At 47.1% G+C, this 461,373-nt stretch carries 442 protein-coding genes, 22 tRNA genes, 8 rRNA genes, 2 pseudogenes, 4 riboswitches and 2 other annotated features (2 of these 480 cut by a window edge); of the genes and pseudogenes, 123 read left to right on the forward strand and 351 right to left on the reverse strand.

Annotated features, from left to right (window positions below; all coding sequences use genetic code 11):
- From ACUN27_RS31160 to ACUN27_RS31305, 30 genes are all read right to left on the reverse strand, one after another.
- Positions 1 to 2,461, reverse strand: the 5' portion of a protein-coding gene (locus ACUN27_RS31160; RefSeq protein WP_445560194.1) for a glycosyltransferase family 39 protein. It extends 788 nt beyond the left edge of the window; the window shows 2,461 of its 3,249 coding nt (coding positions 1–2,461); the start codon lies at positions 2,459 to 2,461; the stop codon falls past the left edge of the window.
- 84 nt (positions 2,462 to 2,545) lie between these two features.
- Positions 2,546 to 2,773 (reverse strand): DUF7667 family protein, encoded by a 228-nt coding sequence (locus tag ACUN27_RS31165; protein WP_315953346.1) that lies wholly within the window; start codon positions 2,771 to 2,773, stop codon positions 2,546 to 2,548.
- Between the two features lie 813 nt (positions 2,774 to 3,586).
- Positions 3,587 to 3,775, reverse strand: coding sequence for a hypothetical protein (locus ACUN27_RS31170; protein WP_315953345.1), 189 nt, complete (start codon positions 3,773 to 3,775; stop codon positions 3,587 to 3,589).
- 179 nt (positions 3,776 to 3,954) lie between these two features.
- Positions 3,955 to 5,133, reverse strand: coding sequence for a DNA sulfur modification protein DndB (locus ACUN27_RS31175; protein ID WP_315953344.1), 1,179 nt, complete (start codon positions 5,131 to 5,133; stop codon positions 3,955 to 3,957).
- Positions 5,133 to 6,269, reverse strand: coding sequence for a DNA sulfur modification protein DndB (locus tag ACUN27_RS31180; protein WP_127457295.1), 1,137 nt, complete (start codon positions 6,267 to 6,269; stop codon positions 5,133 to 5,135). The genes ACUN27_RS31175 and ACUN27_RS31180 overlap by 1 nt, the downstream gene beginning before the upstream one ends.
- Before the next feature lie 93 nt (positions 6,270 to 6,362).
- Entirely contained in the window at positions 6,363 to 7,538 is a 1,176-nt protein-coding gene (locus ACUN27_RS31185; protein ID WP_315953342.1) for an aminotransferase class I/II-fold pyridoxal phosphate-dependent enzyme, read from the reverse strand.
- A gap of 32 nt (positions 7,539 to 7,570) precedes the next feature.
- Positions 7,571 to 8,668 carry a site-2 protease family protein gene (locus ACUN27_RS31190; protein WP_315953341.1) on the reverse strand — a complete coding sequence of 366 codons (1,098 nt, stop codon included), beginning with the start codon at positions 8,666 to 8,668 and terminating at the stop codon, positions 7,571 to 7,573.
- Positions 8,669 to 8,675: 7 nt separating this feature from the next.
- Complete coding sequence (locus tag ACUN27_RS31195) at positions 8,676 to 9,044, reverse strand: arsenate reductase family protein (protein ID WP_445560683.1); 369 nt, start codon at positions 9,042 to 9,044, stop codon at positions 8,676 to 8,678.
- Positions 9,045 to 9,169: 125 nt separating this feature from the next.
- The gene (locus ACUN27_RS31200; protein ID WP_326063544.1) at positions 9,170 to 10,111 is read right to left on the reverse strand and encodes an RluA family pseudouridine synthase; all 942 of its coding nucleotides are present in this window, start codon (positions 10,109 to 10,111) and stop codon (positions 9,170 to 9,172) included.
- Positions 10,108 to 10,677: a cob(I)yrinic acid a,c-diamide adenosyltransferase gene (locus ACUN27_RS31205; protein ID WP_445560195.1), complete on the reverse strand. Its 570-nt coding sequence runs from the start codon at positions 10,675 to 10,677 to the stop codon at positions 10,108 to 10,110. The genes ACUN27_RS31200 and ACUN27_RS31205 overlap by 4 nt, the downstream gene beginning before the upstream one ends.
- Positions 10,674 to 12,278, reverse strand: coding sequence for a cobyric acid synthase (locus tag ACUN27_RS31210; RefSeq protein ID WP_445560196.1), 1,605 nt, complete (start codon positions 12,276 to 12,278; stop codon positions 10,674 to 10,676). Before ACUN27_RS31210 ends, ACUN27_RS31205 begins: the two co-directional genes overlap by 4 nt.
- Positions 12,271 to 13,377 (reverse strand): threonine-phosphate decarboxylase CobD, encoded by a 1,107-nt coding sequence (gene cobD / locus ACUN27_RS31215; protein ID WP_445560197.1) that lies wholly within the window; start codon positions 13,375 to 13,377, stop codon positions 12,271 to 12,273. Before cobD ends, ACUN27_RS31210 begins: the two co-directional genes overlap by 8 nt.
- Before the next feature lie 17 nt (positions 13,378 to 13,394).
- A complete protein-coding gene (gene cobS, locus ACUN27_RS31220) occupies positions 13,395 to 14,225 on the reverse strand; it encodes an adenosylcobinamide-GDP ribazoletransferase (protein ID WP_445560198.1) in 831 nt (276 codons plus the stop codon).
- Positions 14,201 to 15,175 (reverse strand): adenosylcobinamide-phosphate synthase CbiB, encoded by a 975-nt coding sequence (cbiB, locus tag ACUN27_RS31225; RefSeq protein WP_445560199.1) that lies wholly within the window; start codon positions 15,173 to 15,175, stop codon positions 14,201 to 14,203. The genes cobS and cbiB overlap by 25 nt, the downstream gene beginning before the upstream one ends.
- A 30-nt stretch (positions 15,176 to 15,205) precedes the next feature.
- Positions 15,206 to 15,787, reverse strand: coding sequence for a bifunctional adenosylcobinamide kinase/adenosylcobinamide-phosphate guanylyltransferase (gene cobU / locus ACUN27_RS31230; RefSeq protein ID WP_315953335.1), 582 nt, complete (start codon positions 15,785 to 15,787; stop codon positions 15,206 to 15,208).
- Between the two features lie 27 nt (positions 15,788 to 15,814).
- Complete coding sequence (gene cobT, locus ACUN27_RS31235; RefSeq protein WP_445560200.1) at positions 15,815 to 16,894, reverse strand: nicotinate-nucleotide--dimethylbenzimidazole phosphoribosyltransferase; 1,080 nt, start codon at positions 16,892 to 16,894, stop codon at positions 15,815 to 15,817.
- Positions 16,895 to 16,920: 26 nt separating this feature from the next.
- Positions 16,921 to 17,697 (reverse strand): heme ABC transporter ATP-binding protein, encoded by a 777-nt coding sequence (locus ACUN27_RS31240; protein WP_445560201.1) that lies wholly within the window; start codon positions 17,695 to 17,697, stop codon positions 16,921 to 16,923.
- A gap of 5 nt (positions 17,698 to 17,702) precedes the next feature.
- Positions 17,703 to 18,740 carry a FecCD family ABC transporter permease gene (locus ACUN27_RS31245; protein ID WP_445560202.1) on the reverse strand — a complete coding sequence of 346 codons (1,038 nt, stop codon included), beginning with the start codon at positions 18,738 to 18,740 and terminating at the stop codon, positions 17,703 to 17,705.
- Positions 18,741 to 19,760, reverse strand: a complete 1,020-nt coding sequence (locus tag ACUN27_RS31250) for an ABC transporter substrate-binding protein (protein WP_445560203.1) — start codon at positions 19,758 to 19,760, stop codon at positions 18,741 to 18,743.
- Between the two features lie 150 nt (positions 19,761 to 19,910).
- Positions 19,911 to 20,071: riboswitch (cobalamin riboswitch) on the reverse strand.
- 31 nt (positions 20,072 to 20,102) lie between these two features.
- Positions 20,103 to 20,633 (reverse strand): hypothetical protein, encoded by a 531-nt coding sequence (locus tag ACUN27_RS31255; protein ID WP_315953330.1) that lies wholly within the window; start codon positions 20,631 to 20,633, stop codon positions 20,103 to 20,105.
- 61 nt (positions 20,634 to 20,694) lie between these two features.
- Positions 20,695 to 20,961: an aspartyl-phosphate phosphatase Spo0E family protein gene (locus ACUN27_RS31260; RefSeq protein WP_127457311.1), complete on the reverse strand. Its 267-nt coding sequence runs from the start codon at positions 20,959 to 20,961 to the stop codon at positions 20,695 to 20,697.
- Between the two features lie 67 nt (positions 20,962 to 21,028).
- A complete protein-coding gene (locus ACUN27_RS31265) occupies positions 21,029 to 22,234 on the reverse strand; it encodes an aminotransferase class I/II-fold pyridoxal phosphate-dependent enzyme (protein ID WP_445560204.1) in 1,206 nt (401 codons plus the stop codon).
- A 15-nt stretch (positions 22,235 to 22,249) separates the two neighbouring features.
- Positions 22,250 to 22,741: an Lrp/AsnC family transcriptional regulator gene (locus ACUN27_RS31270; RefSeq protein ID WP_315953328.1), complete on the reverse strand. Its 492-nt coding sequence runs from the start codon at positions 22,739 to 22,741 to the stop codon at positions 22,250 to 22,252.
- A 178-nt stretch (positions 22,742 to 22,919) separates the two neighbouring features.
- Positions 22,920 to 23,189, reverse strand: coding sequence for a hypothetical protein (locus ACUN27_RS31275; protein ID WP_315953327.1), 270 nt, complete (start codon positions 23,187 to 23,189; stop codon positions 22,920 to 22,922).
- Positions 23,190 to 23,336: 147 nt separating this feature from the next.
- Entirely contained in the window at positions 23,337 to 24,245 is a 909-nt protein-coding gene (gene cysK / locus ACUN27_RS31280; protein ID WP_315953448.1) for a cysteine synthase A, read from the reverse strand.
- A gap of 80 nt (positions 24,246 to 24,325) precedes the next feature.
- Positions 24,326 to 25,639: an MFS transporter gene (locus ACUN27_RS31285; protein WP_445560205.1), complete on the reverse strand. Its 1,314-nt coding sequence runs from the start codon at positions 25,637 to 25,639 to the stop codon at positions 24,326 to 24,328.
- 116 nt (positions 25,640 to 25,755) lie between these two features.
- Positions 25,756 to 26,256, reverse strand: coding sequence for a hypothetical protein (locus tag ACUN27_RS31290; protein ID WP_445560206.1), 501 nt, complete (start codon positions 26,254 to 26,256; stop codon positions 25,756 to 25,758).
- A 136-nt stretch (positions 26,257 to 26,392) separates the two neighbouring features.
- The gene (locus tag ACUN27_RS31295; RefSeq protein ID WP_127457316.1) at positions 26,393 to 26,812 is read right to left on the reverse strand and encodes a DUF350 domain-containing protein; all 420 of its coding nucleotides are present in this window, start codon (positions 26,810 to 26,812) and stop codon (positions 26,393 to 26,395) included.
- 115 nt (positions 26,813 to 26,927) lie between these two features.
- Positions 26,928 to 27,608 (reverse strand): PspA/IM30 family protein, encoded by a 681-nt coding sequence (locus ACUN27_RS31300; RefSeq protein WP_315953324.1) that lies wholly within the window; start codon positions 27,606 to 27,608, stop codon positions 26,928 to 26,930.
- 138 nt (positions 27,609 to 27,746) lie between these two features.
- Positions 27,747 to 30,107 (reverse strand): endonuclease MutS2, encoded by a 2,361-nt coding sequence (locus tag ACUN27_RS31305; protein ID WP_445560207.1) that lies wholly within the window; start codon positions 30,105 to 30,107, stop codon positions 27,747 to 27,749.
- Positions 30,108 to 30,356: 249 nt separating this feature from the next.
- Here ACUN27_RS31305 and ACUN27_RS31310 point away from each other — a divergent pair, with 249 nt between their 5' ends.
- On the forward strand, positions 30,357 to 30,725 hold the full coding sequence (locus ACUN27_RS31310) for a phage holin family protein (RefSeq protein ID WP_127457319.1): 369 nt from the start codon (positions 30,357 to 30,359) through the stop codon (positions 30,723 to 30,725).
- 195 nt (positions 30,726 to 30,920) lie between these two features.
- Positions 30,921 to 31,307: a cupredoxin domain-containing protein gene (locus ACUN27_RS31315; RefSeq protein WP_315953322.1), complete on the forward strand. Its 387-nt coding sequence runs from the start codon at positions 30,921 to 30,923 to the stop codon at positions 31,305 to 31,307.
- A gap of 105 nt (positions 31,308 to 31,412) precedes the next feature.
- On the opposite strand, the gene ACUN27_RS31320 is transcribed toward ACUN27_RS31315, so the two are convergent.
- From ACUN27_RS31320 to pheS, 4 genes are all read right to left on the reverse strand, one after another.
- Positions 31,413 to 31,964 carry a CvpA family protein gene (locus ACUN27_RS31320; protein ID WP_315953321.1) on the reverse strand — a complete coding sequence of 184 codons (552 nt, stop codon included), beginning with the start codon at positions 31,962 to 31,964 and terminating at the stop codon, positions 31,413 to 31,415.
- A gap of 8 nt (positions 31,965 to 31,972) precedes the next feature.
- Entirely contained in the window at positions 31,973 to 33,943 is a 1,971-nt protein-coding gene (locus tag ACUN27_RS31325) for a hypothetical protein (protein WP_445560208.1), read from the reverse strand.
- A 91-nt stretch (positions 33,944 to 34,034) separates the two neighbouring features.
- Positions 34,035 to 36,488: a phenylalanine--tRNA ligase subunit beta gene (gene pheT / locus ACUN27_RS31330; protein ID WP_445560209.1), complete on the reverse strand. Its 2,454-nt coding sequence runs from the start codon at positions 36,486 to 36,488 to the stop codon at positions 34,035 to 34,037.
- Positions 36,489 to 36,513: 25 nt separating this feature from the next.
- A complete protein-coding gene (pheS, locus tag ACUN27_RS31335) occupies positions 36,514 to 37,548 on the reverse strand; it encodes a phenylalanine--tRNA ligase subunit alpha (RefSeq protein WP_127457323.1) in 1,035 nt (344 codons plus the stop codon).
- Positions 37,549 to 38,072: 524 nt separating this feature from the next.
- On the opposite strand from pheS, the gene ACUN27_RS31340 reads away from it, so the two are divergent.
- The 4 genes from ACUN27_RS31340 (at position 38,073) to glsA (ending at position 42,199) form a co-directional block, all read left to right on the forward strand.
- Positions 38,073 to 38,501 carry a MarR family winged helix-turn-helix transcriptional regulator gene (locus ACUN27_RS31340; protein ID WP_157319565.1) on the forward strand — a complete coding sequence of 143 codons (429 nt, stop codon included), beginning with the start codon at positions 38,073 to 38,075 and terminating at the stop codon, positions 38,499 to 38,501.
- 54 nt (positions 38,502 to 38,555) lie between these two features.
- Positions 38,556 to 40,187 carry an MDR family MFS transporter gene (locus ACUN27_RS31345; RefSeq protein WP_445560684.1) on the forward strand — a complete coding sequence of 544 codons (1,632 nt, stop codon included), beginning with the start codon at positions 38,556 to 38,558 and terminating at the stop codon, positions 40,185 to 40,187.
- Positions 40,188 to 40,300: 113 nt separating this feature from the next.
- Positions 40,301 to 41,221, forward strand: coding sequence for an aldo/keto reductase (locus ACUN27_RS31350; protein ID WP_315953317.1), 921 nt, complete (start codon positions 40,301 to 40,303; stop codon positions 41,219 to 41,221).
- A gap of 24 nt (positions 41,222 to 41,245) precedes the next feature.
- Positions 41,246 to 42,199, forward strand: a complete 954-nt coding sequence (glsA, locus tag ACUN27_RS31355; protein ID WP_315953316.1) for a glutaminase A — start codon at positions 41,246 to 41,248, stop codon at positions 42,197 to 42,199.
- A 117-nt stretch (positions 42,200 to 42,316) separates the two neighbouring features.
- On the opposite strand, the gene ACUN27_RS31360 is transcribed toward glsA, so the two are convergent.
- From ACUN27_RS31360 to ACUN27_RS31420, 13 genes are all read right to left on the reverse strand, one after another.
- The gene (locus tag ACUN27_RS31360) at positions 42,317 to 42,502 is read right to left on the reverse strand and encodes a hypothetical protein (protein WP_315953315.1); all 186 of its coding nucleotides are present in this window, start codon (positions 42,500 to 42,502) and stop codon (positions 42,317 to 42,319) included.
- 26 nt (positions 42,503 to 42,528) lie between these two features.
- Positions 42,529 to 44,112: a copper resistance CopC/CopD family protein gene (locus ACUN27_RS31365; RefSeq protein ID WP_445560210.1), complete on the reverse strand. Its 1,584-nt coding sequence runs from the start codon at positions 44,110 to 44,112 to the stop codon at positions 42,529 to 42,531.
- A gap of 81 nt (positions 44,113 to 44,193) precedes the next feature.
- Entirely contained in the window at positions 44,194 to 44,598 is a 405-nt protein-coding gene (locus ACUN27_RS31370) for a DUF2203 domain-containing protein (protein ID WP_315953313.1), read from the reverse strand.
- A 50-nt stretch (positions 44,599 to 44,648) separates the two neighbouring features.
- On the reverse strand, positions 44,649 to 45,104 hold the full coding sequence (gene nikR, locus ACUN27_RS31375; RefSeq protein WP_315953312.1) for a nickel-responsive transcriptional regulator NikR: 456 nt from the start codon (positions 45,102 to 45,104) through the stop codon (positions 44,649 to 44,651).
- 135 nt (positions 45,105 to 45,239) lie between these two features.
- The gene (locus ACUN27_RS31380; protein WP_445560211.1) at positions 45,240 to 46,991 is read right to left on the reverse strand and encodes a response regulator; all 1,752 of its coding nucleotides are present in this window, start codon (positions 46,989 to 46,991) and stop codon (positions 45,240 to 45,242) included.
- Between the two features lie 51 nt (positions 46,992 to 47,042).
- Positions 47,043 to 47,417 carry a response regulator gene (locus ACUN27_RS31385; protein ID WP_315953310.1) on the reverse strand — a complete coding sequence of 125 codons (375 nt, stop codon included), beginning with the start codon at positions 47,415 to 47,417 and terminating at the stop codon, positions 47,043 to 47,045.
- Between the two features lie 87 nt (positions 47,418 to 47,504).
- Positions 47,505 to 47,894 carry a gamma-glutamylcyclotransferase family protein gene (locus ACUN27_RS31390; RefSeq protein ID WP_315953309.1) on the reverse strand — a complete coding sequence of 130 codons (390 nt, stop codon included), beginning with the start codon at positions 47,892 to 47,894 and terminating at the stop codon, positions 47,505 to 47,507.
- 151 nt (positions 47,895 to 48,045) lie between these two features.
- Positions 48,046 to 48,333, reverse strand: a complete 288-nt coding sequence (locus ACUN27_RS31395; RefSeq protein WP_127457334.1) for a CD3324 family protein — start codon at positions 48,331 to 48,333, stop codon at positions 48,046 to 48,048.
- Between the two features lie 1,061 nt (positions 48,334 to 49,394).
- Positions 49,395 to 50,153, reverse strand: a complete 759-nt coding sequence (locus ACUN27_RS31400; RefSeq protein ID WP_445560685.1) for a LamB/YcsF family protein — start codon at positions 50,151 to 50,153, stop codon at positions 49,395 to 49,397.
- Positions 50,154 to 50,223: 70 nt separating this feature from the next.
- A complete protein-coding gene (locus ACUN27_RS31405; protein WP_445560212.1) occupies positions 50,224 to 51,210 on the reverse strand; it encodes a 5-oxoprolinase subunit C family protein in 987 nt (328 codons plus the stop codon).
- On the reverse strand, positions 51,200 to 51,988 hold the full coding sequence (pxpB, locus tag ACUN27_RS31410; protein ID WP_445560213.1) for a 5-oxoprolinase subunit PxpB: 789 nt from the start codon (positions 51,986 to 51,988) through the stop codon (positions 51,200 to 51,202). Before pxpB ends, ACUN27_RS31405 begins: the two co-directional genes overlap by 11 nt.
- The gene (locus ACUN27_RS31415) at positions 51,985 to 52,788 is read right to left on the reverse strand and encodes an alpha/beta hydrolase (RefSeq protein WP_315953306.1); all 804 of its coding nucleotides are present in this window, start codon (positions 52,786 to 52,788) and stop codon (positions 51,985 to 51,987) included. The genes pxpB and ACUN27_RS31415 overlap by 4 nt, the downstream gene beginning before the upstream one ends.
- 157 nt (positions 52,789 to 52,945) lie before the next feature.
- Positions 52,946 to 54,547 carry a bifunctional metallophosphatase/5'-nucleotidase gene (locus ACUN27_RS31420; RefSeq protein ID WP_445560214.1) on the reverse strand — a complete coding sequence of 534 codons (1,602 nt, stop codon included), beginning with the start codon at positions 54,545 to 54,547 and terminating at the stop codon, positions 52,946 to 52,948.
- Between the two features lie 153 nt (positions 54,548 to 54,700).
- Between ACUN27_RS31420 and ACUN27_RS31425 the strand changes: the two genes are divergently transcribed.
- A complete protein-coding gene (locus tag ACUN27_RS31425; protein ID WP_315953304.1) occupies positions 54,701 to 55,687 on the forward strand; it encodes a phosphate/phosphite/phosphonate ABC transporter substrate-binding protein in 987 nt (328 codons plus the stop codon).
- 186 nt (positions 55,688 to 55,873) lie between these two features.
- Positions 55,874 to 56,122 (forward strand): hypothetical protein, encoded by a 249-nt coding sequence (locus ACUN27_RS31430; RefSeq protein ID WP_326062482.1) that lies wholly within the window; start codon positions 55,874 to 55,876, stop codon positions 56,120 to 56,122.
- A 62-nt stretch (positions 56,123 to 56,184) separates the two neighbouring features.
- Here the strand turns inward: ACUN27_RS31430 and phnE are convergent, their stop codons facing one another.
- From phnE to ACUN27_RS31445, 3 genes are all read right to left on the reverse strand, one after another.
- On the reverse strand, positions 56,185 to 57,759 hold the full coding sequence (gene phnE / locus ACUN27_RS31435) for a phosphonate ABC transporter, permease protein PhnE (RefSeq protein ID WP_315953302.1): 1,575 nt from the start codon (positions 57,757 to 57,759) through the stop codon (positions 56,185 to 56,187).
- Complete coding sequence (phnC, locus tag ACUN27_RS31440) at positions 57,756 to 58,529, reverse strand: phosphonate ABC transporter ATP-binding protein (RefSeq protein WP_315953301.1); 774 nt, start codon at positions 58,527 to 58,529, stop codon at positions 57,756 to 57,758. Before phnC (ACUN27_RS31440) ends, phnE begins: the two co-directional genes overlap by 4 nt.
- A 187-nt stretch (positions 58,530 to 58,716) precedes the next feature.
- Positions 58,717 to 59,742 (reverse strand): HoxN/HupN/NixA family nickel/cobalt transporter, encoded by a 1,026-nt coding sequence (locus ACUN27_RS31445; protein ID WP_326061497.1) that lies wholly within the window; start codon positions 59,740 to 59,742, stop codon positions 58,717 to 58,719.
- A 171-nt stretch (positions 59,743 to 59,913) separates the two neighbouring features.
- Here ACUN27_RS31445 and ACUN27_RS31450 point away from each other — a divergent pair, with 171 nt between their 5' ends.
- The 3 genes from ACUN27_RS31450 to ACUN27_RS31460 all read left to right on the forward strand — a co-directional run bounded on the left by ACUN27_RS31450 (position 59,914) and on the right by ACUN27_RS31460 (position 62,150).
- A complete protein-coding gene (locus ACUN27_RS31450; RefSeq protein ID WP_315953299.1) occupies positions 59,914 to 60,750 on the forward strand; it encodes a sensor histidine kinase in 837 nt (278 codons plus the stop codon).
- 2 nt (positions 60,751 to 60,752) lie between these two features.
- Positions 60,753 to 61,424, forward strand: coding sequence for a response regulator transcription factor (locus ACUN27_RS31455; protein WP_315953298.1), 672 nt, complete (start codon positions 60,753 to 60,755; stop codon positions 61,422 to 61,424).
- 96 nt (positions 61,425 to 61,520) lie between these two features.
- The gene (locus ACUN27_RS31460; RefSeq protein WP_315953297.1) at positions 61,521 to 62,150 is read left to right on the forward strand and encodes a YcnI family copper-binding membrane protein; all 630 of its coding nucleotides are present in this window, start codon (positions 61,521 to 61,523) and stop codon (positions 62,148 to 62,150) included.
- Positions 62,151 to 62,207: 57 nt separating this feature from the next.
- On the opposite strand, the gene ACUN27_RS31465 is transcribed toward ACUN27_RS31460, so the two are convergent.
- Both ACUN27_RS31465 and ACUN27_RS31470 read right to left on the reverse strand, forming a co-directional pair.
- The gene (locus ACUN27_RS31465; RefSeq protein ID WP_315953296.1) at positions 62,208 to 62,690 is read right to left on the reverse strand and encodes a dihydrofolate reductase; all 483 of its coding nucleotides are present in this window, start codon (positions 62,688 to 62,690) and stop codon (positions 62,208 to 62,210) included.
- Between the two features lie 30 nt (positions 62,691 to 62,720).
- Positions 62,721 to 63,665 carry a thymidylate synthase gene (locus ACUN27_RS31470; protein ID WP_315953295.1) on the reverse strand — a complete coding sequence of 315 codons (945 nt, stop codon included), beginning with the start codon at positions 63,663 to 63,665 and terminating at the stop codon, positions 62,721 to 62,723.
- Between the two features lie 326 nt (positions 63,666 to 63,991).
- Here ACUN27_RS31470 and queF point away from each other — a divergent pair, with 326 nt between their 5' ends.
- Positions 63,992 to 64,492: a preQ(1) synthase gene (gene queF, locus ACUN27_RS31475; RefSeq protein ID WP_157319586.1), complete on the forward strand. Its 501-nt coding sequence runs from the start codon at positions 63,992 to 63,994 to the stop codon at positions 64,490 to 64,492.
- Here the strand turns inward: queF and ACUN27_RS31480 are convergent.
- The 9 genes from ACUN27_RS31480 to ACUN27_RS31520 all read right to left on the reverse strand — a co-directional run bounded on the left by ACUN27_RS31480 (position 64,489) and on the right by ACUN27_RS31520 (position 78,684).
- Positions 64,489 to 65,736 (reverse strand): ATP-binding protein, encoded by a 1,248-nt coding sequence (locus tag ACUN27_RS31480; RefSeq protein WP_445560215.1) that lies wholly within the window; start codon positions 65,734 to 65,736, stop codon positions 64,489 to 64,491. The two genes, queF and ACUN27_RS31480, sit on opposite strands and share 4 nt — an antisense overlap.
- A gap of 173 nt (positions 65,737 to 65,909) precedes the next feature.
- The gene (locus tag ACUN27_RS31485; protein ID WP_445560216.1) at positions 65,910 to 69,932 is read right to left on the reverse strand and encodes an S-layer homology domain-containing protein; all 4,023 of its coding nucleotides are present in this window, start codon (positions 69,930 to 69,932) and stop codon (positions 65,910 to 65,912) included.
- 177 nt (positions 69,933 to 70,109) lie between these two features.
- Complete coding sequence (locus ACUN27_RS31490) at positions 70,110 to 70,352, reverse strand: hypothetical protein (RefSeq protein WP_315953292.1); 243 nt, start codon at positions 70,350 to 70,352, stop codon at positions 70,110 to 70,112.
- A gap of 52 nt (positions 70,353 to 70,404) precedes the next feature.
- Positions 70,405 to 72,459 (reverse strand): molybdopterin-containing oxidoreductase family protein, encoded by a 2,055-nt coding sequence (locus ACUN27_RS31495; RefSeq protein WP_445560217.1) that lies wholly within the window; start codon positions 72,457 to 72,459, stop codon positions 70,405 to 70,407.
- 114 nt (positions 72,460 to 72,573) lie between these two features.
- Positions 72,574 to 73,344 (reverse strand): C40 family peptidase, encoded by a 771-nt coding sequence (locus tag ACUN27_RS31500; RefSeq protein WP_315953290.1) that lies wholly within the window; start codon positions 73,342 to 73,344, stop codon positions 72,574 to 72,576.
- A 354-nt stretch (positions 73,345 to 73,698) separates the two neighbouring features.
- A complete protein-coding gene (gene sdaAA, locus ACUN27_RS31505; RefSeq protein ID WP_315953289.1) occupies positions 73,699 to 74,583 on the reverse strand; it encodes an L-serine ammonia-lyase, iron-sulfur-dependent, subunit alpha in 885 nt (294 codons plus the stop codon).
- Between the two features lies 1 nt (position 74,584).
- Positions 74,585 to 75,262, reverse strand: coding sequence for an L-serine ammonia-lyase, iron-sulfur-dependent subunit beta (sdaAB, locus tag ACUN27_RS31510; RefSeq protein WP_161409878.1), 678 nt, complete (start codon positions 75,260 to 75,262; stop codon positions 74,585 to 74,587).
- A gap of 207 nt (positions 75,263 to 75,469) precedes the next feature.
- Entirely contained in the window at positions 75,470 to 76,312 is an 843-nt protein-coding gene (locus tag ACUN27_RS31515; RefSeq protein WP_315953288.1) for an ABC transporter ATP-binding protein, read from the reverse strand.
- A 356-nt stretch (positions 76,313 to 76,668) separates the two neighbouring features.
- Positions 76,669 to 78,684, reverse strand: a complete 2,016-nt coding sequence (locus ACUN27_RS31520; RefSeq protein WP_445560218.1) for a LuxR C-terminal-related transcriptional regulator — start codon at positions 78,682 to 78,684, stop codon at positions 76,669 to 76,671.
- A 142-nt stretch (positions 78,685 to 78,826) separates the two neighbouring features.
- Here ACUN27_RS31520 and ACUN27_RS31525 point away from each other — a divergent pair, with 142 nt between their 5' ends.
- Together ACUN27_RS31525 and ACUN27_RS31530 are read left to right on the forward strand one after the other, a co-directional pair.
- Positions 78,827 to 79,240 (forward strand): hypothetical protein, encoded by a 414-nt coding sequence (locus tag ACUN27_RS31525; protein WP_326061484.1) that lies wholly within the window; start codon positions 78,827 to 78,829, stop codon positions 79,238 to 79,240.
- 24 nt (positions 79,241 to 79,264) lie between these two features.
- The gene (locus ACUN27_RS31530) at positions 79,265 to 80,734 is read left to right on the forward strand and encodes an S-layer homology domain-containing protein (RefSeq protein ID WP_445560219.1); all 1,470 of its coding nucleotides are present in this window, start codon (positions 79,265 to 79,267) and stop codon (positions 80,732 to 80,734) included.
- 269 nt (positions 80,735 to 81,003) lie between these two features.
- Here ACUN27_RS31530 and ACUN27_RS31535 read toward each other — a convergent pair whose 3' ends face one another.
- From ACUN27_RS31535 to ACUN27_RS31565, 7 genes are all read right to left on the reverse strand, one after another.
- Positions 81,004 to 81,627 carry an SGNH/GDSL hydrolase family protein gene (locus tag ACUN27_RS31535; RefSeq protein WP_326061482.1) on the reverse strand — a complete coding sequence of 208 codons (624 nt, stop codon included), beginning with the start codon at positions 81,625 to 81,627 and terminating at the stop codon, positions 81,004 to 81,006.
- Positions 81,628 to 81,707: 80 nt separating this feature from the next.
- Positions 81,708 to 83,261: an extracellular solute-binding protein gene (locus ACUN27_RS31540; RefSeq protein WP_315953283.1), complete on the reverse strand. Its 1,554-nt coding sequence runs from the start codon at positions 83,259 to 83,261 to the stop codon at positions 81,708 to 81,710.
- Between the two features lie 76 nt (positions 83,262 to 83,337).
- Positions 83,338 to 84,213 (reverse strand): carbohydrate ABC transporter permease, encoded by an 876-nt coding sequence (locus ACUN27_RS31545; protein WP_315953282.1) that lies wholly within the window; start codon positions 84,211 to 84,213, stop codon positions 83,338 to 83,340.
- 15 nt (positions 84,214 to 84,228) lie between these two features.
- The gene (locus tag ACUN27_RS31550) at positions 84,229 to 85,143 is read right to left on the reverse strand and encodes an ABC transporter permease (RefSeq protein ID WP_127453198.1); all 915 of its coding nucleotides are present in this window, start codon (positions 85,141 to 85,143) and stop codon (positions 84,229 to 84,231) included.
- A 168-nt stretch (positions 85,144 to 85,311) separates the two neighbouring features.
- On the reverse strand, positions 85,312 to 87,138 hold the full coding sequence (locus tag ACUN27_RS31555) for a cache domain-containing sensor histidine kinase (RefSeq protein WP_315953281.1): 1,827 nt from the start codon (positions 87,136 to 87,138) through the stop codon (positions 85,312 to 85,314).
- Between the two features lie 15 nt (positions 87,139 to 87,153).
- The gene (locus ACUN27_RS31560; protein WP_315953280.1) at positions 87,154 to 88,770 is read right to left on the reverse strand and encodes a response regulator; all 1,617 of its coding nucleotides are present in this window, start codon (positions 88,768 to 88,770) and stop codon (positions 87,154 to 87,156) included.
- A gap of 126 nt (positions 88,771 to 88,896) precedes the next feature.
- Positions 88,897 to 90,300 carry an FAD-dependent oxidoreductase gene (locus ACUN27_RS31565; RefSeq protein ID WP_315953279.1) on the reverse strand — a complete coding sequence of 468 codons (1,404 nt, stop codon included), beginning with the start codon at positions 90,298 to 90,300 and terminating at the stop codon, positions 88,897 to 88,899.
- 133 nt (positions 90,301 to 90,433) lie between these two features.
- Here ACUN27_RS31565 and ACUN27_RS31570 point away from each other — a divergent pair, with 133 nt between their 5' ends.
- Positions 90,434 to 91,486, forward strand: coding sequence for a LacI family DNA-binding transcriptional regulator (locus ACUN27_RS31570; RefSeq protein ID WP_445560220.1), 1,053 nt, complete (start codon positions 90,434 to 90,436; stop codon positions 91,484 to 91,486).
- Between the two features lie 97 nt (positions 91,487 to 91,583).
- On the opposite strand, the gene ACUN27_RS31575 is transcribed toward ACUN27_RS31570, so the two are convergent.
- Positions 91,584 to 92,060 (reverse strand): NUDIX domain-containing protein, encoded by a 477-nt coding sequence (locus tag ACUN27_RS31575; RefSeq protein ID WP_445560686.1) that lies wholly within the window; start codon positions 92,058 to 92,060, stop codon positions 91,584 to 91,586.
- 35 nt (positions 92,061 to 92,095) lie between these two features.
- Positions 92,096 to 92,512 carry a hypothetical protein gene (locus tag ACUN27_RS31580; RefSeq protein ID WP_445560221.1) on the reverse strand — a complete coding sequence of 139 codons (417 nt, stop codon included), beginning with the start codon at positions 92,510 to 92,512 and terminating at the stop codon, positions 92,096 to 92,098.
- A gap of 871 nt (positions 92,513 to 93,383) precedes the next feature.
- Here ACUN27_RS31580 and ACUN27_RS31585 point away from each other — a divergent pair.
- Entirely contained in the window at positions 93,384 to 94,361 is a 978-nt protein-coding gene (locus tag ACUN27_RS31585) for a cation diffusion facilitator family transporter (RefSeq protein WP_315953275.1), read from the forward strand.
- Positions 94,362 to 94,413: 52 nt separating this feature from the next.
- Here ACUN27_RS31585 and ACUN27_RS31590 read toward each other — a convergent pair whose 3' ends face one another.
- From ACUN27_RS31590 to ACUN27_RS31605, 4 genes are all read right to left on the reverse strand, one after another.
- On the reverse strand, positions 94,414 to 95,472 hold the full coding sequence (locus tag ACUN27_RS31590; protein ID WP_445560222.1) for a LacI family DNA-binding transcriptional regulator: 1,059 nt from the start codon (positions 95,470 to 95,472) through the stop codon (positions 94,414 to 94,416).
- Between the two features lie 143 nt (positions 95,473 to 95,615).
- Positions 95,616 to 96,431 (reverse strand): ABC transporter ATP-binding protein, encoded by an 816-nt coding sequence (locus ACUN27_RS31595; protein WP_315953273.1) that lies wholly within the window; start codon positions 96,429 to 96,431, stop codon positions 95,616 to 95,618.
- Positions 96,432 to 96,434: 3 nt separating this feature from the next.
- Positions 96,435 to 97,241 carry an ABC transporter permease gene (locus ACUN27_RS31600; RefSeq protein ID WP_445560223.1) on the reverse strand — a complete coding sequence of 269 codons (807 nt, stop codon included), beginning with the start codon at positions 97,239 to 97,241 and terminating at the stop codon, positions 96,435 to 96,437.
- Positions 97,242 to 97,274: 33 nt separating this feature from the next.
- Positions 97,275 to 98,297 carry an ABC transporter substrate-binding protein gene (locus ACUN27_RS31605; RefSeq protein WP_445560224.1) on the reverse strand — a complete coding sequence of 341 codons (1,023 nt, stop codon included), beginning with the start codon at positions 98,295 to 98,297 and terminating at the stop codon, positions 97,275 to 97,277.
- Between the two features lie 65 nt (positions 98,298 to 98,362).
- A riboswitch (guanidine-I (ykkC/yxkD leader) is annotated at positions 98,363 to 98,470 on the reverse strand.
- A gap of 153 nt (positions 98,471 to 98,623) precedes the next feature.
- Between ACUN27_RS31605 and ACUN27_RS31610 the strand changes: the two genes are divergently transcribed.
- Positions 98,624 to 98,809: a hypothetical protein gene (locus tag ACUN27_RS31610; RefSeq protein WP_445560225.1), complete on the forward strand. Its 186-nt coding sequence runs from the start codon at positions 98,624 to 98,626 to the stop codon at positions 98,807 to 98,809.
- Between the two features lie 62 nt (positions 98,810 to 98,871).
- Here the strand turns inward: ACUN27_RS31610 and sdhB are convergent, their stop codons facing one another.
- From sdhB to ACUN27_RS31625, 3 genes are read right to left on the reverse strand one after another with little or no spacing between them, the layout of a single operon-like run.
- Complete coding sequence (sdhB, locus tag ACUN27_RS31615; RefSeq protein ID WP_127452857.1) at positions 98,872 to 99,636, reverse strand: succinate dehydrogenase iron-sulfur subunit; 765 nt, start codon at positions 99,634 to 99,636, stop codon at positions 98,872 to 98,874.
- Between the two features lie 2 nt (positions 99,637 to 99,638).
- Complete coding sequence (gene sdhA, locus ACUN27_RS31620) at positions 99,639 to 101,402, reverse strand: succinate dehydrogenase flavoprotein subunit (RefSeq protein ID WP_127452859.1); 1,764 nt, start codon at positions 101,400 to 101,402, stop codon at positions 99,639 to 99,641.
- 16 nt (positions 101,403 to 101,418) lie between these two features.
- Entirely contained in the window at positions 101,419 to 102,072 is a 654-nt protein-coding gene (locus tag ACUN27_RS31625; protein WP_315953269.1) for a succinate dehydrogenase cytochrome b558 subunit, read from the reverse strand.
- Between the two features lie 288 nt (positions 102,073 to 102,360).
- Here ACUN27_RS31625 and ACUN27_RS31630 point away from each other — a divergent pair, with 288 nt between their 5' ends.
- A complete protein-coding gene (locus ACUN27_RS31630) occupies positions 102,361 to 103,257 on the forward strand; it encodes a LysR family transcriptional regulator (RefSeq protein WP_315953268.1) in 897 nt (298 codons plus the stop codon).
- A 49-nt stretch (positions 103,258 to 103,306) separates the two neighbouring features.
- Here the strand turns inward: ACUN27_RS31630 and ACUN27_RS31635 are convergent, their stop codons facing one another.
- From ACUN27_RS31635 to ACUN27_RS31650, 4 genes are read right to left on the reverse strand one after another with little or no spacing between them, the layout of a single operon-like run.
- Positions 103,307 to 104,044 carry a response regulator transcription factor gene (locus tag ACUN27_RS31635; RefSeq protein WP_315953267.1) on the reverse strand — a complete coding sequence of 246 codons (738 nt, stop codon included), beginning with the start codon at positions 104,042 to 104,044 and terminating at the stop codon, positions 103,307 to 103,309.
- Between the two features lie 39 nt (positions 104,045 to 104,083).
- The gene (locus ACUN27_RS31640; protein ID WP_326061499.1) at positions 104,084 to 105,343 is read right to left on the reverse strand and encodes a cation:proton antiporter; all 1,260 of its coding nucleotides are present in this window, start codon (positions 105,341 to 105,343) and stop codon (positions 104,084 to 104,086) included.
- Between the two features lies 1 nt (position 105,344).
- Positions 105,345 to 106,007: a potassium channel family protein gene (locus ACUN27_RS31645; protein WP_315953265.1), complete on the reverse strand. Its 663-nt coding sequence runs from the start codon at positions 106,005 to 106,007 to the stop codon at positions 105,345 to 105,347.
- 14 nt (positions 106,008 to 106,021) lie between these two features.
- Positions 106,022 to 107,374, reverse strand: a complete 1,353-nt coding sequence (locus tag ACUN27_RS31650; RefSeq protein ID WP_315953264.1) for a TrkH family potassium uptake protein — start codon at positions 107,372 to 107,374, stop codon at positions 106,022 to 106,024.
- A gap of 223 nt (positions 107,375 to 107,597) precedes the next feature.
- Between ACUN27_RS31650 and ACUN27_RS31655 the strand changes: the two genes are divergently transcribed.
- Positions 107,598 to 109,241 (forward strand): CPBP family intramembrane glutamic endopeptidase, encoded by a 1,644-nt coding sequence (locus ACUN27_RS31655; RefSeq protein ID WP_315953263.1) that lies wholly within the window; start codon positions 107,598 to 107,600, stop codon positions 109,239 to 109,241.
- Here ACUN27_RS31655 and uvrC read toward each other — a convergent pair.
- The 3 genes from uvrC to ACUN27_RS31670 all read right to left on the reverse strand — a co-directional run bounded on the left by uvrC (position 109,201) and on the right by ACUN27_RS31670 (position 112,073).
- Complete coding sequence (gene uvrC, locus ACUN27_RS31660; RefSeq protein WP_315953262.1) at positions 109,201 to 111,135, reverse strand: excinuclease ABC subunit UvrC; 1,935 nt, start codon at positions 111,133 to 111,135, stop codon at positions 109,201 to 109,203. The genes ACUN27_RS31655 and uvrC overlap by 41 nt on opposite strands.
- A 101-nt stretch (positions 111,136 to 111,236) precedes the next feature.
- Positions 111,237 to 111,551, reverse strand: a complete 315-nt coding sequence (gene trxA, locus ACUN27_RS31665; protein WP_127452876.1) for a thioredoxin — start codon at positions 111,549 to 111,551, stop codon at positions 111,237 to 111,239.
- Positions 111,552 to 111,689: 138 nt separating this feature from the next.
- Complete coding sequence (locus tag ACUN27_RS31670) at positions 111,690 to 112,073, reverse strand: MerR family transcriptional regulator (protein ID WP_127453203.1); 384 nt, start codon at positions 112,071 to 112,073, stop codon at positions 111,690 to 111,692.
- A gap of 211 nt (positions 112,074 to 112,284) precedes the next feature.
- On the opposite strand from ACUN27_RS31670, the gene ACUN27_RS31675 reads away from it, so the two are divergent.
- Complete coding sequence (locus ACUN27_RS31675) at positions 112,285 to 112,428, forward strand: YqzM family protein (RefSeq protein WP_127452878.1); 144 nt, start codon at positions 112,285 to 112,287, stop codon at positions 112,426 to 112,428.
- Positions 112,429 to 112,521: 93 nt separating this feature from the next.
- The gene (locus tag ACUN27_RS31680) at positions 112,522 to 113,526 is read left to right on the forward strand and encodes a globin-coupled sensor protein (RefSeq protein WP_315953261.1); all 1,005 of its coding nucleotides are present in this window, start codon (positions 112,522 to 112,524) and stop codon (positions 113,524 to 113,526) included.
- A gap of 74 nt (positions 113,527 to 113,600) precedes the next feature.
- Here the strand turns inward: ACUN27_RS31680 and dnaI are convergent, their stop codons facing one another.
- The 3 genes from dnaI to ACUN27_RS31695 form a co-directional block, all read right to left on the reverse strand.
- The gene (gene dnaI, locus ACUN27_RS31685) at positions 113,601 to 114,554 is read right to left on the reverse strand and encodes a primosomal protein DnaI (protein ID WP_326060424.1); all 954 of its coding nucleotides are present in this window, start codon (positions 114,552 to 114,554) and stop codon (positions 113,601 to 113,603) included.
- Positions 114,555 to 114,605: 51 nt separating this feature from the next.
- On the reverse strand, positions 114,606 to 116,114 hold the full coding sequence (locus tag ACUN27_RS31690) for a helicase DnaB (protein ID WP_315953259.1): 1,509 nt from the start codon (positions 116,112 to 116,114) through the stop codon (positions 114,606 to 114,608).
- A gap of 185 nt (positions 116,115 to 116,299) precedes the next feature.
- A complete protein-coding gene (locus ACUN27_RS31695) occupies positions 116,300 to 116,662 on the reverse strand; it encodes a winged helix-turn-helix transcriptional regulator (RefSeq protein ID WP_445560226.1) in 363 nt (120 codons plus the stop codon).
- A gap of 144 nt (positions 116,663 to 116,806) precedes the next feature.
- Here ACUN27_RS31695 and ACUN27_RS31700 point away from each other — a divergent pair, with 144 nt between their 5' ends.
- Positions 116,807 to 117,826 carry a zinc-binding alcohol dehydrogenase family protein gene (locus ACUN27_RS31700; protein WP_445560687.1) on the forward strand — a complete coding sequence of 340 codons (1,020 nt, stop codon included), beginning with the start codon at positions 116,807 to 116,809 and terminating at the stop codon, positions 117,824 to 117,826.
- Between the two features lie 79 nt (positions 117,827 to 117,905).
- Here ACUN27_RS31700 and ACUN27_RS31705 read toward each other — a convergent pair whose 3' ends face one another.
- Positions 117,906 to 118,790 carry an alpha/beta fold hydrolase gene (locus tag ACUN27_RS31705; protein ID WP_315953258.1) on the reverse strand — a complete coding sequence of 295 codons (885 nt, stop codon included), beginning with the start codon at positions 118,788 to 118,790 and terminating at the stop codon, positions 117,906 to 117,908.
- 72 nt (positions 118,791 to 118,862) lie between these two features.
- A complete protein-coding gene (locus ACUN27_RS31710) occupies positions 118,863 to 119,147 on the reverse strand; it encodes a YuiB family protein (protein ID WP_315953257.1) in 285 nt (94 codons plus the stop codon).
- A gap of 179 nt (positions 119,148 to 119,326) precedes the next feature.
- Between ACUN27_RS31710 and hemQ the strand changes: the two genes are divergently transcribed.
- Positions 119,327 to 120,073: a hydrogen peroxide-dependent heme synthase gene (hemQ, locus tag ACUN27_RS31715; protein ID WP_445560227.1), complete on the forward strand. Its 747-nt coding sequence runs from the start codon at positions 119,327 to 119,329 to the stop codon at positions 120,071 to 120,073.
- A 105-nt stretch (positions 120,074 to 120,178) separates the two neighbouring features.
- On the opposite strand, the gene ACUN27_RS31720 is transcribed toward hemQ, so the two are convergent.
- A complete protein-coding gene (locus ACUN27_RS31720; protein ID WP_127452894.1) occupies positions 120,179 to 120,460 on the reverse strand; it encodes a hypothetical protein in 282 nt (93 codons plus the stop codon).
- Between the two features lie 27 nt (positions 120,461 to 120,487).
- A complete protein-coding gene (locus tag ACUN27_RS31725) occupies positions 120,488 to 121,678 on the reverse strand; it encodes an NAD(P)/FAD-dependent oxidoreductase (protein ID WP_157319622.1) in 1,191 nt (396 codons plus the stop codon).
- Positions 121,679 to 122,112: 434 nt separating this feature from the next.
- Here ACUN27_RS31725 and ACUN27_RS31730 point away from each other — a divergent pair, with 434 nt between their 5' ends.
- Positions 122,113 to 123,114 (forward strand): NAD(P)/FAD-dependent oxidoreductase, encoded by a 1,002-nt coding sequence (locus ACUN27_RS31730; RefSeq protein ID WP_127452898.1) that lies wholly within the window; start codon positions 122,113 to 122,115, stop codon positions 123,112 to 123,114.
- A 354-nt stretch (positions 123,115 to 123,468) separates the two neighbouring features.
- Here the strand turns inward: ACUN27_RS31730 and ACUN27_RS31735 are convergent, their stop codons facing one another.
- Entirely contained in the window at positions 123,469 to 123,624 is a 156-nt protein-coding gene (locus tag ACUN27_RS31735) for a sporulation histidine kinase inhibitor Sda (RefSeq protein WP_127452902.1), read from the reverse strand.
- A 340-nt stretch (positions 123,625 to 123,964) separates the two neighbouring features.
- On the opposite strand from ACUN27_RS31735, the gene ACUN27_RS31740 reads away from it, so the two are divergent.
- Entirely contained in the window at positions 123,965 to 124,126 is a 162-nt protein-coding gene (locus tag ACUN27_RS31740) for a mechanosensitive ion channel protein MscL (protein WP_315953256.1), read from the forward strand.
- Between the two features lie 41 nt (positions 124,127 to 124,167).
- On the opposite strand, the gene ACUN27_RS31745 is transcribed toward ACUN27_RS31740, so the two are convergent.
- The gene (locus ACUN27_RS31745; RefSeq protein ID WP_315953255.1) at positions 124,168 to 124,848 is read right to left on the reverse strand and encodes a glucosaminidase domain-containing protein; all 681 of its coding nucleotides are present in this window, start codon (positions 124,846 to 124,848) and stop codon (positions 124,168 to 124,170) included.
- A gap of 154 nt (positions 124,849 to 125,002) precedes the next feature.
- On the opposite strand from ACUN27_RS31745, the gene ACUN27_RS31750 reads away from it, so the two are divergent.
- Both ACUN27_RS31750 and ACUN27_RS31755 read left to right on the forward strand, forming a co-directional pair.
- Positions 125,003 to 126,049: a MerR family transcriptional regulator gene (locus tag ACUN27_RS31750; protein WP_445560228.1), complete on the forward strand. Its 1,047-nt coding sequence runs from the start codon at positions 125,003 to 125,005 to the stop codon at positions 126,047 to 126,049.
- A gap of 74 nt (positions 126,050 to 126,123) precedes the next feature.
- Positions 126,124 to 126,807 (forward strand): class I SAM-dependent methyltransferase, encoded by a 684-nt coding sequence (locus ACUN27_RS31755; RefSeq protein WP_315953253.1) that lies wholly within the window; start codon positions 126,124 to 126,126, stop codon positions 126,805 to 126,807.
- 381 nt (positions 126,808 to 127,188) lie between these two features.
- Here the strand turns inward: ACUN27_RS31755 and ACUN27_RS31760 are convergent, their stop codons facing one another.
- Positions 127,189 to 127,560: a HesB/IscA family protein gene (locus tag ACUN27_RS31760; protein ID WP_127452912.1), complete on the reverse strand. Its 372-nt coding sequence runs from the start codon at positions 127,558 to 127,560 to the stop codon at positions 127,189 to 127,191.
- Between the two features lie 144 nt (positions 127,561 to 127,704).
- Entirely contained in the window at positions 127,705 to 127,908 is a 204-nt protein-coding gene (locus ACUN27_RS31765; protein WP_379172873.1) for a Spo0E family sporulation regulatory protein-aspartic acid phosphatase, read from the reverse strand.
- 347 nt (positions 127,909 to 128,255) lie between these two features.
- Between ACUN27_RS31765 and mqnE the strand changes: the two genes are divergently transcribed.
- Positions 128,256 to 129,356: an aminofutalosine synthase MqnE gene (gene mqnE, locus ACUN27_RS31770; RefSeq protein ID WP_127452914.1), complete on the forward strand. Its 1,101-nt coding sequence runs from the start codon at positions 128,256 to 128,258 to the stop codon at positions 129,354 to 129,356.
- Between the two features lie 45 nt (positions 129,357 to 129,401).
- Entirely contained in the window at positions 129,402 to 130,466 is a 1,065-nt protein-coding gene (locus ACUN27_RS31775; RefSeq protein ID WP_445560229.1) for an NAD(P)/FAD-dependent oxidoreductase, read from the forward strand.
- Between the two features lie 8 nt (positions 130,467 to 130,474).
- On the opposite strand, the gene ACUN27_RS31780 is transcribed toward ACUN27_RS31775, so the two are convergent.
- Positions 130,475 to 130,729 carry a YuzB family protein gene (locus ACUN27_RS31780; protein ID WP_315953250.1) on the reverse strand — a complete coding sequence of 85 codons (255 nt, stop codon included), beginning with the start codon at positions 130,727 to 130,729 and terminating at the stop codon, positions 130,475 to 130,477.
- Positions 130,730 to 130,826: 97 nt separating this feature from the next.
- On the opposite strand from ACUN27_RS31780, the gene ACUN27_RS31785 reads away from it, so the two are divergent.
- On the forward strand, positions 130,827 to 131,072 hold the full coding sequence (locus ACUN27_RS31785) for a NifU family protein (protein ID WP_157319629.1): 246 nt from the start codon (positions 130,827 to 130,829) through the stop codon (positions 131,070 to 131,072).
- A gap of 54 nt (positions 131,073 to 131,126) precedes the next feature.
- Here the strand turns inward: ACUN27_RS31785 and ACUN27_RS31790 are convergent, their stop codons facing one another.
- From ACUN27_RS31790 to ACUN27_RS31805, 4 genes are all read right to left on the reverse strand, one after another.
- Positions 131,127 to 131,915 (reverse strand): SDR family oxidoreductase, encoded by a 789-nt coding sequence (locus tag ACUN27_RS31790; protein WP_315953249.1) that lies wholly within the window; start codon positions 131,913 to 131,915, stop codon positions 131,127 to 131,129.
- 7 nt (positions 131,916 to 131,922) lie between these two features.
- The gene (locus tag ACUN27_RS31795) at positions 131,923 to 132,633 is read right to left on the reverse strand and encodes a Cthe_2314 family HEPN domain-containing protein (protein WP_157319631.1); all 711 of its coding nucleotides are present in this window, start codon (positions 132,631 to 132,633) and stop codon (positions 131,923 to 131,925) included.
- 156 nt (positions 132,634 to 132,789) lie between these two features.
- Entirely contained in the window at positions 132,790 to 133,689 is a 900-nt protein-coding gene (locus ACUN27_RS31800; RefSeq protein WP_445560230.1) for a COX15/CtaA family protein, read from the reverse strand.
- 215 nt (positions 133,690 to 133,904) lie between these two features.
- Positions 133,905 to 134,249, reverse strand: a complete 345-nt coding sequence (locus ACUN27_RS31805; protein ID WP_127452929.1) for a thioredoxin family protein — start codon at positions 134,247 to 134,249, stop codon at positions 133,905 to 133,907.
- Positions 134,250 to 134,436: 187 nt separating this feature from the next.
- Here ACUN27_RS31805 and ACUN27_RS31810 point away from each other — a divergent pair, with 187 nt between their 5' ends.
- Together ACUN27_RS31810 and ACUN27_RS31815 are read left to right on the forward strand one after the other, a co-directional pair.
- Positions 134,437 to 135,276, forward strand: a complete 840-nt coding sequence (locus tag ACUN27_RS31810) for an SPFH domain-containing protein (protein ID WP_315953247.1) — start codon at positions 134,437 to 134,439, stop codon at positions 135,274 to 135,276.
- A gap of 12 nt (positions 135,277 to 135,288) precedes the next feature.
- Positions 135,289 to 135,489, forward strand: coding sequence for an Arc family DNA-binding protein (locus tag ACUN27_RS31815; protein WP_315953246.1), 201 nt, complete (start codon positions 135,289 to 135,291; stop codon positions 135,487 to 135,489).
- Positions 135,490 to 135,556: 67 nt separating this feature from the next.
- Here the strand turns inward: ACUN27_RS31815 and ACUN27_RS31820 are convergent, their stop codons facing one another.
- The 6 genes from ACUN27_RS31820 to ACUN27_RS31845 form a co-directional block, all read right to left on the reverse strand.
- Positions 135,557 to 136,756, reverse strand: coding sequence for a hypothetical protein (locus tag ACUN27_RS31820; RefSeq protein ID WP_445560231.1), 1,200 nt, complete (start codon positions 136,754 to 136,756; stop codon positions 135,557 to 135,559).
- A gap of 16 nt (positions 136,757 to 136,772) precedes the next feature.
- Positions 136,773 to 137,603: a hypothetical protein gene (locus tag ACUN27_RS31825; protein WP_445560232.1), complete on the reverse strand. Its 831-nt coding sequence runs from the start codon at positions 137,601 to 137,603 to the stop codon at positions 136,773 to 136,775.
- Positions 137,600 to 138,289: an ABC transporter ATP-binding protein gene (locus ACUN27_RS31830; protein WP_315953243.1), complete on the reverse strand. Its 690-nt coding sequence runs from the start codon at positions 138,287 to 138,289 to the stop codon at positions 137,600 to 137,602. The genes ACUN27_RS31825 and ACUN27_RS31830 overlap by 4 nt, the downstream gene beginning before the upstream one ends.
- A complete protein-coding gene (locus ACUN27_RS31835; protein WP_127452941.1) occupies positions 138,286 to 138,672 on the reverse strand; it encodes a GntR family transcriptional regulator in 387 nt (128 codons plus the stop codon). Before ACUN27_RS31835 ends, ACUN27_RS31830 begins: the two co-directional genes overlap by 4 nt.
- A 237-nt stretch (positions 138,673 to 138,909) precedes the next feature.
- Entirely contained in the window at positions 138,910 to 139,326 is a 417-nt protein-coding gene (locus tag ACUN27_RS31840) for a DUF4183 domain-containing protein (protein WP_315953241.1), read from the reverse strand.
- A gap of 30 nt (positions 139,327 to 139,356) precedes the next feature.
- A complete protein-coding gene (locus ACUN27_RS31845) occupies positions 139,357 to 139,731 on the reverse strand; it encodes a DUF4183 domain-containing protein (protein WP_445560233.1) in 375 nt (124 codons plus the stop codon).
- A gap of 185 nt (positions 139,732 to 139,916) precedes the next feature.
- Between ACUN27_RS31845 and ACUN27_RS31850 the strand changes: the two genes are divergently transcribed.
- Complete coding sequence (locus tag ACUN27_RS31850) at positions 139,917 to 141,089, forward strand: DUF2515 family protein (RefSeq protein WP_315953240.1); 1,173 nt, start codon at positions 139,917 to 139,919, stop codon at positions 141,087 to 141,089.
- Here the strand turns inward: ACUN27_RS31850 and ACUN27_RS31855 are convergent.
- The 5 genes from ACUN27_RS31855 to ACUN27_RS31875 all read right to left on the reverse strand — a co-directional run bounded on the left by ACUN27_RS31855 (position 141,070) and on the right by ACUN27_RS31875 (position 147,130).
- Entirely contained in the window at positions 141,070 to 142,761 is a 1,692-nt protein-coding gene (locus tag ACUN27_RS31855) for a putative polysaccharide biosynthesis protein (protein WP_445560234.1), read from the reverse strand. The genes ACUN27_RS31850 and ACUN27_RS31855 overlap by 20 nt on opposite strands.
- A gap of 47 nt (positions 142,762 to 142,808) precedes the next feature.
- Complete coding sequence (locus tag ACUN27_RS31860; RefSeq protein WP_127452951.1) at positions 142,809 to 143,288, reverse strand: DUF456 domain-containing protein; 480 nt, start codon at positions 143,286 to 143,288, stop codon at positions 142,809 to 142,811.
- Positions 143,289 to 143,335: 47 nt separating this feature from the next.
- Positions 143,336 to 144,070: a Cof-type HAD-IIB family hydrolase gene (locus tag ACUN27_RS31865; RefSeq protein ID WP_315953237.1), complete on the reverse strand. Its 735-nt coding sequence runs from the start codon at positions 144,068 to 144,070 to the stop codon at positions 143,336 to 143,338.
- 42 nt (positions 144,071 to 144,112) lie between these two features.
- Positions 144,113 to 145,987, reverse strand: a complete 1,875-nt coding sequence (asnB, locus tag ACUN27_RS31870; protein WP_445560235.1) for an asparagine synthase (glutamine-hydrolyzing) — start codon at positions 145,985 to 145,987, stop codon at positions 144,113 to 144,115.
- A 276-nt stretch (positions 145,988 to 146,263) separates the two neighbouring features.
- Positions 146,264 to 147,130: a helix-turn-helix transcriptional regulator gene (locus tag ACUN27_RS31875; protein ID WP_315953235.1), complete on the reverse strand. Its 867-nt coding sequence runs from the start codon at positions 147,128 to 147,130 to the stop codon at positions 146,264 to 146,266.
- A gap of 135 nt (positions 147,131 to 147,265) precedes the next feature.
- Between ACUN27_RS31875 and ACUN27_RS31880 the strand changes: the two genes are divergently transcribed.
- Complete coding sequence (locus ACUN27_RS31880; protein WP_445560236.1) at positions 147,266 to 149,248, forward strand: glycoside hydrolase family 127 protein; 1,983 nt, start codon at positions 147,266 to 147,268, stop codon at positions 149,246 to 149,248.
- A gap of 235 nt (positions 149,249 to 149,483) precedes the next feature.
- On the opposite strand, the gene ACUN27_RS31885 is transcribed toward ACUN27_RS31880, so the two are convergent.
- The 6 genes from ACUN27_RS31885 to ACUN27_RS31910 form a co-directional block, all read right to left on the reverse strand.
- Positions 149,484 to 151,550: a peptidoglycan D,D-transpeptidase FtsI family protein gene (locus ACUN27_RS31885; RefSeq protein ID WP_445560688.1), complete on the reverse strand. Its 2,067-nt coding sequence runs from the start codon at positions 151,548 to 151,550 to the stop codon at positions 149,484 to 149,486.
- 170 nt (positions 151,551 to 151,720) lie between these two features.
- Complete coding sequence (locus tag ACUN27_RS31890; RefSeq protein ID WP_315953233.1) at positions 151,721 to 153,799, reverse strand: peptidoglycan D,D-transpeptidase FtsI family protein; 2,079 nt, start codon at positions 153,797 to 153,799, stop codon at positions 151,721 to 151,723.
- 17 nt (positions 153,800 to 153,816) lie between these two features.
- Entirely contained in the window at positions 153,817 to 154,542 is a 726-nt protein-coding gene (locus tag ACUN27_RS31895; protein WP_445560237.1) for an HAD-IA family hydrolase, read from the reverse strand.
- A 140-nt stretch (positions 154,543 to 154,682) separates the two neighbouring features.
- Positions 154,683 to 155,831, reverse strand: coding sequence for a transglutaminase domain-containing protein (locus ACUN27_RS31900; protein ID WP_445560238.1), 1,149 nt, complete (start codon positions 155,829 to 155,831; stop codon positions 154,683 to 154,685).
- Between the two features lie 30 nt (positions 155,832 to 155,861).
- Positions 155,862 to 156,293, reverse strand: a complete 432-nt coding sequence (locus tag ACUN27_RS31905) for a hypothetical protein (RefSeq protein ID WP_315953230.1) — start codon at positions 156,291 to 156,293, stop codon at positions 155,862 to 155,864.
- Positions 156,294 to 156,347: 54 nt separating this feature from the next.
- Positions 156,348 to 156,503, reverse strand: a complete 156-nt coding sequence (locus ACUN27_RS31910) for a hypothetical protein (protein ID WP_181646396.1) — start codon at positions 156,501 to 156,503, stop codon at positions 156,348 to 156,350.
- Between the two features lie 104 nt (positions 156,504 to 156,607).
- Here ACUN27_RS31910 and ACUN27_RS31915 point away from each other — a divergent pair, with 104 nt between their 5' ends.
- Together ACUN27_RS31915 and ACUN27_RS31920 are read left to right on the forward strand one after the other, a co-directional pair.
- On the forward strand, positions 156,608 to 157,774 hold the full coding sequence (locus tag ACUN27_RS31915; protein ID WP_315953228.1) for an MFS transporter: 1,167 nt from the start codon (positions 156,608 to 156,610) through the stop codon (positions 157,772 to 157,774).
- 168 nt (positions 157,775 to 157,942) lie between these two features.
- Positions 157,943 to 158,296, forward strand: a complete 354-nt coding sequence (locus tag ACUN27_RS31920; RefSeq protein WP_127452971.1) for a toprim domain-containing protein — start codon at positions 157,943 to 157,945, stop codon at positions 158,294 to 158,296.
- Between the two features lie 14 nt (positions 158,297 to 158,310).
- Here the strand turns inward: ACUN27_RS31920 and ACUN27_RS31925 are convergent, their stop codons facing one another.
- The 8 genes from ACUN27_RS31925 to ACUN27_RS31960 all read right to left on the reverse strand — a co-directional run bounded on the left by ACUN27_RS31925 (position 158,311) and on the right by ACUN27_RS31960 (position 164,988).
- Entirely contained in the window at positions 158,311 to 158,943 is a 633-nt protein-coding gene (locus tag ACUN27_RS31925; RefSeq protein WP_127452973.1) for an SCO family protein, read from the reverse strand.
- Between the two features lie 19 nt (positions 158,944 to 158,962).
- A complete protein-coding gene (cyoE, locus tag ACUN27_RS31930) occupies positions 158,963 to 159,940 on the reverse strand; it encodes a heme o synthase (protein WP_315953226.1) in 978 nt (325 codons plus the stop codon).
- Positions 159,941 to 160,284: 344 nt separating this feature from the next.
- Positions 160,285 to 161,139 (reverse strand): urease accessory protein UreD, encoded by an 855-nt coding sequence (locus ACUN27_RS31935; RefSeq protein ID WP_445560239.1) that lies wholly within the window; start codon positions 161,137 to 161,139, stop codon positions 160,285 to 160,287.
- Positions 161,132 to 161,794 carry an urease accessory protein UreG gene (gene ureG / locus ACUN27_RS31940; RefSeq protein ID WP_315953224.1) on the reverse strand — a complete coding sequence of 221 codons (663 nt, stop codon included), beginning with the start codon at positions 161,792 to 161,794 and terminating at the stop codon, positions 161,132 to 161,134. Before ureG ends, ACUN27_RS31935 begins: the two co-directional genes overlap by 8 nt.
- 23 nt (positions 161,795 to 161,817) lie before the next feature.
- Positions 161,818 to 162,567 (reverse strand): urease accessory protein UreF, encoded by a 750-nt coding sequence (locus ACUN27_RS31945; protein WP_445560240.1) that lies wholly within the window; start codon positions 162,565 to 162,567, stop codon positions 161,818 to 161,820.
- 3 nt (positions 162,568 to 162,570) lie between these two features.
- Complete coding sequence (gene ureC / locus ACUN27_RS31950; RefSeq protein ID WP_445560241.1) at positions 162,571 to 164,286, reverse strand: urease subunit alpha; 1,716 nt, start codon at positions 164,284 to 164,286, stop codon at positions 162,571 to 162,573.
- Positions 164,283 to 164,651, reverse strand: coding sequence for an urease subunit beta (gene ureB / locus ACUN27_RS31955; RefSeq protein ID WP_315953442.1), 369 nt, complete (start codon positions 164,649 to 164,651; stop codon positions 164,283 to 164,285). Before ureB ends, ureC begins: the two co-directional genes overlap by 4 nt.
- A 34-nt stretch (positions 164,652 to 164,685) precedes the next feature.
- Positions 164,686 to 164,988 carry an urease subunit gamma gene (locus tag ACUN27_RS31960; RefSeq protein ID WP_326060405.1) on the reverse strand — a complete coding sequence of 101 codons (303 nt, stop codon included), beginning with the start codon at positions 164,986 to 164,988 and terminating at the stop codon, positions 164,686 to 164,688.
- A 284-nt stretch (positions 164,989 to 165,272) separates the two neighbouring features.
- Here ACUN27_RS31960 and urtA point away from each other — a divergent pair, with 284 nt between their 5' ends.
- From urtA to gerQ, 7 genes are all read left to right on the forward strand, one after another.
- Positions 165,273 to 166,535 carry an urea ABC transporter substrate-binding protein gene (gene urtA, locus ACUN27_RS31965; protein ID WP_445560242.1) on the forward strand — a complete coding sequence of 421 codons (1,263 nt, stop codon included), beginning with the start codon at positions 165,273 to 165,275 and terminating at the stop codon, positions 166,533 to 166,535.
- A gap of 97 nt (positions 166,536 to 166,632) precedes the next feature.
- On the forward strand, positions 166,633 to 167,538 hold the full coding sequence (gene urtB / locus ACUN27_RS31970) for an urea ABC transporter permease subunit UrtB (protein WP_315953219.1): 906 nt from the start codon (positions 166,633 to 166,635) through the stop codon (positions 167,536 to 167,538).
- A gap of 21 nt (positions 167,539 to 167,559) precedes the next feature.
- Positions 167,560 to 168,636: an urea ABC transporter permease subunit UrtC gene (urtC, locus tag ACUN27_RS31975; RefSeq protein WP_315953218.1), complete on the forward strand. Its 1,077-nt coding sequence runs from the start codon at positions 167,560 to 167,562 to the stop codon at positions 168,634 to 168,636.
- Positions 168,637 to 168,682: 46 nt separating this feature from the next.
- A complete protein-coding gene (urtD, locus tag ACUN27_RS31980; RefSeq protein ID WP_326060404.1) occupies positions 168,683 to 169,474 on the forward strand; it encodes an urea ABC transporter ATP-binding protein UrtD in 792 nt (263 codons plus the stop codon).
- The gene (urtE, locus tag ACUN27_RS31985; RefSeq protein WP_326060403.1) at positions 169,467 to 170,162 is read left to right on the forward strand and encodes an urea ABC transporter ATP-binding subunit UrtE; all 696 of its coding nucleotides are present in this window, start codon (positions 169,467 to 169,469) and stop codon (positions 170,160 to 170,162) included. The genes urtD and urtE overlap by 8 nt, the downstream gene beginning before the upstream one ends.
- A 230-nt stretch (positions 170,163 to 170,392) precedes the next feature.
- Entirely contained in the window at positions 170,393 to 171,085 is a 693-nt protein-coding gene (locus tag ACUN27_RS31990; RefSeq protein ID WP_315953215.1) for a response regulator transcription factor, read from the forward strand.
- 138 nt (positions 171,086 to 171,223) lie between these two features.
- On the forward strand, positions 171,224 to 171,664 hold the full coding sequence (gerQ, locus tag ACUN27_RS31995; protein ID WP_315953214.1) for a spore coat protein GerQ: 441 nt from the start codon (positions 171,224 to 171,226) through the stop codon (positions 171,662 to 171,664).
- Between the two features lie 60 nt (positions 171,665 to 171,724).
- Here the strand turns inward: gerQ and ACUN27_RS32000 are convergent, their stop codons facing one another.
- Positions 171,725 to 172,015: a hypothetical protein gene (locus ACUN27_RS32000; RefSeq protein ID WP_445560243.1), complete on the reverse strand. Its 291-nt coding sequence runs from the start codon at positions 172,013 to 172,015 to the stop codon at positions 171,725 to 171,727.
- Positions 172,016 to 172,101: 86 nt separating this feature from the next.
- On the opposite strand from ACUN27_RS32000, the gene ACUN27_RS32005 reads away from it, so the two are divergent.
- Positions 172,102 to 173,085 carry a metal-dependent hydrolase gene (locus ACUN27_RS32005; protein ID WP_157319661.1) on the forward strand — a complete coding sequence of 328 codons (984 nt, stop codon included), beginning with the start codon at positions 172,102 to 172,104 and terminating at the stop codon, positions 173,083 to 173,085.
- A 122-nt stretch (positions 173,086 to 173,207) separates the two neighbouring features.
- Here the strand turns inward: ACUN27_RS32005 and ACUN27_RS32010 are convergent, their stop codons facing one another.
- A complete protein-coding gene (locus tag ACUN27_RS32010; RefSeq protein WP_127453002.1) occupies positions 173,208 to 173,435 on the reverse strand; it encodes a small, acid-soluble spore protein, alpha/beta type in 228 nt (75 codons plus the stop codon).
- A 153-nt stretch (positions 173,436 to 173,588) separates the two neighbouring features.
- On the opposite strand from ACUN27_RS32010, the gene ACUN27_RS32015 reads away from it, so the two are divergent.
- Positions 173,589 to 173,771, forward strand: a complete 183-nt coding sequence (locus ACUN27_RS32015) for a DUF5325 family protein (RefSeq protein ID WP_127453004.1) — start codon at positions 173,589 to 173,591, stop codon at positions 173,769 to 173,771.
- Between the two features lie 65 nt (positions 173,772 to 173,836).
- On the opposite strand, the gene trpS is transcribed toward ACUN27_RS32015, so the two are convergent.
- Positions 173,837 to 174,820 carry a tryptophan--tRNA ligase gene (trpS, locus tag ACUN27_RS32020; protein ID WP_315953212.1) on the reverse strand — a complete coding sequence of 328 codons (984 nt, stop codon included), beginning with the start codon at positions 174,818 to 174,820 and terminating at the stop codon, positions 173,837 to 173,839.
- An 84-nt stretch (positions 174,821 to 174,904) separates the two neighbouring features.
- Positions 174,905 to 175,175, reverse strand: a binding site (T-box leader).
- 126 nt (positions 175,176 to 175,301) lie between these two features.
- Between trpS and ACUN27_RS32025 the strand changes: the two genes are divergently transcribed.
- On the forward strand, positions 175,302 to 176,381 hold the full coding sequence (locus ACUN27_RS32025) for a permease (RefSeq protein WP_315953211.1): 1,080 nt from the start codon (positions 175,302 to 175,304) through the stop codon (positions 176,379 to 176,381).
- A gap of 49 nt (positions 176,382 to 176,430) precedes the next feature.
- Here the strand turns inward: ACUN27_RS32025 and ilvD are convergent, their stop codons facing one another.
- The 3 genes from ilvD to ACUN27_RS32040 all read right to left on the reverse strand — a co-directional run bounded on the left by ilvD (position 176,431) and on the right by ACUN27_RS32040 (position 179,383).
- Complete coding sequence (gene ilvD, locus ACUN27_RS32030; protein WP_127453007.1) at positions 176,431 to 178,116, reverse strand: dihydroxy-acid dehydratase; 1,686 nt, start codon at positions 178,114 to 178,116, stop codon at positions 176,431 to 176,433.
- A gap of 114 nt (positions 178,117 to 178,230) precedes the next feature.
- Entirely contained in the window at positions 178,231 to 178,884 is a 654-nt protein-coding gene (rnhA, locus tag ACUN27_RS32035; RefSeq protein WP_315953210.1) for a ribonuclease H, read from the reverse strand.
- Position 178,885: 1 nt separating this feature from the next.
- The gene (locus ACUN27_RS32040) at positions 178,886 to 179,383 is read right to left on the reverse strand and encodes a hypothetical protein (RefSeq protein ID WP_315953209.1); all 498 of its coding nucleotides are present in this window, start codon (positions 179,381 to 179,383) and stop codon (positions 178,886 to 178,888) included.
- A 157-nt stretch (positions 179,384 to 179,540) separates the two neighbouring features.
- On the opposite strand from ACUN27_RS32040, the gene ACUN27_RS32045 reads away from it, so the two are divergent.
- On the forward strand, positions 179,541 to 179,777 hold the full coding sequence (locus ACUN27_RS32045; RefSeq protein ID WP_315953208.1) for an alpha/beta-type small acid-soluble spore protein: 237 nt from the start codon (positions 179,541 to 179,543) through the stop codon (positions 179,775 to 179,777).
- 119 nt (positions 179,778 to 179,896) lie between these two features.
- On the opposite strand, the gene ACUN27_RS32050 is transcribed toward ACUN27_RS32045, so the two are convergent.
- The gene (locus tag ACUN27_RS32050) at positions 179,897 to 180,898 is read right to left on the reverse strand and encodes an ABC transporter substrate-binding protein (protein ID WP_315953207.1); all 1,002 of its coding nucleotides are present in this window, start codon (positions 180,896 to 180,898) and stop codon (positions 179,897 to 179,899) included.
- A 186-nt stretch (positions 180,899 to 181,084) separates the two neighbouring features.
- Here ACUN27_RS32050 and ACUN27_RS32055 point away from each other — a divergent pair, with 186 nt between their 5' ends.
- Positions 181,085 to 182,107: a FecCD family ABC transporter permease gene (locus ACUN27_RS32055; protein ID WP_315953206.1), complete on the forward strand. Its 1,023-nt coding sequence runs from the start codon at positions 181,085 to 181,087 to the stop codon at positions 182,105 to 182,107.
- Entirely contained in the window at positions 182,104 to 183,153 is a 1,050-nt protein-coding gene (locus ACUN27_RS32060; RefSeq protein WP_326061196.1) for a FecCD family ABC transporter permease, read from the forward strand. The genes ACUN27_RS32055 and ACUN27_RS32060 overlap by 4 nt, the downstream gene beginning before the upstream one ends.
- A 70-nt stretch (positions 183,154 to 183,223) precedes the next feature.
- On the opposite strand, the gene ACUN27_RS32065 is transcribed toward ACUN27_RS32060, so the two are convergent.
- Positions 183,224 to 183,592 (reverse strand): O-methyltransferase, encoded by a 369-nt coding sequence (locus ACUN27_RS32065; RefSeq protein ID WP_445560244.1) that lies wholly within the window; start codon positions 183,590 to 183,592, stop codon positions 183,224 to 183,226.
- A 286-nt stretch (positions 183,593 to 183,878) separates the two neighbouring features.
- Between ACUN27_RS32065 and ACUN27_RS32070 the strand changes: the two genes are divergently transcribed.
- Positions 183,879 to 185,129 (forward strand): methyl-accepting chemotaxis protein, encoded by a 1,251-nt coding sequence (locus tag ACUN27_RS32070; RefSeq protein WP_379175124.1) that lies wholly within the window; start codon positions 183,879 to 183,881, stop codon positions 185,127 to 185,129.
- 72 nt (positions 185,130 to 185,201) lie between these two features.
- Here ACUN27_RS32070 and ACUN27_RS32075 read toward each other — a convergent pair whose 3' ends face one another.
- A complete protein-coding gene (locus ACUN27_RS32075) occupies positions 185,202 to 187,010 on the reverse strand; it encodes a M3 family oligoendopeptidase (RefSeq protein WP_445560245.1) in 1,809 nt (602 codons plus the stop codon).
- Between the two features lie 155 nt (positions 187,011 to 187,165).
- Here ACUN27_RS32075 and ACUN27_RS32080 point away from each other — a divergent pair, with 155 nt between their 5' ends.
- The 3 genes from ACUN27_RS32080 to ACUN27_RS32090 are packed head-to-tail and all read left to right on the forward strand — an operon-like array spanning position 187,166 to position 188,717.
- Positions 187,166 to 187,330: a YycC family protein gene (locus ACUN27_RS32080; RefSeq protein WP_315953201.1), complete on the forward strand. Its 165-nt coding sequence runs from the start codon at positions 187,166 to 187,168 to the stop codon at positions 187,328 to 187,330.
- A gap of 6 nt (positions 187,331 to 187,336) precedes the next feature.
- On the forward strand, positions 187,337 to 187,579 hold the full coding sequence (locus ACUN27_RS32085) for a hypothetical protein (protein ID WP_127453219.1): 243 nt from the start codon (positions 187,337 to 187,339) through the stop codon (positions 187,577 to 187,579).
- 31 nt (positions 187,580 to 187,610) lie between these two features.
- Positions 187,611 to 188,717 (forward strand): GGDEF domain-containing protein, encoded by a 1,107-nt coding sequence (locus ACUN27_RS32090; protein ID WP_315953200.1) that lies wholly within the window; start codon positions 187,611 to 187,613, stop codon positions 188,715 to 188,717.
- A 74-nt stretch (positions 188,718 to 188,791) separates the two neighbouring features.
- Here ACUN27_RS32090 and ACUN27_RS32095 read toward each other — a convergent pair whose 3' ends face one another.
- Both ACUN27_RS32095 and ACUN27_RS32100 read right to left on the reverse strand, forming a co-directional pair.
- Positions 188,792 to 189,493: a DUF2225 domain-containing protein gene (locus tag ACUN27_RS32095; protein WP_445560246.1), complete on the reverse strand. Its 702-nt coding sequence runs from the start codon at positions 189,491 to 189,493 to the stop codon at positions 188,792 to 188,794.
- Positions 189,494 to 189,536: 43 nt separating this feature from the next.
- Positions 189,537 to 189,929 carry a globin domain-containing protein gene (locus ACUN27_RS32100; protein WP_315953198.1) on the reverse strand — a complete coding sequence of 131 codons (393 nt, stop codon included), beginning with the start codon at positions 189,927 to 189,929 and terminating at the stop codon, positions 189,537 to 189,539.
- 277 nt (positions 189,930 to 190,206) lie between these two features.
- Here ACUN27_RS32100 and ylbJ point away from each other — a divergent pair, with 277 nt between their 5' ends.
- The 4 genes from ylbJ (at position 190,207) to ACUN27_RS32120 (ending at position 195,688) form a co-directional block, all read left to right on the forward strand.
- The gene (ylbJ, locus tag ACUN27_RS32105; protein ID WP_445560247.1) at positions 190,207 to 191,445 is read left to right on the forward strand and encodes a sporulation integral membrane protein YlbJ; all 1,239 of its coding nucleotides are present in this window, start codon (positions 190,207 to 190,209) and stop codon (positions 191,443 to 191,445) included.
- Positions 191,446 to 191,509: 64 nt separating this feature from the next.
- The gene (gene glgP, locus ACUN27_RS32110; RefSeq protein WP_445560248.1) at positions 191,510 to 194,065 is read left to right on the forward strand and encodes an alpha-glucan family phosphorylase; all 2,556 of its coding nucleotides are present in this window, start codon (positions 191,510 to 191,512) and stop codon (positions 194,063 to 194,065) included.
- A 127-nt stretch (positions 194,066 to 194,192) separates the two neighbouring features.
- Complete coding sequence (locus tag ACUN27_RS32115; protein ID WP_315953195.1) at positions 194,193 to 194,864, forward strand: PilZ domain-containing protein; 672 nt, start codon at positions 194,193 to 194,195, stop codon at positions 194,862 to 194,864.
- An 11-nt stretch (positions 194,865 to 194,875) separates the two neighbouring features.
- Complete coding sequence (locus ACUN27_RS32120; protein WP_315953194.1) at positions 194,876 to 195,688, forward strand: NAD kinase; 813 nt, start codon at positions 194,876 to 194,878, stop codon at positions 195,686 to 195,688.
- A 61-nt stretch (positions 195,689 to 195,749) separates the two neighbouring features.
- Here the strand turns inward: ACUN27_RS32120 and ACUN27_RS32125 are convergent, their stop codons facing one another.
- Together ACUN27_RS32125 and lipA are read right to left on the reverse strand one after the other, a co-directional pair.
- Positions 195,750 to 196,073: a YutD family protein gene (locus ACUN27_RS32125; protein WP_315953193.1), complete on the reverse strand. Its 324-nt coding sequence runs from the start codon at positions 196,071 to 196,073 to the stop codon at positions 195,750 to 195,752.
- 39 nt (positions 196,074 to 196,112) lie between these two features.
- The gene (gene lipA / locus ACUN27_RS32130) at positions 196,113 to 196,988 is read right to left on the reverse strand and encodes a lipoyl synthase (RefSeq protein ID WP_315953192.1); all 876 of its coding nucleotides are present in this window, start codon (positions 196,986 to 196,988) and stop codon (positions 196,113 to 196,115) included.
- 156 nt (positions 196,989 to 197,144) lie between these two features.
- Between lipA and larE the strand changes: the two genes are divergently transcribed.
- The 3 genes from larE to larC (ACUN27_RS32145) are packed head-to-tail and all read left to right on the forward strand — an operon-like array spanning position 197,145 to position 199,643.
- The gene (gene larE, locus ACUN27_RS32135; protein ID WP_157319677.1) at positions 197,145 to 197,993 is read left to right on the forward strand and encodes an ATP-dependent sacrificial sulfur transferase LarE; all 849 of its coding nucleotides are present in this window, start codon (positions 197,145 to 197,147) and stop codon (positions 197,991 to 197,993) included.
- Complete coding sequence (gene larB, locus ACUN27_RS32140) at positions 197,990 to 198,766, forward strand: nickel pincer cofactor biosynthesis protein LarB (RefSeq protein ID WP_315953191.1); 777 nt, start codon at positions 197,990 to 197,992, stop codon at positions 198,764 to 198,766. The genes larE and larB overlap by 4 nt, the downstream gene beginning before the upstream one ends.
- A complete protein-coding gene (gene larC / locus ACUN27_RS32145; protein ID WP_315953190.1) occupies positions 198,726 to 199,643 on the forward strand; it encodes a nickel pincer cofactor biosynthesis protein LarC in 918 nt (305 codons plus the stop codon). The genes larB and larC (ACUN27_RS32145) overlap by 41 nt, the downstream gene beginning before the upstream one ends.
- A 23-nt stretch (positions 199,644 to 199,666) precedes the next feature.
- Here the strand turns inward: larC (ACUN27_RS32145) and larC (ACUN27_RS32150) are convergent, their stop codons facing one another.
- Positions 199,667 to 200,152 (reverse strand): nickel insertion protein, encoded by a 486-nt coding sequence (gene larC / locus ACUN27_RS32150; RefSeq protein ID WP_315953189.1) that lies wholly within the window; start codon positions 200,150 to 200,152, stop codon positions 199,667 to 199,669.
- A gap of 197 nt (positions 200,153 to 200,349) precedes the next feature.
- Here larC (ACUN27_RS32150) and ACUN27_RS32155 point away from each other — a divergent pair, with 197 nt between their 5' ends.
- Positions 200,350 to 201,318, forward strand: a complete 969-nt coding sequence (locus ACUN27_RS32155; protein ID WP_315953188.1) for a M23 family metallopeptidase — start codon at positions 200,350 to 200,352, stop codon at positions 201,316 to 201,318.
- Positions 201,319 to 201,327: 9 nt separating this feature from the next.
- Here the strand turns inward: ACUN27_RS32155 and yunB are convergent, their stop codons facing one another.
- Positions 201,328 to 202,119 carry a sporulation protein YunB gene (yunB, locus tag ACUN27_RS32160; RefSeq protein ID WP_315953187.1) on the reverse strand — a complete coding sequence of 264 codons (792 nt, stop codon included), beginning with the start codon at positions 202,117 to 202,119 and terminating at the stop codon, positions 201,328 to 201,330.
- A gap of 263 nt (positions 202,120 to 202,382) precedes the next feature.
- Between yunB and ACUN27_RS32165 the strand changes: the two genes are divergently transcribed.
- A complete protein-coding gene (locus ACUN27_RS32165; RefSeq protein WP_445560249.1) occupies positions 202,383 to 203,234 on the forward strand; it encodes a transposase in 852 nt (283 codons plus the stop codon).
- 100 nt (positions 203,235 to 203,334) lie between these two features.
- Here the strand turns inward: ACUN27_RS32165 and ACUN27_RS32170 are convergent, their stop codons facing one another.
- Together ACUN27_RS32170 and ACUN27_RS32175 are read right to left on the reverse strand one after the other, a co-directional pair.
- A complete protein-coding gene (locus ACUN27_RS32170; RefSeq protein WP_315953185.1) occupies positions 203,335 to 204,198 on the reverse strand; it encodes a hypothetical protein in 864 nt (287 codons plus the stop codon).
- A 106-nt stretch (positions 204,199 to 204,304) separates the two neighbouring features.
- Positions 204,305 to 205,204, reverse strand: a complete 900-nt coding sequence (locus tag ACUN27_RS32175) for a LysR family transcriptional regulator (RefSeq protein WP_315953184.1) — start codon at positions 205,202 to 205,204, stop codon at positions 204,305 to 204,307.
- Between the two features lie 169 nt (positions 205,205 to 205,373).
- Between ACUN27_RS32175 and ACUN27_RS32180 the strand changes: the two genes are divergently transcribed.
- From ACUN27_RS32180 to ACUN27_RS32195, 4 genes are read left to right on the forward strand one after another with little or no spacing between them, the layout of a single operon-like run.
- Complete coding sequence (locus ACUN27_RS32180; protein WP_315953183.1) at positions 205,374 to 206,336, forward strand: ABC transporter ATP-binding protein; 963 nt, start codon at positions 205,374 to 205,376, stop codon at positions 206,334 to 206,336.
- A gap of 39 nt (positions 206,337 to 206,375) precedes the next feature.
- Positions 206,376 to 207,482, forward strand: a complete 1,107-nt coding sequence (locus ACUN27_RS32185) for an ABC transporter substrate-binding protein (protein ID WP_315953182.1) — start codon at positions 206,376 to 206,378, stop codon at positions 207,480 to 207,482.
- Positions 207,483 to 207,506: 24 nt separating this feature from the next.
- Positions 207,507 to 209,165: an ABC transporter permease gene (locus ACUN27_RS32190; protein ID WP_445560250.1), complete on the forward strand. Its 1,659-nt coding sequence runs from the start codon at positions 207,507 to 207,509 to the stop codon at positions 209,163 to 209,165.
- Complete coding sequence (locus ACUN27_RS32195) at positions 209,162 to 210,463, forward strand: MBL fold metallo-hydrolase (RefSeq protein WP_445560251.1); 1,302 nt, start codon at positions 209,162 to 209,164, stop codon at positions 210,461 to 210,463. Before ACUN27_RS32190 ends, ACUN27_RS32195 begins: the two co-directional genes overlap by 4 nt.
- Before the next feature lie 12 nt (positions 210,464 to 210,475).
- Here the strand turns inward: ACUN27_RS32195 and ACUN27_RS32200 are convergent, their stop codons facing one another.
- The 8 genes from ACUN27_RS32200 to ACUN27_RS32235 all read right to left on the reverse strand — a co-directional run bounded on the left by ACUN27_RS32200 (position 210,476) and on the right by ACUN27_RS32235 (position 215,465).
- Entirely contained in the window at positions 210,476 to 211,039 is a 564-nt protein-coding gene (locus ACUN27_RS32200) for a 5' nucleotidase, NT5C type (RefSeq protein WP_315953179.1), read from the reverse strand.
- A 26-nt stretch (positions 211,040 to 211,065) separates the two neighbouring features.
- Positions 211,066 to 211,710 (reverse strand): pentapeptide repeat-containing protein, encoded by a 645-nt coding sequence (locus ACUN27_RS32205; protein ID WP_445560252.1) that lies wholly within the window; start codon positions 211,708 to 211,710, stop codon positions 211,066 to 211,068.
- Positions 211,711 to 211,743: 33 nt separating this feature from the next.
- Complete coding sequence (locus tag ACUN27_RS32210) at positions 211,744 to 212,352, reverse strand: sigma-70 family RNA polymerase sigma factor (protein ID WP_315953177.1); 609 nt, start codon at positions 212,350 to 212,352, stop codon at positions 211,744 to 211,746.
- A 278-nt stretch (positions 212,353 to 212,630) separates the two neighbouring features.
- A complete protein-coding gene (locus ACUN27_RS32215) occupies positions 212,631 to 213,374 on the reverse strand; it encodes a TerC family protein (protein ID WP_315953176.1) in 744 nt (247 codons plus the stop codon).
- Complete coding sequence (locus tag ACUN27_RS32220) at positions 213,343 to 213,537, reverse strand: TerD family protein (RefSeq protein ID WP_379173757.1); 195 nt, start codon at positions 213,535 to 213,537, stop codon at positions 213,343 to 213,345. The genes ACUN27_RS32215 and ACUN27_RS32220 overlap by 32 nt, the downstream gene beginning before the upstream one ends.
- A gap of 98 nt (positions 213,538 to 213,635) precedes the next feature.
- A complete protein-coding gene (locus ACUN27_RS32225) occupies positions 213,636 to 214,223 on the reverse strand; it encodes a TerD family protein (RefSeq protein ID WP_315953175.1) in 588 nt (195 codons plus the stop codon).
- Between the two features lie 32 nt (positions 214,224 to 214,255).
- Positions 214,256 to 214,837 carry a TerD family protein gene (locus ACUN27_RS32230; protein ID WP_315953174.1) on the reverse strand — a complete coding sequence of 194 codons (582 nt, stop codon included), beginning with the start codon at positions 214,835 to 214,837 and terminating at the stop codon, positions 214,256 to 214,258.
- 28 nt (positions 214,838 to 214,865) lie between these two features.
- Positions 214,866 to 215,465: a TerD family protein gene (locus tag ACUN27_RS32235; protein WP_315953173.1), complete on the reverse strand. Its 600-nt coding sequence runs from the start codon at positions 215,463 to 215,465 to the stop codon at positions 214,866 to 214,868.
- A 237-nt stretch (positions 215,466 to 215,702) separates the two neighbouring features.
- Here ACUN27_RS32235 and ACUN27_RS32240 point away from each other — a divergent pair, with 237 nt between their 5' ends.
- Genes ACUN27_RS32240 through ACUN27_RS32260 form a run of 5 tightly spaced genes read left to right on the forward strand, consistent with a single transcriptional unit; the run spans position 215,703 to position 220,838 of the window.
- On the forward strand, positions 215,703 to 217,223 hold the full coding sequence (locus ACUN27_RS32240; RefSeq protein WP_315953172.1) for a spore germination protein: 1,521 nt from the start codon (positions 215,703 to 215,705) through the stop codon (positions 217,221 to 217,223).
- The gene (locus tag ACUN27_RS32245; RefSeq protein WP_315953171.1) at positions 217,216 to 218,304 is read left to right on the forward strand and encodes a GerAB/ArcD/ProY family transporter; all 1,089 of its coding nucleotides are present in this window, start codon (positions 217,216 to 217,218) and stop codon (positions 218,302 to 218,304) included. The genes ACUN27_RS32240 and ACUN27_RS32245 overlap by 8 nt, the downstream gene beginning before the upstream one ends.
- On the forward strand, positions 218,301 to 219,506 hold the full coding sequence (locus ACUN27_RS32250) for a Ger(x)C family spore germination protein (protein WP_315953170.1): 1,206 nt from the start codon (positions 218,301 to 218,303) through the stop codon (positions 219,504 to 219,506). The genes ACUN27_RS32245 and ACUN27_RS32250 overlap by 4 nt, the downstream gene beginning before the upstream one ends.
- A gap of 11 nt (positions 219,507 to 219,517) precedes the next feature.
- On the forward strand, positions 219,518 to 219,745 hold the full coding sequence (locus tag ACUN27_RS32255; protein ID WP_326063184.1) for a hypothetical protein: 228 nt from the start codon (positions 219,518 to 219,520) through the stop codon (positions 219,743 to 219,745).
- 16 nt (positions 219,746 to 219,761) lie between these two features.
- Positions 219,762 to 220,838, forward strand: a complete 1,077-nt coding sequence (locus ACUN27_RS32260; RefSeq protein WP_315953168.1) for a GerAB/ArcD/ProY family transporter — start codon at positions 219,762 to 219,764, stop codon at positions 220,836 to 220,838.
- Positions 220,839 to 220,900: 62 nt separating this feature from the next.
- On the opposite strand, the gene ACUN27_RS32265 is transcribed toward ACUN27_RS32260, so the two are convergent.
- A complete protein-coding gene (locus ACUN27_RS32265) occupies positions 220,901 to 221,596 on the reverse strand; it encodes a CAP domain-containing protein (RefSeq protein WP_445560253.1) in 696 nt (231 codons plus the stop codon).
- A gap of 4 nt (positions 221,597 to 221,600) precedes the next feature.
- Positions 221,601 to 221,736: riboswitch (cyclic di-AMP (ydaO/yuaA leader) on the reverse strand.
- Between the two features lie 179 nt (positions 221,737 to 221,915).
- On the opposite strand from ACUN27_RS32265, the gene ACUN27_RS32270 reads away from it, so the two are divergent.
- Positions 221,916 to 222,146, forward strand: coding sequence for an alpha/beta-type small acid-soluble spore protein (locus tag ACUN27_RS32270; RefSeq protein ID WP_315953166.1), 231 nt, complete (start codon positions 221,916 to 221,918; stop codon positions 222,144 to 222,146).
- A 61-nt stretch (positions 222,147 to 222,207) separates the two neighbouring features.
- On the opposite strand, the gene ACUN27_RS32275 is transcribed toward ACUN27_RS32270, so the two are convergent.
- Positions 222,208 to 223,038, reverse strand: a complete 831-nt coding sequence (locus ACUN27_RS32275; RefSeq protein WP_445560254.1) for an ATP-dependent DNA ligase — start codon at positions 223,036 to 223,038, stop codon at positions 222,208 to 222,210.
- Positions 223,039 to 223,235: 197 nt separating this feature from the next.
- On the opposite strand from ACUN27_RS32275, the gene ACUN27_RS32280 reads away from it, so the two are divergent.
- Positions 223,236 to 223,412: a hypothetical protein gene (locus ACUN27_RS32280; RefSeq protein ID WP_164819526.1), complete on the forward strand. Its 177-nt coding sequence runs from the start codon at positions 223,236 to 223,238 to the stop codon at positions 223,410 to 223,412.
- 74 nt (positions 223,413 to 223,486) lie between these two features.
- Here the strand turns inward: ACUN27_RS32280 and ACUN27_RS32285 are convergent, their stop codons facing one another.
- The 10 genes from ACUN27_RS32285 to ACUN27_RS32330 form a co-directional block, all read right to left on the reverse strand.
- Positions 223,487 to 225,016: an extracellular solute-binding protein gene (locus ACUN27_RS32285; RefSeq protein ID WP_315953164.1), complete on the reverse strand. Its 1,530-nt coding sequence runs from the start codon at positions 225,014 to 225,016 to the stop codon at positions 223,487 to 223,489.
- Between the two features lie 71 nt (positions 225,017 to 225,087).
- Positions 225,088 to 225,966 (reverse strand): carbohydrate ABC transporter permease, encoded by an 879-nt coding sequence (locus ACUN27_RS32290; protein WP_445560255.1) that lies wholly within the window; start codon positions 225,964 to 225,966, stop codon positions 225,088 to 225,090.
- Positions 225,967 to 225,983: 17 nt separating this feature from the next.
- A complete protein-coding gene (locus tag ACUN27_RS32295) occupies positions 225,984 to 226,841 on the reverse strand; it encodes an ABC transporter permease (protein WP_167062842.1) in 858 nt (285 codons plus the stop codon).
- Positions 226,842 to 226,930: 89 nt separating this feature from the next.
- Positions 226,931 to 227,155 carry a hypothetical protein gene (locus ACUN27_RS32300; protein WP_326060616.1) on the reverse strand — a complete coding sequence of 75 codons (225 nt, stop codon included), beginning with the start codon at positions 227,153 to 227,155 and terminating at the stop codon, positions 226,931 to 226,933.
- Positions 227,152 to 229,416, reverse strand: coding sequence for a helix-turn-helix domain-containing protein (locus tag ACUN27_RS32305; RefSeq protein ID WP_445560256.1), 2,265 nt, complete (start codon positions 229,414 to 229,416; stop codon positions 227,152 to 227,154). Before ACUN27_RS32305 ends, ACUN27_RS32300 begins: the two co-directional genes overlap by 4 nt.
- A gap of 96 nt (positions 229,417 to 229,512) precedes the next feature.
- The gene (rpmF, locus tag ACUN27_RS32310) at positions 229,513 to 229,689 is read right to left on the reverse strand and encodes a 50S ribosomal protein L32 (protein WP_028553571.1); all 177 of its coding nucleotides are present in this window, start codon (positions 229,687 to 229,689) and stop codon (positions 229,513 to 229,515) included.
- Between the two features lie 282 nt (positions 229,690 to 229,971).
- A complete protein-coding gene (locus ACUN27_RS32315) occupies positions 229,972 to 230,631 on the reverse strand; it encodes a TVP38/TMEM64 family protein (protein ID WP_326060614.1) in 660 nt (219 codons plus the stop codon).
- Positions 230,612 to 231,967 carry a polysaccharide deacetylase family protein gene (locus ACUN27_RS32320; RefSeq protein WP_326060613.1) on the reverse strand — a complete coding sequence of 452 codons (1,356 nt, stop codon included), beginning with the start codon at positions 231,965 to 231,967 and terminating at the stop codon, positions 230,612 to 230,614. The genes ACUN27_RS32315 and ACUN27_RS32320 overlap by 20 nt, the downstream gene beginning before the upstream one ends.
- 30 nt (positions 231,968 to 231,997) lie before the next feature.
- Entirely contained in the window at positions 231,998 to 233,134 is a 1,137-nt protein-coding gene (locus tag ACUN27_RS32325) for an MGDG synthase family glycosyltransferase (protein WP_445560257.1), read from the reverse strand.
- Between the two features lie 354 nt (positions 233,135 to 233,488).
- Positions 233,489 to 234,343: a helix-turn-helix domain-containing protein gene (locus ACUN27_RS32330; protein WP_445560258.1), complete on the reverse strand. Its 855-nt coding sequence runs from the start codon at positions 234,341 to 234,343 to the stop codon at positions 233,489 to 233,491.
- A gap of 110 nt (positions 234,344 to 234,453) precedes the next feature.
- Here ACUN27_RS32330 and ACUN27_RS32335 point away from each other — a divergent pair, with 110 nt between their 5' ends.
- On the forward strand, positions 234,454 to 235,614 hold the full coding sequence (locus ACUN27_RS32335) for an epoxide hydrolase family protein (RefSeq protein ID WP_445560259.1): 1,161 nt from the start codon (positions 234,454 to 234,456) through the stop codon (positions 235,612 to 235,614).
- A 29-nt stretch (positions 235,615 to 235,643) separates the two neighbouring features.
- Here the strand turns inward: ACUN27_RS32335 and ACUN27_RS32340 are convergent, their stop codons facing one another.
- Positions 235,644 to 236,657, reverse strand: coding sequence for a YeiH family protein (locus ACUN27_RS32340; RefSeq protein ID WP_445560260.1), 1,014 nt, complete (start codon positions 236,655 to 236,657; stop codon positions 235,644 to 235,646).
- 197 nt (positions 236,658 to 236,854) lie between these two features.
- Between ACUN27_RS32340 and ACUN27_RS32345 the strand changes: the two genes are divergently transcribed.
- Complete coding sequence (locus tag ACUN27_RS32345) at positions 236,855 to 237,751, forward strand: LysR family transcriptional regulator (RefSeq protein ID WP_445560261.1); 897 nt, start codon at positions 236,855 to 236,857, stop codon at positions 237,749 to 237,751.
- 81 nt (positions 237,752 to 237,832) lie between these two features.
- Here ACUN27_RS32345 and ACUN27_RS32350 read toward each other — a convergent pair whose 3' ends face one another.
- Positions 237,833 to 238,627 (reverse strand): TrmH family RNA methyltransferase, encoded by a 795-nt coding sequence (locus ACUN27_RS32350; RefSeq protein ID WP_326060607.1) that lies wholly within the window; start codon positions 238,625 to 238,627, stop codon positions 237,833 to 237,835.
- A 9-nt stretch (positions 238,628 to 238,636) separates the two neighbouring features.
- Positions 238,637 to 239,296: a potassium channel family protein gene (locus ACUN27_RS32355; protein WP_315953154.1), complete on the reverse strand. Its 660-nt coding sequence runs from the start codon at positions 239,294 to 239,296 to the stop codon at positions 238,637 to 238,639.
- Positions 239,297 to 239,457: 161 nt separating this feature from the next.
- On the opposite strand from ACUN27_RS32355, the gene sspI reads away from it, so the two are divergent.
- Positions 239,458 to 239,661 carry a small acid-soluble spore protein SspI gene (sspI, locus tag ACUN27_RS32360; protein WP_127453137.1) on the forward strand — a complete coding sequence of 68 codons (204 nt, stop codon included), beginning with the start codon at positions 239,458 to 239,460 and terminating at the stop codon, positions 239,659 to 239,661.
- Between the two features lie 396 nt (positions 239,662 to 240,057).
- Here sspI and ACUN27_RS32365 read toward each other — a convergent pair whose 3' ends face one another.
- Genes ACUN27_RS32365 through ACUN27_RS32380 form a run of 4 tightly spaced genes read right to left on the reverse strand, consistent with a single transcriptional unit; the run spans position 240,058 to position 244,068 of the window.
- The gene (locus ACUN27_RS32365; protein WP_315953153.1) at positions 240,058 to 241,152 is read right to left on the reverse strand and encodes a Gfo/Idh/MocA family protein; all 1,095 of its coding nucleotides are present in this window, start codon (positions 241,150 to 241,152) and stop codon (positions 240,058 to 240,060) included.
- A 21-nt stretch (positions 241,153 to 241,173) separates the two neighbouring features.
- The gene (locus tag ACUN27_RS32370; RefSeq protein WP_315953152.1) at positions 241,174 to 241,803 is read right to left on the reverse strand and encodes a ThuA domain-containing protein; all 630 of its coding nucleotides are present in this window, start codon (positions 241,801 to 241,803) and stop codon (positions 241,174 to 241,176) included.
- A 33-nt stretch (positions 241,804 to 241,836) separates the two neighbouring features.
- Positions 241,837 to 242,997, reverse strand: a complete 1,161-nt coding sequence (locus ACUN27_RS32375; protein WP_315953151.1) for a Gfo/Idh/MocA family protein — start codon at positions 242,995 to 242,997, stop codon at positions 241,837 to 241,839.
- Between the two features lie 39 nt (positions 242,998 to 243,036).
- A complete protein-coding gene (locus ACUN27_RS32380; RefSeq protein WP_315953150.1) occupies positions 243,037 to 244,068 on the reverse strand; it encodes a LacI family DNA-binding transcriptional regulator in 1,032 nt (343 codons plus the stop codon).
- Positions 244,069 to 244,329: 261 nt separating this feature from the next.
- On the opposite strand from ACUN27_RS32380, the gene ACUN27_RS32385 reads away from it, so the two are divergent.
- Positions 244,330 to 245,670, forward strand: coding sequence for a putative bifunctional diguanylate cyclase/phosphodiesterase (locus ACUN27_RS32385; RefSeq protein ID WP_326060605.1), 1,341 nt, complete (start codon positions 244,330 to 244,332; stop codon positions 245,668 to 245,670).
- Here the strand turns inward: ACUN27_RS32385 and ACUN27_RS32390 are convergent.
- The 5 genes from ACUN27_RS32390 to zwf all read right to left on the reverse strand — a co-directional run bounded on the left by ACUN27_RS32390 (position 245,665) and on the right by zwf (position 252,085).
- On the reverse strand, positions 245,665 to 246,456 hold the full coding sequence (locus ACUN27_RS32390) for a YheC/YheD family protein (protein WP_315953148.1): 792 nt from the start codon (positions 246,454 to 246,456) through the stop codon (positions 245,665 to 245,667). The genes ACUN27_RS32385 and ACUN27_RS32390 overlap by 6 nt on opposite strands.
- Positions 246,422 to 247,582 (reverse strand): glycosyltransferase family 4 protein, encoded by a 1,161-nt coding sequence (locus tag ACUN27_RS32395; RefSeq protein ID WP_445560262.1) that lies wholly within the window; start codon positions 247,580 to 247,582, stop codon positions 246,422 to 246,424. The genes ACUN27_RS32390 and ACUN27_RS32395 overlap by 35 nt, the downstream gene beginning before the upstream one ends.
- A gap of 151 nt (positions 247,583 to 247,733) precedes the next feature.
- The gene (locus ACUN27_RS32400; protein ID WP_326060602.1) at positions 247,734 to 249,317 is read right to left on the reverse strand and encodes a peptide chain release factor 3; all 1,584 of its coding nucleotides are present in this window, start codon (positions 249,315 to 249,317) and stop codon (positions 247,734 to 247,736) included.
- A 57-nt stretch (positions 249,318 to 249,374) separates the two neighbouring features.
- Complete coding sequence (locus ACUN27_RS32405) at positions 249,375 to 250,445, reverse strand: metallophosphoesterase family protein (RefSeq protein ID WP_445560263.1); 1,071 nt, start codon at positions 250,443 to 250,445, stop codon at positions 249,375 to 249,377.
- Between the two features lie 104 nt (positions 250,446 to 250,549).
- A complete protein-coding gene (gene zwf, locus ACUN27_RS32410) occupies positions 250,550 to 252,085 on the reverse strand; it encodes a glucose-6-phosphate dehydrogenase (RefSeq protein ID WP_326060600.1) in 1,536 nt (511 codons plus the stop codon).
- A gap of 190 nt (positions 252,086 to 252,275) precedes the next feature.
- Between zwf and ACUN27_RS32415 the strand changes: the two genes are divergently transcribed.
- A complete protein-coding gene (locus tag ACUN27_RS32415) occupies positions 252,276 to 252,638 on the forward strand; it encodes a hypothetical protein (protein ID WP_315953143.1) in 363 nt (120 codons plus the stop codon).
- A gap of 41 nt (positions 252,639 to 252,679) precedes the next feature.
- Here the strand turns inward: ACUN27_RS32415 and ACUN27_RS32420 are convergent, their stop codons facing one another.
- Positions 252,680 to 253,126, reverse strand: a complete 447-nt coding sequence (locus ACUN27_RS32420; RefSeq protein WP_164819534.1) for a GNAT family N-acetyltransferase — start codon at positions 253,124 to 253,126, stop codon at positions 252,680 to 252,682.
- 153 nt (positions 253,127 to 253,279) lie between these two features.
- Between ACUN27_RS32420 and ACUN27_RS32425 the strand changes: the two genes are divergently transcribed.
- Positions 253,280 to 253,966, forward strand: coding sequence for a hypothetical protein (locus ACUN27_RS32425; protein ID WP_445560264.1), 687 nt, complete (start codon positions 253,280 to 253,282; stop codon positions 253,964 to 253,966).
- A gap of 66 nt (positions 253,967 to 254,032) precedes the next feature.
- Here ACUN27_RS32425 and lepB (ACUN27_RS32430) read toward each other — a convergent pair whose 3' ends face one another.
- The 6 genes from lepB (ACUN27_RS32430) to ACUN27_RS32455 form a co-directional block, all read right to left on the reverse strand.
- Positions 254,033 to 254,581: a signal peptidase I gene (gene lepB / locus ACUN27_RS32430; RefSeq protein ID WP_127453163.1), complete on the reverse strand. Its 549-nt coding sequence runs from the start codon at positions 254,579 to 254,581 to the stop codon at positions 254,033 to 254,035.
- A gap of 26 nt (positions 254,582 to 254,607) precedes the next feature.
- The gene (locus ACUN27_RS32435) at positions 254,608 to 255,255 is read right to left on the reverse strand and encodes a response regulator (RefSeq protein ID WP_127453164.1); all 648 of its coding nucleotides are present in this window, start codon (positions 255,253 to 255,255) and stop codon (positions 254,608 to 254,610) included.
- Between the two features lie 78 nt (positions 255,256 to 255,333).
- A complete protein-coding gene (locus ACUN27_RS32440) occupies positions 255,334 to 256,395 on the reverse strand; it encodes a sensor histidine kinase (RefSeq protein WP_315953141.1) in 1,062 nt (353 codons plus the stop codon).
- 25 nt (positions 256,396 to 256,420) lie between these two features.
- Entirely contained in the window at positions 256,421 to 257,083 is a 663-nt protein-coding gene (gene liaF / locus ACUN27_RS32445; protein WP_315953140.1) for a cell wall-active antibiotics response protein LiaF, read from the reverse strand.
- A 174-nt stretch (positions 257,084 to 257,257) separates the two neighbouring features.
- Positions 257,258 to 257,881 (reverse strand): PspA/IM30 family protein, encoded by a 624-nt coding sequence (locus tag ACUN27_RS32450; RefSeq protein WP_445560265.1) that lies wholly within the window; start codon positions 257,879 to 257,881, stop codon positions 257,258 to 257,260.
- A 27-nt stretch (positions 257,882 to 257,908) separates the two neighbouring features.
- Positions 257,909 to 258,208, reverse strand: a complete 300-nt coding sequence (locus ACUN27_RS32455) for a LiaF transmembrane domain-containing protein (RefSeq protein WP_315953138.1) — start codon at positions 258,206 to 258,208, stop codon at positions 257,909 to 257,911.
- A gap of 168 nt (positions 258,209 to 258,376) precedes the next feature.
- Positions 258,377 to 258,529, forward strand: a riboswitch (cyclic di-AMP (ydaO/yuaA leader).
- A gap of 13 nt (positions 258,530 to 258,542) precedes the next feature.
- Between ACUN27_RS32455 and ACUN27_RS32460 the strand changes: the two genes are divergently transcribed.
- On the forward strand, positions 258,543 to 259,340 hold the full coding sequence (locus ACUN27_RS32460; protein WP_315953440.1) for a stalk domain-containing protein: 798 nt from the start codon (positions 258,543 to 258,545) through the stop codon (positions 259,338 to 259,340).
- A 431-nt stretch (positions 259,341 to 259,771) separates the two neighbouring features.
- Here the strand turns inward: ACUN27_RS32460 and ACUN27_RS32465 are convergent, their stop codons facing one another.
- Positions 259,772 to 260,962: a GNAT family N-acetyltransferase gene (locus ACUN27_RS32465; RefSeq protein ID WP_445560266.1), complete on the reverse strand. Its 1,191-nt coding sequence runs from the start codon at positions 260,960 to 260,962 to the stop codon at positions 259,772 to 259,774.
- 177 nt (positions 260,963 to 261,139) lie between these two features.
- Between ACUN27_RS32465 and ACUN27_RS32470 the strand changes: the two genes are divergently transcribed.
- A complete protein-coding gene (locus ACUN27_RS32470; protein ID WP_127453175.1) occupies positions 261,140 to 261,253 on the forward strand; it encodes a sporulation protein YjcZ in 114 nt (37 codons plus the stop codon).
- 77 nt (positions 261,254 to 261,330) lie between these two features.
- On the opposite strand, the gene ACUN27_RS32475 is transcribed toward ACUN27_RS32470, so the two are convergent.
- From ACUN27_RS32475 to ACUN27_RS32515, 9 genes are all read right to left on the reverse strand, one after another.
- A complete protein-coding gene (locus ACUN27_RS32475; RefSeq protein WP_326060595.1) occupies positions 261,331 to 262,599 on the reverse strand; it encodes a molybdopterin molybdotransferase MoeA in 1,269 nt (422 codons plus the stop codon).
- A 22-nt stretch (positions 262,600 to 262,621) separates the two neighbouring features.
- Positions 262,622 to 263,626, reverse strand: a complete 1,005-nt coding sequence (gene moaA, locus ACUN27_RS32480) for a GTP 3',8-cyclase MoaA (RefSeq protein WP_315953135.1) — start codon at positions 263,624 to 263,626, stop codon at positions 262,622 to 262,624.
- Between the two features lie 55 nt (positions 263,627 to 263,681).
- Positions 263,682 to 264,296, reverse strand: a complete 615-nt coding sequence (gene mobA / locus ACUN27_RS32485) for a molybdenum cofactor guanylyltransferase (RefSeq protein ID WP_326060594.1) — start codon at positions 264,294 to 264,296, stop codon at positions 263,682 to 263,684.
- Positions 264,293 to 264,943 (reverse strand): MOSC domain-containing protein, encoded by a 651-nt coding sequence (locus ACUN27_RS32490; protein WP_326060619.1) that lies wholly within the window; start codon positions 264,941 to 264,943, stop codon positions 264,293 to 264,295. The genes mobA and ACUN27_RS32490 overlap by 4 nt, the downstream gene beginning before the upstream one ends.
- A gap of 86 nt (positions 264,944 to 265,029) precedes the next feature.
- Positions 265,030 to 266,349: a molybdopterin-dependent oxidoreductase gene (locus ACUN27_RS32495; RefSeq protein ID WP_445560267.1), complete on the reverse strand. Its 1,320-nt coding sequence runs from the start codon at positions 266,347 to 266,349 to the stop codon at positions 265,030 to 265,032.
- A 426-nt stretch (positions 266,350 to 266,775) separates the two neighbouring features.
- The gene (locus ACUN27_RS32500; RefSeq protein WP_315953132.1) at positions 266,776 to 267,792 is read right to left on the reverse strand and encodes a HAMP domain-containing sensor histidine kinase; all 1,017 of its coding nucleotides are present in this window, start codon (positions 267,790 to 267,792) and stop codon (positions 266,776 to 266,778) included.
- 32 nt (positions 267,793 to 267,824) lie between these two features.
- Complete coding sequence (locus ACUN27_RS32505) at positions 267,825 to 268,547, reverse strand: response regulator transcription factor (RefSeq protein ID WP_326060591.1); 723 nt, start codon at positions 268,545 to 268,547, stop codon at positions 267,825 to 267,827.
- A gap of 137 nt (positions 268,548 to 268,684) precedes the next feature.
- Positions 268,685 to 269,923 (reverse strand): MDR family MFS transporter, encoded by a 1,239-nt coding sequence (locus tag ACUN27_RS32510; RefSeq protein ID WP_315953130.1) that lies wholly within the window; start codon positions 269,921 to 269,923, stop codon positions 268,685 to 268,687.
- A gap of 108 nt (positions 269,924 to 270,031) precedes the next feature.
- Positions 270,032 to 270,415 carry a hypothetical protein gene (locus tag ACUN27_RS32515; RefSeq protein WP_315953129.1) on the reverse strand — a complete coding sequence of 128 codons (384 nt, stop codon included), beginning with the start codon at positions 270,413 to 270,415 and terminating at the stop codon, positions 270,032 to 270,034.
- Between the two features lie 231 nt (positions 270,416 to 270,646).
- On the opposite strand from ACUN27_RS32515, the gene ACUN27_RS32520 reads away from it, so the two are divergent.
- Entirely contained in the window at positions 270,647 to 271,441 is a 795-nt protein-coding gene (locus tag ACUN27_RS32520) for an alpha/beta fold hydrolase (RefSeq protein WP_445560268.1), read from the forward strand.
- Here the strand turns inward: ACUN27_RS32520 and ACUN27_RS32525 are convergent.
- Both ACUN27_RS32525 and ACUN27_RS32530 read right to left on the reverse strand, forming a co-directional pair.
- Entirely contained in the window at positions 271,431 to 272,645 is a 1,215-nt protein-coding gene (locus ACUN27_RS32525) for an ROK family protein (RefSeq protein WP_315953127.1), read from the reverse strand. The genes ACUN27_RS32520 and ACUN27_RS32525 overlap by 11 nt on opposite strands.
- Before the next feature lie 74 nt (positions 272,646 to 272,719).
- On the reverse strand, positions 272,720 to 273,451 hold the full coding sequence (locus ACUN27_RS32530) for a class I SAM-dependent methyltransferase (RefSeq protein ID WP_445560269.1): 732 nt from the start codon (positions 273,449 to 273,451) through the stop codon (positions 272,720 to 272,722).
- A 221-nt stretch (positions 273,452 to 273,672) separates the two neighbouring features.
- Here ACUN27_RS32530 and ACUN27_RS32535 point away from each other — a divergent pair, with 221 nt between their 5' ends.
- Entirely contained in the window at positions 273,673 to 273,783 is a 111-nt protein-coding gene (locus tag ACUN27_RS32535; RefSeq protein ID WP_315953125.1) for a YjcZ family sporulation protein, read from the forward strand.
- Positions 273,784 to 273,877: 94 nt separating this feature from the next.
- Here the strand turns inward: ACUN27_RS32535 and ACUN27_RS32540 are convergent.
- The 19 genes from ACUN27_RS32540 to ACUN27_RS32630 form a co-directional block, all read right to left on the reverse strand.
- Positions 273,878 to 273,956 (reverse strand) — tRNA-Leu (locus ACUN27_RS32540).
- A 19-nt stretch (positions 273,957 to 273,975) separates the two neighbouring features.
- Positions 273,976 to 274,064, reverse strand: a tRNA-Leu gene (locus tag ACUN27_RS32545).
- Between the two features lie 11 nt (positions 274,065 to 274,075).
- A tRNA-Cys gene (locus tag ACUN27_RS32550) sits at positions 274,076 to 274,149 on the reverse strand.
- Positions 274,150 to 274,159: 10 nt separating this feature from the next.
- A tRNA-Gly gene (locus ACUN27_RS32555) sits at positions 274,160 to 274,234 on the reverse strand.
- 8 nt (positions 274,235 to 274,242) lie between these two features.
- Positions 274,243 to 274,314, reverse strand: a tRNA-Gln gene (locus tag ACUN27_RS32560).
- Positions 274,315 to 274,336: 22 nt separating this feature from the next.
- A tRNA-His gene (locus ACUN27_RS32565) sits at positions 274,337 to 274,409 on the reverse strand.
- A gap of 25 nt (positions 274,410 to 274,434) precedes the next feature.
- Positions 274,435 to 274,508 (reverse strand) — tRNA-Trp (locus tag ACUN27_RS32570).
- Positions 274,509 to 274,520: 12 nt separating this feature from the next.
- Positions 274,521 to 274,602 (reverse strand) — tRNA-Tyr (locus ACUN27_RS32575).
- Between the two features lie 9 nt (positions 274,603 to 274,611).
- A tRNA-Thr gene (locus ACUN27_RS32580) sits at positions 274,612 to 274,687 on the reverse strand.
- Between the two features lie 17 nt (positions 274,688 to 274,704).
- A tRNA-Phe gene (locus ACUN27_RS32585) sits at positions 274,705 to 274,780 on the reverse strand.
- Positions 274,781 to 274,800: 20 nt separating this feature from the next.
- Positions 274,801 to 274,877 (reverse strand) — tRNA-Asp (locus ACUN27_RS32590).
- An 11-nt stretch (positions 274,878 to 274,888) separates the two neighbouring features.
- Positions 274,889 to 274,965, reverse strand: a tRNA-Met gene (locus ACUN27_RS32595).
- 56 nt (positions 274,966 to 275,021) lie between these two features.
- Positions 275,022 to 275,094: transfer RNA gene (locus ACUN27_RS32600), tRNA-Val, on the reverse strand.
- Between the two features lie 15 nt (positions 275,095 to 275,109).
- Positions 275,110 to 275,184, reverse strand: a tRNA-Glu gene (locus ACUN27_RS32605).
- Between the two features lie 15 nt (positions 275,185 to 275,199).
- A tRNA-Ser gene (locus tag ACUN27_RS32610) sits at positions 275,200 to 275,291 on the reverse strand.
- Between the two features lie 3 nt (positions 275,292 to 275,294).
- Positions 275,295 to 275,370 (reverse strand) — tRNA-Asn (locus ACUN27_RS32615).
- A 79-nt stretch (positions 275,371 to 275,449) separates the two neighbouring features.
- Positions 275,450 to 278,367, reverse strand: a 23S ribosomal RNA gene (locus tag ACUN27_RS32620).
- Positions 278,368 to 278,603: 236 nt separating this feature from the next.
- A 16S ribosomal RNA gene (locus ACUN27_RS32625) occupies positions 278,604 to 280,139 on the reverse strand.
- The 16S and 23S rRNA genes sit together here with 16 tRNA genes alongside, the layout of an rRNA operon.
- A 360-nt stretch (positions 280,140 to 280,499) precedes the next feature.
- Complete coding sequence (locus ACUN27_RS32630; RefSeq protein ID WP_315956244.1) at positions 280,500 to 281,369, reverse strand: nucleotidyltransferase-like protein; 870 nt, start codon at positions 281,367 to 281,369, stop codon at positions 280,500 to 280,502.
- 123 nt (positions 281,370 to 281,492) lie between these two features.
- Between ACUN27_RS32630 and ACUN27_RS32635 the strand changes: the two genes are divergently transcribed.
- Positions 281,493 to 281,897, forward strand: coding sequence for a YgzB family protein (locus ACUN27_RS32635; RefSeq protein ID WP_315956243.1), 405 nt, complete (start codon positions 281,493 to 281,495; stop codon positions 281,895 to 281,897).
- A 49-nt stretch (positions 281,898 to 281,946) separates the two neighbouring features.
- Here the strand turns inward: ACUN27_RS32635 and ACUN27_RS32640 are convergent, their stop codons facing one another.
- The 15 genes from ACUN27_RS32640 to ACUN27_RS32710 all read right to left on the reverse strand — a co-directional run bounded on the left by ACUN27_RS32640 (position 281,947) and on the right by ACUN27_RS32710 (position 295,465).
- Positions 281,947 to 283,659 (reverse strand): glycosyl hydrolase family 18 protein, encoded by a 1,713-nt coding sequence (locus tag ACUN27_RS32640; protein ID WP_445560270.1) that lies wholly within the window; start codon positions 283,657 to 283,659, stop codon positions 281,947 to 281,949.
- 125 nt (positions 283,660 to 283,784) lie between these two features.
- Positions 283,785 to 284,219: a peroxide-responsive transcriptional repressor PerR gene (perR, locus tag ACUN27_RS32645; RefSeq protein WP_315956241.1), complete on the reverse strand. Its 435-nt coding sequence runs from the start codon at positions 284,217 to 284,219 to the stop codon at positions 283,785 to 283,787.
- Between the two features lie 99 nt (positions 284,220 to 284,318).
- Positions 284,319 to 284,903 (reverse strand): hypothetical protein, encoded by a 585-nt coding sequence (locus ACUN27_RS32650; protein ID WP_445560271.1) that lies wholly within the window; start codon positions 284,901 to 284,903, stop codon positions 284,319 to 284,321.
- Between the two features lie 22 nt (positions 284,904 to 284,925).
- Entirely contained in the window at positions 284,926 to 285,234 is a 309-nt protein-coding gene (locus tag ACUN27_RS32655; RefSeq protein ID WP_315956239.1) for a hypothetical protein, read from the reverse strand.
- Positions 285,185 to 285,787: an RNA polymerase sigma factor gene (locus ACUN27_RS32660; protein WP_315956238.1), complete on the reverse strand. Its 603-nt coding sequence runs from the start codon at positions 285,785 to 285,787 to the stop codon at positions 285,185 to 285,187. The genes ACUN27_RS32655 and ACUN27_RS32660 overlap by 50 nt, the downstream gene beginning before the upstream one ends.
- Positions 285,788 to 285,850: 63 nt before the next feature.
- Positions 285,851 to 286,558, reverse strand: coding sequence for an MgtC/SapB family protein (locus tag ACUN27_RS32665; RefSeq protein WP_315956237.1), 708 nt, complete (start codon positions 286,556 to 286,558; stop codon positions 285,851 to 285,853).
- Positions 286,559 to 286,573: 15 nt separating this feature from the next.
- A complete protein-coding gene (locus tag ACUN27_RS32670) occupies positions 286,574 to 287,062 on the reverse strand; it encodes a GNAT family N-acetyltransferase (RefSeq protein WP_315956236.1) in 489 nt (162 codons plus the stop codon).
- Between the two features lie 57 nt (positions 287,063 to 287,119).
- Positions 287,120 to 288,571 (reverse strand): Asp-tRNA(Asn)/Glu-tRNA(Gln) amidotransferase subunit GatB, encoded by a 1,452-nt coding sequence (gatB, locus tag ACUN27_RS32675; RefSeq protein ID WP_315956246.1) that lies wholly within the window; start codon positions 288,569 to 288,571, stop codon positions 287,120 to 287,122.
- 33 nt (positions 288,572 to 288,604) lie between these two features.
- Positions 288,605 to 290,062: an Asp-tRNA(Asn)/Glu-tRNA(Gln) amidotransferase subunit GatA gene (gatA, locus tag ACUN27_RS32680; RefSeq protein ID WP_315956235.1), complete on the reverse strand. Its 1,458-nt coding sequence runs from the start codon at positions 290,060 to 290,062 to the stop codon at positions 288,605 to 288,607.
- A 28-nt stretch (positions 290,063 to 290,090) separates the two neighbouring features.
- Positions 290,091 to 290,378: an Asp-tRNA(Asn)/Glu-tRNA(Gln) amidotransferase subunit GatC gene (gene gatC, locus ACUN27_RS32685; protein ID WP_127458260.1), complete on the reverse strand. Its 288-nt coding sequence runs from the start codon at positions 290,376 to 290,378 to the stop codon at positions 290,091 to 290,093.
- A gap of 156 nt (positions 290,379 to 290,534) precedes the next feature.
- A complete protein-coding gene (locus ACUN27_RS32690) occupies positions 290,535 to 291,824 on the reverse strand; it encodes a TolC family protein (protein ID WP_315956234.1) in 1,290 nt (429 codons plus the stop codon).
- A 25-nt stretch (positions 291,825 to 291,849) separates the two neighbouring features.
- Positions 291,850 to 293,058, reverse strand: a complete 1,209-nt coding sequence (locus ACUN27_RS32695) for an ABC transporter permease (RefSeq protein WP_315956233.1) — start codon at positions 293,056 to 293,058, stop codon at positions 291,850 to 291,852.
- Positions 293,059 to 293,066: 8 nt separating this feature from the next.
- The gene (locus tag ACUN27_RS32700; RefSeq protein ID WP_445560272.1) at positions 293,067 to 294,341 is read right to left on the reverse strand and encodes an HlyD family secretion protein; all 1,275 of its coding nucleotides are present in this window, start codon (positions 294,339 to 294,341) and stop codon (positions 293,067 to 293,069) included.
- A gap of 35 nt (positions 294,342 to 294,376) precedes the next feature.
- Positions 294,377 to 294,946, reverse strand: a complete 570-nt coding sequence (locus ACUN27_RS32705) for a TetR/AcrR family transcriptional regulator (protein WP_445560273.1) — start codon at positions 294,944 to 294,946, stop codon at positions 294,377 to 294,379.
- A 138-nt stretch (positions 294,947 to 295,084) separates the two neighbouring features.
- The gene (locus ACUN27_RS32710) at positions 295,085 to 295,465 is read right to left on the reverse strand and encodes an ATPase (protein WP_315956230.1); all 381 of its coding nucleotides are present in this window, start codon (positions 295,463 to 295,465) and stop codon (positions 295,085 to 295,087) included.
- Between the two features lie 166 nt (positions 295,466 to 295,631).
- Here ACUN27_RS32710 and ACUN27_RS32715 point away from each other — a divergent pair, with 166 nt between their 5' ends.
- Both ACUN27_RS32715 and ACUN27_RS32720 read left to right on the forward strand, forming a co-directional pair.
- Positions 295,632 to 295,916, forward strand: coding sequence for a DUF3817 domain-containing protein (locus tag ACUN27_RS32715; RefSeq protein ID WP_157323862.1), 285 nt, complete (start codon positions 295,632 to 295,634; stop codon positions 295,914 to 295,916).
- A gap of 66 nt (positions 295,917 to 295,982) precedes the next feature.
- On the forward strand, positions 295,983 to 297,380 hold the full coding sequence (locus ACUN27_RS32720) for an MATE family efflux transporter (RefSeq protein WP_445560274.1): 1,398 nt from the start codon (positions 295,983 to 295,985) through the stop codon (positions 297,378 to 297,380).
- A 61-nt stretch (positions 297,381 to 297,441) separates the two neighbouring features.
- On the opposite strand, the gene ACUN27_RS32725 is transcribed toward ACUN27_RS32720, so the two are convergent.
- The 6 genes from ACUN27_RS32725 to ACUN27_RS32750 all read right to left on the reverse strand — a co-directional run bounded on the left by ACUN27_RS32725 (position 297,442) and on the right by ACUN27_RS32750 (position 303,740).
- Positions 297,442 to 297,933: a YhcH/YjgK/YiaL family protein gene (locus ACUN27_RS32725; protein WP_445560275.1), complete on the reverse strand. Its 492-nt coding sequence runs from the start codon at positions 297,931 to 297,933 to the stop codon at positions 297,442 to 297,444.
- Positions 297,934 to 298,047: 114 nt separating this feature from the next.
- Positions 298,048 to 298,704, reverse strand: coding sequence for a fructose-6-phosphate aldolase (gene fsa / locus ACUN27_RS32730; protein ID WP_127458268.1), 657 nt, complete (start codon positions 298,702 to 298,704; stop codon positions 298,048 to 298,050).
- A gap of 31 nt (positions 298,705 to 298,735) precedes the next feature.
- On the reverse strand, positions 298,736 to 300,766 hold the full coding sequence (tkt, locus tag ACUN27_RS32735) for a transketolase (protein WP_326062557.1): 2,031 nt from the start codon (positions 300,764 to 300,766) through the stop codon (positions 298,736 to 298,738).
- A gap of 176 nt (positions 300,767 to 300,942) precedes the next feature.
- The gene (locus tag ACUN27_RS32740; protein ID WP_326062558.1) at positions 300,943 to 301,956 is read right to left on the reverse strand and encodes a zinc-binding alcohol dehydrogenase family protein; all 1,014 of its coding nucleotides are present in this window, start codon (positions 301,954 to 301,956) and stop codon (positions 300,943 to 300,945) included.
- 12 nt (positions 301,957 to 301,968) lie between these two features.
- Entirely contained in the window at positions 301,969 to 302,913 is a 945-nt protein-coding gene (locus tag ACUN27_RS32745) for an aldo/keto reductase (protein WP_326062559.1), read from the reverse strand.
- A complete protein-coding gene (locus ACUN27_RS32750) occupies positions 302,910 to 303,740 on the reverse strand; it encodes an amidohydrolase family protein (protein ID WP_326062560.1) in 831 nt (276 codons plus the stop codon). Before ACUN27_RS32750 ends, ACUN27_RS32745 begins: the two co-directional genes overlap by 4 nt.
- A gap of 145 nt (positions 303,741 to 303,885) precedes the next feature.
- Here ACUN27_RS32750 and ACUN27_RS32755 point away from each other — a divergent pair, with 145 nt between their 5' ends.
- Complete coding sequence (locus ACUN27_RS32755; RefSeq protein ID WP_315956223.1) at positions 303,886 to 304,749, forward strand: AraC family transcriptional regulator; 864 nt, start codon at positions 303,886 to 303,888, stop codon at positions 304,747 to 304,749.
- An 82-nt stretch (positions 304,750 to 304,831) separates the two neighbouring features.
- Here the strand turns inward: ACUN27_RS32755 and ACUN27_RS32760 are convergent, their stop codons facing one another.
- The 4 genes from ACUN27_RS32760 to ACUN27_RS32775 all read right to left on the reverse strand — a co-directional run bounded on the left by ACUN27_RS32760 (position 304,832) and on the right by ACUN27_RS32775 (position 308,669).
- Positions 304,832 to 305,008: a hypothetical protein gene (locus ACUN27_RS32760; protein WP_445560276.1), complete on the reverse strand. Its 177-nt coding sequence runs from the start codon at positions 305,006 to 305,008 to the stop codon at positions 304,832 to 304,834.
- 73 nt (positions 305,009 to 305,081) lie between these two features.
- The gene (locus tag ACUN27_RS32765) at positions 305,082 to 305,759 is read right to left on the reverse strand and encodes an NAD-dependent epimerase/dehydratase family protein (protein ID WP_445560277.1); all 678 of its coding nucleotides are present in this window, start codon (positions 305,757 to 305,759) and stop codon (positions 305,082 to 305,084) included.
- Positions 305,760 to 305,932: 173 nt separating this feature from the next.
- The gene (locus tag ACUN27_RS32770) at positions 305,933 to 307,192 is read right to left on the reverse strand and encodes a (Fe-S)-binding protein (protein WP_315956245.1); all 1,260 of its coding nucleotides are present in this window, start codon (positions 307,190 to 307,192) and stop codon (positions 305,933 to 305,935) included.
- A gap of 61 nt (positions 307,193 to 307,253) precedes the next feature.
- The gene (locus tag ACUN27_RS32775) at positions 307,254 to 308,669 is read right to left on the reverse strand and encodes an FAD-linked oxidase C-terminal domain-containing protein (protein ID WP_445560278.1); all 1,416 of its coding nucleotides are present in this window, start codon (positions 308,667 to 308,669) and stop codon (positions 307,254 to 307,256) included.
- Between the two features lie 121 nt (positions 308,670 to 308,790).
- Between ACUN27_RS32775 and ACUN27_RS32780 the strand changes: the two genes are divergently transcribed.
- Positions 308,791 to 309,501 carry a FadR/GntR family transcriptional regulator gene (locus ACUN27_RS32780; RefSeq protein WP_445560279.1) on the forward strand — a complete coding sequence of 237 codons (711 nt, stop codon included), beginning with the start codon at positions 308,791 to 308,793 and terminating at the stop codon, positions 309,499 to 309,501.
- 334 nt (positions 309,502 to 309,835) lie between these two features.
- Here ACUN27_RS32780 and ACUN27_RS32785 read toward each other — a convergent pair.
- From ACUN27_RS32785 to ACUN27_RS32835, 11 genes are all read right to left on the reverse strand, one after another.
- Positions 309,836 to 309,915 (reverse strand) — tRNA-Leu (locus ACUN27_RS32785).
- A 5-nt stretch (positions 309,916 to 309,920) separates the two neighbouring features.
- Positions 309,921 to 309,996 (reverse strand) — tRNA-Thr (locus ACUN27_RS32790).
- A 17-nt stretch (positions 309,997 to 310,013) separates the two neighbouring features.
- Positions 310,014 to 310,089: transfer RNA gene (locus tag ACUN27_RS32795), tRNA-Phe, on the reverse strand.
- Positions 310,090 to 310,133: 44 nt separating this feature from the next.
- Positions 310,134 to 310,210 (reverse strand) — tRNA-Asp (locus tag ACUN27_RS32800).
- 25 nt (positions 310,211 to 310,235) lie between these two features.
- Positions 310,236 to 310,311 (reverse strand) — tRNA-Val (locus tag ACUN27_RS32805).
- A 9-nt stretch (positions 310,312 to 310,320) separates the two neighbouring features.
- Positions 310,321 to 310,395: transfer RNA gene (locus ACUN27_RS32810), tRNA-Glu, on the reverse strand.
- Between the two features lie 43 nt (positions 310,396 to 310,438).
- Positions 310,439 to 310,555: ribosomal RNA gene (gene rrf / locus ACUN27_RS32815) — 5S ribosomal RNA — on the reverse strand.
- A gap of 127 nt (positions 310,556 to 310,682) precedes the next feature.
- Positions 310,683 to 313,602 (reverse strand): 23S ribosomal RNA (locus tag ACUN27_RS32820).
- 216 nt (positions 313,603 to 313,818) lie between these two features.
- A 16S ribosomal RNA gene (locus ACUN27_RS32825) occupies positions 313,819 to 315,354 on the reverse strand.
- A 376-nt stretch (positions 315,355 to 315,730) separates the two neighbouring features.
- On the reverse strand, positions 315,731 to 316,951 hold the full coding sequence (locus ACUN27_RS32830) for an ABC transporter permease (RefSeq protein WP_315956103.1): 1,221 nt from the start codon (positions 316,949 to 316,951) through the stop codon (positions 315,731 to 315,733).
- A gap of 17 nt (positions 316,952 to 316,968) precedes the next feature.
- On the reverse strand, positions 316,969 to 317,682 hold the full coding sequence (locus tag ACUN27_RS32835; protein WP_326060925.1) for an ABC transporter ATP-binding protein: 714 nt from the start codon (positions 317,680 to 317,682) through the stop codon (positions 316,969 to 316,971).
- A gap of 417 nt (positions 317,683 to 318,099) precedes the next feature.
- On the opposite strand from ACUN27_RS32835, the gene ACUN27_RS32840 reads away from it, so the two are divergent.
- A complete protein-coding gene (locus tag ACUN27_RS32840) occupies positions 318,100 to 319,521 on the forward strand; it encodes a sigma-54 interaction domain-containing protein (RefSeq protein WP_445560280.1) in 1,422 nt (473 codons plus the stop codon).
- 113 nt (positions 319,522 to 319,634) lie between these two features.
- Positions 319,635 to 321,071: a lysine 2,3-aminomutase gene (gene ablA / locus ACUN27_RS32845; protein ID WP_315956106.1), complete on the forward strand. Its 1,437-nt coding sequence runs from the start codon at positions 319,635 to 319,637 to the stop codon at positions 321,069 to 321,071.
- A 347-nt stretch (positions 321,072 to 321,418) separates the two neighbouring features.
- Here the strand turns inward: ablA and ACUN27_RS32850 are convergent, their stop codons facing one another.
- From ACUN27_RS32850 to ACUN27_RS32880, 7 genes are read right to left on the reverse strand one after another with little or no spacing between them, the layout of a single operon-like run.
- Positions 321,419 to 322,837, reverse strand: a complete 1,419-nt coding sequence (locus ACUN27_RS32850; protein WP_445560281.1) for an aldehyde dehydrogenase family protein — start codon at positions 322,835 to 322,837, stop codon at positions 321,419 to 321,421.
- Between the two features lie 15 nt (positions 322,838 to 322,852).
- Positions 322,853 to 324,208 carry a 4-aminobutyrate--2-oxoglutarate transaminase gene (gabT, locus tag ACUN27_RS32855; protein WP_445560282.1) on the reverse strand — a complete coding sequence of 452 codons (1,356 nt, stop codon included), beginning with the start codon at positions 324,206 to 324,208 and terminating at the stop codon, positions 322,853 to 322,855.
- A gap of 3 nt (positions 324,209 to 324,211) precedes the next feature.
- The gene (locus ACUN27_RS32860) at positions 324,212 to 325,501 is read right to left on the reverse strand and encodes a peptidase (protein ID WP_445560283.1); all 1,290 of its coding nucleotides are present in this window, start codon (positions 325,499 to 325,501) and stop codon (positions 324,212 to 324,214) included.
- A 30-nt stretch (positions 325,502 to 325,531) separates the two neighbouring features.
- Positions 325,532 to 326,194, reverse strand: coding sequence for a 3-oxoacid CoA-transferase subunit B (locus ACUN27_RS32865; protein ID WP_315956110.1), 663 nt, complete (start codon positions 326,192 to 326,194; stop codon positions 325,532 to 325,534).
- Entirely contained in the window at positions 326,161 to 326,871 is a 711-nt protein-coding gene (locus tag ACUN27_RS32870) for a CoA transferase subunit A (protein WP_315956111.1), read from the reverse strand. Before ACUN27_RS32870 ends, ACUN27_RS32865 begins: the two co-directional genes overlap by 34 nt.
- Complete coding sequence (locus ACUN27_RS32875) at positions 326,858 to 328,225, reverse strand: aspartate aminotransferase family protein (protein WP_445560284.1); 1,368 nt, start codon at positions 328,223 to 328,225, stop codon at positions 326,858 to 326,860. The genes ACUN27_RS32870 and ACUN27_RS32875 overlap by 14 nt, the downstream gene beginning before the upstream one ends.
- A gap of 41 nt (positions 328,226 to 328,266) precedes the next feature.
- Entirely contained in the window at positions 328,267 to 328,530 is a 264-nt protein-coding gene (locus ACUN27_RS32880; RefSeq protein ID WP_127458613.1) for a YokU family protein, read from the reverse strand.
- Between the two features lie 165 nt (positions 328,531 to 328,695).
- Between ACUN27_RS32880 and ablB the strand changes: the two genes are divergently transcribed.
- Complete coding sequence (ablB, locus tag ACUN27_RS32885; protein ID WP_315956114.1) at positions 328,696 to 329,571, forward strand: putative beta-lysine N-acetyltransferase; 876 nt, start codon at positions 328,696 to 328,698, stop codon at positions 329,569 to 329,571.
- A gap of 13 nt (positions 329,572 to 329,584) precedes the next feature.
- On the opposite strand, the gene rpoN is transcribed toward ablB, so the two are convergent.
- Entirely contained in the window at positions 329,585 to 330,889 is a 1,305-nt protein-coding gene (rpoN, locus tag ACUN27_RS32890) for an RNA polymerase factor sigma-54 (RefSeq protein ID WP_326060930.1), read from the reverse strand.
- Positions 330,890 to 331,112: 223 nt separating this feature from the next.
- Between rpoN and ACUN27_RS32895 the strand changes: the two genes are divergently transcribed.
- Entirely contained in the window at positions 331,113 to 331,802 is a 690-nt protein-coding gene (locus ACUN27_RS32895) for a 3D domain-containing protein (protein ID WP_445560285.1), read from the forward strand.
- Between the two features lie 270 nt (positions 331,803 to 332,072).
- Here the strand turns inward: ACUN27_RS32895 and ACUN27_RS32900 are convergent, their stop codons facing one another.
- Entirely contained in the window at positions 332,073 to 333,341 is a 1,269-nt protein-coding gene (locus ACUN27_RS32900; RefSeq protein WP_315956117.1) for an FAD-dependent oxidoreductase, read from the reverse strand.
- Between the two features lie 127 nt (positions 333,342 to 333,468).
- The gene (locus tag ACUN27_RS32905; protein WP_445560286.1) at positions 333,469 to 334,338 is read right to left on the reverse strand and encodes a helix-turn-helix domain-containing protein; all 870 of its coding nucleotides are present in this window, start codon (positions 334,336 to 334,338) and stop codon (positions 333,469 to 333,471) included.
- A gap of 131 nt (positions 334,339 to 334,469) precedes the next feature.
- On the opposite strand from ACUN27_RS32905, the gene ACUN27_RS32910 reads away from it, so the two are divergent.
- Positions 334,470 to 335,390 carry a phosphotriesterase family protein gene (locus ACUN27_RS32910; RefSeq protein WP_445560287.1) on the forward strand — a complete coding sequence of 307 codons (921 nt, stop codon included), beginning with the start codon at positions 334,470 to 334,472 and terminating at the stop codon, positions 335,388 to 335,390.
- 151 nt (positions 335,391 to 335,541) lie between these two features.
- Here the strand turns inward: ACUN27_RS32910 and ACUN27_RS32915 are convergent, their stop codons facing one another.
- The 3 genes from ACUN27_RS32915 to ACUN27_RS32925 all read right to left on the reverse strand — a co-directional run bounded on the left by ACUN27_RS32915 (position 335,542) and on the right by ACUN27_RS32925 (position 337,628).
- A complete protein-coding gene (locus ACUN27_RS32915; RefSeq protein WP_445560288.1) occupies positions 335,542 to 337,035 on the reverse strand; it encodes a glycoside hydrolase family 32 protein in 1,494 nt (497 codons plus the stop codon).
- A 153-nt stretch (positions 337,036 to 337,188) separates the two neighbouring features.
- Positions 337,189 to 337,377 carry a hypothetical protein gene (locus tag ACUN27_RS32920; RefSeq protein ID WP_445560289.1) on the reverse strand — a complete coding sequence of 63 codons (189 nt, stop codon included), beginning with the start codon at positions 337,375 to 337,377 and terminating at the stop codon, positions 337,189 to 337,191.
- Positions 337,374 to 337,628: a hypothetical protein gene (locus tag ACUN27_RS32925; RefSeq protein WP_445560290.1), complete on the reverse strand. Its 255-nt coding sequence runs from the start codon at positions 337,626 to 337,628 to the stop codon at positions 337,374 to 337,376. The genes ACUN27_RS32920 and ACUN27_RS32925 overlap by 4 nt, the downstream gene beginning before the upstream one ends.
- A 105-nt stretch (positions 337,629 to 337,733) precedes the next feature.
- Here ACUN27_RS32925 and ACUN27_RS32930 point away from each other — a divergent pair, with 105 nt between their 5' ends.
- Entirely contained in the window at positions 337,734 to 338,294 is a 561-nt protein-coding gene (locus tag ACUN27_RS32930) for a DJ-1/PfpI family protein (RefSeq protein ID WP_315956123.1), read from the forward strand.
- A 98-nt stretch (positions 338,295 to 338,392) separates the two neighbouring features.
- Here the strand turns inward: ACUN27_RS32930 and ACUN27_RS32935 are convergent, their stop codons facing one another.
- Complete coding sequence (locus tag ACUN27_RS32935) at positions 338,393 to 338,731, reverse strand: winged helix-turn-helix transcriptional regulator (RefSeq protein WP_315956124.1); 339 nt, start codon at positions 338,729 to 338,731, stop codon at positions 338,393 to 338,395.
- 159 nt (positions 338,732 to 338,890) lie between these two features.
- Here ACUN27_RS32935 and ACUN27_RS32940 point away from each other — a divergent pair, with 159 nt between their 5' ends.
- Positions 338,891 to 339,604 carry an SDR family oxidoreductase gene (locus ACUN27_RS32940; RefSeq protein WP_445560291.1) on the forward strand — a complete coding sequence of 238 codons (714 nt, stop codon included), beginning with the start codon at positions 338,891 to 338,893 and terminating at the stop codon, positions 339,602 to 339,604.
- Positions 339,605 to 339,733: 129 nt separating this feature from the next.
- On the opposite strand, the gene ileS is transcribed toward ACUN27_RS32940, so the two are convergent.
- Positions 339,734 to 342,814 (reverse strand): isoleucine--tRNA ligase, encoded by a 3,081-nt coding sequence (ileS, locus tag ACUN27_RS32945; protein WP_445560292.1) that lies wholly within the window; start codon positions 342,812 to 342,814, stop codon positions 339,734 to 339,736.
- A gap of 49 nt (positions 342,815 to 342,863) precedes the next feature.
- Positions 342,864 to 343,117: a binding site (T-box leader), on the reverse strand.
- 177 nt (positions 343,118 to 343,294) lie between these two features.
- Between ileS and ACUN27_RS32950 the strand changes: the two genes are divergently transcribed.
- Positions 343,295 to 344,281, forward strand: coding sequence for a GNAT family N-acetyltransferase (locus ACUN27_RS32950; protein ID WP_315956127.1), 987 nt, complete (start codon positions 343,295 to 343,297; stop codon positions 344,279 to 344,281).
- 411 nt (positions 344,282 to 344,692) lie between these two features.
- Here the strand turns inward: ACUN27_RS32950 and ACUN27_RS32955 are convergent, their stop codons facing one another.
- The 21 genes and pseudogenes from ACUN27_RS32955 to ACUN27_RS33055 form a co-directional block, all read right to left on the reverse strand.
- Positions 344,693 to 345,559: a PhnE/PtxC family ABC transporter permease gene (locus ACUN27_RS32955; RefSeq protein WP_315956128.1), complete on the reverse strand. Its 867-nt coding sequence runs from the start codon at positions 345,557 to 345,559 to the stop codon at positions 344,693 to 344,695.
- 1 nt (position 345,560) lies between these two features.
- Positions 345,561 to 346,346, reverse strand: a complete 786-nt coding sequence (locus tag ACUN27_RS32960; protein WP_315956129.1) for a PhnE/PtxC family ABC transporter permease — start codon at positions 346,344 to 346,346, stop codon at positions 345,561 to 345,563.
- Positions 346,336 to 347,124 carry a phosphonate ABC transporter ATP-binding protein gene (gene phnC, locus ACUN27_RS32965; protein WP_315956130.1) on the reverse strand — a complete coding sequence of 263 codons (789 nt, stop codon included), beginning with the start codon at positions 347,122 to 347,124 and terminating at the stop codon, positions 346,336 to 346,338. The genes ACUN27_RS32960 and phnC (ACUN27_RS32965) overlap by 11 nt, the downstream gene beginning before the upstream one ends.
- A 38-nt stretch (positions 347,125 to 347,162) precedes the next feature.
- Positions 347,163 to 348,227 carry a phosphate/phosphite/phosphonate ABC transporter substrate-binding protein gene (locus tag ACUN27_RS32970; RefSeq protein WP_445560293.1) on the reverse strand — a complete coding sequence of 355 codons (1,065 nt, stop codon included), beginning with the start codon at positions 348,225 to 348,227 and terminating at the stop codon, positions 347,163 to 347,165.
- Positions 348,228 to 348,300: 73 nt separating this feature from the next.
- Positions 348,301 to 349,029, reverse strand: coding sequence for a phosphonate C-P lyase system protein PhnL (locus tag ACUN27_RS32975; protein WP_445560294.1), 729 nt, complete (start codon positions 349,027 to 349,029; stop codon positions 348,301 to 348,303).
- A 14-nt stretch (positions 349,030 to 349,043) separates the two neighbouring features.
- Positions 349,044 to 350,225, reverse strand: coding sequence for a phosphonate metabolism protein PhnM (phnM, locus tag ACUN27_RS32980; RefSeq protein WP_445560689.1), 1,182 nt, complete (start codon positions 350,223 to 350,225; stop codon positions 349,044 to 349,046).
- Between the two features lie 27 nt (positions 350,226 to 350,252).
- Positions 350,253 to 351,098 carry an ATP-binding cassette domain-containing protein gene (locus ACUN27_RS32985; RefSeq protein ID WP_315956134.1) on the reverse strand — a complete coding sequence of 282 codons (846 nt, stop codon included), beginning with the start codon at positions 351,096 to 351,098 and terminating at the stop codon, positions 350,253 to 350,255.
- Between the two features lie 30 nt (positions 351,099 to 351,128).
- On the reverse strand, positions 351,129 to 351,962 hold the full coding sequence (locus tag ACUN27_RS32990; protein WP_157322373.1) for an alpha-D-ribose 1-methylphosphonate 5-phosphate C-P-lyase PhnJ: 834 nt from the start codon (positions 351,960 to 351,962) through the stop codon (positions 351,129 to 351,131).
- Between the two features lie 5 nt (positions 351,963 to 351,967).
- On the reverse strand, positions 351,968 to 353,098 hold the full coding sequence (locus ACUN27_RS32995) for a carbon-phosphorus lyase complex subunit PhnI (RefSeq protein WP_445560295.1): 1,131 nt from the start codon (positions 353,096 to 353,098) through the stop codon (positions 351,968 to 351,970).
- 3 nt (positions 353,099 to 353,101) lie between these two features.
- On the reverse strand, positions 353,102 to 353,695 hold the full coding sequence (phnH, locus tag ACUN27_RS33000; protein WP_445560296.1) for a phosphonate C-P lyase system protein PhnH: 594 nt from the start codon (positions 353,693 to 353,695) through the stop codon (positions 353,102 to 353,104).
- Positions 353,696 to 353,709: 14 nt separating this feature from the next.
- Positions 353,710 to 354,135, reverse strand: coding sequence for a phosphonate C-P lyase system protein PhnG (gene phnG / locus ACUN27_RS33005; RefSeq protein ID WP_445560297.1), 426 nt, complete (start codon positions 354,133 to 354,135; stop codon positions 353,710 to 353,712).
- Positions 354,136 to 354,466: 331 nt separating this feature from the next.
- Positions 354,467 to 355,168: a GntR family transcriptional regulator gene (locus ACUN27_RS33010; protein WP_445560298.1), complete on the reverse strand. Its 702-nt coding sequence runs from the start codon at positions 355,166 to 355,168 to the stop codon at positions 354,467 to 354,469.
- A 21-nt stretch (positions 355,169 to 355,189) separates the two neighbouring features.
- Positions 355,190 to 355,822 carry a DapH/DapD/GlmU-related protein gene (locus tag ACUN27_RS33015; RefSeq protein ID WP_445560299.1) on the reverse strand — a complete coding sequence of 211 codons (633 nt, stop codon included), beginning with the start codon at positions 355,820 to 355,822 and terminating at the stop codon, positions 355,190 to 355,192.
- A 1-nt stretch (position 355,823) separates the two neighbouring features.
- Positions 355,824 to 356,693, reverse strand: coding sequence for a PHP domain-containing protein (locus ACUN27_RS33020; RefSeq protein WP_445560300.1), 870 nt, complete (start codon positions 356,691 to 356,693; stop codon positions 355,824 to 355,826).
- A gap of 836 nt (positions 356,694 to 357,529) precedes the next feature.
- Positions 357,530 to 357,646 (reverse strand): 5S ribosomal RNA (gene rrf, locus ACUN27_RS33025).
- A gap of 134 nt (positions 357,647 to 357,780) precedes the next feature.
- Positions 357,781 to 360,698: ribosomal RNA gene (locus ACUN27_RS33030) — 23S ribosomal RNA — on the reverse strand.
- A gap of 238 nt (positions 360,699 to 360,936) precedes the next feature.
- A 16S ribosomal RNA gene (locus tag ACUN27_RS33035) occupies positions 360,937 to 362,472 on the reverse strand.
- Between the two features lie 365 nt (positions 362,473 to 362,837).
- Complete coding sequence (locus ACUN27_RS33040) at positions 362,838 to 363,347, reverse strand: GNAT family N-acetyltransferase (protein ID WP_445560301.1); 510 nt, start codon at positions 363,345 to 363,347, stop codon at positions 362,838 to 362,840.
- A gap of 82 nt (positions 363,348 to 363,429) precedes the next feature.
- Positions 363,430 to 364,209, reverse strand: coding sequence for a putative protein N(5)-glutamine methyltransferase (locus ACUN27_RS33045; RefSeq protein WP_445560302.1), 780 nt, complete (start codon positions 364,207 to 364,209; stop codon positions 363,430 to 363,432).
- 171 nt (positions 364,210 to 364,380) lie between these two features.
- On the reverse strand, positions 364,381 to 364,740 hold the full coding sequence (locus ACUN27_RS33050; RefSeq protein WP_315955928.1) for a DUF1304 domain-containing protein: 360 nt from the start codon (positions 364,738 to 364,740) through the stop codon (positions 364,381 to 364,383).
- Positions 364,741 to 364,854: 114 nt separating this feature from the next.
- Positions 364,855 to 365,619 (reverse strand): annotated as a pseudogene (locus ACUN27_RS33055) (LLM class flavin-dependent oxidoreductase); the annotation flags it as partial.
- Positions 365,620 to 365,798: 179 nt separating this feature from the next.
- Here ACUN27_RS33055 and ACUN27_RS33060 point away from each other — a divergent pair.
- Positions 365,799 to 365,987: a sporulation protein Cse60 gene (locus tag ACUN27_RS33060; protein ID WP_315955856.1), complete on the forward strand. Its 189-nt coding sequence runs from the start codon at positions 365,799 to 365,801 to the stop codon at positions 365,985 to 365,987.
- Between the two features lie 359 nt (positions 365,988 to 366,346).
- Here the strand turns inward: ACUN27_RS33060 and ACUN27_RS33065 are convergent, their stop codons facing one another.
- The 7 genes from ACUN27_RS33065 to ACUN27_RS33095 all read right to left on the reverse strand — a co-directional run bounded on the left by ACUN27_RS33065 (position 366,347) and on the right by ACUN27_RS33095 (position 375,604).
- Positions 366,347 to 367,540, reverse strand: a complete 1,194-nt coding sequence (locus ACUN27_RS33065) for an MFS transporter (protein ID WP_315955857.1) — start codon at positions 367,538 to 367,540, stop codon at positions 366,347 to 366,349.
- A gap of 241 nt (positions 367,541 to 367,781) precedes the next feature.
- Complete coding sequence (locus ACUN27_RS33070) at positions 367,782 to 369,080, reverse strand: purine/pyrimidine permease (protein WP_445560303.1); 1,299 nt, start codon at positions 369,078 to 369,080, stop codon at positions 367,782 to 367,784.
- 10 nt (positions 369,081 to 369,090) lie between these two features.
- A complete protein-coding gene (locus ACUN27_RS33075; RefSeq protein ID WP_315955859.1) occupies positions 369,091 to 370,659 on the reverse strand; it encodes a glutathione ABC transporter substrate-binding protein in 1,569 nt (522 codons plus the stop codon).
- Positions 370,660 to 371,000: 341 nt separating this feature from the next.
- Positions 371,001 to 371,342 (reverse strand): RICIN domain-containing protein, encoded by a 342-nt coding sequence (locus ACUN27_RS33080; protein ID WP_445560690.1) that lies wholly within the window; start codon positions 371,340 to 371,342, stop codon positions 371,001 to 371,003.
- A 288-nt stretch (positions 371,343 to 371,630) separates the two neighbouring features.
- Positions 371,631 to 372,857, reverse strand: a complete 1,227-nt coding sequence (locus tag ACUN27_RS33085; RefSeq protein ID WP_445560304.1) for an amidohydrolase family protein — start codon at positions 372,855 to 372,857, stop codon at positions 371,631 to 371,633.
- 39 nt (positions 372,858 to 372,896) lie between these two features.
- Positions 372,897 to 374,381 (reverse strand): amidohydrolase family protein, encoded by a 1,485-nt coding sequence (locus ACUN27_RS33090; RefSeq protein ID WP_326062833.1) that lies wholly within the window; start codon positions 374,379 to 374,381, stop codon positions 372,897 to 372,899.
- Positions 374,378 to 375,604: an amidohydrolase gene (locus ACUN27_RS33095; RefSeq protein ID WP_315955863.1), complete on the reverse strand. Its 1,227-nt coding sequence runs from the start codon at positions 375,602 to 375,604 to the stop codon at positions 374,378 to 374,380. Before ACUN27_RS33095 ends, ACUN27_RS33090 begins: the two co-directional genes overlap by 4 nt.
- Before the next feature lie 192 nt (positions 375,605 to 375,796).
- Between ACUN27_RS33095 and nikC the strand changes: the two genes are divergently transcribed.
- The 9 genes from nikC to ACUN27_RS33140 all read left to right on the forward strand — a co-directional run bounded on the left by nikC (position 375,797) and on the right by ACUN27_RS33140 (position 384,707).
- Positions 375,797 to 376,696, forward strand: a complete 900-nt coding sequence (nikC, locus tag ACUN27_RS33100) for a nickel transporter permease (protein ID WP_445560305.1) — start codon at positions 375,797 to 375,799, stop codon at positions 376,694 to 376,696.
- A 79-nt stretch (positions 376,697 to 376,775) separates the two neighbouring features.
- Positions 376,776 to 377,696, forward strand: a complete 921-nt coding sequence (locus tag ACUN27_RS33105) for an ABC transporter permease (RefSeq protein ID WP_315955865.1) — start codon at positions 376,776 to 376,778, stop codon at positions 377,694 to 377,696.
- A gap of 14 nt (positions 377,697 to 377,710) precedes the next feature.
- Positions 377,711 to 378,742 carry an ABC transporter ATP-binding protein gene (locus ACUN27_RS33110; RefSeq protein WP_326062831.1) on the forward strand — a complete coding sequence of 344 codons (1,032 nt, stop codon included), beginning with the start codon at positions 377,711 to 377,713 and terminating at the stop codon, positions 378,740 to 378,742.
- Entirely contained in the window at positions 378,739 to 379,746 is a 1,008-nt protein-coding gene (locus ACUN27_RS33115; protein WP_315955867.1) for an ABC transporter ATP-binding protein, read from the forward strand. The genes ACUN27_RS33110 and ACUN27_RS33115 overlap by 4 nt, the downstream gene beginning before the upstream one ends.
- A gap of 77 nt (positions 379,747 to 379,823) precedes the next feature.
- Positions 379,824 to 380,591, forward strand: coding sequence for a sensor histidine kinase (locus tag ACUN27_RS33120; RefSeq protein WP_315955868.1), 768 nt, complete (start codon positions 379,824 to 379,826; stop codon positions 380,589 to 380,591).
- Positions 380,591 to 381,289, forward strand: a complete 699-nt coding sequence (locus ACUN27_RS33125; protein ID WP_315955869.1) for a response regulator transcription factor — start codon at positions 380,591 to 380,593, stop codon at positions 381,287 to 381,289. Before ACUN27_RS33120 ends, ACUN27_RS33125 begins: the two co-directional genes overlap by 1 nt.
- A gap of 2 nt (positions 381,290 to 381,291) precedes the next feature.
- A complete protein-coding gene (locus ACUN27_RS33130) occupies positions 381,292 to 382,605 on the forward strand; it encodes a sodium:solute symporter family transporter (RefSeq protein ID WP_326062829.1) in 1,314 nt (437 codons plus the stop codon).
- A 15-nt stretch (positions 382,606 to 382,620) separates the two neighbouring features.
- Positions 382,621 to 383,508, forward strand: coding sequence for a DMT family transporter (locus ACUN27_RS33135; protein ID WP_326062828.1), 888 nt, complete (start codon positions 382,621 to 382,623; stop codon positions 383,506 to 383,508).
- A 119-nt stretch (positions 383,509 to 383,627) separates the two neighbouring features.
- Positions 383,628 to 384,707: a stalk domain-containing protein gene (locus ACUN27_RS33140; protein WP_315955872.1), complete on the forward strand. Its 1,080-nt coding sequence runs from the start codon at positions 383,628 to 383,630 to the stop codon at positions 384,705 to 384,707.
- 67 nt (positions 384,708 to 384,774) lie between these two features.
- Here ACUN27_RS33140 and ACUN27_RS33145 read toward each other — a convergent pair whose 3' ends face one another.
- Positions 384,775 to 386,238 (reverse strand): sulfatase family protein, encoded by a 1,464-nt coding sequence (locus ACUN27_RS33145; RefSeq protein WP_445560306.1) that lies wholly within the window; start codon positions 386,236 to 386,238, stop codon positions 384,775 to 384,777.
- Between the two features lie 225 nt (positions 386,239 to 386,463).
- On the opposite strand from ACUN27_RS33145, the gene ACUN27_RS33150 reads away from it, so the two are divergent.
- Positions 386,464 to 387,261 (forward strand): AraC family transcriptional regulator, encoded by a 798-nt coding sequence (locus tag ACUN27_RS33150; RefSeq protein ID WP_445560307.1) that lies wholly within the window; start codon positions 386,464 to 386,466, stop codon positions 387,259 to 387,261.
- Between the two features lie 70 nt (positions 387,262 to 387,331).
- Here the strand turns inward: ACUN27_RS33150 and ACUN27_RS33155 are convergent, their stop codons facing one another.
- The gene (locus tag ACUN27_RS33155) at positions 387,332 to 388,243 is read right to left on the reverse strand and encodes a DMT family transporter (protein ID WP_445560308.1); all 912 of its coding nucleotides are present in this window, start codon (positions 388,241 to 388,243) and stop codon (positions 387,332 to 387,334) included.
- A 145-nt stretch (positions 388,244 to 388,388) separates the two neighbouring features.
- Here ACUN27_RS33155 and ACUN27_RS33160 point away from each other — a divergent pair, with 145 nt between their 5' ends.
- On the forward strand, positions 388,389 to 389,279 hold the full coding sequence (locus ACUN27_RS33160) for an AraC family transcriptional regulator (RefSeq protein ID WP_445560309.1): 891 nt from the start codon (positions 388,389 to 388,391) through the stop codon (positions 389,277 to 389,279).
- On the opposite strand, the gene ACUN27_RS33165 is transcribed toward ACUN27_RS33160, so the two are convergent.
- The 6 genes from ACUN27_RS33165 to ACUN27_RS33190 form a co-directional block, all read right to left on the reverse strand.
- Entirely contained in the window at positions 389,272 to 389,886 is a 615-nt protein-coding gene (locus tag ACUN27_RS33165; RefSeq protein WP_445560310.1) for a hypothetical protein, read from the reverse strand. The two genes, ACUN27_RS33160 and ACUN27_RS33165, sit on opposite strands and share 8 nt — an antisense overlap.
- Before the next feature lie 214 nt (positions 389,887 to 390,100).
- A complete protein-coding gene (locus ACUN27_RS33170) occupies positions 390,101 to 391,255 on the reverse strand; it encodes a Ger(x)C family spore germination protein (RefSeq protein WP_445560311.1) in 1,155 nt (384 codons plus the stop codon).
- Positions 391,252 to 392,724, reverse strand: coding sequence for a spore germination protein (locus tag ACUN27_RS33175; RefSeq protein ID WP_445560312.1), 1,473 nt, complete (start codon positions 392,722 to 392,724; stop codon positions 391,252 to 391,254). The genes ACUN27_RS33170 and ACUN27_RS33175 overlap by 4 nt, the downstream gene beginning before the upstream one ends.
- On the reverse strand, positions 392,721 to 393,809 hold the full coding sequence (locus ACUN27_RS33180; protein ID WP_445560313.1) for an endospore germination permease: 1,089 nt from the start codon (positions 393,807 to 393,809) through the stop codon (positions 392,721 to 392,723). The genes ACUN27_RS33175 and ACUN27_RS33180 overlap by 4 nt, the downstream gene beginning before the upstream one ends.
- Before the next feature lie 216 nt (positions 393,810 to 394,025).
- Complete coding sequence (locus ACUN27_RS33185; RefSeq protein WP_445560314.1) at positions 394,026 to 394,649, reverse strand: glutamine amidotransferase-related protein; 624 nt, start codon at positions 394,647 to 394,649, stop codon at positions 394,026 to 394,028.
- Between the two features lie 46 nt (positions 394,650 to 394,695).
- Positions 394,696 to 395,202 (reverse strand): DUF4275 family protein, encoded by a 507-nt coding sequence (locus tag ACUN27_RS33190; RefSeq protein WP_445560315.1) that lies wholly within the window; start codon positions 395,200 to 395,202, stop codon positions 394,696 to 394,698.
- Positions 395,203 to 395,376: 174 nt separating this feature from the next.
- Here ACUN27_RS33190 and ACUN27_RS33195 point away from each other — a divergent pair, with 174 nt between their 5' ends.
- On the forward strand, positions 395,377 to 395,985 hold the full coding sequence (locus tag ACUN27_RS33195; RefSeq protein WP_315955882.1) for a hypothetical protein: 609 nt from the start codon (positions 395,377 to 395,379) through the stop codon (positions 395,983 to 395,985).
- A 138-nt stretch (positions 395,986 to 396,123) separates the two neighbouring features.
- Here ACUN27_RS33195 and ACUN27_RS33200 read toward each other — a convergent pair whose 3' ends face one another.
- From ACUN27_RS33200 to ACUN27_RS33230, 7 genes are all read right to left on the reverse strand, one after another.
- Positions 396,124 to 396,699 (reverse strand): hypothetical protein, encoded by a 576-nt coding sequence (locus ACUN27_RS33200; protein ID WP_326062818.1) that lies wholly within the window; start codon positions 396,697 to 396,699, stop codon positions 396,124 to 396,126.
- A 331-nt stretch (positions 396,700 to 397,030) separates the two neighbouring features.
- The gene (locus ACUN27_RS33205) at positions 397,031 to 397,486 is read right to left on the reverse strand and encodes an NUDIX hydrolase (protein ID WP_445560316.1); all 456 of its coding nucleotides are present in this window, start codon (positions 397,484 to 397,486) and stop codon (positions 397,031 to 397,033) included.
- 284 nt (positions 397,487 to 397,770) lie between these two features.
- Positions 397,771 to 398,769: a type I glyceraldehyde-3-phosphate dehydrogenase gene (locus tag ACUN27_RS33210; protein WP_315955885.1), complete on the reverse strand. Its 999-nt coding sequence runs from the start codon at positions 398,767 to 398,769 to the stop codon at positions 397,771 to 397,773.
- A 37-nt stretch (positions 398,770 to 398,806) separates the two neighbouring features.
- Positions 398,807 to 399,370 carry an NADPH-dependent FMN reductase gene (locus tag ACUN27_RS33215; protein WP_326062816.1) on the reverse strand — a complete coding sequence of 188 codons (564 nt, stop codon included), beginning with the start codon at positions 399,368 to 399,370 and terminating at the stop codon, positions 398,807 to 398,809.
- A 163-nt stretch (positions 399,371 to 399,533) separates the two neighbouring features.
- Positions 399,534 to 399,758 carry a DUF896 domain-containing protein gene (locus tag ACUN27_RS33220; RefSeq protein ID WP_315955887.1) on the reverse strand — a complete coding sequence of 75 codons (225 nt, stop codon included), beginning with the start codon at positions 399,756 to 399,758 and terminating at the stop codon, positions 399,534 to 399,536.
- A 520-nt stretch (positions 399,759 to 400,278) separates the two neighbouring features.
- Positions 400,279 to 400,941 (reverse strand): signal peptidase I, encoded by a 663-nt coding sequence (lepB, locus tag ACUN27_RS33225; protein ID WP_326062815.1) that lies wholly within the window; start codon positions 400,939 to 400,941, stop codon positions 400,279 to 400,281.
- A 270-nt stretch (positions 400,942 to 401,211) separates the two neighbouring features.
- Positions 401,212 to 401,721, reverse strand: coding sequence for a DUF6022 family protein (locus ACUN27_RS33230; RefSeq protein ID WP_326062814.1), 510 nt, complete (start codon positions 401,719 to 401,721; stop codon positions 401,212 to 401,214).
- Positions 401,722 to 401,878: 157 nt separating this feature from the next.
- Between ACUN27_RS33230 and ACUN27_RS33235 the strand changes: the two genes are divergently transcribed.
- From ACUN27_RS33235 to nagA, 3 genes are all read left to right on the forward strand, one after another.
- Positions 401,879 to 402,580: a MerR family DNA-binding transcriptional regulator gene (locus ACUN27_RS33235; RefSeq protein ID WP_445560691.1), complete on the forward strand. Its 702-nt coding sequence runs from the start codon at positions 401,879 to 401,881 to the stop codon at positions 402,578 to 402,580.
- Between the two features lie 407 nt (positions 402,581 to 402,987).
- Positions 402,988 to 403,782, forward strand: a complete 795-nt coding sequence (locus tag ACUN27_RS33240) for a DeoR/GlpR family DNA-binding transcription regulator (protein WP_445560317.1) — start codon at positions 402,988 to 402,990, stop codon at positions 403,780 to 403,782.
- A complete protein-coding gene (gene nagA, locus ACUN27_RS33245; RefSeq protein ID WP_445560318.1) occupies positions 403,772 to 404,917 on the forward strand; it encodes an N-acetylglucosamine-6-phosphate deacetylase in 1,146 nt (381 codons plus the stop codon). The genes ACUN27_RS33240 and nagA overlap by 11 nt, the downstream gene beginning before the upstream one ends.
- 128 nt (positions 404,918 to 405,045) lie before the next feature.
- Here the strand turns inward: nagA and ACUN27_RS33250 are convergent, their stop codons facing one another.
- Entirely contained in the window at positions 405,046 to 405,627 is a 582-nt protein-coding gene (locus ACUN27_RS33250) for a TetR/AcrR family transcriptional regulator (protein ID WP_445560319.1), read from the reverse strand.
- Positions 405,628 to 405,962: 335 nt separating this feature from the next.
- Here ACUN27_RS33250 and ACUN27_RS33255 point away from each other — a divergent pair, with 335 nt between their 5' ends.
- Positions 405,963 to 407,117 carry an MFS transporter gene (locus ACUN27_RS33255; RefSeq protein ID WP_445560692.1) on the forward strand — a complete coding sequence of 385 codons (1,155 nt, stop codon included), beginning with the start codon at positions 405,963 to 405,965 and terminating at the stop codon, positions 407,115 to 407,117.
- Positions 407,118 to 407,148: 31 nt separating this feature from the next.
- Here the strand turns inward: ACUN27_RS33255 and ACUN27_RS33260 are convergent, their stop codons facing one another.
- The 6 genes from ACUN27_RS33260 to ACUN27_RS33285 all read right to left on the reverse strand — a co-directional run bounded on the left by ACUN27_RS33260 (position 407,149) and on the right by ACUN27_RS33285 (position 411,950).
- Positions 407,149 to 407,625, reverse strand: coding sequence for a hypothetical protein (locus ACUN27_RS33260; protein ID WP_315955894.1), 477 nt, complete (start codon positions 407,623 to 407,625; stop codon positions 407,149 to 407,151).
- A 94-nt stretch (positions 407,626 to 407,719) separates the two neighbouring features.
- On the reverse strand, positions 407,720 to 408,235 hold the full coding sequence (locus tag ACUN27_RS33265; protein WP_315955895.1) for a GrpB family protein: 516 nt from the start codon (positions 408,233 to 408,235) through the stop codon (positions 407,720 to 407,722).
- Between the two features lie 41 nt (positions 408,236 to 408,276).
- Entirely contained in the window at positions 408,277 to 408,456 is a 180-nt protein-coding gene (locus tag ACUN27_RS33270) for a Ger(x)C family spore germination C-terminal domain-containing protein (protein WP_445560320.1), read from the reverse strand.
- Between the two features lie 13 nt (positions 408,457 to 408,469).
- Positions 408,470 to 409,417, reverse strand: coding sequence for a Ger(x)C family spore germination protein (locus ACUN27_RS33275; protein WP_445560321.1), 948 nt, complete (start codon positions 409,415 to 409,417; stop codon positions 408,470 to 408,472).
- Positions 409,414 to 410,511, reverse strand: a complete 1,098-nt coding sequence (locus ACUN27_RS33280; RefSeq protein WP_315955897.1) for a GerAB/ArcD/ProY family transporter — start codon at positions 410,509 to 410,511, stop codon at positions 409,414 to 409,416. The genes ACUN27_RS33275 and ACUN27_RS33280 overlap by 4 nt, the downstream gene beginning before the upstream one ends.
- Entirely contained in the window at positions 410,508 to 411,950 is a 1,443-nt protein-coding gene (locus tag ACUN27_RS33285) for a spore germination protein (protein WP_315955898.1), read from the reverse strand. The genes ACUN27_RS33280 and ACUN27_RS33285 overlap by 4 nt, the downstream gene beginning before the upstream one ends.
- Before the next feature lie 205 nt (positions 411,951 to 412,155).
- Here ACUN27_RS33285 and ACUN27_RS33290 point away from each other — a divergent pair, with 205 nt between their 5' ends.
- The gene (locus tag ACUN27_RS33290; RefSeq protein WP_315955899.1) at positions 412,156 to 412,740 is read left to right on the forward strand and encodes a TetR/AcrR family transcriptional regulator; all 585 of its coding nucleotides are present in this window, start codon (positions 412,156 to 412,158) and stop codon (positions 412,738 to 412,740) included.
- 7 nt (positions 412,741 to 412,747) lie between these two features.
- Entirely contained in the window at positions 412,748 to 413,494 is a 747-nt protein-coding gene (gene map / locus ACUN27_RS33295) for a type I methionyl aminopeptidase (protein WP_445560322.1), read from the forward strand.
- 130 nt (positions 413,495 to 413,624) lie between these two features.
- Here map and ACUN27_RS33300 read toward each other — a convergent pair whose 3' ends face one another.
- From ACUN27_RS33300 to ACUN27_RS33340, 9 genes are all read right to left on the reverse strand, one after another.
- Positions 413,625 to 414,458: a carbohydrate ABC transporter permease gene (locus ACUN27_RS33300; protein ID WP_315955901.1), complete on the reverse strand. Its 834-nt coding sequence runs from the start codon at positions 414,456 to 414,458 to the stop codon at positions 413,625 to 413,627.
- A 19-nt stretch (positions 414,459 to 414,477) separates the two neighbouring features.
- On the reverse strand, positions 414,478 to 415,362 hold the full coding sequence (locus tag ACUN27_RS33305; protein ID WP_315955902.1) for a carbohydrate ABC transporter permease: 885 nt from the start codon (positions 415,360 to 415,362) through the stop codon (positions 414,478 to 414,480).
- 95 nt (positions 415,363 to 415,457) lie between these two features.
- Positions 415,458 to 416,900: an ABC transporter substrate-binding protein gene (locus tag ACUN27_RS33310; protein ID WP_315955903.1), complete on the reverse strand. Its 1,443-nt coding sequence runs from the start codon at positions 416,898 to 416,900 to the stop codon at positions 415,458 to 415,460.
- A 241-nt stretch (positions 416,901 to 417,141) separates the two neighbouring features.
- A complete protein-coding gene (locus ACUN27_RS33315) occupies positions 417,142 to 418,248 on the reverse strand; it encodes a GntR family transcriptional regulator (protein WP_315955904.1) in 1,107 nt (368 codons plus the stop codon).
- Positions 418,249 to 418,358: 110 nt separating this feature from the next.
- Positions 418,359 to 418,928: an NAD(P)H-dependent oxidoreductase gene (locus ACUN27_RS33320; protein WP_315955905.1), complete on the reverse strand. Its 570-nt coding sequence runs from the start codon at positions 418,926 to 418,928 to the stop codon at positions 418,359 to 418,361.
- 61 nt (positions 418,929 to 418,989) lie between these two features.
- The gene (locus tag ACUN27_RS33325; RefSeq protein WP_445560693.1) at positions 418,990 to 420,684 is read right to left on the reverse strand and encodes a DHA2 family efflux MFS transporter permease subunit; all 1,695 of its coding nucleotides are present in this window, start codon (positions 420,682 to 420,684) and stop codon (positions 418,990 to 418,992) included.
- Between the two features lie 281 nt (positions 420,685 to 420,965).
- Complete coding sequence (locus ACUN27_RS33330; protein WP_445560323.1) at positions 420,966 to 421,337, reverse strand: Rieske (2Fe-2S) protein; 372 nt, start codon at positions 421,335 to 421,337, stop codon at positions 420,966 to 420,968.
- A 2-nt stretch (positions 421,338 to 421,339) separates the two neighbouring features.
- Positions 421,340 to 421,612 (reverse strand): amidohydrolase family protein, encoded by a 273-nt coding sequence (locus ACUN27_RS33335; protein ID WP_445560324.1) that lies wholly within the window; start codon positions 421,610 to 421,612, stop codon positions 421,340 to 421,342.
- 13 nt (positions 421,613 to 421,625) lie between these two features.
- On the reverse strand, positions 421,626 to 422,201 hold the full coding sequence (locus tag ACUN27_RS33340; protein WP_445560325.1) for an amidohydrolase family protein: 576 nt from the start codon (positions 422,199 to 422,201) through the stop codon (positions 421,626 to 421,628).
- 156 nt (positions 422,202 to 422,357) lie between these two features.
- Here ACUN27_RS33340 and ACUN27_RS33345 point away from each other — a divergent pair, with 156 nt between their 5' ends.
- Entirely contained in the window at positions 422,358 to 423,224 is an 867-nt protein-coding gene (locus ACUN27_RS33345; RefSeq protein WP_315955909.1) for a helix-turn-helix transcriptional regulator, read from the forward strand.
- 87 nt (positions 423,225 to 423,311) lie between these two features.
- Here ACUN27_RS33345 and ACUN27_RS33350 read toward each other — a convergent pair whose 3' ends face one another.
- The 4 genes from ACUN27_RS33350 to ACUN27_RS33365 form a co-directional block, all read right to left on the reverse strand.
- A complete protein-coding gene (locus tag ACUN27_RS33350) occupies positions 423,312 to 427,166 on the reverse strand; it encodes an S-layer homology domain-containing protein (RefSeq protein ID WP_445560694.1) in 3,855 nt (1,284 codons plus the stop codon).
- Between the two features lie 1,859 nt (positions 427,167 to 429,025).
- A complete protein-coding gene (locus ACUN27_RS33355) occupies positions 429,026 to 430,183 on the reverse strand; it encodes a response regulator (protein ID WP_445560326.1) in 1,158 nt (385 codons plus the stop codon).
- Between the two features lie 8 nt (positions 430,184 to 430,191).
- Positions 430,192 to 433,266, reverse strand: a complete 3,075-nt coding sequence (locus tag ACUN27_RS33360; protein ID WP_445560327.1) for a hybrid sensor histidine kinase/response regulator — start codon at positions 433,264 to 433,266, stop codon at positions 430,192 to 430,194.
- Positions 433,267 to 433,437: 171 nt separating this feature from the next.
- Positions 433,438 to 433,848, reverse strand: a complete 411-nt coding sequence (locus tag ACUN27_RS33365) for a hypothetical protein (protein WP_445560328.1) — start codon at positions 433,846 to 433,848, stop codon at positions 433,438 to 433,440.
- Between the two features lie 19 nt (positions 433,849 to 433,867).
- Here ACUN27_RS33365 and ACUN27_RS33370 point away from each other — a divergent pair, with 19 nt between their 5' ends.
- Positions 433,868 to 434,047 carry a hypothetical protein gene (locus tag ACUN27_RS33370; RefSeq protein WP_445560329.1) on the forward strand — a complete coding sequence of 60 codons (180 nt, stop codon included), beginning with the start codon at positions 433,868 to 433,870 and terminating at the stop codon, positions 434,045 to 434,047.
- A 265-nt stretch (positions 434,048 to 434,312) separates the two neighbouring features.
- Positions 434,313 to 434,822 (forward strand): annotated as a pseudogene (locus tag ACUN27_RS33375) (helix-turn-helix transcriptional regulator).
- A 73-nt stretch (positions 434,823 to 434,895) separates the two neighbouring features.
- Here ACUN27_RS33375 and ACUN27_RS33380 read toward each other — a convergent pair.
- From ACUN27_RS33380 to ACUN27_RS33415, 8 genes are all read right to left on the reverse strand, one after another.
- Entirely contained in the window at positions 434,896 to 435,894 is a 999-nt protein-coding gene (locus ACUN27_RS33380) for a HAMP domain-containing sensor histidine kinase (RefSeq protein WP_445560330.1), read from the reverse strand.
- Between the two features lie 112 nt (positions 435,895 to 436,006).
- The gene (locus tag ACUN27_RS33385; RefSeq protein WP_315955918.1) at positions 436,007 to 436,708 is read right to left on the reverse strand and encodes a response regulator transcription factor; all 702 of its coding nucleotides are present in this window, start codon (positions 436,706 to 436,708) and stop codon (positions 436,007 to 436,009) included.
- A 102-nt stretch (positions 436,709 to 436,810) separates the two neighbouring features.
- On the reverse strand, positions 436,811 to 437,386 hold the full coding sequence (locus tag ACUN27_RS33390; protein WP_326062799.1) for a class I SAM-dependent methyltransferase: 576 nt from the start codon (positions 437,384 to 437,386) through the stop codon (positions 436,811 to 436,813).
- 165 nt (positions 437,387 to 437,551) lie between these two features.
- Complete coding sequence (locus ACUN27_RS33395; RefSeq protein WP_326062798.1) at positions 437,552 to 438,565, reverse strand: alkaline phosphatase family protein; 1,014 nt, start codon at positions 438,563 to 438,565, stop codon at positions 437,552 to 437,554.
- A gap of 4 nt (positions 438,566 to 438,569) precedes the next feature.
- Positions 438,570 to 439,211, reverse strand: a complete 642-nt coding sequence (locus ACUN27_RS33400; protein ID WP_445560331.1) for a DedA family protein — start codon at positions 439,209 to 439,211, stop codon at positions 438,570 to 438,572.
- Positions 439,212 to 439,372: 161 nt separating this feature from the next.
- Positions 439,373 to 440,647, reverse strand: a complete 1,275-nt coding sequence (gene efeB, locus ACUN27_RS33405) for an iron uptake transporter deferrochelatase/peroxidase subunit (RefSeq protein WP_445560332.1) — start codon at positions 440,645 to 440,647, stop codon at positions 439,373 to 439,375.
- A 24-nt stretch (positions 440,648 to 440,671) separates the two neighbouring features.
- A complete protein-coding gene (locus ACUN27_RS33410; protein WP_445560333.1) occupies positions 440,672 to 441,883 on the reverse strand; it encodes an imelysin family protein in 1,212 nt (403 codons plus the stop codon).
- Between the two features lie 18 nt (positions 441,884 to 441,901).
- Complete coding sequence (locus tag ACUN27_RS33415) at positions 441,902 to 443,392, reverse strand: FTR1 family iron permease (RefSeq protein ID WP_315955924.1); 1,491 nt, start codon at positions 443,390 to 443,392, stop codon at positions 441,902 to 441,904.
- Positions 443,393 to 443,692: 300 nt separating this feature from the next.
- Between ACUN27_RS33415 and ACUN27_RS33420 the strand changes: the two genes are divergently transcribed.
- A complete protein-coding gene (locus tag ACUN27_RS33420; RefSeq protein ID WP_315955925.1) occupies positions 443,693 to 444,814 on the forward strand; it encodes a PepSY-associated TM helix domain-containing protein in 1,122 nt (373 codons plus the stop codon).
- 386 nt (positions 444,815 to 445,200) lie between these two features.
- Positions 445,201 to 446,040, forward strand: a complete 840-nt coding sequence (locus ACUN27_RS33425) for a YitT family protein (protein ID WP_326062792.1) — start codon at positions 445,201 to 445,203, stop codon at positions 446,038 to 446,040.
- Between the two features lie 342 nt (positions 446,041 to 446,382).
- On the opposite strand, the gene ACUN27_RS33430 is transcribed toward ACUN27_RS33425, so the two are convergent.
- The 5 genes from ACUN27_RS33430 to ACUN27_RS33450 form a co-directional block, all read right to left on the reverse strand.
- Entirely contained in the window at positions 446,383 to 446,895 is a 513-nt protein-coding gene (locus ACUN27_RS33430) for an AAA family ATPase (protein WP_445560334.1), read from the reverse strand.
- Positions 446,896 to 447,093: 198 nt separating this feature from the next.
- Positions 447,094 to 447,537 (reverse strand): hypothetical protein, encoded by a 444-nt coding sequence (locus ACUN27_RS33435; RefSeq protein ID WP_445559839.1) that lies wholly within the window; start codon positions 447,535 to 447,537, stop codon positions 447,094 to 447,096.
- A gap of 84 nt (positions 447,538 to 447,621) precedes the next feature.
- On the reverse strand, positions 447,622 to 448,362 hold the full coding sequence (locus tag ACUN27_RS33440) for an alpha/beta fold hydrolase (RefSeq protein ID WP_445560335.1): 741 nt from the start codon (positions 448,360 to 448,362) through the stop codon (positions 447,622 to 447,624).
- A 117-nt stretch (positions 448,363 to 448,479) separates the two neighbouring features.
- Positions 448,480 to 448,926 carry a GNAT family N-acetyltransferase gene (locus ACUN27_RS33445; RefSeq protein WP_445560336.1) on the reverse strand — a complete coding sequence of 149 codons (447 nt, stop codon included), beginning with the start codon at positions 448,924 to 448,926 and terminating at the stop codon, positions 448,480 to 448,482.
- Positions 448,927 to 449,233: 307 nt separating this feature from the next.
- Positions 449,234 to 450,004, reverse strand: a complete 771-nt coding sequence (locus ACUN27_RS33450) for a creatininase family protein (RefSeq protein ID WP_445560337.1) — start codon at positions 450,002 to 450,004, stop codon at positions 449,234 to 449,236.
- Between the two features lie 304 nt (positions 450,005 to 450,308).
- Here ACUN27_RS33450 and ACUN27_RS33455 point away from each other — a divergent pair, with 304 nt between their 5' ends.
- From ACUN27_RS33455 to clpP, 3 genes are read left to right on the forward strand one after another with little or no spacing between them, the layout of a single operon-like run.
- The gene (locus tag ACUN27_RS33455) at positions 450,309 to 450,893 is read left to right on the forward strand and encodes an ArsR/SmtB family transcription factor (RefSeq protein WP_445560338.1); all 585 of its coding nucleotides are present in this window, start codon (positions 450,309 to 450,311) and stop codon (positions 450,891 to 450,893) included.
- 14 nt (positions 450,894 to 450,907) lie between these two features.
- The gene (locus tag ACUN27_RS33460; protein WP_445560339.1) at positions 450,908 to 451,213 is read left to right on the forward strand and encodes a hypothetical protein; all 306 of its coding nucleotides are present in this window, start codon (positions 450,908 to 450,910) and stop codon (positions 451,211 to 451,213) included.
- Between the two features lie 37 nt (positions 451,214 to 451,250).
- A complete protein-coding gene (gene clpP / locus ACUN27_RS33465) occupies positions 451,251 to 451,832 on the forward strand; it encodes an ATP-dependent Clp endopeptidase proteolytic subunit ClpP (protein WP_315955840.1) in 582 nt (193 codons plus the stop codon).
- A 218-nt stretch (positions 451,833 to 452,050) separates the two neighbouring features.
- On the opposite strand, the gene ACUN27_RS33470 is transcribed toward clpP, so the two are convergent.
- The 12 genes from ACUN27_RS33470 to ACUN27_RS33525 all read right to left on the reverse strand — a co-directional run.
- Positions 452,051 to 453,229, reverse strand: coding sequence for a M24 family metallopeptidase (locus ACUN27_RS33470; RefSeq protein ID WP_445560340.1), 1,179 nt, complete (start codon positions 453,227 to 453,229; stop codon positions 452,051 to 452,053).
- Between the two features lie 53 nt (positions 453,230 to 453,282).
- Positions 453,283 to 453,765 (reverse strand): hypothetical protein, encoded by a 483-nt coding sequence (locus ACUN27_RS33475; RefSeq protein WP_315955838.1) that lies wholly within the window; start codon positions 453,763 to 453,765, stop codon positions 453,283 to 453,285.
- Between the two features lie 16 nt (positions 453,766 to 453,781).
- The gene (locus ACUN27_RS33480; RefSeq protein ID WP_315955837.1) at positions 453,782 to 454,207 is read right to left on the reverse strand and encodes a hypothetical protein; all 426 of its coding nucleotides are present in this window, start codon (positions 454,205 to 454,207) and stop codon (positions 453,782 to 453,784) included.
- Positions 454,204 to 454,335 carry a hypothetical protein gene (locus ACUN27_RS33485; protein WP_258567494.1) on the reverse strand — a complete coding sequence of 44 codons (132 nt, stop codon included), beginning with the start codon at positions 454,333 to 454,335 and terminating at the stop codon, positions 454,204 to 454,206. Before ACUN27_RS33485 ends, ACUN27_RS33480 begins: the two co-directional genes overlap by 4 nt.
- 30 nt (positions 454,336 to 454,365) lie before the next feature.
- A complete protein-coding gene (locus tag ACUN27_RS33490) occupies positions 454,366 to 454,515 on the reverse strand; it encodes a hypothetical protein (RefSeq protein ID WP_315955836.1) in 150 nt (49 codons plus the stop codon).
- A 14-nt stretch (positions 454,516 to 454,529) separates the two neighbouring features.
- The gene (locus ACUN27_RS33495) at positions 454,530 to 455,402 is read right to left on the reverse strand and encodes a hypothetical protein (RefSeq protein ID WP_315955835.1); all 873 of its coding nucleotides are present in this window, start codon (positions 455,400 to 455,402) and stop codon (positions 454,530 to 454,532) included.
- A gap of 11 nt (positions 455,403 to 455,413) precedes the next feature.
- A complete protein-coding gene (locus ACUN27_RS33500; RefSeq protein WP_315955834.1) occupies positions 455,414 to 456,346 on the reverse strand; it encodes a hypothetical protein in 933 nt (310 codons plus the stop codon).
- Between the two features lie 3 nt (positions 456,347 to 456,349).
- A complete protein-coding gene (locus tag ACUN27_RS33505) occupies positions 456,350 to 457,828 on the reverse strand; it encodes an ATPase, T2SS/T4P/T4SS family (RefSeq protein WP_445560341.1) in 1,479 nt (492 codons plus the stop codon).
- 57 nt (positions 457,829 to 457,885) lie between these two features.
- On the reverse strand, positions 457,886 to 459,121 hold the full coding sequence (locus ACUN27_RS33510; RefSeq protein ID WP_315955832.1) for an AAA family ATPase: 1,236 nt from the start codon (positions 459,119 to 459,121) through the stop codon (positions 457,886 to 457,888).
- A gap of 20 nt (positions 459,122 to 459,141) precedes the next feature.
- The gene (locus ACUN27_RS33515; protein WP_315955831.1) at positions 459,142 to 459,852 is read right to left on the reverse strand and encodes an SAF domain-containing protein; all 711 of its coding nucleotides are present in this window, start codon (positions 459,850 to 459,852) and stop codon (positions 459,142 to 459,144) included.
- Between the two features lie 144 nt (positions 459,853 to 459,996).
- Positions 459,997 to 460,956, reverse strand: coding sequence for a PfkB family carbohydrate kinase (locus ACUN27_RS33520; protein WP_315955830.1), 960 nt, complete (start codon positions 460,954 to 460,956; stop codon positions 459,997 to 459,999).
- A gap of 6 nt (positions 460,957 to 460,962) precedes the next feature.
- Positions 460,963 to 461,373 carry the 3' portion of a TetR family transcriptional regulator gene (locus tag ACUN27_RS33525; protein WP_315955829.1) on the reverse strand. 186 nt of this gene lie beyond the right edge of the window, so 411 of the gene's 597 nt are visible here — the last part of the coding sequence; the start codon falls outside the window, past its right edge; the stop codon is at positions 460,963 to 460,965.

A 461,373-nucleotide genomic window follows, 5' to 3' on the forward strand; every position in this document is an offset into this window, starting at 1 on the left:
GAGCTGGTGCTTTATGCTCATCCTCCTGCAGCAAGCGCCGAGCGAACCGGTATTCGCTATAACGCTCTAATAAAGATAATAGCAGCAGAAGGGCCAGGCCCGCACCGCCGTAAATCACGATCCATTTGGAGGCCGCACCTATTCCGAAAAAGAGGCCGGACAGCCCCAGCGGGATCAATGTGGCCCAGAGCTTTTCCCGATAAAAGCTTAGCGTCGTATAGCGATACATGAAATAGAACATCAACATGATGAAGAATACGCCGTAAACATCGATCGTCGCAATGCGTGTCTGCGCAAAGTGCATAAAATCAAACGTTAAGAGGAATGCCGCAATAAAAGCATATTCAGAACGGCCGAACATCCGCTTGGCAAACACATAGATGACGGGAATCATACCAACCCCGAACAGCGTTCCAATAATACGCCATCCAAACGGATTGAGCCCGAATATGTAAATGCCGATCGCCATGAGCACTTTACCTAGCGGCGGATGTGTGCTTTCATAAGGCTCTATTTTGTGAAGATGTTCATAAGCCGTTCTTGCGTGATAAATCTCATCAAAGTAAGTCCCGTTCATGTACGTAGGCGTGTACGGTACTACGCTGGATTCATCGAATAAATTCGCTGTTTTTCCTTCGTCCGCCGGGTTTATATCCTGCTCTTTCAGATCAGTAATCGGTAAAATGGTCGAATTGCCATCCCCGAAAATCCCGATTTCATGCAGATGCAGCGGTGCACTTTCCTGCCCGTCAATGACCACTTTAACATAACGAGCATCTTTCATCGGTTCTACCGCGTTCCATGTGAAAACTTTGGTATGATCGGATTTGACAGAGATTTGATCCTGCCACTGTTGGCCATCTTTTGAGAACCAAAAGGAATAGGAACCTTCCCCAACACCGGCAAAAGTGTTAATTCTAGTAATGTTGTGGGAGCTGCCGAGGTCAGCAACGACGGCTTCCCCAGTGGTTGTCGGCTTCCAAAAAGTAGTAGGCGCTTTGTGCCCGCCCAGATGGAATAAAGCGATAATGGTGTAGATGACGACCAGTAAACCTAGATATAGCGCGTCCTTTTTAGAGAAAAAACGTCCCCTCGGGCTTCGTTCTATCCCATCCTTGCTTTCTTTGAAAATGGCATCCCAGCGCTCGGTCCACTTGTCCCTGGTCGGGACTTGTGGAATCGGGACGAGGTCATCCTGATTACTCTGTTCTTGTTGTGATTGCACGAAAAGCCTCCATCCCAAAATACATGCATAAACAAATAATATAACATTGATGGCAGATACAGCCAGCATCAACGGATCATACCGTGGAATATGATAGTCTTGATGAAAACTTCGCAGCAGCACATCCGCGATATTGATGAAATGAGTCAAACTAAAGCCAATAAACAGACCAAGAATACGGCGATCCTTGATATAAATAAAACTCGTAAGAGCTAGCAGCAGCCCGTAGTGCAAATAGCGCTCATGCATTTTGGTCATACACATAAAAACAGCCGTTATAAATAAGAAAGCCACATACAAGACGGCACCCTTCTGACCTTTGCTGCGGATATACAAATAGCAAGTGTACAAGATCGAAAGGATCATGAGCACTATACCCAATTTTTCATAGGAGATATGCAGGAAACTCTTTTTTATGTCAATAAAGTTGCCGCCTAAGAGCGCCATAAGATTGAACGCATTCAGGGAAGCGTAGGGATAAGAAGCCAGCGTGCCGGAGTAAAGCCCGATTAACCATCCATAACCTCTTCCAATGGCAAAAGGAAGTGCAACTACCGCTATGGTCGTCATGCCACTGAGTACACTCAGCAGGAATACCATTAAATTGCGCTTGCGTAAAACATCAATGAGCAGAAAAATGCCGAAAAGGAGCGCCTGCGGCTTGAGCAACAAAGCTAAGGCGATAAACACGGAAGCTTGAGGCAGTTTCCCGCGCTGCTGCATCAGAAATGTCGCCGCAATAAACAGCATAAAAAACGAATCAACCTGCCCCCAAATCGCAGAGTTCGACCAGATCGCAGGATTAAAGGCAAACAATGCAGCTATTCCTATCGCTTGCAGCCATGATCGCGCGCCGTCCTCCCTGCTGGTTGCAAGTCGAAACAACAAATAAACGGTTACGATATCCGCCAAAATGGCAGGGAATTTCAGCAGTAATAACGATTGTCCACTCTCCCAAGGGATGGACAGTTTGTGGTGCAGCATGCCTATAACATACAGGACATACATATAGCCTGGCGGGTAATCCAGGAAATATTCCTTGGCATTGTCATACATGCCGGACAAACCAACCGTATAGGCACGGTCCGACCAAGCCATGAACGTTCGGACATCCGTATCATAGCCCATCCAGATTGGTGCAAGATAGAGTCTTATGAATAGCGCTGTCAGTAGCAGTAAACCCAGAGTTAAGAATTTATAGGGCCCTTCGCCCACTTGCTTGAACCAGCTTACCATGAGGCATCTCCTTAAAAATAGACTACTACCATTATACCCGTCCACTCTCTAGCAGAAAAGGAAAAAAGCACCGACCCCTTTCGGTCAGTGCTTAGGTTCAATCTTTTCAATGCGCTCGCAAATATCGTGCAGCCAATCATAATCTCCTGTAAGCGAGGCGCAAAGCGATAAATTTTCTAGTTTTAAGCGATTCCAAACATAGGTCGCGTTAGCTTCCATGCACAGCATTAACTCATCCTGCTCTGCTCGCGTTAACTCCCGCGCTCTGCGTATTGTCCATAACTCCGCCATGCGTTGATGAACGGCCAACATGGTTCCAAGACCCTCCTGCTCGATAAGGTGCTAACATTATGCAGTATGGACAAAGTTGGGAGCGCTGAAACAAGCGGGCGATGATAAAATATCTAGAAGCAACTTCCATAACACTTGTAATTTCGCTAACGGAACTCATCGCCGTTATTTCGCATATTTTTGCCTCTGTTCCATATCTGATGGACTCTGTCGCCTCGTAGTATTTGTCGACTCTGTCCATAAGCAGTACGTGCGATACCTTTTGTTTCCACTATGCACAACCAAAAAGTCACGATCTACTAAATTATGCAAGAGCCGCCGCGCATGTCGATCCGTGACTCGTAAATGGTCTGCTAACTCCACTGCTGTAAACGGACGCAAAAGGCGACGTGAATAACGCACAGCTTCAGCTTCAAGAAATGTTAACTCAGACGCCACCTCTGTCGAGAGAAAAGTACCGACGAAGGAAAGGATGAGCTGTCGACACCGCCAAGGTTCATCTTTAATAGAAAGATACGCGACAGGAAGAAATATCCAACGGTCAAGCGCCATCAGACTATCCCATGACCAAGCCCATTTTCAAGCAATCCTCGCCTTCTCAGATTAGCTTCCTGTTTAATATTCATTTGCAGCCATTCCTCATATTTCTGATCAAAGCTCTGCACACGTCCCCACTCCTTTTTTGGACACAAGAAACACAAAAAGCCGCCCCGATACAAAGTATCGAAGCGGCGTGTTCTTCACGACCGAATTATGGTAAGTGTAACGTGAAATAAAGAGACTGTCCATCCGATCATTTCTGACCTTCCAGACAGTCTCTTCCAACTTTTTTAATTAAGGGATGTGGATAACGGAGATTCTATCAACCGGGAAAAAGAAGACAGTGTTATTACTTGCAAGAACAACGTTACCATGTTCAATACCTAGGAATCTACCTGTGTGGTTCGGAGTAGTACCTGCATGGATTGTGATGACTGTACCAAGGCTGATGCGAGACAATGTAGCATATACGGAGCAACTCATCGTTTTCTCCTCCTTTCAATCTTTATAGTACATAGTATTCTAGTGAACTTTTTTGGTATAGACGAATGATGGATGATATTCGTATATTTCGTATAATGGTAGATTATGGGTTATTAAAAAACAAAAAAGCCTTCCTCTCACAACTTCCGTTGAGAGAGAAAGGCACTGGGTCAAGCTTATTAAGCTGTTGACTCTTCTTCTTCCGACGCATTCACTGATTCTGTGCCTTCGAGGAAGAATTGTACAAGTTTTACATGCTTTTTCAATGATTTTTCGTGAATCAGGTTGATTTTGCCGTTATCCAATGCACCGAAGACATAAATCAATTCCTCATTCTCGTGAGACCAATCAAATCCTTCAAGAATTTGCAAACAATCTGTCCATTCCTCGTTATATTGCCCGTTCGGGAATAAGAACCGGTTCGAATAGAGTGCGATGCTTTCTTGGATAACCCGATTTGCTGAAGTATACTGCGCTAGACCTGGTTGCTCCGGCATCATCGGCAATAACGTATTGAAGAACTGGTGCAGGATCTCCACATACGTCGAAGGATCATGGCGAATCTTGCGCTGAAGCTCATAAGACGGCTGCATTCTGCCCGAAAATAACATGGTTGCAGTCGCATATAACCAGCTGAAGCATGTGAAATTACGGTTAAACGACGTCAAATTGCTGCGTCGCTCTACGCCGACAGCTTTGAGATACACGTTATGATCAACAACCTGCTGAATAACCAGATTAAGCGGATCAATAGAATCGAAAGAGTGACCAAGCTCTTTGCTCACCAGCTGGACTTTGGAGTTGATATCGCCAAATAGCTGCTGCTCTTCTTCCTCCGTTAAGCCAATGTAGATTTGCACGGCAAGCTGTGTCTCCATCAAATCAAGGCGTCTGCTCTCAAGTTGATTGATCGTGCCTTCCGTTTCTTCAACTTCTTGCTTAATATCTGCATCTTCAGGCATCTTGCGCTGTTTGATTTTCAGAAGCACCAGCTTTTTCTCGTAGCGTCGAACTTCCTTCTGCATTTGCTCATTCACGTAACCAAGCGCTAGGATGCGATGCTGTCCGTCCAAAATAGAAAGCTTCGAACCATGTTTCAGCAAAAATTCTTTCTCGCCTTTGGACAGTTGATTCACTTCACGCAGTGAAAGCGTAACCGGACCGAAAAAGACATGATCCAATTCACGTTCTTGCAGATACGTGGAGATTTTGCGTCTTTGCATATTGCTTAACTTCCGCTGTACCATAGGGTCGATCATCGTATAATTGAGCAAATCCTGAACGCGCAAGGCTACGGTTGAAAGCCCGAATTTCTCGCAAAACGGATGAATCGTCATTTTGAGGCGTAATCCTTCCATTAGCTCACATCCTCCTTATCGCTGATTAGGAAAGCATTCTGCTCTGTATAGAAATTCTTGATAAAATTATAAGCTTTCATGATCCGGGTACGTCTAGGTAAACGATCCTTCTCGTCTCCCGCATAAATCCCATTCCAATTTACATGAGGAAGTATTTTCAAAGCATGCTCAAGCGCATAACGATTGAATTTGCCTGTTTTCGTAGCTTCTTCATGGATGAACAAAGCAAGCGCGATTTGGATATTTTCAGTCCAAACGATTTCACCTTTGGCCGGCGCATCCAAATAATTCAGCAAACCGTTAAAGTAGGTACCCGCTAAAGAGACCAGATCCTGAAGATCTTTGTCCTCATATTGGTAACCGTTATTCCGAGCTGCCGATTTCATTCTGCCTTCGAACAAGGCAACCAAAATTTCAATCAGCAAGTGATACGAGAACAAATACTCAGGCGATTTGCCGCGTTCAGAGAACATGTCAACAGTCAGCTTTTGCATAGCTGGGGCTTTGGAAGCAAGCTCCGTTGCAGCAACATGGTAAAATCTGCGTTGATCCCGAAGCACAGCCAAGTTACCGCCAAGCTTGCGAGGAAGTTTGTTAATGTCCGAAAACAATTGGCGTTCTTGACGAGCATTAATGTCCAAATACGTCATCGTGGAAATCGGGAAGGCATACAAGCGGCGAAGCTTCTCTGTGATCTCTTCCATCTTCTCGTATTCCCGACGGTCTTTGGCACGTGCCATCTGGCTTTGCAACGTTTCCATAATGCGTTGGAAAGCTGCCAGTCTGTGCTGGCCATCGACCACGTACAACTTCTCAATCGGTTGCAAACGAAGCGCTTGTTGTTCATCGTCATATTGACCTGCGCCTCTTGCTGAGAAAATAATACCCGGGAAATAGATCGGTTGGCGATTTTCCAAGTACAGATTAACATAATCAATCAATTTAGAAAGATTGCGTGGAATAATCGCACGCTGAACTTCTAAATCAACTTCATAGAGTGAAAATAATTTGCTCATAGGTAATGTTGCTGCAATTGTCGCTTGCCCAAACGTCTGTCCCAAGACTCCAGGAATTTCTACATACGATGAAGGCTTCTGCTCTGCTAAGAGCTCTGATAATGAGGAAATGGCGTCCATATGCTTACCCCTTTCAACTATTAAGGTTTAATCTTCTTGTGCAAAAAAATCATATATCTCTCATTCTCCTATTTTTACCAAAATCTCTAATTTTCATTCTACGGTTCGAAGCCAATCGCCTATGCGTCTTGCCGCCTCAAGTAATCTGGCTTCATCCTGCACCAAAGCAATTCGTACAAAGCCTTCTCCTTCTGCTCCGAATGCGTCTCCAGGTATAACAACGACGCCGGCACGGAACAGCATTTCCCGGGAAATTTGTCGAGATGTCCATCCTTTTGGAATGGGTGCCCAGATAAACATGGTTGCCTTGGGTGGCGGTATCCTCCAACCTGCATCTGCTAAAGCCGAAATAAACACATTTCGTCTTCTTTCATAAACGCCGGCTACGGAATGATCGTGCTCCATATCTTCCTCTAATGCTGCAATTCCGGCCGCTTGGATGGCTCCGAATACGCCATAATCGATATTCGATTTAAGCGTTCGCAGCGCTTTTACCGCAGCCGCATTGCCAGTTAGGAACGCGATCCGACAACCTGCCATATTAAAGCTTTTGGACAGTGAATGAAACTCGACAGCAACCTCCTTAGCGCCCTCGATCTCTAAAATGCTGATCGGTTTAAAGCCGTCAAATGCCATTTCAGAGTAGGCTAGATCGTGTACGACAAGCAATTCATGCTTTTTGGCATAAGCTATCAAATGCTCAAAAAAAGCACGATCTGCAACAGCAGACAACGGATTGCTCGGATAGTTTAACAGGATGAATTTCGCTTTGGCAGCCACGTCTACTGGGATGTCATCTAATTGGGGCAAAAAATCATTTGCAGCTCGCAGGGGTAGCAAGTAAGGCTCAACTCCCGCTAACACGAGACTTGCCGAATATATGGGGTAACCTGGATCGGGAACAATGGCAATGTCCCCAGGATCACAGAGTGAAAGCGCCAAATGAGCAAGACCATCTTGAGAACCCATTAATGTTAAAATTTCATTATCGGGATTAAGCTCTACACCAAATCGGAACTGGTACCATCTAGCTACCGCTTCACGAAAGGCAAAGCTTCCTTCCGATGTTGGATATCCATAGTGTGCCGGGTTGCGCACTGCCTCTGTAATGGCTTCAATAATGCGTTCAGACGGCGGTAGGTCAGGACTTCCTATACCTAAATCTATGACGTCTACCCCTTGGTTCATAACCTCTCTCTTCCAATCCGCCACTTCCGAAAAAATAGCCGATCCTAGCTGGCTAAGCCGCTTTGATCCCATAAATGTCATGATAGTTATCCTCGTTATGTTGTATTAAACAGTCAATCCATAATTCCTGCTTGATGAACCAGTCTTATCATATAAAGTAAGAATAAAATGAGCCCGAAATAAGCTGCTCCGAATTTCCAACGGGTTTTGGCCGGAACCTCATAATATCGCTCCTGAATACCTAAAGGTGTAAAATCGACCTGTACCTGTAGACCTAGATAAAATCCGCTTTCTTTCTGCAAACGGTCTACTTTGACAAGCTGTACTCTTCGAATCAAGGCTTGTTGTGGCAAATAGGCCTGTCCTTCAAACCCAATACCTTGCCAGTACATGACAATCGTTTGCCTGCCGTCACCTACGCCCTGTAAATCCGAATACGTCGTAAAATCCAAATCACGGGTGTGATTTTCACCTGGGATCATATACCCTTGCTGAAGTAAATGTTCGGCAGCAAATTCAAATCGGGTGGAAACGGAAACTAACTGCTCTTTATGCCTGTATTTCACGTATTTCTTATACAAATCCCAGGCAAACATCGCCCAGATAGCAAAGAAAATAAGCTGATTAACATAATGGTCCAGATAAAAAATAAAAACTAAACCGCCAATTAAACCGACAATCCATAACCAACGGGTGACAGCAGTTGCAATTCGACCGCCATCAAGCGGATGAATCGGCAATAAATTAATTAAATTCAGGTAAAACGCAGCATAAGCTACCGAAACAATAACAGGGGAATCCACGTACATGCCTAGTGCAAATGCAGCAACGCCCCCTAACGTCCCGAGAATAGGCCCTCCGATACCGATAAATGCTTCCGTTGCTGCATCGGTCGGATTTTTTTTCATTGTTATCAATGCACCTAGAAAAGGGATAAAAACAGGCGCCGAGACGGGAAGCCCTTTCAACTTTGCCGCTAAAACATGACCAAGTTCATGTATCAGAATCATGACCACAATGCCAATGGCAAAAGGAAGTGGCGCAAGATAAGCGTAAGCCCAAATGGTAATAAACATCGATATGACGGCCCCGCCGACCTTGCCGAATTTTAAGGCCGCCAAAAGCAGCTTGCCTTGCGATAGCAAAACCGCGAGGAAACCGCCTATGGCTAGCGGTGATTTTTTGCGTGGTGGTTTCTGTTTCTCATCCAACCTCACTTCACCCCCATGCCCATGCTTCCTCAAATTCAGCTTCCTTAAAGCCAACCGTAACCTTCTCACCATCTGTCACAATCGGGCGTTTAATCAATCTGCCGTTTGAAGCTAATAGTTCCAACATTTGCTCTTGCGTCATGCCCGGGAGCTTATCTTTCAAATTCATTTCTTTGTACACTTCACCAGAGGTGTTAAAAAACTTCTTGATGCCAAGCCCGCTGTCACTTAACAGCTTGGACAACTCGCCCGCAGAAGGAGGCGTCTCGAATAATGGAACATTCTCCGTGATTTCGACGTCATGCGCTTTTAACCATTTCAGGGCTGCTCGGCACGTGCCGCATTTATCATAACCATATACTTTTACTCTCATGATGTAAGGACTCCTTTATGTATGTGGGAAGCTAATCCATAATTAATTAAAATTTTGGGCTAATTTAATTGGAAAGTCAAGTTATTCCAAACAAAAACCACCCTAAAATTTGGATGGTTTTTGTAAAACTAGTCATTTTTTTGTAACCACGCTTGTAAACCGGCTAAATCTGCAGGAAGCGGAGCGTTAAATTCCGTCCATTCCCTTGTCCCAGGATGAACAAAGCCGAGCCTAAAAGCATGCAGTGCCTGCCGGTTCAGCCGCTTGCCAGCCTCTTCAGCTGCCGGGCTCGTCTCAAATTCGGGCAATATATACATTTTGTCCCCGATTAACGGGTGACCTAAGTGCCGCATATGCACGCGAATTTGGTGCGTTCTCCCGGTCTCAAGCCAGATACGAACTAAAGCAGCCTGCGCATATTGTTCCACGACTTCATAATGGGTGACAGCCGAGTAACCTTCCGGAGTGACGATACGGACATGCGGTTGCTCGGGATCGCGGTCGATAGGCTCATTAATCGTTCCTTTCGCTTCCTCAAAACGCCCCCAAACAAAGGCCAAATATTCCTTCTTCACCTGATGCTGAATCATCTGCTCGGATATTTGCTGGTGCACATATGGCGTTTTAGCGATTGCCAATACACCGGATGTTTCTTGATCCAGCCGATGCACAGGGCGGAAACGGCATGTAATGCCAGCCTGCTGCCAGTGATACACAACGCCGTTAGCAATCGTATTCACGTAATGTCCATGTGTGGGATGCACGATGATCCCTGCGTCTTTGGCCAGAATCAGCAGATGCTCATCTTCATGAAGAATATGTAGAGGAAGGTCTTGCGGCAAAATATCCTCGGACGCTTCCTCCTCCATACGGATCTCTACACGGTCTCCTGCTTTCACCTTAATATTAATGTACTGCCTGACGCCATTCACGGTAATGCCTTGCTCCGTCAATTTAATGCGGGACAGCAGCTTGCGTGAGACCATCAATCTTTTTTGCAGCACCGTCTTCAGAATAAAACCTTCCTCCTCAGGCGGCACCATATATACTAGCGGTTCATAATAGCTCATGATTTACGTCTAAACACCTCGGCGCTGCGTACATACTCCACATCAGCAATCCCTTCGCGATGGTTCGCTGTGCGGGCAATCGTAAAGAACAAATCAGACAGCCGGTTCAAGTACCTGCGTACTTCCGGATTAATTTCCTGTGTGCGTGCGAGCGTGACGACCCTGCGTTCCGCTCTGCGGCAAACCGTGCGGCATACATGCAGCGTAGAGGACACGCTTCCGCCGCCTGGCAAGATAAATCGTGTAATATCCGGCGTTTCCGCATCGTATTTATCGATCCACGCCTCAAGCGCATCCACCATTGCTGCAGTAACTTTGTATGGGCGCAGATCCTGCTTCAAGAGCGCAAGATCCGACCCGCAATCAAACAGCTCATGCTGCACCTGGAGCAAATCCGGCAAGAGATCCGGATATTTGGCCGGGTCCATAAAACTCATTGCCTGGCCCACATAACAATTCAATTCATCCGTCGTACCGTATGCTTCAACACGAGCATCGTCTTTATCCACACGACCGCCAATTACGCCTGTCTGTCCGGCATCCCCGGTGCGAGTATAAATTTTCATTCTTTGACGTCCTCCCTTTGACAAGGCTGTGATACCTTCATCATCTCATAAACGCGCTGCATATCCAAGTGACTTCTAACATGGTCAGCCAGCCTATCAAACGCGGCCTCTCTGCGTTCTTTGAAGAGCAAGCCCCCGTTAACAGGCGTGAGCCCTTTCATTTTGCGAATCCGGTTTAACCACGCTCTCCGAAAATCATCATTATGCAAAATGCCATGCACATAAGTCCCCCAAATACGTCCCTGTTCCACAGCTGCTCCGTCTCCGTGCAACACATTATCCGAGGCGATGGCCTCATCATTGGTATACGCTCTAATTTGAAAAGGCATGACGACATCTTCCAAAAACCGTGTTCGCCCCATATGGATTTCATACCCATCAATTTCAAACATCCGGCTGGCATCAGCATCATCTGCAAAAAGCGACGAACTACCCTTCACTTGAACCGTACGTTTGTCCGGGGTAAACACGGTCTCTGTCGGCAAAAGCCCAATCCCCTCAAGCTCAGGATGATCGGATTCATAACCCTGCGGATCAAGCAGCCTAACACCAAGCATCTGATAACCCGCACAAATGCCGGCGACCCATCCCTTTTCGGATAACGCAAACGCTTTGATGCGCGCCGCCAAGCCCGACTCGTTCAAATGCCGCAGATCATCCATCGTATTTTTGCTTCCCGGGAGCAAGACAACGTCGGGACTCCCCCAATCGGAGACATGGGTAATGTATCTGAAATGAACATCCTTTTCCTCCTGGAGCGGATCAAAATCCGTAAAATTAGATAGACGAGGTAAGCGAATCACAGCAACGTCCAGTTGATCCTTTGATTTCTCAGGCGTGCTTTGAGCCCTTTTCTGCATGCGTTTGGAATCCAAAGAAGCGGAATCTTCATCCTCAATGCCCAGCTGCGGCAAATAGGGGATCACGCCTAACACAGGTTTCCCTGTCTTTTCCTCCAACCAATCCAATCCCGGTTTCAGCAGACTGACATCCCCACGGAACTTGTTGATAATAAAGCCCTTCACACGATCTCGTTCTTCCGGCGTCAAAATCTCCAGCGTCCCTACAATCGATGCAAAGACACCACCGCGATCAATATCAGCGACGAGAAGCACAGGAGCATCCGCCCATCCGGCTAAACGCATGTTGACGATGTCGCGATCTTTCAGATTAACTTCGGCAGGGCTTCCCGCTCCCTCCAGCACTACAATCTCATATTCGCTGCGCAGCCGGCCTAAGGCGTCTTTGACAATCGCTTCCGCCTTCGGCAGGTAAGATTCCCGATAGGTCCTTGCATCTAAATCAGAGTATGGCTTGCCGTGAACAATCACCTGAGCGACCATATCCTGCTTCGGCTTAAGCAAAATTGGATTCATATCCGTTGTAGCTAAAATGCGGCAGGCATCCGCTTGTACGCCTTGAGCCCTTCCGATCTCTTTCCCGTCAAAGGTCACGTAGGAATTAAGCGACATATTTTGTGATTTAAAAGGGGCTGTCTGCCACCCATCCTGAACGAGAATACGGCATAATGCTGCCGTAAGAATGCTTTTGCCAACGTCCGAAGCTGTGCCTTGAATCATTAATGTCGCGGCTTCAGTCATGCGTTCGACCTCGATTCTGTGCCAAAGCTGCCACTGTTTGCCGGAGTCCTTCAATCAACCGCTCATTATCTTCGCGAAGCCGAATAGCGACTCGGCCATATTGTTCGTTCAAACCTTCAAACAGTGAGGCGTCTCTAATCAAAATCCCCATTTGTCCCATATGTTTTTGCGCTTGCTTTATCGTTAAGCCCAGTTCCGGAGCAAAAGAAAATAATACAAAGTTTACATCCGTAGGCACTACATCTAAGCCCAATTGCCGCAGCTGCCCAGTGAGCCACGCCTTCTCATCCTGCAGCCAATGACGGCTCGCCAGCTCAAACTCCTCATCCTCAAGTACAGCCGTACCGATGCGCTGAGCCAAATAATTAACGCTCCACTGCACTTGCTGCTGCCTGATTTCCCGAATCAAATCCGGGTGCGCCACCATAAACCCTAGCCGAATTCCTGGAATCGAATAAAATTTCGTCATCGAACGAATAACAACGAGCTTCCGACTCGTTGAAGCCAGCTTAAGGAATGAGTGTTCCTGCTCATCAGGCACAAAATCCATGAACGCCTCATCGAGCACACAGCTGCGACCACTCTCTAGAAGACTTTCTACGACGTGGCGAGGAAGCAGCCGGCCTGTCGGATTGTTCGGGTGGCCCAGGAAAAAGAGATCGACTGCCGATAATGCGGCTTCCACATCCGGCTGTTGCAACTCAAACTGATGGGATGATCGCAGCGGGATATTGTAAATCCTGCCGCCCGTTTTGTGAATCGCTTCCTCATATTCACTGAATGACGGCCTTGCAAGCCCCGTCACGGCTGGCTTCAGAACCCTTGCTGTCAAATCAATCAGCTCTGCCGCCCCATTGCCAACCAAGATGCTCTCCATCTCGATTTTATATTTCTGAGCCAACTTATGGCGTAATTCGCGGACCGCAGGATCTGGATACTTCACGACGTCTCTCCAGGCGTCCATCCAGATTCCTCTAATAGCGGGAGGCGGACCCAACGGATTCATATTTGAGCTAAAATCAAGAAATTGATCTCTCGGCCGGCCAAAAGCTTCTTCAGCAGTCCAGAGATCTCCTCCGTGTCCGTAGCGTTCTAACATGAATTCCACTCCTTTCTTTATGGTGTTGCACAAATAACGACGCCAAGCAGGAGAATCGCTTCAAGCAGCTCGTTCAAAGCACCATAGGTATCTCCGGTCAGCCCCCCTAATTTACGGCTGATGTAAGTCGCAATCAGCCATCCTGCCAACCATGTGGCACAGGCAAAATAAATAGGGATAGGCCATACGGATGTATCCGAACCTGCATCGTTAAAACAAACAAAAAGCGTAGTTGTAAACAGAGCTACTATTAACGAGATGGCCACATGCCACTTTGTTACTCCCTGAAAAAAACTGCCTAAGCCCGATTCTTTCCTCGCGTATGGCCACCCCTGAATGGCTGCCGTCATAAACCATCTGCTCCAAATAGGCACAATCGCCAGCAGCAAGTATCCCTTCATCCCAGTGGCTCCATCCCACTGATTGGACTCCAACAGCGTGTAGAGAAGCGCGAACTTAAGCAGCAGATGAAGGACGGCAACAATGACGCCCATCGCTCCAACACGGCTGTCCTTCATGATTTCGAGCATTTGCTCGCGCGATCTGTGGCTGAGGATACCGTCCGCGGTATCCATTAGCCCATCCAGATGCAGCCCGCCTGTTAAAACCACCCAAAGTCCCAGAAGCAGCACAGCTGCCGGAAGTGGAGGAAGGAACAGACTTAGACCTTCACTCGCGAGAAGCAGCAGGAGACCTATCACGCCGCCGGCTAGCGGATAGAAGATCACACTGCGCCGAAAGACAAGGTCTGTATAGGTTATTTGCACGGGAATCGGCAAACGTGTTAGAAATTGAAAGGCTGCGATGCAAGCACGCAGCCAATCTAGAACAATACGAGCAGTATGCACAGCAATCCTCCCATCACTACAAAGCTGACGCCGTAAAGCATCCTGACGGCGTAGACAATATCTTGCTGCGTCCGCGGACGCAGCGGCCAGCCCAGGCGGGCGCGCTCGCTTGCTACGCCGCCGTAGATATTCAGCCCGCCAAGCTCAATTCCGAGTGCCCCGGCGACCGCCGACTCCGGAATTCCGCTATTCGGGCTGGGGTGCAGGTGCGCGAAGCGGCGTTTCGCCGCCGCTGCGCGCTTCGCCGAGAGGCCCGGCTGCAGCAGGGCGACGAGGATCAGCAGGATCCCGGTCAGCCTGGCCGGGATCCAGTTCATGGCGTCGTCCCAGCGGGCCGACGCCCAGCCGAAATGACGGTAACGGTCATTTCGGTAGCCGACCATCGAATCCAGTGTATTCGATGCCCGGTACAGCATAGCGAGCGGCGCTCCGCCGATCAGCGCATAGAAGAGCGGCGAAATCACCGCGTCAACGATGTTCTCCGCCACGGTTTCCACGACCGCGCGCGTTAGCTCTTCTTCTTCCAAGGCTTCCGTATCGCGGCCGACGATGTAACCCGTATACTTGCGAGCGTCGGCAAGTTCTCCTTTGCGCAGCGGATTGTACACGAGATACGCGGCATCCTTGAGTCCCTTGATCGCAATCGTCGTTGAAATCAACCACGTACAGACGGCGTAACCGAGCCATTCATGAACCGAACGGGCGGCTAGCACGAGTACGACTACACTTCCCGTGCTGATTATCAAAGTAGTAGTTGTAAGCAGTACTCCTTTGAATTTTTCATTGGAGGGGGAGTCATTTTTACTCCGCAACACCCCCTCCATCCAGCGAATCCAACGCCCGATAAGAATAACGGGGTGTGTCGGCCATCTCGGATCGCCAATGAGCCAATCTAGTACAATGGCAGCAGCCGTCATACTGACGATCTCCTGCCAGGAATAAATCCACATGAATCATCACCGCACCATTCATTCCATCCTCTAAGACTGCTTATATCCATCCAGCCGGTAAGCCATGCTTTTCAGCTCAATAGGGATCCCGACCGTTACCAGGAATACCTGCTCGCACACCTCAGCTAAGCGCTGGTTCATTCTTCCGGCCAAATCGCGGAAGCTGCGGCCAAGCGGGTATTCCGGCACAATGCCGTCTCCGACTTCATTCGTTACCATGATGAGCTGTCCACGTCCACGGTAACCTGACACTGTATTCACCAGTTGCTCAACCTGCTTCATCACCAAGGTGGAAGCGTCCTGCTCACCTTCATACTGGAGCAGCCAGTTGCTTAACCAAAGTGTTAAGCAATCGACCAGAACAACCGCCTCTTCGCCGCTCTCGTCCAGCTGCTGCAAGAGCTCGCACAGCCGAAACGGCTCCTCCCGGGTATCCCATGGATACCCCGAACGGATCCTCGTCTGCTGGTGCAGACGGACCCGCTCCCTCATTTCCTCATCGTAGATGTGGGAGGTCGCGATATAGACTCCCCGCTCGCTGCCATGCATCGCGAGCTTCTCCGCGAAAGAGCTCTTGCCGCTGCGCGCGCCGCCCGTTACCAAAACCGCCATGGCGCCTTCGCCTCCTTCTCCTGCTGTCTACTCCCGTGACACGCCTGCGCTTTCGAATGTCGCCATCTCTCGCATGATCTTTCCTGCGGCTTCGATTAAGTTAAAGACAAGCACCGCGCCTGTTCCTTCGCCCAGGCGCATATCCATTTGCAGCATCGCAGAGAGGCCTACAGCCTCGAGCATCTTCGCATGCCCCTGCTCCTGCGATAAGTGCGAGGCGAGCATGTAGGACGCGCTTAGCGGGGCTAATCGGCTCGCCACGAGCGCTGCCGCCGACGAGATGTAGCCGTCGACGACAACCGGACACCGATTCTTCGCTGCGCCAAGAATCACGCCAACCAGTCCGGCGATCTCCAATCCACCGACCTTGCTCAACACTTCAAGCGCGAAATCGCCGCTTGTGCTGATCACGTTGTCCTTCGCCGGACGAAGTCCGTTCACGTGGAGCGCCTTGTTGACAACCGACCGCTTATGCAGCCATTTCGCGTCGTCAATGCCCGTTCCGCGGCCTACGGATATTTCAGCATCCACACCGCCCAATGCGCATAGAATCGCTGCGCTAGCCGTTGTGTTGCCGATCCCCATTTCGCCGGTCGCAAAAAGACGATAACCCTTCTGGGCCAGGTCATCCACTAACTCGATGCCCGCTTCAATCGCTTGTACGGTTTCATCTAACGTAAGCGCCGCTTCGCGCGCCATGTTGCGCGATCCTTTTCTCACCTTGCGTGAAACCAGGTTCGGATGCTCCAGATCCGCGTTGACTCCCATATCAACGCAAACAACGTCTGCCCCTGCATGTCTGGCCAGCACATTAACCGCTGCACCGCCATGAAGGAAGTTCAGCACCATCTGCGGCGTGACTTCCGCTGGGAACGCGCTAATGCCTTCCTCACAAACACCATGGTCGCCAGCCATTACAATGACTGCTTTTTTATCAAACAACGGCTTCACTTCACCGGTAATCCCGGCAACTTGTCGCGCAATATCTTCTAGTTTGCCTAAGCTCCCCTGTGGTTTGGTCAATTGATTCAAATGATCATTCGCCTGCTTCACCACATCTGCATGAATAGGCTCAATAGCATCGATCATCGTTTGCAAATTACTCATCATCCATTCCTCCGTTATCAAGTTCATTATTTTCCCGGCTGCAATAAAATCTGTGGTGCTTGGTTCGCAGGGTGCTGCAGAACAATAGGTTCTGTTCCATAGACCTCTGTAATTAATTTGCTTGTAATGATTTCATCAGGCGTTCCAATCGCTGCCAATTCTCCGTTATGTATCACCATTAACCGTGTACAATATTGCGCGGCCAAATTCAAGTCATGCAGAACCGCCACAACGGTTAACTGCGACTCGCGTTGCCATTCACGAATATAATCCATCATCTGTACTTGATACCCAATATCCAAAAAGGTAGTAGGCTCATCCAACATAAGCAATCGCGGCTGCTGAGCCATGACTTTCGCAAGCGCGACCCGTTGCCTCTCGCCTCCGCTGAGACGCTCAATCGTTCGTTCAACAAGCGGTTCCAACTGCAGTTTCCGAATAATCGCTTCGATGAGTTGCTCCGCTTCCACGGTATCCTCGCCAAGCCAATTCTGAAAAGGATAACGGCCCATCTCCACGACCTCGCGAATCGTGAATCCAACTGGCGGCAGTGCATCTTGCTGCAAAACCGCCAGCCATCTGGCCAGTTCCTTTCGTGAATAGGCCGACGTCGGGCGACCCTTCAGCTCTACTGAACCTTTTTTAACCGGATCAATCCCGGAAAGAAGGCGTAGTAACGTCGATTTCCCGCTGCCATTTGGCCCAATAATGCCAAAAAACTCACCGTGTTGGACCTCAAAGCTTATATTTCCAAGTACCGGCCGTTCATGAAAGCTTTGGGAAAGCTGCTGCACTTTAATCATCTTTTTCAACCTCTTAACGTTTTCTTATCCTTATGTAGCAAATAGGCAAAAAATGGCGCACCCAAAAACGCTGTGATAACACCAAGCGGAATCTCCATCGGACTAAGCAATGTACGAGCGAGCGTGTCAGCCCACAAGACATAAATGCCGCCGCCAATCGCGGATAAAGGAATAATAAGACGGTAGTCCGGACCGACGATTAGACGAACCAAGTGCGGAATGATAAGCCCTACGAAACCGATAACACCTGCTACAGAGACAGCTGCCGCCGTAATAAATGTAGCGACAATTAGCACAATCAGCTTCGTGCGTTCTACATTTACTCCCAAATGGGAGGCCTGCCGCTCTCCCAATGCAAGCAAATTCAATGATCTTGCATAACTAAGCAGTATTACTAAACCTATGACTAAATAAGGTGAAATAATCGTTATGTACGGCCAGCCCCGCATCGCCAAGCTGCCCATTAACCAAAAAACAATTTCATTAATGACCTGCTTGGAAATCGAAACCATAAACGAGACAATTGCGCCAAGAAAAGCCTGCATGACAACGCCGGACAAAATAAGCGTCTCCATCTTCAGCTTGCCATCGATCTGAGCTAGCTTAAGCACGAGGAAAAGTGAAATAAGTCCCGTCACAAAAGCAACAATCGGAACCGACCACTGCCCGAACAAAGCCATCTGCAGGCCAAAATAGATTAAAAACGCCGCCCCGACCGAAGCGCCTGAAGACACTCCCAGCGCATATGGATCCGCAAGCGGATTGCGCAGCACGCCCTGGAAAGCAGCTCCTGCAACGGAAAGAGAGGCCCCTACGAGAATCCCCAGCAATACGCGAGGCAAACGCACCTTATTTATAATTTGCTCCGCAGACTGCTGCCAAGTGACGTCGATGTAATCACCTGCCCAAGGGATATGCTTCCCTAGGATGCCCGCAATTTGGAGAATTGGCAGATTAGCCGTTCCCAGCGATAAACTTGCCAGAATAGAAAGAAGAAGGAGTATAACCCCTACTCCTCCCCATAACATTAGTTTCTTTTTCATTTATTTCACCAGTTCAGGATAAATGCCTTTCGCCATTTTCAGCAGTCCATCGGTCAATCTCGGTCCCGGACGGCTCAGCAGATTCTGGTCAAGACCAATTACCTGTTTGTTCTTTACAGCTTCAATAGCATTCCAGCCGCTTCGTGTGCGAATAATTTCATCAAGCGACATTTTGCTTTTGGTATCTACGACACCATTCGCAAAGAGAATAACAGCCGGGTTTTGTGCGATAATTTTCTCTTCGCTGATTTGGTACCAGCCTTTACCGTCGCCGGCTACATTAATGCCGCCCGAAAGTTTGATCAGTTCATCCATGAATTCGCCGCTGCCCACGGTCCAGCCCGGGCTGAATTCTATGTATACTTTTTTCTTATTTTCTTGCTTTACGTCTTTCACGGCGTCGACAACCTTCTGGCGATCCGCCTTCATCTTGGAGACGATTTTCTCAGCTTGTTCCTGACGATCTGTAATCAACCCATAAGTTTGAATGTTCGCAATAGCATCATCCAGCGTCTTTGGTTCCACTTTAAACACATTGATGTTCGATTCACGCAGTTTTTCAACCGTGTCCGCTTTCATCGAGACACCTGTAAAAACAATATTCGCGCTAGTCGCAATCAAAGCTTCCTGGTTCGGCTTCGTGATACTTCCCAATTTGGGCTTTGACTTCGCTGCTTCCGGATAATCATCGAAATCGGATACGCCGACAATCTTATCATCCAATCCAAGTGCAAAAAGTGCTTCCGTTTCTGCGGGAGAAACCGATGCGATCCGCTCCGGTGCCTTGTCAAACGTGAATTCTTTCCCCGTTGCATCTTTAATTTTCAGCGGGTATGTTGTCTTTTTGGATGTCACAGACGTTGATGCTGATGGCGTAGGCGCCGTTGTTGTCTCTCCGCCAAGCTTAGATGGACTGGTAATTTCCGCTTCTTGCTTACCGCAAGCCGCTAAACTAACCGCCGTCGCTAAAGCAACTGATAAGAGAAGCGCCCTCTTTATCCCGTTCTTTTTCATTTGCATGGTGTAACCCCTCTCTCTGAAACCTGTGATTTCAATAGATCCCAAATAAAAAGCCCCTCTGTTCCTAAGGAACAAAGGGGACGATAAATCGTGGTGCTCAGCAACAAATCCGTTGCCTCCTGATTTAAAGCGATCCTTTTCCTCGAAGGATGTCGTAACGGCACCATGGCAGGTATCCTGGCTCCCCGGCAATACTTCACTTCCGGATTACAGTGGCGGGACCGCGCCGGACTTGAACCGGCTTCCTTTTTAAGCGGCAACGAATTTCATATGTGAATTCGTTGCCGGCACCAATGGCTGCATATTTGACTATCAATCTAATAGTCGATTATAGACTTCTTGCTACTTTTGTGCAATAACCTTGAGTACTTGCTTAGCTTCCTCCAGCTTAGGGGCATTGACAGGAATGAATGCAATAAGTCCTTTTCCTTCGAAGCCTTGCTCCTTCATCCACTTGTTGCCTGAAAGCGGAATTCCATACAGATGCTTTTGGGCAGGCTTGCCCTCTTCCGCAATTTCAATGACCCCGTCCGGATAATCAGAAGGGTTAATCGTCTCGTCCAAAGAGACGAATCCTGCTTGATTGCTTAAACCTTTAAATTGGTCATCCGCCAAGATAAAGATACCGTTTCCACCTGCCGCCAATTCAACAATCATTTTTTCCATGGAGAAAATGGGAGATGTATTCAGCTTGACGGTAGGTGCCTCGCCGATCTTTGATTTTAATGAAGCTTCCAGCTTCTCGCCGGCATCACTTGGGAAACCATTTTGACCCATGACAAAGATAGAAACATCCGGTTTCGGTCCTCCGCAACCCGCAAGCATCACCATAAGTGCCGACACCAGCATTACCATTAGCAATTTCAATTTCATGATGTAAGAGTACCTCCGTATACGGTCTATATATATCGATAGTCGCGAGAAAAGTCGGTTTTCACCGACTTTTCTTCCAATTATTCATATATTCATTTATTTTGAGATCAAGTATCGTACTGAGTTCTACGACAGATTCGGATGTCATTTCTTCCCCGTCCAGAACCATCTGTTCTAACCTGCGTCGCAGAGAATGAATCTCTTCTTCTAATAAGTTTAGGGAGTTACGTTTCTTAGCACGCTTAGTCAACCAACGTTGTTCGAAATCTTGTTCATTGATTTGCAGATGTTTTCGATAGGTTGATAGTTGGTATTCCATGAAAGCCATGCTCATCCCTCCTTACTACAAGAATACCAGTTTTCATGAATAATTAACATATATTTTTCGTATTGAATCACAAATTTCTAAGAAATTTTCCGATTCTCTCTAAAGCTTCATTCAGTTGAGAAACACTATAGGCATAAGAGCAGCGTAAGAAACCTTCCCCACCTAAACCAAACACATCACCCGGTACGGCAGCCACCTTAGCTTCGAATAACAGCCGTTGGGCAAATTCATCTGAAGTGAGTCCTGTAGCTATAACACTTGGGAAGGCATAGAAAGCCCCCTGCGGTTCGTGACACTCAAGTCCAATATCGCGGAATCCTTTGACGACCAGACGCCTGCGTTGATTGTAAGACTCTATCATGCGGTCTTTCTCTTCCAAACCATTCGTCAAAGCCTCATGTGCAGCCACTTGACCCATCACAGGTGCGCACATCACCGTATACTGATGAATTTTGGTCATAGCTGAGATCAACTCTCGGTGACCGCAGGCGTATCCCATTCTCCAACCCGTCATCGCAAAAGCTTTGGAGAAGCCGCTGACTAGAATCGTCCGGTCTTTCATCCCTGGAACAGCTGCAAAACTTACATGCTTCTGCCCATAAGTCAACTCCGCATAAATTTCATCCGAAATGACAATTAGATCGTTCTCTTCCACGACTTTGGCAATCGGCAGCCAGTCCTCATAAGTCATAATGCCGCCAGTAGGATTGCTTGGGTAACATAGAATTAAAATCTTGGAGCGTGGCGTAATGGCATCACGAAGCGCCTTCTCAGTCAGCTTGAACTGATCTTTCGCGAATGTTTCGATTCCGACTGGAACGCCGCCGCTAATACTCGTAATAGGCGAATACGAGATGTAGCAAGGTTCTGGAATCAGAATCTCATCCCCCGGCGTAATCAAAGCGCGCAATGCCAAGTCAATGGCCTCACTGCCTCCGACGGTCACAAGGACTTCATTCGACGGCTCATATTTCACTTTAAATGAGTTGTACAAATAATCCGCAATCGCTTCGCGAAGCTCAGGAATCCCTGAGTTTGGCGTATATTTCGTTCTGCCGCGCTCTAAAGAGTAAACGGCTGCTTCACGAACGTGCCATGGGGTTGAGAAATCCGGTTCCCCCACACCAAGGGAAATAATATCATCCTTGCTGTTGCTTACTAGATCAAAGAACTTCCGAATACCTGAAGGTTTCATTTCACGAACGGCAGGAGCAAGGTAGCCCTGCATTGATTTCACTTCGTTCGGCTCTACGATTGTCTCATTTTTGATCATGGCGTTACCTCTTCCTTACGGAGAGACAAGCATCCGATGATCATCAGCCTGATCCTCGAAAATGATGCCGTCTTGTTTGTATTTTTTCAAGATAAAATTCGTTTTGGTTGATAGCACGCGATCAATTGGCGATAGCTTGTTAGATACAAAAGAAGCGACTTGTTTAAGCGAATTGCCTTCAACCTCGACAAGCAAATCATAAGCGCCAGACATGAGATATACAGATTTGACCTCTGGATATAAGTAGATCCGTTCCGCAATAGCGTCGAACCCGCGTCCGCGTTCAGGCGTAATTTGCACTTCAATCAGGGCGGTAACCTTTTCGTCATCTACCTTGCTCCAGTTGACAACTGTCGCGTACTTGACGATGACCTTATCCGCTTCCATCTCGCTTATCGCTCGCGCCACCTCGTCCTCCGCCGTTCCTAACATTGTGGCGATGAGTTCCGCACTCCGGCGGGCGTCTTCTTTCAGTAATTCGAGAATTTTAAGCTTCAAAGCATCCATGGTTAACCAACCTTTCTGTGATCGTATTCATTCATCCTTTAATCTTACAATGAATTGCTGTCCTAATTCAATTACTCCGCTCATCAAATTTTCAGATAATTTGTGTATAAATGAATTTTCCTGCATATGAACAACAAAAAGCCGCCTGAACCAGGCAGCTTATTATTTATACAACCAACTAGATGCCAGCTTTCAGCAATTTAGCAACGGTATGTTCAATTTCACGGTGTTCATACGTAGGCCGTACATGGATACTCGGTTCCCCATCCATACAGCCAATCCCGACAAGCGTATTTTCGTCATACACAGAAATCACATTCTGAGACTCCAGTTGATTCCAGTTCACTTGGTTCTGAGTACCGGTTGTTATGCATTCGTTTGTATATGTCTGTATAAAATCATAAAGTTGATCATTTTTGGGATGTCCATTAATATAAGCTAATTTCAAGGTAAATCCACCTCTCTGCCTTCGCTTTGTTACTTCTATAATTATACTCAATAATGAATATTTATTCAATATTTTTTCTTAATTTACAAAAAAATACGACTTCCGGACATTTTAGTCCAGCAGCCGTACTCATAACCTATCTTTTAATCAAAATAGATCCATACTTAAATATCGTTCACCGGTATCCGGCGCGATACAAAGCACCCTTTTCCCCGCTCCAAGCTTACGGGCGACCTGCAGTCCTGTCCAGACCGAGGCACCTGCGGATGGTCCTACGAGAATGCCTTCTTTACTAGCCAAGTCCTTCATCGTGCCGATGGCATCCTCATCCGTCACTTGCACAATCTGATCATAAATGTTCGTATTCAAAATAGACGGTACAAAGCCAGGGCTCGTGCCAACCAGCTTATGAGGCCCTGGGCTTCCTCCGGATAACACAGGAGATCCCTTGGGCTCCACGACATAAATCTGGATGTTCGGCAGCTTCTCACGGAGCACCTCGCCCGTTCCGGTGATGGTTCCTCCGGTGCCTGAAGTAGCAACGAAAGCATCCAGACGCCCTTCCATCTGCTCCAGAATCTCAGGGGCGGTCGTAACGCGGTGAATGCTCGGATTCGCCGGATTCTCGAATTGCTGAGGGATGTAGCTGTTCGGGATTTGATCCCTCAGCTCCTGTGCTTTGGCGATAGCTCCTGGCATCCGCAGTGCGGCAGGAGTTAGAACGACCTCTGCGCCATAAGCCTTGAGCAGGTTAATCCGTTCCTTCGACATATTATCCGGCATGATGAGAATGGCTTTGTACCCTTTGGCCGCTGCATTCATAGCGAGGCCAATGCCTGTATTGCCGCTCGTCGGTTCAATGATCGTGGCGCCCGGGCTAAGCAGTCCATTTTTCTCCGCCTGCTCGATTAAATTAAAAGCCGCCCGATCCTTTACACTGCCGCTTGGATTAAAATATTCAAGTTTGACATACAACTCTGCATCGCCAGGTTCAACCAACCGTTGAATTCGGACAGCCGGCGTATCGCCAATTAACTCTGTGATGCTGTTCACCATTTTTTTATGTGTCAAGGGTTGCCCCCTCCTCTTCCATTAACCAACACTATCCACATTTTTATCGGGAAGCCGCAAAGATGTCAAGTTTTAATTACAGATAACTGCTTTTTCATAAAATACCAGCTGAAAAGCGGAGAACTGCCGATGATTAATAAAAGCACATTAATGACAAGTGGCGCCTTGCTCCATGATATTACGCAAATAAACAGCAGCACCCCGCAGACCCTGCCAACATTTAAAGCAAGCTCACGAAGCACGATATACTCCTCTCTTTGCCTGGCGCTTTCTTCCGTAGAACCAATCAAATCAAATACGGCCGATACCATCGGTACGGAGTACATGGGAAAGAAAAGCGCTGATCCCAATCCAAAAACAAGCAAAGTGCTGTAACCCATTTTCCAGAAAAAAGGAAGAATGATCGCTACCACCATAGCTGCACCGATAAACATGCTAACCTTCCGAAACCTTGGCTTTATAAACCGACCCGCCGCCCAGAAGCTAACTAAAGAAACCGCTGACGTAATCAACACAAAGTTCCCCAGACTCGCTTCACTTGATGTGGAAATATAAACAAGCAGAGCGATCATGAAACCGAAGACGCCTTCTCTAACCCCCTGAAAGACCAATGCCAAACTGACGCGCTTCCAAGGCGTTTCCGCTTTCCTAAGGCTTCGAATAGGAAACATCCATTCGTAGGTACCTTGCACTTTTCTCTTTTTCAAAAAAAAGCTAATCACTACGCCCAGCAGAAAGATGCCGAGCGAAATTGAAAAGATTAATCGATAACCCTTGATATCGCCCAAACTCACAATCAATAAGCCTGAAATCCATGGCGCAATGATGCCCGCTCCAGCCCCAAGCAACCCGACCGAACCGTTAAACCGATCCCGATTGTCAGGGTCCGTTACTTCGAAATAAACAACGTTAAAAGCAACCCAGAACAACCCTGCTGAAATTCCTTGCACGATGCCCAGCCACACAAAATATTGAAAGCTGTTCGCTCCCAACCACAGAACCAGCATATAAAATACGGCCGAAATAGCTACGCCGATGCGCAAGCAGTTCATTTTATTGTGTTCCTTCACCCATTTCCCTGCTAACCAGAAGGTGATCGCCATCGTCAAATGAGTTGCTAACGTGAACCAGCCAATTAAAGCGTAGTCATTTTTGGCTTTCCACAAGTAGACCCCAACAAAAGTTCCTGACAGTGCGTTTGCGCTCCCAAATAACGTATGAACGATAAGCAGGAGAATCGCTTGTGCATCCAATCGCCCTTTTTTGGCCGAGTTGTTAGGCTGAGCAGGTTGTTGATCGCGTTCTTCGAAATAATTGCCCTTCTGTCGTTCTTTGCCTTTACCTAGATGCATTCGCTGCATACTCTGATCCTTGTGCATAATTCCTCACCTTTCCCCGCGGATACGAAATAGTTCTAGTTAAGCTTCCCCATTCGGGTGAAAATATGAGGTTTTCCATATAAAAAAACCGAATCCATGAGGACTCGGTTTCCTTTTTACTCCAATTTAATGCGTTCAACCATCAATAGTCGATCTGTATCGGACAACACTTTTTCAACTTTAAAACAGGACGGACATACATACACATTCATCGTGAACGGCGCCGTCAGGAACGCACTGCCCAGCGTTTTTGGAATGGTTGGTGTGAAGGAAGTCTCGTTTACAATTTCATTCCCGGCCAGCAGAAGCAGTTCATGACAGTTCGAGCATTCCGGCGCTTCTTCCTGCTCATCTGTGATGTGCTGTACCTTTTCTCCATATTTATCAAGCGGTTCATCCGAGTCATCCCATGCCAGAGACAAATCCTCATCCGCATCAGGAAACTCCTGATCTTGAAAACGGAGCGGTTGACCCGTTAATTTCACTTTCAAATCAATACTGCGATAATCATTCAACTCGTTAAAACAATGCGGACATTCATCCTCCGGTCCAATCTCAGGATCCCAAACGATCTCTGTTTGGCACCAAGGACAAACCACTTCTTCATTCGCACTCATGACGTAATCCTCCATCTATTGCATTCAAGCAAATTTCATTAAATAATAAATCCCTGCCGCCATAAACACAAATGCAATAGCAAACAAGGTGCCCCACAGGTATTTCATGTTCAAGCCTCCAAGACTATGTATGATTCTAGGTTACGCATGCGCCTACTACGTAAGATAGGGAGACAGATAGCGTCAAAGACAAGAACCCTACAGCGCGGTTATCTTTTTTGATTTCTTCATCAATTTTAAAATAAGGCGTTAAAAACTCAAAAATGAAGTAGGCTGCTAGCAACAGCAAGAATCCGTAGCCTGCCCAAATGAGAGAGTGAATCATCGTGTCATTATTCAAAATGGAAAACCGGAACAAGTTGCAAATCCCAAAAATTTTCCCGCCTGTCGCCATTGCCACAGAGAGATTGCCCTTTTTGATCTCTGCCCAGTCATCATACTTCGTGACCATTTCGAAAATTGTTAAAAATACCACAAGCGCGATGACAGCTACTGCAAAAAATGCAAGCGTCGATAAATACGGATTACTCAGCAACACATCCACCTCTTCATTCATTTCGTCTCCTGCCTTCCTTCCACGTAGAGAGTTTAAACGTTGATTTAAAAATCCCTATATACGGTAGAAGAGACTGAGTTTGGCTCAGTCTCTCGCAGGTACTATTAGTATATCATTAAGATTGTTTTTTTTCAGCAAGCTTTGCTTTCATAGCGGCCAATTCATCATCGATGCCGCTTTTGCTGGAGCCAAGTCCTTCTAGCTCATCATCCAAGCTGCGGTTTTTAGCACGAATCTCGCCGCTTGCTTGCGCTTCAGCTTCCATTTGGAGGACTTTCTCGCTCATGCGGTCAAAGCCTTTGGCTGCGTTGTCTGTACCGAATCCGGACATCGCTTGATTGATTTGTTTTTGCGCTTTTGCTGTTTCAGCACGGGCAATCAACAAATCTTTCTTGTTTTTCATTTTGTTGAACTCGTCTTTCATTTCCGTCAACTGGCCGCGAAGCTGATCCGCATTTGTTTTGGCAAGATCATATTGGCGTTTCAACTCATCGAAGCGAACTTGCTGCTCTTTCTTGTCTTCAAGCGCACGGCGGGCCAAATCTTCATTGCCGGCTTCAAGAGCTCTCATCGCTTGCTCAGTACGTTTGGTAACCATTTCTTCCGCTTCTTCGAATTGAAGCTTGAATTTCTTCTCGATCGCGATTTGCTTAGCTACTGCGGATTCCGCTTCTAGAATGTCTTCTTCCATGTCACGCAAAAACTGATTTAACATTTTGACTGGGTCTTCTGCTTTGTCCAGCAAATCATTGATCGAAGCCATAGTCATATCACGTAATCTTTTAAAAATACCCATTTTGAATTCCTCCTAAGGTTAATCCTTATTTATTTTATAATTGGTATTGCGTTTTGTTTTCTAATCACCGGTGCTTACACACATTAAATACGCAATCCCAAAGAATGAGTTTCAAAAAGTTGAAAATATTTTTAAAAGTTATTTCAATTCCACAACGGTCACTCCGGCTCCGCCTTCATTGTAGTTCCCCATACGGTAACTTTTCACGTGTTTGTGGCGGCGCAGATACTCCTGCATGCCTGTGCGCAGCACGCCTGTTCCTTTGCCGTGAATCAGATATACTTGCCCCAGATTGCCAAGGAACGATTCATCCAGGAAGCGATCTGCCTCAATTAACGCTTCCTCCATGTTCAGCCCTCGCATATCCAATTCCATACGAATGCTGTCATCCCTTGTTCGTTTGACGGTGGTCGCCACCTGATGAGCCGGCTTCTTCTGAGCCGTACTGCCGATTTTCTCAAGGTTGGCTATCTCCACCTTCATTTTCATAATCCCCAGCTGCACGGTTGCTTCCGTAGCGCTAACGATTTCGACCACGTGACCCTTCTGACCCAGGCTCACGACACGCACTTCATCGCCGGCCTCGATTCTCTCAGGCCGCTTCTTTGCTGCGCGAACTTGCTTCTCGCGCAGTTCAGGCGCCGCCTGATCGAGGCGGCGCTTCGCTTCAACCAGCCGGTGGTCTTTGACCCCACCGGCTTCTTCTTGCGCCATGCGCCGCAGGTCGGCGATCACTTCGTCCGCCTCGCGGCGTGCCTTGGCGACAGCTTCACGCGCGTCGCGTTCGGCTTTCTCGAGCAGCTTGTCGCGCTGCTCGTCGAACTTCTGCTGCTGCGCCTCTAGTGTGCGGCGCATCTCTTCCGCCTCGCGCCGCAGCCTCTCGGCGCTCTCACGCTCCGCTTCCGCGATTAAGCGGTTCTCTTCGAGTGACGCGATCATCGACTCTACGCGTTTCTCCTCTTCGCCGACCTGGGTGCGCGCATGCTCAATAATTCGGCGCGACAAGCCCAACCGTTCCGCAATCGCAAACGCGTTGCTTCGCCCTGGAACCCCTACAAGCAAACGATAAGTTGGACTTAATGTTTGGATATCAAATTCCATGCTCGCGTTTATCGTGCCTCGCGTTTGGTACGCGTAAGCCTTAAGCTCCGAGTAGTGGGTCGTTGCAATAATTCGGCAGCCTATTTGGTGAATATAATCAAGAATCGAGATGGCCAGCGCAGAGCCTTCGGCAGGATCCGTACCTGCTCCAAGCTCATCCAGCAGCACTAAGCTCTTAGGCGTCATATCCCGTAATATGCTGATGATATTTGTCATATGACTCGAAAAAGTACTTAGATTCTGTTCGATGCTCTGTTCATCCCCAATATCGGCATAAATCGCATCGAATACACATAATTGACTGCCTTCTTCCGCAGGTACAAACAAACCGGACATCGCCATCAAACTTAATAAACCTACCGTTTTGAGAGAGACTGTTTTTCCCCCTGTATTCGGTCCGGTCACAATAATTTGCGTAAAATCATTCCCTAACTCCAAATCAAGCGGAACAACGATATCCGCCGCGATAAGCGGATGACGCCCGCGCTTGATCTTGATAAAGCCGCGGTCATTCAACCTTGGCATCGTCGCTTTAAGTTCTCTGGCCAGACCCGCTTTGGCAAACGTAAAGTCAAGCTCAGCCAACTGATCTACATCATAAACAAGGACATCAACTTGTTCAGCCACAAGAGCAGTTAAGGCGCGCAAAATTTTCTCAATTTCCGCTTCTTCCTTGAATTTAAGCTCGCGAATCTTATTATTCAGCTGAACAATAGCGTCAGGTTCAATGTATAGAGTCGCTCCCGAAGCCGATTGATCATGTACCATCCCGCCGAAGTTAGAACGATATTCGGATTTGACCGGAATCACGTAACGATCGTTTCGGATCGTGATCAAGACATCCTGAAGCATCTTTTGTATCGATGAATTGCGGAGCATTTGCTCTAAACGTTCGCGCACTCTGCTCTCGCCCGTACGCAGCTCACTGCGCACACGACCTAATTCAATGCTTGCGCTATCGACAACAACGGCATTCTCATCAATACAGCTATTAATCTTATCTTCCAATGATTTATTCTCAGTAAGCAATTCAACCTGCCCCTTGAGCATCGGAATCGAATACTCCTCGTGGACAGCCAGTATAAATCGTTTCAACCTGCGGGTACCAAACATCGTCGTCGATATATCCAGCAATTCGGCCGAATTCAGCATCCCGCCAATTCTGGCACGGTGCAAGGAGGAACGAATATCCCGTATCCCGCCGAACGGCGCGTTACCCTTCAGACGTTCTACATTTACCGCTTCATCGGTTGCTTGCAGCCGCAGCTTAACGAGTTCAAAATCCCCGATCGGTTCAAGATGCTGGACAGCGTCCTTCCCGAGAGAGGTAGCCGCGTGATGAGCTAGTTTATGTAAAATTTTCGCATATTCCAATGTTTTAATAATTTTCTGATTCAACTGTCCCAACCTCATTTCTATCCTATATTATAAACCATTTTGCGTATGATTAGCTACGGAGACAATTGTTATATGGAAGATGCTGCCTGCCATAATCTGTTCAAAAGTTGGATACACTAATTTGTGCACCTATTCCTTCTGCCAAGGAATCGAAGTACATGTCAAACACACCAAGCAAAATTCAACAAAAACATCTTTTCTAGCCATGAGCGCACGGTTGTCTCATCGTAGAAAAAAGGAGGTTCTTGAATGCATCTTCTAGGACATCTGGTCAGGTTTATTGTATCTGCTTTGGTATTAATGTTTGTAAGTTGGTTAGTGCCAGGATTTCAAGTCGGCGGATTCTGGAGCGCGTTTTTCCTTGCATTGGTCATTGCCATTGCCGCATGGATCATTGAAGGGATTTTTGGCAAACAAATCACTCCTTTTGGCAGAGGAATTGTAGGCTTTCTGGTGAGCGCTCTGGTCATCTGGGCCGCCCAGTTCGTCGTAAGCAATGTTTCAACGAGCATCATAGGTGCGATTTTAGCCGCTTTAGTCATTGGGATCATCGACTTGTTCATTCCTGTGAAAACCCCCTTCGAACAAGGGATCACAGGAAGAGAAGATCGTCGATAACTGTATCAGTTTGTAGTCCTGATAGCCATGATAAAGCCCCAAAAAGATCGGTCTGCTGCGTACCAATCGCCGGGCCGATCTTTTCCTTTTACGCAAACCCATCCGAACGCTTTCACTAGTTTGTCACTGTTTTTTCTAAATCGGTGATGTACAATTGAAAGGAAAACAAATACATTTTGTCGTTGGAGGGTATTTATGAAAAAACTACTCGTTCTTTTAATGGGAGTTGCTATAGTTATCGCAATCACTGCTTGTGGAAGTAAAGCGTCCAAGCCGGCAGAAACGACTTCTCCTGCTGCAGCAACACAAGCGGCTGGTGGTCAGAACGTAACTCTGAAAGCAACGAACTTCAAATTTGATCAGACGGAATATCGCGTAAAAAAAGGCGAGCCTGTAACGATTACGCTTGATAACTCACAAGGTATTCACGGCGCGTCGATCAAAGAATTCAACGTTAAACTTGATAACAGCAACAAAACTTTTACTTTTACACCGGATAAAACGGGTTCATTTCCTATTACATGCTCCATCATGTGCGGAAGCGGCCACGCCAATATGAAAACAACATTAATTGTTGAATGACTACATGTTAAAAGCTTTATCGCGGCAAACGCGGTAAGGCTTTTTTGTTGTTTCGGAAATAATAAAAAGCCGCCTTTTTCTATAAAAAATAGAAATCGGCAGCTTTCATATGGGGATCCCCTGTTTCCAGAGCTCTTGCAGTTTACCGGCGATATTGGGTAATTCATTAATCAGATAAGGAGCTACGGCTGAGCTCGAAAGCAACTTTTGAAGTCCATCCGATGGAATGATCGTGATCACATTTACGGCGATAATGACAATTAAAAGTGCTTCAGCTAAGCCCAGCAACGCCCCGCTCCAACGATTAATGACATTCAATCCCGGCGTTTTAGCTAAAATATTTAATGCTCTTCCGATGAAGACCAATGCGAATTTCACACCAAAAAACAAGATGGCAAAGGCGATTGCATTCGAGATATAGGTATCCAGATTGAGGCCTTTCACGATAAATTCGTATTTCTGATAACTTTGATACGTAGGCAGTGAGATTGCATTTCGAAGCACCGGTGCAAAATCCTTGTAAAAATAAAAGGCTACTAAATAAGCGAGCACAAACCCGGAGATGGATACAATTTGAGCAATGAACCCTCTAAAGTAACCAATCAACAATCCCAAAGCAACTATAGCCAATAAGAAATAATCCAGTTTGTTCAGCATCTCAAGGATTACCTGGCCGGGCTGTCTGTTTCAGCTAATTCAATCCATTCATTATACTCATTTTGAAGTTTAGCGTACTCCTCGCGCAGTTCACTGTATTCTTTTTTAATCTGCTGTAATTCCTGTTGCAAGGCATCGTCATTTAAACTCTGGTTCAGCAATACTTCTTTGTCACTGTTGTATTGTTCTTGAATGCGTTCTTTTTCTTCTTCCAAATAGGTGTTCAACAACGTTCTTTCTTGCTGTTGCTGCTGAATGATCGTCTTAATTTGAGCCTGGTAATGCTGAATAATGGTAGATTTCTGGCCTTCATACTGTTGTACGATGTTTGTTTGTTGGTTTTGGAAATCTGCTACAAAGTCAGCTTTTTCTTGCAAATATTGTTGAACAAGCGCTTCTTTTTCTTGCTCAAATTTTTGCTCTACTTTCGTAGTCTGACTTTTCTCTTCTTCCAACTCTTGCTGCAACTCTAATTTCTCGTGCTGGATCTGCTGCAATTGCTGCTTCAGCTGCTCTTGTTGCTGCTTGCCTTGTTCGATTTGCTGTTTGGCTAGCAAGTACTGTTGGTTCTCTTGTTCAAGCTGTTGTTTGATTTGCTCTTGAATAAGTGTGACTTTTTCGTTCTGCCGACTGACTTGTTGTAATTGTTGTTCCAATTGCTTTTGAATTTGTTTATTTTGATCCAGTTGTTGTTGCATTTCTAATTGCTGCTGTTTGGCTTGCTGCAATTGATGTTTCAGCTGCTCTTGTTGTTCTTTCCCTTGTTCGATCTGCTGTTTGGCTTGGAAGTGCTGCTGCTTCTCTTGTTCAAGCTGTTGTTTGAGTTGCTCCTGAATACTTGTGACTTCCTCATGCTGTTGGCCAGCTTGTTGTAATTGTTGTTCCATTTGTTCTTGTATTTGTTTAGTTTGTTCGAACTGCTGTTGTAGATCTAAGTACCGCTGCTTTTCCTGTTCAAGCAGCTGCTGTGCTTCCGTAACCTGTTTTTTCTCTTGTTCCAGTTGTTGTTTAAGTTGTTGCGTGTTTTGCTCGCTAAGCTGCTTGGCTTTAACTTGCTCCTCTTTAACTTGCTGCAACTGCTGGATTAGCTGTTCTTGTTCTTGCTCTTGTTCTTGTTTGCCTTGTTCAAGCTGCTTGACGACTTGCAAATGCTGCTGTTTCTCCTGTTCAAGCAGCTGCTGATCTTGCATTCGTTGTTTTTTCTCCTGATCCAGCTGCTGTTTGATTTGTTCGTGAATCTGTTTAGCTTGATCCTGTTCCTTTTTAACCTGCTGCAATTGCTGTCTCAGCTGCTCCTGCTGCTGTTTACCTTGTTCAATTTGCTTTTTCGCTTGTTGATGCTGCTGTTTTTCCTGATCAAGCAGCAGTCGCGTTTGGGCAGCTTGCTTTTTTTCTTGTTCGAGCTGTTGTTTGACTTGTTCATGTACCTGCTTAGCCTGGTCTTGCTGTTGTTTGGCTTGGTCTTGCTGTTGCTTCGTTTGCTCTTGCTGCTGCTTCATTTGCTCTTGCTGTTGCTTCACTTGCTCTTGCTGCTGCAGCAATTGCTGCTTGACTAGCTCCTGCTCTTGTTTGCTCTTCTGCACTTCCTGCTGGAGCTGCTCTTTTTGTGCTTGAGCTTGGTCTAATTTCCCTTTTTGTTCATTCAGGAACGTTTGCTGTTTATCATAATCATGCTTCAATTGATTGTATGTAACATTCACTTTCTCAAAGGCCGCTTTGGTCGCCTCTTGCTCTTTCTGCGCCGCGCTCAACTCTTCCATAATTTCATTCATTCGGAAGCATTCATCGGCCATGTTCACAGCGGCGAGCACGGCAATTCTTTGTGAATCTAACCGCGGATAGCCCTTGGCGATGCGAAACATTTGATCATTTACATACTCCGCCACACGCTTCATGTAATTCGTGCTTGTATCTGCTTTTAACTTGTATTGATTTCCATATATGTCAACGGTTATTTTCGTTTTATCTTCTGCAGTCATATTATTTCCCCCTTAGATGAAAAGGCTGGCCTTATCGAGGTTAATTTCGATAAGACCAGCCTGTTTTCCTGCAACTTATGAGAAACTTGCTCTATTTTCTTAACTCTGCCTCATATTGCTGTTCAAGGGTTTGAACCACTTTGGCATGGAGCTCCGTTACTTCTTCGTCCAACAGGGTTCTTTCCGCATGACGGTACACGAGAGCGATCGCTACGCTCTTACGATTTGCACCAAGGCGCTCTCCTGTGTAGATATCAAAAACCTGGATAGATTCAAGCAAATCGCCGGCAACTTCGGCAATGGACTGCTCCATGAGACCGACCGGTACGCTTGCATTGACAACGACTGCAAGATCGCGTCCAACGGACGGATAACGCGGCAGCAATTTATACACAATAGCATCGCCAGCAGCTTCCAGAATAGGAGACAGTTCGACCTCAAGCACATACGTGTCATCCAGATCACGCTGTTGTTGAACGGTTGGGTGCAGTTGACCCACTCGGCCAATTACTTTCGAACCTACGGAAGTAGCAAGCAAAAGCTCTGCTGTACGCCCTGGATGGAAACCATCCGGGGAAGCCGATGTGTAAGTAAGACCTTTGACACCCAAGTAGCTGATCAGGCGGTCAAAGATTCCTTTGATATCATAGAAATCAACGGCCTCGGACTTCTGCGCCCAATGCGCCCCGCGGCGTTTGCCTGTCATAGCAATAGAAAGCAGAAGCTTCTCTTGCGGCAGCGCAGTAAGTGCTGACTCATCAGTAATGAATGCTTTGCCGATTTCGAAAATAGCCACATCATCCATCGTACGGTTCCGGTTGTAGCTCACGACTTCCAGCAAATGCGGAAGCAAGCTGGTACGCAATTGGCTGCGATCCTCGCTCATTGGCATTGCGAGGGAGATCGGTTTAGCTGCTGGATATAGACCCGGCAGCGAAACGGTTTGATCAGGGTGCGTGAAGGAATACGTGATGACTTCATGCAGCCCGCTTTGTGTCAGGAGATTCCGCGCGATGCGGCGAATCGACTGCTCTTTGGACAAGGAGCCTGGCGTCGTCACGCCGGTCATCAAGGTCGTCGGGATGTTATCGTAGCCGAAGAGGCGTGCCACTTCTTCGATCAAATCAACATCCCGTGTGATGTCTCCGCGGCGGCTCGGCACGTGCACGAGCAGCTTGCCTTCTCCCGCCGGCTCGAACGTGAAGTGCAGGCGCTCGATGATTTGGCCCATCTCGTCAAGCGAAAGCGCCGTCCCGAGATAGTTGTTCACGCGGTCAGCAGCTAGCTCGATGCTGACGGGCTTGTGCGAGCCGGCGATAGCTTGGGCGATGCCGTCCGCGACTTTGCCGCCTGCATACTCAGCAATCAATGCAGCCGCGCGGTTCAATGCCGGAAGCACCGCTTCCGGGTTCACTTCTTTCTCGAAGCGAAGGCTCGCTTCAGAGCGAAGGCCTAGTTGACGCGATGTGCGGCGCACAGAGGAGCCTGCGAATTTTGCGGATTCCAGCAAAATGCGAGTCGTATCATTCGTCACTTCGGAATTCGCGCCGCCCATAACACCGGCGATCGCTACAGGCTTCGTGCCGTCCGTGACAAGCAGCATGTGCGGCTCCAGGGTACGCTCAACATCGTCGAGCGTAACAAGCTTCTCGCCAGCCTCAGCAAGGCGTACGTCGATGTGGCCGTTGTTCAGCTGTTCTGCATCAAAAGCATGCAGCGGCTGACCATACTCCAACATCACGAAATTCGTGATGTCGACGATGTTATTGATAGGACGGATACCTGCCGCCATCAAACGGTTTTGCATCCACAGCGGAGAAGTGCCTACGCGCACGCCTTCGATCAGGCGCGCTGCGTAGTGAGAGCACTGCTCGGTCGCTGTGATCTTCACGCTGATACGGTCAGCGGCTTTCACACCGGCTGATCCAGCCTGTTGCAGCGCCGCTTCCGCATCCGGCAGTTTAACGCTGCGGCCAAGGATCGCTGCGATCTCATAAGCAGCTCCGAGCATGCTTAAGCAGTCGGAACGATTCGGAGTCAGATCAAGCTCCAGCACTTTATCATTGATCGCCAGAACATCAAGAACAGAGCTTCCGACTTCCGTTTCCTGCGGTAGCACCAGAATACCTTCCTGAATTTCTTTCGGCAGCAGTTTATCATTCAAGCCAAGCTCTTTGGCAGAGCAAATCATACCTTGGGATTCAACGCCGCGCAGTTTGGCCCGTTTGATTTGCAAGCCTCCCGGTAGAACAGCTCCAATCATAGCGACAGGCACTTTTTGACCCGCATCGATATTTTTGGCTCCACAGACGATTTGCAAATCTTCGCCTTGACCGGCATCAATGATACACACGCTTAATTTATCCGCATCCGGATGCTTCTCACGGGATTTCACATACCCGACAACTACGTTCGTTACGCCTTTATTTCGATCCTCTACGATATCCACTTCGATACCGCTTCGGGTTAATTTTTCCGCTAATTCCTCAGCTGTGAAACCTGATACATCTACATATTCCGATAACCATTGGTATGAAACATTCATGCTTAACCCCTCCTTTTCCTAGTGCTTACAAATGTAAGAATTGTTTTAAGAAACGCAGATCATTCGTGTAGAAATGACGGATATCTTCGATTCCGTATTTCAGCATGGCAATACGCTCAACGCCCATACCGAAAGCAAACCCTGTATACTCCTTCGGATCGTAGCCGCCCATCTCAAGAACGCGCGGATGCACCATACCCGCTCCGAGAATTTCTAACCAACCTGTTTGTTTACAAGTCCGGCAGCCAACGCCTCCACACATCGCACAGCTCACATCAACCTCGACACTTGGCTCTGTGAAAGGGAAGAAGCTAGGACGTAAACGGATTCTCGTTTCTTTGCCGTACATTTCTTGCACGAATTGCAGCAAGGTACCCTTCAAATCGCTCATCCGAACGTTGCGGTCGATCACCAGACCTTCGATTTGCGTAAACATATGGGAATGTGTCGCATCGTCGTCGTCGCGGCGGTATACTTTACCCGGGCAAATGATTTTGATCGGAACTTCACCTTTACGTTTCTCCATCGTTCTCACTTGAACAGGGGAAGTTTGTGTACGCATCAGGATTTCTTCTGTAATGTAGAAGGAGTCCTGCATGTCGCGCGCCGGGTGGTCTTTGGGCAGATTCAGCGCTTCGAAATTGTAATAGTCCTGCTCAACCTCCGGGCCTTCGGCAACGGTATAACCCATTCCAATGAAAATATCTTCAATTTCTTGAATCACTTTACTTAATGGGTGTACGGCGCCTTGCTCAGACGGACGGCCCGGCAGTGTAACGTCGATCATTTCAGCACGAAGTCTGTTTTCCGTTTCCTGCTGCTGATACGCCGCTTGCTTCTCTTCGATCACCGATTCAATCGCAGCGCGAACATCGTTCGCCACTTGCCCGATGATCGGTCTCTCTTCTGCGCTTAGCGCCCCCATTCCGCGAAGAACCTCGGTTAATGGACCTTTTTTACCCAAATATTTAATACGTAAATCGTTCAGCTCCTGCTGGCTTTGTACGCCGCTTAGCTCTTGCAGTGCTTCCTGCTTCAAAGCTTCTAACCGCTCTTTCATTGCAATCCCTCCTGAATTAGGCCCCTGAATCAACCAAAATGAAAACACAAAAAAGACTTTCCGCTCCCTCGCAAGGGACGAAAAGCCGTGGTACCACCCTAATTAGATACATTTCCCGCCCAATAGGCCAAAAAACGATCTCACTTCATTCCAGATAACGGACGATGTGTCCGGTTCCCTCTACTTAGAAGAAAGCCAATAAAGCTTAGCTCGGTTCAAAGGACTGCTCGGGAGCGAACTTCTGCAGCCTGATTCTCGGGGTCAGCTCTCAATCAACGACTTACCCTCCCTGTCAAGAAGCACTGCGTACTCTTCTCCGTCAAAGCATTTTACGTATATGTACCAGTAATTATATGCAAGATAGTGCTCATATGCAAGTATACGCCCTTCACATTTCGCATTTTCCCAGTTGACTCGGAAAGTAAATAAGCGTATATTTTATTTAAACAGTTTAAACATTAATTTATATAAATATTTTATTGTTTAATCATTTGATCATGCAATTAACCGGAAGGAGCGTTTCAATGGAAGATGACTTGATGGCTTATACCAATCGTTTTCGGACAACGTTTGAAGCAGCCCATCGAAAAATTAACAGCGCCGTATTCGCTGAATTGAAATCAGAGTTAACGGGGCCTCAGTTATTTATGCTGTTCATGATCGCCAAGGAGGGAACTCCCAAACAAACCGTTCTCGCTGAGAAAATGGGGGTCAAACCAAGTGCGATTACCGTAATGATCGATCGTCTTGTCCAAAGCGGACATGTCATACGCAAGCATCATGAATCGGATCGGCGCATTGTTCTCGTAGAAAACACAGAGCTTGGCCAAGAGGTTCTTACCACAGCTCAAAACGTTCAAAAAGAAGTAATCGCCCGAGGCTTATCTAAGCTCCCGCCTGAAGAACTCAGGGTCCTCGTAAGTGCTTTTGAAAAGCTAACCACCTATTATTGAAATCTATTATGATTAAAAAAGGAGTGAACTGTATTGGAAACTATACAAAAAACAATTTCTGACGACAACCTTTCCGAATCAGCGGCTCCTGTACTAAAAAATCGCGGCCTCCTGCTCACAGGACTTATTATTGCCATGCTTTTCGGTGCCCTCGACGGTACGATTGTCGGAACCGCCATGCCTCGTATCGTTGGTGAATTAGGCGGTCTTGGCTTAATGGCTTGGCTTACAACAGCTTATATGCTGACTTCAACCGTTGTTGTTCCTATCGCTGGTAAATTGGCTGACTTAATGGGCCGCCGCGTTATTTATGTGACAGGTCTTATCATTTTTATCGGAGCTTCCGCGTTATGTGGGATGTCCCAGAACATCACGGAACTCATCCTGTTCCGCGGCTTGCAAGGTCTGGGCGGTGGTATCATGATGCCGATGGCGATGATTATTATCGGGGATCTATTTACCGGTAAACAGCGTGCCAAATGGCAAGGTGTTTTCGGTGCGATTTTCGGTCTTTCTTCCGTTGTCGGTCCGCAAATCGGCGGTTGGATCGTTGATGCTTTAGATTGGCGCTGGGTATTCTATATCAATCTTCCCGTTGGTATCCTGGCTGTTATCTTAATCGCAATTGCACTGCCTAAGCATAAAGCCATCGGTAAAGTGAAATTCGATATTCCGGGGATTGCCACCATGATTATCGGTGTTGTTTCCCTGCTGCTAGCATTGACATTCGGCGGTAAAGATTATGCTTGGTTATCTTGGCAAATCATTGGTCTGTTTGCCTTAGCGATTGTATCGTTAGTGTCCTTCGTCATTATTGAAAGCAAAGCGCAAGAGCCAATTCTTCCCGTTCGTTTATTTAAAAACAGAACTTTTACAACCATTAACGGTGTAGGTTTCCTTATGGCTATCGGTATGTTCGGTGCTATTATGTTCGTACCTCTCTTCATGCAAGGCATTGTCGGGATCAGCGCTTCTGCGTCCGGTACGGTGATGATGCCTCTGATGCTGACGATGATTGCGGCCAGCGTAGTTTCCGGTCAATTTATTCATAAAATCGGTGTACGCAAGCAACTGTTAGCTGGGATGATCATCATGGCCGTAGGCTTCTATTTCCTAAGCACGATGGGCATAGACACAACCAAACTGATAGCTTCTGCCTATATGCTGATCTTAGGTCTTGGCATGGGGCTTGTGATGCCGATTCTAACTCTTGCTTTGCAAGAAAGCTTCCCGAAATCTGAGCTTGGTGTGGTTACGTCTTCCAGCCAATTCTTCCGTCAAATCGGCGGTACGTTCGGTATGACCATTCTAGGTGCCATCATGAACCACAAATCATCGGTTTTGCTCGATCAGGACTTAACGCCTGTTGTTAAGCAGCTGCCTGCAGAAGCGAGCCAATTATCCAATCAAATGACAGATATGATTCACTCCAATCCGCAGGGCTTGTATTCGTCTCTCTTAAGTCCTGAAACGTTGGCGAAAATGCCGAAAGAATTTGTAGAGCACATGCTGCCTATTTTAAAAAATGCCCTTGTCTCCTCTCTTCATCAAGTATTCATAATCGGGCTAGTATTCGTATTGCTGGGGGCAGTTCTTACCCTCTTTATCGGCAACATTAAAGTTGGCCCTAAATCGAAAAAGACAAGTCCAAAAGCTGAAAAAGACCTTTCCGCTGAACTTGCTTAATGTATCCATCAGGCTCCCTCCTTCTTCGGAAGGTTGGGGGCTTTTTATCTTTTGACAACCTTGCATCAATAGCGTTTAATGAGGTTGGATACTATAAAAGGAGAGTGATTACCATGAAATATCGCAGACTTGGGAAAACAGACTTAAAAGTTTCTATCGTTGGTGTTGGAACCTGGCAATTCGGAGGAGAATGGGGACTTACGTACACGCAAGCAGAAGCAGATGCTATCTTGGATCAAGCCGCTGATCTTGGCATTAACCTAATAGATACCGCGGAATGCTATGGGGATCATCTTTCCGAATCGTTTATCGGCAATTATTTATCCAGACGCAATCGTGAGAATTGGGTTGTAGCCACGAAATTTGGTCACCATTTCCATGATCTATTTACGCGAACCGACGAATTCAACTCGGAAAGTGTCATCAAACAGTTGGATGCTTCGCTTAAGGCTTTGCAAACGGATTACATAGATTTATACCAATTTCACTCGGGACCGGACAGTGTATTCGACAACGATGACTTATGGACAACCTTAGATAAACAAGTGCAGGCAGGGAAGATCAGACATTTGGGAACTTCCATCGGCAGCAATGCTAACATCCATCAGACCGAAGCCTCTACGAAGGTAAATTCCAAAGCGATTCAAGTGGTCTACAATCGTCTAGATCGAGCGCCGGAAGAGCTTGTTTTCCCTTCCTGTGTGAATCAGGATCTTGGCGTACTGGCACGCGTGCCTTTGGCAAGCGGCTATCTAAGCGGCAAGTACAAGCCTGGTGCGGTGTTTGGCAACAACGATGTCCGTCATCGCCATGATGCGGAGAACGTCAGACAAAAGCTGGAGGAAGTGCAGCGCATTCAAAAAGAAGAAGTCCCGGAAGGCATGGATATGGCCAAATGGGCGCTCGCATGGTGCTTGAAGCATGATGCTGTAACAAGCGTCATTCCAGGCTGCAAAAATCCTGAGCAAGTTATTGCAAACGCAAGTGCAACGGATCTTATCAGCGACAACCACCCACAAGCATGGAAAGCTTAAGCAATAGGAAGGACTAACTTCTAGATGAACTTGGACGAGCATACAACAACTTGGAAGCAGCTTAATGACCATTTGGCGTCATGGGTTACAGCTAGCAAAGTCCATACCGAAGATGGCCATGTTGCTTCCTACATTCCTGAACTAGCGAATGCTCCAGCTGATATCTTGGGGATCTGCATCATGGATGCAGAAGGGAATACCGTTGCAGCCGGTGATACCGACTATCATTTTACGCTGCAAAGCATCTCCAAAGTATTCACCCTTATTCTGGCTCTCATGGATAACGGCGAAGAGTATGTGTTCTCCAAGGTCGGCATGGAGCCGACAGGAGACGATTTCAACTCGATGCTGAAGCTCGAGCTGGTAGAGCCCGGTATCCCTTTTAACCCGCTTATCAATGCCGGAGCTATCGCTATCTCGTCCTTAATTGCAGGGGACACGCCACCTGAACAAACGCAGCGAATTCTGCAGTTTTTCCGGGAACTTGCGGACAATCCGGCGCTGGACATTAATCAGGATGTATTCAAATCGGAATCAGACACGGCCCACCGAAATCGTTCGCTTGCTTACTTCCTGAAAGATAACGGCGTTCTGGACCGCGAGGTTGACGATGTCCTGCAGGTCTATTTCAGCCACTGTTCCATCCAAGTGAACTGCACGGATTTGGCGAGAATGGCTTTAGTTCTCGCCCATAACGGCGTCGATCCGATTCGCAACCAGCGCCTGATTCCGCGGCGGTTCGTACAAATCGCGAAGACGTTCATGTTTACCTGCGGGATGTATAATGCTTCAGGCGAGTTCGCCATGAACGTAGGGCTTCCCGCTAAGAGCGGTGTGTCCGGCAGTATTCTAACGATGGTGCCCGGACGATACGGCATCGGTCTTGTCAGCCCTGCCCTCAACCGCAAAGGCAACAGCACCGCTGGCGTTCATCTCCTGGGGAAGCTTTCGCAGGAGTTTGACTGGAGCTTGTTTTAAGAGGCTGCGCGGATATGACTCCGCAAAAAAAGAAGCTCTCCCAGAAGCCATCAAATGATGGAGGGAGAGCTTCTTTCTTTTTAACTTATGGGACAGCTACTTCGTATATAAAGCAAGCTATTGAATGGCTCGTTTAATTCGCTGCAACACTTCAATCAGTTCATCAATCTCATTTTCATTCAGGCGAACCGTCACATAGTTAGGTGATATTCCGCCATCGTTGATCTCCAGCAAGGCCACCTCATCCTTGTCATCCAATTTAACAGACAATTGTTCTCTTTCGAGCATGTTAATCCAAGCCATGACGGCACCTACTTTCGGTCAATGTGTTAGTAGACGATGAATTCTTTTTTGTAAACCGTTTCATTATCCTCTGTATCCATCACACGCATTTCCAATTCCCAGTTCCCTCTGAATGGCAGATAAGCTCCCTCCGCTCGATAGCTGAACTTGGCAAAGCCGTATGACTCCTCTACTTCCTTATCCTCATAAGCCGCTATCGGCACTGAAATCGGAGCGATCTCTTTGTCGTCCAAATAATGAAGAATCATCAGCACCTGCTTCGGTTTCCCTGAATTTTCAGGAAGGAATACTTTGGCTGTAAACGAGTTGGTTCCCTGGATTTTTGGTGTAATATCCGCAGATACATGGACTTTATCTCCCATCTGATGCCACTGCAGCGGTTCATTGGCCGGAATTGGCGCCACATAGGTGATAATTCCCACCAACAGCACAATGATAACCATTAGGGTCAAATCCACTCTTACCCATAGGAAGGACTGTGCAGCCTTCTTTTTGCGCATCATGAGACGAATCACAAATGCCGTAAGCACGACTAGAATAACTGCGCCAACTTTCACTAGCAGCAAGATCCCCCACCCGGCGTATAACAAATAATGCAAATTCGGCAGGAATAACAACACAGATAAAGATCCGGATATCGTGAGCACGATAATGGAAATCAGCGCCATATTCGAAAATTGTCGCATGTACGTGGCAATGTCACTGTTCTTCTGACGCCACTTCGCGTAGAGAAGTACCAAGCCTCCCACCCACATGGCTGCGCCCACCAAATGAATCCAATCAAGTCCGATCGTTGCCCATACAGGTGAAAAAGAAGCCGCATGGCCACTAAAGCTTTTGGCCGCTAGCAAGCCTAATGGCCATATCCAATCTAACCATGCCCACCTGCCGATAAGGACAAACCCGAGGAAAGATAAGACTAGTAGAATCAGCCAGGATATCCCGATATTTGTCGCACTAAAAAGCTTCACGACTTCTTCTACACCGCCGCCGCCTAGTAAATCCTCGATATGAGTAAAAATAAGCAAAAGGAGGGCGACAAGTTGAGCACGCTGCAAATTCAGCGTCCATGAAGATAATGTTTTTCTTGTTTCATTCCCGCCATTCGTACCTAGCATCCTTAACCATATGACCCATCCTGTCAAAGCGAGCACCATGAGATACCACAGCCCGCGAGACGCATATTGCAAGAGAACTTTCGTCGTCAGCGGACCTGAACCGTGCTCGTGATTAGCATGAGCGGAAGGAAGATCTAGCGTATCTTCTTGCGGCGGATTGCCGATTGTCAGGGGATAGCTTCCGCCAACAGGGTGGCCGTCAGCCGAAATGACATGATAGCTGATTAAATAAACGCCCTCGGTCAGCTTAGGCAGATCAAGGAGCACACCTGTTTGCTCTTTGTTCAAATAAGCTTTATTACGGGTCATTTCGTCGCCGTCATGATTGAAGACTTTGATATAAAAGAGCCCTGCATCTAAAGGTTCATTGAAGGTAATAGCGATTTGGGGCGGAGAGCTTTCCAGCTTAGCGCCCGATTCCGGAATTGCCTGTACCAGTGATGCATGAGCAGAAGCCGTTTGCGGGGCGACGAAAGAACTTAAGAGCATCATTGATAATATACACAATAAAACAGCAGGCAAGAACCAAAACCGACGAACATGTTGTTTCTGTTTATACATAAATAAATTCCTCTAATCCGTTATTGGTCTACGTCCGGCAAAACCATCTTCTTTGCCGTGGTAATAACGGATCTTGTCCTCTCCTTGTTTCCAACAAAGCAAAACTTCTTGGCCCCCGATCGTAGAGGGAAAATCCACAAGACCCGTCTCTATATCCTTAAGCTCGATACCCGTTTGCTGAAAATGTTGGATCAGCCCGCGCGCTTCGATTTGCATAAATTCAAGTTCGGCTTCCTGCATAAAAAATGGATCCTTTTCCGTGCCGGGCTTCTCAGCCAACTCATTTTTCTTCCTGCGAAGCTCTGTGTATTTCTCCTCAAAAGCCCGCTTCAGCATTTGCATTTTCTTTAACTCCTGATCAACAAACGGAAGCATTTCATTCGCTTCTTCCAAGCTAAAATATTTTTTATCAGACATCTCGCACCTCCATGCCTAATTTTAACAAAAAAAGAGCGCAACTTCGAATTCTACACATGCGTATGCGGATGCTCGTGCGAGGATCCATGCTCATCCACATGAGTCACAGACAACTCGGCATATCCGACACCTTTAAGCACTTGAATTCGCTGCTGCAATTCTCTTAGCTTCTCCACCTTGCCCCTAACAACTAGTATTTCCAAGCATTGCTGATGATTTAAATGAATATGCATCGTGGAAATAATGGCATGGTGATATTCATGCTGCAGTTCCATCAACGTAATGGGCAGATCGCTAATATGATGGTCATATACCATTACAATCGTTCCGGCTACCGTTTCGTCCAACTGCATGCTGCTGGAGGTCAACAACGCTTTGCGTGTGAGATCTCGGATCGCTTCAGAGCGGTTACTATAACCCTGAATGGCAATGAGCCGATCATATTGCTCAATTAATGATTGCGGCATAGAGATGCCAAAACGTACAAGCGTTTCTTTCTCCGACATGGGATCACGCTCCTTTCTACCTAACCTGTCCTCTACCTTCACTCTACCAGAAAGTAGGGTTGTCGCAAAATGGGCAGCGCTATTTTATGTAAAAATGATAAAAGAGAGCGGACATACGCCCCGCTCTCCTGCTTGTTAGATAAAGTTCATTAGTTTTTTCACGCGAACTTCCAGTTCTACGAGTGAGAAAGGTTTCGTCATATAGTCATCAGCGCCCATCTGATAGCCTTTGAGCATATCGTCTTCCTTTTTCTTGCCGGAAAGCATCAGCACCTTCATGCTCGCATTCGCGGAGCGCTCATCTTTTTTAATCTGATCTAACAAGGAAAAACCGTCCAGCCTAGGCATCATGCCATCTAGAATACACGCATGATAGGTCTTTTCCTGCAGCAAGCTGAGCGCTTCTTCCCCATCGGATGCATGTGTGATGGCAATCGGCAAATGCTCCAGATGAGAAGTCAATATCGCTCTTAAGATTGGATCATCGTCAACGATTAGCAAGCTTTTCTTCTCAGGAAGAGGCGGCGGCGCCGATTTGTTCGGATCGCTCTCTTTCTCTGCGGCAGCGCACAGAACGCGGTTCCGCCCCTGCTGTTTGGCTTGATACATCGCTTCGTCCGCCTTCGAAACCCAATCCGCCACGGATAACCCTTCCTGCCACTGGGCGACCCCTGCGGAGAACGTGATGGAGAAAGGTTTTCCCTCATAGTGGGCAACAGGATTCGAGCTAATGATGTGAAGAATGTTCTGCATCGTGGAATGCGCCTGTTCCAAAGTTGTATTCGGAAGGGCAATCACGAACTCTTCACCGCCAAAACGCGCCAGTAAATCCGTTGAGCGCAAATTGGTTTGCAAGAGATGAGCCAAGCCTTGCAGCACCAAATCTCCTAAGTGATGTCCATATGTATCATTGATTCTTTTGAAATAATCAATATCGATAAAAACAAGCGATATCGGAGCGGGATACCGCTCAATCCGCTGAAGCTCCATGCCAATCTGAAGGTCAAAATACCGCCGGTTGAACACGCCGGTAAGCGGATCGCGGAAGGCCAACTGCTCGAAGTTTTTCGTCCTTTTGAGCAAACCATAGATCCTGGCGGCTAATTCTTCATACTGAAAGGGCTTGGTCACATAATCGTCAGCCCCTAGATGGAAGCAGCGAACTTTATCATTCAAATCGTTGCGCCCTGATAGAACAATGAGAGGCAGCCATTTCAACGTTGGATCTTCTTTGAGAAACTCAAACAGCTCATAGCCCGATTGCGGATGCATCATGAGATCAAGCGTCACGAGATCATAGGTGTGCGTACGCAATAGTTTTATAGCGGACTCCACATCAGCAGCCTCATCGACAATGCAATCATCAAGCTGAAGGCGCCGGGTCAAATACGAACGCAGCACTTCGTCATCATCGACAAGCAGCAAGCGGCTTTTTAACGTTCGAAGCATAGAACCTCCTGTAGGATCCTTCTGCTCGTCCATTTGGATCTCCGTCAGACAGATATCGTATTCCATATTCATATTGCGAAGGAGCCCGAGACTGCGCTCAACGTTTTCTTGAACCGGGTTCGTCGATGTCAACGACAACGCCTGATCCGGATCGATGGTTTGCGTCCATTCCCATAGGCGCACCAATTCCTCCGCCAGCCGGCCAATCCTGTCATAGCCAAAAATCGGCGCACTGCCCTTCAGCGTATGGATAATGCGATAGAACCGATTCAAGTCCTCTACGACTGGCAAAGCGCGAACAGCACCTATTAGAGCTTCAAGCTCCTTCAACTGCTTTTCAAACTCGCGAATGAACAGTTTCCTGCCTTGTCTTAGAATTCTTGCATCTTTATCCGACTCTGACCTGGAGCTCTTTGGCTCTAGATTCGTATGATTCATGACGCACAATCACCCTTTTTACAAATAAAATTAATCTCTATAGGTTTCAAATCAACTCTCTAATAAGTGTCCGACTGTATCTAGAAGTTGAAGCGGGCTGAATGGTTTCACAATATAAGTGGTGACGCCTGCTGCTTTGGCCTTCTCTTTATCTTTGTCCAAGGCTTTCGCTGTTAAAAGAATAACAGGCAGGTCACTGTTCACGTTATCGCTCTGACGAAGCCACTCGCATACTTCAACACCCGTACGCTCCGGCATCATATAATCAAGGATAACCAGATCGAACGATTCCTTCTGAAGCTGTTCAATGGCTTGTTGACCGTCCTCTACCTCCGTGATTTCATACCCTTCATCCGATAACGTTTCTGTGAGCAGAAAGCGGAGTGCAAGCTCGTCGTCAGCCAGCAATATTTTATATACAGACATAAAGGTCTCCTCTATTAAAATATAACTTTAATTATAACATCATGCTCATAGGCAAGATAGGAATTTGTCGAATAAAGTCAAAAAATATTATTTGATTCGCGATGCGTCATATTCTTTCCACGAAGAGCCATTAATTTCTTTAAGTCCATCCACAGTGGGGTAGATATAAACCCAACCTTCACGCTGCCCGTTCACATCTCGGATCCAGACGCGGTCATATTCATTATTGGAGGCGCCAGGACCATAATAACCTTCCAGAACATCCATCGCTTGCAGGCCTTCTTCCGTCACTTCCAACCATTCTCCAACAACGTGCTGCTCCCCATTGCCTTCCGTTAGCAAAAGCGCAGGATAAGGTCCAACATCAAATAAACGGCCAAAAATCGTGCCCGATTGCACGGACTGCACAAAAGGAGCTGCTACGAAGTGGTTACTCTCTCCCACAAGCAGTGTGCCGTAGACAAATACAGATATCATGAAAACTCCTCCTGTCGAATTATGTAATTTATAAGGTTCATTTTAAATTCGCTAGCCATCTCCCCGATCCCTTTTCAAAACATCCAACCTTTTACAATTTCATGTAGAGCCGAGCAAAGAAAAAAAGCAACATCCACAATGGATGCTGCTTCTATGCTTGATTAGCTGTTAACTCGCGCGTTTTCACAATAATTTTGCGGATGCTGTCTTCCGATAAATGAAAGACCTTAATTAACTCCATCACCGTGGAGCCTGTTTGGTACAACCGGAAAATTTCTTGATTTCTACGCTCGATAATAATGCGTGTTCCGTTATTTTCTCCCCATCCAGCGCGTTTCTGCTCTTTCTTAGGGATATATACGATTTCACCTTGGATATATTCTTGTAATTGTTTTAATAGGTTAGGGGGAAGAACGTCCTTCCCGTTCTTGTAACTCATGGATGAAAACCTCCTCAAATTGTCGCAAAGATTAAACTTTGTTCGGATTTGCAGAGAGTAATCTCATCGCCCCTAAACCTCATACCATTCTTATCAAAATGGAATAAAAAAAACACGACCATAATCGTGCCTGTCGGTTGTATATGCAATTATACAAATTCAGGTGAACGGTTATTCCACGAATGATATTCAGTTAGGAGACGATTACCTCTGCGGCGGCCGCAACACTCATCGCTACTGTCATTGTCATTGTGTTCATTATAAAACACTCCTTTCACCTAATATTGGGATTGTATTACATGGGGTTGGAGAGCAAAGTCTCTCCTGTATTGCCTGTGTGTTCACTTCGTGTTCACAATTCTCATTATATGTAAAAAGCTTCTCGCTGTCTACTCGTAAGTTAAAGAATATGCGGGAGCCCAGAGGGCCCCCGGTTGTAACGATGACCTCTGCTTACGCAGAGATCACCTCCGCTTTTGTTGTAATCACCTTGATCACTCCTTTCCGAAGTTATTAGCTGGCCGGCTACTTCTCTATTTACTCATAATCCTACCCCATTCTCAAGTGAAAGAATCGTTATAAGGATTCTTTCCTAGGCGGGTGTCTGGGATTGAATTGAAGGATGGTGGTGGGAGTTGGTGGGGCTAGGGCTGGGTGCGAAGAGTGTGGTAGGTGCAGAGACTTGATGGCATTTGAAGGATTGCAGGGCTGGATGTGAAGAGTATGTAGGTGCAGGGACTGGATGGCATTTGAAGGAGGGAAGACGTGTGGTGGGTGCTGGGAAGGAAGGGAAGGAATGTGTGGCTGAAAGGAGGTGACGGGGTGCAGGGACTGGGTGGTTGGCATCGAGTGCTTCCGTAGAGGCTAACGGACCTGATTGCCGCTATTATAAGTGTTTTTGCTGTATGAGCAAGGAGTAAAAGACTGTATAGCCGCTATCTGCTGATTTTAGGGTGGATATCGGTAACTTTCAGGTAAATAACGGCAACTGAGTCCGTTAGATCCAATTTTCATCCTAAAAGTGGCAGAATAGCGGCATCTCAGTCCGCTAGAAACATGGCTTATTGCCCCAGCGCCGTCACCGCGATTCCGCTGCGGTTCAGCAGCGCGCAGATATCGCGCGCAAACTCCACGGCGTGAGCACCGTCGCCGTGGATACAGATCGTGTCCGCGCGCATGCTCAGATCCTCTCCCTCTTGGGAGAGGACCTTCCCCTCGCGGACGAGGCGCACGACCTGCGCCGCTGCATCCGCGGCGCTCTCCAGCAGCGCCCCGGGCTGATCCCGGGGCGTCAGCGTGCCGTCCCGCCGGTAGGTGCGGTCCGCGAAAGCTTCGCTCGCGGTTCGCAGCCCCGCGGCGGCACCCGCCCGCAGCAGTTCGCTGGCGGGCGGTCCAAGCAGCGTCAGCTCCGCACTGACGCTGAGCGTCGCAGCCGCAATGGCCGCGGCGAGATCATGGCGTTTCGCCGCCATGTGATAGAGCGCGCCATGCGGCTTGACGTGCTGCAGGCGCCCGCCTTCGGCGTGGACGAACGCCTGCAGCGCCCCGAGCTGATACAACGTCAGCTCGTAAGCCTCAGCCGGCGTGACGGCTATCTCGCGCCGGCCAAAGCCCTGCAGATCGGGGAGGCCCGGATGGGCCCCGATCGCCACGCCTTTGCGCAAGCACAGCTGCACAGTGCTACGCATGGTGGCAGGATCGCCTGCGTGGAACCCGCAGGCGATGTTGGCGGAGCTGACGAAGTCCAGCAGCTCCTCGTCCCGCCCGAGGCGATAAGCGCCGAAGGCTTCACCCATATCACAATTTAAATCTATACGCAGCCCACTCACTCTTCCATCACCTTTCTTAACTCCATTGCTTTTTCATAAGTTCTTAGCTGCACTTTTCAAATCACCCATGATCCCTAAACCAAGCCTGCACGCCGGCTTCCAGCAACCGCATATCCATAGCCTGCAACAAAAGCTGCTCCTGGGCTTCCCTCAAACTAACCTCACGGAAACGCAATTTGCCCCCTGGCTTCACTTGAGCGATTAGCGGCAGATGAGCCGTAATGACATGGGCAATGCGCGGATAGCCGCCTGTTGTCTGGCAGTCGGAAAGCAAAAGAATGGGCTGACCGCTCGGCGGCACCTGAATCGTGCCTGGGACAACGGCTTCCGAAATCATCTCATGGGAAATCCCTCGTTTCAACGAAAGAGGGTTCCCTTCCAGCCGATATCCCATCCGGTCCGATTGTGGGGTAACCGTGAAGCTTCGTGCCAGAAACTTCGCTCTGACCGATTTTGCAAAATGGTCCGCTTCCTTGCCCCATACAATGCCCACGACCGGATTGTCTTCGTACTTCGGTCGAATAAAAGGAGTGACCGCACCGGAAACAGACCAGTTGTTGATGTTCACGGTTGCCTTCCCCGCATTGCTTAGCTTTAGTTCATCTCCCGCTTGAAGTGCTCTGCCTTCATGCCCGCCGATCCCTGCCCGCAGATAAGTGCTTGTGCTTCCCATGCTGGCATTCGCTGCAAAGCCCCCATGGACGGCTAAATAAGCTCTACAGCCCTTCACCGCATAGCGAAAGCCCAGTTGTTCCCCTTTTTGGATGAAAAAAGATCGCCATAACGGCACTCTTCTGCCTTCCACATCCGCCTCGAGATCAGCTCCACACAAGGCTATCAGCATATCTGATTGCGCGACCATGCTTGGTCCGTTCAAGGTCATTTCTAATACGGCGGCATCGGCGGTATTCCCTACAAGAATGTTAGCCGCTTGGTGGGCAAAAAAGTCCATAGGACCCGATGCAATGACGCCAAATTTACGGTATCCATAACGCCCTTGATCCTGCAGGATCGATAACATTCCCGGCTTGATGATTTTAAAGCCCATGTCCCAGGTTCCTTTCAGCGGTAAAATGGAACTGCTCCGGCGTGATGGCGACGAATTTCACCCGGTCCCCTACCTGCAATAGAGACGGGGGAGTGGATTGCGGCTGAAATAAAGCAAGCGGGGTCCGACCGATCAGGTTCCACCCGCCTGGCGTTTCAAATGGATAAATGCCTGTTTGTGCGCCGCCAATTCCTACCGATCCGGCTGGAATACGGGGTCGGGGTACTGCTTTTCTAGGTGTAACCAACCGCTCATCCATTCCGCCCAAATATGGGAAACCCGGTGCAAAACCAATCATATAGACCGGATAGATTTGTGCAGTATGCAGGGCGACGATTTCTTCCGCTGTCAAACTGTGATAAGCCGCTACCTCCGCAAGATCAGGACCATATTCCCCACCGTAACAAACAGGAATTTCAATAAGTTTCTCGGTCTGGGGTGACTGCTGCTCGTTCGTGAACTCAAAACTGTCCAAGCACCGCCCGATGTGTTGAAGAACTTTGTCGCAAGGAAGCATATAGTTCTCTCCGGCAGGATGCACATGTTTGCGGTGAACCTCCGCTTCTGAGAAATGCTCATATACCACGACCGGATCATAATAAATCGTAATCGTCGTATAAGCGGGCACCATTTCTATAAAACCTGCGAAAGGGTGCTTCTCCAGATAGGCAGTCACTTGCCGCACCAGATCTAGCGTTGACAGCTCAATGCTCGTGCCAAGCGTAAGTACGATGGCCGAATCCCCAAGGTGATGCCATTCGTAATGGAGCTTCGTCATGCAAATTTCTGCTTTTTCAACCAGTTTGCGCAAAGTTCAGGCCACATATAGGCTTCGTCATGATCCGTCGCCATGCCAATACCGTGCCGTCCGCTCTCAAAAACATGCAGATCGTACGGCACTTTATGACGGCTAAGCGCCCCGGCAAAAAGCAAGCTGTTCTCTACGGGAACGGCGGCATCGTCTGCAGTATGCCAGAGAAAAGTTGGCGGTGTATCCGACGATACTTGTTTCTCTGTGGATAACAAAGTAACCAGCTTTTCATCCGGTGCCTCGCCTAACAGATTCCTTTTGGAACCCACATGTCCAAACTCATCGAAGGATATGACGGGATAACAAAGAATTAAAGCGTCCGGACGGCTGCTTTGTCTCTCGATAGGATCATCTGCGTCTTGGTTTCCAGCATCAAATAGTGTACCCGCTGAGGAAGCCAGGTGACCACCTGCAGAGAATCCAAGAATCCCTAGCCGATTCGGATCAACCCCCCATTGCTGCGCATGGTGTCTTACCGTTCGAATCGCTCTTTGGGCATCTTGGAGCGGAATTGGATGTTCATATGGAGCTACCCGGTAGTTTAAAACAAAGGCTGAAATCCCAAGTCCATTGAGCCACTCTGCGACAGGCTCGCCTTCATGGGGCGCACGCCTACCGTAGCCGCCTCCGGGACATACTATAACGGCAGAGCTCAAGCCTTCGCTTGCTACAGGATACAAAGTCAAGCTCGGGCATCCTTGGTTTTCCTCACCGATGCTATCCTTGGATGCTCCGGGCCATAATTCAATTGTGATTGCGGTGTTCACTCAAGAAACCTCCTTTATTTATGTGCTATGCTAATCATATCGAATCCCCCCAAGTTCGCATAGGTAGGATTTTACAAAAATGATGACGTTGCCTTGATTCTTATGTGGAAAGAAAAAAAGACGGCACAGGTTTTTTCCTGCACCGCCTTTTTCATTTCTACTCTGTATCCCAGATGACTTCCCAATTCCCATTCACACTGGCTTCAATCGTACCCCGCTCCATAATATACCCGGCAAGAAGCTCCGCAACATCCGTCGGAATATCCTTAATGACCGGCTTATCCTGGAACATGGCATAGTTGCCTCCGCCTGCAGCCCTGTAATTGTTCATCACTACATCGTAGGATGCGTCAAGGTTCAGCGGCTGCCCGTTGTAATCGAGCTGTACGACACGCTCTCCAATCGGGCGTGAGATGTTCAATTTATACGTAATGCCTTCCCACATATCATAGTTGTAATGCTGCGGCTTCGGCTCTCTAAACTTGCTGCTGACCTGAACTTCGCCATCGGGTGTCAGTTCGAAATATTCCGCAGACTGCTCCAAGGCGTCCTTGATGTCTTGCCCGGAAATCCGAATCACTTTCAACGTGTTCGGGTAAATGTAGTTGGATACGATGTCCCTCATCGTAATATCGGAAGGAAAACCCGGCGATACATTATCAAACAACGCTGTATTCGAAATGGACGCTCCGGATAGCTCCATCTGTACCCGATTGATGAATTCGATCAGTGCGCTGTCTTTTAAGCGTGTCTGCATGGGATCTTTCACGAGCATATCGCCCGTGAGCTTGCCGATAGGTTGATCCAGCCACTCTTGCGTTTTTGCTTCATGGGTATCTACAAGTTCTAAAAGCTTCTTGTCTGCTTCAACACCCATTACGGAGAGCAGCTCTGATGTCTTGGTATCGATCCGCCATTTGCCTTCCACCATCGAAAGCTCCAGCTTCACTTTCCCAAGCGTAACGCCAGCCGTTCCCGGTTGAACAACAAGGACACCATTGATGCTTTGCCCTGCAATGCTCCGGTGCTGATGCCCGGTCAGAAGCACATCCAACCCTTCAACCTCCATACAAAGCTGATAGCCCTGATTTTCGCCTGTCAAAGGTTCCGTTGGTTCCCCTGTCTCCAGATGTCTTTCAAAGCCTCCATGATAAGAGACGATTACAACATCCACATGCTCTTCTTCCTTAAGCACTCTCACCCATTTGTGAGCTGCTTCTACAGCATCCACAAACTGCAAACCCGCGATGTGTGCGGGATTTTCCCAATTTGGAATATACGGTGTCGTCAATCCCAGAATACCGATGCGAACACCTTCAGGAAGTTCCTTGATGATATATGGTTTCCCTAAGAATGGCTCTCCGCTTGCTGCGTCTACAATACTTGCGCACAGCCACGGGAACTCGGATTCCTTGACCGCTTTACCAAGTACATCAAGACCATAATTAAACTCATGATTCCCGATTACAGCAGCATCATAGCCAATATAATTAAGTCCGATCACCATCGGATCCATCGGCTCGTTATCCAATCTAGCGTGATGATAGGCAAGCGGAGTGCCTTGAATAAGATCCCCGTTGTCGATGACGATCACACTAGCTTCCTTTTTCCGCCCAGCTGCTACCAATGCCGCTATTTTGGCTAAACCCACATCATTGGGCAAGTTATTGGCGTAATGCAAAGGCAGCATATTGCCATGTAAATCGCTTGTTTCCAGTATGGTTACTGCACTTTTCTGCACCTTACCAGGTTGAGTCAAGTTCCCCACTCCACAACTTTTTATTTTGTAAATACGTACATAACAATTGGCAGTTTAACAAATACTTCACACTATCTTCCATATCCTTTATGTTAATGTTATATTACATCTTAGATAAATAGCAAATAAATTTAAACGGAGGTCAAAAAAGTAATGAAAAAATTAACAGTGATTACCCTTTCCATGATGGTTGTTGCAACAGGCCTGCTTGCTGGCTGCGCAAAGAAAGAAACACCGGCTCCATCAGCTTCAGCTGGTGCAGCAGCGAGTGCTTCTCCGGCAGCTTCCGCTAGCCCAGCTGCAGCTACAGGTTTTGTTCCAAAAGAACTTAAAGTTCAATTCGTTCCTTCCCAAAATGCAGAGACGCTTGAAGCGAAAGCAAAACCACTTGAAAAACTTCTCGGGGACAAGCTGGGTATCCCGGTTAAAGTATCCGTTTCAACTGACTATAACGTTGTAATCGAAGCTATGGCTTCCAAACAAGTTGACGTTGGCTTCCTGCCTCCGAGCAACTACGTTGTTGCCCATGATAACCGCAAAGCGGCTGATCTGCTTGCCCAAGCGACACGTTTTGGCGTTGACGATGCAACTGGCCAACCAACGACTGAACTCGTGAATTTCTACAAATCCGAAATCCTTGTGAAAGCAGATTCCCCAATCAAATCGGTTGCTGATTTGAAAGGCAAGAAAATGGGCTGGCAAGGTGTTACTTCCGCAGCTGGTTACGTTTACCCAGGTCTGTTGTTGAAAAAAGCTGGCGTTGATCCAGTGAAAGATGTAACAGGCGTACAATTCCAAGGACATGACAAAGCGGTTATCGCGCTTCTTAACGGTCAAGTTGATGCTGTCGGCGTATTCCAAGACATTCGTACGAACATGATCAAAGATTACCCAGACATTTTCAAACAAACGAAAGTTCTAGCATTCTCCGACAAAATCCCTAACGATACTATCGCTGTTCGCTCCGATATGGATGCAGCATGGAAAAAGAAAATCCAAGACGCTTTCCTGGCACTTGGTACTGATCCAGAAGGCCAAAAAATCATTTTTGATGTTTACACACATAAAGGTTATGTTGTAGCTAAAGATGAAGATTTCAACATCGTTCGTGATGCGAACAAAGAAATGGGCTTGAAATAAGCCGATCTAAATCAAGAGTCTGTCCCAAAGTCATCCATTGACGGAGGGAGAGCCTCTTTTTTTTCAATTCTACGCATTTCCACGCTTGCATACTATGGATGTGGCACGTCCGGTAAATTTTTTTTTACTTTTGCATGACAAACGTTTACCTGAACTTGTCATATATCATAGTGGGGTGAAAATGGAATGTTCGAAAAGCTTATTAGCAGTAAAAATGAAGTCTCCATCCGGTGCGGCAACGACGAAATTAGAGGAGTTATTACGCATTATTATTCAGCCTTCCAACTGTTGAAAATAAGAAACATCATGATTCCCCTGGAGCTAATCGAACAGATTGAAGTCCTGGAACCGACAAACAGCTCAGCCGGATTATCAAAACTTAGCCGCGGTTCCCTTCGTTTAGTTACCCGCGAGAGACTTTCAAATCAAGTGTAATAGACATACATAATACAACGTGCATAACAAAACAGACGCCGCAGCTAGCGGCGTCTGTTGCTTTATACGATGCGTTTACGAAGCGATCCTGAAATGTAATCAATGACAGAGACGGTAATGATAATCCCGATCAGGATGATCCCTACACGCGGCCACTGTCTCGCATTCAGCGCGAAAATAAGCGGCGTACCGATCCCTCCGGCACCAATGACGCCAAGCAGGGTTGCTGAACGAACGTTGATCTCGAAACGATATAACGTATACGAGATGAAATCAGGGATGACTTGAGGAATGACGGCAAAGGCCATCCGCTGCCAAATGTTAGCGCCAACGGCATTCATCGCCTCTGTTGGCCCCATATCCATATTTTCAATGGCTTCGGCATAGAGCTTCCCTAGCATCCCTACGGAGTGCAATCCTAAGGCCATTACCCCGGCATATGCATTAGGTCCTACAGCTTTGATAAAGATCAAAGCCATGATAATTTCAGGAATCGTACGAACGATACTCAAGAACAATTTGCCGGTTCCCGAGACGGCGCGGTATCGGCTCATATTCGCTGCAGCCCAGAAGGCAAACGGCAAACAGACAATCGCCGAAACGAAGTTCCCCAAATAGGAAATCGATAACGTTTCAAGCAAAGAACGAAGTAAATCCTCGCCTTCCGGAATATAGACATACGCCCAATCCGGATGAAACAAGCCGGTAATCATTGCTTTCGTCAGAATCCATGTCGTTGGTTGAAATCCTGTTAACTCCAGACCTGTCAACGACCAGATGAACAAAGCAATAACAGCGACCCATCCTACGACTTTGTAAGTAAGCGCACGTGATTGTGACATTGGCTTCGCGCTGCCCTTCAACAGGTAGGAACGGAACCGGGTGCTTACCAGGTCAATAATGACTACAACAATCAACGTGTAAATGACAATCGCACAGGACTGATCATAACGGAACAGATCCAGCGTGTTTTTGAGCAGCAAACCGATACCGCCGGCTCCAACCAAACCCAGGATAGCGGAGGCACGGATACTGACTTCAAATGTATACAGGAAATGAGCGAGATACGTAGGTGCGACCTGTGGAAGAACACCGAAACGAATCAGCTTCAGTTTATTGGCGCCAACGGCTGTCATCGCTTCCAGAGGGCCTGGATCAATCGCTTCCGTCGATTCATAGGAAAGCTTAGACAAAATACCGAATGTGAAGAAAATGAGCGCGAGCGTACCTGCTGTCGGGCCAAAACCTACCAACACCGCAAACAAGGCAGCGTACAGCAGATCCGGAATCGTGCGAAGCAGGTTCATGATCAGCCTGGCCGGATAAAAAAGCCACGGCGCCGTTGTTACGTTACGTGCTGCAAGAAGCGCCATGGGATAAGCAAAAAGAGCTCCTATGGTTGTACCGATAATGGACATTTGGATGGTTTGTGCCATCGGCTTCCAAATATCAGCGAAAAACGCCCAATCCGGCGGAAACATTTCTCCAATAAATTTGAGGATTTCCGGTGTTCCGGTAACCAGCTTCGAGAGTGTCGCGTCCGTCTGATAGATGCTTCCGATCAGGAACAAAATCATGATGATGGCTGTGAGATATATCTTCGTTCGAGGAGGTCTTTTGACAGACGTCACACTCATCCCTCCTGCACCCCCAACAGCTCATCTTTCTTAATGGCACGGCCATAAATTTCGGAGAATACCTCATCTGTCGCTTCTGCAACAGGTCCGTCATATACGACTTTCCCTGCACGAAGCCCGATAATCCGCGTTGCGTATTCACGTGCAAGATCAATAAAGTGCAAGTTAACAACCGTTGTGATACCTAGTTCCGTGTTAATGCGTTTCAGGTCATCCATAACCTGCCTCGTTGTTAAAGGATCCAAGGAGGCTACAGGCTCATCCGCCAAAATAATTTTGGCTTCTTGGGCAAGCGCCCTCGCAATGGAAACACGCTGCTGCTGACCACCGGACAATTCATCTGCGCGTGAATAAGCCTTCTCCCGAATATTCACTCTTTCCAGTGCTTTCAGGGAAAGCTCGATATCATGTTTAGGGAACAAACCAAGGACGGTGCGCAATGTGGAGTGGTAGCCTACGCGACCAGATAATACGTTGCGAAGAACTGTAGAACGCTTAACGAGATTGAAGGTTTGGAAGATCATCCCGATATCTCTGCGCATCCGGCGTAATTCCGAACCATTTGCTTTAGTGATCGATTTGCCATCTATCAGAATTTCTCCGTCTGTCGTCTCATGCAAGCGATTGATTGAACGCAATAAAGTAGATTTCCCTGCGCCTGAGAGGCCAACGATGACAATAAACTCTCCCGGGTTAATCGTCAAATTAATGTCGTTCAGACCCACAGTTCCGTTAGGATACACCTTGGAAATATGTTTAAACTCAATCATATAAGTCCTACTTTCTTTAAATGGTATCAAAGATCAGACCAAACTAATTCAACGAATTTCGTCAAAATCCTTCTTTCTATGATAACCTTTAGAAAATATTCATATTCCATTGTTCACCATGACAACAAAAGAGCCCCGGAATTTGATCCGAGGCTAGTCATAATGGCTTATCTCTCAAACTTTCGAACTATACTTTAGCACGCCAGCGCTCCTCGATTTTCATCCCTTTCCATACCGCAATGGAGACGATCCACGCAATGACGAACAGGGCGACGAGGATAAATCCCAAGGTGCCGAAATCAATATCCTGCAGCCAAGTCCAGAAGGTGCCTTCCATGCCGAACTCTTCCGAGAGCACCTGCCCCAACTCAATGACACCGATAATCAAAGCGGCAATGACGGCCAGAGCGGTTACAGTCAAATTGTAATAAAGCTTGCGCACGGGCGTATGGAAAGCCCACTTGTAGGCTTTCGTCATGAACATCCCGTCAGCTGTGTCAAATAAACTCATGCCTGCTGCAAATAGCAGCGGGAGCGAAATGACGCCGATGAAGGGAATGGCATCTTTGGCTGCATGGGCAGAAATGGCTAACAGCGCAATTTCACTAGCCGTATCGAAGCCCAGACCAAAGAGAAAACCTAGCGGATACACATGCCAGCTTTTGCTGATGAAGGAGAACAAAGGTTTGATCATGCGGGCAATAAATCCACGGGATTCCAACAGCTCTTCAAACTCATTGTCATCCTGCTGGCCGCCGCGAAATTTGACGAATAGCTTATATAAGCTTATTAGAATAATCAAGTTAATAACACCAATGATAACCAGGAAAAGCCCGGATACCGAAGCGCCGATGACGCCTCCGAAACGCTGCATCCAAGGAAGCTCACGCTCCGCCCATGTCACCGAAAAAGCGGTCACAATCGACATGAGGAAGACGACAGAAGAATGGCCTAACGAGAAATAAAAACCGACGCCTAACGGGTTGCGTTTCTGTTGAACAAGCTTACGCACGGTATTGTCAATGGCCGCGATATGATCGACGTCAAAGGCATGCCGCATGCCCAGCGTATAGGCAAGTAGTCCGATCCCCCAAAAAGCAGGAGACGATTTGGCCACCGAATAAAGTCCAATAAGGCCTAATACATGGAGAAGCAAGATAAAACCTATGTATCCGCCCCAGCTTTTCCGCTGCTCCAGCAGTGATTTCCACATGTGGTATACACACACCCTTTCCATTCGTGCTACGATTTATTTACAATGTAGCACACGTGTGCACGACTTGAGAAGCATTTTGCCTAATTTATTGTGAAGATCTCTAACATTTATTTGATATAATAGTATCCGTTCCAAATAATGAGCTATGTAAGGAGTGGAAATGAACTGATGTCTCTTCGTCTTTTTAAACTTTTTACCATTTTCGTACCTGTGGTCATCATAGGCGGCTTTGAATATATACGCCATGAATTCCTATTAAATTACTTAACGATGGAAGCCGGCAACTTCTCCATTACCGTTATTACGCTGCTGCTCTCGTACCTCTTTGCCTCGTGGATGTTTCAAAGCATTGAACGCAGCAATGAGCAGCTTACCATGGGCGAAGCCCGCAGAGCCGTCTACGAAGAGCGGGAACGTCTCGCCAGAGAGCTGCATGACGACTTGGCTCAGACGCTTTTTTTCCTCAACGTCAAATTAAAGCAAGGTGATTTGGAGGAAGCCAAAGCTGCCGTATCGGAAATCGACAACTCGCTCCGGCAGGCGATTTTTAATCTTCGCACGCCTCCTGAAGAAGGGACTGGCCTTGAGCAGCGTATCCATAAATTTCTGCACGATTGGCGGATGGTGACAGGCATTGAACTGCAGGAGGAGCTGGAGATTGATGAAAACAGCTTCACTCCCACAGAGGAGGTACAGCTTTTCGGCATCATCCAGGAGGCCTTCACGAACATTCGCAAGCACTCCATGGCAACGGAAGCGACAATCTTGTTGGAAGCTCAGCCAGATGCCTGGAAGCTGCATATTACGGATAATGGCCGTGGACTTCAGCATGCTGAAGCAGCAGGCAAGAAATATGGCATTGAGCTGATGCAGAAACGAGCATCTGATTTAGGAGCCACTTTCGAACTTAAGGCAAGAGGTACAGGCGAAGCACAAGCAGCAACAGGAAGCGGAGACACGGCCGGGACCGAACTCACTGTGCAAGCCGCAGATAGGAGGAACTGATTTTGACATCCACGCAACCCTTCCGTGTACTTATTGTAGATGATCATCCTTTGGCGCGAAAAGCGATCCGCAGCATGCTGGAGCCTGATGCCGACTTTGAAATTGTGGGTGAAGCCAGCAGCGGTGAAGCTGCGATTGTGCAGTGTGGTGAGGTCGCGCCCGATGTGGTATTGATGGATATTCACATGTCTCCTATGGATGGACTTGAAGCTACACGGCGCATCAAACAAGCATATGGGACGATCCGAATCGTCATGCTGACGGTTTCCGACGATGTGGCCGACCTCTTCACGGCCCTGCAGTTCGGTGCCCAGGGCTATTTGCTCAAAAATATGGATCCAGATGAATGGCTTACCTATCTTCGCGCCTTACTGGACGACAATTCCGATGCCGCCCGGGGGATGGCGGACAAGCTTTTTCAACGGTTTCGTGCACCGGTAGGGAATTCGGCGGAAGGTCCAACACCGAGCATGCTAACCTCTCGGGAGCAGGAAATCACCGCCTATGTCGCCCAGGGAGACAACAATCGGCAGATTGCCGAGAAACTGCTCATTTCGGAGCATACCGTCAAAAATCATATGAAAAATATATTGGTTAAGCTCGGGCTTGAGAACCGGGTGCAGCTAACCGGATTCGCCATCAAACACGGCTTGACACGAAAAGGACAAAACTAGTCGAAAAAATAGCCCACTAGAGTCATACTCAGATGCTTACCAAACAGGTAACATGGACAACATGAGAAGAGTTGATTCGAAAGGGGAAAATGTTCCATGTTTAAAAAATTGATGTTAAACGCAAGTATCCTGCTGATCGGTTCCATGCTGCTAATCGCTGGCGTCGCTAGCGCTCACGTAACGGTTTATCCCAAAGAAGCTACACAAGGCAGCTACGAGATGTTTACGGTTCGTGTCCCATCCGAGAAAGATATTCCTACTGTGAAAGTGGAAGTGAAGTTCCCGATGGACTCCGTTGCCGTTTCCCGCTTTGAGCCAAAAGCCGGCTGGACATATGAAGTCGCCAAGGATTCCGCTGGTAAAATTACCGGCGTTACCTGGAAAGCAAGCGGAGACGGACTCGCGAGCACGGAGTTCGGTGATTTCAATATGCAGGGCAAAGTAGCGGACACGGCTACTCAAATCGTTTGGAAAGCTTACCAAACTTACAAAGACGGCAGCGTCGTGGAATGGGTCGGCGCAGACGGCTCAGACAAGCCTGCCTCCGTTACGACGGTGAAAGCCAAAGCCGGCGCTATTACGGACAGCCACGGGAACGTCGTTGCTGGCCAAGCTCCTGCTGAAAGCGGCAGTTCCAGCTCCAAAACACCACTGTACCTTTCCATTGTAGCTGTTGTGCTCGGGGCATTATCCTTGATCGTTTCGTTCACAAGAAAACGCCGTTAATCATAAGAAAAGGCCTTGCGTTCTCCGTCACAATTGACGCCGAACGCAAGGCCTTTTTTATGCTCTTTGATAAATCCGGAAGTAGTACTCGTACGGATTTTTCTCGTTCCGTTCCCCTTGTTCGCTTGAGAGCAAGGTCCAGTCGGACAAATCCAGCTCCGACATGTACGTGTCCGCTTCAAACTCGTGCTCGATGAATGTTATGTACATCCGGTCAACCTTCTCCGCGAACAGGCGAAATATTTCCGCGCCTCCGATAACGAAAAGCTCTTGATCTTTGAATGCTTGAACAGCTTCATCGACGGAGTGAATGACCTCGCAGCCCTCAGCCCGAAACTCCGTATTCTGCGTAAGGATTACATTGCGTCTCCCCGGCAGCGGCCTTCCGATGGATTCGTACGTCTTGCGTCCCATCAGAATCGGGTGTCCCATCGTTACGGCTTTAAAAAATTTCAGGTCACCTGGCAAATGCCAAGGTAATGTATTGTTCACACCTATGGCACGATTGCGGTCCATGGCAAAAATAAATGAAATACTCATAGCCTGTGCAAACCTCCTTTCGTAACAAGTCTATACCGCTACTGGCGCTTTAATCGTCGGATGCGGATTGTATCCAACCAACTCGATGTCACTGACATCGAAATCGAACAACGACGCAACGTTTTGATTCAGCTTCAGCGTTGGCAATTCCTTCGGCTCACGGCTCAGAAGCGTATGAATTTGATCGATATGATTCGTGTAAATATGAGCATCGCCAATGGTATGGACAAACTCCCCTACGCCTAGTCCGCACTCCTGTGCAATTAGGTGCGTAAGCAGCGCGTAGCCTGCAATGTTAAAAGGAACGCCCAGGAACGTGTCGGCGCTGCGCTGATATAACTGGCAGCTCAGCTTGCCGCCCGCCACATAGAACTGGAACATCGTGTGACACGGCGGCAGCGCCATGCTCGGCACATCCTCGGGATTCCAAGCGGAGACGATGAGCCTGCGGGAATCCGGGTTCGTTTTGATCATATGGATGACCTCTTTGAGCTGATCAATCGTACCGCCCTGTGTTGTCGTCCAGTCTCTCCACTGCTTGCCGTACACATCGCCGAGCTCGCCGTATTGCTTCGCAAACGACTCGTCATTCAGTACCTTTTCCACGAAACTAGCCATTTGCTCGTCATACTGAACCTTGAATGCTTCATCCTGCTGGGAACGCAGCCCAAAGTTCGTCATATCCGGTCCTGTATAATCTGCGCTTTCAACCCACTTTTTAAAAGCCCATTCATTCCAAATATGGTTGTTATGCTGCAGCAGATACCGAATATTTGTATCTCCTTTAATAAACCAAAGCATCTCACTGGCGATTAACCGAAAAGGCACTCTTTTCGTCGTCACAAGCGGGAATCCCTCCGAGAGGTCAAAACGCATCTGCCTCCCAAATACGGACAACGTCCCTGTCCCTGTTCGGTCTTCCTTTTTAGTCCCGTTTGCCAATATATCTTGTAGCAATTCCTGATAGGCTTTCAAAGCTAACGAACCTCCATCCCATAATAAAAGGCATATCTATCTATTTTACCATTCTCGTCCCCTCAGTGGTATCTGAAAGTGCGCACAATTTCTCCACGAAATCCCAATCACTCGGAGATGCATTTTGGCGGCATATATGGTACTATTTGCTCCTAGAAGAGGTTCGCAAACTCCCTCTATGATAAAAACTTCCATCGAAGTCATTCGAAGCTGAGAGACCGCGTTCAGAGGTTGTTTTTATCGCCAATAAGAATTTGTTCCATCTATGATTGCCGGAACATTCTAAATTCTTATGTGGTAAAAAAACTATGAAAAGAGGATTCATCATGTCTGCAGGTAGAAGCAATGAAGATTTAAAAGAAATCACCCTACTCGGAAATCAAGGAACGAAGTATGTGTTCAACTATGATCCGACGGTGCTGGAAGCATTTGATAACAAACATCCGAACCGGGATTATTTCGTAAAATTCAATTTCCCTGAGTTCACGAGCCTGTGTCCCGTCACTGGACAGCCGGATTTCGCCACCCTCTACATCTCCTATATTCCGAATATCAAAATGGTAGAGAGCAAGTCCCTCAAGCTGTACCTGTTCAGTTTCCGCAACCACGGCGATTTCCACGAGGACTGCGTCAACATTATCATGGATGATTTGATCAAACTTATGGAGCCCCGATATATCGAGGTTTGGGGGAAATTCACTCCGCGCGGCGGCATTTCGATCGATCCGTATTGCAATTGGGGTCAGCCCGGCACGAAGTTTGAAGCGATGGCTGAGCACAGGTTGATGAACCACGATATGTACCCTGAGAAAATCGATAATCGTTAATTTTGCTGCAGAGGTAAGGTAATTGTTACTGTCGTACCTACGCCTTCTTCACTCTCATAAACAATTTTGCCGTTCATCGTCTCGATGATTCGGATAGTAACAGCTGTCCCAAGTCCTGTCCCGACATCCTTCGTGGAATAAAACAGATGGCCGATGCGGGATAGCTGGTCTTTGCTCATTCCTTTGCCGTTATCGCAAATGCTGATCTGCACTTCACCTGCCATCCCCGTCAAACGAACCTTCACTTCGCCATTCGCCTGTGTAGCTTCAATCGCATTTTTAATCACATTCACCAGCGCTTGCTGCAATTGCCCCCTATCGGAATGAATATAGATATGCTCATCGACATGACAAGTAAGCTCTACGCCATTTTTCATCGCCATCGGTGTTAGCAAGATCAGGATATTCGTTAGCACATCCGAAAAAGAAAAGGATTCCAACTTCGTTAGTTTAGGTTTGGAGAAATTTAAATAATCACTAATAATCGTCTCGGCCCGCTCCAGCTCCTCCATGGCAATGGTCAGATACTGTTGATTTTTGCCTAGTTCGCTTGGGCGCATGAGCTGGAGAAACCCTTTTACAACCGTTAGTGGATTACGAACCTCATGTGCGATAGAAGCAGCAAGTTCACCTAAGGTTTTCATTTTTTCAGCTTTTTGGATTTCCGCTTTCATTTTGGCATGTTCTTCATTCAGTTCCAGCAGCATAGTGGAGAACCAAATTCCCAAAATCGTGAGGATTCCGAACGCAGTAATGGCGGGAATCATTCGATAATCCAGGGGTTCGCCGGAAAACAATGAATACGAAATTAATATCATGAGCATGACAAACAGCGGTCCCAGGGCAACCACAATAGTGGCCTTAATCCGCGAGTTCCCCGTCAAAGCATTAACTTTGAACGAAGCAAGCAAGGGAATCATGAACGCAATCGTCATACTGATATATCCGAACAAAAGCGCATCGCCACCAAGGTAGGTACGCGTCATAATGATCATTGCATAGTTAATAAAGCCTGCTTTCCGCCCCATATATACAGTAGCTATGACCATAGGAACGTACCGCAAATCCCAAAATAAATTCAGATCTTCATAAGAAAAAAGCAAACAAAGCGAGGATGCCATTCCATACAATAACCCCATCATAATGGGAGATTTTGCGTAACTCCAACGTTCGCCAAAAACGCTCTGCAATAAAACAGGAGCAAGGACAATCAGGATGTTCAGAAATAATTTTTCTAGTAACATAGCTCCTCCTACACCTACGGCCATTCAAATTCTTACTCCTTGTAACTTCTGCAAAAACCAAGATATTCCCTTTTTTAACCATTGGATTTTTCTGGATAACTGCCATAAAATAAAAAAACTATGACGGAAGCACCTCATTCGAAGCCTTCAGTCATAGCTTATTTAACTATGCATTAATTTGTAAAAGTCAATGCTTGCAGTACCCGAAGCAGCAGGACAGCGCTTTGCGCCCGTGTCGCTTCCATATCCGGGTCAAATGAAGATGAGCTTGTGCCTTCCATTAGCTTTAACTTTCCAAGATGATCGATCGCCTCTTGGGACCATGGCTGAATTTGCTTTTGATCCTCATAGGATGGCGGTTCCCCTTGCGCTTTTTGCTCGTTGTACCCCGCTGCCAGTAAAGCGCGATTCATCATAACCGCCATTTCCTGACGGGTAATCGTTTGTTCCGGACGGAACGTCCCATCCTCGTAGCCAGTAATAATGCCAGCTTTCACAGCGGCGTTTACAGCATTGTTGTACCATTCTTTAGCGTTCATGTCTTTAAAAGGGGCGTCATCCCCCGAGGACTTGATGCCCAGTGTCCGCACGATCATTGCTGCTAATTCGGCGCGGGTAACGGGTTGATCCGGACCGAATTCCTCTTTGGAAATGCCTTGGACAAGCCATTTGTTGGCCATTTGCTCAATTTCGTCCTTCGCCCAGTGTGTGGCTGTATCCCCAAAGGAAACCTGGTTTTCGATCAGTATAAACGTGCCGTTTGCACGACCATAAATGGTAACTTCCCCTGCTTGAACCGTAAAGGGAACCGGTTCATAGCTGACATTGCCATTGGCATCTTGTACAACCCTAGCGGCAGCCAAGTTGCGCTCAGCAAGCGTTCCATTCTCTACTTTTAGCGTATATGGCACATACTGATTGAAATCATGGATGTCCACGGATTGGCCATCGCTCGAAACTGCCTTCATGGCGAAATCCATCGAAGTCACAACTTGAAGTCCGGCAGCTTGGGCTTGTGCCGAAGCAGAATCGTTGGTGGTGATAGAAACCTCAAGCGTCGCGAATTGTTCTGAAAGCAGCTGCTTTACAGGGAGCTTGAGGCCTCCTATTGGCGAATCAATCCTCACCGACGGCACTTCAAGCAGCTTATCCAACGCGGATTTCGTCAAGTTGACCTGCACTTGCTCCGTGCTGTCCGGTGTCTCTACCACAAGTGTGACGGGTCCGTTTCCTTGTGCTTTTGTGATCGCCTCAACCGCCTGTGTATCTACTGAAGCTGTAACAGTCGTTTTGCCGTTTACTTCCGATACTTTGGTGAATAGCTTAGCTGAAGGTGTTAAAGTCGAGCCTCCTGAAGCTGGGCTGTAAGGAGAGGCGCCTTTGTCGTCTCTGTCGTTTGCGTCTTGCGTTGTCGTAGAAGGCCAAACTTCAGTCGCCGTCACGCCGCTAGCTTTCAAATAATTAGTACCTAGATTATCTAAAATATTTTTGATAACGGAAATGTTCGTACCCTTTTGAAGCTGAATCCCATACGTGTTTCCAGTGATGGTATTCCCTATGATTTGTACATTTTGAGGGTCACCAGTGCCGATACCCCCTGCGTTTTGATCCCCGTTGTCATGTTCAAGCAAAATCCCCCAGTAACCGGAAGCCGTGTTGTTGCGAATAATGTTATTTTCGATGCGTGTTCCTGGCCCGTTTAAAATATTGATCCCTACACCATTGTTGACAGTCGTTGTATTTTCAATGATGTTATGCTCAATCCGTGTATCCGGAGTGCCCATGGTGACGACAATTCCTTCACGCGCATTGCGGATCACATTATCATGAATGTAGTTTTGAGGCCCTGTTTTACTATGGTTGCTTGGAGCCGTCCCGCCTGTATTGCCAAGGCCTACGCCGCCGCCAGTAAAAATATCCTCAACGGTATTGCCATAAACTTCGTTCAAATACTCCAACTCACCATGGAGATCAATCGCATCTAACTTTGTATTCTTATAGTGGTTGTTTCGCAGTACGTTATTGTGCGCTACGTTTTGAATGAGCGAACCATGGCGTAAATACGGCCCTTCAAAAGTGGAATCTTCCACTAGGTTCCAATACGTATCGTTATCGAATCCGAGCCTATCGACCTTCGGCATCCCTTGAATGGACGTGCCATATCCGGCACCGCCGCCGCCTAAATCCGTTGCATTGCGGAAAGTCGCATGACGAACAACGACATCGTGACTGTTTTCAATGCGGATGGCCATACGTCGAAAACGTTCCACAGTGACATGATCGACGGTCACATTGTAGGACGGATCTTCACCGTAGTTGGCGATAGCAATCATGCTGTCAGGCCCTCCGGCAGCCGGATTATTGATCACATGATCCAATGAAAAGGCACGATTCCACGTGGAAGTAACGGTCAAATTGGAAACCAAAATATCATGTTGACTCGAAGATTTCAGCACAGAACTATTTTTAACATCATCAATGCTTGATTTCAAAATCGTTTGCGCCTCGCTTTCACCCCGCAGGTTGACGCCTGACTTCAGCTTTAAATTGATAAATCCATCCGGGGATGTCATTAAGTTATAAACACCGTTCGGAATGAACACCTCGTCGCCAGCTGTAGCGGCATCTATGGCATTTTGGATGGCAATGCGGTCATCTTGGGCATTATCCCCCGGGTCTGCGCCATAATCAAGCACGTTGCGTGTAACGCCAGTTACCTGATGAGGCGAGTGCACAGCATGTTCAGACCCATCTGGTTTCGTTAATCCCGGCTTTGTAAAAGGGACCGTCCCTGGCGGCGCTGTTGGCGTAATATTGGGAACGATCGCTACCGGTGTATCACCTGAAGGGAACGGTGGATAGATCATAACTTCCGTTAAACTGGTGAACGTACTGCCATCGGAGTTACCGTGTCCAATGATGCGAACGAAGCGAGCCTGTGTATCCGGGATATCAAAAGCTTGCATATTCACCGTATTCGGACGGCTGTTTCCGGTGAACACATTCGTCCAGGTTTGCGCATCGTTTGATGTTTGAATATCAATGAGCGTGGTACGCAGATCACCTTTATAAAAAGCAATGCCAACGTAGCCAATGTTCTTCGGTTGCCCCAAATCAAACATCACATATTGCCCGTCACCTGAAGCTGACCAGCGGCTGAACAAGTTGTTATCGAGCGTGTTGCTCTCAACGTTTCCATCGCTGCTGCTTGCATTGACTTCTACGACTTGCAAAGGTGTAACTGGCGCGGACAATGTCGTTACGTTGTAGGTAAGAGGTGTCAGCGAGTAATTGCCGACCGCATCTCCTGCGTAAACGCTATATGTAACGCTTGTATTCGGAGTTAACCCTTGAACAGTGTATGTATTCCCTGTCACATTGCTTAGCAGCACATCATTCTGATAAAGCTTATAGTTCGATACCGCACTATCATCGATGGCTGCCGGCCAGGTTAATTGAACAAAATCCATGCCCAAATTAATCGATTTTAAGGTTGCGTTTTGCCCCCACGTTGGCGGAGTATTGTCGCTTTGAACGACACGCCGTACCAAGAGCTGCGGCTCAGGGTTAGAGGCTGAAGTGTTCTCTTTCGAATACACATTAACGGAGTTGGTTGAATTTGAAGCAATGATGAAAGATACTTTCTGGTCGGAGAGATGCTGCCTTACATAATCTGTCACGTCTACGGTGTATAAAATCGGTTTAGCTGAATTAGCCTGATTCACAATAAATTGTCCTAATGGATTCATCGCGGACAAATCCGTCTGAGGAGCATTATTCCAGGTTATCGTTGATTCTTGCCATGAATTATTTAATAAACCATACACTTGTAGGCCTGTGTCGATGTCACTGCTGCCTTTTTTCGCAGACACTTGCAAATAATATTTGTATGTACTATCAGATACGGTAGACACATCAAACTTGAAATAGACTTCTGTCTTTTTCGAGCTGCTGGTTGAAAGGCTGTATAATCCTAGCGTCGAACTCCCCAAATTCGTTCTGTTATCGTAGTTCGTATCCGCTACCTCAGGCTTGGCGCTGTCTGTAACGATAGCAGCATCTGCACTGGTCGGGAGAGCAGCAACATCTACCTCAACATCCGCTGCTCTGCCTGCCGCAGGAACGAGGAGTAGAGAAAAGACCATGGAGAACAGTACCAACAAAGCTAGTCTTTTTTGTAAAAAGCGAATTTTCATGTAGCCATGCTCCTTATTCAGTTTAGTCTCGCATTTTGTAAGCGTATACAATTATCTGCGATTCAATCATATTACCCCCTTTTTGACAACTTTTATTGTCATTTATTTAGGTGCAGGAGGGATATTATTGGAAAAAATTAAAAAACCGACCCCACAGGGTCGGCTTCTACATCCACATTAATACATCGGCTTCGCTTGATACAGCAATTGCGGCTGCGGGCATTGCGGGAAAGGGTAGATATCCCGAATTTGGTTGAAGGCATAATGCTTGGTGGCAAATTGCGTATGGTATAAGTATTCAATCAGATAAATCGATCCGCCTTGCACACTGCACAGAATTCCTGAAGTACCGGTACCGTCCATTAGGGATACACCTACTGGACTGCCTATCCAAGCATATGCTTTTTGCTGTAATGACATAGGCCATCACCTCCTGCATTACTTTATGCGGGAAGGCGCCCATACGTTCAGCTCACTTCTCAAGCTTTTCCACACGCACACGACCGGAGAAAAAAGTTGCCCCTCCGCCCATATCCGCCACACGATCCGGCGTAAGCGCATTAACCAAGGCTTTGCTGCCATTACCGGACGAATCCGCCCAGAGTCCTTGGCTCACGACAACACCTGGCAGCACGTCCGAGCCCGCCGCTACGGTTAACTCGCATTCGCCACGAGCATTCCACACGCGAACCATTTCGCCACTCGCTATCCCTAATGAGGCGGCATCCGCTTCATTCATGTGCAGCTTCGGCGTTTTTTCCATGCGGACATGCTTCTCATTATGAGCAAACGTCGAGTTCAGAAAGTTATGATTCGGCGCAGGGATAAACAGGAACGGCAAATCCCCTTCATCGGGAAGCGGAATGTACGTCGGCAAAGCCGGATACCCCTTCTCTTCCATCTCACGGGAGAAAAGTTCAATTTTACCACTCGGCGTCCGTAACTGTCCTGGAAACAGCGGCTTCACTTCCGCTTTCATGAAATGTTTCTCCAGCAGGTTATCATAGGTAATATTCGCTAACGCCGGATTTCCGGGGTGATCCAAAGCTTGGCGCACCAGATCCGCATCGCTATCCTGCAAAGCCTCATCCTCATAGCCCATCTCCGCGGCAAGCAGGCGAAACACATCGACGTTCGCTTTGCTCTCGCCATATGGCCGAGCGACAGGGAGTTGAAGATGTACGTAATGATGCCAATAGGAACGATAGAAGTCCGTATTCTCAAAAGATGAGGTAGCCGGGAGCACGATATCGGCGTATTTCGCCGTCTCAGTCAGAAACAGATCATGCACAACCGTAAATAAATCGTCCCGCCGAAGCCCCTCTCTCACTTTATTAGCATGGGGGGCAACTAACGCCGGATTGGAATTGTACACATACAGCGAACGAATTGGCGGATCTAGCTCCAGCAACGCGCTGCCAAGCAAGTTCATATTAATCTGCCGCGCCTCTTTCACCCGCAGATCAGGTCGCTGCAGAGCGGGAATATTGTGCTCCAGATAAGCACCGTTTCCTTTAATAGCGCCGCCTCCACGCTGCATCCACTGTCCCGTTAATGCCGGTAAGCAAGCAATGGTTCTCACGCACATTCCGCCGTTATCATGATGCTGAATCCCGTTGCCGATGCGAATAAAAGAAGGCGAAGTTTGACCGTACAGTCGCGCTAAGCGGTAAAGATCTTCGACAGGGACTCCTGTTATGGCAGATACCACAGAAGGTTCATACTGCCGAACATGCTCCCTCAGTTCCTCATGACCAACTGTATATTGCCGCAGAAAAGCCTCATCCACACTATCTTCAGCAAACAAAATGTGCATGATTCCCAGCGCCAGCGCGGCATCTGTTCCCGGCATAATCGGGATAAACCAATCGGCCCAACGGCCCGTTTGGTTTCGGTGAGCGTCGATGACGACAATTTGCGCTCCGTTTTTGCGGGCTTTCTCAGCCAACATGACCTGATGCATATTTGTGCTGACGGCATTGATTCCCCACATAATGATGAGTTTGGCGTGCACCGTATCCTCCGGATCGGTTCCAAAGCTGCCGCCCATCGTATATTTATAGCCTTCGGTTCCTGCTGATTCACAAATCGAGTACAGCAAACGGCTTGCACCCATCCGGTTAAAAAACCTACGATCCATCCCCTCGGTCCCAATCCGCCCCATATTGCCGTAAAAGCTGTATGGCAGAATGGACTCGGCGTCTTCCTCTGCGATCAGCTTTTTCCAGCGGGTTGTGATGGTTGCGATCGCTTCATCCCAGGATATGCGTTCAAAGCGGCTCCCCTCCCCTTTCGGGCCGACGCGCTTCATAGGGTACTGCAGCCTTTTATCATCATAAAGACGTGCCGTCATATTGCGAACTTTATTGCAAATTGCCCCTTGTGTCACCGGGTGGTCGGGGTCTCCTTCTATTTTAACGATCTTGCCAGCTTCCTTATGAAGCAGCAATCCGCATTGATCTGGACAATCCAGTGAGCATACGGCTGGAAAAATCCCATTATCCTGTTCAATCATCGACGAGTGCATCTATAATTAGCTCCTTTCCGTCACTTCAACTTCTTTACTATATAACGAATTAAAAGGAAGGGAAACAATGGCGCATGAAAATGCCCCACTACATGGCCTAGTGGGGCATTGCGTTTAGTCTAAGACTGAGCCCCCTAGAACAAAACGATACTGCAGATGCTTAAAAAACATATGGTCAATCCGCACGCCGCCTGTCTTTTTGGAAGCGGAATGAATGATTTTCCCATCCCCTAAATAAATGCCCATATGGCTGATCGGCTTCTGTGAGGGGTCGAGATTGGCATAATCGGAAGGCCGATTGCCCATGAAATTCGTAAAGAACAGCAAATCCCCGCGTTTTGCCTGCTTGAGATCGGTGTATTTCCGCTTGGATAGGGCTTCGACATAAGCAGCCTGATTCTTCGCATCCCAGGGCAAATCCATCCCGAGCGCAGTCAAATATACCCAACGCGTGAAATCCGAGCAGTCAAAAGATTGCGGGTCTAGCCGATCCGACCCATATACATAAGGGGTTCCGAGGTAGCTTTTGGCTGTCTCGATTACGTTCTCGACGTAACCTCCTTTTTTCGGGACGATGTCCGGACTGGGAAAAGCCTGGATCAAAGGAAAGCCGTTTGGCAGAAGCGCATGCTTCTTATTTTCTGCTGCAAGGCTTTTTACGTGATTCGAGGTAGAGGCATAGAACTGCTCAACGCCCAAATCGCCGATGTACAGCTCCGCATCGCTGCTGGTCAGATTCCAGTCCGACATCCGGTTATCCGTCTCCCGCTCGGCCGTCAGTTGCACCTGGTCCCCCGTGCTTAACTGCTTAATCCTTGATGGGTGAGAGCACCCGGTAAGTGTGAGCGCAGAGGCTAACACGATGCTCATTGCAAATATGCGCATGATCAAACTCCTTGGCATGTGATGCTGTTAGGATGCCAAATTTTCGGGAGAATAAACTGGGAGCGGATAGGGGCTGCCGTATGTTGTATGTTGTGCAACAATATGGATGATTTATGGGGGAATGGAGCCTCTCCATTGTACAAAATGCAATGAAAATGCTTGATTTGTGCCGAAGTGGCAGCTTTCGGGGCTAAATGGTTGCATAGAGTGCAATGGAGCTGTCTCTGGACTTGAGATTTGGGTCAAATGGTTGTATAAAATACAACCTAAACGGACCGGGGGGCCCGCTCGATGGAGCCTAACAGGCCCCATAATAAAAAAGCCCGCAGGAATCACTCCCTGCGGACATTACTTCTATCGCTTTTTGCCCAAATTAAGCTCTTTCATAATTTGCCGGCCTGTCGGTGTCTGGGCCAGACCGCCTTTGGCCGTCTCGCGATGCTTTTCGGGCATCGCAGTGCCCACCTCGTACATCACCTGCACGACTTCGTCGGAGGGGATGACGGAACGGACGCCCGCCAGCGCCATATCGGCCGCTGCCATGGCATTCACGGCACCGAAGCCGTTGCGGACGATGCACGGAATTTCGACCAGTCCGCCGACCGGGTCGCAGATGAGCCCTAGCGTGTTCTTCAGCGCTAGTCCCACCGCATGCATCGCCTGCTCAGGCGTACCGCCGCGAAGCTCAACAAGCGCTCCCGCGGCCATGCCGATCGCGGAGCCCACTTCAGCCTGGCAGCCGCCTTCCGCGCCAGAAACAAAAGAGTTGTTCGCGATTACATAACCAATCGCGCCTGCACTCAGCAATCCCCGTACCATGTGATCATCATCCCAGCCGAACCGCTGCTGGCTGCTGATGAAAACTCCGGGGATAATGCCGCAAGAGCCAGCCGTGGGCGTAGCAATAATGCGTCCCATGGAAGCATTAACTTCGGACACGGCTAACGCGTATGCCATTGCCTTGCAAGCTTCCTCGCCGAGGGAGGCTTCTGTCGTAGTCATATAGCTGGCAACACGCTGAGCGTCCTTGCCGGTCAATCCGCTGCGGGAGGTTGTATCTTCCGTCAGTCCTTTGGCCACGGCTTCTTTCATGATTTGATAGTAAGCCCTCATTTTTTCAAACACATAGTCCGGCGTCTTGCCCGATTCTTGACTTTGATCGGCCAGCATGACTTCCGCGATTGTCATTCCTTCTACAGCGCATACTTCAGTGAGTTGTTTTAATGTCCGGAATCTCAAGTTATTCGCCTCTTTCTGCGAGATCCACTCTTTTTATATCAAAAATCATGCTTAAGGAGCTGAGCTCCTCGATCAGGGCATCCGGAACGGAGACGTCGGTTTCAATGACGGTCATCGCCTCGCGGTCCCTGCCTTTCCGATCCAAATCCATGAATCCGATATTGATCTGGTTGCGTCCCAGCAAGGTGGTAATGTCTGCGATCATCCCCGGCCGGTCGTGATGAGAAATAATCAACGTAGGATATACCGCAGTAAATTTCACATCGAATTGATTCACATTCACAATTTCAACGTTCCCGCCACCGATGGATGCCCCAATCATACTCACTTCTTTGGTTCCCGAGGAAATTGTAAATTTGACCGTATTCGGATGATCAGCCTTATCCTTACTTGTGAGGAAGGCAATCTCCACACCCCGAGCTTCCGCCTCTTCGGCGGCCTCCGGAATCCGCGGATCATCCGTTTCAAAATCGAGCAAGCCGCCAATAAGCGCCAAGTCGGTACCATGTCCCCGGTATGTATCCGCAAAAGACCCGTATAAAGTAATTTCAGCTTTCGTTGGCTGCTCGCCGAGCAGCTGCCTGACAACACGTCCTAGACGGACGGCTCCCGCTGTATGGGAGCTGGATGGACCTATCATGGAAGGTCCGATGATGGAAAACACATCTTTAAAGCGCATCATGCAGTTCTCCAATCCTAAGAGGTTAAAGCTTTATACTACTATTGTATGAAGTGCTTCTGCGAATGACAAGGTCTAATATCTTGTCCTTATTTTCCCAAAATGCCCCGGTCTCATTCTTTAGTGATGGCAATTGAGAGTGCAACAAGAAAAGCCTCTATCCACGCAAAAGCGTTAAATAGAGACTTTGGTTACTTATGTAGAGGCTTAAACAACCAATGCAGCTTCTGCCAGGTTGCTGGAGACTTGCTCCTGCTCATTAACCTTCCTGCCCTTGCCGAATGGAATGCAAAGCGGCGTTCCAAACAGCGGATCCTGAATAATTTGGCAATCCATATTAAACACAGTACGAATCGTTTCCTCGGTAATAATATCTTCCGGCGTCCCTTGGATAGCGATCTTCTTGTTATGAATAGCCACGATGTGATGGGCATAACGACAAGCCAGGTTAATGTCATGCAGAACCATGACGATGCTGCGCTGCTGCTCGGCATTCAATTCAAATAACAGGTCAAGTACTTCAACTTGGTGCGACATATCCAGATACGTGGTCGGTTCATCGAGTAAAATCGTATCCGTTCCCTGTGCCAACGTCATGGCAATCCAAGCTCGTTGCCGCTGTCCGCCTGATAAGGAATCCACCGTACGATCCGCATATTGCTGCATATTCGTAGCCTTCAGTGCTTTCGTCACCATCTCTTCATCTTCTGCGGACCACTGCTGCAGCCAGCTCTGGTAGGGGTATCTCCCTTGCTTGACGAGTTGGAGCACCGTTAATCCTTCCGGAGCAACCGGTCCTTGTGGCAGAATGGACAAACGTTTCGCAATTTCCTTCGTCGGAAGCTTGGCGATGGCTTGCCCGTCTAACAAAATGCTGCCATTGGTAGGCTTCAGCAACCTGGCCAACGAACGAAGTAACGTTGATTTACCGCAACCATTGCTGCCAATAAACACGGTGATCTTCCCTTTAGGAATCGCAATATCCAAATCTTCATAGATACTGTTATCTCCATAAGTTAACGTTAAATGTTGGGCCTCGATGGCGTGCATCGGTCATCAATCCTTCCTTGGCTATATGATCAAACGAAATTGTGTATATTCAACTTGGTATGTGAGGTCAGTGGAATCCAAACTTTATTTATTTAGTGTATAGTTGATGAAAACCATTGTCAATGATTTTGAGAATCATTTTCAACAAAATTCAATATGCAAGCGCCAATTTCATCCATTCCGTGAATGGACGTCTCCTTTGCTGCACGGTGAATCACATTTTTCTGCAAAAAAAAGACTTCCCCAGGTCATTTATGACCATTTGAGAAAGCCTTGTAGTTCCTATGCATAAAGCAGCATACGCGCCGCGGCACAAAGGGTATCCAACAAGCCCGCTTAGCTAAGGAGGCTTAACGTTACACAGCGCCTTTGCGGCTGAGGATCAGCTTCTGTACCGCTTGTGTGCGGTTTCTCACTTCCAGCTTCTGAAAAATCGCCGTAAGGTGTTTCTTGATCGTAATCTCGCTTAAAAAAAGCTGCTTGGCAATTTCGGCATTCGTCATGCCTTGCATTAACAAATCGGAGATTTTGCGCTGTATGTCTGTTAACGGTACGAACGGAGGCTCTGCATCTGGTTCATTCTCAATGAACTCACTCATCCCGAGTTTCAGCATCATTTTCCGCAGATACGCTTGCAGCTTGTGCCCTCTCGTATCCGTTGTGAAGGTATGCGTTGGCGTCACCTGATCGTAATCGTAATGGACAACAGGCGACATTTCGCAACCCAGGCGGTGATGAATTTCTGTGGAAAACGGAATCGGAGGCGGAGATCCGGCAACAAACCCGCCGGTAAGCAGCAGCGTGATGAAGAAATGACCCGTGTCCGCTAACAAGCTCATATCGTTATAGTTTGATACATCAATCGTTTGTATGTAGTATCCCACAGGTGTTTCGGATGGCAGAACAAATTCATCCAATTGTTCCTGAGGCAAACTGCGAAAGTACGCCGACGAAAGCGGCTTGTTCAATAAATAATCAATGGTTGAACCATTGATCGGAATGACCGCTGTTAATCCGACAACTTCCCCTTGCGGCTTGCGCAGCAGACGGACGGTGCCTGGTCCCAAACCAGCAAGCTCCCGCAAATGCACATGTTTGAGATTAAACAGATTTTGCTCACGCGTGATAACGAACTCTCCCGCTTGATTCGTGGCGCTGTCGACATAAGGAATTCGATACTCTTGGGATTCCTCGTAACGGCGTTGGATGTAACGTTCGGCATCGGCAAAATTCGCTTCGTCCATAACCTCAAAATAGTTGCTAGCAGTGTCTTGATTGAAAAACTGCAGAATCAGTTCATCCCCAAAATAGTGGAAGAAATCACTGGCTTCGGGCGAAATATCGTCGTTTTTCCCAATACTCCGAATCGTTCGATGATAATAATACATCATGCATTTGCGCCTTAGAGTCGCATAGTACTCAGGTGACCTTGCACTAAGTTCTTGGCTGAAAGCCGTGCGAACCAAATCATGCAGCAGCCATCCCCGCTTCACTCTTCTGACGAACGATAACTCGGTAAGCAGCTGAAATTGTTCCGCCGTAACCGGCTCTTCTAACACATGAGCAAGTGTCTCCTGATTAAAATGCTTTAATACGGAAGCAGCTTCTACCATTCTGCGCAAGGCGGGCTGAGAAACCTCTTTTAACCACTGCTTCGTAATCAAGGGCAGCACTTCAACTTCCTGCAGGTGAATGAGTTCTCGTAGGGAGGACGTTTGCGCCGTTAAAGAGAGCGTCAGCGGATGCCCTTTCGTTTGGTTCCAAATCCAGTAAATTGTATGTTCATCCAAGATGGATAGGTTATGTAAATAAGTTTTTACGTCCGAAAACGATAGATCCGAGAGCGGCATCTGCACCGTACACTGTCTCCATGTAGAGGACAATTTCCAAGCGCCCTGCAGCGCATAACGGCCTGAAATCACAATAGAAATAGAAGGATCCAGCTCTTTGATCAATTGCTCCCGAAGCCAATGATCAAGCTCCCCCATTTCTTCGTACGTATCGATGGCTAAAAGCAACCTATGCTCTGTCGCTGCTCGATTCAGAATTCCAATACTTTCTATCGTGGAGAGGGGTTGATCCGATGTCGAGACAGAGACGTGCTTGCCGTCAAGTCGCTCTAACAACTGAACTACATGCTGGCATAAAGAAGATGGTGTATGTACGATATCACGGCTATCCAGCGAAATCACATGCATATTTCGTTCGGCTGCAAGTTGCCGAAACTCATCAAGCAGAAAACTTTTGCCAATTCCGCCTGTGCCGTATAGGTTCAGCAATCTTTTTTCAGGGTGAGTCCTCTGCAAAAATGTGTTAAACATCTGTAATTCCCGCTGTCTGCCCACGATCAATCTGCCGTTTATTTCCGCCATCGTTTCCCACCCGTTTAATGTTCGGATTTTTATACGAAGGTATCATACCAAAATATACCATAGGATAGTAGTGCCAATATTCCTATTGAGCTATCGTTAGTACACATGCACCTGAGTGCGGAGTTTAGGAGGAGTAAGTGAGATGAAACACATCTGGAAAAACGTGATGGTAATGTTATGTGTCAGCCTACTTTCATTTGTTATTGCTTGCGGCAAAGAGGCGCCCGCTTCCACAGAGGCCTCCACCAAGGCATCCAATGACATCCCGAAAAACATTCAGATCCTCATCCTTGATGGAGCGAGCAGCATTGAAGCTTCACAGGCTGATGGCCGCGACACCATCGACTATGTCATGAAACAAGATGTGAAGGAAACCGCCGAGCTGTCACGCAAAAGGTTCAAGGAGTACGGTTTTACCATGGACGAAGTACCTGCCGAGGGAGCATTTCTATTTTCAGGAAGCAACGGTACGCTTGGTGTTGAGTATACCGTTTCCAGTCTAGTGGGAGGTAAGGGCGAAACATCCGTCCATATCTCGTATAAGGTGATCAAATAATTAACCAATGGTGGAGGAGAGCTCATGTTTATGCGTCTTCAGCGAAAGATGATTCCCTTATTGGCTGTCTTCATGTTGGCGATATGTCTCGTGCTGCCAGCTCCGCGCGCTCATGCGCAGGTCCAAATGCAATATTTTTTTATCGGAGGCAGTGATCCTTATTTAATTGCCGGCGCAGACATCCCAGTCATCTATAGTGATGACAGAGCTATTGGGACCAAGATAGCATCCTTCGAGATGTTATATTCCACCGACAATATTAATTGGCATAACGTTCTCGAGTTGAAAAGCCAGTCGATTAGCGCTCAATTCCGCCTCCCGATTGATCCGTCCATCACCTCGGTGAGGATTCGCGTTATGGTGCATTATGTCCCGATTCTGGGCTCCGATACGTATTTGGAGCGGACCGAAGGACCCTTCAAAGTCTTGCAGCCGGGGGAAACCAGCGATTTCCAAGCTTCCGCCAATGATGACGGCTCGGTGACACTCACCTGGAATGATAATTCCAACATGGAATCTTCCTATGTCATTAAACGCGACGGTCCGGATGGCACGAAATATTTCAACATGCAAAATACAGCCGGTGATTTCGGACCTGTAGCAACCGTCGATAAAGCGACAAATAAAAATAAGAATACGTTATACGCCTATACCGTAACACCGGTCATTGACAAGTACACACTGCCCGACAATGTAATTCCAGGCGTCGAGACGGTGTTCATTTGGAATAAAGCCCCTCGTGACGGCCTGGTTATTGTGGATAAAATTAATCCTGTCGTTCAAATCCCTGTTCTCGTTGGTAAAAACAAAGTGATTACCAAGGTTCCAGTCATCGACCTCAAGCCTGCCGTAGACGTGAAGATACCGGATGGGCTGGGACCGATCAGCAAAGGCGGCACACAAGGCGGTACGCAAGGCGACGCCGGTCAGCCGAACATTGAGGCGCTGCTGGAAGAGGCCGTTAAGGGCTCCAGCGACTGGGCCAAAGCTGATCTCAAGCTGGCCATCGCTGCATCGCTCACGACACCATCGGTGCTTGGCAACTACCAGCAGCCTATCACTCGGGAGCAGTTCGCCAGCATCGCCGTGAAGCTCTACGAAGCGCTCAGCAGCAAGCCGGCGGCTGCGGCTGCGCCGAATCCGTTCACGGATACGGTGAACGTCGACGTGCTGAAAGCGTTCCAGTTCGGCATTGTCACAGGCGTTTCCGCGACCGGCTTCTCGCCGGACGCGAGCATTTCACGGCAAGAGCTGTGCGTCATGCTGATGCGCGCTGTGAAGGCGGCGAAGCCTGCCGCCACGCTGAACATCAGCAGCAGCTCCGGCCTTGCCGACAGCGACTTGATCGCGCCGTGGGCGTTGGATGCGGTTCGATTCGCCGTCAACCACGCCATCATGAATGGCGTGGGCGGAGGGCGCATTGACCCGCTGGGCATCACGACGCGCGAGCAGGCGATCCTCCTCGTCAAGCGGACGTTTGACGCTTATAAGTAGGTGAACGGGATTGGATTCTCCCTCCCGTTAATCATGCTGCGGCGCTGTTACGGGGAGGATGATCCGTTTCGGCGCTTCAGCCGGAGCAGATGGAAAAACTACCGTTATTCCGCGCTGCACAGGGGCAAGTGTGCGGAATAACGGTAGAAGCTCCAGCTAATTCGCCAGCAACTGATTTAATCTGCTGGACCTGGCGAAATTAGCTGCATATTTTCCGTTTAATTGGGAAAAAGTAGATGAATTGCCGAAAATAGCAGGAGAAATCGGCGCTAAATGCGCTCAAGAAAAGGAATCGCCATAGCGACAATTCGCTTAAAGCCCTCCTGATTCGGATGCAGGCGATCACTGCTCAAAAAGCCCAACGTGAAGCGATTAAAGCCGCTTTCCGCATACAAATTCAGCACAGGCAGCGCATACTCGATGCCAATTGCCTGAATAACCTCGACATAGTCGGCTAGACGATGCCCTTCCGCATTCACGGAATCAATGTCGAAGCCGTCTTTATCTCTTTGCAGCGGTGTCCATAAATTGAGACGGCACGCCGGATTTTTGCTTAGAATATCCTCCACTAAGGTGACATAGGCTCCATAAAAGGTATGAATATCCCGCTCTTCCTTGCGTCCAACCGGTTTATCCAGCCGAAAATCATTCGTCCCCGCAAAGATGGTCACACAATCGTAAACAGGCTCCAGCTGCCTGCCGACATGCACAGTCGCGCCGTAATCACGGTCTCCTCCCGCTGTGAGCGGGCATCCGCTTTTGCCTTCATTCAGGACAGTGGAGAATCCAAGCGCTGCGCTTACCAATGGTTGATAACCACCTGCAGCTGAAATGCTGTCTCCTAACGTGCACCAGCTTTTCCCCTGCCATTTGGGCTGATCTTTTAATCTCATTGCTTTTCCTCCATGTTTTATAAAAAAGAGAACATGCAGCAAGTAAATGCAGGGCACGTTCTCTTCTCGTTCCGTTTTGCTTATTTTTTTGCAGTCGCGTACCAATCATTCACTTCTTTGTAGCTGGCATCTCCGCCGGACGATTTGAATTTGGCTTGGAAAGCTTCAATGCCACTGATAGGCTCCGCCCCGAAAATCAGCTTCGTCGTATAGTCTCCCACCATCGTGTTCAATTGTTGGAAGTTTTTCGAGAACTCAGGCAAGTACGGAGCAAGGCCTAATGGATCTTTGATTCTTGTGCTCTCTGGTTCAATCGTGTTCATGAAGTTCCAAGCATCGAACAAACGCATATCTTTGCGTACACGTGCCTGCCAGTAGGTTGGATAGTTTTTATCATCGGTGCCCATCAAGAAATTGTTCGCTTGGTTGCGCTCATCCGTAAAAATCGGTTGAATTGGCGTATATGCGCCATCTTTGAACGTGTAATGCTTACCTTCTTGGCCAATCGCCATTTCTTTAAACGTTGCCGGCTCCAGCTTCGCATTCATCCATTTGATAGCATCTTCCGCATGTTTAGACGCTTTAGGAATGAAGGTAATGCGGTCAAAACCTGTCGCAGCGCTCAAACCAACTTTGCCGTCTTTACCTTTCAGCGCAGGGATATAATTCGCTTTCGCGTTAGGATTATTTTTCACAAGAGCATCGTTAACCACAGGAACATCTGCCCAGTGAATCATGATCATCCCCGCTCTACCGCTTGTAAACTTCTCTTTGGCCGTAGCATCTTTGTTAGCAGCAAACTCCTTATCCAGCAGCCCTTGTTTGAAAAGATCGCTCGCAAATGTCACATAATCTTTGAACGCAGGGTCCAGAATACGTGGCGTCAGCTTGCCGTTCACATCGTTCCAGAAAAGCGGCATACCGAATGCACCAACGATGTTATTAATGAACATGGCTTCACTTTTAATCGTTAATGGAATGTTTTTATCGCCGTTTCCTCCGGGGTCTTTCTCTTTAAACGCTTTCAAAACAGCAACCAACTCATCTAATGTTGTCGGTGCTTTCATGCCTACTTTGTCGAGCCAGTCCTGTCTCACATACAAACTCTCACCGGCGAAGGAAATCGTTTTGGTTGGAATCGCATATAGTTTACCGTCTACTTTAGCCGCTTCCAGCACGGCTGGATCAACGGAGGCTTTAATGTTCGGTCCGAATTTATCAATGAGAGGTCCAAGGTCTGTCAACGCGCCTTTTTTCGCATAATCGGCAAATAGTGCTTTGAAGTCCGTCGTTCCTCCTGTTGTAACAGCATCATAAGGTTCGCCGGAAGCGATAAGAATGTTAAGCTTGTCTGCCGCTTTATCCTGAGGGAGCATATCATATTGCACTTTGTAGCCTGTTTTCTGTTCCAGGAATTTCGCAACCGGGTACGTGTTGTAATCGTCCTTTTGCCAAATTTGAAGCGATTTCAATTCTGGCTTTGGTCCGGAAGTTGTTGCTGCTGGCGCTGCGCTTGCCGGGGCTGCATTACTGCCTGCTGGCGTATTGCTTTTGGACGAACAAGCAACAAGTGAAGTAACCGATAAGCTTGCTGCAAGTGTTAGAAGCATGACTTTATTGTGTCTTTTTAACATGTGCAAACCTCCCTAGTAATTGTATATACTATATCATTAAACCCTCGACGCTAACATCAAGGGCATTAATGCTCATTCACCCTTTCACAGAGCCGATCAGAACGCCTTTGACAAAATGTTTTTGCAGATACGGATACACTAACAACATCGGAATAATGGACGCAATAACTGTTGCCGCACGAATGCCTTCCGGTGAAACGTTCATCATATCGTCTACGCTTTTATTCACGGCGTTGGAGCTGTCCGCATCCATCACAATATCGCGCAAGTATAGCTGCAAGGGCTTCAAACCTGCATCATTGATGTAGAGCATCGGATGAAAGTAATCATTCCAAAAGTACACCGCATAGAAAAGCGCGATGGTCGCAATAACAGGAACGCTTAGCGGAATAATGATTCTGAAAAGAATCGTAAAGTTGCGGGCGCCGTCCATTTTAGCCGATTCTTCCAAGGCTTCCGGCAAGGATTCGTAATAACTTTTAATGACCAACATGTTAAAGACGCTAATCAGGGCCGGCAGCATGATGGACCACAGGTTATTAATCAGATGAAGCTGCTTCATCAACAAGTAGTTCGGTATGATACCACCATTAAACATCATCGTGAAAATGAACAGCAGCATGATGAAGGAAATGCCGGGCAGATGCCTTTTGGACAAGGGGTATGCGGTTAATGCTGTGATCAGAATCGCTAGAAACGTGCCCACCACCGTAATTAGCAGTGAAATCCCAATTGAATGTAAAAACTGGCTGGAGGAAACGACGTATTTCATGGTATCCAGCTGAAAGCCGATCGGAATAATTCCCACTTTACCGGAAACTACAGCTGACTCATCACTTATGGCTTTGGATAAAATATTCGCTAACGGCAGCAAAGTCGCTAAACCGCAGATGATTAACACGAGATAAATGAAGAAGTCCAGCGATCTATCACCAATCGTTTTTTTGTGCATGATTGTTTTCGCCTCCTACCAGATGCTGCGCTTGATTAACTTTTTGCTCAGTTCGTTGCCGGCTACGATCAGGATGAACCCGACAACAGAGTTGAACAACCCGACCGCTGTACTAAAGCTGTAGTCCTGCTGACCAAGACCTTGCCGGTACACGAAGGTACCGATGACATCGCCGGATGCATAAACGACTGAATTGTACATCGTCAAAATTTGCTCCGTACCCGCCTCAAGCAAGTAACCCAAGCGTAAAATCAAGATCAAAATGATTGTCGGCAAAATGCCAGGCAGCGTAATGTAAAGCATTTGTCGAATACGTCCCGCACCATCAATGGAAGCTGCTTCATACTGCTCTTGCTCGATTCCTGCGATAGCAGCGATAAAGATAATGGCGTTCCATCCGGATTCCTTCCAGCCTGCTGTAAATACAACGACACTACGGAAAAATTGGTTGTCCAGGAAAAAGGAAATCGGTTCACCGCCGAACCATTGGATGACGTTGTTCACCAAGCCGCCTGTCGGTGACAGAATGTTAATGAACAAGCCCGAGATGATGACCCACGATAAGAAATGCGGGAGGAAAATGATCGTTTGAATCGTCTTTTTGAAAAAGACTTTGCGCACCTCATTTAAGAAAAGCGCGATGATGATCGGGATTGGAAAAAGCAGCACAATCTTATACAGGCTGATCAGCAGCGTGTTGATGAAAACCTGATAAAACTCTTCCGAATGAATCAGCTTCTCGAATTGATCCAACCCTACCCATTTGCTCCCACTAAATCCGTCGAAGATATTGAAGTCCTGAAAAGCAATCACAATGCCGTACATCGGCGCATATTTGAACAGCAACAAAAATATCAATCCAGGCACAAGCAACAAGTACATATCATAATTGCTCAGCATCAGCTTCAGACGGCCACTACCTTTGGTCATTGGCTTGGCGTGAGCTGTTTGCAGCTCTATTTCTGCTCGTGTTGTACGCATGAATGGCTCACCTCCGTGTTCTTATAGGACAATTATATCGGTGGGCACAAATGAAATGTAGATGGTAATATTTCTGTTTCTGGTGCAATCTTATGGTTTTAACACAAAAAGTCGCCTCTAAGAGGCGACTTCTTTATATGCGATGCGCACCGTAACGGTCGTTCCCTCCCCCAGCGTGGAGTGAATGCACAGCCCGTAGTGATCACCGGCGAACAATTTGATTCTCTCGTTGACGTTGTACAGTCCGTACGAGCTCCCGGAACCGTCCGATTTCATCGAAGGACGAGGCTGCGTCAGCAGGCTCTGCACGAGCTCCTCATCCATGCCGATGCCATCGTCCGTAACGGAAAGGACCAGAGCTCCATCTTCTTTTCTCGCGCCAACGAGGATGGTGCCGGTCTTGCCCTTGGATCTGCGAATCCCGTGCAGGAGCGCATTCTCGACAATCGGCTGCAGTGTTAGCTTCGGCATCTCCAAGTCGTCGAGCCCCTCTTCGATGTCGAAATACACCTCGAAGCTCTTCGGGAACCGATTTTGCTGGATTTCCAAATACACTTTAGCCAGATTGAGTTCATCGGTCACGCTGACCAGGTCTCTGCCTTTATTGAGACTGAGCCTGAAATATTTGGCCAAGCCATTAATCATATTGGAAATCTCCGGCGCATTATGACCGATGGCGATCCAATTAATTGTATCCAGCGTGTTGTACAAGAAATGCGGATTAATTTGCGCTTGCAAGGCTCGAAGCTGAGCCTCCCGCTCCTGCACTTTGGATTGATAGGTTTCCTCCATCAAACCATGAACTCGGTGGATGAGATGATCCACACTATTTTCAAGCAGCTTAAAGTCGCCTCCCGCATTGAATGTACGGTCATCCAAACTTTCAATACCGCCTCGTTTAATCGTCCTGATCACCGTTTGAATGCGCCGGTTCATGTTGCGAACAATCATCGCCAGAAGGATAAACACGAGCAAAAGAAACAAAATCGTTACGGTCGAAATCGTCGCCACGCCAGAAAATTGGTTCAACGCAACAGCTCGCGAGCTGATCTCCGATTGCGGCACTTCAGCAACAAGTTTCCACCCCGTTGAGGCAACCTTTGTATAAATGGCAAATCGCGGATTTTTATCATCAAGCAAACGAACGACGCCTTCATCATGAAGTGCAATCGTGCTCAACGGGTCGCCTTCCATCATTTTTTTACCAAGCAATGACTTGTCTTGATTCGAGATCATCTGGCCATCGTCTGCAATCAAATAAATATTGCCATCTTTGGTCAACTTAATTTTATTCAAAATGTCGGTTATCGTTTTTTCAGAGACATCGATCAGCAGCACACCGGAAATTTGGTCGTACTCGTGCAAATCCCGAAGCATACGGGCAGCCGAGAAAATATAGGCAGGCCCTTGATCGATAAAGGATTCCAAATAAGCGCCCGACCACACGATTGCGCCTCCTGAATTCATCACCTTTTCATACCAAGGCCAGTTCTTCAGACTCTCCTGTGTAAAAAAGTTAACCCGTTCGCCCGTAAACATGCGATCCCCATTGACGAACAAACGAACCCGAAACACATTCGTATTCGTCTCTGCACTATCTACCAAAATACGCAGCTCTTTCAGGGATTCCAGCTGCTGATCGATCGTGGCTTTACGATTCAAATATTCCGCCAGCTTCGGGTTCATAAATAACGTATTGGACGTATCCCGGACCGAATCGAATTGAAAATCCAAGTTAATGCTCGCTTGCTTAAGCGTTTGCAGCATCGTATTCGTTACTTCCTCTTCTAAGATGTGCGAGGACCTCTGGGTATGCATGACAAGCAGAACAGCCGCAGGAATGAGGATAAACAGCACATAGCCTAGCAGCCAATATTTTGCCGCCATCACACCGTTTGTGAGCAGCAATACATAATTCCAACCATTAATAAGCAGCCGTTTCATCGAGTGGCACCTTCTTTATATCATCTGGTCACGATATGCGCTCGGGGTAAGTCCGACATATTTCTTGAACAACTTGCTGAAGTAGCTGGGGTCTGAGTAACCTACCATAAAACAAACCTCATAAAATTTATTACGGGGATCGCTGAGCAGCTCCTTCGCTTTCTCAATTCTCACCTTGGTTAGAAACTCATTAATCGTCTCGCCCGTCTCCTGCTTAAACAGCAAACACATATACGTGGATGACAAATAGACCTCTTTGGCAATATCCCCAATCTGTAAATTCTCCGCATAACGCTGTTCGATTAAGGCGTGGATGCGTTCAATGACGTTTTTCGGCTTCCCTTTGCGCTTCTCCTCAATGCTTTCACATACCTGCAGAAGGTGCTCCTCCACAATTTGACGCAAATCCGCCATGCGCTCCTGTTTAAAAATGCGTTCCCACAAGTCTCTCTCCTTCTTCTCCATGTCGGGTCCAAGCATATTCAGCTCCTGCAAAAGCCGGCTTGTCAGCAAAATTAATTGCAAGCTCACGTTTCGCCCGTTTGAAAAGCCTAACCTGCGGTTCTGAGCAAGCGGGATAAACACATCGTCCAATTCGGCATGCAGCGCCGTTTTATCCGATGATTTGACCACCGACATAATGCGTTCTCCCTGCGCAGCATCAAAACGGTACACGCTTTCATTATCATGTTCCAAATGGTCAATGGAAATAATGCGATTTTTCCCCAGATACCAGCGATGATCAGCAGCTTCCTGCGCCCGATTATACGATTGCGGCAAAGCAGCCAACTCGGATATTCGCTCGCCTACGCCAATCGTAACACTTATTTTCAGCCACTTAAGCAAGCTATCCCGAATGTCTTCCGCCACACCAAGAAGCATCTCCTCCTGGGTATCCTCTTCGCCCATCCTCAGAATGCCGACATATTCGCCATTGCGATTCTCAAATACATATCCCTGCATATATTTCCCAATGATTTCCTGAATAATGTTTAAAATAGAGTAAGCCAGCAACTGCTGATCCCTCTCGGAGCGCGTCGCTACAACTTGATCGCTATCATCGATTTTCACAACAATCGTCCAATAAACCGCTTCGCTAGGCAGCACGAGCCCTAGAAAATCAAGCCGGTCTTTGATCCTGCCTGGGTGCGGGATTCCGTCCCGAATTAATGACATCAGAAACTTTTCACGCAGCAAAGGCATGCTTTGGGTCAGTTTTGCCTGCATATCAACGATATAAGTGCGTTCTTGCTCCGCTTCCTTGAGTTCATTGACGACCCGTTCGACAACAGCGGCCAGTTCCAACCTATCGACAGGTTTAAAAATATAATCCACCGCATTGACCTTGAGTGCCGATTTCAAATAATCCGCATCGTCATGCCCGCTTACAAACACAATTTTCATCGTTGGAAAACGCGCTTTAATTGCATGTGAAAGACGAATCCCATCCATCTGCGGCATACGAACATCCGTCAAAACAATGTCCGGTTTGAGGCTCTCAATCACTTCCAGACCTACGTCTCCATCATCCGCTTCACCAACAACTTCAATGCCATATTTCTCCCATTCAAAATAAGACATTAATCCATGCCTCACAGTAGGTTCATCATCTACAATTACGAGTCGAAACATGTTGTATGCGCCTCCCTTACCCAGTGATTCTAGTATACTTGCTAGTTGTCGTGTTCGAAATAGACTATGATCAAAAAAAATCGCCCCTGCTGCCAAAGGCAGGTCTGGGACGATCTTCTCCTTGATTTAATTGCTTTCCTCGTCGTATTCAATGTGACCGGAGGCCACCGTAACGGCTTCTACTTTTCCAGGATTTTCGCCCAGCCAAGCCCCCTGCTCCACCAGCCTGCGCTGAAGCTCCGGAATGTTCACCTCACGGAAACCGGCGCCAGTCACGCTCGCCATGGCCGCAGCCGTACCGGCCGCTTGCCCCATGGCAAAGCAGTTCGGCATTACGCGCAGCGAGCCCTGTACAGGACGGTCCGACGAAACAGAACGTCCGGCAACGATAAGATTGGATTTCCCCTGTGGTAGCATGCATCGATACGGAACACCATGTGATTTGCCTTTTGGCAAATGCTTGATAACCATCGTGCTGCTGGCATTGGCAAGGTGAATATCGATAAAGTACGCATTACGCGCAATATCATCTTCAAACGTCCGCATGGAGATGAAATCATCCACGACAAGCGTGTAGTCGCCCGCGATGCGGCGTGTTTCCCGAATACCGATTTGATCGCCGGAGTGTACGAGATGAATATTCTCGAACCCTGGCACATACTTGCGCAGGAACTTGATTTGAACATCGATCAGCTTGCGACCTTCAATAGCCGCATACGTCAAATCTTCCGCGCTCGTACCATCAATGCCGAAAATATGTCCAAAATTAAATCCCGCAATAGAGTCGGTAATCCATGCAATACCGGATACGCGCTTGCGGCCTTCTGGGAGATCTCCGTTTTGCTGCGCTTCCACAATTGTTTTGTCGAGCTGCTTGGATTGCCCCGAGTCCTGGCAGAACTGATCGAAACGCGCTTTATCCGCTCCCGTCACAAGATAGCACATCGTTCCCGGCTGCAGCTCACCATTTTCCCCGCCCGTTTGGAACGGTACACCGGCAAGCGCCGCCAAATCTGCGTCCCCGCTCGCATCAATGTACAGCTTAGCTTGAACGACCGAACGTCCCGATTTGTTGCTGATCACGAGTCCGCTGATCCGGTCTCCTTCCAGCAGCACTTGGTCCGCAACGGTGTGGAACAAGATTTTGGCACCGCTTTCCAAAACCTGCTGATCGTACACACGCTTCAGCGTTTCGACATCGATAGGCACCCAGTCCAACTGTTCCTTATAACGCTCGTGAAACGCATCCCCTGCTGCCCGCTTCATCTCGTTCAGAAGATCCAGACCAATCCCGCGTATGATCGGCTTTTCGCCATCCGAATATGGGCAAAATGCCGGTACGAGTGCTGCTGTCCCCATGCCTCCCAAATATCCCCGCTGCTCGATCAGCAGTGTGTCGGCGCCATTGCGTGCTGCTGCCATGGCTGCGGCAACACCCGATGCTCCGCCTCCGACAACGACGACGTCCGGTGTATAGGAAATTGGAAGTTCCGATGAAATTGTAATGGTTTGTGCCGTTTGTTTAGCCATTTGTTCTACCTCCATAGGATCTAATACCTTCATTATAGTCCGACCGGAAAGTGAAACTAGTTTAATTTTAGTTTAATCAAAAAAGCGATCATGGTACGATAGAAATCAAGATACAACTGTGAGGTGGAATCACGTGCCAATACGCAAAGACGTAACACAGAAGACAATTGCCAAAGAGCTCGGAGTCACCGTACAGACCGTCTCCAAAGCATTAAAAGGTAAGCCCGGCATGTCCGAGACGACCCGCCAGCTTATCCTCGAAACGATGGAGCAGCGAGGATATTTTACCAAGGATCAAATTCGCAGCCTGCGCGCCGAGCACATCTCTCCTTACCCTGTGGAAAAAATGAGATTCCTGCTTGTTCAAACAGAGGCCTCCTTGAGCTATCATGCACGTTTGATCGGCGGCTTGCAGGATCGCTTCGCCTCCTTCGGCCACCATATTGAAGTCTGTATGCTGCCGACTTCCATTCGGAGCAGCGAGATGTCCGACTGGCTGGAGGAGCATGGCATTGCCTACACCGACGGCCTCTTCATTGCGCCCAGTCTGACGCCCAAATCATGGGAGGATGAGCTTCTGAAACTGCAGATCCCAAAAATTCTGCTGAGCTATCCACCGCTCGGCACCAAAGTAGACAGCGTCATCTGGGACATCTATGAAGCGACTTTCCAAGCCGTTGCCTACCTGCGGTCCATCGGGCATGTCCGTATCATGTATGTTGGCGATACGCACCAACAACGTGGGTTTATCCTGCGCTGGCAGGCATTCCAGCATGCCATGAATGAATTTGAGGCGGCGATCGATCCCCGCCAGCATTCCATCGATGCGCGGAGTACGAATCCGCATTGGCTGGATGATCTGCGCGCCAAGCTGCTTCGCAGCGCACCTACCGCCTTGATCTGCGGCGTCGACGGCGAGGTCCCGGCTGTGTATCAGCTCTGCACCGAGCTGGGGCTGCGCATTCCCGAGGACATCTCCCTCATCGGCATGCTCAATGAGCAGCCCGCATCCATGCCGGAGTTCACCCGGCCGCTACTATCCGTTCGCGAGACCGGCTACCGGGCAGCCGATCGCATGCTCTGGCGAATCGCGAATCCCACGCTGCCGTGTGAGCATATTCGCATTCAGGGGGAGCTGTGGATTGGGCGGACGACGGCTGAGAATTTGGGATCTACTACTGTATAACAAAAAGGCTGTCCCCAAAGTCGTGAATGACCAGGGACAGCCTCTTTTAAGTTCATGCTATTTGTTCTTTTTTTCCATCGGCGGCTTTTTATCAGTATCAATTTAACGTAAGTTTGTACTCTTCTATCAGTTCAATATTTCTCTTCCGACCCCTCGCGTAATCCTTAATCAGCTGCTTAATATTCGGATAGAGCACTATGCTGTCCAACTCAGAAAATGAAACCCATCTGACACCGGTTTGATTCTCATCGGGATTCGCCGGGAGAGACGGCCTGGAACCTTCTTTTATCTGGCAATCAAACATCAAACTTAAGCAGTGCGGCGAATTGCTTTCATACGTTGTAATTAAATGCGGAACATGTTCGGAAACAAAAGCAAGCGGCCCTACTTCTACATCCACAGCAGCTTCTTCCAAAGCCTCTCGCTTCACTGCTTCTATGACGGACTCCCCAGCCTCCACGCCACCAGCTGGAAGATTGTAATGAATCCCGTTTTTGTCTTCAAATTGTATAAGCAAAACAGCGTCATTTTCGATAATAAGCGCACACGCTCTTACCCGGATTGGATAAGTCAATCTAATCATCGCCTTTCGATAAGTATCGTATACAACTACTGCAGAACTTGATTTTCAGGTAAATGAAAGACGGAGATAACCCCCTGAATGTGATAAGCAACCTTCTCCTCTGTTACAAAACACAGAACCGCACTCGTCGGCCGATCGCGAACCGCAATCATGGTCATCCCCAAGACTTCAGCATTCAAACGCACAATATAGTGAAACTTCGTTGTTCCGTCGATGCTTAATGCTTCAATCGTATGTTGAGCAATCTTAATATCCTGCTCGCTTAACCCTTTTTCGAAAATAGACGAAATATCGTGCAGCAAATCGGGAAACTCATCTATTTCAATCCTTGTCCCCGCTACCGCTTCATCCTCTAGCATATCAGGATTTCCAGATAATTGCTTTACGTTATTTTTGAATCCAGACATCGCCATGTAGATCTTCGTAAAAAAAGAAGTTAACATAATGGATTGCCCCTCCCGTTTGCTGAGTGCAACTTTGTTAATCGTGCGTCTCGCGGCCAATTTGGAACAGTATTAGATATATTGTTTGGAAAATGAAAAAAGCCCACGGATGGGCTATTTATTTATTAAGGACAAGAAATAGTAACTTAATTTATGCATGTAGATTTTCGTGTGCAGTGGGCTTAGTACAATTCAAATCCCTTACGGACCGAGCAGCCCTTATTCGCAAGAATTGGGACTCTCTAGAATTCTAACGGACACTAGCGCGGCTATCCACCCCTTCAGAGTGAATTTGTGATGTGAAATGACAAGATAACGTTACTGGGGTCCGTTAGTGATGCAAAAAGAAGCAATTTGCATAGAATAACGGCGATGAGGTCCGTTAGAGTGTTTTCCCTCTTTTTTCGAGATACTCTGATCGGATTGTTTGAGGTAAGAAGAATTACATCGCCAGAAAAAAAAGGAACCCAGCCAACGGGGCCGGGTTCAAAAAGTTTATATTAAAAAGGGGGTCTTGGTTATTATATTACCCTCCGAACATTATGGAACCATAACAGGAATATTTCATTTATGTTACAAAATAGAAAACGCTTTATTCTTTTCCTCTTTAAGCACTTCTATACGTTTTTTTAGGCTTCTATACGCTTCTATACGCTTCTATACGCTTCTATACGCTTCTATACGCTTCTATACGCTATTTTACACTTCTACACGCCTCTAAACGCCGCTATACGCTCCCCTGCTCATTTTGTAGACTTCTCAGAAATTTGTGTTTAATCTGTAAATCGCCCAAAAAGGGTTGCACCTTTCCCCCTCTTAGCATATAATAGTAATAATTAAATTAGAATTATTATAAATAAGGAGGGACCGTATGAATACCGAATACGACTACCACCATCTTCATCACGTAAAAAAACAAACAAAATCCAGAAAAACATTGTGGGTAACCCTTCTGCTAACTGCCTTTTTCACCATTGTAGAAATCGTCGGCGGAGTGTTTTCCAATTCGCTCGCACTGCTTTCGGATTCAGCCCATATGATTTCGGACGTCATCGCGCTGGGCTTAAGCATGATTGCCCTGCATCTCGCAACCCGGCAGCCGAATGCCCGATTCACGTTCGGGTTCCTGCGGTTTGAGATCATCGCTTCATTCCTAAACGGCCTCGCCCTCTGCGTGATCGCCTTAGGAATCTTCATCGAGGGCATTCAGCGCATGATTCATCCCCAACCGATTCAGCTTGGCCTCATGTTAGGAATTGCTTCGATCGGTTTCGTCGTCAACCTGGTGCTCACCTTGGTGCTCCATAACAGCGTGAAGGAAGAGGATAATCTGAATGTCAAAAGCGCCCTCTGGCACTTTTTTGGCGATCTGCTCAGCTCGGTTGGCGTCATCGTATCCTCCATTATTATTTATTACTCTGGCTTGCTTATCTTCGACCCTCTCATCTCCATGGTGATTGGCGGCATTATTTTCATCGGCGGCAGCAAAATCATTCGTGAATCGTACCTGATTCTCATGGAATCCGTGCCGGAGCGTTATAACCTGGACGAAATTCGCAAGCAGATTGCCTCTGTCGAGGGCGTAGAGGATGTGCATGAAATGCATCTTTGGGCTGTTTCGACGGACCATTATTCCTTAACAGCTCACGTGTTCATCAGTCCCAACATTCAACCGTTCTGCGTCATTTTGGCCATTAATGAAACGCTCAAAAGCAAATACGGCATCGAGCATGCCACGATTCAAATTGAACATGCCGAAATCAATCCGCATGGGGAGTACGGTAAAGCGTTCTTGAAGCATCAAAACCGTTTAAACTCCGCTTCCAGCAGCTCCCTACCTCTCCTTTAATCCAAAAAAGATAAGACCATCGATCTCTCCCCCAAGCGATCAATGGTCTTTCTTATTTGCCTGAAGATTTCCGTACGATCATCTCTAGATCAATAAACAGTTCATGCCCTGTCACACGTGGCAAGTATTCCTCCAGCAGCTGCGTATTCTCCTCGTCCAACTCTTCCCCAATCTGCCGCATGAGAAATGCCGCAACCAAGCTGGTTTGCAAATCAACCGGCATCTCAAAGCTGGTGATAGACGGGTAGCTTGACTTGGAGAAAAACTCATTATCCATCCCAATGAGCTGTATCTCTCCGGGTACGGATATCCCACGTTCATGGCAAAGGGCTAGAAGCTCAAGCGCCAACGCATCATTAAACGTATAGATCCCGATAGGCCTAAGATCCCCGCTTATGCGCAGCGCTTCATCAAGTGTACCCTCAATTCCAAGCTCCCCTGCATCCAAAAGCGCATGAACGGTCGATTCCCCACGATCGCTTAGCCCAGCCATAAATCCTTGGATACGCTGTTCGTTAGCTCCCATTCCCTTGCTTCTGCCTGCATAAATCACGGAGCGGCAGCCGTTCGCCAGAAAATGCTGAACCGCCTCCGAAGACGCTTTCGCAAAATCCAAGTTAACGGCCATTTTGACGATTTCGTTCGGCCAGCCCCACCCATTGAAGATGACAAGGGGCGTGCCCTCTCCGACTAACTGCTGCGTAGACTGCATGCTCATCGCCAAACCATGGCTGACCAAGCCGTCTACTCTGCGCTGTAATAAATGCTCCAGATGGCGCTGCTCAATCTCCGGATCCATACCTGCCGTCGAGAAGATGGATAAATGGTAGCCGAAATGATGCACCTTCTGCTCCAGGTTCTCCGCAAAACGGCCATAATAGCCGCCAAAATGCGGAATAATCAAGCCAAGCTCATAGGACCTGCGCCGGCTCAAATTTGTTGCCATCACATTCCGGCGATAGCCTAACCGAACAACGGCTTCTTCCACCTTGCGGATCGTTTCGGGCGCCATCGGCACCTTTCTGCGATTGATAACATTCGATACGGTAGCAATGGAAACGCCGGCTTCCGAAGCTACATCGACAATTGTCGGCTGTTTACTTTTATTCACATGATTTCCCTCATTTATGAATCGCTTTAATTTATTCTATCGAACAGCCAATCCCTCGTCAATTAGAACAGTAAAAGTAAATTTTCCAGAGATTGTCCAGCATACAACAAAAAAACTTGACCGTGATAACGGCCAAGTTTCTATTATTCCTCATGATGCCCAATCAGGGAAATAATCTGCTTTTTCAACTTCAGGAAAGACTCCGAATCTTTCACATCTTCCACGTCCCGCAAACCGGCTGGAATGACGATTTCTTTACGAATTGTGCCCGGATGCGCCTGCATCACATACACACGTTGGGAAAGGAAGATCGCTTCCTCGATATCGTGCGTGATGAATATAACGGTCGTCTTTTCTTTCTCCCAGATGCGCAGCAGCAGTTCTTGCATCGAATTTTTGGTCTGCGGATCGAGCGCCCCGAAAGGTTCATCCATCAGCAGCACTTCCGGATTGTTGGCGAGTGCTCTTGCGATCGCCACCCGCTGCTTCATCCCGCCGGAGAGCTCCTTCGGCAGCGCTCTGGCGAACTTTTGCAAGCCGACAAGCTCCATGAAGTGATCGGAAATGGCTCTTTTTTCAAAAATAGGAACACCCTTCAGCGTCAGCCCGAACTCGATGTTCTCTCGTACGGAAAGCCAAGGGAACAGCGTGTAGGATTGGAACACCATTCCGCGATCAGCTCCAGGACCATCAATTTCATGCCCCGAGATGCTCAGAGATCCTGTAGTCATCGTCTCTAGACCCGCAACAATTCGCAAAAGAGAGGACTTCCCGCAGCCGGAGGGACCAACAAAACTCACAAACTCATGTGCATCCACATGAAAGGAAACTCTGTCGAGTGCTACGAATTGCGACTTCTTCGAACTGTACACTTTCGTAACATCGGAAGCCGTAATTTTGCTCATTTTTATCTCTTTTTCATGCGAAGGTTCGATATGTAGGGCTTGTTGTGCTCGCATCAGTTAACGCCCTCCTTCCAGCCATGGGAAAAATCTGCGGTGACAGTAAGCAAAGGTACGGTCCGTCATCAATCCGAGCAGGCCAATGGCGATAATACCTACGAAAATTTGATCCGTATTCAAGAATCTTTGCGCCTTCATGATGGAGAACCCCAGCCCGCTGCTTGCCGCAACCAATTCCGCTACGACAAGATAGGTCCAGGCCCAGCCAATAATTAAACGCAAGGTGTTCATCAAATCTGGCAGCAGCGCTGGGATTAGCACTTTCTCAATAGCTTGCCAGCGATTCGCGCCAAGGGTGTACGAGGTTTGCAGCAAATCGTTCGAAACCGATCGTGTATTGTCTGCCACCATCAGCATGAGCTGGAAGAAACAGCCGATGAAAATAACGATGACCTTCGCCCACTCCCCGATTCCGGCCCAAACCATAATCAGCGGAATGAACGCCGTAGCCGGCATATAGCGAATAAATTCGGTCGGTGGAACGAGCAGCGCTTCTGCAAAACGAAACGTACCCGCCAGAATCCCAAGCGGAATCCCAAGCAAACAAGCAAGTAAAAATCCTGCCCCTACTCGGAAAATACTAATGCCAACATGATGCCAAAAAGTGGAACTCTGCAGCTGAATGGCAAATTGGCGAAGCACTTGATCCGGTGTCGGCAAAAAGGTTCGATTAACCAAATTGCCATAGCTGAGCAAACTCCAGAAGACAACTGCCAAACATATAATGAGAACAATGCCTGAAACATACGTTTTACGATTGATGTCGCCCCGTATGGCAAACAACGTGGATTTGCGTCTTTTTTTCATAGCCGTTTCCATAGAGCACCTCTCACTCACCTGTTATTTCTTTCGCTCTTTCATCACTTCTTCGACAAAGTGTCCGTCCAAGAAGGTCTCTGCTTTCGGGATGGTGCTCAGCATATCCAAGCTTTTCAAGAACTCGGCTGTTTTCTGCGATGTGTACTGCAGGGAGCTGTACGAATCGCCTTTTTGGAAAGCTTTCACATTATCGTCTAACTGAAATATTTTCACGCTGTCGACTCCAGCTTTGTATTCGTCCACTGGCGTCTCGGCCGCCTTCGCCATAATTTGTAGCGACTCTTCCGGATTAGCTTTCCAGTAGTCCAGCGCGTCGAACCAGGCATTCAGAATTTTCTTCACGTCTTCCGGCCGATTTTTGGTGATTTCTTCTTTAAACACGAGCAGATCAGGAATGAGTCCAGGTGTATCCTTGGAGGAAAATAACAGCTTGCCTTTGCCCTCTTGAATCGCTTTGCTCAGGAATGGTTCCCACAGTACGGCGCCGTCCAGGTTGCCTGAGATGAAAGCAGGTCCTGCATCGTTCACTGTCATATTGGTGTAAGAGACGTCTTTCTCAGCGAGGCCGGCCTTCTCAAGCGCCGTTAGCATGAGCAGATGATCGACCGTCCCCAGCTCCGTTGCGACCTTTTTCCCTTTTAACTCCTGCAGCGAATTGATGTTAGGTTTGACTACGACGCCGTCTCCACCATTGGAGTTATCGTTCACAAGCACCGCCTTGAGTGGAATCCCTTTGCTTGCAGGAGCAAGCGTGTCACTTAAAGTTTGGCTATTCGCATCAACTTTGCCGGACGCAAGGGCAGATAAGGAGTCACTGTACACGGGGAACCAAACAAGATCGACCTTTACGCCATTTTTCTCAAAGAACCCTTTTTCCTTCACCAAATACCAAACAAACCAGCCCGGCCATGGACTAAGCGCCAATTTGATGGGTTGATCACTGCCACCTGCTGCCTTACTTGCTGCCTCTTTACTCGAGCATCCGCTCACGACTGTAAAAGCGAGTAACAACGCCATCATCAGAAATACCATTCTTTTTCTCATTCTGATTCTCCCTCTCCATTTAAACTGGTAAAAAGAAAAACCCGGAACGATATCATATTCTGATATCCTCCCGGGCTTTTATCCCTCCGTGTGCACGATGACCTTCACCGTGTGTCTTCTCTTGGACCAGACCGACAGCCTTCATCTGCCGCGGAACCCTAGAAAACAAGTTTGCTATGAGGTTGTAACTAACTCTTACATTTGTCTATATCATACTTACATCCTAGACTTATGTCAATATACATAACACAAATAATTATTTTATTGTCAATTCACTCGAATGTGTAATATTATATTACATAATAACATCGGATTTGGAGGTGCATATGATGTATTCGATTCATTTCCACTTAAGTATGTTAGATATCACGATGGCAGCTTCGTCAAAAAACGAAACCATCCCTGCTGCAGCACCATGCCAGGAAGAACTGGCCATCAAGCATCTTCTCCAGACCTCCCTTATAGATAACGCTGATTGGGCGGAGACGAACGCGCTTCCCCCGGCAAATTAACCCCTGTATGCACAAAAGCCCGACACCCTGTCGCTCAGGGTATCGGGCTTTATTCTTAAATCTTACACACCTAACCATTTCTTGAACAAATGTTTCGTTGTGTCTGCATTCAATGCTGCGATGGAAGTCGTCAGCGGAATACCTTTCGGACAAGAGCGTACGCAGTTCTGCGAGTTACCGCAGCCTTCGATACCGCCATCTGTCATCAGCGCATCCAAACGCTCGTCTTTGTTCATTTCACCTGTTGGATGAGCATTGAACAAACGAACTTGAGAAAGCGCGGATGGTCCGATGAAAGAGTTCTTGTCATTAACGTTCGGACAAGCTTCCAGACATACGCCGCAAGTCATGCATTTGGACAACTCGTATGCCCATTGACGCTTCGACTCCGCCATACGTGGTCCTGGTCCAAGATCATAAGTACCGTCGATCGGAACCCATGCTTTGACTTTCTTCAAAGCGTTGAACATGCGTCCACGGTCGATAACAAGGTCACGCATAACAGGGAACGTGCTCATCGGAGCTACGCGAACCGGCTGCTCCAGCTTATCGATCAGAGCCGAACATGCTTGGCGCGGTTTACCGTTAATGACCATGGAGCAAGCTCCACAAACTTCTTCCAGACAGTTGGATTCCCAACAAACTGGCGTTGTTTTATCACCACGCGCGTTCTTTGGATTACGTTGCACTTCCATTAAACCGCTGATGACGTTCATATTGGGACGATAAGGAACTTCAAATTCCTCAGTATAAGGCTTAGAATCCGGACTCTCTTGACGAGTCACGATAAACTTCACGGTTTTCTGTGCGCTTAGTGTCTCAGCCATGATTAATGTCCTCCCTTTTTCTTCTCCGTGGAGTAATCACGTTTCCGCGGTGCAATCAAAGATACATCAATGTCTTCATAGCTGATTTTCGGACCTTCCGGCGTCCAATCGGCAATCGTAGTTTTCATGAAGTTATCATCATCACGTTCAGGGAAGTCAGGCTTGTAGTGCGCGCCACGGCTCTCGTTACGCATTAATGCACCCACCGTCATCGCTTCAGCAAGCTCGAACATGTTCCAGAGTTGGCGTGTGAACGCAACCCCTTGATTGTTCCAACGAGCTGTATCTGTAATGTTGATGTTGTTGTATCTTTCTTTCATGTCTTTAATTTTATTGATTGTATCTTCAAGACGATCATTGTAACGAACAACCGTCATATTCGCATTCATCATGTCGCCTAGTTCTTTGTGCAGAACATAGGCATTTTCTGTCCCGCTGTTCATTTTGAGCAAGCTCTCATAGCGGTCCTGGTGACGTTTCTTCTCACGATCGAACACGATGGAAGACGTATCATCCGCATGTTTCTCTAGGCCGCGAATATACTCAACCGCTTTAGGACCGGAGACCATACCGTCATAGATAGCCGAAACAAGGGAGTTCGCGCCCAATCGGTTTGCACCGTGATGCTGATACTCACACTCACCCGCAGCGAACAAGCCCGGGATGTTCGTCATCATGTTGTAGTCAACCCACATACCGCCCATGGAATAGTGAACCGCCGGGAAAATCTTCATTGGGATTTTACGCGGATCATCGCCCATGAATTTCTCGTAGATTTCCATGATACCGCCAAGCTTGATATCAAGCTCTTTTGGATCTTTGTGAGAAAGGTCAAGGTAAACCATGTTTTCGCCGTTAATACCAAGCTTCTGATCAATACAAACGGAGAAAATTTCACGCGTTGCGATATCACGAGGCACCAAGTTTCCGTACGCCGGATATTTCTCTTCAAGGAAGTACCAAGGCTTCCCGTCTTTGTAAGTCCAAATACGACCGCCTTCACCACGTGCGGACTCTGACATCAAGCGAAGCTTGTCATCGCCAGGAATCGCCGTTGGGTGAATTTGAATCATTTCACCATTCGCATATTTAACGCCTTGTTGGTAAACAGCACTTGCTGCCGTACCTGTGTTAATAACGGAGTTCGTTGTTTTACCAAAGATAATACCAGGGCCGCCTGTTGCCAAAATAACAGCGTCAGCCGGGAACGTTTGGATCTCCATGCTGCGCAAATCTTGAGCCGCAATACCTCGGCAAACATTCTCGTCATCCAGAACGGAGCCAAGGAATTCCCAGTGCTCGAACTTCGTTACGAGACCAGCTGTTTCCCAGCGGCGTACTTGCTCATCAAGTGCATACAGAAGCTGTTGCCCTGTTGTTGCACCCGCAAATGCCGTACGGTGATATTTCGTTCCGCCGAAACGACGGAAATCAAGAAGACCTTCTGGTGTACGGTTGAACATAACACCCATACGGTCCATCAAGTGAATGATGCCTGGTGCTGCATCACATAATGCTTTAACTGGCGGTTGATTCGCCAAGAAATCCCCACCGTAAACGGTATCGTCAAAGTGCTCCCACGTGGAGTCCCCTTCACCTTTCGTATTCACCGCACCGTTAATGCCGCCTTGCGCACATACGGAGTGGGAACGTTTAACAGGAACCAAGGAGAACAATTGCACGTGAACTCCGGCCTCCGCTGCTTTAATTGTCGCCATGAGTCCCGCAAGGCCTCCGCCGACGACGATGATTTTCGAATTAGCCACTTCTGTTCACCCTCCCTTAATGCCCCGAATGCGCTTCTACCGGAACTTGAAATTGCGTATCTGTAAATGCAGTCAAAGACATAATAAACATCACGGACATCACTACGAACAATACCATCCAAATAATGGAGGAGTAACGTTGTGCGCGAGGTCCAACCGTAATTCCCCAGCTTACAAGGAATGACCATAAACCGTTGCAGAAATGGAATGTCGCTGAAACGATACCAATCACATAAACCGTAAACATAACCGGATTCGTCGCAATGTCATGCATTGTCATGCCGAGATTTTCGTGTGCAACATTGCCTAATGCAACTTGCAGGCGAGTCTCGAACAAATGCCACGCTACGAACAGGAACGTAATAACGCCGGTTACCCGTTGAAGCATAAACATTTGGTTACGGAAATAGCTGTAGTTCGAGACGTTATTACGTGCTTGATAAGCCACATAAAGTCCATAAACGGCATGATAAAGAAGCGGAAGCCAGATGCCTACGATTTCTAACAGCAGGACCAACGGCAGACCGTTCAACCAGTTAATTTGATCCACGAATGCTTCAGGACCCTTCGTTGCTTCATAGTTAGTGAGCAAATGCTCAATAAGGAAGAAGCCCACTGGAATTACACCAAGCAAAGAGTGGATCTTTCGAAAGTAATACGAATTACCCATAATGTAACCAATTCCCCCCTCAACAAAATTTCATAAATACCATCCGACATGTTCTGACAAAACAAGCCACATACCATTCTACTCTCGCCGCAAACGAGCGTCAACCCATAATCATCCACGCCTATTTTACACCTAATTAGTAAGCGAATATACACGGTCGTCCAATAAATGTGAATAAAAAGTGACATGTACATCGTACCTCTAATACGCTTATAATGGAAGTGCCGTTTTTTTATATATACTTATAACTAATTTGCATATACAAATGAATACGGAGATGAAAAAAACATGGAACTCTTAGATGTTTTCGCCGTTGTTGTCGAACAAGTAAGCCTGAATAAAGCGTCACAGCTGCTTAATATCTCACAACCCGCTCTTTCACGCAAAATTATGAAGCTGGAAGAAGAACTCGGCGTGGAGCTATTCATCCGCAAAGGAAAGCGTCTTGAGCTGACCAAGGCAGGTCAAATCTGCTACGATCATGCGCTCGAGCTTCGCCACGTAGAACGGAAATTCAAGCAAACCCTTCAAATGTACAAAGCTGCAGGCACCCATTCTTCGATTACGATCGGCGCCAGTTTAACAACTTTGCAGGCTACACTGCCCGATCTGATAACAGATTACTTGCAGGTCTATCCGCTCACAGAGATTAAACTGCTTACAGGCAAAACGCATGAAATCGTGACCATGGTCAAAGAAAACAAAGTCGACATCGGTATCGTCGCTTCTCAAATCAATGCATCGAGCCTGCACTGCGAGCCGTTGTTCGATGATCATCTATGTCTGGTGCTTCCGCTGGGGCATCCGTTCATTGATCGAGCCAATATTACGATGAGCGATTTGAACGACCTGCCGATGATCCTTTTCTCCAAAGGCACCTGGTATCGCATCTTGATGGATGAGCTCTTCCATAGGTATACGATTTTTCCTAATGTCCAAATGGAAATCGATTCTTTCGAGGCGATCATTCGGCTCGTATCTACCTGCAAAACCGCGACACTGCTTCCTAAGTCGTATCTGCGAGAAGATTTGATTCAGAATAATGAGTTAATTCTGCGCTACTTAGTGGAACTAGAGCAAACGAAGCGAACCACTTCGCTAATCTATTCGGACCAAGCAACTGACAATCCGGAGTCCCTTAAATTCATCGAACAAACGATCAGCTACTTTGCTAGGCACAAATAAACCTCCAATCCGCCCGGTTTATCGAGCAAAATTAGAGGTTCTATGTAAACTAATAGACGAACTTATAACCCACACCCCAGACCGTCCGGATCCGCCTAGGCTCTTTGGGATTGTCTTCGATTTTTTTGCGAAGATTGGCAATATGCACATCAATCGCACGATCGGTGACATAGGAATCGAAGCCCCGGACGGTTTGCAATAAATCCTCTCGCGTGTACACACGACCAGGATGGTTGACGAAACATTTCATAATTTCAAACTCCGAATATGTCGTCTCGACCAACTGCCCCTGAACAATCATCGAACGGGTTTGAAGATCGAGGGTAATCTTGTTTTTATCCGCGATCAGCGCCTCATTTGTCTCTGGCTTTGTAACGTGGCGTACTGTTGGGTGCACGCGTGTGTTTTCACCCGCATTTTGATACAAATTGGAACGGCGGATCAAAGCATGGACTCTAGCGCTCATTTCATGCATGCTGAACGGCTTAGACATATAGTCATCGGCTCCAGCCCCCAGCGCAGCCACCCGTTCAACCACTTTATTTCTCATCGAAACAATCATAATCGGCACACTCGACGTAGTTCGCACCTGTCTGCACAGTTCAAGTCCGTCCATATCCGGCAGCATAAGATCCAGCAAAATGACGTCTGGAGCAAACGGCTTGACCGCTTCAATTCCCTTTTGCCCCGTCTCCATTCGAATGACTTCAAAGCCTTCTTCACCCAAATACATGGAGATCATATCGCCGATCATCGGATCGTCTTCGATTATTAATACTTTGTACATTCGGAGTCCACCTTCGCCTCGAAATTCTCTCGTTGGGACTTACAAGACGGAACCATCAGCTTCCGGCCCGTCCGACTTCACTTCAAGTCCCAGCTTTTTCGCCACAAAAGCCGTTGTGCTTGCCTGGAACAGGATGGTGATTAGCACAGCCATAAAAGTAACACTCGCAATAAGATCACTGTGTGCAATCCCCATACCAGCCACCATCCCGCATAACGCCGCCGGAATAACACCTGTTTCACGAACCCAGAACATGAATAAGATCTCATTCCATTTCCACTTCGCTTTACGGTCTGGCCACGTACAGATCAGCACTGTCAGCGGACGCGCGATAAAAACAAATACGAAGATGACACCCAAACTCGTCCAAAAATGCTCGAGGATGACCGGGAAATTCACTTGACTGCCTAGAAGAATAAAAATTAGCATTCGCATGATAATCGTAATATTCTCTGAAAAATGCTCCATTTCATGGCGCTTATCTTCCATATCAAGCTTGAACGTGCTGGCATTCCCCCAGATCAGCCCCGCTGTAAAAGTCGCCATAAAGCCGCTAACGCCGAGGATTTCTCCTGCCAAATATGCTCCTAACGAGGTGACGACCATCGCAATGGTTGCATAATCTCTCAGCAGGCCAAGTTTCAAATGGGCAGTAAGAAAGGTCATCGCATAGCCGATAACGGCTCCAAGCAGAAGCCCTCCGAGTGCTGTTTTGACAAAATCAAGTGTGCCTGAAAGCAGGGAAACTTCCTTGGTGCCCAGGATGACAGCAATTAGCGAAAATGTCAGAATGGAAGCCGTCGCATCATTAAAAGCCGATTCACTTTCAACGGTCTCTCTGACTTTGCGGCGGATTTTCACTTGTTTAAATACCGGAATGAGCGTTGCCGGGTCTGTTGAAGCAATAATTGCGCCAAGGAGCAATGCATACAGCCATGGCAATTCCAGAAGGAAATGCGATGCAGCTGCAACGGCCACGCAAGTGATGATCACACCGGGAATGCTAAGCATGCCGACTGTAACCCAAACTTGCCGCAAACCGGTGAGCTTGATGTTGCGTCCTCCGTCAAAGAGAATTAGCGCGGAACCGATAACGAGAATGAATTGATTCGTAAACGAGGCACTTGGCTCATAAATCCAGTGGAACGCTTGTCCCGCGATCATACCTGCTACAAGAAACATGGCAACATCAGGGAGTTTAAGCCAGTTGGCTGCCTTCCCGAACAACATCCCTAATCCAAAAATGAGCACGAGCAGCACGATGACATGTTCAATGAGCTGGGAAGTTGAATTCTCCATCTTATCGGATAACTTCACTTTCAAATTCTTCGATTTGATCGTTCGTTCCGATGATCACCATGACATCATTTTCATTTACAACATCGGTAGCAGTAGGTGCAATAATCACACCTGTTTGTTTGTTAACCGCCACCACGCTGCAGCCGTATTTGGCACGCGGATCTAATTGTTTAATCGTAAGCCCACACAACCTTTTCGGCACGGAGAGCTCTGCAATCGTATAATCTTTGGAAATTTCAATATAATCCAGTAAATTCGGTGAATTGAGCTGATGGGCTACGCGTATCCCCATGTCACGCTCAGGATAGATGACGCGGTCAACCCCTAGCTTCTGCAAAACTTTCCCATGCAATTCAGACAGGGCTTTGGCTACCACCTTTTTAACCCCTAAATCTTTCAGGACGATCGCTGTTAAAATACTGGACTGAATGTCGTCCCCAATCGCTACGACTGCGCAATCAAAATTACGCACTCCCAGAGACTTCAGCACATCTTCATCCGTTGCATCCGCCACAACGGTATGCGTAAGCTCATGGCTCATCTCGTCTACCGCTTCCTCATCCTTATCGATGCCAAGCACCTCATTGCCCAGCTTAATAAGCTCTTTGGAAATGCTGGCTCCGAATCGCCCAAGCCCGACTACCACATATTGCGTTTTCTTCATTTGTTAAGCTTCCCCTATCCAATCGTGATTTTACCCTCTGGGTATCTATATAATTCCTTCTCTTGTTTCGGCTGAAGCGCATAAGCGAGCGTGATCGGGCCGAGGCGCCCGGCAAACATCGTCAAGCTGATGAGAATTTTACCGAAGAGCGTTAAATCGGGAGTGAGTCCCATCGTTAATCCTACCGTTGCGAACGCGGATGTGACTTCAAACAAGATTTTGAGCAGCTGTGAATCCTCCGTGGTCGATAGCAGCATGGTAACCGTAATGACGAGAAATAAGGCAATCATCGTTAACGTAATCGCTTTAAGAATGCGGTCCTTTGCCAAACGGTAGCGGAAAATGACAATATCCTCTTTCCCACGGATCATCGTGACAATGGCTGCGATCAAGATGGTGAAGGTCGTTGTTTTGATACCGCCGCCTGTGGAACCTGGAGATGCCCCGATAAACATGAGAATGACCATGAAAAATTGCGTAGCTTGACGAAGCGCGCCAATATCCACCGTATTTGGACCTGCCGTCCTCGGAGCGACGGATTGAAAGAAGGAAGCTAGTATTTTGCCTCCTAAATCAAGCGAACCTAAAGTTCTGTTATTCGTATATTCGAATATAAAGATGATAAGAGCTCCTGCTACGATAAGAAAGCCGGTCATACTTAGTACAACCTTGGAGTGCAAAGAAAGCTTCCTCGTTTTGCGATAATCCATCGCATCCGACATCACAATAAAGCCTAATCCCCCTAAGACAATAAGAGCCATCGCGACAAAGTTAACCACAAAATCGTCTGCATATCCCGTAAAGGAAACGAAAGGAGCATCGACTGTGCCGAATAAATCAAACCCTGCATTGTTAAACATGGAAATTGCATGCCAAATGCCGAAATACAACGCTTTAGAAAAACCGAGGTCAAAGCTCCAGCGAATCGTGAAAATAACGGCCGCAATCGCTTCGATGGATAAGGAGTAAATAATCACTTTACGGATCAAACGGACAATGCCTTCCATGCTACCTTGATTGAAAGCCTCTTGAAGCACCAACCGTTCCTTGAGGGTAATTTTCTTGCGGAAAACAAAGGCAAGCAGTGTAGCCATCGTCATAAACCCTAATCCGCCAATCTGAATTAAGGAGACAATAACGATCTGGCCAAACATGGTATACGTGCTTCCCGTATCAACAACAACTAGTCCTGTCACGCAGGTCGCAGAAGTTGAAGTAAACAGCGCATCAATAAAGGGGACGGAGTGGCCGGTCGCTGATGCAATCGGCAGTGTGAGGAGCCCTGCTCCGATAAAGATGATGACGGCAAAGCCAAGAACTAGAATTTGTGGCGGTGTCATCTGCCAAATACTTAATTTTTTACGCATAGGCCCTCCTGGTCTATGATACGAAAGAAATCAAAGAAACGATTCGTGCAAATACTGTCAATAGTAGCGTTCCCCGCTCAACTATAGTCATTCGGCTTCACTTGCAAATATAGGTATTATATAACTGTTTGATTTGTATTTCCACCTAAAATTCGCATTCTTGTAAAACTCATGGTAACGTGGAAATGAAGGTTTCATACTCGTGAATTCAGAAGGGAATTGAATGATGCCAAGGCCGAAATTAAACCGATTTCTCCTCCTCCTAGCCTGTATAGGCATAGCCCTTTATGCGGGCATAACGGCTTTGTATGGCTTACAAACGGAAGAAGCGCCGGCGGGCGAGAACCCTTCCATCACCAAAGCGCAGGCCGCAGAACATGCTTCTACCTTCATCAATGAGCGTTATGCGATCAAGGGGAGCAACTCTTTTGTAGCGTACCAGTCTAAAAAAGAACGCAGCGGCTATTTGCAGAAGGAGCATCTATCCGAGAGCTATGACGCGGCATTCGGCAAACGCTACCCGCTAGACTATTATCAAGTCAACGTAAGTGATTCCAAGAAAAACCGTCAGTTTGAAGTTGAAATCAACTACACGGACGGCGCCGTAATCGGATGGCGTGAGGTCTATAACGCTGAGAGCGAGAGTGCTCTTATCAGCAAACAGAAGGCTGACATTATGGCCAAGCAGGAAATGCGAGCTCGCGGGCTTGATCCCGATGACATGAAAGCCATCGATAAAACGGAAGACGCAGCGCAGAAAAACTCCGGTTTGGTTCTATACTACGAAAAACAATCTCAACCTATGGGAGAAGCGAAATTACAAGTTCGCACGCAATTCGATGAGAAGAATTTAGTCGGCTACACCGTACTTTTCAGCTTGCCGGCTTCGCATCTGGATTGGCTTGATGCTCAGGATCATTCCGCTTCCGTGATGACCTGGGTTTCAATGGGCTTCTCCATTCTCATGACCATTGCCGCCATTGTCCTTATCATCATTTATCGGAAACAAATGAGATTTCGCAGCGGACTCCTGCTGACGGCTATTTTCTTAGCCATTTACATCGCCAATAACTTTAATATGTACCCTGCCTTCCGCTTGATTAGCGGCGGAGGTCCGAGTGCTGAGTTCGCCACATGGGCGACCATCATTTTCATGAACGTACTAGCTGTTGGACTCGCTATCTCACTCTATTTCTCTCTTGTAGCCGGCAATGGCCTGTGGAATTCGATGGGGCAGCCCAAGTGGCCAACCTGGAAGGAACATAGGTATGGCACAGAGCTATTTTATGGCATGGGACGGGGCTACCTGCTGGCGCTGTTCATCCTTGGGATTCAACAGGTTCTCTTCTATACAGGGGATGTCAAATTTGATGTTTGGGCGGTCAACGATCCAACCGATTCCGTCCTCAACATGGTGGAACCCCGCCTCTTCCCTTTGATGGCTTGGGTTGCGGCGATTTCGGAGGAAGCCACTTACCGGCTGCTGGGCATCATTTTATTTAAAAAGCTGTTCCGCAATAATTTTATTGCAATTCTCATTCCTAGTGTGATTTGGGCGGCGAGCCACACCCAGTACCCGATCTATCCGGTCTATACACGGTTAATCGAAGTTACCATTATCGGTATTATTCTTGGTTATGTGTTCCTCAAATATGGTTTCATTACCGCCGTCTTCGCTCATGCCTGCATGGACAGCATCCTGATGGGGATGTCACTCTTCTCATTAGGACATGTAAGCGATGTGCTGTGCGGGATCTTATATCTCCTGCTCCCAGCCATCGTCGGTTATTTCCTTACATGGCTGCATGGAAAAAGGCGGGGCCCCCTTATTCCTGGGGAACCGCCGCCTCGCCTTGGAGCGCTTTGAGAATTTCGCCTGCTAATTTCTCGCCTATACCCAGAGGCTTGAAGTCTTGGACTTCAGCCTCTTTTATTTTGCGAACGGAGCCGAAATGCTTCAGGAGTGCCTTCCTGCGCTTCTCCCCGATACCTGGAATGGCATCGAGCTGTGAGGCTACCATGGACTTCGCTCTCGTTTCCCGATGGAACGTGATGGCGAAGCGATGGACCTCATCTTGAATCCGCTGAAGCAGATAAAACTCCTGGCTGTCCCGCGGCAACGGAATGATCTCCGCAGGATCTCCCATCATCAACTGCGCTGTCTTATGCTTCGCATCCTTCACTAGACCGCAAATCGGAATGTACAGCCCTAGCTCATTCTCCAATACATCGACCGCGGCGGAAATTTGCCCTTTGCCTCCGTCGACGACGATAAGATCGGGCATCGTCAGATTATCCTTAAGCACACGTTCATACCTTCTGCGAATGACCTCACGCATCGTCTCGTAATCGTCCGGGCCCACGACCGTTTTCACTTTGTACTTGCGGTACTCTTTGCGATCGGGCTTCCCGTCCACAAAAACGACCATCGCTGAGACCGGATTCGTTCCCTGAATGTTCGAGTTATCGAACGCTTCGATCCGGCGAATCTTGCCCATACCGAGCCACTCGCCGAGGTTTTCCACGGCTTTGGTCGTCCGGCTTTCGTCCCGCTCCACGAGACGGAACTTCTCTTCCAGCGCGTTGCGGGCGTTATCTTTGGCCATATCGACCATCTGCTTCTTCAGCCCGCGCTGCGGGATGTGGACCTTGACCTTCAGCCACGATTCCAGCGCCTCGCGGACATCTTTCATTTCAGCCTCGGCTTGCACGGAGGACTGCACGGGCTGCTCAGCAGTGACAACGTCTACTGCTGCAGGGGCTGCGCTTACTTCTGCCTCAGGCATGCCAGGCAGGAAGATCTCCTTCGGCAGCGCAGGATTGTCGATGTAGACCTGCGTGACATAAGTGATGAAATCACTGTACTCATCACCATAATACGGAAACAGCGAGACGTGCCGCTCGATGAGCTTGCCCTGGCGCATGTACTGGATATGCACCGCCATCCAGCCTTTATCCACCGCATAGCCGAACACGTCACGGTCCTGCGCGTCGACCGCATTGATCTTCTGCTTCTCCATCAAGGCGTCGATGCTCATGATATGATCGCGCAGCTCCTTCGCGCGCTCGAAGTTCAGTTCTTCCGCTGCCGCCAACATCTTGGTCGTCAGCTCTTCCTTAATGACGTCGTGTCCCCCGTTCAGGAAACGGGTGATCTCCTGCACCATCCGCTCATTCTGCTCAGCGGATACCTCATACTCGCAAGGCGCCAGACATTGTCCGATATGATAGTATAGGCATACTTTATCGGGCATTGTCTTGCACTTGCGCAGCGGGTACAATCGGTCCAGCAGCTTCTTGGTCTGCTGGGCCGCAAAAGCATTCGGATAAGGGCCGAAGTACTTGCCCTTATCCTTATACACCCGCCGCGTGACTTCCAGGCGCGGCTGCGCCTCATGGGTAATCTTGATGTAAGGAAACGTCTTGTCATCCTTGAGGAGTACGTTGTACCGCGGATGATGCTGCTTAATCAGATTGCACTCGAGAATGAGCGCCTCCACATTGGAGGAGGTGATGATATATTCAAAGTCGCGGATTTCGCTGACTAGTCTTTGCGTCTTGGCACCATGGCTTCCTGTAAAGTAGGAGCGCACACGATTCTTCAGTACTTTGGCTTTTCCTACATAAATGATCGTACCTTCGCGGTTCTTCATAATATAACAACCAGGTTTATCCGGTAATAAGGAAAGCTTATGTTTAATCATTTCCAGACGCTGTTCACGGACGGCCGCGTCCTCTTGCTCATGTTCAAACTCCGTCATGATTCCTATCTCCTTTCGTGCACAAAAAAGCTCATTTTCAGCATAGCAGAAAATGAGCTTTTTCTCACGAACAATTGTTTCTAGTTCGAATTCAAAACAACTTATTGATGACGAGTTACAACATTTTTCAAAGCTTCTTTGGATTGGAAACCAACCACTTTATCAACAGGCTGTCCGTCTTTGAAAACGATCAGTGTTGGGATACTCATTACGCCGAAACGCGCAGCGGACTCTGGATTGTCATCCACGTTCACTTTTGCGATTTTCAAAGCTTCTACTTCTTTATCAAGCTCTTCCAAAACAGGAGCGATCATTTTGCAAGGTCCGCACCAAGGTGCCCAGAAGTCTACAAGTACTGTACCTTCGCTTTCAACTTCAGCTTTAAAGCTGTTATCAGAAACATTCACGATTGCCATGATAGTTCCTCCTTCTAAGAATGGATTTATAACATCAAGTAGTTAATTGCTACCGATGAACGTCAACATGTAAAGTATACCACACCCATAGGCCATTTCAACCAAACCATAACTTAGCAATCTGGCTGGCTCTGGAACCTACTTGGATGGCACGCCTACCGGCAGCCCCTGAAGCCTTTGCTGCTCAATATAAGCAATACGATCCTTCAAATTCGCTTGCAGCATCTGCAGCATTTCCATTTGCCGCTCAATGTCCTGCAGCTTCTCCGTGTAGAGTGGCAGCAGATCATCGCATTGCGACTCCTGATTTTTCATGACGCAGTTTAGAAAGCTTTCAATTTGTTCGGTCGTAAAACCCAGGCTCAAATAAAACTGAATGGTTTTCACGCGTTCAACAGCCATTTGGTTAAAAACCCGATAGCCGTTCTCTTCGCGCTGCGTTGCGATAAGCCCTTTGGCCTCGTAGTACCGCAAAGAACGAATGCTGGCACCTGTCAGCTTGGATAATTCACTAATCCGCATGGCTTTCACCTTTTTCCTTTTCCTTGATCAAGTAAGGATAACTTTATTTTAAACCATAACACTAATGTTAGAGTCAAGACTTATTTTACACTTTCCGCTCTTGTCTGTTATTGTTTGCATAATTGTCACTTCCATTAGCTTTACAAGTTTCGACGAATTTGGGTATACTAAGTTTAAACTATAGAATGTCGGACGTTAGGGGGGTAACCACATGAGCGATCCAAAACACCCTGAGCTTCACGTGTATGAAGAACCGCGTAACGATTTCATGGATGTTGGTATCGGATTTGGCGTGTTCTTCGCTATCTTGTTTATCATTGCAGCCGTTGCAACTGCTATTCAAGTAATGAAGTAGAACTTGTACAAGCCCATAAGTCAACCGCTTTGCACTGTTAGTGTAGGGCGGTTTTTTCATTAGACCACACCGCAAAGGAGACTTACGATTTAAATGATTAAAGTTCATCCAGATCGCCAAAAACTCATTTCTTTTATCGGTTTAACGAACGAAGACTTACGATTATTAAAAAGTAAAGAAGAAGCCTTCCAAAGTGTTGTAGAAAAACTGGTCGACCAACTATATGCCGAAATCACGCAGGTCCCTGAACTTGTTGCGATTATTCAGCAGCACAGCACGATTGAGCGCCTCAAAGAAACGCAGCGGTGGTACTTTCTATCCATGGCATCCGGACTTATTGACGATGAATACATAATGAAACGTTTATACATAGGAAAAGTACACTCCCGCATTGGCCTGACAACCTCCTGGTACTTGGGCACCTATTTAAAATATACGGACATTGCTACGCAGTATTTCAAAGAAATCATGCCTGACGAGTGGACGCAAGTGCTGCATGCGTTAAGTAAAATGTTCAACCTGGACAGCCAACTTGTTTTGGAAGCCTACGAGCAGGATGAGAAGCTGAAAATTCAAACCTTGGTAGACGAGCAGGATATCATGCTGACGACCATCTCCAGCGTTGTGCAGGACCTTGCTTCCATGATGGTTGAGCTTGGCGGCAGCAGTCAAACCGTAGCCGATACTGCGATAAAAACGGCGGAATCGCAAGATTTATCCAACCATCGCATTGACGAACTCCAGCATGAGATCAAAGATATCTCGAAAATGGGTTCCGTCATGAAAGAAATTTCCGACCAGACGCATCTGCTTGGTCTTAATGCAGCTATTGAAGCTGCACGCTCAGGCGAGCATGGCCGCGGCTTTGAAGTCGTCGCTAACGAGGTACGCAAGCTGGCTTCGCATTCACGCGAAGCGCTCGACACGATCCAGAAAAAGCTGAAGCTGATCACTCAGAAGCTCGAACTCGTGCAGAAGGGCTCCGAGGAAACGACTCACTTCGCGCGTACACAAGCCGCTAGTGCGCAGGAGCTTACTTCCTTCGTTCAAATGATTGAGAGTGTAACCACCCAGTTGGAACGTTTAAAGAAATCATAACCTTCATTGATACGAGAAAGACCCTTCCATCCACGTTTCCTGTGGTAGAAGGGTCTTTTTGAACTCCTCAATTCCTACGTTCGTCCCCGTTTATTCGTGCCGGTCACTTCCACGACCTCAACAAAAGGACGAATACGGTCCATAATCCGTTGTCCTTTATACTCTTCGTCGCCATCCTTGTTCGTGAAGCTGAAATGCTTCTCAAGATCATGCAGCGCATAGTTGGACGTAAAGAACGTCGGTTTCCGGTTCATCCGATGGTTCACAATCGCCCCTAAAACATGGTCGCGGAGCCACGGATTGAGATTCTCCGCCCCAATGTCGTCGAAAACAAGCAGATCCGTTTCTTTCAGAAGATCGATCGTTTCTTTCAACTTAGAAGGCTCTTGGAACATGCCTTTCAAGTCCTCGGCAAAATCCGGCATATACACGATGGCGCCCGTCATCCCTACTTTGGCCAGCTGATGCAGCATATAGCCCATGAGGAACGTTTTCCCCGTGCCGAATGATCCGCATAAATAAAGCCCGCGTGTTTGCAGTCCGGTTTCCATCGTTTGATTGACATAGTCATTGATTTGCATAACGGCTTTCGCCCGGTCCAAATCCGTCTCAAGAATATCGCCGAACGAGAAGCTGCGCGAAATCATCCGTGGATCTACGTGGAACGTGCGGATTCGGGAAGAAATCGCATCCTGGAGCTGCTTGGAGGTAAACTTCTTGCACGCCACTTTTTCTTCATGTATATACACTCTATCGTTATCCGTATCGGCGGTTAGCATCGTATAGTGACCTGTCATATCATTCGGGCAGTTCTCCAAGCCTGGGCAATTGGAGCAGGTTTTGTACTCGGTCACATATTGGTACAGCTTATTCATGTTAATCTTGACAGTATAATCATCGATAAACGGATACTTCTGGCGAAACTTATGAACTAAGGCGTCATCCATGACCGCCTTGATTTTGGCCTCCGCCTTGCGTCTCCATTCCGAATTAGGCATGGATTTAAGAATGTGCGACAGCGATTCCATGATTGCGGCACCTCCTATATGTGTAATCTCTTGCTATTGGAATAACACTCGTCAGCTCTTCCGATTAAACCGCTCGTCCAGCTTCTGCGCCATCCTTCTCGCAGCCTCCAGCTCTTCTTCGGTCAATCTGGAAGAAGCCGCAGCGCCTGCATCCTGCACCACCATCGGGATATGCGGCTTTTGGGTTTTGCCCTGCCGGCCCCTGGTTACCGAACCGCCGCCGGCTTTGGCAGCCTCCACTTTGGATGCAGCTTTCTGTTTGTAGCTGATTTTCTCGCGCACATACTCTACGGCTTGCTCGTAAGTAATAATTTGTTTGCCGAGCATATCCGAGGCGACCGCTTCAATTGAAGACTTCGCCCAAGAGCGGCGGTCGATGTGCAGGAAATGGATCAATACATTGATGACTTCTTCGTTTAACTTATAATTCAAATCAATTTTCTCAAATATATTAAGTACGCCGTCGGGAATAGAGCCCTGTGTAAAGAACATTTTCAGGACTGCTGTATACGGCTCGTTACGCATAATGTAGTTGTATTGATGATCTGTGCATTCGCCGCGCAGCTGCTGAGGCACTTCCAAATAATACGCCATCTCCACGGATTTCTCTTCAGCCTGATCTGTCGAGCTTCCGGCTCCAGCCTCTTCCGTTCTGGACAACGTTCGCTCTCTTTCCTCTTCACGCTTCTTGCTTTGCCTGTAAAAGAGGTTCGCGTTGTACTGCATAAGATCCATTTGCAGCTCGCCATCTTCGCTGAAGACACCATCTTCATCGAGCAAACGGCATGTTTCCTGCAAGGAAAGATTATACTTCTTAGCCACGATATTAATGGCTGCCATCTGATCCGGCTTATGCTTGAGCGCCTCAACGAAAATCCGGTTGCTCGCTCCGCGTGGGAACCTCATAATAATGTCCGCATACTGGAAACCTTTGGTCGTGACATCCATCCGAGCCTCACCCTGCTTGCTCGCAGATGCTTCATATAGCGCTTGCTCTAATTCATAGTCAACCACCTGGGTATTAAGCCTGAACAGGTCATAAAAGGGAACGGATAAATTCTCTTCGCTTGCTTCGCGGCACTCTTCCGGCTCCGGCGCCAGCAAGTCTTCCCGAAGAGAAAGCAGCATGAACTTGCCGACCTTGTCGCGGAGCAGCAGCGTCAAATGTTGATTCCTGAAAAATTCATTGGGCCCAAGCGGTGGGAACAATGTATAGACAAAAATATAATCTTCTTCATCCGCCAAAAACTTGCGGGTTGTCTGCAAGAGGCCAATGGCCTCAAGCTTGGAGGATTGCTCGATCAAATACTTCCGGCCTCGTTCTCCCTGCTCCAGATCCAGCAGTAGAAATAACTTACGCTGCTGTTCCAAAGGCGAAAATCCGACCTTTTCCGCACTCATCTGCTGATAGAGAGCTTGATAGAGGCTTATTGCCAAACCACCGATCATCGGCTGATACATCATCGCCAACATTTTAAAATCCAAACTGCTTAAAGAAAATTCACGGCCTACACAAAACCTGTGATTCTCCGTGAAATGCAGCATATTCGTCATTCTCATCCGATTACAGCACCATCCTGCCTAGGCTCAACCGACTGCCTGCCACTTGTGCCGGCATCTCGGTTTCTCTCTCTATTAGTCTACCACAAAAATCGACACGCTTGGTATCTACTAGAGAAAGATAATATTACCTAAAATGAAAAAACCAACCTTTCGGCTGGCTGGGTTGGCCTTGTACATGCCGCCTAGCTTTCGATGGAACATTCCGAATTTTGTTGATACTTTTTGCCCCATTCTTTCATTAGCAAAATAATCGGCGTCAAGGTTTGACCAAACTCCGTCAAAGAATATTCCACTTTGGGAGGCACTTGGTGGTACACCTCACGATGGACAATACCATCCTCCTCCAGCTCACGCAGCTGCAAGGTCAGCATTCTTTGTGAAATGGAGGGACAGATTCGTTTGAATTCATTGAATCTTTTGGATCCATCAATCATGTGATAGAGCAGCACACCCTTCCATTTGCCCCCGATCACGTCCAATGTATATTCAACTGGGCAGCCTTCCCGATCTCCTTTGCTGCCATAACCGCTTTCACGATCACGCATAATGCCTTGGCACCTCCTTAGTATACAAATTGATACTATACCACACGAATGTGCGTACTTCCTATTTTAAAATGAATAGGCTACACTGACAACATTATATCCATATCATACAGAGGAGATGAGCATGTGACTTCCAAAGAAACGATGAAAGCCGTAGGACTATTCCGTTATCTTCCTATTGAGCATCCTGAAAGCCTTATTAACGTTGAAATCGAGAAACCGGTGCCCACTGGCAAGGACCTGCTGATTAAGGTCAAAGCCATTTCCGTGAATCCCGTAGACACGAAAGTGCGTGCTCCGAAAGAGAAAACCGAAGACACAGTTCGCGTTCTGGGTTGGGACGTCGCAGGTATCGTAGAGCAAACCGGACCTGACTGCACATTGTTTGAGCCAGGGGATGAGGTCTATTACGCCGGAAGCATCACACGCCCTGGCGGCAACAGCGAGTATCATCTCGTTGACGAACGCATCGCCGGCCGGAAACCGAAATCGCTGAATTTCGCCGATGCAGCCGCGCTACCGTTAACAGCCATCACCGCTTGGGAAGGCCTTTATGAGCGACTCGGCGTATCACGGAATAAAGAGGAAAATGCCGGCAAAACCGTCCTGATCCTTGGCGCTGCCGGAGGAGTTGGCTCTATCGCCACGCAGCTAGCGAAACTTGCCGGGCTTACCGTCATCGGTACAGCTTCACGCCCTGAATCTGAGCAATGGGTGAAGAAAATGGGAGCCGATCATATAATCAACCATTATGATGCTTTCGTGCCTCAATTAAATACACTTGGCTTAACTGACGTTAACTATATTTTCTGCTTAAACAGCACGGCTGAGCATTGGCAGAATATGGCTGACGCAATCGCTCCGCAAGGGAAAATCTGTTCGATTGTAGAAACCAGTCAAACACTAAACATGAATCTACTGAAAAATAAGAGCGTCACATTCGCCTGGGAGTTCATGTTCACACGCGCGATGTTTCAAACATCCGACATGATCGAACAGCACAATTTGCTTAATGATGAAGCTGGGCTAGTCGATAACGGACTACTAAGCTCCACGGTGACTCAGAGATTAACGCCCATCGATGCTGCAAACCTCCGCAAGGCCCATGCCATGCTTGAGGAAGGCCATACGATAGGCAAAATTGTTCTGGAACATTTTGAATAAAAGAAAATGGGGATGTTCTCCAGGTTTGAATATGACCTGTGGACATCCCCTTATGAGACTTATTTCACACATGCCGGATTCAGTCAGGGGAAATCCCATTTTCCTCGCTGGATCGGGTATCTTCTCCGTACATGGCAGGGTTCAATTTCCTCGCAATCGCCAAATCGAGCAGTCCTCGCTCTGTGTGCTGATTCTCCAGACTCTCCACCCACAGGCGAATCAGATCATTCATCTTGGCTGCGTTTTTGATCGGAATTTGATGCTTCGCATCTTTTAAGAAATAGAGTGAGCTATGGGGCAGACCCGAGTGAAGCAAATGGGCATACCGATGAAAAGAACGATCCTTACTACCAAACATTAATAAGATCGGATGCTTAATATTTCGGAGTCGATGCGTGCAGGAATAAGCAATGGTTTGCCTAAAATACATACAGACATCATCGGACGAGTCTTTCAGCGAGCTTTCATACAGCTGGCGGTAAGTGGCGGGATTGTCTGCGTTTCCGTTCGTGATGGCTTTCTTCAACAGATTCATCAGCATAACCGGGCCGGTCATATTACACGCCATCCACACCCTGATTTTGTTATATACATCGGTCAATTCCGACATGCCGCTCACCACGATTCCTCCAAGGAAACGCTCAGGATAAGCTAAAAGCGCTTCCAGAAGGACCATCCCGCCTGTGGAATACCCGCATAGATAAGCCTGTTCTATCCCGATTTCATCGAGCAGCATTCGAACATCCCGTGCCATCAGCTCCATACTGAGCGGGCGTTCCGATGCTTGGCTGGACCCATGGCCGCGAATATCAAATGTGATCACCTGGAAATGGTGGGATAACTGCTTTTTTTGATAAAAGAAAGCCTCTGAAGTTAACAGAGGCGGATGGATAAACACAATAGGGATGCCGGTTCCTGAAATCTCATAATTCAGAATCGTCCCTTTTAAATGGGCAAAAGGCAAAGTCGTCTCCTCCGTCAGGTCATGTTCAAGAACTTCACCTTATCGTAGCCCGCTTTGCCTTTTATTATTACATTAGAACATTTTGAAGCCTTTGACACGCAGTGTTTTAATTGCTGACCCACTAAGAATAGCGCCAACTAGTCCACCTATAGCCGGAACGATATCAACAATCGTAAAGCTTTCCCCGCTGGATAAAAAAGAGGCCGACCCCATTGAGCCGTAGATCACAACGCCAATCACCAGTGCGATAAACGCATAGAGTGGAAACCATGTGGTCTTCATCAACATGTTCAAAATAAAACCGATTCCAAAAAATAACACCATCATTAAGACAGTGGCAATAATCATCTGCAGCAATGTCTGATCCCCCTAATTATGAAACTCATCTTCCGCTTTCTTATCATTGTAATCCACGAGATCGCACAGGTAAAGTGTACACAAATTGAACATTTTCTACTTCACCCTTTGTTCATTTGCCCTTTCCCCATGAATTGGATACAATGTAGGGGATATTAGCTTTGAATGGAGGAACACTCATGAGTGAAGCCGTACAAACGCTGGAAGGCTGGTATGCGCTCCATGATTTCCGGATGATTGACTGGAACGCATGGCATGCCGCAACCCCGCAAGAGCGTAAACATGCAACGGAAGAGCTGAATACATTCTTGTCCGATTGGCAGCAAATTGAAAACGATAAATTAGGCAGCACTGCCGTATATAGCATCGTTGGACAGAAAGCTGATTTTGTATTCATGCAATTGCGCGAAACGTTAGAAGAACTGAATGATTTGGAAAATGCTTTTAATAAATCCAGCTTCGCCGCTTTTACAATCCCGGTATATTCCTATGTTTCTATCGTTGAATTAAGCAGTTACTTAGCTAAGCCTGGCGTTGACCCTGCGGATGATCCAGAGATTCAGGCGCGCTTGAAGCCAACGCTGCCTAAAGCGAAGCACATCTGCTTCTATCCGATGAATAAGCGTCGCGAAGGCAATGACAACTGGTACATGCTCCCTGCGGACGATCGCAAAACGATGATGCGCAGCCACGGCATGATTGGCCGTACATACGCTGGCAAAGTGAAACAAATCATCACGGGTTCTGTTGGTCTGGATGATTGGGAGTGGGGCGTAACGCTGTTCTCCGACGATCCCCTGCATTTCAAAAAGCTCGTTTATGAAATGCGTTTTGATGAAGTGAGCGCACGTTTCGGTGAATTCGGTGATTTCTACGTGGGTAACTTGCTTACATCTGAGAAGTTTACTAAACTCATTACGGTTTAATTTTATAGAACATCGAAGGATGGGCCTCTTGCCTGTCCTTCTTTTTGTCATCCTGCCAAGTAAAAAAAGAAAGCCTGCCCTCTAAGAGCAAGCTTCCTTCATGGATTAATCCTCATCATCGTCGTCACGGAGCGCAGCGGCAAGTTCGGCTTCCATCTGCGCTTTGCGTGCGAGATACGCCTCGGTATCGCGATCACGCTGCCGACTCTTTTCTTTCAACCGTTCGATGGCTGGAAGGATGAGGATATCAATTTCCTTTTGTACAACTGCTACATGATCGTAACGTTTCTCCGTCTCCAGAAAATGACCGACTTCAATCAGTCCATTGTAACGATCCAGTTCATCCCGGGTAAGAAGTCCTCTTACTTGGACACTGCAGTGCCGCATAGCGATCCCCCCGTTTACGAATGATGACTAGAAACGCCCTTTACGAATAACGAGCGGAATTCCGCCGATAATGTAGAGGTATCTCATATCAACCACTTTTTTCATCATGGCTGCTACATTACCTTTGAGTTTACGGGAACCAACAATTCCGATGGCTTGTCCTTTACCCAAGGAAGCCACTGTACCTTTGTTGGAGAATTTGAATGTTTTCATTTGCGAACCGCGAATGGAAGCAATCAGGTTATGTGCCACAGCTTCCCCTTGCTGCATGGCGATTTGTGCTGTTGGAGGGTATGGTCGGCCTTCATCGTTCATGACGATGGAACAGTCACCAACAACATAGATATTGTCGAATTGAGGAGCACGCAGGTACTCATCAACTTTAATTCTGCCGCGCATCGTTTCAAATCCTGCCTCATCTAGCATGTGGTTACCGCGGATACCGCCCGTCCATACAACAGTTGCAGCCTTGATAAACTCATCGCCCGCGATCAGAACGCCTTCCGGAGTGCATTCTTTAATCGCTGTGCCGATTTTGAACGTGATGCCTTTGTCCGTTAGAATTTTCATCGCATACTCAACCAGCTCAGGGTCAAAACCTGGCAGCGCTGTTGGAGCAGCTTCAATATTATAAATCTTCACGAGGGAAGGATCGACGTCGAACTCTTTGCAAAGCTGTGGAATACGGTCTGCAAGTTCACCAATGAATTCAATACCAGTAAACCCAGCTCCACCGATAACGAATGTCAAGTAATCTTTGCGATCCGGTTCACGCTTGTATTTCGCGAATTGGTACTCAATGTGCTCGCGGATGAAGCGAACACTGTTGATGCTGCGAATATTCAGCGCGTATTCTTTAAGTCCAGGGATTCCGAACGTTTCAGCTTCGCCGCCAAGACCGATAACTAGGTAGTCGTAAGAAAGCGTACCGTCTTCGAGAATAACCTTTTTCTCATGCGGACGGATTTGAGTAACAGTCGATTTCACGAAATCCACTTTGAACTCATCAATCAATTTCAGAATGTTCACGCGTGCATTTTCAGGATTATCTGTCCCTGCAGCAGGCATATGGAGATGCGTGGTAATATAATGGTAATCATGCTTGTTTACGAGCGTTACATCAGCTTCATTGTAATTTAATTCTTTTTGCAATCGAATTGCAGAAAGAATCCCGCCGTAACCGGCTCCTAGAATAACGATTCTTGGTATTCTACTCATGTCTCTCTCACTTCCATATCCGATTTTATTGTCCCATGGTTTCTCTATCTTGTGAAAATTTACACAAACAGTTTCAAAAGTCGTATACTGCCTCTAGTTTGCTCTCTCACGCAATGATTTATGATGATCAAAAAATGCATCAAAAAGCACGAATTTCGTCACAACATGGTAAACCGATTCTCATGATATAATATAATTTAAATTAGTAAAGATCAAGTGCTATTTTGGCTTAAAATCAAGCTTACAGCCGCTTCAGCCCTGTCCAACCATTGTAAGCATTACTTATCATATTTATAAGCGATTTATATAAAGAATTCACACTTTTCTGTTTCCTTCATTAGAAGAGACGTTTATAATGGAATAATGATTGTGGCAATTCTTGCAATTCTCAGAATAATGGCACATCAAAGGAAATGAATCGGAGGAGTTTAACAATGATCGAGAAAGAAACTAATCAAGACATCGTTGATATTATTGTCATCGGTGGTGGACCTGCTGGGATGTTCGCATCCTTCTACGCTGGAATGCGCCATGCGTCCGTGAAAATTATTGAAAGCATGCCGCAACTAGGTGGACAGCTTGCCGCGCTTTACCCTGAGAAGTACATTTATGACGTAGCCGGATTCCCGAAAGTAACGGCGCAAGATTTAGTCAACAACTTACTAGCTCAAATGAAACACTTTCCTATAGATGTTTGCCTAGAAGAGAAAGTACATCAAGTTGTTAAAAAAGAAGAGCGTCTTTTCGAAATCACAACGGACAAAGGTACGCACACTAGCCGTGCCGTTATCATCACAGGTGGAGTTGGCGCATTCGAACCGCGTCGCTTGGAACTTCCGGAAGCAGCACAATACGAGAAAAAGAACCTGCACTACTTCGTAAGCGATTTGAACGCATTTGCCGGTCAAAAAGTATTGATCAGCGGTGGCGGCGATTCCGCGGTAGACTGGGCGCTCATGCTTGAGCCGATTGCTGAGAAAGTGACGTTAATCCACCGTCGTGATAAATTCCGCGCACACGAGCATAGTGTTGAGAACCTGATGAACTCCAAAGTAAACATCGTAACGCCTACAGAAATTACGAAACTTCAAGGCAGCGACCGCATTGAGCAAGTTACGCTCAAAGATATCAAGTCGGGCGAAGAAACCGTGCATGATGTCGATGCTGTGATTGTTAACTTCGGATTCGTATCTTCCCTTGGTCCGATTGCTGAGTGGGGACTTAACATTGAGAATGGCTCAATCGTTGTTGACTCCAGAATGGAAACGAACATTCCGGGCATCTTTGCTGCAGGGGATATCACGACATATCCGGGCAAATTGAAATTGATTGCTGTTGGCTTCGGCGAAGCACCTACGGCGATTAATAATGCCAAAGTTTATATCGATCCAACAGCTAAGCTTTCACCAGGACATAGCTCCAATTTGAAATTCTAAATCATAATCTTTCTACATAAAAAGGGGTATTCTATACCTAATCTTCGGATTAGGAGGAATACCCCTTTGTCATCTATATGTCCGGTTTGCAATGGCCTGCAGGAATTAACCACCGACTGCCCCGTGTGCTCACATGCCATGTGTGATAGCGGCAGACTAAGCGACTACCTTGGTCCCTACTCCCCTTATAGGGAGATTGAAGTGTACTCTTTGTCCGATTCGGACGGCACCTTGTCGGGTCATGGTGGTGAATGCCTTCATTTGCTCAATTGCCCCGATTGTATGCATAGTTTAACCATTCAGATACCAAATCTATGAGCATAAACTCTCTTAGATAAGTATCCGTTACCCCCGCTAGTTGAGCGGAGCTTCATCCTTGATGTAGACTTGCAGCTTCAAGTTCCGTCTCTGGATTTCGGCGAGCAATAGATCAACAAAATCTGATTCTAATCTCAAATCCAGTGCTTTGTAATAAGAGTCGATCAATGTTTCGTCGCTAATTTGTCTCACTGAAATCACCTTTATTCTATAATTTGTAATTATATTATCATGGGGTTAAAAATAGAACAACTGTTCCATTATCCACAGAAAATTGTGTATATCCTGTGGGTAAATTGTTGATATCCCCCCTAGACGGTATGATTGCTTGGGGGATACTGTGTATAAAGTTATACACATGCTTGACTACGCGTATGCCGATAAAAAAAATTGATCACTCATTTAGTGACTTCCCGCGTAATACTTAATATTTCCTTAACGAAGTTCACAAATTTGAAAAGAATTTTTAATCGCCCGTTAATATTCATTGCGTATAATACGATTAGAAAGTTAATCAAAGGAGTGATAGACCATGATTGTCTACGATATTGTACTGAATGGCGAAATCAAAGAAACGATTAAACCCAAAAAGAACCGCTTGAAAGAAATTTACTCGTATATGCTAGAGCAAACCAAGGTTATGAAAGCCAAATATGGTGACAACGTAAAAATTAAAGGCCGCATCGTGTACTAGGAATGTTTCCCCGTCACTTGCGGCTCTTTTTTTCGGCAATGTTAGATAACTCCTTTGCGATGAAGCACCGTTAACAATCGGTAAAAGTCATAACTTCCGTCTTTCGGGGTATCAATAAGACCCGCTTTAACCGCCGCATCAACGGCTGCTTTGGCCCATTCGGGCACTTCCTTTAGCGCCGCTTGTCCCTCTAATGCGCTCATTCTGGTCTGTAGGTCAGCAATTTGTGCCTGCAGCTGTTCTAACATTTTCACAACCTCCTCATCATATCTCGTTAATCCGTTTGTTTGTATCAAATTATTCAGCTTACTTGCGTAAGCGATATCTGTGGCGTAGCCGCTGTTCAGCAAGGCTTGTGTTTGTTCACCTGGACTTTTGGCGTTTCTTACATTTACATATCGGGGCAGCTGGAAGAGGAGATCTTGATCCCGAAAGCAGGCTTCGATCATTGGATACGTGCGGAAATCACTAGGCACATTATCGTAACGCACGCCGTTTACCATCTCCCAAGTCAAGGCCGATACTCTTTCTCCTGTCCAATAAGGGGTAAGCACACCGCTGCCAACCTTATATCCTACCAAGTTGTTCCACGCATTCACGTTTCCACCCGTCTCCAGAATCGCCTGTGCGATACGAACAGATGGAAATATCGGAGAATTGTCCAGACGAAGTTCTACAGCAATCGGAGCAATCAGCTCGATAAATGCTTGTCTAGTTACCATGCACTCACCCCCTTTTCCTAGTTCAAGCTAGTACTCTTTCAATTTATTCTATTCTTCTATGAGCAAAAGGTTCCCCTTATGAGGACTCAGTCTCAACCCCACTTTACTTTTCCCTTAGGTTAAGGTTTAGTAAGGAAAGGAGGGCTGATTGGATATGAAAATCAAAGAATTAGCAGAGAAGCTTAACATTTCTCCAAGAACCATTCGCTTTTATGAACAAAAAGGTTTGATTTTCCCCCACAAGCAAGAACACAATTTATATAGAAGATTTACGGAAAAGGAAGTATGGCGGTTACAAACGATCATTTCGCTAAGAGAAGCCGGAATGACGATCGAGGATATTAAAAAAGCATTACCTCAAGCAGACGACGAAGATACCGAACAATTACAATATTATTTGGAAATGCAGCGGTCCATCATTTTTTCTCAGTGGCTGGAGCTCAAACAAATTATTGAAACAACGGATACGATGATTGATCTTTTAAAATATCAACAAACGCTTCCATTAGATGATATTTTTTTGCTGGCGGAAGGGTCCAAACGATTGAGAGAAACCAGAAAAAATTGGAATGATAAATGGAATTTCGATCATCAAGCCTTAAACCATGACAACAATGTAGTTAATAATGATAGAGAATATAAGGATTATGAGAAAGCTCTGCAAACTACAATCGACTGGGTTGCTCCAAAGGCGGGTGAACGGGGACTTGATATTGGAACTGGGACGGGGAATTTAGCAGGGAAGTTTCTGGATAAGGGCATTCCTATGGCCGGCATTGATCAATCCAAGGAAATGCTGAAGCACTGTGGGCGCAAGCATCCGCAGATGGAGCTTAAACTCGGGAACTTTCTTGCCATTCCATATCTGGATGGACAATTCGATTTCATTGTGAGCAGCTTTGCCCTGCACCATATTTCCGATGAACAAAAAATACTGGCCCTAGGCGAAATGCGCCGCGTATTGAAACCCCACGGTCGAATATGCATCACGGATTTAATGTTTGAAAATGACGATCAAAAAGTACAGTACATAGCTGATTTAGAGCGCCAAGGCAGAACCGATGACATTCAGCTGATTCTTAATGCTTATTACGCCACGAGCTCTACACTGCTAAGCTGGTTTGACGAAAACGGATATATCACGAAACATAAACAACTGAATGAGCTGCTCACGATGGTTTATGCCGTTCCAATCCGATAAATAAATGGTTGACCTTCTCCTTACGTCAATCCTTACGATGGATTTGTATCGTAACTTAAGGAGGAATTTGAAAGATGCCTAACCATGATGAAATTTACAAATCAAAAGCAGAAACTTACGATCTGCTCATTTCTAAGCAGCCGAGTCTCTTAGATGTCATCGAAAGCATCCACCCCGTTGAAGGTCTAGACATCTTAGATCTAGGGGCTGGCTCTGGCAGATTAACCCGTGTACTTGCCCCTAAGGCCAAATCTATCATGGCCGTAGATGCATCAGAAGCCATGTTGCGAGTAACGGCAAATAGTCTTCAAGAAGCCGGCTTGCATAACTGGAGCATTCAGGTGGCCGACCATCGAGCTCTCCCTGTCCGTGCTAACAGCTACGATTTAATCGTATCAGGGTGGAGTATCTGTTATTTAGGAAGCTCTGACATTCCGAATTGGCAAGAAAACATCCGTCAGGTGATGGCGGAAATAAAGCGAGTGCTGCGCCCTGGCGGTTGTGTTATTATTTTCGAGACTTTTGGAACGGGTTCAACCTTCCCTAATCCCCCGGGTTTTCTGCGTGCCTACTATGATTTGCTTGAAAACGAATTCGGGATGTCCCACATGTGGATTCGGACTGATTATCAATTTGACAGCTTGGAGGAGGCGGAGCGGCTGAGTCGTTTTTTCTTTGGTGATGATTTGGCCCAGCAAGTTGTTAAAGAAGGATGGAGACAGCTTCCGGAGTGCGCGGGAGTTTGGTGGATGCGCTAGAGAGGCTCAGAGTTCCCACTCCTCATCGTGTGGCACCATAAAATCAAAAAAAGAAGCAGCAAGATGATCTGCTGCTTCTTACCTATTATAAAAGAAGACTCAACGCTTCTATCCATTAACCAGAAAATGATTCCAAGATAATTTTGACCAATAAGAACGGAAGAGCGCCAATGGAGATAAACGCATAAAAAAATCCTTGCAAAAAGTTTCTGAATAGTTTCACCAAAATCACTCCCATCTAAATTCGTCAAGATTGTGAACTTTCTTCAATTATACTCCTTCGCCAGCGAAGTTTTATGAAAATAAGATTAATTCTTTCAATGCTTGTCCAAAAATGGGCAAAAAAAAAGAGCAGCTATAAGCCGCTCTCAACTTTATTGATTAAGCCTCAACCTTATCATCGCAAGGCTCAGGTGTTCCTTCATAATCCGCTGGTTTGAAGGAAGATCCGCAACCGCAGGATGCTACTGCATTCGGGTTGTTGATGGTGAAACCGCCGCCCATGCCCTTGTCTTCAAAGTCGATTTGGACGCCGTACAAATATTTGGCGCTTTCTTCATCCACAACCACTTTCACGCCGTGAATAGTAAACTCTTTATCGTCAGCCTTTTGATCATCGTCGAAGCCCATACCGTAAGAATACCCGCTGCAACCACCAGCTTTGACGCCCAGTCGCAAGAACAGGTTCGGTGATTCTTCCGAAGCCAAAAGTTCTTTAATTTTATCACTCGCTGATTCGCTAATGTTAATCATAACGGAAATCCCTCCTTGATGTTTCCCATCATGGGAAACTGGCATTATCCATAAGTTTCGTAATGCTTACTATCAAGTATACTCCTATTCCGTGCATTGCTCAAGGGCAGGTGCGCATACATTGCTAGCAATGTTCCCAGAGGCTTACTGCTTGCGTTGTATCGCATAATATTGCAATAGTAACTGATCCAATTCTCGACTACACTGTTGCACTTCAGGATGCAAGAAACCATGCTCAGTGCCTAAAGCCACCATTTGGCCTCGAAGCTGTTCGATTGCTATATCTAATCGCTCCTGCAGTTCGGTCACGAAATATGTTGGCACGATATAATCACCTTTTAACCCCACGTAATCACATTGCAATAGTATACAGGAATTTGTTAATATTGGGAATAACCTTTTATGAATTTTGATAGCAAAATTTGTAGATTTCCTAGATTGTCAATTTATGTCCATGTTCATCATATTGCCCCCTCCCACAGGGAGGTTTATAATGATTAGGAAAGTTTGTACGTTTATTGAAAACTTAGAGAGTCTTTGAGCGAAACTCAGAGCTCCCTATATGTGTGAATTCCTGAACCGAACTGGCTGACAGGTAGGCGAGCCACTCACACCGCTAAGGCGCATGAAATCATCTGCAGATGGATGCGTCGATTCTTTATGTGCTTTATTTTGATTTCATAGGAGGAATGAAGATGAGTGTAATCACCACAGACCCGATCAAACGGATGGCAGAAATTGCCGACAAAGTTGAACACGGCCAACGTCTATCCTTGGAGGATGGATTATTTTTGTATGAATCGGACGATCTTCTGAGCATAGGCCAAATGGCAAACAAAGTAAACACACGATTGAACGGAAACAAGGTTTATTTTGTGCAAAATATGAGTTTGTATTTCACGAATGTGTGTGAGGAGCATTGTGCTTTTTGCCATTTCCGCCGCGATGAGGGCGAAGAAGGTTCATACACGCTTACACCAAGCCAAATGTTAGAGTATGTAGCTGAACATTATAACCCGGAAATTAGAGAGTTCCATATTAGTCAAGGGCATAATCCTCATTTGCCTTTTGAATATTACGTTGATTGCATTCGCCAATTGAAAAATGCATACCCTGATGTGACCATTAAGGCGCATACCGCGGCAGAAATTGAATTTTTCTCACGGATTAGCGGCTTAAGCTACCGAGATGTTTTGAAAACGTTGATGGATGCAGGTCTTTCCACACTTCCAGGTGGCGGAGCCGAGATTCTTACAGAGCGCTACCGGTCCAAAATGAAAGTTGAAAAAGCTTCCTCGGAAGAATGGCTCGACGTTCATCGCAATGCCCACTTGCTTGGCATGAAAACTCACGCCACCATGCTATACGGATCGATTGAGACGAAAGAAGAACGCATTCGCCATATGATGCTTTTACGCGAACTGCAAGATGAAACGAACGGTTTCTTGGTCTTCATTCCGAACTCCATCCAACCAGCCAGCAAAAACGCGGGCCTCAAAAGACGCGTCCCTGCTTGGGACGAGCTGAAAACCATCGCGATTAGCCGGTTGATGCTGGATAATTTCCCTCACATCAAAGCTTACTTCATTAATATTGGTACGAAATTGACTCAGCTTTCCTTCACCTTCGGCGCTTCTGATGCCCATGGCACGATCGTGAAAGAGAAAATTTCACACGCAGCCGGCGCGCTATCCCCTGAAGGTCTTACTAGGGACGAGCTTGTTTGGTTGATTCAAGGTGCTGGACGCACAGCCGTTGAACGCGATACCTTTTATAATGAAATCAAAGTGTATTAGTCATACTAGAGAAGAGAGAATAGTCAAGAAGGGATACGGAGTGTTATGAAAAAATTTGTGATTCTCGGAGGAGGTTATGGCGGTCTGACCATAGCCTTGAACATGCTGGAGAAAGATTTGCCGGAGGATACCATACTGGAAATGATCGACCGTAGTCCTTTCCAAGGACTCAAAACGGAATATTACGCACTTGCTTCAGGGACAATTGCAGAAACACATATTCGTGTTGCTTACCCGGATGATCCTCGTTTATTGCTAACTTACGGGGAAGTCTCCTCGGTGGATTTGGAGAAAAAGGAAATTCTTTTCGAAGATAGAGAACCTGTAACGTATGATTGGCTTGTAATTGGTCTAGGCTGTGTAGATAGCTATCATGGCATCACGGGAGCAAAAGATTTCTCCTCCAGCATTCAAACGCTGGCGCAAACTCGCGCTACGTACCAACGCATCAATAACATCGCGCCTTATGGACAAGTCTCCATTATCGGCGGCGGTTTAAGCGGTGTGGAGATGGCTGCGGAGTTAAGAGAAAGCCGGTCTGATCTCAACATTCGACTCATCGACCGCGGTCCAAGCTTGCTGTCCGCTTTCCCAAGCAACCTGCAGCAATATGTGCGGGAATGGATGGTTGAGCATCATATCGAGCTTCGTCCGAACGTTTCGTTATGTCGTCTGGACGGTGGAGACCTTTACAACGGCGATGAGATCATTCGAACAGATGCGACCATCTGGACAGCGGGCATTCAGCCGAATCCAATTGTAGAAGCTCTGAACGTACCGAAAGACCGTCAAGGGCGTATTGTGTTAAATGAATATCACCAAATTCCAGATCATAAAGACGTGTACGTTGTCGGCGACTGCGCTTCCCTGCCTTTCTCACCAAGTGCGCAAGCTGCGCAAGCGCAAGGGAAACAGATTGCTGAAGTGATGCAGGCAATTTGGAAAGGTGAAACGCCGCGGCTGGGTGAAATCAAGCTAAGAGGTACATTAGGTTCACTCGGTAAAAAAGCCGGGTTCGGTATTATGGGTAAACGCACACTAATGACAGGCAAAATTGCCCGTATGTTAAAAAGTGGCGTTCTCTGGAAATCGAAACGCCACTTCGGATAAGTTCAGGTTCAATCGCTTAGCAGATCGTACATCGCTTCAATCTCTTTGATCTTAGCCAGAATGAGTTCGTGAAGTTGATCTGCAGTCTCTGCGGCAATGATTTCGCCGTTCAAGAGCGCATAGGGCTCCATGTAGCACTGTCCGCAATTGCCGAGACAGCCGTATTCTATGACATCATAGTCGGGATTTTGTTCTAGTGCTTTCATGACTTTCTCTGTTCCATTGTGCATGTTGCTGGCGCAAAACTCTATGATTGGTCTCATAATAAAAATTCCACCTTATGTCGATATATTCAAGTTGAAAACCATTTTCATTTAATCATTATTGTAATATAATATTAAAAGAAAGGAGATGAATCAAATGTCTGAAAAAACAAAAGAAGCTATTTATGATGAAGTCCTTGAGGTTTTAGATAAACTTCGTCCTTTTCTACAACGCGATGGCGGCGACGTGGATCTCGTTGACGTAGAAGACGGTATTGTGAAGCTGAAACTGATGGGTGCTTGTGGAAGCTGCCCGAGTTCAACAATTACGTTGAAAGCCGGTATCGAACGTGCACTTGTTGAAGAAGTTGAAGGTATAACTGAAGTCGTGCAAGTGTTCTAATACGACTATATCATAAGAAAGAGCTTACCTCTATGGTAAGCTCTTTTTGCTAATCTATTTGCGTTGATTAAGCACCGGCAGCGGCTGAATCGGGTCGAGTCCTCCAGATATATCCATGATGTTGCCTGTGATGAAATCAGAAGCCGGCAAGCATAAGAATTCGATGACTCTGGCCACATCCTCGCCAGTTCCCGGTCTTCCCACCGGTGTTTCGCCGTCGACCTCCAGACGGGCCTCCTGCATCGTACGCTCTTTATTTTTCCCGCGAATGTCGCCTGGGCAAATCATATTAACGGTGATCCCGTGGCTGGCTTCTTCTTCAGCCAATGTCTTCGTGAAGGAGACTAAGCCAACCTTCGCTGCCGCGTAGACAGCGCGATGTGTCCAGCCTCTGGCTTCAGCGGCTCGTCCAAATCCAAAATGGATAATCCGCCCCCACCGTTTCTCCCTCATCATCGGCAAGACCAATTGATCAAGTTCCATGACGCCAAGCAAATTGCCTCGCATTAAATATTCAATTTCATCGACACCATAATCAGCAAAAAATCGCCGTTCCCGGAAAAAAGGCCCCGCATTATTCACGAGAATATCAATCGGGCCCAGCTGTGACGCTGTTTGTTCCACCATACGTGTAATGTCTTCCCGCTTAGCGACATCGCCTTGGACGGCTATACTACGAACACCAAAATCTTGTAAGTGATGGACAAGCTCAGCGGCTTCCCTTTCACTATTCACATAATTGACAGCCACCTGACACCCTTGTCTAGCCATGGTGATGGCGGTCATTTTGCCGAGTCCTTTCGCACTGCCTGTAATAAGAACCGTTCGGCCTCTTAATTCCATGGTCCTCTTACCCCTTTGCAATACTAGCCGTAATATAAGAGAATGCTATAATTAAGGTTCGGCAAACCATATCAAATCCCTGCTGAAGATCGGCGACATTTGATTTTACATTTTCGACATGAATCCGATCCCCCGGATACGGCTCTTTTTGCATGAGATCATCCAGCATCTCGGCATTAATATAGTGAATCTCCATATTGCGTTGATTGCGCAGCCGATCGAGCGGAGATTTATAATCCATTTTGAGCGTATACAGCTGAACTTCGAGCGCCCCGTGAATTTTTTTCTCATGCATCCTGCGCAATACCGTAAAGTATGAATACCGCGCTTTCAGCACCTCAGTTTTTAACTCAAATAAATCATTCATGAATGTACCCAATTTGTCCAAAATGGAAAACAGCCGAATGAAGGCATTTTTGAAAAAATAAACGAAAAGGCGATAGGCTTCCATCTCTTGCGCGTTCATATCCTCGAGAAACATTTTATTGATATGCTCAGCGTAACGCTCGCAGCAGTATTTGCTCTGCTCAAGCTCGTCTAATGCATCAATGAACCCTTTACTCCAGATCGCTTGCCGGTGGTATTTCGGGTAGTCTGAGGCCGTGTGGTGATGTTCCTTCGATTCCAGATGCTCGATAAACACTCTTACTGCATTGCCGGCCTCCAGCAGGAGTCCGCTGTCTACCCGCTCTGGTTCATGGAATAATGCTCGCAGCATGGGTACACCCCCCTTTTTTAGTAAGCTTTATGGATGAACAACAATAGAAGTAAGTATGGGCATAAATAAAAAGAAATAGCCCTCTCTATAGTAAGAAGGCCTCTTCTCCCACAAAACCGTTCTGTCCTATTGCCAGAAGTCAGCCCTGCCAGGGCCTTATGCTTTGCGATCATATAGCGTAAGCACGCATAAATAACATAGAAATCCAAACATACCGGCAACGATTACTGCATGCACCATGCCAGTTAGCAAATAAGCGAGTTCATTCCCCATTGACCAAGTGACAACAGCTCCGCTGATAACTTGCAGGGAAACTAGAATGAGTGCCCATTTGCTGCCAAAGCGCAATTTGTCTGAGCTCTGGTAATAACGTTTTGCCTGTAAGTAAAGAAAAAGAATGCACAGGAACAGCAGCAAAGCCGCAATCCGGTGTGTAAAAACGATGCCCGTCGCACCACTAAGCTCAGGGATGACTTCGCCGTTGCACAGTGGCCAGCCTGAACATCCGCCTGATGATACCGTATGACGAACGAAAGCACCCAAGTAAACAACAATATAGCTATAGATCGTAGTTATCCATACGATCGCCTTAAAGGAACTGCGAATGGCTGTATCTCTTTGAAATTGGCCCCATGGTGTGAATACAAGCGCAAGCAGCAGGGAAAACGCAAACGCCAGGAGGGATAAGCCAAAATGAAGCGCCAGTACAAGTGAAGATTGCGGCCAAACGACGGCCAATGCGCCCATTACGGCTTGTACCAACGTCATAACAACGGTTCCAGTGATGAAGTATTTCGCATCTTTCCGTTTGACATAACGAAACACTAAAATGAATGTGGCAATCAGGATTAGCGTCACGATACCGACGACCAGTCGATGACTGTATTCAATAAACGATGATATCGTATGCGCCGGGACGAATTTCCCATGACATAGCGGCCACTCGTCTCCGCAGCCTCTGCCTGCGTCAGCCTTTGTAACCAAGGCACCCATTGCAAGAATGAGAAACATGCCTATGGCGGACAAATTCGCTAGCCTTTGAATCAGTTTTTGCATGATTGCACCTACTTTTACGTCGTGACTTCTGTGGATCTTGTCGAATATTCGTTTGGTTCGTTTTCAATTATATCTTTAAAAAGTTGGCAAATCCATTCGCAATTGTTACAAAGCTCCGAAACCACGGCTATTCGGCTAAACTCATGGCGAAGTTGTGATTTTCGTGCCATATCTAAAAAAACGACTCTGAAAAGAGCCGTTTCTCTTCCTTCTATTTATGGAGCAAGTGCACCGGATACCTCGAGAGCCCGATCAAGGAACTGCTCTATTTCTTCACGCGTTTTACGCAATTTGCTGACGAAGCGTACAAGCTCTTTGCCGTCACGGAAGGCGATAAAGCTTGGAATACCGAGAATGTTCAGCTGCTCGCACAAATCCGGCACTTCGTCGCGATCCAGTTCAACAAAAGTAATCCGTCCCTTATAAGCTTCTTCTACAGCCGGCATGAATGGCTCAATAAAGTGGCAATCTTTGCACCAAGTAGCTTTAAATACAGCGATCGTTAATACCGGTTGTGAGATTTGTTCTTGAAAAGCTTGTTCATTGGAAATTTTCAACATGATGAGCACCTCACTGCTTAGGAATTTATTAACTTATAGCATGCCCCAAAAAGCGTGTCAAGATTTACGAATGACAGCATCTTCCTGTTCGTATATATTTACATTATTAGTAAAAAGTGATATCATATTTATATCAAATAGATATTTAAATGAAATTGCTACTCCAACTTGAAAGGACGTTGATTACATGAAGGAAAAACAAGCTTGGTCCATTAACGGATTTCTTGGCATATTATTATTTATTATTGGCGGAGGATTAGGGGTTTTACTCCTTACACAGGAACGTATCTTGCCGGGTATCATTTTAATCATACTTGGCGTTATCTTTGTTTCGACGATTACAGCCGTACAGCCGAACGAAGCTTCCGTCGTCACATTCTTCGGCAGCTATCTAGGTACGATCCGGAAGAGCGGCTTGTGGCTCATTGTTCCATTTTCAAATCGCAAGAAAATTTCCTTGCGGGTTCGCAATTTTAACAGCGTCAAGCTGAAAGTCAACGATATCGAGGGCAATCCGATCGAAATCGCCGCCGTCGTCGTGTTCAAAGTCGTCGATACGTACAAAGCCCTCTTTGATGTGGACAGCTATGAGAAGTTCGTCGAGATTCAAAGTGAAACGGCGCTTCGCCATGTAGCAAGCAAGTATCCTTACGACCGATTCGACAGCGAAGGTTATTCGCTCCGGGGAAATGCCGATGAAGTAGCCGCTGAACTTAGTCTCGAACTTCAGCACCGCCTCTCCGTAGCAGGCGTCGAGGTCATGGAATCTCGTCTCACTCACCTTGCTTACTCAACCGAAATCGCAAGTGCGATGCTTCAGCGTCAGCAAGCATCCGCCATTTTATCCGCCCGCCAAACGATCGTTGACGGAGCTGTCGGCATGGTTCAGATGGCCATCTCCCGCCTCGAAGCCGAAGGCTTGCAGCTCGATGAAGAGAGGAAGGCGGCCATGATCAACAATTTGCTTGTAGCCATTGTATCGGACCGCTCAGCGAGTCCGGTCATTAATACCGGCTCGCTTTACTAAACGGGCACCGCTATGGCTCCTAAGAAAAACTTCGCGCTCCGACTCGATCCCAAGCTCTATGAAGCTTTGGAGCGCTGGGCGGAGGATGAGTTCCGGAGCGTTAACAGCCATATTGAGTATTTGCTTCGAGAATCCATGCAGCGTGTGGGGCGATTACCAAAGGTCCGTCCCTATAGCTCTGATTCGGAGAAAGATGAGCAAGTTGATTCTTGAAGGTGTGCCAGGCAGGCACCCTCACCAATAACAACCCCCCTGACCTTCGTAAGGTCAGGGGGGGTTACTACTTTACAGATAAGCTATTTATCATTAAATTGCTTAATTCCAACCCATCTTTACGTGCAACCTCACCTTGATAGACAATCTTGCCTGTGTCTAAATCAACCACAGCCACACCGGGACTTCTCCTGCCGTAATAATTCATATAAAGCCGGTTATCGGCAAACTGTTTCATTTGAACGTGCAGCTCGTCTTGCATCCAATCCTTCAAATTAATTTTTACGTCGCTCTGCAGCTTCTTTTCCGCCAAATTATAATGAACAACCCGCGATTGATCATAGATGTTCAAGGGAGTAAAATACAAATCGTCGCCAATGTAATCAATTCTAAGCTCTCCGGGTTTTCCATTCATGAGCAGATCACGGACGAGCTCGCTTTGAACAGTGGTCATTTGGCCGTTCCAAATATCGTAGTACAGAAGCTCCCGATTCAGGATATCTTTCTTCGCATCCAATGCATAGGAGGTTCGATCGAAAAGTAAATAATGATTCGGCTTCATCATATCATTGGATGATATAAGTGCAGTCGTTGTCTGCGACGTGTGATCCTGAGATACACCAGTTGCAATCAACTGCTTCCCTTCTATGCTTTTTTTATCAAGATCCACGGTATAAATAACGTATTTAGCGTCTTCAGGCTGCGAATATTTGCCGGACTTTTGATATTGATTAACCAACAGTTTCATGCTCTGATCTTTCACATATACATCCAAAACACTGATGTATTCATTCTTTTCTTTAGGCAGCTTCACCTGAAAGGATAGACTGCTCTTCTTTGCTTTCTCCATCACAGAAATGTCAATCATATCCGACTGGACCTCATCCGTTTTAAATCGAAAATCATATTGAGCATATGCAATCAGCTTTTCATCCACATATAAAGCATTCAGGTTCTTTTTCCCTCTCATAAAAGAGCGATATTCCTGGAATAATTCCTGCAATTCATCTTGGTAAAAATAGGTTGAATCCAGCCTCTCCCAGAAAGAATCCTTGTCGTTCGGATACTCGCTCCCCGCTGGACGTATGGCGATCGGCTCAGACATATATTGTCCTCTAACCATTAAATGAGAAACTTCCTCTTCGCGTCCTCCCAATGTTTTGAGATAATAATCAGGTTTATCGACTTCAGACGCAGTGGCATAATATATACTAATCGTTAAAACAACAAATGGAATAAGGACTACAAGTATCCAATAACGTTTCATTGTCCGGGGCGCCTCCTTAAACGGTTACTTTTTTATGCAACAAATATGAACTGAACCATAATGAAAAGACTGTAACAAGGATGCCCATCACCAGTTCCAGCTGAACAAGCTCGCTTGGGAAAAAGAAATCCGGCACCCATATTTCTGAGATCATTTCAGGTAGTATGATGAGAAACACTGCCGCGCCGATATAGAGGATCCCCGCTGCAATCCCTTTGAAACGAAAACTGCGTTCGAGTAAAACGGCTGTAAACAAGATAATCACACTCACCACACCTGCTCCGTAGTACAGAGCAAATTCTATGAAATACGAAGGAAGCAGGATTTTGAGTATAGGGTGGTGCCGAATGATTTCCGAGACTGTCACGTCTTGTCTGAATTCACTTGGAAGCAATGCCTCGAATGCCGTAAAACGAACGTACAGCAGTAGAAATTGATAAGCAACAAGCCCCCAAACAAACAAAACAATGGAGCTCAACTTAGCCAAATACACATTCATTCTCGTAGTTGGCAGCATAAGCAGCCTGTAAGCAAACGTACTTCTACCAACCCACTCCTTATACCAAATCACAAAAATATAGAGGAGAAGCGTCACACCGCATAGACTAATAGACCAATCAAATAAGACATTATCATACCCATTTAAGCTAGCCTTGCCATAATTCTCGACATATTGGACGGCTGTCATTGATTGACTCTCCATCGCTCTTTCGGCATTATTCATATAACCATGCGTATATAACCAAACGTCCAATAATTGCAAAAGTAAGGTAATAACGAACAATGCGCCATAAAATTTGCTAAAACGGACAATCTCCCAGTTCAGCAATTTTCCAAAGTTACTCATGCCAAATACACCTCCCTCATAACATCTACGACGGACTTCCCTTCCTTGGACCGCATTTCCTCCGCATAAAATTGTTTCAACACCCGTCCTTGTTCAAGCAGCACAACTTTATCAATCAGATGTTCAATATCGTGAATTTCGTGCGTCGTTATCAGAACTCCTCGGTCTTCAATCAGATGGCTGGTGAACACAGCCGCGATCTGCTCACGGCTAAACATATCAATCCCTGAGAATGGTTCGTCCATAAGCAGGTAATCAGCATCCAGGGAGAGTCCTAGCAATAAATTCGCTTTCGCCGAATTCCCCTTGGATAAGCTGCCTAGCCGGTCTTCCTTTTTCAATTTAAAAAAAGCTAGCAGGTCCTGCGCCCGCTTCTCATTCCAGTTCGCATAGAAGTCCTGCATAAACTGCATGGCTTCTCCTATTTTCATAGAAGAAGGCATTGTCAATGTATCCGGAATAAACACAATTTTCTCATAGGCCATCTTGTTAACAGGCAGATCGTCAATTCGAATTCGACCACTTCCAATGGGAGTCAGCCCCATAATTGCCTTCATGATTGTGGATTTACCGACACCATTAATGCCAATGAGACAAGTGATTTCTCCCTTTTCCGCTGTGAAAGAAACCTCATCCAGAACATTTTTTTTCCCATATTTCTTAACAATTCGATCGACTTCTATCATTCCTTAACCTCCCTTGCTCGCTCTGCTTCGTACTTCTCTTTGACAAATCGAAGCAGATCATCCGTGGGGAGTTCAATCTTTTTGATGGATTGTATAAACACCTCCACAGCCTCCTGAATAAGCTCTTGACGAATCGAATTCAAAACCTGCTTGTCCGTCGTTATTCGACTAGGGGAATTACCCGCGGTTGTTATCAAATGTTGCTCCTCCATTTCTTTATACGCCCTCTGCACAGTATTGGGATTAATTTGGAGCAAACCTGCAAGTTCGCGTCTAGATGGAATTTCCTGGCCTGCAGCCAACTTACCTGTTGCCATTTCTTCTTTAAAATGCCGGACAACCTGCAGATAAACCGGATCGCGATTGTTAAACGTAATGTTCATCTACCCATCTCCTATGTACTTCTCTAGTAAATCTGGATAATTATAGTGTGTGTATTAACTAACTCATACACTTAGTGTACTATACCCTTCATACACTTCTTTTGTCAAGCGAAAAACTTCTATATATTTACTTTTATGAATTATCATCACCAATTTCATCTTCAATACGACTGGTAGATCCATGCATAAAACCAAAAAACATCCCTGCTAGCCTAAGCTAGAGAGATGTTTTTCGTATTACACAATAACTGTAATTGTCGGTGCAGAAATCGTCGGCTCAACGGTAATGTCAGAAGTCGTATTGGAGAAATCGGAGACTTCGAGAACCACCGGTGCACCAGCTGTAGTTGCTGTAGTAGCTAAAACCAGGGATGCCGTTGTAAGTGTGGACAATCCAGCCACTTGCAGCACACCGTTGACATATACGTTGTAGTAACCGTCTGTCGGAGGTGCTGGAAGGTCTGTAATCGCATTGCCGTTATCATCTAAAAAGCTTGCTGCTGGAATCGTTGTATCCGTCGTAATCATACCCGCTGTAAGAACTGCGCTATATCTTGTTACAGCGGGATCTACCGTTGTTTCAACGGTGCCCCCAGTAGCAACCGGCGCGGAAGCTGTAGCGGTCACAAAAAGTTTAATCAGAGACGCTGCCATAATTTCACCCCCTTCCCTAATTCCCAATGGCTATCTATAAATACGGACGCTTTGGACAATGATGGGGACCCCTTTTTCTGGAACATCCTCTGAAGTTAAAGTTAAAGATCCTTCCCGTATGTGATATAACGTTCGTGGTTGCAGGACACCGTTCACGAAGACCTGTCGATAAGAGATGAGCTTCGGACTCGGAATAGATTGAATCCCATATCCGGGGATCTGATCTTCATTGGTGTATTCTCTTTTTTCCCCATCGGAAATGGCATAGAAGAAATAGGTCTGCGCCAAAAATTTAACGCCTAGACGTTTGGTTCTATGCCTGGACCTTTTTTTTCGTCGTTTAGACGCCTTCTTGGGGCATGGACGACAACTTGCCACATATAAGTGAATGCTGATGTAAATCACCCCGCCAACGCTGACTTCTGTTAGTTCATTTTATGCATAAAATAATTCCAGTAATTGGATTAAGTTATTAGGTACTTCCCCCATTTATGGAAAATAGCAGCCTTAAATACGCGGTATCCTCACATACCTGCTAGTAAATGGGCTAACAATAAGGAGATGATACAGAGGAGGTCGAGGAGGTCACTATGAGATCAACACGGTTGGAAATCATCCCTTTGTCCAAAAACATCGCAGAAAGATTAGAAAAGGGGCTTACCCAACAATTAGGGCTTCTTCGAGGCGGAGTTCAGCCATTCCCTCTTACATCGGAGGAGACACGGATCGTAGACGACATCCGGGCACGGACCCGGAAGGAGAATCGGAATAACGTAACGCGCACAATGGCCTATTGGGCCTGTTACCAGAAGTACCCTGAGCTGCACTGGGCTCTGTTAGCCCATATGGTCTCCCGCAACGGCGGTTGGAACATGACTGATCTGCATGGCGATCTCCTGCCGCACCTTATTGATGCTGATCAAGCTGAGCATCTGTTTGCTTTTCTGGAACGCGCGAACGGGCTTATCTTTCATGATGCTTATCCACAATTGCTTCTATATGAGGAAAGTAAGAAGCGCGAGAAGAAATTGTTTCACTTGCTTCCCCATTTGGACATTTCCAGCTGGATGGTCCCTGTCTGGCATGAATTTTGGACGAGCCCGGACTCCGCCGCGCTGACGATTGCCCTTATTGTGAACGAACAAAATTACATCGAGCAGCGAATTGTCCAGAAGGACCAGTTCCGACAAACCGTGCTAAATAAGGCACTATTTAAAGCCCAGGGCTGGCTGCAAATGAATCAAGTCGCTTTCCCTTATTGGTCTGAGTCCACTGAAACCGGATCCCCCCAGCCTCGTCTGGCTGGACTCATTCTCGAGAATTTTGCCAGCTTGGCTGAACGCATAGCCCTTGGGAAAGGCCTCTACGCGCTTCTAATCGGAGCGCCTGAAGTGCTGCAAGGCGTACTCCGCTTTGCCGCATCGACGCCCCACACGGGGTCACGCGCCGACTATTGGCCTCACTTATTTACCCCCATACAAAAAGCCTCCCCTGATAATTTCTATCAGGAGAGGCTGGATGGCTGCTTCCTCAAGAAGGGAAGCTCGCCTTTGTATAGTCCTACACTTGAGACTGTATGGCCGGATCGGCCGCTACTGCCTGTGGAGCCTGGCGACTGGTTTCAAGATGTCGAAACGCCAATGGGGCATATGCACCCTATCGAAGTGCCGCAGACCATTGATTTAACTCAGGCCATGAGCGAAGGGCTTCATAGCATTGAGCTCGCCATACTGGCTGCGCAGGCTATGAACGTCGTCCGATAAGGCGGCTTGCTTTGCCGATCAGCTTTTGGACGGGCACTGGGAAATTCTTGACATCGTCCTTCGTAACCACACGCGTAACCATAAGCATCAACGGGTATAAAGCAGCCGTGAAGCCGCAAACGAGTATTGCGTTGATCCCTTCATTGATCCTGTACAAGCTGGTTGGATGTACATACGTGTGGGTCAACCACTCCGCCGCGAGGCCTAAGCCGGCAATGACCACAATTGAAATCGTTAAACCGATAAAACGTCGTCCAAGAATGGTGAAGCTCACTTCTTTGCGCAGCGTGCGCAAATTGAGCCATGACATGGCGATGAAGCAAAGCCCTGTGGAGCCAATAATCCCATATATGCCAAACATTGGAGCGAGCAAGAAGCTGCCGGCCAGCTTAACGGCAATACCAACGGCAACATGCAGCATCAGCGGTTTCATACGTCCCATGCCCATTAATACAGCACCGGAGGTCTGCATGACAATTTGGAACATTGCGCCTAAAGTCAGCAAGGAGATCATGTAAGGTCCATGACTCATCCCATAGGCTGTATCTTCGTGTCCGAACATGAAGAAATCAAGCGGACGGGCAGCAATAGCGATCACAAGCACCGCAGGCAATCCCGATAAAATAGACAGCTGCAGCACTCTGGTTGTTTGATGCCCTACCTGTTTCAGATCTTTGCGGGAGTAAGCCGCTGAAATAATCGGCACTACGGATTGACTGAGGGCAATCGCCAAAATAATCGGGATACCCGCCAAGGATTGCGCCCGGCCCCCGATAATACCGACCAATCCAAGCGCTTCGCTGCTCCCAATCGTCCCCTCCAAGAGGGGAATGATGATCGAGGTATCGATCGCATAGACCAAGGTAACCGTCACCGAGAAGATGACGATCGGAATCGAGAGCTTCAGCAGGCTGCGGTAGATCTCACTGTACCTTGCAGGTGCTGTTGCAGGTGCCGAGGAATGTCCAGCGGCGGTTTCATGAGCCGCAGCGTGAGATACATTTTCTTTCAGCCTTTGAGCGTCCCGACGTTTTAGCTTCATCGCATAGTAAAGCATAACGGCAAGTGCAGCGATTCCGCCCATAACTCCGCCGAAAGATGCTCCCGCAACTCCCCAACCTAGGCTAATATTTAATAAAATAAAGGCAAGACCAATCGAGGTCACCAGTCTGAAAACTTGTTCCACCACTTGTGAGACCCCGTTAGGCATCATGTTTTGTCGGCCTTGGAAATAACCGCGCATAATGGCAATCAGCGGGAAGAACAACATGGCCGGTGCGATAGCACGAGTGGCCAGCGTAGCGTCAGGTCCCCCGTGTGATATTTGTTCCGCATAAATCGGCGCAAACACATATAACAGCAAGGTCATGAATGCGCCAGCAACAATAGCAAATAAAATAGCCGCGCGATAAATTCGCTCCGCCTCGGCAGGTCGTCCGATTGCGTATTTCTCCGATACCATTTTGCTTAACGCGCTGGGAATCCCCGCCGTCGCTACCACAAGTAGAATAGAGTATAAATTAAAAGCTATCGAATAACTGCCCATTCCCCCCTCGTGCAGCAGGTGAACCAGCGGAATACGCTGGAAAACGCCGAGAAACCGCGCTACAAGCGCGGCTACGGTGAGAATGAGCGTCCCTTTTACAAGAGAATCTTTGGTTTCCTTCGTCAATTGTGTTCCTACTCTCTAATCCCGTATTCAAACAACATCATCTTCAATTAAAAAACCCAAATCAAGAAGAGAACAATCATCGCCAGCTGCAGCACGATTTTGACAGCGCTGCTGGCAAAGAAACCGATCACGGAGCCTATCCCGGCGCTGATCGCATTTTGCCATTTGGTGCCGATGATGATTTCACCAATCACAGCGCCTAAGAAAGGCCCTATGATTAACCCGAAAGCCGGAATGACGAAAGGTCCCACAATAAGACCAATCGTACTCCCGATCACAGCCGCCTTCGAACCTCCGAATTTCTTGACTCCCATTGCGCTCACAGCGTAATCGGCAACCATAATAATAAGGACAATCAGGGTTTGCGTGGTCCAGAACACCCAGCCAAACGGCTCAAAGCTGATCAGCCAGCCATATAGGAAGAACGCCGCATATATAGCCAAAACACCAGGCAGCACTGGATAAACCGCACCTATCATACCTACGACAAATAAAAGAATGACCAAGCTCCAGGCTAACGTGATCATGGGCTCATCTCCATCCGATATTGTACTGGCTAAAAGTCACAAGGCTTTTACAACATATAAGCATGAATGATTTTGGCAACCGCACTTTCTTCGTTCGTCACCGTCGTGATATCCGCAATCTGTTTGACTTCATCCTGCGCATTGCCCATGGCAACACCAAGACCTGCTTCACGAATCATCGTGATATCATTCTGGCTGTCCCCCATCGCAATCACTTCCGACATCTGAATCCCCAGAAGCTGACAAACCGCCTCCACACCGCTTGCTTTGCTAATCCCAAGCGGGTTTAACTCAATGTTTGACGGATGAGAGTTGGTGATTTCAAGCGTTCCCCAGCTCTCTGCAATTTCGCGAATACGCTGCAGCTTCTCCGCATTTTCCGTGAAGAAACCGAACTTCAGCCATTCGCCGTTCGGGATGTCCAGGCCTTCGCGCTCGCGGTTGAAAACACCTTCGACTGAGTAGGCCCACCACCAGCAGTCATGCTCCTCAGCCAGCGCATGTAATCGGCTCACGGTCTCGACCGGAAGCAGTGTCCGCCGAAGCAGCTTGTTCGGCGACTCCCATACTTCACTGCCATTCACCATAACCATAGGCGTAGATAGCCCCAGCTCTTGAATGTAAGGCATGGCGCTTATGGCGCCGCGGCCGGTCGACATGATGACGATCTTGCCAGCTTCCGTCGCTTGACGAATGGCGGATTGATTTTCCGGCGATATTTTTTTCTCCTCATCCAGTAAGGTACCGTCCATATCGAGGGCAATTAACTTATAAAGTCCCACGTTCCCCATCTCCTGTCTATACGGTTGTCGTCCTTGATAGACCTAGTAAGCAGCGAGCACTTTCTTAGGCAGCTCTTCCATAAAAGTCATATGCCAGAGGGCAAAAATATAGATCGTCCAAATCCGGCGTGCATAATCGCCCTGGCCGTTACGGTGCTTCTGAAGCATCCGTTCTACCGTGTTCATGTTAATGTAATCTTCAATTCCGCTGGCTTTGATCTGCTCGAGCAGCACATCCCCCATCGAACCTTGCACCCATTGGCGCAAAGGTACCGGGAAGCCCAGTTTCGGACGGTTCAGAATCGGATCAGGGATAATGCCTTCCATCGCTTTGCGGAAAATATATTTAGTCGTTCCATTGGCAATGCGATATTTCGCCGGGATGCGGCGTGCCACATCGAACAGCTCCTTATCCAGGAAAGGAACGCGCAGTTCAAGCGAATGCGCCATCGTCATTTTATCGGCTTTCATCAGGATATCGCCGGGCATCCACAGATTCATATCGATATACTGCATCCGGCTGACCGGATCAAGATGTTTGGTCTTGTTGTAATAGTCTCCAGCGATCTGCACAGGATTCTTATAAGCTCGCAGCATTTCCATATCGAGACGCAGCACTTCCGCTTTCATATCCTCTGTGAAAATCTTCGCGTTACCAAGGAAGCGCTCCTCCAGCGGCGTCGTACCGCGCAAGACATAATTGCGCCCCTTCACGCTGCTTGGCAGCATCCGCGCGAAGCGGTTCAGCATGCGCTTGATCGAATGCGGCAGCTGATCAATCGGCCGCAGTGACTGCGGCTCACGATAGATGCGGTAGCCGCCGAACAGCTCGTCCGCGCCTTCGCCGGACAGCACAACCGTCACGTGCTCGCGCGCAAGCTGCGCCACGTGATAGAGGGCAATGGCCGAAGGATCGGCAACAGGCTCGTCCTGGTGCCAGATCGCCTTCGGCATCGTGCTGAAGAAGTCATCCTTCGTGATGACTTTGTCGTAGTGCTCTGTGCCAAGCGCCGCAGCCGTTTGGGCGGCGATTGGCGTCTCGTTGTTGGCGCCTTCGAAGCCAACGGAGAACGTGCGGATCGGTTCAATGTTCCGCATGTGGGTGGCGATGGCCGTGGAGTCAATTCCACTGGACAAGAAGCATCCGCGCTCCACATCACTGACCATGTGGTGCTTGACGGAGTCCTTCAACGTTTCGCGGATTTGCTCTACGTAATAGTCAAAAGGACGTTCCTCCGGCTCAAACATCGGATCCCAATACTTATGTATGGACATTTCGCCATCGAAGGTTACCTTGACATAGTGGGCCGGCGGCAGTTTGTGGATGCCGTGGAACATTGTGTTCGGCTCCGGCACATACTGAAACGTCAGATAGTTCAGCAAGCTGTCCGTATGGATCAACCGGTTCATGCCATCCGCAGCGAGCAAGCTCTTAATTTCCGAGCCAAACAAAAACTGACGGTCGTTGACATGATAATAAAACGGCTTAATGCCGAAATGGTCTCTCGCTCCGAACAGCTGCTTCTTTTTCTTGTCCCAGATCACGAATCCGAACATGCCGCGTAGATGCTTGACGCATTCCTCTCCGAACTCCTCATAAAGGTGAACAATAACCTCCGTATCGCTATGCGTGCGGAATTGGTGCCCGCGTTCCTGCAGCATTCCGCGTAACTCTTTGTAATTATAAATTTCCCCGTTAAAAATGATCCAAACGGAATCATCCTCATTGGCTAGCGGCTGATGCCCTTCTTGAATATCAATAATGGACAACCGGCGAAAGCCTAGACCAATCCGATTATCCGTCCAAAAACCGGAATCGTTCGGTCCCCGATGCACAATCACATCCGTCATTTGCTGCAGCATAGCAACTGTTGGTTCTCTATCTTCAAAATACATCACACCCGTAATACCACACATGGTGAAACTCACTCCTCCGTACCATTCATCAAACTATCTCTCGCGAATACCGATACATTAGTATACCATATCCGTCCGCCATACTGGAAATAGGATGAAAGTACGCATTCAGCTGTCTATCATAGGAAAATGAAGGTAATGATCAGTCTTTTTAATGAAGCTGTGAATCGCGTCGTTTTCATGCTGTCCCCCACCTTTCTTTTCTCTACGCACAAAAGTTTACCTCGTGCAACTTTTGGCGTATAGGAGGGTTCTCCTCCTTACCTCAACATATGCTCAAGAATGATAAACGGTTCCACCTCTTATATATTGCTTCCTGTAGGCAAGCGGTGAGAGACCTATTTTGGCACGAAAACAGTTCGAGAAATAAGCGGCATGATGGAAGCCCACCTCCTCCGAGATGCGCTCAATCGACCACTGCGTTTTCAGCAGCAGAAGCTTGGATTGTTCAATTCGATAGGCAAGCAAATACTCGAGTGGCGTGCAGCCATAAACACTTTTCATACAGCGGCTCAAATAATTCGGATGAAAATGGAACTCGTCAGCCAACCTCTCATTGGTCAAATCTGCCGAGTAATGCTGCTTGAGATAAGCTTCGATTCGCTCAGCCAACCTATGTACTTTGGATTGTTCATCGGGCTTATTTCCAATATCTAACGCACGCAAAATTTCGGTAAAAATGCGCTGCTCTTCCCAGAACGATACCGACCTCTCCGAGACGGACATTTGTATAAGTTGGTGCCAAAGCTCTTGGATCCGCTCGGTGTCCGATGCTGCCCCTTGTTGATGCAGAGTAATTTCATTTTTTTGAGGTAAAACGAATTCACTGCGCGCAGAGGGCTTGCTCTCTCTGATCATGTAAGGGCTGCTGGTTTGAAAATGAAGCCAATAAAAATGGCATTCCGCATCGCAAGGACGCACGGCATAATGATATTTATCCGGAAGCAGCAGCACGTATTGGCCCTCGGTCAAGCTCCACGTCAACTCCTCTTCCCCCAAATGAAGCGTACCCTTCGTAACGAGAAGAAGATCATACATACCTAACCCTGCGCGATCCGGATGCGTGTCCCCTGCGTGGTACATCCTGAAACCGCTCTCCAAATAATAAGGAAGAGGCGGTGCAGCTAACGATATCTCTTTCATTTGGCGGCGGACTCCTTTAATTCGTTGTGTGAAATTTTATAAATAACTGGTTGTATTCCTACCTGTTACTTCCCCAGTATCCCTCATATAATTGGAGAAAGTAAAGCCTATTTCGCAAATTCGGGAGGTTGCTTCATGTCAAATGCACTGCTGCAGGCCAAGCACAAATTGTCTTTGAATCAAATCCAAATCAACGATGACTTCTGGAATCATTACGTCAACCTTGTTCGCAATACGGTCATTCCCTATCAATGGGAAGCGCTGAATGATCGTGTTCCCGATGCTGAACCTAGCCATGCCATCCATAATTTCCGAATTGCCGCAGGCTTGGAAACAGGGGAATACCACGGTTGGGTGTTTCAGGATTCCGATCTCGCCAAGTGGCTCGAGGCCGTCGCCTACTCCCTTCAACAGCAGCCTGATGCTGCGTTGGAACAGACCGCAGATGAGACCATTGACCTGATCGTGCAAGCGCAGCAAAGCGATGGTTATTTGAATACATACTTTACAATTAAAGAGCCTGGCAAGCGTTGGACGAACTTATACGAGTGCCATGAATTATATTGCGCAGGTCATATGATTGAAGCTGCCGTTGCGTATTTTGAGGCTACAGGGAAAAGAAAACTGCTGGATGCAATGTGCCGTTTTGCGGATCATATTCAGGATGTATTCGGACCCGAAGAAGGAAAGATTCGAGGCTATGACGGGCATCAGGAGATTGAACTCGCCCTGGTCAAATTGTATACGGTAACGAAGCAGGAGAAATATCTCCAGCTTGCCTGCTATTTCATCGATGAGCGAGGACAGCAACCGGATTTCTTCGATGGGGAGTGGGAGCGCAGGGGGAAAACATCCATCTATCGGGCAGGTGAAACCCCATTGCCGAGTCTGAGCAGCATTTATAATCAGAGCCATCTGCCTGTTCGTGAACAAGATACGGCTATCGGGCATTCGGTGAGAGCCGTATACATGTACACGGCAATGGCTGATTTGGCGAGACTGACCGGGGACGAGAAGCTGCTTGCCGCATGCAAGAAGCTCTGGGCGAATATGACGCAGAAGCAAATGTACATCACGGGAGGCATCGGATCGACGCACCATGGGGAGGCGTTCTCGTTCGATTATGATCTGCCGAATGATACGGTGTATGCCGAGACTTGCGCTTCCATCGGTTTAGTGTATTTTGCTCAGCGTATGCTGCGTCTCGAAACGCGGAGCGAGTATGCCGACGTGATCGAGCGGGCGTTATATAACATCATCATCGGCAGTATGAGTCAGGATGGGAAACGATTCTTTTATGTGAATCCGTTGGAGGTTTGGCCACAAGCTTCGGCGAACAATCCCGGCAAACGTCATGTGAAAGCAGAGCGTCAGAAATGGTTTGGATGCGCTTGCTGCCCTCCCAACTTGGCGCGGATCCTCTCTTCACTTGGGGAGTATATTTATACGACTGAAGCAGGACGAATCAACTGCCACTTGTTTATCGGCAGCGAAAGTACGATTACGTTGGATGATGCAACGCAAGTTGGGCTGAAACAAGTCTGTTCCTTGCCTTGGAGTGGGGAAGCTTCGCTTGAACTAAGCTTGGCTCAGCCGCGCTCGTTCACACTAGCTTTGCGTGTGCCTTACTGGTGCGACAGCCAACCGCAATTGCTCATCAACGGTGAAAAAGAGGATGCGTACACGGTTGAGAATGGCTACACGATTATCGATCGCATTTGGACGGAGGGTGACACCGTCACTTGGCTGCTTCCGATGGAGGCACACCTTATCCAAGCGAATCCGCTTATCCGCAGCAATGCCGGGAAAGCCGCGATTCAAAGAGGGCCGCTTGTATACTGCGTTGAGCAGGTCGATAATGGCGCTCCTCTGGCAAGCCTTAGCCTACAAAGTGGAACGAGGCTGAAAGTGGAGGCCGACACGAGTGCGCTCGGTGGCACGGTGAGGATTGAAGCTGAAGGCTTTAGGGATGCTACCCCTGAGGCTTGGGCTTCGGCGGAGCCGTACCGTCGCTGGGCGCCGTCGGCCGAGCCTGTCGCCTTGCAGGCGGTTCCCTATTTCCAATGGGGGAATCGTGGGGTTGGCGAGATGGCGGTGTGGATTCGGGTACACCAGTGAAATTAGGAAAGAGGCTGCTTTTTGAAGCGGCCTCTATTTTTGTGCTTGTATTTGGTCTTGATTTCTTGGTTTCTCAGTTAGAGGGAACCCTGGTACGCTATTTTGCCAATTACCACTTTTTTAAGGTTTAGTGGGAACTACATGGCTCTATTTCGATGTATTTCCCTGGAAATGCAGAGTTTGCGAACAAATAAGACCCTACAGTTCCCTCGTGAGCGAAGAGACATGGCCAACCCTACCAAGTCCGCTTCCCGCCGCCAAGCTTCGTCAAAACGCCATCGTTAGCAGCGTCGTAAGCTTGAAAGATTTTCGCCGCAATCGGAGAGGCACCATAGCGCCCGAAGCCGCCTTCGGGCACGACTACCGCGACGGCAAGCTTCGGGTTCTCGACCGGCGCAAAGGCGATGAACACGGCATTTTCAACCGAGCCTCCCGACACGCTTTGGGTGGATGTGCCTGTTTTGCGCGCCACATTAAAAGGCAGCTCCTCGATCCCTTCAGCCCCGCTTTTCATCCCGTGGATAATGGTGTTCCAATGCTCTTTGGCAAACTCGGCGGAGAAATCCTCCAGTACTTCCGGCTCTATTTTTCTAACCAACTGGCCTTGGTAGTCGCGAATTTCATCTACGAATAGCGGCTTCATCCGCTTCCCCCGACTAGCCAAAGTAGCTGTGTACTGAGCGAGCTGCAAGGTTGTCGTTTTCTCGTTTTGTCCCCATGATGCATAAACCATAGCGGATTGATAACTGTCTTTCACAGCATTTTTGATAAAATCGTTCGATCCTGCAAGCTCGCCCGGAAGGCCGCTGCCTGTTTTGACGCCCATTCCGAATTTCGCCATGTATTCCGCCCATTTGGCTGTCACTTCCGGATTCTCTCTGCCGTATTTGGCCCAGAAAGGAATCCCGACTTTTTCAGACATGAACGTATTAGAGGAGTGTTCAATCGCCCCAGCAGCATCCATCGCTCCGTAAGCCGCTTTCCCCGAATTGGTGATGGTGCTGTTGCCTCCTTTACCAAAACTGAACGACCCCGTATCGTAATAAACATTGCCGTACTCGCTGAAAAAATTCTCCTTAAGCCCAATCAACACGGACATAGGCTTAATCGTGGAACCCATGAACACAATGGATGATGGATGTTTCGCATTTTCTTTTTCATCTGGATACTTAGCTTTTGCTGTTCGAATACTGCCATTGGGAATAAAGCTTTCAATTTCTTTGTAGACGCTTGCCGACATGCCGCCGGTCCAGGCGTTTGCATCGTAATCCGGATAGTTCGCCATCGTAACCACCCGTCCCGTATCCACCTCCATAGCCACTGCAAAACCGGAAGCTGCCTGCATCCCAACACTCATATACAAATCATTGGCGTGCGACGGGCTGCGCAAATAGCGAATATGCTCCTCCAGCATTCGTTCTGTCGCTTTTTGGATATCTTTATGTATAGTCAAATATAAATTATTTCCTTTAACGGGAGCCGTGACTTCGGCTCTCCCAATGATTTTGTTAACGGCGTCCACGGGGTAGGTCTTCCTGCCGTTTCTGCCGCGCAGCTCATCCTGATACATGCGTTCAATGCCATCGAATCCCACATTTTCCGAGCTCAAATATTCCTGGACCATAGGGCTGTCTTTGTAGATTTCTTTGGCTGTCGGAGAGGTAAAAGAGTTCGTATACCCCACTAAATGCGTAGCAATGGTCGTGTTGCCGTCATCATCCAGTTCATAGGTGCGGATGCTTTCCTCCGTTACGTCCAACCATTTAAATTCATCGCGATGCTCTAAAAGGTAGGCGATCTCTTCACTGGACAAATCCGCCTTAATTCTTCGTGGAACCCAGTAATAGCTTGGTTTCTTGATTTCAACCTTATGGTAGTCGTAGCCAATGTCCATGGCTAGAATGATTTCTTCCGGCGTCGGACTTTTTGAGTTTGGTTTGGCATACTTGTCGAAAACATCCGCTTTCAGCCGATTCGCGATAGCAATTAATTCATCTAACTTTTGCGCGCTGGGATCAATTCGAAAAAATAAGGATTGCATGGGAATGGTATACGCAAGCGGAGATTTCGAGGAGTCGTAGATGTTCCCGCGAATGGGAGCAATTTGTATCGTTTGTGTGCCATTTCTATTCTCTGCGGCTTTATGTATTTTCGTTTCAACAAACTGCAGCATAGCCAATCGCACGATCAGGATGGAAAATAAGACAAAGGTTACAAAGAAAAAAAGATTGATCCGCAGCGAAAAATGTCTCTTTTGAGCAAGCTCTTTTTTCCTCGGATCATCCGTAATCGGCGATTTCATCACTGTAAAGCCCCCTTCTGTGTCAGGATGTATCCTGAAACAGACGCAGCGGCCTGGAAATAAGTTCACTAAAATTTGGAAAACTCGGCTCATTCCCAAGACAAGCCCACAAAAAAACCTTCAGACCCACTAATGAAGTGGATTTGAAGGTTTTTTATTCGCTTCTGCTTCTACCAAGGCCTCTTCCCGCCGCCAAGCTTGGTCAATATGCCTTCGTTGGCTGCATCGTAAGCTTGAAAGATTTTTGCCGCAATCGGGGATGCGCCATAGCGCCCGTAGCCGCCTTCCGGCACGACGACCGCCACAGCAAGCTTCGGATTCTCGACCGGTGCGAAGGCGATGAACACGGCGTTATCGATCGTTCCGCCTGAAACGGCTTGTGTCGAAGTCCCTGTCTTCCGAGCCACATTATAAGGCAGCTCTTCAATGCCTTCCGCGCCACTCTTCATCCCATGGATGATAGTGTTCCAATCCCCTTTGGCGAACATAGCGGTATTATCTTCCAGCACTTCCGGCTCTACCTTTTTAACTAGTTCACCTTCAAAGCTTCGAATCTCGTCAACGAACAACGGCTTCATCCGTTTGCCGCGGCTGCCTAGGGTTGCGGCGAACTGCGCGAGCTGCAGCGTTGTTGTTTTCTCATTCTGCCCCCATGAGGCATAAACCATGGCAGATTGATAACTGTCTTTTTTGGCGTTCTTGGCAAAGTCATTCGAACCGGCATTTTCGCCAGGCAAGCCGCTTCCCGTCTTGACGCCTATGCCGAACTTCGCCAAATATTCCGCCCATTTGTCAGTTACGGCAGCATTTTCACCGCCGTATTTCTGATAAAATGGAATACCGACTTTGGCCGACATGTACGTATTGGACGAGTGCTCGATGGAGCTGGAGGCATCCAAGTTGCCATATGCCGTTCTCCCTGAGTTAGAAATCGAACTTGTCGAATTCGCCTTACCGAACGTGAAGGTACCTGAATCGTAATAGTATTGATTGGAAGGCGTAATTAATTTCTCCGTTAAACCAATCAGGACGGACAATGGTTTGATCGTGGAACCCATGAAAACAATCGAAGACGGATGTTTCGGACGCTCTTTATCTGTGTATTTCGGGTACGCGGTTGTAATCGAACCATTCGCAATATAGGAGCCAACTTCGTCCAATGTTGCTTGCGAAATTCCGCCCGTCCATTCATTCGAATTGTAGTCCGGGTAGTTAGCCATCGTAACGACGCGCCCCGTGTCTACTTCCATTGCTACCGCATAACCGGCCTGCGCATTCGCCCCGTATTTGATAAAGGCATCATTCCGCGCGTACGGTGTATGTAGAAAAGCAATCTGATCGGCGATCGCCTTCTCCGCCGTTTTCTGAATATCTTTGTTGATCGACAGATACAAATTGTTACCTTTGGTCGGCTTCGTTACTGTTGCGCGGCCGATAATTTTCATGGCAGCATTAACGGGGTAAATTTTATAACCATTTTTCCCGCGAAGCTCATCCTGATACATCCTCTCGATGCCATCGAAGCCGACATTTTCGGTATCAAGATATTCCTTGCTGTTTTCATTGTCTTGGTACATCTCTTTGGCTTTTTCCGTCGAATAGCTTTTGAGGTAACCAATCAATTGCGGAGCGATGGTCGACGGCGATCCGTCCGTATCCATATCGTCCAATTCGTAAGTACGGATGCTTTCTTCGGTCACTTCCAGCCACTTGAACTCATCCCGGTGCTCTAATAAATACGCGATTTCTTCTTTGGACAAATCTGTTTTGATTTTACGCGGAACCCAGTAATAGCTCGGGTCTTTTACTTTGTTTTTATTAATGTCATAACCCAAATCCATGGCAAGCACGATATCCGCGGGCTCCAGCTTCTTGGAATCCGGTTTGCCGTATTTATCAAAAACGTCAGTCTTCAGCTTGTTCGCCATGCGAATGACTTCATCTTTATCCTGCTGAGAAGGCTCGATCCGGAAAAATAGGGACTGCACTGGGATGGTATAGGCAAGAGGTGATTTCGTAGAATCATAAATGTTGCCGCGGATCGGTGCAATTTTATTCGTCTGATTCGTATTCGTATTCTCTGCCGCCTTCAAATCTTTGGCTTGTACGAATTGTAAAATGGCCAAACGCACGATAAGTACGGAAAACAATAAGAACGTTATAAAGAAAAAGATATTGATTCGAAACGAAAAATGCCGCTTCTTCGTGATTTCTTTTTTCTTTGGATCATCCATTATGGATGGTTTCATCACACTCAGATCCTTTCTTACACAATAGCTTGCTGATCATCAAAAAGCTCTAACAGGGATCGTATACCCTCCCCGGTATGGTAGTCGTAACGGATAATGCGAACCGCATCGATGCCGACTTGACTCGGCGCCCACACATCGTTCGTTTCGTGATCGCCGATATAGAGGACATCCTTGGCAGCTACACCCGCACGTTCCAGGGCAAGTTGGAAAATAGCCGGATCCGGCTTCTCAAGACCAACCTCTGTCGACACGAGTACAGGATCAAAATAGTGCAGAATCCCTTTATCCTCTAAAATAGCCTTCAATGTCGGTGCAAAATTGCTAATAATTCCTATTCTAAAACCCTGGGCTTGAAGTCGCTCGAGAAAAGGCTTAACATCATCAAACAATTCGTAGTACTCAGGTGCGGTATAAATGTCATACAGCTCGTGGCAGCAGTTGAAAATTTCTTCCTCTGTCCATTCCTCATGGATGCCCAGCTTATGCAGCACATATTTATATAGGTTGACCCAGAATTCACGATCTGACTCCGGAGAACACACAATGAAATAATCTTGCTTGTTCACATAATAAAATAGACGGAAAGCCTCCGTAAACAGTTCACTGATATGATCCTCATTCCGCTCTACAGCGCGCAATTGCAGGTATTGCTTCAAAATGGTCTGGGCTGCGGGAATCGTTAACAGCGTGTCCCCGGCATCTAAGTAAATCATTGGATATTCCTGAATGGATTTAGACATACAAACTCCTTCATGTTCTCAAAAATAGCACTTTTAATAGTTTACCACATTTACGAAAGGATGAGAAAAACCACAAAAACGCCTCCCCCCGGATGTCCGTGAGAAGGCGTTTTACTTCCTTTTATTAATCTTAAATAGGATTAAACATCTCTAATATGCGTTTGGTCAAAATTCGGCGGATTGAACCAGTTGCCTCCACTGGCTACCCAAGTGGAATCCAGAGGCACCCAAATTTTGGACTCCTTCAGGTACACTTCGTTCCAAGCGTGGGGTCCATAACTGCCCTGTCCGTCATATCCAAGGCCAGTTACGACCTTCACATCCAGCCCTACTGCTCTTGCCATTTGGGCGTATAGCCTTGAATAATCGATACACACGCCTTCACGCGTATTGAACGTATCTTCCGGTGTCTGTTCCTTCCAAATACGCTGTTCTTCATACAGCTTCACTTTGTCCCAATCATAATGGACTCGGCTGCCCACCCAATTGTACAGCAGCTTCGCCTTCTCTTCGTCCGTGGTTCCGCTGGCGGTTACTTCTTTGGCCGCATCTACGATGTTGCCAGGGACCTTCGCATCCAGAACTTCATATTTTCGTTGTAAAATATTCGTAAATTCCTGCTCCACTGCCCGGGTAAATACCGGCACCTTATCGGCGATGAAATCCCCGGTGAAGGGAGAAATAACTTCCTTCGCCCCTTTTTGATACATCTGAGAAGACTCGATATAAGGGGTTACCATCGAATGCGGGAATAGAGTGACATAGATGAACAAAACGGCAATAAGAATGAGCGCACGCGCAAAACCGGCCACAGAGCCGATGGCGCCCCCGGAAACCGAGGAAATAAACGAATGGCTGCGTTCCCGATAAGGGTCGCGATGAGCCAGCCAGGGTCCGATGAGCGGATCAATCAGCAGGTTCAGAAGCTGCTTCACAATCATATAGCCAAGCAAAAACAATACGCCGAAACGCAGTAACGCGAAATCTCGAATGCTTGTCAGAGCCGTATAATACGCTTGTTTGAGAGCGCTAATCTCTACGGATGGCACTTGCAGATTCTGACCCTTCAGCCAGGTTTGAAGCAAAGGTGATACGAGCTGCACACCTTTCCACGCAACGAACATGGACAAGATGACGACCACCGCTTCCACGAGCATGGAGAGCAGATGTTTGGCGGACCCAGACCCGCCTCGGAAAAAGCCCTGAAGGACAGAGCCTGCGAAAGTGAGCACAATCACAATGGATATGAAGTTTATTGAATTGGCTTTGAACCAGGTAATATCCGTCATGACTGCTCACCATCCTTACTTATTTTTCTACTAACCTGCGTTTTTCTTCGCTTGCTCAATGAAAGCATTTACTGCCGCATTCGCATTCATTTTAAAAGTTTTGCCTAGAAAAGTAACCTGCACTTCATCGCTTCCTGCTTTGCCTTCAACTTTCAGACTCTTCGTCGAAACGATAAAAGAACCGTCCGAATTTGCTTTGAATTGCGCTTCTTTGGCTTCCGAAGTTAACGCATTAATCGCTTTATCTTTGACCTCATCGCCAACCTGGGATACGACGCTTGTCCCAATATCCTTTATTTTATCCTTATAACTTGCTCCATAAACGACGAGAGCACCAACTACGACAAGGACAACAATCCATTTAACGACTGTTTTTACAATCCCGATAACAATAAATAAAACAATAATAGCAGCAACTAGTAAATACCAACGATCCTGTGCGAATGAAATCCACTGATCCAAAAGAACCCCTCCTGTTTATCCAAAAGTCCATCCCTATCATACTACAGGGAATCCTTAGTCTTCATCCCTTTTTTTCTTTAACTGCGCCAGTTTTCGCTGAATTTCATCCGTTTGATCGACTCTGCCTCTCGTTTTGCGAAAGGACTGCCGGAGCCGGAATACTAGAAATACAGCGACGCAAGCAAGCAAAAGAATCACATATGCATCCATAACTTCCTCCATCCCAATTGTGTCAATTATACGGAAAGGTCATATCCATCGGACGAGCGGCGTACATCTTAAGAAGAGACAAGTCTAAACAAGGTGGTGAGCACATGCGAACAGCCCTTTGGCTGTACTTATTTATGTTTGTGGCTTTTTTTGATTTGCACGCACAGTACCCGATTCTGTCACCTTTCGCCTTATCCTTAGGGGCCGCTCCTTCCTTTATAGGGCTAATCATGGGCGTATACTCGATCACGCACTTGCCTGGCAATCTCATCGCTGGCTATGGCGTGGACAAATACGGCAGCAAATTTTTCATTGTCTTTAGCCTGATTGTAGCAGGGATCATCTTACTTTTTCAATCGAATGTAAAAGATCCATGGCACCTGCTCTACATTCGTTCCATAAGCGGATTTGTACTTGCCTTCTTATCGCCGGCCTGCTTGTCACTACTGGCACGCATCGCCAAAGACCGCATCCAACAAAGTAAGCTGATGGCGGGAAATGGCCTGGTCCACACATTAGCTTCCGTGGTTTCTCCAGCGGCTGGAGCCATTCTGGTTGCCAAAATCGGTTTTACAACCGCTTTTTCCGTGTTGGGCTGGATTCTGATCATAACGGGATTCCTGGCTATCTTTGGTGTCAAAGAGAAACAGCTGCTGAGCCAGTCCGCCGGCAAGCTTCAAGTTTTGGATCATCACGGCCACGGGATGCCGGATGAGGATGCCAACTTTCCTGTCGGCGCGTCCGTTCCTTGGCTATTTTTTCTTATTCCAATGGCGCTTTCCTGCTCGCAAGGCATTTTATTCTTTGAGCTGCCGCTTATGGAATCCGCTAGAGAATCCATTCTCACCTCCGGTGTATTTTTTACATTGATTAGCTTAGGCGCTCTGCTGAGTATCTCATTCTGGTTCCTTAACAAGGTTTCACCATTTATCCGGACCGTCTGTGGAAGCTTGTCGTTAGCTGTAGTTTTCTTCGGCTTAGCCATCCAGTGGCCTATCCCTTTACCTGTTTCCCTCTTCCTGATCGGAATGGCCAAAGGTGTCATTTATCCCGCATTAGCTGCATTGCTTGCCAGCATTACCAGCAGCAGCCGGTATGGCCGCGTCTTTTCTTTGCTCTCGATTTCTTATTCCGTTGGCGCCTTTATCGGCCCAATGATGGCTGGGCAGCTTCGCGACCATATTTCCTCTTATTTCATCGCCTTCTTCATCCTCATGCTGGCACTTTCGCTTTTACCCTTGCGATCGTTTAAATCGCCGGTTACGACATAACGCTTCCCTGTTCATGGCGGCTTGACATGTGCAAGCCGTCTTTGTGCTGTCAATCTCTGTCATTTCCCGGGAAATGGCAGTGTATTATTTAGGCAAACGTCGAATGGAATCCTTGGATCGCGTACAAAAACGGGTTATACTACAAAAAAACCTGATGGAGGATAGCCCATGTCGATCACAATCATTGTAGAAGGCAAAAACGACAAAAGCCGCTTAAAGCGCGTCGTTGACGATAGCGTCCAGATTCTTTGCACCTTCGGAACACCTAGCTCGCAAACCTTGGAAGAACTACGAAAAAAAGCCGGAGACAAGCAGGTTTATTTGTTTACGGATAATGACTCTTCGGGTAAAAAAATACGCTTTCTACTGCGGGATACGTTCCCGGATGCCGAACAAATCTATACGCGCAAAGGATATGCGGGAGTCGAGGGAACACCAGAGGAATACCTGATTCAGCAATTAGAAAAAGCAGGCCTGGAGGAGTATATTATCTACCCTTCACCAGATCCTGCTTTTGAATAGTTGATGTCGTTAACTTATTTCTCTTTGGACAAGGTTACCACATCTTTGACAATATGGTCCGCATCGAGTTCCGGATTGCTTGCATCATAATAATTGCGCAATTTCCCTTTTTTATCAACAAGTAAAATAGCATTGGAGTGAGAGAAGTTTCCGTCCTTCTCCTTAATGACCATGATACCGAAGTCCTCAGCCAGCTTGTGGGTCTTCGCTTCTTCCCCCCGGAGGAACATCCATCCGCTTGGATCAGGTTTGGACTCAAACTTGCTTCCGAACTCCTTGAGAACAGCCGGTGTATCCCGGTTCGGATCAACGGTGATGGAGATAATTTCGGATTTCGTGCCGAACAGCTCTTTTTTCTTCAAAGCATCCTGGACTTGCGTCAGCAAGAAAGTTGTCGGCATACAAACGTCCGGGCAAAAAGAATAGAAGAAATAAACGAGCCTTACTTTGCCATCGGTATCAGCGGAAGCAACGGTCTTCCCATCCAAGTCTTGCAGTTGAAAAGATGGAGATTGCTTCATCGCCGTCAAGCGTTGATCCGGTTCGCTGCTGTTCACCCAAAGCTTATAAGCAAATGAAGCAATCATTGCAATCAAGATAGCGCCCAGCGCCAGCTTGAACCAATTTTTTTCAAAAAATGTACTCATTCTTGTCATCCGTCCTTCACTAGCTAATCTTTACCGTATCAATGACCATGAGGATCGATAAAAGTGTTAGATACATAATCGAGAAAAGAAACATGCGTTTCGCCCATACAACTTCAGCTTCACCTGTTGCTTTGAAACCCTTCACACTCATGAACACCCAGATTAATCCGAGAATCGTGGAGCCAATTAAGAAGAGGTATCCTTCATAACCGTAAGCGGTCAACATAACGGTAACCGGAACGAGCAGGACCACATAACGGACCATGGAAATCTTAGTCACGTATGATCCTTTGACGACCGGTAAAAGCGGGAATCCAGCAGCCCGATATTCTTCCATGCGGCGAATGCCCAGCGCCCAGAAATGCGGCGGCTGCCATAGAAATAAGAAGAGGAACACCAAGATAGCACCTAAATCCACCGTACCGCTAACTGCGCAGTAACCGATGACCGGTGGCGTCGCACCAGAGAATGCGCCTACGAATGTACTCCAGACTGAGGTTCTTTTGAACCATGCCGTGTAGAGCCAGACATACAAGAACAAGCCTATTAACCCAATCAATGTTGCAAGCGGCGAAGCTGCTCCAAAGTAGAGGACAGCTAGTCCGATCGTTCCCAGAATAATGCCGTACCATAACACGACATTGGGTCCGAGTCGTCCACTAGGCAGCGCTCTGTTCTGCGTCCGCTCCATTTTGGCGTCCATTTCACGGTCCAAGTAATTATTCAGCACCGTACCGCCTGCCATGACAAGAGCCGTTCCGAGCATGGTAAAAAGTAAATGGGCCCAACTTACGTCCCAGCGAGCGGCCATCCAATATCCGGCGAAAGCCGTCATTAGGTTGGAATAAATAATCCCCGGCTTCACCAGGCGATAAAAATCTTTTAACGTCACAGGCTCTGCAGATGTTGACTTATTAACGGCATCTATGGCTTCGTTCCGAGCGGAACCTGGTGTCGAATCGTTAGAAACGCTTTCGTAACTAGCTTGATTTTCCACGTCTTGCCCTCCTCTATATCGAACTTCCGAGCTATTTATTTATAATCTCATTTATCATACCAACCCCTACACGGTTTGACAATGAAGTGGGGGCAGATGTCATGATATTGTCGATTCTCCTTCCAGTATGCGTGTAAATTAAACTTACCATTCTCTCCCAATGGAAAAAAGACCGCATTTTCGGTCATACCACGCCATTAAGCTGTATAAAATTCCAGTTCCCCCGCTAACGAGTACACGGACCGCCACATCGCGCGGTAGCGAAACAAGGATAAGTGACTTCGTCGTCCTTGTAGGAGGAGAAACTCGCGTCAAAAAAAGGAGCCCTAAGGGCTCCTACCAACCTATTTATTAACCATTAATGGGGTTAAAGCAAGCAAGCTGCGGCGTAAATCATGCCAAGCTTGAGCAAGGACGTGCTGCAATTGCCAGGCATGCCGCCCCATGGCCGTGACAATGATCCCGTGTTTATAAGTGAGGCTGGCACCGACGCGTACTTGTTTAATGTCATTTATCTTCTCCAGGCAAGTCAACAGGCCATCTAAGTGTTTCTGCCCAAGCTGATCCGAGAAGATATACAAATTGCCCAGATGCGTTTCCTGCTCCCAACTCCCAGGGGCTGTGAGCTGCATATCTTCGGGCTCAATTCTCTGGTTCTGATAATAAATCAGTTCCGTGCCATACCAAACTTTCATTCGATTCGTATAACGTAAGTACTGAAAAATTTCTCCCCTCTGTGTTCGTCCCGGACAGAGCACATCAGAGAATATGCACGCAGCTCCCGGAGCAAGATGCACCTCCGTTTCAGAGAAGAATTGTGCATCTTTGTACAGCATGAGCGGCTCAGGGATGTACTCCAGCAACGCCCCCGCCTCCACATGCAGCGACTGGCGCTGCGTGCTGCCTTGCTCCCCTAAAGAAGGATGAACCTTCGTGAATGATTGGTTCGTTAGAAAAACACGTGCGCCCTCTTCAAGGCGCACGTTCATTTCGTAATGATCCCCTGACATCAGTCCCGGGGAGCAGTCCATCATATAAACGCCCAGTTGTTCCATGGGCTGGTCCCCGGTGAACGTATCGTTCTCGTAGCGGAACGTCTTGGCAATTTTGAGCGGGGAGGCGTGATATTTGTGAACCAGCTGCGTGACGCCGCTGCGTACCGCAAATGCCGCCTGGATCTCCCCGGTCACCTTAGGCATGGCTGAACTCCTGCTCCACCCATGTCACAATATCATCAAGACCTGTGCCGCCCATCAGGTTGGAGAAAATATACGGACGGTCGCCGCGCATTTTTTTCGTATCCGAGTCCATGACTTCCAGACTGGCTCCGACATAAGGAGCCAAATCGATCTTGTTAATGATGAGCATGTCGGATCTCATAATGCCAGGCCCGCCTTTGCGCGGAATTTTCTCCCCTTGAGCGACATCGATAATATAGATGAAGCGATCCACTAATTCCGGGCTAAAAGCTGCAGCCAAATTATCGCCGCCACTCTCGATGAAAATGATATCGAGATGCTCAAAACGTTGCTCCAGCTCTTCAATCGCTTCGAAATTCATGGAAGCATCTTCACGAATTGCCGTATGCGGGCATCCACCTGTCTCCACCCCGATAATGCGATCTTCAGGCAATGCCTCCGAGCTGATCAAAATACGAGCATCTTCCTTCGTGTAGATATCATTCGTAATCACCGCAATACTGAAACGGTCGCCTAGTTTGCGTGCCAGACGCTCGACTAAAGCTGTTTTGCCGGAGCCGACAGGCCCACCGATTCCAATACGCATTGGACGGCTTCGATCCACAGACGGTTTCTCCCATTGATGGTGATGATGATGACCTTGTCCTTGACACATAGCCATTCCTCCTTGAATTTGAGTTAAGACATGAACAACCGCGAATATAGGGTCTCGTGCTGCATCATCGCCAGATCAGCCGAGGGTGAATTTGTATATGCATCCATAGGATCTAAATGAGCTACGCGCTGCCACTGGCTTCCGATCAACGGAATCACCTTGGCAAGCAGCATTTGGCCTTGCGTTTGCCCCATGGACATGAGCCTGAGAGCACTGTTGATACACGTCATTACACAGCTGTACAGGTAACCCTCCACCGCTTGATCCAGCGGGACGCTAAGGTGATAGCTCACCCATCCATGTACCATCGGATGATTGGCACTGCAGCGCCCGTCCTTCACGGCTTCATCTAAAGACTTCCAGTCCACTTCGGGATACATAGCCCGGGATAACTGCAGCAGCCTGCGTCCCATCTTCTGAACGCCGCTTCTCGCCTCACTTGATACCCGCTGCACATGCAGCATGTGGTCAATTGCCCAAAGCTGATTCCACTCCCCTTCGGGAATATGCATGTAGGCTGCTTTGATCACCATCGCATCAGATGATGACCAGCTGTGGAGGAGCATGGTGCTGATGTAAGCCTCAAGCTCATCGACGGTTTCCAAACGTCCTTGCTGAACCAACGTTTCCAAACCAAAAGAATGTGAGAAGCCCCCGATCGGCAATGCTGAATCTAGAAGCTGCTGGTAGGCAAGCCAATGAAACTTTGGGGCTACTACTTCTTGCTGCGTGGCCACTGCCCGCTGCACCTCATCCATGAGCATCACCCACATTTTTTAAAATAGAAAATATAATTGCGCCATCGGAAGCTTCGTCGCCGGCTCACAGGTGATGGATTCGCCATCCACTTTGACTTCATAAGTCTCCGGGTTCACTTCTATGGAAGGCGTCTCGTTGTTATGAATCATGTCTTTCTTCGAAATTTCGCGACAGCCCTTCACAGGCTCAACCCGCTTCTGTAGACCGAGCCTTTGCGCGATGCCATTGTCATAAGCCGCTTGAGAAACGAACGTCAGCGAGCTTTGGGTCAAAGCTTTGCCGAAAGCCGCAAACATCGGCCTTCCGAACACAGGCTGCGGTGTTGGAATGGACGCATTGGGATCTCCCATTTGCGCGTAAGCAATGCTGCCGCCTTTAAGTACCAAATCAGGTTTAACCCCGAAGAACATCGGGCTCCAAACCACTAGATCAGCAAATTTGCCCGGCTCAATGGAACCAACCAAATGCGAAACGCCATGCGTAATCGCAGGGTTAATCGTATACTTGGCAATGTAACGCTTGATGCGGAAATTGTCGCCTTCCTCCGTATCCGGAGTGAGCGGTCCCCGCTGTTTCTTCATCTTATCCGCCGTTTGCCAGGTGCGGATGATAACCTCGCCAACCCGTCCCATCGCCTGTGAATCCGAGCTCAGCATGCTGAACACTCCAAGATCATGCAGAATATCCTCGGCAGCGATCGTTTCCGGGCGTATCCGCGAATCGGCAAATGCCACATCCTCAGGAATCCGGCTGTCCAAATGATGACAAACCATGAGCATATCCAAATGCTCTTCAATTGTATTAATGGTGTAAGGACGTGTCGGATTGGTCGAAGAAGGCAGAATATTCAGCTCAGCAGCGGCCCGGATGATATCCGGCGCATGCCCTCCGCCTGCTCCTTCTGTATGATACGTGTGGATGGTACGGCCTTTGATGGCCGCCAGCGTATCCTCCAAAAATCCCGCTTCATTTAATGTATCCGTATGAATGGCGACCTGAACGTCATATTGATCGGCTGCCTTCAGGCACGTGTCGATGGCCGCCGGTGTCGTTCCCCAATCTTCATGCAGCTTCAAACCGATGGCGCCAGCTTCAATCTGTTCAATTAATGGCGCCAAGAAGGAGGAATTTCCCTTCCCTGTGAATCCCAAGTTCATCGGGAACGCTTCAGCAGCTTCCAACATCCGCTGCATATGCCAGGCGCCAGGTGTGCAGGTTGTCGCATTCGTGCCGGTCGCCGGTCCTGTACCGCCTCCGATCATCGTCGTCACGCCGGAGGACAGCGCCGTTTCGATCTGCTGAGGGCATATATAATGAATGTGCGCATCAATTCCTCCGGCCGTCACGATTTTACCTTCGCCAGCGATGACCTCCGTGCTTGCTCCGACAATCAGATTCGGGTGCACACCATCCATAATATCGGGGTTGCCGGCTTTGCCAATTCCGACGATATGTCCATCTTTGATTCCGATATCGCCTTTCACAATGCCCCAATGATCGATAACGACAGCGTTCGTAATCAGCGTGTCGAGCACACCTTGATCTCGGGTGGCACCACTGGACTGGCCCATGCCGTCCCGGATGACCTTCCCACCGCCAAATTTGCATTCGTCCCCATAGACAGTGTAATCATGCTCAATTTGCGCCCATAATTCCGTATCCGCCAACCGAATAGCATCGCCGGTCGTAGGCCCGAACATCAGCGCGTAGCTCTTACGATCTATTTGACTCACACGCTTTTCCCCTCCCATGCCTGCCATCTAGCTCTCGTTTCATCGGACATCTGGTCTTTAACGGCCGGCCCTTCGCTTAAGTTATTGAGCCCATAGGACAATTTGGCTCCGCCTAACTCGACAAGCTGAATTGGCTTTTGCTCGCCGGGTTCAAACCGAACGGCCGTCCCCGCTGGAATATCCAGATGCATGCCAAAGGCCAGTTCTCTTGGAAACGCCAACGCTCGATTCACTTCAAAAAAGTGATAGTGGGAGCCCACCTGAATAGGTCGATCTCCTGTGTTCGTGACGATGACTTCGACGGTTTGTCTGCCTTTATTCATTTCTATAACGCCTTTGTTTATTCGATATTCTCCCGGAACCATCTTCTCGCCCCTTTCGATCGATTCATCCATTTCGTTAGGTAATGGGTTGGTGAACCGTCACCAGCTTCGTGCCATCGGGAAATGTAGCTTCTACCTGTACGTCATGAATCATCTGAGGAACACCTTCCATAACCTGCTCGGCTTTCAAAATGGTCGTACCGAACGTCATCAGTTCGGCAACCGTCATGCCATCTCTGGCGCCTTCCATAATTTCAGATGTAATAAGTGCAATACTTTCGGGATAATTCAGCTTTACGCCTCTTGCCAGTCGTCGCCTTGCTAAGTCTGCAGCTACTGTAATGAGGAGCTTTTCTTTCTCACGCTCGGTTAAATGCACATCATCACCTCTTCAAAAACCGAATAATGGGATTCTTTTACACTTATTATATTCGGATATTTCATACTTGTAAATCTTTAATGTCATATTAATTAACATAAAAAACGTGATTTCTCTAATAAAATTCCAAATTTTATACATCAGGCACAAAAAACTTGCATTTTCATGTGCATGAATCACAAAATGAAAACCGATATGTGTCATGAATATTGACATTAACCTTTTGCCCACTTTATCATAAGCCTTGTAATCCAAATCTTGTAAGTAAGGGAGTGGGACGAAGAATGAGAGAGATAAGAAACAAAGGGAAACTCACCGTCGCTTTAAGCATGGCATTGATGTTGGTCGCAACGGGCTGTGCAAAGTCGGAGCCTACTGCATCCACCGCAACAACGAAAGCGGCAGAAGTCAAAGCGGAAACGAAAGACGAGACTGTACCTGTTGGTATTCTTCACTCTCTGACGGGCACGATGTCCATTAGTGAAGTATCTGTACGAGATGCGGAGTTAATGGCGATTGATGAAATTAATGCAGCTGGGGGACTCTTAGGCAAAAAACTAAAGCCCGTCATTGAAGACGGCGCATCCGATTGGCCTACTTTTGCAGAGAAAACTAAGAAGTTACTGCAAAAGGACAGTGTTGTGACAATTTTCGGTTGCTGGACATCAGCCAGCCGTAAAGCGGTCCTTCCGGTCGTCGAGCAAAACAAAGGATTATTGTGGTATCCGGTTCAGTATGAAGGCGTAGAATCCTCACCGAACATTTTCTATGTAGGCGCAACAACGAACCAACAAATTATCCCCGCTGTAACCTGGCTCCTCCAAAACAAAGGCAAGAAGTTCTACCTCCTCGGTTCAGACTATGTTTTCCCAAGAACAGCCAACAAAATTATTAAAGAGCAGCTGAAAGCCGAAGGCGGCACCCTTGTCGCTGAAGAGTACACGCCGCTTGGTCACACCGATTACAACACAATTATTAGCAAAATTAAAAAAGAGAAGCCGGATGTTGTTTTCAATACGCTCAATGGCGATAGTAACGTAGCTTTCTTCAAGCAATTGAAAGACGCTGGCATTACGGCCAAGGACTTAACAACCATGTCGGTTAGTATCGCCGAGGAAGAAGTGCGCGGTATTGGAGCTTCCGTTCTGGATGGACACTACACGGCTTGGAATTACTACCAATCAACGGATACACCGGAGAACAAAAAATTCGTTGAAGCCTACAAAGCGAAATACGGGAAAGACCGCGTAACGGATGATCCGATCGAAGCCGGTTATACCGCCGTGTACCTATGGGCAGAAGCAGTTAAAAAGGCAGGCTCATTTGATGTAGAGAAAGTAAAAGCAGCTGCCAAAGGCATCCAGTGGAATTCACCGGAAGGTAAAGTCACCATCGATGGCGAGAACCAGCATATTTCCAAAACAGCGCGTATCGGCCAAATAGGCGCTGACGGGCTAATTAAAGAAGTATGGAATTCCGGTCAACCGCTCAAGCCGGATCCTTTCCTCAAAACGTATCCATGGGGCGGCGAAGTAACGAAGAAATAAGGCTCACCGATAGGATTGCTCTTGAAACCAGGTCTGCCTGACGGCAGCCCTGGATTTCATTATTTTACTCGGGGTTCACTAAGGGGGAAGCATCGTCATGAGTTTGCTGCTGCTTCAATTATTCAACGGCCTAAGTCTTAGCTCCATCCTGCTCCTGATCGCTATTGGGCTCGCCATTACATTCGGGCTTATGAATGTCATGAATATGGCCCACGGCGAGTTTATTATGATTGGAGCCTACATGGCCTATCTGGTCCAGCACGGGTTCCAAAAATTCCTGCCCGCCTCAGCTTTTGGCTGGTATTTCGTTGTTTCGCTCGGCGTCGCCTTCGCTGTAGCCTTCCTTGTCGGGTGGCTGTTGGAAGTTTGCCTCATTCGGTTCATGTACGGCAGGCCTTTAGACAGCCTGCTTGCCACATGGGGCGTCAGCTTAGCCCTGCAGCAGCTGGCCAGATCCATATTCGGCGCGCCTAATGTCGCGGTGAAAGCTCCCGAGTGGTTGGAAGGCGGACTCCACCTTACAGCGGACCTCACGCTGCCTTACAAGCGCCTCTTCATTATTGCGCTGGTCGCGCTCTGTATCTTCGTGATCTATATGTACTTATATCACTCAGCAGGCGGCAGACGGATGAGAGCCGTGATGCAGAATCGGCAAATGGCTGCCTGCCTTGGCATTTCTACACGCCGAGTAGATGCGCAATCTTTCGCTTTCGGCTCTGCAATGGCCGGCATTGCCGGATGTGCACTAACCTTGGTCGGACCTATTGGACCAACGATCGGCACGTACTACATCGTTGACGCCTTCATGGTTGTTGTGCTTGGCGGCATCGGGAAGCTGATTGGTACAGTCGCCGGAGCTTTGGGCATTGGCGTATTCAATACCGCGTTGGAGTACACAACCAGTGCGACAATTGGCAAGGTACTTGTCTTCACACTTATCATCGCCTTCTTGCAATGGAAACCGATGGGACTTGTGACGATCCGTTCAAGATCCTTAGATTGAAGAAAGGATGTGGCATCTTCCATGCTTTTCGCCGGACAATCCAAGATGAAACTGATGGTTTACACTGTTTTTTTAATCGTGTTGGCTCTTGCTCCACTGTATTTGTCTGATTTCCGCCTTTCGCTTCTCGGCAAGTTTCTCGCCTATGCCATTATTGCCATGGGCATTGATCTGATTTGGGGTTACACCGGTATCTTGAGTCTCGGTCATGGCGTATACTTCGGGCTCGGCGCCTACTGTATGGCGATGCATCTGAAACTAGCCGCAAATCCCGGAGAGCTGCCTGATTTCATGTCCTGGAGCGGTGTAGAAAGCTTGCCTTGGTTCTGGATTCCCTTCCATTCGGCAGGCGCGGCTTTTCTGCTAGCCCTCATCATTCCTATGATCGTCGCCTTCATTTTAGGCTATTTCACCTTTCGCAACCGAATCAAAGGTGCCTTTTTTTCCATTCTGTCGCAAGCGCTTGTCATTATTACCGTAACCTTATTTGTTGGCCAACAAGGCTACACAGGCGGAACGAACGGGCTCACGAACTTCGACTCTTTTTTAGGCTTAAACCTGCAAGCAGAGTCAACCAAGTTGATCTTCTTCTATCTCACCTTAGCTGTTGTTGCCATCGTGCTAATCCTATGCAGCCTGCTCGTCACCAGCCGTATGGGAAATATTCTGACAGCCATCCGTGATGGAGAAAATCGGGTACGTTTCATCGGCTACAATCCAGTTACGTACAAAGTTTTCATATACTGCGCTTCTGCAGGATTGGCCGGACTCGCCGGCGTGCTCTTCGTACTTCAGGAAGGAATCATATCCCCCGCTCAAATGGGGATTGTGCCCTCGATTGAAATGGTGTTATGGGTCGCTATCGGGGGACGTTCCACCATCGGCGGCGCTGTTCTCGGAGCTCTCGTGACCAACGCCGCCAAAACAACGTTCAGCGAAGCCTATCCCGCTTGGTGGCCCATCATGCTCGGCGCGATGTTCATTATTGTTGTGCTTTTACTCCCCAAAGGAATTGTCGGCACTATTACCCATTACACATCCAATTGGAAAAAGCCCGTGCTGCCTAAGCCGATTTCTTCCTCGCAAGAAGCCAGATAAGCTGGTCAGACATTTGTTTCATGAATAAAAGAAGGAGGAACCTCCCATGCTCGGACAATTAGCAGAGCAACAACCTGTGCCTGGCGCAAAAATACTAAACGTAAAAGGGCTCGAGGTAAGCTTCGACGGTTTTAAAGCCTTGCGCAATCTCGACTTTTCCTTGGAATACGGCGAGCTTCGCTTTCTTATCGGGCCCAATGGGGCCGGTAAAACAACGCTCCTTGATGTCATTTGCGGGAAAGTGAAACCTTCGCTAGGTGAAGTTTTTTTCAAAGACACCATTGATCTAGCCAAACATCAAGAGCACCAAATCGCACAGCTCGGGATTGGACGCAAATTCCAAGCCCCCTCTGTCTTTTCAACCTTAACGGTATTTGAAAATCTAGCTTTATCCATGAAACAAAAGCGCGGACTTCTCAGCGCACTCTGGGCCAAAACGACCAGCGAACAGCGGGATCGCCTGCACCAAAGACTTGCTATGATCGGCCTGCAAGGCAAGGCCAAAGAGCGTGCCGGCTCCCTTTCTCACGGGGAGAAGCAGTGGCTCGAAATCGGCATGCTGCTTATGCAGGAGCCTGATCTTCTGCTGCTCGATGAACCGGCAGCCGGCATGACGGATAGCGAAACCGAGAAGACGGGCGAGCTGCTCCATGAAATCGCAGAGGACCAAACGATTATCGTGGTCGAGCATGACATGGCATTTGTTCGCCAATTTGCCAAAACGGTCACCGTGCTGCATGAAGGCACCGTCCTTCGCGAGGGCACAATGCTGGATATTCAGAATGACGATAGGGTGGCTGAGGTTTATCTGGGAAGGAGAGTGGAGCGCGGTGCTTAATCTTCAAAACATCGAAGCCGGTTATGGGGAAAGCATGGTCGTTCGCCAAGTAAACGTACTTGTGAAACCTGGACAGATCGTTTGTCTGATGGGCCGTAACGGCGTAGGCAAGTCAACGCTCATGAAGAGCATTATGGGCCTGGTTAAACCCAAGTCCGGTTCCATTCACTATAATGAGCGGGACATCACGACTCTTCCTCCGGATCAGCGCGCAAAATCGGGCATCGGTTATGTGCCGCAAGGCCGAGAAATCTTCCCTCAGCTAACAGTTGAGGAAAACTTGCTGCTCGGCCTTGAAGCCGCGACAGACGGGAGGAAGAAGCTGCCCGAGTCTCTCTTTGACACCTTCCCCGTTCTGCGGCAAATGCTTCACCGCAAAGGGGGAGACCTCAGCGGCGGACAGCAGCAGCAGCTGGCAATCGCCCGTGCTCTGGCAGCCGGTCCGAAACTTCTGCTGCTGGATGAACCCATGGAGGGCATCCAACCTTCCATCGTGATGGAGATTGAAGCCATTATCGAATCCATTAAACGGAGAAGGGAGATAGCCGTCTTATTAGTCGAGCAAAGCTTGGAGTTCGCAACGAGCATCGCGGATTATTATTATGTCATAGACCGGGGGACGGTTGCCGCCGAAGGTCATGCTGAGCAGTTGAGCGAAGATCAAGTTCGAAAGCACTTAACCGTATGATTTCGTTCCCGAATGCTCAACCTACCAAAGGAAGCTGGATTACTTGACCTAATCTTTAGGGATCAAGTACCATCCAGCTTCCTTTTTTCTTTTTTGAAAAGAAATTGAAATTATTGCCTAAAAACTGGACGGCACAAAATGGATAATGATAACATGTTACATATAGGATCGAATGTTGCGTCCGGCATATCGAGCACCGAGCCTTTTGAAGGAAAAGGAGGGGAACGTTTATGTCTAAAGTTTTAATTATTGAAGATGATCTAAGCATTGGTGAAATGATGTCCATTTATTTGTACGAAGAAGGTTATCAAGTCATGCGGGCGGAGAATGGCCGCCAAGGAGAAACCTTGTTCCGGGATTTCAATCCTGATGTCATTGTTCTTGATATCATGCTGCCAGATGTTGACGGAATCCAGCTATGCACCTACTTCCGAACAGCTTCAACTATACCCATTCTCATGGTTTCGGCCAAAAGTGAAGTTTCCGACCGTATTAAAGGTCTGCAAACGGGAGCAGATGATTACTTATGCAAACCTTTCTCCATGAGAGAACTAGCCGCACGGGTACAAGCCTTATTGCGGCGTTCGACCGCTTTTGCCCATGTTGCAGCTGCCGCAGCCGAACCCTCAACCAATCAGGTCGTCTACCTGGATCTCGAGAAACGGTGTCTTTTTGTACATAACAAATTAATTGAGACCACGTTCTCCGAATTCGAGATTATGAAGCTATTATGGCAAAATCAAGGCCGTGTTTACAGCCGCGAGGAGCTGCTCAACCGGGTACGCGGTTTCGATTCTTATGTTACCGAGCGTGCCATAGATGTACATATCGCAAACCTTCGCAAAAAATTAGAAACCGACCCGAAAGAACCGAAATATATCAAAACCGTCTGGGGTGTCGGATATAAATTTTTACTGAATTAAGCTCCCTTTCGGAGCTTTTTTATTTTGTAGATGAACGGGGAAATCAGTCACCAAATAGGCGAATGCACAATATGATGAGATGTATGCTTCACAAGAAGAAAGCTTCCACTAGGAAAGCTCCAAGGAGGATTTACAGTTATGTTGAATAACCCTTACAAAATTGGCAATCAAGCGCAAATGCCAACATTCAGCGGAAATCCATACCCAGCCTACCCGGTTCCAACAGCCATTACGAACAAAATGGTTCCTATGCAGCCTAGCGGCTCCACACTGCCATCTACAGGATCCGGCCTGCAAACCGGTGTAAACGTGCCTGGCCTACCGATGGAAGAATCTTATATCGAGAATATTTTGCGGCTCAATCTTGGCAAAATGGCTACGCTCTACATGACATACGAAAATAACTCGCAATGGAATGCCAAAATTTTCAAAGGCAAGTTGGAAGCAGCAGGACGCGACCATATCATCATCAGCGATCCGGCTACAGGCATGCGCTACTTACTGCTTATGGTGAATCTGGACTACATTACATTCGACGAGGAATTAAATTACTACTATCCCTATGCCAACAGAAAATAATACGGATGCTACATCTCCAATAAACCGCTAACCTGAACCAAGGCAGCGGTTTTCTTTTCGTTAATCAACAGGTGAAAAATGCCACATATGCAGCTTGCTTAATCCGCCTTTGACCCACTTTTCCCACGCTGCCTGGTTGCCCTGCCCTCCGCCTTGTTGTAATCGATCCTCCTTCATAGCGATATATTCATCTCGGCTAACTTCGCTCCAAATTTCTACATAAAGTCCTGGCTGGTCCGTTCCCTCCAATACCTCCAAACGCCCTTCCCGCTTTTGCCACTCCTGCATATAGATGAGAAAAGAGTCCCGATATTCGGGATTTATGGCATACTCTACAAAAACTTTAGACATTTTTAGATCTCCCTCTGATTTATTTTTTGCTCCAAAATGGTAAACTAATAAGAAGACGGAAAATGACCTTAGGAGGAGAAACCCACTTGGACACAGGAACACATCTTGTTATTGGCTTAGGGTTAGCAGGACTGTCGCAGATTGATCCCAGCGTTTCCGCGGATTCAGCCGCTACAACTGCTGTCTTCATCGGAACCGTTATCGGTTCACAGATTCCGGATGTGGACGGGCTGCTTCGTTTCAAGAACAACGCCACGTATATCCGTAATCATCGCGGTCGTTCCCACTCTTTGCCGGCTTTACTGATTTGGACGCTATTGATTACTGGCGCACTAGCTTTATTCTTTCACGGAGTCCCTCTGCTGCATCTAGGAATGTGGGTAGGGATCGCAGTTTGTTTTCACGTTTTCAGCGATTGTTTCAACACATATGGTACACAAGCCATTCGGCCTTTTTCTGAAAAGTGGGTATCGTGGAACATTATCCATATCTTCGATCCCTTTATCTTTTCGAGCCACATTGCGGCTATCTTCATGTGGTCCTTCCACGTGGCTAGTCCAAAGCTTGTATTCCCAACCTTATATGGCATCATCGCCCTTTACTACATTTGGCGCACACTTGACCATTACATTGTAGAAAAAGGCCTTTACCGGAAAGACCCGACTTTCCAGCATGGCGATCAGTACACACTTATTGTAACATTCAACCTCTACGTCTGGAATGTCGTAAAAAGAAGAGCGGACGGCACTTTCCAACTGGGCGAGCTTAAGAATTCCAAGCTCAAATGGTTGGATACCGTAAGATGTGAGGATCATCCAGCCGTCGAAGCTTCCAAGAAGCATGAAGACATTCAAGCTTTGCTGTATTTCTCATCGTTCACCTGTGCGGAAGTGAAAGAACACCGCTGGGGTTACGAAGTCAGATGGGCCGATGTGCGTTATCGCCACCGTAAACAATACCCGTTCGTAGGCGTCATCCATATGGATCACAATTTCAAAACACTCGATTCCTACGTAGGCTGGGTCAACGACACTAGACTGGAAAAGAAACTTCGAGTTGATCTTTATTAAACAAAGAGGCGCGTGCCATTACGCGTCTTTTTATTTTCCGCAAAAAAAAGCCCAGAGGTTTTTTAGGCCTCTGAGCTTTTATATTACAATAATCGGGAAGACTAATAACGGGTTATCGCTTCTTAGCTGCGGAAGCCGGATTGACCAGCCAACGTTTGCTCAGCGATTTGCACGAGACGACGAGTGATGTTACCCCCGATTGAACCTGCATCGCGAGTAGCCATATAGCCCATGTAACCATCTTGAGGAATTTGGATGCCCAGTTCTTGAGCTACCTCATATTTCAATTGATTTAGAGCTGCTGTAGCTTGTGGGACGGCCAAAGTGTTGCTGTTACGAGATTGTGCCATAAGGATCAGACTCCTTTCAGTCAGCTATGATCTTTGATGTATTTGCAAGCTTGCAAACATAGTATGTGGAGGAAATGAATTTATATGCACAGCGCTCAAAAAAGTTTAGAATAAGAAGACACTGTTTAAACTTCTAGAAAGTAGGTCACGTTCATGAGTAAACCGCTCGCGCTTTTATTCGCTATAATCGGCACGCTTCTGCTTGCCTCCATCTCCCTATTTATCGCACTCCGGCAGCCATGGATGATTCTCGTTTGCACGATCATCGCGTTAGGCTTTATCGGTTATGGCTTTGCCGTTAAGGCAAAGATTCGCAAGAGAAATTCCCGGCCGTAACCAAACGGCTGCACAAAGAAGAGCTCAACAGCGATTACCGCTGTTTGAGCTCTTTTCGCTTTCGTTTAGATGACTACGAAGCCCATCCGCTTCTTCACTTCAAGCAAGGTTTCGTTAGCGACTTCAGCTGCCTCTTGCGCACCTTTTTTCAAAATATCAAAAATCTCACCCGAGCGGCGAATCTCCTGATAGCGCTGTTGAATCGGCTCAAGGACAGCCACGATCTGCTCAGCCAGATCCTTTTTGAACGGACCGTAACCTTGGCCATCATAACGGGCTTCAATCTCAGCTACACTCATCTCAGCAAAATGCGAGTAGATCGAGATCAGATTACTAACCTCCGGTTTATTCTGAGGATCGTATTTCACTTCACGGCCAGAATCTGTCACGGCGCGGCTAAGTTTCTTACGAATGACAGACGGCTCATCCAGCATGGCAATGTAGCTTCCGGCATTTGGACTGCTTTTGCTCATCTTCTTGGAAGCGTCGTCCAAGGACATGATTCTTGCGCCAATCTCCGGCATATAAGGCTGCGGCATCACGAACATATCGCCAAAACGGTTGTTAAAACGGTTAGCCAGATCGCGAGTAAGCTCCAAATGCTGCTTCTGATCATCCCCAACCGGGATCAGATCGGCATTGTACAAGAGAATATCTGCCGCCATGAGGGATGGATACGTAAATAGACCTGCGCCAACGGATTCCTTGCCTTCCGATTTATCTTTGAACTGCGTCATGCGCTCAAGTTCGCCCATGTTCGTCAGTGTCGTCATAATCCAGCCGAGCTCCGCATGTGCGTGAACATGGGATTGCAGGAAGATGGATGCCTTATTCGGATCTAGTCCCGCCGCAATATAAAGCGCAGCAATGGACTCCGTCTGTTCTTTCAGCGCTGCAGGATCCTGCGGCACCGTGATCGCATGCATATCCACCACCATAAAATAACAACGGTGCAAATGCTGCAGTTTCACATAGTTGCGAAGAGCGCCAATATAATTTCCAATTGTCAACTGGCCGCTGGACTGCATGCCTGATAATACTCGTTTCATTGTGAAAATCCCTCCACATTCCTCATAAAATTTACTTTTTGTACGTTGGAACAGTCAAAAAAGACAACAAAAAGGCCTCTCCCCGCAAGGGACGAGAGACCGTGGTACCACCCTAATTTGTCCATGTATGAGCATAGATTGCCGCATAGACCTTCAGGCTCTTGTAACGGAGAGCAGCCGTTCGGCATACTTGTCAGATTCGGATGTTCCTCCGGCCTAGGTTCCGGCAACCTTCATCTGTGTTCAGCCTCAAGCTCAAGGATCCATTCGGTTTGTTCGTTTCACCGGTTCGCACCAACCACCGGCTCTCTGAGAAACGGGATACAAACGTACTTGTTCCTATCATCGCTTATTGATTTTATATAATTATACACCTTGACTTTCCATTGTCAACCAAGGTCTTTGTCCTATCTTTCCCAGCATGGACATAGGATAGATAACATACGATTCTATCATCAACGGGCAAAGGGGTGTCAATGCATTGTCATCAACACTATACCGGTGGAGCCTTCCCATCTCCACGGTGATTTGCGCATGTCTTCTCATCCTCATTCTAACGACGAGAGAGCTTCCGCCGATGGAGCCGATCCTGAAAGATATCAAGCATGTATTTGCTGCTTTTATGGACATTTTTCTCGACGCCCTGCCTTTTATGTTCATGGGGGTCCTGCTTTCCACCGTCGTTGAAAACTTCATCCCGGAAGCTTTCATCCGACGTATGACACCCAAGCATCCGCTTGGCGGCATCCTGTTTGCCTGTGTGCTCGGGATTATGTTCCCACTCTGCGAGTGCGGCATGATACCTTTCGTTCGCCGGCTTATGCGCAAAGGAATGCCTGTGTACATTGCCGTGATTTTCATACTCGTCGGACCGATTCTGAATCCGATCGTGTTCGCGTCTACCTTCATGGCTTTCCGCAGCGCGCCGGAAATGGCTTATTCACGCATGGGGCTCACCTTTGGTGTTGCTCTCGTTGTCGGTCTCCTCTTGACCCGCTTTCTGAAAAGCAGTCCGCTGCGCCACGCCAATAGCGGGCATGCGGCTGAGCATATCCATACGCATGAGCATCACGAGCATCATCATCACCATGACCATGTCCATACGCATGATCATGCTCATCACCACGATCACGGCCACAACCACTCTCACGGTGACAGCCGAATTGCAACTATGCTCAGTCACGGCACATCTGAGCTGTATGAAATGAGCAAATACCTAATGCTCGGCGCTTTCCTAACGGCATTAATCCAAACCTTTGTCGCTCAAGACAGCTTATCCGCCATCGGCCAAGGGACCTTCGTCTCTCATGTCTTTATGATGGGTTTTGCCTACTTGCTTTCCTTATGCTCTACAACAGATGCCTTCGTAGCCGCCTCATTCGCAAAGACGTTTTCTCCAGGCTCTCTGCTGGCTTTTCTCGTCTTCGGCCCGATGATCGATGTCAAAAGCACGCTGATGCTGTTATCCATCTTCAAAGCCCGATTCGTGCTTACACTCTCCATCGTTGTTGCGATTACGGTTTTGACCGGTTCCTTGCTGTTTATGCATTTCTTTTTATAAAAAAGCAAAAAAAAACGGCCAGAGCTCTAAGCCCTGGCCGTTTATTATTTTACCATTTCAGAATAGCTCCGGCACTCGCATTCGTTACCATTTTCGTGTAACGCGCCAAATATCCGGTTTTAATTTTCGGTTGGAACTCTTTCCAGCTTTCGCGGCGCTTCGCCAACTCTTCATCACTGACTTGTAAATTGATTTTGCGGCCATCCATATCGACATCGATAATGTCGCCGTCATGAACGAAAGCAAGTGGTCCGCCTTCAGCAGCTTCTGGAGACATGTGACCGATGGAGATACCGCGGGATGCCCCTGAGAAACGTCCGTCTGTAATCAAGGCAACTTTCGCGCCCAGACCCATACCAACGATTTGGGATGTTGGAGCTAGCATTTCCGGCATACCAGGTCCGCCTTTAGGTCCTTCATAGCGGATTACAACAACGTGGCCTTCTTTGACTTTGCCATTGGCAATGCCGTAAAGCGCCTCATCCTGGGAATCAAAGCAGATCGCAGGACCTACGTGACGCCCGCCAACGGATTTGTCTACCGCTCCGACTTTAACGATACTTCCCTCTGGAGCAAGGTTACCGAACAGAACAGCCAGTCCGCCTCTTTCGCTATGAGGGTTGCTTAACGGACGAATAACGTCCGTATTCTGGATTTCACAACCAGCTACGTTTTCACGAATCGTTTGTGCAGTAACGGAAAGACGATCGCCATCGAAAGCGCCTGGCTTTTTCAAAAGCTCGTTAATAACCGCGCTAACGCCGCCGGCTAAATGCACATCTTCAATGTGATAATCGGAAGCTGGAGCGATTTTGGCAAGGTGAGGAACGCGCTCTGCCACTTCATTAATACGAGCAATCGGGTATTCGATGCCAGCTTCAGCAGCGATAGCCAATGTGTGAAGAACCGTATTCGTGGAACCGCCCATCGCCATATCCAGTGCAAACGCGTTGTCAATCGCTTCAATCGTTACGATATCACGCGGCTTAATGTCTTTCTCGATCAATGTCATCAATTGTTTCGCGCAGTCTTTCACGAATTGCTTACGCTCTTCAGCAACAGCCAAGATCGTACCGTTACCTGGCATAGCAAGGCCTAGACCTTCTGCCAAACAGTTCATGGAGTTCGCTGTGAACATACCGGAACAGGATCCGCAAGTCGGACAACCATATTGCTCAAGCTCTTCCAGACCAGCTTCATCCAATTTACCTGCTTGGAAAGCACCTACGCCCTCGAAAACGGAGGACAAGGAAATGGATTTACCGTTTTTATCTTTACCGGCTTTCATTGGACCACCGCTGACTAACATCGTAGGGATGTTAACGCGAAGCGCGCCCATAATCATACCCGGCGTAATTTTATCACAGTTAGGAATACAGATAAGACCATCGAACCAGTGCGCGTTTACGACTGTTTCCAAGGAGTCCGCAATAATTTCACGGCTTGGCAGGGAATAACGCATACCGATATGTCCCATTGCGATACCATCGTCAACACCAATCGTGTTGAACTCGAAAGGAACACCGCCTGCTTCACGGATCGCTTCTTTTACCAGCTTACCGAATTCTTGCAAATGGACATGTCCAGGGATAATGTCTATATAAGAGTTACAAACCGCAATGAACGGCTTGCCGAAATCTTCCTCTTTAACGCCGGCTGCACGCAACAAACTGCGGTGTGGAGCGCGGTCGAATCCTTTTTTAATCATGTCGCTACGCTGTTTTGGATGAGCCATTCTCTATTCCTCCTAGATTATAATTCTTTTATAAAAACAATGAATCTATCATATCACACTTTTCGTCAAAATTCTTCCTTTAGTGTACTGACGCGTCAATGTAAAAGCAAGGGATTATTTTCTGCCAAAATCAGCCTTAATTTCTCCCCACTTTTTCGTGTCCCATTTTACGATCTTATTCGTGTAGCTGTTCGTCCGAAGCCACTTCAACGCCCGGTCAACCAGCGTCCAAATTTCTTCCGTTGAAGCGTCCCGCACCAAATTGGTCGAAACTTCTTTTTTGCGAATCCAGCTTAAAGCCGTGACCGAATCCGTATAAATGGTTTTGTTGCTGCCCTGCTTTTGCAAATAAGCCAGACCATGCACGATCGCTAAGAACTCGCCCAAATTATTCGTACCCTTGGAAATGGGACCCTGGTAGAAAAGAATCTCTCCCGACCGCGTATCGACTCCCTTGTACTCCACAATCCCCGGATTCCCGGAGCAACCCACGTCCACGGACAAGCTGTCATAGTCCACTTCCGGAGCTGTTTCAGGGGTAGCCGACTTAGTGCCGGAAGCAGAAGAGGACGACGCGCCTGGCTTCCCTCCGAAATTCAGCGATTTCTGCCAGCCTTTCTCCAAAGCTTGACGCGCCTCCGCTTCGGACTCGTATGATTTAAATCTCGCTTGCGGGAATCCTTTGGTCTGCGCCTGACAATCCGCCCACGATCGATAGATCCCTGGTTTATGCCCTACCCAAACGACATAAAATTTTACTGCTGCCATCCTATTCACTCCGTCGTTGTTGATGTAATTGATGTATCAGCCCTTCAACTACTTTCACCGTATCCGCAAAATAGGGCTTATAGTCCAACCCTTTGATAAATGCCAAATAGGTTTCTCCGATCTCCAGGACCTCTTTCCTGTAGTGATCAGCCGGTATGTTGTGGGTCTCAAGCTCGCGGTACGTGCCGTTTGTTCGCTCTTCAACCGAGATCAGTTGGATTTGTTCCTCCGGCAAATGATGCACCACGAAGGAAAATCCCCTGCACTCCGGGTCTCCGCATCCGCAAACAAAGAATGGCATCTGCTCCCATTGATCCGGCGGTGCAAAGCGATTCGGCTCCGTATCACTGAGTGCACTGTACAGCAGCGCAGGGAGCCCCACATCGACACATAGCGGTTCTTCTATAATAACGCTGTCGCCTACCGCCATTTGGACATCCGCCTGTATAATTTGCAAGTCTTTATCATGGGACCAGCCCGTTACAGATAGTTCAAACATGATTTCGCCTCCGCTCTCCCTTTGCTTTTCTTATTATAACAAAGACTGTCCAATTCTGCTTTTCCGCTTTTCAAAATACTTCCGAAAATTTCCAGTAAAATGGATGAGTATATTTTACAAAAGAGATTATACTACCTATTACTGGAGGTGATATCAGATGGCAGGACAATCTCGCAGCAGCAACTCTTTAGTTGTTCCACAAGCTACAGCAGCTTTGGATCAAATGAAATACGAAGTTGCTCAAGAACTAGGTATCCAGATTCCTCAAGACGGTTACTATGGCTACATGACGTCCCGTGATACAGGCTCCATTGGGGGCAGCATCACACGTCGCCTCGTTCAAATTGCTGAACAACAGTTGGCAGGCGGCAGCGCTAGCAGATTTAGCAGATAACATCTCTCCCATACTTAAGCAAGTGAGGGCTTCCCTATCAGTAGCTACTGATATGAGGCCCTCCTTTTTGCGTCCGGAATCGAAAGAGGACTGCTCGTAAGAAGCAGTCCCCTCATTCATTAAGGTTTTACATCATATATCTTGTACAGATCATCAAGCATGAGATTAGCTGCTTTCACACCGCCAGCTGTATTCCATGTTGCATCGTTCACTTTTACCAATTTATTTTCTTTCACAACTTTGAGGTTTTTCCAAAGCGGATCATTCATCCATTCCTGCTCTTGCTTCGTTCCTTTACCATCGCCAAGCTCATATGTAAAGTAGAACACGCGGTCTGCAGCATCCAATTCCGTCAAACGCTCTTTGGTAATATCCTCAAATGATTTCTCATCGCTTTTCGGATCCGAACGCGGGAATCCAATTTGTTGGAAAATTACACCTGTGAACATATTTCCATAGTAATAACGCGTTTTACCGCCCATGAAGCGGACAACAGCGACTTTCTCTTTCAACTTATCGCCGGCTTTGCTTTTGAAATCGTTAATGCGTTTGTCGAAGTCTGCAATAATTTTGTCGCCTTCTGCTTTCTTGTTAAGCGCTTCAGCATACAGCGCGAAGTTACTTTTCCACTCACCGCGTAATGTCTCCGAATAAACCGTTGGAGCAATCGCCTTAAGTTGGTCGTACACTTTCTCATGACGCATTTTGTTACCGATGATTAGATCCGGTTTCAAGGATGCAATCAACTCCAGGTTTGGCTGTGATTCTCCACCAACCGTTGTTACACCTTGCATATCGGCTTTGATATGATCAAACCATGGATTTCCGTAGTAAGATTCAACAGCACCCACAGGTTTAACTCCAAGAGCGATAAGGGCTTCAGTTCCCTCATTCGTCAAAATAACAACTCGTTTCGGCTGCGCAGGTACAGCGGTTTCCCCCATAGCATGCTTAATCGTACGAGGAGCATCGGACTTAGCGGCTCCTTGCGGTGCTGCAGATGCAGATGCTGCTGGCTGAGCGCTAGGCTTTTCTCCACATGCTGCTAAAACAATAGATACTACAAACATAATGGCAACAAGAGCCCAAGCTCTTTTTAACTGTCTCTTTTTCCCAAACATCTTACTATGTTCCCTCCACACGTTCAATTGATGATGTGATAACGATTATCATTATCTAACGTACATGGTACTCGCTTCCGCTGGTTCTGTCAATCGAAATTGATAATGATTCTCAAAATCGTTGACTTCCCCTGCCTTTCTCTTTAAAATAAACGAAGCATCTAATAAGGAAGCAGGCACTTATCTATGAACTCTTCAAATAACGAACGTCTATATCCCTTGTATAAAGGAATTGGGCTGCTGGCGGCACTTATCGTGCTTGCCGGGATGATGGTTTGCAGCGTCAGATTCGGTCTACATAACTATACTTGGGCACAGGTCATGCAATCATTTGACCATTTAATGAAGCCTTCGAACGAAGCGATCATTATTCAGACCGTTCGAATACCAAGAGCGTTAATCGCCGCACTCGTAGGCGGAAGCCTGGCTGTTGCGGGGGCGCTTATGCAAGCAATGACACGAAATCCACTTGCGTCGCCAAGTATTTTTGGCATCAACTCAGGCGCAGCCTTTGCCATTGTGTTGTCAGTTGGATTTTTCAATGTATCTAGCCTGACACAGTTCACATGGATCGCCTTTTTGGGCGCTGCTGTGAGCTCGGCCCTCGTCTATGGACTCGGCTCCTTAGGCAGAGATGGCTTAACGCCGATGAAGATTACGCTAGCGGGCTCAGCGATGACGGCCTTTTTTGCTTCGCTTACCCAAGGCATTTTATTAGGAAATGGTAAAGCGTTTGACCAAGTCCTCTACTGGCTTGTTGGATCGGTTGAAGGAAGAACCATGGCCATGCTCCAATCGGTCTATCCTTATATCTTAATTGCATGGGTAGGAGCGTTTTTACTTGCACCTCACATCAACATCCTGTCCATGGGGGACGATGTAGCCAAAGGGCTGGGGCAACGTACGATTTATGTAAAATTCATTACCGCAGTCGTTATTGTCGTGTTGGCAGGGGGCTCCGTCGCCGTCGCAGGCCCGATTGTTTTTGTCGGGATCATCATACCGCATATCGTTCGATTCCTCGTAGGCATCGATTATCGCTGGGTTATTCCCTACAGTGCCATTCTAGGCGGCATTCTGCTCGTTGGCGCTGACGTCATCGCCCGTTTCATCGTTATGCCGAAGGAAGTTCATGTTGGCGTAACGACAGCTATTCTCGGAGTTCCCTTCTTCATCTACATCGCTCGCAAAGGGGGACTGCTGAAATGAGTCATTCCAATCGACATATGACGTTTCGAAATAAAAGTTTCTCTTATAGGATCAGTAAGAAATCACTCCTTGTATCTCTGTTCTTGCTTCTAGCGGTCATTATTGTCATGGTCCTAAGCACAGGAATCGGCAGTATTTATATCAAGCCAGTTGAGGTTATACGTGCCGTTTTCGGCTATGGGACGGATCCCAATAACATGATTGTCCGATCCCTACGCTTGCCTCGGGTGATTGTCGCTGTGTTGATCGGCGCATCCCTGGGTGTTGCCGGTTCCATCCTGCAAGGGATCGTGCGAAACCCGTTAACCTCGCCGGATACGATCGGTTCAACAGGTGGAGCTACACTCGGAGCGGTTTCCTTTTTCTTCTTTTTCTCGGATAAAATCAGTATTCACTGGCTGCCTGTTGCCGCCATTCTCGGCGCATTCATCGCCACTTTGCTGGTCTACTCCCTCTCATGGAAAAATGGGATTACCCCGCTTCGCCTTGTCCTGATCGGCACAGGATTCACCGCCGCGATGAGCGCGCTCTCTTATTTGATGATGATATCTGGACCTATCATTCTCGCAAATCAGTCGCTGACTTTTATGACTGGGAGCATCTATGGCGTCTCTTGGCAAAAGGCGGTTTACCCGCTTCTCCCTTGGGTATCGCTGCTGATCCCGATCATCTTCTTATATGCGCGTCATATTACGGTGCAATCCTTAGGCGAAGACATCGCCCGCAATGTGGGCAGCAGCGTACAACGCCAGCGTTTTCTGCTCATCATTTTGAGCGTAGCCCTCTCTGGCGCCGCTGTCGCATTCGGAGGAGCCATTAATTTCATCGGTCTTATGGCTCCACACATCGCTCGCAAGTTGGTAGGACCCAGCTTCGGATCGCTGATTCCCGTTTCCGCGTTAACTGGTTCCTTACTCCTACTTCTTGCCGATTTGGCGGGACGATTCGTATTCAAACCGCTCGATATTCCAGCCGGCGTTTTCACCGCTGCTATTGGAGCTCCATTGTTTATCTATGTCTTGTATCGCAGCAGAAATCGCGGTTAACAATTACATACAACAAAGAGCCCCGGTCATCAACTGTGACCGGGGCTCTTTGTTTCATAAAGGATAAGTGCTAAATCGTTTTGGCTAAGCTCGCCATATTATAATTGGTTTCAAACGTAATGCTTGCCGACAATATTCCTTGCCTAACCGTGAAGTCAAAGTAAATTTCTCCATGTGTCCAACTTTTCTTACGCTTCAACGATTCAAGCGCCATCTGACGAAAAGATTGATACTGAATCTCCGTAAGGCCTTTGACCGTAATCGCTGGAAGGACGCCGTCCTTGCTTTCGAACGGAAGATGCTTCACACCGAATTTACCGATTTTATTATTCCTGATGTGAACAAACACCGTACCTGAACTTACATGGGATAACTCATCTTTAATCCTTCTAAACACCAAATCGATTTGTCTTGCAAGCGACATTTGATCCAAACTCATCATCTTCCCCCTTAAGTTTTTAAATTTTACTTATTATGTAAATTACGACTGTAGACCTATTATATCTACATAATTTACAAATTTCAACAATTTATTTTAATATTCTTATAATTTTTACTATTCTTAATACTCTCTTTACAAATACTGCTTGTATACATCGAATACGAACGATATTTGTCGAATTTGTGTAGAATATTTCCAGATACAATGTTATAATTTTCAAACATAGTCCATTATTCCTGCATACATTACAAATTTCGCAAGGGAGTCGGTCAATTTGGATAAAATGTCAACTTTATCTTTTAGAAAGAAATTACAGTTGGGCTGCTACGGGTTAATAGGTTTGAACTGTGTATTTCTGTTAGTCCTTACGATCTCATCGGAGTGGAACCGCTTACTAGGAATTATTTTCCTTGTTCTGCTTCTTGCATTAAGCTACCCTTTCATTAGATGGTTTGAAAACCAATTGACAGAACCTGTGGCCGACCTGTCCCGCATTGCACTCAACATCTCCAAAGGCGACTTTTCTCAAAAGGTAACGGTAACTTCCGACGATACACTAGGTCAACTTGGCCAATCCTTCAACAAAATGATCGATAAGCTGCGTGATATTCTTCGCGATACAGGTTCCATATCCAAGCAAGTTTTCCAAACAAGCCGCGATATTTACTCCAAAAACGAAAACTTTCGCACAGTCCTAGAACAAGTGAGCATTTCGGCCCATGAGCTAGCTGCCGGTGCCGGTCAAATTTCTGAAGAAGTATCCGGTGTATCGATTACGACCAAAGACATAGAAGTGAAGATTGTCAATTATGCTGGTTCCGCAAAAGAAATGAAAGATCGCTCCGATCAGATGATGACTCTGGTTGAGAAGGGCCGTACTTCCGTTGAAAGCCAAGGCGTCGGCATGAAGCGAAATGTGGAAGTGACACAGCAGGTCTCCGAAACCATTGACATGTTGGCTCGTCAAGCGGCCGGTATTACTAACGTAACCCGCTCCATTTCGGAGATTGCTGAGCAAACGAACCTGCTGTCGCTCAACGCATCCATTGAAGCCGCCAGAGCCGGCGAGCACGGACGGGGTTTTGCAGTCGTCGCACAAGAGGTGCGCAAGCTAGCTGAGGAGTCCACGTCCCTTACTCGTGAAGTGTTTGGCTTCGTCAAGAGCATTGAGCAGGGCATCCAGGAAGCAATCCGCAGCATTCAAGTCAACGAAGATGTCGTGAAAAAGCAAACCATACTTATCGATCAAACAGAAACGGTCTTCGCACAGATTGTCGATAGCGTTGGTTTTATCTCGGAAGAAATTAACCGCTTTGCAGAAGAAAGCGAACAAATGCTAGTCAGCTCCGAGCAAATTGCTGCCGCCATGGAGAACATCTCGGCAATCACAGAAGAATCCGCTGCAGGAACACAAGAGGTTTCGGCATCCATGAACGAACAGATCGCTACCGTTCAAGGCATCGTCTCACAAGCTGAGGAAATGACGCGTGTCGTCACACAGTTGCAACAGACAATTCAAGTGTTCAAGCTGTAAGATTAAACTTATATACACAAAAGGGATGCCCTGGCGTAGATACTATCTACTTCCAGGGCATCCCTTTTTCTTTTAAACCTGAACTTTCGCCTCTGTCAACCGCATGAATTCCTTCACATCTTGAATTGCCATGTCTACAGCGCTTTGCCAGAAGTCCGGCTCAGTCAGATCAACACCTAGATGCTTCTGCGCGAGCTCTTCCACGTTCATGCTGCCTGTATCTCTCAGCAGAGAGATGTACTTATCTTCGAATGCCGCGCCTTCTTGTACAGCTCTCGCATAAATACCGGCGCTAAACATATAGCCGAATGTGTATGGGAAGTTGTAGAAAGGCACATCCGTTGCATAGAAATGCAATTTGGCCGCCCAGAAATGCGGATGATAGCTGCTCAGCGCATCTTGGTAGGCAACCTTCTGCGCGTCTACCATCAGCTCATTCAGACGCTCTACGCTTACGAGTCCTTGACGTCGCTCGGCGTAGAAGTTCGTTTCAAAAATGAATCTCGCATGGATATTCATGAAGAAAGCGATGGCCCGCTGGATTTTATCTTCAAGCAAAATAATACGCTCTTCATCGGTCGAAGCGCTCTTCACAACAGCGTCCGCAACGATCATTTCCGCGAACGTAGACGCGGTTTCCGCCACGTTCATGGCGTACTCTTGCGCGAGGGCCGGCATATCCGTCATAACGTGCTGATGGTAGCCGTGGCCGAGCTCATGCGCAAGCGTTGAGACGTTGTTCAGCGTGCCGCCATACGTCATGAAGATCCTTGTCTCTCCCGCGACAGGGAATGATGTACAGAAACCGCCTGGGCGCTTCCCAGCGCGGTCCTCGGCTTCAATCCAGCGATTCTCGAAGGCTTGCTCCGAGAAGGCGGCCAGCTTCGGGCTGAAGCGCTCGAACTGCTCAATAATGAGGCTTGCGCCTTCATCGTATGAAATTTTCTTCGAGGAGTCGCCCAGCGGAGCATCGACATCTACCCACGCCAATTTCTCAACGCCAAGCAGCTTCGCTTTTCGGTTCAAATAGTCGACGAAGATGGCTTTATTGCGATCGATGACCTCCCACATAACATTCAGTGTCTTCTCTTCCATACGATTAATCGCGAGCGGCTCTTTATGTATGCTGTTCCAGCCTCTGTATTTGTACACTTGAAGGCGGAATCCGGCCAGATGATTCAACGCCTCTGCGCAGTAATCTTCCTTGTCCGTCCAGGCCTTTTCCCAACTGTCAAACAAAGCAAGCCGTTCTTCACGGTTCTCTGTATGCAGCTTATTGAAAGCTTGGCCGGCCGAAAGTTCAACCGTCTCACCGTCAACCTCCACAGGCATACGGAATTGACCTACGGTAGAATTATACAAGTCGCCCCACCCATGATAGCCGTCTACGGCCAAATCATTGATTAATGCTTCTTGCTCCGGTGACAGCTTTTCTTGTGCCAACGCACGACGTTCATGAAGCGGAAATGCGATCGCTTGGAACGGTTCTTTCTTCAGAATTTCTGACCAAACCGCATCCGGAATACCGGTAAGCACTTGGTCAAAATGTGTGAGTGACGACAAATGCTCAGCATATAAGCTTTTGACCTGTCCATTCAATACAGGCGCTTTCTTATCCTTCTGATTATCGGCTAGCAGACAGCCTACAAAAGAATCAGCCTCGTGAATATTTTTCAAATTACTCTGGAACAATTCTACCAGCTTCGCGAGACCATCCGTTTCTGCTGCTTGCTGTGGGGATGGTGTGTTCCGCACTTGCTCTTGGAAAGCCGCAATCGAAGCTTGAAGCTCCTTCAGATGTGCTGCGAATGCAGGAGACTCACTTCCACCAGGAAAAAAAGTTTCTAAATTCCACGTTTGATTAAGAGGTAAATGAAGCAAAGCTATCACCTTTCCTTTCCTGCTTTTATTAAATCATAAACGGTCTATCAGGAGCAATCAAAGTAATCTTACTCATTGCTTATAGGTAAGAAGTATGATTCAATAAAAATAAAGTTCCTGCAAAAAAATCGGAACAGGATGGTGTGATAACAATTATGAAACCGTTACAAATTTCTCCAGAAACAGCCGTCAAGTTGGCTGAGCAGCTTAAAGTGCCTTTGGAACATCTCATGCATATGCCACAACATATTTTACTTCAAAAATTAGCAGAGCTCGCGAAATCTTCCACATCGGAACAAAGCGAACCGGAATCGAAGTAAGCTGTGTTGTTTCCTTTTGCTAACACTTGGCCTTATGACATTGTAATGAAGGACGTTTATGTGGCCGAATGTCCGTTTTGCCATAGCTCCAATGTGCTGCTGCCGCTGAAAATCCACGAACTGAAATCCATTCACGAAGGTAAAAAAAAGCTGCTTGTGTTTCCTTGCTGTCACAACAAGCTGACGCTCATAGACACAGACCGCGATTACTTATTGGCGGACACCGCTATACGAACGAAACAATCGTAGCTTTCAAGCGCAAGGAGTAGAAAGAGTTCCTATGAATGAGTATCTCGTTCCTTTGACAAGTGCATGCACGCTAGTCACACTGAATTACGTGGCTATGAAAGTACGCAGCAAGATGCTGACCGATTCCTTCGAGCAGCTTCTTGCGCCTTTGCTCACCGGTCTTGCTTGTATCATCATGATGCTCGAACCTCTGCCCGAGCCGTTCGGCCTAATTGATTTACGCTCCTTGCCTATCTTCATGGCCGGCTTGCGTTACGGCATGCCGATTGCCCTTCTTTCAACCGTCTTGCCGACGGGCTTCAGCCTTATCTCGCATGAAAATCATGTCTGGTTCAACATCGCACAAGATCTGCTCGCCCCTGCACTAATAAGCTCCGTGTTTCATAATAAAGAATACCGCAATGGCTTCTTGGACATTCCTATTCGACACAGCCTCCAAATATGCACGTATGTCTTTCTCTTGCGCCTCCTGATTCATGGATTGCTCATAAGCCGATTGTCCTGGCATTATGTCGGTGATCAGCTTTTCATGCTGGCGATCATGTCCGCTACTTTCATCACGCTCATCATAATGGTTAATGATGAGAATAAAAGTTGGCGCTTACAACGCCAGATGGAGCTCCAGGCCAATCAAGACAGCTTAACCAAACTTCCTAATCTGCGCAGTTTTATGCCCATTGCCAACAATGCCCTCAATCGAAGACAAATGTCTATCATGATGATCGATTTGGATAACTTCAAACAATATAATGATCTCTTCGGGCATCTAGAAGGCGATCAACTCCTAAGAGAAATTAGCCATGTCCTTCGGCACCATATCCGTGAAGAGGATTATCTCGCAAGATACGGCGGAGAAGAGTTTATTCTTCTCAGTTCAGAGATAGATCCGATTAAACTTAGCTTATACGCCCAGCGCCTATGCTTTATGGCTGCCCAATCGTTCCTTCATAAAAATCAAAGCGTTGCAACACCCATAACGATTTCTATTGGCATTTCTACCGCTAAATCGCCCCAGGCTGAATTAACTCAATTGATCTATGAAGCAGATCAAGCCCTCTATGAATCCAAACGTCAAGGAAAAAATCGGTTCACCCACTACAAGGAACTCCAAGTGCTTGATCAAAAAATGAACGCTTAACTATGCAAGGGATCGCACTCAAGCAATCGCCACATCACATAGGCAAGCGTTCATCTCATTTTTATTCGAGCTAATTAAGTAGCTTGTTTCATTTCGTCCGGCAATTCCATACGAATGGCGAGCATATCCTCACGAGTTACAATCCATTGTTCGCGGCTCGCTCGAATCATCGCAGCGTCCATGATTTTACGGTCATTAATGATGCGCGAGAACCATTTGACTGCGTCATTGAAACGACCCAACCTGCGGTTGAGTTCCCCCATAAGAAACATTAGCCTTGCATTGTTCAGATCCATGCCTTCATTCTCATATACGTGCACATACGCTTCCAAGGCAAAAGTCAAGAATCGCTTCTCTTGCTCCCAATCGCCTTTGGTTCTGTACAGCCATGCCAAGTGGTGAAGAAGTCCTGCTACAACGCGGGATTTCTCCTCTTTAATTTGCGCGCTGACCAGCGCCAGCTTGAAACTCTGCAGGGTAGTATCCCACGTTCGTTCGCCGCCAAAGCTGCGCATCGCCCAGTACTTGCCAATTTTCTCGTGAAAGGCTTCACGTTGCGATGGCTTCCACTTATCCGAAAAGTTTTCCGTATGCGCATAACCGCAGTAAGGACAAATCCTCACGATATAGTAATCAGGGTTGATCCCCTTATAGTGAACGCAAAAATCCGCGTCTGTTTTGCTCGCTTTTTTGAAGCTTGGACGAACCTTCATGGATTTGAAGGAATTGTCGCAATACGTACATTTCACTGAAATCTCATACAAAGGTTCAACCATCTTGAAACCCCGCCTCTTCTCTGGAAAGTATAGGAAAGAAGAACTATTCTTCTTCAGGTGTATTCACAAAATGATAAGCGGAACCTTTCAATCGTTGCAGCAAAAATTCCCGTAGATCCTGCGGCAAACCCACTTCCTCCATAGCGCCGGCCATACAGCCTAACCATGCGTCTGCACGTTCCACTGTGATAGGAAAAGGCATATGCCTTCCTCTCATCATAGGGTGTCCATGGACATCTGAATACAGCGTCGGACCTCCAAAAAATTGGCTTAAAAACATATATTGTTTATCCATAACGGGTTCAATATTCGAGGGGAACAGGGGCGCCAACAAAGGATTCTTCAGCACTCTAGGATAAAATGCTTCCACAATCCGGCGGACCGTCTCTGCTCCCCCCATCAATTCATACAGCGTATTGCGTTCTTGCTCTGACATGGTGAGAACCTCTCTGCTCGTAATGACTTAATAGTTTTCTACATCCTCATCCCCTGCATGCATGAGCGTTTCTCGAATGACAAACACGAACATACAAACGACCAAACCGACGATGACACTTGTCATTTGAATCACTCCCGCGGCCTAGGATATAAGACTATTACTAGTCCTATTTTACCATAAATACACTTACATAACAGTACCAAAGTCTAAGTTTTTTAGGCCGGCATGTATGTCCCATTTCTTTCATATAGTTGAGGAGGAGGTGTAGAGTTCTATGGAGAAAAGAAACTTTACCGCGGCGCTACTTATGGCCTTTGTTGTTATTGCCATTATTCTATGCTTATTTGCCTTCCCTCATGCCGGACTTCAAGCAGCCTTGCGCGGTGTTTCCATTTGGTGGGACGTGCTGTTCCCCGCCCTCTTTCCCTTCTTCGTCATCTCCGAAATTATGCTTGGCTTCGGCATCGTTCACTTCTTCGGCACTCTGCTGGATCCGATGATGCGCCCCGTTTTCCGTATACCGGGCATCGGCGGCTTCGTCGTGGCCATGGGCTTCGCGGCCGGTTATCCTGTCGGCGCTAAATTAACGGGCCAGCTGTGGACCCAAAAGCTCGTAAACCGCGAGGAAGGCGAACGGCTCGTCGCATTTACAACAAGCTCCGATCCAATCTTCTTGATTGGAGCTGTTTCTATAGGTTTCTTCCATGATGCCTCACTCGCTATCATTCTGGCTGTAGCTCACTACGGAGGCTCTCTTATGATTGGATTGATGATGCGATTCCATGGCAAGAAAAGCCGCCCTACCGAGCAAAAGAGCGCCAGCCAAGGCTGGATATGGAAGCGCGCCTTTGAATCCATGCATGTTGCCCGCATGTCCGATGGAAGATCCATCGGTGCGCTTCTCAGCCAATCCGTCCTTCAATCGGTAAATTTAATTTTCGTTGTAGGTGGACTTGTTGTCTTCTTCTCCGTTGCCTTGGAGGTCTTAACTCAAGCTAAGGTCATGAATGCCATATACATGCTCATTGATTCCCTTTTGCGCTTTACAGGACTTCCCCTTGAATTGTCACAAGCTGTCATGAACGGTTTATTCGAGGTGACGATTGGGGCAAAGGCTGCTGGCAATGCTCCTGCTGCATTGGCGCTTTCCAGCAAAGTTGCGATTGGGGCGTTCATATTGTCATGGGGCGGATTGTCGGTGCATGCGCAGATCGTTAGTCTTTTAAGTCATACGAACCTCCGTTATATGCCTTTTTTGATCTCCCGTTTCATCCATGCATTGCTTTCCGCAGCTATTGTGATTATTTTTTGGGAGCCTTTGCAGGTCTTCCGAGACACCAAAACGGTTTTCATGCCGCAGTATGATCCAACATCTCCCATTCTCAGCTATCTCAGGCTCCTGCTCCCTATGAGCGGAACCGTTATCTTGGCTGCTTTTACTGTCATTGCGGGGCTCTTTGCTGCATATTCCTTACTTAGACTCGTGTATGAAAAAGTTGGTGGAACAAGATAATATGGGTAATTACCATGACAATGATAATTACAATTATGATGATAAAAGGGAGTGAACATACCGTATGCAAAACTCCGTCCTCCGAGTAGCCAAAACATTGCCTCCTGCGATTGAGCGGTTATCCGAGTTAGCCATTAATCTATGGTTCAGCTGGAACTATGATGCGCTACAACTTTTTGCACAAATGGATCCTGTCAAATGGGCTCAAACCGGCCATAATCCCGTTCGTCTCCTATATGATTTGGACGATGCTAAGCTTGATGCTTTAAGTCATAATGCAGAATTTCTAACCAGGTATCGACAAGTGATCGACAGGTTCGACGCCTATTTAAACGGGCCCACCTGGTTTCAAGAAAAACATGGCGATCGAGGCTACGTCAAAGTTGCCTATTTCTCCGCCGAATTCGGCTTCCATGAATCATTGCCGATCTATTCGGGTGGCCTTGGCATTCTTGCAGGCGATCACGCGAAATCAGCCAGCGACTTGGGCATTCCCTTAGTTGGTGTTGGCCTTCTTTATAAAAAAGGGTACTTTACGCAAAAAATCGATGCTTCAGGCGGACAACAAAGCCACTTATACGATTATGACTTTGCCAAACTTCCGATTGCGCCGGTTCTTCATCAAGGCGCGCCTCTCACCGTCTCGATTGACATGCCGGGCCGGGCTATCACCTTGCAGATTTGGCAGGTACAGGTCGGCCGCAATCGGATTTATTTACTCGACGCCGATCATGAAGCCAATCAACATGCTGATAAAGAATTGACCGCACAGCTATACGGCGGAAATCAGGATACACGAATTGCTCAAGAAATCGTGCTTGGCATTGGCGGCGTCAAAGCGCTTCGTGCGCTGGGCATTTACCCCAATGTGTACCACATCAACGAGGGTCACGCAGCTTTCCTTACTTTGGAGCGATTGAAGGATCTGCTGCATCTAGGTCTGCCTTTTCACGTGGCAGTCGAAACGGTCCGCTCGGCTACCGTCTTTACCACACATACACCTGTTCCTGCGGGCCATGACACGTTCTCTATCGGGATGTTGGAGCATTATCTCGGACCGCTGTTCAATGAGCTGTCACGCCATAAGCAGGCGATTATAGCACTCGGACTTGACCATCACACAGGCCAATTTAATATGACTCATTTGGCCATGAATACGGCTGGACTCCGCAATGGCGTCAGTAAACTGCATGGGCAAGTTTCCCGTGAGATGTTCAAAGAATTTCATGGACACATTGACGCTAGTGAAGTCCCAATCGGTTCCACTACGAATGGTGTTCATTTGGAAACATGGACAGCATCAAGCTGGAAAGAACTGCTGGATCGCTTCCTGCCCGGCACGTGGCGAGAAGAGCAAGCCAACAAGCATCAATGGCAGCAAGTCGAGGTCATCCCCGATGAATCCATCTGGAAGGTGCACCAGCAGTTGAAAGATGATTTAGTGAGCTTTGCTCGCCAGAATTTGATGGAGCAGCGCAGGCGCAATGGAGAATCCGAGCAGCGAATTGAGGAAGTTAGACATTATTTGAATCCAAAAGCTTTAACCATCGGATTCGCGAGACGATTTGCGACCTACAAGCGGGCTAATCTCATTTTTAACGATTTATACCGGCTTAAGAAATTAATTAATGACCCTGAACGGCCGGTCCAGTTCATTTTTGCCGGCAAAGCTCACCCTGCCGATTATCCCGGTCAGGAGCTTATCCGTGAAATTTACCGAGTTTCGAAAATGAAAGAATTCGAAGGCAAAGTCGTGATGCTCGAAAACTACGACATCAACATGGCTCGTTACCTCGTACAGGGTGTAGATGTCTGGCTGAATAACCCTCGAAGACCCCTTGAAGCCAGCGGAACTAGCGGGCAAAAAGCGGCAATGAACGGTGTTCTTAATTTTAGCGTGCTGGACGGTTGGTGGGAGGAAGGCTACAACGGAACGAACGGTTGGGCGATTGGTTCCACTGGTACGGCCGATTGGGCTGCGCAGGAGAAAGAAAATACCCAGTCCATTTATCACATTTTGGAGAAAGAAATTATTCCCTTGTACTACAACCAAGGAAATCTCCCGCATCAATGGATTAGCCGGATGAAGCGTTCTATCCAATCGCTCAGCCCCGTGTATAACACACACCGCATGGTGCAGGATTATACGGAAGAAACCTATTTGCCGACAGCGGATCGAGCACGCTTGTTTGTTGCTAATCATTATGAGGTTGCGACGAAGGTTGCCGATTACAAGCAATTCATCCGTAATAACTGGTATCAAGTAAAAATCATTGGGATCGATGACCGCTCCGCCAAATTGTCGACGGAAGTGCCCTTAAGCGAAATCAAACCGACAACCAAGGAAGTGAGCGCGCAGATTTATTTCGGCCCTATTTGGCCGCAGGATACAGCGGTAGAGATTATTTATTACGAGGACAACGGTGAAAAGTGGGAACAAAAAATCATCCCGATGGAGCCATCTGGCGAACTGATTGAGCACGTGCAGAGCTATAGAGCAAACATACCCGGACATCTCGTCCATGGGCCGCACTTCTCTATCCGTGTTCGACCTATTTCGACAAACTTCGCCCATGCTTTTGAACTTTCACTAGTAACCAGCACATTATCATGGCAATAAATGTATGAATCCCTCGATTAAGCCCCTTTTGGGGCTTTTCTTATTTTCTTTTATAAATTATTATGAAAAGAGAACTTACGGTATGTGTATGCGTTCATGAATGCAAATCTAACCACTTGGTGATGCTATGGATTGGAATAAGGCACTAGAATTGGCATATATCGCACCGAACTCCGATTGTCATTTGATTGTTGTCGGTGAGTCCAAAGATGGACAGCCTTTTTGCTATGAAGATAATTTCTACATTGATAAAATTGGAGAAGATTCCTTCACAGTTTGTTTAGAGCTCGCGGGCGCGTTTCCATTCGACAAACTTGAACATGTTTCTTTTATTGAATTTTCTTTTAAAGACCGTGGAATTTTATACTATACGCACGTGGAGTTACTTCAACTTGAGATAAAAAAAGCGATTTGTTACCTCACGCTATCTATTCCCGAAGAGATTCAGCAGCATCAGAACCGACAGCACAACCGGGCTAAGATCTCCCTTCGAACACCCATTACCCTTCAAATTGTCGGCATTCGCGGCTTATCCGCACGCAAGGGCGTCGCTTTCTCCGGACAGCTGCTCGATATCAGTGCAGGAGGTCTTTCTTTTGTTACGACAAACCGGCTTTTTTATCCCTTATTTCTGGAATTCAGCTTCATCCTGTCAGGATTTCCACACCCCATTACCGCTTATGGCGAGATTATTAGGGTGACAAATTTCAGCAACGATTCTTATCGTGTCGCTGCCAAATTTCGGCATACACCTGAATCTATCCTGCAAGAAATTGACAAATACTGCACGCTTCAATAGGAGGAAAACGATTGAAATACAATGTCATTGAACGAGGCGATGATATCTCCAAGGAGCTGACAGCACGGTTCCACGCGCTCGCCGCTGAACAAGGTATGCCAAGGGATGAAGAGAATCCCGACATTGTCCTTTCCATTGGTGGAGATGGGACGATGCTGCAAGCCTTTCACAATTATGTACATCGACTGGATCACATCGCTTTCGTCGGGCTTCATACCGGACATCTGGGCTTTTTCGCAGATTGGAAACCACACGAGTTAGATCATTTAGCTTCGCTCGTGTTCAATGTAACCACCCCAGAGGAACTTCATGTTGTCCAGTATCCCGTTGTTGAGATTGAAATCACGACTGAAAATGGTGTAGAAACGCATTTGGCTCTCAACGAATTTACGCTGCGGGGCATTGAAGTATCGCTCGTTGCACGTCTGCACATCAACGACGAAATGTTCGAGATGTTCCGCGGTGACGGGATCTGCATATCCTCGCCTGCGGGGAGTACGGCTTACAACAAAAGCTTGGGCGGAGCCATGGTCCATCCATCTTTGGAAGCTATTCAGGTGGCAGAGATTGCTTCAATCAACAATAGAGTTTACCGAACTTTAGGCTCGTCCATGATTTTGCCGGCGCACCATCACTGTGACATTTATCCAAAAGCACATCAGAATATGCTGCTCTCTCTTGATCATAAGTACATGCAGCGCAACGATGTCGTTTCTATTCGCTGCCGCGTTGCTTCCCATGTCAAAGTAAAGTTTGCCAGATTCCGTCCTTTCCCTTTCTGGAACAGGGTTCGCGAAGCTTTTGTAGGATTAGAGTTGAAATAAGCCAAAAAAAAAGACGCCTTCCTTCCTCTTGCGATGGGAATGGCGTCTTTTTACTTATCTACTATGGCGTAGTCGTCGATGGCTCAGAAGGTGCCTGCTGTTGCTGCTTATTTCCATTTACTTTTTCAATAATGAAATACGCGCAACCAAAGTTGCAATACTCATTCAAGTAATCCTGAAGAGCGGCAATGGAGGTTTCCTTCGTTGCTTTGGGGTGGATTTCCTTGAAGAAACCCCTCAGCCTTAATTGGCTGTACCCCCAATCGCCAACAATATAATCATAACGCTCTAAAACTTCGCTGAAGCGTTCTTTGAATACTTCAAAGTTCCAGCCATTTTTATGGTCGGTAACGAGCTCGTATGTTTTATTGGCAATATGAATCATGATGGTAGGAAGCTCTCCTTTCTATGACTCGTTCGTGTTCTAAACGCTCGATGCGGATTTAACCTGCTCATGGGCATGGTAGGAGCTGCGCACCAAAGGCCCAGATTCAACGTGTTTGAATCCGCGCTTCATGCCTTCTTCTTTTAGAAGAGCAAATTGCTCAGGTGTGTAATATTTGGACACGGCCAAGTGAATTGTCGACGGCTGCAAATACTGCCCAATCGTCATAATATCGCAATCGACGGCACGCAAATCGTCCATCGTCTGCAACAACTCGTCCCATTCCTCCCCTACGCCAATCATGACGCTGGATTTGGTCGGGATGCTTGGGGCAATACGTTTGGAACGTTGAAGCAGCTCCAACGAACGGCGATATTTCGCCTTGGAACGGACGCGGTCTGACATGCGTTCCACGGTCTCCATATTGTGATTCAGAATATCCGGCTTCGCTTCAAGAACAGTAACCAAAGATTCTTCACGGCCCAAGAAATCCGGAATCAGCACTTCCACGGTACAAAGTGGCAACTTGCGGCGAATCGCTTTGATGGTTTCTGCGAAGATCATCGCGCCGCCATCCTGCAAATCATCACGTGCAACAGAAGTTACAACGCAATGGCGCAGTCCCATTTGCAAAGCAGCATCAGCCACGCGCTCAGGCTCTTGCAGATCAAGCTCTGTCGGCAGCCCCGTTTTCACAGCGCAAAAACGGCACGCACGCGTACAGATGTCACCCAAAATCATGAACGTAGCGGTTCGATTCGCCCAGCATTCATGGATGTTCGGGCATTTAGCTTCTTCACAAACCGTATGCAGCGTCTTCGAACGCATCATTGATTTTATTTCTTTGAAATTTTCATCTGTTTTCAGATTAATTTTTAACCAGTCTGGTTTTCTCTCTAATGGTTTTGTAGGCATTATATTTCCCGCCTTTTATTTGGTTTCTCAATGTTGTTATTATATCATGAATGCCTGACAAAACAATCCACTTTGCCAGCCAGTTGTGATACACTTATCTAGATGGACCAAAACAGCTCAGCTATTTACATATAGGCTGTATGGGAGGAAAGAAACATGAGCATACAAGAAGTAACGCGAGAGAAGGATCGCAAGCTTGGCGAGATTTTAAGAGGCATGGGCCGAGTATTGATTGCCTTTTCCGGCGGAGTAGACAGCACATTTGTCCTCAAGCGTGCGCAGCAAGAGCTCGGTGATCAAGTTCTGGCCGTCACAGCCGCATCCGAAACATTCCCTTCACGGGAATTCGATGCAGCCGTCGAGCTTGCTGAACAAATTGGTGTCCGCCTGTACAAAACAGAGGTCAAAGAATTGGAGAATGCCAATTTCGTCGCCAATAATCCGGACCGCTGCTACCATTGCAAAACGGGTCTTTATTCACATCTGCAGCAATTAGCCAAAGAATTAGGTTATCCCTACATTCTGGATGGTTCTAATATGGACGATCTCGGTGATTACAGACCGGGGCTGCAAGCCAAGAACGAGCAGGGTGTCCGCAGTACTCTACAAGAGGCTGGGATGACCAAAGATGAAATCAGACAGCTTTCCAAAGAATTAGGTTTACGTACTTGGAATAAACCGTCTTTTGCTTGCCTGTCCTCCCGTATTCCCTACGGAACACAAATTGAGAAGTGGAAGATTGACCAACTGGACGAAGGTGAGTACTTCCTTTCACAGCTTGGTTTATATCAAGTACGCGTACGTCACCATGAGAAAATTGCCCGGATCGAAGTCATGCCGGATGAAATACATAAAGTGGTGGAGCATCGCGACGCAATCTACGAAAAGTTCAGTAAGCTCGGCTTTACTTACGTAACGCTGGATCTGCAAGGCTACCGAACTGGCAGCATGAACGAAGTGCTGTCTAAGGAAACCAAAGAAAAGGTGAAAGAAGCATCCTTATGATGGACTTGGAAAAGATTTTGAAGCTCGTACAGACGGGCGATCTGGACGTCGAAGAAGCCAAAAGGCAAATCATCAAGGAAGGCGGCGGCGAAGGCCCTGGCAACCTTGATCTCGGATTTGCCCAGCTGGACATCGATCGCGAGAAGCGCACTGGCTTCCCCGAGGTTATTTTCGGGGAAGGCAAAACCGCCGAGCAGATCGAGGCCATATTTCGGCGGCTGATGGAACACACCGACCGCGTGCTGGCTACGCGGGTCGACGCGGCCAAAGCCGCCCATGTAATCGCTGCCGTGGAAGGTGTCACCTACCACGAAACAGCCAGGTCGCTGACTTGGTTCAAGCGACCGATGTTGAAAGTCCACGACGGCTATATCGCCGTCGTGTGCGCAGGGACCTCCGACCTCCCCGTGGCGGAGGAGGCCGCTCTTACGGCAGAATGCCTAGGCAGCCACGTCGAACGCGTGTTCGACGTGGGTGTAGCCGGCATTCACCGGCTCTTCCGCCGGCTAGAACTTATTCGCGGTGCTAACGCGATTGTGGTCGTTGCCGGCATGGAAGGCGCGCTCGCCAGCGTGCTTGGCGGGCTCGTATCCAAACCTGTCGTCGCTGTGCCGACGAGCATCGGGTATGGCGCACACCTTGCAGGCGTAGCTCCGCTCTTGTCCATGTTAAACAGCTGTTCACCTGGTATATCGGTAGTAAACATTGACAACGGCTTTGGAGCCGGCTATTATGCAGGGCTCATTAACAAAAATATGTCGAAACGAGCGTGAGATTCGTACCATGCGTATTCTATATTTGGACTGCTTCTCCGGAATCAGCGGCGATATGACACTTGGCGCTTTGGTTGATGCAGGGGCAGACCGGGCTTATATTGAAAGTGAGCTAACCAAAATTAAGCTTGAACCGTATGTCCTGGAATGGAAGCGTGTAATTAAGCGCGGAATTTCCGCACTTAAATTGGACGTCATCCTAGATCCGGAACACCCGCCTAAGAAACATCGTCATTACTCAGAAATCGTCAAAGTCATTCAAGAAGCTGGATTTAATGACCGTGTCACATCGCTCAGCTTAGCCATCTTTGAGAAAATTGGCATCGCTGAAGCGAAAATCCACGGGATTCCAGTTGAAAAAGTGCATTTCCACGAAGTCGGAGCTATCGACTCTATTGTCGACATCGTTGGTGCAGCCTTGGCTATCGACTCTTTGCAGATTGAGCGCATCTATGCATCTCCTGTACCGTTAGGCTCAGGAATTATTCATATTGATCATGGCACATACCCGGTTCCCGCTCCGGCAACTTTGGAAATGATGCGTGGTTTACCTATCGCTTCAACGAACCATAGCCTTGAGATGACTACGCCAACTGGCGCAGGTATTATTTCCGGAATTGTGGACGAGTTCTCCAAAAGCTTTCCGCCAATGATCGTAGACACGATCGGATACGGGGCTGGCACAAGGGATTTGCCAAATCAGCCTAACGTGCTTCGTGTCGTAGTCGGTAAAGCAGATCCTTTCATTGGAAAATGGCAAGTCGGTCATGAGCACATCGCGCATGAACATAACCATAATCATGGCCATTCCCATGACGATCACCATCACCACCATGATCATGACCACCATCACCCGCATACTCACGATCATCAATAAGAGCAAAAAGCCTCTTCCTAGACTTAGGAGGAGGCTTTTTTGTGCTGCAGCATAAACTGCGTTCTAACTTCTTCATAGACCAATTTCAACGGTACTTGATACTCTTTGGCTACCCGTTCACATTCTTTAAATTCAGGGGCATACTGCACCAATTTACCTTGGTGATAGCCTACTTTTACCGTTAACAATCCCCATTTGGTATCCACTTGCTCGAATTCTCTACCTAATCTATGGCAGGAAGCATGCATATATCGAATGCCCAGTGTCGTTGTTTCGCTAAAGATCACGTCTTCTATGGAAGAAAGTCGTGTCGCTTCAACCAGCACATTCAACATAATGCCTGGCCGCCCTTTTTTCATAATAATCGGTACGACATAGACATCATTAGCTCCAGCATCGAAGAGCTTGTCCATAATATAAGAAACCCACTCTGGATTCATATCATCCAAGTTCGCCTGAATTAACAGCATCCCATCGTCAACATGCTCTTCCCTGTGATTAAAACTCACCCTTCTCACCTCATACAGGCATCATAGCAAAAAATGGTTGAATACGAAAGTTGTAAGGATAAACATCCACTGAAGAGTACATCCTAAGAACTAACATTTCAGGAAGGATGATAGTGATGAAAAGCAAACCTTTTTGGGCGCGGGTTCTAGCTTGTTGCCTCCTCCTATCAGTAGCCGAATCAGGGACTCACTCACGTATGGCTGCTTCCCAAGCTGCTGCATCTGAACAGTCTTATGCCCCAGCTCCGTCGAAGGTTAACCCCAACCTGTACGCTGAGCGGAAAGAATTATTTGAGAAAACGAGTATAATTTCTGATATCCCTTGGGCTTACTTAGCTGCTGTCGATCAATATGAAAGAACAATGAATATTGCTAAGAAAAGACCTGTGCACAAAGGAATTACAAGCATCTACTTTCCTGAATCGGATTGGGCCGGCATACTGAATCCAGACCAACAGGATACGAATCCAAAAAGCATTTCCTTTTTTCACGGCTATGGAAGAGATGGCTCGGGGGATGGGGTCGCAGAACGAACCAACGATTTGGATCTATTAGCTTCAATGGCCTTTCTCATGAGTAAAAACGGAACGAAAGAGGAAAATTTACTCATAAACTTATGGAATTATTATCAAAACTCACGCAGCGTCGAGCGTATCAAACAATTCGCTACTATTTTTAATACACTTGACACACTCGACCTTGGAGAGCATGCATTCCCCTTGCCAGTGAGCGCGGACTACTCTTATCGTAGCACTTGGGGAGACAGCCGCGGCTGGGGAGGGCACCGCTCTCATGAAGGAACGGATTTATTTGCACGGCATGGAGTGCCTGTCAGAAGCACTTGCTACGGGATAGTAGAAGTGAAAGGTTGGAATCCATACGGCGGTTGGCGGATTGGGATTCGCGATGTGAACAATATATATCACTACTACGCCCATCTTTCCAGCTTTCAAAAAAGTCTCAAGGAAAATGATATTGTCAAACCCGGGCAAACCATCGGTTGGGTTGGCAGTTCGGGTTACGGCAAGCCTGGAACGTCAGGGAAATTTCCGCCTCATCTCCATTTTGGTCTCTACCGGGATAATGGGTTAACGGAATGGAGTTTCGACCCTTATCCTTCTCTCCGAAAATGGGAACGTGAAGATCGAAATAAAAGAAGAAAATAAGCCGCTCCCTTATGGAGTCGGCTCTTTTTGTATCGTTTCTTGCGATTGGACTGCATCTCCCTTTGGTGTCGTTGTTCCGATATTCGGAACCTGTGGAAGCGACAAGCTGGGCAGTCCTGCGTCCTTACTCCCCCCTACAGGATTTCCTTTGTTATCGTAATAATAAGTAGGAACATCCCCTACTACAAGGGAGTATGAAATAGGAATTTCTGTTTCCACAATTTCTGTATCTGAGTCAAAGGGGATAATAACCGATACTTCAGCAATAATGCGTACATAGACTTCAAACATCACCATATTAATACCAGCATTTTGTGAACGTGTATTTAGATCAACTTTCACATTGCCAACCGGCAGCAGCCTAATTGGAATATCAGGACCAAACGAAGCGAGAATCGCACTGTTCATCGCTTGCCCAACTGGAATGTGTTCAGAGATGGATTGTAAATGATCAAGCTCACCTTGCACGGTTTTTATCGTATCCGATGTGATGCGCATATGTTCATTATAATTTAACATGAATCCCGTTATTTTCCCGTTTTTATCCATTTTCCAATCGATAAGCTGCTCTGCTTTCGTATTCCCTGCCACATGATCCGCAATGGCGCTATTGATCGCCTGTGTAGCAATCTGTTTAATTCGAACTTTAGCCAAATTCATCAATGGTGGTCTAAGATTGTGTTCAACATAAATAAAAAACTGCACACAAAATAAGACAAAGATGAGAAGACTGATTAACAGCACCTTTTTGCGGTTTGATTTCCCTGTAGGTCTGCTTCTCCACCGTCGCCTTTGCAGCATCCTATTTCCCCCTTGCCCCGCTTGTCATTAGTACTACCTTATGCGGACATGAGGTGAAAAAGAAGCTTAGGAGCCGTTCTTCAGCTCGTTGGAGTGCGCCCCCTACCCTACTGTTCCAATGTTCATACACTATGAGCACTATCCCATTCACTCAGAAGTATAAAATTATAATTATTTCCAAAAATGCGTTGCAATGAGAACGTATGTTTGATATTTTTTAAATAGGAACATAAGTTCTTGAGTTTCATTTCAGGGAGGGCTAAATGGATTTAACTCATATGTCTTTTGAGCAGTTTAAGAGTCGTTTCTCCACTGAAGATCATTGCGCGCAATACATTTTTCAGATGAAATGGCCTGAAGGCTTTATCTGCCCAAAGTGCAGCCATCGACATGCCTATATAACCAAAACTCGTAAACATCCTTTATACGAATGCAGCGATTGTCGTTATCAAGCCTCTCTAATCTCAGGAACCATTATGGAAGGTAGCCGAACCGATCTGCGCAAATGGCTGTTAGCCATATTCCTCGTCTCCCGTACCGATGAGGGAACTACAGCTACGAGTCTTTCCAATCTCATTCAGGTTACTTACAAAACCGCTTGGCTAATCTTACAGAAGATTCGGTCCTATATTCAAAACTCCGACACACAGAGTCCCCTCTCAGGCTCCGTTCGTATTCATTCAGCCATTTATGGCCGCCCATTCAATCCTTCTGTTCATAGACACCCACAAGAGCACCTTCTTCTCGTAGGTTCATCAAGTAGTGAATCGTGCAACTCAAGCTACATCAAAATAAAACATATTCAGCTTTCTTCCCCGAAGGAAAGGCATATTTCTCGTAACGAAATTCATACATTTGGCAAGCAGCATATTGAAACAGGCACACAAAAGGTCGAAATTATTACTGGATTTTATACACCAAAACGTCTGCGTCCATTGCTCGAGATTGACAAACAAGCTAGCAAATGGATTAACCAAACCTTCCATGGTCTTGGAGCCAAACACTTACAAACGTATTTAGACGAATTTTGCTATCGCAGGAACCTCACCGCAAGGAACATTTCTATTTTCACTCATTTAAGCGAGCTTTGTTTCTCCAGGGCGGTGTATACATGATCTGAGTCACGGGGATAGTCGCAATATACAGTACCAGCATCAATAAAACCACCTTCAAGGAAGGTGGTCCGGAATTTTACATGTATTTTGTGATAAATGATTAGTAACGATCCATAATCAGCTGAGTTTTCAAAGAATCTTGAGCTAGAAACCATCCTTTACCCTGCAAATAGGTGACGAGCTCATCATGCTTGGCTGAGGCTGTCGATTGACTAGTTGTTTTGAATGATGCTTCTACAACATATTCTGTCCCTGTGCCTGCTGCATTCCGAATTGGCCATACTTCGATGTATAGTTGCTGACCGCTCCAAGTACCAACTGAGCGTTTGGCAAGTACTGGGCCATAAATGCGAGAGGAAGACAGTTTACTAGTCCCCCATCCGCTTGAGACCCAGTTATTAAATTTATCAGGAGCATTGTTGATAAGAAGACTGCGTGAATCAGCTTGGTTAGGAAGATCCATACCGCTATAACCTGATTTGCTGCCACTTTTCGTACGAGTAATACTCAAGGTTTTCTTTTGGTAACCCCATTCAACTTGAGCTTCATACCCCGTATCTCCTGAATTGAAGCCCTCTTGGTTAGCTAAAGTTAGCGCGCCATTAATATCATTACCTGTAATGGCATAACGTTTTTTATAACTAAGTTCGAAATCGTTCTCGCCTTCTGTTTTGCGAATTCTCGGGCTCCATCCATTGTTGTAAATATCTTCAGCATTCGTGTCGAGAAATTGAACATTCATCTTCGTTACAGTTTCCGGCATGCCAAACGCTGATCTTACGGTGCTTGTTAGCTTGAAGTCCGACCCAAGAACGACATTCGGATTAAGAAGAAGCTTGACCTCATAATCCGGAACCATGTTGCTTGCAGCCGATGCAGATTGAGGTGCTCCCCCGAATCCAACTAATGCACTTGTTCCAACGATTGCAGCCATGACCAACTTTAATGCCTTTTTCTTAAACATTATTTCAACTCCTCTACGTTTTTGGAAAGGTTTCCCTCCCAGACAAGAGCATAAAGAAGTTTTGTCATTGGATTGTCAGCTCAACGTATGTTTTTTGTAAAAGAATTTACTCACTCTGGACAGAATCACGCAAGTACTGGAAAAAACTATCAAAGAATGAGGACCGAATCCGGTCTTCGTTATATGTGAAATAGATGTAGCGTTTAAAGGGATTTTGGGGGATTTCACGATACACTAGCTCGGCTCGCTGCATCTCTTTTGCAATCGCCATTTTTGAAATAATCGAGACGCTGTCGCCGGTTAATACCGCTTGCTTAATGGCCTCCAGGGAGTCCATCTCCATAACGGGCTTCAGTTCAATGCCTAAGCTTTTTGCCCATTTTAATGTCATGCTACGCGTGCTAGACTCTTGTCCATGCAAGATAAAAGGAACGTCCTTCAATACCTCTGGATGAAGATTAGGTTGTCTCGCCAAGCGATGTTTCGGGTTAAAAAAGAAGACCAACTCGTCTTCACATAACGTTTCCCCGATCAGGGGCGCCCACTGAAAAGGCTCCGCCGACATAATGCCAATGTCGATTTCATGATTCAAGAGCATTTCTTGAATGACAGGAGAGGTCCTGATGGTAAGTGAAATTGAAATTTGCGGATACAGTTTAGAGAACCCACTTAAAATGCTCGGAAGCACATACGTGCCAGGCACGTAACTTGCTCCAATTTTCAAATGTCCGCTCCCTCTCTCATCAAACTCCTTCACAACTCTCTCCGCTTCTTGAGCCAACGCATTAATCTTCTTTGCATAGTGGTTCAAAGATTGTCCCGCTTCTGTCAAATGAACTTTTCCTGCTTTTGAATAAAATAAACCCACGCCTAGCTCTTGCTCCATGCTTTTCATATGGAAGGAAACCGTCGGCTGCTTCAACCCTAATTGATCGGCAACCGTGGTAATTCGTTTGTGTTTATCCAATAGCTCTACGATTTGCAGCTTAATTAAATTCCAGTTCATTTCAAAACTCTCCTTATCCATCATGGCCTGCAAAATCATTATAGAAAAAATCTATGGAGAATAATAGTTTCCAAACAAAAACTTAACAATAGATTTACCTTAAGTTGACACTCCGCTAATTTTGCTCACCTAAACTAAGATTGTTCCTAAGAACGGAAGGAAGCTTGAGATGACTTTACAACTTCACGGTATCAACAAATCCTTCGGCGCCTCGCCGGCGCTCAAGGACATTCAACTAACCCTTACCAAAGGGAAATTTACAACTTTGTTAGGACCATCTGGGTGCGGTAAGACAACATTGCTCCGAATCATTGCAGGTCTAGAGTCTCCAGATCAAGGTGAGATTCATTTGGGAGATGTTTGTCTCTTCTCCAAGAGCCGCAGAATTAACCGCCCGGTTCATCAACGAGATTTTGGTATGGTGTTTCAGGATTTTGCCCTTTGGCCGCATTTGACGGTCTTGGAGAATGTTGCTTTTGGACTCAAGGCAAAAGGCGATACAACAAATTGGCGTCAACGTGCAATGGAAGCTATTGATTTGGTTCAGCTAATGGGAATGGAGAAGCGATATCCCCATCAACTGTCCGGCGGCCAACAACAGCGAGTCGCACTTGCCCGGGCCATTGTAGTTCGTCCACAGCTAGTCTTATTCGATGAGCCCATGAGCGCTTTAGACGCTCTATTGCGCGAAGAAATGCGTATCGAACTTATGAATCTGGTACGAAATATTGGCTTCACGGCCATTTATGTGACACACGACCAAATCGAAGCCATGTCCATGTCGGATGAAATTGTCGTCATGCAGAGCGGGGTCATTTTGCAGAAAGACACACCTGAAGCCATTTACTGTAAGCCTACCCACCCGTTTACAGCCCGTTTTATCGGTAAAACCAATTGGCTGGAGACGGACAAGCGGCTCATTCGCCCTGAGCATATCCGTTGGGTACGCTTAACGGAGCAAGATCTTATGTATTCAGGGGTAGTACAAGCTGTCAGTTATATCGGCGAGCGCTATGAAATCAGCGTAGATGTTGGTGAAAAGGAAGTTTGGATGGCCTATCATCCATCACGTTTGGCGATAGGTGAAAATGTAAACCTTTATATTTCAAAAGAACAGATTCATGAATTGTAGTGAGTTGAAATTAACCAAAATTGAGAGGGTGCATGTAAAATGAAAACGAAAATGAAGAAGAACTTTCAAATGAGTACCATAGCCTTGATGTCCGTTCTACTAGGTGTTAGCTTAACTGGCTGCGGTACAGCTAGCAAAACCTCTAATTCAAGCCCATCTACTGCTACTCCGGCTGCGTCAACTGCTTCAACGGCTGCTGCAACAGTTGCACCAACGCCTGAGGCTAAAAAGCTTAGCGGAAAAATTGTTGTTTACAGTGCAGGCCCCGCTGATCTCGCTACCAATATCCAAAAAGGTTTTAAAGCCAAAACAGGTGTGGAAGTTGAAATGTTCCAAGGCACAACAGGTAAAATTTTAGCTCGTATGGAAGCTGAAAAAGCAAATCCTGTTGTTGACGTGGTTGTCTTAGCTTCCCTCCCTTCAGCAATTGGTATGACAAAAAGCGGACTAACACTCCCTTTCAAAGAAGCTAAAAATGCTGACAAGTTGATCTCTGATTACTCCGATAAGGATGGAAATTATTTCAGCTACAGCCTATCTGCACTAGGTATTGCTTACAACACCAAGACAGTTACTAACCCTCCAAAAGAGTGGAGCGATCTAACCAAACCAGAATGGAAAGATAAAGTGAATATTCCGGATCCTGCACAGTCTGGTTCAGCACTTGATTTCATGACAGGCTACGCGAATAAAAACGGCGATTCCGCTTGGGACTTGTTTGGTAAAGTGAAAGCTAATGGCGCTATTATTGCAGGCGCAAACCAAGAAGCTATGGATCCTGTTATTTCAGGTGCCAAAAGCATCGTAATGGCAAGCGTTGACTACATGACATATGCTTCCAAAGCGAAAGGCGAGCCAATTGATTTAATTTATCCTGCAAGTGGGACTGTTATCTCACCACGACCTGCTATGATTATGAAATCGAGTAAAAATGTAGATGCATCTAAGGCATTTATTGAATACCTACTTTCTGACGAAGCGCAAAAAATGGTTACTGACTCCTACCTGCTTTCCGGACGCAGCGATATCCAAGTACAAGGAAGAGTAAGCGCGAAAGACATTCCTGCTATTAAGGTTGACTGGAATTGGATGAATGATAATCAAGCTGGTGTGACACAGAAATTTACACAATTATTCAAAAAGTAAGCTCCGGACGGGGATGACGATTAAATGGTATTCAAACGTACGGGGACGTTTCTGGCATTGCTGCTATTAGCAATGCTGGTCGTCCTTCCTCTGTTATTTGTATCATTCAAAAGTATTTGGGTGAATGGCTCGCTCGATTTATTGGCACCCATTCGGGTCGTGTTGGAGAAAGATCTGACTGGTGTATTCAGTCACTCTTTAATGCTCGGTATATGGGTCGTGGTTGGCTGTACGCTGCTTGCGCTGCCCTTAGCTTGGATCATGGCCAAAACACCGCTTCGCAAGCATCGTTGGCTCGATATTGTGCTGCTCATACCATTCATGACACCGCCGTATATTGTCTCCATGGGATGGATCTTATTTATGCAGCCTCGCGGGTACCTTGAACAATTTTTTCCAGGGGCGCAATGGATTAGCAGTCAGTTCTTCAGCTTATTTGGAATGATTACCATCATGAGCCTTCATTTGTTTCCATTTCTGTACTTAATTTTACGCAACGCGATTCTCCAAATTGGCAGCAACAAAGAAGAGGCTGCCGCTGTTCACGGGGCTAGCTTCTTTTATTCGTTATGCCGTGTCATGCTGCCGCTTGTCTTCTCCAGCTATGTCATGGGCGCACTGCTTATCTTCGTCAAAACATTGGCTGAATTCGGCACACCGGCGACATTCGGCCGACGCATCGGGTATTTCGTGTTAACGACCGAAATCCAAGCCTCAATTTCCAGTTGGCCTGTCGACTTTGGGAAAGCAACATCGTTAGCCTCCCTATTATTACTGGCCTGTCTTGTGCTTTGGTACATCCAGTCGGTAGTAGTTCGCCGGAATTCTTATAATCTTGTCGGCGGCAAAGGCACCCGTGACAAAGTTTCCTTCTATCTCGGCTGGCAGCAAGCGATAGCCTGGCTTTATGTAGCTCTGTTACTCGCTGCATCCATTGGCATCCCGTATTTCTCCATCATTTCAGCTTCGCTGATGAAGCTCCGCGGAGGCGGGCTGGCGTGGAACAATCTGACGCTGCTTCATTACGGCGAGCTGCTGAAATGGGGCTCACCCAGCATGAAAGCGCTGCTGAACAGCCTCGGGCTCGCCCTGCTCGCCGCTTGCTTAGCAGCCGCGCTTGGCACCTGGTTCGCCTTAACGATCGGCCGCGCCAAGCGCCTGCCGCAGCGTATAACCGATATGTTCAGCCTGCTGCCGAACACAGTGCCCGATATGGTCCTCGTCGTTGGACTCATTATGTTATGGAATGCGCCATGGATGCCGCTGCATCTCTACAACACCTACGGCATGGTCGTCCTCACTTACGTGGTGTTCTTCCTGCCGTATACGGTGCAATACGTCAAGGCACGTAACGGCCAGCTGGACGAATCCTTGCGGCAAGCCGGGCAAGTCTTCGGCGGGCAGCCCTTGTACGTGTTCCGACGTATTGTCCTGCCACTGCTGCTGCCGGGTATTATTGCCGGCTGGATGATGACCTTCACCATCTCGCTGAGAGAGCTAGTCGCCTCGCTGATGGTGCTTCCGCCGTCGATGCAAACGTCGGCCACCTATATTTTTGCTCAATTTGAACAAGGTCAAATTTCGCTCGGCATGGCGATGGCCGTCGTTTCCGTCGGTCTCACAACTGTGCTGCTGCTTATTGTGAACAACATGAATACGAACAGAAAGTGGAATGTGGAATGATGCAATTGAACGTTTGGGGCGGCGCTGGCGAGCACGGCCGCTCCTGTTATTGGATAGGTAATGAACAGACATCCATTTTGCTCGATTGTGGTGTAAAACGGGAGGGATTCGGAGAATATCCGCTGATCGATCCGACCAAAGTTGCGGAATTGGACGCTGTCTTTCTTTCTCACGCGCATGAAGATCACTCAATCGCAATCCCTTCCCTATATAAGCTAGGTTATTCCGGCAAGGTATATACGACCCGCCTAACCGCTCAACAGCTTCCTGGGTATTATGCCGCTTGGGAGAAACATGTCAAACTGCAAGGTGGAGAACTCCCCTACGATGAAGCGGATATCGCGCGTGTCCAATACGTTTTCATCGAAGACATGGCCCCGCCTCAGCAATGGATTGAGCTCTCTCCAACACTTAGCATATGTTGGGGTCGCAGCGGACATATGCTGGGCTCGATATGGATGCTTTTAGAAATCGATGGGAAGCGATTGTTCTTTTCCGGAGATTACAGCGAAGATTCCCTGCTCCTGGGCACAGATTTACCTAAGGACATCATCAATGGAGGCATTCCTGTAGATGTAGCAATTATCGATGCCGCTTATAGCACCGATACCGAATACCAAAACGAGAAGCTGGAGAAGCTTTTCACTACGGCTGAGGAGATTTTAAATGAAGGTGGTCAATTGCTGCTGCCTGTTCCTGTTTGCGGTAGAGGGCAAGACCTGCTCCTGCTTATGCGTCAGCGTTTCCCCGAAACGCCGATACGGGCCGAATATGAGCTCATTCAGGCTATGGAGCTTATGCTCCAACACGCCGATTGGTTGAAACCAGGCATGGAACACATCCTCACAGAAGCTTTGAATAATGAAAGCTTTGAATTAATCCACAATGAGGATCAACGTAAACGATTATTCCATGAGGATATGACCAATTCTCGGGCAGCTATCTGGTTCACAAGTGACGGGATGATGCAATCTCCCAAATCTCAATGGTACTACGAGCAGTTTCGCACGAACATGACGAATGGCATTCTTTTAACCGGGCATGTCGCTATGGGAACAAGGGCGCAGCGCCTGCTAGCGATGAGCGATGAAGAGCGCGGCTGTCAATTGAGAATGGTTCGATACAAGATCCATCAAGGGTTGCCTGATGTGCGCAAGATGACGCAATCGTTAAACAGCAAGTATAAGCTTCTAGTCCATGCTCCAAAAAAAGAAACAGATGCCCTGCTTAAGCAGCTAGCATCTGAAGGCATTGAACATTTACTTTCCTTACAACTCGGTGATACGGTCAATTTGTAACTATACCGCTTATTATGATTTCAGCTCTTCCCACAACTGATCCCAAGAAGTTATCCGTGGCAAATTAAGATGCTGATTGTAGGATCGGTCTTTTACATAAGCTTTCACTGGCAATTGAGATAAAGTCTCAAGAACTTTCGGCTTATCGTCGAAATAATAATCCAATTTCAAGTCCTCGATAATATGTACTTTCTCGGAATCACTCATTCCGCAATAGAAATGACCTTCTGCAACGGGAAAACCATTTTGAATAAGCCACTCTCGCGTCCGTTCCGTATGCTCTTTCGCTCTTGCCGTAATATAGTAAACCTCATGGCCCTGCTTGACTAACTCGTGTAAGATCTCACGTGCATGCGGGAATGGAGCACAGTCAGAGTAATAAATATCATCGCGGAGGCTCTGCCAGAGCTTCCCTCCCTCTTCTTTCGTCAACCCGAAAGCATCATGAATCTCCATGGTAGTTAAAGCTTGAAACACGTCCAACCCGATATTTTGATTCAACTTGCGATTATAAATGTGAAAAGCATGTTCTCTTAAATTAATGAGTGTATCATCAATATCAAAACCAAATTTCACCGTTGCCCCTCATTTCACTAGTGCCTTTATTCCTTTAGTATAAGCCCAAAAAGACTTGCAAATACAGAAGCTTGCCCTCTCGAAATGATGCAGCCGCGTAATTCTTCCACACCCACGCCTAGACTAGTGAAATCACAGGAACTAAGATCGATTCCAGCCAACTTGGCTCCCGTAAACTGAGCGCGATCCAGCTTACATGTCTCAAAGTACATCTTTTGCAGTGTTGCCTCATAGAAATCAGCACTTAAAAGCGAACATTCTTCAAAAGCAACTTGTCTGAAATTAGCCATCCGGAAATTAACATAATCCCCTAAACAAGAATCGAACAGCACATTTCGAATGGTTGCTCCTGTCATATCCATCCCGATAATTTTGCAATTTCTAAATTCAGTTCTATGAATCGTAGCTTCTCCGAAATCTACATTCGATAAATCACATTTCTCGAAGATGACGTCGGTCAACTCAATGTCTTTCATGGCAATTCGTGTAAAGGTGACATTTCGAAAAATAATTTTGTCAAAAGCCACTTTTGACGCTTTCTGATTATCCATTATACAATCGCTTATAATTCCAGTGTGAAAGCTATCTTCCGAGTTCAGCGCCTCATCGGGCAGTGATATCGAAGGCAACTCTTTCTGCATCTTTGGTGCTTCAATTTTGGAAGTGCTCATTCGGATGCTCCTCTGTCTACTAGAATGATAGGTTTAAAAAATAATAACCGATGTTAGGCTCTGCAGCATAAAGAATAGCGAACCCCACTTACGTTTAATGTAGTTTCGGCCGCGAAAGAGCCTTGTTTTAATCGTCGTAACAGGTAAGTTCACTTCTTTGCTAATGTCTTCCAGAGACATATCTAAAAAGTATTTATACACGATCAGCGTTTTATATTTATCGGGCAATTCGCGAATCATCAGTTCTACCTGTTCGGCTGTTTCTTGCTCAATTAATTGAAGTTCAGGTGTTTTCTCAAGGCTTGTCAGCTTATCATAAAAAGGCAGCGCATCTTGAAACGGATTTGGATTCGTATCCATGGACAACTCCGCCTTCTTTTTACGCAAAAAATCAATGGTCACATTTTTGCCAATGCTAAAAATCCAAGTAGAGAAATTTTTGCTTGCGTCAAAGCGATGGGAGTGCTGATACGCCCGTAAAAAAGTCTCTTGTACGACATCCTCCGAATCCGATTTGTTGCGCAGTATCCGATAGGCTAAACGGTAAATTCTGTCCTTATACAGCTCAAGAAGTCGGCTGAACGCTTTGGAATCCCCTTGAGTCCACATTGTTGCAAGCTGACTATCGCTTAATTGCAGCATGTTACAGCTCCTTTTTCTTAACTGCCTTCTTTTCGACTCTACCTTTATATTCTACCAAATCGAATCAAAAAAAAGAAACCTTTACAGGTTTCATAGGTGTCTATTTATCGATAAATTTGGACACAGATTCTGCTTTTTCAGAGGCTGCGACGACAATGAGCACGAGAATGATTCCAAAGAGTATAAACCCGCCTATTATCATGCTGTGCACCTTCTTTGAATGAGTTGAGATCCTCTTATTCAAAGATATGATGCACAGTTTCAATTATGCGCTCTTTTTAGTTGTGAGATTCCGTTTTGTTCTTATTGCGAAGTAGGCTGAGAATAATCGTTCCGCCAAACAAAGCAATAATCACGGAGAAGAAAAGAACATGGGAGATATGGATACCAAATGCGCCGGCAATCATCTTAAGACCGATCACGATAATAAGAATGAACGCTGTTTTTTCCAATTCCGGAATTTTATCAATTAATTTCAAGAAGACTTGCGCCACACCTCTCATCATGAGTACGCCCAAAATACCTCCGAGGAACAGTACCCACACCTTTTCGCTGACACCAAAAGCAGCAAGCACGCTGTCTACACTAAATGCAATATCCATCACTTCTACCGCTAATACTGTACGCCAGAAGGAAAGACCTTTGTTCTTCACTTCACCATTCTCATCCTCTTCATGTTTCTTGAAGAAGAGATTACTGATTGCGATCCAGAGGAGATAAAGACCACCAAGTACTTTAATCCATGTAATTTGAACTAAGAAAGTACCCACACCGATAGCTACAAATCTAAAGATGTAAGCACCAATAAGTCCGTAAAATAACGCCTTTTTCTGCTGTTCCTTAGGTAAGTGTCTAACCATAACCGCTAGTACTAACGCATTATCCGCCGAAAGCAAGCCCTCTAAGATAACAAGTGTACCGATAATCCCCCAGTTTACGGGATCTGTCACTGTTTCCGATAACACTTCCCAGCTAAAAAAACTAAGAAAGTTATTGATGAAACTTTGAAAAAAATCTGCCATGCGCCTTGACCCTCCTGTAATTTTCCCTAGTATTTACTGCCTGCAACCCATTCTCATACCCATCTGAGGAGTCAGATCCAATTGCGCTTAATTTACACGCTGCGCCGTATCTATATAATTCTCCTGCAACTATAGCTGTCTCGATGGAGAAGTGATTTCCCAGTTATATTCCAGCATATCTTGCTAGTGCCTGGATGAAGTATGCCTATTGGCTAGCAAAGGGGTGATGCCTAAACTGCACCACCCCACCTAGTTTAAGCTTTACTCCGCATCAAGTCCATAATTTTTGCATAATGCTTGAAGACCGCCTTGGAAGCCACTTCCAACCGCTTGGAATTTCCATTCCTGACCTTGGCTGTCTCGGTATAACTCACAAATGACAACCGCAGTTTCAATTGAAAAATCTTCACCTAGATCATAGCGTAAAATTTCTTGACTTGTTACTTCATCGAAAAGACGAACAAATGCATTGGACACTTGTCCGAAATTCTGATTGCGGCTTGCTGCATCATGGATGGTTACGGCAATACCGATACGGTGAATATGCGCAGGGATTTTCGAGAAATCAACCTTAATCTGCTCGTCATCGCCGTCTCCATCACCAGTCCGGTTGTCTCCCGTATGTTGAACCGAACCATTTGCACCAACCAAATTGTTATAAAAGATAAAATCTTCAATGCCTTTGGCCTTATTGTCAGCATGCAGCAGAAAGGCCGAGGCATCTAAATCGAAAGAATGACCGCCAGAATACTTGTTGGTATCCCAACCTAAACCGATAATCGCCTTCGTTAAACCGGGGTTTGTTTTGGTTAAGTCAATTCTTTGACCTTTGGACAAGCTGATTGCCATATCCAACAGCTCCTTAGAATATTTTTGACTTATTAGGAAGTTTGCAAGCCGTAATCACGAGCTAGTCCACCAAGACCATCTTTGTAGCCGCTTCCGATTGCGCTGAATTTCCACTCGCCACTGTGACGGTACAACTCACCAATTACTACGCCTGTTTCGATAGAGAAGTCTTCGCCAAGATCGTAACGGATCAATTCCGCGCCAGATCCTTCGTTAAGGATACGCACATAAGCATTGGATACTTGTCCGAAGTTTTGGCTTCTTACATCCGCTTCATGGATCGTGATACAGAATGCAATCTTTTCTGTTTCAGCCGGTATATTAGCCAAATCCACGCTAACTTGCTCATCATCCCCGTCTCCAGCACCTGTACGGTTGTCACCGTTATGAACAATGGATCCATTCGCATTTTTGCGGTTGTTATAGAAAATGAAGTCAGCTTCCGAATTCACTTTGCCAGCTGCGTTCACACAGAAAATGGAAGCATCTAGATCGAAATCTTTACCGCCATCGTATTTATTCGTGTCCCAGCCTAAGCCAACAACCACTTTCGTCAGACCTGGGTTTGATTTTGTCAAATCAACTTTTTGACCTTTAGATAATGAAATCGCCATGGATAATGACCTCGCTTTGTATAGTGGATTATGTGTAACGTTTAACTAATTGACCAATTGTCGTATCCGTACTGCCTTCACCAATCGCATTAAATTTCCATTCACCACTATGGCGGTAAATTTCACCAACGATTAAAGAGGTTCTACCAGCGTAACTATCAGTTAGATTAAACTTAACCAATTCTTGTTTATTAGAATCATTCAGAATTCGAATGTAAGCGGATTGAACCAGACCGAAATCCTGTTTTCTATTAACACAATCGTAGATATTTACGACGAAAATGATTTTACTAACGTCCGCAGGCACTTGACTCAAATTAACCGAAATTTGCTCATCATCGCCATCGCCTTCACCTGTACGGTTATCTCCGGAGTGAACAACGGAGCCATCGGGACTTTGCAAATTCGCGAAGTACACGACATTTTTCTCTTTTGTCAGTTTACCATTCGCATCCAATAAAATCACTGAAGCATCGCAATCGATCTCAACTGCTGTTTTCTTCGTTCCGAAAAAGCCTTTTTTCTCAATTACAGCAGGATCCCATCCGAGACCTACAACTACTTTAGTAAGACCGGCATTCCCTTTTGTTAAATCGATCTTTTGACCTTTGACCAAACTGATAGTCAATCAGGCCACCTCCTTCACAACTTGTTTTGTAGTACGCTCAATACTTTGATACGGATGAACGCCCATCACGTTTCACAAGTTTCGATTAATTTTTCAGACTCCATACATATTTTTACTTTACAACACTATTTTATCCAAAATTCGCTAATTTTTTTGTTTGATCGTTCCTCGAAGAATTGGTTTAGCAACCAGCTTAATTGGACAAACAGATAATTATCACATCTAAGGAGCGTTCTCATGGATGCAAGTTTGTCGAATTCATTGGAAACTGTTTCCTACTCACTCGATGATAACCTTCGAACTCTTCAGGTTATATATACAAAATGCAAAGATGTCAATTTCCACGATTTCCTTATTGGAGGAACAACCAGAGCCCTCATCGTTTATATCGAAGGGATGGTTAATCTTGAAGCATTGGATCGAAACGTCCTAAGTCCTTTACTTAGCGAGACAATAGAAGAATGGAATTACACGGAAAAGGAACTGTCATCCATTATTTCCATCTCGGACGTCAAGGAGACTTCGACATTCTCAGACATCATTGCTCATCTTTCTGTAGGCAATGTCGAACTTCTCATCGACGGAATCCCTCTGGCATACTCGCTAGGTCTTGCTCACTGGGAAAAGAGAAACATTGAGGAACCGTCGGCAGAATCCGTTATTCGCGGACCACGCGAGGGATTTACCGAAACAATGTCTGTTAATACAGCTATGCTTCGGAGGAAAATTAAAAGTCCTTCCCTCAAAATGGTTTCGTACAAAGTAGGAAAACACACACGCACGGAAGTCGTCGTTATTTACATGGAGGGCATCGCCAATGAGGGGCTCATTCAGGAAGTTGAACAACGGATTGCCGAAATTGAAATCGACGGCATTCTGGAAAGCGGATATATCGAGGGTTTAATTGAAGATCATCCGCTGTCTCCTTTTCCACAAATTCAAGTAACAGAACGTCCGGATGTTGTCTCCGCGGCGCTTCTGGAAGGCCGTACAGCGATTCTCGTAGACGGAACGCCATTTGCTTTGATAGCGCCAGCCACGCTGTTCTCGCTTTTGCAATCGCCAGAGGACTATTATCAAAGATTTATTATCGGTACCTTAATTCGATGGCTGCGCTATATGTTTTTTTTCATAACACTGCTGCTTCCATCTTTGTATGTGGCAATTTTGACCTTTCATCAAGAGATGGTTCCCACATCTCTCTTGCTAAGCATTGCGAAGTCCAGAGAAGATATTCCGTTTCCCGCACTCGTTGAAGCTCTTCTCATGGAAATTTCTTTTGAAGCGCTCCGCGAAGCCGGCGTTCGTCTCCCTAAGCAGGTAGGTGCCGCTGTTAGTATCGTAGGCGCGCTCGTCATCGGTCAAGCCGCAACCTCCGCGGGTTTGGTGTCGGCTCCAATGGTCATGGTGGTGGCTATCACGGGAATCGCCTCCTTCATGATGCCGCAGTATTCCACAGGCATCGCTTTGCGAATGCTTCGATTTCCCATCATGATTTTATCGGGAATTCTAGGGCTGCTTGGACTCATGCTTGGATTTATTGTTATCGTGATCCACCTCTGCTCCTTAAGGTCGCTTGGCGTTCCTTACCTTCAACCACTTGCGCCGATTAAAGCAAAAGAGTTGAAAGATGTGATCATCCGTGCACCTATCTGGTCCATGCGGACCCGCCCTAAATTTACCGGAAGGATGAATACGATTCGACAGCCCTCTGGACAAAGACCAGATCCGCCAAAAGGGGATGACATTCATGATTGAAAAGGGACGTATTTCTCCCCTTCAATTAGCTATCATTATGCATCCAACTGTCCTGGCTACCGCCACCTTATCTGTCCCGTCCATCACGATGAAAACCTCCGGCATTGATATGTGGATGACACCACTGGTTGCGACAATAGTAGGGTTTTTGTCCGTGATTGTTATGTATCGCCTATATATCAAATATCCGGAATTAACCTTCATCCAATATACGGAATCGATTCTCGGCGTGTACGCAGGGAAGGCGCTGTCCGGCTTCTTTCTCGTGTCGTTTATTTTTACGAATGGGCTCGTTCTGCGCGAATACGGGGAATTTGTTGTCGGTAACTTCTTACATGAAACACCGATAGCACTCGTCATTTTTTGTATGGTGGCTGTATGTGCGTATGTCTTATACGAGGGGATTGAGGTGCTCGCCAGAGTCTCACAAATCCTTGTTCCTTCGGCTGTGCTCATCATTTTCATCATGCTGATCTTGATGATTCCTGATCTTCATCCCAAAGAGATGTTTCCTATTCTGGGAGATGGCCCGCTTCCCCTACTAGTGGGGTCACTTGTCCCCTCTTCTTGGTTTACCCAGTTTTTTATGTTGTCGTTTCTTTATCCATTTTTGAATAAAAAAAAGCATGTCTTGCAGTGGAGCTTCATCAGCCTCGGCATTGTCATGATCACCTTATTGACGATTAATCTGACCATTTTATTAATGTTCGGATCGCTTACGGTTAAATTCAATTATGCTTTCCTCGTTGCAGTACGTTACATTTCCATTTCTGACTTTCTGGAACATGTGGAAGCACTAGTGATGACCATTTGGATCATTGGGATGTTCATTAAAGTATCGCTGATCTACTATGCCACTGTGCTAGGCACGGCGCAATGTTTGGGGCTCTCTGATTATCGGCCTCTTATCATTCCAGTTGGCTTTCTGATACTGCTGCTCAGCTTTTGGGTTTCTCCTAATTTTCAGGAACTCATGCACGCTATAGGAACGAATATCCCTTTTTTGGCACTGATCACACAGCTTGGTATCCCCTCCATGCTTCTTATTGCCGCTTCTTTCAGAAAGGGGCAGCAAGGATGAAAGCAATGCTGAAGCTACTACTAACGGCAGTTCTCTTCACCCCGCTGCTGACGGGCTGCTGGGATCGGACGGAAGTGAATGATTTGGCACTCGTCACCGGAGCAGCGATTGATAAATATGACGATACGTCGATCGAATTAACGTTACAGATTTTTATCCCACGAAGTCCCGGCGGCGGTGGCGGCGGTTTGGAAAGCAGCAACAAAGGAGGCAGCATTCAAACTTCCCTCGTCAAATCCGCGGTAGGCGTAGATATTGCTGATGCGATTTCTAAGATTCAAGAGAAGATGCCGCGCAAAATTTTCTGGGGTCATACCGAAATTATTATTTTCGGTGAGTCTGTGGCACGACAAGGAGTTCGAGACGAGGTCGATTACTTAATGAGAGCGCCTCAACCGCGAGAGCGTTCCTTTATGTATGTTTGCAAAGGAAGCGCACGCGAAATTCTCGAGATGAATACACGGCTGGAGCGAAACTCCTCAGAGATCATGAGGGAGATTGGCAAGAGTAAAATCATCCTTAGTGTAACGTTGGCGGATTTGGCACAAATGTTGGGGAATCCGTCCAGTGCTGCCGCCCTGCCTTATATTGAACTTCTGGCGGCAAACACCCCGAGAAATCACGACGACACAGGGAGTTTCACCAATTATACGGCTGTATTCAAAGACGATAAGATGGTCGGCACCATTGACGATCCAACCACCCGCGGCCTGCTATGGCTCAGGGACGAGATTAAAACAGCCGTCGTTACTGTGACGCCGGAAGGTACCTCCGGCCATGTTTCCCTTCGACTATTGAAAAGCAAGACGAAACTGCAGCCAATCATCGAAAATGGCAAGTGGCGCATGAACGTCTGGATTCATACGGAAGATGATGCCCTGCAAAATACAACTTCACTGGATCTCGCCTCCGATCACCAAGCTGTTAAACGTGTAGAAGCCGCTATGAATGACGATATTGAAGAGCGTGTCGCAGTCGCTTTGCGAAAGGTTCAGCAAGGTTACAAAGCGGACATTTTTGATTTCGCTGGGGAATTCCACCGAGCGTACCCTAAGGAATGGCGGCAAAACCAAAAACGTTGGAACGAGATCTTCCCAAACGTCGAAGTTACTGTACAATCGGATGCCAGAATGCTGCGTCCTGGGCTATCCAGCATCAAGTCTTCTCGATCCCGAGAGGAAAAAGAAAAGGAAGAGGAATAGGAGTATATCCAATGACATCCAATGACATTCCCATATGCATGGCCGCGTGCCTGATCATCACTCTCTTTCAATGGTTTCGCTTGAAAAACAGGCCGACCAAAGAGAAAGCGGCTTATCTCTCTATTTTAACCTTATGCTGGATTCTAGCGATCGCTTTAGTTATGAATCCGGGAATGCCAGGTCCGACGCAGTTGGTAAATTACATTTTCTACCCTCTTGGTAAACTTTTAGATCATTAAAGGAGCACTTACGGACATGCAGATTGGCGGGAAACAATTATTCTGGATGATATTGACCATGCAGCTGGGGATGACCATTTTACTGACAATAAATCCATCTATCCAAACTGCGAAGCAAGATGCCTGGCTTTCAACCGTTTGCGCAACCGGAATAGGTGCAGGGGTCGCTTATGTTTGCTCACGGTTGAGTCTATATCATCCAGGACAAACCATCGTTGAATTTTCAAAGAGATTATTTGGTCGATACATCGGCTATACGGTTACGGTGGTGTATTTCATCTACTGGTACAGCGTGCTTGCTATCATTATAAGGCAGTACGCAGAGTTCATCGTTGCGACTATTCTGCCCAAAACTCCAATCCTTGTCCCGATGCTAGGCATGCTCCTCGTTGCGATTTATGTAACTTTCTCGGGGATAGAGGTTATCGCGAGATGTTGCGAAATCTTAGGACCTTTAACCCTTCTTGGGATTGCTATTCCTCTCTTGCTGAGCCTAAAAAATGTCCATATTAACAATATCCTTCCCTTCTATGTGGATACCGGTGCGATGACAATCTTAAAAGGAGCGCTGCCGACTTCAACGTTTCTTGGAGACTGCATCCTTCTGCTCGTCATCATGGGCTTTCTATCAAAGCCTCAAGATGGGGTGAAACCAGCCATACTCGGGGTTGCTGCTGCTGGTCTGTTAACAAGCATTTCGACTTTCTTAATCCTTTCCGTATTTGGACACATCGCCCCTTCGGGCCAAACCTATCCTTATTTTAATTTGATTCGTTATATTTCCTATTTCGACTTTTTTCAAAACCTGGATTCCTTTGTTATCGCCATCTGGATTATTAGTGTGTTCACTAAAGTATCTCTCTACTTTTTCGTGTGTACATATGGAACAGCTCAAAGTTTCGGCCTTAAAAAATGGCGACGTATGATTTGGTTCGTAGCACCGGTTATCGCGCTGCTTACCTTGATCCCTCGGGACTTTATCGATAGTTCCGTGTTATTTCCACAAAAAATCGCGATTCCTTATTTATTACCCCTCCATGGGATCATTCTGCCACTCTTGATGTGGGGAGTTGCCAAGTTGAAATATAAATAAAACCCTTGCGAATTCCCGACTGGGGAATCACAAGGGTTGTTTTTTGGATTCGCTATAGAGCATTAGTTGCTGATAAATTCCTGCACCCATTCTCCGTTATAATAGGCGACGCCAATTTTTGTGTAATTGGGGTTCAAAATATTTTCACGGTGCCCCGTACTGTTCATCCAGGCCTCCATTACGGCCTCTGGTGTAGGTTGTCCTTTAGCAATGTTCTCACCTGCATAGGAATAAGGAATACCATAAGTGCTCATCATATCAAAAGGTGACCCATAGGTCGGCGACGTATGATCAAAATAGTCGTTGTTGTACATATCTTTGGCTTTATCCAACGCCATAGCTGTAAGGGCGCTATCGCTGGTGAGCGCTTGTAGCCCAGCTTTTACACGTTCCTGGTTAACTAATGTAACGACTTGGCTGGCAAAAGCGGATTGCGCAGATGTAGCTGGCGTTGATGGGGCAGCTGGTGTAGATGGAGCAGGCACTGACGGGGCTGGTGTTTGAGAGCCGCCGCTTGTCCCTGTGCTGCCAGGAAAGTTCAACGTCATCCCAGACCAGATCACATTCGGGTTGGCAACCTGAGGGTTAGCCTGAATCAGCGAAGTGAGACTTACGCCATACTTCTGGGAGATCAACCACATGGTATCGTTGTCTGACACCGTGTACGTGGCGGATGCCGCCATGGCTGCGCTGGAACTCATTAGGACGCTTAGTCCAATAGCACCGGTTACGACTAGCTGTTTATAACGTTTTAACATAGAAATCTCTCCTTTTTGCGGCCTGCGAGGTTAGCTGTCGGATTCGGGTCAAAGAGTAATCACCCGGTCGCGTTCATAGCGACTTCACCCCAAAGATTGGGTCCCCCGTGCTTTCAAAGAAGCTTCGGCCTTCTAAGTTTTTTGACCATAATCGATCTTTCCGATTGTAACACGGGGTTTTTCCGAAAACATGCCGCAAAATTTTCCAACGTTTTATGAAAGCGTAATCATCGGGCCACAAAAAATTTTCCAACAACCATGAATAAAAAACCATAACTTCCACAAAATACTCATACACCAAATAAAGGAGTGAATCCAAATGGCTAGCAGTAGAAGCAATACATTACTTGTGCAACAAGCAAAATCAGCTCTTGAGCAAATGAAATACGAGGTCGCTCAGGAACTAGGTATTCAGATTCCTCAGGACGGGTATTATGGCTACATGGCTACTCGTGATACCGGCGCAATCGGCGGACACATTACGAGAAGATTGATTCAAATCGCTGAGCAGCAGCTAAGCGGCAGCACCGGTAACTTTAGACGCATGTAACAACAGCATGTACAGAGAAAAGACTGCACCACCACTTCCTCCTTGGTGATCCAGTCTTTTTTTACATCACAAATTCCATGAAAACCGGCGAACGAAGCCTTCCGTTTCTCGTCCAATTTTTCGTCTTAATTTTGGCCATTAGCCGCGGTTCCATATAAGCAAAATGATTGTCCTCTTTGTAGACTAAGCGGTGCTTCACGCCATCGAGCGCCTTTTGATGCAGAGGCGTTACCCCGGTCTCAATCACCCCAACCGGAATCTTCAAACCATTCGCTGAATCAATGGACGCCAGCAAAGCAAAATTATTTTTCCTATAACCAGAAATATAAACATCTGCATAAGTCCAGTTAATCACTTTTTGCCATTGCCTGGAGCGTTTGTTGCTCTCGTACTTGAAATTTTCTTTTTTCGACTTCAAAATGATGCCCTCAAGCCCATCCTGCCGGATTTTCTCAAAATAATCCTCCGCTTTACCCTCGTAAACCTTCACCCTTTTGTACCTGTCATTCTCGATGAAAGCTTGCTCCAACAGCTCCTTGCGTTTAAGCAAGGGTAATTCAGTGACATCAATTCCCTTGTATTTTAGGATATCAAATGCAAAAAATACTACAGGCGATAAGTCTGTCGGATTTAAAAATCTAGCTGACATCGCTTCAAAGTCCGGTTTACCTTGATCATCCAAAATAACCAATTCACCGTCAAGGATCGTTCCCTCGGGAATCGGGCATTGGAACAGCTCAGGAAATTTATGCGTAACCAATTGCTTGTCTTTCGTATATACATAGAGTTTGTCCAAATTAGAAAGAATGCACCTAAAACCGTCAAACTTAAGTTCTGCAATATGATGTTTGCTGTTATAAGGTCTATTATCTTTGGCGTCTTGCAAAAGCATAGGAGAAATGAACATATGATATCACCCTAAGTTAGATAATACTGTACAGTGATTCATCTGCCTATAGGGACTTGAAGGAAATCGAGGGCTACCCGCTCCAGTTTCGACAAAACAAGTGCAATCCCTCTCTACAAAGCGACAATCAAATTCGCAGATCCCGTTTATAATGGAGATAGATGAATGGGAGGGATGTTCGCATGGACAAGCTATTTATCAAAAGACTGCATACGTTAAACCGTCGCGACGAACTTAGATCAATGCTGCTGCTTGAAGGTATCAAAGCCACACTCAAACGGAAAAAGGAACTCGGCTTATTTTATAGATTGTTCAAGAAAACGAAGAAGAAACCGATGGTTGCTAAAGGATGGAATTAAACTGTCATACGCATAAGAGGCGGTCCTTAAAGTAGATCTCTCTACCTTAGGGCCGCCTCTGCTATTTTGCTGCCTTACTTGCCGCTCTTCGCGTATTGCGCGCTGAACTCTTCAATGACTTTATCGCCGCCGGCTTTTCTCCACTGCTCGATAGCTTGCTTCCAGCCTGCTTCATCGATTTTACCCAAGATATACTTCGTACGGGCGTCGTCAATGATCGGCTTCAGCTCGCTGCCTTTGGTCGTTTGTGTCTCGGAAACGAGCGGATTCGTCGGGTTATTGACCGCGATAGCCTCGTTCTCTTTAATCATTTTGCCGTATTTCTCCATGAGCGGTGTTTCTTTCCCCGTCGTTTTTGCCGTATACTTGGCGATTTGAAGCTGCAGATAACTGGAGCCTACTTCGGTGTCCTGCAGCTTTTGGTCAATAAATACCGGCTTGCCGTCTTCGATCTTATAGTGTTTGCCTTCGATGCCCCAGCCCAGCAAATCCAACATCTTCTGATCGGAAATTTTATCAAAGAAGCCTAGAATTTGTTTTAACTCCGCCTCGGTTTTCACACTTGATTTCGGGAACATAAACACACTGTTATAGCCTACGCCGCCCGGCAACCTCTCGCCTTTAGGCCCTTTTATTCGGGAGACAACATCTATATCTGCGCCAGGGAACGTTTTGGAAAGCGATGCCTGATAACCCGCTCCGTCAATCATATTCGAAATCACCGCTCCAGCTTTGCCCTGGTTGATATCGTCTTTCTTCTGTTGATTGTTCAGAACAGGGAAGTCCTGCTTAATGAGCTTCTCGTCGTACAGCTTTTTATAAAATTTCATCGCTTCGAAATACTCTGGCGCTAGAAAATCAGGACTTAATTTGCCCTCCTTTACTTCCCAGGAATTCGGAGCACCCATAATGGAGGCTATGACGCCAAAACCGTCCATCGTTTTCTCTTCCGTCAAACCAACCGTGTCCGCTTTGCCATTTTTGTCAGGATCATTCAGTGTAAACGCTTTAAAAACGTTATATAAATCATCAAGCGTTTTCGGTTCGCTTAAGCCTACGTTTTTCAACCAGTCGCTGCGGAAAAGAACTCCATAGGTGGACAAATCGCGGGCACGAAATAAGCCGTAAATTTTGCCATCCACCTTGATATTGTCAAAAACAGCCGGGTTCATTTTAGACAGATTCGGATAGTCCTTGAGGTAAGGACCCACTTCCCAGAACACGCCGGCTCGCACAGCGCTCAAAATGTTCGAATCCTTATTGTTCTGCACAAGCAACGCCTTGGGAAGCTCGCCGGAAGCAATCGTGACATTGACCTTTTCTTTGTAGGAAGAGTTGGGGACCCAGGAGATGTCCAATTTCGTGTTCGTATAAGCTTCAATCTGTTTTTGCACTTCACTGTCCGCTTTGGGCGGCTCTGCATACATGAGTGTCATGACACTTAGCTTCAAGGGCTCTTTGCTTACAGGCGCACTGCTAGTACCCGCATTCCCTCCTGCAGCTGGACTCGCTTCGTTTCCACAACCGGCCAGCAGCGCTGCAGCGCCAACCATCATTCCCATTGCAGCCAAACCGCTTTTTCTCATTCCCGCGTATTTTCTCATTGTGGCAATGCCTCCCCATAGTCTTATTTTATATGAATGCTTCCCAATCACAATAGTTTTCGGGAGCCTGTTCAACCTTTTACAGAACCGATCATGACTCCTTTGGCAAAATGCTTCTGAAGGAACGGATAGACGAGTAGAATCGGCACCGTTGAAATGACAATGACAGCCATCTTAATGATTTGTGATGGAGGCGCGATATAATTCTGATCAAACTGCGTCGAATCACCGATTCCACCTTGGGATAAGATGACGATTTGCCTCAGCCAGACTTGAATCGGCCACATTTTCGAATCGTTAATGTACATGATTGCGTTGAAAAAGGTGTTCCAATGGCCTACCGCATAAAACAAGGCAAACGTAGCAAGCACTGGCGTCGATAAAGGCAGCACAATTCGGAAAAGCAAGCCCACGTCGCTGCAGCCGTCAATTTTGGCCGCTTCCTCAAGCCCCTCGGGCAGCTGACGGAAAAAGCTCACAACGACGATGAGGTTAAACGCACTGATCGCATTGGGAATCAGCAGAGACCAGTAGCTGTTCAGCATGCCAAGCGCCTTAACGACAAGGAACGTTGGCAGAATCCCGCCGTGGAACAGCATGGTGAAGACGATCAGCATCATAAACAGCTTTCTTCCTTCAAAATCCTGCCTCGAAAGCGGATAGGCGAGCAGCGAGGTGAACAAAAGATTGATAAAGGTACCGACCACTGTAATGCCGATCGTCACAAATAGGCTGTTCACAATCGTTTGAGTCGAGAAAATGTAGCGGTAACCTTCCAACGAGAAGGAAGTAGGGAACAAAATGAATCCCCGTCTGAGCACCTCTTCCGGCTCTGCAAATGAAACCGAGATGATGTAGATAAACGGCAGCAGTGTGACGAGAGCAAACAACGTCAGAAATGTGTAATTGAAGCCGTCAAAGATGCGGCTGCCTATGCTTTTATTGATCATTGAATACTACTCCCTTCCTAATACAGGCCGCTTTCGCCGAATTTTTTGGCCAACCGATTGGCCCCAACCACCAGCACCAGCCCAATGATCGACTTAAACAATCCGACTGCTGTACTGTAGCTGAACTGGCCTTGCTGAATCCCGACGTTGTAAACGTAGGTGTCAAAAACTTCGCCTACCTCGCGATTCATGGCGTTCAGCATTAAGAAGATTTGTTCAAAGCCGGTATCCAGGAACGACCCCAGTCGAAGAATAAATAAAATGACAATGACACTGCGGATGGCAGGAAGCGTAATATGCCACAATTGGCGGAAACGGTTCGCGCCATCGATTCTTGCCGCTTCATACAACTGCGGATCCACCCCGGCCAGTGCAGCCAGGAAAATAATCGTACCCCAGCCTGTTTCCTTCCATACCACTTGCGAAACGATCATCGTTCGAAACCACTCGCTTGAGATGAGGAACTCCATTTTCGGCAGACCCAATGAAACGAAAAGGTCGTTGACGATGCCTCCTTCCGTCGTGAAAAAGATGTAGGAGATCCCAACCACAACCACCCAGGAAACGAAGTGGGGGATGTAGACAATCGTCTGAATGCTGCGTTTGAAAACTTCCCTGCGCACTTCATTTAATAACAGGGCTAGAATGATCGGCAGCGGGAAGAAAAAGACCAGATTGTACACGGCGAGAATAATCGTATTTTTGAAAAGCATTGCGAATGAAGCATCGAAAAAGAACCTCTCAAAATGTTTGAAACCCACCCATTTGCTGTGCAGCATCCCAAGTGCCGGCTGGTAGTCCTGAAAGGAAATCAACAGCCCCCACATGGGGAAATAACGAAAAATAATAAAGTAGAGCATGCCAGGAAGCGCCATCGCATACAGCCATTTGTTTTTCAGCAAACGGTTGATTCTCGTGCGGGCTTTGCTTCTCGCAGCCGTATCCGCTTTTACCGGTCTAGAAGTCAGTTCCACGTTGACTCGTCCTCCTCGTTTGTTTTGACATGGTTAGCGTATCGAGACTGGAAATTGCCTGCAATAATCAGCAGCGCTCCATCTGCGAATGAGCCGTTTATTCGCCGTTTAAGCAAGCATTTATAATCATTAGCGGCCCTGCGGGTAATCATTTTGAACGCAAAAAAGAGGCTGTCCCCGGTATGGGAACAACCTCTTAAATTGTAATTCGTCAACCAATAGCATCCCTGCGCTGCTCCCGGTACTGGCCCGGCGTCATCCCTTCCAGTTTGCGGAACTGGCGGATGAAATTTTGCGCGTTCGTGTACTGCAAGCGTTCTGCAATGTCTGTTATCTTCATCTCCGTGCTGCTCAGCCAGCTTTTGGCCATATCATGGCGGTATCCCGCCAAGTATTCACTAAAGCTCATCCCCGCTTCCTTCCGGAACATCCGGCGGATATAGTGAGTGCTGTAGTTCAACCGCAGCGCGCACTGCTCCAGCGTCAACTCACTGTCATAATGGGCATGGATGAGATCCATCACCGAGCGAGAGATGCTTTTGCCGGACGATTCGTGACGCTTGCGGGTCAGCTCCATCATCGGATGAATCATCTGCGCTTTAAACCACACTTCGATTTCCTGCGGTGTCTTCAGTCGGAACATGTGCTCATACGCATTACGTTGATCTGGAAACGAGAGCTCCCCCGTATCCCCCATGTCGTACAAGACGCGGATGAGATCCGTCAGCAGCATGGCAAAAGACATCCGATAAACGTTAGAATCCGTCTCTACGCGTAGGACGTCCTGTATAAACTGATGCAGCAGTTCCTCGGCCTTGTCCTTATCAAGTAAAGCAATAGCCTGCGTTAGCTCCGACACCAAATGGTGTGGGTAATAGTGCCGTGAGGCTTGTTTTGGCTTCAAATCGTCGAGATGCAGGATCGCTTTTTCGCCAAGACGAATCCGGTATTGCAGCGCTTCTTTGGCTTCTAGAAATGCCCCTGAAGTCGCAAACAATTGGTCATAAGGCCTGCTGATACCGATACTTACCTTCAGTCCCAAATATTCGTCTACGGCACTTTGCACCGACATGGCCAGCGCACTCCATTCACTGAGCAGCTCCATATGGTTGTCCGTATCACTGCCGACTAGAATCACCTGATAATTGCCAATAGGCATCGCATGAATACGCTGCGGCATCCCAATCAGCTCTGCGGCCATATTATTAATCGCAAAAAGCAGCAAATCCTGCTCACTGGAACGATAACGCGTTTGATCCAGTGTATCGATCTGCAGGACCAGCACCGCATAGTTCTTCCAAACAGGCAGCTGGAACCGCTCCGCCTGCTCCTCCATCTCGCCGCGGTACAACTCGCCTTGGAACAGCTTTAGCATGAAGTAGTCCACCAGTTGGCCGGCCTGAATCTTCATCTGCCCTTCCAGCTGCTCCTTCGATTGATGGAGGGAGGCCACCTGCGTGCCAATCCATTGCAGTTCGTCTTTGACGGCAGACCCGCCGCTTTGCGGCTTACTATGGCGCATCGTGAATTCCATGAGACTGCGTACAGGGAAATACATCCGCTTGGAAGCCCAGTAAGACAGCAGCCCGGCAAAAAGCAGCAGCACAATGCATGCGGTTAACGTCGCCCATCCGATAGCAGCGGATTCCTTCCTTGCTTCCTCCAGCGGGATCACCGACACATAGGTCCAATTATTGTAGCGAGATTGATTATAAATCACACTATACCGTTGTCCCGATAAGGTGCTATTCACATATCCTTGTGTATGTCCTGATTGCTGAAGCTCCTTGGCCCAAGGCTCGGCAAGAACACTTTGACCAATTCTTGCAGGATCACTGTGAATGATAATCTTCATTTTGTCATCCAAGACCATCGTTTCCCTGGTTGAGAAACCTCCCGTCAGCAGCTTGGAGAGCTCCGTGTTCGACATGCGTACGAATAAATATCCTTTGGGCTCGGCAGCCAGTGGTGGAATCGTTTTCACAAGTTTGATTCCTGCAAAAGAGGCATCCTGGTCAGGCAGCCACCGCGATGTATAGACATAGGCAAGTGCATTCGACGCTTTCGCAGCGTCAGTGCCAAAGTAAAAGCCGCCGTCTTTGATATACCAACCGTTTTGTAAACTGTGCAGCTCCGCTGATTTCACGCCTAATTCATAGGTTTGAACGCCAAGAAGCCCTTTTACCAGCAGATCGATATCCTGGAAATCTTCAATCTCCATGCGTTTCGCCACGGAATTGATCACAAAAGGCGTCTCCGCGAACCGTCCGGAAACCTGATCGATTACCTTCAGAATCTGCTCAACCCGGCTTTGCGATTGCTGCAAAATGAACACATTCGCTTCGTTCACCTTGGCCTGAACCGTGGAAGTCGATTGAAAGAAAGCGTATACACCCAGGCACAGCAAAGGCACCGCGCTAATCAGTGAGGTCGTAATCAGCAGTTTTATTAGAAATGATGAGTATCGCGAAGGCATAAGTCCCTCCATTTCGGAAGAGTAAACAACAATGTAAAAATACAAAAATGACACCCTAATTGTTTAGAAGTGTCATTTCCGGTGCAATTCATATTATTATTGAGCTTTAACGATCTCTCTACCTTTATATGAACCGCAGTTTTTGCAAACATGATGTGCTTTCTTCAATTCTGCACATTGTTCACACTTCACCATTCCTGGTACTTCCAGTTTAAAGTGAGTACGGCGCTTATCGCGACGTGTTTTGGACGTTCTCCGTTGAGGAACTGCCATTTTCAAAACACCTCTTTTCAGTTACATAAATCAACAAAGAATATAATAACTTTCTTGAACTATATTGTCAATGCTGAGTTGGGATAATGGTTATATGGAGAATGAAAATACAAGAACGCTATCCGTTCTTCGTGCGGTAATTAGTGGGGAGAACGGCTCAAGAACGGGTGGCGTTCTTGGGGTTGTAAGTCTTTTCGTACTTTCCGTTCTATTCAAGTCACGTCTTTTGATTAAGAATTATCCGAAACATAAAGTGCTTTTCATTACTAATTTAAATCGAATTCAAACCCGATCAGAGACTCGTCTCCGCCTTCCTTTTATCAGCAAGCTTACTCCTAGCAATCCTATAAATATGACGATCCCAATAGCTCCCCATAAGAGTGAACCATTACGAACCCCCGCATAAAGACCACTCATTGCAATCGTGAAGGGAAGTATGCCCAAGCCAGTGGTCCAGATAAAAGACCAAATGTTTATTTTCAAAAAACCCAACGCATAATTCACAAAATGATACGGGACCAAAGGGACGAATCGAATGAGTAAAAGACCAAACGTTTCATGCCTTTTTGTGAACTCTTCTACTTTTTGTAGAAATGGCTGCGCTAATTTACCGAAGAAAGGCTTTGCAATCCATTTGGTGAGATACAGCGCACCCACCGCGCCGAGTACACCGCCTATCCACGAATAAATACCACCCCAAACGGGACCATATATTTCCATGAGTCCGATAGAGATGAACTCTCCAGGTACCGGTAGAATATTAACAATGGACTGCACAAAGATGCCAATGATAGTGCCTATCCACCCAAGCTCCCGAATACGATGAATGTACCCATCTGCTTCTCCTGTATGAACAAGATAAAGATAATAACCTGAGATACCTACAATGACAAGTATACTAATAACGCTAAAAAGCTTCGTATTAGGTCCTGTTTGCTTCATATAAAACTTCCTGACTGATCGAAATCGCATGTTCTGAGATCGGCATAGGTTCCACAGTAACCGCGTATTTTTTGTAGAGTTCCTCAGTAGAAATAGTTGCTATTCTTGGAGACAATAGTTCACTTTTCAGTTTCAATCGATCTCTTCCGTTAGGATGAAGCACATATAATAACGTCTTTAAATAGATCTGTGTAAATCTGCTAAACAAACCTTTTGGTAACTCTGTCACGGTAAAACCTAATTGTCTAGAACCTCTGTGTATCATAGTGATTCCGTAGATCGCTTTGACTTTTTCGGGCATGCTATGAATCCGTTGGGCCAGTGTGGGCAAAAAGCTCTGTACATCATGTTTCATTTTGACAGCAAGTTGGAACATAGAGGTAGATTCCGTAATCAATTGATGAAGTTTCTCATTATTAAAATGAAGTTCAACAACCAGATCTCCGGAAGTCAACTCTTCCCCACTTCCCAAATGGATCGTTTTCCCGTGATATTTGACCACTCGGCTATTGAAAATTTGATTATTCACATCAATTGGCCGAATGTTGAATAACCAATTGAACATGCGTTCCCATTTTAACCAGATGAAAACGAGACATTTCTTTACAAGCCCACTTGGCTTCCTTTTCTTAAATTGTAGTAATTGTAAGTAGGTGTCTATGGGTAGAAAAGGAAAGTTTCGCTGTTTGCATATTTCAATGAAATCCTCGAGGGCCTTCAGCATATGGTGAGGAGCATCTCGATTCGCCCCAAAAGTCTGCCCACTATCATGAAGCACGATAATATGATTCATTTGTAGTTTGGCTAATAAGGTTGATCTTATGCGGTTCTTGCCTCCCCTACTTCTCCAATCTTTTACCATTAACGACCAGAGAACCAAACGATATTGCTTTACTAAAAATAGGTCAAAGACATTAATAATCCCCCAAGGAGGACGATAATAAATCGGCTTTACCCCAATAATTTTCTCAATCGCTTCTACGGAATCATTCAATTGCTTTCGAACCGTTTTCGGGGTCATAAAAGCATTTGTCCAATGGACATAATTGTGAATGCCGATCAGATGCCCTTCATGATGAATGCGCAGAATGATATCTGGATACTTCTCCGCTTTGGACCCAAGTACAAAGAATGCGGCTTTGATCTGATATTTGGAGAGAAGATCCAACAATTGCGGCGTAAACTCTGGATCAGGACCATCGTCAAAGGTTAAAGCTATGCCTTCCTTGCTCACTTTCTTTTTGTACACCCACAGACAAAGTAAACGAACGATAATAGTAGGCAAAATTGTATATAGAAGCAGTACGATAAAAATGCCCCATAACAATGTATGCAAGCCAATCACATTCTTTCTAGAGTGGATTGTTTAAATCATGGGTGAATTCGATATCACTTGCTCTCTCCTGCGTCCAAAGATCGTACTAAGAACGTCCGTAACGATCCTTTCTGCTGCTTTTCTATGATGTAAGAAATCCATTTTGTTTTTTACTAGAGAAACACTAGTATCATTATCTATAAATTGACGAATTTGGTTAGCGAGATCACTCATCCGATGACTGATAAATGCAATACCTTTTTCAGAAAAATAAGTGGCATTATCCTTTTCTTGACCAGCGAACGGCCGATAAATAAAAAGTGGAACTTTTAGAGCAAGAGATTCAGCTAATGTTAAACCTCCTGCTTTACTAATGATACATGTGGCTGAAGCCATGAGTTCATCCATCTGCTCGACGAAACCCAGAATCTTGACTCTGCAATTATTTTGAAATTGCTTTGTCAGGAGTTGATTCAACTTAGCATTTCGGCCACATACCACAGTAATATGACAGTCCTTTATAATATCAAGACTTTTTATCATTTTAGCTGTAAGGTCTAATTGACTATATGGTCCAACTATAATAAGTATCATTTTATTGTTTTTATTCTCATTCGGATAGTTATTATTTTCAAAAGCATCTCGAATGGGTATTCCCGTTACTTCTATGACCTTTTCATTGATCCCATTCTCGATCATATTAGCTTTCAAATCTTCACTTGCCACATAGTATTTATCAATTGCAGGATGAAGCCATCTTGCGTGAATGACATAATCCGTCATTATGGTGAACGTTGGAATATCGAAAAGCTTGCTTACAATGGGAGAAGCTCCATATGGAAATGTATTGATAACACCATCTGGTTGTTCTCTTTGAATAATCTCAAACAATTGTTTGGTTCCTAACCGATTTAAACCAGCAAGAACAGGACTATAAGCATTGTTTCTTTGAGTCAAATAATAGCTCCAACCATAATAATGAATACCAAATCTCGCAGCATGAAAACTACTCATATAAACAGAAGTGGATATTTTATTTAATACGGGATGAGCTTCTTTCATCAAATCAATGATTTGAACATGAGCAAGGCTATATCGGCGACAATATTCTTTAATCGCGTATGCCGCTAGTTCGTGCCCCGCGCCATAACTCGCAGTAAGTACAAGAATCCGAGGTAATTTGGTCAATTCGCATTTCCTCCAGTGTGTTAGTCTACACTGCCTGGTAATTCGCTTGTGAAAGACATCTAAGATTAGTCCCATCATAATGAAGTTTATTAAAGTCATTGTGAACTAATTCTTAAGTTTTTCTTAATTGGCCTATTATTACTAATAACTACCCGAGTGTATACTCAAACATCTAATTAAAAATTTACATGAATCCTCATCTCTATCTTACCAACGTACTTAAACGAAGTCTAAATAAATCGATGAATGATGCCTTAATTTTTCACTCAGCCGTTTAGGTTCTTTTCATGTGAAAAAAATCCATATCTTTATAAAACAAAAAAGCTGCAGCTAGGCGGCTTTTATATATGAATTCTATTGGACTGTGGCGAACTTGCGAGTAGTGTTCCTATATTTTGTAGGTGAGATGCCTTTTTTAGCCGTGAATTGCTTGATAAGGTATGTGTCATACTCAAATCCTGTAGCACGTGCGATTTCATCAAGCTTCATACCTGTATGAGTTAAAAGCTCACATACAACCTTCAAACGATGTGATAGCAAGTAACCCATTGCTGTATTTCCGCACCTTTCCTGAAACATCTTATTCAGGGTCACACGGTTTAAATGAGCGCAATTCGTTAGATCTTCCAGAGAAATCTTTCTGGAATAGTTCATCTCTATATATTCTAACACGGAATCAACAGGTGATTGTTCACCATTTCGATTTAAATCCTCCAGCAAACCCAATATTTGAATGAGGTATCTTTTTACTCTGCACACCCAACGTGAATCACTTTGCGCCTGCACTTCCATACCTAGTATAAAAAACCATTCAAATAAAAGCGGAAATGCCTTCTCCGTGATGCGGGGGATAGTGGTATGTGGATCATCTCTTTGAAAAAGTGAATGACCTGTTTGTATTCGCGGCCCCGTCGGAAAATAGCCCTGCGTTTCGGAAAGAACTGTGGTGTTCAGAAATTCGGGATGAAAATGAAAGGATTGTGCAGCAATGTTTTGTTTCTCCATGACTTTCATATCATCTGTTTCAGCTAAGCAAAGAACACCAGGAGCGGAAATGGAAATTGGCCGTTCATTTAATGTCCCGCTCATACTTCCTGACGTAATGAGAATCAGAGAAAGACGTTCAGGATTAGGAAGCATGCTGAAATCCTCCACTGCGGCAAATTCAATATTCACGGTTCGGTTTTTGTGTCGATCTATTTGTGGCATAGCCATCACCTATCAAATATTATAGTTAATTACTTCATTATTGGCAGTGTACCAGACAAGTGTGAGAGATATAATAGCGATTGTACCAACAAAAGGAGGGAAAAACCACAATGGCTATTGAACGTTTTCACATTCATGTCTCTGACGAGATCCTTGACGATCTAACATACAGACTGCATCACACTTGTTGGCCGGATCAAATAGAAAACGCGGGGTGGGAACGAGGCACAGAATTAAGTTATTTAAAGTCGCTCATTTCTTATTGGAAAGAACATTATGACTGGCGCGCGCAAGAAACCCAGTTGAACCGCTTGTCCCAGTTTTGCTGCAATATCGACGGCATAGACGTGCACTTCGTACATGAACGTGGTAAAGGACCCAATTCAATGCCCATTATTCTTACCCACGGATGGCCCGACAGTTACCTTCGTTATCAAAAGATCATTCCTCTTCTCACCGATCCTGCCAGCTACGGCGGTAATCCTGAGGATTCTTTTGACGTGATTGTCCCTTCATTACCTGGGTTTGGATTCTCTAGTCACCCTAAACATGCTGGCGTCAACAGTTTTCGCGTCTCGGAGATGTGGGCTAAGCTAATGACAGAAGAATTAGGGTACCGAAAATTTGCTGCCGCAGGTGGGGATATTGGATCAGGAGTTACAAGATATCTGGCAGCAAACCATCCTGAACTGTTATACGGCATCCACTTAACCGATATCGGCATTAAAAGGAACCTCATGGCTTCATCTGATCAGGCGAAGCTTACGGAAGAAGAGCTGCAATACAAGAAAAGCGCTTCGGAATGGATTGCTCAAGAAGGTGGCTATATGTCCGTTCAATCCACAAAACCACAGAGCCTTGCTTATGGACTAACCGATTCACCGGTAGGCTTGGCTGGCTGGATCGTTGAAAAATATCGTGCATGGAGCGATTGTAATGGTAACCTTCAGCAGAAATTCAACGAGGATGAACTCATCACTCATATTATGTTGTATTGGGTTACGAACACAATCGGTTCTTCAGCACGGATGTATTATGAAAATTCACATTCTTTACCACCATTGGGCTATATAGATGTACCGACAGGCATCGCATTGTTCCCTGCAGATATTTTGCTACCTCCCAAAGAATGGGCAGTACGCAACCTAAATGTCATTCACTGGGCTTCGCTGCCCCGTGGCGGACATTTTACCGCTATGGAAGAACCCGAGCTTCTGGCTCAGGACATTCGTAACTTTTACAGGACTTTTAGAGTGAAGATGAATCATTAATAGAATCGTTCTCTTCTTATGTTTGCTTGTTACTTTAATCCAAACAGATCAATAAGCAGATAGCCTAGAATTGAAAGCAATACAGACCCTATTAAACCTGCAGCAAACGACTTCATCCCCAAGCGTCGGAACGTGGCCAAGTCAACATTAAGCCCAAGACCAGCCATCGCCATCGCAATCAGGAAATAGGCAAGAAGGATGATTTGGTTGGTAAAACCAGTTGGTATGAATTCTAATGTGTTTATACCACTCATAACAAGGAAGCCTAGAATAAACCATGGAATCGGAATGGATCTCCAGCTCGCTTTTTGGACGACGGTATTTTTCTTACGCTCGGTACGGTTTGTCCAGACACCAAGCACGATTGCCACCGGTACCAAAAGAGCAACTCTTGTTAATTTCACAATTACAGCCAGATCCACGGCATCTTTACCTCCGGGAGCTGCTGCCGCGATGACATGCGCAATTTCGTGAAGGGTTGCCCCAGAGAAGATACCATAACCTTTTGCTGTTAAGCCTAGGACCGGATATAGAATCGTATAGAGAAGTGTGAAAATGGTACCCAAAATAGCAACAGTCGCGGCTCCAATAGCTGTCTCATTATCATTCGCCTTAATTTGCGGTGATATCGCTACAACTGCAGCTGCCCCACAAATCGCGGTGCCACAGGCTGTCAAGATGCCTAAGCGGTTTTCTACCTTAAACAACCTTGCTATACCATAAACAACAAAAATCGTAAAAACGATATTAATAATTGCAATAGCCAAAACTTTAGGACCAGCGTGAACGATATCGACCAAGTTCAATCTCATTCCCAACAAGATGATGCCGTAGCGTAAAAGCGTTTTGCTTGAGAAAGAGATCCCTTTTATGGCTTGATGCGGGACCCCAATAACCCCCCTGTAAAGCATACCAAGCAGGATCGCTATCACAAGTTGGCCCATAATACTGAGAAACGGAAAGCCCCCTAAATACTTTGCAACGATTGCAAGAACGAAAGTTATGCTAATTCCTTGCACGAAATCTTGTCCCTTTTGCTTCATTGGTAAGGCATATAAGACTTCCATAATCCTCACCCTCTCCTTCAAGTTTAACTTTGTTGTCCTTTACCTCTTTCACTATAAGGCCGCTTTAACAATAAGTGAAATATCAATATTCAATCTTTACCATGAGAAAAACTTATGATTAAGTTGTGGCCCCTCCAAAGAATTTGTACAATATAGTTCTAGGGGGTATGGAAATGATTGTTGATGCACTTCGCGTGTTTGTTACGGTAGCAGAACAAAATAACTTCTCTAGAGCAGGAGAATTGTTAAACTTGTCCCAGCCAGCCGTTTCATTACAAATTCGCAACCTGGAAAACGAATTCAATGCCAAACTTATGCATCGATCGCCGAAGCATGTTGTTCTTACAGATGCAGGAGATATACTATATCGGCAAGCTAAGCAAATTCTTTCCCTTTACGAACAAGGAAAACAAGACATCCATTTACTCAATCAGAAGGTAACAGGATCTATTCAAATTGGGGCTAGTTTTACAATTGGTGAATATATTTTGCCGCGGCTGCTTGCGGATTTTGCAAATCAGTTTCCAGAAGTCGATTTGTCTTTGACTATTGCCAATACAGAGGAGATTGCCTTAGCGCTGAAAGCCAACAAACTTGATCTAGGTTTAGTTGAGGGAGAAGTGTCACAGAACGGGATTCAACTTACAACTTATATGAAAGATGAAATGCTTCTCATTGCATCTCCGGATCATCCATTATGCGCCAAAAAGACCGTGAAGCCAGATATGCTCCATGATTGCACCTGGGTTCTCAGGGAACATGGCTCCGGTACCCGATCTTATAGCGATAAGTTTATCCATACGAACGACTTACGCATTAAACGATCCTATGTATTTACTAGCAGCCAAGGAGTTAAAGAAGCCGTTGCTGCTGGCTTAGGAATCTCCATTCTGTCACGCTGGATTGTTCGTAAAGAATTAGAAACTGGAGAGATTACGGCTATCCCTCTCAATCCCAAGCTAAAAGAACGTGATTTCTGGTTTATTCAAAATAAAGATACTTCTTCGTCAATGGCTATTCAAATGTTTATACAAAAGCTGTTGGAGCAAACGCCTTTCGTGCGTTCTTAATTCGGATAAAAAAGGCACCCTCAGTATACTGAGGGTGCCTTATCGTTTATTATTGGCGGCAATGAATTGAATGCCCCCGAGCTACATCAACCGCTGCCGCGAAGCCTCAAACAGCAGCACCGTAGCCGCCATGGCCACATTCAGCGACTCCGCCTTCCCCTGCATCGGGATGATGACCTGCACATCCGACAGCGCAGCAACCTCCGGCGACACGCCCCGGCCCTCGTTGCCGAGAATCAGCCACGTCGGCTGCCGCAGGTCCGTGTCGTAACACGAGCTCTGCGCCTGCAGGCTCGTGGTCACGAGGCGCACGCCGCGCTCACGCGCTCGCGGCAGCAAAAGCCCCAAATCTGCCTCCACAATCGGCAGATGATACATCGATCCCATCGTCGAGCGGATCGTCTTGGGATTGTACAGATCGACCGTGCCACGGCCGAGCACTACCGCTTTGGCACCAACCGCATCCGCGCTGCGGATGATGGTGCCGAGGTTGCCCGGGTCCTGGATGCCGTCCAGGACCACAACAAGATCATGCTCGCCAGCGAGCAGCTCGTCCATGCCCAGCTGCGGCCGAGCAACAATAGCCAGCACGCCCTGCGGCGTCTGCGTATCCGTGCATTTCTCCAGGACGGCTTGGCTGACGCCGACCCATTCTACTTCGCCCGGCGATACCAGCCCAGCTAGACCGTCAGGCAAACCTTTTTCCAGGCTGAAGATAACGGTTTCGACAGAGGCTCCCGCACGCAGCGCTTCCTCCACCAGATGATGGCCTTCGATGATGTATTTCCCTTGCTTATCTCTACCCTTGCGTTCCAAAAGCTGTGCCCATTCTTTCACACGGGCATTTTGAACAGACATAATTTCCGTATGTGTCATTTCTTCTACCTACTCTGCAAAAGTCACTTCAAACGTTTGAAGATCCGAATTTTTTCCAACGACAACCAAAATATCATCAGGTCGCAGCTTTTCCTCCGCGCTTGGCGGAATGATCAGCTTATCATTGTGTTTGATCGCAATCACATTGCAACCGTATTTGGCCCTAATATCAAGTTCTTTTAGATTTTGGCCAATCATATGACGGGAGGCTTGAATCTCCACAATGCTGTGATCTGAGGACAATTCTATGTAATCAACAATATTAGATGAGATTAAGTGATGCGCGACACGCTGTCCCATATCCCTCTCTGGATAAACGACCTTGTCAGCGCCGATTTTCTTAAGCACCTTCCCGTGCAAGTCATTCACAGCTTTCACAACTACCGTAGGTATTCCCATTTCTTTGAGAATTAATGTGGTCAAGATACTCGCTTGAATATCCTCCCCAATGGCGACTACGACAACGTCAAAATTGCGTATACCCAGAGCCCGAAGCGCTTCTTCATCCGTTGAATCCGCTTGTACGGCGTGCGTGACGATCGATGAGATCTCTTGCACAGTCTCTTCACGAGAATCAATGGCCATGACTTCAAAACCTAATTGTGACAACGTTCTGGCAATGCTGGACCCGAATCTTCCCATTCCAATAATGGCAAATTGTTTTCTCATAGGCTGGCGTTTCCTCCAAATTCCAATATGATTCTAAATTATAACATACTTGCGATCTGTAAACTCGCTGTGCGCGGAAAGAGGCGAAGGTGGAGGATGAACCGACATCAACTTGCGCATATTAGTATCGATAACGAAAGGGAAGCGAGGTCCACGAACGAATGAACATTACATTAAGACAGGCCATCGTCCAGAGAGTCCAAAATAAATCCAATGACGAACTTCAAGAAATTATTGAAGATTCGATTGGCGGGGAAGAAAGGGTATTGCCCGGGCTAGGTGTGCTTTTCGAAATCATATGGCAGCATAGTGAAGCAAATATCCAAAATGAACTCGTTGAAACCTTAAAAGGGCATCTCCCTTGACCTCAAATTTCCACCATCGGCTAGGGGGCTGCTCCTTGCAATCCCTTAGCTGAATATTCGTACTCGACAGCCTGATCTTCTCTAACTATTCTCAGCAAGTAAAGCTGATTACTCCTGCTAATTCCTGTAATATATCCATCTTCACCTAATTAACTGAATTTTGTACCTCTAATTTCCCCATATCCGCTATGTTTCGCTAAAATTCCATCAATGTAGCTTGAGTTTCTACCTCTATTCCAATTCCTTCCACCTATCAGTGCACATTAACGGTAGTTTTTCCAATAGCAACGAGCCTTAGGGAATCGTCCACGCTGCTGTGCCCCACCCCTGCATCAAACAAAAAAATCCCCCTCTAATCCAAGAGGAGGATAATCGATCATTAATAATTGATAATTGCTAAAGCACAGTGTTCGGCGACAAAGGCGCCGGTCTTTCACAGCTGCTTTGCATCACATAGTGCTTGCCTTCACTCGCTGCGTCATGGAAGCCATGCATAGCCTCCAGCACATGGTACGCCAGCTCGCCATTCGCGCGATGCGCTTCACGCTCACCGCTGATGAGTGCTTGCGCCATTGCGGCAACACCCAAACCGCGGCTGTTTTCTTTGTAGCCATGGGATAATGGAATCGGCTCCCAGTCGGAACCATTTTTACGGATCATCACCTGACCGCCAAAAGTATTAGGATCCGGTACGCGCAAAGAGCCATGGCTGCCATAGATTTCAATGTTCGGCAGCTGCGTGCCGCCCATAATATCAAAGCTTGTAACCAGCGTAGCAATTGCGCCGCTATGGAAATCAAGCACGCCCGCAATATGCGTTGGCGTCTCTACCGTGATCTTCTGTCCGCGTTTTTTCTCGCTCTTAATTGTACGCTCCGGGAAGCTGATGCCTGTCGAGCCTGTTACACGGCGAATAGGCCCTAGCAGAGCTACTAATGCTGTAAGATAATAAGGACCCATATCGAACATAGGGCCGCCGCCTTTTGCATAGTAAAACTCAGGGTCCGGATGCCAATGCTCGTGACCTTTGCCCATCATGAAAGCCGTTGCGGCAATCGGTGTGCCGATCCAACCGTCATTGATCAGTTTCACGCATGTCTGAATTCCTCCACCGAGGAAGGTATCCGGCGCGCTGCCGACTGACAATCCTTTACGGCGAGCTACCTCCAGAATGCGTAAGCCCTCTTCGCGCGTAACCGCTAGCGGCTTTTCCACATAGACGTGTTTGCCCGCTTCCAATACCTGAATACAGACTTCCGCGTGTGCAGCTGGAATCGTCAGATTGATGACAATGTCAATATTCGCATCATTCAAAAGCTCCTGAACCGAATACGCGTGAGGAATATTAAACTCCTCCGCCCGCGCCTTCGCTCTCTCCAAATCGATATCCGCGCAAGCGAGCAGCTCCAAATGCTCAAAGTTAGGAATATTCTTCATATAAGCAGCACTAATATTCCCGCAACCAATAATACCAACCTTCTTTTTACTCATCTTTTTCGCTCCTCCTCTTCGTTATCGTGTCGCCCACAGCAAGCCGCGGCGCATAAGCTCAAGTGTTTCCGGCATCCGTACGATGTTGGCTTGATGGCCAAGCGAGTTATAGTACACTTTGCCTTCGCCATAGGTTTTGGTCCACACCACCGGCATCTCCACATCGCCGAAATCCGTCACCGCATGCACTTGAATAGCAGGATCGACATGCATGTAATACTTTTCAGAGACGACGACAAAATCGTTTATTCCCTCTGTCAGAGAATGCTGACGATCTTTGATCCGCACCGTGTAGGTAACACCGTCATTGCCCGGATGAGCGACCCATTGACCGCCGACCATGTATTGGTACTCGACTTCATTCCGGAAGGAATCCCCCATCCCGCCGTGGCAGCCGGCAATCCCGGTTCCGCCTTCTTTCACTGCGGCAAGTAACGGTGTCAATTGCTCTTTCTCAATTTTCCCCATCGTCCATACAGGTACAATGAGATCAATGCCTTTCAAGCGTTCCGCATCCTTAAAACTATCCAGCGTATCAGATACCTCCACGCCATAACCTTCTTCGCGCAATAACCCCGCAAAAATCCCAGCCACTTCCTCAGGTTGATGACCATCCCAGCCACCCCAGACAATCAATGCTTGTTTACTCATCTTGCGCAAGCTCCTCTCTGCTTCTGATTAAGCTTAAACCTCGCTAATTTTCACCCAACGGCGCTGCTCAATGGATTGATCCACGGCTTCCAGCACCTCTTGACACTTCACGCCATCCACAAAATTCGGAACCGGCTGACGATCTTCTGAAAGCGCGTTCATTAGCTCCACAACCTCGTGCACGAACGTGTGCTCATACCCGATTGTATGTCCGGCCGGCCACCAAGCATCCATATAAGCGTGGGGCGCATCTGTTGCCAGAACACGGCGGAACCCCTGAACATCCTCATCATCACTTGTAAAATATACCTGCAGCTCGTTCAAGCGCTCAAAATCAAACTTCACACTGCCTTTACTGCCATTAATTTCAAAAGAATTCGTACACCGGTGACCGGCTGCAAACCGTGTAGCCTCGAAGCTGCCCAGCGCTCCGTTCGCGAAACGGGCCATAAACAACGTCGCGTCATCCACAGTGACCGGACCATGCGGCGCGTCCTTGCTGCCCTTGGCGCTAAGTCCTGTCATGGAGCTCGGCAGTGGACGCTCCTTCACGAACGTCTCGCTCATCCCGATAACTTCTGTCATATCGCCAACCAGGAAATGCGCCAGATCGATCAGATGCGCACCCAAATCGCCGTGCGATCCGGAGCCGGCAATCTCCTTCTGCAAGCGCCATACCAGCGGGAACGTCGGATCTACGATCCAGTCCTGCAGGAACCACGCGCGGAAGTGATAGATCTCGCCGAGTCGACCGCTCTCGACCAGCTTCTTCGCGAGCTGCACCGCAGGAGCAAACCGGTAGTTGAAGCCGACCATGTGCTTCACCCCGGCCGTTTCAGCCGCCTCCAGCATCTCCCTTGCATCGGCAAGGGTCAGCGCCAGCGGCTTCTCACAGAACAGGTGCTTGCCGGCTTTGGCCGCTGCAAGCGCGATTTCCTTGTGCGCGTCGCTGGGAGCATTGATATCGACGATGTCGATCTCAGGATGCGTGACCAGCTCGCGCCAGTCGGTGACGTAACCATCCCAGCCGAACTGCTCGGCTGCGGTTTTGACACCGTTCTCATCACGTCCGCAGATGAGCTTCATGTTCGGCACCGCCGTCTGCGGGAAAAACATGTGCAAATCCTTATAAGCATGGCTGTGCGCTTTGCCCATAAACTTATAACCGACCATACCAATATTGAATGATTTCATAAAATTGAAAGCCTCCTTAAGTGGTTAATCGTTCTATCCTTATATAAGTGAACTGCTCTTAGATGACTGACGAATGATGAGTTGGGTTGGCAGCTTAACATTGGGAGGATTCACACTTTCCCCCTGCATGACGCGAGCCAATACACTTCGTGCCGCTTCTTTTCCCATCTCATAAAATGGCACATTAATACTGCTGAGCGGTGGGTCGCTCAGTTTAGCGGCATCGGAGTCATCGCAGCCCACGACGGCAAAGTCCCGACCTGCCACCCAACCTTTTTCCCGAAGTCCTTGCATCAGGCCGATAGCCATGCGATCATTTGCGGCAAAAACCGCTTCCACCTGCTCCCGCTGCGCCCAAAGCCTTTCCGCTGCTTCGTAACCGCTTTTCCGGCTGTAATTGCCTTCAAGCAGCATCTCGTGTGGCGTCTCAAGCCCTGCATCGTACATCGCTTTGAGATAGCCTTGAAGCCTGTCCCCGGAATTGGAGTACTCCGGCGAGCCGTTCAGGAAGGCAATCTTCCGGTAGCCCTCCTCCTGCAAATGGCGAACAGCCTGATAGCTGCCATCGACATGATCGGCATCCACCTCGTGAAAAGCTAAACCCTCAAAATGCTGATTCACCAAACAGAAGGGGTGCCCCTGCTCCTGCAGCTGTTGAAGCGATTCTCGCTGCTCCGGTGTATCTCTTGCGCCCAGAATCACACAAGCATCCACTTTCTGTGATCGGTAGAGCCTCGCGTAGTCCAAGCTTTCATCCGGCTTCAACAACGATAGAAGCAAGTCATACCCCTGCTCCCTTACTTGCTCGCCGATCCCGCTTAAGATTTCCGCAAAATAATATGCTGAGAACAGATGTACCTTAGGCATATAAGGAAGCACCACACCGAGATTTCCGCTGCGTCTTCGTGCAAAGCTTTGCGCAATCGCATTCGGATGATAATTCAGCTGGCCAGCCGCTTCCAGAACACGCGCCTTCGTAGCAGGCTTCATGGGCCCGAGCCCATTAAATACACGGGAAACGGTCGCTTCGGAAACACCGGCTAATTCAGCAACCTCTTTTCTAGTCACCATGTAGAAGCCTCCATTTTCATTACTGAGATCCATTATGTACACGCGTACATTTTCTCATTCAAGAGCTATTTTTGTCAATACATTACCGCCAAAAAATATTCATCTCACATTTCGACACTTACCCCAATCTCCTACAAATAAAACTAACAAAAAACGACTAATTTCTGTAAAATGATCTAATTTATTATATTGCCTATTCGTTGTCTTTCGCTTTATGATTAATGTTATATGGACAACTATGATGTGGGAAGAGTGATCACAATGAAAGTAGCCCAGCGCCTTCTTCACTTGGCCTCATCAACTCTGCGGAGTACGAAAAAAGTGACTCGAAGTCACCTTTTAATTTTGATCAAAAAAGCTGTAAGACGCCATAGCAGAGCTATGCGCGATGCACAAATTCAAATCATTCTTACCTTGGATATTGACCGGTTTCGACAAATCAATTTCTCACTCGGCTACGCGTCCGGTGATCTTCTGTTAGCCGAAGTCGCTCATCGACTGCGCTCCATTCCTAATTGCAGTCTCGCTGTTCGATCCGGGGATGATGAATTTGCGCTGGTTATACACGCAGACCATCAGGAACAGTTGTCCCAAAGCCTTTTGCAGGTACAACAGCTTTTTGAGCAGTCGTTTATGATTCAGGAACATGAATGTTACATTAACGTCAGTATGGGCATGAGTGCCGTGGAGCTAACGCCAGCAACGGTAGAACAAGCGTTGAAACAAGCTGACCAAGCACTTCTGGCCGCCAAACACACTGGCAAAAATAAGCTTGTCACCTACCATTCCATGCTTTCACCCCAACAGACCAGTTCCATGGAAATGGAAACCGAGCTGCGCAAGGCTATTTTAGAAAATCAGCTCATCTTGTACTACCAGCCACGCCTTGAACTCTCTACCGGCAAAATTATTTGTCTGGAAGCTTTGGTGCGATGGAATCATCCCAAGCTCGGCATGATTCCGCCTAATGAATTCATTCCGCTGGCAGAAGAGAGCGGTTTGATTCTGCCCCTTGGCGAATGGGTGCTCCGTGAGGCTTGCCTCCAGAAGATGAGATGGCTCGATGCCGGTATTTTAGACTATCAGGTTGCTGTCAATATCTCGCCGTGCCAGTTCCAGGACGAGAACTTTTCGGATAAAGCCATTCGTATCATTGAGCAGACCGGCATTAATCCTGCTTATCTGGAGTTCGAAATTACGGAAAGCTCGATAATGCAAAACATGGAGAACACGATAGCAGTGCTAGAGAAGCTCTGCAAGAAAGGAATCTCTATCTCCATCGATGATTTCGGAATCGGCTACTCCTCGCTGAATTATCTGAAGCATTTTCCTATTCACTGTTTGAAAATCGATCGGTCCTTCGTTAAAAATATACATAGCAATAAAGACGATCTAGCGATAACCAACGCCATTATTCACCTTGGTCACGCCCTTAACGTGCAAGTGGTAGCTGAAGGTGTAGAAGAATTGAGCCAGCTTGAAATATTGCGTGAAACCACTTGCACGACCATTCAAGGTTATCTCTTAAGTCCGCCGGTTTCCGTTAACGAAATCGAGCAAAGCTTTCATCGATATGACAACAGACCGGTTATGATCTCATAACCGGCCGTATGCTTTGGCGTACCTCCGCATTTTCGCAAATATACGCTTATCCCGCAGTCTGCGGAATATATAAGGATCTGGACTCGTATTGACCTCTAGAATCCAAGGATGCAGATCTTTGTCCAGAGCGACATCAACGCCGATTTCCTTAACTCCCCTGTATTTCGTATTAATCGCTTTAGCCACTCGTTTCCCAAGCACATGCAGCTTCTTGACGTAGACATCCCGCTCACCGGCTGGCAAGTAGCTGTGCAAGAGTGTTTCCACCGGTTTCAGAGTTCCCCCATTGTGAAAATTCGTCACGATTTTACTCGGATGTGCCACTCGGCCAATTACGCCGGTTGTTTCCCAATCGCGCAAAGGTGTTTGCTGCACCATAATTCTGAGGTCGAAACGGTTGCCTTTATATTTCAGCAAGTGAATCCCTTTCTGGACCAGATAGGGTGCTTTTCCCGTTTTCTTCTTGATGGAGGCATACATGTCTTCAAATGTTTTAAATCTTTTCAAATTAACCCCAAGCTGATAGGAATACGGCATGATTTCTCCCTCGCCGTCCGACAATTCCACGCGAATCACACCATTTCCGAACATACCTACATTGGGCTTAATATAGACCATTTTATGCTGAATCAGCATTTGTTTAAGCGTATCTGCGGTCATCCATTTCGTCGTTGGCACATATTCCTTTAGAGCCGCCGTAGCCTCTACCGCCTTGGTTTTGCCAATCTTGCTCATGACATATCTTGGGTATCTAACCTTGGTCCGTTTCTTTAACATTTTTCTCATGTCTTTCCTCCTGCTTCAGTCTATAGAAGTCGGCCAGTGATTGCGCTGTTGCCTGCCAGCTGAATTGCTTGACTGCATCGTCCCGCGCTTGCTTCGCTATACCGCCTGCCCACTTTCTCCGCTTAGCAATAGCTGCAATCCCTCTCGCGAAGGCTCTAGGGTTTCTGAAGTCCCGAATCAATACCCCATTATGCCCGTGCTGTATGATTTCTTTAATCCCCCCATTGGCTGAGGCGATGACTGGGAGCCCGGAAGCCATTGCTTCCACATTCACTAATCCAAAAGCCTCATGCCCTTGCGAAGGACATACGAAGCAATTGGCGAGGCCATACACCTCGTGTATATGGCGATGGGCAATATTTCCCAGAAATTTTGTTGGCACTCTAAGCCTGCGGGCCTTTCTCTGCAAAGACGCTTTGTACCCCTCCGTTTGCTCCCCGCCGGCAATCAGAAGCTTCAGGCCAGCCACCTTTTTTCTAGCCAAATGTACAGCTTTAATTAAATGTGTAATGCCTTTACGCTTAATCAATCTGCCGACATAAAGAATATGGAACCCGCGGCCGACTCGGTATTTATGCCTCAACCGCTGCTTCATGGCTGCCGAGCTGGGCTTGAATCGTTTAATATCCGTCCCAAGGTAAATGCGATGCAGCTTGGCGCGGCGCTTGGGGAATAACCGGATTAGCTCCTGTTCCAGCGAGGCACTATTCGCTACAATCCAATCCACTTTCCCTAGCAGTGCCGAGCACTTCGAAATCGATATATAAGGCGGTTTCACGAACGTCAACGAATGCAGGAAAAGAGAGACGGGGCTATGGGGAAACTGGCGCTTAATAGCTGCCGCGAATACAGGTCGATTGTCAACTTGAACCCAGTCGAATTTCTCACCTTTCATCGCCTTCATAACTTCCTTCAAATATTGCTTCGAGCTCTTCGCCCGAACCCTCACAATCTTGAGCGAGCCCCTCCGGGTTGTGTTTGTATAAGCACGGTGCTGCCTCGAGATAATCGTCACATGATGCTGTTTGGCAAGCTGACGGGCGATGGCATAAATACATATTTCAACGGATCCACCTTTTAGCGGCGGCACTGGAATTTGTTCAGGAGCAATGATCAGTAGATGCACGTTCTCTCTTTCACATCCTTATGGCCTGCGCGCCCTGTATTCGTAACCCGTACTTATTGTATGAAGCAAACCGTCCATCGGCAACCAAAAAAGAAGAGACCGCACACCAGATTTTACTCTGGCGCACAGCCTCTTCAGGTTGTTATAAGCCTTATGGAGCACTCGTTAAAAACTTCGCATTCGGGTTCTTTTCCATGGAGGATCTTAGTGCGTATTCACTCTCGAATAGCCCGACGTAATTCCCTTTTTTATCTTTCACCAGCTGGGAATTAATACGGAACTTGCCCGGATCGATCTTATCATCGATAATCCAGCGAGCGAACTGATAGTTCTGGCGCTGCAATTGAATATCAACACCATACTCCGATCTCATCCGGTGCTCAAGCACCTCGAACTGCAGTTGGCCGACGACGCCGAGAATCATATCCTCGAAACCGATCGTCGTGAAGACTTGAATCATGCCTTCTTCCGTCAACTGATCGATGCCCTTGAGGAACTGTTTTTGCTTCAGCGCATTTTTAATCGATACCTTGCTGAAAAGCTCCGGAGAGAACGTTGGAAGTTCGTCGAAAACAATGGCTTCCCCTTCGCTCAGCGAATCCCCAATTCGGAAAATACCTGGATCAAACAAGCCAATGATATCGCCAGGGAATGCCTGTTCTACGATATCGCGGTCTTGCGCCAGAAACTGCTGGGGTTGAGCCAGCTTGATATCCTTGCCCATACGAACATGCTTAACCGACATGCCGCGCTCGAATTTACCGGACACAATACGCAGGAACGCAACTCGGTCGCGGTGAGCCGGATTCATATTCGCTTGAATTTTGAATACGTAGCCCGAGAACTTCTCTTTCGTAGGCTCAATTACTCCTACTGTGCTGTTGCGCGGCTCTGGCTTTGGCGCCAGCTGCAGGAAGTTCTCCAGGAACGTCTGCACACCGAAATTGTTCACGGCACTTCCGAAGAAAACAGGGGTAAGCTCGCCCTTCAACACTTTTTCCATATCGAAAGGATCGCCAGCTACGTCCAGAAGTTCAATGTCATTGCGTAGTTGCTGATGCAAGAATTCACCGGCAATTTGGCGAACCAGCGGATCTTCCACGCCATCCACCTTGCGAACCTCAATATCTTTGTGATCCTCGCCATTGTATAGCTCCAGCTGCGACTTACCACGATCGTACACGCCGCAGAACTGTTTGCCTGATCCAATCGGCCAGTTCATCGGGTAGGATCGAATGCCGAGTACTTCCTCCAGCTCTTCGAGAAGCTCAAATGGATCGCGGCCTTCGCGGTCCAATTTGTTAATAAACGTAAAGATCGGAATACCGCGCATCCGGCAAACCTGGAATAATTTCTTGGTCTGTGTCTCGACCCCTTTGGCCACGTCAATCAACATCACGGCGCTATCCGCTGCTGTCAGCGTCCGGTACGTGTCCTCACTGAAGTCTTGGTGACCAGGTGTATCCAGAATGTTAACCCGGTGCCCTTCATAGTCGAATTGCATCACACTGGATGTAACGGAAATTCCACGTTGCTTTTCAATTTCCATCCAGTCCGACGTTGCATGCTTGCTGGCTTTGCGCCCTTTGACCGTTCCGGCTAAGCGAATCGCGCCTCCGAATAACAGCAGTTTCTCGGTCAGTGTTGTTTTCCCCGCATCCGGGTGAGAAATAATCGCGAACGTGCGCCGCTTAGCGACTTCCGTTTCGAGAAGCTTTGTGAGTTGCGTAGTCATTTGTTAGTTTAATTCCCTTCTTCTTTTACATGGATACTACTAGGTGTTGCTTATTGATTAAGCTTGGGCTTTCTGCAAATCGATACTCCAATTCGCTTCATCAAGGAACGTACGGTTGCTGAACTCTCTACCACGTACGACGACCTTATCAGCAAATACTTGGACATAGATACCCTGAGCTTTATTCTTAGCTTCCTGTTGATACGCACGGTTCAGCGTTCTGCCGACCGAGGAATTGTGGAAATAATGGAATGCTTCCTGCACATAATGCGGAGTCCCATTCTGGAAATCTTGATGGCGGTGTCCACAGAAGACGAACACATTCTTATAGGGCTTCAACGTTTCGCGGAATTGGATTGCGCGGATTAATTGGTGAGATCCCCCATCTGTCCCATTCGGCGGCAGCGGTTGATGTGTCATAACGAACAAAGGTCTGCCCGGTTGATACAGGGCTTTAACTCGCTCCTTGAACCAGGCCAACTGCTCATCGGAATACCATGCGCCTTCACCGACTTCCGGCTTCTCCTGAACATAGGCTTCTTGTGAAAGCAGCAGAATGGAGTGACCTTTCGTCGTAAAATCATTATAAAGCGACTTGTAGCCAAAAAACTTTTTAAACTGCTCTCGGCTGACTTCATCGCTCTTACCATTCGGAACGGCCGCTTGATCCCAATTATTCGCTTTATTGATCCAAATCGTGTAATAGTCGTGGTTCCCCATGTTCGCATGAACGGGAGGAAGTTTATACTCACTTACAATGGTACGCAGCTCCTTATAATCTCGTTCCGTTCCTGTATCGGTTAAATCGCCTGTTAACATAATGGCGTCAACTGGACCGTCGAAATGTGTAATGTCATCGAGCGCTTGCCTCAATTTCTTCACGGTTAACGGGTCACCTACGCTGATATGAAGGTCGCTTAATATAAAATAGGACATTAGCGGACCTGTCGGCAACGGTTCGGCCGAAGGCTGCGCCACAGCTTGAGCGGGCTCGGGTGAAGCAGATGATACGGCTGGCTGATCTTCCGCCATAAACCTTTTTTTTACCATTTGACTAAAAAAAGCACTTATTCCAACCAATGCAGCCCCGATTGCAAGCAGCCATCTTATAAAAGCTCTTCGTGACATAAACGCACCCCAAGTATAATAGTAAGGATTTACTCCGTAAGATCTATTATACCATAAAAAATCCAATAGGCGTCAGTCGCCTATTGGATGTTATGCATGCTTACTTAAGTTAAAACCGTTGTTTTTTGAACGGTTTCCCAATCGACTTCGCCTTCATTTTGACCGTTGATCGGCCACCACTTAAAGCCGTCTTCCGTCAGCAGTCTAGTCGCCTCTTCAGGTCCCCAAGATCCAGCCGGATATTCTTTCAGATCATTCGTTTTCTCGTTCCATGCCGCAGCAATGCGGTCTACATAAGACCAAGCTAACGCCACTTCATCCCAACGCGTGAAGTACGTAGAATCTCCACGGGCTGCATCATACAGCAAACGCTCATACGCTTCCGGCGTATTAATGCCGATTTGGCAGCTTTGGCAGAAATCCATAGCAACCGGAACGATGACGCCTTCTGATCCTGGCTGCTTCGCATTCATTTTCAAGTAAATGCCTTCCATCGGATTAACGCGGAAAACAAGCAGATTCGGTTCCATTACATGCTTTTTAGCCAAATAAACGTTGTTCGGAATGTTTTTGAATTCAACGACAACCTCGGTTGTTTTGACCGGCAGCCTTTTCCCTGTCCGGATGTAGAACGGCACTCCAGCCCAGCGGAAATTATCGACATGAACACGCGCAGCGAAATACGTTTCCGTCGTCGATTGCGGGTTCACGGAATCTTCTTCACGGTAAGCCGGTAACGTTTTGCCTTTGCTGGAACCACTGGAATATTGGCCACGAACGACATTTGCACGAACATCATCGCCATCCTCGAACAGGCGCAAAGAACGCAGAACCTTGACCTTCTCATCGCGAATATCTTCCGGATGCAGGCGGCTAGGCGGCTCCATCGCCATCATCATCAACATTTGAAGCATATGGTTTTGGCCCATATCGCGCAAAGCGCCCGAGTGGTCGTAATATCCGCCACGCTCTTCAACGCCGACGGTTTCGCTTAATGTAATTTGAATATTTGCTATGTATTTATTGTTCCATAGCGGCTCGAAGAAGGCGTTCGCGAAACGCACAAACTCAATGTTTTGTACCATCTCTTTACCGAGATAGTGGTCAATGCGGTAGATATCCTTCTCCTCGAACACTTGACGGAGTTGACCGTTCAAACGCTCAGCCGAAGGTAGATCGTAACCGAATGGTTTCTCAATCACCAGACGGTGCCAACCTTTGGTTTTGAGCAAACCGCCTTCGCTTAAATTGTAGGACACGTTGCCGAAAAGCTCCGGCGCCAAAGCCAGGTAGAACAAGCGGTTGCCGCCCGTTTGATATTGCTCATCCAGTCTTGTGGACAACACGTTTAACTCGTGGAAGCCGGCCACGTTGTTAATATCCAAAGACATGTACTCGAAACGGCTTGAGAAGCGAGTCCATTCCTCATCGTCCGTAATTTTGTAACGGGCAAATTCTTGGATCGAATGTTTCACGTCATCGCGGAATTGTTCACTCGTCCGAGGTCTGCGAGCAAGACCGACAACGGCGAAATTTTCTCCTAATTTCCCTTCCCGATACAAGCTATAAAAAGCTGGAAATAGTTTTCTTTTCGCCAAATCGCCGGTTGCCCCGAAAATATAAAATACAGCTCCACTCATATATGCATCATTCTTTCTCTATTAGGATTGGTTAATATGCTTAGCATACCTAAAATTGTCAAGCTATTCAACTTTTCTGAGAACTTTCCCTATAACAATTTCTTATACCGATCTAGACATCCGTCTATACCGAAATGGGGCCTTCCGAATAGGCTACAGTACATACAAATACGGAGGTGCCAAGAGTCTTATGCAGCCCATTCATCCGATCACCGAAAAAGCTTGCAAAAGCCTGTGCGGAAAACCAGTTCTGCTTTATCTTAATGATGGTTCCCAAATCTTTGGAGTTTTAAGCCGTTTGGAGAAAAATACGCTTATTCTTAATGAAGAGGCTCGCCCAACGCTTAATTCAACCGCATCCAAGAAGAAACGTAAAACAACTGCCAAAGCAAAATCGGTCCAACCAAAGAAAGAAACCTCAGAAACATCCAGCACGGGGCCGCAACTGGAGCAATTAAACTTCTTTGGAATGCCGCTTTTCGGCGGTCCATCTCCCGGCCCAGAAGCCATCGATATTCCAATTGACCGGGTTGCTGCTATGTTCAGCGAATAAAGAAAAGGCTGCCGATGACTTGCTCATCAGCAGCCCTAGTATTACCGAACAAGCTTCTTTTTCATTCGGAAGCAGCTTAGCTCAGGGAGATACTCTTCAATCTCATACCCTTTGCTGGAATAAAAGCCAATGGCATTGGGATTGCTATCATCGACGAAAAGCTCTGCTGTGCGGCAGCGCTCACTTTTCCCATACTCCTCAGCCATTTTCATGAGCTCTTTCCCCAGTCCTTTCCCCTGCTCACGGGGATCGACGGCCAGCATATCGACGAACAGCACGTTCGATTTGCGAATAACCGAGATGAACCCATAAGGCTGTTTATATCCTTTAGCTGCCACAAACGTTTTGTTGTGGTTCAGCCGCTTGCGAATTTCTGAAAAAGTAATCGAAACGCCTGACTGATACTGTCTGGAAAAAGGCACTAACTGTTCAACAATCAAACGATGAATCGCCCGATCGTCGTTAGCAGCTAACCGTTTGCGAATCACGCTGCATCGCCTCCACAAGAAGCAATAATGCTATCTTATGTTGCTCCTGGCGGAATTGACTCAGCTACTTGCTTATCTTCCATCTGACAAGTACCAATTTACCCCAATACCTACGAATGATATACTAGACTTATGTGAAAAGGGGTGATTGAAATGATCTATGCCTATCCTCCGATAACAGCAGTAAATAGCTACCAGACCCATAAGGATTATTATCGGGTTAGCGGTATCCGCGGCATCGCAGGCGGTAAATCTACCACGATTCGTGAGCAGCTTAATTTGCCATATGAGGGCTCACCGTATCAAAAAATCGCAAAAGCTGCAGCCCAAAACGTAGCTGGATTCGTTCAAACTGCCCAGAATGCCAAGCTCACCGCACAATCCTTGGTCCAAGCAAGACCTGACGACAACAATCGTGAAACCATCCTAGAGCCTATCCGTGAATTTGTAGATACATATAATGAACTTCAGACCTCCTTACGAGAGTCGCCTGCGTACATGAATCGTTCCCTTCTTGCCGGGCTAGAGCAAGCCGCTAAGCCTTATTCGCTCAAAGAAATCGGCATCGACAAGCTTGATGATGGCAGCCTTGAGTTTCAGGAACAGGAGCTTCAAGGTCAGGTCAACAGCCTGTCCAGCTCTTTTCGAAAAAGTCTCGACAGCCTTACCAGCTTCGCTTCTACCTTGGCGAACAACCTTGGACAGCTGCAGCAAGTTCCCTCTGAAGCATTGTTTCAAATGTCCCATTCTGACCTAAAACCTTACGGGCAATACCGTTCCAAACTCCAAGCCTACTTGCCGGTTCCGATGAGAGGGCTGCTGCTCGATACACAGATGTGATTTAAAAAAAGCGACCCTCTGGAATGAGCTTATGCATCTGCATGCTCACCCAGAGGGTCGCTTTTTTTAGAAGAGCTTCTTGCCTAAGACATGATCGAGTGGAACGTAGCCAATGACACGGCTGTCCATACTGTTATTTCGGTTATCTCCCATCACGAATACGTGATCTTCCGGAACTGTCCATTCCTTGTTCCCGTTTGCTCTCATCGCCTCGTTCAAGTACGGCTCTTCGAGCAATTGGCCGTTCCGGTACAATTTATCGTCTTTCATCTCTAAATGGTCGCCAGGCTTCCCAATCACACGTTTGATCCATACGTGTTTGTCATCACCTTTTGTAAATAAGCTAAGCAGAGGGCTATCCAGCAGATCGTTCTTGAACGTCCGCTTCAAATCAACTCTAGAATCAATAATGACGATGTCTTCATAATTAGGTTCGTAATTGAACGTATGAGAAAGCTTTGATACATACACACGCTGGCTGTCATGCAGCGTCGGGTCCATAGAATGACCCATTACTTTGGTCGATTGGAACACAAAAACGCCAAGAAATACGACTAAAACAAAAGAAATGGCAATGGAACCAAACCAGCTCCACAATTGCTTGAGAAAATTCATCCTTATCGCTCCCTTGTCCCATGTTGCTACTCAGCCAAGCCGTGCTTAAAGGCATAGATTGCCGCTTGTGTTCGATCCTCCACACCAAGCTTGGCGAGTACGTTCGTGACGTGAAATTTCACTGTTTTCACACCGATAAACAAATCATCCGCCAGCTCTTGGTTCGACTTCCCTTTGGCGATCAGCCTCAGGACTTCCATTTCCCGATCTGTCAGCTCTTCATGCGGTTCCGCTGCCGCCTTAGGCTGTCTGAAACGGTTCATAATCTTAGAGGCAACCTGAGACTCCAGAATGGATTGCCCTTTGGCCGCGGCTCGAATCGCTTGCGCAATTTCGGAAGCGCGAGACGTCTTGAGCAAGTAACTAAAGGCCCCAGCTTCAATCACTGGATACATTTTCTCATCATCCAAGAAGCTAGTCAACACAATGACTTTACATTCCGGGTACAGCTGAAGCAGCTTCCGAGTCGTTTCGATCCCATCCATGCCTTCCATGACCAAATCCATCAGCACGACATCCGGTCGATATTCCTGAGCTAACCGAATGCCATCTTGCCCGTTGCTGGCTTCTCCGACCACTTCAATGCCATCTTCTGTTCCCAGAACAGCGGCAAGCCCGATCCTCACCATTTCATGATCATCGACAAGCAAGACCTTAATCAATGTATCGTCCATTTGCTTCTCCTCTCGTCAGCAGAACTGTCATCCTATTTTCCACTACCAACACCATCATCAATTAACAACACGAACCGACTATACACTTTCCACTGCATCTGTAGCTAGAATCGGCACTCGAATTTCAATACGCGTACCACGATCAGGAGCTGTAATAATGTCAACAGAGCCGCCAATTTCGTTAACCCGCTCCTTCATAGACACGATGCCGTAGGAGGTAAGTTTCTTCGCATCCAGTTCAAAACCGACACCATCATCGCGGATCGCCAGACGAACGCCGTCAGCGCGGTGAAGCAGCTTAACCTCGAGCTTATTCGCTTTGGAATGGCGCAATGCATTGGAGAGCGCTTCCTGTACAATCCGGAACAGGTGATCCTCAATACCTTTATTTAAACGAATCTCTTCGTCCATATCCCATGTAATCGCCATCGGCACTTTGGCCGCCAACTCTTTGAGAAGCTCAACAAGCCCTTCGGACAATCGTTTTCCTTCCAAATGGATAGGCCGCAAATGAAGCAGCAGCGCCCTCATCTCCGATTGCGCAACGGAAGCCATTTCCTCAATCAGATGAATCTGCCGTTTGGCTTTCTCGAAATCCTTGTCCAATGTCCGGCCAACAGCGGTTGCGGTCATCGAGATCGCGAACAATTGCTGGCTTACTGCATCGTGCAGCTCCCGCGCTAAACGCTGCCGTTCTTCAATAACAGCCGACAATTTCGCTTTCTCCGCAAGCTCGGCGTTATTGTTAGAAAGTCGCTGCAGGGAAGTAACCTGCTCTTCCCAACGTTTCATAATGCGGCCGAGCTGCTCGCCGAGACGCCCGATCTCATCTTCACCATTCTGGAAGCCTTCGCGGGCGAAGGTCCCTTTTTCAAGCAAAATCATCGTCTCCATCAGCGGCTCAAGCCGGCGTGTAATCCGTGAGCTGTTCCAGTAACCGTACCCTGCGCCAATGCCTCCGATAATCACGATGGCCATGAAAACGAATTTCACACCTTCTTGCCAGCTCGTAAATGGATTGATTAGATTGTTTGAGTTCATAAAATAGATGATAGCGCCAAATACAAAAAAACTAAAAATAATCGATTCAGCCATACTGCGCCATATCATATTCGTTAATCTGCGTTTATAGCCGTCCAATATGCGCTGAACCTCCTCTAGACTTTTACATCACTTTAATTTTAATATCTCCTACGATATAAGAAAGCACAAGTTTCACGCGGTGATCGCAGCTCTCATAATTGGACGACTGCCACTGTAATTTGTTCATTACGCCTGACTCACGCTCACTTGCGACTTGAATTTGGCCAAATGTAACGGATGCCCCAACTGAGACGCCAATATCATCCGGTACCTTTATATCTACGTCGCCTATCACACCTTGCAGAATAAGCGTAGTCTCCTTTTGCTCCAGTATCGCAAGCGAGAGATCGATATACGTCTCCCCAATAATGTACCATGTTGAACTATTGCGCATGATCCAAGGCTCACGCCCCAATCGAACACTATCCATCAGCTTCTGCTTCTGAATATAGGTGTCATCTTTATGCACTTGCTTAGACCTTATGAAAAAGAATCCTAATGAAATCAAAACGATAGCGAAAACAATCGTAATATGATCACCAAACAGAATCACAGCCCCCACGCCGATGAGCACAAACCCTTTGCGCTCTTTGCGGGAACGGACCCGATGAATGCCCAGCAAGACGAGGATAATCGCAAGAATGGGGAAAAAGCCTATCGTATGATCCAGAAGCAAAAAAAGACCGGCGCCAATCAGCACAAGAGCTGTATTCCGGTTGCGGTTGTTTTTGGTTTCTTCGCCCATCGCTGCACCTCCTCTGGCTGCCGATTAATTCGTTCATATAGATTCCTAGCATACCATAAGAATGGACAGCCTCCAAGATGCAAATCCTTGCCCAGCAAGGCTCTAGCATGAGGAAAGGAGGCCGGAGCTCGGCTGCGCCGCATCCTGTCGCGGCGCAGTACAATCACGCGAGGCTTATTTCTTGTCGCGCCAATCCTGCTGAAGCTTGCGCATCTCTTGCTTGAGGTTGCTGCCAGCCTCCTTCAGCGTCTCTTTCGACACGCGCCCCGCCACGCGCAGCCCCTGCAGCGCTTCCCGGCCGAGCTCGCGGCCGGTCGCTTCCAGCTCGCGCAATGCTTCGCGAGCTTCTTCCTTGGACAGCCCGCTTCGCGGCTGCCCCGCTCCTGCTGCGCGGCCTGCACGCAGCACCGCCAGCTCGTCTGCGAGCGCCAGGCAGACGTCCTGGCTGCTCGCGTACTGCGCGCGGTACTGCGCGCACGCAGCTTCCAAGCGCAGCTTCTCTTGCAGCGCCATACGCGCCAGCTCTTCGTCGCCTGCGCGCATGGCCAGCTCGGCCTGCTCGGCGCGCAGCTGCGCCATCTCCTCCGCGTCGACGCTTTGCTGGCGCAGCTCAATCGTTCGCTGCAGCGCTTCCTCGTAGCGCTCTTCCAGCTCGGCGATGCCGCGCGATGCTCCAGCGTGTCCGCCGTGTCCTGCGTGGCTCGAGTGGCCGCCTCCCCGTTCATGCAGGTCCAGCTTGCTTGCTGCCTCCTGCAAGGCCATATCGGCCATTTTACCAATTCGATCAAATACGCTCATGATCCACACCTCCTAAATTCCTGTTGATTAAAGTTTGAACTCCGCCGAATCGTTTTGTTTTTTTAGCATGCGATAGCCGTAATACATTAACCACACAGCAAACACAATCGCTAGGAATCCAGATAATTTAGTAATTAATATCAGGGCACCAATGCCGAAAATCACCCAGCCCATCTTCTTGCCATGGGTTATCCCCACATAACCAAGCCCCACCATCGCCACAGGAACCAGCAGTCCCATGACATGAAAATGCATACCAACTTGATGCATACAAATAAGAAAGCCTACCGCTATTAGAATGAACGCCCAACTTTTTGATCGATTCATGCTCACTATTGCACCGCCCTTCGCGTAATCTTCATGCTACTATCGTAGCCGAAAAGGATGTGTGTCAAAACGGACTCCCGACTGTTTTTGTACCTAGACCTAAGTCCAGTATGCACTAAGACCTTTAACCATATTTTGGGCGTTGTTTCTCTTATTCTATCAATGATAGAATATTTGAAGCCGAGTCCGGTGCACAGACAAAGTGCCGGTACGGGGGACGATTTACATGGGGTGAATATTTGCTTTGTACGCAGAGCAGACTAGGGAGAACCTTCTTCCCGAACCCGTCAACTAACCTCGGAGGCTCATTTTGAAGGAGGATTACCAATTGAATATGTTTACAAAAGGGTTAGCGTGCCTTGCTGTGTCCGCCACAGTTTTGGCAGGAGGCTTTCTTTCCCCATTTTCGGGACATGCCTATGCAGCCGCCGCGAGTATGGACGTGAAAGTGCAAGTCAACGATGACCTGGTTCAATTTCCGGATGCCCAGCCTTATTTGGATGACAACCACGCTACACAAGTACCGATCCGTTTCGTAACAGAGAAACTGGGTTATGATGTACAATGGCAAAAGGAAGGCGACGAAATTAAAGTCACACTGAACAATGACAAGCACTCTATTTCCTTGGTGTCCGGCCAAAAAGAGGCCGAAATCGATAGCACCCCTGTCGAGATGGACACACACGCTGAGTTCCAAAACGGTCGTGTCTACGTGCCGCTTCGGTTCTTAAGCAATGCTTCCGACATTCCCGTTCAGTGGGATGCAAGCAGCAACCTAGCGATTTTAAGTAAAGACGGCAATCATCACGCACCTGATTATGAACTATTTGAGTCAACAGCTTACTCCGCAGATCCTTCTGAAAATGGAGGCTTTGGAGCATTGGACTATATGGGGAATCCATTAGGAATCGGAACCGTTGCTGTAGATCCATCGGTTATTCCACTTGGATCTAAGCTCTATATAGAAGGTTATGATTTCAACGGCCTGCCAAAAGGCGGCATGTATGCTTATGCAACGGATACCGGTAGTTCCATCAAAGGCAAACGCGTTGATATTTTTATTCCAGGCTCCCAGCAATCCTTACGCAAATTCGGCTTCCAAACTGTAAAAGTGTACAAACTAAACCCGTGATGATCACGGGTTTTTTAATTTTGACGAGCATACGGCCAACTACCTAAAGCCTCACATAAACTGCGATGCAACTCCGGGACCTCCCTATCTATTCGATCGAATCGTCTCAAAGGAACTGGAGTCCGCTATTTGTGGAAAAACGAGCATTTCTCTTTTGTAACGGAACTACAGGCTCTTATTTGTCCTCGAACGTGCGATTTTCAGGAGATATCGGGAAAATAGCACCCTGTAGTTCCCTTCAGGTAACCGAAAAGGCGTTTCTCCCTGAAATAGCCACCCACAGTTCCCTTTCAGGTGAGGATACCGTGCAACTGCAGTACGAGAGCGGTTCGAGAGCTGTATGAGGGCTGGCCCGGAAGCCTTTTCGGCTGAAATTTCCGAGAGATAGCGCATTAACAAAAAAACAGCCCCGGAACACCGGGACTGATTCATTAAAAGAAATCCGCCAAATACGTCGTACGCTGCGGAATAGCCGCTTCCAACCGAGCAACCAGCTCCTGCGAGCCTTGAAGCCGCTCGATTTTGGCCATAAAGCCCGACTTTTGATAACTCATAAATAAGGCAGCCAACGTTTGAATACTACAACTCAGTATACGCTCTTCTGCCGGTTGCTCACCCTCAACTAACTTGGTGACCTCCGCTTTTTCCCCGCTGCCTGTGAATTGCAATTGGAAAATCCCGTCGTTCCAGTCTGCTTGCAAGTCAGAAATACGTAAATAGATAGGTTCAACTTCCTTGCGCGGTTCAAACCGATACTGCTTCAGGAAAGCTTCCACATCAACAATGCGCGCTGAAAAATACGTTATTTTCTCCTGCTTGAACTTAGGATCATGCACCAAGAAAGGAAGCTGATCATCAGCTGGCGCTTTAACCTCTACCTTCGAGATCATGGAATCATGATCGGCTATGAACTTCCACAACCCACGTCTCGTTTCTTCATCCAAAAACACCATCTCATGAATGGTCGCCGTATATTCTTTTACTTGATAAAAGACGTACCCCGTCCGTTCACCCTTGGCATTTACATAGAGGGCTACCGTACCCTTTTTATTTTTAAAATATCGGTTGTTCCACCAACTTGCGTCCCGCTTCAGCATGCCATTGAATTGCAAGGCGTACTGCTCATAAATGGGATTCAAAAGCTCCCATTCCCTCGTCACACGAACGATTGAACTACCTTCCGGAGCATGAAATTTCGGAAGTTTATCCGCAGGAATTTCATATTTCAGGTAATCAATATACGTTTCCCAGCCATACTTCCGATAAAATTCGAACTTAAACGGAGATAAAAACGAGACGGTCTGCCCTTGCTCTTTCATCACCTTAAGCGCTTGAAGCAGCAGCTTCGCTACCATCCCGTTGCGCCTATACTCCGGCCATGTTGCTACTCCCGCAATACCGCCCATGGCAAAACGCTGACCATTCAGCCACGTATGAAATTGGTTAATTTGAAGCTTGGCAGCTAGCTTACCCTGAACAAAATAGCCCCAAATTTGCTTCGGATCTGTCCAACTGCTGCGATCTTCCTGCTCTTCTGCGCTCAGCTCATATTGAAAAGCAAATTGGGATAAAGCAAGACTCTCCGGCAATTCCTGTTGTTCCAATGTTCGAATTTCACTCATTATGTATCACCTCATGTACAAGTATACTGGAAAATCATTGACAATACCTATGCCTAATTAGGCGCTTTCCATTTTGAAATCAGGGCATCCGTCCAATCAACGAATGTCTCTACGTCATATGATGTTGATGTATAGTGATTCAACCCACTTAAATACTTAAGAACCGGAGGGGATACTATGTCATATGCAGCTGGTTGTGGTACTGGATACGGATCTGGATACGGATCTGTAGGTGTCGTTCTTGTCCTTTATGTTCTGCTTGTTATCATCTTAGCTACTTTCGCAATCTAATCTTGCCTTCATTCCATTAAAAAGACCTGCCAGCACCAACTTCTTTGACAGAAGCTGGTGATTGGCAGGTCCTTTTTTTATTTTATCGGAAATATAAGAACACGTTCGCCCCTCGCAAAACCTGAACCTCCGGCAGGCAGCTGAATCAAACAATCCGCATCTTTAATGGAAACCATAATGCTGGACTTATCAATGCCGGAAGGCTTAACCCGCAAACAGCCATTCTCCACATGCGTTGTCCCTCTGACATAACGCGGGAATGCCGAGCCTTTGTCGTAATCTACATCCAGATAAGCTGTAATGGCTTCGGGGTAAGGTGTTGGACAGCCTGACATCGCTTTAATCAGCGGCTTGGCAAACAGCTCAAAGCCTACAAACGATGCGCCCGGATTCCCAGAGAGTGAGAGCAGCAGCCTATTCTCCCAAAAGGCTGCGCTCGTCGGCGTGCCTGGTCGCATCGCCACTTTATTAAACAGAAGCTTGCCTGCAAACCTTCCAAACAGATCCACCAGAACATCATAGTCGCCTACAGAGACACCGCCTGAGGTGATAACAAGATCAACTTTACCTAATGTCTCTAGCAGAGCGACTTCCACCTCTTCTACATTGTCCGAGAGCGCGTGCATAATCACCGCTACTCCGCCCGCTGCTTCGACTTGGGCAGCAAGCATGTAGCTGTTGCTGTTGCGAATTCGCCCTGGCTGCAGCGCTTCCTCAACATTCAATAACTCTGAACCCGTTGAAAAAATCGCGACCCTCGGTTTACGGAAAACCGCCACGCAGGAATAACCAAAAGTCGCTAATATCGCCGCTTCGCCAGGCCCAATTTGTGATCCTTGCGGCAGCAATAACTCCTGCGCGGCTATTTCCCCGGCAATAGGGGTTATGTTGCTGCCTATGGGTATATTTTTCTTGATGCAGACCTGAGGCGAGCTTACCCCCACGTCCAGCAAGGGAAGAGCATCCGTCATTTCCAGCATCACCACGCAATCCGCTCCATCTGGAACAGGCGCTCCCGTCATGATACGGGATGCAGCACCTGAATAAACGGTAAGCTGAGGAACCGTTCCGCTTGGAATATGCTCAATGACATGCAAGATAGCCGGATTTTCAGGCGTAGCTTGTTCAATATCCGCAGCGCAAACCGCGTATCCGTCCACGCCGGATCTGCGAAAATGAGGCACGGGGTGATCTGCATAAATATCCCCGGCTAATCGCCTGTTAAACGCGGCGGACAACGGTACAATTTCCGTTTCGGTAAGTTCGATATATTCGGAAAGCACGCTTCGAGCTTCTTCCACGGAAATGACTTTGCGCCCGAATTTAAGCTTCACATCGCTATTCACTAACGTCCGTTCCTCCTATGGGCTAACCGCCAATTTGCGACATCCGGCGAAGTGTTGGTGTATGAGACTGGCTTTCATTCAAGAGCGCCTGCGCCATCTCGTGATTTTGCGGTTTTATGTCCAAAGCACGGAAGAAAAGATCTTCCATTGCCGAATCATCCCCAATATAAGTGCGAACATTGAATTCGTCTGACCAATACAAGCATGGCTTCACATTACCATCTGCCGTAATTCGCAGGCGATTGCAGGTCTCGCAGAAGTGATCGCTGATCGGATGAATGAGTCCGAATGAACCTTGTGCGCCTTCGATCCGGAAATTTTGAGCAGGCCCGTTGCCATACACAGCATCCGAGGCTATGGCATTCCAACCCTTTTCCTTACAACGATCCAGTACGGTCGACAAGGGCAAATAGCGGCTTTTCCAAGCCTCATCTTGATGCCCGATCGGCATATATTCAATGAATCGAACTTGAATCGGACGATCCATCGTCATTTGTAAAAAGTCTTCAATTTCGTCATCATTCATGCCCTTCATAAGGACAACATTCAACTTGATCGGGGTAATACCCACACGATAAGCTTCTTCAATGCTGGCCAGAACACGGTTAATATCGCCACCTCGGGTGATGAGTGAGAACCGGTCCGCTTTCAAGGAATCCAGGCTTATATTTACACGGGTTAGTCCTGCTGCGCGAAGCTTTTCAGCTCTTGAAGCAAAATAAATCCCATTGGTTGTCAACGCAATATCTTCAATCCCGGGTATTTGGGAGAGCATGCCAATCAGTTGTTCCAGATTTTTACGCACAAGCGGTTCTCCGCCGGTTAATCTCAGCTTTCGGACACCTAGTCCAGCCAGCACGCGAACAACCTCGGTAATTTCCTCGAACGTTAACAGCTTGTCATCCGGTTCAAATTCCATTCCTTCTTCGGGCATACAGTAAACACAACGAAGATTACAGCGGTCCGTAACTGATATTCGTAAGTAATCGTGCATGCGTCCAAAACGATCCATCAGCAGCTTCGGCATGAAGTTCACCTTCTCTCCAGTCCATTATGACACATTTTTCAGCTAAATCCTACACTCATGATAGATTCTCTAACATAAACTTGTACTCATCCGGCGTATTCACATTCGCTACAAACTTTGACGACAGATTTAACTTTTCAAAAAAAGCATTCTCCGCAGGCAACCAGTCGATATGATCCAACAAACCCATTAGTCGATATTGTTCCTGCTTCAATAACACCTCAGCTTCAGAACCAACTAACCTGGAGTAAATGCCATGGAGCGGATGAACCTTGCCATCTATGACGGGGATAACCGCATCAACATTGGCTTCTTGGCACAATTGCTTCATAGCTTCTGCTGCATCAGATGAAATGAATGGCATATCACAACCGACAATCCACATAAATTGTTCGGTGGCGGCTTTCGCAGCTGCATGAATACCGCTTAGCGGCCCTTTTTGCACATATATATCGGACACCCATTGCACATTCATCGGCGTGGGATTAGAGGCTAGAAGCAATTGGAACGCCTCGGGTTCATTCGATATGACAATCGTCTGGTTGCAGATACGGGATATTTCCGTAAGTTGACGAAGAAGCAAGGGCTGATCTTGAATAGGAAGCAGCGCCTTGCTTTTTCCTCCCATGCGACGATTGAGCCCTCCGGCCAAAATAACGCCTGTTATCATGACTCGAGTTCCACCAATCGTTTCGTGAAGGATTTCTTCCAGCTTTCAGATAGAGCTTCCGTTCGTACGAGACGTTGAGCTCCGTCCTTGTTCATTTTATCGTGATACTTAATTTGATTCGCATAAGCCAGCGTTACGCCGTCAACATCTTTGGCGACAAGCTTCACTTGTGAATTTATCGAGAGGAACCCTTCTTGCAAAACTCTGAAATAGAAACCGGTAAATCCTGTTTCTTGCATTTGCAGTGGAGTTTGAGCCCACTCCAGACGTTTGCCCACTTTAAAACAAGGCTGGCGTGGCTGCGAGACCTGAACAATGACTTCGTCAATAGCATAAATGTCGCCAATGCAAACGTTCGTCTCCAGAAAACCGCGTACCGTTAGATTTTCACCAAAAGCACCCGCTTCCAGCTTTCGGCCAAGCACTTCCTCCCAGTACGCATAATGCTCCTCGGGGTAAACACACAGAGCTTTATCAACGCCGCCGTGCACCGTCAAATCGGCTTGCCCGTCCCCGTCCAATTGGGTTTTGGATACATACAAAGATGAGCTGACCGGGGACTTGTAGATGCCCGTGACCAGCTCTTTGCCTTGATATTCAACAATTTGTGGTTTGCCCACATTCACCGATACGATTTCCAACGTTATTCCTCATTTCCAAGCAGGTTCTTTGACATAACTATACCAAAAACCACCCGGAAAGTCAGTTTAAGCTTCTTGCCATTTCATCCCCATTAAGCATTGTTGGATCGATCCACCCAAGCATCATTATCGTAGCCTCTAACTTCCCAATACCCCATGTGCTCTTTCTCAATGAGCTCAATCGCTTGGAGCCATTTGACGGATTTATACGCATACATTTGCGGAACGATCAGCCGGACCGGACCTCCTAATTTTTGCGGTATCGGCTTGCCATCCAGCATTACAGCTACCATAATATCGTCACTGTCAGCTTGCTCCAACGAAAGGGCATCGGTATACACCTTGTCACCGGAATAAAATTTCACATATTTCGCCTTGGGCTGCACACCCGCTGCTGCTAAAAGCTGCTTAAGCGGTATGCCTTCCCACGTACAATTATAAATGGACCAGCCGGTCACACAATGGAAGTTGCTCACCTGTACCGTTCGTTTCAACTTTAGGAACTCTTCCCAGTTCCAAACACCAGGTTTATCGACTAGACCAGAAATCGCGAATTGCCAAGTCTCCGAGGAAAAAGCCGGAATTTCCGTCACCGTATAAATCCGAAAATTCCCTTGCGCTCCTCCGCCGACCACAGCGGCCGAGTCTGGCAGCGGCGCAGGTGGCGGCAGCATGCTGTTGCCGTCGCCTGCGACATACTCGGCGGTTGATGAACCGCCGGTGTCGAAAGCGCCTTTTATCCAGCGATAAAAGGCGGGCCCGACCGCGATCACAAGCACCAGTCCTGCGGCAAGCCGCAGGAACGAGGCGCGTGTGATCGGCGACGCCTTCAGCGCGGCGATAACCGCCTGCGCTGCTGAGCGCTCCGCCGTGGCGTCAGACGCCGCCACGGGAGGTGTTGCCGCCGGCTGCACGGCCGGCGGCTTAACGGCAGCGGCGGCTTGATCCAGCCGCTGCTGGCGCTTCAGCCATCTGCTGCGCGAGATGGCGTGGTACACGGCATACGGCACTCCGACCCAGGTCAGCAGGTCATGGATGAGGAGTGCCGTATTGTTTAAAGCTGGTGGCAGATGACGGAACTGCCACAGGACCACCCCGGACGCTGCCCAGCCGACCAGCAGCGCCAGCACGAAAACCAGATTCGCGCGTTGATTGCGGCGCGTGCGAATCTGCCGCCAATGTTTGCGAATCATTGGCGCGTATAGGACCATCAGCAAAATAGAAGCGACACCCAAATAAATGTGAAGCTGCTTCAACGACACTCGGAAAATCCCTAAATCCCCGCGAATCGCCCCTATGCTAAGCACAATGCCCGTTATTGTCAGCAGCAGGAGAATCCAGGCATTCCAGCTATGTATAGCATTAAGACGCTTGCCAAAGGATTGCTTTAACCAACCTCTTTTCGACTCCATACGCCCACATCCTATTCAACCAAGAGTTTATACCTCTAATCATAACGTACAAATCTTAAATAAAGCTTACAACTCGCTAAAATTGCTGAGTATGCTCCATCAGTTCGGGGGCCTCCACCTATTTCAACCAGAGCCGCTCTATTCGATCGTCTCATTGGAATTCGGCAGCTTGTGTACAATTATCGCCAATTACTCCTACTATTTACCGCAGTTGAACCCGTTTTTGCTCAATAAACTGCATTTTCTACCGATAATTTCCCCGATCTTGCAGAATTCGTCCAACTGTCGTCGATATAGATGCAGTTTTTCCAGCTATCTTTGTTCCTGCCACCTCGCAGCGCAGATTAACTGCTCTTTTTCCATTTATTTCACCTGAGGCGCTGTAAAGCAACGTCCTTTTAAGATCGGATACCTGAAAAAGGTTACCTACAACACATCGATAGGAATGGTAAACCAAAACGTGCTGCCACTCCCCCCATCCTTACCCGCTCGGCTATCCACACCGATAGTTCCGCCATGCAGCTGGACGATAGATTTCGCAATTGCCAAGCCAAGTCCGGCGCCCCCACTTACACGCGTTCGTGATGGGTCTGAGCGATAAAATCGATCGAATATTTTGTCCGCATCCCTTTCCTCGATCCCCTCACCTTGATCTTGAATCAGCATCTTTAGATAAGAGGTAGGCAACTGTTCCACTTTAATTGTAATGCTGCCGCCAACAGGGGAGTGACGAATGGCATTCCCCAAAATATTCGCCAGAACCCGCTTCATTTCCTGAGGCATGATGGTGACAGGGGGCAAATAATCGGGCAGGTCTACAACGACTTGCAACTGCTTATCTTCCAGTTGAAAAGCCAAGCTTTGCAGACCATCCACCAGGAGTTGATCAACATGATACGGCTCTGGCACGAAATCGGTTCCTCCTGCATCGAGCTGCGAAAGCTTGAATAGCTCCTGGATCAATCCGTCTAATCGTCCCGTTTCCAAACGGATGGTTCGGAGATAACGCTCGAAGGTCGCTTTATCCTGAATGACATCGTCTTCCAATGCTTCTACGAAAGCCTTAATTGAAGCCATTGGCGTTCGCAGATCATGCGACACATTCGCCACAAGCTCCTTGCGAGAAGCCTCTGCTGTTCGTAATTTGCCGAAGCTTTCCTTCAGTTTCCCGCTCATACGATTGAACTGATCCGCTAGTCTTTGAAATTCAGCTGGCCCGATGTGAGGCACTATCCCCTCAAAATGGCCTTCTGAGATGCGAGTCGTCTCCTGAGTAATGGCATGAATGGCTTTTTCCAGAGGGCGTGTCATGATGTAATGAATGCCCATCGATACAACAGCCGCACCTAAGGTAACGGTCGACAGAATCACAACATCCTTCCAGTGAAGCAGCATAAAATGGTAGCAAATAAGCAGCGAAAGCAAGATGATCCCCGTACTCACTCCGCTTGCAATGAGCAAATAAAATCGAAGCTTCAGGATGGCTCCCTCCCTTCGAACTTATAACCGATGCCCCACACCGTTTTGATAAAGCGCGGCTCCGATGGATTAGGCTCCAATTTCTCTCTTAAACGGCGGATATGAACCGTTACTGTCGTTGTATCCCCGTAGTAATCAATATCCCACACTTTGCTCAGCAATTGATTTCGCGAAAACACTTGATCCGGATGGGCTGCGAACAAATGCAGCAGTTCAAATTCCTTCACCGTCAACTCGATGTCTTTGTCGTAGACGCGGACACTGCGATGCAGCACATTGATTTCGAGTCCAGGGTATCTCATTATATGAGCAGGCAGTGCTGCCTCTGTATTCACCTCAGTCTCCGTCTGAGTGCGCTGCAGCCTACGCAAAATCCCCTTTACTCGCAGCACAAGCTCTCGCGGAGAGAAGGGCTTCGTCAAGTAGTCGTCAGCCCCCATCGTAAGTCCCATCAACCGGTCCATTTCGTCCCCCAGCGCCGTCAGCATGATGATGGGAACGTCCCGCTCATTGCGAATTTCTTCGCAAACCTGCCAGCCGTTTTTACCGGGCATCATCAGATCCAGCACGATTAACTGCGGATTGTGCTGCCGCCATTGCCTGATCGCTTCCTCGCCGTTCATTGCTGAAATGACTTGATAACCTTCCCTCTGCAAATAAACGGTACAAACATCTATAATATTCGGTTCATCATCTACAACTAGAACGATTGTTCCCATGCGAGCATACCTCCTCAAGCTAGTATAATTATACCTCATCCTTTTAAAAGGAAACTTACAGATGTCTTACAAAACAATAAAAACCCAGCATCTTCAGATGCCAGGTTTCCATACCATTAATATTAACGAACTTTAGTTTATACTTGCAGCACACCATCAACCGCAGGCTCTTCCTGCTTACGATTTAAACTTCGGATATATCTCGTTTGCGCAATACCGGCAGCAATGAGAATGACGCCTACGACGGCAAACATCACTTTTCCGCCATAATGACTGAATAGCAATCCTCCCAGCACTGGCCCGATGGCACGAGATAACTGCCAGTTCATCCCGAACACGGAGAAATACAAGCCTCTATGCTCCACTGGCGCAATCACGGAAATCACTTTTTGAATATGGGGACCATTCAACATTTCACCAATGGTAAATAAAAATTCAACAAAAAGCAGAATCGCAAGATAAGGAACAAATCCGTAACCGATGGATACAACTGCAAACAACATGTAGGATACAGCCACGACAACATAAGCAGGGACATGCTCTGTTCTTTTTGCAATCCACAGCTGCAGCGCGATGACTACGCACCCATTGAAAGTAATAATCGTCGCAAAGACCGATTTATAATTTTCGAAATTTTGCTGTAGATGTAGTGGAAAGGTAGACTCAACTTGCGCGTATAAAAGGGATACAGGCATGGCCAGAAAGGTAATCCACAGCAGTGGTTTATGCTCCGACCATTTAATTTTGACTTTGTTAGCTTTTGCGGCAGCCAACACCTCTTCACTTTTAATAGGCATCGTCTCCGGGACCTTCCATATGACTAATCCTGCATAAGCAACTAGTGTAACCGAACAAGCCAGGAAGATAATCGACGGATTCATGGTAAACAAGAGTAAGCCTAAAAGCGGACCAAATGCTGATCCCATGTTTAAAGCAGTGTGCAATAAAGCAAAGACCTCAGCTCGCTTCTGCTCCGGCACAACATCTGAAATTTGAGCATTGGCAGCAGGGCCATACATCGCATGTCCAATTCCATTAACAATGGAAATAAGCGCAAACTCCCATACGTGACTGGCAAATATATATCCACCAATAGCAAAGGCTTGAATAAGGAGTGCTGCAAGCATCATTGGCTTCCGTCCGTACTTGTCACTCAGGCTGCCTGCATACAAGTTTACAAATATTCCGCATAAGGGCTGTAGGCCTACAATCAACATGGATAAAAACACGGAACCATCCAACTTGTCATACAAATAAAATACTAGATAGGGTCTCATCATAAAACCGGCTAATGACGTCAGAATCGTGCCCACGACTCGAACCCAAATCGCTGTGTCATACTTGCTAATCACCGAAAAAAAGGGAATTCTTTGCATTTGACCTCCTAGATGTCTTTGGTTCTTTCAGTTTAGAAGGATTTGAGCAAAAGAAAAAGGTAAAATCTCGTTATAACGGATTTCACCTTTTATGTATCTCCTATTTTCTTAACCTCCGATACGAATCTTCCGGTAAGTATCGATAAACGAAAGGACATCTACGCGCTTCCCCCTCTTCTTCGCTACTCTGGCCATTTTCACTAGGGTTGTCCAGAATTCGTCGAGCACGGGAGATTCAAAATCATTTTCCTTCGGAGCCTGTGTCAATTTATTCTTGTTCGAGTATGAAGCTCCTTCATCGGAGATCAGATATTGAATCTGACTTTTTTTCCACTGCTCGCCGGTTACGTAGCTTACACCAATTTCACGCATTTTTTTGCGTACAGATGTGACAGGGCGGGATAATTCTTTGGCAATTACAACCGGAGGGCACTCTGATGAAAGTCGAATTAACTTGTCCAATTCTTGTGTGGACCAAGGTTTTTTAGTCATGACGATAACCTCACTTCATAAATGAAAGATTCGTATTCGCTTTTACTGGTTAACAACGGGTATACTGAGAGAATAACAATCAAATGTTAAAGAAGTATGAGTTAACCATAATGAAAGTATGAAGACATAACTTTTTCGCTATTTCTCTTGTTTTTACGACCTTTGAACTAATATTTGAATGAATTTTAGGTCTTTGTGCGTGGAAAAACTAGTCATGGAGGGTGACAACGAATGAAACATCATATTAATGGAGCAGAGTTGTACATAGCGGAAAAAGGACAAGGGGCACCTGTCATTTTACTGCACGGATTTCCATTGGATCATCGCATGTGGCAAGCGCAGGTAGAGGCGTTGTCAGACAATTATCGTGTGATTACACCAGATTTACGTGGTATGGGGCATTCGGATGTACCCAAAGCTAACATTTCAATTGAGCAATACGCGGATGATATTTTGACGATGATGGACAAAATGGACATACAAAAAGCCGCGCTTGGCGGCTTCTCCATGGGCGGTTATGTGGCTTTTGCACTTCTGCGTAAAGCTCCTAAGCGATTCACCGGTCTTCTCCTCGCCAATACCCGTCCGGAAGCAGACGGACTGGAGGCTCGTAAGAATCGTATGAATATGGCGTCTGCCCTCTATGACAAAGGGGCTAGCGCGGCAAGAGATGCCATGCTGCCTAAGCTTCTCACCGAGCAGACAGCCAAAGATCAACCAGGGCTCGTGGAGAGCTTAAGCGCGGTCATGGCCTCCATGCCTGCCGAAGGTCTGGTTCACGCGAGCCTGGCTATGGCGTTCCGCTCCGACTCCGTCGACCTCCTCGGAGCTATCTCCGTACCGACGCTTGTTATCGCCGGTGAGAAAGATCTGATTGCGCCACCTGATGTCATGAAAAAGATGGCTGACGCGATTCCTGGAGCCAGCTTTCATGCCATCCCGGAAGCTTCGCATCTGGCGCCGATGGAGAAACCCGAAGCCTTCAATGCGCTGCTCTTTGAATTTCTCAAAGGCGTCACAGCCTAACCAGCTGGTCCATGACCATCACGGCTGCTCCCATAGCAAGGGCCTCTTCACCAAGCTGCCCCTTGCTGAAGACAACCTGATACGCGGGGTAGTAGTACGTTTTCCGAATCGCTACCTGTGTAGCGGTTTGGAAGAACAATTCCCCGCCCGCGATAAGCGGGCCCCCGAGGATGACCTTCTCCGGGTGCAAAATATTTAATAAATTGGCTAGTCCTATGCCAAAATAGGTTGCAGCCTCCGTAATGATCTCCACGACAAGGGGATCATTTTTTTTGAGTGCCTCCAATACCTGCGTGTAGGACAATTGCTCCGGGTCCTCCACCAACTGCGACAGCACCGTGGATCGGCCCTGTTTTAAGGCAGAGCGTGCCGCCTTTTCAATCGCATACAAGGATGCGTATGACTCCAAGGCGCCGTAGTTTCCTGAGGCGTTACGGTGCGCCACGCCATCCGTTTGAATAATCATTTGCCCGACGGAGCCTTCCATGTCAACCGCGCCATAGATAAGCTTCCCTTCCGAAACCATGGAAGAACGCAAACCAACCCCGGCATGAATATATAGCAGATGTTTGAAACTCTGCGTGCGCTGATGCCAGGATTCCGCTAGAATGGCTGTGTTCGCCCCATTATCCAGCATGGAGGGAATACCTAGCTCCTCTGTCAGCAGCCTGCAGATTTCAACGTTTTTCCAACCATTGGCCTGAAAATAAACCGGCTCCAATATCGTTCCAGACAGCCTGTCCACCGGGCCCACGGCGCCGACACCGATTCCTAGCAGCATTGACTTCGTGATCCCGTGCCGCTCCATCATATCATGCGCCTCCTTGACAATGAGGCGGATAAGAACTTCCGGCGTCATCTCTGCCGTCATCGTCCAGCTCCGGGTGTCTAATTTGTTCATGCCCAAATCAACCAAAACCAGCTTGGACAACGTCCTGGAGATTTCCAAGCCGAAGATATACGCGTAGGCCGAATTCTTCTCATATAGAATCGGCCTACGCCCGCCTGTTGACGCACCGAAGCCGGATTCAAGTATGAATCCTTGGCCCGTCAGCTCTTCCAAAAGCCGCGTCAACGTAGAGACCGTCATCCCGCTTTGCTCAAGCAGCTCCGTCTTGGATATCGTCGTGTGGCGACAAATCAACTCATAAATCTCTTTGGCCTTCCGGTTCGGAATGCGTTCCGATATAGCGCCAGCGTTCAAAAGAAACAGCCCCCAATGATAATCTTTCTCACCTAATTCGCCATCGGGGTGCCTAATTCCTGCCTCGGTTTCATCTATTCCTTCGTGCCTATCATCAGCGTGTATCCCATGTAACTATGATACTTATTCACCAGCTCATCGTATCTAGCTGTAATTTGCCATATGCGCGGGTCCATGAACGACTGCTTATCGGACAAATGAACAGGGTCTGGATGCTGAACTTGATCCTCGAACATTGTTAATGGAAACGGATGGATGCCTGAGAATTCCACAGCAAATTTGCTTCCTTCCAGCAGCTCCCGCCATTCGTCCATGCTATAAATTTTACTAACTCCATAGAAACTGCACAGTGCCCTATGGACGCCAGTGGACATATTTTTGACGCGGATAACCTCCCTGTCATAAAGCTTCCCGCCTGGTTTCAACACCCGGTAATACTCAGAGACCGCCTTCTGCGCTTCTGCGAAATTCGTGACGGATTCCACCATCACAACGTCAAATGAATCATTTTCAAAAGGTAATTGGCACACATCTCCCTCCCGAAAATCCACCTGCACCCCTTGCTTTTCGGCTCGTATTATCGCCTTAGCTACCATTTCGGGGCGGATATCGACCGCTGTCACTTCACATCCCTGTTCAGCAAGGAAGCACGCTGTTCTCCCTGTCCCGCATCCGACCTCCAGAACTCGTTTCCCTTTCTCTATCGGGTATTTCTTCAATTGTTCCATGGTCTCGCCGAACCCGCCAGGGTGCGCATTGCCCACTCCAAGCTTTGCTAACATATCTAGGTACTCGATAGCACTCACACCTCCATAATGGCTTTTCAATCTCTTTTTTACCATATGGAGGGCTGCTGTCTCTTGTTCGAACTCTGGGTCGATTTTCTAAAAAAAGGCTCTAGCCTAAAGCGTTTTTTTCAGCTTCTCTTGGGCAAATCACCCAATCAAACAGGGGTATATCACCATAGGATGTATAGTCTCTCATGGAAGGCTGCCGAGAGCATTACTTATGATTGGGGGTGACATCCATGGGTGTTGCTGCTGGTGCTGCTGTTGGTGTAGGCTATGGAACTTCTGCCACTGCTATTCTCGTATTGTTCATTTTACTCGTTATCGTAACAATGACTTACGCATGGTAATCTATGAAGTCATTTGATAGTTAATAATACAACTTTCTTATCAACAAATGAAAAAAGCTCATGAAATCAATTGATTTCATGAGCTTCCTTTGTATACCGGCAAGAGGACTCGAACCTCCACCCTTTCGGACTCGATTTTGAGTCGAGCGCGTCTGCCATTCCGCCATGCCGGCATATAAACTTGTAAAACAATGGTGCCGAAGACCAGACTTGAACTGGTACGGTAGTCACCTACCGCAGGATTTTAAGTCCTGTGCGTCTGCCGATTCCGCCACTCCGGCTAAATATTTTGTGGAGGCGCCACCCAGACTCGAACTGGGGGTAAAGCTTTTGCAGAGCTCTGCCTTACCACTTGGCTATGGCGCCTTAGTAATAATGGAGCGGAAGACGGGGATCGAACCCGCGACCCTCGCCTTGGCAAGGCGATGCTCTACCGCTGAGCCACTTCCGCATATAAAACTGGGGATCAAGGATTTGAACCTTGGCATGACGGAGTCAAAGTCCGTTGCCTTACCGCTTGGCTAATCCCCATTATCTTGCTTTGGTAATAATGGGCGGACGACGGGACTTGAACCCGCGAATGCCGGATCCACAAACCGGTGCGTTAACCCCTTCGCCACGACCGCCACAATATTAAGTTGCTTACTTTTTTGGCAGGGGCAGCAGGAATTGAACCCACACCAAAGGTTTTGGAGACCTTTGTTCTACCCTTAAACTATGCCCCTAGAAAAAGTAAATGGAGGCTGATGGATTCGAACCACCGAACTCGGAGAGAGCAGATTTACAGTCTGCCGTGTTTAGCCACTTCACTAAGCCTCCATAAAGCAATGGTGCCGTCGAGAGGACTTGAACCCCCAACCTACTGATTACAAGTCAGTTGCTCTACCAGTTGAGCTACAACGGCGTATTAAGTTGTAAAGATGGTGGCTCGGGACGGAATCGAACCGCCGACACGAGGATTTTCAGTCCTCTGCTCTACCGACTGAGCTACCGAGCCTTACAAGATGTTGGTAATAATGGCGGAGCCGACGGGATTCGAACCCGCGGTCTCCTGCGTGACAGGCAGGCATGTTAGGCCTCTACACCACGGCTCCACATTCATTATTGGTTGCGGGGGCAGGATTTGAACCTGCGGCCTTCGGGTTATGAGCCCGACGAGCTACCGGGCTGCTCCACCCCGCGTCATTAAGTATATTTCAGGAATTCTAATAAATCAAGCCTTGTCTTAGAATTCATGATGGAGGCTGACGGGATCGAACCGCCGACCCTCTGCTTGTAAGGCAGATGCTCTCCCAGCTGAGCTAAGCCTCCATGGGAATTACTTGATGGTGACCCGTAGGGGACTCGAACCCCTGTTACCTCCGTGAAAGGGAGGTGTCTTAACCACTTGACCAACGGGCCTTACTAGAAAGATAGTGGCGGAGAGAGAGGGATTCGAACCCTCGAGACGCTTGTGACGCCTACACGATTTCCAATCGTGCTCCTTCGGCCAGCTCGGACACCTCTCCATATGGCTCCCCGAACAGGACTCGAACCTGTGACAACTCGATTAACAGTCGAGTGCTCTACCAACTGAGCTATCAGGGAATAGAAACAAATACTTATTCAAGGATTATTCCTTGAAAACTAGATACGAAACTTGCGTAAAGATGAAACCTTAGGTTTATTGGTTAAGCCCTCGACCGATTAGTATTCGTCAGCTGCATACGTTGCCGCACTTCCACCTCGAACCTATCAACCTCGTCGTCTACAAGGGGTCTTACATACTGGGAAATCTCATCTTGAGGGGGGCTTCGCGCTTAGATGCTTTCAGCGCTTATCCCCTCCGTACATAGCTACCCAGCGGTGCCTCTGGCGAGACAACTGGTACACCAGCGGTACGTCCATCCCGGTCCTCTCGTACTAAGGACAGCTCCTCTCAAATTTCCTACGCCCGCGACAGATAGGGACCGAACTGTCTCACGACGTTCTGAACCCAGCTCGCGTACCGCTTTAATGGGCGAACAGCCCAACCCTTGGGACCTACTTCAGCCCCAGGATGCGATGAGCCGACATCGAGGTGCCAAACCTCCCCGTCGATGTGGACTCTTGGGGGAGATAAGCCTGTTATCCCCAGGGTAGCTTTTATCCGTTGAGCGATGGCCCTTCCATTCGGTACCACCGGATCACTAAGTCCGACTTTCGTCCCTGCTCGACTTGTAGGTCTCGCAGTCAAGCTCCCTTATGCCTTTGCACTCTGCGAATGATTTCCAACCATTCTGAGGGAACCTTTAAACGCCTCCGTTACATTTTAGGAGGCGACCGCCCCAGTCAAACTGCCCACCTGACACTGTCCCCATACCGGATCACGGTACCAGGTTAGAACTCCGATACGATCAGGGTGGTATCCCAACGGCGCCTCCACCCAAGCTGGCGCTCAGGCTTCAAAGGCTCCCACCTATCCTGTACAGATCGTACCAAAGTCCAATATCAAGCTGCAGTAAAGCTCCATGGGGTCTTTCCGTCTTGTCGCGGGTAACCTGCATCTTCACAGGTATTAAAATTTCACCGGATCTCTCGTTGAGACAGCGCCCAAGTCGTTACGCCATTCGTGCGGGTCAGAATTTACCTGACAAGGAATTTCGCTACCTTAGGACCGTTATAGTTACGGCCGCCGTTTACTGGGGCTTCAATTCATAGCTTCGGGGTTACCCCCTAACCACTCCTCTTAACCTTCCAGCACCGGGCAGGCGTCAGCCCGTATACTTCGCCTTGCGGCTTCGCACAGACCTGTGTTTTTGCTAAACAGTCGCTTGGGCCTTTTCACTGCGGCCCCCTCGGGCTATTCACCCTACCGAGGCACCCCTTCTCCCGAAGTTACGGGGTCATTTTGCCGAGTTCCTTAACGAGAGTTCTTCCGCGCGCCTTAGAATTCTCTTCTCACCCACCTGTGTCGGTTTGCGGTACGGGCACCTTCGCCTGGCTAGAAGCTTTTCTTGGCAGTGTGAAATCATGACCTTCGGTACTTAAAATTTCCCTCCCCATCACAGCCCAGCCTTACGGTTAGCGGATTTGCCTACTAACCAGCCTCACTGCTTGGACGAGCATCCATCAGCTCGCGTCACTATCCTTCTGCGTCACTCCATCGCTCATAACGGCTACGGTGGTACAGGAATTTCCACCTGTTGTCCATCGACTACGCCTTTCGGCCTCGCCTTAGGTCCCGACTTACCCTGAGCGGACGAGCCTTCCTCAGGAACCCTTAGGTTTTCGGCGGATCAGATTCTCACTGATCTTTTCGTTACTTATACCGGCATTCTCACTTGTATGCGCTCCACCTGTCCTTACGGTCAGAATTCAACGTACATACAACGCTCCCCTACCCATGCACATACGTGCAAGCCATAGCTTCGGTGGCGTGTTTAGCCCCGTTACATTTTCGGCGCAGAGTCACTCGACCAGTGAGCTATTACGCACTCTTTCAATGGTGGCTGCTTCTAAGCCAACATCCTGGTTGTCTGTGCAACTCCACATCCTTTCCCACTTAACACACACTTGGGGACCTTAGCTGATGGTCTGGGCTGTTTCCCTTTTGACAATGGATCTTAGCACTCACTGTCTGACTCCCGGATTTAAGTTTGTGGCATTCAGAGTTTGACTGGACTTGGTAACCCTTGGCGGGCCCCGCACCCAATCAGTGCTTTACCTCCACAACTCCACATCCGAGGCTAGCCCTAAAGCTATTTCGGGGAGAACCAGCTATCTCCGAGTTCGATTGGAATTTCTCCGCTACCCCCACCTCATCCCCGAATTTTTCAACATTCGTGGGTTCGGGCCTCCAGTGAGTGTTACCTCACCTTCACCCTGGACAGGGGTAGATCACACGGTTTCGGGTCTACGTCCACGTACTAAAGCGCCCTATTCAGACTCGCTTTCGCTGCGGCTCCGTCTCTTCGACTTAACCTCGCACGGGAACGTAACTCGCCGGTTCATTCTACAAAAGGCACGCCATCACACATAAAGAGTGCTCTGACTTTTTGTAAGCACACGGTTTCAGGTTCTTTTTCACTCCGCTTCCGCGGTGCTTTTCACCTTTCCCTCACGGTACTGCTTCACTATCGGTCACTAGGGAGTATTTAGCCTTGGCAGATGGTCCTGCCGGATTCCGACGGGGTTTCACGTGACCCGCCGTACTCAGGATACCTCTAGGAGATTCGTTTGATTTTGGCTACAGGGCTTTTACCTTCTATGCCGGACCTTTCCAGATCACTTCGCCTACCAAACTAACCCCATGATGAGGTCCTACAACCCCAAGGAGCAAGCTCCTTGGTTTGGGCTATTCCGCTTTCGCTCGCCGCTACTGACGGAATCACTTTTGTTTTCTTTTCCTCCAGGTACTTAGATGTTTCAGTTCCCTGGGTCTGCCTCTGCATTACCTATGTATTCAGTAATGAGTAACTGCGCATTACCACAGCTGGGTTCCCCCATTCGGACATCCCCGGATCAAAGCCTGCTTACGGCTCCCCGAGGCATTTCGTCGTTCGCCACGTCCTTCTTCGGCTCCTAGTGCCTAGGCATCCTCCGTGTGCTCTTTCTAGCTTAACCTAGAAATTACATTTAAAGATTTTCGTGCAACCCGAAGGTTACACTACCTAAGTTCTTACTTTACGTTTTGTTTCGTTATCTAGTTTTCAAGGAACAATGTTGCAACCATTACATACGCAAAGCGATGTTGGTTGTCAACTAATTTTGAAAGATTGCTCTTTCAAAACTGAACACGAGTGAGTAAACGTTGTGTGCTTGCGCACTTGACTGGTCTTATCAAGACCGAGTCTCCATAGAAAGGAGGTGATCCAGCCGCACCTTCCGATACGGCTACCTTGTTACGACTTCACCCCAATCATCTACCCCACCTTCGGCGGCTGGCTCCCTTGCGGGTTACCCCACCGACTTCGGGTGTTGTAAACTCTCGTGGTGTGACGGGCGGTGTGTACAAGACCCGGGAACGTATTCACCGCGGCATGCTGATCCGCGATTACTAGCAATTCCGACTTCATGCAGGCGAGTTGCAGCCTGCAATCCGAACTGAGATCGGCTTATAAGGATTGGCTCCACCTCGCGGCTTCGCTTCCCGTTGTACCGACCATTGTAGTACGTGTGTAGCCCAGGTCATAAGGGGCATGATGATTTGACGTCATCCCCACCTTCCTCCGGTTTGTCACCGGCAGTCATCTTAGAGTGCCCACCCGAAGTGCTGGCAACTAAGATCAAGGGTTGCGCTCGTTGCGGGACTTAACCCAACATCTCACGACACGAGCTGACGACAACCATGCACCACCTGTCTCCTCTGTCCCGAAGGAGGGCTCTATCTCTAGAGCTTGCAGAGGGATGTCAAGACCTGGTAAGGTTCTTCGCGTTGCTTCGAATTAAACCACATACTCCACTGCTTGTGCGGGTCCCCGTCAATTCCTTTGAGTTTCACTCTTGCGAGCGTACTCCCCAGGCGGCATACTTACTGTGTTAACTTCGGCACCGAGGAATCGAATCCCCAACACCTAGTATGCATCGTTTACGGCGTGGACTACCAGGGTATCTAATCCTGTTTGCTCCCCACGCTTTCGCGCCTCAGCGTCAGTTATAGGCCAGAAAGTCGCCTTCGCCACTGGTGTTCCTCCACATCTCTACGCATTTCACCGCTACACGTGGAATTCCACTTTCCTCTCCTACACTCAAGTCAACCAGTTTTGGATGCGAACCGGGGTTGAGCCCCGGGCTTAAACACCCAACTTAATTAACCGCCTGCGCGCGCTTTACGCCCAATAATTCCGGACAACGCTTGCCCCCTACGTATTACCGCGGCTGCTGGCACGTAGTTAGCCGGGGCTTTCTTCTCCTATACCGTCACACAAAGCGCAGTTACTCACCTTGCTGTTCGTCTAGGGCAACAGAGCTTTACGATCCGAAAACCTTCATCACTCACGCGGCGTTGCTCCGTCAGACTTGCGTCCATTGCGGAAGATTCCCTACTGCTGCCTCCCGTAGGAGTCTGGGCCGTGTCTCAGTCCCAGTGTGGCCGTTCACCCTCTCAGGTCGGCTACGCATCGTCGCCTTGGTAGGCCGTTACCCTACCAACTAGCTAATGCGCCGCAGGCCCATCTATAAGCCACAGATTGCTCCGTGTTTCATGATTCTCTCATGCGAGAAAACCAGTTATCCGGTCTTAGCTATCGTTTCCGATAGTTATCCCAGTCTTATAGGCAGGTTGCCTACGTGTTACTCACCCGTCCGCCGCTAAGCACCGAAGTGCTCCGCTCGACTTGCATGTATTAGGCACGCCGCCAGCGTTCGTCCTGAGCCAGGATCAAACTCTCCATAATAGAAAAGCTGAATAGCTCAATTGACTTGCTAGCGAGATTATTCATCTCATTTATAGTCGATTACTCGACTGTGCTTACTCACTCGTTGTTCAGTTTTCAAAGATCAATTTCTTCTTATTTCTTCGTCGTCCGTTTAGCGGCGACTTTTATAATATATCACATTCGGGCTATTCGATGCAAGCTTTTTTTATTTTTCTTTTTTCTTGCTTTGCTTGCAACCTTGTACCACTTTAGCTTTTCGTGTGAGCCGTTTTTAGCGGCGAGAGTTAATTTATCATAGAAACGCATTTAAAGTCAAGCAATAAATTAAAAATAAAAAAAGAACCAGATGAACATCTGATTCCCCTTGGATTTTACCGATTATACGCTCGTATATCGCAGCTCAATCTCTGAAGTTTCTTCATCGATGAGAACAGCAACTTCTTTGATCAAACCTTTCTTAACGAGCTTATTCAGCAGTAAAGGAAGTTCTGTTTTAATTTCAACTAATTGAACATGCTGTTGAAGTTCATCTGAACTGAACGCCTTATCATTTTCTCTGAGGATCTGGATAAACGCCTCGCAGCATCTCTCCATTTTTGACATAACCGAAAATTCACAAGCCAGCAAAACGAGCTGAACTCGTTGCTTCAATGTCTCTTTGCTCATTGTCAATTCCTCATAAAGCTTGTACACCCCAGGATTTATTGCACGAATCTGCCTCCATACCGTAATTTCCGGGTGATAGCCATCCTCAATGATTACAATACGAGCCCAATGATGCAGGGCTTCCAAAATATTATTATAAGCATCAAGCAAGTGCTCATCTAGAATATATTCCTTGCTCTGAAGATATTTACGCAGAAAAAGAGAGAACTCGACAAGTAGTTTATGTTCACGCAGGTCAGCCGGAAATTCAAGTATACGATGGCGCAGTCCTTCTAAATACGTATTCTGATCCAGAAGTATCTCCCCTTTTAGCAGCCAATGAAGGATATTTCGGTTGTGACCTTGGCGTACCCATTGTTCAATGGAGGAGGGATCTACCCACCTTTCTTGTATCCGAGAATCGTCTCTTATATAATTAGTAGTATGATTGTTCAGGCTCAGGTCGTTCGTTACGATAAGCAGAAGTATATCAAAGCCATCTGTAAGTGAGGGAAGTTGCTTAGGATTATCAACCGCCATGACACTAATGATCCGATCGTCATTTCGGAACTTAAGCAAAAACTGCTCTTTATCAATTCCCATGGGTGTCCAAAGCTCCTGTCTCCAATTGTTTATATCTTATTTCTACAATGCAAGAGGAGTTTCCTGCTGAATTCTGTGACAAATCATACAAAACTGATAGCTAAATTATGGGGGGAACAACACGTGCGTTTCAGATCAAGTAAAGTTAATGAATTTCGCTTGTGGGGTCTTGCTTTAACAATGGGCGGCATGCTGCTAATGATTATAGGGTTAGCAGGAGTCGTCTTTGACTGGGGAAAAGCAGGTCGAATAGTTGCTGTAATCTTCATGATTATCGGGATGGTCTCCATGCTGGTTAGTATGGGTATTTACTTCTGGGCCGGCATGCTTTCTACTTCAGCAATTGCGCTTGACTGTCCGGAATGCGGAAGAAGAACTAAAATGCTAGGAAAAACAGACCGCTGCATGTTCTGTAAAACAATTCTCACCGTTGATCCTCAGTTCCAGCCTACTGCTGAGCATGAAACTGCGGCAGCACAAGCAATCCCGCTAGAGCCGAACAGAGATCATGAGCATAAGCCTCATTGAGCTCCGAAATAGCAAAAAGCCGATCCCTTGTAGAGGGGATCGGCTTTTTTTATGGTGATGCTGGAGCCAAACCATCCTGGATTACTTTCCACATCGGTGACTGCTCAAAGCCTCTTCGCCATGTGGCCACCCCAGCGAGATCATACTTCTTAACGAGATCAAGCCGTGACTTCATCGAGGTTTCATCCTCCAACCAAATGCGAATGAGCTTCTCGCCGTCTTTGTACTCCACATAATTTTGGCCAGTATCCGGTAAAAAGGTAGGTGTTAGCTTCTTATCTTTGATAATAGCTGCGGCAGCCTCCATGGTTAATGTTTTGGAAGTGGTCGTTAACTTGCCATTTTTCATTTCTTCCGTCCATTGACGTGTATAAAAAGGCACACCTAAGACCAGCTTAGAAGGTGGAACCTTATCCGCATTAAGTATCTGCTTTACGGAGCTTTCTGTCCACGGCAAAGAGGATACGGAACCGGATTTGGGACTGGTCGCCCAATACTCGTCATAGGCCATCACCATCATATAATCAACCACCTCAGCGAGCGCTGTCCGGTCATAAAACATCGACCACATCTCATTGGTTGATTTGGGCGTAACATCAATAGACACAGCCAAACCTTGTTCATGCATAAAAGGAGTCATTTCACGGACAAATTGGACGAGATTTTCTTTATCTTTGAGATACACATTTTCGAAATCGATGTTGAAGCCCTGCAGTTTGTATGTTTGCGCAAAGCCAAGCAATTGTTTAATGATTTTCATCCGGCTATCATAGGTCGATAGGGCTTTATTCGTCACATCAGGATCAAAGCCGTTGCTGAATAGCGCCCAAACCTGATAATTTCGGGTTTGCGCCCATTTGACATAAGAGGCATCGGCTAAGTTCTTCAAGCGCCCTTCTCCATCCGATATCGAGAACCAAGTAGGACTAACAACCTGCAGACCAGGCATATCGCCGATCTTGGTTGTATCTGGATTCTTGCTAATCACATGCTCCCATGTCAGGTTTAACTTACCCGCAGGCGGCTTCCAAGGCACATAGGACGATGTATCCTCCTGAATGGGAATGGTTTCATCATGATCCATCTGAATGTCCGTTTTACGCACATATCCAATCGGTCCGCTTGCCTGCTGAACTCGATACCATTCTTCCTCTTCCCCGAGCAGTATGACCTGCTCTCCTCCGGCAATACTTGATACGATAGGTGCTTTAATCGAGGCAAAAGTGCGCAGCTGCGCCGCTTCCGTGTCCGTGCGCTTTCCCCATTTCAGCGTTTCGCCTTTTTTAAATAAAAGAACGGCGCCCGTCTGATCTGACTCTCTGATCTCAAAAGGGTACAGTTGGCGCAGCGGCTCTATCGGCACATAGATGTCGCTCCCCTTCTTCTCTACAGGAAAAGACAATGTGATCGGTTTCTCGTTCATCAACGCTGAAAGTTCCGTTGTCTTCAAGCGCAGTACTTTATCTTTGGTTGTGATGATCACGGAATCGCTGCTTTTTTCATATAGAATAGAAGGGTCGATCCACTCCTGGATGAGCTCCAGTGGAAGCTTCAGCCCCTCTTTGTCACCAATCGCGCTTAACTTATAATAATTCCCTTGATAAAAGACCGGCTTGCTTAATTCGTGAAACTCGGTTTCGACTTTCGTACGATTCGGAGCAAACTGCTGCCATAGAAATGAAGCCGCACCTGCGGCGAACATCCCGAAAACAAGTGAACTGATCAGTAGGATTTTCTTCGACGATCTTCTGCGCTGCTGCAAGATTTCACTTCCTTATATGCGATATAAAAAGAAAAAAACGTTCTCTTACCCTCTCCATCAACAAGAAGGTATGATCACGTTTCATTATACAACATAGGAACAGGTAATGAGGAATTCTGCGAAAGTTAATGCTTAGTAACCCCTGCGCAATCCGGGCAGACGCCATAAACCTCTAACCGGTAGCCGCCAACCTTAAAGCCTGTTTGCCCGGCAGCAGTTGTCTCAATATCATGAAGAGGCGGGTATTCAAAGTCTGCAATCTTGCCGCAAACTTCGCAAACCGCATGGTAATGGTCTGTCATATCCGCATCAAAGCGACTCGAGCTATCTCCATAAGTCAGTTCCCGAACGAGTCCCGATTCAATAAAAACTTTAAGATTATTGTAAACAGTCGCTACGCTCATGTTAGGAAATTTGGATTCTAAGGACTTATAAATATCATCTGCTGTCGGATGCGTCATGGAGTCCAGCAAATAGGATAAAATCGCATGACGCTGAGGCGTCATTCGAACACCTGTTGTTTTCAATTTAGCTAATGCTTGTTCTAATTGTGCTGCCATGTTACACACCACCCGCTGTTAGTCAATAAAACCTTACATAATATTGTACGTGTGGTCATTCCCTTTTGTCAATGATGGTTATGCGGTTTAGCCAACTTGTCAGTGCTTATTTTTACGGGAATCAATCACATACAGAGCTAAACCTCCAAGAACGAGGGCAATCGAACCTACATAAGAGCCCATGAAATCGAAGAGTCCCGTAACCCATCGCGGCTTGTTGCTGAGAAGAAAAAAGAGTACGCCAACAACGACGAGCAGTACGCCCATGTTGGTGCCTTTGATCAGCTTCTGTAAAGGATCTTGAAACTCATGATCATAGGACCCTGCAAATGCGCCAAGTTCATTGCGCCGGTTCACATAATCCGTAATTTGAAGCGCATCAAAAAGATTGTAGAAGTAGATCACAGGAATAAACAAAGCAAAAAGAGTAACGGCTGGAACGCTAGTATTATTTTGAGAAGCTAACGATGTAATGATGAAAATATCAAGAATCAGCAGCATCATCAGGAATAAGCCGCGCTGCATGAGACCTAAGTAAAAATGCCCCGTTCCTGGAACGATGAAAGACAATACACCTGCAACCCATTTGCGCTTTCTGGGAATCGGATAATAAGGCGCATAGTTTGGATAAGAGGAGTCGGTTGAATACGGGGGAATATGCGAGCTGTCTTTGGGTATAGCCATGTAAAGGCCTCCGTTCTTCTGGTCATAATAACTCAGATAAATGTTGGATATACGAAGTAATTTGAATAATGCCTACATCGATGTTCATGATTTTATGAATAATTCCGAGTTGAAACAGGAGAATGGTTGCTGCGGTTGCAACGAGACCGTTGACCCATGCTTTTCGCCGGTATGCCTGCCAATTGGATTGCGGCACCGTGATCTCGTCAGCTTGGACAGCGCGCATGATACGATCCGTCAACAAGGGGCTTGGTTCGTTAAGCGGCATCTCATCTAGCAGCTTATTTAGGTACTGCGTGAGCCGGATGTCTTCTTGTTGCTTGCGATTCATGCGAATTCACCTCCAGCCATTTTTCTTTGAGCATCGCTTTTCCCCGGTATAATCTGGTTTCGAGTGTTTTCACAGGCAGCCCGGTCACCTCGGACATCTCCTGGTAAGAAAGCTGCTTATAATGATACAGATACATAATAAGCCTGTACTTGTCCGGAAGTTCGGACAATAGCCCTTGCATCTGCTCCTGCTCATCCTTGAGCAGAGCCCTTTCTTCCGGTTGTTCCTTGCTGTCCGAGAACCAGCCCTTCATTTTATCAAGCAAAGCTTCATAGGGCTTACGCTTCTGTGAACGCCGATAATCGGTTACGATATTTGTGGTCATGCGATAGAGCCAAGTCGTAAACTTCGACTCTCCGCGAAAATGCGATAAGGTTCGAAACAGCTTGACGAATACGTCCTGGGTCAGGTCTTCGGCAGTTTCCTTATGTCCTACCATGCGGTATACAAGTGTGTATATATAACTTTTGTGTCGTTCTACCAGCACACGATAAGCATCGGAATGACCTTGACGGACCCGGTCGATCAGCTGCTCATCCGTCAAATTGTCCATGCCTTGCCTCCCCCTTTCATATCTCGTCTTATAACCTTAGACGCTCTCCGTGGGAGAACCCCTTCAACTTTTTCCTTTTTCCATCGTTACACCGCTGACGCCATCTATTTGATTAATTCCCTCAAGTACGGAGACGATGATAGACGGCTTAGGTATTGTAACATGAAACGTTATTTGAACCTGATTCGGCTTGTCCTCGTTCTCTTGTTCTTCCAATGTAATTTTGCGAATATCAACTTTCTGTTTCCCTAAAAGGGTAGTAATCACGCCGAGCGTTCCCGGTTGATCAATAGCCTGAATTTTGAGAATGCGAACTTTTTTCCCGTTAAAAAATTTCTGCTCTACTTTGTTCAAAATCCATAAGGATATTAACACCATAAAGCAAGCCAAGACAGCTGGATAGTAGAAACCCGCCCCTACGGCAAGACCAATTCCAGCCACTACCCAGAGGGAGGCCGCCGTCGTAAGTCCTGTAATGGACCTTCCGTTAAAAATAATCGTTCCAGCCCCCAAGAACCCGATACCGCTGATGACCTGCGCCGCCAAACGTGACGGATCTAAGCGAACGTTCACCTCGTTCACAAAAGCGCTGAATCCATACATGGAAAGCAGCATGACTAAGGCGGAGCCTACACAGACCAAAATATGCGTGCGAAGCCCTGCAGCATGGGAGCTAACCTCCCGCTCAAAGCCGATTAAGCCGCCAAGAAATAGCGCCAAGACTAATCGTATGGTGATATGAACTTGATCAATAACCCATGGATTGCTCACGATGTGATCGCCTCCCTATTTTTCCCTGATGACCCCTGGTCGCTCAAAGGTCGTTAGTGATACGCCCGGAGGAACTGTGAATACCCGCTTCACTGTAAAACCAAAACTTTGATAAAGCCGGGTGGCCGGCAGGTTCGCCGTCCCCGTTGATACAATAAAAAGCTGTACACCACTATTCTCTTGTTTTTGTAGTATATGTTCCAAAAGCGCTCTAGCAATACCGCGCCGAAAAAAATGAGGATGAACCATCATCCGGCAGATCGTGACGACACAACCTTCCCGGGAGTAGGAAATCGCGCCAACCAACTTACGTTCGTTCTCTTCCTCGACATAATAGCCGTAGAACGTCTCCTCAGCCTCGCGTATAGACTGAATGCCATCCTTAAGCGGAGGGATGTCTTCAAAGCCAATCAACTCAGCTTCAACGCGATAGGAGGCGATTTGAAGCGCTAACAGATGCAGGATTTCCTCATTCGTATGCAGGGGAAGAGATTGAATAGACATGCGGAAGCCTCCTTCAAATAAAAAAGTGGTGTCCATAAGGATCACCACTTTACTGTATCATTTGCTGTTCAGGCACTCCAGAATTAATTTGTTAACCAGCCCTGGATTTGCTTTGCCTTTGGTTTCTTTCATGACTTGGCCGACCAAGAAACCGACGGCTTTCTCTTTACCCGCTTTGAAATCGGCAACCGATTGCGGGCTATTGTCAACAACTTGCTCGACAACAGCTTTAATCGCGCCTTCGTCACTGATTTGAACGAGTCCTTGCTCTTCCACAATCTTCTGTGGTTCTTTACCGGATTCGATCATTTCTTTAAATACCGTTTTGGCGATCTTGTTGGAAATGGTGCCTTTTTCTATCAGGCCGATCATTTCACCTAGACCTTTGCCCGTCACTTTGACATCCGCAAGTTCAAGATTGTTCGCATTCAAATACCCGAGCAGATCGCCCATAATCCAGTTCGAAACTGCTTTGGCATCCTGCGTATAGTTAAGGCTCTCCTCAAAAAAGTTAGCCAGCTTCATTGATGACGTGATGACTTCCGCATCATAGTTCGGCAAGCCGAACTGGCTGCTGTATCTAGCTTTGCGGGCATCCGGCAGCTCAGGGATCGTAGCTTTGACCGCTGCTTTCCAAGCATCGTCGATATAAAGGCTCACGAGATCCGGATCCGGGAAGTAACGGTAGTCGTGCGCATCTTCTTTGCCGCGCATTGAAAGCGTCTTGCCCTGCCCGTCATCCCAGCGACGTGTTTCCTGCTCGACTTCACCGCCGCTTCGGAGAATGTCCGCTTGACGATATTCCTCGTATTCCAGTCCTTTCTGGACGCCACGGAACGAGTTCATGTTCTTCAATTCGGCTCTCGTGCCGAACTTCTCTTGGCCGAATGGACGCAAAGAGATGTTCGCGTCGCAGCGCATCGAGCCTTCCTCCATTTTCACGTCGGACACGTCGCAGTAGATCATGATGGCTCTTAGCTTCTCAAGGTAAGCGCGAGCTTCCTCCGGTGATCGCAGATCAGGCTCCGAAACGATTTCGATGAGCGGCGTACCGGCACGGTTCAAGTCAACGAGTGAGGCATATCCGCCATCCACATGCGTCAGCTTGCCTGCATCTTCCTCCAAATGCACACGCGTCACGCCAATGCGTTTGGTCTCGCCATTCACTTCAATATCGACCCAACCGTTCAAACCGATCGGCTGATCGTATTGCGAGGTTTGATAAGCATCGGGAGAATCCGGGTAAAAATAGTTTTTACGGTCAAATTTGCTGTGCGTAGAAATGGTGCAGTTCAGCGCCATTGCAGCTTTCATGGCATATTCTACCGCTTGGCGGTTCAGTACGGGCAATACGCCCGGGTGTCCTAAACAAACGGGACATGTATTCGTATTCGGAGGTGCACCGAATGAGGTTGCACAACCGCAAAATATTTTGGATGCGGTATGAAGCTCTACGTGAACCTCTAGACCGACGACCGTTTCAAATTGGGTATCTGTTGCCGACAAAATAAATGCCTCCTTCGTTACTCATGAACTATGAACCTACAATTGCGGGCGCTGCTTGTGGTGATCTGTATGCTGCTCAAAAGCGTGAGCTACACGCAAAAGGGTAGCTTCATCCAGCGCTTTGCCGATGACTTGCAGGCCAACCGGAAGTTCATTCACGAATCCGCAAGGTACGCTAATCGCAGGAATACCCGCCAAGCTGACCGGAATGGTCATGATATCGTTCAGATACATCGTGAGCGGATCGTTGCTTTGCTCGCCAATTTTGAAGGCAGGCGTCGGCGCCGTCGGCCCGATGATGATATCGTATTTCTCAAACACTTGATCAAAATCTTGTTTGATCAATGTGCGAACTTGTTGTGCTTTCAGATAGTAAGCATCATAGTAACCCGAACTTAAGGCATAAGTTCCAAGCATGATCCGGCGTTTGACTTCAGGGCCAAAGCCTTCGCTCCGGGAAAGATGATACAAGTCAAGCAGATTGTTGGCGTTGTCGGAACGGACGCCATAACGAATTCCGTCAAAACGCGCAAGGTTGGAAGATGCTTCGGAAGAAGCCAGCAGGTAGTAGGTCGCAACCGCGTATTCGGAATGCGGCAGGGATACTTCTTCCCATACGGCGCCTAAGCCTTCAAGCACTTTGAGCGCCTCAAGCACTTTCTCTTTCACGGCAGGGTCAATCCCGTTGCCCATGTATTCTTTCGGCACGCCGATGCGCAAACCTTTGACATCTCCGGTCAGTGCGCTGAGGTAGTCAGGGATGTCCACTTTCGCAGAAGTGGAGTCCTTCGCATCATAACCTGCGATAGCTTGCAGCAGGTAGGCGGAGTCTTCGACGTTCTTCGTCAGCGGTCCGATCTGGTCGAGCGAAGACGCGAACGCGACAAGACCATAGCGGGACACAAGACCATACGTCGGCTTCAGCCCGACGATACCGCAGTATGCAGCCGGCTGGCGAATCGAGCCGCCGGTGTCGGAGCCCAGTGAGAAGTACACCTCGCCTGCAGCTACGGCAGCGGCAGAACCACCGCTGGAGCCCCCTGGCACATAATCCGTGTTCCACGGATTGTGGGTTGGGTGGTAGGCGGAGTTCTCGTTGGAACCGCCCATCGCGAACTCATCCATGTTCAGCTTACCGATGGTAACCGTTTGCGCCTCTTTCAGCTTGCTGACAACGGTCGCATCGTAGATCGGATTGTAGTTCGACAAGAATTTACTAGCACACGTCGTTCTCAGACCTTCGGTGACCATATTATCTTTGATCCCGATGGGAAGACCGAATAAATCGCCACGCGCTTGACCGCTTGCGAGCTGCTCGTCCAATTTGGCCGCAGCTTGTCTTGCGTTCTCTTCATCCAATGTAAGGAAAGCGCGAACTTTGCTTTCCACTTGCCCAATTCTTGTATAGGATTGATCCACGAGATCGGCAACGGTAATCTCTTTGCCTTGAAGCTTCGCGTGAATTTGTTGTAGGTTTAGATCAAACAAAGACAACGACAGGCACTCCCTTTCATATGGTTCTCTATTCTAAAACAGCCGGAACTTTAAATTGCCCGTCTTCTTGATCGGGAGCGTTCGCCATTACCTTCTCAATCGGCAGCGACGGCGTAACGACATCTTCCCGCATCACATTCACTAACGGCATAGCGTGGCTCGTTGGAGCTATACCTTCGGTATTCAACCCGTTCAACTGCTCCGCATATTTTAAAATGGCATTAAGCTGTCCGGTAAATAGTTCTTTCTCATTCTCGCTTAGATCGAGTCTAGCCAACTTCGCGACATGATCGACATCTTTTCTGGTAATGCTCAAGTTCTCTACACCCCTTTGAATCAGCATTTAGTCATTCTTTTCATTATATCCCAGATAATTTGTGAACTCAATCCAGAAAAAACCACAGTCCCTATGCAGATGAGGTTCCGGAGAACCGCTGCGACTAAGGAGCTATGGTTAGTTTTGGCAAATGATTTATTGGATGAATCCTGTGTCCATGGCCTTCGCTTTTTCAGTTAGTACATAATACTTCAGTTTGGCTGCCGCGAGTGTAGTTTCATTTTGATCTACTTTTATCTGAAACTTGTTCAAGTCATGCTTGGAGATGACGCCCGCCTCATAGCGGAATTTCATTTTTTTCATATCCGCTTGAACGTCAGTCAGATTTCGCTGCTCGGTAAGGACTGCGGCATACGCATTTTTGGCATCGTTGTACGTAGATTGGATTTTCTTGGTCAAGTCGAGTTGCATTTGCTCATTTTTCTGACCGTTAATCGCCACATTGACGCCTAAATACGTTTCACCGTAAGTGTTCTGGGTCACCGTATGATCCGTTTCCCACACAGCTTCATCGATGTTATTAGCGGAAGATTTCATTTGATAAGAAGATTTCAATAAAGTCATCGTGTCCGTTTCTGCAATAGGCTGGACCGAAATAGAATCGATATCTTGGAGGATTAAGTTAGGATCATAGGAAATTCCAATGTCCGTCGAAAGCTGCACAAGACCCAGACGATAATTGTTCAACAAGATAGCGGTATCGTCCTTCTGTTTATTAATGGCTTTCTGTGCTGTCAGCAGATCCTCCGAGGAAGCCAAACCTTGCTGTGAGAGAAGCGTTGCGCGCAGCAGCTCTTTCTCCATCACACCTTTGTATTCCTGCATGAAAGCGAGCTGTTTCTTTTGGCCAAGCAGCTGCACGTATTGCGCGATGGTCTGCAGGCGAATACCGGCTTTGGCTTCATCGGTTTGAAGCAGCGAGTTGCGCTGATCCGTTCCTAACTGATGCGCAGCTGTGTTCATTTGCGCCCGTTGTGCGGAAATGATCGCATTCATACCGCCGGCGAGAGCGCCCATGCCCTGCATCATTTGGTTCATCACGTTATTTTGCATGACGGTCCAAGCAATATCAGCAGGTTCTGTGAGATTCGGCAGCAGCGGATTCCCCGTATTGGTAACCTCCTCAGGCGTGCTTGGCAAGTGACCTGGGGCAAAAGACGCCGAGCTCATTTTATCCATCTGCTGCTCGAGATCGGACTTTTTGCTGCCTTGGGCGGCATATTTTAGCGCTAGTAGAGAGAGGTTATGGGAATCTTTCAGCGCTTTATCCAACACATAGTCCAAATTAACGGAGGACACGGTCTCCAGAACGTCCTCGTTCACGTAAACATTTTGATCGGGATCTAGTAGTGAATCCGCGTAAACATAGGCCGAGCTGGAAAGGAGTAACAGAGCTGCTGAGAGACTTATGAGCGTTTTTTTCAAAAAAATCGCTTCCTTCCTTGAGTAGTTAAGCAGTGAGTTTGGAGCTAGGCGGTAGTGCTGGTTGACTAACGGGTGTTTTCTTCTTGGAAAATACAACAAATCGCGTTAACAACATGGCGATGAAATAGGTCAAAGCTCCGGTTAGGATAAGCGCAACGCAATCATGCGAAATAACGGAGAAATCGTTCCCCTTCACGAACACGTTGCGCACGCCGTCCAAGAAATACGTAAGTGGCAGCATGTGGCCAAACACTTGTAGAGCTTTCGGCATTGCCTCGAACGGCCACGTGAAACCTGAAAGCATAAAGGATGGCACAGCAATAAGCATCGCCGTTTGTGTAGCCCCGAGTTGATTGCCGGAAAACAAGCTGATAAGATAGCCGATCCCGCTGACTGCAAAAGTAAAACTTAGAATAATGGCCAAACCTACAAGCAAGCTTCCGCCCATTGGAGCGCCAAAAGCATACAAAGCAATGACGAAGGTGACGGATGTGTTAAAAAGATTAATTAAGAAATACGGAGCTGTCTTCGCATACGCGATGCGCCATGGATTTCTTTTCCATGCCTCAAAACGCTGCCATGTCCCCGCATCTTTCTCCCTGGTAATCGTCAGGGCAATACCGAGAAATAACACCTGCTGCAAAATAGCCCCGACAAGACCGTACAGCATAAAATCGCTATAATTAAATGTTGAGTTATACATAATCCGATACCGGTAAGGAATCGGTGAAAGAGTGTTCATGACCTGCTCGTTTTGGAGCCCTTGCTGCAGCTGCAGTTTTTTCTGGGAGTAACCCATGCTGAATGTCGTAATCACTTCGTTCGCGCCTTTGGTAGCCGAGTTCGAAATCATCATATTGCTGCCATCGATTAGCGTGAGAATGGGCAGCGTATCGCCATGTTTCAGCTTCGCCTCAAAATTCGAAGGAATAACTAATCCTACTTTCGCTTCGCCCGTCTCCAGTGCACGTTTGACATCCTCTTCCGAGTGATATTCCTTCGTAATCTCAAACGATTCACTCTGCTCAAAAGCTTGAATGACCTGACGGCTGAGCGGACTTTGGTCCTCATCGATGACGACCGTCGCCATTTCCGTGACTTTGTGATGGACATAAATCGATCCGAAAAGCACGGTATACATCACCGGAACGAAGAACAAGATCAGAAAAAGACGCCGGTCCTTCAGAATGTGCATCCATTCTTCCGTTATCAGCTTGCCAATCCGAAGATCCATCTCTTTCATCATCCTTCCGTTTTACCATTCCACTGCAAGGTCATGCCGGTTGTGGCTGAGTCCGGCAATGTGTTCAGCTCGATTTTGATCCCAAAGGAGCGGATATCTGTTTCACCTGAGGTTTGTGTTGCTTTCTTGACGGCAAAATCCGGCGCTGCGGCCACGGAGGTAACGGTACCTACGACATTCTCGCCTGTCGATAAAATGGTCATGCTGATTTTGTTCCCCGCTTTGAGTCCTGCAATCGACGTCTCCGGCAAGTAAAACTTAGCCCAGCGCTGCTCCGTAGACTCCATCGAGAAAACAGGGAAGCCCGAACCCACAAGCTCGCCAACTTGCGCGGACTGATACAAGACCACCCCATCCGTCGGGGCAAGCAGCTCGGTATAGCTCAAATAGGTCTCGGCCTCCAGCTGCGCGGCTTGGGCTTGCTGCTCGCCGGACTGCGCGGATTTGACCGCGCCTTGAGCTTGCTGCACGGCGGCTTCTGCCGCTGCGACATCGCCTTGTCGCACCTGCACCGTCCCGCGGTTAGCTTCAGCGAGCTTCAAGGATGCTTGCGCTTGCTCCAGCAAAGCTTCCGCTCCGCGAATCTCTTCCTCCCGCGGGCCTTGGTTCGCCATGTTCAGCTGCTGCTGCGCCAGATCTCGCTTGGTTTTCGCTTCCTCGAAGCTGACCTTCACTTTGTCTACGTCCGCTTGCGAGACAAGACCTTGCTCCAGCATCGCAGTCATCCGATTCATATTCTGCTCGGCAATCGTGTACACTTCCGAAGCCGCTTGGAATTGAATTTCCGCCTGCTTCTTCTCCTCAGGGCGTGCGCCGTTCTTCAGCGCATCCACCTTCGCTTGGGCAGCGTTCACCGCGGCCTGGGCTTGTGCGACCTGCTGCTCAGCCGTATCCGCCGTTACGTTCACGCCCGCGATGCCCTGCTGCTTCTTCGCTACCGCGGTAGCCGTTGCGCCTTGCGCTTCGGCAATTTTGCCTTGCGCGAGGGCGACGGCCGCTTTGGCCTGCGCAACCTTCGCTTCGATCTCAGCGCTTTGCAGACGGGCGAGCACCTGCCCTTTTTTCACCGCTTCCCCTTCCTTCACAAGGACCTCAGTGACTCTGCCGCCTACTTTAAAACTGGCGCTCACTTCGTTTGTTTCTATATAAGCTGTAGGATGTACTTGATTCACAGCATCCGTTTGACTCCTAGCTGATTTCGCCGTTAGCAGAAAGGCACTTGTGCCGATAACAACCGCCATTACAGAATAAACCATTGGTCGAATAAAACGCATAAAAAAATCCCTCCACAAAATACTAAAATAAAAAATTATTCATTAATGAAATTGCCAAAGTAGATCTGCAAAAGCTTGAGAATCCGCTCATCGGTCAGAGGCTCATTCTGCTTCTCCCAATCGAACACTAAAGCAACGTACAGCTTAAATAGGATAAAAGCCGTCATTTTCGGCTCACAATTTTTCATTGTGCCATTATGTATCGCTCGTTCAATGTGTTCAGAGATAAACTGAACGACCTCCGTCTCAATACTGGCCATCGCTTCGATCGTAACCGGGCTGCCAAATTGCTGCACCTCATGGGATAGTTGAATAAGCAGCTCATGCTCTTTGCGGAAAACGAGAATCTCATACAACGCTCCATGAATTTTCTCGAAGGGCGTTGCCCCTTCCGTGATCGCTTTCTCGGCGACTGTTTTCATCTCCGTGATTAACGACTGAATAATGTCGTGCAATAGCTCTTCTTTATTGGCAAAAAACGTATAAATCGTCGCTTTGCCTACACCGGCAATTTTGGCGATTTGATCCATCGTCGTGCCTTTGTACCCGAAAAGGGAAAAAGATTTCTTGGCAGATTCCATAATTAATTGTTTTTTGGCATCCATAAGTTCACCTCAGAACTAAAATACTACAACAGTTTTGTGTTCGATTATTAATGTACCACCATTTACCGATTTTATCAATAACCTCTTAAGAAAAAGAAAAAACCCGCTGATTTAGCGGGTTTCTCACGATATGGTGTATTAAATCCAGGCTTTCAAGCCGATTTGTTTAATAAATTCTTCTCTGGACTGCACTTCTTTGTCCCGTTCTTTTTCCGGCTCCGGACTTGCCTCGCCGTTCATCACTCTTCGGAACAACTCTTCATTCTTTGTGGCCAGCGCAAAATCAATCAACGCTTCTTTCTCAACGCGAGCCGCTTCCTCATGAAGAAGCACTTCTTCCAACTCTATATCGATGGCAGGCACATAGTAGTGTTTATTATCTTTGGGAACTCGAATAACATAATCGAAAATATTATCGTTATTGCGGTCGTAAGCAATGATATATCCATATCCGCCAATCGGCAGGTTTTGTTCTAAACTATCCCCAATGACGATGACTCTCTCACCAAGTCGAAGCATCTGATTTTCCCCCTACCTCTATGAAGCTATTATTAAGCTATTCCTATTATCCTACTAAAAAAACTAGGTTGTGTCCAATTGAAACGTTTTGTTCATACTCCCTACACATTTTTAGTTTAAAATAGATGTGATTCTACAAAACTTATCTTTAAAGGAGCTGTACATATTGCTAAAACAATCACTAAACACCCTACGCTATGTTGGGAGGGCTGAAGGAATTTCCTTTCTGATCTTATTGGGCATTGCTATGCCGCTCAAATACGCACTCGACCTTCCACAGGCCGTAAAGTTTGTGGGGATGGCACACGGGTTTCTCTTTGTGCTCTATCTGATCTCCATTGCTTGGGTCACGCTCATGCATCGCTGGTCGATTTGGCGAGTGTTGGGGGCTTTCCTGGCTGCCTTTATTCCTTTTGGTCCTTTTATTCTGGAGCGCCGAATTGCGAAATAAAGAAAGGAACTGCTTTAGCGAACAAGAAATACATTTTAAAGTAAGTCAGAAGATCAGGAGGCTATCATGCGTGGAAACGGGGACACCCCAGCAAAAGCACGACCTTCCCTAACGGAAGGCCCTATTGCCAAAACGTTAATTTTATTTTCATTACCGATTCTATTAGGCAATGTGCTTCAGACACTTAACGGCTCTATCAATGCCGTATGGATCGGCAAATATCTCGGTGAAGGCGGTCTTGCGGCGACATCGAATGCCAACATCATTATGTTCTTTTTAATTAGCTCGATCTTCGGGTTTGCTATGGCTGCCGTTATTTTGATCGGTCAAAATCTCGGTGCGAAAAAAACGCACGAAGCCAAGAAAGTAGTCGGCACCAGCACCGTCTTCTTTCTTATCCTTTCAATTCTTGTTGCCGCGTTCGGATTATTATTTTCCACAACCATTCTAACTTGGATGAACACACCGCCGGATGTGAAGGACCTCGCGGTAGTCTATACACGGATTTTGTTCGCCGGCGTACCGTTTATGTTTGGATTTAACCTGATTATGGCTATCTTGCGCGGCTCTGGTGATGCCAAGACGCCATTCTATTTCTTGCTTTTATCCGCGATATTGGACGTCATCCTGAATCCACTTTTAATTGACGGAATCGGACCTTTTCCGAAAATGGGCATTGCCGGCTCAGCGGTTGCCACCTTTATTGCGCAATTGATCAGCTTCGTGCTGCTCATTCTGTATCTGTATCGCAAAAAATATTTTCTGCGGATTACCAAAGAAGATCTCCCGCTCCTGCGCATCAACTGGACGATCATTCGCACCTTGATTCAAAAAGGGGTGCCTATGGGATTAAACATGGTCGTCGTTTCTATCAGCAATCTGTTGCTCGTTCATCTCGTAAATTCGTATGGATCTGAATCGACGGCTGCTTTTGGAGTAGCCATGCAAATATCCAGCTATGTGCAAATGCCGGCGATGGCAATCGGCGGAGCCGTTACCTCCATGGCCGCACAAAACATCGGCGCAGGCTTGTGGGGCCGAGTGAACCGCATTACGTGGACCGGTGTAGCCGTCAACATTTTGATGACGGGTCTAATCGTCATCGTGCTGACGTTGTTCAACCGAGAAGTCGTTTCGCTGTTCCTTCCGTCGGAAGGGGAAGCGATTGCGCTCGGGGTTCACATCAATAATTTAACGTTGTGGTCGTTTATTATTTTCGGCGTATTTAATGTCGTGGCAGGCGTTGTTCGTTCCGCCGGTTCCGTGGTATTCCCGCTCGTAGTGGCGTTCATCGCACTGCTGCTGGTGCGAATCCCACTCGCCACGGTGCTCTCCCACAAATACGGCTTTGACGTAATTTGGTGGAGTTTCCCCGTCAGCTTCACTGTAGCTATGACGCTGAATGTGATTTACTATCAGCTCGGTAAATGGAGACAAGCTAGAATGATTCCGGCTAAGGCTTAGTAAACGAAAGAGACTATCCCAGGTCATCACGGACCTTACGGGATAGTCTCTTTGCTATATTTTAAAGCTGCAGCAAATCTTTATGTACTTTCACAACGATTTTCTTGTTAGCACTTGCCTCTGTAATCAAGCAGTTCGGACGGTGAATATCCGAAGGGAAGCATACTGCGAACATGCCTGGCTTCAATAATATGCCTGTCTCCAGCTGAGCAGGATCGGTTTCATAAAAAGCGACATCATGCGTTTCGAATTTGTTATCGATGACTTTGGCATCCTGATGCAGTTTATAGAAACTAAGCTTCTCTTCGCCGCTGACAAGGAACTGAATATCCGTGTACACAACATGAGACTCCGGCAGTTGTTCCTCAGCAGGACGGGTGACAACTTCCTGCACATTAGCAAACATCAGAAGACCGTTATCCCCTTCCAAATCGTATCTGCCAGCCTCCGCCTCGCCTAGGTTACGGTTCAAAATGTAATCGATCCCACGCCCGATCGCCGCGGGCCACAAATGACGCTCTTGTTCGAAATGCTTCAAATCACTAATAATCATTTGAACTCTCCTTTTCTATAACATGAAATAGAGTAGAATGCCTATAAATACTATAGCTTATAACGAGAAAAAAGACTCGCTTTATACAAAGCGAATCTTTCTACTCTAGGGCTATTAGAACGTTTTTTGGTTTGCGCCTTCCCAATCGGCCAGAAACTTCTCGATACCCGCATCAGTAAGCGGATGTTTGCTCATGGACTCGATGACTTTGTAAGGCACTGTTGCGATATGTGACCCTGCAAGCGCGGCTTCAATCACGTGTGCGGAGTGACGAACGCTGGCAGCAATAATTTCGGATTTAATGTTATGCACTTGGAAAATTTGGCTGATTTCCTTAATCAGGTTCATCCCGACTTGGTTAATATCATCCAAACGTCCGATAAATGGTGAAACGAAGGTTGCACCTGCGCGAGCAGCTAATAAGGCTTGCGTCGAGGAGAAGATCAACGTCACATTCGTCGGAATGCCTAAAGCTCTGAAAGCACTAGTAGCTTGAAGACCATCAAGTGTCATTGGCAGCTTGATGACAATGTTCGGGCTAATCTTAGCCAGCTTCTTACCTTGCTCGACCATTTCGTCTGCTTTCAAGGAAACAACTTCGGCGCTAATTGGAACATCGCCTACAATAGATACGATTTCTTGTACAGTTTCGAAGAAATCTCTGCCTTCTTTGGCAATAAGGGAAGGATTTGTCGTTACCCCTGCAACAACACCTAACGCGTGAGCTTTACGAATTTCTTCTACATTGGCTGTGTCGATAAACAATTTCATAGTGTATCCCTACCTTTTCTCCCGTTTTGGGTTAATCTTGGAAATACTTCTGTCTAATTTGTTGTACGATTGCTTCTGCGTTAAAACCATATTCACGAATTACGCGGTCTGCCTTCGCGGATGCTCCGAATTTCCGGATCCCCACGACAAAACCTTCGCCACCCGTAATCTCTTCCCATCCAGCAGGATATGCCATCTCAATGACGACATTAGCTTTCACATTCGGATGAAGAACCGCCTGCTGCACGTCCAAAGATTGCTGCTCAAACAGCTCACGGCTTGGCATGGAAATGACATTTGCTCCAATACCATATTGCGCCAACTGCTTCTTCACGTCAAGTGCTAAGCTGACTTCGGAGCCTGTTGCAATGAGCTGAACATCCGGCACAGCACCAGGTGCAGCCTCAGCCAGCACATATGCGCCTTGCCCAATGTGAGCATAAGCAAGTTGATCCGTACCAGGCAGCACCGGCAAGTTCTGACGGGACAACGCAAATACGAAGGGGCCTTCTTGCGCTTGGAGGACATACTCCCAAGCGGCAGCCGTCTCATTCGCGTCCGCAGGACGGAACAACGTCAGATCCGGAATCATCCGCAAGGATGGGATCTGCTCGATCGGTTGGTGCGTCGGGCCGTCCTCACCGACAGCGATGCTGTCGTGCGTGAACACGTACGCAACAGGAAGCTTCATCAGCGCGGACAAGCGGATCGCGCCGCGCAAGTAATCGCTGAACACGAGGAACGTGCCGCCGAAGGCTCTTAAACCGCCATGCAGCAGCATCCCGTTCAGCGCTGCGCCCATGGCGAATTCCCGGACGCCGAACCAGAAGTTGCGGCCGCTGTAGTCCGCGGCGCTGAATGCCGCGTCGTCGTTCAGCATAGTGAAGTTGGAACTCGCCAGATCGGCTGAACCGCCGACGAGCTGAGGAACCCGCTTCGCCAGGCCGTTGAGCACTTTGCCGGACGCCGTGCGCGTCGAGATCGCGCCGCTCTCCGGTGTAAAGCGCGGCACATCGGCGTTCCAATCCGCCGGAAGGTTGCCGCTGCTTGCGAGCTCGAACTGCTTAGCGAGCTCGGGATAAGCAGCCTGGTAGCTGTTCCACAGCTGCTCCCAGCTGTTTTGAGCCTTCGCGCCCAGCTCTTTGTAGTGGGCGAAATGCTCGTACACTTCAGCCGGCACATAGAAATCCGGCTCCAGTGGCCAACCCAGCGCCTGCTTCGTCAGGAGTAGCTCTTCTTTGCCAAGCGGTGAGCCGTGCGTACCGCCATGGCCGCCTTTGCCCGCTTTGTTCGGGGACCCGTAACCGATGGTTGTTTTGATCTCAATCAGCGTAGGGCGGCTTGTATCTGCCTTACCTTCTGCGATTGCAGCGGAAATTGCTTCGACATTATTCTGCTCTTCCACGCGCAAGTATTGCCAGCCATAGGATTCTATTCGTGTACGAACGTTCTCCGAGAACGACATGTTCAATTCTCCGTCTAGTGAGATGTCGTTAGAATCATAAAGCACGATTAGTTTACCCAATTTTAAGTGGCCTGCTAAGGACGCAGCCTCTGAGGAAACACCTTCCATGAGATCGCCGTCACCGCAAATAGCATACGTGTAGTGATCGACAATCGGGAAATTCGGCTTGTTATATACGGCAGCTTGATGTGCTTCAGCCATTGCCATACCGACAGCCATCGCCACACCTTGACCAAGTGGCCCGGTAGTCGCTTCTACACCAACCGTGTGACCGTATTCCGGATGTCCTGGCGTAAGGCTTCCCCATTGGCGAAACTCTTTGATATCATCTAATGTAAGGCCATAGCCGCTCAAGTGTAGCAGGCTGTATAACAGCATTGAACCGTGTCCCGCCGAAAGAACGAAGCGGTCGCGGTCTACCCATTTGGCATCGGCAGGATTATGTTTGAGGTGCTGTGTCCATAGGGCATAGGCCATCGGAGCGGCACCCATCGGCATGCCTGGATGACCCATTGCGGCTTTCTCGACAGCGTCAATCGTTAGTGTGCGAATGGCGTTGATGCTTAATTCTTCAATACCAACAGTTGTCTGTTTCAACAGTATTCCCTCCATCTCTTTCTTTTGTGCTGCTGCATATCTCTATTATAAGGATAGTCAGAACATTAAAAAAATCGATAGTTTCGATACTTGCTATAGAAGGTGTCTATATGTTGATCCATGAATAAAAGCAAAAGGCGCGCCTACCTGCATACAGCAGTTGAGCGCACCTCATCTTATAAACAAACGATCGCTTTAATCACCTTGGACTCCGGCTTGAGCCAACTCTCAAACTGGCCGATCATATCCTCAAAGTCAGCGCGGTGTGTGATATAACTCGCAATGTCGATGACGCCATTACGCATCGCTTCACGTACGGTATCGAAATCTTCCATCGTCGCGTTGCGGCTGCCCATCAGTGTCAGCTCCCGTTTGTGAAACTCGGGATCATGGAAGGTGATGTCCGCCTTCACGAGGCCAACATACACGAGCTTGCCGCTGTGCGCGACAAGTCCGAAGGCGTCCGTCATGGAACGTGCGTTCCCTGTCGCATCGAAGACTATGGTGGGCATATCGCCATTCGTGAGCTCAGCGAGCTGCTCCTTCGGCTGCTGCAGCGCATTCACGGTATGATCGACACCTGCCCACTTGCGGCAAAACGCCAATCGCTCGTCATTGATATCCATAACAATGACATTAGCGCCAAATTGCTTCGCCAGGACCATGACGCCAAGTCCGATTGGTCCTGCGCCAATGACGAGCACCGTTTCGCCGGCGCGAAGCCCGGATCTCCGCACGGCGTGAGCACCGATGCTAAGCGGCTCCAGCATAGCTGCTTCATCCAGCGTGAGCCCTTCGGTCTTAATGAGATGGCTGGCAGGGACGGAAATCAACTCTCTCATTCCTCCATCCGTGTGTACGCCAAGTACTTTCATATCGGTACAGCAATTCGTATTCCCATTGCGGCAAGCAATGCATGTCCCGCAGTGCATATAAGGGACGATACTGACTTGGTCGCCGGTCTGCAATCCCGTCACACCTTCACCGATTTCCTCGACAAACCCGGAAAGTTCATGACCCAATACCCGCGGATAGCTGAAAAATGGCTGATTCCCTTTGTAGGCGTGCAAATCCGTCCCGCAGATCCCGATTCTTTTGATACGAACGATGGCTTCCCCCGCTCTCACAACTGGCTCCTGCATCTCTACAAAATTAAACTGTTCAACCTGTTCACATACGATCGCTTTCAATGTGTTCCCTCCCTATACGTAAGTTTTTTCGTTATATTCAGGTCTTCCGCTAACCCATGACTTGTTGTGAATCGGCTTCAAAATGCCCAAAACCTCTTGCAGCAGCTCGGTATCCATCGGCTCATCTGTCCATGCAATATTCTTGCTGATGTTCTCAGGACTCGCCGTGCTGACCAGCGTCGTAGGAATCCGCTCATTCGCAGTCGCATATTGCACCGCCAGCTTGGCAATGTCCAAGCCTCTGCTCGCGCAGAATTCCGCCGCCTCTTTACAGATCCGTCGAATGTCATCTGGCGCCGGATGCCAAGCCGCAGCAGGTCTTGTGCTCAACAGTCCCATGGACAGCGGCGAAGCATTCACGAGACCAACCTGGTGCTGCTCGAGCAGCGGGAGTACATTCAACAAGGACGTATCATTCAATGAATAATGACAATAAGACAATACGGAATCCATTTCTTTCACGGCCAGCGATTTTTCAAATACCGTTAGCGGTAGTCCCGATACCCCGAAATACCGGACTTTTCCCGATTGCTTCAAAGCATCCAACGCCGGGAAGCTTTCTTCAACAACCTCATCGAAAGCCGCAAATTCAATATCATGCAAATATAAAATATCGATATAATCCGTTTGCAGCCGTTTTAAGCTTTCATCTACGCTTCGGATAATCCGTTCCTTTGAAAAGTCGAACTCAGCATCCCCATAACGACCGGCTTTTGTCGTCAACATAAAGCGGTATCTGTCCATTTGTGCGATGGCTTTACCCAGTACAGTTTCCGCTTTGGTCAATCCATAATACGGGGACACATCGATTAGATTGATACCAAGATCAACCGCCGTATGAACGGTCCGGATGCTTTCTTCTTCATTCGTTTCACGGAAAACAGAGCCGAGAGAGGATGCGCCGAAACTCAAGACAGAGACGTCAAGTCCTGTTTTGCCTAATTTACGATATTTCATAGCTTATAGAACCCCTTTGCGTTTAGTCCAAATAGGCGGTCTTTCTCGTCCTGTGTCCAAGTATCCGGTAACGAATGGGTCAGTACCTCGACAACCTCCTCGTAGCTAGCCGCCAGCAAGCATACCGGCCAGTCACTGCCAAACATCACACGGTCTGTCCCGAATACCTCTAAAGCATGCTGGATATACGCAGTAAAATCTTCTTTCTTCCAATTGCTGTGATCCGCTTCTGTCACCATACCCGAGAGCTTACAATACACTTTGGGATGCTTGGCGATAGCCGCCATCTGGCTTTTCCAAGGCTCCAAAACACCATCCGCAATCCGCGGCTTCGCGATATGATCGATAACCGCACGTAAACCGGGAACCTGATCCAGCAGTTCAATAATCGGTGCTAATTGATGGGACACGACAAGCAAATCGACCGGTACATCATGTTCGGCAAAATATCGCAGCGCCTCGATAAAATGAGGTTCCAGAATTCGGTTCGCGTCCGGCATTTCTTGAATCATGACTCGAAAGCCCACATACTTGGGATGCTTGCAAAAACGTTGATAATGATGCAGGAAGTCCGGATCGTTGAGATCAAGCCAACCTACTACGCCTGCAATGGTCTCGGATTCATCGCTTAATGACAGCAGATAAGCCGTTTCTTCCAGTGTCGGCGCCGCTTGAACAACGATCGTAGCATTCAGGTTATGCTCTTTCAGGTGCGGTACTAAATCGTTTGGGCCATAATCCCGATACAGGATCGGCAGCTCAGGACCAATCCATCCGTAATCCCCGCGGTTTATTCGCCAATAGTGCTGGTGGGCATCAATTCGCATGGCGCTTCTCCTTCTTCATGTCCTATATTGATATCGCTTTCTTTTATTTTAACAGCATTTCTAAACTATAAAATAATGATTTCTAGCACATTTATACGCTTTTTTGATATCATGAGAGGACAGTGAAAGGAAAGGAGCAGACAACGTGCATCCTATTCACAAAGTTTTTGATAACCATGAAACTTTTCCGTTCTCCTACGCTTATAAACACACAAAAAGCTCGCAAAGCGAGCTCCCTGACCATTTCCACGACTGGTATGAAATTGTTTATGTATACCGCGGCAAAGGCACGATGTTCATCGATCACACCTTTTATGAAATGAAAGCCGGAGACATTTTCCTTATTCCCGGCCATATCATTCACCGCGCGACTCCGGATAAAGAAACCCCTGTGACTTCAACGGCGGTATATTTCAGTTCAAGCTTGGTTCAAGCACCGCAATTCGGGGAAACGTTCTCCTATTTGCAAAGCTTTGAGCAGGCCGTAGAGCTCCGCCAGTATAGGCTGGAAACGCTGCTTCCACAAAGGCAGCACCTTGAGCACTATCTGGAGTCCATCCAGCACGAATTTAAGCACGAGGGACCTGGGCATCGACAAGCCATCTATGTCCAACTCCTTCAGCTTCTGCTTTTTTTACAGCGCGATGTGGCCTCAGGTCATGCATTCAATACAGGAGATCCCCTTGTTGCTCCCGTCTGGATGAGAGACGTGCTGCTCTATATCGATGAGCATTTCTGCGAAGATATCGGGCTCCAAACACTTTCGAAACAAGCCTCCGTTTCGCCCGCTCATTTTAGCCGCGTGTTCAAGCAGTTGATCGGAATGAACGTGACGGCCTACATCATCACCAAACGGATTATTCGCGCTAAACAGCTGCTGTCTGAAAGTGATGTCAATATTCATCATATTGCGGAGCTCTGCGGCTTCGAGAGCCTTCCCCATTTTCACGCCATGTTCAAAAGAGTTCTGGGTATGACACCGGCAGCAGCAAGAAAAAGCATCCGATAACACTTTTTATGCTGCCCCATAGGCAACAACCCCTCCTAGAAAATAACTGAAGCCATAATAGTCAAACCCTAATGGCAGCCGTTCATACTTGATATTGCGTTTTATAGTAGGCAAATGTCGCCCCTAAACCGTCTCTAAGCGTAAAAATAGGGCTCCACCCGAGATCGTTAAGCGCTGCTCGATTGTCTAACCGGCTGTGAACGATATCGCCGGTACGGGCAGCTTCATAAGCTGGATTGAAGCTGCTTTCGCAGATCAAGCACATTTCCTTCAGAAGCTCGTTGATACTTGTTTGTTCGTTGCAACTAATATTGTAAATCCCACGGCTGCCTTTATACAGGGCGGCCCTGATTGGCGCTCACGATGTCTTGGACATAAATGAAATCCCGCGTTTGTTCCCCGTCACCATAAATCACCGGCTGCTTGCCGTCCAGCAGCTTGTCCATAAAAATGGCGACGACTCCGCCCTCCCCCTTGGGATCCTGCCTAATGCCATATACATTCGCATACCGCAGAACGGTATAGTCCATCCCGTATAGCAATGCAAAACTTTCTATATAGTGTTCCGGCGTATGCTTGGAAATACCATAGAAGGATAGCGGCCTGACCGGATGTGCTTCGTCCACGCTCAGATACTGCGGAGTTCCGTAGACCGCAGCAGAGGAAGCATAAATCAACTTCCGAACACCATGCTCTCGGCATTGCTCCAGCAGGTCAATTGTCCCTAAGATGTTGATTTTTGCATCCAATAAAGGATTAATAAGCGATGTCTGAACATCGATTTGCGCCGCGTGATGGATAACAACCTCCGGACGGGAAGCAGCGAATACCTCGGCAAGCCTGTTGCCGTCCAGTAAATCCCCATGATGGAAAACAGCTTTTTCATTCACATACGCCATTCGCCCCGTAGTCAGATTATCAAAGATGTGTACGTCATGCCCCTCCTGAAGCAGGTCATCGACAATTAGTGATCCAATAAAACCGGCTCCTCCGGTAACTAAAATGTTCACGTAGATCCTCCTCTCTACAACTAACGTAAACAACGATGATTAAGTTCAAATGACATCTTTTCCGCTAGTCTAACCCTACCCCTTCTATTTTACCAAAAAATTGCAAGGGAAGTGGCGTGAATGGACAAAAAACAAGCCACCCTCTTACGAGAGCAGCCTGCTGAGTAATAACATTAATGTTTTACAACGCGATCATATAAAAAGTCCGCAATATGGACGGCTTCCATCTGACCTTTTTGCCCATGCTTATCGATGCCCAGCTTCATTTGCAGCAGACAGCCAGGGTTGCTTGTCACCAAATATCTAGCTTCCGTGGCGTTGGCATTGACCATTTTATCTTCCAGAATCTGATTCGCCATTTCCGGCTGCGTTACGTTATAAATACCGGCAGATCCACAGCAAGAGCCCGCATCCTTCATTTCGACAAAAGTAACATTGCCTACTTCTTTCAACAGTTGTCTGGACGGATTGCTCCCTTTCATTACATTGCGCAGATGGCAGGAATCTTGATACGTCACTCGAGTAGAAGCCGCAGCTGTTTGGCTATCAGCAAACTGAAGCGGACGTCCTTTTTCCACAAGAATCGTTGAAATATCTTTCACTCGTGCAGCGAACCAACCTGCGGCTTCCTTCCATTCCGGCTCATCATGCAGCAGATGATCGTACTCGACTAGAATCGCGCCGCAACCTCCTGCATTCGATACAATGAAGTCCACGCCGGCTTCCTGGAAAGCGCGGATGTTATTTTTGGCCAGCATTTTGGCTTGATCGCTTTCACCGCTATGCGCGTGTAGAGCACCGCAGCAGTTCTGCGACTCTGGAATGACAACATCAAAGCCTGCTTCGGACAGCAGCTTGACGGTTTTGATATTCGTTTGGGTGAACATCACATCCATCAAACACCCCCTGAACATACCGACGGTAGCAATCTTCTCTCCTTTGGCCGGGATAAAGGTGCCGAGAAGCTGCGTAATCCCCTTGCCGGATGCATCAGGCAGAATTTTCTCCATATCCGATAGCTGTTTGGAAAATAAGCCGACAACGCCTGTTTTTCGAACAACGGATTGCAGGCCTGATTTTTTATAAAAATGCATCCCTGAACCCAGCAGCCGCATTTTTTGCTGTGATGGGAACAGCTCTTTGAAGACCACCTTGCGCACACCGCGTACCCACCATCTATGCTGCTTCGTGTGGGTTTCAACCGCATCGCGGGCTTGCTCAATCAATTGTCCGTATTTCACATCCGCAGGACAAGCCGGCTCACACGCGCGGCAACCTAAACAGTGATTCATTTGATCCTCGAAGGAAATGCCAGGCTCCATAACACCATCCACGGCGGCTTTCATCAAGGAAATACGCCCGCGAGGGGACTCGGCTTCGATGCCTGTTTGCTTAAACGTCGGACACACGGGAAGGCAGAAGCCGCAGCGCATGCAGTTCGTCAACTGATTGTAATCCAGCTTCTGGATTAACGTTTCCTGGAGAGTTGCCCCTTTAGCCACGGTCGATCACCACCCTGCGTCTGGATTCTTTGGCAAACATTTTGCCGGGATTCAACAGATGATGCGGGTCGAAGACGTCTTTGATCCCTTTCATCATCGCAATGCCGCTGCTTCCTACTTTCCATTCCAAGAATGGTGCTTTAACAAGCCCGACACCGTGCTCGCCTGTAATCGTTCCCCCCATCTGAATCGCCGCTTCGAAAATTTCTTCAAAAGCTGCCTCCACACGGTGGATTTCATCATGATCCCTGGCATCCGTTGTAGCTGTCGGGTGAAGATTGCCGTCTCCCGCATGCCCAAACGTGCAAATCTGCACGCCATGCTTCTCGGCGATTCGGTTAATCTCCAGCACCATATCGGCAATTTTGGAGCGTGGAACCGTCGCATCCTCCAGAATCGTTGTCGGACGCAAACGCGCAAGCGCCGTGAAGGCGCTTCTTCTTGCTGTCAACAGCTTCAGCGCTTCTTCTTGATTGCTAGCAATGCTGACTTCATGCGCCTGCTCTTCACGGCAAATTTCCGAGATACGGGCAATGTCGCGCTCCACCATTTCCATCTCGCCATCCTGCTCAATTAAGAGGATCGCTGCCATATCCAGCGGTAGGCCCAACTTCGCAAAATCGTCTACGACGCGGATCGTTGGATTATCCATAAATTCCAAGGTAGCTGGAATGATGCGATTTTCAATAATTTTGGAGACCGTTCGAGCAGCGCCATATAAATCTTTGTACATGGCCAACATCGTTTTCTTATATTTTGGAGGCGGAATTAATTTGAGCGTAGCTTCCGTAACGATAGCGAGCGTCCCTTCTGAGCCGATCAGCAGCTTCGTCAAATCATAGCCGGCCACGTCCTTCATCAGCTTACCGCCTGTACGCATGATTTCACCGTTTGCCAGTACGCATTCTAAACCGATCACATAGTCTTTGGTGGTGCCGTATTTTAAACCGCGCAGGCCTCCGGAGCACTCTGCAATGTTGCCTCCAATCGTAGAGATCGCCATTGAGCTTGGATCTGGTGGATAAAATAAACCCAGACTTTCAATATGCTCGATGAATTGCTTCGTAATGATACCCGGCTGTACAGTTGCCGTCAGATTCTGCATATCAATATCGAGGATTGCATTCATCAGGTGCATAACCATGACAATACCGCCTTGAACGGGAACGGTTCCACCGCATAGATTCGTACCTGAACCCCTGCTGACTAGCGGAATGCGATGCTCATTCAACACCTTCATAATCGCGGACACCTGCGCCGTGTCCTTGGGATAGATCACACCATCCGGCAGCGATTGGAGCATAGGTGTTCCATCATACGAGTGGGTAACGAGAGATTCCATATCATCTTTAAAATACTTTTCGCCTACAATATTGAACAGTTCTTGTCTAATTTGGTTATCGAGCATAGCAGCCTCCCATGGGACTATTCATGACTATCAATGATAATTGATCATGTGATCAGATGACTTTCCTTCTATTTTAGCTTATGATTGAATAGATGTATAGATCTTTTATGGGGGAATTGGCATGGCATTTCAGCAGATACGGCCGCAAAAGGGCTCCGAAATCGTAATGGGGCAAATTAAGATGCAAATTGAGTCAGGAACTTATGCGCCAGGTTCGAAGCTGCCGACTGTCGTTGAGCTTGCTGCGAGCTTCCAAGTCGGCCGATCGACCATTCGCGAAGCACTGAGCGGGTTGAAAGCAATCGGATGGGTGGATATCCGGCATGGCGGCGGCACCTTCGTGAGCAATCCACTGCCTGTGGACAACGGATACCTCTTTGATCAAGGAGACTCCCTACAGGAAGTGCAGGAGGTGCGGAGATTCATCGAGGTAGGCTGCGCTTCGCTGGCCGCAAGTAGACGGACGGAAGCTAATATCGCGGAGCTTCGGGACATTCTTCAGTCGATGGAACGCTCCCTTGGCAACGAGGAAGATAGTGAACAAGCCGATATCCGCTTTCACCTGGAAATCGCCAAAGCCTCTCATAATTCCCTCATGATCGGAATGATGGAGTCTTTGACGGAGAGGCTTCAGGTGAGCATGAAGGCTTCTCGTCGTTTGTGGTTTTTTGCTGAGCTCGCGTCCGCCGAGAAGCTACTACAGGAGCATCGTGACATTGTCGATGCCATCGCTGCCGGGGACGAAGCCCTTGCGGCAGGTCGGATGTCACAGCATATACAGAAGGTGGACCAGGTGGTTCAACGATTGGCTAAACACTCATCGCATGATTGATGTTGCGACTTGATTTAAGGGAACAGCAAGCCGCTATTTCGGAGAAAACAGAGCTTCGCGTACTGTTGGGGAACTACAGGCTCTTATTTCTGTGAAATAAGCCATATAGTAGTCCCAAATGGAAAAATAGTGGCCTGTAGTTCCGCCAATCTGCTTAATAGGCCTATTTTCATTGAAATAATGGCCTCTAGTTCCTCTATCATATTGGATTAAGTGCAAACGCTCTTTCCTGCTTATGTAATGTAACAGGGGATGAGCGTTCTTTTAAGTTACGGGAGGAAACTAAAAGAAAAAAGCAGGTAAAACCATAGAATGGTCTTACCTGCTTGTGTGATGCGCGTAGAGGGACTTGAACCCCCACGGTCGCCCGCTAGATCCTAAGTCTAGTGCGTCTGCCAATTCCGCCATACGCGCGCTTGTGGTGCCGTCGAGAGGACTTGAACCCCCAACCTACTGATTACAAGTCAGTTGCTCTACCAGTTGAGCTACAACGGCATATTAAGTTGTAAAGATGGTGGCTCGGGACGGAATCGAACCGCCGACACGAGGATTTTCAGTCCTCTGCTCTACCGACTGAGCTACCGAGCCTTATGTACTTCTTTTAGTTTGTCCCATTCAATCAAAAAGATGAATGGCGGAGCCGACGGGATTCGAACCCGCGGTCTCCTGCGTGACAGGCAGGCATGTTAGGCCTCTACACCACGGCTCCGCGTTATAAAGATTAACTTTTTTAATGGTGAACGCTGACGGGATCGAACCGCCGACCCTTACCCTGTCAAGGTAATGCTCTCCCAGCTGAGCTAAGCGTTCAGGTAATTGTGGTGACCCGTAGGGGACTCGAACCCCTGTTACCTCCGTGAAAGGGAGGTGTCTTAACCACTTGACCAACGGGCCAAAATTCCCCAAAACGAAACTCCGTATTGGGGCAAAAGGTACTGCTTGGCAACGTTCTACTCTCCCAGAACCCTGCGGTTCAAGTACCATCGACGCTGGAGGGCTTAACGGTCGTGTTCAAGATGGGAACGCGTGGGTCCCCTCCGCCATCATCACCAAACAGTCAAAGCGTGTTTGCGCCTTGAAAACTAGATACGAAACTTGCGTAAAGTGGAATTCTTAGGGTTTCTGGGCCCCAATCAAGTACTCGGAATTCGCTACAAAGCTTATCTTCACTTGGTTGGGATTAGGTTAAGCCCTCGACCGATTAGTATTCGTCAGCTGCATGCATTGCTGCACTTCCACCTCGAACCTATCAACCTCGTCGTCTACAAGGGGTCTTACATACTGGGAAATCTCATCTTGAGGGGGGCTTCGCGCTTAGATGCTTTCAGCGCTTATCCCCTCCGTACATAGCTACCCAGCGGTGCCTCTGGCGAGACAACTGGTACACCAGCGGTACGTCCATCCCGGTCCTCTCGTACTAAGGACAGCTCCTCTCAAATTTCCTACGCCCGCGACAGATAGGGACCGAACTGTCTCACGACGTTCTGAACCCAGCTCGCGTACCGCTTTAATGGGCGAACAGCCCAACCCTTGGGACCTACTTCAGCCCCAGGATGCGATGAGCCGACATCGAGGTGCCAAACCTCCCCGTCGATGTGGACTCTTGGGGGAGATAAGCCTGTTATCCCCAGGGTAGCTTTTATCCGTTGAGCGATGGCCCTTCCATTCGGTACCACCGGATCACTAAGTCCGACTTTCGTCCCTGCTCGACTTGTAGGTCTCGCAGTCAAGCTCCCTTATGCCTTTGCACTCTGCGAATGATTTCCAACCATTCTGAGGGAACCTTTAAACGCCTCCGTTACATTTTAGGAGGCGACCGCCCCAGTCAAACTGCCCACCTGACACTGTCCCCATACCGGATCACGGTACCAGGTTAGAACTCCGATACGATCAGGGTGGTATCCCAACGGCGCCTCCACCCAAGCTGGCGCTCAGGCTTCAAAGGCTCCCACCTATCCTGTACAGATCGTACCAAAGTCCAATATCAAGCTGCAGTAAAGCTCCATGGGGTCTTTCCGTCTTGTCGCGGGTAACCTGCATCTTCACAGGTATTAAAATTTCACCGGATCTCTCGTTGAGACAGCGCCCAAGTCGTTACGCCATTCGTGCGGGTCAGAATTTACCTGACAAGGAATTTCGCTACCTTAGGACCGTTATAGTTACGGCCGCCGTTTACTGGGGCTTCAATTCATAGCTTCGGGGTTGCCCCCTAACCACTCCTCTTAACCTTCCAGCACCGGGCAGGCGTCAGCCCGTATACTTCGCCTTGCGGCTTCGCACAGACCTGTGTTTTTGCTAAACAGTCGCTTGGGCCTTTTCACTGCGGCCCCCTCGGGCTATTCACCCTACCGAGGCACCCCTTCTCCCGAAGTTACGGGGTCATTTTGCCGAGTTCCTTAACGAGAGTTCTTCCGCGCGCCTTAGAATTCTCTTCTCACCCACCTGTGTCGGTTTGCGGTACGGGCACCTTCGCCTGGCTAGAAGCTTTTCTTGGCAGTGTGAAATCATGACCTTCGGTACTTAAAGTTTCCCTCCCCATCACAGCCCAGCCTTACGGTTAGCGGATTTGCCTACTAACCAGCCTCACTGCTTGGACGAGCATCCATCAGCTCGCGTCACTATCCTTCTGCGTCACTCCATTGCTCATAACGGCTACGGTGGTACAGGAATTTCCACCTGTTGTCCATCGACTACGCCTTTCGGCCTCGCCTTAGGTCCCGACTTACCCTGAGCGGACGAGCCTTCCTCAGGAACCCTTAGGTTTTCGGCGGATCAGATTCTCACTGATCTTTTCGTTACTTATACCGGCATTCTCACTTGTATGCGCTCCACCTGTCCTTACGGTCAGAATTCAACGTACATACAACGCTCCCCTACCCATGCACATACGTGCAAGCCATAGCTTCGGTGGCGTGTTTAGCCCCGTTACATTTTCGGCGCAGAGTCACTCGACCAGTGAGCTATTACGCACTCTTTCAATGGTGGCTGCTTCTAAGCCAACATCCTGGTTGTCTGTGCAACTCCACATCCTTTCCCACTTAACACACACTTGGGGACCTTAGCTGATGGTCTGGGCTGTTTCCCTTTTGACAATGGATCTTAGCACTCACTGTCTGACTCCCGGATTTAAGTTTGTGGCATTCAGAGTTTGACTGGACTTGGTAACCCTTGGCGGGCCCCGCACCCAATCAGTGCTTTACCTCCACAACTCACAACATCCGAGGCTAGCCCTAAAGCTATTTCGGGGAGAACCAGCTATCTCCGAGTTCGATTGGAATTTCTCCGCTACCCCCACCTCATCCCCGAATTTTTCAACATTCGTGGGTTCGGGCCTCCAGTGAGTGTTACCTCACCTTCACCCTGGACAGGGGTAGATCACACGGTTTCGGGTCTACGTCCACGTACTCAAGCGCCCTATTCAGACTCGCTTTCGCTGCGGCTCCGTCTTTTCGACTTAACCTCGCACGGGAACGTAACTCGCCGGTTCATTCTACAAAAGGCACGCCATCACCCATATAGAGGGCTCTGACTTTTTGTAAGCACACGGTTTCAGGTTCTTTTTCACTCCGCTTCCGCGGTGCTTTTCACCTTTCCCTCACGGTACTGCTTCACTATCGGTCACTAGGGAGTATTTAGCCTTGGCAGATGGTCCTGCCGGATTCCGACGGGGTTTCACGTGACCCGCCGTACTCAGGATACCTCTAGGGGATTCGTTCGATTTAAGCTACAGGGCTTTTACCTTCTATGCCGGACCTTTCCAGATCACTTCGCCTACCAAACTAACCCCATGTTGAGGTCCTACAACCCCAAGGAGCAAGCTCCTTGGTTTGGGCTATTCCGCTTTCGCTCGCCGCTACTGACGGAATCACTTTTGTTTTCTTTTCCTCCAGGTACTTAGATGTTTCAGTTCCCTGGGTCTGCCTCCAATGTAGCTATGTATTCACTACATGGTAACTGCGCATTACCACAGCTGGGTTCCCCCATTCGGACATCCCCGGATCAAAGCCTGCTTACGGCTCCCCGAGGCATTTCGTCGTTCGCCACGTCCTTCTTCGGCTCCTAGTGCCTAGGCATCCTCCGTGTGCTCTTTCTAGCTTAACCTAGAAAAAAACATGTATAGATATTACCTAAGTTCTTACTTTACGTTTTGTTTCGTTATCTAGTTTTCAAGGAACAAGGTTGCAACCATTACATGCGCGAAGCGATGTTGGTTGTCAACTAATTTTGAAAGATTGCTCTTTCAAAACTGAACACGAGTGAGTAAACGTTGTGTGCTTGCGCACTTGACTGGGTCGTTTCAGACCCGAGTCTCCATAGAAAGGAGGTGATCCAGCCGCACCTTCCGATACGGCTACCTTGTTACGACTTCACCCCAATCATCTACCCCACCTTCGGCGGCTGGCTCCCTTGCGGGTTACCCCACCGACTTCGGGTGTTGTAAACTCTCGTGGTGTGACGGGCGGTGTGTACAAGACCCGGGAACGTATTCACCGCGGCATGCTGATCCGCGATTACTAGCAATTCCGACTTCATGCAGGCGAGTTGCAGCCTGCAATCCGAACTGAGATCGGCTTATAAGGATTGGCTCCACCTCGCGGCTTCGCTTCCCGTTGTACCGACCATTGTAGTACGTGTGTAGCCCAGGTCATAAGGGGCATGATGATTTGACGTCATCCCCACCTTCCTCCGGTTTGTCACCGGCAGTCATCTTAGAGTGCCCACCCGAAGTGCTGGCAACTAAGATCAAGGGTTGCGCTCGTTGCGGGACTTAACCCAACATCTCACGACACGAGCTGACGACAACCATGCACCACCTGTCTCCTCTGTCCCGAAGGAGGGCTCTATCTCTAGAGCTTGCAGAGGGATGTCAAGACCTGGTAAGGTTCTTCGCGTTGCTTCGAATTAAACCACATACTCCACTGCTTGTGCGGGTCCCCGTCAATTCCTTTGAGTTTCACTCTTGCGAGCGTACTCCCCAGGCGGCATACTTACTGTGTTAACTTCGGCACCGAGGAATCGAATCCCCAACACCTAGTATGCATCGTTTACGGCGTGGACTACCAGGGTATCTAATCCTGTTTGCTCCCCACGCTTTCGCGCCTCAGCGTCAGTTATAGGCCAGAAAGTCGCCTTCGCCACTGGTGTTCCTCCACATCTCTACGCATTTCACCGCTACACGTGGAATTCCACTTTCCTCTCCTACACTCAAGTCAACCAGTTTTGGATGCGAACCGGGGTTGAGCCCCGGGCTTAAACACCCAACTTAATTAACCGCCTGCGCGCGCTTTACGCCCAATAATTCCGGACAACGCTTGCCCCCTACGTATTACCGCGGCTGCTGGCACGTAGTTAGCCGGGGCTTTCTTCTCCTATACCGTCACACAAAGCGCAGTTACTCACCTTGCTGTTCGTCTAGGGCAACAGAGCTTTACGATCCGAAAACCTTCATCACTCACGCGGCGTTGCTCCGTCAGACTTGCGTCCATTGCGGAAGATTCCCTACTGCTGCCTCCCGTAGGAGTCTGGGCCGTGTCTCAGTCCCAGTGTGGCCGTTCACCCTCTCAGGTCGGCTACGCATCGTCGCCTTGGTAGGCCGTTACCCTACCAACTAGCTAATGCGCCGCAGGCCCATCTATAAGCCACAGATTGCTCCGTGTTTCATGATTCTCTCATGCGAGAAAACCAGTTATCCGGTCTTAGCTATCGTTTCCGATAGTTATCCCAGTCTTATAGGCAGGTTGCCTACGTGTTACTCACCCGTCCGCCGCTAAGCACCGAAGTGCTCCGCTCGACTTGCATGTATTAGGCACGCCGCCAGCGTTCGTCCTGAGCCAGGATCAAACTCTCCATAATAGAAAAGCTGAATAGCTCAATTGACTTGCTAGCGAGATTATTCATCTCATTTATAGTCGATTACTCGACTGTGCTTACTCACTCGTTGTTCAGTTTTCAAAGATCAATTTCTTTCGCTCACTGCCGTGTTACCGAAGCAGCGAAAAGTAATATACCATGTCGAAATTTGATTTGCAAGCTTTTTTTTTAATTCTTTTTCGACACTTTTCTGAGAGCTATTTAACCTGTCTTTGAACGACAGATTAGCAATATACCATGGTTCCAGAAGGATTACAACCTCTAATTAGACTTTCATGCACACAAAAAAAGAACAACGCTGTATGTCTGCAACGTTGTTCTTTTCAACTATAGCTTATTTCAGTGAAACGCTCGCCATTCAATACCAGCTTGTAAATACGGAAGAAGTCCCATAAGCCAAAGGAAATGCAGCTCCAACCATCAGGACAGGTCCCCACCAAGTGAAGAAGGAGATCCCCATACATAGGCTAATCAGGATTAGCGCAGGCAGCACAAGAATAGGTGTCGATAATTGGAGAGCTTGATGCTTCTCTGTATCCTGGATAGGAAATAGCGTTAAAAAGGGTGTCCTGAGCTCGTCCTTACAAAAGGATTTCCTCCAAAATACCAACGCGCACGCGGCAACAATCCAGATCGTAATTTTTAGTGGTCCCGGCATGATAAACATAGCCGCACTAATCAGAGCGGCAAACTGTATCGTTTGCTTCCACTGCGTGCCATTTCTAAAGAACGATTTTACTAACAAATCAGCGATGCCGTTACCAGCGCCTTTCCCTTTAAACAAACGTTGCGAATTTTTGAATAATAGGGGACGCTTTCGCTTCGGTTTTCTTTTTCTCTCCGTAACACGAATTAACATTAAAGAAACAATCCGCATCCGCGAGTCGCGCTCTCTGGCGATATCTGCGAAGAAAGCCCCTTTCTCTTGCAAACGTACTTTGCTCAAGTATACAGCCAATACGAGTAACAGCAGATGAACCGCCCAAATATAAAGTGCGTCCTGACTGACCGCCGTAACCAGCTTTTGATACACAAAGAACAGCCCTGCAAAAGCAACGATCCGCAGCATCCAATGAAGGATTCCCTGCATACGAAGGGCTACCAATTGACGAAGTAAGCCTAAATTAATTTTTAGCAGATAAGTAATCAACCACAGGGCAATCAGCTGAGGTGCACGAAAGCCATACGCCTGAACGAGCAAAGGAAGAAACACAAGCATCAAAAGAAGCGTTGTAATCCCCTGCAGCATAAGGGAATATCTATGTCCGAGTCGCATGAGATGCTGAAACCACCGCCGGTTCTGCCGTAGGAATAGCTGATCGCCTTCCTCAACAAAGTATCGAATGGTCCCGAGCCAAGTGAACACATAGAAGGCCGTTCCAATCATAAACAAGGATATCCAGCTAAACCAAGAAGGTTGAGCCACCCACCAAGAGTAGTATTGATAACCAGCCACAATGATCAGCGGAATGACAAAATAGATCGCAATAACCCAATCTACAGCCATTCGCATCGCTTTATACTGAAAAAACCAATCCGATCGAACGCGCCTAGCAAAAAGCTGAAAACTGTTTTTCAAAATACGGTCCCTCCTTTCTAGAGTAAGGAATGGAAACAATCGAATAATGGCGCGTCCGGCATGCCGCATTGTTGTTGGATGTCCTTCAAGGTTCCGTTAGCCACCAGTCTGCCACCTGACAGAAGCACAAACGAACTGCATATCCGTTCTGCTGTGTCCAGCACATGGGTACTCATCAAAATGCCGGCGCCCCGCTTACGCTCCTCATCTAACATCCCAATGAAATCTTTGATCGCCTTCGGATCAAGTCCAATGAATGGCTCATCCACAATGTACACGTCCGGTTTATTCAAAAAGCCCAGAATCAGCATGATTTTCTGCTGCATCCCTTTGGAGAATTTGCCCGGTAATTGATGCTTCTCGTCCAACAGCCGAAACCTGTGCAAGAGATCATCCGCGCGCTCCAGGAATACGGTTCGATCCAGTTCATAAACGGAAGCAGCAAATTCCATATGCTCCCACAACGTCAACTCATCGTACAAAATAGGATGCTCAGGAATATAGGCGTAGCTTTTTTGCTCACCCATAAAAGAAATTTTCCCTTTAAAATCCTTCAGCAAACCCAGGATGCTCTTCATCGTCGTGCTTTTGCCGGCTCCATTGGGACCTAACAGACCTACAAGTTCACCTTGCCGCACCTCAAAATGAATGTTTTTGATAATATCCGGAACCTCGTCATAACCAGCCTGATCAATATGTACTTCTAATACGGCTAATCGTTCTTCTGACATTACGATCACATTCCCTTCTACCCTCATCCTATATAAGGCATCTTTGCATTTCTGCCGCTTTTTTTCAAGCTATCAATCTCCGATGTATATAATTCTATGATTTGGTCAAATCTAGTATCTATTACTCTATCAATTCTTCTACTAACAAAAAGGAGGTGCTGTACATGAAAACTGACATGAAAAAGAACGTCCTGCTCAATCGCTACCATTTTCTGATGTGGGCAAAAACAGGCGACATGATGTATCTGAAATTAATCGGAACCGCCTTGTCTCATTAATCGAACTCATACCTAACAGCCGAAGCCGTTAAGGGCCATGTCCCTTCGGCTTTTTGTATTTGCAGGTCTTATTCCGCTCTCGCCATCATAAGATGTTAAGTGAATCACGGAACCATCCTTACGCGAGGGGGGATACTTCATGTCCGGGCATAACGAGCATGGCGCAGCTTATTTTGAAAAAATGCTGAATATCATTGATGTCGGTGTTCATCTCATTGACCGTGGGGGAATCACGATTTTTTATAATGATAAAATGGCGGAAACGGATGGGCTGAAGCGTGAGCAGGTTGTCGGGAAAAATTTTTTTGAGTTGTTCCCTTCTCTAACCAATGAAACGAGCACCTTCATGAAGGTTTTGCAAACCGGCACAGAAATTCGTGAGAAAATCCAAACGTACGTCAGCGTCACTGGCAAAAGAATCACCACAATCAACAGCACGTACCCGCTTCTGGAAAATGGAGACATCATCGGCGCTTTGGAAGTGGCCAAAGATATCACAAGCATCGTTCATCTCCACGATCAAATTCTGGACCTTCGGCATCAAATTTACGAGTCCCCCTCCAAAGATAAGAAGCACACAAGCTCCGCCCGCTACCATTTCAGCGATTTAATCGGCACTAACGAAGATTTCCTTCGAACGATTTCTTTTGCCAAAAAAGCATCGCGTACAAGCTCGCCGGTTCTAATATGCGGCCCTACCGGCACGGGCAAAGAATTAGTAGCCCAGAGCATCCATAATGCCGGGGCCCGTAGAAGCCGCCTTTTTATCGCGCAAAATTGTGCAGCTGTCCCCAACGAGCTCATGGAAGGCATCATGTTTGGAACGGCAAGAGGCGCCTTTACCGGGGCCATTGACCGTGCCGGCTTATTTGAGCAGGCGAATGGCGGAACGCTTTTTCTGGATGAACTGAACAGCTTGGATTTAATTCTACAGGCCAAACTGCTGCGCGTGCTGCAGGATGGGCTTGTTCGCCGGGTCGGGGGCACACAGGAGCAGCAGGTGGATGTCCGCATCATTACCGCTATGAATATTGATCCAAAAGAGGCACTTGATAAGGGGCTTTTGCGCAGCGATCTTTTTTACAGGCTGAATGTGGTGAATCTGACGCTTCCTCCGCTCGCTGGGCGCAAAGAGGATATTCCGATTTTGACGAACCATTTTATCGATACGTTTAATGACTTGTTTGGTATGAAAATTACGGGGATAGCGCCAGCAGCCATGCAGCGTTTGCTCGACTATCACTGGCCGGGAAATATTCGCGAACTGAGCCATGCGATCGAATCGACCTACAATATGATGGAGCTGGAATGCGAAATCATTGAAGAGGCGCACCTCCCCGCTTCGATCTTGGGGATCCACCCACTGCGGTATGAAAAACAGTATGAAGGGGCAATTTCAACCGGCTTAACCGATAAAGTGAAACAGTTGGAAAAAGAAGCGATTGTGAACGCGCTCACCCGCCATCAATACAATATAACCCTTACCGCTCAAGCCCTCGGCATCAAACGCCAAGCCCTGCAGTATAAACTTAATCGCTACGGCATCGTGAGAAAACCTTAGTCTGTCAGACTCCGTTAGGAGTCTTTTTTGCGTTTTCCAGCGTCAGGAGGAAATGTTGGCATGCTTTTTGCATCTTCTATTACTGAGCAAACATCATTACTGGAGGTGCCAATATGGAACGACGTCACTGGAAGCAAGTTGCGCTATGGAAAAACGTCACGGATGAGCAGTGGAATGATTGGCTTTGGCAGCTGACACATACCATTCGTTCCTTGGATGATTTGAAAAAAGTGGTGAATCTAACCCCTGAGGAAGAAGAGGGCGTTCGCATCTCGACGCAGACGATCCCTTTGAATATTACCCCCTACTATGCATCCTTGATGAATCCTGATGATCCAAGATGCCCGATTCGTATGCAATCTGTCCCTGTTTCCGCCGAATTGCTGAAAACAAAATATGATCTGGAGGACCCTCTGCACGAGGATGAAGACTCTCCTACGCCAGGTTTGACACATCGTTACCCGGATCGGGTACTTTTTCTGGTTACCAATCAGTGCTCCATGTACTGCCGTTACTGCACGCGCCGCCGTTTCTCCGGTCAAGTGGGCATGGGTGTTCCCAAAAAACAATTGGATGACGCCATTGCGTATATTCGAAATACGCCTGAGGTGCGCGACGTTTTGCTGTCCGGCGGGGATGGGCTGCTGATTAATGATAATATTTTAGAATATATCCTGAAAAATTTGCGGGCGATTCCCCATGTTGAAATCATCCGGATCGGTACGAGGGCACCGGTTGTTTTTCCGCAGCGGATTACGGAGCATTTGTGTACCATCATCAAAAAATATCATCCCGTCTGGCTCAACACGCATTTCAATCACCCTTTGGAAATGACGGAGGAAGCAAAAAAATCATGCGCCATGCTCGCCGATGCGGGTGTTCCTCTGGGCAATCAGTCCGTGATTCTAGCGGGCATCAACGACAGCACTTACATTATGAAAAAGCTCATGCATGATCTTGTCAAAATGCGTGTGCGCCCTTATTACATTTATCAATGTGATTTGTCCGAAGGCATCGGCCATTTCCGGGCTCCGGTGTCCAAGGGCCTCGAAATTATTGAAGCGCTGCGCGGACATACGTCTGGGTATGCTGTGCCTACCTTTGTTGTTGACGCTCCCGGTGGCGGAGGAAAAATCGCGCTCCAGCCGAACTATTTGATCTCGCAGAGCCAAGATAAGGTTATTTTGCGCAACTACGAAGGCGTCATCGTTGGGTACCCAGAGCCCAAAAATTATGTACCGGGCCGGGCGGATGAATATTTCAACGAAATCTACGGTGTGGAGAAGCAGCCTGAAAGCACGGGCATTATCGCGCTGATGAAAGATGAAAAATTCAACTTGGTGCCAGAAAACTTGCGCCGGATTGGCAGAAGAAAAGCCTACTCGGAGGCGCCTGAGCACGCCTCATTAAAGGACCGCCGTACTAAGCGGGATGAAATGAAGGATAAGCTGATGAAGGCGCAGCAGAAAGAGAGTAAAGTTGGCGCTTCGGATGGCAGCCATTCCTCGGATGGGCCTGGCGAGGGTAAGGAGCCTGATGCGGAGAGCTGAGCGTGAGGCGAGCGAGGGCATGAGGAGCGGAGGGCAAAGTGCGTGGAGCGAGAGCGAAAGGGAACTACAGGCCGTTATTCTGCAGGAAAGCAGCTCTACGACGCGCCGGAGGGAACTACGGGACGCTATTTCCCCGTTTTCGGCTCAAATGCAGGCATTTGAGGCCAAATAAGGGCCTGTAGTTCCTCTCAGGAGCCAATTCGGCGGATCGCGCTCGAATAGCGCCCTGTAGTTCCCCTGCATGCGCAAGAGTTCCTGCATAGCGCCAGAATAAACAATGAAGGGGATGCCCTCGGGCTCCCCTTCAACATTTATGGCAACGGACAGGCCGGCGAAGCAGCCCACGCTTACTTTTTAAAGCACACCAGCTTAAGCTCCGTCAGCTCCTCCACGGCATATTTCACGCCTTCGCGTCCTGTGCCGCTCTCCTTGACGCCGCCGTATGGCATGTGGTCCACACGGAAGGTGGGAATGTCATTAATCATGACGCCCCCCACCTCCAACGCTTCGGCAGCGGCGAACGCTGTACCGATATTTTGCGTGTAGATGCCCGCTTGCAGGCCGTACCGGGAGTCGTTCACCAGCCCGATTCCCTCCTCGACGGACGCAATCTTATTGATCATAACAACGGGAGCAAACGCCTCCCGGCAGGAGATGCTGCTCGACGCAGCAACATGAAGCAGGACTGTCGGATGCACGACATTCCCTTCCTTCTTGTTGCCGGTTGCGACAACAGCGCCGGAGCGCTCGGCATCTGCGATCCACTCCAACGCCCGCAAAACGTCACGCGGAGCGATGACAGCTGAAACATCCGTCTGGGGATCTAGCGGGTCCCCCAATCGAAGCATCTCTGTCTGCTTGACGAACTTCCCGACAAACTCGTCAAACAGCCCTTCATGCACGTAAATCCGTTGAATGGAAATGCACACCTGGCCTGCATAGGAGAAAGCCCCCGTAACAGCCCGCGCGATCATGCTGTCCACATCCGTCCCTTGATCCACAATGAGCGCAGAATTGGAGCCTAATTCCAAAATCACTTTCTTCAGGCCTGCCTTACTCCGTATGGCAATCCCGACTTCCGGGCTTCCCGTGAAGGTAACCGCCTTCACTCTTGCATCCGTCACCAGGATGTCGCCGATGGCGCTCCCGCTGCCGGTTACAACGTTCAGCGCCCCTGCAGGAAGCCCCGCCTGCTGCAAGAGCTCCGCCAAAAACAACGCAGACAGCGGCGTTTGTCCCGCCGGCTTCAAAACGATGGTGTTGCCCGCAGCCAGCGCAGGACCCACCTTATGCGCAACCAAATTCATCGGAAAGTTAAACGGTGTTATCGCCGCAACAACCCCCAATGGCTGGCGGATCGTATACGCCACGCGATCCTCCCCGCCGGGCGCTGCGTCCATCGGAATCGTTTCGCCGTGAATCCGCTTCGCCTCTTCAGCTGCGAACTTGTACGTTGCGATGGTCCGCTCTACTTCAAGCTTTGCCGTCTTCAGCGGCTTCGCTGCTTCAAGCGCGATAATGCGAGCGCACTCGTCCTCATTATCGCAAATCAAGGCAGCCAGCCGCTCTAATATTGCGGCGCGTTCATGTGCAGGCATTTGCGCCATCAAAGGTCTGGCCCGTTCAGCCGCCTCCAGTGCGTGCTGCACCTCGGCCGCTCCTGCGTAGGCAATCTCGGCAATTTGTTCACCGCTGTATGGCGAGAATAAGGGCCGATATTCGCCGGCTTCTACCCACCGGCCCTCAATGAATAAATGCTTTTTCATGCTGTTTCCCCTTTTCTAACCGCCGCAGGCCCTGAACGCCGCCTCCAGCACATCAAGGCTCTCAGCGAGCTGTTCGTCTGTGATCACTAGCGGGCTTAGGATACGAATCACATTTCCGTAAATACCTGCACTCATAATGATTACCCCATGCTGATGCGCTTCCTGCAAAATCCGAGCCGTCAACTCCTTATCCGGCGCTCGGCTCACAGGATTTTTCACGATCTCAATAGCACTCATGGCACCCAATGTACGCACATCCCCGATGAAGCTGAGTTCCTGCTGTATACGCCCAAAACGCTCCGTGACGACTGCGCCGATCGTGGCAGCCCGTTCGGAGAGCCGCTCCTCCTCCAGCATCGCAATAACCTGCAGGGCTGCAGCACAACCAAGCGGACTGCCGCCATACGTGCCCCCGATTTCCCCGATCCCCGGAGCATCCATGATCTCCGCTCTGCCGGTCACGGCGCTAATCGGGAGGCCGGCTGCAATCGATTTGGACATCGTCATGAGATCCGGTACAACACCGTGGTGCTCCATCGCAAACATTTTACCCGTACGCCCAAAACCTGTCTGCACTTCATCAGCGATAAGCAAAATCCCATATTTCTCGCATATGGCTTTGACGCCTTGAATGAAACGCGTGGAAGGGATGACAAATCCCCCTTCGCCTTGAACCGGCTCCAGAATCACGGCAGCGACGTCCTCGCCCGGAACCTCAGACAAGAAAAAATCATCAAACTTCTGCAAGATGTAAGCATCGAGCTCATCCGCAGACATGCCGTTAGGGGCACGGTAGTAGTAGGGATATGGCATTTTATAGGTGTCGGGCGCAAAAGGACCGAAGCCATTTTTATAAGGCTTCACTTTACTCGTGAGCGACATCGCCATGTAAGTTCTCCCGTGGAAGCCTCGCTCAAAGGAAATAATAGCTTTACGCCCCGTAAACTTGCGTGCGATTTTTACCGCATTCTCGACAGCCTCTGCTCCGCTGTTCAAAAAAAACGTTTTTTTCGCATGATCACCTGGCGTCAATTCGTTTAATTTCTCAGCAAGAGCGACATATGGCTCATACATCATCACATGAAAGCATGGATGCAAATAATTGTCCAGCTGCGCCTTCAGAGCTTCCACCACTTTAGGCGGGCAGTGGCCGACATTTAAAGAGCCGATTGCTCCAGCCAAGTCGATAAAAGTATTCCCGTCGACATCCGTGAGCAAGGCTCCTTCCCCTTTTGCCGCAAAGGTAGGTACGGTATTGAAAGGCCCCCGTGGAATGCTCGCCATGCGCCGCTCCAGCAGTTTCTGAGCTTCCGGACCCGGCAGAGAGGTCTTCATGTCAATGTACGTCTTCCTTCTCTCCTTCACATCCATCCCCTATGCCTCCATTCTGTCAAAACCACACCAGTCAATCAAGGTTAGCGCGATAATCTCAGCAGCCTTGAACACATCCTCCAGCACAATGTGCTCATTCGGATAATGCGCCACTTCCGTAATTCCGGGGCCGAAAACAATGCAAGGCGTATCGCCCAGCTGCGTGAGCAAGCCGCCATCCGTGCCCCAAGGCGATGCTTCGATGACGGGCTCTTCCTGCTTAACCGCGCGAAACTGCTGCATAAGCACTTGCATCAAAGGGTGTTCGGGATCAACGCTGCCCGGCACCCATTGCGCCCCATACCACTCCAGTTCTGGCGGATGCTCGGCAAACCATGGATCAGCTTCCTTCAGCTGCTCCAACCAATTCAACATTTCCTCCTTGGCATCTTGCAGCATCTCCTCAGGGGCAACCCCCATGCGACCCTCCAGTTTTACGGTATCTGGAACAGACGAAGGCCAATTCCCGCCTTGAATAACGCCAAGATTAATAGGAATCGGAATCGGGTTGTTCGCATAGAGCGGATCAGTGATCCGGGTATTCCTCTCCTTCTCAAGCTCCAGGATATGCTGAATGACTTTGACGCTTTTCTCAATAGCGCTCACGCCTTCATACCTTGTTCCGCCATGCGCCGACCGCCCTTTGACTTCAATGCGGAACCACATCGAGCCTTGCTGTTTGGGGAAAATGCGGAAATTTGTAGGTTCCGGAATCAGAGCTGCGTCGGCCCGGTAACCCCTTAGAATAGCCGCCAGCGTTCCGGCCCCGCCGCTTTCTTCTTCCACAACGCTTTGGAAAATAACGTCACCTTTCAGCTTCAGCCCCACACCCTGAATAGCACCGAGGGCTAGCAAAAGCGCTGTATTGCCGCCTTTCATATCCGTTGATCCACGTCCATACAGCTTGCCGTCAACCACTTCGCCGCTGTAAGGGTCGTGTGCCCACTGATTCCGCTGGCCTTCCGGCACAACGTCTACATGGCCGTTCAGCAGGATGGAACGTCCGCCTCCTGTTCCCTTCATAACGCCCACAACATTAGGACTGCCTGCAAAATGGCTCCGTGGCGAACAAAAATACGGATGATCCGCAAGCTCCTCTCCGTCCGGCTCCCACATATCCACATCCATTCTCATGCCCCGCAGCTGATCGGCAACGAGCAGTTGAACTTCCTTCTCGTTGCCTTGTGTGCTTGCAATTCGGACCATTTGCTGCAGCAGTGCGGTCCCTGCGTCACGATGAAGCGTGATCCACTCATGAATGCGCTCCGACAGTTCAGCCTTCGGATTCGGCAATGGAATTCCCTCCTTCTGGTTCGCTTTCCATTATGGAATATAGGTAATATGCTCAGGAATGATTAAAGCCGCTTCGGTATGGCGAACGACGTCATCAACAGTATATGGAGACATAATCTCCTTCAAAAGCAAGCCATGTTCCACCACTTCCATCACGGCCATCTCCGTAATAATCAGTTTCACGCAAGCCCTGGCCGTCAGCGGCAATTCGCACTGCTTCTTCACTTTGGACTCTCCCTGCCGATTGACATGGTTCATGAGCACGATGACTTTTTTCGCTTTCTGCGCAAGCTCCATTGCCCCGCCGATGCCGGCCACCCGCTTCCCAGGCACGATCCAATTCGCCAAATCGCCGCGTTCGCTAACCTCCAGCGCCCCAAGGATCGTAATATCAATGCAGCCCCTGCGAATCATGGCAAAAGCGATGGAGCTGTCGCAATAGGAGGCTCCGTCGACAATCGTGACCGGATACCCGCCCGCGTTGCAGAGAAACGCATCTTCCTCTCCGGGGTTCGGAGCTCCGCCTGCATACAAGATGCCGTTTTCCGCATGAAAAACGATCTGCACACCCTCCGGCACGTAGTCCGCAACCTGGGTTGGAATGCCAATGCCTAAATTGACGGCCATGCCGTTCTTTAATTCCTGAGCGGCCCGTTTCGCTATTCGGTCACGGTTTTCTTTTCCCATACCCATTGCCAGTTCACTCCTTTGCTGAGGATGACCATATCGACAAAAATGCCCGGCGTAACAATGCTTTCAGGGTCCAGCGCGCCAAGAGGCACAATTTCATCCACCTCGGCAATGGTAAATGTCCCTGCCATCGCCACGAGCGGATTATAATTTCTGCCGCTTTTATCATAAACAAGATTGCCGTAAGGGTCCGCCTTCAAAGCATGAACAATGGCCACATCGGCCGTCAAAGCCGGTTCCACCAAATACGTACGCTCCGCAATCGATACCGTCTCCCTGCCTTCTCCCATCATCGTCCCGACACCGACGTCCACCAGAATGCCTCCGAGGCCGACTCCGCCTGCTCGAATTTTCTCCGCCAGCGTACCTTGCGGGTAAAAAACGACCTCCATGGTGCCGTCTTCCATCATTTGACCAGCGTTAGGATTGGAGCCGATATGGGAAGCAATCACCTTTTTCACCCGTCCGGCGGTTACTAAACGGCCAATTCCGATATGAGGAAAACCGGTATCGTTGCCGATAATCGTTAAGTCTTTGACCCCTTTGCTTAAAATGCCATCGATCAGCGTTGGTGGTGTGCCGATACCGCCAAACCCGCCGTACATAAGCGTGCAGCCGTCATTAATCGCATGAAGCGCCTCTTCCAAGCTCTTCACTTTGCTCAGCTCAGATCTCTCCATCTTTGCCACCTCCCGCCGATTCCCTGGTCAACTCATCCGCAACTTCCCGAATCGCTTCCTCCAAAAGCTGTACGAGCTGATCAACTTCCGCTTCCGTAATGACCAGAGGCGGCGCCACAATAATGGCGTCCCCAGCCCCATCCACAGCGCCAGCTGCGGGGTAAACGAGCAGGCCTTTTTGAAAGGCTTTATCTATGATTCGGGAAGTGATGCCCTCCACAGGTGGGAACATCGTCTTATAGTCTCGATCTTGGACGAACTCCAGGGCCAGAAGAAGCCCTCTCCCCCTGACATCGCCAATGATTTCGATGCCATCCGCCATTTGACGCAGTTTAGCTAGCAGATATGCACCCATGCTTCGAGCTGACTGAGCTAGTTGATGCTTCAGGGCGTAGTCCAGCACTGCTAGCGAGATGGCGGCCGACTGTGGGTTGGCACTGTACGTATGGCCGGCCATTATGCTCTTGGAGCCTTGCAAAATAGGCGCCATCACGTGATCTTTAACCAGCGTTGCAGCCATCGGTGTGTAACCGGCGCTCAAGCCTTTCCCCAGTGCGATCAGATCGGGCTCTACGCCTTCATGCTGCATGCCAAACATTTCACCCGTACGAGCAATGCCGGTCATCACCTCATCGGCGATAAATAAGATCTCATAGCGCTCACAAATCTCTTTGATTTTCTTAAAATAACCCGCAGGCGGCACTATCGCTCCTCCAGCAGCCCCGACTACAGGCTCCGCAATGAAGGCGGCGATATGCTCGGCGCCGATTCGTTTAATCGCTGTTTCCAAGTCGTCTGCGCACGCCAGCTTGCAGGAAGCTGCGTTCATTTTGAACGGACACCGATAGCAATAGGCGGGAGCAACGACTGGGAAATCCTCTAACAGCGGTATAAACCGCCTTCGTCTAAGTACATGGCCGGACATCGAAAGCGCGCCCATGGTGATGCCATGATAGCTCATCCTGCGTGAGATCACTTTGTTCTTCCCCAAGCGGCCCTTCTCTTGCCAATGCTGAATGGCAATCTTCATCGCCGTTTCCGTCGCTTCAGAGCCGCTGTTCACGAAGAAGGCCCAATAGTCGCCCCCTGGCGCCAAATCGCTCAGCTTCTTCGCCAGTTTCTCTGCCGGTTCACTTGTGAACTGTGAACGGTACACAAAAGATACCTTACTCGCCTGCTCCATCATGGCATCGATAATGTCTTGCACGCCGTGCCCGATGCCGGCCGTCACGGCCCCTGATGAGGCATCCAGATACGCTTTGCCCTGCTCGTCGTAGAGGAACACCCCTTTGCCATATTGAATCGTGGGATAAGGATGATCCAGTACCGGCTTGATTAAATGCTCCCGCCCCATAAGGCACCCCCGCTAATCAGCCATCACTATCGTTGTTGATTTTATTTCAAGAACATATTTTTGACCCGAGGAGCTTTCATCAGATCTTCATAGTGAAAGGAGCTTCCGAGCGCAGAAACATCATGCCAATACAGCATCTCTTCGATCTGCTGGGCAGTGCCTTCCAGCACATACGTTCGGCAGTTCGCGCACTCGATCGCGGGTACGTTCAAAATCTGTACAGCCATCCTCCCGTCCGGCATGATCCAGTAGCAATCTTTTACCCCTTCACGGACATCTTCCGTTTCACACCACATGCACTGCATAAGCGCTCAGCCTCCTTCATGAGATATGGTTTGCGTTACGACTGCTACTGCCTAATAACGAAGCAAAATGCATGCCAACTTTGGACCGACACCCCCAACTATTGCAAGGCTAATCTAATGGATCGAAGCATATAACCATGGTAAGAAGAAGGAGGGGACTGCCAGATGCCTAATCAAATGCCAAATGATCGGCCAACATCCCGTTTGGAAGTTGAAAGCGGCAGTGATTATACGGTAAGCTTTTACCTCGATTTCATGAACAAAAGACTGCGGGTAGACGACTATCAAGGCAATGTCGATGCCATCTACGATCGAATAGCCGACGCAGCCAAAAGCCATGCGCTGACCAAGGTTTTTATCAAATCGCGAGAGCAGGATTGGCAGATCTTTTTAGGAAAAGGCTGCATGCTAGAGGGCATTTACAAAGGATATTTTCATGGCATGGACGCTTACTGTATGGCGTTTTATTACGATCTGGGGCGGCGGAGCAGCGATTATTGGATGGAGGAGGATTGCATTTTGCATCAAGTGCTAGCGCTTTCTCGTAAACCCGTAATGCCCGTCATACCGGAACCTTTTACCCTGCGTTTAGCCTTGCTCAAGGATGCAGAGCAGCTGTCTCATTTGTACAGCCAGATTTTCCAAACCTACCCAACACCCATGAACGATCCGCTTTATGTTGCAAAAACGATGCAGGAGGGGACGATTTATTATCTCGTCGAATCGCAAGATGAGCTCATTAGCGCCGCTTCCGCTGAAATTAATGCGCGATATGCCAATGCGGAAATGACTGATTGCGCCACACTGCCTGCCTTCCGCAACAAAGGGCTCATGCGATTATTGATGCATGCTTTGGAGGATGAATTGATCGCTCGCCAAATTAACTGTGCCTACTCGCTGTCCAGAGCTCTTTCCTTTGGCATGAATGCCGTTTTCCATCAAATGGGCTATGGGTATTACGGCAGGCTGACGAAAAACTGCGATATCTACGATAAATATGAGGATATGAATTTGTGGGCCAAAACCTTAATCAAGCCATAACCCTTTAGGTTAACTATATGCGTTTCCTTCTCAAGGAAGAAGAAATGCCGAGCTCCTCCCGATATTTCGTCACTGTGCGGCGTGAGATCTGGATGCCTTCCTGCTTCAGCAGCACTGTCAGCTTCTGATCCGAGTATGGCTTAGCAGGGTTTTCGCCACGAATCCACTCCTTTAATCTGGCTTTGACACGCTCGGAGGATGCTGCTTCTCCACAGTCTTTGAGCAAGCCTGATGGAAAAAAGTGCTTGAGCTCGAAGATGCCCCAAGGCGTTTGAGCATATTTGCCGGCTGTGGCGCGGCTGACTGTCGATTCATGCATGCCGAGCTTATCGGCAATGTGTTTCAAGGTCATCGGCTTGATATAGGCCGTCCCCTTCCAAAAAAACTCGCTTTGTTCCTCGGCGATGGCCTGAGCCACACGATAAATCGTCTTTCGGCGCTGCTCCAGGCACCTTAAGAAAAACATCGCCGATTGTAACTTGCCGGTTAGAAAGCGAGCGGCTTCGTTCGCATCTTTTCCCTCCTTCACAAGTCGCTCATAATAGCCATTCATCGATAGACGGGGCAGCGCTGCCTGATGAGTGAACACGGCAAGCCTGCCGCCTGACTTTTCAATGATCACCTCCGGTATGATATAGTGAATGGCTTCCGTATGAAAGGCAGCCCCTGGCCTGGGATTTAGCCCCTTAATCACGGCTACAGCTGCATGAATTTCTTGCGGCGAAGCTTGCAGATGCTGCGATAGTTTGTGAATGTGATAATCGGCAACATCCTTCAAATGATCGCGAATGAGTATGGCGACGAGCGGAAAGCTTTCCGCCAAGGATTGTACCTGCAAAAGCAGGCATTCGCGCAAATTTCTCGCCCCCACACCGGCAGGCTCAAAACTTTGCAGAATCGTAAGAGCTTGCTCCACCAGCTCACGTTCCACTTTCAAAACATCCGAAATTTCACTGATCGAAGAGGTCAGATAGCCATTGCTATCCACATTTCCAATCATAAAAATGACAATGCGGCGCACGGCTTGCGGCACTTTTTTCATGAAGAATAACTGCTCCTTCAAATGCCTTTCCAGAGACACCTCATTCGACGCGGCATGGTGCAGCGGATCGTAGGGAGCGTCGCCATCCCTCGTACGGGTAGGGCGAGCGGGAGCATCGACCGTCCGCTCGTTAGCGGAGGCGAACTCCAATACCGGATTCTCATTCATCTCCTGCTGAACAACCTCCAGCAATTCCGGTGTCGAGAGCTGCAGAATCGATATCGCTTTGCGCAGCTGCGGCGTGAGCCGCATTTTCGCCGACTGTTGTTGAAACATTCCGTATCCTGGGCGCATGAACATCATTCCTTTAGGTTGTTGCTATAGTGTATTCACGCAAGGACGAACGTTTGCCAATCTGTCTGTAAACAGCAAAAAAGCCCGTAAAAGGGCCTTTTGCGGGCTTTAATCTAGTAATTTTTCATAGAATACGTATAGAAAAATATAAATTTGACGAGTCTAGTAGCTATAACTCTATTAACTTTTTTGAGGAGGAGCTATGATGTTTCTAAGAATCTTGTTTACGACTCTGACAATTCCTTTGTTAGTAAGTTTATGGCTTACTGGTAAAGCCTATTCCTACCCAGGCAGCGATGAAAATATGGAACTCCCGCCATCTTACAGTCTTGTATCAAATGCAGTCGAACCTGAAACCACTACCACTACCGCTGCTACCGCGCTGCCAACAACGCAGTATCAGGTTAACCGGGGAGATACCTTGTTCAAAATCGCTCGTGACTTTGAAGTGGATGTGAACGACCTGATGGCAGCCAACGGAATTAGTGATCCGCGCGGCCTGACCATTGGACAAACCCTCAATGTTCCTTCAAGTGGAACAGCGCCTGCCACGAAAACACAACCAAAAATCATTAAAAAAGTAATCAACACCACATTGACAGCCTATACAGCGGGTTTCGAATCGACCGGTAAAAAGGCCTCCCATCCCATGTACGGCATCACCTTCAGCGGGTTAAAAGCCAAGGAGGGGCGGACGATCGCCGTCGATCCAGCCGTCATTCCACTAGGTTCCACCGTATTCATTGAGGGAATCGGCATTCGCAAAGCCGAAGATATCGGCTCGGCGATTCGCGGTTCGAGAATTGATGTGTTCATGAACGATTTGAGTCAGGCGCAGGAATTCGGCGTGAAGAAAAACGTGAAAGTTTATGTGCTGAACCGGGAGAATATCTAGTTTGCTAGAAAGGCGAGCGGTTAGTGAAGTGGGTTTAGGGGAACTACAGGCCGCTATTTCTATGAAAAGGCACGTTTCCCGCTTGTCAGGGGAACTACGTTCCCCTATTTTGACCATTTCAGCTGAAAAATGTGTCATGGGAGGCGAATAACGCCCTGTAGTTCCGCTAAGTGGGGAAATCGCTCGATTCTCACCAAATAAGGGATCTCAGTTCCTCTAACTCGTAGAAAACCCCGACGGAGTTTAATCCGTCAGGGTTTTTATGTTCGTCTACGAATAAGATGCAAGCTTATGAAATACAACGTTCATCTCACGCAGTCCCTCATGCAGCGCATCGATGGATACATCGCGAATGACGCAAGTTTCGTCCAAAGCGATGGAAGCAGCAATTCCCGCTGCCTGCCCCAACGCGTAGCAAGTAGGCTGCACACGCATAGACGACATCGCGACATGCGTAGCGGATATGGAACGGCCGGCGACGAGCAAATTGTCCACGTCTTCGGGCACCATGCAGCGATACGGAATGTCGTAGCCGCTGACTTTGCGTTCGTCAGTGGTCTTTTTGCCATCGGGGCTGTGAATGTCGATCTCGTAGTTCGTCTGGGCGACCACGTCTTGGAATCGGCGGCCCTCCACCACATCCTGCTCCGTCAGTGTGTACAACCCCTGAATCTGGTTCGTTTCCCTCACGCCAACCTGATTGGCCACGTGCGAAAGCGCATAGGTCTCAAAACCATTCCGCTGCAAATAATGCACGATGGAAAATACCTGTCTCAGCGCCTCGGTTTCCGCGTAGTTGATGTCTTTGATGTTCGCGCCGTTGCCTTTGACCCGCGTCATGTTCACCAGGAGCTGGCCGTCCTTGTTGCGCTCCCAATACAGATGGCGTCCCTGTGGCAGATCGGACACTTTTTCATAATAATAGCAGCCTTCCGGCAGGATCGGAGTTACGGTCTTGCCTGTGTTCTGCATCATAAACATAAGCGTCATCGGCTGGGTCAGCCCATCCCCGTCTCTTCCCGACGTATGAGGCACCCCGGCATCGAGTGCGACTCTGGCATCCCCGGTGCAGTCTATGAATTGCTTAGCCTCAAAAGCCTTCAATCCTTCGCGTGTAGACGCAATTACAGCTTCTAAGCGAGTTCCGTCCTTGACCGCCCCAACGAATTCGGTATGGTAGATGACCTCTACGCCTTCTTTTTTCATTTTCTCATTTAAATAATGCCTTAGCTCAAAAGGCGAATATTGCGGGGCAATGGACGTATCATGATGCTCCGGCAAATATTCGGCCAGCACATCGGCAATCATCTCACGGTAAATGCCCGTCACGTTCCCAATCGGCATAAAAATGCTCACATTCCCCAAGGTGCCCATACCGCCAAGCTGCCCTGATTTTTCGAGCAAAATGACTTTCTTGCCTCTTCTTGCCGCCGAAATCGCAGCCGCCGTTCCCGCAGGTCCTCCTCCGATAACGACGATATCAGCGCGATCATAAGTCTCTATCTGTCTTTGAAAATCATACGTTCGTTTGTCACTCATTCCGCCATCGCTCCCTTCTATTTTGGCCCATGCTTCAAAAAGCTTCTAGCTCTATGACTTCATTATAGGGAGCGCTGAACCGTCTGGCTTTGTCAAAATGCATAGTAAATGTATCAAAACGTCTTTTTTATGGATGGCGTCTGATTTGACTTGGCGGGCATCCGAAGCGAAGCTTATACATCTTGGAAAAATGGTGAACGCTCGAAAATCCGCAGCTGTCCGCAATATCCTGAAGCGGAAGATCCGTGCCACGGAGCAGATCGGTCGCGTAATCAAGACGCAGCCTGAGTAGAAATTGATGAGGGGACACTCCGAATTGCGAGCGAAAATGCAAGGAGAAATAAGAGCGGGACATGAGCGCCTTATGTGCCATTTCCTCCACAGTCAGCGGTTCCGACAACCGGTACTGCATATAGGCCGGCACCCAACTAAGCGAGGTAGAGCGGCTATGCTCGGAGGTATCGCGGGTTGTGTATTCTTTTAACAATTCCAGCACAATCTCTGTGGCGTGGACTTGTGCTTGAAGAAGGTCGATTGCCTTTTTGCGGCCCCAATGCGCAATTGCTTGCTGCAGAGTGTCCAACATCCATTCGTGCCTCGAAAGCTTCAATAGATAAGGGATGGAGATATCCGCAAATGTTTTCAGACTTGGCTGCAGAGGTACTGTCTCTGGGTTAAAAGCGTGATCGATCGGCACAATCATTTCCGGACGAGCATCGACTTGGGAAGGGAACAGCTCCATGTGCAAAGACATCAGACAGACCGGCGCTTCGGATTCCATCTGATGCACAATGCCCGGCTGCACGAAGATGAACTGCCCCTGATTCACCTCATAGAGCGCCCCTTCTGCTTGAAGGCGAAAGGACCCTTCCTGTACGTAAAGCAGCATGTAGTCGGTAATAATTCTGGGCGGCGTTTTCCATTGTTGAAAATGCAACAGGTCCGCATAGCGAATGTACGGCTGCAGCTCATGATTTAAAATCGAATCGGCGGACATGCGGATTCTCCGTTCTTCAATATTTTCCTGATGATTCTATTGTAAAAGAATAACAGGGTGTTGCCTACTCCAACCGGTCCACTATAGACTATAGGAGAGTAAAATCAAGGATCAAGGGGGATATCGATACTATGCTGCAGACCGTAACAGGGCTTATCAACGAAAAAGAAGCCGGAACGATTCTCGTCCACGAGCATGTCCTAGTTGGATTTGTCGAAGATGGCAAGTTAACTCCGAACGATTACGACCGCGATGAAGTCGTGGCCTCCATCTTGCCGCTCCTGCTGCAGTTGAAGGAGGCTGGCTGCTCAACATTCGTAGATTGTGCGCCGGAGTATTTGGGGCGTGACCCCTATGTTTTAAAAGACCTGTCTGCCCAGTCCGGTCTGCATTTCGTGACGAACACCGGCTTTTATAAGGCACCTTATTTGCCGCCTTTCGTTTATCAAGCCACGGAGCGTGAGCTATCCGATCTATGGATTCGCGAGGCACAAAACGGCATTGGAGATAGCGGTGTCTACCCTGGCTATATCAAAATCGCTCTAAACGACGGAACGTCGATCAATGAGACGCAGCAAAAAATATTGCGGGCCGCTATTCGCACCTCCTTTGAAACCGGATTGCCGATTCAATGTCATACCATCGGCGGGGATACCGCCCTACACGCGGGCGAAATCATGAGAGAAGCAGCCTTCGGCCTGGAGCGCTTCATCTGGGTGCATGCCCAAACCGGCAAGGATTTGACCGTCCATCAACGGCTGGCGGATGAGGGTATGTGGATTTCGATTGATTCTATTTTGCCAGGCACCTATGACAAACATGTGGAACTGCTGCAGCAACTACGGAATCATGGTATAAGCAGCGAGCAAATTCTACTTTCTCAAGACACAGGTTGGTACACGGTTGGTGAGGAGAAAGGCGGAAATCTTCGGCCTTATCACCACCTGCTGACTGATTTCCTCCCTTATGCGGCTCAGCAAGGATTGGATCTGAATTGGCTTACACAGTGCGTTACCCGGAATGCTTATCAGGCGATGCGTGTACGGAATTAGAATGCACAAAAACCAGCAGCCCTTTACTTGGGTTTGCTGGTTTTTGTGTTAAGGGAGCTTGAGTCCGCTATTTGCGCAGAATCCGTGTAAATCCGCGTTCCTGCCCCATGTGCCAGGAAGTGAGGAGCGAGGAGCTCAAACCAATCTAATCCTACCCCAACACCCAAGCGTCCAAGCTCTCGAGATGAGCTTCGCCCTTCTCGGCAAACAGCTTGATACCCAGGCTAGCCGCCGCAGGGTAAATCCGGTTCGTGACGGTTTTCACTCCGTCATTTGCGAAGAGCTCGACCGACGAGCGGTCGAGGAACAGATGCAGCCTCACGCGTCCGTCCGCCATCGGCGTTAACGGAGCTTCGCTCACGCCCGCTTCGCCTGCGCCGGAGCGCGTGCGATCCACGCTGAGCTTGCGCTCAGCGGCTGAATAGACCACCTTCGTGTACTCGGTACCGTCCTCGGAGCAGCGAAGCAGCAAGCCGAATTCCGCTGCGCCTCCGGCTTTGGCCACATCAAAAACGGCGATTAGCTCAAGCGTATCGCCATGCACACCCGCCAGCGTCACTTCCGTATCCGCGCCTATTGACAGACCATTCACGCGTTGATAAGCCCCGCGTAAAGCCTGCAATTCCGCCACGGGTTCCATCCGCAGCGTACCATCCGCGTTAAGCTTCAACTCGCGCGGCAAGGTAAAGGTGCCCATCCAGCCCCGCTCCTGCTCGGGCATCTTGGCCCCCCAAATGTTCATCCAGCCTTGGAGGATGCGCCGGCCCTGCCCGTCCATGAACGTCTGCGGGGCGTAGAAGTCAAACCCGTAATCCAGCCGCTCCTTATAGCCATAGCTGAATTGACCGGTCTCATAGTTTAATTTGCCGGTTAGGTACATCGTCTTCGTCGTTCCCATATTCATCGGGGAAATGACCAGTACATGATCGTCCCCGCTCCCTAACGGGAAGAGATCCGGACACTCCCACATATCCCCCATCGTTCCGTCGCTCTCCGCAGCCACTCCAAGGTGACGCCATTCCCGTAAATTCTCTGACGTATACAATTGCACTTTACCCAAGCCGTCTTTCCCAAATCCGACCACCATGTACCATGCCCCTGCATGCCGCCACACCTTCGGGTCCCGGAACCCGAGACCGCCTTCCTCTGGAGCTCCCGCAATGACCGGATTGCCAGCCTCTTTACGGAAGTTCAAACCATCCGTGCTAGTTGCGAGACACTGCACCTCCACGGGGGTGCGCCCGTCAACATGTCCTGTATAAATTAACGTGAGATTGCCGTTATCGTCCACAGCGCTGCCCGACCAGCAGCCATGGCCGCTATTTTCTCCTGTGTCGTAAACTTCCGAAGGCGCTAACGCGACCGGGAGATGTTCCCAGTTCACTAAATCTTTACTTTTGGCGTGTCCCCAGTGCATGGGTCCCCATTTGGCTTCATACGGATAATGCTGATAAAACGCATGGTACTCATCTTTATAAAAGATAAGGCCATTCGGATCGTTCATCCAGCCTGCAGGAGGCATCAAATGATAGCTGAGCCTGTAACTGTCTTCCTCAAGCTCATCCACCTTTTGCTTCAAAAATGCATTCGCTTGCTCCACTCGTTCCTCGTGCGCCTTAATTCGCTCTACCGCTTGCTGATTCATGTTTTCTCCTCCTGTCACGCATGTGCCAAATGTCTAACACCTCATCAAACAAATTCTCCATCTCCCCTTTGCTAACCTTCATGTATAAAACAAAAAGCCGCCTCATCCAATTAAGGTAAGGCGGCCGCAGCTTGTCGCTGCCAAGCAAGCTCTTTATTTTGCACTCTTCACCAACATATCCGTAATCAAATCCGCTTGTCCCAGAATGGAAATTGGATCGTAGTGCAGGAATGTTTTGTAATCCAGCATATGGACTTGGTTGTTTTTCACAGCAGGAAGTGTCTTCCAGATCGGGCTCTCAAGAATCTCCTTCACCTGCACTTCTGTCGTGCCTTCGTTCATGCAGATAAAAATATGATCGACATTCGCATAACTTCTCCTCCACGGCCATAGTTATCGCCAAGGAAGGAAATCTTTTTCTCCCGGACGTTAATGATAACCGCTGTTTCGCCTTCTTTCACCGCACCTTTGATTTTCTCACGGTTTTCTTTGGCCTTCTGCTCATATTTGGCAAGCCATTGTTCCGCTTCCTTCTGTCTTACGCAGCAACGACACGCTTGGGCTCTGCCGGGAAGCCGTCTATACACATTCATGACGAGAACATTCGACAATTCGTGTCAAATTCCACCCGTTTACATCGTTACGAGGTTTCTTCATAATTGATTATGGGTTACCATTCATTTCCAAGGAGTGATACGATGTCAAAGAAAATCTTAATTCTTACCGGTGATGCTGCAGAAGTTTTAGAGGTATATTATCCTTATTTTCGTGTGCTAGAAGAAGGATATGAGGCTGTTATTGCTGCACCGACGAAAAAAGTGCTTCATACCGTCGTCCATGATTTTATCGATGGCTGGGAGACCTACACAGAGAAGCCAGGGCATTTGCTGCCGTCACACATCGCTTTTGCTGATGTAGATCCAAGTCAATATGATGGACTAATCATTCCTGGGGGCAGAGCGCCGGAGTACATTCGGTCCAATGAGCACGTCCCGCGCATTCTTCGCCATTTTCTTGAAGCTGACAAGCCGCTTGGCGCTATCTGCCATGCTGCGCAAGTATTCTCCGCGTTAAAAGATAACCATTACTTTGAAGGCCGTACAATGACAGCCTATACAGCCTGCCGTTTGGATGTCGAGCAGCTTGGAGCTAAGTATGCGGCGGATACGCTGCATGTGGATGGGAAGTTAGTCTCGGGTCATGCTTGGCCAGATTTGCCGGGCTTCATGCGTGAGTTTTTGAAATTAATTGCAAAATAATTTACATAAAAGAGGGAGGATCCAAGCTTTAAAGTTTGGGCCCCCTCGTTAAATATTCGTGCTTGATCCCTCCCAACATCTCCTCGAAGGAATCCAAGTCACAAGTCCAGTCCAAATCTCTTCAATTCTATAAATACACCTTCCAAGCGTTTGCCTTTCTCCGTTAACCAATATTCAACTCGGGGCGGAACCTCCGGGTACACCTTTCTTTCAACCAGCCCGTTTTCTTCTAACTCCTTTAGGCGGAGCGAAAGTGTTTTGGGGCTAATCCCCTCCATTGATCTCAAAAGATCACTAAACCGCAACGTGCCTTCAATGAGCAGGTCGCGAATAATTAAAAAAGTCCATTTTGTTCCGATGACGTCCAGCGTTTTGGCAATTGGGCATAACTCGCCGGGTGTTCCTTTATTCAAAACAACGGGTTCTTGAACGGACATAACAATAGCCTCCTCAAAAAATATATTGGGATAAACCCAACATTAGCACATTACTTCCTTTTTGGAAACTATATGAAATTAATATCACTACTTCCCTAATGGAATTAACTACATATACAATAGCGCTATAACCACTAGTAAACATTAGGAGGAGTGTTCATGTTACACAATCAGAGAATTGTCATTATTGGCGGAAGTTCAGGTATTGGACTGGAGACTGCCAAAAAAGCCGTTGTGCTTGGCGCCCAAGTCATCATTGCCAGCCGTTCGGAGGAAAAGTTGTACAAAGCCAAAGAACTGCTTGGATCCCAAGCGCAAGTGTATGTGCTCGATACGACAGAGGAAGATGAGGTTCAATCGTTTTTTAAAAAGGTCGGCAGCTACGAACATCTTGTCGTAAGTGCGGCCGAAACATCCGGAGGCTCCTTCCTCCAGTCAGAAACAAAACAAGCGCGGGACTTATTCGAAAACAAATTCTGGGGCCAGTACCACGCAGCGAAATATGGAGCCCATACCCTTTCCCCAAATGGTTCTATCACGTTATTCTCCGGCGTAGTCGGTTACAAACCAACCGTGGGATCTGCCGCACTAGGCGCGGTGAATGCTGCAATCTCAAACTTTGGTCAAACCTTAGCGCTCGAGCTAGCGCCTATCCGTGTGAATATCGTCTCGCCGGGCATTATTGATACGCCTGCTCGCAGTAAGATGACTGAAGAAGCACGTAATCAATTTTATGAAAAGGTGGGAAGTAAGCTACCTGTGCAACGGGTTGGGCTTGCTGAGGATGTTGCTCAAAGCGTCCTGTATTTGATCCAAAATTCGTTCGTAACGGGAACTGTACTCCATGTCGATGGCGGACATCGATTAACCTAATAGGACAAAGACCAGTCCAAACACGTAGGTGTTAGACTGGTCTTTGTTTATCCACCCTCTCTAGAGGGAACTATATTCCTTTATTTTCAACAAGGCCGCTACCCAAGTAGCAGCCCCCACAAGCGCTAATTACTCAATGAGCAACAAGCATTGATAACCACCGAACGAAATATCCTCCATATTCGCAGCCTGAGCATATTTGATTTCTGAGAGAAGCACGTTCTCGCGCAAAACATGATCAAAGCGCTCAATCGCAGCTCGGAGAGGAGCATCAACATGCAGCGTCAGAATGACGCGTTTTTCAATCGGCAAATCCAATTTCTTGCGATAATCCTGAATGCCGCGGATCACTTCACGAACAAGACCTTCTTGTTCCAGCTCCTCCGTTAGGTTCGTATTCAACGCGACGTTGATATGGTACCCCGTCGCAGAGGCAAATCCTGCTTTACCTTGCTTTTCCACAAGCAGCTCATCCAGCGTAAGATGAATCGTTTCTCCGTCTAAGTTGACGTCCACATAACCGCAGTCGACGGCCCTTTTAGCTTCAGCAGCAGAAAGCTGTTTCAAGGCATTTTGCAAAGGACCGACGAATTTGCCGTATTTCTTGCCCGCCGCTTTCAAATTCAATTTCAAATAATAGTCGACAAAGGTGCTTTCGCTCGTCTCCAAACGAATCTGTTTCACGTTAATTTCATCTTGGATGATGGCTTCGAACCGGCTCAAATGAAATTCACGGTCCAGCGAAACGATCAGCTCCGACAAAGGTTGACGCGTTTTGATTCCGACCTCGTTGCGTATGTTGCGCGCCAGCTCAACAATTTGTCGAGCAGTGGCCATATCGTTTTCAAGTGTCGTATCGATTGCAGCTTCGTTCACTTTCGGGTAATCGGCCAAATGAACGCTTCCTTCGCCGCCAAGGTTACCGTAAATATCCTCCGCGATGAGCGGGATATAAGGGGCAACCATTTGTGCTAAGGTGACTAGAACTTCGCGAAGCGTTTGGTAGGCGGCGACTTTATCTTCGGTCATTTCACTGCCCCAGAAACGGTCGCGAGAGCGGCGAATGTACCAATTGCTTAGCTCATCTACAAAGGCTTCCATGTGCTTGGCCGGGTTCAGAAAATCGTAATCCTCCAGCCCCTTCACCACGTTCTGAAGGGTCGTGTTCAACCTGGAGAGTATCCACCGATCTAACTCGTTCTTTGAAGCTTGCTGCGGATGGTCTTCAGCATTGTATTGATCAATGATGGCATACAACGAGTAAAAAGCGTGTGTATTATTGATCGTATCTACGACTTTAGACTTCGCTTCGGCTACAATTTGCTTCGAGAACCGCTTGCTGTTCCACGGTGCACTATCTGCAAGCAGAGACCAGCGGAAGGCATCCGCGCCAAATTCTTCAATGATTTCCCAAGGGTCAATCACATTCCCTTTGCTCTTGGACATTTTCAATCCATTCTCATCCAAAACATGACCGGTTGAAATTACCCCTTTGTAAGGCAGCTTGCCATTATACAAAGTAGAGACGGCCATCAAGCTGAAAAACCAGCCGCGCGTTTGGTCAATGCCTTCGCAGATCATATCAGCCGGATACTGATCCTCGAACTTTTTCTCGTCACCGAACGGATGATGATATTGAGCGAATGGCATCGAGCCGCTATCGAACCACACATCGATCACTTCCGGCGTCCTTTCCATGGTTCCGCCGCAGGAGCAGCGCAATTTTACAGCGTCTACATAGGGCTTATGAAGCTCCAGACTATCATCGATAGGCGTGATGGATTTTTCATACAGGTCTTTCCTGCTGCCTGGCGCATACTCTGCCCCGCAATCCTGACAAAGCCAGAGGTTCAGCGGTGTGCCCCAATAGCGGTTTCGACTGATATTCCAATCGACCAGTTCCTCAAGGAACTTCCCGAAACGGCCTTCGCGGATATGGGCCGGGTACCAGTTCACTTGGCTGTTGTTCGCAAGGAGCTGGTCCTTCACAGCCGTCGTTTTGATAAACCAGCTTTCCATTGCATAGTAGAGAAGCGGAGTTTTGCAGCGCCAGCAGAAAGGATAGCTGTGCTCATAACGTTCCTTGGCAAACAATAGACCGCGTTCCGACAAGCTTTTGACAATATCCACATCGCAATCCTTCACAAAACGTCCAGCAAAGTCGACGACCTCATCCGTATATCGTCCGGCAAGATTCACCACATTTACAAAATCAAGGTTATGCTGACGGCATGTGCGGTAGTCATCCTCTCCGTGTGCAGGCGCGATATGAACGATACCGGTACCACTTGAGTCACTGACGTAATCCGCATCGACAACGATATGCCCTCGGTTCACAGTGATATAGCCAAAAGGCGGCTCATAGGAGGTCCCGACGAATTCCTCCCCTTTGTGCGTAGAAAGGATCTCATAGTTCTCTTTCAATACTTTTTCAGCAAGATTTTTGGCAATGACGTAGACTTTGCCGTTTACTTTGGCTTTCACATAGTCGATGTCCTTGTTTACCGCAAGTGCAACGTTCGCTGGAAGCGTCCACGGGGTCGTCGTCCAGGCAAGGAATATTTCCGGCCCTTTCGTGCTGCGAAACTCGACTGTCGCGCTCAAATCCTTGACATCCTCATATCCTTGAGCCACCTCGTGCGAGCTGAGCGTCGTCTGGCAATCCGGACAATAAGGGCTGACCCGGTGTCCCTTGTAGAGGAGTTCTTTTTTATGAATTTCGGATAAAATGTGCCAGACGCTCTCGATGTAATCATTCGTTAACGTCACATAGGGATGATCCATGTCTGTCCAGTAGGCGATTGCTTCTGTCAATTCCCGCCACTGCTTCTCGTATTCGAAGACGCTGACTTTGCACTTCTCAACAAATTCGGCTATCCCGTATTTCTCGATTTCTTGTTTTCCCGAAATGCCCAACTGCTTCTCCACGCCAAGCTCAACGGGAAGGCCATGTGTATCCCAGCCGGCTTTTCGCACGACACGGTAACCTGACATTGTTTTGTACCGGCCGATAAAATCCTTAATGACACGTCCGAGTACGTGACCGATATGCGGCTTTCCGTTGGCTGTTGGCGGCCCTTCATAGAAGACAAAATTCGGTTTATCATTCCGATGATCGATTGATGCGCGGAATGTTTCGTTTTGTTGCCATTGATTCAGGATGCGCAGCTCGCGAGCCCTTGCTTTTTCTTTTACATCTACTTTTCTCATCCAGGACATCCTCTCCAATTTTAAAATAAAAACAAAAAAATCCCGTCCCATAAGGGACGAGATTATATCTCGCTATACCACCCTTGTTCCGATTGATCCATAACTCGATCCTCGGCACCTCCGCCAACGTACCATCATACGCGCCCCATGTAACGGCAGGATCCCGGGTCAGCTTACTCCAGTGGCTTCAGCTTTCCTTCTCGGAGAGGATTTTGGGCTAAGTCTTGAACGTTGGCTTTCAGCACAGGGCCAACTCTCTGGGGAACAAGGGATTAGCTTACTCGATCTCGTCAATGAATTTACTCAGAACATTCAATTAATTCATTTCTACACCTTTTTAGCTAAATTGTCAAATGAATTAGGGAAAAAGGGCTTGCTGCCGAATCTTTATTTATATCCAGACTTTACCAAGAAGTTCCGCTTCACGGATGGGATAATGACTATATCCGATAGCTTAATTCGAGATGGAGGTAATCATACATGTCAAAGTATACGATTTGCCCAATGCGGCAACCGGACGATTATGCGGCTGTTGCACCCTTGCTGAATTTGATTTGGTCAGAGCCGACAACAGCTGAACGGCTGCAGCGAGACGAGGAAAGCATTCCCCCAGGCAAGCTGCACTACAATGAGGACGGCGAACTGATGGGATGGGACCGTCCCAAATGGGTCGCGGAAGATGAACACGGACAAGTGGTCGGTTACGCGATGGCATGGCGAGCGCCTTGGACGGAGCCCGGGGCCTTAAGTCATACGATCGTCGTTCATCCGAAACATCGCGGGCTTGGGGTCGGAGCAGCCCTATTCGATACGCTTCATCAATGGGCTTGCGAGGTCAGGGCGTCACGATTAATTGATTACATGAGGGAAACGGATGAGAGATCGCTTGCTTTTGCGGAACGTCGAGGCTATGTCAAGGAGCGCCACACGTTTGAATCCGTGCTGGACTTGGCATCGTTCGATGGCGGTTCGCTGCATGATGCGATCAACCAAGCGGAGCAGGCTGGGATTAGATTCATTACGTTAGCGGATGAGCCAGGGGATGCTAGCGAGAATAAGCTTTATGAGCTGTATAAAATCACCCATCCGGATATTCCCGGCTACTCCGGCAGCTTTCCATGGTTCGAAGAATGGAAAAAGTGGACCATCACGCAATCCGGTGTACGTCCGGAATGGATTCATATCGCCAAGGACGGCGATCGTTACATTGGCGTTGTCACACTCCAGCAGAACGAACAAACACGGGCGATGTATCACGAGTTTACAGGCGTGCTGCCGGAATACCGGGGCCGCCGCATAGCACTCGCTTTGAAGTTGCTCGGCATACAAACAGCGACTGCCTGCGGTGTGCCTTATTTAAGAACACACAACGATTCCATGAACGCCCCCATGCTGCGAATAAACCGTGATCTGCTCGGTTTCCGTGCGGAAGCTGGGAGTTATAAGATGGTGTGTGAACTGAAGTGAGGAAGCTGTGTGCTTTGTCCAAGTGGTGCAATTTCTAGCAATTAACGCCGATGACTCCTGCTAATCACTGCAATATGTCTACCTTTTTCCAATTAACTGGATTTCCTGGTGTTAATTTTGGTGAGTATACCTAAATCTCACCCCCTTCCAGCGATTTAGCTGGAGTTTCTACCTCTATTTCCTTCCCCGCCACTGAACTGCGAGGATTACCGGTAGATTTTCCCGCTATTGCGGCTGCGAGGCATGGATGTAGGACCGAGTGAATCGTGCTCTTGTCATTAACGCCGATTACTCCTGCTAAATTGGCAGTATTTGATCAATTAGCTTCAGTCTGGCGTCAAGGCCTATGCTGCCAATCAAACATAAAGCGCATTCACCCCAAGGAGTGAATGCGCTTTTTGCTTTATGGGATCACCCATGAACCCTTAGCTTCTTCTTGATTTTTGCTGCAAGCAATTCAAGCAAGATAGCGAATGCAAGGATGAGATACGTGATAGCTCCGATTTCCCTCACATCATAATAGAAGGAACTGGCCATGAACATATCGAATCCGATGCCCCCCGCTCCAGCTGCTGCTCCCATCGCCAGAGCGACTGCGAAGTTGATCTCAAATCGCATAAACGTCCATGAGATCAAATAGGAGACGGACGATGGCAGCACAGCCTGAAACACGATTTGCCACCAATTGGCGCCGCTCGCTTTCAAGGCTTCAATAACCCCTTTGTCCAGTTCCTCGAACGATTCCGAGTACGCTTTGACGAGATAGCTGATGGAGTGGAAAGTCATTCCGATGACAGCCGCGACGCTTCCGAGTCCAGATGCAACAGCAAAAATTAAAACCCATAGAACGGTTGGAACCGCACGAATAAAAGCGACTCCGGCTTTAATGACGATAGATAGTTTAGGATTGGATAAATTGCGAGCTGCCAACAAGCCGAGGAACAGGGCGATGATCGAGCCGAACAATGTCGTCAAGAATGCAAGCCCCAATGTAATGGTCAACTGTTTAATAGCCTCAAAAAAGGTAATATGTTGAAAAAGCGGTTGAAAAAACATGGTTTTAACCGTTTGAGCCGTTAAAGAGGCGGCTTCTACAAGGTTAATGTCCTTATAGTCAAAAGTAACAAATGCAACAACCGTCAATAAAGCCAGGGCAACTAATGTCAGCCGGATTACAAAAGACTGTTTGTTAAAGGGGTTCTTGGGATTCACACTCTTGATGTGACTCCAGCTGGTGTCTTTGTTAGAGACAGCTTTCAAAGATTCTTGAAGGTCCATTTTACAAAATCACCCTCCTAACATACGTAGAAACCGATTCGATGGCGAAAATCGCAAGAACGATAACGATAACGACCAGAGAGGCAGAGCTGTAATTAAGGCCTTTGTAATATAAGCTGAAAAGAAAGCCTATGCCGGTACCCGTCAAGATGCCGATTAATGTTGCCTGACGAATGTTGGTTTCCACCATGAATAGAACCCAGCTGAGCAATTGCGGAATACTGGCAGGAATGACGGATTGAAAAATAATTGGAAAATAACCTGCCCCCGTCGACCTTAAGGCTTCGACAGAGCTATTGCTTACTTCATCGATGGACTCCATAAATGCTCTTGTTAGAAATCCGAATGAGCCGAAAAAGAGCGCGAAATATCCGGTAAGTACATTTTGCCCGAAAGAAATTAACAAAATCATGGACCAAGCAGCCACATCAATGTTGCGAAACAGCGTTGCGATTGAACGGCTTACAAAGCTGAAAACTCCGCCGACGCCTGTCGTATGTGAACCCGCAATGGCGAACAACAAGGCAAATACGGCTGCAACGGCGGTTGATGCTATAGACACAAGAATGGTCTCTGATAAGCTGCTAATGATTGCGGGAAGCCGCTTCATCGCTTTTTCATTGGGATAAAAATTGCTGGCCGCCCATTCGGCTGCTTTCGGTATAGAAGTAAAACCTTTGATGACGTTATAGTCTGTAACAACGATAGCGATTAGCGTGATGACCAATAGGAAAGCACAGAAGAGCAGCGTGTTCATGCGCTTTTTGGCAAAGAAGTTATCCCGCATATTTGCCCTCCAGCTCCTCGGCATGCTCTTCAAGCTCCGAGCCGTAAATCAGGGAAAGCTGGTCGCGCTTGATCTGTTTCGGGGAACCATCGTAGACGATAGCTCCTTTGTTCACACCAAGGATTCGATCCGAATACTTAAGCGCTACATCCACCTGATGCAGGTTAACAATGACCGTGATGCCCATATTGGTAGAGATCGTACGCAAGTAATCCATAATGACTTTGGAGGCATTCGGGTCCAAGGAAGCAATCGGCTCGTCGCACAGCAGCATCTTCGGATTCTGCACGAGCGCGCGGGCAATGCCCACTCTTTGCTTTTGCCCACCGCTTAACTGGTCACAACGCTTGTACACCTGATCTTCCAATCCGAGAATACTCAGAATGTCAAAAGCCTGCTTTTTCTCTTCCTTGGAATAAAGCCCCAGAACTCCCTCTAACGTTGACTTGTAGCCAAGACGTCCGTGCAGAACGTTCTCGACTACTGTCAGCCTGTTCACCAAATTGTAATGCTGGAACACCATACCCATCTGCGTTCTCAGCCGTTTCAATTCGTGCTTCTTGAAATTCATAATGTTCGCGCCATCAAAAATGATTTCTCCGCTGCTTGCGTCGATCATCCGATTAATACAGCGAAGGAGGGTTGATTTGCCTGCTCCGGAAGGGCCGATAATTGAAAGGAACTCCCCTTCCTTCACAGTGAAATTAACATCTGATAACGCTCTTGTATCCGCACCGTACTGTTTAGAGACCTGCTTGAATTCCAGTAACGTTGTCATGGTTGCTCCCTTAATCCCTTAGTTGGTTCGTCGTAACATTAGTTGTTGGACAGCATTCTAACCGGACCGAAAAAGGCATCATCCACAGGCAGGAATTTCTCTTTACCTGATTTTTGTTTGAACACGCCGGCATCTTTGGAGTCTTTAGGCAAGAAGATTTTCGGGTTTTTCGTTACAGCATCCGATGTTAGAGCATCCTTCAATTTTTTCACATCTTCCGCGCTGACCGTGTTTGTGTTAATAGCAAGTGGGGAGTTCAATACCGGCGTTACCGAAATGAGACTAAACTCTTTACCAACCTGCGTATTAAAAGGTTCCGCTGCTCCTTGTTTCACTTTGTATACCGCTCCTGGCGTGTTAGCCGTTCCTGAGCTCACTTCCACATAGTTAGCCACGCAAGTATCGCAGAAAGCAGCTACGTCAGCTTTACCTGTTAACAAATTGACAGCCGCTCCTTGGTGCGTGCCTCCGAAAAGAACTTCACTGAAGAACTTGTCCTTACCACCTTGAAGCAGATCATCAACGGTTAACTTTTTATACTGATCTTGTTTACTGAAATAGTTAACGATTCCGGCAGATGGCACTTTAAATCCGGATGTAGAAGAGTTCGATACGAATGAGAACTTTTTGCCGGCAATTTTATCGATGGCAAATCCGTTGCCGTTTTTGTATGCAGCCTCATCACCTTTACGTACGCCTAACCAGCTATAGTAAACAGCGTCTTCCAATGTGCCTGACTCACCGCTCGGAACAACCAGAGGCTGAACCTTGTTATTTTTTGCATTCGCTTCAACGTAGCCCTGTGGTCCCATATAAGCCAAATCCGCACCACCGCTGGCAATAGCTTCAATCGCGATGATGTAATCCGTTGTTGTCTTGTGCTCGACTTTTTTCCCCGTTGCTGCTGCGATTGCTTTTCCTAGTTCTTCACGTGCATCTTTCAACTCGGCACCGGATTCATTCGGATACCAAGCGATCGTGATGGTGTCTTTTGTTTTGACAGGCGCTGCTGCACCCTTGGAATCTCCTGCTGCTTTTGTACCGCAACCTGCTGCCACGGCAACTAAAGATAAAGAAATGATGAGTGTTAATATTTTTTTCATTTGAAAAAATCCTCCTATTATTCCTATTTTATCTAGGTTACCGCACAATTGTTTCCAGAATATTCTGTCTAATTTAAGAGATTGTAAACTTGTCCTTCTTCTCTGCTGTGTAGAATCGGCCATCCCTGATTTGATACTCCCGGTCACACAGATGATCCATGAATTCCAGGTCATGAAAAATACCGAGCATCGTAGTTCCTTGCTTCATCAATTGCTCAATCAATTGTTTCACTTTCAGTTTCGAACCGTGATCAAGGCTCGCCGTCGGCTCATCCAGCAGCAGCAGTCTCGGGCGCTTGACCATCGCTCTCGCAATATTTAACCGCAGCTTCTCCCCACCGGAAAAAGTGGCGGGATAGCTGTCCCACAAGCTGTAGTCGAGCTCGAAATGCTCCAGCATTTTGATCGTCTCCGCCTCCGCATACTGGGCATCATCGCCCATCTCCACGATGGCATTATGGACCAGCTCTCGAGCTGTCGTACGTGGCATGACGCTAAGAAATTGCGATACATAGCCAATTTCGTGTTTGCGAAGTTCGATAATCGTCCGTTCAGGAGCGGCAGCCAGATCGATACGGCCGAACCTCTCGGAGTTGTACCAAATATGTCCCGCATGAGGCAGGTAGGTACGGTAAATGCATTTCAGAACGGTGGATTTCCCACTTCCGCTTTTTCCAGTAATCCCTACGAATTCGCCTTCTTTCAGAAATAAACTGACATCTTCGATCGCAGAGATTTGTTTGTTTAAATTATGCAGCGTAAAAGATTTGGACAACCGTTCTATCGACAGCAAATTTTCCATGCCATCACCTCCTGTTAGATCCTGTAGTTCGTTTTCTGAATCAGTTTTCCGTCTACCAAGACGGTGGTCACAACTGGAAAATCATCCGGCTCCAATCGCTCAATGATCAGCAGGTCTGCCTTCTTTCCTTCCCGGACGGAGCCATATTCCGCGTCAATGTTAACCGCCTGTGCCGGATGAAGGGTAACGAGTTTGAACATTTCGACCAGATTCTGCTGGTTCGGTCCTGCGAGTTGGAACACAGCGTGAAGCATCGCTGCCGGGTAATAGTCGCTGCATAGTATATCGATACAGCCATCTTCAATAGCCTCAGCTGCAGATAAGTTGCCGCTATGCGAGCCGCCAAGAATGACATTGGGAGCGCCAGCTACGGTATGCAAGCCCTTCTCTTTCGCTTTGCGGGCGATGTCGAGCGTGATTGGGAACTCGCTGATGGCGGTGCCAAAGCTCTTCACCAAATCCAACTTCTCTACCGAATCGTCATCATGCGAGGCAATGGCGATGTTGTGCGCTCTGGCCATTTCGGCGATTTCCCTTATCGCGTCTACCGTCATTTTCTCTTTGGTCTGATGGTTGGCGATCAACACGGCGATGTTCTCATCGGACAGCGTGTCGTAGCCGAGAACCGTCTTTTTGTACACTTCCAGATCTCTGTATTGTCCTTGTCCAGGTGTGTGATCCATGAAAGATACCAAGTGGACCTTCTCTTCCTCAATGTAGCTCTTCAGGTTATCAATCTGATCCAGATTGTCGATCTCGAATCTGGCATGAAAACGATGGCGAATCAAATGCTTGCTGTTGTGCGTGCTATCGATCAAATCGATGAGCTTCCGTACATTTTCAGGCTCCCGAATCGGACGGTACTTGTAATCAACGGATTTGAAAATGGACAAAGAGTGGTACATCGTCGTAATGCCATGTGAAATAAGTTCTTTCTCTGTTTCGCGCAAACCAATTTTAAAATCGATAAGTGAAGTTGGCCTAGGTGCCGTCATATGCTCAATGTAATCGGAGTGGATGTCGATCATCCCCGGAGTCACGTAACCTCCGCCTGCATCGATGACTTCCATGCCACTCACTTCTGCAATCTCACCTTTGAGGGCAATTCTGGCGATTAGCCCGTCTTGGACCCATAGATCATAACCCTCCAAAAGCGCTTCTTCCGTAATAATGATGCCATTCGTTAGTAGATACATCATAAAGACCTCCACTCAAGGGATTCGTTATAACAGGGAATGAACCAACTGTTGTGTATAGGCATGTTGTGGATCTTCCAGGATTTGGTCCGTCAAGCCCTGCTCAACGACACGGCCGTCCAGCATCACCATCGTCCGATCTGCCAGCATCCGGATCACGCCAAGATCATGCGACACTAGCAGCATGCTGATCTTCAGCTCTCTTTGCAGGTGCTTGATCAAATCCAACACATTGGCCTGCACGGATAAATCAAGTCCGGTCGTCACTTCGTCCAGCAATAAAATCGGTGGGTTATTCGACAATGCTTTGGCAATTTGAACGCGCTGCTGCATACCGCCGGAGAAATTTTTCGGTGCTTCCTTCATCCGGTAAACCGGAATATGAACCTGCTCCAACAGCTCGCTTCCCCTGGACTCCATGGCGCTGACCGAACGATTTCCAGCTGCGATCATTTTTTCCGCAATATTACCGATCGAGGAGAAGTTCATCCTCAAGCCCATAACCGGATTTTGATACACCTTGCCCATGAGATGATTACGGATGTGCTTCTTCTGTTGGGATGATTCCTGAAAAAGGTTGCTCTCGCCATCTTTGTATGGCTGAAGGTAAGCCTCGCCGCCGGACACTTCCTGATCGAAGTAAAGACATCTCATCAATGTCGATTTGCCGCTGCCGCTTTCGCCTACAATACCAAGAACCTCGCCGGGGTATAGATCGAAAGTGATGTCCTGGCACGAATAGACGGTACCGCAAGCCCGGCAATAATTTCTCTCCAACTGCCTGGTCTCCGGGTTACTGCACGCTTCACAGCCTGAACCGAATTGTTTATTTAAATGATTAACACTCAAAATAGGGGTTGCAATTTCTCCCATCCTCATGTCACCTCTTCCTCTTTGGAGCGATTATGGATTCATTCGTTCTAAGCAATAACTTGTATCATTACATTGATAAAATGTTTCATCTGTTTCGGCGTCATAAAGCTCATCCATAAATACATCTTGTGCTCCGCATTGCCGGCAGCTTTGACCTGGGAATGACTCCGGTTCGAAAGGAACATCGTCAAACGCCAAGGAAACCACTTGCGTATACGGTGGAACGGCATAGATTTTTTTCTCACGTCCCGCACCCAGCAAAATTAATGCCTCGGAGTAGTTCATCTTCGGATTGTCGAACTTTGGAATCGGGCTTGGCGCCATGACATAGCGGTCATGCACCATCACCGGATGATCCGCACCTGTGGATACACTGCCGTACTTCATAATTTGCTCGAATAACATCAACCAAGCTCCGCTATAATCTTTTTCCCCATGCAGGCGTTTGGTTTCCAGTTCACTGGATTCGTACATCCGCAGCGGCTCCGGCATTGGAACTTGCAGCACAAGGATTTGCCCTGCATCCAGCGGGACTTCCGGAATACGGTGCCGGGATTGGATTAGCGTAGCATCCTGCGTTGCGTCTACCGTAGGAACACCCGTTGTTTTGTCGATCAGCTTCTTGATGCTGACGGCATTCACCGATTCATCCGATCCTTGATCGATCACTTTCAGCACATCGCTTTTCCCGATTAGGGACAACGTCAGCTGTAAACCCCCGGTTCCCCAACCACGTCCGATTGGCAGTTCACGGGAAGCGAAAGGCACCTGATAACCCGGAATCGCTATCGCTTTAAGCGTAGCCCGGCGGATCTCTCTCTTGGACCCTTCATCCAGAAACGCAAAGTTATATTGGATTCGCATCTGCCTTATACCTCCTGGCCTTTGCCCACTGGGGTTTTTCTCGTCTTACGAACATCGTTAAGCTTCGCTTGGAACGTAACATAATGCGGCATTTTCAAATGAGAAATGAAACCTGTTGATTCGACAGAATCAATATGGAAAAGGACAAACTCCTCATTTTGCGTAGGAATCGACTTGTCGCCTTTTTCGAGGCTTTTGTCCAGAATGCTCATGGCAATGGCTTTCGTTTCATTTTGTCCGTAACAGAGACCGTATCCGAATTCAAGCTGCAGCTCTTTCCGGCCATTCTCCTTCTCAACCGTTACTGGCACGAGCATTTCCACCTCAGTTACCTTAATGTCACCGATAAAATAGGCATCATCCTCTTCACCAGACTTCGTGAGCGGACTGTCGATATATACGGGAAGCTCTCCGACTCGCAGCTCTCCGACTGTAGGATGGACCATGCCATATCCACGAATGACTGCATAGGCCAGTGAAGTAACGGCTCCCGTCTGTCCTCTTGTCAAAACTTGCAGCTTCTCACTCCGTGTTGCAGGAAACGTGAGACTTGTCCGGGTCACATCATCCGGTTCGGTTGGATCCATTGGACATTCGGCAATGAGCCCTTCTTTCCTCAAGTAATCCAACACTTTGGGAAATCGCCCGTCATTTGTATCGGTCATCTCTTGAGCCGAAATCTCTTCCGCTTTACGATATTCTTCCAACCATTGCGTCACTGTTTCTTCTGTCTCATCGACCAGGTCGAAGTCCAAAAGCCTATGGGAATAATCCATGGAAGCACCTAGAATTTGCCCGCCGGGAATATCCTTGAACGAAGCGGAAATTCGTCTTTCCACCCGCATCTCCTCCGAGTGCACAGTTCTGGAATAATGCTTTCGAGGCAGCGTAGAACGATAGGCACGAAGTAGGAAAACCGCTTCCTCCGGGTTACCTTCCGCTTGCTTAATCGCCAGTGCCGCAAGTTGTTCGCTGTACATGCTGCTTTCTGACATGACTTGATCAACGAGCCCTCTCATGCCAGCTTCAATCGCAGACACATCCAGCACCTTGCCCTGCTGCAACCGTTCATACTGGATTCGTTGCAAAGATTGTTCAATTGCTCGCGTTCCACCTTTTACCGCTACATAACCCATCTTTTAGACTTCCTCCTTCATGACCTGAGTCGTCCTAGGCAATGCCAGCATACCGTGGGAAGCATCTGTAAAAATCAGATCCAGCCCAAGTGGAAACTCAGCATTTCGTTCAGCACGAATGGCCATCCACTCGTCTGCTACCTGCATCTCAGCTTTAAAGGTCGTCCGAATCCCGGGACCGCTCATAAGCAGCTTCGTTCCGCCGGATAAACCTTCCGTTTCGATAATGATCGTCGCTGAGCTGTGCGGGTCCTGAAGCTCTCCGATTTTGGCCGTTTCCAACGCTCGAAGCAATTCCGATGGCTCAGCATCGCTAAGGACGAAGATGAAATCCGCTTCCTCTAGCTCAACCTCTTTGGCATACGTAGATTGACTAAGCGCTTGGGCCATCTCATTTTCCCGCTTAGACACGACCTTGAAAGTCACTTCCGTATCAAGCAGCATTCGCGCTGCTATATACGTTGCAGGCAGATAACCTTGTAAGTGTTCCAGCTTTCCTGCTTCTTCCGAAAGGTCTGAAATTGTCCCCGGCCTTGACATCGAGTCAATTAACTTTCTATAAGCGGTTTGGATGTCGTGCACCATATCCAGCATCATCGGTCAAACTCCTTTCAATCTATATCCATCGTTTCAAAATCTACCTTGGTTCGTAAAACACTCTTGTGCTGCGCTTGTCGTCTTGCCGCTAATAGTTCGCCTTCCGACTGTAGCAAAGCTGTCCAAACCTCTGTCTCCTTCAAGCCGGCTCCATACGCCGCATCGATAACAGCCAGTTCGTACGCTTTCTTCGGCTCGTCACCTTTCAATAGGCCAATCCCAACTGCGCCTTCGACGCGCACCTTACATTCGGTTACCAGCACCTCGCCCAAGTAAAACAAGCTTTTTTGTGCTGTCTCCCTTACCTTCACCATAACAAGTCCATGATTCGGCTCTTCGATTAAAGCAACAGGATATCGGCTTTCAATCTCATTAGCCAAAGCAGCAGCGAGCTGGGGCGAACCGTTAATCAGCATTTCCGTTCTTTGCTTCCGATTCATGTCTAAGCCTCCTTCTTCCCTATGCAATGCAACTTCACATCATCCACAATGTGCAAACTAACTTTACTTCACGCACGATAGAGCAAACCAACCTTACTTCACACACTTCACACACAATAGAGCAAACCAACCTTACTTCACACACTTCACACACAATAGAGCAAACCAAAAAACCAAACTTAAATCACTCACAATAGTGCTACCAATCTCACTTCACTCACAATATTGCAAACCAACCTCACATCACCCGCAATATTGCAAACGAACCTCACATCACACACAATATCTTGTTGCCAGGTTAGCAGCTGTTAAGTTTGTGTAAAACGCAATTCTAAATAACATAAGTAAACAAATCCCCACGATACATCGTTTTACTGTATTCCAAAGTTCGGCCAAATTCGCTGTCCTTGCACTCGCATTCTAGGACCAGCAATGGAATCAGACTGGAACAAGCCAGCAGCTCCCTTTCATATTTGGAAGGATGCGTTAACCGAAGTGTTGACTCTGTAGATTGAAAGCTCTTGTAACCATGATTTTTGTAATAGTTAAACATTGAAGTAATATCCTTACCCGATCTTTCTATATTAGGGAAAACAGATTCAGCAACATAGGAAATATGCAGCGCTATCGGCCTACTGTCGATGATGCGAAGACGGCCAATCTTGTAGACACGATCCGTTTCCTCTACGCCAAGCGTCTCGTATATTTTGTGATTGAATTCGATTGGATCGCAAAAAATATTTTTCGACTCGTATTTATACCCGAGCTCAATCATTTTCTGGCTAAAGCTTTTATTGGCGGAAAGCACCAGGGGGATTCGCAGGTTTCTATCCTGCACGAAGCTTCCTTTTCCCTGTTTGGAGTAAATGTAGCCGAGCTCCTGAAGCCGTTCATAGGCTTTACGAGCCGTGATACGAGGAACCTTGAACCAATCTGCGATTTCATTCTCGGATGGCAGTTTATCGTCAGGCTCATACTTCCCCGATTGAATCATCTGGATGAGATGGTCCATGATATCCATTTCTTCAAACATGCTTGCCGCCTCCCTCTCCAATTACGCGTATTTCTTCACGAAACTCGTGATATCGTTCAATTCATGGAACCTTTCTTGAATGAGTTCACGGGGCCAATCCCACCAAGCAATTTGAAACAACACATCAATGATCTCTTGAGAAAATCTTTGCTTGATCGGTCTCGCAGGCACACCCACTACTACCGTATATGGAGCAACATCCTTGGTAACAATAGCTCCTGAACCGACAACAGCTCCTGTACCAATGTGAACACCTTTCATTACAGTCGCTCCATGTCCGATCCAAACATCATGTCCGATCGTGACACGATTTCCTCTGCGCCAGTTAAAAATCTCCTCGTCATTCGTGTCACTGAGTCCGTAAGAAGCTCCCCGGTACGTCATGTGATGTTGCGTCACCCGATCCATAGGGTGATCAACGGGATTGATACAAACGTGCGAGGCAATGGACGTAAATTTGCCTACCTCGGCATAATTGATCGTCACATCATCCATCGTATAGGTATAGTCACCGATTCGGGACTCGATAATATGATTCGTTGGGCCGATGGAAGTCCACTCTCCAGCAAAACTGTTCGTAATATGACTGCTTGCGTGAATCCTTAGCTCGGAAGATAATGGAAGGCTGGCATGGGTTTGATGGATCGGCTTCATATCAAATCATCTCCTTGTTGGATAGCGCTTGTTTGCGTTCACGCAGCTCGTTCACTACATGCAAACCGGGGGATTTGCTTCCCAATTGCACGTCTTTTTCGCCATAAAATCCATGAAAATCAGAGCCACCGGTCATCACCAAGTTAAACTGCAAGGCATACTCATGAGCTCTTCGCTCATCTTCCTGATTGTGCAGCGGATGCCACACCTCGATGCCTTGGAGACCTGCTTCCACCAGATCCGGAACCAATTCAAAGCTACTATATTGCCCCGGATGTGCCAACACAGGTACTCCGCCTGCCTGTAAAATGACCCTAACGGCTTCACAAGCATCTACATATTCTGTCGGGATGTAGGCAATACCCGGCTGTTCGCCGCTTTGACCGCGAGAAAACAGCTTTTTATATAAATCGCCATAGATCGTTGTTGTATACCCCTGCTCTATTAAGGCATGCATAATATGCTGCTTGTAGATACCCGTTCCGCCTTCAGCATGCTTCATCACATCATCCAAAGTATTTAAGTACCCGGCCTTGATCAGTCTATCAATCGCTGTAAGGCAGCCTTGGTGACGTCTTTCCAGCAGCGGACTGCATAACGCCTCAATCGCAGCGTTTCCTGGCTCTATGAAGTAACCAAGAATATGAACCCTTCTCTTTCTTGCAAAATCATAACCTGAGATTTCTATGCCAGGAATGATCTCTACGCCTCTCTCCTGCCCAGTATGGACCATTTGCTGAAGATCACGGGTTGTATCATGATTCGTAATCGCCAAATGACCAATACCTTCTTGAATAGCCAGATTCAATATTTCATCAAATGTGAAAGAACCATCTGATAGTCTTGTATGGCAATGCAGTTCTACTTTCATAGAAACATCCTCCTTGAAAAGAACGTGAAAATCGTTTTTAATTCCGTGCGTTTTCTTGTTTTTATTTTGTTTTGTTCTTTAAATCAATTCTAACTTGATGCCAAGTTCTTAGGGTCAATGCTGTGTAATCGCCAGGTTAAGAAATTGTAAGGATATAAAAAAAGGACCTAGCAGGAGGCTAGATCCGGGAAGGAGCACGAACACTAATGCAGTACTCTCGTGTATACGACTGTCGTAGTCTTGCATGAGCAGTTTCGATGGACTGATAGGCTGATAGACCGATAGACTGTTGGATTGATGGAGTTGAACGATTTATTTGATCGTGCAAAGTTTAACATGCCTGGTGGGAATGAAACCCTGCACTCGCTCAAGGGAACTGGAGTCCGCTATTCGGAGAAATACGAGTAGTTTTTCTTTTGAGCGGAACTACAGGCTCTTATTTGTTCTCCTTGGTGTGTTTTTCAGCTGATATCTGCAAAATAGAGGACCGTAGTTCCCCTTGGCTATAAAACATGCCTTTTCAGAGAGATAGCGGCCTGTAGTTCCTCAAGAGCTTAAAACATCAGCAGACTTGGCAAGTTAACGGCAAAAAGTGCAGGTAATGATGCTCCGCTGCTCAGAATAACAAACTTAGATGTAAAATGTGCAGCTAATTTCGGTGAATTGATCTTTTTGGGGCATTTCGTGTGGACTTACCTGTACAAAATGCAGGTAATGAGTTGAAAAAGGGCTGAGGCTGTTGATTTTGATGTACTTTCTGCAGCTACGTGATAAGATGAACGAAATAAACAAAAAAAACCTTTCTGAGATTTCTCTCAAAAAGGTTCTTCATTTGTGCTTGGCAACGTTCTACTCTCCCAGAACCCTGCGGTTCAAGTACCATCGACGCTGGAGGGCTTAACGGTCGTGTTCGAGATGGGAACGCGTGGGTCCCCTCCGCCATCATCACCAAACGTGATGCTTCTGCCAGGAAACATCTTTAAATCAATTCAGGACGTCTTGCACCCTGAAAACTAGATACGAAACTTGCGTAAAGTAAATTTGTCAACTACGTTAGACCTAGCGACTAGCTGCTTAGTCAGCTGGTTTGGTTAAGCCCTCGACCGATTAGTATTCGTCAGCTGCATGCATTGCTGCACTTCCACCTCGAACCTATCAACCTCGTCGTCTACAAGGGGTCTTACATACTGGGAAATCTCATCTTGAGGGGGGCTTCGCGCTTAGATGCTTTCAGCGCTTATCCCCTCCGTACATAGCTACCCAGCGGTGCCTCTGGCGAGACAACTGGTACACCAGCGGTACGTCCATCCCGGTCCTCTCGTACTAAGGACAGCTCCTCTCAAATTTCCTACGCCCGCGACAGATAGGGACCGAACTGTCTCACGACGTTCTGAACCCAGCTCGCGTACCGCTTTAATGGGCGAACAGCCCAACCCTTGGGACCTACTTCAGCCCCAGGATGCGATGAGCCGACATCGAGGTGCCAAACCTCCCCGTCGATGTGGACTCTTGGGGGAGATAAGCCTGTTATCCCCAGGGTAGCTTTTATCCGTTGAGCGATGGCCCTTCCATTCGGTACCACCGGATCACTAAGTCCGACTTTCGTCCCTGCTCGACTTGTAGGTCTCGCAGTCAAGCTCCCTTATGCCTTTGCACTCTGCGAATGATTTCCAACCATTCTGAGGGAACCTTTAAACGCCTCCGTTACATTTTAGGAGGCGACCGCCCCAGTCAAACTGCCCACCTGACACTGTCCCCATACCGGATCACGGTACCAGGTTAGAACTCCGATACGATCAGGGTGGTATCCCAACGGCGCCTCCACCCAAGCTGGCGCTCAGGCTTCAAAGGCTCCCACCTATCCTGTACAGATCGTACCAAAGTCCAATATCAAGCTGCAGTAAAGCTCCATGGGGTCTTTCCGTCTTGTCGCGGGTAACCTGCATCTTCACAGGTATTAAAATTTCACCGGATCTCTCGTTGAGACAGCGCCCAAGTCGTTACGCCATTCGTGCGGGTCAGAATTTACCTGACAAGGAATTTCGCTACCTTAGGACCGTTATAGTTACGGCCGCCGTTTACTGGGGCTTCAATTCATAGCTTCGGGGTTGCCCCCTAACCACTCCTCTTAACCTTCCAGCACCGGGCAGGCGTCAGCCCGTATACTTCGCCTTGCGGCTTCGCACAGACCTGTGTTTTTGCTAAACAGTCGCTTGGGCCTTTTCACTGCGGCCCCCTCGGGCTATTCACCCTACCGAGGCACCCCTTCTCCCGAAGTTACGGGGTCATTTTGCCGAGTTCCTTAACGAGAGTTCTTCCGCGCGCCTTAGAATTCTCTTCTCACCCACCTGTGTCGGTTTGCGGTACGGGCACCTTCGCCTGGCTAGAAGCTTTTCTTGGCAGTGTGAAATCATGACCTTCGGTACTTAAAATTTCCCTCCCCATCACAGCCCAGCCTTACGGTTAGCGGATTTGCCTACTAACCAGCCTCACTGCTTGGACGAGCATCCATCAGCTCGCGTCACTATCCTTCTGCGTCACTCCATCGCTCATAACGGCTACGGTGGTACAGGAATTTCCACCTGTTGTCCATCGACTACGCCTTTCGGCCTCGCCTTAGGTCCCGACTTACCCTGAGCGGACGAGCCTTCCTCAGGAACCCTTAGGTTTTCGGCGGATCAGATTCTCACTGATCTTTTCGTTACTTATACCGGCATTCTCACTTGTATGCGCTCCACCTGTCCTTACGGTCAGAATTCAACGTACATACAACGCTCCCCTACCCATGCACATACGTGCAAGCCATAGCTTCGGTGGCGTGTTTAGCCCCGTTACATTTTCGGCGCAGAGTCACTCGACCAGTGAGCTATTACGCACTCTTTCAATGGTGGCTGCTTCTAAGCCAACATCCTGGTTGTCTGTGCAACTCCACATCCTTTCCCACTTAACACACACTTGGGGACCTTAGCTGATGGTCTGGGCTGTTTCCCTTTTGACAATGGATCTTAGCACTCACTGTCTGACTCCCGGATTTAAGTTTGTGGCATTCAGAGTTTGACTGGACTTGGTAACCCTTGGCGGGCCCCGCACCCAATCAGTGCTTTACCTCCACAACTCCACATCCGAGGCTAGCCCTAAAGCTATTTCGGGGAGAACCAGCTATCTCCGAGTTCGATTGGAATTTCTCCGCTACCCCCACCTCATCCCCGAATTTTTCAACATTCGTGGGTTCGGGCCTCCAGTGAGTGTTACCTCACCTTCACCCTGGACAGGGGTAGATCACACGGTTTCGGGTCTACGTCCACGTACTAAAGCGCCCTATTCAGACTCGCTTTCGCTGCGGCTCCGTCTTTTCGACTTAACCTCGCACGGGAACGTAACTCGCCGGTTCATTCTACAAAAGGCACGCCATCACCCATATAGAGGGCTCTGACTTTTTGTAAGCACACGGTTTCAGGTTCTTTTTCACTCCGCTTCCGCGGTGCTTTTCACCTTTCCCTCACGGTACTGCTTCACTATCGGTCACTAGGGAGTATTTAGCCTTGGCAGATGGTCCTGCCGGATTCCGACGGGGTTTCACGTGACCCGCCGTACTCAGGATACCTCTAGGGGATTCGTTCGATTTAAGCTACAGGGCTTTTACCTTCTATGCCGGACCTTTCCAGATCACTTCGCCTACCAAACTAACCCCATGTTGAGGTCCTACAACCCCAAGGAGCAAGCTCCTTGGTTTGGGCTATTCCGCTTTCGCTCGCCGCTACTGACGGAATCACTTTTGTTTTCTTTTCCTCCAGGTACTTAGATGTTTCAGTTCCCTGGGTCTGCCTCTACAATAGCTATGTATTCACTATTGAGTAACTGCGCATTACCACAGCTGGGTTCCCCCATTCGGACATCCCCGGATCAAAGCCTGCTTACGGCTCCCCGAGGCATTTCGTCGTTCGCCACGTCCTTCTTCGGCTCCTAGTGCCTAGGCATCCTCCGTGTGCTCTTTCTAGCTTAACCTAGAAAAAAACATTTAAAGATTGTCGTGCGACCCGTAGGTTACACTACCTAAGTTCTTACTTTACGTTTTGTTTCGTTATCTAGTTTTCAAGGAACAATGTTGCAACCATTACATACGCGAAGCGATGTTGGTTGTCAACTGATTTTGAAAGATTGCTCTTTCAAAACTGAACACGAGTGAGTAAACGTTGTGTGCTTGCGCACTTGACTGGGTCGTTTCAGACCCGAGTCTCCATAGAAAGGAGGTGATCCAGCCGCACCTTCCGATACGGCTACCTTGTTACGACTTCACCCCAATCATCTACCCCACCTTCGGCGGCTGGCTCCCTTGCGGGTTACCCCACCGACTTCGGGTGTTGTAAACTCTCGTGGTGTGACGGGCGGTGTGTACAAGACCCGGGAACGTATTCACCGCGGCATGCTGATCCGCGATTACTAGCAATTCCGACTTCATGCAGGCGAGTTGCAGCCTGCAATCCGAACTGAGATCGGCTTATAAGGATTGGCTCCACCTCGCGGCTTCGCTTCCCGTTGTACCGACCATTGTAGTACGTGTGTAGCCCAGGTCATAAGGGGCATGATGATTTGACGTCATCCCCACCTTCCTCCGGTTTGTCACCGGCAGTCATCTTAGAGTGCCCACCCGAAGTGCTGGCAACTAAGATCAAGGGTTGCGCTCGTTGCGGGACTTAACCCAACATCTCACGACACGAGCTGACGACAACCATGCACCACCTGTCTCCTCTGTCCCGAAGGAGGGCTCTATCTCTAGAGCTTGCAGAGGGATGTCAAGACCTGGTAAGGTTCTTCGCGTTGCTTCGAATTAAACCACATACTCCACTGCTTGTGCGGGTCCCCGTCAATTCCTTTGAGTTTCACTCTTGCGAGCGTACTCCCCAGGCGGCATACTTACTGTGTTAACTTCGGCACCGAGGAATCGAATCCCCAACACCTAGTATGCATCGTTTACGGCGTGGACTACCAGGGTATCTAATCCTGTTTGCTCCCCACGCTTTCGCGCCTCAGCGTCAGTTATAGGCCAGAAAGTCGCCTTCGCCACTGGTGTTCCTCCACATCTCTACGCATTTCACCGCTACACGTGGAATTCCACTTTCCTCTCCTACACTCAAGTCAACCAGTTTTGGATGCGAACCGGGGTTGAGCCCCGGGCTTAAACACCCAACTTAATTAACCGCCTGCGCGCGCTTTACGCCCAATAATTCCGGACAACGCTTGCCCCCTACGTATTACCGCGGCTGCTGGCACGTAGTTAGCCGGGGCTTTCTTCTCCTATACCGTCACACAAAGTGCAGTTACTCACCTTGCTGTTCGTCTAGGGCAACAGAGCTTTACGATCCGAAAACCTTCATCACTCACGCGGCGTTGCTCCGTCAGACTTGCGTCCATTGCGGAAGATTCCCTACTGCTGCCTCCCGTAGGAGTCTGGGCCGTGTCTCAGTCCCAGTGTGGCCGTTCACCCTCTCAGGTCGGCTACGCATCGTCGCCTTGGTGAGCCGTTACCTCACCAACTAGCTAATGCGCCGCAGGCCCATCTATAAGCCACAGATTGCTCCGTGTTTCATGATTCTCTCATGCGAGAAAACCAGTTATCCGGTCTTAGCTATCGTTTCCGATAGTTATCCCAGTCTTATAGGCAGGTTGCCTACGTGTTACTCACCCGTCCGCCGCTAAGCACCGAAGTGCTCCGCTCGACTTGCATGTATTAGGCACGCCGCCAGCGTTCGTCCTGAGCCAGGATCAAACTCTCCATAATAGAAAAGCTTAATTGTACTCATTGACTTGCTAGCGAGATTATTCATCTCATTTATAGTCGATTGCTCGACTGTGCTTACTCACTCGTTGTTCAGTTTTCAAAGATCAATTTCTTTCGTTCACTACCGCGTTGCCGAAGCAGCGAGAAGTAATATACCATGTAAGAATTTCAATTGCAAGTGTTTTTTTCGAGCCACTCTTAAAGTTTTCAACATGTTTAATTCAGCGATTTGTCTGATTATTTCAAGCTGATCTTTAAACGACGCCAAATGAGTTACTCACGTTATTCATCCGCGTTGAAAGGCGGATTTGCAATATACCATGGATTTAAAACTATTACAAGCTTTTAATCAGAAAAACATTTTTTCATAGATCGAGCCCTAGTCTCCAATCATTACACTGCATAAAGTTCCCTGGAGGATATTCAAATTCACAATCACTAATTAATTGAAATCCAAGCTTCTGGCAAACTGCGTTCGACGCCGGGTTATGAATAGATGGGAAGGCGTGAATATACTTATGTTTCTTCTCCATATTTGCGTTAGCAATTGCTTCTAATACCGCTGCTGTCGCTATGCCTCTCCCTTGGTAGGTAGGCAGAACACTCCAACCCATTTCATAGATGCTCTCTTCTTCCCACTTGCTATCCCAGTAACCAATACTGCCGACCGTCTCATTGTCTGGCAGCAGGATAATACTATACATACGACCTGACCCCTTGCCGCCGATCTCCAGATATCTTTGGTGACGAATTAGCAACTGCGCCTCTGTTTCAGAGCCACCGAGGTGTTCCATCATCTCAGGAGCATTGATCTTACGCAGCAAATCAAGATTAGATTCCGACCAAGGTACTAGCTTGACATGTGGTATTTTCATTGATTGTACGATTCCCCTCACCTCAATGATTGCCTAAACCGATATATGACTCTCCAAATATTAACAGAACGTATGTTCTATGTCAAATGAGTCTCATTCCTACGATAACCGTAGCGTCTAATTCTTCAAATCTGGACACGGTCGGAAGCAACCCGCTCCGAGCAAAAATCTCTACGGCTTGCAGCGCCTGCCGCTCGCTAACCTCAACCAACAGGTGCCCGCCAGGCGACAACCAAAGCGGAGCTTCAAGCGCGACACGGCGCAGCACATCAAGTCCGTCCTCTCCCCCGTCAAGCGCCAGGCGAGCCTCATGGATACGGGCTTCTGAGGGAAGAAGCTCGATAGCTTCTGTTGGCACGTATGGTACGTTAGCCAGCAGGATATCGATACGGTTAAGCAATGTAAGGGGCAGAGGTTCAAAAATGTCACCTTCGAATACATGGCCTCCCACGGCCGTGATGTTTCTGCGGGCGCACTGCACCGCTCTCGGGTCAATGTCCACGGCATACAACTCAATCCCTTTCAGCTCTGCAGCCAAAACCGCACCCAATGCGCCTGTTCCACAACATAGATCAACGACGACATCCCCTGATTGAGCAATTTCAGTGGCTCGTCGAACAAGAAACTCTGTGCGGTGACGGGGAATAAAGACGCCAGGGTCCACCTCGATCCGAAGACCACAGAACTCCATCCAGCCAATGACGTGTTCTAGTGGATGGCCTAAAGCTCGTTGATCCGCCATTGCGACTAACTCAACTGGCGACTTTGCTGCCGACATGAGCATTCGAGCTTCATCTTCTGCGAAAACACAACCCGCAGCACGAAGTCCAGCGACGAGACGATCATAAGTAATAATCTCCATAAAAATTCACCACGTTTCTCATTAACGATAAGTTCATTTTATCCTTTGTGCAGTTTGCCGCACAGGTAGAAATCTCTTATAAGGAACTTTTCTTCTGTGCAATCCATTTGTTCAGGAATACTGGGCAGCAAAAAAGGCCCCGTGTTAACAGGACCTTTTCATTGTATTGACCTACAAAAGAACAAACAGCAAGGCGATCACAGCCGGCAATCCTTGCACGAGTAAAATCGACCTTTTAGCGGTTGCCCCACCGTACAAGGCAGCAACAATCACACAACAAAGGAAAAAGAGTTGAATGGAGCGCCCAATCAATGGATCTGGATGAACAAGTCCCCAAATGAGTCCTGCGGCCAAAAATCCATTGTATAACCCTTGATTGGCAGCGAGCGATTTGGTAGCCACCGCCTGCTCCTTCGTCATGCCAAAAGCCTTCATCCCGCGAGGACTAGTCCATAAAAACATTTCCAGAACAAGGATATATACATGTTCTAATGCCACTATGCCCACGAGAATTGACGCAATTATCGCAATAATAAGCTTATCCTCCTAAACCGTATTGGGTACACCCTAGTAGGTTTATTATATTTTATTAACTTAAATTTCGATAGTAAAAAGAAGCCCCCGTGAGGGAAGCTCCTTGTATCCTTAGGCATCGATTTTTGAAATCTGTTCCCGAACCCGCGGTGCGACTTCCGTTCCCAGCAGTTCAATAGCCTTCATAACTTCATGATGCGGCATTGTACCAACGGGTAAATGCAAGATAAATCGCGAGAAACCTAACTGTTTGCTCATGTGAACGATTTTATTAGCCACCGTTTCGGAATCGCCTACATATAGTGCGCCTTCCAGGCTGCGAGAAGCATCGAACTGTGCACGGCTATAATGTCCCCTTCCGCGTTCTTTACCAAACATATTTATGGAAGCCTGAGTAGGTGGAAAATACCTGTCGACGGCAAGCAAGGTGGTTTCGGCAACGAAACCGAGCGAGTGCACAGCCACCGGTAATTTTGACGCATCGTGTCCTGCACGAGCAGCTGCTTCCTTATAGAGCTTCACGATGGGAGCAAATTGCACAGGGCTCCTGCCAATGATCGCCAAAACAAGCGGCAATCCTAATACGCCTGCGCATATGGCCGATTCGGGGTTCCCTCCGCTGCCAATCCACACAGGCAAAGGGGTCTGAACTGGACGCGGATAAACACCCAAATTCGTAAAGGCGGGGCGATGCCTTCCTTTCCAGGATATTTTCTCCGAATCCATTAGTTTCAATAATAGTTCCAATTTCTGCTCGAAAAGCTCTTCGTAGTCTTTCAAATCATAACCAAACAATGGAAACGCATCTACCATAGAGCCTCGGCCCACAATAATTTCTGCACGTCCATTGGAAATGCCATCGAGCGTTGCAAACTCCGATAATTCCACTAGGCATTATCAGCCCATTTCATCGAAATTACGCCAAATTGACAGCGTTTACTTTCAGTGGTATGGTCAGAGGAATACGCAAGACATTCCACGTCTATATCGGAATGTCTTGTTGTATTTCGTCCTTTTTACATTTCATGCATTTTTTATGGAAGGAGGTTTAGAAGGTGATTCAAGTTAAAGAATTTTTGGACACGGATTCATCCTACGCAGAGTCAAGAGCTAATCAATTTCTGACTGAGCTATCGGATGATCAGGTGATTAACGTATGCTACGGCTCTATCCTGAAGACAGGGAAACATGATGCCGGACTACAACGAAGTTCCATCCTTATTGTTTATAGAACAAAAGAATAAATGCCGATTTTCCTGCGTTTTATCAACTATTAAAGAGGTACGCATATGAAATCAAGAGTTGAAACTTTCCTTAAGTTAATCTCATTGGTCTCAACACTTTTTCTCGCAGGAGTATTGGTCTATGTCATCTTACGCAATATCTGAATTCCCGGTAAAGAATGCCACGAAGAGGTTTTAAGAGCATAAGCTTTACTTTTTAAAAGCAGGGAGGTTCGCAATATGAACATGTATTGGCATTGTCGTCTGATCATTTCCGGAGGAATTTACGATGAACCATAGAGTCATGTGATGTAACGACAACATCGCAAAGAAAAAAGGGGCAATCCGTTTAGCAAATAGTTTTGCTAAATGAATTGCCCTTATTTTAATATACGGTTTACTTTCTCTGTACTCATCATCATCAAAACAATAAAAGCCAGCACAATAAAAGGGAATAAATGAATGGTCGTCTGTGTAGCGAGCAATCCAAAAAGCGGTGGTAAAAACGTGGTACCTGTATACGCAACTGCCATCTGAAATCCCATTAACTTGGGGGAATTCTCGCGACCGAAGCGTGCAGGCGTTTCATGCAGCAAGCCAGGGTAGATGGGGGCAAGCCCGATACCAATCAAAATAAGTCCAACCAAGAAAACTTGAGGCAGCGGAAGCAGCAGCATGACCCCACCCGCAATGGCAATGATCTGACCGCAGCGGATCAACACACGATTGTGGACTTTCATCGTAATGAACCCTGTAATCAGTCTTCCAACCGTTATTCCGCCATAGTATAAAGATATCCATCCGGCAGCTGTCTCGGCTGTCATATTTCTTGCGCCGACCAGATAGCTGGCTCCCCATAATCCTGCCGTAGATTCAACCCCGCAATAGAACAAAAAAGCGATAAGTGTCTGTTTAACACCTTTGATCTGAAGCACGTTAGCTTTGGAGCTAACTGCCGGTTGTATCTGCTCTCCGACCTGCTCTTGTGGAATCTCACTGTCTAGACCCTCAGCCTCCCTGCTAACCGCGACTCGTTGCCATAAAGGGAGCGTAACAAGCAATACAATTGCGAGTGTGAACTGTATCATAGATACCGTTGAATAACCATCTCTCCAGGAGTTGTGTTCAGCAATATAAAAGGACATGATAATAGGTCCGAGAGTTGCCCCTACACCCCAAAAACAGTGCAGCCAGTTCATGTGATGGGCTTTATAATTTTCAGCTACATAATGATTTAGTGCCGCGTCTATCGCACCTCCGCCCAGACCAAGAGGAATGGCCAAAAAGACAAGCCAGATCATCGAAGGTGCCATTGAGAACCCGAGCAGCGCTCCTGCAGTAAGGATGCAACTGATCAGGGTGATTTTGCCCGTCCCCGCTCGCTGAACCAAACGCCCACTTGCCAAACTGGATACGATGGTACCTCCTGCCACAATCATCGACAAGATCCCCGCGAAGCCAAATGAAGCACCGATATCGGGCTGGATCACGGGCCACGCCGATCCCAGCAATGAGTCCGGAATTCCTAGGCTAATAAATGCCAGATAGATAACAACTAAAAATAGGGTTGCCATCGTACCACCCCTTCTCCTTTGAAATCATCAACGCCTGTATAGCGGATTTCTCCGCAGCGATAATACTTATTAAATCATTTTAATAAGTCTAGATCATCTTAGCAGAAGTTGCCTGTAAGGGCAATACGAAGATTTTAGCTGTATTCGGTTGCAATGACCGTTGTCAACGCAAAAAATTGCCGCTTCTCCAGCTGTAGGGCCAGATAGCGACAATTTTATAGATAAAATATTTATTCTTTGCTCATACTTTATCGACTTTCCATAGCTGTTCGAGCAAAATCACAATCATCGTGCCTACAAGCAGTCCATTGCTGAATACATATTGCAGGATCGATGGAAGCCCCTGAAATGCTGTTGACGGCAGAAACATAAGTCCAATGCTAATCAGCAGCGTGATGCCCAGAATCGTCAGTCGGCGTTGATCCAGTGTTTCCTTTAGAATAGACTGAAAGGCGATCCCAATCATTTGAACAAAAGATGCCAGTAAGGCCGCCGTAGCGATTGGTCCTGGGAGCAGCGCCAAGAAATTAACGATAACCGGAACCAGGGAAATCCCCGACAAGGCCAGACAAGCCACAAGAAACGGGCGAACCCGCGTCTGTTCGGTTAGTCGTATAAAGCCCGCGGATACCGGTAAGGGAACGACGCCAATTGTCGAGAATACAGCACACAACAAGTGGGAAACTCCCCCGGCTATTCCGCAGCGATTCAAGGTTTCTTTTAATTTCGCCGGAGCTTCCGGGACTACTTGGCTCACAGCCGACACCGCAGCAATCGTATTGGAGACTAAAATAAATGTAAACAGAATGGCCGTGATTACGATTCCGGCATTAAAATGCGGATTTCCCCATGCGAACAAATCCGGCAGCTTAACCCAAGATTCGTTCGTATGAACGGAAGCCGAACTTTTGCCGAGCAGCGTATACAGCAGCCAGCCGGATAAGATTCCGATCAACACGGCATAGTTTTTGATCCAACCTTTTCCTTTGACAGAAAGAAGGATGACGAGAATAAAAACGCCAAACGATATTACTGCGGTTCCATAATCGGGCAAGGAGGATTCTCCTTGTAAAGCGATCATTCCTTTCATGAATACACCGCTAAGCTGGAGCGCCAAGATCAAAAGAAAAGAGCCGGTAACCAGAGGGGTGAACAGGAACAGCAAGCGGTGGAAATATCCGCTTAAGCCAAGGATAAGGAGGAGTAGACCCGCAATAAGGAATCCACCCTCCAAAATTTGCAGCGTTTCCTTCAAGCTTTGCCCCTGTCTGACTGCTACGTCTGCTAATATCACAAACACACTGACCCATGAACCTGCGGGGCCGTCGGCAATCGGATACCGATGCCCCAACCATCCTTGGATGAAAGAACTCAAGCCAACGACCAAAAATGTTCTCTGCATCAACGCCGAAACTTCCTCTATCGATAAGTGAAAAATGCCACCGATGACGATAGGCAGTGCGACAGAATTGGCCAGCAGGAAAATAAACCATTGAAATGTGCTTAAGCTGCCGTAGAACCGGCGATTTTGTGTTTCCATTGTACCTCCTTTACTTTACAGTAACATCGTTTAACATCAGATATCCGATTGGACTCAACGAGAATCCTTTGACATTTTTAGCTGTTACGGCTACGTGATCAATTGTGCGAATCGGAATTAACGGACTATCTTTCATCTCGATATCTTGCACTTTGGCGTAAATCGCTTTACGTTTCTCCACATCTTTCTCACGACGGCCGTCTTCAATTAGCTGATCCACTTCCGCGTTGGTGTAGAAAGCCAGATTGCCTTTGCTTCCATGGGAAGAGCTGTGAAACACATTGTACTGATTGTAATCCGCATCCCCGGTCGCATTGCCCCAGCCGCCGATAAACAGATTGTGTTCGCCTTTACCGGTAATATCCAGGTAAGCACCGTACTCCATCACTTTGATTTCGAGGTCGATGCCAATGCCTTTCAACTGAGATTGAACGACTTCCGCCAGGTTAATGCGCTCTTTTCTATCATCTGTCACAATCGATGTTTTAAACCCATTTGGAAAACCAGCCTCAGCAAGCAATTCTTTCGCCTTGTTGATGTTGTACGTATATTCGGCCAAATTAGCATTAAATCCTATCATCTTAGGAGAAAGAGCCGAGATCGCTTTGCTGCCCACGCCGTTATAAACGCCCTTGATAATGGAGTCCTTTTCAATGGCGTAGGAGAATGCCTGACGAACACGCGGGTCATCGAACGGTTTTTTCTTCGTATTAAAGCCGATGTATTCTACCCCAAGCCCTTCGGTGCGAGCTAGTGTCATGGAGGAAGAGTTTTTCACGCGGTCTAATTCGGTTACTGGCAGTTGATCACTAATCTGAACTTCGCCTGATTCCACCATGGCGACACGCGTAGTATCCTCAGGAACTACTTTGTAAACAACCTTATCTACTTTCGGAATCTCGCCCCAGTAGCTATCATTTTTGACAAGAACCATCTCTTGTCCTGGCGTCCAAGACTGAAATTTGAATGGACCTGTTCCAATCGGGTTCTTAGAAAGCTTGTCCGCTTGTTCTGCAATGGCTTTCGGGCTAAGAATACTGCCTTCAGTGCTAGCAAGAATGGACAGGATAGGCGCGTACGGATAAGACAAAATGAATTGAACCGTATAGTCGTCCACAACCTTCACTTCTTTGACCATGGAGAAATTGCTTGCTCTTGGCGAATTGACTTTCGGATCCAGAGCACGTTCCATCGTCTTCTTAACCGCTTCTGCCGTGAACGGCGTGCCATCGTGGAACTTCACACCCTGACGCAGCTTGAACTCCCAAGTTAAGTCATCAACTTGTTTCCATTCTGAGGCCAGAGAAGGCTTGTACTCCATATTTTTATCTGTCATGAGCAGGCCTTCGTAGACTTTACCATAAATGTAGTTCGCTGAAGGAATGTTTGTAATAAATTGCGGGTCCAGGTTGTTCGCGTCCGCTTTTCTTGCGATGGTCAGCGTACCGCCCGCTTGGGAAGCTTCCGCAGCTTTCCCATTATCTGTTGTCGAATTTGGTGAAGAGGAGCATCCGGCCAACACGGACATACCTACAAGAGATATCGCGAGAAAGCCGCCGAGAATAAGATTTCTTTTCATTGTATAAACCCTCCTATTTCTATCGTTTATCTACTACTTTAAATGGCTTATTAGCATTATAGAAAAAAATAGCTTTAGAACATTGCACATTCTTTACGTCTATTTACAATATCTTTACTATTTTCTTTATGCAAACAAGCTGCGACTAAGAAAGCGTTAACATTATATCTTTCATGCAAAATCCCCTTTACGAATGAATGGTCTTCTTATTTAGATAATAAATAATTTTCAGATTATTTAGTTTCACAATCTTTACTTGTATTTATATAATCTTTACTTCTTTTTCATTGAATAAATAATAAAACCGTCAAGTTCACCTCTCCTTGACGGTTTTATATGGGTTATGATAATAAATACCAGTGCTGATTGTGGCCGCCATTATCATACCATTGAATGGCTTGCCCTCCATCGGATGTCGTTTGTCCCGACATGTCCAATAACTTGCCACTGCCTCGGTTTCTAATTTTCACCGGATCATTTTCGCCGGTTGCGATAATTTCCCACTGTTGGTTCCACCCGTTATTATTTGGCCATTGAATAACATTGGCCCCATCAAATGAAGATGCTCCACTGACGTCCAATAAATATCCGCTGCCTACGTTTCTGATATGATAATATCCGTTCCCTAAATATTCGAGATACCATTTCTGATAATCAGCTTCTACATTCGTAAATTGTTGAATGAAAGTGCACTCCTTATTTTATTAACTTGTGCCTGTGGTATTGGGTTTAAGAACGAGTTTATGTATTACATTTCACTCACCTCCTAAATCAGTAAACCCCTTAAACTCTCATTAAATTCTTAATTTGGGATTAATTTCAATTCCATCCTACACTAGAGAAATCACTTTTTTCATTGATATTTTCAGGGTTTTCCTGACTAGCATGACAAATATGATCATGAATTAGAGAAACCCACAAAAAAAAGACATAGCCCTCTCCCGAATGAGAGAAAACTATGCCTTTGATGATTACAACGAACCGGATACGACAATCCCACGATACAGCACCGCTTGACGCTCGGCTCTCCGCGCTACCGCTTCCGCCGAACAACTCGCGTGAACAAGCACCGCGCTTGCTTCGTCGCCAACAGCCGGCCAGACGCGTGCGCCCTCCGCAGAAAGCGGAAGCTTGCCGCCTGTAATAAAGCTGAGCGCCTGCGCTAGCGAGCGCTCATCACTCCAACGGAACCGCTCCGCCAGGCGGCCGACTCTTTCCAAACTGTCTCCTTGGCCGAATGGGGACCAATGATCCGTAATGCTATCGTCGCCTAATGAGACGGAGACGCCTTTTTGCTTCAGCAGCGGAATCGGTATCGTCGCTCGGTTAATTGGCACGGTGGAGGTGATCGCGATGCCCAGCTGAGCAAACAACTCGGCCACCTCGCTTTGCAGCTCGACCGGAACGTCAGCAAGACCTAGCGCATGGCTGACCGTTACGCGCCCCTGCCAACCCGCTTCCTCGGTTAGTGCGGCAAGCCTTTTGAAAGTGAAGATCCCTAAATGACCCGGATCATGGATGTGAACATCCACGTCAGCATCAGCCTCTACAGCCAATTCCATAATCGTATTCAACGATTTCTCAATGTTCTGATCGACCGAAGCCGGGTCTACGCCACCCATGGATGTCGCTCCCATTCGCAGCGCCTCGCGCGCCATCTCCACAACGTTGCTGCGCAGCAGTCCGTGCTGCGGGAAGGCTACGATTTCGCCAGACAGCTTGCCGGAATAAGTTTCAAAAGCTTGCAGTGTGGCTTCAAGATTTTTCAAGCCAATATAAGGATCAATATTGCAATGGCTGCGGACGTGGGTCGTGCCGTTCTTCAGCAGTAGTCCAAGCATCGCTTCCGCTCGTTCTCTGGCTGTCGGGAGCAACTCTGTAAGCAGCGTCTCTTCTTCCTTTAAACGAGTAAAAATGTTCACGGGTGGGGAGCAAGCTTTCCACGGCCCTCCGTAATACGTTTTATCGATATGAATATGCATATCGCGGAACGCTGGAAGCAGAAGCAGCTTCTTCGCGTCTTGCTTAGGCAGCTCGCTGTCTAAGGTTGTGTCAGCAGAAACGATTTGTGCAATCTTCCCATCCTCAATGAGGAGATGGCAGATCTCGGTATCCGTCCCTGCAATTCTTCCATTTTCATAGCGATAGCCGCTCTCCAAACAAACGTTAGTTAGCCAATAAATCGATGTCATACTCATGTTGGTTACACCCTTTCTTTCTGCCAAATTTGCAATCTCTTAGAGCAACTCAGGATCAAAACGTTTCTCATCTACATAAGCTCTGGCGTGACCCCAGAAATATTTGGTCGGCTCCATATACTTCTGCAGCCCTGCACGCTCAATCGTCCGCTTCGCTTCTTCATTCGCTTCGTCAAGTGCCGAGAATTCATCAACTGTCAGCACTTGGCGGTCTTCCATCAAGATTTTCCCATTCACGATCACGTTGTCTACGTCGCTCGCTACGGCTTGATGGACCAAACGGTGCACATACATATACTCAGGTGTCAAATGGGGCTGGCGCATGTTGACTGTAATCACATCTGCTTTTTTCCCAGCTTCCAAAGAGCCTAGTTCATCATCCCAGCCTACACAGCGGGCTGCATCGATTGTGACCATCTCAAGCAGCTTGCCAGCGGGCAAATAGTAGTAATCTTTGAGCGCTGCCTGATGAATCATCTGCGTCTTGCGCATCGCTTGAAACATATCAAAGCTGGCTGCCGGAGAGGTACCGTCCGTGGAAATCGCCACCGTTGCGCCCATTTCCATCAGTTCCGTAATCGGCGTTCGCGCATTCACCTGTCCGAATCCTGGCGCAGAGCTAACATTGGTGCCTGTTTCAGCCAAAATGCGCGCCTCATCAAAGGAAATGCCGCGGCAATGCTGCAGATGCACATCTGGCCCAAGCAGAGCGTTTTCTTTATCTTGAATCGCCAGATGAATCATGCCCCCAAAGGCATCCGAGTGTATCCGCGTGTTATATTTTCGAGCGATCTCACGAATCTTTTTCGCTTGATATCGATCATGATCGGTTAAGCCATATAGCTGATCCGGCGGCGTCGGGGCTGACGGGTTAACGGAAGTAACGATCACAAATGGCGTAATGAAAGCACGAATATGATCGTCGTGTGCGTGATGCAAAGCCTCAATGACCGACTCGGCACCTTTCAACACTTCTTCGTAAGTCACTTCTCTGGTTACCCGCTTCCCATCCACCCAGCGGCTGAACGAATGCGGCCACGGCGGATTGCACGGACCCGTACAGACGATTTCCCGTATACCAACTTCGGAATAAGCTTTGGCATGATTAAGCGCAAAGATAGGATCGTCCGAACGAGGCATCGAACCAAGCACACAGGCGCCTGTCGTGATCCCTGCCTTTAAGCGTTCAAGCGCATTCAGCTTACCTTCGTAATACCAGAACTCATCCGTTACAAAGTGCTTATACGTATGCGTCATGATCGGCATCCAGAAACTGATATTGTCCATGGCGATTGTCTTGAACATGGAATGACCGCCGTGACCATGAACGTCTATCAAGCCAGGAAGGATGCAGTGGTGATTGCAATCGATCGTTTTCTTCGCCTCATACTTCGCCAGTAATTGCTCGGTGTCAGCAACTTCGAGAATTCTCCCATCGTGGATCGCCACAGCCCCATTTTCTAGAATGCGACGTTCTTGATCCATCGTGATAACGACGCCATGAACGAGTAATAAATCGATCATGACTGAAGTCCTCCTGCCACCAATGTCCCGCGGTAGAAGACGGCCTTGCGTTCAGCTCTTCTCGCGACAGCCTCCGCTGTGGAAGTAGCATCTACTAGAACCACGCTTGCCTCATCTCCGACGTTAGGCCATGCGCGTTTGCCGTCTCGATCCAGCGGTGTCTTTCCACCGGTAATGAAACCGAGCGATTGCGACAAGGACAACTCGTCAATCCAGCGGAAGCGTTCGGCTAAGCGGCCTGCTCGTTCCAAAATGTCCCCGTTCCCGAAAGGCTGCCAAGTATCAAAAATATTATCGCAGCCTGCAGCAACAGCCACCCCTTTCTCATGCAAAAGCGGAACCGGCGGCAGCGTTCTGCTATGCGGCGCGCTTGTGATGATCGTAATGCCCGCCTCGGCTAAAATAGCGGACAGTTCCGCCGCTTCACCGGCAGGCACTTCGCCAAGAGCGAACGCGTGGCTGATCGCCACTCTTCCTTGCAAACCCGCTTCCATCGTAAGCGCTGCCAACCGTCTCATGGTAAAAGTGCCCAAATAATCCGGATCGTGCAGATGTAAATCTACGCCCGCATTCGCTTCAACAGCCAGCTCCATCATCTGCTGCAAAGAAGCTTCAATGTCCCCGTCCACCATGGCGGGATCAACGCCGCCGATCAGCGTAGCTCCTTCACGAAGGGCTGCTCTAACCAGCTCTTTGGACTTGGAACGCAGCAATCCATGCTGCGGGAAAGCTACAATCTCGTAAGAGAGTTTCCCTTCATACTGCTCTAACGCCATCTGCACTTCTTCCAAGTTATGAAGTCCTGCTTCCGGATAAATATCCACATGCGTGCGCACTTCAGTCGAGCCTGCACTTAATAGCGTAGCCAGCAAGTTTTCTGCTCGCTCCTTGGTCGAAGTCGGCAGTGAAGGGAGAACCTGTTTCTCCACTTCGAAGCGTCCTGTGATATTAGCTACAGGAACGACTGCGCGCCACGTTTCCCCAATTAACGTCTTATCCAAATGAACATGTTTCTCAATAAATGATGGCAGCATAAGCAGGTTCTTTCCGTCTTGCTTCGGAAGATCTGTTTCTAGCGGTTTATTAGCTGTAACGATTTCATTGATGACACCGCCCTCTATACGTAGATGGCAGATTTCAGTTTCTGTCCCGGAGATTACGCCATTCTCATACAAATAGCCGCTCTCCAGACGAACATTGGTTAACCAATAAGATGAACTCACGAATTGCTCACCCTTCCTTCCTTTTCCCAAAATTCGGTGCGATTTACTCGTACACCCTCAATTATAAAGAATATTCTGTGTTTTATTTTCACAATCTTTACTTCTATTTAAGGTATCTTTACGAGTTGTCCAAAGCTTATTTACTTCGCCTTGTTTTCTGATAACTTTAATTAAACAAAGGAGGACTGCTAGATGAATGTTGAATATGCTGAACAAAAGCAAGCGCTACCAAAACAGGCTCTCTCCGCTCGTCCTGGCAAGTGGAGAACATTTTATTTAAAGCTTCGGAAAAACAAGTTAGCGATGCTGGGTGGGTACGTGATTCTTTTTTACTTCCTTGTCGCAATCTTTGCTCCGCTTCTAGCACCATACGATCCCTATCATATTGATTTAGTGAACAAACTAAAACCTCCCTCAGTCGAACATTGGATGGGGACGGACGATAAGGGTCGCGACGTGCTTAGCCGGTTGATTGTCGGGACACGCCTCTCACTCTCCGTAGGGTTCGTGGCCGTGTTTATCGGAGCATTCTTCGGAATTGTTCTCGGGTTATTTGCCGGCTATTACGGAAAATGGGTGGATACGATCATCATGCGTGTGATTGACGTTTTGCTTGCTTTCCCGGGCATTTTGCTCGCCCTCGCTATCGTAAGCGCCTTAGGCCCTAGTTTAATCAATGTCATGATCGCCATTGGTGTATTTTCCATTCCGATGTTCGCCCGGATTGTTCGCGGTTCGACTTTATCGGTTAAAAAGTTGGAATACATCGACGCTATTCGCTCATTAGGAGCCAGCGATATGCGGATCATCTTCGTGCACATTTTCCCGAACATCCTGTCTCCGATTATCGTTCAAGCTACTCTAAGGCTCGCAACGGCTATCCTCTCTGCCGCAGGCTTGTCTTTCTTAGGACTAGGCGCTCAACCACCTTTGCCGGAGTGGGGTGCCATGCTGAGCAATGGCCGCGACTTTTTATTCACAGTCCCTTATTTGGCTCTATTCCCGGGACTTGCCATCTCTACATTAGTTATTGGATTTAACGTATTTGGAGACGGGCTCAGAGACGCTTTGGATCCAAGAATGAAACAGTAAGCTCGTTTTCCTAACAGAAAACTTAAGCGTAAGCTTTCGAAGCCAGTTTTCCTAAAGGAGAACTTTAAGGGGGATATCCATGTTCGTATACATCATTCGCCGGCTGCTCCAGATGATCCCGGTACTGCTCGGCGTTATTCTAGTCGTGTTCTTGATTATGCAGCTCGTGCCAGGCGATCCGGCAGTTCTGCTCGCAGGAGAAGGGGCTTCCGCTGAGACCGTTGAACGCATTCGGCATCAATTGGGGCTGGATCAGCCATTATTTATTCAATATGTCCAGTATGTCTTTGACGTGGTGCAAGGAGATTTCGGGACCTCACTACGTTCTAATCTGCCTGTTTTTAAAGAAATCATGATTCGTTTGCCTATCACTATTGAACTTGCTGTGGCCAGTATTTTCATCACGATTGTTTTGGGAATGCTTGCCGGTATCATATCCGCAACAAAGCAATATACGCTATCTGATATTACGATTATGATCATCGCTTTGCTCGGTGTATCCTTGCCCAGCTTCTGCCTCGGGCTCTCGCTGATTTACTTTTTCTCCGTAAAAATGCACATCTTTCCTGTTGCAGGCTGGGGAACTTGGAAACATGTTGTGCTCCCGGCCATCACGCTAGGTGCTTCAGGTGCCGCCATTGTCGCCCGGATGACGCGCTCAACCATGCTGGATGTCATTCGCCAGGATTATATTCGAACTGCCAAAGCGAAAGGTTTGAAATTACGCATTATTATCTATAAGCACGCCTTGAAGAATGCGCTAATCCCTGTCATTACCGTGGTTGGTCTACAATTCGGCGTACTGCTCGGCGGTACGGTATTAGTAGAATCTGTTTTTGCTATCAACGGACTTGGGCGGCTGATTGTAGATGCCATCCGCATGCGTGACTTGCCTGTCGTTCAAGGCGGCGTACTGGTCGCGTCCATGATTTTCGTCTTGGTTAACCTTGCAGTCGACGTACTGTATCGCAATTTCAATAAACGTATCGAGCTGGATTAAAAGGAGGGAATGAGATGCTTAAACAACAAGAAAAGGTTCTGGAAGTAAGCAATCTTCAGACACACTTCTTTACCAATGAAGGCGTAAGCAGAGCTGTTGACGGGATTGACTTTACGCTCCATAAAGGGGAAACACTCGGGCTTGTAGGCGAATCGGGCTGCGGTAAAAGTATTACATCGCTTTCCATTCTTAGGCTGATTGCAAGTCCCCCGGGACGCATCCTTAACGGGGAAATCCTGTTCAAAGGGCAAGATTTATTGAAGAAAACGGATAAAGAAATGGGTGCCATCCGAGGCAACGAAATTTCGATGATTTTCCAAGAGCCCATGACTTCATTAAATCCCGTGTATACGGTTGGGGAACAAATTGCGGAAGTGTTTCGCCATCACCAGAAGATGAGCCGAAAGGAAGCCTGGGAGAAAGCCGTCGACATGCTGCGTCTTGTCGGCATTCCTTCCCCGGAGAAACGCGCCAAGCAAGAGCCTTATGAACTGAGCGGAGGCATGCGGCAGCGCGTGATGATCGCGATGGCGATGGCCTGCAACCCTGAGATTCTAATTGCGGATGAGCCGACAACTGCTCTTGATGTTACGATTCAAGCGCAAATCCTCGATTTAATGAAGCTGCTTCAGAAGCAACTGGGCATGAGTATCATCATGATCACGCATGATCTAGGCGTCGTTTCGGAAACATGTGACCGCGTCGCTGTCATGTATGCCGGCAAAATCGTCGAATATACCGATGCCAGCGAATTGTTTGACAATCCGAAACATCCTTACACCATCGGATTACTTAACTCTCTGCCTCGCGCGGACCAAGACCAAGAAGAGCTGCAAGCGATCAAAGGAAGTGTCCCAAGTCCCTACAACATGCCGGAGGGATGCCGTTTCGCTCCTCGTTGTCCTCACGCCAGAGAGTTATGTCAGACAACAATGCCGGAGCTAACCGATGTAGGTAACGGCAGTCAAGTTCGCTGCTGGATGTATACACCAGAATGGGACGCACAGCTTGATGCGCGTAGGAAAGCGGGGGATTCCATCCAATGACCATACCTGTGGAACGTGACGTGGAGAAGAACGTTTTAGTTGAAATCAACCATTTGAAACAATACTTTCCGATCAAAGGCGGCATCTTAGGACGAACCGTCAACCATGTAAAAGCTGTAGACGACATTAGCTTTAACATCTATGAGGGTGAAACGCTGAGCATTGTAGGTGAATCAGGCTGTGGCAAATCAACTACTGGACGAGCTTTATTGCGCCTGGATGAACCGACCGGAGGAGATATTCATTTTCAGGATAAAGATGTCCTGGGTCTGAATAAAGGCGAACTTAGAAAGCTGCGCAAGGACATGCAAGTCATCTTCCAAGATCCTTTCGCATCGCTGAATCCAAGACAAACCGTCCGCCAAATTCTCGGTGAAGCACTTGCCATACAAGATGTCATTCCGAAGGAAAAGCGGACAGAACGTATTAAGGAACTGCTCGACAATGTCGGGTTACGGCCTGACCATATCGATCGGTACCCGCATGAATTCAGCGGTGGTCAACGCCAACGTATCGGCATCGCACGCGCACTCGCTGTGGAACCGAAGCTGATCATCTGCGATGAAGCCGTATCCGCACTGGATGTGTCGATTCAAGCACAAGTTCTGAATCTCTTGAAGAAACTGCAGAAACAGTATAAACTGACTTATCTATTTATCTCTCATGATCTGGGCGTAGTACGCCACATCTCTGATCGGGTGATGGTCATGTATCTGGGTAAAATCGTAGAAATCGCTGACAAAAAATCGCTTTTCGATAACCCGCAGCATCCTTATACCAAAGCACTCCTTTCCGCCATTCCTGTACCTAATCAGAAGGAAAAGAAGGAGCGTATCCTGTTGACCGGTGATGTTCCCTCTCCCATCAATCCGCCTCAAGGATGCCGCTTTCATACACGCTGCCCGTTCGTCGTCGAAACGTGCAAATCGCAAGAACCCGAGCTGCGCTACACCAGTGAAGGACATCAAGTCGCTTGCCACTTGATTGCTTCAGGTAATTATTGACTTCATTCGCTTTATCATGACGAATAATTTAAACTGGTAGAGAAACCATATATTAAAACGTATGCAGAAGGGATCTCATGCTTAGCTTTGAGGGTTTTACCTTACTCATTTTATTGTTTATTCTAGCTCCAATTATTGGAGCTATTACTTTATTATTTTTGTTCGTTTTCGAGAAGCGCATCGATCTCTTGGAGAACAAAACGAAGAAAATTGAGCTGGAAAAAGAGCTTCAGCAATCGCTTTACAACCAATTAAATCAGCAAATTCAGCCCCATTTTTTATTCAATTCGTTGAATGTGATTCTAACCCTGGCGCGATTGGAACGGACGGAAGAGTTGGTCAGAGCCCTTGAGGTTTTCTCCCAATTCCTTAAGTTTAAATATAAAACCACGGAACCTGTCATCCCTCTTCGGGAGGAAATTCGTTACACAGAGTACTACATCGAGATTCAAAAGCTGCGTTTCGGCGCTCGCCTTACGGTCACGCTAACCTGTGAGGATGACATTCAGGATGCCTATATCCCGCCTTTTGTTTTGCAAACCATCGTTGAGAATGCGTTTAAGCACGGGCTGGAGAGGAAAATTGGAGCCGTGAACCTGGACATCCATTTTTTCCTCGAACAAGAGATGGCTAACCTTACGGTCTTCGATAATGGCACGATGGAGCAAGTGGAAGCAGCCATCGAGGAGAAAAGCGGGCATGGCTTGGACAACATCAGACGCCGACTGCATCTCTACTTCAGCGATCACGCCAGCTTGCAGATTCAATCGATCCCGGAGACAGGCACGAAAGTGCAGGTCAAATGGCCATTCATCCTAGAACCTAACTTAAAAGAGGTGCCCTAATGAACGTATTACTCGTGGATGACGAGCCCCTTGAGCTTGAACAGCTTGAGTATCTGATTCACCCGCTTTTTCCTTATTGGAATTTGTACAAAGCATCCGATAGCAGCCAGGCTGCCGCCGTTAGCCAAAAGGTGAAAATTCATCTGGCTTTTCTTGATATCAATTTACCAGGCAAATCAGGACTGGAGCTTGGCGAAGAGCTACGTCAGCATAATCAGGATATGGAATTCATTATCGTCACCGCTTACCAAAACTTCCACTATGCCAAACAATCCATTCGGCTTGGCGTAGTGGATTACATGACAAAGCCGGTCATTCAAAGTGAATTAGTGGATATTCTAAGCAAATACCGCAACAAAATGCCACAATCCAAGTACTCCCATGTCATTCACGACGCGCTTACCATCATCCATGAAAAATATGCGGAGAAGCTCGCGCTTGCCGATCTTGCCGCGGAGGTTCATATTAACCCAACCTACCTAAGTCGGCGTTTCCATGATGAGGTTGGCGTGTCGTTCTCTGAATACTTGATGCAATACCGCATCCAGATTTCTAAAAAATATCTCATCGCTCATCCCGAGTGGAGTATTTCCACCGTATCAGAGAAAAGCGGCTTTAACAGCCAGCATTACTTCTGTACCATTTTCCGCAAAAGCACGAACCAAACACCGAAAGAATTTCGCGAGAAGGAGAAATAATTTTGCAGTACCAATCATTTCGTGAATATGCGCAGGGAGCAGCCAAGATAGGCATTGGCCTCGGGGTCATAGCGATCTTAGCCAGATGGGTCACCGGGATTACCATCTTCGCTTCTCCCGAAGCGCTCGTCAAATACGGCATTTTTGGTGGAATTGGCTATGCGTTGATGGGAGCTATTGCGCTAATGGCTTTTGGATGGCTGGGTAAAAAGGTGCGTAGAGAGTACGGCGACGGCTTGACCATTGGGGACTTTTTTCAAAATAAACTGCACGGCCTCGGCTATTGGATGATGATCGTGATTCTGCTTATCACCAGCATTGAGGGCTTGTTTACGCAAGGAATGGCTGCCGGTGTGCTTGTCAACATTTTGCTAGGCGTCCCGATTTCGATCGGCATGCTTTGTTTCTTCCTGCTTTGCGTTATCTATGTCGGCTTTGGCGGCATGGCGCTTATCCAGCGTTTGGCGTTCGTTCAAGTCATCCTGATGTTTGCCGCAGCTATCCTGATCCCTCTTTATTTCTTCATTGCCAAAGGTGTTGAAAACGTCTATCAAGGCATTCGCCTCTATCATCCTTATTTGCTTGTGCTGAACAATCATGAAGGCTTATTTTTTATGTGTACGGGCCTATTAATTGGCTTCGGGCAAATTTTCGTCGACCAAGCAACGTGGCAGCGTCTGTACATGATCGAAAGCAAAAAAATCGTGCCTACCTTCCTGCTTTCCGGGCTCATCTGGGCAACCGTTCCGCTAGCTTTTTCATCGTTAATCATGGTCGTCATCTTTACAGGCAGCTTTAATAACATTTATTCGCTCCTATTTGATCTTATCCGTAAGATTGACACAATCTTCCTGTTGGTTTTGTTCGTTCTCTGTTCATTCGGCGCTGTAACCTCCGCTTTCGGAGCAGGGCTGCACTCCATGATCAGTCTCATTGCGGGCAACGTGTATCCGCTCTTGAAGCCTGACGCCAATGAGAAGCAGAAGATGCGCATGGGGTATATGCTGGCGATAACGATCGGCGTTCTGTCGTTTGTGCTTACTTATTTTTTCACCCCTACACTGCTGGATCTGCTCTTTTTCTTTGGCATTATCTACGCGGCACTCATTGTCCCTCTTCTGTTCATCGTTTTCAGCAAAGGCAAAGTGGATAATTTCATTCCGCTCTGCGCATTGATCGGGCTGGTCGCGGGCTATTCAAGCCGATACACACTAGGAAATTTAGAGGCCGTCTGGGTGAGTATGATGGTTTCGAGCCTGCTCGTGATTGTGTATTGGTGCGGTAAGTTTATGAAGAAACACCTGGGAAATCATTGAGAGGAATTCACTTACATGCTTCGTTCCTACTTGTTGTTAATCTTTTGCGTTACCGTTTGGGGGAGCAACTTTGTTTTTGGCAACATCCTTGTCCAACAATTCTCCCCCTTATTTATTGCGATGGCTCGCTTGCTCTTCATATCCCTGTTTCTAATTGGTTATACATGGATTCGACACCACTTCCTTCCCATTAGCAAACAGGAGTGGAAGCTGCTTATCCTGCTTGGTATCATCGGTGTATTTATTAACCAGTGGTCATTTTATCAAGGGTTAGAAACAGCCGACCCGACCACCTCGGCGCTTATTCTCGCACTAACCCCCATTACGACAGCCCTTTTGGCAGCCCTGTTTTTAAAAGAAACTTTATCGATAAGCATGCTGGTTGGCTCGTTAATGGCTATCTCCGGCGTTTTTCTCGTCGTTTTTAATGGAGCTCGGCTGGAATTTCACATAGGCCACCTCTGGATATTTATCACCATGATTACGTTTGCCATCTCCATTGTCTTAGTACGTCTGCTGGCTCGCAGGCTGCCGCCTATCATCATCACACTTTATTCGACCTTGGTCGGATTCGGCACGATGGTACCGATTGTGCTCGCGAATGGGACAGGCTGGAACATCAGCCATGAAGCATGGGCATGGATCTTGCTGATTGTCACGGCTATCTTGATGCACGGTATCGTCACCCTCGTTTGGAACAGCCAACTGCAAAAGGTTGGAGCAGCGAAAGCGGCCATGTTCTCGAACCTGGAACCGTTTGTCGCGATGATTGTTGGCTATCTTGTTCTCGGCCAGCTCGTTACTTCACAGCAAATGTTCGGTTCCGTGTTCATCGTGGGCGGCGTTACGTTAGCCTCTATGACTTTTTCTAAAAGAAAGTCTCAGAGGGTGTTTTCGCAGTGAGCGAATCCATGAACAAACAAATTTTCAGGACAACTGCAACCTTTTCGAACCGACTTCCGTTTGATGAATTGTCGACATAAAAAAACCTACATTTCAAAAACCGGAAGGAGCTTTATCATATGAAAAAGAAACTAACTGTAATATTAACTTTGGCTGGGATCCTTGGTACAACGGCGGCAGTCGGAGCTGAAGGCATCGTGGAAAAAGTAACAGGTTACCTGCAAAAGGATGTAAAAATTGTTGTTAACGGACAAGACAGCGCGCTTACACCTGTCTACATCGATGGAAAAGCCTATCTCCCAGTACGCGATGCTGCAACGCAGCTTGGATATACCGTAAAATATGACGAAGCTAACAAAGAAATCGAGCTCGACGAAGCGGCTGACTTGATGCGTGCAACCGGTGTCGTTGTAAGCGTGCAAGCTAAAGATGACGGTAGCGCCCGCATCGAGCTGCTTGGCAGCACTTGGGTCATTTTAAACGTAGATAAATCCACTGTTATCAAAGGCTTGGACGGTAAAACGTTAACTGCAGCCGATCTGAAAGTCGGAACTCAAATTGATGCCGGATTCGGACCAGCAATGGCGATGAGCTACCCAGGTCAAGCACAAGCTGTAAACATTAACGTTTATGCAGACCGTTTGGTCAAAGAAGATACAATCAAAGAAGTAAAACATACAGATGACGGCTGGCAAGTTCAATTAGATGGTTTAGTACTGAACGCAGGTAAAGAAACTCGCGTTATGACATCCCAAGGCGAATCTGTGAATTGGGAAGATTTGAAAGCCGGCACGAAAGTTAAAGCTTACTACGGTCCGATGGAGACGAAGAGCCTTCCTCCTCAAAGCCCAGTTTACTTGCTCGTTGTTCAGGCACAATCCCCTGTAACAGGCACTCCGAAAATGTCGCCAGAGGCAGCGCAAGAGTACCGCAACTTGGCATGGGCGCAAGTGAAAGAGCAAGCGTCTCATATTACAACAAAACAAGACGAAGCTGCTGTTCAAATCGTTTCCTCTAAAGAAGCAGGCGTATTGGCTTCCACCGATGAGCAAAAGAAATTGCTTGCTGACGTGCAAGCTGATAACGGCAATTTCGTGACAGTTACTTACAACACAGACCAAGACGAGCTTCTTGGACCGTTGACAGCTGTGTTCGATTTCAATACAAAGGCTTTTGTCGGATTCAACGCTAGAAGATAATCATTTTGATAGAAAAGAGGCTACCCCAAGTCATATAAATGACGAGGGGTGAGCCTCTTTTTCCATCCTACCTGAACTCCGCCGGATGCCGGCGCTTAAGCTCAGGAATCGCATAAGCTCTCCCCGTCTGTTCCAACCAGCTGACGTAATCTTGCAGATGACCCTTCGCGTGATAAGGCCCACCTTCCTTCATAACCGTCCATAGCGGATCGTTATCGAACTCCATCGAATCCATCATCTCGTCATGCCATTCATTCAGGTAGTACACGGCATCTTTGCATAGATCCCTCTCACTTTGTGCAAGATTATGCTGTTCATGAGGATCTTCCTTCAGATTGAAGAGCATTTCCTTATCAAACAAATGATAGCCGTCATGATAGGTCCGCACGTATAAATAATCGCCGAAGCGGACACTGCGTTGGCAGACATGCGCGCATTGCGACACCACCAAATAGTCCCTGCCGCAGGCTTCACCTGTCTGCAGTGCCGCAGCGAAGCTGGTGCCGTCCCAAGACGGAGCCGGTGATTTGCCCAACAGCTCGGCAATCGTCGGCAAAATATCCAGATGATAATGCAAGCCCTCATCCAAATGATTCTTCATCATGCCCGGCCAGCGGATAATCATCGGAATTCGGCAGGTGCCTTGATCGGCGGTTCCGTGTTCTCCGTAGATCCCGAGTTCCCCCATATTCTCACCATGGTCGGCCGTAATGATCACGACGAGGTCTTCCATCACACCCTGACGCTCCAGCTCACCAAATAACATGCCGATATGATCGTCCATATGGCGGATGCCGCAGTCGTAACCGTCGATGACACGGCGCAGCCCATCACGATCCGTGAAATCTCCCGGGTGGCGCGGGAATTTCGGATTCGTTTTATTATCAAACATGCTGATCTCACGGGCGCTATGTGGGCCAACCTTACGTGTCGTATGTTCCTTCAGTACCTCATCCGTAATCCACTCGGGCAGAGGGTCGTTCGCAAACGGATTACCGAACTCCTCCGGTGCGCGGTACGGGGTATGCGGATCCCAATAATTCACATATAGGAACCAATCGTCTTGTTTCGCATTTTGCTGAATCCAATTCAAAACGAGCGGAGTAACCTCCTCAGCGGATTCCATACCGCCCTTTCCTGTATTATGAATTTCGTTAAACCCGGCATAAAATGTCCAGGCAGAATGTCTTTCACCGAAAGGGCTGATGAGAGCCGTTTTCATACCGGCAGAGCGAAATAAAGCAGGGAAACATTCACTCGTTAAGCGGCTGCGGAACTGACGGTCCTCTCCTTCATGCCGAACGTCAGCAGCTGTACCGCCATGTCCAACAACTCCGTTATGGATGCCAAATCGTCCGGTCATAAGCGCTGTCCGTGAAGGAAAGCAGGGCGCGTCCGACGTATAATAATTCGAAAATCTGACGCCTTCCTCAGCAATTTTATCAATGTTTGGCGACGTATTTCGTTGGTAACCGTAGCATCCTAGATGATCGGGTCTGGTGGAGTCCAAATCAAGTAGCAAGATTCTCATCTTTTAAACTCTCCTTCTCGTATGATTTAGGCTTATACTTTGAAAACGCTCTCCTTAATGTGAATCGTACTAAACACACTAGTGGATAGTCCATGCATATTATATAGATCATGTGTACGATTCTCTTCTAATTTTTAATTGATAAGCTCATTTATAAAAGGATTATTGAATTATTCCATGTATACTGCTAATGTCTAAGTTATACTGCCTGAAAGGAACATTGCTATGCTGTCCCTTCTTTCCGTACATTTTGATAATCGCATTCCGAACTGGCGTACTAACTTGATGTTGTTAAACCATAATGTGCTGGTGCTAATGATTGAGGGTAAAATCAAATACACGATCAACGATCGAACGGTGATTGGGGAAAAAGGAGAATTGCTGTTCCTACCGATTAACACCTTGCGTGCAGGTGAAAACGATGAAGGTGAACATCAAAAATTCACCGTCCTGTTTAATCACGGGGAAGAGGATTCAGAGGAACTTCCTATTTTCAGAAAAGGACAATTCATCAAGTGTAAAATTCGTAACTTCGAGTATTTCAAGCACCGGTTCGAAAAACTATATCTCGAAGTCGTCGGAGACGGCAAATTCAATCGATATTTGGTCAGCGGGATTTTACAGGAATTAGTCGGAATGGCCGCACGTGGATTTGAACTTGTGGAAGCAGCGCCGATTAAGCTGAAGCTCGCGAACGAATTGCAAAAATACATGGTCGCTCACTACAGGCAACCCGTTCAGATCGATGAACTTGCCTCCCTCATACACCGCTCGTCCAACTATACAATCTCCATGTTTCGCGAAGTTATGGGGGTCTCCCCCATTCAGTACATTCACTTATTGCGTATGAAAGAAGCTTGCAATCTGTTGACGAATTCCGATCTTTCGGTAACCGAAATCTCCAATTATTTGGGTTATTACGATCATTCGTATTTCTTCCGTATTTTCAAAAAGTATACGTCGATGTCTCCGACAGCGTATAAGCATTCGGGATTGTCCCCTCCATCGCTGCAGCTTTTTTAACCGAAACAGATCGTGCACTAAGATATGAAAAAGCGCCTCCCATCCCGGGTGGCGCTGTTTACCGGTCAAATCAACGATTGGTGGCTTTCCTGCTCCCAGTCAAAGACTTGGACCAGAAATACATGCCCATGCCGAATAAAGTCAGCATACCGCCTAAGAACTGAAATAAGGTAATGACCTCCCCTAATAATAAGTAGGCGAGAATTATGGCAAGAACGGGTTCACCGATAATGCCTACTGAGACCGTCGTTGCCCCCACTGACTTCAACAATAGATTAAAAATATATTGTCCGAATAGGGTCGGGATGATGGCAAGCAACAAGAAATACGTCCATTCGGACGAGTCATAACCCGTAAGCGAGATGTTATTCATTACATTGTAGAGAAGCAGGACGGTGCCGCCAATGAAAAAAACGATGATGCTGTATACATTCGCATCTATTTTATGGCTTATTTTCTGCCCCGCCAATAAATAGAAGGAAACAAATAGCGTTCCTGCTAACGATAAGCCGTCTCCAATCAGTGCTGCTTTTGAAATCCCGATATCTCCCCAAGCGATGAGGATTGAACCCAGAAGAGCAACGATTAAGCAACCGGCCATTAGCCGATTTACTTGTTCTTTGAATAATAAATAAGAACCGATCATGACAAACAATGGCTGCAGCGACAAGATGACCATGGAGCTTGCTACAGAAGTATAGACCAGAGATTCCATCCAAAAGAGAAAATGCAGGCCAAGAAAAAGACCGGCCAAAAGCACGATACCCCAATCTTTTCTATCCAACCGTAAGGTGCGAATCCTTCTCCATGGGACAAAAGCGAACATTAGAATGACAGAAATAAATAATCTATACATCCCGGCCACGGACGTGGGCGAATCCAAAAATTTGATCATGATGGATGAGATCGAGACGGATAAAATGCTGATGGCTAGTAAAATAAACGGATGCGATTGCAAGGCAGATTTCATTAATCTATCCATAATTCCTCCAAGCTGTTCAACAACTCCTGTGCACAGAATTGTAAAGGTTAGCCGAAGCTGGATATAATAATAACATCGTCCATGTATATTTTGTGCAATTATATCCCTTATTTATATCGATATATCGTCAAAAAGGAGTTTCCCTTTGAATAAACAATTATATGAAGCCATTCAATTTCCTGACGAGGCCTTCCCCTATATCATGTATACCCATACGAATCACGGATCTGTCCCTCTAGGCCGAGGAGTTAACGACTTGCACTGGCACGAAGAATTACAAATGACTTTGGTGACCAAAGGAAAACTGACGATTCAAATCAATGGCATCGATTATGATTTAAGAGCGGGGCAGGCTATTTTTATCAACAAAAGTGTTCTGCACATTGTGACTCGCCTTACGAATGACGGGGAATATGTGAGCTTTAATTTTCCGGAGAAGCTGCTCGCCTTTTATTCAGATAGTGCCATGGAGAGAAATTATGTACTTCCTTATACCAACTCCTACCTATTGTCGCTAGAAATCAAAGGAGACGCAGCATGGGAAAATGAAATCCTTCAAATCCTTAACGATATGAAAAAGGAGTTTGAATGGAAAAAGAACTGGGGATGGCAGTATGAGATTTCTATCAAAACGGTCAAGTTATGGTTAATCCTAATCTCGAACATTTCGTTACCGTCAGAGGAAGCCTCTAAGCATAGCAGACTACAACAAGAAAGATTGCAATTGATGCTTAGCTTTATTCATCAGAACTTTACAAATCATATAACGTTAAAGGAAATCGCTGATGCGGCTCATTTGAGTGTATCGGAGTGTACTCGCGGCTTTAAAAAAAGCATCCATATTACCCCTTACGACTATTTGATCAAGTACCGCATTAAAAAGAGCTGCGAGCTATTGGCATCAACGGAATATGCGATAACCGAAATTGCCAGAAGAGTTGGTTTCAATCACGTCAATCACTTTATTCAATCATTTAAAAAACATCGCAACCTTACCCCCAAGGAATTCCGCTCTTCTTCCTCCTCTATTATCTGAAACATATGTAAAAAGCAGTTCCGGGTCGTCCGCTAAGACAGATCCGGGACAGCTTACACAAGGCCAACTTACGTCTTCTCTTTACAGGGCGACGTAACGTATCCTTCTTCATAAATCTCATTTTGGCAATGATTCTGGCGTTTAGTTTTTTCATCGTCGTCAGATTGTTTTTAATAATTCTGCCTCGGCTGTTCGAAGCGTTCTGCAGCACAATTTTGCTTTGTCTGGCGGTGCTGCACTGTGACGATACAATCTGCGGATTCTCGTTCGGAATCGTTGGAAACATGAGATTTTGCGGATTGTTGCTGTGATCGCTGCCAGGATTGGATGGATCGTTAATCGTAAAGCTGTTCTGGTTGCTGTTCAAAAACCGGCCGAATAAACAGTGCCCGGCTTCATGTGCAAGCCCGTACGAATTTAGTGCTCCGTCGCTCATGACGATATGCCCATACAGACCATAATCGGTAGTGCTGTTAAAAAATTTGAAGCGCGGTCCACCCATGCCAATGACGTTGCCGGAACTGGTGAGGAATTCCCCGCTTACATAGATGACATACTCCAGGGGAGAAGCCGCTTCCCCATGCCAGGTTCGAGCTTGAAATGTCATTTCCTTGCCGGGCTTGCCGCTCTTGGGAAGTACCTCCGGAAGCCGCACCCGCTGTGAAAATTGAAACCACAGGAACCGTAAAGGCCATCTCTACCACCACTCTCAAAATATTTAAGATTTCCTATATATGAAATGAGAAATAGTCTGATTTGGTATGGACGGATGCAGCAGGACAAGATCATCAATTATCTAGCAAACGACGCTCCGAGATTCATCAGTCTTTCTTTTTAAGTATTTTAGCGATCCCTACATCAGTTATTCCTATATTTATATCAATCTCTCCTAATGACTCAGGCTTTAAAGGCAAAACCCCATTTTTAACAAGTCGGTGCCATTCCTTCGGATTGGATCGGTAGAGTGAATCAGAAAGGCCTAGAAGGTCTGCATCTAATTTAAGGCCGGCCAAATAGGTTTTTTGAATCTGCTTCCTTATTTCCTTTTCAGCAAGTTCTTTCATGTCACTCTCCTTTGCAGGCTTTTCCTGCTCCGTTACTGATCCTTCCATTTGGACTTTAATGTGAAAGGTTAGTTTGCCGTTCGATAGCTTAGGTTCGATGGAGGGTTTAATCTTTTTAACAACCATCATCGCAATTGGTTTATTGTCAATCTGAAGCATCAAAGGGGTGCGTACAGTTTCTTTCTCCATCCATCGTAGACCCATAGTTTCGTCAATCTTAAAGCACCCCAGCAATTGTTTATTTTGTATGGCGCATACCCCATCTTGTTGAAGCTGTGGTGACGGCTTTTTATTCTCTACCCAACTAGTTTCATTGACGCTTAATTCGGGAAGCAACAGGATTCGGCTATTTTCATCCCATTTCCAAATAAATTTGGACAAATATAATGGAGCAACAAGCGAACTTTGGGAATAACGGTCACGCGGGTTATTTAATTGTGAGTATAGCGTAGACATGTTTTGGGTTGGGCTTGTGCTAAATATATCCAAGATCGAGCCATGAGTTGCCATCGTCCAAATGGTATACCGGAACTCATAATACCTGTCCATTTGGTCCAAAACGCCATGAATGACATCCTCCCGCAGCGCCGCTTCCGTAAATGCTAGAGTTTTCACATGACTCCAGGACAATCTTTGCTGTGACGTCTTGTAAAGATCAAAGATAGCTTCATCCACGGTTCTACCTTCACCCTTGCCAATGGAAACCACTTCCTTGCTCATCCCAGCTCCTGCTTCTTTCTTGGCAATATTATTAAAACTGATCATCTGGGTATAGAACACCACTTTGCCTTTCACATAATCAATGCCAATTGAATTGACATAGGCTAGATGCTCAATTTCCCTTAACCCCCAGCAACCGGTAAGCAGTAGAGGGAGAATTCCAATCACCAATAGAAGGGTTATTAACCTCACGTTTGATCATCTCCGGATTTTCTTATGAAGCCAGGTACACCTTCCTTCTTCCCCCAAGGCATTCGGAATAAAATTTTCAATAGATCGCGGAAATTAATTGGTGCCACCGGACTTAGGTATTTGATTCCAAACGATTGCAGATTAACCATATAGATAGCAATAGCTAACATACAAATCAATAATCCAAACAAACCAAGTACACCGCTAACAATCAGTATGATTAATCTTATCAGACTCACGAAGCCAACCATATTTTGATTCACCATGGTAAACGAAGCTAATACGGAGATGGCTACGACAACCAGAATCCCGGGTGCCGTCATACCTGCGCTGATGGCCGCCTGTCCGACAATTAATCCGCCAACAACAGAGATGGTCTGTCCGAATGAAGATGGCAAGCGCATGCCCGCTTCACGAAATAATTCAAATAGAAGAATCATCACAACGGCTTCGAGAGGAGCCGGCAGCGGAACACCTTGTCTGGAAATGAGCAGAGTACCCAGCAAAGTAAACGGGAGCTGATCCTGATGATAAGTAAGCAATGCGATCCAAAATCCAGGAAGAAACACGGAAAAAAATATTCCACACAACCTTAACAATCGGGTAAACATGACAAACCAATTTAGGGTATAAGCATCTTCCGAAGTATTGAGTAAAAAGGTAAAGTTAACGGGCCCAATGATCGCTGTTGGGGAACCATCGACCACAATGACAAACCTGCCGTGCATGAGGGAGTTCACCGCAAAATCCGGTCTCCCGGTATAGACAAACTTCGAAAAATACTTATTACTTTCTAGTCCCTCCTCCAGTTGAGAACTGCTGATCATCCCTTTGAGTTTCAAGCTGGCCAATCGGGATGTGACCTCCTCAACAATGGTTGAATTAATCGCATCTTTCAGATAAAGAAGCAACGTCTTGGTTTGCGTCTGCGTTCCGAGCGTATATTCTTCTACGGCTAGAGCATTTGTTTTTAATCTTTTTCTTATTAACGCGACATTGACCCTCGCATCTTCAATAAAGCCGTCACGAGGTCCTCTTACCGAAATCTCAGCACTCGATTCCTCCGTTTTTCTCTGCGGGGCATTGGCTATATCCCATGTGTACATGGTGGCAGTTTCATGGAAATACGCCAGCAGCTCCCCATTAAAAATCCTATTTATGATGTATTCGTCATCCCAATCTTGCGGGATCGGGTTCAGCTGAAAGGGTAGGTGCCGCTGTAGTTCGCTGTCATTCGATATGGTATGTTCTTTAAACATTTCAATCAGATGAGGAATAAAAAATTGATGAATTCGGTGTGTATCGCACAGCCCATCGCAATAAACAAACAGCAACAAAAATGAGGATCCATCTTGTTGGGTGACATTCAGTTTGTTAATATGCACATCGCTGCAGTCTTTGAACAACCGCTGAAATGAACCATATGGTTCTTCCTCCGCTGATCCCAACGATTCCAACCTATTTCTCATGATTTCACTCTTCTCCATCTGTGTCCGAAATGAATTAATCCAATAATAATTAGGAAATAGCCCGACATCCCCCAAAATATACCTGGTAACAGAATATCTGTAATCAGATTAATAAATTTAGGATCACTAATTGGCAAACATATCGCTATTAACTGAATAGAACATATAAGGAATAGGGATAAGGTCTTATTCCTTTTTTTCTCAATACCCAGAATATCGTTGATCAAAAAAAGAGTCAGTGAGATTCTCAGAAAGGCCCCGCTGAACCATTGATATATACTTAAAAAATCCATGTGCTCAATAAAGTGACCTATTGTCACTAGCCTCCACTCTTCATAAGCAGGGAACCTTAAATGGGAGGCTTGCTTGGGACCGAACTCGCTTATTGCGCCGACTAAAGGACCGAATGTTAGTAAAATCAGAATCAAGGTCAGTGCCACAAGGGACATGAACGAAATACGGGTACGGATATGGTGCTTTATAAATAACAGCAGCGATAATTCGAGTAATCCTGCCTCGACATATATGATCCCATGCCAGACGGGCTTCATGCCGAATTCCAGAATAGGCTTTAACAAGGAATATTCCTTATTTGGATAATTGGCTGTCATCACATAAAAACCTAATATAACAACAAACGGTAAAAAGATAGCCGCTGTATTAGCTATCGACTCTATACCTTTATAAGCATTAATAGAACAAACGATCAGCAAGGCAGAGGCTAAAACAATGATTGGGGTATTCGTTGAGAAGGCAAGATGAATCCAGGTAACAGTATCTTTTAAAGTAATCGTTGATAAAGTAAATATGTAAATGCAAGCAAAACCTGCCAGCAAGTAGGATACCATTGCGCCGTATTTAAGCTTGAGCCATTGGAATAGAGGCATATCCCGATTTTTACCAATAACCGAATAAAGCAAAACAACCCAAATCATAAAAAACGCGCCCGCAAGCAGAACAGAGATCCAGCTGTCGCGTTGTGCTTTTTGTAATAACATCGGAATGATAATGACATGGTTTAACAATCCAATAGAAAGCATTAACATCATGCTTGTTTGCAAAAACGTGATTGAACCGTTTTTCATCAGCACCCTCCGATTTTTAATTTAGTAAATTGTTCCTGTAGTATGCTGCATTTTCCTGAATTTATACGAAACAGGTTACATCGAAGAGGCTGACTCGTTGCGTTGAAAGGTGCATACATAAGTGAATACATAATAAAAGAGCACCTATATTAGGCGCCCTTTTACAGTAGTAATGAAGGAGTCAATGATACAATGAGTTGAATCTACAGTGGAGCTTTATTGGGGAACGAATAACGTACCAATAAAGAACTTAAGTTCAGGTATTTCTATAACTCTTGGATTACCTGCTGAATCAGTTCCTACTATTCTTAATCCGCTATCATGAATTTGTTTTTCATACTGGGAACTTAGTCCATAATTACACCTAAATTGTTCGTTTATATATTCGGTCTTATAAATATCAAAGATTTTCGAATGTTTCCTGAGGATAACTTCACCTTTCTGACCAACTAATGAGCAGGCCAGCTTACTAATTATTATTTGCGAAGCATGTGGGTCGCGCTCTTCGTGGGCTGCATGTTCCAACATCAACTTATTTTTTGCATATTCCATAATGATGTATTGAAATCCCCCGCATGTTCCCAACAAAGGTATATCGTTTTCACGTGCGAATTGAATAATGCTAAGTACCCCATCGAGATAATCTGGATAACCTGGGCCAATCCAAAACCCATTGTAAGTATGTTTGATGGCATCCAATTGTTTATTTATTGTTGCTGTTGCAATCCACTCAAACTCAATAGAAATCCCTAATTTACCTAAAGTGTGCCTAAGCGCATTGTTAGTAGCGATCTGCGACGGATACTTTGGACTAAAGTCACCTACAATGCCAATTTTCATTTTTATATGTACGCCTCTTTTGGATTTTTGAAAAGCTTAACTAGCCCTAATCAATTTTGTAAAAGTATGGTCCGCACATTGATTCATGCGTGTATACATACGTCCATGTAAAACTCTTATCAAATAGATATATATCTTGCTCATAATCAAAATCGGAGGCAACAATATCACTAGCGTTATTATATTCAAATACAATATCAGGTATATTTTGATACATGACAAATAATTCAGTTTTAGTTATAGCATCAAATGCATTTCTCGCTGCTTCTTTTTCAATACAATTTTGCTTCTTAAAACTAAAAATATGCCACTTATACTGATCATAACGAATTTGCCTTTTGGTCTCGTCGCTAATATTCTTTGCAAATACGCTATCCCATTTATCCATAATTCCATGCTCTTTATCTAGTAAAGTTACAATAACTACCCCTTTATCTTGCATGGTTTTAGTAAAAAGATATTTTTGGCGGATTTCTTCAATAGACCAGTAGACTTTCACTAATTCTTCATCAGGTAAACTGTCTATCATTTGATTAATTTCTTGTCTATACATATTATAATTCATTAAAATACCTCACTTATCTAGCTTATATTTGAACAATATTTATACCGAAATGGGAGAACGTGGTTGCGCTACGAGCAGCCCCTCATTGCTGCTTTTTCTATTCTCGCTTTATTATTGTTATAATTGGAAAAGGAATACTTTGGAATCAAGGAGGATATAATGATGGCTTGGTCTGAACTGAAAATGATACCGAACGAATACAATGATGAAGTCAAGGCAATTGACGAATCCCTTATCCGACTACTAACTGAACGCAAAGCATTATCTAATGGTAGGCGACTCATTCCCTCTAGAGAACTTGTACAAGAATGGTCGAACCAATATGGTCTAGACATTCCACAAATCAATTGGTTGCTTAACAGTCTTAATTCAAGCAGCACTCCAATTATGCTTAACGAATCCGGCGAACTTTTAAACGTCCTACCTATTATGAAGAAATCCATAGTTGATGGTTTTGAATATTCCCTAACACATTCCATGCAGCATGAAAACAGCAGCATTGTATTTGTTGAAATACAGCAACTTCAAAACGACGTAAACACTGGTTACATACGTCCCCAACTGCTGCTCGATATTAGCGGCAGTCAACAATACAACGTCCACAGGAATGGTTCTCATGGCGGTGGTGGGCATACTCAAATAACTTTTTTAATTACTCCACGCTTACCTGACAATATGAATGATGTCCGTTTCGCTTTGATTCCTTATGCACCACCAATGGAAAGTTCACCGAAAGAAGTTATCTTGGATCAAGATGTTCAATTTGATTAAGCTATTTATAGGGATAAAGCACTTTTCACCCGACATTTTTTGAAGCTATATTCCTTACACTTCTTGTATCGGATTAGGCCGAACAGAATAATTAGTCTTTTCTAGGAGCGAAAGAACCACTTGATTATGATTCTCCCCTCACTCTCTTAAAGGGTATACAAGTTGTATATCCTTATTTTTAACCAAACCTTCGTATATCGCATGATTATGGTCTGCACCTACGATACACAAGAATCGTTTCCCTGGATGTTTATTAATAGCGTTATTAATTCGTTGAATCATTATTAGATGTCTACACTCCCATCGAAATACATGTGACTCAGGGTTAATTTGCTCTAACCATTTGTATTTTTGTTTCGTTATATTGTCGTATTCTATTGAATTGAAAGGAATAGCACTGGAATGCCAAGTGGAAAGTTGTCTTTGAAACCATTGCTCTGATACAGCAATCAAAGCACTTCGTTGTACCTCACTATGATTCTTGAATGGGTCAAAATCCATCCAAACATCAAGTTCCACCCAATCAATAGGTACAAAATCAACCTTCAACTCTTCGCATAATGGAAAAATTAGATCCCAGTACTCGCTTGCTGGTTCGCCCCAATATCCTCGATGTGAGGAATCAGTTTTGTATTTCTCCCAACTGTCGGGAAGTACTTCACCGCATATTACATCTGGATTAAATTCTAGAATTAACTCTCTTATTAATTCCAAAGTTAAATGGTACTCTTCCGTAATTCATTGTCATGAACTACTCCTAAGATTCCTACCGTTGACATGATTCCCCCAATTTAGTCCACAAATTGTTGACTGTAAAGGCTTGTATATATAACTAAACATACTACTCTCGATAAGATTATCCAGACAAATTTATCATCTATCTAATTAGATTAATATCTAATTACAAAATAATGGAATATATTGATTTTGTCAACTGCGATTTATACTTTCCCAACTAAACTGTAACCTAAAAAGGCTGCCGATTATGGGCAGCCTCTTCCTGGATGTGTATGGAGCTTTCGTTATCCGATAGTTGAATGAAATATTACCACTTCACTATGTATCCAGCTCTTCTAAGATAATGCTTTGTAAAAGGATTTAAATTCTCTATTGGTTCTTCCAAAGAAAAATATTTTAGTTCATGGCTTTCATTGTCATTTACTTTAGGATTACCATGTACATTCTGGGCTTCATAAATTGCCATAACATTATAGATTTCATCACCATGAGGATACTTATAGTACATATCCTTTCCCGATAAAATCGTTATGAATTTGAAGGATTCCGCAACCAATCCTGCTTCTTCATAAAGTTCTCGAGCTGCTGCTTCTTCTAATGATTCGCCTAGTTCCAATGAGCCTCCAATGGTTCCCCAATCATTACTATCGGTTCTCCTTTGGAGTAATAATTGCCCTGCTTGATTAAAAATTAGTACACATGACCCAACCATTATTAGCGGGCTTGAGCCAACAAAGTTTCTTAAGTCCATTATATATCCCATGAATTGTCTCCTTTGTCTTTTACCCTTCGTTAAGTTAATCAAACATAATTAATGTATTCACGAAGACGAATTCGTTATCCTGCCTGGTATCATGAAAAAAGCGGCCGTTTATGGTCATCTGATTAATCTGTATGAATTGAGTTATCGTTACCCGTTAATGATGGAGTCTTAAAAGGAGTTGTCGGAAATGAAAAAAGATGCATCTTAGAATGTATTGGCTGTCGCCTTTGGCTTCGCTCATACATTCTAAGATGCATCCAATTCATTATCAATCGTCTAGCTTATCATTTTGCAACAAGATATGAGGCTACCTCAGCCAACCGTGAAGCATAACCCCATTCGTTGTCGTACCAAGTAGCGACAGACAATAGTTCACCTTGTACTTGGGTTAAAGGCAAGTCAATAATCGAAGAATGGGGATCAGCTACGATACGGGACGAGGCCCATTCCCCTTCCAGAACATCAAGAACTCCCTTTAATTCGCCTTCTCTTGCAGCTTCTCGAAACATATCGTTAATCTCTTGAACGGTGCACCGTTTTTCCGTTATTAAATTAAGTTCTGCGATACTCCCAGTACGGGTCGGAATCCGGTAGGCTTTGCCTGTGATTTGCAGGTCATTCCAAATGAATTTCAGAGCTTTGGCTGCACCTGAGGATGACGGAATGATGTTCTCGGCTGCCGCCCATGAATCCCGTCGGTCTTTCATCGGCTGATCCGTCAACGATTGCGTATTCGTATACGAGTGTATCGTGGAGAATAATCCGTATTGAATGCCATAGTTTTCTCTGACCAATTTGACTACCGGTGCAAGCGCATTGGTCGTGCAACTCGCCATGCTAATGATTTTATGCTTTTCCGGATCGAAGCTTTCTAAGTTAATTCCTTTAAGAAGTACTGCGTCGCAATCTTCTAAGGTTTTGCTCGGGCCGCTGACAAGCACCCTTTTGGCGCCTCGCTCCAAGTGCAGTTCAGCTACTGATCGCGTAACGGCTCGTCCGGTACAATCAATGACCAATTCCACGCCTAACTCACCCCAATTCGGCAATTCTGCGACCGAATTCAAATAACGAATTTCTCGGTCGCCGATTACGATTGCGCCTTCTTGAGCAGATACTTTCTCATGCCAACGTTTGTAATTTGTATCCACTTCAAAAAGTGCGGCAAGCGTAGCTTCGTCTTTAATATCCGAAATGGAAAAGGGGACAAACAAATTTTGTTGCAACGCCGCCCGAAGGAGCTGTCTTCCGATACGTCCAAATCCAAAAATCGCAATTTTACCCATAATAGCCTCCATATATATAGTTTAGTTATTATCTTCACTACTCATTAAGCCGTTGTACCTGATTAATCCATTGCACAAATGATTGAACATAACGCTGTAAATATTTGCGAGTCGTATCATCTGTGAGCTTACGAGTATTTGAATCAATCTTGTCCGTGATTTGAGAAATATACATTTTTTGAGCAGGCATCACATAGGACTGGATGGCATCCAACGTTTGTCTGATTTGCTGCTGCGAAAGAATCGTCCCTTTTGCGCCTGGTGTTGCGCCTATCACACCTGAAGGCTTATGAATTAAGACGGCTGTTTTGGTAGGTGTAGATGCCCAGTCCAGTGCATTTTTCAGTACTCCCGGTATCCCTGAGTTGTACTCCGGGCTAACTATAAGAATGCCATCCGTCTTCTGAATCGCCTCGCGATAATGTTTAACCGGACCTGGCCCTTCTCCTTGATCCAAATCCGCGTTATAGAGGGGAAGATTAGCAATCGATATGTTTTCATATTCCACGGAATCTACAAGTTCTGAAATCGAATTCGCAATCATCTGATTAAAAGAGTTTTCCCTCAAACTTCCTACAATAATCCCTATTCTTATTGACATCAGCCAACCTCCGGAATTCATTCTCATATAATCATACAATACTTTCCATATTAAGTGTGGGATAACTTTAGTTTAGGTGCCGCGGCTATATAACCAGTCTGGTTGCCAATCTCAAAACTATCTTAATTTACTTATTCTTAAATTTAAGATATTTGAGAAAAAATTATTGATCATTAGCTACTTTTTTATCAAGAAGTTTTTTAGGTGTAATATCGTTCCCTAATTCATCCATTACAGACACATTCAGAAGAGTTGTTAATAGTTGCCCGCGTAAAATCTGTAAATACTGCGTCCGAAGCGCTGCTTGTTCCGCTTCCTCAGTATCAGATAGACCTGAACTGTGCTCAATTCTACTCAGTTCATTAATACGGTTCAAAATTGGAATCATTCCCATTACCTCCTTGAAATCGATTAGACAATATCTTAAATTCGTTTATCTTAATATAAAGATATTATATATTAAGATAATTGTCAATAGCTTGCTTTCAATTAATTTGATTTCCGGTTCAGTGATCAAGATCAAAAGCTGTCTTTGATGTTATAGCGATCTAGTATCGATTCAAATTGTGTGCCGACTCCCGTTGTATTATGATTTAACTATATTTCTCCGTTTAGTGTTCCCATTTATTGAATCTACAACTTTTCCTGTTGTATCCAAGACCAAATTCGGTAAGACCCGAATAGTGCAATTAATCCAAGCCATTCTTAGTCCCATATTTGGTTTAGACATGCCCCACCTCCATCGTCGGTCGTTGATTAATTATACACTCCCAAGTATCGTAAGTTCCGTTATCTTCCCTTTAGCTCAACTAAAAAGCAGGGTCGCTGCGAGGACTGCTTGGGTTGTTCTAATCCAGCTATCGTTCTTTCGTTAGTTTAAACTTGATCAATGGTTTGGATTCTGAAAGCTATTCGTTACTAACATATCCCAATACCCTTCCATTGACATTGGAGAAAGGCAAAGAACCAAAAATTTGACTGTCAATACTTCTCCACCACGTATCACCCATAACAAAGAGATGCCCTTCAGGTACTCTAACCTTATTCATTTCCATGCTAAAGTATTCTTTCATGGTTTTTTGGCATGATTCATCGCATAGAGCTGAGCCTGGTTTGTTAACTGTCATAAAATACTCATTTTCTTCGAGCCCCCAACTCAGGGCCTTACCATAAAAGGTATCTAACCTTTTATCATTAACATAAACCTGACCTTTCTTTATTTCAATCACTTCGCCTGGAAGAGCAATAACCCTTGATATGTTAAACTCAGGCGGATTTAGCCGTGGATACTTGTTCGTATCAATTGCAGGAGTTTTATAATAAATTACATCACCGCGATTATATCCATTCTCCTTAAAATAATTCGGGTCAACAGCTATCTTCCCTTTGTCTTTGGAGATGTATTCTAAGTTGTGACGCGCCATTCCATCGTTATGATTTTCAATAGCAATTAGGCCCTGTTTCAATTCAACTCTCTTTGGCGACTCTAGAGTGATTGAGTCAGTAATGCTTTGTTCACTGCAGCCAAGAACAAACAGAAAAAAGAAAACAATGACTAATGACTTCTTCATTGGTATCCCCCCTAATTTAGATAATACTCAATTATGGAGGAGTTTCTCCAATAAATTCCAACAATCTTATGAAATTCCACTCATAATCAATGTTTACGTTAAAGGCTGCCATTTATATCGGCAGCCTGGTGTCGTTGTTCTATCGTTCCCCGTTAATTGAATGAAGTCGGGACGAACGACGAACGCCTGCCATCATTGTTTTAAAGGAGATGATGAAGAGGATTCCGTGTTGGTATCGTTTGAAATAAGTTCATTATTTCATTGACTGCTCTATTCTCCCGTTTTTAGCTCGGATTCTTTAATTTCCCTAACCCTTTGCACGATCTTATCCTTGAGAATCTCAGATAGTGAATAAACGACTGGTGCCGAAGGAATGTCGAATTTCAGATGGGAGTGAGGAATTTCCGTTAGCAAAGTACCTAACGGATTGCCTTGCCTGTCACGGACCACGTTCCAAAATATTCTCGATCTGTTATCTTCCGTACCCCATTTCTCAAGGGAGTTTCTGAAAATCAAGCACTTTGCGATGACGAAATCGTTCTCCTCAAGCTTCTCCATCGCACTATAACCGGCACTTTCCAATTGTTCAAATATAGCCGGCATCAGACCGTCCAAATAAAGGCCGTAAGCCGCATCTTCTATTTCCGCAAAAGCTGCCGTCAAGTCCTTATGCATCGCTTCGTACAAGGGCTTCCATTCGGACTCAATATAACGATTGGCCGCTTCACCCATTTCTTTTATTGTCATGTCTTGGCGGAAATTCGGAAACTGTTTATTCATACACTTTCGCCTCCTTTTCATCATTGCAAATAAATTGTACAACATACAAGCAAATTGAAAGGTTTATCGAATAATAAGAAGGAGAGTCTTATGAATTTCCAGAAAACCTTACAAGTAACTTTAATTCTGATTTTTTAGGGGAGATCACAATTTGAAAATGCGTCCCAAAAAAATGGCAGCAACATTCATGATTTGCCCCAGCACCTTACGTAACTATGAAGCCAATGGCCTCATCCCTCCTGCGGAAAGATCAGCAAACGGCTATCGTTTTTATTCGGACCTGCATGCAACTTACTTGGCATGTATTCAAGCCTTGGCCCCGGCATTCGGGATGGAAGTGACAACTGAGGTGCTTCATTATCTTCAGCGGGACAAGATACACAACGCTTTGTGGGCCATCAGGGAAAAGGAAGTCGTTTTATACGACGATAAAGAGAGATTGGAGAAGTTGATTGAGGATATTCGGCTACAAGCGAATGAAAATATATCTCCATATGCCAAAGAGCGCTTTACCATCAATGAAGTATCCGAGTTGACGAAAATACCTAAATCAACGATCCGTTATTGGGAAAAAGCAGGTTATGTAGCAGCAGACCGAGATCCTGAAAACCATTATCGTTGTTACGATGGAGGTCATCTGCAAAAAATGAGGTTGCTCCAAGTGCTGCAAAACTCCGTTTATTCAGAGGAAACCGTGAAATATAAGCAGTCGATTGCCGCCGCCGAACATGTGGATCTCCAAAGTATCATGAAGCTGGCCGAGAATATCCGGACTTACCTAGATAAGAGGATCGATTCTCAAATGTTTGGAATATCAAGGTTATACAAATTAATTCAATTGATAAAATCACCGATCTAACCCAGTCGGAAATCAAACATTAGTTATCCTCCCGTTAGTTTAATCCCTCCCCCCTTCCGCAGGCTTAACTAATAACTAGCAAGCTCATTAAATACACAAAATGTAATAAGCGTTCGCCCAGTTGGTTGGGCAGGATGGATCATGAAGATCAGCTTCTCCGATCTTTCCACCGACTCTTCAGACCTTTCGCCCAGTAGGTTCTATGGTTGCAGCATCAACCCATTCAGTCTTAACCTTATCTAGGTCAATAGCAACAACTCCATATCCTGATTATACGGCAATTACAAATTAAGCCTATCAATTGGCCAAATAAAACAGGAAAACTCCTTTAAATACTTAAATATACTTAAAAATTACTTTTATATACTTACGTTTTATGATAAAATCACTTATAAGAGGTGATAATAATGTATCAAGAAGAACGATTATTGAAAATACTCGACTATCTTAGTGAAAACCATGCAATGAGTGTTATGGATATCTGCTCTCTTCTAGATGTATCTAGGGATACGGCCCGCAGAGATATTGTTAAATTAGTACAAGAAGGGGTCGTTATTCGTACACATGGAGGCGTCGCTTTACCTCAATTGAAGAAGGAAATAGCCACCTATCAGGAACGTTTAATTGACGAAACAGACAGTAAAAATAAAATTGGGAAGATAGCAGCTAAACTAGTTCAAGATCGGGAAACAGTCATTTTAGACGTATCAACTACGGTACAGTCAGTAGCAGAACAAATTTCAGCTAAAAATATTACAGTTGTCACACATTCGATAGATATTGTAGGGACTCTCTCAGGACGGGAAGATCTGCAAGTATATGTGCTCGGTGGCTATTTACATACCAAAAATCGATTATTATATGGACCTTCCGTCATAGATAAGCTAAGAGAATTAAGAGCTGATAAGGCATTTATCGGAGCTACATCTATCCAAACTGATGGGCTTTACTTTCCTTACGAAGATGATGTATCTGTAAAAAAAGAGATGGCCCGCAGATCGGATCAGGTAATCGTCGTGGCTGATTTTACGAAGTTTACAAGCAAATCGGTTTATCGTTTAGATTTTGACTTTGTGGATATTTTGATTACCGATCAAGAGGTGCCTAACGAAATAAGAGAAGTACTCCATAATAAAAATATAGCGATTATTCAATGTGAAGAGAAAGACAAATACGAGGAGGATAACAAAGATGAGTCTTAAAATTTTGCACAACGTAAACGTGATTCAACCAGACGACCTTGTTCTACCTGCCACACTTTGGATAAGAAACGGAATTATTGAAAAGCTAGAGAATGGCCTTTCTTCTCTTCCGGAGGGCGAATATGAACTTATAGATGGCCAAGGACATTTATTGATACCTGGTATGATCGATGTGCATATCCACGGTGCTAACGGGTTCGATATGATGGATGGCAGTGTGGCGAGTATTCAGGAGGTTTCGCGTGCTTGTGCTGAAACGGGCTGCACCTCGTTTCTGGTTACCTCCGTTAGCTCTACAATTGAAGAATTACTAGCCATGATTCGTAGTGTGAAACGTGTAATCGGGCGTGAAGTCGGGGCCAAAATTGCTGGGCTTCATCTAGAGGGCCCTTACCTGAATCCGAAGCGCAAAGGTATGCAAAATGAACGGTTTTTACGACATCCGAATCTTACTGAAATGAAAGAAATCTTTAACGAAGCAGATGGACTGATTAAGATGGTTACAATAGCCCCAGAATTACCTGGCGGGATGGAGCTCATCTCTTTTCTGAAAGAAAATGGCGTCATAATTGCGGTTGCGCATTCGGATGCCACATACGAGGAAGCAAAACAAGCCTTTGAAGCCGGAGCGAGTCACGTTACGCATTGTTTCAATGGCATGCGTCCGATTCATCATCGTGATCCCGGTCTGGTTGTAGCCGCTTTTGAAGAAGAACATGTAAGCCTCCAAGCGATAGTGGATGGTATTCATTTGCATCCTGCGATCGTTAGAATGATGCATCGTCTGAAAGGACCAGATGGCATGGTACTTATCACAGATGCTTTGCAAGCCATGGGACTAGGTGATGGGAATTATGTGTTTGGTGGACATCATGTTACGGTTTCCGAGGGTGTAGCTCGACTAGAGGATGGGACTTTAGCCTCCAGTACGGTTACGATGAATGAGGCACTTCGTCTTACCGTAGAAACCGGCATTTCTTTAAAAGACGCGGTTCAAATGGCTTCAACCACACCTGCACGAATATTAAACCTTGATACCCTAGGCAGAATCTCCACGGGCTTTGACGCTGATCTTGTCTTGTTAAATGAACAATTCCAAGTGCGATGGACAATGATTAAGGGTCATATCATCTAATTGTTACCTTATTTAGGATAAGGTTCACCGTATTGTATCGAAGGATAAAGTTCGATTTGACCATGATAAATGGCACTGCTATCTCCACGATTGGTTTGCCTGTAATGGCACTCCCATATTTTTTGATTCTATCTTAACAATGTAAGTATTTCTTTTACAGAATTATCAACAAATACTCGATCAGGACGAGATTTCATGAACACAGTAAGTCCTATTAACGATACGACTAGTGTCTGCGCTAAACCCTTTGCGTTAATACCGCCATCAAGCTCACCTGAGCTCAAACCTCGTTCAATCGTTTCTTGGAATATTACCGAGAGATACATCTGATGTTCTCTTGTTAAGATTTCAAATTTCTCATCATGAGGCGCAAGTTCCACCATCGAATTGATGCAAAAGCATCCCCAGTTCGGACTTTTTTCATATTCTTTTGCCACCATATTTTCAAAAAAGGTACGGAATGCCTCTTTAACAGAAGAACTGTTTTGAAGATTGGTGCGAACATAGACAGCATGGGAACTCGTATATTTTCGCAACGCAGCTTCAAATAATCCTTTTTTGTCTCCAAAGGTGGCGTATATGCTTGGACGCTGAATGCCCATTCTTGATGTCAAATCGCTTAAAGAGGTAGCTTCGAACCCTTTTCCCCAAAATAGCAGCATAGCTGCATCCAATGCTTTTCCCTCATCAAATTCGCGTTGTCGAGCCATAGCAACCCCCTCTTTTCATATCGAACGGTATGTTATAATTTTATTATGTTAAGATTATCCTGTCAATATGATTAAGATTTTAGAGCTCTCACTCCATTCCATCTGTCCCTCCACAGTAATATCTTGACAGTTATCTTTTTTTAGAGTTATATTTGTCAGGCAACATTTCATACTGATCAGTATATTATAAATCAGATAAACATAAATTTAAGGGGGCGTTATATTTGGGGAAGCTTGTTGAAGAATCGAAAGTCCTTACCGCGGATTATACAAGTAAACACGTTGAACCAGCTCAAAAGGCGCTTATAGCAGCAGAATCAGCGCCCGCATCTTTAATGTCTCGCAATGTTGCACTCTTATTTGCGATCGCTTGCGGACTGGCAGTCGCCAACATATATTACGCGCAACCCTTGCTGGACGCTATTTCAATCGCGTTCGGTATTACTCATTCATCCGTCGGCATTGTTATTACAATTACTCAAGTTAGTTACGCACTTGGACTGTTATTGCTAGTGCCCCTCGGCGATTTATTAAATCGACGTTGGCTGATCGCTGGACAGATGCTAGTATCCGTGTTGGCTTTGATTGTGGTTGGTACCGCCCCCACAAGCATGGTGTTATTCATAGCCATAGCTGTGGTTGGATTGCTTGCCGTAGTGACACAGACGCTCGTTGCATTTGCGGCAACTTTGGCTGCCCCAGCCGAACGTGGGCGTGCCGTGGGTGTTGTGACAAGTGGAATCGTAATTGGTATTCTACTGGCGCGAACTTTCGCTGGCGTATTAACGGATTTAGCCGGTTGGCGTTCTGTCTACCTTCTCTCTGCGTTATTAACGCTAATCATGGCATGTGTATTGTTTAGGGTACTGCCGCATTATGAGCATAAAAGAGAATCATTATCCTACCTACAGTTGCTTCGCTCGCTGCTTACATTGTTCGCACAAGAAAGAATCCTGCGAATCCGTGCTGTACTAGCCTTGATGATTTTTGCCGCTTTCAGTATATTCTGGACTTCCCTAGTGCTGCCTCTCAGCGCTCCTCCGCTTTCTCTTTCGCATACTTCGATTGGAGCGTTTGGTCTCGCTGGAGTTGCTGGAGCGTTAGCAGCTGCGCGAGCAGGTCGTCTTGCCGATCGAGGTTTAGGGCAGAGGGCCACAGGCGTGGCATTGATTCTGTTGCTTATATCATGGTTGCCAATCAGTTATACGCAACATTCGCTTCTGGCATTAGTCGTCGGTATTGTCCTTCTTGACCTGGCAGTACAAGCCGTACATGTCACCAACCAAAGCATGATCCTTACTTTGCGCCCTGAGGCACGCAGTAGGCTTACTGCTGGTTACATGATTTTCTATTCCATTGGTAGCGCCACCGGGTCAATCGCATCTACCAGTATCTATGTTTACTCAGGCTGGAACGGAGTGTGCTTGTTAGGTGCAATTGTCAGTGCTTTAGCTCTTCTATTCTGGGTAGTGACCCGTCACCTTAAATAATAAAATTCGGGCTCGGTATGTTTGAAGGGCTTCAACTCTTTTTAAGATGATTAAAAATTAGTTTTTCTACAAGATGAAATAGTATTCCAGAGATTATTCCTACTACTAATCCTGTAAAGATATACGTTCCTAAAAAATTTTGACTAGACCCTGGTACTCCTCCGATCAAAAGTCCGAAAAAGAATCCAGTAAGTTTATATTCACTTGAATTACCTTTACGCACGATTACATCGTAATTGTATGCATGCCAGATAGCAAAGCTATAAACTGCTGGGAAAAATATGGATGGGTTTTCTGCAAAAATCGAATTTGCCTTTTGAAAATTTCCTGCAAAGGCATAAAAAATACAGTTATTCAGATTTGAGAAAATCATGAATATTCCAGTATAGACCATAAATAAGATTCCTATAATTTTGTTGCCTAAATAAAGATGACCTAAGCCTGGCATAGCAATAGACCAAAGCAATGCAAAAATTTCACTTCTATGAGTAGCTTGTTCATTGATCATTTGTATTGGCATCCTTCCCAATTTTCTCAGTTATAGAATACCCAAAATAACCCTGATAAATGTAACCAGGGCTTGGGATAAGGTTTTTAAGCTCCTATCCAATATTTTTCTTAGCTTGTTCGAGTAAATTGGATACATAATTGGCTTTTTCGTCCGAATAAGACAGCAGGGTAGTATATCCTTTTTCAATTGCGTCAAGTTTTCTTTCACAATATTGCTTGGCTACATGTGGGTTTTCTCGCAAGTAATTTCTTATGAGAAGATTATTTACCCATTGCTCGCTATTCCAAATGACGACAGCAAGATTATAGGCATTTTCTTGGCGTTTTCGAAAATACAGCCTTCCCTTAACACCAGCTTCTCCGAACCCTTCATATCCAAGTTGTGTTAGTTTATTAGTTACGGAATTGCTCAACTCAAGAGTTTTCACGCCTATCAAAACATCAATAATTGGTTTTGCAAACATACCGTGTACCGAGGTACTGCCGAAATGCTGTATGTCGATCGCATGATCTCCGAAAGCTTTAATAAGATTTATTTTTTCGTTTTGAAATAAGGCAATCCACTTTTCATCATAAGGAATTACACGAATAATCTCATCAATTCCCATCCCCTATATCACTCCCTCTATTTGGTCTAGTTTTAAATGTATCATTCAATCCCTGTATTCAAAATCCTAACTTCAAACTGTGGTTCGATCAACAAGCGAGAATAAACCTTTCTCCATTCCAACGTTTTCCATAGAGCTGGTTGAAATGCTTTTAACTCCTTTCCGATGCCAAGAACATCCGAGTTCGCCTCTTGTATTTTTTTTATCGCATTGGTTGCCAATTCATTTAAATGATTACCTTAGTGCTTTTTCCATTTCATTGACGTATTCAGTCTTAAGACCAGAAAGCTCTTCTCCAAGTTCGGTTGCATATATATTCATTTTTACCTTAATCGTAATATCCGGAAGTCCACTCAACTGTTGATGTGCGATGATTTTGCTGTTTATTTTCTTGATAAAAAAAGCGTAATCCTTGTCATCCAAGTGACCCGTCCTTGCAACCCGCCCATAGTTGAATTTGGATGAAAATCCCTTTAATTTCTGCACAGCATTCCCGTTCCCTACGAGAAACATTATGCTTTGAACTTGTTCATTATTAAGCCTAATACCTGTGCTTTCGCTCTGACGAAATAATAAAGCTCCATTTAATTCCATCCGAGAATTGACATGTTTGATTACAGGTAATGCAAAATCATTTAATGGCTCTTCCTTAGATAAAAGAAAATCCATCATCGTAACGTTGGGAACAATACCGTAGGTTTCTAAAGATTTCACAAAATCATTTAACAGTTTTGTTTTATCCGTGATGGTGCTGCTATTAAACTGTTTGAAAAATGGCGAATCTTGATCGTCAAAAATGACTACCGGCGAATTAATGGTTGTAAATGGCGTATCCAGCAAAAAGGAAAGCTCACGAACTGGTTGATGTGCTGCAAAACTTTCGCTTAATAAAAACAATCTTGTATTAATCCCAATAAAGGGACCCTGTTCTTTATATAACCCCTTCCCAACCGCTCCGATTACCTTTGAATCTGAAATCTCTGTTGATTCCGAAACAGAAATACCGCTTCCTTGCCCAGCCCTACTTAATTTGGTTACAACAAAGTTCAGCAATACTTTGCTGCTCTTCTCATCATAATCGATCCCTGCTATATCAACTATTTTAAGGTTGCGCAGCGGTAATCGGTCCCAGCAACCGGTTAGAAGTAACAAGATCACCATGCTTCCTACAACCCTCTTCATCTTGCCCCCACCTTCCCCCGAGTTATCGAAATTAACAGAAGGAGTGACGGTATGATGGCAATAACGATAAGTGTAGCAAAACTATGATAGTTGGAAAATTGAAAAATAACTTTGCGGTCTGATCCAAATAGACCTAATCCGAAACAAAAGATCCCTAATAACCAGACGATGACCGCGTGGTTCCCCTTCTCTTTTCCAAAAGTAAAAGAAATGTATCGGGCTGCCAAAAACAAATAGACATAGGCTGTTACAGTCGTAACCGAAAGCCAAATTGTCATGAATACGATATCTAAACTTTGCACGACAGGCCATTTAAATTGGCGGAGTATAAAGACCATGGGCTCAGGGATTACTCTAAGCTGATTTTCACTGAAATTAAACGTTACAATTATGGAGATTAACATATAAAAGAGAGTGGTACATCCATTAGCGGCAGTCATTACAAGAAAGACATCTTTCTTTTTTCGGTAACTTAAGGTTGGAAAGACATACAGAAGAAGCTCATAACCAGCATATGCCCAAAAGGCTGGCAGAGCATCCTTCATGATGGCTCCCATCCCATGACTTCCGATTGGAAAAAAATGACGAATGTCCCCTTTTCCTATTCCACTGATAAAAATGATGACCATGGCAATAAAAAACATAATCATGATGTTCTGTGTAATTACAGCAATAGACCGGAGTGAAGAAGAAGCGATGAACGCAGCGATTCCGACTGCGATCCCAACTAGAACTAACCAGGGCGTTCTAATCAATACCCATCTGCTTAACACATCAGAATAAGAAACAATGACCATTAGACTGGACTCGGCACAATATAACCCTATGACCATATTCAGAATAGATCCCATTACCTTGCCAACAATGTTATTCATATATTGAGGCAACGCCCGATCGGCGTATCTCGCACTAAGGCAATAGATAATTGTGATAATCGCTTGCGCAATAACTCCTCCGATGAATACAGATATCCATGAGTCATAACCTGAGTGTTTGGACTCTGCAAAGGGAATTGATAAGACGGATACACCTACTTGAGTTAAAATAATGAGATTAAAAAGCTGTGTTAAAGAAAGCTTCTTAAGGTGAATCATTCATTTTTACCCCTCTGCACTCGGATTCTCGTTTTATCTTTGGACAAGCTTTCTTTCGTACGTTCCCTTAGACTCTTAATAGGTCCTCGGAAAAAGGTATCCATAATTGTACTTTTGTTGAATCCACTATAAAAGTAGGGGAGTCCCATTGTGTTTAAACGCGCTAAATGCGTCAGCACAATTAGGTAAGATAATTCTAAGCCAATTAATCCAAAGGTTGCGGCCATTAGAATGATAGGAAATGACAATAAACGTGCGGCACTGCTCATTTCATAAGACGGAATACTAAAGGACGCAACAGCCGTAAAGGCAACGATGATGACCATCATGGTGGAAACCAGATTTGACTGAACAACAACAGTTCCGATGACTATACCGCCAACAACACCAATGGTTTGGCCTATAGGACTTGCTAATCGTACAGTCGCTTCTCTTAATATTTCGAGCGTGACCAACATGAATATCGCTTCGAGTACCGGAGGCATGGCAACGTATTGCATAGAGCTTTGAAGAGTTAATGAAATTTCAAAAGGAAGCATACGTGGATCAAATGTGACTAACGCAACATACATGCCAGGCAAGCTCATTGCAATAATAAAGCTTAATATGCGAAGAAACCTGAAAGCACTGCCAAGTAACCAACCTATTTGATAATCATCAGGGGATTGCAAGAATGCCCAGAAGGAGACGGGAGCAATAATGCAATCCGGCGAACCATCGGTTAAGATCCCTATTTTTCCATTCATTAAATATGATCTAACACGATCTGGTCTCTCCGTAATCATCAATTGTGGAAACAGGGAGAATTTCCGATCCTCAATAAGTTCTTGAATAAAGCCTGGTGCTTCAACATAATCGATGTCGATAAGGCCAATTCTACGCTCAAACTCTTGGATCACTTGTTCGTTAGCAAGCTCTTGCAAGTACAGTAAGGCGACTTTCGTATTCGATCGTCTGCCAAGACAATAGTATTTGACGACGAGATCTGGTGTGACAATCATTTTGCGCAGCAAATTAATATTTGTATTCACATTTTCGATCAACGCTTCATTAGATCCGCGCAGTACTCGTTCATTTACGGGCAGGTTAACGGCGCGCTCTTTTTTCGCTTCCGTTCCAAGTAAGTAAAGCTTCACTTCTCCATCGACTTGAAGCACCGTTTTACCTTCCACAAGTGCATTCACCGCATCACTCAGTAACTCCGTCTCCTTAAATTCCAAGACAGACACAGTTTCACGAAGATTGAGGACTCCCGTTTGCTGAAGCAAGGGTCGAATGACGTGCTCCTGCACCACTGCAAGTTCAATCATTGTATCCAAATAAAAGAGCCGATAACTACAGTTACCGATTTGAAATGTACTCGATTTAAAGTCAGCGCTATTGAAAAGCATATTTTGCAGCAACTTTTCGTTGACGTTTAGAGATGGATCGACTTTCATTTGAGCTCCCTCTCTTCTTTGAATGGAAAGTTTCGGTTATTTTTCCCTTTTGCCGCTTCTTATATTCCAATTTTTAGTAAGAAGAAATTGAACGTCAAACTAAATCTTAATAATGACATGACATATCTTTTGCATTTCTCCTCCCCATGCGTTACTATTTTTATATCGACAAATTTGCAGGTCTATATAAGGAGGTTAGCACGTTATGTGCCCCCGCACCAAAGAACAAAATGAGCTCATACGCATACAGCGCAAAGAACAGATCCTGGACGTCGCCGCGCTCTCCTACTTTCGCACGGGCGGCAGCTTTGATATTCGCGACGTCGCCCGCGAGGCTGGCCTTGGTTACGGGACCGTATACCATTATTACCCCAACCGGCATTTATTAATAGAAGATGTGTTAGAAAGCGGCTTCGAGCGGTGCGAGCAAGTGATCGCAAAATGGGCGTCCACCAGCGGCGGCCCCTGGGATGACAGCCAGTTGTTGACGTACTGTAAAACGCTGCTTCAGCTGTGGCAGTCAGATGCCCGCGCATATCTCGTCTACAAAATGGCGGCGGAACATTATGCAGGCTTGCCTGAAAGGGATCGACAACACGCCAAAAGAAAATTTATGGAACGGCTGTATGTTCCACTCCAAGCGATCGCCCAGTGCGAAGACGACAGCCTCGATCATATGCTCGCCGTGCTGGTCGGTTGCTGTGGACTGCACTACTATGCGGGCAATTCCAACCTGGACGTCGATCGAATCGCCCGAATCGCTATGCAAGCTATTACAAAGGAGTCCTGATACGAACATGGTTATTTTAAAAAGCAAGCATGAAATTGAGGCTATCCGTAAGGCATGCCAAGTGGTGGCTGAATGCCATCGTACAATCGCTCCGCTTATCAAACCGGGTATTACCACCAATGAGATTGATCGCAGATTCGAGGACATTATGTTGAAGCACGGTGCAAAGCCATACCAGAAAGGCTATAAGGGCTATTCCTATGCGACCTGTGCCTCCGCCAACGATGTGATCGCACATGGCTTCCCTAGCAATAAGCCACTTGAGGAAGGCGATATCGTGACGATCGACACGGTCGCTGAGCTCGATGGCTGGCTAGGCGATTCGGCCTGGAGTTATGCGGTCGGACAGATCTCGCCGACGGCCGAGAAGTTGATGCGTGTCACGAAGGAATGTCTTGATCTGGGCATCGGGCAGGCGCGGATCGGCAATCGACTCGGCGACGTGACGAGCGCGATTCAGCGGCATGCGGAGTCACACGGTTTCGGCGTCGTACGCGACCTTCTCGCCCATGGCATCGGCCGCGATCTGCACGAGGAGCCGACTTATATGCATGTCGGCAAGCCTGGAAAAGGCCTTCGTATCAAGGAAGGTATGGTGTTCACGATTGAGCCCATGATTACCGAAGGCAGCTACTTCATGACAATCGATCCGGACGGCTGGACCGCACGGACGATAGATAACAAGCTCGCTGCCCAATACGAGCATACGATCGCCATCACGGCCGAAGGTCCACAAATTTTGACCGCGCAATAGAAAAGTTAGAGGTCGACCAACGAAATCGCCGACTTCTAAATACAGGAAAAACCCTCACCTCTAATAGGTAAGGGTTTTTCCTGTTGCATCTTATTTTCAGTCCGTTCACATATCGATCTTCGTAATCACGCTACCCTTTAGTCCCGCCTTGGAGGCCGAAACCTTTGGACATAAATTGCTGAGAGAGAATATACATGATAACGGACGGAATGGCATAGAGCGTAGAAAACGCTGCTAATTTACCATAACTCACCATGCCGTACTGCCCGAAGAATTGGTATAGCTTGAGCGCCGCCGGGAACTTCTCAGGCGTACTTAAGAGAATGTAGGGAACGAAAAAGTTGCCCCAACTACCGGAGAAGGTAAAGATAGCAACCGTGCATATGCCCGGAATCATCAATGGAGTGACGATCCTGCGGATGCCTGCTAGAATGGATGCACCATCCACCCATGCCGCTTCTTCTAACTCGTTCGGTACGGAATCCATAAAATTTTTGAGCATCCAGATGCCATAAGGCATCGCAGAGGCGACTTTAAAAAGAATGACACCGAAGATATTGTCATAAAGCTTTAATGTCAAAAACAATTGATACACAGGGACCATAACGGCTGTGATTGGCAGCGAAGTCATAAATAAGATGGTCAACATGAACGGCTTCTTATACTTCAATTGATATCTAGACAGTGGATAAGCCGCTAGCAGACCTATTAGAACAACAATCAAAGCTTGACCGACCGAAATGAAGAGTCCTATTAGAAATGCGCGCTGGTTGGCGCTACTAGTGATCACGTCGATATAGTTGCCTGCTGTCAAAGAGCTTGGGACCTTGAGCGATTGCATCGCGTTAGGATCCACGGAGGCAACTAGCACCCATAAGAGTGGTAGTAGGAAACAAATGCCGATAAAGGTGAGGGCTGCGTAGGGCAAGGTGCGATAAACGACTTTACGGTAGATCTCAGTCATACCAACTCTCCTTGTGGTTTTACTCTTTTAAAGTGCGAATATAGAACAAACTCAACACAATACCCAGAAGCAAGAGCAATAAAGAAATGGCCGTACCGTAACCGAGCTGATAGTTAATGAAGGCCTGGTTATACATAAAGATAGGTAATGTCGTTGTTGCTGTGCCTGGTCCCCCGCCGGTCATCGCATAGATGAGGCCAAAAACGCCTAGGGTCTGTAAAGTAACCAGCATCGCATTGGTAGTAATCGTTCCTTTGATATAAGGAAGAATAATAGAAGTTAAAATTTTCCACCGTGATGCTCCATCGACAAGGGCCGCTTCCTCGATTTCTTTCGGCACATCGTCAAGTGCTGCTTGAAACACAAGCATAGAGAAGGCTGTTCCATGCCAGACGTTCGCTAAAATAATTGTGAGCATCGGAACGGTGTATAGCCAAGTGACCGTCGGAATGCCTAGTGTACTTAGAATGGCGTTTAACGTACCCTCGTCGCCGAAAAAGCTGTAGAGACATAATGCGCAAACAATTTCAGGTGTGACCCAACCTGCGAGAACGACAGTTCCAATCACACGCCGGAACGTTTTATTTTTACGTTTCATCAAGATTGCGATCAAAAATCCCAGCACTTGTTGACCGATGACAGCTGAGCCGATCAGGAAAACTAATGTGTTCCAGATACTGACTCTAACCGTTGGATCCGCGAACATGCGGACATAGTTGTCAAAACCAACAAATTTCAGCTGTTTGGCCGATTCTCCGGTCAATGCCAAGTTCGTAAATGAGTAGAAAAACGTTAGCAAGATCGGATAGATGAAGAAAACTAGCATAACGGCCAACGAAGGAAATAAAAAATACAACCATGTGTACGTCTTTCTCGAGGTTATCGGGATTGCCGAACTGCTCATCATAGTTCTCTCCTTTCTCCTTGGTGATGTAGGCAACCCAAGCTTGCCCTGACCCCCGTATTCTGAGAATAGGGCGCCAGGGCAAGGTGTTGCCATTACTTCACGCTGACTTTATCCTCTCCAACAATGCGCGTTACGTCTTGTTGATACTTCTTCATCGCATCGGCAGGTGAGGTGCCTGTCGCCACAGACTCAACCATAGCCTGAATTTGTGTGGATACTTCTGGATATTTATCACGAGCAGGTCGGAACTCCGCATTTTTCAAATAATCCGTAGCAATGGCATTAAACGGCATTTGCGTATAACCCGGATCTTTGGCAACGTCGGCCCGAACTGTAATGTTACCGCTTGCAATTACAAGTTTTTGCGTGTTTTCTTTGTTAAGGGCATATTTGATGAAGTCCCAAGCTTCGTCTTTATGCTGCGCGTTAGCAGGAACAGACAGCGCCCATCCGCCGGCTAAAGTAATGGAACCTGGAGCTTGACCTTTACTTGTCGGCATTGGAGCAAAGCCCAGCACGTCTTTATACTCCGGCCATGGAGCTGCACCATTCGGCAGATAGTTGCCTGCAATCCAGGAACCGTCCAAGGAGATGCCGAGTTTACCCTTTGGCAAATATTCACGAGCAGAGGAGTTGCCCGCTTGGCCATTCAATACTTTGGAAAGAGGAGGGCCAAGTTTCTCTTTGTTAATGGTATCGACGAATGAAAGCGCATCCATAATACCTTGACTTTTAACGGTCCACTTCGAAGTCGCATCATCATAAAGTCTTTCGCCTGTTCCATAAAGCAGCATTTCGTAAGTTTGCATGGAAGTCGCTTCGCCCGTTGCTTTACCCATGTTCATCCAGAAAGGTACAACGTCCTTGGCTGCTTTTTCCTTGATTGTTCTTGCTGCGCTCAAGACTTCATCCCACGTTTTTGGTTTCCAATCTTCAGGCAGTCCAGCTTGTTTGAAAATTTGCTTGTTGTACCAGAGTCCCCGGGAGTCCGTGTTATACGGTACGCCGTAAATTTTACCGTCGGCGGCTGTTACCCCTTTTTTCATCGCTTCGATGAAGGAACCATTTGTCCAGTCGGCCCAGCTTTTTACTTTGTCATCCAAAGGAGACAAGAGGCCGGCACTGGCATCGGAGTTTAACATGAAGGTGTCTTCTGTAACGATATCCGGTGCTGTGTCTTTCGATTTGAGGGCTAGCGCAATTTTCGCGAAGTAATCGCCTTCAGAAGCCTGGATCGGCGTCTGCTTGATGATGACATCTTTGTTCGGATAGCTGGCAGCCGCATCTTTAAACCATTTGTAAAGCGTTCCGTTCTCACCAGTACCATCGTCTCTATATGTGATGGTGATGGTTTTTTTTGCAGCATCGGGTGCTTTCGTTTCCTTTGCTGCAGCTGTAGCTGCACTAGTTGCTGCCGGGGCCGTTGTACTGGCTGTGGTGTTTGTCGTTTCAGTCCCCTTCGAACAGCCGAATAACACAGTTGCACACAAGACACAGGTGGAGATGGATAACATTTTCTTATTGCTCCGATACATACTGTTACCTCCTTCAGAAAAGCAAGAATAGTATGACACTTCCTGATACAAACAAGCCGGTAAATGTGTTTGTATACTAAGTATAATAATATGGCCAAATCTACCATGTCCACTACGATTTTGCGACATGCTTGTACAAAATTTTACTTTTTCGACGGTAGTAGACAGCATCAGGGAAACTAGAAAATAAAAAACCATGGAATTTATATTCCACGGTTTCTCTGTTCATAAATTTTACTTGCTATTCTTTCACAATCATCCTATGTTCGACAATTCTTTGTTCAGTGACAACTTCTCCATATAACTGCGAGATTAACAAGTCCACCGCTTCCTCACCCATCCGTTTCTCATCTTGTTGAATGTGAGTGAAAATCGGCTTTCCCATAAAATCTTTTAATGAGTCGAAGCAGACGATATCGTAGGTCTCCAACATCTTTCCTTGTGCGTTAATGGCTTGAGCCAACATGGTGGCGACCAGATATTCCGAAACAACAAACGCTTTTACATGGCTGTTTTGTTCTAAAAAGCTTTTGAGCGTCTCTAAATCCTCTGCCCATGAACCTGAACGGGTGCCTGTAATATTCGTTAAACAATAGTCCTGATCTAACTTCAACCCTTCCCGGGTAAAAGCCAACGTGTATCCGAGAAGCCTGTCTTCCAGCGCTGACGTATTTTCAACCGGCGGGGATAAATAGCCGATGTTTTGATGGCCTTTCCCGATCAAATGAAGCGTAAGATCTTCCGCCGCTTTTCTGTTATCCGTGTAAACGGAACATACCGGAATTCCTTTCAAATACCGATCGACCAATACAACAGGAAACTTGCCCCAGACTAGACGAATGAGTTCCGCATTATAATGCGTGCCATGGACGGGGGTCACGATTAATCCTTTGACACCTAGGCCGACAAAAAGTTGGATCGCATGCTCTTCTTCTTCTTTGCTCCCGCCGGTCCTCTTGATGATGAAATCACAACCATGCCGTGCGCTCTGCTTTTCCATGGATTGAAGGAGCTTCAAACCATATTCATCCGAAAAACCTGGAATAATTAATCCAATGAGGGGTCTTTCTTGAGCAGCATTCTCCGCACTCGTTCTTTCCTCCGATTGGCGCATTTGCTCCAAACCCGAAGTATAACCATTCGCCACAAACGACCCTTTTCCCTGGATACGTTTGATAACACCCGCTTCTGCCAACCTTTCGAGCGCCTTTTTGGAAGTAATGCGGCTAACACCAAATTGTTCGGCTAATTCTTTTTCGGATGAAACACGATCACCAGTCTTTAATTTCCCCTGTTGAATCTCATGAACGATATGCGTATACAACTGTTTGTATAAATGCGTTTCCATCTTATTCACCCTAACGCTTTATGTTGATATACTTAATATATCATTTCATGGATGAATATCAATTCTAATCTATTATCCAACGGTCAAAATGAAAAAACAGCTGAACATAATCAGCTGCCTTGTCTAGAAAGGTGCTCCTTACCGGTTAAGAAGATTTTTGTCATATTTGCCACGCGTGTACCTAAAGATTCACCTAGTAGGATACCTTTGTCATATAGTGAATGACTAAGCTCATCTTCGGTATCTTCATCCGGAGATGTAACCCCTATTCCATAATAGCTGCCGTAAAAAGCATTCCCCGGAATACTAGCGGGTAATCCAACAACCATCATGCCTTGATGCAACATCGGTGTAATCAAGTTAAGCAGAGTCGCCTCGATGCCACCATGTACGGTCGCTGTTGTACAGAATACGGCACCGATTTTATCAACTAGATTTCCTTCTGCCCATAACGAACCGAGCTTATCAATCCAAGCCTTTAAGCCCGAACTAATCGTGCCAAAGTGTCCGGGGCATCCCCAGATAATAGCATCCATCTGCGCAAGATCTCTGATATTTGCGTTATTGACATGATGGATAAAAACCTCTGTCCCTTCTACATTTTTAGCACCTTTTGCAATGGATCGAGCAAGCTTTTCTGTATGCCCAACCTCGCTATCATAAACGATATAAATCTTCATCGTATGCCCTCCTACGTATAGTAGTCTTATCACTATTCCTAATAGCCCGATTCTTATAAACTTAAAGTTGATCTGATTCTTCTTTAAGTTTTTTAAGAGCATCTCGATATGCTTTATCGTCAATTACAACCACATCACTCGCCTCTTTCTCATTTCCCTTTAACCCGTGGAGAGCCTTCCTGTAATCATTATCGTTAAAAAGCATATCGTTTTTTGGAGATTGAGATTTGTTTGAAAAACCTTTTATAGCATTACGAAACTCATTATCAGCAGCAGTTTGCTGCGTGGCATATTTAATCTCTCCAACTCGTTCTGTGGGCCTATATGTAGGCGTTAATTCACTTTCTTGTAGCGATGGAACTTCTTCCGTGCCTTGTTTTACTCTTTTGATAAAGAAGGAAAGCACCAGTCCAACAACACCGATGGCAACAATAACAAGATAGGCATCATTAATTCCTTCTATGGTTGCATTTGTTATAAGTTGAGCTTGTGTTACACCCGCAGTTGCTCCACCACTCGTCATCATATCCTGAAGATGAGTTTTGGTTCGATCGCTCATGACAGTTATAAGCAGAGAGGTCCCGATAGCCCCTGCTACTTGACGCATCGTATTTGAGATTGCTGTACCATGAGGATTCAATCGTGTTGGCAATTGGTTCAAACCTGCGGTTTGAATTGGCATCAATAATAAAGCCATTCCAATTCGTCGTGCAGTAGACATGAGTACCAAATAGGTGTAAGTAGTTGAGTCTGTTAAATCAGTAAAACCAAGGGTTGTTCCAATCGTAATGAGCAATCCAATAATCGCCAACCATTTTGCACCAAATCGATCGAACAGTTTACCGGTTACAGGCATTAGGAAACCCATCACGAGAGCACCAGGAAGCAACAAAAGTCCGGATTCTAGAGCCGTATATCCTCGTGCATTTTGCAAATAAAGCGGCAGCAGCATCATATCTGCATACATAATCATCGTCACCGCGATACCGATGACCGTCGTCAAGGAAAACATACTGTACTTGAATGCCCGCAGATCGAGCAAAGGGGTATTCGAAGTCAACTGACGCCAAGAGAAAATAGCAAGTGAAACAACACCAATCGCGATCGTTAGAATAACCTCATTGCTCGACCAGCCCAAGCTTCCCGCTCTGCTAAACCCATACAGCAGGGAGCCAAAACCGATGGTAGAGAAAGTGACGCTTAGAATATCGAAGCGAGCGTTGATTCGTTCGGATACATTTTTCAAAAAAATGAACCCACATGCGATAACAATAACAGCAAACGGAATCATGCCATAAAACATGACCTCCCATTTGTAGTGTTCCAAAATGTAACCCGCTAGTGTTGGTCCAATGGCTGGAGCAAAAATGATAGCAAGTCCCATCATTCCCATTGCGGCCCCTCTTTTTTCAGGCACGAACAGTGTTAAAATAACCATTGAGAGGAGGGGCATCACGATGCCTGCACCGGCTGCTTGAATCATTCGACCCGTAAGCAGGGTTGGGAAGTCCTGTGCGATTGCAGCAATGACAGTACCGAGAAGGAAAATGAACATCGATGCCTGAAACAGCTGCCTTGTACTGAAACGCTGCATGAAGTATGCCGTAATAGGGATCAGCACTCCGTTAACCAACAGGTAACCGGTTGTCAGCCATTGGGCCGTCGATGCCGCGATATTAAAGTCCTTCATAAGTTCGGGGGTTGCAACACTCATAATCGTTTGATTCAATGTGGTTAAGAAGGCCCCCAAAATCATCACAAACAAAATAGGCCCTTTTTTGATTGAACTACTTCCTGTTTCCTTATTTGCAACACTCAATGCTATCTATCCTCTCCAGATACTTTAAATTAAACGGCATTACCAATCTTTAATTTTAGTATGTTTAGAAAGACGGCTATGTATCCAAATGCAGGTCAAAACATCTATGACACCTTGCCCAAAAGCACATTTTCCATTTATCATTTTGTAAGGTCCCGAAATTGATGTATGAAGTAAAAAACCTTATCCGAACAAAAGACCTATTTTCATTAGATCTGCTACGCCTCGATGTACACTTTCCCCTGCTCCACCGACAAGTCAAACGATTCTACGAAAACCTCGTAAGTTTTCGTGCGGACTTTATGATCTACAACTAGACCGCCGGTTTTAATGTCAAATTCCCAATGGTGCCAGGGACAACGAACGATCTCCCCTTCTTGTTCATAAACGAATTGCCCGGGCAACGGCGATGTGACCCATGATGTAACGGGTCCTTTGCATAGGCTGGCCCCCTGATGTGGACAGTAATTAAGAATGGCATGAAGCTTGCCGGATACTTTATAAATGCCTACGCTCCGCCCTTTTACATCAACAATTTTGGGTTCGCCGTCGGTGAATTCATCCCATGTTCCTACATAATGTTGCGCCATCGCTATTCCTCCGTTCTGTCCTGCATAGGCAAACCATAGTACCTGGCAGCATTATTGTAAAACACATTCTCTGTCGTTTCTTTGTTCATCTTGGGGAAAACGAGCTTCGGCGAGTCGAAATCCCAGTGCGGGTAATCGCTGCAGAAGAGCAGCCTTTCCTTGGCGTGCATAGCCTCGAACAACATATCGAAAGCTTGACGGTTCGGCGCTTCCTCAATCGGTTGAGAGCCGATGTACATGTTGGTGAGTAAATATTCGCTAGGCTTTTTCTTCACCCAAGGCGTCTGGTCACGCAGTGCTTTCCAATCCTGGATACATTTTATTTCCGTAAGGATGAGACGAACCCGACGGAACATACGCCTGAACCATTCCGGGATGGGAACCGAGCCGTTCGATTTCCCGTACCGATGCAGCTACATCGTGAATCGGCAGGTAGATGGAGCCTCTGAACCGGGGCTCCTTCTCGAGCCAATGCTCAATCGTATAGTCGTTGAAAGCGGAACACAGTGCGGCCGAGTAATACGTATCAGCAGTGTTCGTGCTCGCTATAAATTCACCGGTCAAAATCCCGTTGCGGATGTCGAAAGGATTCAGAAGCTGCTCGACCATGAAATCCAGATCCGAACCGGCTGGTCCGCCGTTTGGAGGGAAAGAATCGGCTCTTTTTCCGATGTTGCCTCCGTTCAGTGTGCCCGGCCCCCCGCCAAGACTCGGTCCCCACAGTTCAATACGCTCCCTGTATTTTCGCGGCAAGTAAGGAAACAGCTGCTTGATGTCCTGAAACGTATGATGGATATCGCTATCAATAATGCCAATGCCTTTGCGCTGCTTTGTCTTGTTGGGCGTCGCTTCTATTAAACTCATGTTTTCATCTCCCCATCTTTTTTACCTCACTATCATAAAACCTGAACGCCCCGTCCGAAAATGGTATTTCGCAATTCCAGTTTGGCATTTTGTAAGGTCAATGTTATACTTGACCCTACTGTCAACAGGCTGAATTCAGGAAGTGGGGACGAAGACATGAGCAAGCGGCAGCATCCTGACGAATATGAAGAATCACGCAATTATGTTGTAGACGAACTAGCCTTGAACGGAGGCTTATGGCCAGTCCGGATGGGGCGCCTCAAAGCAGGGCCAGATTATCGCTTCCCGCAGCGGATGATCGACTATTACGCATTGCATTTTGTTATAAACGGAAAGGTTCGTCATCGTTATGGAGATCAGCACATTGAGCTAACCAAAGGCGATGTTTTTTGCGCATATCCGGGTGTCGTCTACCACCATTTCATTGTTCCGTCCGGCCAGCCCTTGGAAATGATTTGGGTTTCCATCGATGGCGGGCAAACGCCGCTGCTGCTCGAGAAAGCCGGCTTCCATCCCTCTGCCCCTTATATCTTGGGTATGATCGGGAAAGAACTCGAAACATCGCTCATCCATCTATTCAGTCAACAGGAAGATAACAGCAGTCGGCGACAAGTCGATTTGATTACGGCAATCTACCGCATATTCGGACTTATGATCCCGCAAAAAAACACCGAAGAACCAGATGCAGGTCCTGCTGGCTGGATTCCTCGAAGCATAGAGTATATGAATATGCATTACACCGAAAATATTAACGTGCAAGACGTCGCTGCGTATATTTCGGTTCATCGGGCTTACTTCTCCAAAATATTCGCCGAACAGATCGGGATGACGCCTATCCAATATTTGCAAAAGCTCCGCATGGAGAGAGCCCTTCAACTTCTGCAGCAAACGCGGCATTCGGTCTCGGAAATCGCCATGACGCTCGGTTATCCCGATTTATATTCTTTCAGCCGGGCGTTTAGCAAATATTACGCAGTGTCTCCGAGTAAAGTGCGCGAAAACACAGCAAAGTCCGGCGGTTAGTTTCCTTCATCCTGATTGACGGTATTGATTACAGCACAAAAAAACACAATGCCAGTTTGGCTCGTGTTTTTTTGTACAACGCTTCTACTAAATCAGCCCAGATTTTTGCAATAATCTCTGGATGATTGCAGCAACCTCAGCCCTAGTCATGTAATCCTTTGGTGCAAGCTCATTACCGCTTCTTCCTGCTACAAGGCCAGCCTGCACATTGTCCGCAACGCTGTTCAGCGCCCATGGGGATACTTCTGACATATCTCCAAAGTCCCGAAGGATTACATCTGTTGATTGAATTGATAGCTCGGCATTCAATCTAGTGATCGTCATCGCTTTGGAGAGGATAACCATGGCCTGTTCCCGCGTAATCCGGTCCATTGGACGGAAAGTGCCGTCTTCAAAGCCGCCTATCAAGTGGTACGCATAAGCAGTAGTGACAACACTGCTATACCAATCCGTCAATTTCACATCCGAGAATTCTGTTGTTCCATGCTCCAGTTTGAGTCCCAATCCACGAACAATGATGGCTGCAAACTCAGCGCGGGTAATCTCCCGGTCTGGACTAAACATACCATTGCCAGTACCATCGATGACCATCCGCGAGCCCATATCGCCCACAGCTTGTTTAGCCCAATGATCCGCCACATCATTAAATTCGAACGGATGCCAGACGATAGCATACGTGCTATTCGTTAAGCTGTTGATTTGGGCGTAATATTTGCCATCAATTACAACAATCTTGGTTGGTACATGACGAACGGTTCCGTCTGTCTCAAGAACAACACCTGTAGTAATCTTGCTGGAATCAACATCATTTGGAAGCGCAATAGTTCGTTCTATGTAAGCATTGAACTTCGATACTTCGATGCTCCTATCTCCGTAGGTACCTCTAACTGTAAAGTTAAGCGGCGGTACAACAAGCGTGAACGTTCCTTTGGCTGCCGCGTTCTCAACAACTTTCACTGTATCTATTGTTGGTACGGCAATTTCAATTTGCACCTTGATATCTTGCAAGGCTACCGACTTGCCGACTTGTTCGGATATGGTGTTAATATTGATTTGTTGCGCTGGAATTGTATAGGTAGCGCGATCAGTAATAATCTTAAGATCAGCTTGCATGTCCTCCATGTTTTTCACCATCTGGCCGTTCAGCTCGCCAATGACCACATCGGATTTATGGTTTACTGGAATCGCAACCACTGCATGCTGACCTTCCGATACGAGCTTGTCCTCCAGCTTTTTCTGATCGACAACCACCGTTGTTATGGATTGGCCGTTTCGCTGGATCGTTGTTGCAGTTCCCGCGTTCTCCACTTTACCGTTGACAAGTATATCCACATTAGTTATCTTGTTCTCCGGTGTCGTTGGAGTGTTAGGCGCAAATGGCGTATTGCTATCCCTATCATCACGGGATGAAGTTTGCGGAATGACCGCATTCGACTCTGCAGAAGGTACACTTTTTCCTACATCACTGATCGCTTTCACCGTAAACGTATAGCTCGTTCCATTCACCAAACCCGTAATGATAATCGGGCTTGATGGGCCTGTTACGGTTATATTCCCTGATGAAGCTGTTACTTCATACCCCGTAATCGCACTTCCTCCATTGTCGGTTGGAGCCGTAAAAGTAACGGTCGCTGTTCCATTTCCAACTACTGCCGAAACATTCGTTGGTGCTGCCGGAACCGTTGCCGGAGTGGCGTTGGCTTGATTGGATTCCACACTCAAGCCTCCAGAGTTACCTGCTTTCACTGTAAAGTAATAAGTCGTGCCGTTTAACAAGTTTTGTACATGATAGGTAGAAGAAGTAACGGTAGCAATTAAAGCGTCACCAAATTCATTTGAAGCAGTCGTCATATAAATGTTGTAATACGTTGCTCCCGTTACCGTGCTCCAATTTAGTGTAATATTACGGTCTCCTCCGGTAGCTATGAGATTTTGCGGACTCGCAGGAAAGTTCAGCAAGTTGACAGTTTGTGTTACGGTAAACGTCACATCCGTCATATGTGTTGCCGATAACGTTACCGTTGCGGTATATCTGCCGGTTGGCAACCCGTCTATTGCTTTAACCGTAAAGCTTGTTGCGGCCGCTCCGCTCACTAATGTCGAACTTGGTTGGGTAATCACAAAATTACTAGCATGTTCGCCGCTAATCGCTGCCGACAAATTCGATAAATCGCTCGTTCCGGTATTTGTTATATTAATGGTTTTTGTCTCTTGGGTACCCGAAGCGTAACCTTGAGTAAGTTCAGTTAACGTTTGATTTGTTATAGGAGCAATCGTATAAGTAGGTGCAATGCTCACCGTGACCGCTACGATGTTACTCGTTACCGTTGAGGTCTTCGTGCCGCTCACGCTACTGTTCGTATTGGTCACAACCACATAGTAGTACGTCGTGCCTGGCGTTGCCGTCGGTGCGGCATAGATTGGGCTTGTTGCACTGCTGATCGCTGTGCCGCCGCTCGTGCTGTTCGTCGTATTGCTGTACCACTGGTAGCTCAGCAATCCGCCGTCGCTTACGCTAGCTGCTACACTCAAAGTCGGGCTGCTATCTCCTTCATTGACCGCTGCGCCCGTTGGCTGCGTATCCATGCCCGGCGTTGCCGCATTGGTCAACGCATTCACCGTGATCGCAGCGACGCTGCTCGTTGCCGTTGCCGTCTTCGTGCCGCTCACGCTGCTGTTCGTGTTGGTCACAACCACATAGTAGTAGGTCGTACCTACCGTTGCCGTCGATGCGGCATACGTTGGGCTTGTTGCACTGCTGATCGCTGTGCCGCCGCTCGTGCTGTTCGTCGTATTGCTGTACCACTGGTAGCTCAGCAATCCGCCGTCGCTTACGCTGGCTGCTACGCTCAAACTCAAGCTGCTATCTCCTTCATTGACCGTTGCGCCCGTTGGCTGCGTATCCATGCCCGGCGTTGCCGCATTGGTCAGCGCATTCACCGTGACCGCAGCGATGCTGCTCGTTGCCGTTGCCGTCTTCGTGCCGCTCACGCTGTTGTTCGTGTTGGTCACGACCACATAGTAGTAGGTCGTACCTACCATCGCCGTCGATGCGGCATAGGTTGGGCTTGTTGCACTGCTAATCGCTGTGCCGCCGCTCGTGCTGTTCGTCGTATTGCTGTACCACTGGTACGTCAGCAATCCGCCGTCACTCACGCTAGCTGCTACACTCAAAGTCGGGCTGCTATCTCCTTCATTGACCGCTGCGCCCGTTGGCTGCGTATCCATGCCCGGCGTTGCCGCGTTGGTCAGTGCATTCACCGTGACCGCAGCGATGCTGCTCGTTGCCGTTGCCGTCTTCGTGCCGCTCACGCTGTTGTTCGTGTTGGTCACGACCACATAGTAGTAGGTCGTACCAACCATTGCCGTCGGTGCGGCATAGGTTGGGCTTGTTGCACTGCTAATCGCTGTGCCGCCGCTCGTGCTGTTCGTCGTATTGCTGTACCACTGGTAGGTCAGCAATCCGCCGTCACTCACGCTAGCTGCTACACTCAAAGTCGGGCTGCTATCTCCTTCATTGACCGCTGCGCCCGTTGGCTGCGTATCCATGCCCGGCGTTGCCGCGTTGGTCAGTGCATTCACCGTGACCGCAGCAATGCTGCTCGTTGCCGTTGCCGTCTTCGTGCCGCTCACGCTGTTGTTCGTGTTGGTCACGACCACATAGTAGTAGATCGTACCAACCGTTGCCGTCGGTGCGGCATAGGTTGGGCTTGTTGCACTGCTGATCGCTGTGCCGCCGCTCGTGCTGTTCGTCGTATTGCTGTACCACTGGTACGTCAGCAATCCGCCGTCACTCACGCTAGCTGCTACACTCAAAGTCGGGCTGCTATCTCCTTCATTGACCGCTGCGCCCGTTGGCTGCGTATCAATGCCCGGCGTTGCCGCGTTGGTCAGCGCATCTACGATTGACGATTGCAAAATCGTGCCAGAGTACCCTACCATCACATACGTGCGATTAGCGTAGTTGACACTATATAGAACACTCGAGGTGCCCGACGCGTGACTCGCCCAGCTCGTTCCGTCACTGGAGGTCAAGAGCGTTCCGCTTGCTCCAACCGCCACGTACGTACCGTTGCCGTAGCCGACGCCACGAAGCTCATTCGAAGTGCTCGACGTTTGGCTCATCCAGCTCGCTCCGTCACTGGAGGTTATGATCGTTCCACCTGCACCCACCGTCACATACTTACCATTGCCGTAACTGATGCCGTAAAGAATATTCGTGGTGCCCGACGTTTGGCTCGTCCAACTCATTCCGTCCATGGAGGTAAGGATCGTTCCATTTGCACCCACCGCCACATAGGTGTCATTGCCGTAGGTAATGTTCCATAGATCATTCGGAATGCCCGACGCAGTGTTTGTCCAAATCACTCCGTCACTGGAGGTTAAGATCGTTCCACTTGCCCCCACTGCAACATATTTACTGTTGGCGTAGGTGACGCCATAAAGATGATTCCCGGTGCCCGACGTTTGGCTCGTCCAGTTCGTTCCGTCACTGGAGGTATAGATTCTACCACCATACCCCACCGCTACATACTTGCCGTTGTCGAAGGTGACGCCGTACAGAGGAAACGTAGTGCCCGACGTGCGGCTCGTCCAGCTCGCTCCGTCACTCGAGGTCAATATGACTCCATTATAGTCCACCGCCAAATACTTGCCGTTGGCGTAGATGACGCTGTAAATAGGATTCAAGGTTACACCATACAGGGAGCTCGTCCAACTCGATCCATCACTGGAGGTTAAGATCCTTCCACTTGCTCCCACTGCCATATACATGCCGTTGACGTAGCTGACGCCAGAAAGATGAATCGTGATGCCCGACGTACGGGTTACCCAACTCGCTCCACCGTCACTGGAAGTCAATATCGTTCCATTTAAGCCCACCGCCACATACGTACCGTTGCCGTAGGTCACGCCATTAAGTCCATTTGCGGTGTTCGACGTGCGTGGCGCCCAGCTCACTCCGTTGCTGGAAGTCAAGATCGTTCCACTCGCCCCAACCGCCACATACGTGCCGTTGTCGTAGGTAACGGTATAAAGAGGATACGGGGTGTTCGACGTGCGGGGCGTCCAACTCACTCCGCCGTCACTGGAGGCCAGTATCATTCCACTTGTCCCCACCACCACATAGGTGCCGTTACCGTAGGTGACGCCAAAAAGAACATTCGCGGTGCCCGACGTGCGGCTCGTCCAATTCATTCCGTCACTGGAAGTCAATATCGTTCCCCCATACCCCACAACCATAAAAGTGCTGTTGGCATAGGTGACTCTACGAAGCTCATACGAGGTGCCCGACGTTTGGCTCGTCCAGCTCACTCCATCACTGGAGGTCAATATCGTTCCACTTACCCCTACAGCCATAAAAATGCCGTTGCCGTAGGTGACGCTATCAAGCGTATTCGTGGTGCCCGACGTGCGAGTCACCCAGCTCACTCCGTCACTGGAGGTCACTATCGTTCCACTTGTACCTACCGCCACATATATGCCGTTGCCATAGGTGACGCCAACCATAGTTTGTCCCGTGGATCGAATGTACCAGTTATCAAGAGAACTCGTAGTTGGTTCTGCATGTGCATCTTTCCCAGGATTGATCCACATAAATGTGCTAAACAGCAACAATAATGATAATTTCAGTCGAATGATTTTATAAGCCATTTGCTTCCAAGCAGAGAAATTCGCATTCAATTCTCTTGCCGTTTTTCCTTTATTCGACAACTTTCATCTTCCTTCCCCATATTTCATGCTTTAGCTCGTTTAACCTTATCACATCGTTCTAAGCAAATTCTGAGCAAAAAAAAAACGGCTTACGCCTTCGACTCATCGTCGGCGTTGCCGCTGTACAGCTCGGAAAATAATCGAACCGTGGATTTTAATGGAAGGGTTCCCAGTTCTTCTTGCAATAACTTCGTAAAGCGTTCATAATGCCTCATCATGGACAATCGGTCCCCCGACTTCGCGTATACCAGCAATACTCTTTCATTGACATCGTCAAGATAAGGGTTATGGCGAAGGGCGCTTTGCAAACATTGTACCGCCGCACGGAACTCTTTGACAGATAAATAGTAATCCGACATTCGTCTCATTAACTCAATATAATCGCTTTTATATTTCTCCTGCGCTTCCTGCGCCCAAGCAAAACCATCTTCCTCCATATAATTGCCTTTGTAAAGGTTTGCTATCTTCTCGAATTCCCCGATAGAATCTGGAGTTATGACCATTTCACCACCGGTAACCCGCTCAAATCCAGCCGCATCACATTCAACACCGCGTATCTCCAAACGATAGCAGTTGTTATGAAACTCCAACTTATAGTTGTCGCCGGCGCTCGCTATCTTTTTCCTAATGCTATAGATACAGGTATGCAAAAATGCGGTAACTTGCTCCAAATTTGCATTGGGCCAAATATCCTCCAGAATTTTTTCTTTCGTAACAAACGTATTCCGGTGATGAACGAGATACGCCATCAGTTCGCGTTCCTTGGATGTTCTCCATTTTACGGGAGACACGGCTTCCGCGTTCTCATCACGTATCCATTCAAAGCGGCCAAAACAGATAAACGTGGATTTGCTTGTTTGCCCCGCATTGTTGAATTTTCCTTGCTTACCAGCTGACATGATCCGCGTGGTAGTTTTCCTTAATCGTTCAACTGTGGTTGGTTTCAGCACGTAATCGATGGCATTCAGCTCAAAAGCTTCGACGGCATAATGATTATAGGCCGTCACAAATACCACATCGATTCCTGGGTCAATCGCCATGATATGTTCGGCTGCTTCGATCCCGTTCAAACCAGGCATTTCAATATCCAAAAACACAACATCCACGCGCTCCTGCAATAACCTATGGATTGCTTCGCCCGGTTTCGTAAACGTTCCGACAATCTCGATGTTTCCGATCGTCATCAACAATTTTTTAAGCAAATCCAGCGCGGGCTGCTCATCGTCGATTAATATTGCGCGCAGCATAGGTCACCTCACCCAATCGAATTCGGAATGCGAATCATAACTTGCGTACCTTCTCCTGACACACTATCGATCTTTAAAGCCGTTCCGTAGAGTGTCCTTAAGCGCCCTTCGATATTGGCGAGTCCAACTCCTCTCGTCCCGTTTTTTCCTTCTAACAATGACGATTTCGTTTCATCTGGAATTCCCAGTCCATTATCCGATACAACAATAACAAGATAGTCTTGGTCCGCTTTCACGGAAATTCGCACGACTCCCCCTTCTGGCCGCTTCATCACGCCGTGCCGAATGGCATTTTCCACAATTGGCTGAATAATGAGCGGAGGAATGCGGCAGCGAATGTCCTCATCGATGTCATAGATCACTTGCAGTTGCTGACCAAAGCGGGCTTTTTCGATGAACAGATACGACTCTACGAGTTCAAGCTCTTTGTGGATCGAGACGAGTTGTTCCCGGTTGTGGAAATCGAAGCTGCTTCTCAAGTACAGGCTCAATTCAACAAGTAAATCCTGAGCTTTGCTTACGTCTGTATGACTTACTGAAATCACCGTATTGAGCGTGTTAAACAAGAAGTGGGGCTTAATTTGGGCCTGCAAAAAAGCCATCTCACTATGAATTAAATCGCTAACCGATTTTTTCAATTCAAGCAGTGTCCGGATGCGAGCCTTTAATTCGCCCGCCTCGATCGGTTTGCCGAGAAAGTCGTTCGCACCTGAGTCGAAAGCTGTCACAATGTCCTCCGGACGATTTCTAGCAGTTAACAGCAACACCGGGAGTTCCGACAACGAGTATCGTTTGCGAATATGCCGGCACACTTCGTAGCCTGACATGCCAGGCATCATCAGATCGATAATCGCCAAATCGATACGCCGGTTCATCTCAATTTCACGTATCGCATCCATGCCACTGGAAACGGCAATGACTGAATATTTCTCGACGGACAAAAGATTGAGCAGCACCTGCCGATTGGCAGCATCGTCATCGGCAATCAGGATCGTATAGATGCCTTCCCCATCCAATCGAACATTACTCGAAGACTTCATTTGGGGCGCAGCCAACTCCTGCCAAGCGTTCGTCAAATTCATTCCCGCTTCGGTCAGTTTCTCGTCTTCCCGATTTGCGGATGGCACTGTAAAGGTAAATACGGCCCCTTTTCCCTGTTCCGATTCCACCCAAATGCTTCCTCCGTGCAATTCCACCAATCGTTTGGTAACGCTGAGTCCGAGCCCCATTCCGCCGTACTCCATCGCAACCGCCTTCCCAGCCTGCTCAAACGATTCGAAGATGACTTCCAGCTTGTCTTGCGGAATGCCGATGCCGGTATCCGAAACGGAAATCACAAGCCAACCATCATTCTCCCGCGCTGATACGGCAATCTGACCTGAATCCGTAAACTTAAGCGCATTACCGACCAAATTGTTCAAAATTTGGACGAGCCTGTCTTCATCCACATAAACATAGTGACGATCGTCCAGAAAATCAACGAATTGCACCGGTTTGTCCCCCGCCATATGGCGAAACATCTCAAAAATAAGGCGAACGATCGGTTGTAAAGCTACTGCTTTCCGCTTCAAAACAAGCTCTCCATTCTTTAATTTGGAGAAATCAAGCAGATCGCCTAACAGGTTGGCCATCCTCCTGCCGGTATCTTTGATCATGGCTACATTCGTCTTCTGATGCGGCGACATTGGACCTGCCGCTCCTTCAAGCAGCGACCCGGCAATATTGATGATGGCGTGAAGTGGTGTTTTCATTTCATGGGATGTATTGGCAAGAAATTCGTCCTTCAATCGGTCCATATATCGCAGCCGTTCTGAAAGAGTCTCCACTTTCTTGAACGTATTCACAAACTGTTTTGACAAAAATAACCCTTGAGCAACGGCAAAACTTATCCAAGCAGCAGTCTGAATGGACAGGACGGATAAAATCCCCAAAATGTCCAATGCGGAAGCGACTTCAATGATCAGAAGCGACAATGCGCCGATCAGCATCAACAACGAGCCTTCTCTCCGTCGCATCATGCCGGCAGACATTACATAGGCGACGTAGAGGATCTCAATAAATGCCAGTACCAGTCCCACGCTGTTAAGTTTACTGAAGACCGGTGCGGGTGTAAGCAGAATAAGCAGCAATCTCACTGCGAGAGTCAATCCGAACCCTTTCATGACGACTTTCTTAAATAAACCCGGAAAAGATTGCATGGCGTATAGCAGGAGAAATAATTCGGATGCTGCACCGGAGATTGTTTGTATTTTCAAAAACAATTCAAAAGAAATCCCCGGCGCAAACATCGCTGCAATTTTCTCGCCGTGAGTCGCCAAATATACGCAGACCGCTATACAGCACAGACCAAAATAGAGCCAAGAACGCTCTCGTCCTCTCATCAAGAAAAGCACAATGAAATAAGCGCCGATTAACAAAAAGCAGGATGTGGCTAATAAATCCTCCACCACAGCAAACTCCCGCATGGACAGAATGTCTCCTTGATACCCTAAATAAATAGGATGGGTGATTCCTCCCTGGAAGTACTGAAAATTAGCTACTTGGACGATGATATCCGCATTGTTTCCGTCAATTTGCAAAAAATGAACGTATGGCGTATTGACGGAAATCGTCGCCTGCCTGTTCGTCCCTGGAAGGCCCCCGGAACCGATCTCCCTGCTGTTTACGAACAGCTTGTGAGCTGTTTTAATGTTTATCTGCCTGATTCCGTAGATCTGTCCGGAGGCGCCCTGCAAATTAACATGCAGCCGGAATGTCGCATATCCATTCGAAGACCCGTTCAAGCCCCCGACCGCATACTTCTCCCAGCTGTCTGGTACGTGAACGAACCCTGTCATCTCCGGCCGTTTGCCGTTATGTCTTAGCGGATCGAAATCGTCCGGAGTGAGCAACTGATTTCGATAGTACTCCCATTCCCCGTCCAGGCGGGTGGACCCGTTATTGGCAAAGTCCCATTGAGTTAAATCCAATTCGCCTTTTACTGCCTCGGGATAATTCGGGGTAGCCCCATATTTAATGAATAACCCAACAAAACCTAAAATGATACAAATAATCGTTATAGTGATCTTGCCCTTTTTAAGCATCCACTTCGCCTTTTTTGTCAAATAGTATAATAGATGAGTATTCGACAAAAATTTACAAATTCCTTTGATAATCGAGACACTGTTTGACGAGCAGCGCTTGATCACGATAAAAAAGCGTTCACCCAGTTGGGTGAACGCCTTTCAGCGAGGAACTTAACTTCGGCGAAATAATCAAATTTCATCAAAGTATACTTTGGTTCCTGTGCGTGCTGATAGATACAAACCTTCAAGTATGATGGCAAGTGCGATGCCTTCCTGTGTTCCGTTCAGAGCAAGTTCCATATCGCCATCCATAGCCTTGATCCAGCGATGAATGGATGGCTCCCCCGGCACGGGCGGAAGTAACCTCATTGGATTCGGGTGCGTCTGCTGTTCTTGGGTAAACAAATGCACCGTCACGTCTTCCTGCTTCAGCAGCTTGTGATGAACCCCATTCAAACCGTTTGCACGGAAGCTGCCCATTGTGCCGTACATCTCCATAGAGAACGGCGAATTATTGGCGACATGGCTCGTATCGCAGATGGCGATCGTGCCGTTTTCGAATTCGAAGATGCTGGCTGCGAGGCGGCCATTGCTGGCCAAGCCCTCCCAGCGCCCCCGAGTGGGCGTTGCGCACCCTCAAACTGGTGACCGATCCGATCCTGCCGGACTCCAGCACTTGCTTGGCGGCGAGATGAATCGGCCAACGCTTGAGAGACATGTCGAGGGCAAAAATAATGCCCGCCTTCTCAATGGCTTCCTTCGCGATCAGCGCCTCTTTCTTGACATCGCGAGCACTTGATCTGCCATCACATGCTTGACGGCTTGAGCCGGTCGAGGCAATGAAGGCGCTCTGGCGGGTATCCCCGTTCGATACTAAAAGGATCAGCATTTATAATGAGAACAATCAGGACGAGTCTGGATATTTGCTAAGTAAAACAGATGAAAACAAACTCTTTAACCTGCTGCTCTCCAACAAGCAAGAGGATTTGCAGCAACTGCTGAAGACAATTATTACTGCCAATATGAACAGCGCCATGACCGATATGAGCAGTAGACAGCTGTATATGCATCTGTATCTGATCGGCACACAAGCGTTGAAGCAGCTTGATAAAACGATGGACGAATCCATCTTCAAGAACTACAGCGAGTTCGTCATGTCCATCAGTACTCACTCGATCGGGGATATGGCAGATTTCATCGTTTCATTTTACGATAGTGTTCTAGAGGCATGCACCCCTAAGCCAGTGTTTAATTTTAAGTTATTTAAGAAATATATTGATGAATATTATTACGAAGACATTAGTCTGGACATGCTCGCCGACAAATACAACACCTCACCCAAGTACATGTCCAAATTGTTGAAAAAAGAACTAGGAATGACGTTTCAGAAGTATCTGCAGGAGCTGCGAATCGCGAAAGCCAAGGAGATGCTGTAGCATACAACAAAGCCAATTCAGAAAATATTGGAAGAGATCGGCTTTAACAACCGTAACTCGTTCATCCGAACATTCAGAAATCTGGAAGGTATATCTCCGACGGAGTATCGCATTCAGCGACAGGTGCGGAAAGAATAGATGGGGGGACTAGGACTTCATACGAATAATAAATTGTTTCTACATAAATTGGCGTGCACTCAATGAGTGCACGCTATTTCGCTTCAGCCGTTTTCAGCAGTTCAATAAAAAAGGTGAAATGCCCGTTTGCATGCTTAAGTCCGAATTTCCCTCCGTGCAGCTCGACGATATAGTTCGCAATCGATAAACCGAGTCCTGCTCCTGAAGGCACGTCTCGATCGCTTCTGGAGGGCTCTGCCTTATAAAAACGCTCAAACAAAAGCTTCTCCTGCTCCTTGGTAATCGGGTTTCCCCAATTTTCAACTGCTAACAAGATAGATTGGCCATGTTGGGCAAGCCGAACCGTAATTTCGCCCGGCTTCAAGGAAAACTTGAGTGCATTCATGAGCAGATTATCGATCGCCCGCACCAGCTTTTCAACATCTACATGAGCAAATAGAGATTGATGTTCCCAATCCTTCTTGACCGTTAGAGAGAGCTCTTGCGCGATCGGCTCGAACTCGATGATGATTTGCTCTAGGAGGTTGTTGAGATCGATCTTCTGTAAGGTAAGACTTGTATCGCCGCTGGTAAGACGAGTATACTCGAACAGATCATCGATTAACTTTTTCATTTGCTGGGTCTTGTTAAAAGCGTTATGGATATACCTCTTGTGTTCGTCGAGATCGTTGTAGTGGTCATTTTTGAGCAGGTTCAAATAGCCGATGATGCTCGTCAAAGGCGTGCGCAAATCATGGGATACGTGCGTGATCAGCTCCATTTTGGATGTCTCGATCTGACGTTCTCTCTTCATCATGTTTTGAAGCTGCTCGGCCATGTAATTGATGTTCTGCGCGACTTCCCCCAGCTCATCTTGCCCCGGCAGGGGCACCCGATAATTGAGATCCCCCTTTGCGATCGCCATGAGTCCATCGGCAAGAGTTCTCACTTTCTTGACGATAGGACGCATCAGGAAGAAAAATATGAGCAAAAAGAAAAACAAAAACGCGAGGAAAATAAAGGCTACACCAACAAAGTCCACAGTTGCGCCTTCAGTCTTCCGTGCAATAATCTGCGGAAAAATAAATTTCAAAAGGCTATTGATGAGGGACGATCCGATAAAAGCGACGATAAGGCTAAAGAGAAGCGATCCGAGCAAGCGCAGCCTAATACTTTTTTTCCAGTTTAAGAGGGAAAAGAAGTCTCTATTCAACTTTATAACCCACTCCCCAAACCGTTTTGATAAATCGCGGCTCACGCGGATTGTCTTCAATCTTCTCTCGAATGTTGCGCACGTGGACCATTACCGTATTGTCGGACAAAAATTTATCTTCCTTCCAAACGTTTCTATAAATTTGCTCTACTTTAAACACTTGCCCGCGATGACCGGCAAGCAGCTCCAGAATGGAGAATTCGATTGGCGTAAGAGGCACCTCTTGGCCGCGTACCGTCACGAGATGCTTGGTTTTGTTAATGACCAGCTCGTCGATTTCAACTACGCTGCCATCGGAAGCTTTGACCTGATGATCAGCGGCGCCGGTGAATGTTTGTCTGCGCAACTGCGCCTTCACTCTTGCGATTAACTCTAGCGGATTGAACGGTTTGGCCACGTAATCGTCCGCCCCGGTCGTAAGCCCCGTTATTTTGTCGATATCCTCACTTTTGGCTGAGAGCATAATGATCGGAATTTTCGTCATCTCTCTAATCTTGAAGCAAGCTCTGATTCCATCCATGTTCGGCATCATAACGTCCAGAATGATTAAATCGATCGATTCACGGCGCAGCTGCTCGAGTGTTTGAACGCCGTCCTCCGTTTCAAAAACGCAGTAACCTTCATTTTGCAGGTAAATACGAATGACGTCGCGAATTTCCGGATCGTCGTCTGCGACAAGAACGCTGATTGTCAAATTCAATCACTCCCCGATTTTTATCTTTAGACCAGCCGCCTAATGCCCTATTGCAAAGCTACCATATTTCCGGAAAAACGTCTCCGAAAAACGCAAATATTGTTATCGAGATACTCCCCTTTTACGGCAGACGTATACGAAAGCGGGAGGGACGTTGAGAGGAATAAAATGAACTCGCTCGATTTCAAATCGCTGACTGAGCTGCTTACGCATCTGCTGCGAATACTGGAAGGCGATGAATAAGCCACCCGGTTTCAACGTCGTTTCGATCTGGCACATTAATTGCTCGCGCAGAGCCGGCGAAAAATTAAAAAACGGAAGACCGCTCAAGATGCAATCTAGCCCATCGATTCCTTCTTTCCGTAAGGCATGCTGCATGTTACATGCATCGGCATAGCAAGCGAAGTGCCGAAAACGCTCGGACAATTGACTTCGCATCTGTTGGTCTTTTTCGAACAATAGAACATTTGCCTCTTTATGCAGAACTTGTGCCAGATGTCTGGTAATGGCGCCAGTGCCAACCCCGAGTTCAGCTACGCTCCTTACCTGACTCCATTGAACTGGTTCGAGCATTTTTTTGGCTAAAAACACGGAGCTCGGGGCGACGCTGCCGATCTGCCTCGGTGCACGCATGAATTTATATAGAAACAAAAGCTGCTCCTGCATGGCTCTAATCATGAAATAACTCTCCTCTCATTCCGTACGTTGCAACTATCGTAACGAAAAATTCTGCAGAATGAGCTAAGAAAAAGATAAAGAATTTCTGAAGAAAGTTGGAAGGGAATTCACTTTTCGATTTCCCCTAGTCATTTCCTGACTTATTGGGGATAGCCTTGTTTCATGTTATTTGAGCTTGTTCCTCCATATACCTTGAATGGCAGATGCATCCGCGGTAGCCCCCATATATGGCAGATGATATAAATCTTCTACTGTTCGCAAAACATTTAAATGCGTTATTTTCTGATCGTAAGTTACAGGTTTGACCATCGCTCCAACAAAGATCGTCGGGATATGATTATCTTTCGAAGAATCATCCTCATCCCATGTAAGTATAAGCAAGCTGTTATGGCTTTGTGCCCAAGTGACATAAGGGCCGATGTGGGTTTTCAGCCAATTATCTGCGGATAGAATCGTTCCATCGTGCATATCATTATCCAAATTCGGTATGACGAAAGAAACTGTAGGGAGTTTGCTATAATCAGTTGGGAATTGAGAGAACGGTAAGTTACTTTCTTTCGCAACATTAGAGAAACTTACCCAAGGGCTATGTTTTCGACCGTATTGATGATTGGTACAAGCCGTAGAACCAATCCCAGGTAAATCTTCCGAATATCCAGAAAAGGAAAAGCCGGCTTGTACCAGCTCGCTCGCCAAATTTGGAGTTTTAAACAAATGTCCGCAAGAGTCGTCTTTAACGCCCTGATCAGAGCCAGAGAACAGAACAAAATAATTTGGCTGACTCGGGTGCGCTACGGCATAGGAATGTGTAAAAAACGCACCTTGCTTGGTCAATGCATTCATATAGGGAGCAGCTCGATTCCCAATTAATGTCTCATATGAGTGATTTTCTTCTACAACAATGACGACATGATCAGGTCTTGTCCCTTCATCAGGCGGGATTGTAACCTTTTGTTGCTCAGGAACTGTTGCTGCCGAACTGGTCGGTGCAGGAGTTTGGCTAGAAGTGACCTTCTCTGATTGAAGTGGAAGGCTTGAGCTAATTGGAGCACTTGATTGTGAAACGATGGAAGTAGCGCTTGGAGTCGGCTTCATTATCACTTGTTGACTTTGATCCATATTGGTGCAAGCTGTCAGTACCAAAATAAAAATAGAAATGACCGCAACAGATGCTTTCATACACTTATTGTCCTGTCCCAAAATTTCGTTTATGATTTCGAACTAATTTATAAACGTGTCTACAAAGAAGCACTACAAGTATAAGCGCTATCCCATAGCTGAACGGTCGTATGTAGGGCTCGACACGATTCCAGTTTTCTCCCAGTTTATAACCAAGATAGGTTAACACCAAATTCCAAGGCAAACATCCGAGAAATGTAAAGAGAACAAAGCGTGAGAAATTCATTTTTGCAATACCTGCAGGTAAAGATATAAATGTGCGAATGATGGGCAAATTTCTTCCGAAAAAAGCCGCGTATTCACCATATCGGTTAAACCAGTGCTCAGCTTTTTTGATATGTTCAGCTTGAATCCATACGTATTTACCGTATTTCTCTATCAATGTTCTTGCCCCAGTTGCTCCTACCCAATAAATAAGGATAGATCCTACTAAATTGCCTAATACACCAGCGCTAACAACCTCTAAATAATTAAAAGCACCTTTTTGAATGAAAAAGCCTCCAAAAAGCATGATAACTTCACTTGGGATGGGAATACAAGCACTCTCCAACAACATCCCAATAAAGATTCCCAATACTCCGTAACTCGTGATTATTCCTGTAGCATTATTTGAAATCCATTCAATTAACTGATGCAATAAAGTCACCTCAATCGTATATTTTCGGGCAAATTTGCAGTAAGGTACCTCTAATAAAGCTCGTTTCCTACTTTAACAATAAAAAATGAGAATTAAATGAGAACTTTTCATTTACCGATATAAAATAAAAAAACGAAAGACATGTGTCTCTCGTTTTTCTCATAAGTTATTTAACTAAATAAATTCTGACCCAAATAGTTGTCTTTACTTACTACACCCGGAAGTACCGCAAAGTATCCTCCACCCGTAGTCGTCGTATAAGATAACATCTGATCTGGCATTTTAGGGTTTGTTAAACGCTTTTGAATGGACTCAAATTGAGTTTGTAAATTTCTATTAAAACATACAAATAAGAGACCTGCGTTCATTCTTCCCACACTATCTAGATTCTCCATAAAGTTATATCCCCTACGAAGAATTCGTTCACGTTCGGATTTCTCACCATCTCTTGGATTGGAGAGTCGAATATGGGAATCTAATGCCGTAGTATCACCTTTAGAATCTGATGCGAAATTGGGTTGATCAAATTCGTTTTTACCGTCCATCGGAGCGCCAGAAACTTTCTGACGACCAATAATTTCTTCCTGATTGGAAAATGGTTGCTGATCCCATGTCTCGATTCGCATATTAATGCGTCGGACGACCATATAAGTTCCGCCTGCAAGCCATGGGGTTCCGTCAGCACTTTCAATCCAAACGTTATTTTTCATAAAAGCTTCGTCATTCAGAGCGGGATTGTTCGTACCGTCTTTGAAACCGAACAAATTACGTTTCGTACCATCCGATTTAATGCCTAACTGACCTGTTTGCTGCCATCTCAAATGCGCTACGCCTCGCGCCGCTTTAGCCAAATTTCGAATGGCATGGAAGCATATCATAGGATCGTCGGAACAAGCTTGAACGACAATATCCCCGTGTGTCAACTGATCCTGCAGAGAATCTTTGTGAAAAATGGGCATCTCTGTGAGACCTTGAGGCTTGCGTGAGCGGAGTCCGAAACGATCTTTTCCCTCTTTTTCAAAAAGAGTACTACCAACAGCAAAGGTCAGAGTCAGCTTACCTGTAGACAGTCCGATTTGCTCCCCAGTGTCTATTGGAGGAAACTTGCCGTCTTGCGGTTCGGCTGCTAGCGGTTTACCCTCCATTAAGGTGGCTGCCATTTCCGTCCAAGTCTTGAATAATTGCTGTAACTGCTGTCGATCATCTACGGTTATATCGAAAGCTGCAACATTTGCAAAGTTTTGCTGCGGAGTTATGACACCGGCCTGATGGGTACCGTAAAAAGGAAGCGTTTCAGCCTTTCCATCAGCAGCTGCCTCTTGTTTTGTTACAGGAGTGCCAAGTTCATGTTGCTGCTCCTTGCCAATAAAATCTCCTAGAATCAATCCAGCAGCACCTGCGGCAGTCATCCCTAGAAATGTACGACGATTTATTTTGTCTCCCATAGCGATGTCATACTCCTTTATTGATTATTGTCCTAATGTTCCAGGCATTTTCACAAGTGGTTCTGCTAATGCTTCCAATTTATTTTTCAAATCTATCTGTTTCGATTGCTCAATTTTAGCAAAATCATTCCATGTCGTTCCCACTGGAGACAAGGTATTCATAGCTTCAATAACACTTGATAAGCTTTTACTAATTTTATCATCAAGCGCAGCATCTTTCTTCTTTAATTCGACTTTTACAAGATCGTAGATTTGCTGAGCGCCTTCTACATTCGCTCTAATTACAGGTACTGTTGCACCGCTCCAACGCTCTTCTTCCCCCGTAATCTTCGAGGTCTGCGCTTCTTCCATCAGCTCACCAACACCAGTAACAAAATCTGTTGCTTCGATGTTAGTTGCAGCAATACTTTGTTGCATCTTCTTACCGTCTTCTAGCAATCTCGCAGCGAAAGGTTCAGCGTCTTTTACTGCTTTTTGAACAAATAATAAGTTCTCTATACGATGGTAACCTGTAAATTCAGGATCTTTTTCATCTTTAAAGTCGTCAACGCGCGCATCCATCACACCATCAAGCTCTTTGAATTTTTCAATTACAGGCTCAATTCTTTCATACGGCATCCGTGCTGCAACATAGGCTTCCTGCGCTTTTTTCAAATCACCGCTTTTCACAGCAGCGTTTAACTGTTCCAAAAGCGAGACCATTTGATTACCTTGGTCTTGTACGTATTTATTATAAGCTTTCGTGGCTTCTTGCAGAGCTTGTGAACCTGAAATCGCCGCGTCGTTTACTGCACCTTTATTCTCGTTTAAGGAAGTGCTCAGCTCTGTTAATGCACCTTTTAAACCGTCATTTAGCTGGCCCAGAATCGCAAAGTCGAGCTTATCTTGTGTTAATCCTGCTTCTAATGGTGCTAAAAATTTCTCAACTTTTACATACAGTTCAGGATATTTCAGTTTAACCTCATCTTCAAAGGTAGCCCAGTCAACAACCAGCGAAGAAGATACCTTTTTAGGATCAGTCAACTCCTTTTTATCTAACTGTCCTTTCAAACCATCGATTGTCTTTAGAAAAGCTGCTGCGCCTTCTTTCGCTGGCACTTTTGTTACATTTGGTGTAGGGCTTGCCACAGGAGTTGCGCCAGTTGTTGCTGCAGGAGCCGTTGGCGCCTTGCTGCACCCTACTGCTACAAGTGCAATAGCAGCTGTTAAAATGATTAATTGTTTACGTTTATTCATAGGATAAACCTCCAAATGTTAGTTTTCTTTTATAATCAAAGATGTTTTTCTGAGTTTCATCGTTTTACGTGCATCCGTTAGAACCGCAATAAGAGCACAGATAAGAAGAACAAACTGAGGAATTGCACTTTCAAGCGTTGGATACAAAGCAAGGAACTCCCAACTCGGTAACCAAGATGCTGTTGTCGCAGGTAAGTAACCTGCCAACTGCAAGCCATGTACCCCCATGCCTGCAAATTTAAAGCAAAGATAAAAAACGAACACACTTGAAATTAGGAAGAATGGACGCATCGGCACCTTCATTCCGATCTTCAAGATCAAGAAAGCAACAACAATCAATATGCCAACCCCGATTAAAATACCGCCTAGTAAAGAGGTTATCGAGATCGAAGATGCCATGCCAATCATGAATAGGGCAGTTTCGGTCCCTTCGCGGAAAACGGCTAGAAAAGCTAACAAACTTAGTGAAAAAAGGCTGCCTGTAGCTAATGCTTTTACGCTTTGATTACGTATGTACTGCTGCCAATTTGAGATATTAGATTTACTGTGAAGCCAATAGCTCATATAAGCCAACATAAGTGCTGCAAATATCCCGGTACAACCTGCAATTAGGAAGTTGTTGTTACCAAAAGCACTTGTGGAAAATAATTGTTGAACGATAATGCCTAGCACAATACTAACGAATAGTCCTCCGCCTACACCATACCAGATCCAGCGCTTCTTATCTGCATGGCCTGACTTGGTCAGAAAGCCTAGCAAAGCAATAATGACAAGAAGGGCTTCCAATCCTTCTCTTAACAAAATGGTCGTGGCATCAAGCATGGTATAGCTTGTTTTACCTGCTAATGGTCCAAGAGCTTCATGCATGCGCTCGACTGTCATCGCGGCTTCTTTGGATTTAACGGGTTCTGCACTCAGCAATGCATAAGTTGTAACCATGTCTCTTTCCATTAAGGCATATACCGCCGAAGACTGTGTTAAGACAATACTTTCGATGTCAAGCCAAGAACTCCGAAGTTTCTCAATATTGGCTTTGGCTCCCTCAAAATCGCTTTGTTTCAGTTGCTCCTGCGTTGTTTCAAGCAAAGTAACCAAGGAGGCAATCGTAACCTTCTCCGTGCTTTGTGCTACTTGCCCGAAAACATCCAGCTTCCCGGATATGAAGCTTGTATTTAATTCATGAAGCACTTTCAATGTATCTGTAAGCTTGGCTTGATCAATGGGCTGTTTCAAAGTGGCAAATGAAACCTCTCCCATGGCTTGCTCGATCTTTTGATAAGCGGCTAGTGAAGTTACTTTAATGCCTTCCTCTATCGTAAGCCAGTTTACTTGAAACTTGTCGAATAGCTTAGATGCATCCTCTACCTTGCCGCTCTGGGCTAATTGAATAGCTTGTTGGATGTCCACATCGGCCTTTTTCAGATCATCTTCCCCGCTTGCACTCGCTGAAATCGGAACAATCCACATCAAAAGAAGAGCTATCCAACTAATTATCAAAACTTTGCGCATATATCACCACACCTAATAATAGTTTTTTAAACAAATTTCATTAACATTGATTATCATTATCGATTACTCAGTCTATTCTACTCTCCTTACTGGATCTGTCAATTGCAATTTTCACAATCACCCGCTTGAAATATTATACATATATTTGTAATCGCTTACATATAAACATCAAACAAATTCTTAGCCCCGTTTTCAAAATGCTGTTGACATCGCAAGTGATAATGAATATCATTTGCAATATCCTAAAAATGATTCTCAGTAATACATTGGCATTATACAACCATACCGGAGGGATACTCTTTGCGAAAAATTGTTTTAACCATTCATTTGTTTCTCAGTTTAATTCTTGGAATCTTTGTTGTAGTTACCTGTACAAGTGGCAGCCTTTTAATGATCGAACCCGACGTTGAACGGTTCCTTCATCCTATCGGCCAACAACCAACACCCGGAGATGTTGGAGTTAAAGTCATTCAGCAGCAGGCAGACGCGATGAACCCTATTTTGAAATCGGATCGAATTGAATGGCCTGCTCAAGATGGTTTCTATCACATCCATCTTATCAAGGAAGGTGGCAAAGATGCCGGATTAGTCTATGCGGACCCTGGCACGGGTAAAGTCTTTGGAAAAGTACAGCAAGAACGTCGTGAACCATTCGCGACTATTTATAACTTGCACCGCTACTTTTTACTAACAGATGTAATAGGCAAGCAGCAAGCCGCTTACTTCGTCGGATTTCTAGGTATAGGATTGCTACTAATCCTTCTGACAGGTATATATTTATGGTGGCCAGGCCTTCGAAAATGGGCGTTTGGTTTTCGTTTCATACGAAATCGGGGTAAACTAGCCTATAATATGAGCCTACATAAACTCGTTGGAATCATTTCTATTCCTGTGTTATTGATCATCACGCTAACAGGTGTCGTTAACGCCTATGAGAAATCAATTCCTGTATGGTTTGGCTTTACTGCAAAGGATACTATACCTGCCTCAGCTTTACAGTCAAAAAGCAAAGACCAACCAATGATCGGCATTGAGAATGTTGTTAGTCTGGTTGAGAAGTCTTACCCGGAAAGTACATTGACAAAAATTCAGCTTCCACTCAAGCCCGGGCAATCCATTCAGGTTGGTTTGAAAGAAGGGTTTGGTGCATCACGCAGTAACAATAGCACGGTTTACATGGATGCTTCCACGGGAGATATTTTGTATAAAACAAATCCAAATCTCGCCATTAACCTTTACAACACATGGAGAAAAGGACTTCATTTTGCTACTTGGGGTGGGGAGACTGCCAAGCTTATCTACTTTGTATTTGGAATGACGCCTCTCCTATTAATGTTCACTGGAATCATCATGTGGCAGTTAAAAGCACGTACCCGCAGAAGAAATGCGAAGAAAAAAACTAATGAAGCTATTGCCGCGTAACAAAAAAATACATAGTAAAGAGCACCGCGAAAAGCTTTAACGCGGTGCTTTTATTTTTGAAAAAATACCTTGCTCTTTAAAGAATATTTTCTCTATTTGAAAGAGTACTAGCGTCCTCGAAGTTAAATCACCAGGAGTCTTTACCGTCCTATCAACATCTTCTAAGTTCCCGCGATCTCTGCCTGGTGGAGAGCCAGCTGAGATTGTATACGTCTAAAGCTTTCAGTGAAGTCTGTCTTTAATCTGTTAAATTGTTAGCATGGTAGCATGGTAGTATAACTCCTTGAGAAGTTATGAAGGCCGTGTTTAAATGTAACAATAGCATGAAATGACACGGCAGGCTTGCGTCATTGCTTAGTACCATAGCGAGAAAGAAGGCTATAGAAGTGAAAAGAACATTCATAGATTTGTTAATTATAACAGTTGGTGCACTAGCTTTTGCGTTGGGCATTAATGTGTTTGTCATCCCTCACGAGTTGGGCGAGGGTGGTGTGGTTGGCATTACTATCATTTTATATTATTTGATGGAATGGTCTCCAGGTTGGACAAGTTTAATTATTAATCTGTTACTGTTGGCAATTGGATGCCGTTTGTTAACAAGAAAGACTGTATTATATACAATCGTTGCCGTTTCTCTCCATTCATTGTTTCTTCATCTGACCCAGGGTTGGCATATTGCTTCAAACGATTTAATTGTGAGTTCCATTTTCGGAGGAGCTATGGTTGGATTTGGCATCGGACTTATTGTTAGGGTAGGAGGTACGACTGCTGGCACTGTTATTATAGCCAAGTTGATGAACAAGTTCTGGGACTGGAATATCAGTTTTGCGTTGTTGTTGTGCGATGTTCTTGTAGCAATGTCCTCTTACTTTATCATTGGCCCCGAAAGACTGATGTTCACCATTATTATGCTTTTCGTAGCTACCAAAGTGATGGAGTTCGTGATAGAGGGATTGAACCCAACGAAATCTATAACGATTATTTCCAAAAAACAAGACCAGATAGCTCAACAAGTAAACACTCTTATGGATCGAGGTGTTACGGTCTTAAGCGGTCATGGTTATTATACGAAGACTTCCATGAATATTCTCTATATTATAGTCAAGAAACAGGAGGTTGCCCTGCTGAAGAACATCGTAAAATCCGCGGATCACGAAGCTTTCATGACAGTTCAAAATGTGCAGGATGTGTTTGGTAAAGGTTTTGTCGACATTCAGAATCCCTAAAAATTCTGTTTGTAGATTGAGTAGTCCAAAGTTCATTCGGCGTTTCAAAAATTTATTTGTCATTTCAAAACTTACTTGTCAACCAACTGTTAAAATTACAAATTGGTTTTGAAAATGAAGAAAGCCAGCAAGCATAAGGATTTGCTGGCCTTCTCAATGAGAATAAAATGACAAATAAAGTTTTGAAATGGATTTTGGGGTAATTTGTTTGAGTAACGAATTAGATGTGAAATACTTCTGACAAATTAAATATAGTTACAAATCAGAAGACTTGCTGAACTATCGTTTCCGTTAGCGCAGTGGTCGTATCCAGGTGCTGTCCGTGAGTGAGCATAAGTTACTTCATTGGCGTTCATTTGCTTCGATTTGATGGAGGATTTCGTCAACGACGTGCGCGATCGGTGCGGTGGCGTCGATAATAATCCCGTTTTTGGGAACGCCTTCTTTTGTTTGATAAATTCGCGCACTGATTTCCCGTTCCTCTGGTCTGCCACCCCAGTCAGTTGGGTCCAGTGCTACTCGCTCATCAATCCGCCGGAGACTGGTTTCCAAGTCGACTTCAAGGACAAACACGTCGTCGAAGAGATCGATGAATTTGTGGAAATTCCGCGAACCACCGCAGAAGAATGTTACCGCCTCATCCTGATTGACGACCAAAGCTTTTACTTTATCTACATGCCAAATGTGGTGTTCGGGTTTAAAGCCATCCGTTGGGGTACCAGTTTCCGGATCGCCTTGATAAGCCAATTCACGATCACCATGAATGGCATGGTAGCCGCGCCGCTGCAATTCGTTGCAGACCGTAGTTTTGCCAGCGCCGGAAACGCCTCCAATCAGATAATTCCTAATGCCCAAGGTTAGACCCTCCAGTCAAGTGGATAAGCACATTATATTAGATGTTTCTATCTGACGCTAAACTCCCGTTAGGTGAACGAAAGGCTGCCGCACATTGCCGGCAGCCTTGTTCTTGTTGAATGTTCAACTATTGTTTTCCGTTAGTTGAATTATCAAAAGCTTCATTCTTCCAGAGCGCTTCTTTTTTTGTATTATATTTTAGGCTTTTGCTTTTTTTAATACTTCTTTATTTGATAACACAGATTGTTCAATGCCTAGTTTGCTGATAAGTTCTTTTATACCATAAATCCACATACGATCTTCTTCTAGGTCTGCTTGATCTAATACTATATCAATAAAAGGTATTAGTTCATCGGTTTCAAATCGCTTTAAGACTTCTATCGATTCATTTGCTCCTGGCCAATTTAGATCTTTTAGCAAAAATAGTAACCATTGAATAGCTATAATAGCCCTATCTTTACCCAAGCTACTTATAATTTTCATTGAATTGCCCCACGTGTCCTTATCAGTGTCTTGAATAAGGCGTGATATATATTTATCTTCAATTTTATTAGAAAAATAATTCACTGCTTCTTCCTGAGTGTTTTCTGGCATACTCCATTTGAGATGTCCTAAATAATACTGGAACTCCTGTTCCTCCATCCTGCACCCCCTCGAAAAATTCATAGAACAGCTATCGGACTATTCCGTTATCCTCGTCATGATGATTGTTACTATCGTTCGCCGTTAGCGTAGAGATAGCAAGGTCTTATCAAGGAACTCCTTTATCTTTTGCAGCATTCCTAATGTAATCTGATGATTAACTCTCGCATAATCAATTAATTGGATATGATCTGCTGGTTTACCCTCTGTTGTTATAGCATTTATAAAGTATAATTGACTATCTATAGGAATTGAAGTGTCATCCTGGCAATGAAGCAGCAATAATGGTTTTTCTTGATTCATTCGAATATAGGAAAGTGGATCATTTTGTTGTAAAAGAGATTTGGCACTAGCCTCCATCGGATTCAATCCATTTTTTTCGCGATATAGTTCTTCAAATTGAACCCAAGCACAGGAACCATTAATAACAATTGCGGATTGAATCTGTTGATGTTTAGCGTATGTTCCAGCGGTAATAAATCCGCCTGTTGAGTGGCCAATCACTGCTATTGGACCACCACTGTATTGTATGGCCTCCGCAACTATTTTCTCTGCTTCTTGTACTCCTTGAAAAACGACAGGCCAGAAATTAACTTGTAACGATTCTTTATCAAAATAATTAAGGCTTCCGCGCTCCCCATGGCAAGGTAGTTCAGGTATAATTACTCGATATCCCCAACTTGATATTAACGATGCAAAAAACTTGTAACTTTCTATCGTTGATCCCCATCCGTGATACAGAACAATTTGTCCAAGCTGTTCAGATGAAGGATCTAGTATAATACATGGTACTCCACAAATATCTCGATATTCAATCTGTTCCATGAGGAGATCTCTCCTTCACCGTTAGCTCTTTATAAAGATCATATAGATCCAAGTGAGTAATTAAGCTTTTTCTTCGATAGCTAAACAATTTATATAAGCAATACGACGACAGTTTTTTTAATTAAGTTGAAGTAAACGTATAATTTCACCATCTATTATCTCTTCGCTTGTCTTTTTAAACCCCAAGGATTCATACATCTCTCCAGCAATTATGTTACTAGGTCTGTGCCCGATCATAATTCTTTTGGAGTCCATTGACTCAAACAGTTCAATTAGTAGTTTCATTGCAGTCTTTCCGTAGCCATTACCCTGATGGTATTCATCAATTATTATTGCAGGTATCCAGTGGTTTCCATCCGAGTCTGGTTTCTTACAAAAAACAAGAAATCCGATTAAATTATCATCACAATAAATTGCACGCAGCTCAAAATCATCAACATATTTCGATTCTGCAATCCAATAAACAACAGGTGCAGGAAAAACATTTAGTTGTTCTTTCTTAATTTTTAACTTGGTACAATCATACCAGTTTTCAATGGACACTTGCTTTAATTCAATACCCAAAGAGAATTCCTCCCAAAATTGCTTCATAGAGGATTTTATCTCTATATGACTATAATTGAACATCCTTCATTGTAACCACAACTACATGGGAATTTTTCATACCACATCACTCCTTTCAATTGGGAAATCACCCATTCATCTTACCACTAAGTTTTTCGTCTTAATTGGTACAAAACAGCTATAAAAATTGACTCTTGAGATCTGACTCTAAAGTTGATCATCCACCAAGCTCTACTGCCCGTATTTGAGAAAAGGCAACCAATCCCCTGGGCTGGCTGCCTTTTCATAATCATTTTTGAACTTTAGTTCACCGATAGTTTAATTTCCCTTGAGTTTTTCGACGGTACCCTTCTTCAAGGATTCGTTTAAGACCTTCAGTTCTTTTTTGAATAAAGGTGCTCCAAAATATCTTGCCCTTATCCGCTAATTCTTCTTGTGAATAGATCCCTTCATCATACTTTCCCCAACAACCATCCTCGGTTAGCTTATCCCATCCTAGATAATCAGCATAAAGACGGTTCTCTGAAGGTATGTCTGAACCCATAGAGTTAGATTTAACTAGTTCAGGACATAGCCACATAGCAGTACAAACGGATAATAGACCACCATGCATTTCATTTAAGCCTTTCAAACCTGCTGCTTCAACTGCTTCATTCCATGCAAGATGATTATTGTGATTTGCGGAAATCACAATAATTTCCGGGTATTTGTAATTGATATGCTTAACAAATGCACCCTCCCAGTAAGAACCACCATGTCCGGTGCAGACCAAGAACTTTCTAAATCCTTGTCTTATCAGGTTGCAAACAATATCCTCTAGCATAGCTGTTAAAATGTTGGGACTTACAGTAACTGTTCCCTTGAAATTGGCATGTTCTTCGGAGGTATTAAAAGGGATTGTAGGCAAAACGTAAGCATTCAATTCATTTCCATATGCAGTCGCATATAACTCAGCAATAAGCGTATCTAAATGCATGGGTAAGTATGGTCCAAACTGTTCTGTAGCCCCAACCGATAGGACAGCTGTATCAATACCACTATTTGAAATTTCCAATGTCGTGTTCTTAAAATTTAGCATTATAGCACTCCTTAAGAAGTTAATTTCTTAGACCACGCTAAATTGTACCATTTATTGAGTGCTAGAGAACGCTTATAAAAAACTTACCTACGACTTACTGGTATTAAACTCATCTGCCCTATAGCTTAATTACCTCTACTGTTAATCGTAGAAAAACCTTTATTGAAAATTTCAAAACCAATTTGTTATCCACCAACACCAACAGTTAGTTGGTAGAGATTTCTAACCGCCCATTGACTTTCCATCTTCCACGTAATAAAATATTTTTACGTAACATATTCATTGTACTGGAGGCATCCTCTCCATGCTAAACGATATTCAGGAAAGGTATTACATCGAGTCACCCGAGCAAGCTACAGTACTGCTTAACCCCATCCGCGGGGAGATTATTGCACAGCTCCTCGAACCTGGCTCTGCAGCTGAAGTAGCTCGAACTCTTGGTGAGACTGCACAGCGGATCAACTATCACTTGAAAGCTTTGGAAAAAGCGGGTCTAGTGCAGCGAATCGGTACACGGCAAGTGCGCAATCTGGTCGAAGTTCTGTACAGATCCATTGCCAAAACTTTCGTGCTCGCTGACAGTTTGAGCATGAAGCCCGAGACCGTGCAGAAGCTGAAGGACCAAAGCTCGCTCGCACATCTTGTCACAACGTCAGAGCGAATAAGGCGTGATGTCATGCTGCTCATGGAGCAATCTGACGTTGGAGAAGAAATTCCGAGTGCTACGCTGCAGCTCCAAGTTCATTTGTCTGATGAGCATCAGCGACAGGCGTTCATTGAGGAGTATGCTGCCATGGTACAGCAGTTAGTGGAACGTTACGCTGCCGGCAAAGACGAGAATGAAGCCTATCAAGTATTATTAGCCGTGTATCCGAAACCGAAAGAATGAGGAGGACGCCTACGATGAGTCAAGAACATGAGCAAGAGAAAGAATCAAAAAGAGAACAAAAGGACACAGTGCCAAGTGCAGCTATTATCACATGGGAGCGCCCTAAAGAGCGTGTAGCTCCAATCAAATCAGACGGCCAAGTGATCTCCATTGACAATTATCGTCGCCAAGGTTCATCTGAGTCAGAAGCTACCTTTAACGTTCGTGAATTCCCTTCTTCTCAGGGTGAGGAACCCGTCCGACTTGTCATCATTTCGTCTGGTTTTGGTCAGAAACAGCCTGCTTACCGTCATACGTTACAAAGCAGAGCCGCGTCCTAAAAAGAAGGTACTCCTCAAAATAGAAAGGATGAATTCTATGAGCTTCATACCTATGGTTGTTGAACAATCCGCGCGCGGAGAGCGCTCTTACGATATTTATTCCCGTTTGCTTAAAGACAGAATTGTCTTCTTAGGAACAGAAGTGAACGATCAAGTAGCCAATGCAATTATTGCCCAACTCTTGTTTCTTTCCGCTGAAGATCCTGAGAAAGACATTTCTCTCTACATCAACTCCCCTGGCGGTTCAACATCAGCCGGATTGGCTATCTATGATACGATGAATTTCATCAAACCTGACGTTTCTACAATTTGCGTGGGGATGGCGGCTTCCATGGGCGCAGTTCTTCTGACAGCCGGTGCACCAGGCAAGCGTTTTGCTCTTCCAAACGCAGAAGTTATGATTCATCAACCTTGGGGCGGCGCTCAAGGGCAAGCAAGCGATATTCACATTCGCGCTCAGCATATTCTCAAAACACGCCACACACTTAACCGTATTCTCGCAGATACAACGAAACAGCCCATTGAGAAAATCGAGCTGGATACGGACCGCGATTACTACTTGGAGGCCGCGGATGCGAAAACGTATGGTCTGATTGATAAAGTGATTGAAAGGATTTAAGGTCAAGATCAAGAAGCTTAGATTAAAACGGAACTGTGATCCGCTATTTCCGTTGCAAACGGCCTTTCGGCTAGGCAAAGTGAACTGTGGGCCGCTATTTTCGTGATTTTAAGCGAATTGGGCTAAACAGTGATAGATCCTCAAAAAAAGAAGCTGTCTCAAAAGTAGCAAACTCTACTTTCAAGACAGCTTCTTTATGCGATATGGCTACTATAAAACTAAACTCGGATAAGACCTTCCCTCGAAATCGTCAGCTTCTCCCAGCCGCTGTCCGTAATCAGATACGTATCCTCAACGCCAACTACTCCGCGCCCGGGAAACGTAAACTTCGGCTCGATGGCGATGACCATGTCAGGAGCCAGCGGATATTTAAAACCTTTGGCGAGAACAGGCAATTCGTCGATCTCGAGCCCGATACCGTGACCAAGGAACTTCACTTGGTCGGCGCCGTACCCCATGAAGTGGGCGCTCAGCCCCGCTTCCTGCACTTGATCCAGCGCGAGCAGATACAGATGCTCGGCAATCATGCCCGGCTGCAGCTTAGCCTCCGTGGCACGGAGCACCTGCTCCGCCACGTCGTAGGCATGCTGCAGCTCAGGGTCCAAATCGCCGATCACGAGCGTGCGCGTCTGATCGATCAAATATCCGTCGACCATGCAGCCAATGTCGACGAGAATCGGTTCGCCGCGCACAAGCAGCGCGCGGCCAGAGCTTTGCGGGCTGGACGGGTGGAGCCCTGTACCCCCGGCCGGCCCGTCAAAATAGGTGGGCACCGCTGCCGCCGCGCCTGTCGCGACCATTCCGGTGATTAACTCGGAATTGTACGCGCGCATGCGCATCAGCCCTTGGTGCCCGCGCAGCCGGAGCTGATGCTCGATGAGCGCCATCAGCTCAAACTCCGCCATCCCCTCACGAATGTGGGGGATGACCGCTTCCAGCGCCGCGTCGACGACGCGCGCCGCCTCCCGAATCGCCGCGACTTCGTCCGGCGATTTGATCATTCGCTGCTCGCGCACGAGCAGCGAGCCATCCTCCCAGGCCGCGCCGGGCAGCGCCGCCTGGAGCTTTCCAAACAGCTGGACGGGTAACACGTCCAGCTCCGTCGCGATCCACAGCGGTGCATCCGCCGCCGCGGCGCAGCGCGCACGAAGACGCTCAGCCAGCGTCTTCCAGGATCCCAGCGCTTCCACGTCCGCTGACGCTTCCTCCTCCGCGCGGATCAAACTGCGGCGAACGAGATAAAGCGCCTCGCCCTCCGCTGGAATAAACAAATACCCCGTCTGCATCGAGCCGCAGTAATAATATATATCCACATGATGGGTGACCAGGAAGCCGGACCATCCCCGTTTGATCATCTCACCCTGAAGCCACTGCTGCCTTAGCTGGAAAATCGTCATTCGTACCTCTCCTCACAACTCCAAGAATGTACACCTCATCTGTTATTATACATTCAAAATACCATTTCTGCAGAACACTTAATCCTCCAAGTAATCGGCTGCAAAACGGTATACGTTCGCGGGAATTTCAAACGAATGAACATAATTACCCCTGGTCGGTTCAGCGTAACCGAGTAACCGTACGCGGAATTCGTATAGGTATAAGGAAATACCTCCCCTTCATTAACGATCTTAAATAACTCCACCACCACCTCATCCTGCAAAAAAGTGCCAGGCAGCGGAGTATTTGCCGTATCCAGTCTTAAGTTTGCCTGCAAATATTGTAAGGCCACAGATTTGGCTCTGCTCTCATCAATCGCATGAATGCCCTCAGCCAGCTTCACCTGATCATTTTGCTGAGCAGCCGCATGAACCGCACGGTTCAGCGCATGCTTCCCCTGAAAAAGCGTGTGCATGGCCAGCTCTTCATCCGTTTGCAGCGCATACATCGACATAAATACGACACTCATCAGCGCCATGAATAGCAGCTTATACACAACATCCCCTCAACCTTCAAGGCACATACTCACTCATCTTCATGCCGCTAGCCCCCATGCGATCTGTTTCGGCAGGGATCGTTATCCCCACTAATTGATCAATAACAAAAAGCCGATGATAGGGGTACGTCAGCTTCAAACCTAAGCCGGCTCCCCGCCAAACAGGTGATCTTACATCCGTCCCTCCCGTTCCCGTTGTGGTTTCAATCGTATACACGAGTTCTCCTGACGTGAAACCCCTGGCCTCCATACGATTCCTGGACTCTTGAATCATCGACTGATCGATGTACCCATGCCTGCCGTTAGCGCCAATCTCAAGTAAATAATCAACCTCTTTTTGCAAAACAGCCTGGCGAACGATAATGACATGCTTATACACAGGAGCGAACATGAACCAACAGAGCATAGTCACAAGTAAAACGAACACTAATAGCTGCTTCATGGATCAATCCGCTCTATGGTTCCATTAATTCTGGCACCTCCGTTGTTCACCTGCATCCGTGTTCCCGTATTTCCTCCAACCACATTGTTATAGATAACAATTACAACCATAATCAACATCACTGTCATCAAAATTGACCTCACAGCCTGCCCTCTGCATCAAGGCCGTAATGACGTAATATCCGAATTAGCCTGCGTGCCATGCGTCGAAATGTTCCGCCTTAATCCTGTCGAACCATCATTAACAATCGATGTAAAAAGGAAAGCAACTACAATCAACATCATAACGGTAACTAAAATATTTCTCATAACACGCCACTCCTTTAGTTAATTGCATGAAATAAACGCTGACCCTCAGCAACCCACGGGTACATAAATACCCGAAACGTATTCAAAATCGGCAGTCCGGCAAGCACAAACAACACGTAAGAGACTGCCTCTTTTTTACTTTCCCGCACTAACTCCATCTTCTCTTTATAGTCCTGAATCCTTTGCTTGAGCAGATCATAATAGCTCGCATGTTCATTCAATCTGAGCACATTCAATGTCTCCCCGAAGCTGTGTGCTTCGTCCGTTCCCAGCCTTATTTTGAACTGGGCAATTGCGGCTTCAGAACCTTGATACCACTCATTGAGCAGCAGCCCGAACTGCGTCCGAATTGAACGAGTTTGAGAAGCACATAAAGATAACTTTGCATGTAAACTCATATGTGAATCATTGTAATAAAGCAGATGATGACTAATGACGTAAATTTCCCGGACAATGCGATGCGCCCTCTTTTCCTTCAACTGAGCCAGCACTTTTTTATCGAAAAACAAAAATAGCGACAGGCAGGCCGTCCCGGTTAATACATAGATAGGCTCAATAAACAAAGTCAGCAATGGATACTGTAAGCCGGCGTAACCTAAAACCCCAATTAGAAAGGCAGTCAGCAGCAGAATTCTCCTGCCTCCTTCGTAGAGTCCTGCATTCATCCGGATGCCACACCCTATAAGAAGCTGACGCTTCTCTTCTATAGTCTTTGCCTTAAGCCCTAAGCATTTGAACAACCAGTCAGGAAGTTTCTTCTCCCGAAGCACGCTCATAACCTGCGATGTCCTCCACCTATTTGCCCGGACAGGCACAAGCAGAATACCGTGATAAACAGCCGTCATGAAAAGCACGAAAAGAAGCAAATTGGATGCAATTTGAATCATTCATTAGACCCTCACATTCTTCGCATTGAAAGATAAATCCCCATGATAAAAGAAACGAATATCAGCAAAAGCGCATCCAAAATCATATTTCGTCCGCCAGGGTCCAAAACATAGTATAAATAGGCATTGTCAGCGTTTACTTTGAAATTAATGAACAAAAATAAGGCTAGAAATAAAATCGGCGTAAAATTGGCAATCCGAATCTCCAAAAGACGATTTCGTTCCATTTGATCGAATCGCTGCGCTTTTCGCATGTCGATAATTAGCTCTTTGAAACTATCGCCAACAAAACTTCCTTCCGTCAAAGCGACACGCAGAATCCCAACGAAATACTCAGCCCATGCATGGCCCAAAGTAAGCGAAAAAATGCGCAGGCTCTCCTCCTTATCTCTTTGAGTCATTAGATTCCTATAAAGCTGCTCGAACACAGGCTTAATCGGATACAAAATACGGTTTTCCTCTAAACAATATTTCAGTGCCATTTTCATATTCTTATGAGGATCTACCATGTAATACTGGTAAAATACTTCTACAGCCGGGAGAAACTCCAGTCGGGTTTGCAGCCTCACACTAACCAATTTAAGTCGAAGCAGCACATAGGGCAGTGACACGCAGATGCAAGTTAAAATCAGAACACCTTTTACCGACTGAAAATACAAGATTCCCGCTATCACGCCGACTAAAAATAAGACAAAAGTTACCACCAACACCGTTTGCAGACTCATGCCTAATTCGACGGATTCCATCATCTCCTTTACATGCTTAATCAATCGACTTCTATTGCCCAAATATTCACTGAAACGATTGCCGAACGAAGACGTTTTGACATAATGCAGCCTAAATCTGGCTTTGCGCTGTCGGATTAATACGTGTAAACCGGATCGCACAGCCAGATATACGACGATAAACAGCAATGTCAGAAAGGCATATGTAGCGAAAATCATGCATCACTCGCCTTCTTTCTCAATAAAACCGAGCTTCATCAACAAAGCATAGCCCTCGTGGTCAACCTTACTGATTTTCCGCGATGCAGGTTGCGACAATTTCCCGGGAAATTTCCAATCCTCTGTCGACTTGTCATAAACTGCGAGTTCCGTCACGCAAACCTCCTCATTTTCGTACCGATATTCGACGATCCGCACAATCTTCCTTTTCCCGTGGACAACGGCCATCTCCATCCCGATTTGTGTCACAAACGCTGTAATCCGTTTCGTCAAACGCAGAGGATCCATTCCCCTGCCATCCAACATGCACATGTCCGTAATCGCATCAGGAACATCCTCAAGTTCACCTACGTGAACGGAAGTGATGCTGCCTTCGTGGCCTCGCGTACAAGCTCTGACGTAAAGGTTCGCATCCTCGTCTCGAATTTCAGCATGACAAATCCGCTTCGGCGATTGACGCAATGCCAGCTTAAAAGCCTGCAAGCCGGAATGTCTCGGGTCTTCTTCGTCAATTTCGTATTCGACGATATTTTTGTACGGAAAATCACGCTTCAAATTTAGTTCAAACCGTGATTCGATCGTAATAATCCTTTCGTTATGATCCATTTCAGCAATGATTGCTTTAATAAGATTGGTTTTACCGGAATTCGTGGGGCCAATAACGATCAGGTTAAAATAAGAACGGATCAAACACCGAATTAACTGCTCCATTCGATGATTCATTGTGGCAAGCTCCGCAGAAGCCAAAGTCGCCAAGTCAAACCTCTTTACCGTATAAAAACGGATCGTCAAAGTGGGCTCCGCCGTAAAACCGAAGCCGGTCATCGTCACTCGCGATCCATCCCGCAGCACGACCTCGGCCCAGCGCTTTCTAGGATTCAGCGTATCATTGTTAAACAGCACTAAATTTTGTTGAATTCTTGCTAATTCACGTACAGAAGGCAGCGCATAAGCGGATGGAATTGCATTCCCGCCACGCACCTCAAAAATCTGCCTTCCCACAACTTGGATCTCCTCAAGTCCCTCCTTATGTTTCAACACCAATTCCAGTACATTCATGCCAATAATTTCTGCAAAAATCGCCTCCGGCAAAGTCGTGTATCCGCTCGTTCGGGGTGGCCTACCGGTAAGCCTTCTTTTTGAAACGAGATCATGAATAACGGCAAGCAGTTTTCCTCGATCCTCCTCATAACCAAGAATGGCGCGATTCAGCGTCTCATTGTAGAGCTGTTTCTCGGCCTCCGTTCTGCCTTTCATCGTTACAAGCTCACTGCGTATATCCTGTACCCACTGATCAAAAATGACATCCTCCTGTGAGGACTGTCCACCCATTCCACCCGTTCCCTCTCCTAAATCGTTGCAGCTATCTCTATGTTCTGATTCTAATCCAACCATTTTCTCTGTGCTTCCGTTGCCTGCCTGATAGGTTCCCGGCTCAAAACCTGCTCCTACGACCTTTTCCTTCAATTTTCGTTCGTGCATATAAGTAATAATCGAAAATCTTTCCTCGTTCACTCCTTTCACCTCGCTTCCATGTCATTAACTTGCTGTTTTTCTCCCCGTCATCAGCTTCTGCAGCCATGTAATTTGCCGTACATTCTCTTTCCTCGGCAGCTTATAAAAGTCGGCCAATTTGGACGCAACAGCTTTAACCTCCTCATACATCGAATGACTTGGGGTCAGCATGTCGAACAGTTTACCTTGATTACAGCGAGAAAGTGCATCGCCATGCTTAGCAATCTGTCCAATCAAATGTAGCTGCGTTTCCTTGCGAATATCTTTAATCGTAAACTCACTATGCTTCGAATGACGTTCTGTCTGAACGGCCATTAACTCAAAACCATCTGGCTGCAAACCAAAAACCGAGCCAACCTGCCTAATCCACCGTGAAAAATCTTCTTGAAAATGAGCAATGTCCGCTGTCGTAACGACTACTTTGCTGTCAGCTTCCAATAACCCACAAACAGTTGCCGCATTGTCCCAATAAGCATTGACTTCTATGACGCAAATATCAAAAGCCCTCCGGGCTACACGCAGCAAATGTACGATTTCCGATGGCGAAAAGAACTCTGCTTGCTCGCGCAGCATATTACCGTAGAGGATATGCAGCCCGTGGGCTTCCTTCGGTTTATCGCAAACGAGCAGCAGCCTATCCGGTGTCAAACTTTGAGCTTTTAGCTCCGCACGCAAGCCATCCAGCGTAAAGCCGTTTTCGTCTCTCCCTAAATAGCGGTGGAGTTTAGAGCTTTTTAGATTTAAGCATACATATCCCACTTTCTGCGAAGTCTCCGCCGCCAGCGAATAAGCCACACCAAAAGAAGCCAGGGTCGTCCCGATATTTGGCGTGGATCCGATAAATGTAACTAACTTACCTACTGGCTGTTGGTATCTTAAATCTCCCCCGAACCCGTCGACCCAAGCCCGAATGTCATCCGCAATAACTGCGGTACTGCGTCCCGGCTGAATGTAGTCCAACCTCATGAGTTTGCACATTTTCACATACTTCTCATTGATCGTTACATCATGATAGTTGGAAAGCAAAACAATGATTTTCAGTTCAGGTTTTGCTAGCTGCAGCCCTTCAAGGAACTCCTCCAAGCCGCCGAAATCCAGTTCTCGATCGGAAATAATCACATGTGAAAATGTTAACTGCGCTAAATGGCTGATCAAATCCGCAGCTGTTGATGAAATGATCCAGTTCAATGGTTTTCTATAAACGACATGAATAATTTCGTCTATTAATCTTTGATCTGTTGAAAGTAAACCGATATTCATACCTCATCCCTCCTTCTCTCTCATTCTCCGGTCAAAATCGAAGAGGAACTGAAAGCAATAACCAATTTTGCTTTCTTCGAGCTGCATAAACGATCAATCTCCAGCCATTCATTTTCGGTTAAATTCAAGTTGATTTGGTCAATAGCCCCGTTAGCTTCCAAGCGGGAAGCATACATTTTCTCCTTATCACCTTCCACCTTGGATAACAAATTTGGATTTTTGGGATTGTCCACTTCCACATTCGCCGAGGATTTTACAGAAGCAACCGTAATTTCTTTCTCATCAAAAAGCCTTCGCGAGCTGCCGTCCTCCGTTCCTGAGACATACACACGAACACGATCTCCCGCACGAATACCGTTAGACACCGACAATAAATATTCTTTAGGCATTTGGAACGTTGCCTGCCTCTCATTCGGAAGCATATGATAGCGGTTCACCTTCCATTTCAAAATAGGTTCCTTCGTGCCTAGCGGTATCAATGTTTCCTGCCCAATGATCTCGTCCAAACTAGTCAGCATACCTGATGTATAACTTCCCTTTTGAACAGGTCGGAGCTCCACCATGTCCTCACGGATCAAGACTCCTGCACGAATAAAATCTTTTGGCACAACGACCGGTACCGTCTGCTGCATCTCCACCTGATTAACTTGCAGCACGTATAGCCCATACACGAGCATAGCCGCCGTAACAGCAGCCACCACAGCAATAAGCAGGCTTCTCCTGCGATTCAAATTCTCACCTCCATTGATATAAAAAAACAAAAAAACGCAGCTCTCGGACATTCATCCGAAATCTGCGTTCTTCGCACATTAAAAATAGCATAGAATCTTCCATATTTCAACATAAAAATGAAATCTATCTTACAAGAATGAAATTTATTCCACTTCCGCTAGCGTTGGAAGCGCAGGAATCGCACCGCGACGCGTAGTCGTGATAGCGCCCACGCGGTTGGCAAAGCCAAAAACGCGCTCGGCGACGCCGGCTTCAGCGAGCGCGTCAACGATGTTCGCAGGCGTCACGCCCAGCGACGCCAGCTGAAAGAGCATGCCGCCGACGAAGCTGTCGCCGGCGCCAGTTGTATCCACGGCTGCCACCCGGGTGCCGGGGATGACAACATCCTGCCGCGCGCTCACGACGCGGCAGCCCTCAGGGCCTAAAGTGATGATAATCACTTTAGGCCCGCGCTGCAGCAGCTGCTGCGCCCCAGTGGTCGCGTCCACGCCGAGGAGGAATTCGATCTCCTCCTCGCTGACTTTGACCACATCCGCAAGCGGAAGCTGCGCAAGGATCTCGGCCCGAGCCGCGTCCGCGCTCGGCCACAACGCTAGGCGCACATTGGGGTCGTACGACACCAGTGCGCCAAGATCTTTCGCACGGCGCGCTGCGTCCAGCGTCGCGGTGCGGCAAGGCTCGGCAATCAAGGATACCGAGCCGAAATGATAGACCGCTGCGTCTTCCAGCCACTGCGACTGGACTTCGTCTGCGCGCAGGAGCATGTCCGCCGCCGGGTCGCGGAAAAACAAGAAATCGCGCTCACCGTCCGCGCGCAGCGAAACAAAAGCCAGACCGGTCTTCGCCTCATCGGTCTGGACAACGGCCGTCTGCACGCCGACTTCGTCAAGCGTGCGCACGAGGAAATCGCCGAAGGGGTCCCGGCCGATTTTGCCGATAAACCTTGCGTCGCCGCCGAGTTTGGCGACCGCCGCCGCCACATTGGCGGGTGCTCCGCCCGCCGCCCGCTGGAAGCTTGTGACGTCCGCCAAAGCTTGTCCATTTACTTCAGGGACGAAGTCAATTAAAAGCTCACCCAAACACACAATATACCTTTTACCCATAAGTCCTTACTCCCCTTTACTTTGATAGCCTAATGCGTTCATCACATAAGTGGTTGTTTGCTGAATAATCGTTCCCGTCTCGGGTCGCGGCTCCGAAAAAAGCGGCTCAAAGAAGTCTCGTTGCTTATAGAAAAAGATCGAACCTAATACAAACATTAGCGTACTGTCCAAGGAATCGAAGCGATAACAGCCTTCGCGCCTCCCCTTTTCCAACAAGTATCTAACCCTTTCCCATGCTGGAAAAACGAGAGATCGTATCTTCTCAATACGCGGGGATGCCATTATAATTTCCATTTGAATCAGACTAATCATTTGAGGGTCTTTACTCCGGATCAAAATAATTTCTTTGATAATCGCTTTAATTCCTTCTACAGGATCTTCAATGTCAAACAGGCCGGAAAGTTTATGTGAGGGAAA

The sequence above is a fragment of the Paenibacillus sp. WC2504 genome (assembly GCF_052682475.1).

Bases quoted from the DNA above. Each gene is read 5' to 3' on its own strand.
- lipA (WP_315953192.1), bottom strand. From the start codon at position 196,988: ATGCCTACAAAACCATTAGAGAGAAAACCAGACTGGTTAAAAATTAAT.
- ACUN27_RS33390 (WP_326062799.1), bottom strand. From the start codon at position 437,386: ATGATTAGAGCCATGCAGGAGCAGCTTTTGTTTCTATATAAATTCATG.
- ACUN27_RS33500 (WP_315955834.1), bottom strand. From the start codon at position 456,346: ATGATTTTCGCTACATATGCCTTTCTGACATTGCTGTTTATCGTCGTA.
- ACUN27_RS31210 (WP_445560196.1), bottom strand. From the start codon at position 12,278: ATGACTGAAGCCGCGACATTAATGATTCAAGGCACAGCTTCGGACGTT.
- cysK (WP_315953448.1), bottom strand. From the start codon at position 24,245: ATGGTGAACAGCATCACAGAGTTAATTGGCGATACGCCGGCTGTCCGA.
- ACUN27_RS31800 (WP_445560230.1), bottom strand. From the start codon at position 133,689: ATGCAAAAACTGATTCAAAGGCTAGCGAATTTGTCCGCCATAGGCATG.
- ACUN27_RS32255 (WP_326063184.1), top strand. From the start codon at position 219,518: ATGACATCCAATGACATTCCCATATGCATGGCCGCGTGCCTGATCATC.
- ACUN27_RS32535 (WP_315953125.1), top strand. From the start codon at position 273,673: ATGGGTGTTGCTGCTGGTGCTGCTGTTGGTGTAGGCTATGGAACTTCT.
- ACUN27_RS33395 (WP_326062798.1), bottom strand. From the start codon at position 438,565: ATGAAAGCATCTGTTGCGGTCATTTCTATTTTTATTTTGGTACTGACA.
- ACUN27_RS31170 (WP_315953345.1), bottom strand. From the start codon at position 3,775: ATGAGTTGCTCCGTATATGCTACATTGTCTCGCATCAGCCTTGGTACA.
- ACUN27_RS31750 (WP_445560228.1), top strand. From the start codon at position 125,003: ATGAAAATCAAAGAATTAGCAGAGAAGCTTAACATTTCTCCAAGAACC.
- ACUN27_RS31740 (WP_315953256.1), top strand. From the start codon at position 123,965: ATGATTGTCTACGATATTGTACTGAATGGCGAAATCAAAGAAACGATT.
- ACUN27_RS33165 (WP_445560310.1), bottom strand. From the start codon at position 389,886: ATGACATTTCAAGCTCGAACCTGGCATGGGGAAGCGGCTTCTCCCCTG.
- ACUN27_RS33175 (WP_445560312.1), bottom strand. From the start codon at position 392,724: ATGAGAAATAGGTTGGAATCGTTGGGATCAGCGGAGGAAGAACCATAT.
- ACUN27_RS31690 (WP_315953259.1), bottom strand. From the start codon at position 116,114: ATGAGAATGACGAATATGCTGCATTTCACGGAGAATCACAGGTTTTGT.
- ACUN27_RS33520 (WP_315955830.1), bottom strand. From the start codon at position 460,956: ATGGGTAAAAGGTATATTGTGTGTTTGGGTGAGCTTTTAATTGACTTC.
- ACUN27_RS31165 (WP_315953346.1), bottom strand. From the start codon at position 2,773: ATGTTGGCCGTTCATCAACGCATGGCGGAGTTATGGACAATACGCAGA.
- ACUN27_RS31875 (WP_315953235.1), bottom strand. From the start codon at position 147,130: ATGAAAGAGATATCGTTAGCTGCACCGCCTCTTCCTTATTATTTGGAG.
- ACUN27_RS32865 (WP_315956110.1), bottom strand. From the start codon at position 326,194: ATGGGTATGGGAAAAGAAAACCGTGACCGAATAGCGAAACGGGCCGCT.
- ACUN27_RS33220 (WP_315955887.1), bottom strand. From the start codon at position 399,758: ATGATTCCAATTTTGAACCGTATTAATGAACTGAGTAGAATTGAGCAC.
- perR (WP_315956241.1), bottom strand. From the start codon at position 284,219: ATGGCAGCACAATTAGAACAAGCATTAGCTAAATTGAAAACAACAGGT.
- ACUN27_RS31555 (WP_315953281.1), bottom strand. From the start codon at position 87,138: ATGAAACGGCTGCTTATTAATGGTTGGAATTATGTATTGCTGCTCACA.
- ACUN27_RS31880 (WP_445560236.1), top strand. From the start codon at position 147,266: ATGTCAAATGCACTGCTGCAGGCCAAGCACAAATTGTCTTTGAATCAA.
- ACUN27_RS33485 (WP_258567494.1), bottom strand. From the start codon at position 454,335: ATGACAGTGATGTTGATTATGGTTGTAATTGTTATCTATAACAATGTG.
- ACUN27_RS31745 (WP_315953255.1), bottom strand. From the start codon at position 124,848: ATGGTAACTAGACAAGCATTTATCGAGCTGATTGCTCCGATTGCTGTA.
- ACUN27_RS31780 (WP_315953250.1), bottom strand. From the start codon at position 130,729: ATGAGACCAATCATAGAGTTTTGCGCCAGCAACATGCACAATGGAACA.
- ACUN27_RS32280 (WP_164819526.1), top strand. From the start codon at position 223,236: ATGGACAAGCTATTTATCAAAAGACTGCATACGTTAAACCGTCGCGAC.
- ACUN27_RS32350 (WP_326060607.1), bottom strand. From the start codon at position 238,627: ATGACACATACGGAAATTATGTCTGTTCAAAATGCCCGTGTGAAAGAA.
- ACUN27_RS33280 (WP_315955897.1), bottom strand. From the start codon at position 410,511: ATGATTCACCTTAAGAAGCTTTCTTTAACACAGCTTTTTAATCTCATT.
- ACUN27_RS32630 (WP_315956244.1), bottom strand. From the start codon at position 281,369: ATGGGAATTGATAAAGAGCAGTTTTTGCTTAAGTTCCGAAATGACGAT.
- ACUN27_RS32950 (WP_315956127.1), top strand. From the start codon at position 343,295: ATGTCAAAGTATACGATTTGCCCAATGCGGCAACCGGACGATTATGCG.
- ACUN27_RS33015 (WP_445560299.1), bottom strand. From the start codon at position 355,822: ATGAAGCCGATCCATCAAACCCATGCCAGCCTTCCATTATCTTCCGAG.
- ACUN27_RS31610 (WP_445560225.1), top strand. From the start codon at position 98,624: ATGATGTATTCGATTCATTTCCACTTAAGTATGTTAGATATCACGATG.
- ACUN27_RS32170 (WP_315953185.1), bottom strand. From the start codon at position 204,198: ATGTTTAAGAAAAAGGCATTAAAGTTGGTCATGGCTGCAATCGTTGGA.
- rnhA (WP_315953210.1), bottom strand. From the start codon at position 178,884: ATGGCAGCAGTAAAATTTTATGTCGTTTGGGTAGGGCATAAACCAGGG.
- ACUN27_RS32870 (WP_315956111.1), bottom strand. From the start codon at position 326,871: ATGGAGAGATCTGAGCTGAGCAAAGTGAAGAGCTTGGAAGAGGCGCTT.
- ACUN27_RS31480 (WP_445560215.1), bottom strand. From the start codon at position 65,736: ATGTTACTAGAAAAATTATTTCTGAACATCCTGATTGTCCTTGCTCCT.
- ACUN27_RS31465 (WP_315953296.1), bottom strand. From the start codon at position 62,690: ATGAGTATTTCATTTATTTTTGCCATGGACCGCAATCGTGCCATAGGT.
- ACUN27_RS32725 (WP_445560275.1), bottom strand. From the start codon at position 297,933: ATGATTATTAGTGATTTGAAGCATTTCGAACAAGAGCGTCATTTGTGG.
- pxpB (WP_445560213.1), bottom strand. From the start codon at position 51,988: ATGACGAAGCTCCATTACGAATGGCATCACCTTGGGGATTCGGCCATC.
- ACUN27_RS32345 (WP_445560261.1), top strand. From the start codon at position 236,855: ATGATTGTTGATGCACTTCGCGTGTTTGTTACGGTAGCAGAACAAAAT.
- ACUN27_RS31860 (WP_127452951.1), bottom strand. From the start codon at position 143,288: ATGATCACGTTAGCCTGGAGCTTGGTCATTCTTTTATTTGTCGTAGGT.
- ACUN27_RS33435 (WP_445559839.1), bottom strand. From the start codon at position 447,537: ATGGAGGAACAGGAGTTCCAGTATTATTTAGGACATCTCAAATGGAGT.
- ACUN27_RS32375 (WP_315953151.1), bottom strand. From the start codon at position 242,997: ATGAAATCATTCAATATTGGTATGGTCGGTTATAAGTTTATGGGCAAA.
- ACUN27_RS32180 (WP_315953183.1), top strand. From the start codon at position 205,374: ATGACTTTACAACTTCACGGTATCAACAAATCCTTCGGCGCCTCGCCG.
- ACUN27_RS32275 (WP_445560254.1), bottom strand. From the start codon at position 223,038: ATGCTTTTGCAAGACGCCAAAGATAATAGACCTTATAACAGCAAACAT.
- phnM (WP_445560689.1), bottom strand. From the start codon at position 350,225: ATGTATCTACTAACGAATGGCATCATTATTACGGAAGAAGCGCTTTTG.
- ACUN27_RS33010 (WP_445560298.1), bottom strand. From the start codon at position 355,168: ATGTTTGAAGAAATGGATATCATGGACCATCTCATCCAGATGATTCAA.
- ACUN27_RS32655 (WP_315956239.1), bottom strand. From the start codon at position 285,234: ATGAATCGCAAGCAACAAGAAGACATCCGGCTCACGCAGTACCTAAAT.
- ACUN27_RS31725 (WP_157319622.1), bottom strand. From the start codon at position 121,678: ATGAGTAGAATACCAAGAATCGTTATTCTAGGAGCCGGTTACGGCGGG.
- ACUN27_RS33135 (WP_326062828.1), top strand. From the start codon at position 382,621: ATGCTTCGTTCCTACTTGTTGTTAATCTTTTGCGTTACCGTTTGGGGG.
- ACUN27_RS32460 (WP_315953440.1), top strand. From the start codon at position 258,543: ATGTTTACAAAAGGGTTAGCGTGCCTTGCTGTGTCCGCCACAGTTTTG.
- ACUN27_RS32710 (WP_315956230.1), bottom strand. From the start codon at position 295,465: ATGCTTCGACTTGGTGAGAGAGTCATCGTCATTGGGGATAGTTTAGAA.
- urtA (WP_445560242.1), top strand. From the start codon at position 165,273: ATGAGAGAGATAAGAAACAAAGGGAAACTCACCGTCGCTTTAAGCATG.
- ACUN27_RS31795 (WP_157319631.1), bottom strand. From the start codon at position 132,633: ATGCTGCGAGCATTATTCCATGAACCAGAGCGGGTAGACAGCGGACTC.
- zwf (WP_326060600.1), bottom strand. From the start codon at position 252,085: ATGAGTGGAGCTGTATTTTATATTTTCGGGGCAACCGGCGATTTGGCG.
- ACUN27_RS32960 (WP_315956129.1), bottom strand. From the start codon at position 346,346: ATGCGGGATAACTTCTTTGCCAAAAAGCGCATGAACACGCTGCTCTTC.
- ACUN27_RS31490 (WP_315953292.1), bottom strand. From the start codon at position 70,352: ATGTCATTACAGCAAAAAGCATATGCTTGGATAGGCAGTCCAGTAGGT.
- ACUN27_RS31540 (WP_315953283.1), bottom strand. From the start codon at position 83,261: ATGTTAAAAAGACACAATAAAGTCATGCTTCTAACACTTGCAGCAAGC.
- ACUN27_RS32225 (WP_315953175.1), bottom strand. From the start codon at position 214,223: ATGGCAATCAGCTTGTCCAAAGGTCAAAGAATTGACTTAACCAAAACA.
- ACUN27_RS31805 (WP_127452929.1), bottom strand. From the start codon at position 134,249: ATGTTGAAAATTTCCAATGAACAAGCTTTTCAAGAACAAATCTCACAA.
- cbiB (WP_445560199.1), bottom strand. From the start codon at position 15,175: ATGTGGATTTATTCCTGGCAGGAGATCGTCAGTATGACGGCTGCTGCC.
- ACUN27_RS31595 (WP_315953273.1), bottom strand. From the start codon at position 96,431: ATGCGAGCACAACAAGCCCTACATATCGAACCTTCGCATGAAAAAGAG.
- ACUN27_RS32330 (WP_445560258.1), bottom strand. From the start codon at position 234,343: ATGCCACAAATAGATCGACACAAAAACCGAACCGTGAATATTGAATTT.
- ACUN27_RS32750 (WP_326062560.1), bottom strand. From the start codon at position 303,740: ATGCGAATTGATGCCCACCAGCACTATTGGCGAATAAACCGCGGGGAT.
- ACUN27_RS32165 (WP_445560249.1), top strand. From the start codon at position 202,383: ATGGATTTAACTCATATGTCTTTTGAGCAGTTTAAGAGTCGTTTCTCC.
- ACUN27_RS32335 (WP_445560259.1), top strand. From the start codon at position 234,454: ATGGCTATTGAACGTTTTCACATTCATGTCTCTGACGAGATCCTTGAC.
- ACUN27_RS33070 (WP_445560303.1), bottom strand. From the start codon at position 369,080: ATGGAAACACAAAATCGCCGGTTCTACGGCAGCTTAAGCACATTTCAA.
- ACUN27_RS32270 (WP_315953166.1), top strand. From the start codon at position 221,916: ATGGCTAGCAGTAGAAGCAATACATTACTTGTGCAACAAGCAAAATCA.
- ACUN27_RS32995 (WP_445560295.1), bottom strand. From the start codon at position 353,098: ATGGGTTATGTAGCGGTAAAAGGTGGAACGCGAGCAATTGAACAATCT.
- ACUN27_RS32055 (WP_315953206.1), top strand. From the start codon at position 181,085: ATGAACTCTTCAAATAACGAACGTCTATATCCCTTGTATAAAGGAATT.
- ACUN27_RS31545 (WP_315953282.1), bottom strand. From the start codon at position 84,213: ATGCACAAAAAAACGATTGGTGATAGATCGCTGGACTTCTTCATTTAT.
- ACUN27_RS31990 (WP_315953215.1), top strand. From the start codon at position 170,393: ATGTCTAAAGTTTTAATTATTGAAGATGATCTAAGCATTGGTGAAATG.
- ACUN27_RS31915 (WP_315953228.1), top strand. From the start codon at position 156,608: ATGCGAACAGCCCTTTGGCTGTACTTATTTATGTTTGTGGCTTTTTTT.
- ACUN27_RS33085 (WP_445560304.1), bottom strand. From the start codon at position 372,857: ATGAGTATGACATCGATTTATTGGCTAACTAACGTTTGTTTGGAGAGC.
- ACUN27_RS33240 (WP_445560317.1), top strand. From the start codon at position 402,988: ATGTATCAAGAAGAACGATTATTGAAAATACTCGACTATCTTAGTGAA.
- ACUN27_RS32660 (WP_315956238.1), bottom strand. From the start codon at position 285,787: ATGGACAATTTGACGGATGAGCAGCTGATCGACCGGGTCCGTCAAGGT.
- ACUN27_RS33495 (WP_315955835.1), bottom strand. From the start codon at position 455,402: ATGATTCAAATTGCATCCAATTTGCTTCTTTTCGTGCTTTTCATGACG.
- ACUN27_RS32990 (WP_157322373.1), bottom strand. From the start codon at position 351,962: ATGCGAATCCAATATAACTTTGCGTTTCTGGATGAAGGGTCCAAGAGA.
- ACUN27_RS31320 (WP_315953321.1), bottom strand. From the start codon at position 31,964: ATGCTGAACAAACTGGATTATTTCTTATTGGCTATAGTTGCTTTGGGA.
- ACUN27_RS33145 (WP_445560306.1), bottom strand. From the start codon at position 386,238: ATGAGAATCTTGCTACTTGATTTGGACTCCACCAGACCCGATCATCTA.
- ACUN27_RS33210 (WP_315955885.1), bottom strand. From the start codon at position 398,769: ATGGGTAAAATTGCGATTTTTGGATTTGGACGTATCGGAAGACAGCTC.
- ACUN27_RS32290 (WP_445560255.1), bottom strand. From the start codon at position 225,966: ATGATCAATAAAAGCATAGGCAGCCGCATCTTTGACGGCTTCAATTAC.
- ACUN27_RS31390 (WP_315953309.1), bottom strand. From the start codon at position 47,894: ATGATATCTGTATTTGTCTACGGCACACTGCTTGTGGGAGAGAGTAAC.
- ACUN27_RS31370 (WP_315953313.1), bottom strand. From the start codon at position 44,598: ATGTCTGATAAAAAATATTTTAGCTTGGAAGAAGCGAATGAAATGCTT.
- cobT (WP_445560200.1), bottom strand. From the start codon at position 16,894: ATGAGTAATTTGCAAACGATGATCGATGCTATTGAGCCTATTCATGCA.
- ACUN27_RS31790 (WP_315953249.1), bottom strand. From the start codon at position 131,915: ATGGAATTAAGAGGCCGAACGGTTCTTATTACAGGCAGTGCGAAAGGA.
- ACUN27_RS31820 (WP_445560231.1), bottom strand. From the start codon at position 136,756: ATGAAACGTTATTGGATACTTGTAGTCCTTATTCCATTTGTTGTTTTA.
- ACUN27_RS33300 (WP_315955901.1), bottom strand. From the start codon at position 414,458: ATGACTGAGATCTACCGTAAAGTCGTTTATCGCACCTTGCCCTACGCA.
- ACUN27_RS32285 (WP_315953164.1), bottom strand. From the start codon at position 225,016: ATGAGAAAATACGCGGGAATGAGAAAAAGCGGTTTGGCTGCAATGGGA.
- ACUN27_RS32935 (WP_315956124.1), bottom strand. From the start codon at position 338,731: ATGTCCGTTCAAGAACCCGTTGTTTTGAATAAAGGAACACCCGGCGAG.
- ACUN27_RS33185 (WP_445560314.1), bottom strand. From the start codon at position 394,649: ATGAAAATTGGCATTGTAGGTGACTTTAGTCCAAAGTATCCGTCGCAG.
- ACUN27_RS33325 (WP_445560693.1), bottom strand. From the start codon at position 420,684: ATGATTTTGGGGGCCTTCTTAACCACATTGAATCAAACGATTATGAGT.
- ACUN27_RS31175 (WP_315953344.1), bottom strand. From the start codon at position 5,133: ATGGAAGGATTACGCCTCAAAATGACGATTCATCCGTTTTGCGAGAAA.
- ACUN27_RS33455 (WP_445560338.1), top strand. From the start codon at position 450,309: ATGCTAAACGATATTCAGGAAAGGTATTACATCGAGTCACCCGAGCAA.
- ACUN27_RS32185 (WP_315953182.1), top strand. From the start codon at position 206,376: ATGAAAACGAAAATGAAGAAGAACTTTCAAATGAGTACCATAGCCTTG.
- ACUN27_RS33340 (WP_445560325.1), bottom strand. From the start codon at position 422,201: ATGAGTTTAATAGAAGCGACGCCCAACAAGACAAAGCAGCGCAAAGGC.
- ACUN27_RS32230 (WP_315953174.1), bottom strand. From the start codon at position 214,837: ATGGCGATTTCATTATCTAAAGGTCAAAAAGTTGATTTGACAAAATCA.
- ACUN27_RS32240 (WP_315953172.1), top strand. From the start codon at position 215,703: ATGGATGCAAGTTTGTCGAATTCATTGGAAACTGTTTCCTACTCACTC.
- ACUN27_RS32380 (WP_315953150.1), bottom strand. From the start codon at position 244,068: ATGGTGACTAGAAAAGAGGTTGCTGAATTAGCCGGTGTTTCCGAAGCG.
- ACUN27_RS31425 (WP_315953304.1), top strand. From the start codon at position 54,701: ATGAAAAAATTAACAGTGATTACCCTTTCCATGATGGTTGTTGCAACA.
- ACUN27_RS33235 (WP_445560691.1), top strand. From the start codon at position 401,879: ATGCGTCCCAAAAAAATGGCAGCAACATTCATGATTTGCCCCAGCACC.
- gabT (WP_445560282.1), bottom strand. From the start codon at position 324,208: ATGGATGTGAAGGAGAGAAGGAAGACGTACATTGACATGAAGACCTCT.
- ACUN27_RS32260 (WP_315953168.1), top strand. From the start codon at position 219,762: ATGCAGATTGGCGGGAAACAATTATTCTGGATGATATTGACCATGCAG.
- ACUN27_RS33215 (WP_326062816.1), bottom strand. From the start codon at position 399,370: ATGTCAATAAGAATAGGGATTATTGTAGGAAGTTTGAGGGAAAACTCT.
- urtD (WP_326060404.1), top strand. From the start codon at position 168,683: ATGCTCGGACAATTAGCAGAGCAACAACCTGTGCCTGGCGCAAAAATA.
- ACUN27_RS32205 (WP_445560252.1), bottom strand. From the start codon at position 211,710: ATGAGCACTTCCAAAATTGAAGCACCAAAGATGCAGAAAGAGTTGCCT.
- cobU (WP_315953335.1), bottom strand. From the start codon at position 15,787: ATGGCGGTTTTGGTAACGGGCGGCGCGCGCAGCGGCAAGAGCTCTTTC.
- phnC (WP_315956130.1), bottom strand. From the start codon at position 347,124: ATGACAACGTTACTGGAATTCAAGCAGGTCTCTAAACAGTACGGTGCG.
- ACUN27_RS31775 (WP_445560229.1), top strand. From the start codon at position 129,402: ATGAAAAAATTTGTGATTCTCGGAGGAGGTTATGGCGGTCTGACCATA.
- ACUN27_RS31515 (WP_315953288.1), bottom strand. From the start codon at position 76,312: ATGCACGCCATCGAGGCCCAACATTTAACGTTAACTTATGGAGATAAC.
- ACUN27_RS33330 (WP_445560323.1), bottom strand. From the start codon at position 421,337: ATGGCGCAACATTATGTAGGAACATGGGATGAATTCACCGACGGCGAA.
- ACUN27_RS32465 (WP_445560266.1), bottom strand. From the start codon at position 260,962: ATGAGTGAAATTCGAACATTGGAACAACAGGAATTGCCGGAGAGTCTT.
- ACUN27_RS33230 (WP_326062814.1), bottom strand. From the start codon at position 401,721: ATGAATAAACAGTTTCCGAATTTCCGCCAAGACATGACAATAAAAGAA.
- ACUN27_RS31285 (WP_445560205.1), bottom strand. From the start codon at position 25,639: ATGCACAAGGATCAGAGTATGCAGCGAATGCATCTAGGTAAAGGCAAA.
- phnC (WP_315953301.1), bottom strand. From the start codon at position 58,529: ATGATTGAGTTTAAACATATTTCCAAGGTGTATCCTAACGGAACTGTG.
- ileS (WP_445560292.1), bottom strand. From the start codon at position 342,814: ATGAGAAAAGTAGATGTAAAAGAAAAAGCAAGGGCTCGCGAGCTGCGC.
- ACUN27_RS32970 (WP_445560293.1), bottom strand. From the start codon at position 348,227: ATGAAAAAAATATTAACACTCATCATTTCTTTATCTTTAGTTGCCGTG.
- ACUN27_RS33505 (WP_445560341.1), bottom strand. From the start codon at position 457,828: ATGCACGAACGAAAATTGAAGGAAAAGGTCGTAGGAGCAGGTTTTGAG.
- ACUN27_RS33290 (WP_315955899.1), top strand. From the start codon at position 412,156: ATGTGCCCCCGCACCAAAGAACAAAATGAGCTCATACGCATACAGCGC.
- ACUN27_RS32340 (WP_445560260.1), bottom strand. From the start codon at position 236,657: ATGAAGCAAAAGGGACAAGATTTCGTGCAAGGAATTAGCATAACTTTC.
- sdaAB (WP_161409878.1), bottom strand. From the start codon at position 75,262: ATGCGCTTTAAAGATGTGTTTTCCATCATCGGACCTTCCATGATAGGT.
- urtB (WP_315953219.1), top strand. From the start codon at position 166,633: ATGAGTTTGCTGCTGCTTCAATTATTCAACGGCCTAAGTCTTAGCTCC.
- ACUN27_RS31630 (WP_315953268.1), top strand. From the start codon at position 102,361: ATGGAACTCTTAGATGTTTTCGCCGTTGTTGTCGAACAAGTAAGCCTG.
- liaF (WP_315953140.1), bottom strand. From the start codon at position 257,083: ATGGGCGAAGAAACCAAAAACAACCGCAACCGGAATACAGCTCTTGTG.
- nikC (WP_445560305.1), top strand. From the start codon at position 375,797: ATGAATGTTGAATATGCTGAACAAAAGCAAGCGCTACCAAAACAGGCT.
- ACUN27_RS32095 (WP_445560246.1), bottom strand. From the start codon at position 189,493: ATGGTTGAACCTTTGTATGAGATTTCAGTGAAATGTACGTATTGCGAC.
- ACUN27_RS33250 (WP_445560319.1), bottom strand. From the start codon at position 405,627: ATGGCTCGACAACGCGAATTTGATGAGGGAAAAGCATTGGATGCAGCT.
- gerQ (WP_315953214.1), top strand. From the start codon at position 171,224: ATGTTGAATAACCCTTACAAAATTGGCAATCAAGCGCAAATGCCAACA.
- ACUN27_RS31645 (WP_315953265.1), bottom strand. From the start codon at position 106,007: ATGAAGAAAACGCAATATGTGGTAGTCGGGCTTGGGCGATTCGGAGCC.
- ACUN27_RS33265 (WP_315955895.1), bottom strand. From the start codon at position 408,235: ATGGGAATTGATGAGATTATTCGTGTAATTCCTTATGATGAAAAGTGG.
- ACUN27_RS32245 (WP_315953171.1), top strand. From the start codon at position 217,216: ATGATTGAAAAGGGACGTATTTCTCCCCTTCAATTAGCTATCATTATG.
- ACUN27_RS32900 (WP_315956117.1), bottom strand. From the start codon at position 333,341: ATGAGTGACAAACGAACGTATGATTTTCAAAGACAGATAGAGACTTAT.
- ACUN27_RS33110 (WP_326062831.1), top strand. From the start codon at position 377,711: ATGCTTAAACAACAAGAAAAGGTTCTGGAAGTAAGCAATCTTCAGACA.
- map (WP_445560322.1), top strand. From the start codon at position 412,748: ATGGTTATTTTAAAAAGCAAGCATGAAATTGAGGCTATCCGTAAGGCA.
- ACUN27_RS32250 (WP_315953170.1), top strand. From the start codon at position 218,301: ATGAAAGCAATGCTGAAGCTACTACTAACGGCAGTTCTCTTCACCCCG.
- ureG (WP_315953224.1), bottom strand. From the start codon at position 161,794: ATGTGTCAAGGACAAGGTCATCATCATCACCATCAATGGGAGAAACCG.
- ACUN27_RS32045 (WP_315953208.1), top strand. From the start codon at position 179,541: ATGGCAGGACAATCTCGCAGCAGCAACTCTTTAGTTGTTCCACAAGCT.
- ACUN27_RS32975 (WP_445560294.1), bottom strand. From the start codon at position 349,029: ATGGAAAATTTGCTGTCGATAGAACGGTTGTCCAAATCTTTTACGCTG.
- ACUN27_RS31890 (WP_315953233.1), bottom strand. From the start codon at position 153,799: ATGAAACCATCCATAATGGATGATCCAAAGAAAAAAGAAATCACGAAG.
- ACUN27_RS33075 (WP_315955859.1), bottom strand. From the start codon at position 370,659: ATGAAAAGAAATCTTATTCTCGGCGGCTTTCTCGCGATATCTCTTGTA.
- ACUN27_RS32115 (WP_315953195.1), top strand. From the start codon at position 194,193: ATGGATTGGAATAAGGCACTAGAATTGGCATATATCGCACCGAACTCC.
- ACUN27_RS31290 (WP_445560206.1), bottom strand. From the start codon at position 26,256: ATGAGTGCGAATGAAGAAGTGGTTTGTCCTTGGTGCCAAACAGAGATC.
- ACUN27_RS31565 (WP_315953279.1), bottom strand. From the start codon at position 90,300: ATGGCTAAACAAACGGCACAAACCATTACAATTTCATCGGAACTTCCA.
- ACUN27_RS32780 (WP_445560279.1), top strand. From the start codon at position 308,791: ATGGCATTTCAGCAGATACGGCCGCAAAAGGGCTCCGAAATCGTAATG.
- ACUN27_RS33045 (WP_445560302.1), bottom strand. From the start codon at position 364,209: ATGGAGATTATTACTTATGATCGTCTCGTCGCTGGACTTCGTGCTGCG.
- ACUN27_RS31450 (WP_315953299.1), top strand. From the start codon at position 59,914: ATGTCTCTTCGTCTTTTTAAACTTTTTACCATTTTCGTACCTGTGGTC.
- ACUN27_RS32080 (WP_315953201.1), top strand. From the start codon at position 187,166: ATGAAACCGTTACAAATTTCTCCAGAAACAGCCGTCAAGTTGGCTGAG.
- ACUN27_RS32510 (WP_315953130.1), bottom strand. From the start codon at position 269,923: ATGCAAAGAATTCCCTTTTTTTCGGTGATTAGCAAGTATGACACAGCG.
- ACUN27_RS31760 (WP_127452912.1), bottom strand. From the start codon at position 127,560: ATGATTAACATTAGCGAATCAGCGAGTGATAAAATTAAAGAACTTTTG.
- glgP (WP_445560248.1), top strand. From the start codon at position 191,510: ATGCAAAACTCCGTCCTCCGAGTAGCCAAAACATTGCCTCCTGCGATT.
- ACUN27_RS32505 (WP_326060591.1), bottom strand. From the start codon at position 268,547: ATGGGAACAATCGTTCTAGTTGTAGATGATGAACCGAATATTATAGAT.
- larB (WP_315953191.1), top strand. From the start codon at position 197,990: ATGATGGACTTGGAAAAGATTTTGAAGCTCGTACAGACGGGCGATCTG.
- ACUN27_RS33275 (WP_445560321.1), bottom strand. From the start codon at position 409,417: ATGAAGAGGGTTGTAGGAAGCATGGTGATCTTGTTACTTCTAACCGGT.
- fsa (WP_127458268.1), bottom strand. From the start codon at position 298,704: ATGAAATTGTTTATCGACACAGCCAATGTAGAAGAAATTCGTAAAGCT.
- rpmF (WP_028553571.1), bottom strand. From the start codon at position 229,689: ATGGCAGTTCCTCAACGGAGAACGTCCAAAACACGTCGCGATAAGCGC.
- ACUN27_RS33355 (WP_445560326.1), bottom strand. From the start codon at position 430,183: ATGCTGCGCGCAATATTAATCGACGATGAGCAGCCCGCGCTGGATTTG.
- ACUN27_RS32840 (WP_445560280.1), top strand. From the start codon at position 318,100: ATGTCCGGGCATAACGAGCATGGCGCAGCTTATTTTGAAAAAATGCTG.
- trxA (WP_127452876.1), bottom strand. From the start codon at position 111,551: ATGGCAATCGTGAATGTTTCTGATAACAGCTTTAAAGCTGAAGTTGAA.
- ACUN27_RS32940 (WP_445560291.1), top strand. From the start codon at position 338,891: ATGTTACACAATCAGAGAATTGTCATTATTGGCGGAAGTTCAGGTATT.
- ACUN27_RS32905 (WP_445560286.1), bottom strand. From the start codon at position 334,338: ATGTCCGCCGATTCGATTTTAAATCATGAGCTGCAGCCGTACATTCGC.
- ACUN27_RS31270 (WP_315953328.1), bottom strand. From the start codon at position 22,741: ATGGATGCTTTGAAGCTTAAAATTCTCGAATTACTGAAAGAAGACGCC.
- ACUN27_RS32850 (WP_445560281.1), bottom strand. From the start codon at position 322,837: ATGAAAAAGCATTTATTCATTGAGGGCCGGTGGGTAGAAGCCGGCGAA.
- ACUN27_RS32700 (WP_445560272.1), bottom strand. From the start codon at position 294,341: ATGCGTTTTATTCGACCAATGGTTTATTCTGTAATGGCGGTTGTTATC.
- ACUN27_RS32365 (WP_315953153.1), bottom strand. From the start codon at position 241,152: ATGAGTAAAAAGAAGGTTGGTATTATTGGTTGCGGGAATATTAGTGCT.
- ACUN27_RS32405 (WP_445560263.1), bottom strand. From the start codon at position 250,445: ATGTCACGAAGAGCTTTTATAAGATGGCTGCTTGCAATCGGGGCTGCA.
- ACUN27_RS33510 (WP_315955832.1), bottom strand. From the start codon at position 459,121: ATGAATATCGGTTTACTTTCAACAGATCAAAGATTAATAGACGAAATT.
- ACUN27_RS31850 (WP_315953240.1), top strand. From the start codon at position 139,917: ATGAGATCAACACGGTTGGAAATCATCCCTTTGTCCAAAAACATCGCA.
- ACUN27_RS33410 (WP_445560333.1), bottom strand. From the start codon at position 441,883: ATGAATAAACGTAAACAATTAATCATTTTAACAGCTGCTATTGCACTT.
- ACUN27_RS32895 (WP_445560285.1), top strand. From the start codon at position 331,113: ATGTTTCTAAGAATCTTGTTTACGACTCTGACAATTCCTTTGTTAGTA.
- ACUN27_RS33440 (WP_445560335.1), bottom strand. From the start codon at position 448,362: ATGGAACAGATTGAATATCGAGATATTTGTGGAGTACCATGTATTATA.
- ACUN27_RS31560 (WP_315953280.1), bottom strand. From the start codon at position 88,770: ATGTTTCGACTCGTAATTGTAGATGATGAACCTACTGTGAGGCATGGA.
- ACUN27_RS31840 (WP_315953241.1), bottom strand. From the start codon at position 139,326: ATGGCAGCGTCTCTGATTAAACTTTTTGTGACCGCTACAGCTTCCGCG.
- ACUN27_RS31485 (WP_445560216.1), bottom strand. From the start codon at position 69,932: ATGAAAATTCGCTTTTTACAAAAAAGACTAGCTTTGTTGGTACTGTTC.
- ACUN27_RS33480 (WP_315955837.1), bottom strand. From the start codon at position 454,207: ATGAAGCAGCTATTAGTGTTCGTTTTACTTGTGACTATGCTCTGTTGG.
- ilvD (WP_127453007.1), bottom strand. From the start codon at position 178,116: ATGGCTCATCCAAAACAGCGTAGCGACATGATTAAAAAAGGATTCGAC.
- nikR (WP_315953312.1), bottom strand. From the start codon at position 45,104: ATGTCGGAGAAAGAAACGCTTGTACGTTTTGGCATCTCTATGCCGCAA.
- ACUN27_RS31670 (WP_127453203.1), bottom strand. From the start codon at position 112,073: ATGCGGATTAGTGAATTATCCAAGCTGACAGGTGCCAGCATTCGTTCT.
- ACUN27_RS32670 (WP_315956236.1), bottom strand. From the start codon at position 287,062: ATGTCTATTCAATCTCTTCCCCTGCATACGAATGAGGAAATCCTGCAT.
- mqnE (WP_127452914.1), top strand. From the start codon at position 128,256: ATGAGTGTAATCACCACAGACCCGATCAAACGGATGGCAGAAATTGCC.
- glsA (WP_315953316.1), top strand. From the start codon at position 41,246: ATGAACTTGGACGAGCATACAACAACTTGGAAGCAGCTTAATGACCAT.
- ACUN27_RS32070 (WP_379175124.1), top strand. From the start codon at position 183,879: ATGTCAACTTTATCTTTTAGAAAGAAATTACAGTTGGGCTGCTACGGG.
- ACUN27_RS32305 (WP_445560256.1), bottom strand. From the start codon at position 229,416: ATGCCTTCGCGATACTCATCATTTCTAATAAAACTGCTGATTACGACC.
- ylbJ (WP_445560247.1), top strand. From the start codon at position 190,207: ATGGAGAAAAGAAACTTTACCGCGGCGCTACTTATGGCCTTTGTTGTT.
- ACUN27_RS32000 (WP_445560243.1), bottom strand. From the start codon at position 172,015: ATGTCTAAAGTTTTTGTAGAGTATGCCATAAATCCCGAATATCGGGAC.
- ACUN27_RS32745 (WP_326062559.1), bottom strand. From the start codon at position 302,913: ATGAAATATCGTAAATTAGGCAAAACAGGACTTGACGTCTCTGTCTTG.
- ACUN27_RS31395 (WP_127457334.1), bottom strand. From the start codon at position 48,333: ATGAGTTACAAGAACGGGAAGGACGTTCTTCCCCCTAACCTATTAAAA.
- ACUN27_RS33415 (WP_315955924.1), bottom strand. From the start codon at position 443,392: ATGCGCAAAGTTTTGATAATTAGTTGGATAGCTCTTCTTTTGATGTGG.
- ACUN27_RS32050 (WP_315953207.1), bottom strand. From the start codon at position 180,898: ATGTTTGGGAAAAAGAGACAGTTAAAAAGAGCTTGGGCTCTTGTTGCC.
- ACUN27_RS33020 (WP_445560300.1), bottom strand. From the start codon at position 356,693: ATGAAAGTAGAACTGCATTGCCATACAAGACTATCAGATGGTTCTTTC.
- ACUN27_RS31265 (WP_445560204.1), bottom strand. From the start codon at position 22,234: ATGATCAAAAATGAGACAATCGTAGAGCCGAACGAAGTGAAATCAATG.
- ACUN27_RS31635 (WP_315953267.1), bottom strand. From the start codon at position 104,044: ATGTACAAAGTATTAATAATCGAAGACGATCCGATGATCGGCGATATG.
- ACUN27_RS32100 (WP_315953198.1), bottom strand. From the start codon at position 189,929: ATGTCAGAGCAAGAACGCAATACGCTGTATGAATTGATGGGGGGAGCA.
- lepB (WP_127453163.1), bottom strand. From the start codon at position 254,581: ATGAATTTTCTCAAGCAATTGTGGAGCTGGTTTGGTTCCATTGCCATT.
- ACUN27_RS31650 (WP_315953264.1), bottom strand. From the start codon at position 107,374: ATGCGTAAAAAATTAAGTATTTGGCAGATGACACCGCCACAAATTCTA.
- ACUN27_RS32695 (WP_315956233.1), bottom strand. From the start codon at position 293,058: ATGGATCTTCGGATTGGCAAGCTGATAACGGAAGAATGGATGCACATT.
- ACUN27_RS31240 (WP_445560201.1), bottom strand. From the start codon at position 17,697: ATGATTAAAGTGCAGCAGCTTTCCCAAAGCTTTCATGAACGGCCGGTA.
- ACUN27_RS32390 (WP_315953148.1), bottom strand. From the start codon at position 246,456: ATGAGAAAAATGTTAAAGAAACGGACCAAGGTTAGATACCCAAGATAT.
- ACUN27_RS32065 (WP_445560244.1), bottom strand. From the start codon at position 183,592: ATGAGTTTGGATCAAATGTCGCTTGCAAGACAAATCGATTTGGTGTTT.
- ACUN27_RS31655 (WP_315953263.1), top strand. From the start codon at position 107,598: ATGATGCCAAGGCCGAAATTAAACCGATTTCTCCTCCTCCTAGCCTGT.
- ACUN27_RS33490 (WP_315955836.1), bottom strand. From the start codon at position 454,515: ATGAGAAATATTTTAGTTACCGTTATGATGTTGATTGTAGTTGCTTTC.
- ACUN27_RS31605 (WP_445560224.1), bottom strand. From the start codon at position 98,297: ATGAGAAAAAGAATGGTATTTCTGATGATGGCGTTGTTACTCGCTTTT.
- ACUN27_RS32925 (WP_445560290.1), bottom strand. From the start codon at position 337,628: ATGAATGTGTATAGACGGCTTCCCGGCAGAGCCCAAGCGTGTCGTTGC.
- cobD (WP_445560197.1), bottom strand. From the start codon at position 13,377: ATGTTAGAACGCTACGGACACGGAGGAGATCTCTGGACTGCTGAAGAA.
- ACUN27_RS32930 (WP_315956123.1), top strand. From the start codon at position 337,734: ATGTCAAAGAAAATCTTAATTCTTACCGGTGATGCTGCAGAAGTTTTA.
- ACUN27_RS32125 (WP_315953193.1), bottom strand. From the start codon at position 196,073: ATGATTCATATTGCCAATAAAACATACGAGCTCGTTACCGACCATAAA.
- ACUN27_RS31815 (WP_315953246.1), top strand. From the start codon at position 135,289: ATGGCTCCTAAGAAAAACTTCGCGCTCCGACTCGATCCCAAGCTCTAT.
- ACUN27_RS32835 (WP_326060925.1), bottom strand. From the start codon at position 317,682: ATGTCAGAAGAACGATTAGCCGTATTAGAAGTACATATTGATCAGGCT.
- ACUN27_RS32720 (WP_445560274.1), top strand. From the start codon at position 295,983: ATGCGTGGAAACGGGGACACCCCAGCAAAAGCACGACCTTCCCTAACG.
- ACUN27_RS32090 (WP_315953200.1), top strand. From the start codon at position 187,611: ATGAATGAGTATCTCGTTCCTTTGACAAGTGCATGCACGCTAGTCACA.
- ACUN27_RS33065 (WP_315955857.1), bottom strand. From the start codon at position 367,540: ATGGCAACCCTATTTTTAGTTGTTATCTATCTGGCATTTATTAGCCTA.
- ablB (WP_315956114.1), top strand. From the start codon at position 328,696: ATGCCTAATCAAATGCCAAATGATCGGCCAACATCCCGTTTGGAAGTT.
- ACUN27_RS33460 (WP_445560339.1), top strand. From the start codon at position 450,908: ATGAGTCAAGAACATGAGCAAGAGAAAGAATCAAAAAGAGAACAAAAG.
- ACUN27_RS31910 (WP_181646396.1), bottom strand. From the start codon at position 156,503: ATGGATGCATATGTGATTCTTTTGCTTGCTTGCGTCGCTGTATTTCTA.
- ACUN27_RS32415 (WP_315953143.1), top strand. From the start codon at position 252,276: ATGCAGCCCATTCATCCGATCACCGAAAAAGCTTGCAAAAGCCTGTGC.
- ACUN27_RS32060 (WP_326061196.1), top strand. From the start codon at position 182,104: ATGAGTCATTCCAATCGACATATGACGTTTCGAAATAAAAGTTTCTCT.
- ACUN27_RS33285 (WP_315955898.1), bottom strand. From the start codon at position 411,950: ATGAAAGTCGATCCATCTCTAAACGTCAACGAAAAGTTGCTGCAAAAT.
- ACUN27_RS31445 (WP_326061497.1), bottom strand. From the start codon at position 59,742: ATGTGGAAATCACTGCTGGAGCAGCGGAAAAGCTGGGGCGGATACATA.
- ACUN27_RS31695 (WP_445560226.1), bottom strand. From the start codon at position 116,662: ATGCGTGATCGTGAAAGCGGTTATGGCAGCAAAGGAGATCGGGAAGGC.
- ACUN27_RS33155 (WP_445560308.1), bottom strand. From the start codon at position 388,243: ATGGATAGATTAATGAAATCTGCCTTGCAATCGCATCCGTTTATTTTA.
- ACUN27_RS32875 (WP_445560284.1), bottom strand. From the start codon at position 328,225: ATGGGGCGGGAGCATTTAATCAAGCCGGTACTGGATCATCCTTATCCC.
- ACUN27_RS33360 (WP_445560327.1), bottom strand. From the start codon at position 433,266: ATGCTTAAAAAGGGCAAGATCACTATAACGATTATTTGTATCATTTTA.
- ACUN27_RS32650 (WP_445560271.1), bottom strand. From the start codon at position 284,903: ATGGCTATACCCAAAGACAGCTCGCATATTCCCCCGTATTCAACCGAC.
- ACUN27_RS32880 (WP_127458613.1), bottom strand. From the start codon at position 328,530: ATGCAGTGCATGTGGTGTGAAACGGAAGATGTCCGTGAAGGGGTAAAA.
- phnG (WP_445560297.1), bottom strand. From the start codon at position 354,135: ATGAATCGGAAGCAAAGAACGGAAATGCTGATTAACGGTTCGCCCCAG.
- uvrC (WP_315953262.1), bottom strand. From the start codon at position 111,135: ATGACGGAGTTTGAACATGAGCAAGAGGACGCGGCCGTCCGTGAACAG.
- ablA (WP_315956106.1), top strand. From the start codon at position 319,635: ATGGAACGACGTCACTGGAAGCAAGTTGCGCTATGGAAAAACGTCACG.
- hemQ (WP_445560227.1), top strand. From the start codon at position 119,327: ATGAGTGAAGCCGTACAAACGCTGGAAGGCTGGTATGCGCTCCATGAT.
- ACUN27_RS33345 (WP_315955909.1), top strand. From the start codon at position 422,358: ATGAGCAAGCGGCAGCATCCTGACGAATATGAAGAATCACGCAATTAT.
- ACUN27_RS31350 (WP_315953317.1), top strand. From the start codon at position 40,301: ATGAAATATCGCAGACTTGGGAAAACAGACTTAAAAGTTTCTATCGTT.
- urtC (WP_315953218.1), top strand. From the start codon at position 167,560: ATGCTTTTCGCCGGACAATCCAAGATGAAACTGATGGTTTACACTGTT.
- ACUN27_RS31340 (WP_157319565.1), top strand. From the start codon at position 38,073: ATGGAAGATGACTTGATGGCTTATACCAATCGTTTTCGGACAACGTTT.
- ACUN27_RS31430 (WP_326062482.1), top strand. From the start codon at position 55,874: ATGTTCGAAAAGCTTATTAGCAGTAAAAATGAAGTCTCCATCCGGTGC.
- ACUN27_RS31315 (WP_315953322.1), top strand. From the start codon at position 30,921: ATGAAAAAACTACTCGTTCTTTTAATGGGAGTTGCTATAGTTATCGCA.
- ACUN27_RS32495 (WP_445560267.1), bottom strand. From the start codon at position 266,349: ATGGAGTCGAAAAGAGGTTGGTTAAAGCAATCCTTTGGCAAGCGTCTT.
- ACUN27_RS32175 (WP_315953184.1), bottom strand. From the start codon at position 205,204: ATGAACTGGAATTTAATTAAGCTGCAAATCGTAGAGCTATTGGATAAA.
- ACUN27_RS32775 (WP_445560278.1), bottom strand. From the start codon at position 308,669: ATGCTCGATAACCAAATTAGACAAGAACTGTTCAATATTGTAGGCGAA.
- ACUN27_RS33115 (WP_315955867.1), top strand. From the start codon at position 378,739: ATGACCATACCTGTGGAACGTGACGTGGAGAAGAACGTTTTAGTTGAA.
- ACUN27_RS31185 (WP_315953342.1), bottom strand. From the start codon at position 7,538: ATGACATTTATGGGATCAAAGCGGCTTAGCCAGCTAGGATCGGCTATT.
- ACUN27_RS31680 (WP_315953261.1), top strand. From the start codon at position 112,522: ATGATTAAAGTTCATCCAGATCGCCAAAAACTCATTTCTTTTATCGGT.
- moaA (WP_315953135.1), bottom strand. From the start codon at position 263,626: ATGCCGAAGCTGCTGATGGATCGTTTTGGACGCATGCACGATTACTTA.
- ACUN27_RS31550 (WP_127453198.1), bottom strand. From the start codon at position 85,143: ATGACCAAAGGTAGTGGCCGTCTGAAGCTGATGCTGAGCAATTATGAT.
- ACUN27_RS31180 (WP_127457295.1), bottom strand. From the start codon at position 6,269: ATGGACGCCATTTCCTCATTATCAGAGCTCTTAGCAGAGCAGAAGCCT.
- ACUN27_RS32315 (WP_326060614.1), bottom strand. From the start codon at position 230,631: ATGAAGCAAACAGGACCTAATACGAAGCTTTTTAGCGTTATTAGTATA.
- yunB (WP_315953187.1), bottom strand. From the start codon at position 202,119: ATGCTGCAAAGGCGACGGTGGAGAAGCAGACCTACAGGGAAATCAAAC.
- ACUN27_RS32910 (WP_445560287.1), top strand. From the start codon at position 334,470: ATGCTGCAGACCGTAACAGGGCTTATCAACGAAAAAGAAGCCGGAACG.
- ACUN27_RS31530 (WP_445560219.1), top strand. From the start codon at position 79,265: ATGTTTATGCGTCTTCAGCGAAAGATGATTCCCTTATTGGCTGTCTTC.
- ACUN27_RS33310 (WP_315955903.1), bottom strand. From the start codon at position 416,900: ATGTATCGGAGCAATAAGAAAATGTTATCCATCTCCACCTGTGTCTTG.
- ACUN27_RS32520 (WP_445560268.1), top strand. From the start codon at position 270,647: ATGAAACATCATATTAATGGAGCAGAGTTGTACATAGCGGAAAAAGGA.
- ACUN27_RS31255 (WP_315953330.1), bottom strand. From the start codon at position 20,633: ATGAAATTGAAATTGCTAATGGTAATGCTGGTGTCGGCACTTATGGTG.
- ACUN27_RS31920 (WP_127452971.1), top strand. From the start codon at position 157,943: ATGTCGATCACAATCATTGTAGAAGGCAAAAACGACAAAAGCCGCTTA.
- ACUN27_RS31935 (WP_445560239.1), bottom strand. From the start codon at position 161,139: ATGCCTAAGGTGACCGGGGAGATCCAGGCGGCATTTGCGGTACGCAGC.
- ACUN27_RS32385 (WP_326060605.1), top strand. From the start codon at position 244,330: ATGAAAGTAGCCCAGCGCCTTCTTCACTTGGCCTCATCAACTCTGCGG.
- ACUN27_RS31460 (WP_315953297.1), top strand. From the start codon at position 61,521: ATGTTTAAAAAATTGATGTTAAACGCAAGTATCCTGCTGATCGGTTCC.
- ACUN27_RS33150 (WP_445560307.1), top strand. From the start codon at position 386,464: ATGCTGTCCCTTCTTTCCGTACATTTTGATAATCGCATTCCGAACTGG.
- ACUN27_RS31640 (WP_326061499.1), bottom strand. From the start codon at position 105,343: ATGGAGAATTCAACTTCCCAGCTCATTGAACATGTCATCGTGCTGCTC.
- phnE (WP_315953302.1), bottom strand. From the start codon at position 57,759: ATGAGTGTGACGTCTGTCAAAAGACCTCCTCGAACGAAGATATATCTC.
- ACUN27_RS32010 (WP_127453002.1), bottom strand. From the start codon at position 173,435: ATGGCACAATCTCGTAACAGCAACACTTTGGCCGTCCCACAAGCTACA.
- asnB (WP_445560235.1), bottom strand. From the start codon at position 145,987: ATGTGTGGTATTACGGGTGTGATGTATTTTGAAGATAGAGAACCAACA.
- clpP (WP_315955840.1), top strand. From the start codon at position 451,251: ATGAGCTTCATACCTATGGTTGTTGAACAATCCGCGCGCGGAGAGCGC.
- sspI (WP_127453137.1), top strand. From the start codon at position 239,458: ATGAACATTACATTAAGACAGGCCATCGTCCAGAGAGTCCAAAATAAA.
- ACUN27_RS31945 (WP_445560240.1), bottom strand. From the start codon at position 162,567: ATGTGGGTGATGCTCATGGATGAGGTGCAGCGGGCAGTGGCCACGCAG.
- rpoN (WP_326060930.1), bottom strand. From the start codon at position 330,889: ATGTTTCAACAACAGTCGGCGAAAATGCGGCTCACGCCGCAGCTGCGC.
- ACUN27_RS32215 (WP_315953176.1), bottom strand. From the start codon at position 213,374: ATGGCAGATTTTTTTCAAAGTTTCATCAATAACTTTCTTAGTTTTTTT.
- ACUN27_RS32355 (WP_315953154.1), bottom strand. From the start codon at position 239,296: ATGAGAAAACAATTTGCCATTATTGGAATGGGAAGATTCGGGTCCAGC.
- ACUN27_RS31200 (WP_326063544.1), bottom strand. From the start codon at position 10,111: ATGAGCTATTATGAACCGCTAGTATATATGGTGCCGCCTGAGGAGGAA.
- ACUN27_RS33305 (WP_315955902.1), bottom strand. From the start codon at position 415,362: ATGAGCAGTTCGGCAATCCCGATAACCTCGAGAAAGACGTACACATGG.
- ACUN27_RS32210 (WP_315953177.1), bottom strand. From the start codon at position 212,352: ATGCTGCAATTAAGCGATAGTCAGCTTGCAACAATGTGGACTCAAGGG.
- pheT (WP_445560209.1), bottom strand. From the start codon at position 36,488: ATGAATGTTTCATACCAATGGTTATCGGAATATGTAGATGTATCAGGT.
- ACUN27_RS31900 (WP_445560238.1), bottom strand. From the start codon at position 155,831: ATGACGGATATTACCTGGTTCAAAGCCAATTCAATAAACTTCATATCC.
- ACUN27_RS31830 (WP_315953243.1), bottom strand. From the start codon at position 138,289: ATGATAGAAGTCGATCGAATTGTTAAGAAATATGGGAAAAAAAATGTT.
- ACUN27_RS32195 (WP_445560251.1), top strand. From the start codon at position 209,162: ATGATGCAATTGAACGTTTGGGGCGGCGCTGGCGAGCACGGCCGCTCC.
- ACUN27_RS31700 (WP_445560687.1), top strand. From the start codon at position 116,807: ATGAAAGCCGTAGGACTATTCCGTTATCTTCCTATTGAGCATCCTGAA.
- ACUN27_RS32370 (WP_315953152.1), bottom strand. From the start codon at position 241,803: ATGAGTAAACAAGCATTGATTGTCTGGGGTGGCTGGGATGGTCATCAA.
- ACUN27_RS32705 (WP_445560273.1), bottom strand. From the start codon at position 294,946: ATGGATGCCAAAAAACAATTAATTATGGAATCTGCCAAGAAATCTTTT.
- ACUN27_RS33180 (WP_445560313.1), bottom strand. From the start codon at position 393,809: ATGAAAAACGGTTCAATCACGTTTTTGCAAACAAGCATGATGTTAATG.
- ACUN27_RS31535 (WP_326061482.1), bottom strand. From the start codon at position 81,627: ATGAGATTAAAAGATCAGCCCAAATGGCAGGGGAAAAGCTGGTGCACG.
- ACUN27_RS31380 (WP_445560211.1), bottom strand. From the start codon at position 46,991: ATGAATCATACGAATCTAGAGCCAAAGAGCTCCAGGTCAGAGTCGGAT.
- phnH (WP_445560296.1), bottom strand. From the start codon at position 353,695: ATGATGCTGGATATGGTGCACGACATCCAAACCGCTTATAGAAAGTTA.
- ACUN27_RS31625 (WP_315953269.1), bottom strand. From the start codon at position 102,072: ATGGGTAATTCGTATTACTTTCGAAAGATCCACTCTTTGCTTGGTGTA.
- queF (WP_157319586.1), top strand. From the start codon at position 63,992: ATGTCTGCAGGTAGAAGCAATGAAGATTTAAAAGAAATCACCCTACTC.
- trpS (WP_315953212.1), bottom strand. From the start codon at position 174,820: ATGAAACGAGTATTATCAGGCATGCAGTCCAGCGGCCAGTTGACAATT.
- ACUN27_RS33255 (WP_445560692.1), top strand. From the start codon at position 405,963: ATGTCTCGCAATGTTGCACTCTTATTTGCGATCGCTTGCGGACTGGCA.
- ACUN27_RS31300 (WP_315953324.1), bottom strand. From the start codon at position 27,608: ATGGGTATTTTTAAAAGATTACGTGATATGACTATGGCTTCGATCAAT.
- ACUN27_RS31810 (WP_315953247.1), top strand. From the start codon at position 134,437: ATGAAGGAAAAACAAGCTTGGTCCATTAACGGATTTCTTGGCATATTA.
- ACUN27_RS31365 (WP_445560210.1), bottom strand. From the start codon at position 44,112: ATGATGCTCTTAAGTTCTTTCGTCGCCCCGCAAACGGCTTCTGCTCAT.
- ACUN27_RS33470 (WP_445560340.1), bottom strand. From the start codon at position 453,229: ATGACGATTTTCCAGCTAAGGCAGCAGTGGCTTCAGGGTGAGATGATC.
- ACUN27_RS32450 (WP_445560265.1), bottom strand. From the start codon at position 257,881: ATGAGCGTATTTGATCGAATTGGTAAAATGGCCGATATGGCCTTGCAG.
- ACUN27_RS31500 (WP_315953290.1), bottom strand. From the start codon at position 73,344: ATGCGCATATTTGCAATGAGCATCGTGTTAGCCTCTGCGCTCACACTT.
- pheS (WP_127457323.1), bottom strand. From the start codon at position 37,548: ATGAAAGAGCGGTTAGAAGCTTTGAAGCAGGAAGCACTGCAAGAGCTA.
- ACUN27_RS31580 (WP_445560221.1), bottom strand. From the start codon at position 92,512: ATGTTAACTTCTTTTTTTACGAAGATCTACATGGCGATGTCTGGATTC.
- ACUN27_RS33125 (WP_315955869.1), top strand. From the start codon at position 380,591: ATGAACGTATTACTCGTGGATGACGAGCCCCTTGAGCTTGAACAGCTT.
- lepB (WP_326062815.1), bottom strand. From the start codon at position 400,941: ATGAAGAAGTCATTAGTCATTGTTTTCTTTTTTCTGTTTGTTCTTGGC.
- ACUN27_RS31600 (WP_445560223.1), bottom strand. From the start codon at position 97,241: ATGAAAAAAAGACGCAAATCCACGTTGTTTGCCATACGGGGCGACATC.
- ureB (WP_315953442.1), bottom strand. From the start codon at position 164,651: ATGGTTCCGGGAGAATATCGAATAAACAAAGGCGTTATAGAAATGAAT.
- ACUN27_RS32955 (WP_315956128.1), bottom strand. From the start codon at position 345,559: ATGGACCTTCAAGAATCTTTGAAAGCTGTCTCTAACAAAGACACCAGC.
- ACUN27_RS31245 (WP_445560202.1), bottom strand. From the start codon at position 18,740: ATGAAAAAGAAACTAATGTTATGGGGAGGAGTAGGGGTTATACTCCTT.
- ACUN27_RS31310 (WP_127457319.1), top strand. From the start codon at position 30,357: ATGCATCTTCTAGGACATCTGGTCAGGTTTATTGTATCTGCTTTGGTA.
- ACUN27_RS31835 (WP_127452941.1), bottom strand. From the start codon at position 138,672: ATGAACATTACGTTTAACAATCGCGATCCGGTTTATCTGCAGGTTGTC.
- ACUN27_RS32455 (WP_315953138.1), bottom strand. From the start codon at position 258,208: ATGAATCGATCAAAAAGTTGGGCGTTCATTCTAATAGCGGTAGGCTTT.
- ACUN27_RS32770 (WP_315956245.1), bottom strand. From the start codon at position 307,192: ATGCGCTGCGGCTTCTGCCTTCCCGTGTGTCCGACGTTTAAGCAAACA.
- ACUN27_RS31585 (WP_315953275.1), top strand. From the start codon at position 93,384: ATGAATACCGAATACGACTACCACCATCTTCATCACGTAAAAAAACAA.
- ACUN27_RS32265 (WP_445560253.1), bottom strand. From the start codon at position 221,596: ATGTTAAAACGTTATAAACAGCTAGTCGTAACCGGTGCTATTGGACTA.
- ACUN27_RS33090 (WP_326062833.1), bottom strand. From the start codon at position 374,381: ATGATCGATTTATTACTCGTTCATGGCGTCGTTATCACGATGGATCAA.
- ACUN27_RS31730 (WP_127452898.1), top strand. From the start codon at position 122,113: ATGATCGAGAAAGAAACTAATCAAGACATCGTTGATATTATTGTCATC.
- ACUN27_RS33320 (WP_315955905.1), bottom strand. From the start codon at position 418,928: ATGAAGATTTATATCGTTTATGATAGCGAGGTTGGGCATACAGAAAAG.
- ACUN27_RS32470 (WP_127453175.1), top strand. From the start codon at position 261,140: ATGTCATATGCAGCTGGTTGTGGTACTGGATACGGATCTGGATACGGA.
- ACUN27_RS31675 (WP_127452878.1), top strand. From the start codon at position 112,285: ATGAGCGATCCAAAACACCCTGAGCTTCACGTGTATGAAGAACCGCGT.
- ACUN27_RS31520 (WP_445560218.1), bottom strand. From the start codon at position 78,684: ATGGCGGAAATAAACGGCAGATTGATCGTGGGCAGACAGCGGGAATTA.
- ACUN27_RS32190 (WP_445560250.1), top strand. From the start codon at position 207,507: ATGGTATTCAAACGTACGGGGACGTTTCTGGCATTGCTGCTATTAGCA.
- ACUN27_RS32435 (WP_127453164.1), bottom strand. From the start codon at position 255,255: ATGGACGATACATTGATTAAGGTCTTGCTTGTCGATGATCATGAAATG.
- ACUN27_RS31895 (WP_445560237.1), bottom strand. From the start codon at position 154,542: ATGTCTAAATCCATTCAGGAATATCCAATGATTTACTTAGATGCCGGG.
- ACUN27_RS32920 (WP_445560289.1), bottom strand. From the start codon at position 337,377: ATGAACGAAGGCACGACAGAAGTGCAGGTGAAGGAGATTCTTGAGAGC.
- ACUN27_RS31525 (WP_326061484.1), top strand. From the start codon at position 78,827: ATGAAACACATCTGGAAAAACGTGATGGTAATGTTATGTGTCAGCCTA.
- ACUN27_RS33120 (WP_315955868.1), top strand. From the start codon at position 379,824: ATGCTTAGCTTTGAGGGTTTTACCTTACTCATTTTATTGTTTATTCTA.
- efeB (WP_445560332.1), bottom strand. From the start codon at position 440,647: ATGGGAGACAAAATAAATCGTCGTACATTTCTAGGGATGACTGCCGCA.
- ACUN27_RS31785 (WP_157319629.1), top strand. From the start codon at position 130,827: ATGTCTGAAAAAACAAAAGAAGCTATTTATGATGAAGTCCTTGAGGTT.
- ACUN27_RS32155 (WP_315953188.1), top strand. From the start codon at position 200,350: ATGGCTGCTTCCCAAGCTGCTGCATCTGAACAGTCTTATGCCCCAGCT.
- ACUN27_RS32400 (WP_326060602.1), bottom strand. From the start codon at position 249,317: ATGACTACGCAACTCACAAAGCTTCTCGAAACGGAAGTCGCTAAGCGG.
- ACUN27_RS33350 (WP_445560694.1), bottom strand. From the start codon at position 427,166: ATGGTAGGGTACTCTGGCACGATTTTGCAATCGTCAATCGTAGATGCG.
- ACUN27_RS33315 (WP_315955904.1), bottom strand. From the start codon at position 418,248: ATGGAAACGCATTTATACAAACAGTTGTATACGCATATCGTTCATGAG.
- ACUN27_RS32295 (WP_167062842.1), bottom strand. From the start codon at position 226,841: ATGGCGCTTCCTGGCATGCTCTACTTTATTATTTTTCGTTATTTCCCC.
- ACUN27_RS31205 (WP_445560195.1), bottom strand. From the start codon at position 10,677: ATGAAAATTTATACTCGCACCGGGGATGCCGGACAGACAGGCGTAATT.
- sdhB (WP_127452857.1), bottom strand. From the start codon at position 99,636: ATGGCTGAGACACTAAGCGCACAGAAAACCGTGAAGTTTATCGTGACT.
- ACUN27_RS32425 (WP_445560264.1), top strand. From the start codon at position 253,280: ATGATCTATGCCTATCCTCCGATAACAGCAGTAAATAGCTACCAGACC.
- ACUN27_RS31260 (WP_127457311.1), bottom strand. From the start codon at position 20,961: ATGGCTTTCATGGAATACCAACTATCAACCTATCGAAAACATCTGCAA.
- ACUN27_RS33205 (WP_445560316.1), bottom strand. From the start codon at position 397,486: ATGGGATATATAATGGACTTAAGAAACTTTGTTGGCTCAAGCCCGCTA.
- ACUN27_RS31885 (WP_445560688.1), bottom strand. From the start codon at position 151,550: ATGAAATCGCCGATTACGGATGATCCGAGGAAAAAAGAGCTTGCTCAA.
- ACUN27_RS31250 (WP_445560203.1), bottom strand. From the start codon at position 19,760: ATGCAAATGAAAAAGAACGGGATAAAGAGGGCGCTTCTCTTATCAGTT.
- larC (WP_315953190.1), top strand. From the start codon at position 198,726: ATGCAGGGCTCATTAACAAAAATATGTCGAAACGAGCGTGAGATTCGT.
- ACUN27_RS31755 (WP_315953253.1), top strand. From the start codon at position 126,124: ATGCCTAACCATGATGAAATTTACAAATCAAAAGCAGAAACTTACGAT.
- ACUN27_RS31825 (WP_445560232.1), bottom strand. From the start codon at position 137,603: ATGAGTAACTTTGGAAAATTGCTGAACTGGGAGATTGTCCGTTTTAGC.
- ACUN27_RS33450 (WP_445560337.1), bottom strand. From the start codon at position 450,004: ATGCTAAATTTTAAGAACACGACATTGGAAATTTCAAATAGTGGTATT.
- ACUN27_RS32515 (WP_315953129.1), bottom strand. From the start codon at position 270,415: ATGACTAAAAAACCTTGGTCCACACAAGAATTGGACAAGTTAATTCGA.
- ACUN27_RS31720 (WP_127452894.1), bottom strand. From the start codon at position 120,460: ATGCGGCACTGCAGTGTCCAAGTAAGAGGACTTCTTACCCGGGATGAA.
- larE (WP_157319677.1), top strand. From the start codon at position 197,145: ATGAGCATACAAGAAGTAACGCGAGAGAAGGATCGCAAGCTTGGCGAG.
- ACUN27_RS32015 (WP_127453004.1), top strand. From the start codon at position 173,589: ATGAGTAAACCGCTCGCGCTTTTATTCGCTATAATCGGCACGCTTCTG.
- ACUN27_RS33140 (WP_315955872.1), top strand. From the start codon at position 383,628: ATGAAAAAGAAACTAACTGTAATATTAACTTTGGCTGGGATCCTTGGT.
- ACUN27_RS31405 (WP_445560212.1), bottom strand. From the start codon at position 51,210: ATGGGCTTTAAAATCATCAAGCCGGGAATGTTATCGATCCTGCAGGAT.
- ACUN27_RS32040 (WP_315953209.1), bottom strand. From the start codon at position 179,383: ATGTTTGAACTATCTGTAACGGGCTGGTCCCATGATAAAGACTTGCAA.
- ACUN27_RS31295 (WP_127457316.1), bottom strand. From the start codon at position 26,812: ATGAATGAAGAGGTGGATGTGTTGCTGAGTAATCCGTATTTATCGACG.
- ACUN27_RS33105 (WP_315955865.1), top strand. From the start codon at position 376,776: ATGTTCGTATACATCATTCGCCGGCTGCTCCAGATGATCCCGGTACTG.
- ACUN27_RS31385 (WP_315953310.1), bottom strand. From the start codon at position 47,417: ATGTCTGTATATAAAATATTGCTGGCTGACGACGAGCTTGCACTCCGC.
- ACUN27_RS32915 (WP_445560288.1), bottom strand. From the start codon at position 337,035: ATGAATCAGCAAGCGGTAGAGCGAATTAAGGCGCACGAGGAACGAGTG.
- ACUN27_RS31495 (WP_445560217.1), bottom strand. From the start codon at position 72,459: ATGCACTCGTCGATGATTGAACAGGATAATGGGATTTTTCCAGCCGTA.
- nagA (WP_445560318.1), top strand. From the start codon at position 403,772: ATGAGTCTTAAAATTTTGCACAACGTAAACGTGATTCAACCAGACGAC.
- ACUN27_RS33190 (WP_445560315.1), bottom strand. From the start codon at position 395,202: ATGTATAGACAAGAAATTAATCAAATGATAGACAGTTTACCTGATGAA.
- ACUN27_RS31925 (WP_127452973.1), bottom strand. From the start codon at position 158,943: ATGAGTACATTTTTTGAAAAAAATTGGTTCAAGCTGGCGCTGGGCGCT.
- ACUN27_RS33260 (WP_315955894.1), bottom strand. From the start codon at position 407,625: ATGATCAATGAACAAGCTACTCATAGAAGTGAAATTTTTGCATTGCTT.
- ACUN27_RS33040 (WP_445560301.1), bottom strand. From the start codon at position 363,347: ATGAAAATACCACATGTCAAGCTAGTACCTTGGTCGGAATCTAATCTT.
- ACUN27_RS32985 (WP_315956134.1), bottom strand. From the start codon at position 351,098: ATGGGAGAAATTGCAACCCCTATTTTGAGTGTTAATCATTTAAATAAA.
- ACUN27_RS31325 (WP_445560208.1), bottom strand. From the start codon at position 33,943: ATGACTGCAGAAGATAAAACGAAAATAACCGTTGACATATATGGAAAT.
- dnaI (WP_326060424.1), bottom strand. From the start codon at position 114,554: ATGGAATCGCTGTCGCACATTCTTAAATCCATGCCTAATTCGGAATGG.
- ACUN27_RS33195 (WP_315955882.1), top strand. From the start codon at position 395,377: ATGGCTTGGTCTGAACTGAAAATGATACCGAACGAATACAATGATGAA.
- mobA (WP_326060594.1), bottom strand. From the start codon at position 264,296: ATGATAACAGGCGTTATTTTGGCCGGAGGGCTCAATCGTCGCATGGGA.
- ACUN27_RS31360 (WP_315953315.1), bottom strand. From the start codon at position 42,502: ATGGCTTGGATTAACATGCTCGAAAGAGAACAATTGTCTGTTAAATTG.